The organism is Buchnera aphidicola (Pterocallis alni) (assembly GCF_964059075.1).
Classification (GTDB): domain Bacteria; phylum Pseudomonadota; class Gammaproteobacteria; order Enterobacterales; family Enterobacteriaceae; genus Buchnera_L; species Buchnera_L aphidicola_AN.
On sequence record NZ_OZ060377.1, the window covers coordinates 57,672 to 406,855 of the forward strand.

Consider the following 349,184-nt stretch of genomic DNA (forward strand, 5'->3'; position numbering starts at 1 on the left):
ATAAAAATATTTTTTATATAAAATATATAAATATAATCTTTTTATTGTTTTAAGGATATAAAAAGTGATATATATAAATATTAATAATATAATAGTATCATTATTAATGTAAAAAAATTTTAAATATGTTTATATTTAATAATACATTAAATATTTTTATAATAAAATAATATTATTTTATAATATAATAGATTGTATTTAATTTATTATCATTTATTAAACATATTTTTATATTTTTATTATCAAAATAAAATGTAATTTTAAATTAACGAAATATTGATAATGTTATTATGATACTTGAAATAATTTACAGTATTTTATTTATTTTTTTATACATATTTTATTATTTATATATTTTAAATAATATTTTTATTTTTTTATATTCTATATTCTATAATATAATATATTGAAATTTCATTTAAGTATAGGTACACGCAATAATTTCATAGCTATAATTGTATATATTACTATATGTAGAATTAATAAAATTTTTTTATAAAAGATAAATGTATTTTATGTTATAGAATAAAAACATATTATTTTAATTAATTTTTATGAATTTATATAAATATTATATTTTATATTATTAAATTATAATTATAATATAAATTATTAAATATATTATTTTGTAATAGTTAAAATATATATTTTATATTATCTCAATATTTTTTATAATATATTTTATTAATTTATATAACTATATATAAATTTTTATATTGTATATTATATACGAATATTTATTTCTAATAATGAAAATAATCAATTTTTATAACATCATATTTTCATAATTGATATTTTGTATAATACGATAGTTGATATAATATTTATAATATATTGTTCATTTTTAATGTTATATATTATTTTTTTATATTTATATAGATTATTAATACAAGATTGAATTTTATTATTTTTTTGATTTACATAATTATTTTAAATTAATATAAATGTTTTATAGTTTATATAAACATTTTAATACTATTATTTATTTAATTATGGTATACATTTAGTATGTTATTTCATATATAGTTATGTTAATATTTTATTATACTAATATGATTTTGTTAAATATATAGATATTAAAACTAACCATTTTATATAATAATATTATCACAATTTCATAATTTAAAAGATTTGAATGAATATTTGATGATTGATTAAATGGATTAATATGATTATGTTAATTGCAAATGATTTATTTACATATTGTATTTAAAATTAAATTATTTATTAATATTTAATTGATTTTATATATTACGGAAGTAAATATGTTAATGAAATTATTTATATTTTTTGTATTATTGATGCATAGTGTGAATGTAAATGCGTCCGAGTTACCTAATTTTTTAAGTTATAGTATATTGAATAATATAAATATGTATACTTTGTTTCATCAAAAAATATTTTTTATTGTTTTTTTATCTTTTTTCCCAGTTTTAATTTTATTAACAACAAGTTTTACTAGAATTATTATTATTTTAAGTTTGTTAAGAAATGCATTAGGAATACCATATTTACCTCCTAATCAAATTTTATTTAGTATGTCAATTTTTTTAACTTTTTTTATCATGAGCCCAACAATAGATAAAATTTATAAAGAATCATATTTACCATTACATGAAAATAAAATTCAAATCAATGAAGCTGTTATCAAAGGTATAAAACCAATGCATGATTTTATGTTACATCAAACAAGGAAATCTGATTTGTTATTATTTTATAATTTATCGCATATTAAAAATACATGTTACAAAAATAATGTTCCTTTAATTATATTAATTCCAGCATTTATCACTAGTGAATTAAAAACAGCATTTCAAATTGGATTTACTATTTTTATACCTTTTTTAATAATAGATTTAGTAGTTTCAAGTGTTTTAATTGCTTTAGGGATGATGATGGTGCCTCCATCTACTGTAGCTCTTCCTTTTAAATTAATATTATTTGTATTAATTGATGGTTGGAAATTAATCTTTTCTTCTTTAGTGGAAAGTTTTTATTAAATTAAATAATATATAATTTATTAAATGAGATGATTTATGAGTAATGAATTGATATCAAATATATTTTTTGAATCTATTAAAGTCATGATAATGTTTTCAGCTCCATTATTATTATCTATTTTATTTACTGGTTTAACGGTAAGTATTTTACAAACAATTACTCAAATCAATGAATACACATTATCTTTTATTTTAAAGGTTATATCAATATTTTTAGTTTTTATGTTTTTTGGATCTTGGATAGTGCATATAATTGCTGATTATATGATTCATGTCATTAAAATTATTCCTTCATTGGTTTTTTATGTTCATATATAAACCATTTCTTTTAGATTGGAATGCGTTGGTTATTGTAATATTTAGAATTTTTTCAACTATATATATAGTTTCTATATTTGGTGATACTATAGTAGATATTAAAATTAAATTTTTTTTATCTATATGTATTGCATTATTAATTTTTCCTTTTATTTCATATCATCAAGTTATATTATTATCAATTTTAGGTGTATTAATTTTTATTAAACAAATATTTATTGGTTTTTTTATAGGATGGTTAATTAATGTAATATTATCTATAACTATTGTGATGGGTGAAATAATTAGTTTACAAATTGGTTTATCATGTATCAATTCATTAAATCTTAGTATTTATATGAATATTTCTACTATATCAAGTTTATTAAACATGTTATTATTGTTATTATTTTTATCAATGAATGGTCATTTATTAATTATTTATTTGATTGCTAAAAGTTTTGATTTTATACCAATCAATGATTTTTTATTTAACATACATTATTTATTTTCTTTTATTCAAATTTTTAACAAAGTATTTATTTTTGGCGTAATATTATCTTTACCTATCATTATTATTGTATTTTTATTGAATATATTAATTGGTTTTTTAAGTAAAATGTCTTATCCAATGTCAGTATTTTATATTGGATTTCCAATTAGTGTTTTATTAAGTATGATGATTTTATTATTTTCTAATGCAATTATTATAAATTCATTAATATATTTAATAAAGTATTTATTAAATTTTTTATTATATAGTCTTCGTACTTATAAATAATAAGAATATTATATGATATATTTATATATTTATTAATTAAAATTTATAATATATATAAATATAAAAATATATCATATATATCTTAGATATAAATGCTATTTAATTTTTGCTTCATTATATAATATATGTTTTCTAATTTTAGGATCGTATTTTTTTAAATGCATTTTTTTTTGATTAGATTTTTTATTTTTTGTTGTTGTATAATAATGTTTAGAGCCAGAAGAAGATACGAGTTTTATTTTTTCTCTTTTACTTTTAGCCATTTTTATTTCCTTTTTTTATAAAATATTCAATTCCTTTTTTATCAATTATTCTTATTCCTTTTGTTGAAACTTTTAATTTAATAAATTTTTGGATTTTTGAATGCCAAAATTTTTTATATTGTAAATTAGGTAAAAACTTTTTTTTTGTTGCATTCATAGCATGTGATCTATTATTTCCAAACATAGATTTTTTTTTAGTGATAGTACAAATATTAGACATATATACCTCGTATATTAAATTTAATGGAATTTGAATTATGTATCATGATATTTATTTTATTTTATGGTCAAATAGATATTGTATTTAACATGAATTATTTTTTAGAGTATTGATAAATTGATTTTTGTATTTCTTGTTTAGCAGATTGTACATCTTCAAAACCAATAATTTTAACCCATTTTTTTTTTTCTAAGTCTTTATAATGTTTAAAAAAATGTATAATTTTATCTTTTTGAAATGTTGGTAAATTGTGTATATCGTTAATGTTGTTATAATTTATACATATATTATTGTGTGGTAGAGCAATAATTTTATTATCTACTCCAGATTCATCAATCATTTTTAATATACCAATTGGTTTACATTGTATCACGCATCCTGGTTGTAATGATTCTGAAATAGGAATTAATACATCTAACGGATCTCCATCATCAGATAACGTATTATTAATATAACCATAATTACATGGATAGATCATTGCGGTAGGTATAAGACGATCAACAAATAATATTTGTGTATTTTTATTAATTTCATATTTGATAGAATGTGTATTATTTGGTATTTCAATAATCACATATATATCTTCTGGTATATTTTTTCCAGATGGAATATATTTTAGGTTCATAGAATATCAATTTCATTATAAAATAAATAATATTATTAATATATTATATTATAATTATGTTAAATGAAAATATTTTTTATCTTATATATTATATTATACAGTATATTAATTGCTTGATAAATCAATTTATTAAATTAAATATATTGATATATATTAAAATATTTTGAATAATTTTTTAATATCTTCTTGATATAATGATATTATTGATTTTTGTGTATATCACATGATTAATTTTTTATGGAATAAAGAGATACATCTTGATATATATTTTATATAATCGTGATATGTGTATCAAGTATATATTTAAATATTTTAATTTTTATGAAAATATATTAAATATTTTTAAACAATTAATTTTAAAATTTATTAAATATTAATGACTTGATTTTATAAAATTTTATTATGATATTTTTATATATTTATATTTTATATATTGTTTTTATATAATATGATAATATTCAATATATTTTCTATGTATGTATTTAAAGTATTTAAGTGTTACATTTATTATTTCCATCTATATAATACAAATCTTAATGTATGTATTTTTTGACCTATAAGCCGGGTTCTGTTGTTAAACAGTCATTTATCTAGGCTAATAATTGCTTATTAGCTCAATCGGTTTACCCAGATTATTAAATACGAGCAGTATTATTAATCTTATTTAACCTTTCTCCAGGTGGAGTTTACCATGCTACATTTATTACTAAATGTACGGTGCGCTCTTAACACACCTTTTCACCCTTACTATTTATTAAAATTTATTAATAAAAGCGGTATATTTTCTGTTGCACTGGTCGTCATAAATTGCCCAGATGTTATCTGGCACCTTGCTCTATGGAGCCCGGACTTTCCTCTGTTAATTATTTAATTATCAGCGACTGTTTGGTCAAATATATAATAATATATTTTTTATTTTTTGTCATGTTGAAATTGATTAATAGTATATTTATATAAATCATTTTTCTTTATTTTAAAAATTTTAGATATTAATTCTATTGATTTTTTCATAGAAAGATATTTAATTAAAAGATGAAGTGTTTTTTTTATTTTCGAGGATATGATTTTTTTTTTTTTTTTCTTATGTTTAATTAGCAGTGTTATTTCTCCCTTTTGTCTACATGGATCTTTTTGTAACCATGTTAATATTTGTATTGATGTCCCATATTTAATTTTTTCCCATTTTTTTGTTATTTCTTTTGCGAACACAATTTTTCTTTTACTTCCTAAAATATTTGTGATATCATTAAGGGTATGAATGATTCTATGACAAGATTCGTATAATATAACAGTTGTTTGTTTATTTTTTATTTTTTTAAGAAAATTAATACGTGTGTTTTTTTTTTTTGGTATAAATCCTGCATAATAAAATGTATTACTTGATAGTCCTGAGGCGCTTAATGCGGTAATTGCTGCGCATGGTCCAGGAATTGGTATTACGGTTATATTTTCTTTATGACATGTATGGACTAATTCGTATCCTGGATCATTAATAACAGGTGTTCCAGCATTAGAAACTAATGCAATTGTTTTAGTTTTTAACAAACTAATGATTTTTTGAGTTTGGTTATTTTCATTATATTTATGAAAAGATATAATAGTATTTTTTATTTTTAATATTTTTAATAAATTATTTGTATATTTTGTATTTTCAGCTATGATTAAATGCACTGTTTTTAGTATATTTAGTGCTCTATCACTGATATCTTGTATATTTCCTATCGGTGTGGGTACTATATATAGTATTCCTATATTTTTATTATTCATATTTTATTATATTAATAATTTATATTAATTATAGTATATAAATTTTAAAAAGTATTTTAATATAATAAGAAAATAATTAATAATATTAATTTTATTATGATAATTACATATTTATAGTACTAATGTATATGAAGGTATGATAATAGTGAAAAGAGTAGTAATTACTGGTATAGGTATTATATCTAGCATAGGTAATGATAAATTATCAGTACTTAATTCTTTGCAAGCTTTAAAATCAGGTATTACTTTTTCCAAAAGTATGCAAGATTTTGGTATGAGAAGTAATGTATGTGGAAATATTTTGTTACCGGAAAAAAAAATGCATCGTTCAAATATAAAATTTATGAGTGATGCTTCATTATATGCATATTTATCGATGAAACAAGCAATTAAAGATTCTCGTTTAAAAAAAACAATGTATCAAAAAAATTATAGAGTGGGATTAATTGTTGGTATAGGATGTAATTTTTTTCAAAATGCAATATATAAATTTAAAAAAAAAAAAATATTAAATACTTATTCATTAATTAAAAATATGGTATCAAATGTTTCAGCTTGTTTATCTGTTTCGTATCATATACATGGTATTAGTTATTCGTTAAGTTCTGCTTGTGCAACTTCTGCAAATTGTATTGGTAATGCTATGCAATTAATACAGTCTGGATTACAAGATATTGTTTTTTCGGGGGGAGCAGAAGAGGTGAGTTGTGAATTAGCATATGGGTTTGATTGTATGCATGTTTTATCTGCAAAATATAATAATATACCACAACAAGCATCTAGAGCGTATGATATTAATAGAGATGGATTTATCATTTCTGGAGGAGCGGGTATTGTAGTTCTTGAAGAATTAACACATGCTTTATCTAGAAATGCTCCAATTTATGCTGAAATTATAGGATATGGTACAGCTTCTGATGGAAATAGTATGATACTTCCTTCCGGTTTAGGTGTAATAGAATCCATGAAACAATCTATGAAACATATAAATATTTTGCATATTGATTATATTAATACACATGGTACATCGACTAAATTAGGTGATATTATAGAATTAAGATCTATACAATCTGTTTTTAAAAATCATAAACCCTATATTTCTTCTACCAAATCTTTAACTGGTCATTCTTTAGGAGCATCTGGAGTACATGAAATTATTTATATTATTTTAATGATGTTAAATAATTTCATTGTTCCTAGTATTAATATAGAATCATTAGATTTAGAAGCAGAAAGTATGAATATTTTATTATATAAAATAGAAAAGAAAATTTTTTTTGCTTTATCGAATAGTGTAGGATTTGGTGGAGTAAATGTATCTATTGTAATAAAAAGATATTATTAATATTATTTATATTATAATAATGTTATATAAATTTATTATGGTATGTGAGGATGAATTATGAATCAATTAATTGGTTTAAAACAATTTACAAAAATTGTTGCAGATAGTGGTAATTTTTATGAAATTAATAAATATAAACCTGAGGATGCAACTACTAATCCTTCGTTAATATTACAAAATATCAATATACCAGAGTATCAATGTTTAATTGATGATGCAATTGTATATAGCAAAAAGTTAGGAGGGGATAGAAATACAAAAATTATCCATGCTAGTGATAAATTAATTGTTAATATTGGTAATAAAATTTTACAATATATACCAGGTATGATTTCTACAGAAATTGATGCTAGATTATCTTTTAATACGGATTTATGTATTTTAAAAGCTAATAAGATTATAAATATGTATGAAGAACTAGGTATTGATCGTTCCCGTGTATTAATTAAATTAGCTTCAACATGGGAATGTATTCAAGCCGCTAAACAATTAAAAAAAGATAACATTAATTGTAATTTGACTTTATTATTTTCTTTTGCGCAAGCAAAAGCTTGTGCTGAGGCGGGTATTTTTTTAATTTCTCCATTTGTAGGTAGAATTTATGACTGGTATTGTAAAAATGGTTTATTAAAAAATTATCATGTATCTTCTGATCCTGGTGTATTAGCTGTACAAAAAATATATAAATATTATAAAAAATATGGATATAATACAATTATTATGGGGGCAAGTTTTAGAAATACTAAGCAAATATTAGCATTGTCTGGTTGTGATTGCTTAACTATTGCACCTATTTTTTTAGAAAAATTAAAAAATACAAATGCTATAGTAGAACGTAAATTAAATTTACCAAATAAAAGTATAAATACTGCTACTGCTTTAGATATATATGAATTTAATTTGGAACATAACCAAGATAGAATGGCGGTGGAAAAGTTATCTGAAGGGATACGTCAATTTAGTGATGATCAAGAAAAATTAGAAATAATATTAAATGATAAGATGTAAATATTTATTATAATAATAAAGACAGTATTTATTTAAGGGGGATTAATATGTATTCAAGAAGAGAATTATCTAATGCAATTAGAGTATTAAGTATCGATGCAATTCAAGAAGCTGGATCTGGACATCCTGGTGCTCCTTTAGGTATGGCGGATATAGCAGAAGTTTTATGGAGAAGTTGTTTAAAATATAACCCAAATAATCCGTATTGGGATAACCGTGATCGAGTTATTTTATCTAATGGTCATGCATCTATTTTGTTATATAGTGTTTTACATTTAACTGGATATGATGTTTCAATAGATGATTTAAAAAATTTTCGTAAATTAGATTCTAAAACTCCTGGACATCCAGAATTAGGGTGTACACCGGGTGTGGAAATGACTACAGGTCCTTTAGGACAAGGTTTAGCATCCGGTGTAGGTATGGCTATTGCAGAAAAAATTCTATCCTCTTATTTTAATCGTATGCAGTATAATATTATTGATCATTATACATGGGTGTTTGTGGGAGATGGATGTTTAATGGAAGGAATTTCTCATGAAGTCTGCTCATTAGCTGGTTCTTTACAGTTAGGAAAGTTGATTGTACTATATGACAGTAATAAAATTTCTATAGATGGTAATGTACGTAATTGGTTTAATGATGATACAGAACAGAGATTTAAGGCGTATAACTGGCATGTTATTAATAATGTAGATGGACATGATTCATTTTCGATTATGAAAGCTATGAATGATGCTAAACAAGTTTATGATAAACCATCTATTATTATTTTTAATACTATTATTGGTTTTGGTTCTCCTAATAAATCTGGAACATCTGAAGTACATGGAGCTCCTTTAGGAGAAAAAGAAAGTTATTTAACCAAAAATGCATTAAATTGGAGATATCCACCATTTTACATTCCTTCTAAGATGTATGAGATGTGGAATTTTAGTAAGCATGGTAAAATTTTAGAATCACAGTGGAATATTGTATTGCAACAATATCAATCACTATACCCAGCATTATTTAATGAATATTCTAGAAGGATGTCTGGATTATTACCTGTTAAATGGGCAGATAAAGTATTAAAATTTATTTCTCAATCTAATAAAAATAATATAAATATCGCTACTCGCAAAGCATCTCAAGATGTATTAGAATATTTTGGAAAAATATTACCAGAATTATTAGGAGGATCGGCAGATTTAGCTCCTAGTAATTTAACGTTATGGTCTGGATCTGTTCCTATTAATAAAAAAACATCAGGTAATTATATTCATTACGGTGTTCGAGAATTTGGTATGACAGCTATTGCAAATGGAATATCTAGTCATGGTGGTTTTATTCCCTATACAGCTACATTTTTAGTATTTTTAGATTATGCTCGTAATGCTGTTCGTATGGCATCTTTAATGCGTATTAGACAAATTATGTTATATACACATGATTCGATTGGATTAGGGGAGGATGGTCCTACTCATCAACCTATAGAACAATTATCTGATTTACGTTCCATACCATATATGAGTGTATGGCGTCCAAGTGATATAGTAGAAACCATTATATCTTGGCAATATGCTATTGAAAGATATCAAGGACCTACCGCATTAGTGTTATCTAGACAAAATTTACAGCAAGTAAAAAGGTCTGATGATCAAGTAAAGAATGTTATACGTGGTGGATATATTTTATCTGATTTTTCTAATAAGATTGATATTATTCTTATTGCTACTGGTTCTGAAGTATATTTATCAATCAAAGCTGCAAAAAAATTATATAGTTTAGGATATGGCGTGCGAGTTGTTTCAATGCCTTCTATTGATGTGTTTGAACAACAAGATGGTGAATATAAAGAATTAGTATTACCATCTAAAGTATTAAAGCGTATTGCTGTTGAAGCAGGAAAGTCTGACTTTTGGTATAAATATGTTGGTTATCAAGGGTTAATTATTGGAGTAGATACTTTTGGGGAATCAGCTTCTTCAGATTTATTATTTAAAAAGTTTGGATTTACAGTTAATTATATAGTAGAATGCGCAAAAAAATTATTAAATAAGTAATTTTTCAATAACATGTAATTATATATATGGTATAAAAATATTGAGTATAAAATATGTCTTGTTCTATTATTAAGTTAGCAAAAAAATTAATTGCTATCCCTTCTATTAGTCCATTAGACTTAGGTTGTCAAAACATTATTTCTGATAGATTATTCAAAATAGGTTTTAATATAGTTTCTATCAAAGATAAAGATACAAATAATTTATGGGCTTATAAAGGGGATGGAGTAACATTATCTTTTGCTGGGCATACAGATGTTGTGGATCCAGGAAATATTAAAAATTGGAATATTGCTCAACCTTTTCAACCAGTAATAAAAAATGGATATTTGTTTGGTAGAGGATCTGTTGATATGAAAGGATCCATAGCAGCTATGGTTGTTGCAATTGAAAATTTTATTTACAAAAAACCAAATTATACTGGTCGTTTATCTTTAATGATTACATCTGATGAAGAATCGGATGCAGATTTTGGTACCATTAGTATTGTAAAATATTTAAAGTTAATTAATGAACATATAAATTATTGTATAGTCGGTGAACCAACTAGTAATAATATTATTGGTGATGTTATTAAAGTTGGTAGACGTGGTTCATTATATGCGAAGTTATTAATTTATGGTGTTTCGGGTCATATCGCTTATCCTGAAACTGTTGAAAATCCCATACATAATTCTTTATTTTTTTTACACCAAATTGTAGATATGCATTGGAGTTTAGGTAATAAATATTTTTTACCTACTAGTATGCAAATTTTTAATATTTTTTCGAATACAAAAAGTAGTAATACTGTTCCTGGAACTATAACCATTGAATGTAATTTTCGATTTGGAACAGATATATCAGTACTTGAAATTAAAAAAAAATTTGAAAAATTACTATTACATTTTAATATTAAATATTCAATTAGTTGGTATTTATCTGCAGAACCATTTTTAACTCATTCAACGTATTTAATACAATTATTAAAAAAATCTATACATAAATTTAATTTAACTGATATTATTGTGTCTACTTCGGGTGGTACTTCAGATGGCCGTTTTATTAAAGAGATAGCTGATGAATTAATTGAGTTAGGTCCTGTAAATCGTACTATTCATAAAGCAAATGAATGTGTTAAAGTGAAAGATTTACAATTATTAAGTTTAATATATGAAGATTTAATGCATATTATTTTAAAATAATTAAATTGTTATATTCATTGTACAGAGTACCATATTTGATACTCTGTTTAGTAATATTGTATGAATTTAAATAATATTTTGATATTATCGTTTTTGTACATTATTTGAATATATTATAATGATATTTTTACATGATAATATGAGATTTATTAATTACTTTGTTTATAATATTTTTGGAATTTTTCGATAGTTGAGTTAATGGTAATCTTAAATTATTTCTTTTAATTAAACCCAATTTCCATGCTGCCCATTTTACAGGTATTGGGTTTGGTTCTAAGAATAATGCTTTGTGTATAGGTGTTAACTCTGAATTAATTAATCTTGCATTACTAAAATCTTTATTTAAAGCTAAATCGCACATTGTAGCCATTTTTTTTGCTTCTATATTTGCTGTTACAGAGATAACTCCATCTCCTCCTAATTGTATAAAATCTAAAGCAGTATTATCATCTCCACTAAGTAATATAAAATCTTTTTGAACTTTTTTTTTGATTTGATATACCCGAGATAAGTCTCCTGTTGCTTCTTTAATCCCGATAATATTGTGAATACGAGATAGTTTAATGACTGTTTCAGGTAATATATCACAACCGGTACGAGTTGGTACATTATATAATATTTGAGGAATATTTGTACTTTCTGCAATGGATTTAAAATGTTGATATAGTCCCTTTTGTGTAGGCTTATTATAGTATGGTGTTACAGTTAAACAAGCTGCAATACCTGTGTTTTCAATTTTTTTAGTTAATAAAATTGCTTCTCCTGTAGAATTTGCTCCAGTTCCTGCTATAATTGGTATTTTTCCTTGCGAAAAATCTATTGTTTGTAAGACTAAATAATGATGTTCTTCTGGTGTTAAAGTAGAAGATTCTCCAGTTGTTCCAACAGTAACAATAGCTTTTGTGTTATTTTGCATGTGATATGTAATTAATTTTTTTAAACTAATTTTACAAATATTACCTTTACTATCCATAGGTGTGATTAATGCTACTATACTACCTGTTAACATATTTGCTCCCATAAAATTGATAATAGTATATTAAAATATAATAATCAATTTTTGGATTGATCTTTCAGTCATAAGTATTAATGTTTTTATTGTAATTAATACATTTAAATTTATAATTTACATTAATATATGTGAGTAAAAAATATTCCATTATATTTATATACATCACTATGCTTGTTAATTAAATAATTTAAAATACAATATTTTATATTATTATTTAATAGTATGGATGATAAGTGGATTATTTTACTAAATGTAATTTTAATATTTTATTATGTTCATTTAAATACATGCTTTATACGTTATCTTTATGATATTGTGATTTATATCTTAATATATGATCCATAATTATTATTGCTGTCATAGCTTCTGCTATTGGTACTGCTCGAATTCCTACACATGGATCATGTCTTCCTTTAATGTTTAATTTGACATTTTCTACTTGTGTGTTGATTGTTGTTGTTTGTGTTCTTATACTAGAAGTTGGTTTAAATGCAATTTTTGCAATAATAGGTTGTCCATTACTAATTCCTCCTAATATTCCTCCTGCATGATTATTCAAAAATCCATTATGAGACATTGAATCTCTATTAGTACTACCCATTTGATTGATAACGGAAAATCCATCTCCTATTTCTACACCTTTTACTGCGTTAATACTCATAAATGCATGAGATAAATCTGCATCTAATCTATCGAATACAGGTTCTCCTATTCCTATTGGGACATTTTCTGCAATAATTGTTAATTCTGCTCCTATAGAATTTCCTATTTTTTTTAAATATTTAATCTGTTGTTTTAATTCTTTTATCTTTTTAATATTAGGGCAAAAGAATTGATTATAGTTAATTTCATTCCAAGAGTATAATTTGCATTTTATATTTCCCATTTGAGATAAATAACCCCTGATTCGAATATTATATTTATCTTTTAGGTATTTTTTTGCAATAGCACCAGCTGCTACTCTCATCACAGTTTCACGAGCAGAAGATCTACCCCCCCCTCTATGATCTCTTATACCATATTTCATATAATATGTATAATCAGCATGTCCTGGTCTAAATGTATGTTGTAAATCTTTATAATCTTGTGATCTTTGATCTGTATTTTTAATGGTTAATCCAATACTGGTTCCTGTTGTTTTTCCGTTCAATATTCCAGAAAGAATATTAATTTGGTCTAATTCTTTTCTGGGTGTAGTATATTTAGATTGCCCTGGTTGTCTTTTATTTAATTCTTTTTGGATATCTTTTTTAGAAATAAGAATTCCGGGAGGTATTCCATCAATAATACAACCTAATGCTTTTCCGTGTGATTCTCCAAATGTATGTACCTGAAAGATTTTACCAATAGTATTTCCTGGCATATTTTATCCTTATAAAATATTATTATAAATAAATATTGGATTTTTATTTATTATTTTGTATTATATTTTTATATAATTATATTTGTTGTATTATTTTTTTATATAATTTTTTATTTTAATATTGTATTTTAATTTATTATTGTAATTTATATATAATGTTTTTTATTCATTGATTTAATTTACTATAATTATTTATAAAGATTAATATTAAAATGAAGAATATATTTTATGTATATTAAAAATAATTATTCCTTTGGTATTATAAATGTATGGGAAAAAATAAATATTTTAATTATAAAGATATAGAATTATTTTATCAAGAATGCAAAGGTATAAAAAAGATAAATCAAGACACTGTTTTTCATAATCAGCATACTAAACTTAATTCAAAATATTTAAAAAAAAAAAATATTCATATACAAGATTACCATAGTAATTTTTTTACATTTCATAATTATAAAACAAAAATAATTACACAAGATCCAGTTGCTTATGTTCGTAATTCATCTGAAAAAAATGAATTAAAAAAACTAAAGAATAAATATTACATACCAGAAATATCGCTAGATGTACATGGATTAAATCAATTACAAGTTAAAAAAGAGTTAGGAAAATTAATTTTTATCTGTCACATAAAAAAATTTTTTTGTTTTTCTGTTATACATGGTCATGGAAAAAATATTTTAAAAAATCAAATTCCTATTTGGTTATCTCAACACCCAGATATAATAGCTTTTTCTCAATCTCCTAATATTGTTGGATATTATACTGCGTTATGTGTTTTAATAGAGAATAATTAGTTATTTTATATTTTCCATTTTTGAATGGTTTTAATATATTTCTGGTGATATAATCATTTCATTTGTATATACAATGAATAATTATTGTTTATAGAATATATTGGATTATTATTTTTATCATATTATATATTTATGATACGAAGATAGAACATATATTGGTTATTTGTAAAGGTTATGTAATGTTAAATAATAATCGGTTGCGTTTAGCTATGCAAAAATCAGGACGTTTAAGTAAAGATTCAAAAAAGTTATTATCATTATGTGGAGTGAATATTGATTTTAAAAAACAGCAATTAATTTCTTTTTCCGAAAATATGCCTATTGATATTGTTAGAGTGAGAGATGATGATATTCCTGGTTTAATTATGGATAAAGTAGTAGATTTAGGTATTGTCGGTGAAAATGTATTAGAAGAAGAATTATTACGACGGAAGATTGAATGTAAAGAATCTTTGTATAATATTTTACAACGTCTTGATTTTGGAATATGTAGGTTATCTTTAGCTATTCCTAATAGTAAACAATATAGTGGTTTTTCTTCTTTAAAAAATATGAGAATTGCTACTTCATATCCTTATTTATTACAACAATATTTTGATATTAGAAAATTACAATTTCGATTTTTTATATTAAATGGATCTGTAGAAGTTGCTCCTAGTGCTGGTTTATCGGATGCAATTTGTGATTTAGTTTCTACTGGAGCTACTTTAGAAGCTAATGGGTTAAAAGAAGTGGAGGTGATTTATTCTTCTCAAGCTTGTTTAGTTGCTCAACCTGGATATATTATGCATGCAAAAAAAATATTAATTAATAAATTAATTAATAGAATTCAAGGGGTTATGAAAGCAAGAGAATCAAAATATATTATGTTGCACGCTCCATCTTCTAAATTACAAGAAGTAATTTCCTTATTGCATGGTGCGGAACATCCCACAATATCTCGATTAGCTGGTGAGACCGATAAAGTTGCTATGCATATGGTAAGTAGTGAAACTGTGTTTTGGGAAACTATGGAAAAATTAAAAGCTTTAGGAGTCAGTGCGATTTTAGTTTTACCTATTGAAAAAATGATGGAATAAATTTATGCTTTTAAATAATAAAATAATATATTGGAATCAATTAAATAATAGTGCAAAAAAAAATATTTTATCAAGACCGAAAATTATTAAATCAAGTGATTTAAAGAGTTTAGTACAATCTATTATTTGTAATATACGTGATTATGGTGATGATATATTATATAAGTATACCAGACAATTTGATAAATTTTGGTTAAGTAATTTGAAAGTGGATATTAACCGAATTGATGATTCCAAATATTTAATTAGTAAAAATTTTAAACATGCTGTTAAATTAGCTAAATTGAATATTAAAGCATTCCATTCTCATCAATTAATGAAAAATATAGATATAAATACACAGATAGGTATACGTTGTCAACAAATAATTTTACCTATTGAATCAGTAGGTTTGTATGTTCCTGGTGGAACTGCCCCATTGACTTCTACTGTTCTTATGTTATCTATTCCTGCTAAAATTGCTGGTTGTAAAAATATTGTACTTTGTTCACCTCCACCTATTTCTAATGAAATTTTATATGTGGCTAAAAAGTGTGGAATTAATAATATTTTCCAAATTGGTGGTGCGCAAGCTATTGCTGCGATGGGTTTAGGAACGGAAACCATTCCTAAAGTAAATAAAATATTTGGACCTGGTAACTCATATGTAACAGAAGCTAAATTACAATTATCACAATTATTACCTGAATTATCTATTGATATGATTGCTGGTCCTTCTGAATTGTTAATTATTGCAGATGATACTGCATCTCCTCAATTTATTGCTTCTGATATATTAGCACAATTAGAACACGGTTGTGATTCACAAGTTATATTATTAACACCTAGTATAAATATTTTAAAGAAAGTATTATTAGAAATTGAATTACAGCTATTACATTTAAATAGATATAAAATTATTATACAATCTTTAAAAAATAGTAAATTTATTTTAACATATGATTTATTAGAATGTATAAAAATATCTAATATATATGCTCCAGAGCATTTAATGATTCAAACTGAAAATCCTAGGTTTTTATTAAAATATGTTGTTAATGCTGGTTCTGTATTTTTAGGATCTTGGTCTCCTGAATCAGTGGGAGATTATGCTTCTGGAACAAATCATGTTTTACCGACTCATGGTAGTTCTGTTTGTTTTTCAGGGTTAAGTGTACTAGATTTTCAAAAAAGAATTAGTGTACAAGAATTAACACCATTAGGTTTAAAAAATATTTCTGATTCTGTGGAATTAATCGCTTTAACAGAAAATATGGATGCTCATAAACAATCTATTACTTGTCGTGTTAATTCTATTAAGGGTGGATATGGAGAAAAGTATTAGAAATTTACCTAATAAACATATTGTTTGTTTAAAGGCATATAAGTCAGCTCGAAGTATTGGTGGAAAGGGGGATATTTGGTTAAATGCTAATGAGTTACCTGTATCTATAATACATAGTTTAAAAATTTTAGAATTAAATAGATATCCTGAATTTCAAGATAAAAAATTAATTTTAAAATATTCTATGTATGCTGGTACAGATTATGCTAATATTTTAATTAGTAGAGGCTCTGATGAATCTATTGAGTTATTGATTAGAGTATTTTGTGATTCTAAAATAGATTCTGTGATGACTTTTACCCCAACATATTCTATGTATTCTAAAATTGCTGAAATTTATAATGTTAATAATATTATTCTTCCTTTATTAAATAATAATAATTTAGATTTTAAATCTATTAAATTATTTCTTGATCAAGTCAAATTAATATTTATTTGTCGACCAAATAATCCTACTGGCTATATAATACATATCAAAGATATTATTCACATTTTAGATATAACACTTGGGAAGTCTATCGTTATTATTGATGAAGCATATATTGAATTTAATATACACGATAGTTTATCATACTTGTTAAAAATTTATCCTAATTTAGTAATTTTGCGTACTTTATCTAAAGCTTTTGGTTTAGCTGGTATTCGGTGTGGTTTTGCTTTAGCACATAGAGATGTAATTTTATTATTAAGAAAGGTAATTACTCCATATCCTTTACCTATTCCTACTATTTTAATTGCTATACAATCATTAAATGATAGTTCCATTCGTATTATGCAGAATAGAGTGTTAAAAATTAATAAAAATAGATTATGGTTATATAATCAGTTAAAAAATCTTTATATAGTGGAAAAAATTTTTTATAGTTTTGCTAATTATATTTTAGTAAAGTTTTTTTATTCTGATTATGTTTTTTGTACTTTGTGGAATAAAGGAATTATATTAAGGAATCAATCGCACGATTTGTTGTTAAAAGGATGTATTCGAATCTCAATTGGTACGAAAAAAGAATGTTATCAATTAATTATGACATTAAGAAATATTATATAATATATAAATTAATTATTTTAAGGAATAGGTGTGAAAAAAAAAATATTATTTATTGACCGAGATGGAACATTAATTCATGAGCCATGTGATAATTTACAAGTTGATAATATCGGAAAATTAATGTTTGAACCGTTTGTAATTATTGTTTTAAAAAAGTTAATTGAACTGGGTTTCACGCTAGTGATGGTCAGTAATCAAGATGGTTTGTATACTAAAAATTTTTCTTATAGTTCGTTTATTATTCCACACAAATGTATGGTAGACGTTTTTACATCACAAGGAATTGTTTTTGAATATATATTAATATGCCCACATTACCCAGAAGATAATTGTAGTTGTAGAAAGCCTAATATCGATTTAGTCATTCCTTGGATCATGAATAATGATTTTGATAAAAAAAACAGTTATTTTATAGGAGATCGTGAAACGGATGTAGAATTAGCTAATAAAATGGGTATTCAAGGTATTTTGTATGGTAAAAATGGTGTTAATTGGAATAAAATTCAAGATATTGTTTCTAAAAAATATAGATTTACACACAAAATTAGACGTAGTAAAGAAACAGACATAAAAGTATCATTATGGTTGGATAAAACAGGTAAGAGTGTTATTAATACAGGTATTAGTTTTTTTGATCATATGTTGGAACAGATTGCTATTCATGCGAATATTTTGATGCATATTCATGTTGCAGGAGATATTCATATTGATGATCATCATACAGTGGAAGATACTGGTATTGTTTTAGGTAATGCTATTTTAAAATGTTTAGGTAATAAATTGGGTATTAATCGTTTTGGTTTTTATGTTCCTATGGATGAAAGTGCTGCATATTGTTTATTAGATTTTTCAGGAAGGTCATATCTTAAATTTATAGGTACATTTAAGAATCAATTTATTGGTGATTTTAGTACTGATATGGTAGAACATTTTTTTAGATCGTTATCATTTTCTATGTATAGTACTGTACATATAGTTTCTACAGGGTACAACGATCATCATAAAATCGAAAGTATATTTAAAGCATTTGGTAGAGCATTAAAGAGTGCAGTATATTGTGAGGGTAATGTACTACCTACTTCGAAAGGAATATTATAAATGAATGTAGTAATTTTAGATACGGGTTGTTGTAATTTATTATCTATAAAATTAGCAATTATTAAATTAGGTTACAATCCTATTATAACTCACAATACTGAAATTATTTTACATGCTGATAAGTTATTAATACCAGGGGTAGGCAGTGCTTCAAGTATTATGAATTTTTTACATAAAAAAAATATAGTGGAAGTTATTAAAAATCTTACTTGTCCTACTTTAGGTATTTGTTTGGGTATGCAAGTTTTATCTTCTTATAGTGATGAATCTGGTGGTATGAATATGCTTAGTGTTTTAGATGAGCATGTTTCTTTATTATCAACAAAAAATTTACCTTTACCTCATATTGGTTGGAATCAAGTTTTATTAGACACAGATCATATTTTATTTAATGGTATTCGATCTGGTGCTTGGTTTTATTTTCTTCATAGCTATTCTTTTTCTATTAATCAATATACGATTGGCAAATCGTGTTATGATAAATATTTTTTTAGTTCAGTAATACAAAAAAATAATTTTTTCGGTGTACAATTTCATCCAGAAAAATCTGGATTAGTAGGTTCTAGACTTTTATTTAATTTTTTAGAGATGTAAATTTATGATTATTCCAGCATTAGATATAATAGATAATAAAATAGTTAGACTTTATAAAGGTGATTATAATTTAATTCATTATTATGATTATGATATATATAATTTATTAGATCACTATTATAATTCAGGATCTGATATGATTCATTTAGTTGATTTAAGTGCTGCTCGTGATCCCAACAATACACAAAAGCAGTTTATTATTCAATTAATTCGTTATTTTAAAGGTGTTATACAGTTAGCTGGTGGTATTCGTAATTTAGAAGATATAGAATATTTTTTATCTATAGGGGTGAAAAGAATTGTAGTGGGTTCAGTAATTATTGATAATTTTTCTACATTTAAAACATGGGTAAAAAAATATAGTAATGAATGTATTGTTGCTGCTTTAGATGTTCGGATTAATGATACAAATTGTAAAACAATATCTATTAATGGTTGGAAAAAAAATACTAATATATTGTTAGAAGATATTTTACAAAAATTATCTGATATAGATATTAAATATGTATTATGTACAGATATTTCAAAAGATGGCACTTTATTAGGCCCAAATATCGAATTATATAAATCTTTGAATATACAATTTCCTAAAATTACTTTTCAAGCTTCTGGTGGAATTAGTTCTTTAGAAGATATTAAGAGATTATTAAATATCGGTATTAAAGATATGATTATTGGTAAGAGTTTATTAGAAAATAAATTTACTATTTCAGAGGCTATACAATGTTATCAAAAAGGATTATTCCTTGCTTAGATGTTCGGAAAGGATATGTTGTTAAAGGTATACAATTTAAAAATCATGTTATTGTTGGTGATATTATATCTCTTGCAAAAAAGTATGCTATGGAAGGTGCTGATGAATTAGTATTTTATGATATTCATGCATCAGTTACTAATTCTACAGTGGATAAAAAGTGGATATTAAAAGTTGCTAAAGTTATTGATATTCCTTTTTGTGTCGCTGGTGGTATTAAAAGTGTTAAAGATGTACAAACTATTTTATCTTTTGGAGCGGATAAAATTTCAATTAATTCTCCTGCCCTTGATTGTCCTGATTTAATTTATAAAATTGCTGATAAATTTGGTTCGCAATGTGTAGTGGTTGGTATAGATTCTTGGTTTGATCAAATAAATAATCAATATTATGTATATCAATATACAGGATCCGAAAAAACTATCAAGAGAACTCGTTGGAATACTATTAATTGGGTTAAGAAAGTACAGGATTTAGGGGTTGGAGAAATTGTTTTGAATATGATTAATCAAGATGGTATTAGGAAGGGTTATGATTTAGTACAATTAAAAAAGATAAAAAAATTTTGTAATGTCCCCTTAATTGCATCAGGAGGAGCTGGTGTTATGAATGACTTTTATAAAGTATTTAGTATTGCTAATGTAGAAGGAGCATTAGCTGCATCAGTATTTCACAATAAAATATTCAGTATTAAACAATTAAAATGTTTTTTAGTTAATCGAGGAATCAAAATACGAGAATGTTAGATAATCATTTTTTACAGATAAATTGGGATAAGGTAAATGGTTTAATTCCTTGTATAATACAAAATATTCATTCTAGTTCGGTATTAATGTTAGGTTATATGAATCAAGCTGCTTTATTACATACTCAAAAATACAAAAAAGTAACATTTTATTCTAGGACTAAAAAAAGATTATGGACTAAGGGAGAAAAATCAGGTAATTTTTTGAATGTTATACGTATTGTTTTGGATTGTGATCAAGATAGTTTATTAATTTTAGTTGACCCTATTGGTAATACATGTCATTTAAAACAGCAAAGTTGTTTTAATAGTTGTAACTCTTATTATACTAATTTTTTTTCTTTAGAAAATAAAATTAGATTAAAAAAAAATATGCATGTTGATCATTCGTATACTGCTATGTTACATATTAAAGGTATAGAAAAAATAGCACAAAAATTGGGTGAAGAATCCATTGAAGTGGTGATAGCTTCTATGAAAAATAATAAATTAAATTTAATTAATGAATCGGCTGATTTAATATATCATTTATTAGTTTTGTTACATTATCATGAACTAAATTTTAATATTTTAATAAAAGCTTTATATAATCGTCACAAGATATTATAAACTCATTTGTGTAAAGTAAAAAAATTTTTATTATTATTAATCAATGATAGAAATGATAAATTTTATTACTTTTAGGATACAAGAATATGAAAAAAAATGATATTGGTGTAGTTGGTATGGCTGTCATGGGTAAAAATTTAGCATTAAATATTGTTAATAATGGATATGATGTTTCTATATTTAATAGAACATCAGATAAAACAACTGCAGTTGTTTTAAACAATCCTAAAAAAACAATATTTCCATTTTTTTCAGTAAAAGATTTTGTACATTCTTTAAAATCTCCAAGAATAATATTATTAATGGTTAAATCGGGTAATTCTACTGATGATATTATTCAATTAATTTTACCATATTTAAATGAGAATGATATTATTATTGATGGTGGTAATTCTTTTTATAAAGATACAATAAGAAGATATCATTTTTTATTAAAATATAAAATTAATTTTATTGGTGCTGGAATATCTGGGGGAGAACATGGCGCTTTACATGGCCCTTCTATTATGCCTGGGGGGGATAGGAAAGCATATGATATTGTATATCCTATTTTAAAATCTATATCAGCTAAATTTAATGGTGAACCATGTGTTTCTTATATTGGACCAGATGGGTCTGGTCATTATGTTAAGATGGTACATAATGGTATAGAATATGCTGATATGCAATTAATTGCAGAATCATATTCAGTTTTAAAACATATTTTACATTTAAATAATCAAGAAATTTCTGATATTTTTAATGTATGGAATGAAGGTGAATTAAATAGTTATTTACTTGAAATTACTAAAAATATTTTTACAAAAAAAGATAATAATTATGACTTAATAGATTGTATTTTAGATCAAGCGGATAATAAAGGTACTGGAAAATGGACTTGTCAAGAATCATTAGATCTAAATGAACCGTTAACTTTAATTACTGAATCTGTTTTTGCTAGATATATTTCTTCTTTAAAATCACAAAGAATGTTAGCTTCTAAAATATTACATGGTCCTAAAAAAAAAATAATTATTGATAATAAATGTGATTTTATAGAAAAAATTAGACAATCATTGTATTTAGGTAAAATTATTGCTTACTCTCAAGGATTTGCACAAATAGCTAGTGCTTCTAAAAAATATTTTTGGAATTTAAAATGTTGCGATATTGCAAAAATTTTTCGATCAGGATGTATTATTCAATCTAAATTTTTACAAGAAATTATAGAAGTATATAAGTATGATAATATTATAATTAATCTATTATTATTACCGTATTTTAAAAGTGTTGCAAATAAATATCATCATTCTTTAAGATTTGTTGTATCATCTTGTATTAATTTTGGTATTTCTGTTCCTGTATTTTCCTCAGCTATCTCTTATTATGATGGTTATAGAACCTCAGTTTCTTCAGCGAATTTAATTCAAGCACAAAGAGATTTTTTTGGATCACATACTTATAAAAGAAATGATATGGAAGGTATATATCATACTCATTGGATGGGTTAAGGGTCTGGTTAATTAACATTTTTTTATTATTATTATTTTTTCATATGGTTTTGTATTTAAATGAGGCTAATATAAACAATATTTATGTTTATATTAGCTTAATAATTTTATTTTTATATTTTAGTATTTATAAATTAAATTATTATGTATAATAATTATATAATATGTATAAATATAATTAATATTATGGATTTTTTAAAAAAAAAATTTTAGTTACTTGTGCTTTACCATATTCTAATGGACCTATACATATTGGTCATATGTTAGAACATATTCAAGCAGATATATGGGTTAGATATAAAAGAATGCTGGGGCATGAGGTATGGTTTATTTGTGCTGATGACACACATGGAACAGCAATTATGATGAAATCTAAAGAATATAATATTTCTTCAGAAGATTATATTGCTAAAGTATTTGAAAATCATAAATTGGATTTTAAAAATTTTAACATATCATATAATAATTATTATTACACACATAGTAAAGAAAATTTATATTTTGTAAGAAAAATATATTATAAATTAAAATTAAAAAATTTAATTAGTATTAAAAATGTTCAACAATTATATGATGTAAAAGAAAATATGTTTTTACCAGATCGGTTTGTACAAGGAATGTGTCCTATTTGTTATGCTAAAAACCAATATGGTGATACTTGTGAAATATGTGGTTCTTGTTATAAATCTATAGAATTAATCAATCCTATATCTAATATATCATATACTAAACCTATTGTGAAAAGTTCTACGCATATTTTCCTAAACTTATCTATTTTACAAGGATATTTATATAATTGGATTTGTTCAGGTGTTTTATCTGATAAAATATTAAATAAAGTAAAAGAATGGTTTACAAAGGATTTAAAGTCATGGAATATATCAAGAGATTTACCTTATTTTGGTTTTTTAATACCGGATATGTTAGATAAATGTTTTTATGTTTGGTTAGATGCTCCTATTGCTTATATTAGTGTATTTAAAAATTTATGTAATAAAAATTTATTATTAAATTTTGGTGATTTTTGGAAATATAATTCTGATACTGAATTATATCATTTTATCGGAAAAGATATTATTTATTTTCATTCTTTATTTTGGCCAGTGTTGTTATATGGTATTAATTTCAGAAAACCAAATAAAATTTTTGTTCACGGACATGTTACTGTAAATGGTAAAAAGTTATCTAAATCTAAATCTAATTTTATTACGGCTAGTAAATGGATGAAATTTTTTGATTCTGATAGTTTACGGTATTTTTATGCTTCAAAATTATCTTCTAGTATAGAGGATATTGAAATGAATATACAAGAATTTATTTGTAAGATTAATTCCGATATTGTTAATAAAGTGGTAAATTTAGCATCTCGTAGTGCTAGTTTTTTACAAAAATATTTTAATAACGTTTTGTCTGCTAAATTAGAGGATGTAAAATTATATAATTTTTTTGTTACATACTCTAAAAAAATAAGCAATTTATTTGAAATGGGAGATTTTAAATTAGTTATTGTTGATATTATTAAGTTATCAGATATAGCAAATCAATATATTAATGATAAAAAACCTTGGGGTTTTATCATCAAAAAGAAAAATATAAAATTACAAGAAATTTGTTCGATGGGTATTAATTTATTTCGGATAATTATGGTTTTTTTAAAACCCATTGTTCCTGATTTAGCTAAGAGGTCAGAAATATTTTTAATTGACAAATTACAATGGAATAGTATTTCTATACCATTATTAAATCATCGTATTAATTGTTTTAAACCTTTATATAATAGGATTAATAATAATGTGTTAAATAATTATTTTAAATAATTATTTATCCAAGATATTGTCCAGTAATTTGTATTATTTTTTTGTATTGTATAAATATTTATTAATCCTATAATACAAATTAATTTATTATTATAAAATAATAAAGGAATTTTATTTCTATACCAAGGGAGAATTTTATTTTCTTGCCAAATATTTTTAATTGATTTTGTATATTTTTGATGAATAAGTACTTTTTTATTACATTGAAATCTAATATTAACTAAATCATTTTTTTTTGGTTTTGGAATTTTCGTTCCATATTTATTTTGTGTAATAATTCCTAAATTTTCAGGTAATTTTAATGGTTGTTTACAATTATTCCAAAATAATATTGTATTTTTTATATTTTTATAAATAGGTATTTGAAAAATGTAGTTTTTATAACAAAAAATTTGATAATTATTAAAAATGATTTTTTTATTTATATTACTATTTTGATTATGCAAAATATTTTGGTAAATATTTTGAGTTATTTTATAGGAAATAATATTATTACTATATAATAGTATCCATCTTCTGATTACTAATATTTGTATTTCTTTTATAAATTTTTTTATTGTATCTATTTGAATAGAATGATTATATTGTACATATTTTTCTAAATAACTATCTAAAAAAAAATTTAATGATTTTTCTTGATTGGCGCAGAATTTCATACTACTAATACAGTTTTTTATAAAAAATGGCCATTTTTTTTGGATTGGATTGATGATGTTATTGCGGATAAAATTTCTTTCATATTTATTATTTGTATTACTATCATCCTCAATCCAAGAAATATTATGTAATTTAGCCCATTTTTTAATTTGATTTTTTGTATAATTGATGAGAGGTCTAATGATTACATGTTTTTTATAAAATATACTATTTTTTTTAATTCCAGATACTCCCATCGGCCCGCTTTTTCTTTTAAGTGATAAAAAGAATGTTTCTATTTGATCATTTATATGGTGTCCTGTGACTAGTATTTCATTGGGATGGAGGTGTTTTTTTATAGTATTATATCTTATTTTTCTTGCTGTTGATTGAAAATTTTTTTGGTTTTTAAAATTTATTGTATAAATAGAGATTGGAATATTGTTTTTTTTACATATTTTTTTACAATGTTTACTCCAATTATTAGATAGTAAATGATTTTGATGATTTATATGAATAGATCGTAATTGAATAAATGGATACTGCATTGTAAATGGAATTAATTGATACAATAAAACTGTAGAGTCTAATCCTCCACTATATGCAACTAATATTTTTTGATTTTTTTTAATCTTTTGAATAAAATTTTCAATCAAGATTATAGACCTTATGTTATATACTATATTTTTATTTTTTTATTTTAATATATTTTACGTTCGAGTGGATTTGAACCACCGACTTCCACTATGTCATAGTGGCACTCTAACCATCTGAGTTACGAACGTATTAGATAAATATTTTCAAATCATATTATATTATAATATTTGATTAAAGTAAAAATATTTTTAATTTTATTAATATTATAATAACATCAATACGATGTATTATATATTTATATAACATGAACATTTGGAATATATTATGTTTACTGGAATTATACAAGGTTGTGCGAAGGTTTTAGAAATAAAAAAAAGAAATAAATTATATATATATAAGTTTAAGTTTCCAAAAAATTTATCTTATAATATTAAATTAGGTGATTCTATTTCTAATAATGGTTGTTGTTTGTCGGTAACAGAGATAGATAAAAATAATATTTCTTTTGATGTAATGGAGGAAACTTTATTAGTAACAAATTTATCTTTTTTATCGATTGGATCGATAGTGAACATTGAAAGATCATTAAAATTTGGAGATGAATTAGGTGGACATTTATTATCTGGTCATATTATGAATACTGCTAAAATATATAATATTATTGATGTTGGAGATAGTAAAAAAATCTATTTTGAAATAAAAGATTTACAAATGATGAAATATATATTTTTAAAAGGTTTTATTGGTATTGATGGGATTAGCTTAACTGTTAATAGTATTAAGGATAATACTTTTTCTATTTGTCTAATTCCTGAAACTATATTTAATACTAATATGTTTAGTAGAATGATTGGGGATTTAGTGAATATTGAAGTAGATTATTATACACAAATTATTATTGATAAACTAGATCAGTATTTAAAACAGAAAAATATTGTTGGTCTATAATGGTATATGTAAAATATATATTTTACTTATTGTGTAATGATAAAATGTTATTTGTTGTATATTTATTAATATAATATTAATGATTACATTGATATTTTAGGTGAAAGGATATGATAATAGATCATGTTTTAAAGGAATTAAAGTGGAGAGGTTTTTTAGACAAAGTAAGTAATATATCTAATCTTAAGAACATAGTTACAAAATCCAAAATTGTCTTATACTGTGGTTTTGATCCAACAGGGGATAGTTTACATATTGGTCATTTATTACCTTTATTGTGTTTACAATGGTTCCAAAAATATGGTCATAAAATTATTATTTTAATTGGATATGCTACTAGTTTAATTGGTGATCCTAGTTTTAAAAATAAAAAAAGAGTGTTAGAATTACCTAGTAATTTATTATGTTGGAGTAATAATATTGAAAATCAAATTTATAAAATTTTTAATAAAAATAGTTTTTTAAAACCAATGATATTAAATAATTATCATTGGTTTAAAAATATTAATGTTATTTCTTTCTTAAGAGATATTGGTCAATTTTTTTCAGTAAATAAAATGATTAGTAGAAAATTTGTTCAGAACAGAATTAATGAAACAGAAAAAGGAATATCTTTTACTGAATTTTCATATAATTTATTACAATCATATGATTTTTTACATTTATATAAAAATTACGGCGTTATTTTACAAATAGGTGGATCTGATCAATGGGGTAATATCACTTCTGGGATTAATTTAATACATCGTATGTATAAAAAACAAGTATTTGGTTTTACTATGCCTTTATTATTACAATCTAATGGTATAAAATTTGGTAAAACAGAAAAAAATCAAGTAATTTGGTTAGATAGTAAAAAAACTAGCCCATATATTTTTTATCAGTTTTGGTTAAATATTGATGATGAAAAAATAATTATTTTTTTAAAATTATTTACATTGATAGGTGTTGATCAAATTAATGAAATAAAATTATGTAGTAAAAAGAATATTAATAATGCTAAATCGATATTGGCTGATCAAGTAACAGAAATCGTTCATGGAAAAAAAAAGCTATATGCAGCAAAGCGAATTACTGAAATTTTATTTAATGGTAATATACATGATTTACAAGAATCAGATTTATTACAATTAAAATTGGATGGTTTGCCGTTTATACAAGTTAATGGTTCGGAAGATTTACGACAAGCTTTGGTTAATTCTAAATTATCATCTTCAAGAAGTGATGCATATAGATTAATTATATCTAAAGCTATTAGAATTAACAATCGTAATGAATTAAATCCTAATTATGTTTTTCATAGTATTGATAAATTATTTGGTAAATTTACTATTTTAGGAAAAGGAAAAAAAAATTATTTTCTGTTATGTTGGTAATAAATATATTTATATTTTTTTAGATAACGAAAAACTTTTTCCACATCCACAAAATTGTTGTATTTTTGCATTATCAAATTGTAAACTATAATTTATTTCATCATTTTTAATTAATTTAATTATCGTACCATCAAAAAACTGCATATACTTTATTGGAATATAAATTTTAATTTTTTTTTCATTATATATATAATATTTTTTTTTTTCAATATTATCTTTGTTGTTTATTATAGAAAAATAATATTGAAATCCAGCACATCCTGATTTTTTTATTTTAATTTTGATTCCTTGTTGTGCATTATTTTTATTTATTATATTTGTTATATGTTTTTGTGCAGATTGTGTTAAAGATATCCCTATAAATTTATTTTTCATATTTTATAATTTTATAATTAATTTATTTTTTATTATACATTATACTGAATTTTGTTTTATGGAAATAGATTATATTGTATTGTATGTATATTAAATAAAATATATTATTGTATATTAATATATTTTATGTTATTGAAATTATAATACAATTAGTTATTGTATTTAATTATATATTTTAATTATATTATATTTAAAATTAATTCATGTAGAGAATGAAATGCAAAAAACAGATGGATTACGTACAATACGAATTGATCCGTTAATTACCCCTTTAGATTTAGCATATCATTACCCTATTACAGATGATATTATGCATAATGTAATTCAAGCAAGAAAAAATATTGCTAATATTATGATAGGTAAAGATAAGCGATTATTAGTAGTGATTGGGCCATGTTCAGTACATGATCCTATTGCAGCAGTAGAATATGCAAATAAATTAAATGAATTACGTAAGAAATATTATTCTAGATTAGAAATAGTAATGCGTACATATTTTGAAAAACCAAGAACTGTAGTAGGTTGGAAAGGATTAATTACTGACCCTGATCTTAATAATACGTTTAATATAAATAGGGGTTTAACAGTAGCCCGTAAACTATTATTAGATATTAATAAAATAGGTATACCAGCTGCAACTGAATTTTTAGATATGATTATTGGTCAATTTATTGCTGATTTAATTAGCTGGGGTGCAATTGGAGCGCGTACGACAGAAAGTCAAATACATAGAGAAATGGCTTCTGCTATTTCTTGTCCTATTGGTTTTAAAAATGGGACAGATGGCAATATTAATATTGCTATTGATGCTATTCGTGCAGCACAGGTTAAACATTTATTTTTAGCTCCAAATAAAAATGGACAAATGACAATTAATCATACTAGTGGTAATCCATGTTCTCATATTATCTTACGAGGTGGTAAAAATCCTAATTACTATTATGATGATATTATGTTGGCATGCAAAAAATTACAGAAATTTAATCTTCCTGAGTTTTTAATGATTGATTTTAGTCATGGTAATTGTTTAAAACAATATATGATGCAATGTGAAGTATCAAATTCTGTTTGTAAACAAATTATGGAAGGATCGGAAAACATTGCTGGTGTTATGATTGAGAGTTTTTTAAAATCTGGTACACAAAATGTTTCTTCTAAAAAAGATATGTTATATGGTCAATCTATTACTGATCCATGTATTGGTTGGGATGATACTGTATTAATATTGTCAGATTTAGCGAAAGCTGTTAGTAGTAGATTTTAAATATAATACCAATCATTATGATTGGTATTATTTCATATAATACATAATCATTATAGATGATAAATTATATTTTAATTAATCGTTTTTATTTATTTATATATTAAATGTATTATAATATAAATACATATTGACATGAATAAATTTTTATAAAAGGATATAAAATGCCTGTTATTACCTTGTTGAATGGTAGAAAAATGGTATATAAGCATATTGTTTCTTTAATACAAATAGCTGAGGATATGAAACCAGGATTATCGAAAATTGCTGTTGGTGCTCTTGTAAATGGAGTAATTGTTAATATTCATTGTATGGTATGGTATAATGCAAATGTTTATATTTTAACTATGTATGATACACAATCAATTAATTTAATTCGGTACTCTTGTATACAATTATTATCTTATGCTTGTAAACTTCAGTGGTCAAATGCGAAAATAGCTACAGGTTGTCTAACTCAAAATGGATTTTATTGTGATATTGATATTAATCATACTATTAATCAAAGCGAATTATTCAAATTAGAACAATTAATGTATAATATAGTAAAAAAAAATTATGATATTCTTTTTCAAAGAATACAGTACGATATATTAAAAAATTGGTTTCGTAACAATAATGAAATGTACAAATTATATTGTTTAGAAAAGAATTTTTTTACAGGATCGTACATACCTATATATTATCATGAAAATTATGTAGATTTTTATTATGGCCCACAGGTATCGAATATTAAATTTTGTACATATTTTAAATTACAGAGTATTTCTGGTGCGTATTGGGGTGGGAATAAATCAAATAAGATGTTGCAGCGTATTTATGGTACAGCATGGTTAAACCAAAATCAATTATCTAGTTTTTTAAATCAATTAGAAATTTTAAAAAATAGGGATCATAGATTAATTAATAAAAAAATGAAATTGTATCATATTGCGGAAGACTCTTCTGGAATGGTTGTTTGGCATAAAAATGGATTAATTATTTTTCAGGCATTAGAAAATTTAATTAGAAGACAATTGAAACAATGGGAATATCAGGAAGTTAAAACTCCGATAGTAATGAATTCATCAATGTGGAAGGTTAGTGGTCATATTGACCATTTTCATAATTCTATGTTTTATACAGAATCAGAAGGTCAAAGGTATTGTCTCAAACCTATGAATTGTCCAGCCCATGTACAAATTTTTAATAGTAGTTTGAGATCTTATCGAGATCTTCCTATTAGAATTGCTGAATTTGGAGTTTGTCATAGAAATGAATATTCCGGTTCTTTACATGGTTTATTGAGATTAAAAAGTTTTACGCAAGATGATGGACATATCTTTTGTACTCCATTACAAGTACAAAGTGAAATTATAAATTGTATTAGGATGATTTTAAATATTTATAAAATATTTGGATTTCATAAAGTACATGTTAAATTGTCTACTAGACCTAAAAATAAAATTGGTACGGAATCGTTATGGAATCAAGCTGAGTCAGATTTAAGAAATGCTTTATTAAATAGTCAGATTAATTTTCAATATCAAATAGGAGCAGGTGCTTTTTACGGACCTAAAATTGAGTTTGTTTTAGAAGATTGTTTAAATAGATTCTGGCAGTGTGGTACAATACAGTTGGATTTTTCTTTACCTTATCGTTTTTCTTCATATTATATTGATTATCGTAATAATAGACAGATTCCAATTATGATTCATAGAGCGATATTTGGTTCTATAGAAAGATTTATTGGTATCTTATTAGAACAATACGCTGGTTGTTTACCCATTTGGTTATGTCCAATACAAGTGGTAATCATTAGTGTTCATAATAGTTACAATTCGTATATTTTTAATATATATCAAAGATTATACAATGCAGGTATTAGAGTACAATATGATATTGGGGAAGAAAAAATTAATTTTAAAATTAGAAAATATGTAATGGAATATGTGCCATATATATTAATTTGTGGAGCAAAAGAAGTACATTCTCAAACAGTAAGTGTGCGTATTAGAAGAAATAGCATGATTCAAGTCATGAATTTAGATTTTTTTATTAACAAAATACATAATAAAATTATAACTTATAGTTTTTAATATTGGAGGAACATAGTATAAAACCTGGAAATCGTGTTAACTTTATTAAAAATAGTTTGATTAACAGTAAAATTAAAGCTCTTACAGTACGATTAATTGGATTAAATAATGAGTTCATTGGTATTGTTCCAATTGAAGAAGCATTACAACATGCACAAGATTTAGAGTTAGATTTAGTACAAATTAGTGCTAATGCTAATCCTTGTGTATGTCGAATTATGGATTATGGGAAGTTTTTATATAAAAAAAATAAAAATCTTAAAGAACAGAGGAAAAAACATAAAGCATTACAAATTAAAGAAATTAAATTCCGACCTAATACACACCAAAATGATTATCAGGTAAAATTAAAAAATTTAATTAGATTTTTAAATAAAGGGAATAAGGTTAAAGTAACATTGCGGTTTAGGGGTAGGGAGATGGCCCATAATTATATTGGCATTAAAATTTTAAATAAAATTAGGTCGGATTTAATAAATTTTTCTATAACAGAATATTTTCCTTCTAAAGTAGAAGGAAGACAAATGGTTATGCTTTTGTCTCCTAAAAAGATATAATGTGTGATTATTTATTTTTTATATTTGAGTTTTATATTATGCCTAAAATGAAAACTTTAAAAAGTGCGTCTAAAAGATTTAAGAAAACTGCTTCTGGTAATTTTAAACATAAACAATCTAATTTACGTCATATTTTAACTAAAAAAAGCAAACAGTGTAAAAGACATTTGCGTAGTAAAGTGTTCGTTCTGCAATCAGATAAGAAGAGTATTAAATCTTTTTTTCCATATATGTAAACTTTATGTACGTATTTTCTGTCATAGTATTTTATTGAAAGTAAAAAAGGAGATTAGATGGTTAGAATTAAAAGGGGAGTGATTGCTCACGCAAAACATAAAAAAATATTGCATCAGTCTAAAGGATATTACGGTGCTAGATCTAGAACATATAGATCTGCCTATCAAGCAGTTATTAAAGCTGGTCAATATGCTTATCGTGATCGTAGACAAAAAAAAAGACAATTTCGTAAGTTATGGATTACTAGAATTAATGCCGCTGTTCGACAACATGATTTATCATATAGTAATTTTATGTATGGTTTAAGTAAAATATATGTTCAGATTAATCGTAAGATGTTATCTAATCTTGCTATTAATAATAAAAATGCTTTTAATATCTTAATACAAAATGTAAAAAATTATTTTCAATAAAATTTTATTGGATGTCAGTTAATTATAATATAAGCTTCTTTTGTTTGGAAGCTTATACCAATAAATATTTATTATGTGGTGGTTATTTTGAGTAAAATTATATCAAATTTTGATACTATAAAATATATTAATAAATTTAGATTAGAATTAAATAAAGTGAATAGTATACAAGAATTAGAAATATTACGTATTCAATATCTTGGTAAAAAAGGTTTTATTTTAAGTCATATTAAAAAATTGCCCAATTTATGTATTATAGATAGAAAATCAATTGGTCAAAAAATAAATTATTTAAAATGTTATATACAAGACGCGATTAATAAAAAAAAAATTGAGTTTAAAAATATATATATTAAAAAAAAAATTGTTTCTGAAAAATTAGATATTTCATTACCTGGGAAAAGAAACGATATTGGTTCTATGCATCCAATTAATAGTATGATCAATTATATAAAGAATTTTTTTCATACATTAGGATTTACAATTATTATAAATGAATTAGAAATAGAAAATCAATATTATAATTTTGATTCTTTAAATATTCCTGTTTATCACCCATCTAGAAATAGTCAAGATACCTTTTGGTTTGATTCTAATAATTTATTAAGAACACAAACTTCTAATATGCAAATTCATGAAATTAAGAAACATCAATTGCCAATTAAAATTATTGTTCCTGGAAAAGTATATCGTAAAGATTATGATCAAACACATAGTCCTATGTTTCATCAGATAGAAGGGTTAGTTATTGATAAACATGTTAATTTTTCTAATTTAAAATGGATTATTAATAGTTTTTTATATAGTTTTTTTGGTCAAAATATACAAACTCGATTTCGGGCTTCTTATTTTCCTTTTACTATATTATCATCAGAAGTAGATGTTATGAGTAACAATAATGTTTGGTTGGAAATTTTAGGATGCGGGTTGGTACATCCGGATATTTTAAAAAGATTTAATATTAATCATAAAATATATTCAGGGTTAGCTTTTGGTGTAGGGGTGGAAAGATTAGTGATGTTATATTACGGTTTAAAAGATTTACGTTTGTTTTATAAAAATGATTTATCTTTTTTAAAACAATTTAATAGGAGTAGGTATTTTTAATGAAATTGAGTGAATATAGTTTATGTGGTTGGATAAATTGTTTTTTAGATATGAAGAAGATATACGCACAAATCACTGTTTCTGGAATAGAAGTGGAAAGTATTCATAGTATATTTGGAAATTATAACAATTTATTTATTGGAGAAATAGTATCATTTTTTAAACACCCTATTGATTCATGTATGTATATTGTACAAGTGGATATTAAAACAAAGTACATTCATGTTATATGTCGAAGTAGTCATATTAAAAAAAATATGAAAGTTATTGTTGGAATCATAGGTTCAACATTATCCAATGGTACGGTTATAAAACCCTTTAGTACAAATTATATAGTTTCGGAAGGATTAATATTGCGATTTAAAGATTTGAATATATTTACTAATAAGAATCATATTATATATTTACCACATTCCGCTCCATTAGGTATAGAATTTAAAGATTATTTATTTTATAAAGATAAAATTATTAAAATCAATAATCTACCTAATAGAATGGATTTATTAGGATCTTTTGGAGTAGCTAGAGAAATATGTATTTTAAATCACCTTCCATTACCTAAAACATTAAATATTTCTTATGCATTGTTAAATGATAATCATTGTAAAGTAAAAATAGATGATATAATATTTCGTTATTCTTATAGAATTATTCAAGGGATAAATTTGAAAATTGTTACACCGATATGGATGAAAGAAAAACTTCGAAGATGTTCTATTAAATCTGTTAATATTGTTGTAGATATTATTAATTATGTTTTTTTAGAATTAGGTCATTCTTTATATGTATATAGTTTTTTAAATAATTTACATAATATTTATGTACGATATGCTAAAAAAAATGAATCTATTTATTTAAATAATAATAGGAATATTGTATTAAATAGTAAAAATTTAGTTCTTTCCACTAAAGTTAATATTATTTCCTTATTAGGTAATATAAATTTTAATGATTTTCCTATTAATTTAAATAATACAAATTTATTTATTGGATCAATATTCATTGACCCAAAATTATTAATTCGTTCTATTTATCAATTAAAATTAAATAATGATGATGTAGTTTATAATGAATATTATGTTGATCCTATTTTACAAGAGCAAGCTGTAGAGTATGCTACAAATTTATTTTTAAATATCTGTGGAGGTTGTGTTTCTCCTATTTTAAATTATTCTTCATTAAAATTTCATTTTTATATTAATAAAAGAATAAAGTTGTATCTTAATCATATAAATAAGTTAATAGGTTATAGAATTGACACGATTATTATATATAATTTGCTTCAGCAGATGAAATATATCATATACATGCATGATAAATTTTGGTATGTAATACCTCCTTTGTGGAGATTAGATATTTGTATAGAAGAGGATGTTATTTCTGATATTATGAAGGTATATAATTTTAATTCTGTTGTAATTGCTCCATTGCATGTAAATAATACAACTGTTCAAAATTATACTCAAGATTATGCTTTAAAAAGAGTGAAATATTTGTTAATTGATAAAGGATACCATGAAGTTATCAACTATAGTTTTATTAATCCAAAAATACAAAAATGTATGCAACCAAATAAAAAATCTCTTTCTTTAATAAACCCTATGTCTATAGAAATGTCTTGTATGCGTAATTCTTTATGGGTTGGTTTAATTAAAAATTTATTATATCATCAAAATAGACAATATGATGAGGTAAAATTTTTTGAGAGTGGTGTATGTTTTATTCCTAATCAAGAAAGTAGAATGGGAGTAGATCAAAATATATTTTTATCTGGTATAATTGGTATTAATGGTGATAAAAAATCTTTATATACGTATGATGATAAGTTTGACTTTTATAATTTAAAAGGGGATATAGAATCTATATTTAATGTAATAGGGTGTTTAGAAAGAATTAAATTTAAAAAATCTATTATTCCTGCTTTGCATCCTAAAGATAGTACTACTATATTACTTGATGATGCGGTTATTGGTTTTTTAGGTTCTTTAAATCCTGTTTTAGTAGATAAATTTAATATAAATTATTCTGTTTTTTTATTTGAGATTTTTTGGTTTAAAATATTTTATTCTAACGTACAGTTTATTAAAAATGTTTCAGAATTTCCATATAGTAAAAGAGATATTTCTATTATACTTGCTGAAAATATTTTAGTGAATGATGTTGTTATATTTTGTAAAAAATATTTTTTTGATAAAATAGTAGATATTAAAATTTTTGATATATATCAAGGGGATTCTATACCGAATAAAAAAAAAAGTATATCATTACAATTTATATTTCAGGATTTATTATATACTTTACATGATAAAGAGATTGATTATATGTTAAAATGTTATCTTATATATCTAAGAAATGAGTTTTCTATTTTTATGAGAAATTAATTGATTCGGAAAATTTTTATATTTTTATAGATTGAATAATTTTTATATTAGTAAATTTATTTATTTATTTTTATAAAAATATTTTTTATATATTTTATTATATATCATTAAATTTATTACCATATGGTTTGTATTTTATATTACTTAATAAAATTTGATTATTTTGTATTTTAAATTGTATGAAGTAATATTTTAATTTTATTTTATATATTTTAATTTGCAAAAAATTTTTATGATACATGTATTATAATTTAATTGGTCTTATTTTTTTATATAAATATTAATTGTATGTGAATAATTTTTTGTACTTTATAGTATTTTATAATATAAAAAATTTTATTTTGTTAAATTGATAATTTGGTGAAATGAGTAATTTTTTTAAAAAAATTTTTAATGATTAATAATAATGTAACGCGATTAATTTTTAATTCTGGATGAGAATATTGAATAGAAATATTATTTAAAAAATAATTTATTGAATTATAGAATTGAAATAAGGTTTTTAATGCTTGATGATATTTTTTTTTATGAATCATAATATTTAATATATTGTCAGTATATTTTGTTTTTATAAAAATTATTTTTTCTTTTTTATTTTTTATAAGTGAATAATTAATTTTATAATTTTTATTATCATTCATGTTCATTATTTTGAATAAATTAGAAATTCTTTTATATATAATAATTAAATTATTTAATTTTTTTGTATTATGGTATTGAAATAATAATTTAATTATTGTATCTATTGTAACTAGATTATATTTATGTACAGATAATACAGATTCAATGATATTAAAATGATATTTTTTTCTATACCATCTTTTTAGTCTTGTAATAATAAATGTTATAATTTGATGAATTGGGTTGTATATTAAACTATTGATATTATATATATCAATTGTTTTTTTTATTAAAGAATATAAGTTAATATTAATTTTTTTTTCTAAAATAATTTGTATAATATTTAATGCAATTCTTCTTAAATAAAATGGATCTTTATTATTTTTAGGTATTTGATTAATTAAAAAAAATCCTACTATAGTATCTATTTTATCTGTAAGGGATAGCGTATAACTAATTACATTATTTGATATATCCTTGTTAGAATTTGTAGGTTGATATTGTTCTTTTATAGATATTGCAATTGTATGTTGTTCATTGCTATTTTTTGCATAATACATTCCAGCAATTCCTTGTAATTCAGGATATTCATATACAATAGATGTTTTCAGATCACATTTGGATAAAAATGCTGCTCTAGTACTATTTTTTAAGTTTGCTTTTGTATATTGTGTAATATATTGTATTAAATGAATTAATCTTTTTGTTTTATGAAACATACTACCTAATGCTTCTTGGAATATTATTTTTTTTAATAATATAAAATATGATTTTAATGGTATATATTGATCATTTTTTAGAAAAAAAACTGTATCTGATAATTTTGCTTGTAAAACTATTTGATTACCTTGAATAATTTTTTCTGATTTTTTAGAAGGGAGATTAGATATAATTATGAAATGATTGGTTATTTGATTATTTTTTTTATATATGATTAAATATTTTTGAATTTTTTCTAATATATGTATTAAAATATATTTTGGTATATTTAAGAATTTTTTTTTAAATTTTCCATGTAAAACATTTGGCCATTCTACCAAACATGTTATTTCTTTTAATAGATATGTATTATTTTTTATTTTCCCTCCTATTGTTTGAGAAATTTTTGTTGATTTATATTGAATTATTTTTTTTCTAATATAGTAATTTGCTATTACTTTTCCTTTTTTATATAGTATATTTTCATATTCTTTTGCATGGTATATTTGTATTTTTTTCGGAATGGTAGCAATATTACCTTGTAAATATTTTTTTGTAGATATTCCCATTTTATCAAATATAATATATTGATTATCTAGTAATATTAGAATATTTCTAATTGGTCTAATAAATTTTATATCATATTCATTCCATTGTATAGATTTGATAATTGATATATTTTTGATTGATTGTATTATAATTTTCGGTATAATACATTTTATTTTTTTTTTTTTTTTATATTGCTTATATGACAACCAAGCACCTTGTACGGTTTGTAGGACTTTTGTATCTGTGATATGAATATGAAATTTTTTTAACCATTTTAATGCTGCATCGGTTAATAATCCTTCTTTATTAAATGCGTTTTTTATTGAAGGACCTCGTTGATTAATGTGTTGGATAGTATTTGTTGTATGAATTTTTTGAATTTGTAAAGCAATTCTTCTTGGAGTATCAAATAATTTTATGCTATTAAATTGAATATTATGTTTATATAAGTTGGATGCAATATTATTGTAAAAATTTTTTGCAATATTTCGAATGTATTTTGGTGGCATTTCTTCAGTATTAATTTCTATAAGTAGATAATTATATTTCATATTTTATTTCGTAACCTGTATATTTATTTAAATCTTTTTTTATTCTTTTAATAAAAAATAATATTTAGCTATTTTAATTGATATAGATCTGATTTGTAAAATATATTTTTGTCTTTCTGTATTAGATATGATTTGTCGAGCATCTAATAAATTAAAGTTATGTATTGAGTATAAAATATGTTCGTATGCTGGTATTATTAATGGTGGTTTATATTGTAACAGTCTTTTAGATTCTTTTAAGTGTTGATTAAATAATTTTATTAATAATTTAATATTAGAGTATTGAAAATTATATATTGATTGTTCTAATTCATTTTTTTGGAATAATTCTTGATATGTTATTTGAGAATTATTATTTTTATCCCATATAATATCATATACATTGTTAATATTTTGAATATGTATAGCTAATCTTTCTAACCCATAGGTAATTTCTACTGTACTAGGATTACATGTTATTGCTCCTATTTTTTGAAAGTATGTAAATTGTGTAATTTCCATTCCATTTAGCCATACTTCCCACCCTATACCCCATGCACCTAGTGTTGTATTTTCCCAATTATCTTCAACAAATCTAATATCATTTGATTTATAGTTTATATTTATTTTTTTTAAAGATTGTAAATATAAGTATTGAATATTTTTAGGCGCAGGTTTTAATATGACTTGAAATTGATAATATTGTTGCAATCTATTAGGGTTTTTTCCATATCTACCATCTGTTGGTCTTCTAGTATGTTGTAAATATGCTATATTAATTGGATTTTTTTCTATAGCTTTCAAGAAAGTGCAATAATGAAATGTACCAGCTCCAACTGGAAGATCGATAGGTTGTACAATAATACAACCATAATTTGACCAAAATTTTTTTAGTTTTTTTATTATTTCACAGCATGTGTATTTTTTTTTATTCATATTTTATTTTATTATATTTTTTATTACAATTTTGATGTTTATAATAATATTTAATATTTTTTTATTGATTAATATATTTAAAATATTTTATAAAAAATATATATTATAATTATAATATTGATATATTACATTATAAGATAAATTATTTTTTAGGTTTATTATCTTTATTATTTAAACAGGATGCATTATGTTAGTAATACACGGATTAATTCGTTTAAATATTGGTACGAGTTCTAGTAGACAATTAAGAAAAAGAAATAATAAAATACCTAGTGTTGTATATGGAAAAGATCAACAAACAATATATTTTTCATTAGATCATGATATTATTTTTAATATGCAAAAAAAACCTCAATTTTATACTGATAGTATGATGTTAAGAATTGATTCGAATAAATATTTAGTTTGTGTTAAAGAAGTACAGAAACATTGTTTTAAACCTAAATTATTACATATTGATTTTTTATATAAATAGATATATTGATACATTTATTATATTTTATATTTATAATATCATTTTTTATTATATAAAATTATTTTTATTTTTTTTTTTTTGTATATTAATATATTTTATATAAATTAATTTTAAGAATATGTAAATATAAAATATAATATCTTATTTAAAGGACTTTATTTTTGTTTATTTTTGAATATTTTCCATATTATAAATATTATTATACTGATTATACATATGATTGGTAAAATAATGATTTTTAATATATATTTTTTTGAATCAAAATAATTACTTTGAAGAAGTGTGCTTGTTAGTATACCGGGTGAAAAATATAATATAGGCCATATTATACATCCAATGACACTAGGTGTGATAAAATATTTTATAGGTATATTTAACATTCCTGATATCATAGGAATTAAAGGTCTAGTTGGTCCTATAAATTTCCCTATTAATATGGTAATAATACTATATTTAATTAATGTATTTTTTGTTTTATTAAATAATTTTATATTTCTTTTTAGTATATTTATATGGTATATTTTTTTTTTAAATTTCCAACCAATATAATAAGATACATAATCACTAATTAAACACCCAATACTTGCTGTTATCCATGCTTGATATAATGGAATTTTACCATTTCCAATTAAAGCTCCTAAAGCTGTCATAATAATAATACTGGGTAATAAAAAACCAATTAATGCTAAAGACTCAAAAAATGTTATTAATGCAATAATTATTAATGGGTGTTTAGTAGATTCTGTAATCAAGTATGTCAAACAAGATTTCATAATTTTTTTTTTTGAAATAATATATTAATAATTTTGTAATATTATTTTATTTTTTATATTCATTTTTTATTAAAAATTAAATGATATGTTAAAAGATATAATATTGTGTATTTTATAAAAAGATACATTACATCAATGTGAATATAATTTAAAAATATGCATACATTAGTATATAAAAAATTGTATTATAATAAAAAATTCGGACAGAATTTTTTAAAAGATAAAAAGATAGTTAAGAAAATAATTAATTTTATTAACCCATCTTGTTTAGATATTTTAGTAGAAATTGGTCCTGGTCTAGGTGCTTTGACTGAACCTATTTGTCGTATTGTAGATAATTTAGTATTAGTAGAAATAGATAAAAATGTATTGTATTTTTTGGAAAAAGAAAAATATTTTCATAAATTATTGATATTTAATCAAGATGTGATGAGTTTTAATTTTGAAAAATTATCAATAATAAAAAAAAGTATGTTACGTATTTTTGGTAATTTACCATATAATATTTCTGTAAAATTAATTTTGTATTTAATTAAATTTAGTAATTATATTATTGATATGAATTTTATGGTACAAAAAGAAGTAGCTAATCGTTTCATTGCACAACCTGGGAGTAAGATGTATGGCAGATTAAGTATTATTATGCAGTGTTATTACGATATTAAGTTAGGTTTTGATGTTGGAGCAAATGCTTTTTCCCCTACACCAAAAGTACAATCTACTTTTTTGCAATTAATTCCTAAAAAAATACCATTATATCCTTATAATAAAATTAATTTTTTGAAAGAAATAACTTTTCTATCTTTTACAAACAGAAGAAAGATTTTAAAAAATAGTTTACTGCATATTGTAAATAAAAAAATTTTTTTAAATTTAGGAATTGATATATATTTAAGACCAGAAGATTTATCAGTTATTCAATATTGTCATATTGCTCATATTTTTTATTTATATAAAAATAAATGTTAGTATGACACAATTGTATGTATTATTTTTTTATTTCAATACAATATTTATCATATAACTATTAATATATTTATATTAATGTGTATTTTAATATTGTATTTGAAATATTTTATCTTATCTATTTATATTTATTTTATTACTATATATGATAATTTATAAAGTTTTATTATAGTACATTTTTTATATATTTTATTATTTAAAATTATTTGTAATTTTTATATCTGAATTATATATCATATGATATATAGCATATATTAAAAATTATTTTTAATACAATGAATTTTTCAATATTTTTATTATAAGCATATTGAATTTTTTAAAATTTTATTAATTTTAAATTATAAGATTAATTTTTATTCAGACTATCTAATATATTCACAATAATTAGTTTATGAATTTTTTATATATATTATTATACAGTATTGTGAAATATTAAAATTGGTATATTTAAAAATTTTATAGGTGGTAGTAAATTAATAAGATAAAAATGAATATGATTTTTATATTGCACGATAAAGATAAAATACATTATTTAATGTTTGATACTTTATATAAATTTTGTAATTTAATTGGATTATGATAAGGGTTAATTGTGATTGACATAATTGTTGCAAAAGAAGCTCTAATTGTAGTATTGTAATAAATTTTATTTTCTAAAGCTAATCTTCGAATTAGTTTTGTATTTTTAATTGTATGATTAGGAGTAGTAGTATCAATAATGTAAGAATATTTTTTATTTTTTATATTTTTTTGAATATTTGTTATATTTGTTTTTTTGGTATTCGTTTCATTATTTTTATTATACATTGTAAAAAATGTACTTATTTGTTTTGTAATATCTACTCTAAATCCTAATTGTATCAATATACAAGATATATTAATTATATGTTGGTAATTTATATTATTTATGGATAATAATGCATATTTTTTATTTTGTATATTTTTTTGTGAATGTAATATAGCTTTTGCAAATGCTTGATAAAATGTTTTACCTATACCCATTACTTCTCCAGTAGATCTCATTTCTGGACCTAGGATAGGATCGATTCCAGGAAATTTATTAAAAGGTAATATAGATTCTTTGACAAAGTAATGTGATAAATTTATTTTTTTATCATATCCTTGTTTTCTAAGTGTTTTTCCTGTTATTACTTTTGCTGCAATTTTAGATATTGGTATCCCTGTGGATTTAGAGATGAAAGGTATAGTACGAGAAGCTCTTGGATTAGCTTCTATAATATATATTTTATTATTTTTAATAGCTAACTGTACATTTAATAAACCTAGAATTGATAATTCTAAAGTCAGTTTAATCATTTGTTTTTCTATTTTATTTTGTATTTTTTTGGATAATGTATATGGTGGTAATGCACAAGCAGAGTCACCAGAATGAATTCCAGCTTGTTCTATGTGTTCCATAATACCTCCCAAAAATACTTTTTCTCCATCACAAATGATATCTACATCTATTTCTGTAGCGTTTTCCAAATATTGATCTAGTAATATTGGTATTTTTTGAGATGGTGCAAGTATAGTGTGAAAATATTTTCTTAATTGTTTTTGATTGTATACTATTTGCATAAATCGTCCTCCTAAAACATAGGAAGGGCGTACTATTATAGGATATTTTATTATTTCAGCATATATTATTCCTTCTTCAATGCTATGAATAGTATAATTTTCAGGTTGTTTTAATTTTATTTTTTTTACTATTTTTTGAAATTCGTTACGATCTTCTGTTTTATTAATTGATTGATAATTAGTTCCTATAATTGGTATATTAAACTTTTTAAAATTTTTAGATAATTTTAATGGAGTTTGGCCTCCAAATTGTATTATTATTCCTTTTGGTTTTTCTTTTCTATAAATTTCTAATATGTTTTCTAAATTAATTGGTTCAAAGTACAATCTGCTGGATATATCATAATCTGTAGATACAGTTTCTGGATTACTATTAATCATGATTGTTTCATAATTTTCATGTTGTAGTGCTTGTGCAGCGTGTACACAACAATAATCAAATTCTATTCCTTGTCCAATTCTATTTGGACCACTACCTAAGATAATGATTTTTTTTTTGTTTATCGTTGGATTTGCTTCGCATTGTTCTTCCCAAGTTGAATACATATATGCTGTATTAGTATTGAATTCAGCAGAACAGGAGTCGATTCTTTTAAATACAGGATGCAGACATATATTATAACGAATAGTTCTAATTTCTTCTTCTGATACATTCATTAATTGTGATATTCTAAAATCAGAAAATCCTTTACTTTTTATTTTTTTTAAATATTTATAAGTTAAATCATAAATTTTTTTATTTTTAATATTATTTTCTATTTTAATTAAATTAAATATTTGTTTTAAAAACCATTTATCAATAAAAGTTAATTGATAAATTTCTAATATTGATAAACCGAATCGAAAAGCATCGGCTATGTACCATAATCTATTAGATCCAGGATTTTTTAATTCATACTTAATTTTTTTAATAGTATCAATATAGTATGTGTTGATTATACTATTAAATCCATGAGATTGTGTTTCTAATCCTATAATTGCTTTATGTAGAGATTCTTGAAATGTTTTTCCGATCGCCATGACTTCACCAACAGATTTCATTTGTGTCGTTAGTCGATCATTGCATTGGGTGAATTTTTCAAAATTAAATTTTGGGATTTTAGTTACTACGTAGTCAATAGTAGGTTCAAAAGAAATAGGAATTTTACCGTTAGTAATATCATTTTTTAATTCATCTAATGTATAACCAATAGCTAATTTAGCTGCTACTTTTGCAATTGGAAATCCTGTTGCTTTAGAAGCAAGAGCTGAAGATCGAGATACTCTTGGATTCATTTCTATTACTACCATTTTGCCATTTTTGGGATTAATAGCAAATTGTACATTTGCACCCCCTGTTTCTACTCCTATTTCTTTTAAAATTTTAATTGATGCATTGCGCATCATTTGATATTCTTTATCTGTTAATGTTTGCGATGGAGCAACTGTGATTGAATCTCCTGTATGTATACCCATTGGGTCAAAATTTTCAATACTGCAAACTATAATACAGTTGTTATTGCAATCACGTACAACTTCCATTTCATATTCTTTCCAACCTATTAGAGATTCATCAATTAATAGTTCTTTTATAGGTGATAAATTTAATCCTTTTTTACATATTTTTGTAAATTCTTTTTTATTATATGCAATTCCTCCCCCAGTTCCTCCCATGGTAAATGATGGTCTAATGATACAAGGGAATCCTAGTTTTTTGACTACACGTAAAGCATCTTTAATATTATTGACGATTTTACAATTTGCAGTTTGTAATCCTATTTGTTTCATTGATTGCTGGAATAGATTTCGATCTTCTGATTTTTTAATTGCTTTAATATTTGCTCCTATAATTTTTATGTTAAAATCAGATAAAATATTTTTTTCGTATAGTTTTAATGTACAGTTAATTGCAGTTTGACCACCCATTGTGGGTAGTATAGCATCAGGTTTTTCTTTTTTAATAATATTTTTAATTGTTTTCCAATGAATAGGTTCAATATAGGTTGAATCTGCTATTTCAGGATCTGTCATAATAGTTGCTGGATTAGAATTTACTAAAATAATTCTATAACCTTCTTCTTTTAATGCTTTACATGCCTGTGTTCCTGAATAATCAAATTCACAGGCTTGCCCAATAATAATTGGTCCTGCTCCAATAATTAAAATAGATTTAATATCAGTACGTTTTGGCATTATTTCCTCGGTGTATTTTTTTTTTGTCTTGTATATTTTTGATAAATTTATATAATAATTTTTCTGATTCGTGAGGTCCTGGATTTCCTTCTGGGTGCCCCTGAAATCCCCAGTATTTTTTTTTAATACATATACCTTGTATAGTATTATCAAATAAAGAGGTATGTGTGACGATAATTTGTTTTGGTAGATTATTTTTATCAATAGTAAAATTATGGTTTTGTGTTGTAATAAATACTTTATTGTTGTTTAAATCTTGTACTGGATGGTTGCTACCGTGGTGACCAAATTTCATTTTTATTATTTTTGCATTATTTGCTAATCCTAATAATTGATGACCTAAACAAATTCCGAATATTGGGATATGAATAGTGATTAATTTTTTAATTATATTAATAATATTTTTATATTTTCTTGGATCTCCTGGACCATTAGATAAAATAATCCCATCTGGATTGATAGATATAATTTTTTTTACAGTAGTATCTGGAGTAATAATTGTAATATAACAATTGTATGATTCTAATATTCTAATAATATTATATTTTACTCCAAAATCATACACTATTATGTGTGTTATGGATTTTTTTTTTATATTATCATGTATTGAATTTGTTGTATTTTGATTCCAAGAATAATTTATTTTTGTACATACATGTTTGATAGGATTTTTTGTATATGTATTAAAAGTATTTTTTATGTTTTGTATTATGTTTTGTAGATTTAGATGTTTTGTGCTTAATATACATCCATATTGAGATCCTTGATCTCGTAATAAAATAGTTAGTTTTCTAGTATCAATATTAGATATACCAATAATATTATTTTTTTTTAGGTATATTGATAAGCTTTGTATACTTCTATAATTACTATGTATATTTGATAAATTTCTTATAATAATACCATGTACTTTAACAGAATTAGATTCTACGTCTTTTGCATTGATTCCGGTATTACCAATATGAGGATATGTAAATAAAACAATTTGATTTTTATAAGACGCATCAGTTAAAATTTCTTGATACCCCGTCATAGCGGTATTAAAAACTATTTCTCCTATCGTAATACCCTGAACACCAATAGCATTTCCTTTTAATACATAACCATTTTCTAAAATTAAAAACGCATTGTTTTTCAATTTATACTCCGTTTTATACTATGGAACTTTATATCATATATTTAATACATCCATCATATCGAATAACCCATTCTTTTTATTGTGTAACCAAATGGCAGATTTAATAGCACCTTGCGCAAATGTATTTCTATTGGTTGCTTGATGTGATATATTAATTTTTTCTCCCTTTCCTAAAAACATAATGGTATGTTCTCCTATAATATCTCCTCCTCGAATTATAGAAAAACCAATTTTATTACTTTTTCTAATATTAGTTGTTTCTTTTTTTCTATATATACTACATTTTTCTAAATTCCATTGTTTATTATTAGTAATTATTTCTCCTAATTTTAATGCTGTACCTGATGGTGAATCTAATTTGTTTCTATGATGTAATTCTAATATTTCGATATCATAAGAAGAATCAAACATTTGTACAGATTGTTTTAGTATTTTAAATATTATATTTATTCCAATACTAAAGTTATATGAAAAAACAATGCCAATATATTGAGAATATTGCTTAATAATTTGAATTTCTTGTTTACTAAAACCAGTTGTTCCAATAACAATGTTTTTTTTGTATTTTTTACATATTTTTAAATTGTTTAGTGTATTATTAGGTGTACTAAAATCTATTAAAATATCAAAATTTTTTATTTCTTGTTCTATATTACTAATGATATTAGTATTTTTATTATTTTCTATGGTTATTTCTTGTTTTTTTTCTTTTACAATACAGCAGTGTAGTATGACATTTTTATTTTTTTTGATTTCTTGTATGATACTGGTACCCATTCTTCCATAAGCCCCAGTAACTGCAATTTTGATTTTTTTTTCCATATATTATTTTTTCGATTGAATTGTATAAAATATATTTTTATTATTGATATATTATTTTTTTATATATTACATAAATATTATATTTTGATTGATTATATTATTGTAATATATATAATATGAGTTGTATAATTTATTATTATATTATTTTATTAATGATAAATATTAGTATTCCTATCATGATACTGATATCTGAAATATTAAATATTATTATATGATTATTTTGTATACTTATATCAATGAAATCTATGATAAATCCGTAATATATTCTATCTAATATATTACCTATTGCTCCATTTAATATATATAAATATTCAATATTATATGGATTTTTTTTATATATATAATATATTAAAATACATGTTATTATTATATTTATTATAATGAGTATGTATTGATAGTATTTTGCATAGTATTCCAGTAAATTAAATGCTATTCCAAAATTTTTAATATAAAATAAATTAAAAATTAGGAAAATATGTTTTTTTGTTTGTAATATTAAGTGTTTTATAGCCCATATTTTGCTAATTCTATCTAATATAAAAAGTATAATGATAATGTATACATTATTATAGAAATTGACGTTTTTCACCATTTTCGTTTAAATTTTTATTGCATCTATTACAGATATCTTTATTTATGTTTTTAATATATGTGTGATTAAAATAATGCCAACATCTATTGCATTTTACACCTATATATTTTTTTACTGATATTTTTAATCCTGGTATTTTACTTTTATAACAGTTCTCATTGTGGGATTGAGAATAATCTTTAATTTTTGCTGCGGATGTTAATAACATAAATTTAATTTCATTTTTTAACATTATAATAAGATTATAAATGTATTTTTTTGTATATAATATTATGATAGATTGTAAGGAATTATTAATACTTTTATTTTTTATTTTTTGTTCTATAATTTGATTAGTTTCTGTTTTAATTTTGATAAGTATATTCCAAACTTCATGATTAATTATTTCTATTTTTGGTAAAGAATATGATAATTTAAACCATTGTGTTGTAAAAATAAATTGATCTTTATTGTGTGGTAAATAATTCCATATTTCATCAGCCGTAAAAGGTAAAATGGGTGTAATCCACCTTACGATAGTTTGTAAAATATAATACATAGCTGTTTGACAACTTTTTCGTGCATGACTATTTTTTGGATTTGTATATTGTCTATCTTTTATTATATCAAAATAAAATGCACCCATTTCTTTTGAACAAAATTTTATTATTTTTTTGACTATTATGTGAAATTGATAATTTTCGTATAAATATATAATTTCTTTTTGTAATTTTTTGGTTTTATTTAGAATCCATTGATCTAATAGTATCATGTGAGAAAAATTTATTTTATCTTTTTTATAATTAAAATCATATATATTACCTAATATAAATCTAATAGTATTTCTAATTCTTCTGTATTGTTCTGAGATATTTTTGATTGTATCATGAGATATTATTATATCATTGGTGTAATTTGTTGATGCTACCCATAATCTTAAAATATCTGCTCCAAATGTTTTAATAATTGTACTAGGTACGATAGTATTACCAATAGATTTAGACATTTTTGTACCAGTATGATCAATTACAAATCCGTGTGTTAATACTTCTTGGTATGGTGTTTTTTTATGTATAGCACTGGATATAATTAATGATGACATGAACCAACCACGATATTGATCACATCCTTCTAAGTACATATTATTAATATTTTTTGTATTGTTTAGTTGATATATATTTAAGTTATATATGCATCCTGATTCAAACCATACATCTAATACATCTTTAGATTTTGTATATTTTTTATAATCATCACCCAATATTTCTTTTTTATTTAATTCCCACCATGCTCTTGATCCTTTTATTGCAATACTTTTTTTTATTTTTTCAATAATATTAATAGTATCAGGATGTAATTCTCCTGTTTTTTTATTAATAAAAACTGTTATTGGAACCCCCCAAGATCTTTGTCTAGAAATACACCAATCTGGTCTATTAATCAACATTGTAGAAATATTATTATATCCATTATTTGGCATCCATTTTACTGTTTTAATCATATGCAAAATATTTTTTTTTAATTGACTATTTTGTATTTTTAAAAACCATTGTTTAGTTGTTCTATAAATAAGAGGTTTTTTATGTCTCCAACAATGTGGATATGTATGATGTATTGTAAATGAATTAAATAATAATTTTTTTTTAGTAAGTAAATTGATAATTATTGAATTACTTTTAAATATGTCTTGTTCATCTAATTCGGGATGTATATTTTTAGTATACTTACCTGTAGAATTAATAATATTTGTTATTTTTATTCCATATTTTTTACTAATTAAGTAGTCTTCTTCTCCATAGTCTGGTGCAATATGTACAGAGCCTGTTCCAGTTTCTAATGAGACATGTGTAGAAAGTATAATGGGTATTTTAATATTTAAAAATGGGTGGTGAAATATTAAATTTTCTAAATATTTTCCTTGGATAGTAGTAATAATATTCCATTTTTTAATTTTCATTTTTTGTATAGTAATGTTGACTAGATTTTTTGCTATAATTATTTGATTTTCTTTAAATTGTATTATTTGATATTCTGCTTGAGGATGTACTGCAATTGCTCGATTAGCTGGTAAACTCCATGGCGTAGTAGTCCAAATAATTATGTATAAATTTATTTCTTTATTATATTCTGGAAAAATTTTATATATATCATTATTTGTTGCTATTTGAAACATAACTGTAATAGATATGGTGGGAATATTTCTATATTCTACTTCTGCTTCTGCTAATGCAGATTGACATTTTATACACCAATGAACCGGTTTTGATCCTTGGTATAAATGTTTATTTTGTATTATTTTACTTAATATATCAATTACATTGTATTCTAATTGAGGATCCATCGTGAGCTGAGCATCTGCCCAATTACTAAAAATTCCTAGTCTAATAAAATCTTTTTTTTGTTTTTGCACTTGTTGATATGCATATTTTTGACATAAATGACGAAATATATTTTTATTAATATTTTTTTTTTTTTGTTGTAACATTGTTTCTATTTTGTGTTCTATAGGTAATCCATGACAGTCCCAAAATGGTGTATATGGAGCATGAAAACCAGATAATGTTTTTGATTTAATAATTATATCTTTCAATATTTTATTTACTGCATGTCCAATGTGAATATTTCCATTAGCATAAGGAGGACCGTCTTGTAGAAGGAAAATTTTTTTTTTTTTCATATTATTTTGAATAATATGATATATATTATTTTTTTCCCATTTTTGTAAAATTTTTGGTTCTTGAATAGGTAAGTTACCTTTCATAGGAAAGGTAGTGTTAGGTAAATTTAAAGTATTTTTATAAGATTTCATTTAATCCTCAAAGAATTTCATATAAATATATAAAATATTATTTAATATTTTATGGATTATATGAATAATATTTACAAAGTATTTTTTATTATTTTGTTATTTAAATGATTGTATAATTAATAATTATTATATATACTGATGTATATTGAATTATATTTTATATGTTGGAGTTTTTCTTGTCTAATATAAAATCATCTATGAAACATGCTCTTAAATCTAAAAAGTTAAGAATTTTTAATAATAGTAGAAAATCTATGATGCGTACTTTTATAAAAAAAGTATATTTTTCTATTCAGAAGAATGATAAAATTCAAGCTCAAAATAATTGGATAAACTTACAATCTGTTTTAGATCGCCTGGTTTCAAAAAACATAATACATAAAAATAAGTCATCTAGATACAAATCTAGATTATATTTTAAAATTAAAAGAATGGTTTAATCCATGATATATTAAATATATTTTGTATATTTTATAGTACTGCTTCATAGATTCTTTATTGCATGAAGCAATACTAAAAATTTTAATTTGTTAAATCATCAAAAAATTTTTTTACACCATCAAAAAATCTTTTTGATTTTGGATTATTGTCGATCATATTATTTGTGTTTAAACTATTATTTAATTCTATAAGTATTTGCTTTTGTTTATTATTTAAATTAACTGGAGTTTCTATTACGACAGTACATAATAAATCACCTATTGTACGAGAACGAATAGAATGTACCCCTTTTCCTTTAATTCGGAAAATTTTTCCTGATTGTGTTTCGGGTGGTATTTTAATTTTTATTTTTCCATTTAATGATGGAACTTCAATTACTCCTCCTAAAGCTGCTAGGCAAAAGTTAATAGGGACATTACAGTATAAATTGTTTTCTTTTCTTTGAAATATATCGTGTTTTTTAATAAAAATACGAATATATAAATCTCCATTAGGTCCTCCATGAATTCCAGATTCTCCTTCATTATTTAATTTTATTTTGTCATTATTATCCACTCCAGGGGGAATTTTTACTAATATTTTTTTTTCTTTTTTAATTCTTCCATCTCCTTTACAATGTAAGCATGGATTATCAATTATTTCTCCTTTTCCTTGACAGTATGAACATGTTTGTTGTATAGAAAAAAAACCTTGTTGTATATGCATTTGACCTGTTCCATTACATGCAGCACATGCTTTGATTTTTTCTCCCATATATGATCCAATACCATTACATGCATGACATTTTTGTAACGATGGTATAGATATTTTTTTATTAACTCCCTTTACTGCTTCTTCTAAATTAAGTTCTATATTATACTGTAGATCGTACCCTCTTTTTTTTTTATTTTGTTTTTTATTTCCAAAAATATCTCCAAATACATCTCCAAATATATCACTAAAATCTGCACTACTATTAAAATTATTATATGATGAATGATTAGAATATCCTTGATCAAAAGCAGAATGTCCATATTGATCATATGCTGATCTTTTTTCTGGATTAATAAGTATTTCGTATGCTTCTTTGATAGTTTTAAATTTATTTTCAGCACTTTTATTTCCCGGGTTTCTATCAGGGTGGTATTTCATTGCTAATTTTTTATATGCTTTTTTTATTTCTCTATTATTTGAAGATTTAGAGATTTTTAATATTTTGTAATAATCTTTTTTTGTCATTCTATTTTCCTAAAATTACTATCTTGATTACGAACGTAATATATTATTGCTAATACGTTCGTATGATTTAATAAATAAAAATTTATAAGTATTTTATTTATTTTTTTGGTTCTTTGACTTCTTCAAATTCTGCATCGACTACATTTTCTTCTTTTTTAACAGAATTTTCTTTTTTTGTATTAGTTTGTTTTTTTTGAGATAATTCTATTAATTTAGATGACGCTTTTATTAGGATTTGAATTTTATTTTCTATATCAGATTTATTGTCTGTTTTTAGAGCATTATTCAATTCATTGATTTGATTATTAATTTCTTCATATTCTTGTGTACTTAATTGATTTTTCAGTTCTTCAATTTGTTTTTTTGTGTTATGAGAAATTTGATCACCTTGGTTTTTGATTTTAATTAATTCTTCAAATTGTTTGTCGGATTCAGCATTAATTTCTGCATCAGATATCATTTTTTTTATTTCTTCTTCACTTAATCCTGAAGATGCCTGGATAGTGATTTTTTGTTCTTTACCGGTTTTTTTATCTTTAGCGGATACGTGCAATATACCATCTGCGTCAATATCAAATGTTACTTCGATTTGCGGTATACCTCTTGGAGCGGGTTGTATACCATCTAAATTAAATTGTCCTAATGATTTATTATCAATAGATTTTTTTCTTTCACCTTGTAAAATATGTATTGTTACTGCAGATTGATTATCTTCTGCTGTTGAAAAAATTTGACTATGTTTTGTAGGTATTGTAGTATTTTTTGTAATTAAAGGAGTCATAATACCACCCATAGTTTCAATTCCTAATGATAAAGGAGTTACGTCTAATAGCAATACATCTTTAACATTACCAGAAAGTACACCACCTTGTACTGCCGCACCAACAGCAATTGCTTCATCTGGATTAATATCTTTTCTAGGTTTTTTTCCAAAAAATTGTTCTACTTTAGTTTGTACTAATGGCATTCTGGTTTGCCCACCTACTAATATTATTTCATTAATATCAGAAGTTGATAAATTCGCATCTTTCAGTGCTGTTTTTAGTGGATCGATAGATTTTTGAATTAAATCTTCTACTAAAGATTCTAATTTTGCTCTAGTAATTTTAATGTTTAAGTGTTTTGGTCCATTTGCATCTGCTGTGATATATGGTAAATTAACATCACTTTGTTGAGTAGAGGATAGTTCTATTTTTGTTTTTTCTGCAGATTCTTTTAATCTTTGCATAGCTAAAGAATCATTTCTTAAATCTACACCTTGTTCTTTTTTAAATTCTGCTACTAGGTAATTTATTAATCTATTATCAAAATCTTCTCCACCTAAGTGTGTATCTCCATTGGTAGCAAGTACTTCAAATGTTTTTTCTTGGTCTACATTATCTATTTCTATTATAGAAATATCAAAAGTACCTCCTCCTAAGTCGTATACTGCTATTATTTTATTTCCTGTACTTTTATCTAATCCATATGCTAAAGCTGCTGCTGTTGGTTCGTTAATAATACGTTTGACTTCTAGACCAGCAATTTTACCCGCATCTTTTGTTGCTTGTCTTTGAGCATCATTAAAATATGCTGGTACTGTTATTACTGCTTCTGATATTTTTTCTCCTAAATAATTTTCTGCTGTTTCTTTCATTTTCTTTAATATTTCAGCGGAAATTTGTGGAGGAGCGATATGTTTATTTGTTATATTAATCCAGGCATCTCCATTATTTGAATTAACAATTTCATATGGCATAATTTTTATATCTTTTTGTACTTCTTTATCATGGAATTTTCTACCCATTAACCTTTTTATTGCAAATAAAGTATTTTTTGGATTAGTAATTGATTGACGCTTAGCAGGTTGTCCAACTAGTATTTCTCCTTCTTTGGTATATGCAATAACGGAAGGGGTAGTACGTTCTCCTTCTTTATTTTCTATAACTTTAGGTTGTGTACCATCCATAATTGCTACGCATGAATTGGTAGTACCTAAATCTATACCTATAATTTTTCCCATAGAAATTTTCCTTTTTATAAAATAAATTCTTAAATTGTTTTTTTAAATTATATTATTTAATTTATTACATGTATGTAAGTATTACATAAGGTCTATTATAAATTGATCAAGTTTTTTATTAAAATATTTAAATTATTTATGTACTTAACTAATATAATACTATTTTTAATATTGATCTAGTTAATATTGTATTATATTACATAATTATAATATATTTTTTTATTGTAATATTATATTAAAATAAATATAGGAGATTATTTTGATCTTACAAATGTTTCGTTTTATTATTTTTATTTTTTTTTCTTTTTTAATTTGTTTTATTATGTTATTAGGTGGTTGGTTATTGGGTGGACGTAGTATTTCACGTAGTAAAAATATTCCCTTTGAATCCGGAGCGATTGCTTACGGTAGTGCTAATTTACGTTTTTCAATACAATTTTATTTATTATCTATATTATTTGTAATTTTTGATATAGAATCTTTATATTTGTATACTTGGTCTGTTAATATCAAAATTATTGGTTGGTTGGGTTTTTGTGAAGTTTTTATATTTATTTTTACATTATTATTATCCTTAATTTATATTATTAATGAAAAAATTTTTGAATGGGGTGTAAAAAAAAATAATATTATTTAAAATATTTTATAATATTGCATAAAAATTTATTGATTAGGAATATATACATGAAATATACTTTAACAAAAATTAATATTGAAAACAATGGTAAATATCCTCAAAACACTAAAAAGTTAGTGAATGACCCATTAAAAGATAAGATTAAAAAGAATATTTTTACAGGTAAATTAACTCAATTATTACATAAATTAGTTAATTGGAGTAGGAAAAATTCTTTATGGCCTTATAATTTTGGTTTGTCTTGTTGTTATGTTGAAATGGTAACTTCTTTTACTGCTGTGCATGATGTTGCAAGATTTGGAGCTGAAGTTCTTCGATCTTCCCCCAGACAATCAGATGTTATGATTATTTCTGGTACTCCATTTATTAAAATGGTTCCTATTATACAGAGATTATATGATCAAATGTTAGAACCAAAATGGGTAATTTCGATGGGTTCTTGTGCTAATTCCGGAGGTATGTATGATGTTTATTCGGTTGTGCAAGGTGTAGATAAATTTTTACCAGTAGATGTGTATATACCAGGGTGTCCTCCAAGGCCAGAAGCATATATACATGGATTAATGTTACTACAAGAATCTATTGCTCAAGAGAGAAGACCATTATCTTGGGTGGTAGGAGAACAAGGAGTATATAAAGCAAATATGGAATCAAAAAAAATAATGAAATATGAAGAATATTGTAATATAAGAAATTTACGTACTGTGGATACTATTTAAATTGTATTTATATTATATTGAATTGAATATTTTTTGATATTTTTGATTTGTTTAAATTGTTTATACATTATTAATGTTTATTTTATTATTGAGTTATTTTTTATTATGGATATTCTTTTTCAAGAATTATGTAATAAATTTAAAAATTATAAATTTATTATACAAAATACGTTTTTTCCATGTCCTGTAATTTGGGTTGATAAAAAAATTTTAATTATGATTCTGAGATTTTTGAAACATGTTCCTAAATCTTATAATATGTTATTTGATCTGCATGGTGTTGATGAAAGAATCAGAAAATATAGAACTAATTTACCATGTGCGGATTTTTCTGTCTTCTATCATTTAATAAATTTAGAAAAAAATATTGATGTTGTCATTAAAGTTCCTTTATTTATCCATGATTTACATGTTCCTACTATAACTTCTATTTTTCCTAATGCTAATTGGTACGAACGAGAAACGTGGGAAATGTTTGGTATTGTTTTTGATCAACATCCTAATTTAAATCGAATTATTATGCCAAAAAGTTGGGTAGGTTTTCCATTAAGGAAAGATTACCCTTCAAGAGCTACTGAAAATCATTCTTTTTTTTTAAATAAAATAAAAGAAGATGATTATATGAATGATTTGTCGTTTAATCCAAAAGATTGGGGTATGAATATAAAAAGTGAAAGTGCGGATTTTATGTTTTTAAATCTTGGGCCTAATCATCCTTCCGCCCATGGAGCTTTTAGAATTGTTTTACAATTAGATGGTGAAAAAATATTAGATTGTGTGCCAGATATTGGATATCATCATAGAGGAGCTGAAAAAATAGCCGAGCGTCAGTCGTGGCATAGTTATATTCCATATACTGATAGGATTGAATATTTAGGTGGTTGTGTTAATGAAATGCCTTATATTTTAGCTGTAGAAAAATTAGCTCGTATTCAAGTTTCTAGTAGAGTACAGGTGATTCGTGTGATGTTATCTGAATTATTTAGAATTAACAGCCATTTATTATATATTTCTACTTTTATTCAAGATGTTGGAGCGATGACTCCTGTTTTTTTAGCTTTTACAGACAGGCAAAAGATATATGATTTAATTGAAGCAATAACAGGAGCGAGAATGCATCCTGCTTGGTTTAGAATTGGTGGATTAGCTAGTGATTTACCTATTGGGTGGGATAAATTATTATTACATTTCTTAAATTGGATGCCAAAAAGATTACAATCCTATATTGATGTTGCTATAAAAAATAATATTTTAATTAATCGATCTAAAGGTATTGCAGTATACAATAAATCTAATGCTTTAGATTGGGGTATAACTGGAGCTGGTTTACGAGCTACTGGTGTTAATTTTGATGTTAGAAAGAATAGACCGTATTCAGGTTATGAAAATTTTGATTTTGAGGTTCCAATAGGTGGTGGAAATAGTGATGCTTATTCACGAGTAGTATTAAAAATTGAAGAAATTAAACAAAGTTTAATTATTTTACAACAATGTTTAAAAAATATGCCTGAAGGTCCATTTAAATCTATACATCCACTCACTACACCTCCCGATAAAAAATTAACACTACATAATATTGAAACTATGATTACACATTTTTTACAAGTATCTTGGGGTCCTGTAATGCCACCGAATGAAAGTTTTCAAATGATTGAAGCTACAAAAGGTATTAATAGTTATTACTTAATTAGTGATGGTACTACTACTAGTTATAGAACTAGAATTCGCACACCAAGTTTCCCGCATTTGCAGCAAATCCCTTCCGTTATTAGAGGTAGTTTAATATCTGATTTAATTGTATATTTAGGTAGTATTGATTTTGTTATGTCTGATGTTGATAGGTAATATTACAATATGACTTGTGAATATATATATGATAAAAAAAAATTTACTAAGTAGTGTAGAATTATATTATATTAATAAAGAAAAAGCACAGTATGAAACACTGAGAGCAATTTCCATTGAAGCATTAAAAATTGTACAAGGTTTTAGAGGTTGGGTTTCTGATGAAATGATAGTAGAAATAGCTAAAGTATTAAATATGTCTAGTAGTGATTTAGAAGAAATAGCAACTTTTTATAGTCAAATATATCGTTGTCCTGTTGGCAACAATGTAATTCGATACTGTAATAGCTCTGTTTGTTATATCATGGGATGTAATAATATACAATATACATTTGAAAAATATTTAAATATTAAACCTGGACAAACTACTTTTGATAATTTGTTTACCTTATTACCTATTTCTTGTTTAGGGAATTGTGATAAATCTCCGGTAATTATGATTAATAATGATACATATTCTAATGTAAATGATCATTGTATCCCTATTTTATTAGAGAAATATAAATGATAAAAATTATTAAAAATCCTGAAACACATCCTTTGACTTGGTGGTTAAATGAAACTAAGGATGTAGTTTGGATTCATGAGTATCATAAAAAAAATGGTTATTCTGGTTTGAAATTAGCATTGCAATCCATGGATTCTAAAAAAATTATTAATATTATTACAGACTCAAAATTAAGAGGAAGAGGTGGGGGTGGTTTTTTTACTGGGTTAAAGTGGAATCTAATGTCTAAAAAAAAAGATAATACTGTAAGATATTTGTTATGTAATGCTGATGAAATGGAACCAGGCACTTATAAAGATCGTTTATTATTAGAAAAAATACCTCATCAATTAATTGAGGGTATGATAATTGCTGGTTTTGCTTTACAAACAACTAAGTCGTATATTTTTTTAAGAGGTGAGTATGTGTATGCAGAAAGTATTTTAAAACGTGCTATTTTAGAAGCTAAACATTATGGATATTTGGGTTCTGGTATTTTAGGTAGTGCTTTTAATTTTGATATTACTATACATACTGGTGCAGGTAGATATATTTGTGGTGAAGAGACAGCTTTAATTAATTCTTTAGAAGGATATAGAGCTAATCCACGAATTAAACCTCCATTTCCAGCCTCAATAGGTTTATGGGGTAAACCTACATGTGTAAATAATGTGGAAACTCTATCGAATGTACCATCTATTATTTTACACGGTGCAAATTGGTATAATAATTTATCTAATAGTAAAGATTCTGGTACAAAATTAATGGGTTTTTCGGGTCGAGTGAATAATCCTGGAGTATGGGAAGTTCCTTTTGGTATATCAGCTTATGAATTATTAGAGGATTATGCTCATGGTATGCAACATGGTTTTTTTTTAAAAGCTTGGCAACCTGGTGGAGCAGGAACGGATTTTTTAACTGAGAAAAATATTAATGTAAAAATGGATTTTGATAGTATTGCGCACATTGGTAGTCGTTTTGGTACTGGATTAGTGATGGCAGTTGATCATACAATTAGTATTGTATCTTTAGTATTAAATTTAGAGCGTTTTTTTGCAAAAGAATCGTGTGGATTATGTACTCCTTGCAGAGATGGTTTACCGTGGATTGTAAATATTTTGCAATCTTTTGAAGATAAATCGGCTAGATCAGGTGATATTGAAATTTTAGAAGATTTGTGTTTACAATTAGGTCCTGGAAAAACTGTTTGTGCACATGCACCGGGTGCAATTGAACCATTGCAAAGTGCTATTAAATTGTTTCGAGGTGAATTTGAACAAGGAATTAGTAAACAGAAACCTACTCTTTTTACGCAAAGGATTCAAGAAAATATTTTTCCATTGCATTTATAATTTTTTTTTTATTTAATATTTATTTTGGAATTTTTATTATGGCTATTATTTATATTAACAATGATAAGTATGTTATGGATGACAATAGAAATTTATTACAAAATTGTTTGTCATGTAATATAGATATACCTTATTTTTGTTGGCATCCTGATTTAGGTAGTGCAGGAGTATGTCGGTTATGTGCTGTGAAACAATATAGTAGTGTAGATGATAAATGTGGTAAGATTGTTATGTCTTGTATGACACCTTCGTTACATAATACAATTATTTCTACAGTTGATTCACAAGTATTAAAATTTAGAAAAGGAATAATAGAATTATTAATGACTAATCATCCGCATGATTGCCCTATATGTGAAGAAGGTGGTAATTGTCATTTACAAGATATGACTGTTATGACTAAACATAATTTTAGAAGATATATATATAAAAAGCGCACACACAAGAGTCAATATCTAGGTGATTTTATTTCTCATCAAATGAATCGTTGTATTAGTTGTTATCGATGTGTACGTTATTATAAAGATTATGCTGGTGGAAATGATTTTGGAGTATATGGTATAGGAAATAATGTTTATTTTGGTCGATTTAAAGAAGGGGTATTAGAGAATGAACATTCTGGTAATTTAATTGAGGTTTGCCCAACTGGTGTTTTTACAGATAAACTAAATTCGCATAATTATAACAGAAAATGGGATTTACAGTATTCTCCTAGTATTTGTCAACATTGTAGTATAGGATGTAACATAAATATTGGAGAAAGATATGGTAGAGTTAATAAAGTAGAGAATAGATATCATCCCAATATTAATGGTTATTTTTTATGTGATTTGGGAAGATTTGGTTATGATTATACTAATTTAAAAAATAGAATTAAATATCCTATACAAAAAAAAAATAATTATAGTATTTCTGTTAGTAAAAATGATACTATTATGATTATATCGAAAATATTAAAAAATAACAAAAATGTTATTGGGATAGGATCTAATCGATCTAGTATAGAAAATAATTTTTCTTTACGAGAATTGGTTGGGGTAGAAAATTTTTCTAGTGGAATGTATGATACAGAACATCTATGTATAAAATTGATTATAGAAATTTTAAAAAATAGTGGGATTTATACCCCTACTATCCGTGAAATAGAATCATATGATATTGTTTTAATACTCGGAGAAGATATTACACAAGTTGCTCCAAGAATGGATTTAGCTATTAGGAAATTAAATAAGAATAATCAGCTAGATAGTGATAGTAAAAGTTATATTCCATCTTGGCATAGTGCAGCTTTATTAAATGCATCAAATACCAAGGAAAATTTTATTTATATTTTATATACTCATGAAATGAAATTAAGTAGCATTTCAAATTTTAATTATTACGGTTCTGTACAAGAACAAGAACATTTTGCATGTTCGATAGCAGATTATATTAATAAAAAAAATACATGTATAAAATATTTAAATTCTGATGTAAAAGATCAAGTATGTTTAATATCACAAAAATTATTGTCTTGTAAAAAACCATTAATTATTTCTGGATCTAGTTTAGGTAGTATAAATTTAATAAAATCTGCTGTAAATATTGCGAAAGGATTACAGTATGTGAAAAAAGATGTTGGTTTAGTTTTATTAACTTCGTCTAATAACAGTATTGGTGTAGGTATGATGTCTGATATATCTTTAAATTCTGTTTGTAATAAAGTGCTTAGTAATCAAGTAGATACATTAATAATATTAGAAAATGATTTATATAGGAATGAATTTAAAGGATTAATAGATATTGTATTTGGTAAGTTAAAAAATTTAATTGTTTTAGATAATCATATCAATAAAACTGTTAAAAAAAGCACTTTCTTTATTCCTATTTCAAATTTTTCTGAAGGTTCAGGTACTATTATTAATTATGAAGGACGTGTTCAACGTTTTTTTTCTGTTTTTTCTCCGAAAATATATAATAGTAAAATATGTATTTTAGAAGGTTGGCAATGGTTATATAAAATACTTTTTTATATTAATAATATTGAATATAAAAATATTAATTTAGATTTTATCATACGAGAATATATAAAAAAAATTCCTAATTTTGATAAAATCAAACATATGATTCTTGATTCATCATTTCGTTTTTTTGGTAAAAAAATAGCTCGTTCACATTATAGAATTAGTGGCAGAACATCTATGTTCTCTCATATTAATATACATGAACCAGCACAAAGTACAGATTATAATACTATTTTTTCATTTTCTATGGAAGGTATACAACAACCCCAACAAAATTTTTCTTATTTGCCTTTTGTTTGGTCTCCTGGTTGGAATTCTATACAATCTTGGAATAAATACTTATCAAAAAGTCATATTTATAATTCAGGCATTAGATTATTTAAAACATGTGATATAGATAGAAAATATTTTTTTAATGATATATCTTTCCGTTTTATTTCTAAAGATGAATGGAATATTGTTCCATATTATTTATTATTTGGTAATGAAGAATTAAGTCAAAAATCATCTGTGATAAAAAAAAAATGTATTGTACAGTATGCTTTAATTAGTGTGAAATATCAAAAAATAATAGGATTGCATAAGAAATATTTTATTAAATTTTATTGTTCTGGTCAATTATTTAGGATTTCTGTAAAATTTTCGGATAAATTACCATTAAAACATATAGGGTTACCGGTTGGTAGGTATGGTATACCTAAAAGTTTAATTGGTCAGACTATTCAAAAAATAAGAGGTATAATTTAAAAATTTGATGACATTTTTTTTAAGTAGTATAATGTGTATTCTTAGTTATTGTTTACAACCAATAATTATCGTATTTTTAATAATTTTGTGTGGTGCCATGTTAAGTTTTGTAGAACGAAGAGTGTTAGGGATATTTCAAAATAGATATGGTCCTAACAGAGTTGGATGGAATGGTACATTACAAGTTTTTGCTGATATTATTAAGATGTTATTTAAAGAAGACTGGGTTCCTAGATTTAGTAAATCGTTTATATTTATTATCGCTCCTATTATTTCTTTTATTTCTTTACTTTTAGTATTAGCTTCAATTCCTGTTGGTTGGCATTCTTTGATTATTGATTTAAATATAGGAATTTTGTTTTTTTTAATCATGGCATCTTTATCAGTATATTCAATTTTATTTGCTGGTTGGTCTAGTAATAATAAATATGCTTTATTAGGTGCGATTCGAGCTATAGCTCAAACGCTAAGTTACGAAGTTTTTTTGGGTTTATCTTTTATGGGGGTAGTATCTAAAGCACATTCTTTTAACTTAATTGATATTATATATTCTCAAAAAGGTATATGGAATATCATTCCACAATTTATTGGTTTTTTAATTTTTTTTATTGCTGGATTAGCTTTATGCCATCGTCATCCTTTTGATCAACCCGAAGCGGAACAAGAATTAGCCGATGGATATCATATTGAGTATTCTGGTATGAAATTTGGTCTATTTTTTATTGGACAGTATATTTCTATGATTACTGTATCATCTTTAATAACAGTATTATTTTTAGGAGGATGGTTAGGACCTGTTTTCCCTGGATTAATATGGTTTTTTTTAAAAACTATTTTATTAATAATATTTTTCATTTTAATTCGCGCTTCTTTACCGAGACCTAGATATGATCAAATGTTATATTTTGGTTGGGTGATTGGTTTACCTTTATCATTATTAAACTTATTATTCACTGCTTTTTTTATATTACTTTAGTAATAGGAATTGTATGATTGTAAAAAATATAATTTTAGGTTTTTGGAGTCAATTATTAAGTATTTTTATTACTATTAAACATATGTTTGAGAAACGTGAAACTTTATTATATCCTGATCAACCTATTTATCTTCCCCCAAGATATCGTGGTCGTATAGTATTAACTAAGGACCCGGATGGAATGGATAGATGCGTGGCATGTAATTTATGTTCTGTAGTGTGTCCTGTTGGTTGCATATCTTTACAGAAAGCACAATCTAAATCTGGTAGATGGTTTCCCAAATTTTTTAGAATTAATTTTTCTCGTTGTATTTTTTGTGGTTTATGTGAGGAAGCTTGCCCAACTACTGCAATTCAATTAATACCTGATTTTGAGTTGAGTGATTTTAAAAGACAAGATTTACTATATAATAAAAAAGATTTATCTATTTCCGGTTCTGGAAAAAGTCCTGATTATAATTTTTATAAACAGTGTGGTATATCAGTATTAGGAAGTAATAATAATTCTAGTATTAATGCTACTCCAGTAAATGTGAAAGATTTATTATCTTAGGAAAATATGAAATGTTATCTTTTTTTTATTTTTTTGCTTTTTTTACTATACTGTTTACCATATTATCCATTATACAAGATAATGTGATATATGCTTTATTTTATTTTTCTATTTCTATTTTAACAACATCCATGGTATTTTTTTTATTAGGTAATTATTTTATAGGGTCTTTTCATATCATTATATATTCTGGGGCTATTATAGTATTTTTTATTTTTGTTATTATGATGTTTAATTTAGATAAATATAGTACATGTAATGATAGTGTTGGTAAAAATGTTATTTTTATTCTTTCTTTTTTATCTATGATTACTATGTGTTTGTTATTATGTAAATTGTTTCTTTTTTTAAAAGATAAAGATATTTTTTATACTATTATAAATTTGAAGTTGTTAGGTATTGCTTTATTTGGACCATATATTTTAATAGTTGAATTTATTTCTATCTTACTATTATCGGTTTTAATTACAATTTGTTTAATGGCAAAAAGTGAAAGATTATTAATATCACATACAATCAAAAAGGATATATGATAAATGATTTCTGTCTCTCATATTTTGATATTTTCATTAATATTATTTTTATTAGGTTTTTGGTCTTTAATGATTAATAAAAATATATTGTTTATATTTATTAGTTTAGAAATTATGATAAATTCTATTAGTGTAGCTTTAGTTTGTATTAGTAGTTATTGGAACCATATTGATGGTGCTATATTATATATATTATTAATTACTATATCTGCAATAGAATTAAGTATTAATTTATTATTATTAATACAGTGTTATCAAAAAAAGAATATTTTAAGTATTGATAAATTAAGTGAGATGGTTGGATGAATATTATTTTTTTATTAATTTTATTTCCACTGATAAGTTTTTTTATTTTATATTTTTTAAAACATATTTTATATAAAAAATTCATTGTAATAATTGGTGTTGGATCGATTTTTGCATCTTTTATAATATTTTGCATATTAAGTATATATTTTTTTGATAAATCAAATAGTATTATATATCAAAATTTATGGAATTGGTGGAATCTAGAAAAATTTAAAATAAATTTTTGTTTATTATTGGATAAGTTATCTTTTTCTTTTATAGGTATGATTGTTTTTATTGGATTGTTAGTACACATATTTTCTATTTGGTATATGAAAGATAATATTAATAAATCAAATTTTTTTGCTTTTTTAAATTTGTTTATTTTTAATATGTTGTTATTAATTTTATCAGATAATTTTATTGTTATGTATGTTGGTTGGGAAGGGGTAAGTGTATGTTCTTATTTATTAATTAATTTTTATTATTATAAGAAATATGTTAGTCTTTCTGCTTTTAAAACTTTTTTGATTACTAAAATTGGTGATTTATTTCTTATTTCTGCTATATTGATGTTATATGTGAATTATAATACTTTAAATTTTTATGAAATTCAATTTTTAATTAAAATTCATTTGATTCAGTATACTCCTATTTTAAATTATATAAATATTTTATTATTGTTAGGTTGTATAAGTAAGTCCGCACAAATTCCATTGCAATTATGGCTTCCAACAGCTATGGTTGGTCCTGCTCCTGTATCTGCTTTAATTCATGCCGCTACTATGGTAACTGCAGGTATTTATTTAATAATGCGTAATTATACTTTATTTCTTACAACTCCTTTAATTTTAAATATATCTGGTTTTTTAGGTGCTTTAACATTACTATTTTCTAGTATTTCTGCTATCTTTCAAAGTGATATTAAAAAAATATTAGCATATTCTACCATGAGTCAACTTGGATATATGTTTGTTGTTTTGAGTATTGGGGGTTGGGGTTTAGCTTTATCTCATTTAATTACTCATGCATTTTTTAAAGCATTATTATTTTTATCTGCTGGAACTTTGATTAAATATTGTAAAAATGAACAGAAAATTTTTTATATGGGAAATAATTTATGGAATACATTTCCTTTTATATATTTTTGTTTTGTTATAGGAGGTGCTTCTTTATCTGCTTTTCCAATTATAACATCTGGTTTTTATAGTAAAGGAAATATTTTATTTTATATTTTACAAAAAAAATACTTTATATTTTTTATTATATCTATGTTATCTGCTTTTTTAACTACATTATATATTTTCAGATTAATATTTATTGTTTTTCATACACAATCCAATTTAATACGTAAAAATGTTTCGATAAATTGTATACAATTTATACCATTAATGATTTTAGCTATTTGTTCTACTTATGTGGGTATTTTTTTAATTCCAGATTGTTCCAAATTATATCCTATTTTTTCTTTGGTTGAAAGACATACAAAATTGTATTTAGAAATATTCTCTTCTTTTATAATTATATTTTCTATTTATTTATCTTATTACTTATATGTTATAAAAAAACGTTTTTTTAATAATAATGTACAATATTTTTCTTTATGTTATATAACTAATATTATTAAAAAAGATATTGGTTTATATAGCTTATATAATGTTTTTTTTCCCAAGTTATATATTAAAATAACTAAATATTTTTTTAATAAACCTTTTAATATGTTAAATAAAATGTTATTTTTTATATTTTATAAATTACATTCATTTTTATCATTTTTTGAAGATAGTATATTTATTTTTTATGTTATGATTTTTTTTATTTTTTTATTATTTATGGAATTAATGATTTTTTATATTAATAATACTATTTTGAATATTCATAATCATGTTAAAATTAGTTATTTATAATTTTATATAATTTTATTTTCCAAATGATTAATACATAGGATTTTGCATGTTACTTTTATTGTTCATTCTTTTACCATTATTAAGTATAATGTTATGTTTAACATGTGAATATGTAAATATTAAAATATCTAAATGGATTGCATTAATTACAATGTCTTTAGTTTTTTTTCTTTCTATATTTTTATGGGGTAAATATTTTTATTTTCATAATATTGTATGTAATAAAAATAGTTGGATTGAAGAATTTCAAATACCTTGGATACCTATTTTAGGAATAGAATTTCATTTAGGAATAGATGGATTATCATTGATTATGCTAGTTCTATCTAGTTTTATTGCAGTAATATCTGTTTTATGTTCTTGGGATGAAAGTAAAAATTATTCTGGTTTTTTTTATTCTAGTACATTATTGATTTTTATTGGTACAGTGGGGGTTATACTATCTTTAGATTTATTTTTATTTTTTTGTTTTTGGGAAATTATGTTATTACCTATATATTTTTTAGTGATATTTTGGGGTAATAAAATATATAATAAAAAGGATAAAATATATACTGCTAATAAATTTTTGATTTATACTCAATTATCTAGTTTATTGATGTTATTTTCAATTTTTTTATTATCTTGGAATTGTTATGTTCATACTCATATATTAACTTTTAATTATAATATATTATCTACTATACCTATTTATTTACCTTTAGAATATACAATCATGATAGGTTTTTTTCTCGCTTTTGCAGTTAAAATGCCTATTATTCCGTTTCATAGTTGGTTACCTAATTTGCATAGTAGGTTATTACCATCAGCATCTATAGATTTATTAGGTTTGTCGTTAAAAGTTTCTATATATGGATTGTTGCGATTTAATACTTTATTTTTTAAAGTTTCTTCTATGTATTTTTTTTATAATGCTTTTTTTTTAGGATTATGTACGATATTTTATGCATCATGGATGGCTTTTAATGAAAAAAATATTAAAAAAATAATAGCTTATAGTTCTATTGCTCATATGGGGTTTATGCTAATTGGTATATATTGTGGAGATACATTATCTTTACAAGGTGTAGTGTTACAGATGATTTTTAATACTATTTCTACTTCTGGTTTGTTGGTTTTGTTTGGTCAAATATATAGTCGTTTTAAAATTATGAATATTATGCATATGGGTGGAATATATACTGGAATAAAATGGATTCCAAGTTTTGTATTTTTCTTTTTTTTTACAAATTTAAATTTTCCTGGTACTCCTAATTTTATTGGAGAAGTAATGATATTACTTGGAGTTTTACACAAATCATTAATATTATTTTTACTATTAATGTGTAGTTTATTTTTCCCGGTTATTTATTCATTAAATGTTATACACAGGGTTTTTTATGGTCCATTATTAAATTATGGATTAAAAAAGATTATACAAACTAATTATTTGGAGTTTAGTTTAATTTTTGTATTAATGATTATAACAATTTTGTCAGGTTTATTTCCTGAATATATATTACATACTTATAATATTTTATTAAACAATATTTATTAACAATTTATTATTAAGGTTAGTATACACATGATCATTCCTGTTTATAGAATGATTTCTTTTATTCCATTTATACTTTTAATCACGAGTATTATGGTCATTATGTGCTCGATTATAATTAAGAGAAATCATTTTTTTGTTATGTGCACTACAGTAATTGGATTATTTTTTACTTTGATATCATTATTATTTCTATTGAAATTTCATTCTATACATTTTAATATTTTATTACGGTGTGATTTTTATTCTATTATTTATAGTGTTATGATGGTATTATGCACTTTATATATTAGTATTATTTCTTATTTTTACATTAAAAAATTTTTTTTATATAAAGAAGAGTTTTATGTATTAATTTTATCTTCTCTTTTAGGTGGTTTGTTATTAGTTTTTGCGAATCATATTATTTCTATTTTTGTAGGTTTAGAAGTTATGTCTATACCTACAATTGGGATGATGACATATTCCTTATATTATCAAAAGTGTTTAAATGTTGTATTAAAATATGTTATACTTTCTAGTCTTGCTTCAATTTGTATGTTATTTGGTATAGCAATAATCTATTCTGTATGTGGTAATTTAAGTTTATATAATATTAAAGTTTCTTTTTTGATCAATACTATATATGTGAACCAAATATTATTATTAGGTTTAGCATTGTTTTTATTTCCTTTCTTTTTTAAGCTTGCTTTATTTCCATTTTATTTTTGGGTTTCTAGTATTTATGAAAATATTTCTTCCTTTGTTTTGATATATTTATCCACTGTTATTAAAATATCAATTATTAGTTTATTAATTAAATTATTTGTATATTTTCCGCATCCATGTGCCAATGTTTTATATTTATTTTTAGAAATTATTTCTATATTTTCTATTATTTTTGGAAGTATTATGTCTGTTTTGCAAAAAAATATAAAAAAATTGTTTGGTTATGCATCTATTGTACATATTGGGTATATTTTAATTCCAATTTTTACTATTAATAATTATTTTATTTTGAATAAAGTAATATTGTTGTATTTAATCAATTATGTATTAGGTAATATAGGAATATTTACTATTTTATGTTTATCTAAATTATATTATGATTATAGATTGATAAAATTAAATGATTTATATTTTTATAAAGGTTTTTTTTGGAAACAACCCATACTAAGTATTAGTATGACTATAATTATTTTATCTTTTTTAGGTATTCCGTTTACATTTGGTTTTATTACTAAATTTTATATTATTTTTATATCTGTATTACATAGTTGCTATTTTGCAAATTTAGGTATTTTAATTAGTATGTCATTAGGAATATTTTATTATTTAAAGATTATTTTAAATATATATTCTTTTAATAAGAATATTGTTCATCAAACATTACCTATGATGATGTGTAGAAATATAGAATATTTTATATTGTTTATTGCATTTACTATTTTTGTATTAGGAATATTTCCGCAAATAATATTACATTTTGTATAATATATTTTATTTTTAATTATTTGATTTAATAATTTTATGTATTGTAGGTATATATTTTGAATATGATGAATATATTTTTTGTATGGATATTTTTCTTTTTTGTTATCTCTTTCACTACATTGATTAATTTTTTTTATATAAAAAAATATTTTTCTCAATTAAGTCAATTACAAAAATCTTATTTAAATTATTTTATATGGCTATTATCAACTTGTGTATTTGTTTTTTTATTATGGATATATTTTTTTTATTATTATAATATTTTAATAGCTAATAGAAAAATATTAGATTTTGGTATTAGTTATGTAATTGATCATATTTTATCGTTAGATAATATTTTAATATGGTTTATTTGTTTTGAATATTTTAATATTCCTATTAATTTACAAAATAGAATATTAACATATGGTGTATTAGGTTCATTTATATTAAGATTTTTTTTAATTATGTTGAGCTATTGGTTTTTATTACATTGGAATTGGGTAATTTTTTTATTTAGTTGTATATTATTATTTTCTGGTTTAGAAATGTTATTAATAAAAACGGATAATAATATTACAGATAATATATTTTTAATTTTTATGATGAAATATTTTAATGTTATTAATTCTATTAATTCAGAAAAATTTTTTCTTTATAAAAAGAATATTTTATACATTACTCCTCTTTTTTTAGTATTAGTATTAATTGAATTAAGTGATATATTATTTGCTTTAGATAGTGTTCCTGTTACTTTAACTTTTGTAAAAGATCCATGTATTATTATTACGGCAAATATTTTTTCTATTTTAGCATTGCGTTCCATTTATTTTATTATATTTAATATATTAAATAAGAATTTTTATATTAAATCTATTATTTCTATAATAGTAATGTTAATTTCTGTAAAAATTATGTACGAAAATTATATTTATATTTTAGAAAATAATATATATATATTTATTGCCATAGTACTATTTTTATTTTTAACTTTTAATATTTTAAAAAAATATTTTTTTCGATAATTGATGTCATGTTAGAGATAGGGTAATCATGAAGAGAATTAAATATGATCGCAATACACCTTTTAAATTATGGTTATCTTATATTAATACAATATATCCTCCCTCAGTGGATTTTTCTCTTGAAAGAGTAATATATGTTGCTAAAAAATTGGATGTATTAAATATTCCTTCTTTTATATTTACTGTAACTGGTACTAATGGTAAGGGTAGTACATGTATTACGATTGAACAATTATTTTTACATTCTGGTTATACGGTTGGTTTGTATACTTCGCCTCATTTAATTAATTATTATGAAAGAATTAGGATTAATGGGAAATATATTACTAATTATATTATATATACTACTATGTTTGAAAAAATTGAATTATTAAGAAATAATGTTATATTAACTAATTTTGAATTTATTACACTGACTGCATTATTAATATTTCAAGAATTAAATTTGGATGTGATAATATTAGAAGTTGGAATAGGTGGTAGATTAGATCCAACAAATATTATTAATCCTAATATTGCCGTGATTACAAATATTAATATGGATCATATTCATATTTTAGGAAAAAATAGGAATGATATTGCTTTGGAAAAAGCAGGAATTTTTAGAAAAAATATTTCAGTTATAATAGGAGAGGATAAAATTCCTAATTCTATATATAAATTAGCATATTATTTAAAGAACGATTTATATAGAATAAGATATGAATGGTTTTGGTATATAACAAATAACTGTTGGAATTTATATGATACAAAAGGGAATATATGTAATTTACCCATTTCTAATGTTTTTGTACCAAATGTAGCTTTAGGATTAGAAGCATTTAGAATATCTAATTTTTATTATAATAAAAAAAATATTGTTAAAGCTATAGAAAAAATTTTCATTCCAGGTAGATTACAAACGATTTTATATCATCCATATATAATTGTAGATGTTGCTCATAATCCACACGCTACTTTAGTTTTATATAAACGATTAAAAAATATATTGAGTAAAAGAGAGAATGGAAATATTTATGCAATAATAGGTATGATTCTGAACAAAGATATTAAAAATACTGTTTTTAATTTGTTCGGTATTATTCACCAATGGTATTATACTAGTTTAAAATCTGATAATTCTGTTCATACAGATGTCTTAAAAAAATATTTACCACACAATTCAGTATGTTGTTCGAGTATTGATATTGCATTAGATATATTAATACATAAAGTGAGTGATAAAGATATTATCTTAGTATTTGGTTCTTTTATTGCTGTTTCGGAAGCTGTTGTATATATTCGTACAAAATATATTTTTAATAATATATTGATTAAAAATTAATTATTATTTTTATTTTATTTTACATTTTTTATATTCAAACATAGCTGAAATAGATTCTTCATTACTAATTCTACGAATTGCTTCAGCTAGCATGCTAGATAAAGTTAACGTTCTGACTTTTTTGTTTTGTTGAATTTCTATAGATAAAGGAATAGTATCACATACAATTACTTCGTCTATATATTCTTTGTTTATATTTTCTATAATATTTCCTGAAAAAACTGGGTGTGTAGCATATGCTAGTACTTGATTTGCTCCATGTTGTTTTAATGCTTTTGCTGCTGCACATAGTGTTCCTCCAGTATCAATCATATCATCTATTAAGATACAATCTCTTTTATTAACATCTCCTATTATATTCATAACTTGAGCTACATTATTTCGGGGTCTTCTTTTGTCAATAATAGCCATGTCAGTATCATATAATAATTTTGCAATAGCTCTAGCTCGGACTACTCCTCCGATATCTGGAGAAATAATAATAGGGTCGTGTAATTTACTTTTTAACATATCTTCTAGTAATACGAAACTGCCAAATACATTATCCACAGGAACATCAAAAAATCCTTGTATTTGTTCTGCATGTAAATCCACAGTAAGTACTCTATCTATACCTACATTAGATAAAAAATCTGCTACTATTTTCGCTGTTATTGGTACCCTGGTTGATCTAACTCGGCGATCTTGTCTAGCATATCCAAAGTATGGAATAACAGCAGTTATTCTTCCTGCAGATGCTCTACGTAAAGCATCTATTATTACAGCTAATTCTATAATATTATCATTTGTTGGATAACATGTAGATTGAATAATAAAAATATCATACCCTCTTACATTCTCGTTAATTTTAACACTAATTTCGCCATCACTAAATCTATTTACTGTAGATTTACCGATATTAATATATAATTTATGTGCAATGAGTTCTGCTAATTTTGGAATAGAGTTACCGGAAAATATTTTCATTATAATTATGATTACTCGTAGTTAAAAGGTGAAATAAAATAATATTTATATTTTATATACTATAATAAATTTGTTATATATTCAATGTTATATTGTTAAATAGTTATATGTTATATAAAATACATAATAATATTAAAATTAATATAATAATTTTTTATATTTCATACAATACAAGGAGTTAGGTATTTTGCAAGATTTATTTTTAAAAAAATTACAGATGCTATATATTAGATTTAAAAAAATTGAACAAATATTTAGACATATTACTATTTTGTCTAACAATAGTGTTATGAGTTCTTTATCAAAAGAATATGCTAAATTATCTGACATTATTCAATATTATGTAGAGTGGAAAAAATTAAAAAAAAATATTAAATTAACAAAATTATTACTATATGATGCAGATATTTTAGATTTAGTACAAGATGAATTAACAGTGTTACAAGAAAAAAATATGATATTAGAACGTAAAATAAAACAAATTGTTTTACCGGAAGACCCGGATGATAAAAAGAGTTGTTTTATTGAAATAAGAGCAGCTACTGGGGGGGATGAAGCAGCAATATTTGCTGGTGATTTGTTTAAAATGTATGGTAAATATGCAGAATACCAAAATTGGAATATAAAAATAATGAGTTGTAGTATTGGGGAAAAGGGTGGTTTTAAGGAAATTATTTTAAAAATTACAGGACTAGGTGTATGTGGTAGATTAAAATTTGAATCTGGAGGACATCGCGTACAACGTGTTCCTCAAACAGAGTCTCAGGGTAGAATTCATACTTCAACATGTACAGTAGCAGTAATGCCAGAAGTTCTTGCATGTGAAGATACTATTATTAAATCTTCTGATTTAAAAATAGATACTTTTCGATCTTCTGGAGCTGGAGGACAACATGTTAATACAACTGATTCTGCCATTAGAATTACTCATATTCCAACGGGAACAGTAGTAGAATGTCAAGATGAACGTTCACAACATAAAAATAAGTCTAAGGCATTATCCATTTTATCTGCTCGTATTCATGCTCAAGAAATAAAAAAAAAAAAAATAAAGGATTCTTTTATTAGGAAAAATTTATTAGGTACTGGTGATAGATCGGATAGAAATAGAACTTATAATTTTCCTAAAAATAGAGTAACAGATCATCGTATTAATTTAACTATATATTGTTTACAGGATATATTAAATGGAAATTTAGATATGTTAATAGAACCTATTCTACAAGAATATTATTCCGATCTTCTATTATATTGTCGATAATATTATTATATGAATATAAAAAATTGGTTAAAATATGCTAAATTATTATTATCTTATGATAATTCTGTTTTAGATGCAGAAATTTTACTAAGTTATGTATTAAAAAAGTCTCGAGTATGGATAAAAATATTTGATTGTTTTGTATTAAATAAAGTTCAAATAAATATTTTAAATAATTATTTATATCGTAGAAAAAATTTTGAACCTATTGCTTATATTATTCAAAAAAAAGAATTTTGGTCTTTATCATTTATTGTGTCAAAAAATTCTTTAATACCAAGACCAGAAACTGAAATATTAGTAGAGCAAAGTTTAAATAGATTAGGGAAAACTGGTTATATATTAGACTTAGGTTCAGGTTGTGGTAATATAGCTTTGTCTTTAGCTTTTGAAAAGCCATATTGTAGTGTATTAGGTATTGATTATATTTTAGAATTGATTTTACTCGCTAAAATGAATGCTGTGTGTTTAAATATTAGTAATGCTACTTTTGTACAAGGTAATTGGTTTCAATCTATTAATATGCAATTTAATATAATTGTTAGTAATCCTCCTTATTTAAGTGTCAATCATATGGTAGGTATCAATAAAGAAGTGTCTTTTGAGCCATATTATACATTATTTTCTGGAAGTAATGGTATGAGTGATATTAGTAAGATTATTTATAATGCAAAAAAATATTTATTTTTAAAAGGTTGGTTATTAATTGAGTATGGAATAGGTCAAACGAAAATAATACATAATTTATTTAAAGAAAACGACTTTTATAATATCAGTGTTTATAAAGATTATCATGGTTATAATCGTGTAATAGCTGGTCAAAAAATATATGAGTAAAGTATTTTTTATTATGTGGTTTTATTATATATAACATATTTTATGATATAAAAAATATAAATTTTTTTAAATATTATTTATTTTAAAAATTTTTTATTTTATTTTTTTATTCATGATATATTTTATATTTATAATATAAATTCAATATAGGTATAAAAATGTTAAATGATTTAGTTTTAGTTTTAAATTGTGGTAGTTCTTCTGTACGATTTTCTGTTTTAAATCCTGTAAATGAAGAAGTGTATTTATCTGGTTTAATTGATAAATTATATTTATCTGAATCTTGTATAGAATGGACACGGAAACACGAAAAGAATCGATTAATTATTGGTGATAATGTATCACATTTTGAATCGTTACATTTTTTGATTGAAAATGTTTTTAAAAAATATAGTTATTTACTATCTAATATTACAGCAATTGGGCATCGTGTAGTACATGGTGGTATGAGTTTAAATAAGACGACTATTGTTAATAAAGATGTTATTGAAGAAATTAAAAAAAATATTGTTTTTGCTCCTTTACATAATCCAATTAATTTATTAGGTATTCAAGCTGCGCTTGAATATTTTCCTCATTTATCTAAAAAAAATGTTATTGTTTTAGATACCGCTTTTTATAAAAAAATGCCAGAATCATCATACTTATATGCTATTCCTTATAATTTTTATAAAAAATATAATATCAGACGTTATGGGGCACATGGTATTAGTCATTATTATGTAGTAAAAGAAGCTGCTAAAATTTTAAATATTAATATGAATTGTTTAAATGTTATTTCATGTCACTTGGGTGGTGGTTCCTCTGTGACAGTTTTTCGTAATGGAATATGTGTAGATACTTCTATGGGTTTAACTCCATTGGAAGGGTTAGTTATGGGTACTAGAAGTGGTGATATTGATCCTTCTATAATTTTTTTTCTTAACAATGTTGTTAAAATGAGTATAAATGACATTCAAGATTTATTAATGTATAAATCAGGAATATTAGGGTTAAATAATGGTATTACTAGTGATTTTCGATATGTTGAGCGCAATTATCAGCATGAATTAGGAGCAAATAGAGCAATAAATATTTTTTGTCATAGATTATCAAAATACATTAGTAGTTATACTACTTTATTAAATGGAAAACTAGATGGAATTATTTTTACAGGAGGTATCGGAGCAAATTCTTCCTTAGTGAGACGTATTACTTTATCGAAATTATCGATGTTTGGTATAAAAATTAATAATCAGTTAAATAATATAATGAGTATGGGTAGATGTGGTTTTATTGAGAGATATAATACTATTCCATTGTTAGTAATTCCTACAAATGAAGAATTAGTTATTGCAAAACAAACTATTAAAATATTAAAAGAATTTTAAAATAAGTCTTTTTATTAACCTCCTTATATATAAAGGTGTATTGTGATACGTACAATTATATTAGTTCCTTTAGCAGATAGTGTTGGGCTTACAACATTAAGTGTAAGTTTAGTAAATTTATTTAAATATGATAATCTAAAAGTTTTATTTTTGGATCCGTTTTATTCTTTTGACCATACCGATAACCATGGAGGAGATACTTGTTTTATTTTACAAAAATATTATTCTATTCCTTGTATTCAGTTGAGTAAAAAAATACAAAAAAAATTTTTTATAGAATCAGAGAAAGAAAAATTTGTTATAGAAAATACGATGGATTTATATGATAAATACAAAAAATCATATGATATTATTTTTATAGAGGGTATAAAAAATCATGACAAAGGATGTTATATACATGATATAAACTTACAATTAGCTCAACATTTAAATGCTGAAATAATTTTTTATACTTCTAATCAAAATATTATTAATATCCCATTAAGTAATTTTTTTTCTAGTAATTATACATATTTATTTAGTAAGATTATAGGAATTATTATTAATAATATTTCGTTTGATATTTTTAAAACATGTATGAATAGTTCTGAAAATAGAATTATTACGAAATATAATGTAAAAAAATATATTCATAGAAAATATGAAAATATTAATATAATAGCAAATATTCCTTATAATAAAAATTTATTTTCTATATCTAAGCATATATTATTTAAAAATTTATACATAGAATCTGTAAATATAAATGATTCTGTTGATTGTGTAGTACATGCATGCATGTTATATAATGATTTGTTTTTTGTTAAAAACACTAAATATAATGGAGTTATGCTAATTATTTCATTTCCTACTTTTATTAAAAAATATAATAATATATTTTTTTATATTGTACAATATTATTGTTTTCAATCTATTTTATTTACAAATGTTACTGTATTAGATATTAATAAAATAAAAGAAATTATATATAATTATAAAATTGATATACCTATTTTTTATTCCTTTTTAAAAGAAGAATTGATTATTTTGTTGCTTAAACAATTAAAATTGAATATTATACAAAACAATCAATCACAAATTAGTCATTTAATAAAATATTGTTTAAAATATATAAATAAAAAATTAATTTTTTCCTATAAATATCATAACTCACAGAATGATATTAGTATAGTATCACCTATTTTTTTTAAAAATAGTATAATAGCGAAAGCTAAAAAAAATGTAAATTGTATATTGTTACCAGAAGGGCAGGATCCAAGAATAATAGAAGCAGCATCCATTGTAAATAAATTAGGTATAGCTAAATGTATATTATTAGGTGATCCGCACATAATATTTTCAATAGCGAGAGAAAAAAATATTTTAATTTTAGATAATATGATTATTAATCCAATCAAAATATGTGATAATTATATTAATTTATTATTTTTATTAAGAAAACATAAAGGGATGACTAAAGATTTAGCAAAATTATATGTTAAAAATAATTTAGTTCTTGGTACTTTAATGTTACATGCGAACGATGTTGATGGTATGGTATGTGGTGTCAATTATTCTAGTGCAGATGTTTTACGTACTGCTTTTCAAATTATTGGAGTAAATAAAGAAAATAGTAATAATGATTTTTTAGTTTCTTCTATTTTTTTTATGTTATTAAAACATAAAGTATTAATATATTCTGATTGTGCAATAAATATTAACCCCGATGCTATGCAATTATGTAATATTGCTATTTCTTCTGCTAATTTAGCTAATTTATTTAATATTAATCCAAGAATTGCCATGTTATCTTATTCTACTGGATCTTCTGGTTGTGGAGATAGTATCGATAAAGTACGTACAGCAACAAAGTTAGTTAAAAAAATTAGACCAGATTTAATCATTGATGGTCCAATTCAATATGATGCTTCTGTTAATACTTTTATTTCTAATGTTAAATTGCCTAATTCTAATTTACGAGGTAATGCAAATGTATTTATATTCCCAGATTTAAACTCTGGAAATATTACATATAAAGCTGTACAACAAACATCAAATACCATTTCTATCGGTCCTATTTTACAAGGTTTACGTAAACCAATTAATGATTTATCGCGTGGTTCCACGGTACAAGATATTATATATACTATTGCTATTACATCGATTCAATCTAATTAGAATAATATATAATTAATGAATGATTGTAATGTTACTATTAATTATACAACAACAGGGTAGTATGTATTTTTTTTTTATTACCGCTATAATGTTTTTGTGAAAATATGTAATCTGACCTTTTATTAATTTTACACGACATGTACCACAATATCCATTTTGACATTCATAATTTATATGTACTTTATGTAATATCAAAATCTTCAGAAGAGAGATGGTGTTATTTTTTTTTTTAATGTGAATTTTTTTATTATTAAAGATAATTTGATAATATTTTTTATTATATTTTAAATTTTTTAAATTCATTTTTTTTTATTTCGGAATCGATTTGTCCTACTAAATATGAACTAATTTCAGTTTCTTGTGGAGCAACTTGAACGTTATCTGATGCTAACCAATGATTAATCCATGGAATTGGATTAGTTGTTTTTTTAAAAATTGGTGGTAAGTCAATTGCTTCCATTCTAATATTAGTAATATATTCTATATATTGGAATAGTATATTTTTATTTAATCCTAACAATGAACCATTTTTAAATAAATATTCAGCCCATTTTTTTTCTTGTTGAGCTGCTTGTCTAAATAAATTTATTGATTCTGTAGTACAATTTTGTATAATTTTTATCATATCTGAATCATTTTCATAATTTTTTAAAATATTTATAATGTGTTGTGTGCCGGTGAGATGTAATAATTCATCTCTAGCAATTAATCGAATAATTTTTGCATTTCCTTCCATTAATTTTCTTTCAGCAAATGCAAAAGAACAAGCGAAACTAACATAAAATCTTATAGATTCTAGTACATTCACATTAATTAAACAGAGATATAATGCTTTTTTTAGAGTTTTAAGATTAACTTGAATAGTTTTATTTGGATGAATTTGATAAGTACCGCTTCCTAAAATATGCCAATATTCTATCATAGTAATTAAAATATCATAATAATAACAAATATCTTGAGCTCTTTCACATATGTTTTTGTTAGAAATAATATTATCAAAAATAATTGATGGAGAATTAATAATATTTCTTATAATATGTGTATAAGATCTGGAATGAATAGTTTCTGAAAATGACCATGTTTCAATCCAAGTTTCTAATTCTGGAATAGATATTATGGGTAGAAATGCAATATTCGGACTTCTTCCCTGTATGGAATCTAATAATGTTTGATATTTTAAATTACTAATAAATATATGTTGTTCTTGTTGTGATAGTTTTTGAAAATCAATTCTATCTTTTGATAAGTCAATTTCTTCAGGTCTCCAAAAAAATGATAGTTGTTTTTCTATTAAACGTTCAAAAATTATATATTTTTGTTGATCATAACGAGAAATATTGACCGGTTGTCCAAAAAACATTGGTTCTTTTAATTGATTATTATTTGTTCTAGAAAAAGTAGTATATGTCATATATGCGCCCAAAGATACGATTTTATATATATTATATAATTAATTTATAATATACAAGTTCCTTGATTACAATTATGGTTTTTTTGATACATATTAATATTATTTTCTAATTCTTGTGATCCGTCTCTTGTATTTTGATAATATAGTGTTTTTATTCCTAATGAGTATGCTGTTAATAAATCTTGTAATAGTACTTTGATGGGTATTTTATTATTAGGAAATTTTTTAGGATCATAGTTTGTATTTGTTGAGATAGATTGATCAATAAATTTTTGCATAATTCCAATTAAATTTAAATATCCCTTATTATTTGGAATGTTCCATAAAAGTTCATATTTTGACTTTAATTTTTCATATTCTGGTAATACTTGTTTCAGCATACCATCTTTTGATGCTTTAACAGTGATATATCCTCTTGGTGGTTCAATACCATTTGTTGCATTAGAAATTTGAGACGATGTTTCTGATGGCATAATTGCTGACAATGTGGAGTTTCTTAATCCATATTTTTTTATTTTATGTCTTAATCTATCCCAGTTTAAATGTAATGGTTCGTTACAGATAAAATCTATACTATTTTTGTAAGTATCAATTGGTAAAATACCATTAAAGTAATTTGTTTGATTAAATAATAAACAAGGACCTTTTTCTTTTGATAACATACATGATGCATGTAATAAGTAATACTGTATATATTCAAATGTTTTATGTGTTAAATTATTTGCACTTCCATCGGAATATTTTACATTATTTTTTGCAAGATAATATGCAAAATTAATTACTCCTATTCCTAAAGGGCGGCGATTTTTTGCTCCTTTTTTTGCTGCTATTATAGGATAAGATTGATAATCAATAATTTCATCTAATGCTCGAACCAATAAATTAGATAATTCTTTTAATTCTGTTAAATTATTTATACAACCTAAATTAAATGCAGAGAGTATACATAATGCTATTTCTCCATTAGTATCATGCAAATCATTTATGGGATTGGTTGGTAAAGTAATTTCTAAACATAAATTGGATTGTTTAATAGGTGCTATTTTTGGATTAAACGCGCTATGTGTATTACAATGATCAACATTTTGTATATAAATTCTTCCAGTGGATGTTCTTTCTTGCATGATTAATGAAAATAAATCAATAGCTTTAATTTTTTTTTTTCTAATATTTTTATTTTTTTCATATTGAATATATAATTTTTTAAATTTTTTTTGATCAGAAAAAAAAGAATGATATAGTAAAGGAACATCAGACGGGCTAAATAAGGTTATGTATTGTTGATTCATCATTCTTTTATACATTAATTTATTAATTTGTATTCCATAATCTACATGTCTTACTCTGTTTTCCTCTATACCTCTATTATTTTTTAACACAACTAAACTTTCTACTTCAAAATGCCAAATTGGGTAAAATAATGTTGCTGCTCCACCTCGCACTCCTCCTTGTGAACATGATTTTACTGCTGTTTGAAAATGTTTATAAAATGGTATACATCCCGTATGAAAATGTTCCCCATTACGTATAGGGCTACCTATGGCTCGAATTTTACCTACATTTAACCCAATTCCCGCTCTTTGTGATATATATTTTACTATAGAACTAGTTGTTGCATTAATTGAATCTAAACTATCTTCGCATTCAATTAAAACACATGAGCTAAATTGTTTAGTTGGAGTGCGTACTCCAGACATAATAGGAGTGGGCAAAGAAATTTTAAAAGTAGAAATAGAATGATAAAATTTTTGAATATATTGCATTCTAATTTTATTAGTATATTTACAGAATAAGCAAGCTGAAATTAACATGTATAAAAATTGTGGACTTTCGTATATTTTTCCGTTTGTTCTATTTTGTATTAAATATTTTCCTTCTAATTGTTTGACACCTGCATACGAAAAATTCATGTCTCTATTGTGATCAATTATTTTGTCCATTTGATCAAATTCTTCTTTAGAGTAACTTATCAGTAAATTGTGATCATATTTTTTTAATTGTATCATTTTTTTTACGTGTTGGTACAAAGTTGGCGGTTTAAACTGACCGTATGCTGTCTTGCGAATATGAAATATACATAACCTAGATGCGATATATTGATAATTTGGATATTTTGTAGAAATCAAATTGGCTGCAGATTTAATAATGATATTATGAATGGTAGTTGTTTTTATTCCATGATAAAATTCTATTTTAGAATTTTTTATAATTTTAGAAATAGATATATTATTTAAATTGTGTGCAGACCAAGATAATATTTTTTTTATTTTTGTAAAATTAATATTTTCTTTTTTACCATTTCTTTTTGTTACTAATAAAATTTTATTCATTCTTCAAACCTAAATATATATTATTTTAATTTATTTGTATTAATATAATATATTAATATTATTTTTAGAAAATTTTTGTATTCCTACTACTTTTTCGTTTTTCATAGTTCGTATTAAAATAACACCTTGTGTATTTCTACCTAATATTCTAATTTCGGATACAAGGATTCTGACTAGTGTACCGGCATCAGTAATAATAATAATATGGTCATTTTCTACAACTTGTATTGCGCTTATCATAACACTATTTTTTTTAGTAATTTTAATAGATCTAACCCCTTTCGTTGCTCTCGATTTAATTGGAAAATTTTTAATTTGTGTTCTTTTTCCATAACCATTTTCTGTAATGGTTAATATTTCTCCTTTTTCTTGTGGTATAAGTAATGAGACAACTGTATCATTCTGATTAATATTAATTCCACGTATTCCATATGTTGTTCTTCCGGTATTTCTAATTTCTTTTTCTGAAAAATGTACTACTTTTCCTTGTTTACTAAATAACATGATATTGTTTTTTCCATTAGTTAATGCTACTCCTATGAGTTCGTCATCTTTTTTTAAACGAATGGCTATTATTCCAGTTAATCTTGGTTTTTTAAATGTATTTAGTAATGTTTTTTTTACAATACCTTGAGCTGTTGCCATTAATATATTTTTATTTATTGTAGATTGTCTTAAACTTAAAATATTTGTAATTCTTTCGTTTTTACTAATTGGGATAAAATTGATGATAGGTTTACCTCGTGCGTGTCTACTTGATTCTGGTAATTGATACACTTTTATTTTATATAAAATTCCTTTATTAGAAAAACATAGTATTGTATCATGTGTATTAGTTATTAATAATGTTTCTATACAATCTGTTTCTTTAGTTTTGGCAGCTGATTTACCTTTTCCCCCTCTGTGTTGTGTTTCATAATCTGAAAGAGGTTGATATTTTACATAACCTGAATGCGATAGAGTAACTACTACGTCTTCTTGCGTTATCATATCTTGCATATCAATTGTAGTATTATCCGTAATAATTTCTGTTCTTCGTACATCTCCAAATTTATTTTGTATAATTTTTAATTCATTTTTTATAATATCTAATATATCATTTCTATTATCTAGTATTTTAGATAGTGATTGTATTGTTTTTAATACATGATGGTATTTTGTTAAAATTTTATGATACTCTAAGTGAGTTAATTTATGTAATTTTAAATTTAAAATAGATTGTATTTGTTTTTTACTTAATTTATAATTAGATTTATCAGTGTATATATTTGTATTATTTATATCTTGTTTATTATATTTATGTATTTGTTCTCTATGGAATAATTCTTTACTGATATTCCATTGTTTATTTAGTAAATGTTTCTGAGCTAAATTTTTGGTTTCAGATTTTTTAATTACATCAATAATATAATCAATGTTTTTTAATGCTATGGTTAGTCCTTGTAATATATGTGCCTTTTTTTTAGCATGTTGTAAATCAAATGAAATACGTTTAGTAATGATACTTTCTCGGTGTAATAAAAAATATTTTAATATCTTTTTTAAAGACATAATTTGTGGTTTACCATTTTTTAAAGCAACCATATTAATACCAAAAGAAATTTGCATTTGAGTTAGTGTATATAATTGATTTAATAATATTTCATGTATGGTATCTTTTTTAATTTCTATTACAATTCTCATACCATCTTTATCAGATTCATCTCTTAAAGCATGAATACCTTCTATTTTTTTTTCTTTTACTAGTTCTGCTATTTTTGCTATTAAAATAGATTTGTTTACTTGATATGGTAATTCATGTATTATAATTGATGTACGTTTATTTTTATTATTGATTTCAATTTGATATTTTGCTTTAATATAAATTGTTCCTTTTCCATTTTGGTATGCAGTTTTAATTCCTTGTATACCATTTATTATACCTGCTGTTGGGAAGTCAGGACCTGGTATATATTTCATTAGTTTTTTTAATGAAATTTTGTTATTATCTATATAGGCTAAGCATGCATTGATAACTTCATTTAAATTATGAGGAGGTATATTTGTTGCCATTCCTACTGCTATTCCAGATGATCCATTAATTAGTAAATTAGGTATTTTAGTTGGTAATATTTCAGGTATTTTTTCTGTTTCATCATAATTATATATAAAATTAACTGTATTTTTTTCTAAATCTTCTAGCAATTCACATGCTATTTTAGACATTTTTATTTCTGTATATCGCATAGCAGCTGCTGGATCACCATCAATTGAACCAAAATTACCTTGTCCATTAATTAAGGGGTATCTTAAAGAAAAGGGTTGAGCCATACGTACTATAGATTCATATACTGCTGCATCTCCATGGGGATGATATTTTCCAATGACATCTCCTACTATCCTAGCAGATTTTTTGTATGGTTTTTCCCATGTATTTCCTAAAATTTTCATAGCAAATAATATTCTTCTATGTACTGGTTTTAAACCATCTCGAACATCCGGTAAAGCTCTACCAACAATTACGGACATGGCATAATCTAAATAAGAAGATTTTAATTCTTCTTCTATATCTATTTGTATAATGTTATTATGAATATTTTTCATATATTTTATCTCTAAAAATTTTTAGGTTATATTTTTTAGAATTGTATTAAATTATTATATAATAGTTATTATTTTACTATATAATAATTATTTATTATATTAATTATTTTTAAATATTTATATTTATACTATAATTATATTATTAATTATTATTACTTTGGTAATTCATATATGCATGATTCAGAGAAATTATTAATCAAAGATCTATTTAATAGATTATTAGAATCAGAAAGTAAATTGCCTAATAAAGATAGACGTGCTGAAGAATTAATTTATAGTATGCTAAGAAAACAAAATAATTCCCCATATTATATGGTACAAACTATATTAATACAGGATGTAATAATAAAAGAATTAAATAATAAAATTACAACATTAAAGAAGAAAATGAATAGTATTCGAGAAAATGATTCTACTTTTTTATCAAATTATTTAAAATCAAGTATTCTATCAAAAAATCAAGAATCTAACAAAGCAAGTAATAAATTTAACGTTGCACCTAATATGAATGAGACAAATAAACCTGTTTCTAATAGAAATAGGAATACTTCACAACGTGAAATAATATCTTCTACTTCTAATCGGGGTGGTATATCAAGTTTTTTTAGTAGTGCTTTGCAAACAGCTGCTGGTGTGGCTGGAGGTATGGTGGCTGGTAATATATTAACAGACTTTTTACATAGTAAAATGCATAATAATGAAATTGTAGATCATTCTGATTCTGATAATAATATTACTTCTACAGATCATGAGAATCATAAGCATCATGAGCATCATGAGAATCATGAGAATCATGAGAACCATAAAAATCATGAAGAGAGAGAGGATAATCAAGATCATCAAGATCATCACAATCACCAAGGTCATCAAGTTCATGAGGGTAATCGGGATCATACAGACCATGAGTCTCATGAAGAAAATGAGGATCATCACGATCACGAGGATTCTGTAAATAATATGGAAAATCATACAAATAATTTAGATAGTCAAGATAATCAAACATCATACCAAAATGATTTAGACAATACTACTGAATATTTTGATTATGAAGATCATAGTATAGAGCATTCAGATGATTTTGATAATACTTATTTTTAAGCATTGTTAAAAAATACATTCACTTATACTTGTTCGTTATAATTGTTTGAAAAATCCAGCACAATGTTATATGCTGGATTTTTTAACTTATTAAGTTAATTATTATAATAATTAATTAATCCTTTTTGAGAAGGATGCATAGATGGTTTTCCTGGTTTCCAATTTGCAGGACATACTTCTCCTTGTGTTTCGTATAATTGAATAGAATCTATCATTCTTATCATATCTTGAATGTTTCTTCCAAACGGTAGATCATTAACCACTTCATGTCTAATAATCCATTTTTTATCAATTAAAAATGATGCTCGGAGTGCAACACCTATTTCTGGGTGCATAATATTATATGCATCTTGTATTTCTCCTTTTATATCTGATATTAAAGGATATTGAATATTTCCTATGCCTCCATCTTTTATAGATATATTTTTCCAAGCTTGATGTACAAATATAGAGTCTTTAGAAATACCTATTATTTCTGTATTTCTGTTTTTAAATTCTTGGTATAACTTATTAAAAGCAATGATTTCTGTTGGACAGACAAATGTAAAATCCATAGGCCAGAAAAATAATACTACTAATTTATTTTTTATATCTTTTTTTAAATTAAAATGATCAATTATAGTACCATCATGTAAAATTGCTGGTGCTATAAAATTAGGAGCATTTTGAGTTACTAAACTCATTTTATTTTCCTTATATATTGTGATATTATTTTCATTAATATTATAATAATTGATATTATATATTTTGTTTGGTATTATTTATATTGAGTATAAATATTGTGAATACTATGATTTTAACTTGGAAAGATATTTTCATAAAGGAAAAGAAAATATTAATAGATATTTTAATGAAAGTAGCTAAAGAAAGATTAAAAAATGTTATTTTTCCTGATCACAATTTAGTTTTTAATGCTTTTCGTATGACTTTATTTCATAAAATTAAAGTTGTTATTATTGGTCAAGATCCGTATTATAAGCCTAATCAGGCTGACGGGTTAGCATTTTCAGTACAACCTCATTGTATTATTCCACCTTCTTTAAGAAATATATATACAGAAATTATTAGAGATTTGGGTTTATCAAAAAACCATTTTTCTCATGGTTGTTTATTTAATTGGGCAAAACAAGGTATTTTATTATTAAATAACGTTTTAACAGTAGAATATAATAAGCCTCGATCTCATTTATTTTTAGGTTGGGAAAAATTTACTAATAGTATTATTCATTATATTAATAAATATTTATACAATGTTATTTTTATATTATGGGGTGGGGATGCAAAAAAAAAAATGTATTTCATAGATCAAACAAAACATTATGTTTTACATTCTTCTCATCCTTCTCCATTATCTGCGCATATTAGTTTTGTTGGTTGTAAACATTTTTCCCAAGTAAATAAATTATTACTTGATCACAAAAAAAAAATTATTTATTGGTAATGATGTGAAATATTTTATACTATATGGGTTATTTTTTTTTTTTAAATTTATTAAAAGTATCGCATATAGATTTTTTAATTAATTTAATTCCTTGGATTGTCGATTTTATATTTTCAATATTTTTGTGATCTTGGTTTAGGATATTATCAAATTCATGTATTATTTTTAATAATTCATTTAAAAAGTTTTTTAAATTTATTTTTTTTATATTTTTTATTTCTTGTGCATATTTTTTTTTAAAATTTTCTATATTAGCTTGAGTTCTTAATTCAATATCTTGTTTTTTTTTTTTTAACTTTTTTAGTTGTATTTGTAATTTTTGCTCTTGTGTATTATATTTATTAGTATGAAATTCTTTTACATTATTGTTCATATTTTATTTTATTTATACTATTAATAATACTTTTATTATAAAGATTTTATTAGTTTATTCAATAACATATAATATATTTTATAATTTTAATTTGAAATTATGCTTAATGTATGATAATGAATATAAATTTTAAATCTATTGCTATTTTAGGTTGCCCAAGATATTCTAGTTCTTTTTTAACTCATGTTATTTTATATAATTGGTTACTAAAAAGAGGATATCAAGTTTTTATTGAAAGGAGTATTGTAAAATATTTAAGTATAAAAAATGTACATATTGCTACTCATCAACAAATTGGGGAAAGATGTGATTTAGCAATAGTTATTGGTGGTGATGGAAATATGTTGTATATTTCTAGAATTTTATCATACTATTCTATAAAGATTATTGGTATTAATCGTGGTAATTTAGGATTCTTAACAGATTTAAACCACGATAACATGTTATTAATATTATCTGATATTTTATCTGGTAAATTTTATATAGAAAATAGATTTTTATTAGAATTAAGAATATTAAATAATCAAATTAATCAAAATAGCTTGGCTTTAAATGAAGTTGTTGTACATCCTGTATATTCTTCGAATACAGTAGAATTTTCTGTTTATATTAATAAAAGATTTGCATTATATCAACGTTCAGATGGATTAATTATTTCTACACCTACTGGTTCTACTGGATATTCTTTATCAGCTGGAGGACCAATTTTATCTTCAGATGTAGATGGTATGATGATTTTATCAATGTTCCCACATACTTTATCTTCTAGACCAATTATTGTAAATAGTAATAGTTTAATTATGTTAAAAGTATTTAATATAGGTAAGACTAATGTTAGTTGTGATGGAAACATAATATTTTCTATTGATAATAAAACTAAGATTTTTATTTATAAAAGTAAATATTATATTCGTTTTATTCATCATATAAAATATAGTTATTTAAATGTTTTACATTCAAAATTACATTGGGCAAAAAATTTGTTTTGAAATTTAATATAATTTAAAAATATTTGTTTGATGATTGTTTTGCAAATTATTGATAATCAATATTATTTATACGCTTGGAGCTGGCGGGATTTGAACCCGCGTCCAAAATATTTCAAACTATAGTACTACATGCTTATTCTTTTATTTATTTCAGTACTGTAGTATAAAGAAAATACTATTTTCATACTTATCTCATTTTTATTAAATCATATAAATTATGAGAAAATTTATTATGAAGTTTTCTTTTTTTGACCTTTTATAACTTCATTCTTATAAAGAATAATAAGAATTAAAAGGGCTTTATTAGTTTATTAAGCTGCTAAAGCGTATTTTTCTTCTTTTCCGTTTATTCAATTACGGTTTTTATCGAGGCAACCGTACCTCGGCATGCACTATATGTTTTCAAAAATTTTGTCGAATCCAAGATCAGCCCCTGGTTGTGATTCTTTTAAATATATTATAATATATAATAGTATTTTAAGACAATATATTTAAATAAAATAATTTATTATATAATATAATATATAATATTATTATCAGTTTTACTATTATGTATATTATAAGGTTTGATATGGATATATTAAAAAAAATTCAAAAACAAATTCAAGATAATTCTATATTAATTTATATGAAAGGATCTCCTGATTCCCCTAGTTGTGGATTTTCTGCTAGAGCTGTACAAGCAATTAAATCTTTCAATGTAAAATTTGCTTATATTGATGTTTTACAACATGAAGATATTCGTTCTGCTCTACCTAAGTATGCAAATTGGCCAACTTTCCCTCAATTATGGGTAAATGGAGAATTGATAGGAGGTTGTGACATTATATTAAAAATGTTTAAAAGTGGTGAATTAAAAAATATTTTATTGAAAATATAAAGAAATATAAATTAGATTATTATGTTAGTATAAATATTAATCTAATTATATATTAGTTATATTATTTTTTACATTATATTTTTTGTAATTATTGGATAATTTACAAAATAAATAAGCTGTTTTTTTTGCATCATATATCGCAGAATGAGCTTTTTTATTGTTAAATTTAATTCCAATAGATTGACATGCTTTGGATAATACAGTTTGTCCAAGAATTAATCCACTTAAAGTAGCTGTATCAAATATGACAAATGGATGAAATGGATGTTTTATTTTATTTCTTTGAGATATTTGAATAATAAACTTGTGATCAAAGGTTGCATTATGAGCTACAATGACACTTTTACTACATTCATGGTGTTTTATTTCTTTTTTAATAATATCAAAAATATATTGTAATGCTTGTTTTTCTTGTATTGGTTGTCGGAGGATATTAAATGGGTCTATTTTATTAAAAATTAATGCTTTTTTTGTTAAATATGATTCTGTAAATGGTTTAATATGAAAATGAATAATATTTTTTATTTTTAAAAATCCATTATTATTCATTGTTAATGTTATAACTGCAATTTCAAGTATAGAGTGTATTGTATGATTTAAACCAGTTGTTTCAATATCTATAATAACTGGATAAAATTTTCTAAATCTATTTTTTAAAAAATAAAAATTTTTTTTCATTATATATTATATTATATTAAATTGTATATTGTATATTTTTTTATACATTGTAGAATAAATTATAATATTATATTATTTATATATAAATATAAGAGTAATAAAATATCATTTTATAAAATATATTTTAAATATATTATATTTAATATTATCTATGTTTTTTTATATAAAATACTATTTTTTTATAATTCATTTAATGAAATATTATAGTACATAATATTTTATAATATATATAATATTATTAATTTTCTTTTGATATAATTAATTTTATATATTTAATATATAATAAAATTGTATATTGAAAAATTATATTATAAAAATATTTTTTTAATTTGTTTGTATAATATACAATATATATAAAATATTTTAAGGTATAAATATGGCTTTTAAATGTGGTATTATTGGTTTACCTAATGTAGGGAAGTCTACTCTATTTAATGCTTTAACTAAATCAAATATATCAGCACAAAATTTTCCATTCTGTACTATTAATCCCAATATTGGTATGGCTCCTGTGTATGATTTTAGGTTATATGAAATAGCAAAAATTCTTGATCCAAATAATATTAAAATGACTTATATGGAATTTGTTGATATTGCAGGATTAGTAAAAGGAGCTTCTGAAGGATTAGGTTTAGGAAACAAATTTTTAAGTAATATCAAGGAAGTAGATTTGGTGATTCATGTTATTCGATGTTTTGAAAACAAAGAGATTATACATGTTCATGATATTATAAAACCGGATTATGATATTAAAATTATTAATACTGAATTAATTTTATCTGATTTAATGAATTGTGAGCGTGAATTATTAAGATTAAAAAATATTAATAATAAAAATTTATTAGATATATCTAAGATAAATATTTTACAAAGGATATTTTTACATTTACAAAATGATAAATTATTAACAGCATTGCCATTACGTTTAGAAGAATTAAATTTGATTAATTATATGAATTTTATTACTTTAAAGCCTATGATATATGTTGCTAATATATGTAGTGATTATTTGAAAAATTTTTATTTAGTAGATATATTAAATTTTTTTAAACACGAACATATTACTTGTATCCCGATAGATATTTATACTACATATACAAATACATTAAATCAATCTACAAATGATAATATTTTAAATATAATATTGCATAATAAGAATAATCCATTATATAAAATAGTTAAATTAGGTTATGATTTATTACAGTTGCATACATTTTTCACAGTTGGAAAAAAAGAAGTACGTGCTTGGACCATTAAAAAAGGTGCTACTAGTGTTCACGCAGCTAGTAAGATACATACTGATTTTAGTAGAGGATTTATTCGAGCTAAAGTTATTGCTTATGCAGATTTTTTAAAATTTGGTAGTAAAAATAAAGTTCAAGCTTGTGGAAAATTGAGATTAGAAGGAAAGAAATATATAGTACAAGATGGAGATATTATGGAGTTTTTATTTAATATTTAATATATTTTAGAGAAGTATATATTTTCTTCTCTAAAACTATATTATAAATTTATAGTATTAAAATTTTTTTTAATTCTTTAAAGTTTGGTTTTAACATTCTAGATAAAATAGGTCGTTTGGATGGTATGTATAATTCTTTAGGTAAATCGATATTAATGTTTAATATTTTATCAATTATATTTTTAAATTTTGCAGGATGCGCTGTTCCTAGGAACAATCCAAATTCATCGTCTCGTATTTGATCGTTTAGTAATTTATATGCTATTGCTGCGTGTGGTTCAGAAATATAACCTATTTTTTTTAAATGTAGTAAATTTTTACAAGTAATTTCATCTGAAACACTACCAAATCCCAAATCATTTAAATTCCATTTTTTACGGTGGAATAATTCTTCTACTCTAGGCCAATTATTAGGTCTACTAATATCCATAGCATTAGAAATAGTTGATATACAATTATGCGGATTCCACTTTCCTGTTTTTAAAAATCTAGGGACAGTATCATTTGAATTAGTAGCAGCAATAAATGACTTAATTGGTAAACCCATAGATTTTGCTAATAATCCAGCTGTTAAATTACCAAAATTACCACAAGGTACGGAAATAATTAAATTTTTATAGTTTTTTTTTGTTATCAAGGAATATGATTCAAAAAAGTAACAAACTTGTGCTAATAATCTACTAATATTAATTGAATTAGCAGAATTAAGACCTATTTTATTTTTTAGTCTATCATCATTAAAAGCTTGTTTAACAAGTTTTTGACATTGATCAAAACTTCCATCGATAGCAATAGTAGTAATATTTTCTCCTAGTGTACAAAATAGAGTTTCTTGTAATTTACTAATTTTACCTTTAGGATACAATATTATTACTCTTACATTTTTAGATTTATAAAAAGCATGTGCTACCGCTGCTCCTGTATCTCCTGATGTTGCAGTAAGTATTGTAACAGTATGATTATTTTTATTTAAATGTTCTATTATTTGAGCCATGAATCGTGCTCCAAAATCTTTAAATGCAAGAGTTGGGCCGTGAAATAATTCACAACAGGCAATATTAGAAGTTACTGGATTAATTTTAGGACCAGGAAAAGAAAAAGCTTTTTTAACATATATTTCTAAATATTCTACAGGTATTTCTTCTCCTATTAACATAGATAATATTTTTATACTTCTATCTAAAAAATTCATTTGTATCATATTATTTATATTTTCTTTTTTTAAGATAGGCAAATTTGTTGGGAAAAATAATCCTTGATTTTGCCCTAATCCCATTTGTACTGCTTGTAAGAAGCTGACTATTTCATTTTTATTTTTTAAATTATATAATTTCATATTAATTATATTCCTATATTTCTAGCACCGATGGTATCTGGTATACATATATGTACAAAACCATATTTATTCTTTATGTAATTTTTTATTAACCATTGACATATTGTATGTGCTGTTATTTCATTATTACATATTGCAAATATAGTTGGTCCGGATCCAGATATTCCAAAATTTATTGCTCCAAAATTTAATATTTTTTGTTTAATTTTTAAAAAATTTGGAATTAACTTTAATCTATATGGCTCTGCTATAATATCTTTCATAACATATGAAGCTAATTCTGATTGGTTAGTATAAGAAGCGTGTATAAAATTTGAGAGTAATCTACTATGTTCGATACATATATTTTTTTTATATTGTGTGGGTAGTATAGATCTTGCTATAGATGTTGACAGTTTCACTCCAGGCCATGCTACTACCCATATCCAATTATTAAAATGTGGAATTTGTTGTGTAATAATGTTATTTTCTTTTACAATTAATTGTAGTCCCCCATAATAACATGGAGCTACGTTATCATAATGTATCTCTCCAGAAATTTCTCCTTCTATTTTACCCATTAAATATAATAATTCTGTTTTATTGAGCGGGTTGTTACAAAATTGATTTATAGCGACTAATGTAGATACTATAGAACAAGCACTGGATCCTAAACCAGATCCAATAGGCATATTTTTCTCTAAAGTAATAGAAACTAATATTTTTTTTCTAATCATTTTACAAAAATGATTCCAGCATTTCCATACAATGTTTTGTTTGATTTGTTTAGGTAATTGAAATGCGAAATTACCTGTATTGATGATATTTAAATATTTACTAGATGTAATTTTAACACAATCACCTAACATTTTCCCATTTTTAGGTTGAATCGCTAAACCTAATGTGTCAAAACCAACATTCATATTACCAATAGAAGCAGGTGCGTAAATTTTGATCATTTTTATATTCCTGATTTTTATGATAATATTTTTAATAAATCTGAAAAAATTCCAGCAGCTGTTACATGATTACCTGCGCCGTATCCTCTAAAAACTAATGGGATAGGTTGGTAGTATTTACTATATATAATTAACGCATTTTCTCCATTTTTTATATTATATAATGGATTAAGTTTATCTACTGCTTGTAATTTTACTTCACATATACCATTTTTTTTAATTCTTCCAATAAATCTTAATACTTTCTTGTTGTGACGTGCTTGTTGTATTTTTTTTAAAAATAATTTATCTAGTTTAGATAATTCAGATAAAAATATTTTTGTATTTTCAATTTGTAAGAGTTCTTTTGGTAAAATGGGTATGATTTTAATATCTTTTAATTCTAGTGTATATCCTGCTTCTCTTGCTAAAATTAATAATTTTCTAGCTACATCTATTCCTGATAAATCATCCTTTGGGTTAGGTTCTGTAAAACCTAATTTTTGAGCCATTTTAGTTGATTCAGATATAGAAATACCTTCTTCTAATTTTCCAAATATAAAAGACAATGATCCAGATAGTATTCCTGTAAAACTAATTAACTTATCACCCGAATCAAATAAATTTTTTAATGTCTGTATAATTGGTAAACCAGCACTGACATTTGTTTCGTATAAGAATTTTTTATTATTTTGTTTGGCTATTTTTCGAATTTTTTGGTAGTATAAGAAACTATTTGTATTTGCTTTTTTATTAGGAGTCACAATATTAATTTTATTTTTTAATATTTTACAATATAAATTGGCTATTTGGGTGCTAGCTGTACAATCTATAATCACTGGATTACATAATAAATGATTTTTAATTCTTTGAATCATTTTGTTTATACAAAATACTTTGTCTGTTTTTTGTAAATTGTTTTTCCAATTTTTTAAATGAAGACCATTTAAATTGATTATCATATTTTTTGAGTTTGCAATACTACATATTTTATATTTTATATTTTTTTGTGATAACCATTTTTTTTGTTTTTTGATTTGTTCTATTAAAGTATTACCAACTCCACCACAACCAATAATAAATAATTCAATAATTTTTTTATTAGTAAATAACATGTTATGTATTTTTTGAATAATATTTTCAATATTTTGATTTTTAGTAATAATTGAAATAGAATTGGTAGATAATTGATCACATATTAATAGTGAGTGTAAATTTATTTTTTTCACAATAGATAATATTTTTTCTTGAATAATTTTATTTGTTTGAATATGATTTCCAACAATTGATATTATTTTCAGATTTTCTTTAATTTTTACTATTTTTAATATATGATCACATAATTCTTTATGAATAGCATTGTGTATGATTTTTGTAATATTTTCAGAGTACTTATTTAATATATAAAAACTGACTGTGTTTTGTAAATTATTAAATGTGTTTAGTAATATATCAATATCTTTTTTAAATAATTTTTTTAATATTTTATTGATAATATATTTTCTTTCATGTAATAAAAATATTTTTATTTGAATCATATAAATATTATTCAGATGTGTAATGCCTTGAATGCTTGTATCATTAAAATTATTTGTATACTGATCATATTGAACAATAGATGTTCCTATATTATTAGGAAAATATGTATTTTTAATAACACATCGTATGTTTTCTTGTGATAAAGGAATAATAGTTTTAGGATGTAAAACTTTTGCTCCTAAATATGATAATTCAAGTGCATTTTTATAAGATATAGATTTTAATAATTTAGCTTGTGGTACTATTTTAGGGTCGGCAGTATATATTCCATCTACATCAGTCCAAATTTCACATATTGAAGAATTTAAACAAACCGCTAATATTGCTGCTGAATAATCGGATCCATTCCGACCTAATGTAACTAATTCTTGATTTTGATTTCCAGCAATAAAACCAGGCATTAATATAATATAGTTTTTAGGTATGTTAATATTTTTAATTTTCAATTTTGATGCTAAAATTTGCACTGTTGCGTTTAAATAATTTCCTATTGCTAATATATTTTTTACTGGATCAATAACAGATACAAAAAATTTTCTTGATAATAATATATTTTGCATAATATGAATAGATATTATTTCTCCTTTTGAAATAATTTGTGCATAAATATTATCTAATTTTTTTGTATGATATGATTGATTTTCATTAATCATACTTTTTATATTTTGTATCTCGTCATTTATTTTATTAATTAATTTTTTATATGGAAAATTTTTTTCATGATTTTTTATATCAAGTATTAATGTATAAAAGAAATTTTCTAAGTATTGCAATAAATATTTTGAATTGTTATTTAACGTAATATTATGAGCAATTTTTTCTAAAAAATTAGTTACTTTAGCTGGTGCTGAAAGCACAACAGAAACCTGTTCATTTTTCGATTTATTTTGAATGATATTACATACTTCTATAAATTTTTCTGCATTTGCTAATGATGTTCCACCAAATTTTAATGTTCTCATTGATATGATATATCCCTAATCATTAATAACAATGTAAGTATTTTATATAATTATATTTTAATATATATATAAATTTTGAATATATTTTATATAGTATTTTATATTATTCATGGTATAAGTTTATATTGTATTGATTACAATTTATATATTATAAAATAATAATTTATTATATATTGATTGATATGATTGGTATATATTTTAAAAATTTGTATATATTATAATTATACATTAACATTTTTTAATACTATTATCATAAGGTTGACATGAATACGAAGCACAATATGATAAAATTTGCTTTAGGTATAGAATATGACGGTAGTAATTATCATGGTTGGCAAATTCAAAAGGGTAATATTTCTAGCATTCAAAAAGAGGTAGAAAAAGCCATTTCTATTGTTGCAAATCATAAAATTACAATTATATGCGCTGGTAGAACTGATTCTAAGGTACACAGTATTGGTCAAGTGGTGCATTTTAGTACTATATCTATTCGTAAAAAGATATCTTGGATTTTAGGAATTAATAATTATTTACCTAATAATATTTCTGTACAGTGGATTAAACAAGTATCGGAAAAGTTTCATGCCAGATATAGTGCATTATCCAGATGTTATAGATATATTATTTATAATAATTCTTTTAGATCTGCGTTGTATTTTAATCAATTAAATCAAATACATAATGCGCTAAATATAAAAAATATGTTACAAGCGGCTAAATTAATTGTGGGAGAGTATGATTTTAGTTCTTTTCGTTCTAAAAGTTGTCAGTCTTCTACACCATATAGAAAAATTATATATGTAAATATTTCTTATATTAGTAAATTTATTTTTATTGATATTCAAGCTAATTCATTTCTACAATGTATGGTAAGAAATATAGTTGGATGTTTGATTGAAATTGGTAAGATGAAAAGAAGACCAGAATGGATTTTATATGTTTTAAAAAAAAAAAATCGTCATTTTTGTGCCCCTACAGCTTCCCCAAGTGGTTTATATTTACTATCTGTATATTATCCAAATTATTTTCGTATTCCTTATTATACAGTTTATTAAATGTATATATAATTTATAAAATATATTGTATATTTTAATAACATGAGAATGATTTTATGTTTTTAAAAATTGTTAAAAGATTATTTGGTAATCGTAATGATCGTATTTTAAATAGTATACAACATATAGTTAATGCGATTAATGATCTGGAATATACTTTTAGTAAATTAAGTGATACACAATTAAAAAAAAAAACAAAAGAATTAAAATATTTATTACTATCTAAAAAGAAATCATTAAATGATATTTTACCGGAGTCTTTTGCAGTTATTAGAGAAGCTAGTAAAAGAGTTTTTTCTATGAGACATTTTGATGTGCAATTATTAGGTGGTATTATTTTACATTATAATTGCATTGCTGAAATGAAAACTGGAGAAGGGAAAACTTTAACCGCTACTTTACCGGCTTATTTGCACGCTTTACAAGGGAATGGTGTGCATATAGTTACTATGAATAATTATTTAGCCAAAAGAGATGCTAAAAAAAATAAAATATTGTTTAATTTTCTAGATATGAGCGTTGGTCTAAATACTTCTATAAATTCTATACAAGAGAAAAAAAAAGCATATTTGGCAGATATTACTTATGGAACAAGTAATGAATTTTGTTTTGATTATTTAAGAGATAATATGGTTTCTCATGCTAATCAACGTGTACAAAGAGGATTAAATTATGTTTTAATTGATGAAATTGATTCTATTTTAATTGACGAAGCCCGTACTCCTTTAATTATTTCTGGATCTACTCAAGATAAGTTAAAAATTTATAAAATTATTAATAAAATTATTGACTATTTAATACAAGAAAAAAAAAAAAGTACATTGGATATGTCTGGTGATTTTGTAATTAATAAAAAATATAAACAAGTTTTTTTAACTGAAATAGGTTTTTTAAAAATTGAAAAATTATTTTTAAAATATAATTTATTAAAAAATAATCAAGAATTATATCATATTAATCATATTATTTGCATAAATTATGTTCTTTCTGCATTAAGAGCTCGTTTTTTTTTTATTAAGGATGTGCATTATATTATTAAAGATAAAAAAGTAGTTATAATAGATGAAAATACTGGTCGTATAACAGAAGATAGACGTTGGTCTGATGGGTTACATCAATTTATAGAATTGAAAGAAAATTTAGTAGTATTAGGTGAAAATCAAGTATTAGCATCTATAACATTGCAAAATTATTTTAAATTATATCAAACAATGTCTGGTATGACTGGAACAGCTATGACTGAGGCATTTGAATTTCGTGTCATCTATAATTTAGATACTGTGGTTATACCTACTAATCATCTTATGATACGTAAAGATATGCCTGATTTGTTATTTTTAACTATGGAACAAAAATATAGATCTATTGTGAAAGAAATTCAATTACGTCATATTAATCGTCAGCCAATTTTAGTAGGAACTTCTTCAATTGAAAAATCTGAAATTATTTCAAATTATTTGAGTTCTTTAAATATTAAACATAATGTTTTAAATGCACATTTTTATATACAAGAAGCTAGTATTATAGCACATGCAGGAGCATTAGATGCTATTACTATTGCAACGAATATGGCTGGTCGTGGTACAGATATTGTATTAGGAGGGGTATTAAAAAATATAAATGATTTTTTTTCTTTTCAAGATTACCAAAATAGTAAGATTCAGTGGCAAAAAAATCGTGAGCATGTTATGCAATTAGGAGGGTTACATGTTATAGGTACAGAAAGAAATGAATCTAGACGTATTGATAATCAATTAATTGGTCGTGCGGGTAGACAAGGAGATCCAGGTTCTTCAAGATTTTATTTATCTATGGAAGATTCATTAATATGTCTTTTTATACCTAGATCTATTAGACAGACGATTGTAAAATTTCTTGTAAATTCTAAAAAATATATAGAAAATAGCTGGATTAATAAATCTGTTTCTAATGCTCAAAAAAAAATAGAAAATTATAATTTTGCAATGCGTAAACAATTGTTAGATTATGATAATATTTTAAATAATCAAAGAAACATAATATACCATATAAGAAATATTATATTAGATCAAAAAAATATTAAAAATATTATTATAAATTATATAAAGGATATAATAATAAATGTAATTTATGTATCCGATTTAAAATATAATAATTCAATAGAAGAACATTTGAATAATATAAAAAATATTTTAATGAATGATTTTAACATGCATATTTGTACGAAAACAATATTGCAAAATAATTTAATCATTTCTACTAAGCAAATTTTTCGAAAAATTTATAACGTTATTAAGTTAAAATACATTCAAAAAGAACAGCAATATGGTTATAAAATTATAAATAAAATAAATAAAGATATTTTTATTTATAATTTAGATGTATTATGGAGAGAACATTTATCATCTATAGAGTATTTACGAAAAGGAATACATTTAAGAGCATATGCTAATAAAGAACCAAAACAAGAATATCAAAGGGAATCGTTTAATATTTTTTGTGATATGATAGATATATTAAAATATGAAATAGTTGTTAATATTATGCAAAAAGTTTTATTTGTTTAATGTGAAATTTATTCAGTTGAAAATATATTTTGTATTTATTTTATATATTAATTTTGGAAATGATTTATAATAGAAACATTGTATATGTGGAATAAAATGATGCGTATTGAAGAAAATATTAAATTAGGTTTTAAAGATGTTTTAATTAAACCTAAGAGATCTATATTAAAGAGTCGTGCAGAAGTAGAATTAGTACGAAATTTTAATTTTAGATATTCTCGTTTGTCTTGGTCTGGTATCCCTATTATGGCTTCTAATATGGATACTGTAGGTACTTTTAGTACAGCTATAGTATTATCTAAATTACGTTTGTTAACTGCAATACATAAATATTATAGTATTCAAGAATGGGAAAAGTTTATTAGCATTTTATCTTCAGATGTGTTAAATTATATTATAGTAACAACAGGAATTTCTGATTTAGATTATTTTAAATTAAAAAAAATTTTTTTGTTATCCCCATTATTAAAATATATTTGTATTGATGTAGCTAATGGTTATTCTAAAAATTTAATTATATTTTTAAAACGTATACGTGATACCTTTCCTGATAAAATTATTTGTGCAGGAAATGTAGTAACTGGAGATATGGTAGAAGAATTAATGATTGCTGGAGCAGATATTGTGAAAGTAGGTATCGGTCCTGGTTCTGTATGTACCACTAGAATTAAAACTGGTGTTGGATATCCACAATTATCTGCTATTATTGAATGTGCAGATGTTGCACATAGTTTAAATGGTAAAATTATTAGTGACGGAGGTTGTATTAATTCAGGTGATATAGCTAAAGCTTTTGGAGCTGGTGCTGATTTTGTTATGTTAGGTGGTATGTTAGCAGGACATAATGAATGTGAAGGTACGATTATAAAAGAAAAAAATAAAAAATTTGTGGTATTTTATGGTATGAGTTCCAAGTATGCTATGGATTTACATATAGGTGGATTGGCAGATTATAAATCTGAAGAAGGGAAATTGGTTAAATTATTATTAAAAGGTTCAGTTAAGAATACTATTTTAGATATATTAGGTGGTTTGCGTTCTGCTTGTACATATGTAGGGGCAAAAAATATTCATCAATTAACAAAAAATACTACATTTATTAAAGTATTAGAACAAGAAAACAAAATTTTTAATCACATTAACTAAACATTATCAATGTATTTTATAATTTTATTATAATATTATTTTTTATGAATATTATTGATTTAAAATAAATATTAATAGTATAATAAAAAAATTATATACATTTAATGTCATTTTTAGGGAATTCATGCGTGCGAGATTATTGCAATAAAGATATTGATTCCATTGAAACATTAGAATGGATAGAATCTATTGAATCTGTAATTAAAAGAGAAGGAACACATCGTGCTAAATTTATTATCTCTAAAGTTATAGAAAAAATGGCAGATCATGGCATACATTATAAAAATAAATCATTAAATACAGATTATATTAATACTATTTCTGTAAAAAATGAGTTAAAATATCCTGGTAATTTAAAAATAGAGAAAAGAATTTGTGCAGCGGTACGTTGGAATGCAATAATTATGGTATTGAGAGCTTATAAAAAGAAATTAGATTTAGGTGGGCATTTATCTTCTTTTCAATCTGCTGCTACTATATACGAAGTTTGTTTTAATCATTTTTTTAGAGCTTCAAATAAATTATTACATGGTGATTTTATTTATTTTCAAGGACATATTTCTCCAGGAATTTATTCTAGAGCTTTTTTAGAAGGCAGATTAAGTGAAAAAGAATTAAATAATTTTAGACAAGAAGTTTCTGGGAAGGGTTTACCTTCTTATCCTCATCCTAGGTTGATGCCTAATTTTTGGCAATTTCCTACTGTTTCGATGGGTTTAAGTCCTATTAATGCTATTTATCAAGCAAAATTTTTAAAATATCTTGAAAATAGATCTTTAAAAAAGACAAATGCAATTAAAATTTATGCATTTTTAGGAGATGGTGAAATGGATGAACCAGAATCTAAAGGTGCTATTACTATTGCTTCTCGAGATCAGTTAAATAATTTAATTTATGTGATTAATTGTAATTTACAAAGATTAGATGGTCCAGTGATTGGTAATGGGAAAATTATTAACGAATTAGAAAGTTTTTTTTATGGTGCTGGTTGGAAAGTAATTAAAGTTATTTGGGGGGATAGGTGGGATGTTTTATTAAAAAAAGATAAAAGTGGTAAATTAATTCAATTGATGAATGAAACTGTAGATGGAGATTATCAAAATTTTAAATCAAAAGATGGAGCATATGTTAGAAAACATTTTTTTGGAAAATATTCAGAAACCAAAAAATTGGTTGAAGATATGTCTGATGAAGAAATATGGTTATTAAATAGAGGAGGCCACGATCCGAAAAAAATATTTTCTGCTTTTAAAAAAGCACAATCATCAAAAAATAAACCTGTTGTTATTTTATTTCATACTATTAAAGGTTATGGTTTAGGTGATCTGGCTGAAGGGAAAAATATTGCTCATCAAGTAAAAAATATGAGCATTAAACATTTAAAATATTTTTGTCATCGTTTTCATTTACCTATTAAAGATCAAGATATTCCTGCATTACCGTATATTACTTTTGCAAAAGATTCTGTTGAATATCAGTATTTACATAAGAAAAGAACAGATTTAGGTGGTTATATTCCTCATCGTTTATCTAAATTTACAGAAATTTTAACATTACCTAAATTAGAAGATTTTCAATCTATTTTAATCAAACAAAAGAAAAACAGTTCTACTACAATGATTTTTGTTCGGATATTAAATATATTATTGAATTTCCCCGGTATCAAAAATAGAATTGTACCTATTATCGCAGATGAAGCACGTACATTTGGCATAGAAGGTTTATTTAGAAAAATTGGTATTTATAATTCCAATGGGCAAAAATATGTTCCCCAAGATAAAAATCAATTTTTATATTATAAAGAACATAAGAGTGGTCAAATATTACAAGAAGGTATTAGCGAATTAGGTGCTGTTTCATCATGGTTGTCTGCTGGAACTTCTTATAGTAATTTGAATTATCCTATGATTCCATTTTATATTTATTATTCTATGTTTGGTTTTCAAAGAATAGGTGATTTATGCTGGGCTGCTGGTGATCAACAAGCGCGTGGTTTTTTAATTGGAGCAACTTCGGGAAGAACAACATTAAACGGGGAAGGTTTACAGCACGAAGATGGACATAGTCATATTCATTTTCTTACTGTTCCAAATTGTATTTCTTATGATCCAGCCTATTCTTATGAATTAATAGTAATTATACAACATGGGTTAGATAGAATGTATGGTATACATCAAGATAATGTATATTATTATATTACTACTATGAATGAAAGTTATTATGTTCCTGATTTTAATATTGATTTTAAAGAAGGTATTATTAAAGGAATTTATAAATTAAATAGTTTAGATGGAACAGTAGGTAAAGTACAATTAATGGGTTCTGGATCTATTTTATGTAGTGTAAATGAAGCAGCAAAAATATTGTGTGATGATTATTCGATTAGTTCAGATATTTATAGTGTTACATCATTTACTGAATTAGCAAGAAATGGGCAAGATTGTGATCGTTGGAATATGTTGCATCCAACAGAAAAACCAAAAATACCTTATATCGCTCAAGTTATGAATAAAGCTCCTGCTGTAGCAGCAACAGATTATATGAAATTATTTGCTGATCAAGTTAGAAATTACATACCTGCTATAACTTATAGAGTATTAGGTACTGATGGTTTTGGTCGTTCAGATAGTAGAAAAAATTTAAGAAGTTATTTTGAAGTTGATGCATATTATATTGTTATTGCTGCTTTAACTGAATTATCTAAGTGTTGTATAATAGATAAACAAGTAGTATATGATGCAATATTGAAATTTAATATTAATATTAAAAAAGTAAATCCACGTTTAGTTTAATGGAGGGTTAAGTCATTTGGATATAGAAATTAGGGTTCCAGATATTGGGCTTGATGAAGTAGAAGTAGTAGAAATTTTGGTACATGTAAATGATTACGTGGAAAAAGATAGTACTTTAATTATTGTGGAAGGTGAAAAAACTTCCATGGAAATTCCATCTCCCAATAGTGGTGTAATTAAAGAGATTAAAATACACGTTTCAGATTTTGTAAAAACAAATTCTATTATTATGATCATAGATAGCAAAAATAATATTAATACAAACAGTGTACCAATAAAACAAAAAAAAACAGAGTTACAAAGTGTGAATGATACTATGTTAGATACTATTCATGCTTCACCATTAGTAAGAAGATTATCTAGAATATTGGGTATTAATTTACATAATATAACTGGTTCAGGTAAAAAAAATAGAATTGTTAAACAAGACCTTGATTTATATACACAACAAAATAATAAGAAAAAAAAAGAAATAATAGAAGATAAAAAAAATGATATTACTAATGAATACAAGGATATTTTTGGATCATGTGAGGTAATTAAATTAAATAAAGTTAAAATTATGACTGGTAATGTGTTATGTAAAAATTGGTCTACTATTCCGCATGTTACACAATTTGATGAAGTAGATATAACAGATTTAGAACAATTTCGTCAAAAATATAATAAAAATTGTGTAATTTCACAAGAAAGTAAATTAACTATCTTGTCATTTATCATAAAAGTAGTTTGTAATAGTTTAAAAAAATTTCCATATTTTAATAGTGCAATTTCTACAGACCAAAAGGAAATATTGTTAAAAAAATATATTAATATTGGTTTTGCAGTAGATACTACATATGGTTTAATTGTACCTGTTATTAAAAATATACCAAAAAAAAGTTTGTCAGAAATTTCTATTGAAATATTTGAAAAATCGAAACAGGCAAGAGAAAAAAAATTATCTCTTTCAGATGTACAAGGTGGTTGTTTCACTATTTCTAATTTAGGTGGGATTGGCGGAACTTATTTTACCCCTATTATTAATGCTTCTGAAGCGGCTATTTTAGGAGTTTCAAAATCTTTTTATAAACCTGTATGGAATGGGGAAAAATTTATTCCAAGATTAATTTTACCTATATCGTTATCTTATGATCATCGAATTATTGATGGGGCTGATGGTGCTAGATTTATTTCTTTAATTAATACCATGCTTAGTGATATTAAAATGTTATTAATATAAAATTATTTACAGAATTATATTTTTATTATGTATGATAATATATATTAATATTCTGATTTATTATTTATTAGTTATGAAATATATGTATTTTAAAAAAAATTTATTAAGGTCTAAATATGATGAGAGATATTAATACTCAAGTATTGGTTATTGGATCTGGTCCCGCTGGATATTCTGCAGCGTTTAGAAGTTCTGATTTAGGTTTAAAAACTATATTAGTAGAAAAACATCATGATTTAGGGGGTGTATGTTTAAATGTCGGTTGTATACCTTCTAAATTATTGTTACATTTATCAAGAGTTATAAGAGAGGTGCAAGAAATTTCTAAACAAGGTGTATTTTTTTCACCTCCTATTATCAATTTAAATCAGATTAAAGAGCATAAAAATACAATTATTAAAAATTTATCTTCTGGTATTCGTAGCATGGCAAAAAGCAGGAAAGTAGATGTTTTGCATGGATTTGGTTCTTTTGTAAATGCTAATGTAGTACAAGTAGTTAATGAAAAAGAAGTTATTAATATACATTTTGAAAATGTTATAATTGCTACTGGTTCTAAACCGATTCAGTTACCTAATATTAATATTGATAAAAAATATATATGGAATTCGAATCAAGCTTTATCATTAAATAGTCTTCCAAAAAGGTTATTAATTATTGGTTCTGGTATTATTGGGTTAGAAATGGCTACTTTTTACAGTTCTATAGGTTGTATTGTTGATGTGATTGATAGATGTAATCAAGTTTTACCTATATTAGATAGAGATATTATACAAGTTTTTACAAATTCTGTAAAAAAATATTTTAATATTTTATTAGAAACAAAAATTGAAGATATTACTATTCAGGATAATAAAATTTTAGTTACTGTAAATAATAATAATAATAATCAGAAAAGTATATTGTATGATGCTGTATTAGTTGCAGTTGGAAGAACACCTAATATACAGGAATTAAAATTAGAATCAATAGGAGTAAAAATTGATGAACATGGTTTTATATCAGTTAATGATCAATTATGTACAAATATTCCTAATATTTATGCGATAGGAGATATCGTTGGCCCTCCTATGTTAGCACACAAGGGTATTCATCAAGGTCATATTGCTGCAGAAGTAATTGCAGGATACAAACATTATTTTGAACCGATAGCTATCCCATCTGTTTCTTATACTGATCCTGAAATAGCTTGGGTTGGTATGAGTGAATCTGATGCTATTTCTAAGAATATAAATTATGAAGTTGCTTCTTTTCCATGGTTAGCATCTGGTCGAGCAGTTGTTTCTAATTGTTCGAATGGTGTAACAAAATTAATTATTAATAAAGATAGTAAAAAAATATTGGGGGGGGTAATAGTAGGTAGAAATGCAGGTGAATTATTATCAGAAATTACTCTTGCTATGGAGATGGGTTGTGATATTGAGGATATATCATTAACTATACATCCTCACCCTACTTTATGTGAATCTATTGGATTATCTGCGCAAATTTTCGAAGGTAGTATAACTGATTTAATTAATTTAAAATCTAAATTATTAAATTAAATGATAATAATAAAATATTATTTATATAATACAAGATTTTAGATGAATATTATTATTAATATTATATATTACTTTATTTTATAAAGTAATATATTAATATAAAATAATTATTTCAGTAAATTTTTTCATGATACGATATATTAATAAAATATTTAATTATTTTATATATTTTATATGATATTTTATTAATATGTTGTTTAAACATTTTTAATGAATTATTATTACAAAGATCAGATATTATTTTAATAATTAAAATTGGTTTTTTTAATTGAAAACATACTTGTCCAATAGAAGCCGATTCCATATCTACAGATAATGCATATGGAAAAGATTGTATAATATGTTTTTTATTTTTTACAAAAGAATCACCGCTAATGATTAGACCTTCGTGATATTTTATGTTATATTGATTAAATATATTTTTTACATTGTTTCTTAAAATATAGTTTGTATGAAATGATTTTGGTAATTGTGGTATTTGACCAATCGCATAACCCCAATTTGTTAAATTAACATCGTGGTATATAAGATCTGTTGCTAGGATAATATCTAGTATTTTTATGTTATTATTAACTGAACCAGCAGATCCTATATTAATGATAAATTTAACTTTATATTTGTTAATTAATATGTAACATGCAATACTACTAGATATTTTTCCAATCCCTGATTGTATTAAAAAAATTGTAGTATAATACAATTTATATATATGTATGTTTATCCCAGTAATAGAATTTATATGATTTGTTTTATACATAGATAATTTTTTATTTAATATATTTACTTCTTCTGGTATTGCTATAATCATTCCTATTTTCATGATATATTTTTTTTATTTTATATACTAAATGAAGAACCGCAACTACAAGTAGTATTTGCGTTTGGATTAGATACTATAAATTTTGATCCTAAGAAAGTTTCTTGATAATCAAGTATTCCTCCATTAATATATTGTAAACTAATAGAATCAACAACTATAATATGGTTTTTTTTTATAATAACATCATTTATATTAATTTTTTTATCCATTTTAAATTTGTATTGGAACCCATTACACCCTCCTCCTATAATATAAATACGAAATTTTAAATTTTTATTTTTCCCTGTGTTTATTAATTGATTAATTTTATCATTTGCTGATTTTGTAATTTTTATATTAAATTGATTGTGGTTGTTCATATTTTTATTATTTATTTAAAATTTTCGTATATTTCATTATTGTAAAAATTATTTTTTTCTTAAAAATGTTGGTATATCCATATAATTAGGTTGCATTTTTCTGATTTCTATAGGTTTTTTATTTATGATATTACTATTTGTCTTTCTGATATATGAATTAAAATTTTGGTATCTATAATCTGAAATTTTTTCTTTATTAGTTGGATTGTTTTTTTGTAAATTAGAATTTTTTTTGTTATTTTCTGTACCAATTCCAGTAGCTACCACTGTGACTCTTAAATTGTCATTCATATCTGGATCTAATGAAGTTCCTATAACGACTGTTGCGTTATCAGAAGAAAAAGAACGTACGGTATTACCTACTGTCTCAAACTCATCTAATCTTAAATCTACTCCTGCGGTAATATTAACCAGTACACCTTTTGCTCCAGATAAATCAATATCTTCTAATAGTGGACTAGATATAGCCATTTCTGTTGCTTCTTCTGATCTATTTTCTCCAGAAGATACCCCAGTACCCATCATAGCATATCCCATTTCAGACATAACTGTTCTAACATCTGCAAAATCAACATTCATTAATCCTGGTTTAGTAATTAGTTCAGCTATACCTTGTACCGCACCTCTTAATACGTTATTTGCTGCACTAAATGCGTCTAATAAAGATATACCTCTATTAAGTACTTTTAATAATTTGTCATTAGGAATAATAATTAATGAATCTACATATTTTGATAATTCTAATATTCCTTGTTCTGCAAAAATCATTCTTTTTTTACCTTCAAAAATAAAAGGTTTAGTAATCACAGCAACAGTTAAAATTCCAATTTCTTTAGCTATCGATGCTACCACTGGAGCTGCTCCTGTCCCCGTACCTCCTCCCATACCTGCTGCTATGAATACCATATCTGAACCTTCTAATGCTGCATGAATTGCTTCTCTATCTTCTTCTGCTGCATGTTTACCAATATCTGGATTAGATCCTGCTCCTAAACCTTTGGTAATATTATTACCAATTTGTATTGTTTGTTCGACTTCAATTTTTTTTAATGCTTGTGCATCTGTGTTAATTGCGAAAAATTCTACACCTTCAATTTTTTCTTTAACCATGTGTTCAACAGCATTACCTCCACCTCCTCCAATTCCTAATACTTTAATTACTGCATCGTTACTTAATTCTATTGATTCGAACATAATATTTCCTATATTAATATTTTTTATTTTTTATAAAAAAATTTTTAAAAATATTGAACCATTTTTGAAATTTATTTTTTTTATTAATATTTTTTTTTTTATTATTAAATTGTTTACCATATTTTAATAACCCTATTACTGTAGCATAACTTGGGTTAATGATATGTTTATTATATGTGTTAATATTAATTGGTTTGCCTATACGGATGGGTAAATTGAACACTTTTTTAGAAAAATAATACAATGATTTAGTTTGTACACTACCACCAGTAAATACTAAACCAGATTTTATAAAATATGGTTTTCCTGAGCAGTATAATTTTTCTTGTGTATCAATGATAATATTATTAATTATGTTTAATAATTCCAGGTATCGTGATTCTATAACTTGCATGAGAAGATGTGTTTGAATAGTTTTTGTTTTAATACCATAAATACTGGATATTTCAATTAGTTCTTCTGCAGTTAAAGAAGATAGTTTTTTAAATCCATATTGTATTTTTATTTTTTCTGCTTTTTGAAAAGAAATATTAAATATATATGCTATATCATGAGTTATAATATTTCCTGCATATGGAATAACTTGACTATGTTGAATATCGCCATTAATATATATTACAATTTCTATACTACCTCCACCAATATCAATCATACATACACCTGATTTTTTTTCTTCAAGTGTTAATACAGCTTCACTAGAAGCTAAACCAGAAAATATTTTTTTTTTTATTTTTAATTTACATAATTTAAGTGCTTTAGAAATATTTTTTTGTATGTTTTTTTTATAGGTGATCAAATGTACTTGTGCTTCCATTCTTACTCCAGATAATCCAATTGGGTTTTTTATACCAATATCTTTATCTATAGAGTATTCTTTGGGAATAGTATGCAGTATTTTATAATCACTATTTAGTTTAATGCATTGTGCGATATATATAGCATTTTTTATATCTTGTTTCGTCACTTCTTGTTTTTTTATAGGAATAAGTCCAATTTCGTTTTTACATTTTATATATTTATTAGAAATAGATAAATATATAGAAGAAATTTTATATTTTGATATTATTTCTGCTTCGTATATAGTTTTTTTTATACAGGAAACAATGTTTTGTAAGTTATTAATATGACCAATATCTATTCCTTTAGATAGGCATTGACCTATTCCAACAATATTAATAGTTCCATCTATGAGTATTTCTCCAACTAATGTAACTATTTTTGTTGTTCCTATTTCTAACCCGACAATCCATTGTTTACTTTTTTCTTTGATCATTATTTTGTAACCTATGCTTATTATATAGCATTGAACAAAAATTGTATGAAGGATAATGTATATACATTCATATTTTTAAAATAAATTAATAATTTGATCATTTCATTTTATATATTATTTACTATTATTTAATTATTTTTATTTTTGAAATTCTGCAGTTCTGAGGATTGCGCTTCTGGATTTAGGATTTTTTTGAATTTCTTGATATTGGGGTTTAATTTTATTAAAAATTTTTAATTTTTTTTTATACATTTTGTGTATTTTTTTTTCTGATATTGGTATTCCTGTTGGAATAATAGGTTTTTTACTGTATTGATTCATAAAATTTTTTATTATTCTATCTTCAAGAGAGTGAAAGCTAATTATTGATATTCTACTTTTATTATTTAAAATTTTAAGTATTTTTTTTAAAAACATTGTAATTGCATGTAATTCTTGGTTAATAAATATTCTAATAGCTTGGAAACTTTTAGTTGCTGGATTTTTAGATTGTTTTTTTTGTGTTGTATTTTTGTAAATAATTTGTGCTAATTCTTGAGTTGTAGTAATTGGTTTAATAGATTTTTGTTTTGTTATAGATAATGCAATTTTTTTTGCAAATTTTTCTTCTCCAAAGTATTTTAATACATTATAAATAGTTTTTGTATTTGATTTTTTAATCCATTCAGTAGCTGATATACCTTTTTGTGGATTCATACGCATATCTAATGGTCCATTGACATTAAAAGAAAAACCTCTATGTTTAGACATTAATTGCATTGTTGAAACACCTAAATCAACAATTATACCATCTATTTTTTTTTTTATATTATATGTTTTACATATAGTATCAATGTTTGAAAAATTTTCATGTATTATTGTGAATCTACAATCTACTATTTTTTTTGCTATTTTTACAGAACATGGGTCTTGATCTATAGCATATAATTTTCCTTTTTTTCCTAATTTGTCTAAAATTTTATGTGAATGCCCTCCATATCCAAATGTGCAGTCTATATATATGCCATTTTTTTTAATGTTTAATGATTGTATGGATTCTTCTAATAGAATTGTTTGATGAAGTTGATTATGCATATTGTATTTATATCTTAAATAATATTGAAAGGAAAGTATTTTTTTTGTATTATATATTTTTATTCATAGCGATTACTCCTGATCTAATGATTTGCCTAATATCAGAAAATTTTTTAATAATATGTAAAAAATGATTTATTTTATTGCTAGAACCATGTATTTGGATAATATATACGCTAGATGTCATATGAACAATGCTACTTTTAAATGTTTTTAATATGAATTGCAATTGATTGATCTCATATCCTGTACTATTAATTTTAATTAATGCAATCTCACATTCTATATATTTTGTTTTTTTTATTTTTTGTATTTTAATTACGTTAATTAATTTATGTAATTGTTTTTCAATTTGTTCAATAATTTTTTTATCTCCTGTAGTTTTGATAATTACACTGGAAAGAGTAATATCTTCTGTAGGAGAAACAGAAATACTTTCTATGTTATATCCTCTTTGTGAAAATAACCCTACTACTCTTGATAAAGCTCCAGGTTCGTTCTCTAATAATATTAGTAACATACTTTTCATAAATTTTCCTTTTATTTTCTTAATATCATTTCGTTCATTGCTCCACCTTTTATTTGCATAGGATATACGTGTTCAGTATGATCAACTTTAATGTCAATAAATACTAGATACCCTAGTAATGTTTTTTGTAATGCTATTTTTAATTTTTTTTTTAATTCATTACTATGTACAATAGAAATACCGATATGTCCGTATGATTCCGCAAGTTTTTTAAAATTTGGTAAAGATTTCATATATGAATGAGAATGTCTTCCATAATATATTATATCTTGCCATTGTTTGACCATTCCTAATGCGCTATTGTTTAAGTTAATAATCAAAATAGGTAATTTATATTGTAATGCTGTAGATAATTCTTGTATGTTCATTTGAATACTTCCATCACCGGTAATACAAATAACTGTTTTATTAGGAAATGCTAATTTTACTCCTAACGCTGCAGGTAAACCAAAACCCATTGTACCTAAACCTCCAGAGTTTATCCATCTTCTTGGTTTTGGAAAAGAATAGTATAAAGCGGTAAACATTTGATGTTGTCCAACGTCTGATGTGATATATGATTCACCTTTTGTTAAATCCCATAATGTTTTTATTACATGTTGTGGTTTAATTTTTTTACTATATGCATTGTATCGTAAACTATATTTCTTTTTCCATGTATTAATGTTGGTCCACCATTCTTGAAATCTATTTTTATTATGAATGATTTTTTTTTTATTGATTCTTTGTAAAATATTTTTTAAAATTATTTTAGCATCCCCTACTACTGGAATATCTGATATTACAGTTTTTGAAATGGATGTAGGATCAATATCTATGTGTATAATCTGTGCATTAGGACAATATTTTTCTAAGTTATTAGTAGTACGATCGTCAAATCGCACTCCAATAGCTAAAATAATATCTGCATTATGAATTGCTGTATTTGATTCGTATGTACCATGCATACCTAACATGCCAAGATTATTATGATGATTTCCTGGAAATGCACCCAAAGCCATTAAAGAAGTAGAGACTGGTATATTTAGTATTTCTGATAATTTTATTAATTCTTTCGTTCCATTAGAAGAAATTATACCTCCACCTGTATAAATAATTGGTTTTTGAGATTCTAATAATTTATTTAGTATTTTTTTAATTTGTCCATGATGAGTTTTTTGTATTGGGTGATATGATCTAATGTAAATATTTTTAGGATAGATATATTTTTTTTTGTTTTTATTTTGTAGTAGATTTTTTGGTATATCGATTACTACAGGACCTGGTCTTCCAGTTGATGCAATTAAAAATGATTTTTTAATAATTATTGGAATATCTTCTACTTGTTTGATTAGAAAACTATGTTTTACAATAGGTCTAGATATACCTAACATATCACATTCTTGAAATGCATCATATCCAATTAAAGAAGAGTCTACTTGACCAGAAATAACAATCATAGGAATAGAATCCATATACGCTGTTGCTATTCCAGTAATAGCATTTGTTGCTCCTGGACCGGAAGTAACTAATACAACACCAGTTTTACCAGTAGCTCTAGAATATCCATCCGCCATATGTGTAGCAGCTTGTTCATGTCTAACTAATATGTGTGTTATTTTTGGATTTTTTTTTAAAGCATCATAAATATCTAATATTGCTCCTCCTGGATAACCAAATATATATTTTACCTCTTCGTGAATTAAAGTACGAATGATCATTTCTGATCCTGATAATAATTCCATTTTTGTTCCTTATATTGTATAATATAAATAATAAATACATTGTAATATATAGTAAAATTATATTATGGATGTTATATATCAAAATATTATTTCTATTTTGAAGAAAAATGATAATATATTGATAAATATTACTTCATGTAATATTGAAATAACTTAATTAAATAAAAAAATATTTTAATATAATATGTTACTTTATTTTTGTTGTAATATTTTTATATGATATTGTTTCAGATCCGGTATATCTTGGATCTGAATGCTTGATAAAATAAATTAGGTTATATTTCTTAATAATTGATTTATTTCTATTTTTTTTAATGTTTTATGATCCACAGTTTTGACTATAATTGCACAATATAAGTTGTATTTTTTATCTGTTGATGGTAGTGTTCCAGGAACTACTACAGACCCTGCTGGTATTTTCCCATAAGTGATTTCTTTTGTTATTCTATTATATATTTTAGTACTTTGTCCAATATATACCCCCATAGAAATCACCGATCCTTCTTCTACTATTACTCCTTCTACAATTTCTGATCTAGCTCCAATAAAACAATTATCTTCAATAATAGTTGGGTTTTGTTGTATTGGTTCTAATACACCACCTATGCCTACTCCACCTGATAAATGTACATTTTTACCAATATAAGCACAAGATCCAACAGTAGACCAAGTATCAATCATAGTACCTTGATTTACATATGCTCCAATATTTATAAAGCAAGGCATTAAGATAGTATTATTACCTATAAATGATCCTTTTCTAATTGATGCGGGAGGTACTATTCTAATATTTTTTTTTTTTAATTCTTCTTGTGTGATATTTTCATATTTTAATGGTATTTTATCATAATAAATATTGTTTGATGTATTGATTAATTGATTTTTTTGTATTTTAAAGTATAGTAATATTGCTTTTTTTATCCATTGATGTGTAATCCATATACCATTTCTTTTTTCTGATATTTTTAATACTCCTTGGTCTATTAAATTAATTGTGTTATTAATAGCATGAAAACTATTAATATCTATGTTGTTATAATTTACTGTTTCTATTTTTTTAAATGTTTGATTAATAATATTTTTTATATTTTCCATAAATAATCAACTTTTATAATAAATTTTTTATTGAACATAATATCAATTATGTTATATTGTATACATTTTAATTATTGACATATATGTTTTGAATTTTTTCTTCTGTTCTTTTTGTTAGTATTTCACATCCTTTTTTATTTACTAAAATAGTATGTTCATATTGAGCAGATAAATTATAATCTTGTGTTCTGACTGACCATCCGTCTTCCATAGATATTACATTTTTAGTACCAGCATTAATAATTGGTTCAATAGTAAAAATCATTCCTTCTTGTAATATTATTTTTTTATTATTGTTATAGTGTAATATATATGGTATTTCATGCATGTTTTTACCAATACCATGCCCGCAATATTCTTCTACGATAGAAAATGGTGTTTTATTAATATATTTTTGTATTGTTCTTCCAATTTTATTTAACAACATTCCTGGTTTTATAATTGGAAAGGTAATATATAAACTTTTTTTTGCTACTTTGCATAATTTTTTAGCTAATGTACTAGGTTGTCCAACTATAAACATTTTAGAAGTATCAGCATAATATTTATCTTTTACTATGGTAATATCAATATTTACAATATCTCCATTTTGTAATTTTTTTTTTTTATTGGGTATACCATGACAAATTATTTCATTAACAGAAATACATGTAGATTTTGGAAATCCATGGTATCCTAGACATGCTGGTAGTGCATTATGTTTATTTATAATATATTCATGACATATATCATTTAATTCTTGTGTTGTTATATTTGGTACAACATATGGTTTAATCATTTCTAATACTGATTTTGCTATATACGAAGCAATTTTCATTTTTTTAATATCATATTTGGTATTAATATAAATATTCATATTTTTCATATTTTATACATCATCAAGGACATGTTATTAAGAAATTAATAATTTTAATTATAGTGTTGATAATAATATATCATTTATATAAAATATAATTGATGAATTTTAATTTTTATAATATGAATATGGTATTAAATAAATATGATTTTATTTTATTAAAACAAAGGGGTAATAATTTTGAATACATTGTCTATGCATGATATGATTAAGGCTGGTATACATTTTGGGCATCAAACACGTTTTTGGAATCCTAAAATGAAACCTTTTATTTTTGGTGCTAGAAATAAGGTGCATATTATTAATTTAGAACAAACTGTTGAAATGTTTCATCATGCATTATTAGAGTTAAAAAGGATTTATTTAAAAAAAGGAAAGATATTATTTATAGGTACTAAAAAGTCTGCAAAAGTTAGTATTAGTAAAGCAGCAAAAGCATGTAATCAATTTTATGTAAATCATAGATGGTTGGGTGGTATGTTAACAAATTGGAAAACTGTTAGTCAATCTATTAATAGATTAAAAAATTTAGAAATACAAATACAAGATGGTTTGTTATTAAAATTGACAAAAAAAGAAGCTTTAATGAAAGAAAAAGAAAAATTAAAATTAGAAAATAGTTTAGGTGGAATTAAAGATATGAATGGGTTACCTGATGCTATTTTTGTTATTGATGCTGAGCACGAACGAATTGCTATTAAAGAAGCAAATAATTTATGTATTTCAGTTTTTTCTGTAGTAGATACTAATTCAAATCCTGATGGTGTAGATTTTATTATACCAGGCAATGATGATGCTATAAGATCTATAGATTTTTATTTAAATACAGTTGTTAGTTTTATTTCTACAAGTAATATTAATACTATTAATAGTATACAAAAATTATAATTTTACTTGTATCATTTTCATACTATAAAATTATTATATTATTTATATTTTATAGTTTATTTATATTATAGGATAATACTTATGGTGAAGATTGATTCTAGTCTAATTAAAGAATTACGTTTAAAATCAGGTGGTGGAATTATAGATTGTAGAAATGCTTTAATTAATTCTGGAGGAAATATTAATGAAGCAATGATTTTTTTAAAAAAAAATGGATTGATTAAAGCTGAAAAAAAAAATAATAATATTGCTTTAAAAGGTATAATTGATATTTTAATAAATAAAGATGTTGGTTATATGTTGGAATTAAATTGTGAAACTGATTTTGTTGCGCAACATATTGATTTTATTAATTTTGCTAAATATATATTAAATATATGTTTTACAAATAATATTAAAAATTTACAATCTTTAAAATTATTATGTGAAGAAAAAAGAGTAAAATTGGTTTCTGTATTTGGTGAAAACATTATAATTAGACGTATTTATATTATAAAAGGAGAAAATATTTTATGCTATTTGCATAGAAATAAAATTGGTGTTTTAATTCGTACAAATTCTACAAATTATGATTTGATAAAAAATATTGCTATGCATATAGCTGCAAATAATCCTATATATTTGAGTAAAGAAGAGATTCCGATTGATATATTAGAAGATGAAAGAAAAATACAATTTGATATTGCTATCAATAATGGTAAAAAACAGTTTATTGCAAAAAAAATTGTAAATGGTAAAATGGATAAATTTATTAAGAGTTTATGTTTATTAGAGCAAAATTTAGTTATGTCTGCAGATATTTTAGTAAAAGATTTAATTATGAAAAATAGTATTATTATTTTTGAATTTATTCGTTTTGAATGTGGAGAAATATTTTAAAAATATTTATTAAAATATATTATATTATTTATATTGTATAATAATAATTTTCTTAATAAAATGAAATTAATATATAAACGTGTGTTATTAAAAATTAGTGGTGAAATTTTTAACGAAGGTCATAAATCTATATTTAAAAAAAATATCATTCAGAGTTTAGTACAAGATATATATTTTTTAATCAAAATAGGTGTTGAAATTAGTATCGTAGTTGGTGGAGGAAATTTATTTAGAGGTGCTGATTTATCGAAATTAGGTGTACATAATATTACTTCTGATTATATTGGTATCTTATCTACTATTATTAATGGATTATTTTTAAAAGATATATTTCAAAAGTTTAATATACCAGTATGTTTAGTGTCTTCATTATATGTTGATTCTGTTTGCAACAAATATAATGTAGAAGAAGCAAAACATTTATTATCTAAATCTGTAGTAGTAATATTTTGTGGAGGTATTGGGGTTCCTTGTTTTACTACTGATTCTGCTGCATGTTTAAGAGCGATAGAGACTGAATCAGAAATTATTTTAAAAGGTACGAAGGTAAATGGAGTATATTCTCAAGATCCCAAGAATTGTAAAAATGTTACATTGTATAGTAAGTTAAATTACTCTGATGTTTTAAATAATGAATATAATGTAATGGATTTAACTGCCTTTGTACTAGCTAGAAATTATAAATTACCAATTTGTATTTTTAATCTTAATAATCATCATGCATTAATTAAAATATTATCAGGGGAAAAAGAAGGAACAATAATTAACGGTGATTAATTTTATTTAATGTGTGATTATAGAAAGTATTGTAATGTAAAAATATATAATAGGACGAGTATGATAGATCAAAATCTGATAAAAGATGCTGAAACGCGTATGAAAAAATGTTTTCATATATTTCAAAAAACAATTAATAGTTTTCGTACAGGTGTAGCTTCTACTAATATGTTAGATAATATTGTAATAGAATATTATGGTACTAAGACTTGTTTAAATCAAATTGCTAATATTACTATTGAAAATTCAAATATTATTAAAATTAATGTTTTTGACAAAAATATAGTAAATATAATAGAAAAAAAAATTTCTGAATCTAAATTAGAAATTTCTCCTGTAGTAGATGGTAATATTATTAGATTACATATACCTTCTTTAACTGAAGAAAGAAGAATAAATTTATCTAAATTAGTACGTATTGAATCTGAAAAATCAAAGATTCAAATACGTAATATTAGAAGAGATATCAATGATACAGTTAAGAAAAATATTAAAAAAAAAATATTTAATATTGATTCTAAGTATTCTTTGATTTCCAAAATACAGGTCTTAACTAATTCATATATTAAACAAATTGATGATTTATTTATGCAAAAAGAAAATGAAATTATGCATTTTTAATTTTAATATATAAAATATATTCATAACATTATAATTATATTTCATATAAATATGTATTATTAATATAATATATTAAATGTGAAATTTTAATAAGAGATATTTGTGAAAATATTTATAATACATTTAATGACTTTGTTTTTTTTCTTGTCATATAGTATCATCGGTTGCGCCGATATAAATCAAGATTTTAATAAAATCGAATTTGATGGATTAAATAAATTTTCACATTATATAATGTATAAATCTTTAAATATTAAACATAATCAATTTTATTACCTTGATAATATTAAGAAAAATTTTTCTAAATTATTTAAAACTGGTACTGTGGATGATATTCGAATTGTAAAAGTAAAAAATCGTATTTTTATTCAATTTAAAATAAATAATATACTTTCTAATATACATCTATCGGGTAATAAGGAAATTAATAGTGCAATTATTTACGATTTATTAAATTCTATTGGTATTAAAAAAAATCATTTTTTAAATATTAAATTATTAAACTTATTAAAAAAAACCATACAAAAAAAATATAATGATATTGGTTTATATAATACACATGTGAATATAAATTATCGTATATTGAACAAACATTTTATTAGTTTAGAAATTAATATTACAGAAGGAAAATATAAATTTTTAAAAGACATTATTGTATCAGGAAATAAAGTATTAGATGATAAAAAAATTATGTCTTTTTTTTCTTTTCGAACTAAGAATGCGAAAAAAGTTTTAGTGATTAATCCAAAATATGATATTAGTATGTTAAGAGCAGATATAAATAATTTAAAAAATTTTTATTATAAAAACGGGTATGTTGATTTTTATATTAAGAGTATAAAATTTATATTATATAAAAAAGAAAATAATTTTGTAATACGAATTAATATTGATGAAGGTAATCAATATAATATATCATTCTTACGATTAAAAGGTCATTTATTAAATTACATGCCAGTTTTTCATGATAATTTCGCAGGATTATATTATGGAAAAGTATATAATTTTAATGAAATAACAAACATAAAAAATAAATTGAATAATATATTTTATAATTTAGGATTTTTAAAATTTAAAATTTTTGTTATTCCTGTGTTTGATAAAAAAAGTAAACATGTTTATTTAGATTTTGATATACATTTTGGTAAAAGATTTATTATTAATACAATCAAATTTCAAGGAAATAATATTACAAAAAATTTTACTTTATATAATATTATTAAAAATATATCTGTTGGTTCATATGTTGATTTAAATTTGATTAAAAAAGATCAAGAAAATTTGCAAAATATAAATTATTTACAAGATATTTCATATGCATTAATAAAGTCTAAAAATAGTGATAATAAAGTTGATGTAATATATTATATGAACGAAAATAAGTTAAATACTATTAATTATAATGTGAAATATAATTTTTCTGATGGTTTTCATATTGATTGTACTGTTATACATAAAAATTGGATGGGTTTTGGTATAACATCTCAAGTGCATTTTATTGGTAACAAAAATACACAGGATATAAGTCTAGAATTAACATGTCCTTATATTGTTAATAATATGAATTTTACAGGTAATATAATATATTCATTACAGCACAAGTCCTCTGTTAAAGCTCAGGCATATTTACATTTTTTGATCTCGGATAAACAAAATAGTATGTTTGGAATAGAATATGTACAAAATAACATTTCACAATATAACAATGTAGTTTATACATATCATACGTTTAAATGGTTTTCAAGTCATTTTAATAATACGATTATAAATCATATATTTAAATCTAATATAATAGTCAATTATAATTGGAATTATAATAGTATCCCTGGTATTCTTTTTCCTACATGTGGGAAAAAAATATCTTTTAATGGGAAAATATCATTCCCGAATATATATGATAATTTTCATAAAGAGTCAATATATATTGAACAATATGCACCAATATGTAAAAAAATAAATTTTATATTACATAGTAGATTGTATGCGGGATTGGGTTTTAGATTTGATCAAAATAGTTTACCAAAAGATGAATTGTTTTATATAAATGATCAAAATAGTATGAGAGGATTTTTAATAAATAATATTGAAAAAAGTACTTCAGATATAAATAACAAACAAGGGAAAGATAGTCACGTTAATAATCATAATAGTACTAAAATAGTAGGTAAAAATAGTTTCATTATTAGTAAATTAGATTTAATTATACCTAATATATTTTTTCATACAAAATATAATGATAATTTTAGGACTTCTTTATTTATGGATTGTGGTAATATATGGAATACAAATTGGAAACATTTGATTAATATTGTGGATAATAAATTAGAAAATGATCCATTACCTAAAAATATATATTTTTCTACAGGTATTGATATAAAATATCTTTCTCCAATTGGATTACTTGGTATGTCTTATTCTTATCCTATTTTGTATCCTTCACAAGATTGTTTAGAACCCCTACAATTTCATATGAATCAAAATTGGTAATATAAATATTAAATTAATACATAGGTTTATATGCATTGAAAAAATATATTTTAGATTTTAATATGAAACATATTTTACAATTAATTCCACATAGGTTTCCATTTATATTAATTGATAGAATATTAAATTATGAAAATAAAAGATTTATTAGATCAATAAAAAATATTACTATAAATGATCCTTGGTTACAAGGACATTTTCCAAAATTTCATATATTTCCAGCTGTATTAATATTAGAATCTATAGTGCAATCTGGAATTATTTTGTTGTCAATAATTCAATCAAATTTGTTTTATAAAGAGGGTTTTTATTGTATTACAAATATTAATAATACAATATTTAAGAAATTTATTGTTCCTGGTGATACGTTAATTATTGAAGTACAAATTATTAATATACGTAAAAATACGTTTTTATTATGTGGTAGCATATTATTAGATAATACAATTGTTTGTACTAGTAATATTGTTTGTAAATATATTTTTTATGTTCATTAATTTTTGTACGGAGTATTATATTAAGATATTTCTCTATATTAAGATAATATTTAATATAAGTATAAATTAAAATTATGAAACCAAAATTTATTCATTTATGTGTACAAAGTGATTTTTCTATTAATAGTGGATTAAATAAACCCAGTATATTAGTTAAACAAGCAAATATTTTATCTATGCCAGCACTAGGAATTACTGATTATGGAAATTTTTATGGTATAGTAAAATTTTATAAGTCTGCTATGAAATATGGAATTAAACCAATTTTTGGAGTGAAATTTAAATTATTTTCTAAATTTAATATTGGAGAATTAAGCGATATAAATATTTTAGCTTCTAATTATATTGGATATAAAAATATTATTTTATTAATTTCACAAGCACACAATACAAAATATAAATTTTCTAAATATAAAGAGGATATCATAATTAGCCAGGAATGGTTAATGAGATATCGAGAAGGTTTAATTATTTTATCTGCAGGTTGTCTTGGTGAAATAGGAAAATGTATTATAAGTAAAAATTATAAAACGATAGAAAATGTGATTGGTTTTTATAAAAAGTATTTTCCTAGAGAATATTATTTTGAAATTCATAGAAATAATAAAATATACGAAGAAAAATATATACAATATGTTATAAAATTATCTATATTACATCATATTCCCATTGTTGCTACTAATAATGTATGTTTTATAAATAAAAATGATTTTTATGCTCATAAAATTCGAGTGTGTATTAATCAAGGTGTAACATTACATTCATATAAGTCAGATGATCATTATAGCACAGAACAATATATGAAAAGTGAACAACAAATGTTGTCTTTATTTTCAGATATTCCTGAGTCTTTAAAAAATAGTGTGGAAATTGCTAAACGTTGTAATGTCGTTATTCCTTCAGGAAATTATTTTATTCCTTCATTTCCTACAAAATTTGTAAATGTAAAGAACCTTTTAGTACAAAAAAGTATTCACGGAATGCGAGAAAAATTAAAATTATTATATTCAAATAAAAAAAAAAGAAATAGTGTTTTTTTTAAATACCAAAATAGATTATTAATTGAGTTAAATATTATTAACAAAATGAATTTTGCTGGATATTTTTTAATTGTTATGGAGTTTATACAATGGGCTAAAGATAATAACATACCTGTTGGTCCAGGTAGAGGATCAGGAGCAGGTTCTTTAGTCGCTTTTTTTTTAAAAATTACTGAATTAGATCCTTTGTTGTTTGATTTATTATTTGAGAGATTTTTAAATCCTAAAAGATCATCTATGCCTGATTTTGATATTGATTTTTGTATGGAAAAAAGGGATTTAGTTATTGAACACGTTATTAATTTTTATGGTAAAAAGAAAGTGGCTCAAATTATGACTTTTGGAACTATGACTGCTAGAGCAGTAATTAGAGATGTTGGGAGAGTACTAGGATATCCTTATGGTTTTGTTAATAAAATTTCTCAATTAATACCATTAGATATTGGTATTACTTTAGAAAAATCTTTATCTGAAAAATTTGCTTTGATTAAATTATATAATAATGACAGCGAGGTAAGAAGATTAATTGATATATCTAAAAAATTAGAAGGGGTGATTAGAAATACTGGGAAGCATGCTGGAGGAATTGTAATTGCTCCAAATATTTTAACTCATTTTACTCCTATAGAGCAAGATGATAATGGTATTTTTATTACTCAATTTGATAAATATAGCATAAATTATATAGGATTATTGAAATTTGATTTTCTTGGTTTACGAACTTTAACTATTATTAATGCTTCTTTTATAGCTATTAATAAATGTTTAAAAAAAAATAATAAACAGGAAATTAATTTAGATTCTATTAAGTTAGATGATAAAAAAAGTTTTATGTTATTAAAACAAGCAGAAACTATTGGAGTTTTCCAATTAGAATCGTATGGAATGAGAGATTTAATATTAAAATTACAACCAGATTCTTTTGAAGATATTATTTCTTTAATTGCTTTATTTAGACCAGGACCATTACAATCAGGAATGGTAGATAATTTTATTAATAGAAAAAAAGGGAAAGAACCAATTTGTTATCCAGATTACAAATGGCAACATGATAGTTTAAAACCAATATTGCAATCAACATATGGAATTATATTGTATCAAGAACAAGTAATGCAAATTGCACAAGTATTGTCGGGCTATAGTTTATCTAAAGCAGATATTTTACAAAGAGCTATGTCAAAAAAAAATACAGAAGAAATGTTAAAGCAACGTAATTTTTTTCAAAATTCTGCAAAAAAAAAAGGAATATCTTATAAATTATCAAGTAAAATATTTGATTTATTAGAAAAATTTTCAGGATATGGATTTAATAAATCACATTCTGCTGCTTATGCATTAATTTCATATCAAACGTTATGGTTAAAATCTAACTATCCATCTGAATTTATGGTTTCTGTAATGAATGCTGATATTGATAATACTGATAAAATTAAAATTTTAATACAAGAATGTTTTAGGATGCAATTAAAAATTATTCATCCTAATATTAATATTGGTAAGTATTTTTTTACTGTTAATCAATATGGTGACATAGTATATGGTTTAGGTGCTATTAAAGGAGTAGGTAAATCGGTTGTGCAAACTATTTTAGATGCTAGAAAGAAAGTACATATTTTTAATAGTATATTTGATTTTTGTATTTTAGTAAATAGTAAATGTATTAATAAACGTGTTTTAGAAAAATTAATTTTTTCTGGTTCTTTTGATGTATTTCAAAAAACTAGATCGGTATTAATACATTTAATACCTACATTAATAAAATTATCGAATCAATATAATAATTATAAGGATTCAAATCAATTAGAGTTATTTTCTCCTTTAATTTATGAAAAAAAAATATTACAAAAAATAGAGAATAAAATAACATTTTCTCATTTTACAAAAAAAAATCAATTAGATTATGAAAAAGATGTGTTAGGTTTTTATTTAACTGGTAATCCTTTAGAAGAATATATAGATGAATTAAATTTTTATACTAATAATATAAGGATAAAAAATATTTATCATTATAAAAAAATGAAATTAATAAAATTTTTTGGCATTTCATCATATGTTCGATTTAAATCTACTAAAAATAATAAAAATATTGTTTTTTTAGAATTAATGGATGGTTCTGAAAAAATAGAAATAATAATTTTTAATAAAGTTATTGATCAATGTAGAAATATTTTAATTAAAGATAATATATTAATTATTCAAGGGTATTTTATATCACATGGTTATAGTAAAAAGTTAAAATTTATTGCAAGTGATATTATAGATTTGAATATGGCTCGTAATAAATATGTCAAAAAAGTAATATTATTAATTCAAGAAAATATGAATTATAATGGTTTATTAAATGATATTAAAAAATCGGTTAAACCTTTTTTAGGTGGCACTATTCCAATTTATATCTCATATAAACGTAATAATAAAATATTTAATTTTAAAATGAATAATAAATGGAATATTAAATTAAATGATTTGATAATTAATAAATTAAAATTATTATTAGGTGAAAAATCTGTATATTTATATTTTCAATAGAATCATATTACATGTGATTATTGATATCGTTTATTATATGCATAATAATTTTTTTTATATGTATAATGTGTTTGATATGAATATTTATTCTTTTTTGATATTCTACAGTATTATTTGTAATAGTATTACTATTAATAATAATGATATGAGGAATACCAATTAAATTAGTATCTGAAAATATGATATTTTTTCTTTCATTTCGATCCTCTAATAAAACATCTATATTTTTTTGTTTAAATTGATTATATAATTTTTCTGAAATAGTTTTAATTTTTGAACAGTGATGTATATTCATTGGTATAATAATTACTTGGAATGGAGCTATATTAATCGGCCAAATTATCCCCTTATTATCATGGTTTTGTTCAATAATTGATGCAATTAATCTAGTTACTCCAATACCATAACATCCCATATAGATAAAATTTTTTTTTTGATATTGAGTATTTATTTGAAAATTAATTATTTTAGAATATTTTTTTCCTATATTAAATATATGTCCTATTTCAATTGCATGATTAATATGTATTTTTTTTTTATATTTCTGATTTTTTAATGTAATAATATTTTTTATTTTTATTTTTTTAAATTTTTGATTTAGTATATGTTGTGGGAAAATAATATTATTAATAATTACAATAGGTATAATATTTTTTAAATACATTAAATGCGTATCTAAAATAAAAGGAATAGGAAAATTTATTTTTTCTGTATGATGAATTAAATTTTTTATTTCTTCTTTCTGGATAAACATCATTGGATTATGATCAGAATATATTGTTTTAATTTTATTGATATTTAATATATGATCATATCGAATTGCTAATCCAATTAATTGATTATTGTGTTTTATAAGAAATATTTTTATTATTTTTTGTGGATATTGCAAAATTATTTTTTTAATATGTTCTATTTTTATATTATTAGAAAAATTTTTATATATATATTTTTTTTGATTAAAAATATTTTTTTTTTTGTAAATTTTATTAATTTCATTAATGAGGTTGGTATTTTTTTTTTTTTGTTTTTCAAAAACTAATTTATCTTCTCCATTTTTTGAAAGCGCTTGAAATTCATGTGAATATTTACCTCCTATAAATCCTGAACTAGCTGGAATAGCATGAAAATTTAATTGCATTTTTTTAAAAATTTTTATATATGTTTTATACATTGTATGATAAGTATTTTCTAGACAATTTTTATTCATATGAAAGGAATATGCGTCTTTCATAATAAATTCTTTAGATCTTATAATTCCCGCTCTAGGTCTCATTTCATCTCGAAACTTTGATTGTATTTGATATAATAAAATAGGTAATTTTTTATATGAATTAATTTGCTTTTTAGCAAAATCGGTAATAATTTCTTCATATGTTGGACTTAAGATAAAACAATTATTATTTCGATCATATAATTTAATTAATTCTTTGCCATATTGATTAAAACGATTACTTTTATGCCATAAATCTTCATTTTGCATAATTGGAAAAAGTATTTCTAATCCCCCAATATTATTCATTTCGTATCTTATAATATGTTTGATCTTTTGTAACACTCTTAAACCAGTAGGTAACCAAATATATAAACCAGATGATATTTTACGTATTAAACCTGCTTGTAGCATTAATGTATGACTAATGCATTGTTTCGAATGTACAATGTGTTTATTAGTATATAGTAAGTATTTACTTGTGCGCATAATTTTATCTTATAGGGGAAAAATAATAAATAATAATTTATTATTATATTTAAGTGTAAAATTTATTAAATATTTTAAATAATATATTTTATAATTTGAAAGATGAATTTTTGGTAAAATCATATTAAGGATATATATTATGAATTTTTATGATAGTCAAGAAAAGACGGAATCTCCTACCTTATTTAAAATTCAACAAGCACAACAAAAAGGTTTTAAAAATTATTCATATGAATTACATGTTTTCTTAATTTTTTTACTAGGTGTCACTATATTATATATTTATAAAAAAAAAATTTTATCTTTTTTTTTGAGAATGATGTCATATCATTTTATTTTTAATCATTCTATTATTTATAATAATAATTATATTTCTATTATTTTATTGCATGAATTACATAAAGTGTTTTTTTTTTTATGTATTTTTTTTATGTTGGCATTGTTTTTAATAATTAGTGTAATATTTTGTTTAAATGGTTTTTATTTATATTTTATACCTTTACATTTACATTGGTCTAAAATAAATATAATTAATGGTATAAATAACATTTTTTCATATAATAGTTTTATTGAATCTATTCAAATGTTTATAAAGATATTAATATTTTTTTTAATTTTATGTATTTATTCTTTTTATTATGTTTATAAAATAAAATATTTTTTTACATTTTCTCCAATGTTAACTTTTAAATTTACATTTCATATGATGATGTTATTTATTTTTTTACTTTGTATAGGTTTTATTCCATGTATTATATTGAATATTATATGGAAAAATTTTATTTATTATAAAAATTTAAGAATGAGTATTCAAGAAATTAAAGATGAATATAAATTTATGGAAGGGAATTTTACAATGCAAAAAAAATCATATTATGAAAATAAATTTATATATAAGAAAAAGAATATAAAAAAAACATATTTAGCAAATAAAATTAATACAAATAAATATTGTAATATACAAAATAAGTTTAAATAGTTTTCAGGAAATATATTTTTATCAACAAAAAAATATTTTATTTTTATGATTTTTTTATATTAATGCAAGATATTATAATTGTTTTGATATATTAAATATTTAATATTTCATTATATACAATATATTATGTTGTATAGTTAGCAATGAATAAATAATTATCATATACTATATATATGTATATAATATATTAGTTATATTGCATATTTATCAATAATACAAATAAAAATTATTTTAATATATTTTAAATGTGTGAATTATTTTTTTATAATAATTTATTTTTTATTAAGAGTATGTAATTATGCTATATTTAATATATTTATTGCAAATTAGCAGTTTTTTTAAAAGAATAAAATGGAAAGGTTTCACTGGTCCAGTAATTATTTTAATTATTTTGTTTATGATGATTTTACCTTTGTCATCTTTTATTTTAGATATTTTTTTTACCTTTAATATTGTCATTTCTATAATAATATTATTAGTTGCAATGTTTATTCGTAATACGTTAGAATTTTCAGTGTTTCCAACTGTTGTATTGTTTGCAACATTATTTAGATTATCATTGAATATAGCTTCAACGAGAGTAATTTTATTAAATGGTCATGTTGGAACATTTGCCGCTGGGCATGTAGTAGAGGCTTTTGGTCATTTTTTAGTAGGGGGAGATCTTTCTATTGGAATCATATTATTTTCTATATTAGTTATTATAAACTTTATAGTAATTACTAAGGGGGCTGGAAGAATTGCAGAAGTAGGAGCTCGATTTGCTTTAGATGGTATGCATACTAAACAAATGTCTATTGATTCTGATTTTAATGCTGGATTAATCAATGATCAAAAAGCTCGAATCCTACGATCTGAAGTGGCGCAAGAATCAGATTTTTATGGTTCGATGGATGGAGCAAGTAAATTCGTTAGAGGTGATGCTATTGCTGGGATTTTAATTATGATTATTAATATTATAGGAGGTTTAATTATTGGAATATTTAAATATAACATGCAATTATATGAAGCAAGTAGGGTATATACTTTATTAACTATTGGAGATGGTTTAGTTGCTCAAATACCAGCTTTGGTTATTTCAACAGCGACTGGTGTAATCGTAACTAGAGTTAATACTAATCAGAATGTCAGTGAACAAATTATTAATCAAATGTTTTACAATCCTCAAGTTATATTTTTAACTGGATTAGTTTTAGGTATTTTGGGTTTAATGCCTGGAATGCCAAATAGTATATTTTTGTTTTTTACATGTTCATTATTAATTATTGCTTATTTCTTATATAATTTACAAAATGAAAAAGTTAATGTTTCTATTACCCAATCTTACATGGACAAATTGAATAATCAATATGTTGATGATTTATCTTGGAATGATGTTGAGTTGGAAGATTTTATAAGGTTAGAAATTGGAAATTTTTTAGGTCCTATGTTAAGTTTAGAAAATAATAATAATTTATTTTATCAAATTTCAATTATTCGAAGTAATTTTGCGAAAAAAAATGGATTTTTACCTCCTATTATTTATGTTAAACATAAAAATCAATCTTTGAATTCAAAGTATAAAATTTTTATTAAAGGGGTTGAATATGGTAGTGGACAAGTTATGATGAATAAATTAATAGCTATTCGTACAAAGGATACGTTAAAAGATTTACCATATCCAAAAGTTACCGAACCAGTATTTCAATTACCCGCATATTGGATTAATTATGAAGATCAAGCATATGTTAAAAAGCAAAAATATAACATTATACATCCTGAATCGGTGATTATAACACACATAGATTATTTAATGTTGTTAAACTTAAAAAATTTATTTGGAAGACAGCAGGCTAAACAATTATTAGATTATATATTATCTAAAATACCTAAATTAGTTGAGGAATTAACCCCTAACTGTATTAGTTTAACATGTTTTCATAAAGTTTTACGTAATTTATTGTCGGAAAATATTCCTATTCGTGATGTTAATACTATTATAGAAACATTAATAGAATATGCTCCCATGAATTATAATTATAATGAATTAACTAGTTTAGTTCGTTTGTCTCTTAGTAAGTTAATTACTCAAACCTTTTTTTACAAACAAAATAAAGTATGTGTGATTGGTTTATCTAAAACTTTAGAGATAAGATTAACAAATATTGTTCAATCTGGTAAAAATGTTATTGATTCTAAATTAAGAAAAATAATTTTACAAAATACTAAAAAAGCTATTAATAGACAAAAAGAGATGAATCTTCCAATTGTTTTATTAGTAAAACATATTTTACGTTTTTTTATATTTTCGTTTATTAGAAAATATTTTTCTGAATTAATTATATTATCTAAATTAGAAATATCATATAAAAAAACCATTATTATACAAAATATTATTGATTGTGATAATTAAACTTACATATATTTTAGTATAGGTATTCCTAGAATATTTAATCCTGTCTTTATTATTTGACCTATAATATAAGATAGTTTTAAACGACTTTTTTTTACTTTAATTATTTTAGAGTATATAATAGGATATTTTTCATATAAAATAGAAAATAAAGAAGATAAATTAAATAAGTATTCACATAATATATGCGGAGTTCCTGTTTTTGAAACATATTTGATTATTTCTTGAAATTGAAAAATTTTAATAGATAATAGAATTTCTATTTTTTTTTTTAGAATTATTTTGTTGTTTATAAATTTGATATGTACATGTGATTTTTTAATTATGGATTGAATTCTAGTATATGTATATTGTATATAAGGAGCTGTATTTCCATTAAAAGATATCATTTTATCCCAATTAAATATGTAGTTTTTTTTTCTATTGTGAGATAAATCTGCATATTTAATCGCACTAATTCCAATAATTTTTGATAAATTCTTTATTTTTTTATTTCGGAAATTTGGATTTTTATTTTTTATAACATTTTTTGATTTTTTTATGGATTGATTAATTAATTGTTTTAATTTAATTAATTTACCTGATCTTGTTTGAAATGGTTTATTATTTTTTGATAATACCATGCCAAATGTATGATGTTCTAATATAGATTTTTTATGTATATATCCTGATTTTTGCGCAATAATTTGCAACTGTTTTATATGTTGTGTTTGTCTGATATCAGTATAGTAAATAATTTTATTGGCTTTTATTGTTTCTATCCTATATTTTAAACATGCTAAATCAATAGTGGAATATAAAAAATTATTATTTTTTTTAATAATCACACCCATTGATTTTCCTTCTTTATTTTTTATTTCATGGATATAAATAATAATTTTATTATTTTTTTCTATTGCTATTTTTTTTATTTGTAAATCTTGAATTAATTCGGGTATCATAGGAATATAAAAACTTTCTCCAAAAATATGTTGGTCTTCTAAAGTAATATTTAGCAACTTATATATTTTTTTATTTGCTTCCATGGTGGTATGAATAATTTTTTTCCATATATAAGTATATTTTTGGTTTTTATTTTTTAAATATATTAAACATTGTTTAGATTTTTCTTGAAACAATAGATTTTTTTTGTATATTTCTTTAGATTTTTTATAGCATTTTTCTATTTCTGGCAGTGAAATTTTTTTTATTTGATTGTATGAATATTTCTCTTTAATAAATTGTATTAACATACCAAATGGCTTTCCCCAGTCTCCAATATGATTCATTCTTATTACATTATGACCTACAAATTCTAGAATTCTAGCCATGACATCCCCTAGAATCGTAGAACGTAGATGTCCAACATGCATTTCTTTTGCCATATTAGGGGATGAATAATCAATTACAATTTTTTGAGGTTTTGTAGTTATAGTACCAAAGTTTTTATCATGAATAATTTTTTCTATATTTCTTGTTAACCATATTTCATTTAAAAAAATATTAATAAATCCTGGATTACAAAATCTGATTTTTTTAAATAAAAAGTATGATTGTAAATCAAACATAATTACTTTAGATAATTTCAGTACATTAATATTTAAATTTTTTGCAATTTTAATTATACCATTGATTTGATAATGACTAATATTTTGTTTTTTTGTTAAATATATGAAAGATATTTCTGATTCAGGAATATTATTTTTTAGTGCAGATTTTTTTATATATTGTAGTATTATAGATTGAAGAGTCATATTATTCTCTACATGAATTATTATTTTTATTAAATATTATAATCATTTTTCATGCGTATAACAATTAAAGTATTTTATATAATTATAAAGGAAATAAATAATCTTTCTTAAAATTAAAATTTTTATTTATGATAAACATAAAAAATATGTTGACATTTTTTTATAATGTTGTAATATGTATGTATAGTATGTAGTTGAGTACGCTCTTTTAAAATTAATCAAATAATTTGTGTGAGCACAAAAAATTAATAGCCAATTATTCTTTCTTATATAAAAGAATATATGCTTTAAATATTTAAAACACTATTTATATTGTTATATATAATAGTTATAACTGAAGAGTTTGATCATGGCTCAGATTGAACGCTGGCGGCAAGCTTAACACATGCAAGTCGAGCGGCAGCGAAAGAAAGTTTACTTTCTTGGCGGCGAGCGGCGAACGGGTGAGTAATATCTGGGGATCTGCCTAAAAGAGGGGGATAACTACTGGAAACGGTAGCTAATACCGCATAATGTTTTTTAAACCAAAGTAGGGGATTCATTTTTTGAACCTTACACTTTTAGATGAACCCAGACGAGATTAGCTTGATGGTAGGGTAAAGGCCTACCATGGCAATGATCTCTAGCTGGTCTGAGAGGATAACCAGCCACACTGGAACTGAGACACGGTCCAGACTCCTACGGGAGGCAGCAGTGGGGAATCTTGCACAATGGGCGCAAGCCTGATGCAGCTATGCCGCGTGTATGAAGAAGGCCCTAGGGTTGTAAAGTACTTTCGTCAGGAAAGAAAAGAAAATAACTAATAATTATTTTCCGTGACGTTACCTGAAAAAGAAGCACCGGCTAACTCCGTGCCAGCAGCCGCGGTAATACGGGGGGTGCTAGCGTTAATCAGAATTACTGGGCGTAAAGAGCACGTAGGTGGTTTATTAAGTTAGATGTGAAATCCCTGAGCTTAACTTAGGAACTGCATTTAAAACTAATAATCTAGAGTATCGTAGAGGGAGGTAGAATTCCAGGTGTAGCGGTGAAATGCGTAGATATCTGGAGGAATACCCGTGGCGAAAGCGACCTCCTGGGCGAATACTGACACTGAGGTGCGAAAGCGTGGGTAGCAAACAGGATTAGATACCCTGGTAGTCCATGCCGTAAACGATGTCGACTTGGAGGTTGTCTCCTTGAGAGATGGCTTCCGAAGCTAACGCATTAAGTCGACCGCCTGGGAAGTACGGTCGCAAGGCTAAAACTCAAATGAATTGACGGGGGCCCGCACAAGCGGTGGAGCATGTGGTTTAATTCGATGCAACGCGAAAAACCTTACCTGGTCTTGACATCCATAGAATCTCTTAGAAATAAGAGAGTGCCTTTTGGAGCTATGAGACAGGTGCTGCATGGCTGTCGTCAGCTCGTGTTGTGAAATGTTGGGTTAAGTCCCGCAACGAGCGCAACCCCTATCCTTTTTTGCCATCGGTACGGCCGGGAACTAAAAGGAGACTGCCGGTTATAAACCGGAGGAAGGTGGGGATGACGTCAAGTCATCATGGCCCTTATGACCAGGGCTACACACGTGCTACAATGATATATACAAAGGGAAGCAACTCTGTAAAGACAAGCAAATCTCACAAAGTATATCTTAGTTCGGACTGGAGTCTGCAACTCGACTCCACGAAGTCGGAATCGCTAGTAATCGTGAATCAGAATGTCACGGTGAATACGTTCCCGGGCCTTGTACACACCGCCCGTCACACCATGGAAGTGAGTTGCAAAAGAAGTAAGTAGTTTAACCTGCAAAGGAGAACGCTTACCACTTTGTGGTTCATAACTGGGGTGAAGTCGTAACAAGGTAACTGTAGGGGAACCTGCGGTTGGATCACCTCCTTAAAATAATGCTTTTAATTTTTTTAATCAGTGCTCACATAAATTAGTTGATTAATTTTTTAGAGGCTTGTAGCTCAGTTGGTTAGAGCGCACCCCTGATAAGGGTGAGGTCGGTGGTTCAAATCCACTCAGGCCTAAAATACCATACTGGGGCTATAGCTCAGCTGGGAGAGCGCCTGCCTTGCACGCAGGAGGTCAGCGGTTCAATCCCGCTTAGCTCCATTTATTATGATTTCATATTAATTTATACTAATTGAAAATTAATTGTTAATATTACAAGTCTTAAAAAAATATGATCGACCATAAAAAATATTTTGATCGGAAAATTGCAATTGATATAGAAACAACAGGAATGAATAAGTTAGGTAAAATATACCAAGGACATAGAATAATAGAAATTGGTTGTATTGAAATATTAAATAGAGAATTAACTGGAAATAATTTTCATGTATATATAAATCCAAATCAAAATATTGATAAAGAAGCTTTAAAAATTCACAGAATATCTAGAAAATTTTTAAGTAATCAGCCCGATTTTAGTTGTATATATAAAAGTTTTATAAAATATGTAGGTCATTCAGAAATTATAGTACACAATGCGAATTTTGATATTAGTTTTATAAATTATGAATTAAAAAAATTAAAAAAAAATATAAAAAAAATATCTGATTTTTGTAAAATAACTGATACATTAAAAATGGCTAGAATATTATATCCAGGAAAAAAAAATAATTTACACGCTTTGTGTAAAAGATATAATATTAATATAAATCAAAAAAAATTGCATAGTGCTTTATTTGATGCTCATATTTTAGCTAAATTATATTTATTAATGACTAGTAAACAAAAAAGAATTATATTTGAAGAATTAGAAAATACATTTTCAAATAAATTTTTTAATAAAAATGGTATAGAAAAAAAAGAAAAATTAATAATTATTCCAGCAAATAAAAAAGAATTGAATGAACATAATTTATATTTAAAAAATATGAAAAAAAAAAATATTTGTTTGTGGAATAATTAAGTAAATATAATAATATTATCAATTTAAATTGGTGCGGTAGTTCAGTTGGTTAGAATATCGGCCTGTCACGCCGGAGGTCACGGGTTCGAGCCCCGTCCGCACCGAATAAAAACGATATATAATACAAAAAAATTTTTAAAAAAAAAATTTATTTTATATTATATATTAAAATTATTAAAATTATTAAAATAATTAGGAAATTTTATGAGTAGAAGACATATTGTTACTTGGGACATGTTGCAAATTTATACTAAAAAATTAGCATATGAAATATATGCAATAAAAAAATGGAAAAATATTATAGCAGTTAGTAGAGGAGGTTTAGTACCTTGTGCTTTATTAGCAAGAGAGTTAAGTATAAGAAATATTGATACAATATGTATTTCTAGTTATAATTATACAACTTTCAAAAAAATTAAAATTATTAAAAAAACAAAGATATCTGATGAAAATACTATCATTATCGATGATTTAGTCGATACGGGTGGTACAGCTGCAGTAATTAAAAAAATGTATCCTAAAACATATTTTGTAACTATTTTTGCAAAACCCCGTGGTAAGAATTTAGTAGACAAATATATTATAGATATACCTCAAGATGTATGGATTGAACAACCCTGGGATATGGAAATAACTTATCATACCCCATTAATATCAGAATCTGAAATTGTATAAATAAATTTTACATGCAATTAAGATAAAAATATTATATTATAATAAAAATATTTATATAAACATACTGGTTTATTATGACAATTAATGACATAAAAAATATAAAATGTAAGATTATAAAAGAAAGAAAAAATATATCTTTATTAAAAAAAAAAAAAAAAAAATATATAAAAGATATTTTTTATAGAATAAAAAAAGATATGAATAACATAAATAAATATTATTTATCTGATATAATTAAATCCATATTACCTAGTATAGATAGCTTAGAAAAAGCAATAGAATTATCTATAAAAGATGCACATGTAATTGAAATAAATGAAAAATTAAAAAAAATTATTAAATCTTTTATAAATTTATTTAAATTATATCACATAGATACAATAGATAAAATTCATGTTAATTTTGATCCAAGTATACATCAAGCAATATCTTTATTATATGTAAAAAATATTCAATCAAATTATGTTGTTAATGTATTACAAAAAGGATATAAATTACATAATCGTTTATTAAGACCAGCTATGGTAATAGTATCACAATAAATTAATCATATAAGGTATGATAGAAAATTAAAATTGATAAAAAATATATTATTATTAAAAATAAAAAAGCATATCATAATTTTTTTATTTATAAAATATTTGAAGCAGGATTAGTATTAAAAGGTTGGGAAGTAAAATCATTAAGAAAAAAAAAAGTAAATATTAGTAATGGCTATTTGTGTTTTAAAAATAATGAATTATATATTATTAATTTAAATATCGAACCAATAAATAGAAATAATAATACCATAGAATATAAAAATATAAGAAATATTAAAATTTTGTTAAAAAAAAATGAAATAAATTTTTTATATGGAAAATATAAAACGCAAGGTTATGCTTTAATAGCAATTTGTTTATATTGGAAATTATCATTTTGTAAATTACAAATAGCAATTGCAAAAGGTAAAAATACATATGATAAAAGAATGCATAAGAAAAAACAAGAATGGGAAATACAAAAAAAACAAATTTTAAAAAAAAATATAAAGTAAAATATTTACAATGAATTTACAGGATAGAATATGGATGCAATATGCTTTAATATTAGCTGATGAAGCGAAATATTATGGAGAAGTACCAGTAGGTGCTATTTTGATATTTGATAACAGAATTATTGGATCTGGTTTTAATTCTTGTATTAACAACCATGATCCAACAGCACACGCAGAAATAATAGCATTAAAAGAAGGTGGGAAAATTGTAAAAAATTACAGATTACTAAATACTACACTATATGTAACATTAGAACCTTGTATCATGTGTTTAGGAGCCATTTTAAATAGTAGAATTAAAAGGTTAGTAATAGGAACAAAATATAACAGTCAAAAAAAAAAAAATATGAAATATTAAATATATTAAAAATAATTAAAAAAAAAATGAAAATGGATGAATCTATTTCATTAAAAAATTGTATAAATATTATAAAAAATTTTTTTAAATTAAAAAGATATTAACAATACTTTTGATACTAAATTATTTTAATATAGTAATTGCTAAAATATATTTTTTTTCATCTGTTATACTAACATAAATATATTTTTTTTTTAACAAAAAAATAATATTTTTCATATGATCTAAAAAATGAATAATAGGTTTTCCTATATTATTATTTAATAATTCAAAATCTTTAAATTTTATATTATTTTTAATACCTGTACCTAAAGATTTTGATATAGATTCCTTAACTGCAAATCGTTTTGATATAAAAGATATTTTATCCACGCTTTTATCAAATAATATTACCTCATTTTTTGATAAAATTCTATTAACTAACTTATTACCAAATTTTTTAAATATTTTTTTTATACGATATCTACATACGATATCAATACCTATTCCATAATTATTCATATCTATATTTTTTTTCTTACCCATATGTATAAATTTACTTCTTGCTCAAGATATTTTTTTATATCATTTCTAGCTAATAAATTTCCTTGTTTTATTTTTTTACCTTTTACACCAATAATGATTTTTTTATGTTTATCTTTTTGTACAAAAATGGTTGCAAATATGTTGCATATACCTAATCTATTTACTTTATAAGAATCAATTTTTATTTGTATCAAATATGGTAATTCATGATGTAATAATCTTATAAATTTTTCACGAATAATTTCGGAAATCATAAATATTTTAGATACATTAGTAGTATAATTAGATGGAAATACATGAGGTCCGGAAGGGATATTTTTTTTTATTATTTCTAATAATATATTTATATTTTCTCCTGTTTTAGCAGATAGGGGAAGTATCGAAATAAATTGATATTTCTTTCTTACCCATTGTATAAATGGTAATAAAATAGTTTTTTTTTTTATAAAATCAATTTTATTAATTATTAAAATAGTTGGTATATTGTACTTTTTTATTTTTTTTAAACATAAATCATCTAATTGATTCCATATAGTTTTATTAATCATAAAAATTATTAGATTTAAATGATAATTGTGATATAAAATTGTTTTATTACAATTAATACCATATGTATTTTGTAATCCAGGAGTATCAATATATATTAATTGATATTGCAGAATATTTTTTACCCCTATAATATTTTTTATTGTAGTACCTGATTTATGTGAAGTAATAGAAATTTTTTTACCAATTATTTTATTTAATAAAGTAGATTTACCAACATTTGTTTTTCCAATCAATCCAATATACCCACAATAAGTTAAACATTTTTTCATGTTATACCTAATTTCATTAGTGCTTGTAAAGCAGCATGTTGCTCAGCTTTTCTTCGACTTGATCCAATTCCGATTAAAATATCTTGCATATCTATAATTTCACATTGTGTTGTAAATAACTGATTATGTGATTCACCATATACTTGAATAATATCATATTCTGGTAATGGTAAATGTTTAGATTGTAAATATTCTTGTAACCTCGTTTTTGCATCTTTTTGAGTATCCCCTGGACTAATCATTTTTAACCTTTTATTATACCAATTCAATATCAATTTTTCCGTAATTAATATGTTACTATCTAAAAAAATACTTCCAATTAAAGCTTCTACTGTATTAGCTAAAATAGACTCTCTTTTAGAACCTCCACTTTTTAATTCTCCAGGTCCTAATATCAAATACTTACCTAATTGAAACTCAAATGCAATTTGTGCTAATGTATTTCCTCTCACTAATGTGGCACGCATTCTACTCATATCTCCTTCATTAATATTAGGAAAATATTTATATAATGCATGAGCAATAACAAAACTTAAAATAGAATCACCTAAGAATTCTAATCTTTCATTATGATTCATACTAGCACTACGATGAGTTAAAGCCCTCTTTAAAAGTTTTTTTTGTACAAAAATATATCCCAAAATTTTTTGTAATTTGTCAAGCACAATATAATTCGCTTTTTAAATATTTCTTTCATTTATTAATATATTTTACTTGTTCTATACACATTTATTCCAATAGGCCAGGGTTTTTGATTTGGATCAACACTTAAAAAGATATATTCTACTTTTCCAATAATGTTTTTTTCTGATATACATCCAAAAGATCGACTATCGAAACTATTATCTCTATTATCCCCCATAACAAAATATTCATCTTTAGGAACGGTACATTTATTTAAATTTTTCGATATATTATCATTATTTTTTAATATATTTGGTTTATTATTATATATTAAAATATCATGTTTATGATGATTTAAATTTTCTTGTACAATACTAATATCATATTTTTCAGATTCGTTTTTTTGACTTAACCTCAACATGTTAATTATTTTTTGTTTTAGTATATTATTATGCACAAAGTGATCAGTTTCTTTAAAATCATAACTAATAAAAATTTTATTATTACTAATTCTAGAACTATTAGAACTGTTATAGATAGTAACAATTTTATTAATCTCATCATACATCAATTGATCTCCTGGTATACCAATAATTCTTTTAACATAGTATTTATTAGGATATTTGGGATTTTGAAAAACAACTAAATCTCCTCTTTTTGGATGGTGAAATGTTATAAATTGTACATTATTTAATGGATTTACTAATCCATAAAAGAATTTTTTTACTAAAATGTAATCACCAGGTAATAAAGCTGGAATCATAGACTGAGAAGGAATATAAAATGGTTCATAAATAAAGGATCTAATAATAAATACTACAAATAATACAGGAAAAAATGATCCTATAAATTTAAATATTGTAGAAACAAAACCTTGTTTGTTTTTATTAAAATAATTAATATCTTTTAATTCTTTTTTCTTTTTAAAAATATTGATAATTTTTCCACTGAACCAAATCACCCCTGTAAAACATACAGCACCAGATAAAATATTGATAAAAGTATTATGCATGGTATTAATCCTTGTATTATAATAGTATTATTTATGAGATATGATAGAAAAAAATGTTTCTTTAGGTATAGTAATATTACCAATTTTTTTCATTTTTTTTTTACCAATTTTTTGTTTATGTAATAATTTTTTTTTTCTGCTAACATCTCCACCATAGCATTTTGATAATACATTTTTTCTTAACTGTTTAATATTAGTTCTAGCAATAATATTATTACCTACAGCTGCTTGTATAGAAATATTAAATTGATGTCTTGGTATAAATTTTTTAATTTTTTCTATTACTTGCCTTGCTTTATAATATATATTATCTTTATGTAAAAATAAAGAAAAAGAATCAATTTTTTCTGAATTAATTAATATATTTAAACAAACTATATCAGTTTTTTTAAAACATAAAAAATTATATTCTAAAGATGCATATCCACTAGAAATTGATTTCAGTTCATCAAAAAAATTTATTATAATTTCTGACATAGGAATTTCATATTTTAATAACACCTGATGTTCGTGGTAAATAATATTATTTTGTATACCTCTCTTTTGTAAACATAACTTAATAATTTTACCAATATATTGTGAAGGTGTCAAAATATTACATGCAGCAATAGGTTCTCTAAATTCTTTAATTTTTTTAATTTTTTCTATTTTTGATGGATTATTTAAATATATAAGCTGATTATCCATGGTTTGAATTTCATAAATTACAGTAGGAGCAGTAGAAATAATATTTAAATTATATTCTCGTTCTAGTCTTTCTTGCACAATTTCCATATGTAATAATCCTAAAAAACCACACTTAAATCCAAAACCTAATGAAGAGGATGTTTCTCTCTCATAATATAATGCAGAGTCATTTAATTGTAATTTACTTAATGCAATTCTGAACATATCATATTGTTCTGAATCTAATGGATATAAACTAGCAAATATTTTAGAATTTACTTTTTTAAAACCTTCAATTACTTTATTAGTAGGATTAATATATGAAGTCAATGTATCTCCTACAGAAAAAGATTTAATATTTTTTGTACCACATGCAATCCAACCAACTTGACCAAATTGTAAATATTTTTTATTTTTAGATTTTGGGGTAAAAATACCCATTTTATTTACTGTATATTTTTTTTTTGTACTAAGCATTTGTATTTGATCACCTGTTTTTATAATACCATTTCTTATACGAATTAAAGAAATAATACCTAAATAGTTATCAAACCAGGAATCTATAATTAATGCTTGTAATTTAGAATTTATAGAACCTTTTGGTGCTGGAATATGTGTAATAATTTTTTTTAATATATTTTCTACTCCTAACCCTGTTTTAGCAGAACATGTTAAAATATTTTCAGTAGATAATCCAATTATATCTTTTATTTCTTTTATAACTTTTTTAGTATTAGAGTTTGGTAAATCAATTTTATTTAATATAGGGATCACAATCAGATTCATATTTAATGCCATTTGACAAGTAGCTAATGTTTGAGCTTCTACACCTTGACATGCATCAATAACTAATAATGCCCCTTCACATGCACTTAAAGAACGAGAAACTTCATACGTAAAATCTACGTGCCCTGGTGTATCAATAAAATTTAAATAAAATTTTTGTTTATTAAAAATATATTTAATAGTTACACTTTGCGCTTTAATTGTAATACCTCTTTCTTTTTCTATATCCATCGAATCTAACACCTGATTAAACATTTCTCGTTTACTTAAACCACCACAAATTTGAATAAATCTATCAGAAAGGGTAGATTTTCCATGATCAATATGAGCAATAATAGAAAAATTTCTTATAGAATTAATGTTTTTCATTTTTTATTTATCATCAAATATTTTCATACATATTTTATATTAATGTAATATTTTATAATATTTATATAATATACTATAATTTATTATAATAAATATATTTATTGATTGAAATCAATAAAAATTTTCATATAATTTAAGTTCATATAAAATGTTATTATATCATGAAAAAAATAAATTTAAAAAAGTAATTGTAGCCATGTCTGGTGGAGTTGATTCTTCAGTTTGCGCTTATCTATTATTGCAACAAGGATATCAAGTAGAAGGTATGTTTATGAAAAACTGGGAAGAAGACGATAAATTTAACTATTGCGCTTCAGAACAAGATTTAAAAGATGCGAGAGAGGTGGCAAAAAAAATAGGAATATACCTACATGAAGTAAATTTTTCTACAGAATATTGGAATGATGTTTTTAAAAATTTCTTATTGGAACATCAAAAAGGAAACACTCCCAATCCTGATATTTTATGTAATAAAAAAATAAAATTTGGCATTTTTTTTGATTTTGCAATCAATCATTTACAAGCGGATTATATTGCAACTGGACATTATGTTCAAATACAATCTTTAAATAATCAAAATATGTTAATACGTGGGAAAGATTGTAATAAAGATCAAAGTTATTTTTTATACACTTTGAAACATCAAAAATTAAAAAAAATATTATTTCCAATAGGAAAATTTTACAAAACCGAAATACGTAGTATAGCAAAAAAAATTCACCTACCTAATGCGAATAAACCTGATTCCATGGGTATTTGTTTTATTGGTGAATCAAATATGAAACAATTCTTAAATCGTTTTATTAAACAAAAAAAAGGTAATATAGTAGATGAATATGGTTGTATTATTGGAACTCATACCGGTTTAATAAATTATACAATTGGGCAAAGAAAAGGTCTAGGTATTGGTGGAAAAAATCATAAAAAGAATATTCCTTGGTATGTATTAAAAAAAAACTTAATAAACAATTCCTTAACTGTAGTGCAAGGAATAAATAATCATCAATTATTATCTTATGGATTAATTGCACATAATGTCAATTGGATTAATAAAATTAATATTAGTAATAATTTTTTTTGTACTGCTAAAACAAGATATCGTCAAAATGATATTCCTTGTCAAGTACAATTAATTACATTAAAAACTATACAAATTATTTTTCAAATGCCAGTATTTTGTATCACTCCAGGTCAATCAGTGGTGTTATATTCCTATCAAGTATGTTTAGGTGGAGGTATTATTCAAAAAATAATTCCTAAACTTTATATATAATATTAATATATTTCATACTAATATCACATGCATAATATTCAGAGATAAAAAAATGAATTATTCTGACCTGTTAGCCATATCTCCTATTGATGGAAGATATAAACAAAAAACATTCATGTTGAAAAATATATTTAGCGAATATGCATTTTTTAAATTTAGAATTACAATAGAAATTGCATGGTTGCAAAAGTTATCCTTAACATCACATATTACAGAATTACCTGCTTTTAATGCTAAAATTAACAATATGTTAAATAATATTATAAAAAATTTAAACTATCACGATATAAAACAAATTAAACTAATTGAAAAAAAAACCAACCATGATGTTAAATCAATTGAATATTTTTTGCAAAAAAAAATATATGTTAATTTATTTAATTCACATATCATTAATTTTATTCATTTTGCTTGTACTTCAGAAGATATTAATAATTTAGCATATGCATATATGGTTAAAAAAACCAGATGCAAGATACTAATACCGTTGTGGAAACAAATGACCTTGAAAATTAAAAATATTAGTCATTTATTAAAAAATATTAATATGTTATCACGTACACATGGGCAACCGGCTACTCCAACTACCATGGGTAAAGAAATGATTAATTTTTATTATCGTTTAAATCGTCAATTAATACAATTACAATATATCAGTATATTAGGTAAAATAAATGGTGCTACAGGAAATTATAATGCACATTATGCTAGTTATCCTACAATTAATTGGAATAAAATAAGTCAGGAGTTTATTTTATCTTTTGGTATACAATGGAATGCATATACTACACAAATTGAACCCCATGATTATTTATCTGAGTTATTTAGTTGTATATTTAGATTTAATATTATATTAATAAATTTTAGCCAAGACATTTGGAACTATATTGCATTAAATTATTTTAAACAAAAAAAGATAAATCAAGAAGTAGGATCTTCTACTATGCCTCATAAAATTAATCCTATTAATTTTGAAAATGCAGAAGGCAATTTAGGATTATCAAATGCAATAATATATTATATGAACACTAAACTCCCTATTTCAAGATATCAGCGTGATTTAAGTGATTCCACAGTATTAAGAAACATTGGTGTAGTAATTAGTTATGCAGTTATTGCATATCAATCTATATTATCTGGGATAAAAAAAATTAGCATTAATATAAAATATATGATACTAGATTTAAATAAACAATGGCAATTACTAGCCGAACCTATTCAAACCATTATGCGAAAATATAACATATCTAATGCATATGAACAATTAAAACTAATCACTAGAGGTAAAAATGTTAATATACAAAATATACATCATTACATTGATTCGTTAAATATTCCTCTATATGAAAAAAAAAAATTAAAAAAAATTACCCCTACAAATTATTTAGGTTATTCGCAATATATAATAAAAAATTTGTGTAATTAATATTTCATTATTTATAATTATTACAGATATATAATTATTTGATAAAGGTTTAATATGCATATATTACAAAATAAAAAAATTTTAGTAACTGGAGTATTAAATAAATGGTCTATTTCATACGGTATAGCTCAATCATTATATGAACAAGGTGCATCATTAGCTTTTACATGTATAAATAAAAAAAATAAAAAAAAAATACAAAAAATTGCTAAACAATTTAATTCTGATATTGTTATTACTTGTAATTTATTTAAAAATCATAATATGAAAAAATTATTTTTTAATTTATCTAAATATTGGAATAAATTTGATGGATTTGTACATTCTCTAGCATACGCATCTAATATACAATTGCAACACAATTATATTAAAATAATAAATAAGCATGATTTCAATACTTCACATAATATTACTTCATATAGTTTAATCTCTATGATTAAAGAATGCAAAAATAAATTAAATAAAAAATCTTCTATAGTAACTTTAACTTATTTAGGATCCAATGTTGTAATACCGTATTATAATATTATGGGGTTGGCAAAAGCATCTTTAGAATCAAATGTTCGTTATATCGCTAATCTCATTGGAATAGATCAAATTAGAATTAATGCTATTTCAGCTGGAGTAATAAAAACTACTTCTTCTTATAATCTTCCTAACTTAAATAAAATATTATCTTATACTAAAAAATATTCTCCCATTAGAAGATTAATTACTATTAAAGAAATTGGTAATACTGCTGCATTTTTATTTTCAAATTTATCTAGTGGTATTACTGGACAGATTATATTTGTTGATGGGGGTTTGAGTATATCGAATATGAATCATCTATATTGAATGTTATATAATATATAATATAAATATAATGTATTATATATTACCATTTTGTTAAAAATTATTTATTAATTTTTAAAATATATTATATATTACAAAAATAAAATAATCAATTATATAAAAGAATATTATATACGTTTTTTATTAAACAATTTATTTATTAAAAAAATCGAAATCTAAAATTATTAATATTATTACATATAATATAAAAGTAAATTATTAAATATTCCATTACATATTTTATTACTATTTCTTAATTGATAATATCAAACATATAAAATATACTTAAAAAATAGTATTTTATATACATTAAATAAAAAAATAATATAAATGTTATAATGATATTATATACATATTAATTCATATAAATTAGGTATTAAAATTATTATGTAAAAATTATTAATATATAAATCAATTATTAAAAAATTTATATATAATATATTTATAAACAAATATATTATAATATTATATTAATATAATTAATATTTTTTTTGGAGATTCAGTGGAACATTTAAAATTAGATTTTTCGATATATATAAATTTTTTTTCAGAATTATTTGCATTAATTAATCCAATAGGTATGATTCCTATTTTTATTGCTATGACACAATTTGAATCTAGTCAAGAAAGAAAAAAAATTAATATTATTTCAAATCTGGCAGCATCTATTATCTTAATTTTATCATTATGGTTCGGTAATATTTTTTTACATTGTTTTGGAATTTCTATAGAATCTTTTCGTATCGCTGGAGGAATATTAATTGCAAGTATTGCTTTATGTATGATTAATGGTACTTTAATGAATACTATCACAAAAAAAAATAAAAAAAAAACACTTTGTAGCATAGAAAATATTAGTGTTGTACCATTAGCAACACCTTTAATTGCGGGTCCGGGAGCTATTAGTTCAACTATAATTTGGAGCACACAACATGCAAATTATATAAATTTATTAATTTGTAGTATAATAATATTATTATTTTCTATATTATGTTATATTTTATTCCAAATTGCACCTTATATTATAAATTTTTTTCAACCTTCCAGAATAAATATTTTAACAAAAATTATGGGATTGTTATTAATGTCCATAGGTATTGAATTTATCATTACTAGTATTAAATCAATTTTTATTCAATTAATATAAAAGTTATATAAAATATTATTGTAAATATTTATATATCAATTATGAACTTATATAAAGTGATAAAAATTTGAAAAAAAAATATATTATAATGCGAAATTTAGGATTATCATATTGGAATAATATTTATTATAATATGAATATTTTCACTAAAAATAGAAAAAAATGTACCATAAATGAAATTTGGTTTTTGGAACACTATCCAATATTCACAACAGGACAAACAGAAAGTAATAATAAATTATTATATATTAATAATATTCCAATTATGAATGCGAACCGAGGTGGTAAAATAACATATCACGGTCCAGGACAACAGATAATATATTTATTATTTAATCTAAAAGAAATGAAAATAAATATAAAAAAATTATTATATTTAATTGATCAAATTATATTAAGCACATTATATTATTTTTGTTGTTTAGGGCATAAAAAATTTATTAATCCTGGTATTTATATACAAAATAAAAAAATATGTTCTATTGCTTTGAGAATTAAAAAAATATTTTGTTTACATGGATTGGCATTAAATATCATGACTAATTTAACACCATTTAAATATATTTCCCCTTGTGGAAATAATAAAATTAAAATGGATAACATTTCTACTTTTATTAAAAATATTACATTATATAAAATGAAAAATATTTTAATAAAAAAATTTTTATATTTTTTAAATCAAAATGCATTTATTTATTATTAATTTTTATATCTATATAATATTTATGTATATATTATAATAATATTAATATAATTTATTGTACAAAATACATATGATACGTAATATACAAGATAAAAAATTTTTATTCCAAAATAATAGTATAATCAAAAAAAATACTTTAAATAAACCCAATTGGATAAAAATAAAATTACCTACTTCTTCTGCAAAAATTCATCAATTAAAAAAAATATTACGTAAAAACTCTTTACATACTGTATGCGAAGAAGCATTATGCCCAAATTTAACAGAATGTTTTAATAATAAAACGGCAACATTTATGATTCTCGGTAACATATGTACTAGAAAATGTCCATATTGTAATGTTACGAAAGGTAGACCAAATACTGTTGACCCTTTAGAACCTATTCATTTATCTAATACAGTATTTGAAATGGGTATTAAATATATAGTTATTACTTCTGTAAATAGGGATGATCTAAAAGATGGAGGCGCTATACAATTTAGTAATTGTATTAAAGAATTACGTCACAAAAAAGAAATTAAAATAGAAATATTAGTACCAGATTTTAGAAACTCTATCCAACAATCTATTCAAATTATTTCACAAAATCCTCCTGATGTATTTAACCATAATTTAGAAAATGTACCTAGATTATATAATTTAATTCGACCTGGAGCTAATTATTATAATTCTTTAAAGTTATTACGTGATTTTAAAAAATATAACCCTACTATTCCTACTAAATCAGGATTAATGTTAGGATTAGGAGAAACAAATCAAGAAATTATGATGGTGTTAAAAGATTTACGAGCAAATAAAGTGGATATGTTAACATTAGGACAATATTTACAGCCAAGTAAAAATCATATACCAGTTAAAAAATATTTTACTCCACAAGAATTTGAACATTTTCGAAAAGAAGCGTTATCTTTAGGATTCAAGCATGCGCTATGTGGACCATTAGTTCGATCATCCTATCAAGCACATATTCAACAAAATTAAAATCATTTTATACATTTAGGATATTTATGAATCAAATTAATACATTTAAAAAAACAAAAATTATTATCGCTTTAGATTATCCTGATGTTAAATCTGCTATGCAATTAATATTTCAATTAGATCCTACGATATATAAATTAAAAATTGGACAAGAAATGTTTATTCGATTTGGAAAAAAATTTATACATCAATTAAAAAGTTTAAATTTTGATATTTTTTTAGATTTAAAATTTCATGATATTCCAAGTACTATTTTTAAATCTGTTTATGCTGCATCAGAATTAGGAGTATGGATGATTAGCCTACATGCATGTGGTGGTATTAAAATGATGCAATATGCTAAAAAAGCAATAAAAAATTGTAATCAACCCCTTCCGTTATTAGTTGCTGTGACTGCTTTAACTAGTTTTTCTATTAATCACCTTCAAAAGATTGGTGTTACAGTTAGTTTAAAAGAATATATTCTACAATTATCAAAAATAATACAATTATCTAAATTAGATGGGATAATATGTCCGGGAGTTATGTCTAATGTAATTAAAAATACCATAGACTACTCTATAAAAACAATTGTTCCTGGAATTAGATTTAAAAATCATATTTCTCATGATCAAAAAATAATCACTACCCCTCAAAATATTAAGAAATATAACATTAATTATATTGTCGTTGGTAGAACAATAACGCAATCTACAAATCCATTAAAAAAATTAAATAATATATTAAACTATATATAATATACTTATTAAATATTATTTAATTGAGTGAATATGAAAATTAAACTTATACAACAAGCTAAGTTACCTACACCTTGGGGTGAATTTATAATTATTGGTTTTGAGGAAACACTGAAAGAAAAAAATCATATTGCATTAATTTATGGTAATTTAAATCATAAAAAACCAATTTTAGTTAGAATTCATTCAGAATGTTTAACTGGAGATGCTTTATTTAGTTTACGATGTGATTGTGGATTTCAATTAAAAAATGCTTTAATGATGATTGCCGAACAAGGAAATGGAATATTAATATATCATAGACAAGAAGGTAGAAATATCGGATTATTAAATAAAATTAAAGCTTATAATTTACAAGATTGTGGTTTAGATACTGTAGAAGCAAATCATAAATTAGGATTTTCTTCTGATGAAAGAGATTTTATGATTTGTGCAAATATATTAAAATTAATGAATGTTTATACAATTAATTTACTAACTAATAATCCTTTAAAAATTACCATGTTAAATAAATACGGTATTAAAATTATTGATAGAATTAATATGAATATTCAACAAAATGATCAAAATACTAAATACTTAAATACTAAAAAAAATAAAATGGGACATTTAATACATAACATAAAATAATATTTTATAAAAAATATAAAATAATAATATAACAATTATATTAAAAAATAAAAAATTATTATATTATTAATGTTCATTTTAACGCAGTAATATTATGTAAATATTATAAATGATCTTTTTTATTATGCAAATAACTTATACAGGTAAATAGTACATAAATTAATATAGCAAATAATATAATTTTATAAAATATATTACAATATAAATTGTATATTAAAAATAATAAATGTAAAGAAATTAATGTTAATATCGTATTTATTAAAAAAATAAAATTTTTACACAATGTAAATACAAACATGGTCATCATCAATACTACTAATAGAAAATATTTTATATTTGTTTTGGTAAAATAATATTTTAAAGATGTATTGCGATTTTTTAAAAGAATACCTATAGGTAACACAAAAAACAATATCAACAATATTACAATAAAAAAAATCAATATTTTAAAAAAAAATAAAATAATAAAAATGAATGTAAATATTATAAACGATTTCAAAAAAAATTGATAATGAATATAATTTTTAAAACTGATAATTTTTATTATTATCATCATTATAACAGTTAGTATAATACTCTCAAGGAAAGTAAACATAATTTTTTATAAAAATCCTAATAATTATAGTATCTTAAATATAAAGAATATATATTAACAATCATATTAATAAACTATATTTTGGTTGCCATTTTAAAAATTTTTACTAATTCTTTAATTTTTTTTAACATTATATCTTCTGTAGATTGATATTTTTGTATTACTTTGATAATAATTGAACCACATATTATTCCATTTATACCGGAAGATAATGCAAGTTTGATTTGAGATGGTTTAGAAATACCAAAACCTTGTAAAATAGGAACAGAAGTATTATTTTTTAATTCTTTAATAATATCTACATTAGGTATAAACGTTGTATTTTTTAAACCAGTTACTCCAGAACGAGTAGTTAAATAAATATATCCTGTTCCTAAATATGCTATCTTTTGTATTAATTGTTTTGAAGAGTTGGGAGGAACAATAAAAATAGAAGATATATTATAAAAGTCAGCGTGTTTTTTAAACAATAAATACTCTTCTATTGGAATATCTGGTATTAAAACAGAATCTATATTGGTTATTGCACATAATTTATAAAAATTTTTTATCCCGTAATTAAATACCATATTAGCATAAACTAATATACCTATTGGAATATGAGAATATTTAATACGTATTTTTTGAATAATTTTAAAACAACGAGATACTGTAATACCATTATTTAATGCAGCAGAATTAGATTTTTGTATAATGGAACCATCAGCTAGTGGATCAGAAAACGGTATACCTAATTCTAGTGCATTAGATCCATATAAAAGTAAATTATCAATAATTTTATAAAAAAATTGTATAGAAGGATATCCAATAGTAACGAAAGGTACAAAACAACCCTCATGTTTATACTTTAATTCTTTAAAAATAACATCATATCTATTCATGAAATATACCTTGTTGAAAAATATTTTTATGTACTGTATGAATATCTTTATCACCTCTACCAGATAAATTTACTACTATAATCTGTTTTTTGTTTGGATTTTTTTTCATTACTTTTAACGCATATGCTAGAGCATGAGCAGATTCTAAAGCTGGAATAATTCCTTCATGTTTACTTAAAGATATAAAAGCATCCATTGCTTCTTTATCAGTAATGGAACAATAATGTGCTCTTCCAATAGAATATAAATAAGCATGTTCTGGTCCAACTGATGGAAAATCCAAACCAGCAGAAATAGAATGTGAATTTTCAATTTGACCATCATCGTTTTGTAACATTAAAGATTTCATTCCAAAGTAAATTCCAGGTTTTCCATATTGTAATGGTGAACCATGTTTTTTAGTATTAATACCCATTCCACCAGGTTCAATACCAAATAGTTTTACATCTAGATTATCAATAAAATCATAAAATATACCAATCGCATTAGATCCTCCACCTACACAAGCGATCACCATGTCTGGTAATGATGATTCAGTTTTCAAAATTTGTTGTTTAGTTTCTATACCAATAATTTTTTGAAATTCTCTTACCAAAGTAGGGTAAGGATGTGGTCCAGCTGCTGTACCTAACATATAATAACTATTTTCATAATGCTCAGACCAATCACGTAGTGCTTCATTACAAGCATCTTTAAGAGTAGCAGATCCATTATCAACCGATATTATTTTAGCTCCCATTAATTGCATTCTAAAAACATTAGGAGATTGTCTTTCCATATCCTTAGAACCCATATATATTCTACATTTTAAATTTAATAATGCGCAAGCAAAAGCAGTAGCTACTCCATGTTGACCGGCACCAGTCTCTGCTAATATTAATTTTTTCTTCATTTTTTTAGCTAATAATGCTTGCGCTAATACTTGATTTGTTTTATGTGCTCCTCCATGAAGTAAATCTTCTCTTTTTAAATAAATTTTTGTTTTAGTACCATATGTAATATTTTTACATAAAGTTAAAGGAGTAGGACGACCAGCATAATTTTGCAGTAAATATAATAATTCGTTTTGAAAATTTATATCATTTTTATATTGCATAAAATAAATTTCTAATTCTTGCAAAGCTGGTACTAAAATTTGTGGAACATATATACCACCAAAATTACCAAAATATGCATTTAATAAAGTCATAACATATATTTCCAATTATTAATATTAAATTATGTAAAATCATTTATTTATACTACAAATTCTTTAATTTTTTAAATAATAACTGCATTTTTAAAAAATTTTTTATACCAGGTGTAGTTTCTATTTTAGAATTAAAATCTAAACCAAAACAATTATATTGCATGGCTTTCATACAATTTTTCACAGATAATCCTCCTGATAAAAATACATTGCTTAGATTATATCGATTTAATATTGACCAATCAAAACATTTTCCACTTCCTCCTTGATCATTATCAAATAAATAAAAATCAATATATTTACATTGTATATTTTTTTTACATTTATTCATATCTAACGCTTTATAAATTTTTATGTTTTTTGGTATAATATTTTTTATATTTATAATATATCTTATATTTTCATTTCCATGTAATTGAATAGCATATAAAGATAATATAATTATAATAAATTTAATTTTTTGTATATTTTCATTTTTAAAAACACCAATATATTTTAATTTAGATTGACAAACTATATTTTTAGCTACATGTATATTAATTTTTCTAATGGATGTTTTAACAAAAATTAAACCCCCATAAACTGCACCTAATTTTTGTATTCTTTTTGCATCTTTTACTCTAGTTAAACCACAAATTTTGTTATTCCCAAATATTATACTATTAATTTTTAGAGTAATATTACTAGATTTCATAATCGATGAACCGATTAAAAAACCATGCACTACTTTTTTTAATTTTTGTACTTGTGTATGATTATAAATTCCTGATTCACTAATAATAATTTTATTTTTGGGAATCAATGGAGCAAGTTCATAAGTTTTATTTATATTAATAGATAAATTATGTAAATTTCTATTATTAATACCAATAATTTGTGCATTTAACTTTATAGCTCTATATAATTCATTTTTATTATTAATTTCAGTAATAATACTCATATTTAAACTATGCGCAAGATTTGATAAAATTATATATTGCGAATCATTTAAAATAGAAAGCATTAATAAAATAATATCAGCTTGATAATACCGAGCTAAATAAATTTGATATGGATCTATAAAAAAATCTTTGCATAAAATGGGTTGTTTAACTAATTGATGTGCTTCTAATAAAAACTCAAATTTACCTTTAAAATATTTTTCATCTGTTAAAATAGATATTGCTGTAGCATGATTTTTATATTGTGCGCATATTTTTTTTATATCAAATGTATTATGAATCCGACCAATAGAAGGAGAATATTGTTTTGCTTCTAGTATAAAAAATGGAGTATTTTTTTTAGATATATCGTAAAAATCCCTACTAGAATGACTAATATTTTCTTGTAATTTTTTAATAGGTTGTTTGACTTTTCTATCTTTTAACCATTCAATTTTATTATATATAATTTTTTTTAATATATCATTACTCATAATTAACTCTTATTACTAATATTTTGTATGTGTTTAATTAATTCACCTCTACGGATTTTTTCAAAAACAATTTTTGTATTTTCTTTTAAATCTTCATAACCAAACAATTTTAATATAAGAGCAGTATTTACTGCAATTAAATTATAATATTCTACACTGCTGTTTCCTTTACAGATATCTTCAAAAATTTGATATTTTTTTTGAATAGTATTATACATAAAAAATTTTTTGGGTACTTTACGAACACCAAAATCTTCTGGATGTAATTTATATGAATGAATTCTTTCTTGATTAATTTCTAAAACATGTGTAACACTATGTAAAGTTACTTCATCAGTTCCGTCACTGTGAATAATCATAGCTCTTTGTACATTTAATAAGTTTAAAATATGTGCCACAGGTAATAATAAATCTTTTGAATATACACCTATTACCGATAAAGAAGGTTCTGCTGGATTTATTAAAGGACCTAAAATATTAAATATAGTACGAGTATTTAACTGTTTTCGAATTTCAGAAACATATTTAAATGCACTATGATAGTGTGGAGCAAATAAAAAACAGATATTGTTTTTTTCTAACATATTTCGGGCATCTTTTGGATGTAAATTAATAGCAATATTTAATTTTTTTAATATATCAGCAGAACCTATACTACTTGATACACCTGTATTACAATGTTTAACAATTTTTAATCCAAAAGAAGAAGCTAATAAGGCACTTAATGTAGATATATTAATAGTATTCATATAATCTCCACCAGTACCAGTAATATCGGCAAATAAATATTTTGGCCTAGGGAAAAATAAAATATTTTCTTGACATGCTTGTATAGCTCCGATAATTTCATCAATAGATTCTACTTTTAGTTTCATAGAGATTAATATAGCAGTTATTTGTGCAAGAGTTAATTTATTTTTTAAAATCAAATTAAAAATGTAATAACTTTCTTTTTGATTTAATGAATGAAAATTATATAATTTATCAAATATTTTTTTTATCATTTTCAATTCTTCATAATTAATTAATATAAAATATTAATTACATTATATATTTTACTATATAATTTAATTAATATTTCTTAAATAGAATATAGTAAATTTTCTAATTTTTCAAATATTAGAATACATATTTTTATATATCTTTAACAATATGATTTTTTAGATAAATAATTTGATTATTAAGAAATATGTAGTTCAAATAATTACATTTTTATAAATGAAATAATGTATAATAAAAAAATATATATTATCAATCTTATCTATATTTAACATAATGACTATAATTAAATATTTTTTATAATAATAATTTAATAGTATTATATTATATATCATATTAAAATATTTATAAAAATAATTATATACATAATATTATGCAAAATACACAAAATAAAAATATTAATTTAACAAAAATAAATTTATTAAATTTAAATCGTAAAAAAATGTATAATTTTTTACAAAATATTAGTGAACCCAAATTTCGAGCTCATCAAATTATGATATGGATATATCATCATTTTTGTAATAGTTTTGATAATATGACTAATATTAACAATGATTTAAAAAAAAAATTAAATAATATAAGTACAATTACCCCACCCAAATTTATAAAAGAAATTATTTCTTCAGATAATACAATTAAATGGCTTGTTTCCGTAAAGGGAGGATTAATTGAAACAATTTATATTCCAGAAAAAAAAAGAGGAACACTGTGTATTTCATCACAAGTAGGATGTATATTAAACTGTCATTTTTGTGCTACAGGATTGCAAAAATTTAAAAGAAATTTATTAGTTTCAGAAATTATTGGACAAATTTGGATAGCTATAAAAAAAATAAATAAAATGGATGATCCAAAATATCCAAAAATTACTAATATAGTTATGATGGGCATGGGGGAACCATTATTTAACTTTAATAATGTTCTTACAGCAATTAACATTATTTCTGATACTTTTGGATTTAATTTCACAAAAAAAAAAATTATTATATCAACTTCTGGTATTGTTCCAGCAATATATAAATTATCTTCTTTATTAGATGTAAAATTAGCTATTTCTTTACATGCATCAAACGATACTTTAAGAAATAAATTAATGCCAATTAACAAAAAATATAATATATCATCTTTACTTAATGCAATTAAACAATTTATAAAAACATCTAAATTAAATAAAAAAGGTATTACTATAGAATATGTTATGTTACATAATATTAATGATAGTTTATTACATGCAAAAGAATTAATACAAATATTAAAAAATATACCTATTAAAATTAATTTAATTCCGTGGAATAAAATTCCAAACAGTATATTTAAATCTAGTACAAAAGAACAAATTAATAAATTTTTGAATTTTTTAAATCAACATAATATCATGACTACAATTAGAAAACCTAGAGGAGAAGATATTCAAGCAGCATGTGGACAACTAACAGGTAACTTACCTATTTTAAAAACAAAAACATAATTGCTATTAAATAAAATAAATATTTTAAAATTATTTCATATATTCTTACATAATAATAATATTATTAATTATATTATATGAGGATACTTCATGAAATATAATATTCATTCTGTTAAAGGAATGCATGATCACCTTCCGTTAGATGCAAGATTATTAAATAAAATAGAAAATATATTTAAAAAAATCTTATTCAATTATCATTATTCAGAAATTAGACTACCTATATTAGAAAAAACAGATTTATTTCAAAAATCAATTGGTCAAATTACTGATATTATTGGGAAAGAAATGTATTCTTTTAATGATAAAAATGGTCATAGTTTAACTTTAAGACCAGAAGGTACAGCTGGTTGTGTAAGATCAGTAATACAAAATAATTTATTATATCATAACAATCCAAAATTATGGTATTCTGGTCCAATGTTTAGATATGAACGCCCCCAAACAGGTCGTTATAGACAATTTAATCAACTGGGTATAGAAACATTTGGTTTTTCAGAACCATATATAGAATTAGAATTAATTACTATTATCAATAAATTTTTTAAAAAATTACAAATTGATCCACATGTAACATTAGAAATCAATTGCATTGGTTCTATACAATCCAGAATACAATACCAAAAAAAATTAAAAAATTTTTTAAATAAAAATATACATCTATTAGATAAAAATTGTATTTACCAATTATATAATAATCCCTTGCGGATTTTAGATAGTAAAAAAAAAAATATACAAAAACTATTATTAAATGCTCCCATTTTAATTAATTATATTGATAAAAAATCAAAATTTTATTTTCATCAATTATGTTATTTAATGAATTATTTTAATATTAAATATACTATAAATTATAGATTAGTAAGAGGATTAGATTACTATAATAATACTGTATTTGAATGGAAAACAAAATCTTTAGGTACACAAAATACGATATGCGCAGGAGGAAGATATGATGCATTAGTTCAACAATTAGGGGGACCAAGTACTCCTTCTTGTGGTTTAGCAATAGGAGTAGATCGATTATTATTACTATTAAAAAAATTATCTATCTTCCAACAAAAAAAAGATAAAATAGATATTTATATATTTTTCTCATTACAATCTATACAAATGTTGGTATTTGATGTATCAGAAAAAATTAGAAATTATAAACCTAATTTAAAAATATCATTAGAATTAAAAATAAAACCGTTTAAAAAAATATTAAAAAATATTGTACAATATAAATCTAAAATAATATTATTTTTAGGGGAAAAAGAAGTTAAATCAAAAAGAATTATTATATACAATACAAAGAATCAAATATATAAAGTTGTTAAAATGAAAAATATATTTACGATAATTAATTCTATATTTTTATAATATATAAAAATAATTACAATTTATATAATTAAGTTAAAAAAAATATGAAAAATAAAAATTTTATTCAATATAATGATAAAAAAATATGGAACTATATTAAAAAAGAAACCGTTAGACAAGAAGAAAATATTCAACTCATCGCTTCTGAAAATTATGCAAGTATTGCTGTCATGCAAGCACAAGGATCACATTTAACAAATAAATATGCAGAAGGGTACCCATATAAAAGATATTATGGAGGTTGTAAATATGTTGATGAAATTGAATTAATCGCTATCAATCGAGCTAAAAAATTATTTAATGCAGATTATGCCAATGTACAACCGCATTCTGGATCACAAGCTAATTTTGCGGTTTATTTGGCTTTATTAAAACCAGGAGATTTAATTTTAGGAATGGATTTATCACATGGGGGGCATTTAACACATGGGGCAACAGTAAATTTTTCTGGAAGATTATATAAATCTATGTCTTATGGATTAGATAAAAAAGGGAAAATTGACTATCAACAATTATTAAATACTGCCAAAAAATATAAACCTAAAATGATCATAGGAGGATTTTCCTCTTTTTCAGGTATTATAGATTGGGAGAAAATGCGTCAAATAGCCAATATAGTCGGTGCATATCTAGTAATTGATATTGCTCATATTTCTGGATTAGTTGCTGCAAAACTATATCCTAATCCTATTGAATATGCTGATGTAGTAACATCTACTACACATAAAACACTAGGAGGGCCAAGAGGGGGTTTAATTTTATCAAAAAATCAAGATGATACATTTTATAAAAAATTAAATTCTTCTGTTTTCCCAGGAAGTCAAGGAGGACCATTGATGCATATTATCGCAGCTAAAGCTATTGCTTTTAAAGAAGCAATATATCCAGAATATCAAATGTATCAAAAACAGGTATTAAAAAATGCTAAAGTTATGACTCAAACTTTTATACAAGCAGGTTTTAATATTGTATCAGGAGGGACAAAAAACCATTTATTTGTAATTGATTTAGTCAATAAGAAAGTCACTGGAAAAAATATAGAAAAATCTTTAGGATTAGCTAATATTATTGTTAATAAAAATTCTATACCAAATGATTTACAAAATCCTTTTGTTACATCTGGTATTAGAATAGGAACTCCTGCTATTACTAGAAGAGGTTTCAAAGAATTAGAATGTATAACTATAACAAAATGGATAATAAACATAATTAATAATTATAAAAATATTAATCTAATATCAGATATAAAGAAAAAAGTATTAAAATTGTGTAAAAATTATCCAGTATACAAATAAATAATTATAATATAGTTATGAATATACATAACTATATTAAATATTTTACTCAATTAATTTAATAAGGTAGTTTTATTTTTATATTTGTATTTTTTGTAATATATTTTTTTCCTAAAAACGGTATTGTTCCTAAAAAAGGTGCTTTAATAAATTTTTTTATAGTATCAAGATATTCTATAAAATATTCTGTATTATTAGATAAACAATTAGCAAACCACCCTGAAAATTTTAATTTTTCTTTGATAATTAATTGGTAGGTTAAAATAGCATGATTAATACATCCTAATTTTATTCCAACAACTAATATAACAGGTAAATTTTCTTTTTTAATCCAATTTGATAATGTTAAATATTTACAAATAGGTGTATAAAAACCCCCAATTCCTTCTATCACAATCCAATTAGATTTTTGTTGAATTATACTTAATCTATGAGATAAAGTTGTCAAATTTATCAATTGATTTGCTTGTTTCATTAAAATACTAGGAGGCCCAGTATGATATAAAGAGAATGGATTGATAGTATTATATGCAAATTTTTCTGTACTATGATTTTTTAATAGTAAAACATCATTATTACAATATCCCGTATTAGTTTTAATACAACCACTAGAAATAGGTTTATACCCTGCTGTACAAAAACCCATTTTTTTTGCTTTATTTAATAATAAAATAGATACAGTTGTTTTACCAATATTTGTATCCGTTCCAGTAATAAACCATTTTTTTATCATATGTATATATATTTTATCTAAATAAAAATTTACACTACCTACTAATAATAGGTAGCACATTGCTGATCATAAAATATATTTTATATTAATTTATAGCAGCATTATAATAGTTGATATTATTATTGATATTGAATTTTTTTTTATGATTAACATAATTTAAAAATGCATTTTTAGAATATATACCCAATTTTTTAAATAATTTTTTATCCTTTTTTTGTGAAGAATTAGTTGTAGTTAATAATTTACAACCATAAAAAATAGAATTTGCTCCAGCAAGAAAACACATTGCTTGCATAGTTTCATACATATGTTCTCGACCAGCAGAAAGACGTATATAAGATTTAGGCATCATAATTCTAGTAATAGCAATAGTTTTAATAAAATCAAAATCATGTATTTTAGTATTGTTCTCCATAGGTGTTCCTGGTATTTTAACTAACATATTAATAGGAACACTATCAGGTATTTTTTTTAAATTAGATAATTCTAACAGTAATTTCGCTCTATCTGTTGTATTTTCTCCCAACCCTAATATCCCTCCAGAACACACTTTAATTCCAGATTGACTGACAATTTCTAGTGTATGTAATCTTTCTTCGTATGTTCTAGTAGTAATAATTTTTTTATACATTTCTGGAGAAGTATCTAAATTATGATTATAAAAATCTAATCCAGCATCAAATAATTGTTTTGCTTGTTCTATATTAATTGAACCTAAAGTCATACATGTTTCCATACCCATATTTTTAATTTTTTTAATTATTTTAATTAAATAAGGCATATCTTTTGCTTTAGGGTTTCTCCAAGCAGCTCCCATACAAAATCTATTTGATCCTGCATTTTTAGCATGTTGTGCTTTTGCAATCACTTTTTTAATATTTAATAATTTTTCTGATTTTAAATCAGTTTTATATCTTGAACTTTGTGCACAATATTGACAATCTTCTGGGCATAAACCTGTTTTAATTGATAATAAAGTACTAATTTGCATTTCACTGGGATTAAAATATTTCCTATGAATGTTTTGTGCAGTATATATTAAATCAATTAATGGTTTCTTAAATAATAAATTTACTTCTTCTAGTTTCCATTTTCTTTTCATGGTATATCCTATTTATTATTTTATCTTAAAACAGTTTATACTAAAAATATTTTAAACGTTAATACAAAACAATGAAAAAAAATAATTTTATCTTTGATTTACAACATATCTGGCATCCTTATGAATCTATGATTAAACCATTACCATGTTATATGGTTACTGAAGCTTCTGGAATACACTTAAAATTACAAAGTGGAATAAAAATAATTGATGGCATGTCTTCTTGGTGGTCAAATATACATGGTTATAATAATATAGAATTAAATAATGCAATGAAAAAACAAATTAATAAGATGTCTCATATAATGTTTGGAGGTATAACTCATAACCCTGCTATCAAATTGTGTAAAAAATTAATCAATATTTTACCAAAAAAGTTAGAGTGTATTTTTTTATGTGATTCAGGTTCTGTTTCAATAGAAGTAGCTATGAAAATGGCAATACAATATTGGAATATTTCAAAAAATCCAAAGAAAAAATTTTTAACAATTCATAACGGATACCATGGAGATACATTTTTAGCAATGTCAATATGTGATCCAATTAATTCTATGCATAGTATATATGAACATATTTTACCAAAACAATTATTTGCTAAACAACCAAAGATATCATATCATGAAAAATGGAATAATTATGATATCCATTCTTTTATTAAATTAATAGTAAAATTTAAGTCACAAATTGCAGCAGTAGTTATAGAACCTATCGTACAAGGTATAGGTGGTATGAAATTTTATCACCCAGAATATCTTAGACAAGTTCGATTGTTATGTAATATACATCATATTCCGCTCATTATAGATGAAATAGCAACTGGTTTTGGAAGAACAGGAAAAATGTTTGCCTATCAACATGCAAATATTGTACCAGATATATTATGTTTAGGAAAAGCATTAACAGGAGGTATGATGACTTTATCGGCTACTGTCACTAGTAAAAAAATTGCTAGTGTAATTAGTAATAGCAAACCATATAGATTAATGCATGGACCAACATTTATGGGTAATCCCCTTGCATGTATCGCAGCAAGTAAAAATATTTCTATATTGAGTAATAATAATTGGAAAAAAAAAGTTAAAAAAATTGAAAAGTATCTAAAAAAAAAACTACTTATATTATCTAATCATCCTCGTATTGTAGAAATACGTATTTTAGGATCCATTGCAGTTATTGAATGTTATAATTTTATTAATATTAAATTAATGCAAAATTTTTTCGTTAATCATGGTGTATGGATTCGTCCTTTTAAAAAGATAATATATTTAACGCCCCCTTATATTATTAAATATTTTCATTTAAAAAAAATAATTATTGCCATAACACATGCTATAAAAAATAATTTATTATTTTTAATATAAACTATTACATTAAATAATTTTTAAAATATTACATAATATAAAATATTATTACTATATTTAAACATATAATATAGTAATAAAAATTTTTTCTGTATAAGTACTTATATTAATATACTATAATGTATTTATTGAAATCCATGTAGGTTGTTTACCAACTTTATATTCAAATAATTGATTTAATGAACCATTATGCTTTACAATATTATATAATATAATAGTATTAGATTTTTGACCTGCACAAATTAAATATTTATCATTTTTGTCAATACAAAATGATTTAGGCTCTGCACATGTATGAAACTGATCAATCAATTCTAATTTATTATTAAAAATATGAAATCCAGTAATCGTATTGTGTAGTCTATCTGAGGCATACAAATATTTTCCACAAGAAGTAATATGAATATCTGCAGACCAAGCTTGTTGACTTACATTTTGTTTTTTAAATAAACTAATATTTTGTATGTTAATAATACACATATTTTGTTTATCTATTTTCCATACATCAATACTACCATTTAATTCATTCACACTATATAAATATTTTTTATTACTATGAATAGCCATGTGTCTTGGACCAGAATTATCTTTACATTGCACGTATTCAAGTAATTTTAATGTTATATTTTTTTTTTTAATATTATGTATATAATATAAATAAATACGATTAGATAATAAAGATGGAACATAAATACATTTATTAAAATCATTAATATTAACAGAATGACAACCTTGAATATTATTAATAATTTGTATCAGTTTATTAGGAAGATGATATTTATTAATCTGACTCATACTCATACAACCAGCATGATAGTAACCACAAAATAAAAATTTTTCTTCATCATCGCAAGATAAGTAATTAGGGCTATAAGGAATAGTTGAAGATCCAATTTGTTTTAATGTTCCATCGATTAATATATCATACACTAAAATTTTATAATTTGGTCTCACCCCAATGTATATTTTTTTTTTTTTTTTAAGTATAACTAATGGTTGTCCTTCTTGGAAGTTAGTATTTATAATTTGCTTTAAATACATTGTTCCATTTTGTAATAATTCCCATACTTCAATAGATTGATTTTTTGCAGTAACTATATACACTATTTGTTTCATATATAACCTAATAATATTTGAATAAATATAAATATATATTTTATTTTATTTGATGTTTTATTTTTTTTAAAAATTGCCATAACCATGTAATTCTTTCTATTTCATTAGAAATCACTTTAATAAAATAAAAAGAAAATACATCTTTTATTTTCCACTCCTGTACTTCAGATTCAAATATTTTTAGTAAAATATTAGAATTAATTACACTACTAGTTTCATTAAATGCAATAATTCCATCATGGTTATTGAATTCAACACTTTTAATTCCAAGATCGTTACATAATATCCTAATATTTGATATAATAAATAAATTTTCAGTTTCTTGAGGTAAAACACCAAAATTATCTATTAAATAAATTTTTAATTTTAGTAAATCATTTTTTTTATTTGATTCAAAAAATTTTTTATAAACATACAATCTAATATCCATATTAGAAATATAAGATTCTGGTAAAATATTTGGAATAAATAATCTAACCTTAGGTTGGATATTTTTTAAAAGAGTAAGTGATAAAGAGGTATTTTGTTTAATTAAGAAAATAGTTTGTTGTAGTAATTCAACATATAAAGAAATTTCAATATTTTTACCATGCCCGCTTTGATTATATCCTAGTAATTCCCCCATACCCCTAATTTGTAAATCATGCATAGATAAATCAAAACCAGCACCGAAATTTTTAATTGATTCAATTGCTAATAATCTTTTTTTTCCATTAGAAGATATTTTTTTTATATCAGATATAAGTAACCAAGCATAAGCTTGAATATTAGATCTACCGACTCTACCTTTCATTTGATATAGTTGTGCTAAACCAAAAGAATCAGCATCTTCTATGATAATAGAATTTACAGTAGGTATATCAATTCCTGTTTCAATAATAGTTGTACATATTAAAACATCAAATTTTTTTTCTTGAAAATGATACATAATTTTTTTTAATCTTGTGCTTTGAATTTTACCATGCCCGATTTTAAATGTTGCTTCTGGAATTAAATTCTGTAAAATAATTAACTTTTCTTTCAAATTTGTAATCTTATTACATATATAATATACTTGTCCTTTTCTTTTAATTTCATTAACAATAATTTCCCGAATTAATTTTGTATTATATTTTTTAATAGCAATTTTTACAGGTAATCTGTTAACTGGTGGAGTAGCTAAAATAGACAAATTTCTAATACCATGCATAGCCATATGAAGTGTTCTAGGTATTGGAGTAGCAGTTAAAGTTAAGATATCAATATTAGGAAATTGTTTTTTTATTTTTTCTTTTTGAGAAACCCCAAATCTATGTTCTTCATCAATAATTAACAAACCTAAATCATACCATAATACATTATTAAATAAAATTTTATGTGTTGCAATTAAGATATTGGTATTACCTAATTTAATGTTTTCTATACAAGATATTTGGTCACATTTTGATTGAAATCTTGATAAAATATCTACTTGCACAGGCCAATTTTTATAACGCTTTTGAAAAGTTTTATAATGTTGATGTGCTAATAATGTCGTAGGAACTAAAATAATTACTTGTTTTTTATTACTTACAGCTACAAAAGAAGCTCTAATTGCTATTTCAGTTTTACCAAATCCTACATCTCCACACACTAATCTATCCATTGGAATAGATTTATTCATATCTTGTAAAACTTCATACATAGTTTTTTTTTGATCACAAGTCATTTCATAAGGAAAACTTTGACAAAATAATTGATATTTTTCTACATCTTGTTTAAAAGCAAAACCAGGCTGTGAAGTGCGATAGGCATGATTATCTAACAAATTTAATGCTATATCTTGTATATTTTTAAAAATTTTGTTTCTTTCATTAATCCATTTTTTATTACCTAATTTATGCAATGATATTTTTTTATTATCTGTATTAAAAATATATTTCTTAATTAAATATACATGATGGATAGGAACATATAATTTGACATTATCAGCATACAATATAGTGAAATATTCAGCCTGAATATTATTATCTTCTATTACAGTTAAACCTTTATATTGTCCAAGACCATGTTTTAAATGAATAACGAATGAATTTATAGGAAACATATCAAAATTATTTAGTATCATAAATTCCAATATTACATTTTTAAATTAAATTAATTTATTATAAGAATATAAGTAAAAATTTTTTATAAAAAATTCATTGAATAAAATATTTACAAAAAAATATAATTTACTTATAATGAATAAAAATATTTTGCGATATTTTATGATATCCAATTCAATAAATAATACTTAATATGGTATATATATGGTAATTAGAATAGGAATAAATGGTTTTGGAAGAATTGGCAGAATAGTATTTAGAATGGCTCAAAGAAGAGATAATATACAAATAGTAGGAATTAATGATTTATTAGATATTAATTATATAGCTTATATGTTAAAGTTTGATTCTACACATGGTACCTTCAAGGAATCGATTCAAGTAAAAAAAAATAGTATTATCATTAATAATAAAAAAATAAAAATTTTTTCTGAAAAAAATCCAGAAAAAATAATGTGGAATAAATTAAATACAGACATTGTAATAGAATCAACTGGAATATTTTTAACTACTGAATCTGCTAACAAACATATTATCGCTGGAGCAAAAAAGGTAATTATCACAGCACCTCCGAAAGATAATACCCCTATGTTTGTTAATGGTGTTAATTTTCACAAATATAGTGGACAAAATATAGTATCTAATGCATCATGTACGACTAATTGTTTAGCTCCATTAGCTAAAATAATACATAATCATTTTGGAATACAAGAAGGTTTAATGACCACAGTACATGCTACTACCGCTACTCAAAAAACAGTTGATTCACCTTCTCAAAAAGATTGGAGAGGAGGAAGAGGGGCTTTACAAAATATTATTCCATCTTCTACAGGGGCAGCAATAGCTGTAGGTAAAGTATTACCTGCACTGGCTGGAAAATTAACAGGGATAGCATTTAGAGTACCAACTCCAAACGTTTCTGTAGTAGATTTAACAGTAAAATTGATAAAAAAAACTAATTATAAAAATATTTGTAACATGATTCAATATTCTTCTTTAAGAGATATGCAGAATATTATAGGATATACGGAAGAAGATGTTGTTTCTACTGATTTCAATGGATCTAAACTAACATGTATTTTTGATTCTAAAGCAGGATTATCGTTAAATGATAATTTCGTAAAACTAATAGCTTGGTATGATAATGAAACCGGTTATTCCAATAAAGTATTAGATTTAGCTACTCTTATATACTCATATTAATTATTAATTAAAAATAACAGCATATGTAATTTATTAAAAATTATTACATGCTGTTATCATTCAATGTATTTATAAATTATTTTAATTACTTTTTTAATATATAATATATATAATACATAATTATAATCATACAAAAAAATCATTCAGTAAATAAAAAAATCAAAGTATATTATTATTACAATAATAGATATATCTATTCTATAAATTAATATTATATACTTTATTCATACTGTGTAACTCTATAAAAACATTTTTTAACCATGTGTTAATTCTTTCATCACTAAGTGATTGTTGTCTATCTTCATCAATAGCTAAACCGACAAAATAATCTTTATCTAATAAAGCTTTAGAAGATTCAAAGTTATACCCCTCTGTTGACCATTTCCCAATTACAACTCCATTTTTTTGTTTTATAATATTATATATAATTCCCATTCCATCACAAAAATATTCACTATAATCCTCTTGATCCCCACAACCAAATAAAGCTATTATTTTATTTTGAAAATTTATTTTTTTTAATGTAGGTAAAAATTCATCCCAATCACATTGCACTTCACCGTAATACCAAGTTGGTATACCAAACATTAAGACATCAAATTTATTTATATCTTTTGGTTTGACATTAGAAATATCATATAATTCAGATGTATTTGCACCAATTTTATTATAAATAATTTTAGCAATTTTTTCTGTATTACCAGTATCACTTCCAAAAAAAATACCTATTTTATTCATCTTTCTTCCTCTATTTTGTATAAAATATTTCAGTAACATTAAATAATCATAAAAATAAGTTATATCATAATTATAATCAATTTATATAATAAAAATATAATATATTAAAATATACATTCATTATATATAAAATAATTTAATATAAATGCATATATTGATATTAAAATACTGTCAATTATAAAGAATCATTATATTCAATTAATAAAAAATATATTTCATATTTTCATTCTTTATGTAAAAATAAAATAATATCTATTATTATATTTGTTTATATTAATAATCAAATATATATAATAAAAAAATATATGTATATAAAATTAAATAATATCAATGTATATATTATAAATAAATACATTTTATACAATAAAAAATATATTTATTATGTAATAAATATTATATATATCTATAAAATATATTATTATATAAATAAATATGTATCAGGTTATTAATGAATAACTATCAACTAGAACACATAATTAATAATAAACTTAAATCAAAATATATTAAAGATATTATTCCGAATGGAATGCAAATAGAAGGTTCAAGTAATATAACAAAAATTATTACTGGAGTTAGTATATGCCAAAAACTAATAGATATATCAATTTTTCATCAAGCACAAGCAATTATTGTACATCACGGTTTTTTTTGGATGAATGAACAACAAAATATTATACAAAATAAAAGAAAAAGATTAAAATCTATATTATATAATAATATCAATGTATACAATTGGCATCTCCCTTTAGATATACATCCTCAATTAGGTAATAATGCACAAATAGCAAAAAAATTAAATATTAAAATTTTAGGCCATGATTCAAGTATAGTAAGTTGGGGTAAGTTAAAAAAACCTAAAACAGTGAAAAAATTTTTTAATAAAATTGAATTAATATTTAATAGAAAACCTGTATGTTTTCAGCATAGTAAAAACAATATTATTAAAAATATTGCCTGGTGTAGCGGAAAAGGACAAAAATTTATTAATATAGCTCACAAATTAAAAATGGATGCTTTTTTAACCGGGGAAATATCAGAAGAAGTCATGCATTATGCATATGAAAATCATATTCATTTTTTTTCCATAGGACATTATGTGAGTGAAAAATTTGGTATACAAGCCTTAGGTGAATGGATCGAAAAAAAATTAAACATTAACACAAAATTTATTGATATTCATAATCCAATATAATATCAAACAATATAGTATTATATGTGAGCATAAAAATATCATTAATAATAAAATAAATATTTAATAAATATATTATAAGTAATATAAAGGTACATATGAAAAAAAAAGATATTTTTTATAGTAAAAAAAATCATATAAACCATTTAAATCAATTGTATATTGATGAAATATATACAGATTTTTTAAAAAATCCTCAAGGGGTTTCAATATATTGGAGAAATTTTTTTCAAAAAAATAAAAAATATTTTGTTCAAAAAAAAAAATTAATACATTTAAGACATTCTCATAAAAAATTAAAAAATTGTGACTTTACAATATATAAAATTATCCAATTATTCAGAACGCATGGACATAAATATGCTACTCTAAATCCATTACAAGTACATCATAGTAATAGTTCAATTTACCCATTTTTATCATTTAAATATATTATAAATACAATCAATAACACTAAAAAAAAAAATAATACGAAAATACCAAACAAATATAAAAAAATAAAAAAAATTTATAAAAAGTTTACAGATATATATTGTAAATCTATTGGTATAGAATATATGTATATTGATTGTATTAAGGAAAGAAAATGGATACAAAAATACGTCGAGAATCAATTTACAGATTTTGTATTATCTAAAAAAAAAAAAATACATTTACTTAACTCTTTAGTACACGTAGAAATATTTGAAAAATATTTGAATACAACTTTTCCTGGATCAAAACGTTTTTCATTAGAAGGTTGTGAAATATTAATCACAACTTTACAAAATATTATATACTATGCAAGTAAGAAATTGTTATCAAAAATTATTATAGGAATGTCTCACAGGGGTCGATTAAATGTTTTAACGAATGTATTAAATAAAAAGATTAGTACATTGTGTAATGAATTCTCTGATAAATATGTCATTTTACATAAAAGCGGAGATGCAAAATATCACATAGGTCGTAAAAAACACATTCAAATAAAAAAAAACATCATCACAATTGATTTAAAGTATAACCCATCACATTTAGAAATTATTAATCCTGTTGTAATGGGATCTGCAAAAGCTTGTATAGAAAAATATCAACATAATACAAATAAAATTTTACCTATTAACATTCATGGAGATGCAGCAATTATTGGACAAGGTGTTAATCAAGAATTAATCAACATGTCACAAACAAATCATTATCATGTGGGAGGAACAATACATATTATTATCAACAATCAAATTGGATTTACTACATCAAATAAAAAAGATAGTAGATCTAGTAATTATTGTTCAGATATTGCAAAAATTACACAATCTCCAGTGTTTCATGTAAATGTAGATCATCCAGAGTCAGTAATTTTTATTATTAAAATGGCATTTAATTATAGACATATATTTAAAAAAGATATTTTTATAAATTTAGTAGGCTATCGTAGAAGAGGACATAATGAATCTGATGATCCAAGTGTTACTCAACCTATTATGTATAAAAAAATCAAAAAACATCCCACCATTTGTGAAATATATTATCAATATTTAAAAAAAAAAAATATAATCAGTGTAAAACCTTTATATCACATTCATGAAAAATTTAAACAAGAAATCAATATATTAAAAAAAAATCCTCATTATACATGTCACATAAAAAAAAAAAATCATATACATAAAAAAAAAAAAAATAAAACAATTAATTTAAAAAAAATAGCCATTCAAATAAATTCTATACCTAAAAATATTTATATACATAATCGGGTTTTAAAAATATATACTGAAAGATATCATGCAATAATGTGTAATAAATTAATTGACTGGGGGCATGCTGAAAATTTAGCATACGCATATATACTTTCGCAAGGTATATCCTGTAGATTATCTGGTGAAGATGTAAGTCGTGGTACTTTTTTTCATAGACATTCTGTAATATTTGACCAAAATAATGGTATGAAATATATACCACTGAATAATATCAAAGGGATAAAAAAAAAATTTTATGTTTGCGATTCTGTATTATCAGAAGAAGCAGTATTGGCTTTTGAATATGGCTATTCAATTGATGCAAGTAATTCTATCAATATTTGGGAAGCACAATTTGGAGATTTCATGAATGGAGCACAAATTGTTATTGATCAATTTATTAGTTCAGGAGAACAAAAATGGGGTATAAAATCAAAACTGATTATGCTTTTACCGCATGGATATGAAGGACAAGGTCCAGAACATTCATCTGCTAGAATAGAAAGATTCCTACAGTTATGTGCTCAAAACAATATGAAAATCTGTGTGCCTTCAACTTCTTCTCAAATATATCATCTTTTATGTAATCAAGCAATGGAAAAAATTTATACACCATTGATCATATTTACCCCTAAATCATTATTAAGAAATCCTCAATCTCATGTATATTTTCAACAAATACAAAAAAATAATTTTCAAACTGTAATACATAATTTACATTCAATCAAAATTCATAATATAAAAAATATAATTTTTTGTTCAGGAAAAATATATTATGAATTATTCAATTTTAAAACAAAATATAAAAAAAACAATACTCTTCTTATTCGTATTGAACAATTATATCCTTTCCCAAAAAAAGATATATTAAATTTATTATATCAATATATTCAAGTACAAAATATCATTTGGTGTCAAGAAGAACCAAAAAATCAAGGTGCATGGCATTATATAAGTAATAAGTTAAAAAACAATATACCACCAAATATTACTTTTAATTATGTTGGTAGACCAAAATCATCTTCTCCAGCAGTAGGTTCTTTTTACATGCATCAAAAACAACAAAAAAAAATTATTAATACAGCTTTTAATATAAATTAAAGAGATACTTTATATGAATCAAATTAATATTTTAATACCAGAATTACCGGAATCGATTCATCAAGCTACTATTATTAATTGGCATAAACAAGTAGGAGAAATAATTACACAGGATGAAATATTATTAGATATCGAAACAGAAAAAGTAGTTTTAGAAATACCTGCATCTATTAATGGAGTATTAAAAGAAATATTATATCCAGTAGGGTCGATTGTCACTGGTAAACAAATTGTTGGTTACATACAAAAAACAAAACACATAGTTCAAAATAAAATTTATCCAAAAATTATCCCAAGTAATAATATAAAAAAAAATAATTACATCAATAATAATAATGAAAAATATACTTTTAGCCCATCTGCTCGAAGAATGTATTCTAACAAAGATACAGATTTTTTAACAGATACAAATAATATAATAGATAATATCTCTAATAATTGTAATGATAATCATAAAAAAAAAAAAGAAAACATAATAAAAGTTCCAATGTCACATATACGTAAAAAAATAGCAGAAAAATTATTAAACACACGAAATAAAACTGCCATGTTAACAACATTTAATGAAGTTAATATGCAATCTATTATTCATATAAAAAATAAATATAGTCAAATATTTCAAGAAATACACCATATTAAATTAGGATTTATGTCTTTTATTATCAAAGCAGTATTAGAATCTTTGAAAATTTTTCCAATTCTACACGCACAAATTGATAAAGATAACATCATATATAATAAATCTTTTGATATTAATATAGCTGTTTCTACTAAAAAAGGATTAATTACCCCAGTAATTAAAAAAGTAGATAAGATGTCTATGGCGGATATAGAAAAAAAAATTAAATATTTTATAGAAAAAGGAAATGAAGGTAAATTAGAATTATCAGATTTAGTAGGAGGAAACTTTACGATTACTAATGGAGGGGTATTTGGTTCATTATTATCTACACCGATGATAAATTTTCCTCAATCTGCAATATTAGGAATGCATGCTATAAAAGATAGAGTAATAGCAATAGAAAAAAAAATTAAAATTGTTCCCATGATGTATTTGGCTTTATCTTATGATCACAGATTAATTGATGGGAAAGAAGCTATTGGATTTTTAAATAAAATAAAAAATATATTAGAAGATTTTTCTAGAATTTTATTAAATATTTAATATATATATACATTAAACAATATTTATAATAAAATATAATATTATAATTAATAATGGGTTATTAATATGAAAAATACTCAATTAGTACTTATGAGACATGGAGAAAGTACTTGGAATCAATTAAATCAATTTACAGGATGGACTGATGTAAAATTATCAGTACAAGGTAAAAAAGAAGCAAAATTAGCCGGAAAATTACTCAAAAAAAAAAAATTCATATTTGATGTAGCTTATACTTCCTTATTAAAAAGAGCTATTCATACATTATGGATAGTATTAAAAAAAATAGATCAATCATGGATAACAGTAAAAAAAAATTGGAGACTTAATGAACGACATTATGGAAAGCTACAAGGGTTAAATAAAAAATATATATCAGAAAAATATGGGGAGAAACAAGTAGAAAAATGGCGTAGAGATTTTAAAATTATACCTCCATGTATCAATGTACAAAATCATGAAATATTTTGCAATGACCCAAAATATAAAAAATTAAAAAAAAAAAATATACCAACTGCAGAAAGTTTGCAGTCAACTCTTCAAAGAGTAATTCCTTATTGGGAAAAAAAAATTCTATTGGATCTAAATAAACAAAAAAATGTATTAATTATTGCTCATGGTAATTCATTAAGAGCATTAATAAAATATTTATCTAATATTGATGATAATGAGATATCTAATTTACATATTCCTACTGGTATTCCAATAGTATACACTTTTAATAAAACAATTTCACGAGAATATACATTATTAAGTAATTAATACATATTTTAAATAAAAATATAAAATTTTTATAATTAATATTATATTATTAATATCAATTATATATTGTTAAATATTAATTTATGATTAAAAGAATTGGAGTTTTAACAAGTGGAGGTGATTCTCCAGGAATGAATGCTGCTATTCGAGCAATAGTGCGTACCGGGCTAAATGAGAAATTAGAAATATTTGGTATATATGATGGATATTTAGGATTATATGAAAATAGAATGATAAAATTGACTCGCAATAGTGTATCTAATATGCTAAATAAAGGAGGTACATTTTTAGGATCATCTCGATTTCCGGAATTTAATCAAAAAAATATACGTTATGAAGCAATAAAAAATTTAAAAAAAAATAATATAGACAATCTAATAATTATTGGAGGAAATGGATCATATATAGGAGCGAAAAAATTAAATAATATGGGTGTTTCTTGTATTTGTATACCAGCATCAATTGATAATGATGTTACTGGAACAGATTATACTATTGGTTATTTCACAGCTTTACAAACAATAGTAGAAGCTATTGATCGTTTACGAGATACATCATCTTCACATCAGAGAATATCAATAGTAGAAGTAATGGGAAGAAATTGCGGTGATTTAACTTTAGCAGCAGCAATAGCGGGTGGATGTGAATTTATTATTATACCAGAAATTCCTTACAAACAAGAATTGTTATTACAAGAAATAAAAAATGGTATTAAAAAAAATAAAAAACATGCCATTATTGCAATTACTGAATGTATTTGTAATGTCAATCAATTAGCAAAATATATTGAAATATTTACGCAACGTGAAACAAGAGCTACAATATTAGGGTATATACAAAGAGGAGGTATACCGGTAGCATATGATCGAATTTTAGCATCAAAAATGGGTGCATATGCAATATCGTTAATTATAAAAAAATATAAAGGAAAATGTATTAGTATTAAAAATGAAAAAATTATCCATCATGATATTGAAATATCTGCTAATCATGTCAAACAACAAAATAAATATGAATTATTTAAATTAGCAAAAAAATTATATTAAATATATTATATATGCCGGTTTATTCCGGCTCTTATTATACTATATCATACATTCAAAAATATTGTAAAATATTATTTATCATTTAAAATAAATATTATATTTTCAAATTATGTATCAATTGTAATATTTTAATAAATTTATGAAGTGAAATTGATGCACCCCCTAATAAAACCCCATCTATATCATCTTGCATAAAAAATTCTTCAATATTAAGATCATCTACCGAACCTCCATATTGAGTAATAATTTCATTTCTTTTAACATTACTATAATCACTAATATAATTTTTTATAAAATTATTAATATTTTGAATCTCTCGTGCTGTTGCACTATATCCAGAACCTATGGCCCATATAGGTTCATAAGCAATTATAGAATTTTTAAAAGCATTTTCTCCAACATATTTTAATATATCATCAATTTGCTTACTACATATTAATTGTGTCTTGTTTTGTTTTTTTTCTTCTAAAGTTTCTCCTATACATAATATTGGAACCATATTTCTTTGTTTTAATAAAGAAAATTTTTTTGCAATTATTTCATTACTTTCATGATGAAATTTTCTTCGTTCAGAATGTCCAATAATAACATATTTTATTCCATTATCCTGTAACATATCCACAGAAATTTCACCAGTAAAAGAACCTGAAATATGTATATCAACATTTTGTGCACCAATAAAAAAATTTTTTTCTCGTATATTACTAGTAAAATGATGCACATATAATAATGGAGGAGCAAGTACTATTTTATAAAAAATAGGATTATCTAAAAAATATTTTTTTAATTTTATAATAAATTTATCTACAAAATTATTATTACCATTTAATTTCCAATTTCCAATCACAGTAAATTTTTTCAAATACCCCCCTTGATTCTATAAAGAAACTAAATACTAATTTAAATATAGTATTCAGTTTCTTAAAATATAAAAAATTTTATTAATATATTGCATATAATATTTTATATATTATAATACTAATTTTTTAAAATTATAATTAAAAAATAATTGAATTTGATATATTATAATAAACATCTTCTTTAAATTTTTTTAAAAACATTTTTTTTCCATTTTCAATATTTGAATAATTTAATTCCAAACTTAGATATATCATTCTTTCTTTTTTATCAAAAGAATTAAACTTAGCCTCTATTAAATCTCCAATTTGTAATTTAGATGAAATATTTTTAAAATTTATATTACCGATAATTTCATCAGATAATTGAATAATTGCTATATCATTAGAAATGGATATCACTTTCCCTGGAACAATATCATTTTTCTTATTTTGTTTAATATATTTATTAAAAGAATCTGGTTTTAACTGTTTAATACCTAAAGAAACTCTTTCTCTATCAAAATCAACTTGTAAAAGAACAGCTGTAATTATATCACCTTTTTTATATTTTTTTAAAAGACTTTCATCAGAATGTACCCACGAAATATCTGATAAATGTATTAATCCATCAATACCACCCTCTAAACCAACAAAAATACCAAATTCAGTAACAGATTTAACTTTACCTGTTAAATGCATACCCTTTTTATGAGATTGAGCAAAAATCATCCACGGATTTGGTTGACATTGCTTTAAACCTAAAGAAATACGACGTCTTTCTTGATCAATATCTAAAATCATAACTTGTACAGAATCTGCAATATTCACTACTTTAGTAGGATGAATATTTTTATTTTTCCAATCCATTTCAGAAATATGCACTAATCCTTCAATCCCTTCTTCAATTTCTACAAAACAACCATAATCTGTTAAATTAGTAACTGTCCCATTCACTTTAGATCTTACAGGATAACGAGTTAAAATCGCATTCCAAGGATCTTCGCTAAGTTGTTTTAATCCTAAAGAAACTCTAGTTTTATCGCGATCAAATTTTAATACTTTAACGGTAATTTCATCCCCCATACTCACAACATCACTAGGATGTTTTACTCTTTTCCAAGCCATATCAGTAATATGCAATAATCCATCAACTCCACCTAAATCAATAAAAGCACCATAATCCGTCAAATTTTTTACTATCCCTTTAACTTCCATACTTTCTTTTAAATTTAATAATAATTGATTTCTTTCAGCATTGGTTTCAGATTCAATCACTGCTTTTCTAGAAACAACAACATTATTTCTTTTTTGATCTAATTTGATAATTTTAAACTCTAATTCTTTACCTTCTAAATGATTGGTGTCTCTAATAGGTCTAATATCCACTAAAGATCCTGGCAAAAAGGCACGCAATTCATTTAATTCAACTGTGAAACCTCCTTTCACTTTTCCACTAATTACCCCTACTACAGATTGCGAATCTTGATAAGCTTGTTTTAATTTTATCCAAGATTCATGTCTTTTTGCTTTTTCACGAGATAATACAGTTTCTCCAAAACCATCTTCTATTGCATCCAATGCAACATCAACATAATCTCCAATTTTCACTTCTAACTGACCATTATTATTTTTAAACTGTTCAATAGGAATATAAGATTCAGATTTTAATCCAGAATCTATCAAAACCATATCTCCCTGAATATCTATTACTGCCCCAGAAATAATAGATCCGGTTTTAATATTTACTTTTGTTAAAGATTTTTCAAACAATTGTGCAAATGATTCATTCATATAAATATTTTATTATCTTTAAATATAACAACTATTTCACATCATGTTTAATAGAGTAATTTATATATTCTATAATCATCCTAATTATAGAGAGAGTTAATCACTTAGATAAACTTATTAACATAACTTATAACATAATTTAACAATTCAAAAAAAGTCATATTATCAGAATTAATAATTATAGCGTTATTTGCAGGTTTTAAAGCAGAATATTTTCTATTTATATCTCTATAATCTCTTTTTTTCATAGTATTATATAAATCATTAAAACTAATATTAATACCTAAATTGTTAAAATCACACATTCTACGATGCACACGAGTAATTAATGTCGATTGTAAAAAAAATTTTAAAATTGCATTAGGAAAAACAACTGTACCCATATCACGACCACTAGCAATTAATCCAGGTTTACGTAAAAATAATCTTTGTTTAAATAATAATACATTACGTATATATGCAATAGTAGCTAATTTAGAAGAAACAGAAGTTACTTGATGAGACATAAGATCTACATGTTTAATATCTCTATATGTTAAACAATTTATATATCCATCTTGATAAATAAAATAATTCTCTAATTTATCAAGTATATATATATAATGTTCTTGAGAAAAATTACATTTATGTTTTAAAAATAAAAAAGCAATAATTCTATATAGTACACCAGAATCTAAAACAAACCATTTTAAATATTTAGATAAAGAAACAGATAAAATACTTTTACCAGAAGCGCTGGGTCCATCTATTGTAATCACTTTATGTACATTCATAATCTATCATTCTCATATAATTTTTTATATATAAAAAAATATTAAAAAATAAATTCTATAATTATAATTATACATTATAATATATTTAATGACTCACTTTTAATAATTCAGTAAAATATTTGGGAAAAGTTTTAGCAACACAATTGGGATTTTTAATAGTAATAGGTGTACCAGATAAAGATAATAATGAAAAACACATAGCCATTCTGTGATCATTATAAGTATTAATATGAGAATGAAAAAATTTTTTAGGTGGATTAATATATAAATAATCCTTACCTTCTTGTACTATAGAGCCAATTTTTTTTAATTCAGTACTCATAGCGTGTAGTCTATCTGTTTCTTTTACTCTCCAATTATATATATTATAAATTTTACTCGTATCATTTGCAAATAATGCAAGTATAGCAACAGTCATAGCAGCATCTGGAATATTATTCCCGTCTAAATAGACATGTTTTAAAATACCTTTATAACATGTAACACAATTTTCTCCCCAAACAATTTTAGCTCCCATCATTTCTAAAACATCTAAAAATTTTATATCTCCTTGTATGCTATTTTTATTTATTCCATGAATACATATTGACTTTCCTTTAATAGCAGCAGCTGCAAGAAAATATGATGCTGAAGATGCATCTCCTTCAATAAAATATTTTCCAGGAGAAACATACTGTTGATTACCTGGAATAAAAAAAGATTTGTAATTATTATTTTTAATATATACTCCAAAATCCTTGATTATTTTTAAAGTCATATCAACATATGGTTTAGAAGTCAAATCATTCTTAATAACAATATTAGTATTGAACTTTGCTAAAGGAGCAGCTATTAATAAAGATGTTAAAAATTGACTAGAAATATTACTATTAATTTCAATATCTCCTCCAACAAAACCACCCTTAACACAAATAGGAGGAAAATATTTTTTATTCATATATTTAATATTTGAACCCCCTTGTCGTAAAGAATCTACTAAATCCTTTATTGGTCTTTCTTGCATCCTACTATCACCAGTTAATACAATTTCTCTTTTTTGTAATGCTAATACTGCTGTTAATGGTCTCATAGCAGTACCTGCATTACCTAAAAATAATGATAATTTATTATTATTATCAAAAATATTTTTATTACCTTGTATAACACAAGTTTTCTTATCCCAATTTATAACATAATTAATACCTAAACTTTTTAATGCATATAACATACACTGAACATCATCACTATATAACAAATTTTTTAAATAAGTTTTTCCGGTAGCAATTGCAGATATTAATAGTAATCTATTTGAAATACTCTTCGATCCTGGTAAATGTATATTACCATATATTGAAGAAACAGGATCTAAAGTTAAATAATTTAACATATAATAATTCCTTAAAATTATACTATATATAATACAATTTTATTATCCAAATCTTTTTTCGAAGTATTTCATAAAATCAACCAATTTCCTTACCCCTGAAAATGACATAGCATTATATATAGAAGCTCTAAAACCACCTATAATTTTATGACCTTTAATAAATTTTAATCCAAATTTTATAGATTTGTTTATAAACATATCATTTAAACTACAATCACGTAAACGAAATGTTATATTCATTTGAGATCTATTATATTTATCGATATCATTAATATAAAAATCACTTTCATCTATTTTTGTATATAAAAATTTAGCTTTTTTAGCATTTAATTTTTGAAAATATTGTACACCTCCCATATTTTTCATCCATTTTAAAACTAAACTAGATAAATACCAAGAAAATGTTGCTGGTGTATTAAACATAGATTGATTTTTAAAAATATTTTTATAATCCATAATAGATGGTATCAATGGATGTACCTGACCTAATAAATTACTTTTTGCAATAATTATAGTAATTCCAGAAGATCCAATGTTTTTTTGAGCACTAGCATAGATTAAATCATATTTTTTAATATCAATAACACGAGATAAAAGACAAGAAGAAAAATCACCTATTACTTTTCTATGTATAAAATTTGGTTCTTCGTAAATTGCAACACCTTCAATAGTTTCATTAGGACAAAAATGCATATAAGCCGAATTTTTACTTAATGGCCAATGATTCATATTCATGATAGAATATTTATTATTTATTTTTTTTTTAACAATAATATGTTTTGGTGTACAATATTTTTTAGCTTCTACCATGGCATGGTAAGACCAATATCCACTATCAATATAATCTGCTTTATTACAATTTCCTAATAAATTTAAAGGAATAGAAGAAAACTGCCCTCTAGCTCCACCACTACAAAACAAAATAATATATTCTTCAGGAATATTTAATAAATTTCTTAAATATTTTGTAGATTCTTCTACAACAGTATTAAAATCTAAACTTCGATGACTAATTTCTAAAACAGAACAACCAGTATTCTTCCAATTTAAAAATTGTTTTTGTGCATATAACATAACCTCTGTCGGAAGCATACTTGGACCAGCGCTAAAATTATATATTTTTTTTTTCATCATTATTATATCATATCATTAATTTATTAAAATATTATATCCAAAAATATATTGATTATACTTACTATATAAATTCTATACCATTCATATAATATTTACGTAATATATCAGGAATTTTAATTTTACCATTAGAACATTGATAATTTTCTAATATAGCAGCAAGAGTTCTTCCAATAGCTAAACCAGATCCATTAATTGTATGTAAAAAAAATTTTTTTTTAATATTTTTTTTGAAATATTTGGCCTTTATTCTTCTTGATTGAAAATCTGACATATTAGAACAAGAAGAAATTTCTCTATATTTATTTTCAGAAGGAAACCAAACTTCTAAATCATATGTTTTACAAGCAGCAAAACCGGTATCTCCAGAACACAACAATACTTTACGATATGGTAAATCTAATAATTGTAAAATTACTTCTGCGTGATGTGTTACTTGTTCTAGACTTTCCATAGCGTTTTCAACAGTATTCATTTGTAATATTTCTACTTTATCAAATTGATGCATACGTACTAATCCACGATTATTAACTCCATAAGATAAACTTTCTGCCCGAAAACAAGGAGAGTATGCAGTTAACATCACAGGTAAATTATTTGAATTAATTATTTTATTACTAAATAAATTAGTTAAAGAAACTTCAGCGGTAGGTATTAAAATATATTTATCAACTTTATGTTGATTAATGATAGTAGAAACATAAAATAATTCTTCTTTAAATTTAGGGAGTTGGCCTGTACCATACATACTTTTTTTATTTACTAAATATGGTATGTATGTTTCTATATATCCATGTTTTTTAGTATGTATATCTAACATAAATTGACCTAAAATTCTATGTAACCAAGCTAATTTATTATTCATAAAGACAAAACCAGAACTTGATATTTTACTAGCAGTAATCCAATCCAAACCATTATTTTTATTACCTAAATCAACATGATCACAAATTTTAAAATGAAATGTTTTCACTTTACCCCATATATTTATAATTTTATTATCATGAAAATCTTTTCCATGAGGTACAGTAATATCAATTATATTTGGTATGGATAATAAAAATTTATTAATTTTTTTTTTTACTATATTTAATTTTTTATTATTCCAAATTAATAAATTCTTAATTTTAAAAATTTGTAATTTTAAATTGTTTAAAAAAAAAATATTTTTTTTAATATATTTAAACTGCTTAGACAAGAAATTATATTTCGATCTTAAATTTTCAATATTTATTTGTCTTTTTTTTCTTTTATACTCCAAATTCTGAAAAATCTTTATATTTAAAACAAATCCTTTATTTCTTAAATTATCACATAATAAATCAGAATTATATTTTAATAAATTTGGATCAATCATAATATATTAATAATTTTATGAATAAGTAAAATTATTATAATGCATACTAATAATAATGATACATTTATTAAATACAAGATATTTTTTTGTAAATACATTATAAAATATATTTTACTAATATTAATATCTTCAATATATATAAATTATACATAAATTATTACGAGAAAATAAATATGGATAATATGAAAACAAATAACATCAAAAAATTAATCATTATTGGTTCTGGACCAGCAGGATATACAGCATCTATATATGCTGCTAGAGCTAATCTAAAACCAATATTAATTACAGGATTACAAAAAGGAGGACAATTAACTACAACAAATAACATTGAAAATTGGCCAGGTAGATTACAAAATACTAAAGGAATAGAATTAATGAATGATATGGAAAAGCATGCACTTAAATTAAATACAAGAATTATACAAGAAGAAGTACTAAAAATAGATTTTTCAAAAAAAATATTACAAATTATCTTAGAAAAAAAAAAATATTTTAGTTATGCGGTGATTATTGCTACAGGATCTTCTCCCCGTTATTTAGGATTAAAAAACGAAAAAGAATTCCTTGGGCGAGGAATATCAACTTGTGCAACATGCGATGGTTTTTTTTATAAAAACAAAGAAGTGGCAATAGTAGGAGGTGGAAATACAGCAATAGAAGAAGCATTATATTTATCTAATATTGTTTCTGTAATACATTTGATACACCGTAATACTTCCTTTAAAGCTGAAAAAATTTTAATGAATAGATTAATGCAACAAGTAAAAAAAAAAAAAGTTATATTATATACTAATTATATTGTTAATAAAATTATAATAAAAAATCAAAAAATACAATCTATTCAAATTATTTCTGATTATTTAAGTAAAAAAAAAACAATTTGTATATCAGGATTATTTATTGCTATTGGAAGTATTCCCAATACACAAATTTTTGCAAAACATATAAAAACAAAATCTGGATATATAACAATACAAAAAAAATATAATAATATTACTACACAAACCAATATACCTGGTGTTTTTGCAGCAGGAGATGTTGTAGATACAATTTATAAACAAGCCATTACAGCCGCGGCAAGTGGATGTAGAGCAGCTTTAGATGCAGAAAAATATTTAACTACATTAAATATATAAATCAAATTTATAACATGGAAAATATATGAATAAAACAAATTATATTGAAATGCAAGGTAGTATAATTGATACATTGCCTAATACTACATTTAAAGTAAAATTAGATAATGGACATATTGTAACAGCATATATATCAGGTAAAATGAGAAAAAATTATATTAGAATACTTAATGGAGATAAAGTTACAGTACAAATTACTCCATATGACTTTACTAAAGGAAGAATTATATTTAGAAGTAGATAAATGATAAATATATTTATTATATAGGTTTAAATATATGCGTACAAAATATTGTGGGGACATTATATCTAGTGATATAGGAAAAATAGTTAAATTATGTGGATGGGTACATAATATTAGAAAATTTAAACATTTTATTTTTGTAGATATACGAGATACTATAGGTATAGTACAAGTTCTTTTTAATAATACAAATAGTGAAATATTTGAAAAAGCTTTAACATTAACACAAGAATCATGCATACAAATTATTGGAATTGTTCAAAAAAAAAAAAAAAAAAATGAAAAAATTAAAACTGGAAATTATGAAATTAATGCTCAAAAAATAAAAATATTTAATTATTCAAGTAAATTACCTTTAGAAATTCACAAAAATAACGATGATGTAATAAGATTAAAATACCGTTATTTAGATTTAAGAAATCATTATATGTTACAAAATTTAAAAATACGAAATAAAATTGTATATATTATTACACAATTTATGCAGAAAAATAATTTTATCAATATTGAAACTCCAATGTTAACTAAATCTACCCCAGAAGGTGCAAAAGATTATTTAATACCCAGTAATATACATATTGGGAAATATTATGCATTACCACAGTCTCCACAATTATTTAAACAATTATTAATGATATCTGGTATCGAGAAATATTATCAAATTGTAAAATGTTTTAGAAATGAAGATTTAAGATCTGATAGGCAACCAGAGTTTACACAAATTGATATTGAAGCATCATTTATAAAAAAAAAAAAAATGATGAATATCATAGAAAATATGATAAAAATTTTATGGAAAGAAATAATTAATTACCAATTAAACACATTTCCAACGCTTACTTTCCAAAAATCAATAGAAAAATATGGAACCGATAAACCTGATTTACGTATTCCTACAAAAATAATAAATATAGATCATTTAAAATGGAAAAGTAATATTATTGATTATAATAATAACATAAAAACAAAATCATTAATTATTAAAAAAGGCATTTTTACACAAAATAAAAAAAAAATAAATAAATATACCACGATAATAAAAAAAAGTAAAAACATTTTCTTTACTTATATATATGTTAAAAATTTAAATACAAAAAAAAATGGTATTATCAGTTCAAATATAAACTTTACAATACATGATATTAATACAATAATCAAAACAACAAAAGCGTACAATGGAGATATTATATTAATTATTCACGGAAAACAAGATATAGTAAATAAAATACTTAGTTATTTAAGAATAAAAACTTACAATATTCAAAAATATCAACATCTTTGGAAACCAGTATGGATTATAGATTTCCCTCTTTTTACAAAAAATGAATATAATCAATTTACATCTACACATCACCCCTTTACAGCACCAAAATCTTCTAGTATAGAAATATTACAATCTCATCCAGAATTAGCTATATCAAAAGCTTATGATTTAGTAATCAACGGTTATGAAATAGGTGGAGGATCAGTGCGTATACATAAAAAAAAAATACAGAAAAAAATATTTAAAATATTAGGTATAAAGAAAAATAATTATCAACATACATTTGATTTTTTTATTAACGCATTAAAATATGGAACACCTCCGCATCTAGGAATTGCATTAGGTTTAGATAGAATTACCATGTTATTAACCAATACAAAAAATATTAAAGATGTTATTGCTTTTCCTAAAACTAATTCTGCAGTTTGTATTATGACAGGAGCACCTTCCAAAAATATTTATTAATAAAAAATATATTTATCTTAACTGAAAAATAGGATTTTATATTATAAATAAATATTTTATATTCTTAAACTAAACAAATATACTATATGACATGAAAATAATAGTAATAATAATACAAAAAATCAGAATAAGATAATACTGATAATTATAATAATATTAATTATAATAGATCAAATTACTATTTGTATTTAATAAAAAAATTTTTGTGAAATAATAAAAATAATTAATAAAACAGTAATTCATAATAATCTCATTCACTTAATTTAAATACCAATGAATAAAACTATCATAATTATTAAAAATAATTTTATTTTTAAAATATTCATAAGATAAATATAAGATAATTATGTATGCATAATCACTAATTTTATTCATTCCAAACAACATATCATAATACTTATAATAACTATAGTTATAAAAAAAAATAATCATTAAATCAATTTAATAGATTCTTAATAAATATCCTAATAAATATTGTATTAAATTAACTCTATTATTTTTTGGTTAAAGAAAAAAATAATTATTCCAGGATATCAATAACTGTACGTAATTTTTATTAACAAAGGTATCAAAAAAATGTCAAAACATTAAATATCAACACTGATAATTACTATAATAAATAATTAAAATAATACTACATCAAATAAATTAAAATATAATAGTAAAAATAATATAATCCTAAATAAAAAACATGAGATAACATATTACAAAAAACATATTTCTGTAAAATATAAAATAACTTCATAGCAAAAAAATATAAAAATAGTCACATTTCTGCTATTAAGTATAAAAAAATTTTTTATATATTGTACATATCACCGTATAAATAGCAATATTAATTTTATTTAAAAAGATAACTATGTAATATAAAACTGATTCTTTTAATTACGTACAACCTAAAATAGAAATCAATTTAAAATTTTTAAAAATAAATTAAGGTCATACAAAAAATAAATGTATTTAAACATATGAATTCATTAGTTATAACTATACAAAAATTTAAATCATACAATACTATATTAATCAAACTAAAAATACATTTTTTATTCTATTCATTAATTCATAAAATATCATTTTACCAAATATATTAACACTTTTTTTTGGTTCAAATTAAATTAATAATTATAAATAATTTAACAAAATTTTAGTTAATAATATTTTTTGTACAATTTTTTTTAGATAAAATCTGTAATGAAAAATATTTTAAATATTTTTATTTTACTAATTTTAATATCTGAAAAATATTCACTATTTTAAATACATAAAATAATTATATACATCTGTCTATAAAAATAGAAAATACACAATAAAATTTCATTTTTATGAAAAATATTTTTTTTAAAAATGATTTTTTTTTAATACTATACCTTTATTAAATTTTAATAAACCCAATGATACATACTAAAATAGATTCACCAAAACTGCTAGATCTAATTATAATAGTAATATGATTGGGTATTAAAAGTAGTACTATATTTAATAATACATTTTGGTTATAAAAATTACTATATACCTTTTTAAATTCAATAAATAAATTCATAATATTTTATAAATAGAATGAAAATTATGTCATATGTTATAATAAAAGTTACATTTATATTATTATATCACCCTTATAATTCTGGTAATATTTGTTTGCCCTACTTGACCCATAATATCTCCATGCGTTACAACAACTATATCACCATGTGTAATAAAATTTTTTTTTAATAATAATACAATAGCATCATGTGTAGCTTCTAATCCACCATTTACAGTATTAAAATAAACCGGTGTTACACCTCTATATAAAGAAACAGCATTTAATGTATTTTTATGTTTAGATAAAGCAAATATTGGTAATCCAGAATTAATACGAGACATAAATAATACACTTTGCCCTGATTCTGTCATAGATATTATTGCTCGTACTCCAAATAAATGATTAGCAGCATACATAGCCGACATCGTGCTTACTTCTTCAATATCATAAAATTTCCAATTCATACGATGTTTAGAAGTATGCATACTAGATATTTTTTCTGCTCCCCTACATATTCTAGACATAAATTGTACAGTTTCAGCAGGATATTTACCAGAAGCTGTTTCAGAAGATAACATAACAGCATCAGTTCCGTCTAATACAGCATTAGCAACATCCATTACTTCTGCTCTAGTAGGCATGGGGTTATTTACCATCGATTCCATCATTTGAGTAGCTGTAATAACAATACGATTTAATCTATTAGAATATTTAATTAATTTCTTTTGTGCCCAAATTAATTTAGAATCACCTATTTCAACCCCTAAATCTCCCCTAGCTACCATCACTACATCCGATGCTAAAATCATACTTTTCATTACTTCAGAACTAGCTACAACCTCAGCTCTTTCCATCTTAGTAACTATTTTTGCTCTACTACCTGATTTTTGTAATAACTTACGTACTAACATTAAATCTTGAGGTCGTCTTGGAAAAGATACTGCTAAATAATCAATTCCGATATTTGCTGCAATAATAATATCTTGTCTATCTTTTTCAGTAATAGATGGGGCAGATAAACCACCACCGAGTTTATTAATTCCTTTATTGTTAGATAAAGGTCCTCCAATAATAACTTTAGTAAAAATTTTTTTATTAAATATTTTAAAAATCTTTAATTGTATTTTACCATCATCTAATAATAAAACATCATTTACTTGTAAATCTGTTAATAAATTCTTATAGTTAATACTTACGGAGATTTCAGTACCCCCTCGCGAAGATAAATCGTAATCTAATATAAATGTATTACCTATATTCAGATAAACAAAATTTTTTTTAAAACCTCCAATCCTAATTTTTGGTCCTTGCAAATCACCTAATAGTGCGATATTTATTCCTAAATGATTAATAATTCTATATGTATTATAGACTCTATTTTCATGATCTTCTCTTGTACCATGTGAAAAGTTTAAACGTAATATATTTGCTCCAGATAAAATAATTTTTTCTAAATTATCTCCTTTATCTGTTTCTGGGCCTAAAGTAACAACTATTTTAGTTCTTCTTATTTTTTTTATTATCATATTTATCACCATTATATTATTTAAGTTAAAGATAATACATTATTACAGTAAAGAGTAATAATATTTTAATTCATTATATAAAATATTTCATAAAAAAATAAATTTACTTATACTTATTATAAAATTTACATATATAGTGTAAAATAATTAATATTTTATTATAAATAAATTTATTTTTTATTATATATCATAATATAATATATTTTAAAAAATAAATATTAATGAGGACAATGTGAAAAAAAATTTTATTCATCCATACAATATCATTATTTTCGGAGCAAAAGGAGATTTAGCTTGTAGAAAATTAATACCAGCTTTATTTCAATTAGAAAAAAAAAATTTTTTACATAAAAATACAAAAATTATTGGAGTAGGAAGAGCTATATGGAATTACTACGAATATGTCAATATCATCTTCAATACATTAAAAAATTTTTATAAAAAACCAATTAGAAAAGATATTTGGAATATATTTAAATATAGATTATCTTTTTGTAATTTAGATGTTTGTAATACAAATCAATTTTTTATATTAAAAAAAATGTTATATCATGAATTAAATGACAACATTTATTATTTTGCTATACCCCCTAATACTTTTGCAAATATTTGTAAAGGTTTAGGTAAAATTAATTTAAATACTATACCAAATAAAATTATTGTAGAAAAACCCATAGGTACATCATTACAATCTTCAAAATTAATTAATAATCAATTAAAAAAATATTTTCAAGAAGAACAAATATTTAGAATAGATCATTATCTAGGAAAAGAAACAATATTAAATTTATTAACATTAAGATTTTCTAATTTTTTATTTTATAATAATTGGGATCATACTACTATCGATCATGTACAAATTATAATTTCTGAAACAATAGGAATAGAAGGAAGATGGGGTTATTTTGATCAAATAGGACAAATGAGAGATATGGTACAAAATCATTTATTACAAATATTAAGTATTATTGCTATGGATCCCCCAAAAAAAATAGATTTTCATCATATTAAAAAAGAAAAAATTAAAGTATTACAATCATTAAGAAAAATTGATATACATAATATTCATACCAATACAGTAAAAGGGCAATACGCAGAAGGAGTAATAAATGGTAAAACCGTTCCATCATATATCAAAGAAATAGGGTCTAAAAAATATAGTAATACCGAAACATTTGTATCAATAAAAGCATATATTGATAATGAAAGATGGAATAACGTACCATTTTATTTAAAAACTGGGAAACGATTATATGATAAAAAATCCGAAATTATTATATACTTTAAAAAAGTACCAACAAAATTATTTGATAATATAAAATACAATCATTATAGCAATAAATTGAAAGTAAAATTACAACCGAATGAAGGTATAGAAATTGAATTCTTAAATAAAGTACCTGATATTAATTCAACATTTAAATCTAAACCAACAATATTACAATTTAATTATAAAAATTCTTTTAAAAAAAATATATCTGAAGCGTACGAAAGACTATTATTAGAAAGTATGAAAAATAACCAATCACTATTTGTTTCACAAAATGAAATTGAAGTTTCATGGAAATGGATTGATTCAATTATACAAGCTTGGGATAAAAATAATATGAAACCAGAACTATATAATGCAGGAACATGGGGTCCAGAATCCTGTATACAAATGATAGAAAAAAATAAACATCACTGGGATCATCATTAAAATCATACAACTCAATATAATAATATTATTAGTATACATGGTTATATAATAATTCTATATATAATTTATTAAATATTATCACAGGAAATAATATATGATACGTATCATACTATTTTTATTAACAAATTTATCTGTTGTATGCATGTTTGGAATAATATTATTTATAACAGGTATTAAAGCACACAGTATTAAATCACTAATGATTCTTGCTGGAATTGTAGGATTCAGTGGATCAATAACATCTTTATTATTATCAAAATGGGCTGCAATTAGATCTACAAACGCAAAAATTATTAACTACCCAAGAAATAATTTAGAAAAATGGATTATGCAATCAGTAAAATTCCAATCACAACAATTAGGTATTCAAATTCCCACCGTTGCTATATATCCAGCAAATACCGTCAATGCTTTTGCCACAGGATATAGCAAAAATAATGCATTGGTTGGTTTATCTACAAGTTTATTAAGAAATATGAATAAAAGAAATATTCAAGCAGTTATTGCTCATGAATTAAGTCATATTGTTAATGGAGACATGGTTACTTTAACTTTAATACAAGGAGTAATAAATACATTTGTTTTTTTTATCTCTAGTATGATTGCTAAATTAGTCATACACATATTAATAGGACATAAAAGATTTGATTTTTTAAAATCATACCATGTTCTAATACATTATACAATATCCATGACATTACAAACTATATTTGGAATGCTAGCAAGCGTAATTGTTCTAACATTTTCTAGATATCGTGAATTCAAAGCTGATGCAGATGCAGCAAAAAGAATAGGATGGCATAATATGATTAATTTATTAGAAAATTTTAGACACTTAACCGAACCTAAAGCAAAAAATAATATGACAGCATACTGTATTCGAGGAACAACACAATCATTTATGAATTTATTTGATTCACACCCTCCATTAAAAGATAGAATAGAAGCATTACTTAAACAATCGTATAAATAAAACATGCTTAATACATAATATTTATTATATGCTTGATATAAAAATTCTATTATTTTATTATTTTATATGGAGTTATAAATGGAATTTTTATTAAATCCAGCAACATGGATTGGATTATTCACACTAATTATACTAGAAATTGTATTAGGGATTGATAATTTAATATTTATTACTATTTTAGCTGAAAAATTATCTCCTAAACAAAGAGATAAAGCACGATTTATAGGATTAGGTTTATCACTAATCATGCGTGTATTATTATTAACAATAATATCTTGGTTAATTACCTTAACTAACCCTATATTTAATAATAAATACTTTAATCTTTCCGGTAGAGATTTAATATTATTATCTGGTGGATTATTTTTATTATTTAAAGCAACTATTGAATTACATGAAAAACTAGATGGAAAACCAAATAACAATAAAAAAAATAAAAATTATTCTGGATTTTGGATTACGATTACTCAAATAGTAATATTAGATGCTATTTTTTCACTAGACTCTGTTATTACAGCAGTTGGAATAGTGAATAAATTATTTATTATGATTGTAGCAGTCATAATTGCTACAATTTTTATGATTATCACTTCAAAAAAAATATCACAATTTATTAATTTACATAAAACGATCATAGTCTTATGTTTAAGTTTTTTAATTATGATTGGGATTAGTTTGGTATCAGAATCATTTGGATTATATATACCAAAAGGATATATTTATGTATCTATAGGTTTTTCTATACTTATTGAAATTTTTAACCAAATCGCATTACATAATATGATAAAAAATGAATCTTTACTTCCTATTAGACAGAGAGCTACAGAAATTATTATTAAATTCATGACAAAAAAAAAAAACGAATCATATATAAAAAATAAAGAAAAAAAAAAATTACATCATATGTACCATACATCTCGTTTTTATGTTGATAATTTCCAAGATGAAGAAAAATATATGATTAATGGAGTATTAACTCTAGCGGCTAGATCTATTAGAAGTATCATGACACCAAGAAATGATATTTCTTGGATTAACATCCAACATACAAATAATCAAATAAAAAAAAAGTTATTAGATACACCACATAGTTTATTCCCCGTATGTACAGGAGAACTAGATGCAATAATTGGAATTGTTAGAGCTAAAGAGTTATTAGTATATTTAAATGATCCAACATATGATATAAAAAAATATGCATTGCAATACCCTCCTATTATTATATTAGATACTTTAGATCCAATTAATGTAATAAAAATATTAAGAAAATCAAAAGGAAACTGTATTATTGTAACAAATGAATTTGGTGTAATACAAGGATTAATTACACCATTAGACGTATTAGAAGCTATTGCTGGAGAATTTCCAGATGCAGATGAAACACCAGAAGTTATTATAGAAAAAAATAGTTGGTTAGTAAAAGGAAATACAGATTTACATACATTAGGACAATTATTAAAAATAAAAGAATTTTTATATAAAAAAAAAAATTACTCCTCTTTATCTGGATTACTAATTTCTAAATATGGTAAAGTACCTAAACCTGGAGATATTATTCAGATCGTACCTATGACTTTTCATATTATTAAATCTACAGAATATCGAATTAATTTAGTACGTATTATAAAAAATAAATATAATAACCATGAATAATAAAATATATTATGATACTAGCAATCATATAATACATGTTATAAAAATAAAATATGTACAATAAAATATTATCTATTGACACATCTATGCATAAAACTTCTATTGCAGTATTAAATAAAAACACCATTGATACAAAAATAATATACTGTAATCAAAGACATGAGAAAAATATTTTAACTATAATCCATAAAATATTACAACGAAATAATATAAAAATATATGATATAAAAATTATTTTAGTTTCTAAAGGTCCTGGGTATTTTACAAGTATCAGAATAGGAGTCAATGTTGCACAAGGTCTTTCCATACCTCATAAAATCCCTTTATTCAGTATATCCACTTTAAAATCACTAGCTGAACAGGCAAAAAGAAGAAAAAAAATAAAAAAAATTATAGTATGCATTCCAACAAATAAAAATAATGTATACTGGGGACAATATATTAATAAAAATGAAAAATGGAATAAAATTGATCAAGAACTATTATTAAATATGCAAGAATTAAACAAAAAAATAAAAAATTTAAAAAAAATATGGTATTTTATAGGTTCTGAAAAAGAATTTTTTATATCCCTTAAAAATCCATTTTTAAAATTTATTCCTTTTCATACACCCAATGCATTAGATTTAATTACAATATTCCAGTCTATAAAAAAAAAAAAAATACACTTATCACCACTTATTAATATAAATTATTTAAATCACCCTATATTAAAAAAATAAAATGTTGAACTTAATAAACTACACAATATAATGTTATAAAATATTACATTATGTAGTTTATTAAAATGTTTATTAAAATTAATTGTGATTTAAAAAAATAGGTATATTTTTTTCATATTTTAAAATATTACATTCATGTTTTAAAGTTAAATCAATACTATCTAATCCATGTAACAAACAATAACGATAAAAATCATCTATTTTAAAATCGTATTTTTCTCCATTTAAAGATACAAAATTTGATTTTAAACTTACAGTAGCCTGAATTCCAGGATTATTGTAAATAATATTAAAAATATTATCTATATCCAATGTATTTAAGGTAATTAATAATAAACCATTATTAAAACTATTACTATAAAATATATCTGCAAAATTAGGAGCAATAATACATTTAAAACCATAATCTAATAATGCCCATACAGCATGTTCACGAGAAGAACCACAACCAAAATTATCTCTTGTAATTAAAATACTAGATTTTTTGTAATGTAAGTTATTTAAAAAAAAATTTTTGTCAATATTATTTTTATCACCACCAATACACCTCCAATGAAAAAATAAATCATCCGAAAATCCTGTCCTATCAATTTTTTGTAAAAATTGTTTTGGTATAATAGCATCTGTATCAACATTACAAATATCTAATGGGGCAATAAGACCAGTATGCACAGTAAATTTTTTCAATATTGACTCCAAATATTTATAATTATATTACTCTCACATCTTTAAATTTACCAAAAATTGCTGCAATAGCTGCCATAGCAGGACTTAATAAATGTGTTCTACCATTGCGACCTTGTCTATGTTCAAAATTACGATTACTAGTTGAAGCACAACGATCTCCTGGATTTAATTGATCATCATTCATACCCAAACACATTGAACAACCTGGTAATCTCCATTCAAAACCAGAATTTATAAATATTTTATCTAAACCTTCTAATTCTGCTTGTTTTTTTACTAATTTAGATCCAGGAACAATTAATGCTTGTACAGAATGATGAACTATTTTATTTTTTACAATATTTGCAACAATTCTTAAATCTTCAATTCTAGAATTTGTACAAGATCCAATAAATACTTTATTAATTGCTATATCGGTTAATAAAACACCCGGATCTAACCCCATATATAGTAAAGATTTTATAGCAGACTGTTTTTCTAATGTATTGGTAAAAGAATTAGGATGTGGAATAGGTTGATCAATAGATATTACTTGACTAGGATTAGTACCCCAAGTTACTTGAGGAGCTAAGTTACTAATATCAATATATACTACACTATCAAAATTAGCATCAATATCAGATTTTAATGTTTTCCAATAAGTCACTGCTTTTTCCCAATTATCCCCCTTAGGAGAAAAATTTTTATTTTTTAAATAACTAAAAGTAATTTGATCAGGAGCAATAATACCAGATTTTGCACCCATTTCTATTGCCATATTACATAAAGTCATACGACTTTCCATACTTAACTGCTTAATTACACTCCCACAAAATTCTACAACATACCCTGTTCCACCTGAAACTGTTAATTTATTTATAATAAATAATATTATATCCTTAGCGCTAATACCATTTTTTAAATCACCCATTACTTCTATTTTCATTGTTTTAGATCTTTTTTGTTTAATTGTTTGCGTAGCAAAAACATGTTCTACTTCTGATGTACCGATACCGAATGATAATGCACCAAAAGCACCATGTGTAGAAGTATGAGAATCGCCACATACAATCAACATTCCAGGTAATGTAATACCTTGTTCTGGTCCAATGACATGAACAATACCTTGTTTTTCATGATGTAAACCATATAGCGGAATATTAAATTCGCTACAATTTTTTATCAAAGCTTGGATTTGTTTACGAGCCATATCATTTAATAAATTTACATCACTCGTTTGAGTTGAAACATTATGATCCATAGTAGCAAATGTTTTATTGGAACAACGTATCTTTCTATTCTTTAATCTAATTGCATGAAAAGCTTGTGGAGAAGTAACTTCATGTATCAGATGTAAATCAACATATAAAATATCTGTATTATTTAAATCTTTACACACTATATGACTATCATATAATTTATTATATAATGTTTTACCCATATTATATCTCTTTAATTAATAATTTAGAAATTATATCTCCCATTTGATCAGTATTGACATAATCTTTTTTATTCTCAGTAATATCAAATGTTCTATATCCTAATTGTAAAACTTTTTTAATAACAAAATAAATCGATTCAGATAAAAAATCTAGTTTCATACTATACTGTAATAACAAAGCAACAGATAAAATTTGTGCAATAGGATTAGCAATATTTTTACCTGTAATATCTGGAGCAGAACCTCCAGCAGGTTCATATAAACCAAAATTATTTTCATTTAAACTAGCAGAAGCCAACATTCCAATAGATCCAATAATAGATGCACATTCATCTGATAAAATATCACCAAATAAATTTGAACATAATATAACATCAAATTGATTAGGATTTTGAATAATTTGCATTACAGCATTATCTATATATAAATGTGATACATGCACATCTGGATATTCTTGTGATATTGTATTTACTACTTCCCTCCATAATTTAGAACTTTGTAAAACATTTGCTTTATCAATCGAAGTAATTTTATTCTGTCTTGTACGAGCAATCTCAAAGGCTAATCTAGTTATCCTTTCTATTTCAAATTTATAATATATTTCTGTATCAAATGCACATATTTTGGAATTAATAGTTATATTTCTTTTAGAATCACCAAAGTAAATACCACCAGTTAACTCACGAATACAAAGTATATCAATACCTTTATTAACAATAGTAGAACGTAATGGAGATAAATTTTTCAATTCTGGATATAATCGAGCAGGACGAATGTTTGCAAATAAATTAAAATGTTTTCTTAATTTTAATAATGCTGCTCGTTCTGGCTGTTGATGATCAGGTAAAAAACTCCATTTTGGACCACCTACTGAACCTAATAAAATAGCATCTGATTTTTCACATGCTAATAATGTTTTTTGAGGTAAAGCGGTACCAAAACGATCTATTGCAATACCTCCTATATCATATTCTTGATATACAATTTTTAAAAAACACTTTTCTTGTAATATATTTAATATTTTATATGCTTGCTTCATTACTTCCGGGCCAATACCATCTCCAGGTAATACTGCTATATAAAATTTTTTTTTCATATTCAATTATTCTTTATCAAATGAATAAATAAAATATTATATTTAAATATTAATTTTATAACCATAATACTCAAAACAAACATATTTTATCATACATTAAATTTGTTTAATTTAAGAGTTACTTGATTAGCTCTCCATATATTATTTAATACATTAACCATAGCTTTAGATGAAGATTCAATAATATCAGTAGCTAATCCTATTCCATGAAATTTCCTTTTTTTGTATTCTACTAAAATATCTACCTGACCTAATGCATCTTTTCCTTTACCTTTAGCAAATAATTGGAATTTCTGTAATAAGATAGAATAACCAGAAATTTTGCTTAAAGCTTGATATACTGCATCTACCGGTCCATTACTTGTAGTAGCAGATTTAGTCTTAATATCATTTCCACAAATTAATGTTACAGAAGCTTTAGCAGAACCTGTAGAACTGGATTTAACATTAAAATAATCTAATCTAAAATATTCTGGATGTTCTTGATGATTATTAATAAAAGCCAAAGCTTCTAAATCATAATCAAATACTTGTCCTTTTTTATCAGCTAATTTTAAAAATGAAACATATAACTTATTAATATCATATTCATCATCTTTATATCCCATTTGTGTCATACGATATCGTACTGCCGCTCTACCTGATCTAGAAGTTAAATTCAATTGTACATCTTTCAATCCTATAATTACAGGAGATAAAATCTCGTAATTTTCTCTATTTTTTAAAATACCATCTTGATGAATACCAGAAGAATGAGCAAAAGCATTACTACCAACAATCGCTTTATTAGCAGGAATAGGCATATTACAAATTTGACTAATAATTTTACTAGTACGATATATTTCTTTTTTATTGATATCAGTATGTACATCTAAAATATCCGAACGAGCAAAAATTGTCATAATAATTTCTTCTAATGCTGCATTACCTGCTCTTTCACCAATACCGTTCATTGTACCTTCTACTTGACGAGCACCTGCCATAATAGCAGAAATAGAATTTGCCACAGCCATACCTAAATCATCGTGACAATGGACAGATATAACCGCTTTATCAATATTTGGAACTTTTTCATATAAAGATTTAATAATATTATAAAATTGATTCGGTACAGTATATCCTACAGTATCTGGTATATTAATAGTAGTTGCTCCAGATGCAATCACACATTCTACAATACGACATAAATTATCTATTGATGTTCGACCAGCATCTTCACATGAAAATTCAACATCATCCGTATATCGTTTAGCTCTCTGTACAGAACGTACCGCCATAGATAATATTTCATCAAAATTTTTTCGTAATTTATATTGCATATGTAAATTAGATGTACCTAAAAAAATATGAATTCTAGAATTATCCATACCAGACATAGCATCAGCAGCAACATCAATATCTTTATCAACACACCTAGCTAAACTACATATTTTAACATTTTTAATAGTATTTGATATTACTTTAACTGAATTAAAATCTCCAGGAGAAGAAATGGGAAATCCAACCTCCATAACATCAATATTCATTCTTTCTAAAGCAAGTGCTATTTGTAACTTTTCTTTTACACTTAAACTAGACTGTAAAGATTGTTCTCCATCTCTAAGAGATGTATCAAAAATAATAACTTTTTCACTCATTATATTTTCCCATGTAAACATATTACATGTTTCATAAAAATTTATATATTAATAAAATTTTTTTATTATTACCAAAGTAAATAAAAAATTCAATTATGAGATAAAACTATATCTAATTTTAAAACTAATACATTGATATTTTCATAATTGATATCTATATTAATCATATTATCTTTTACTTGAATATATTTATGTATTATATAACACAAATCTTTTTTTAAATTATTAAAATATTTTGGATACATATTATGATTTGGCTTATTTAAAAAAATATATTGCAATCTTTTTTTAGCTACATATGCTGTGTTTTTCGTACGAAATAAAAAAAATCTGGATAATAACATATTTACCGCCCAAACAGTCTTTGAAAAAAACTTTTCTTTTTCGATTTAATAAATCTAAAATCGCACTTTTTCCCTATTAATCTACAAACTGTATCATGATATGCCTGTCCTGCAATAGATAAACTACTTAAAATGACTGGACTACCTTGATTAGAAGATTTTAAAACAAATGGATCTTCAGGTATTACACCAATTAATGGAATACGTAATATATCTAAAACATCATGCATACTTAACATATCTCCATTCTCTACTCGAATAGGATTATATCTTGTTAATAATAAATATTCTTTCATGGGCAATAAATTATTTTTAGATCTATTCGATTCAGCAGAAATAATACCTAATATTCTATCAGCATCTCTTACAGATGATACTTCGGGATTAGTAACAACAATTGCTTCATCTGCAAAATATATAGATAATAAAGCACCATTCTCAATACCAGCTGGAGAATCACAAATAATAAATTCAAATTTCATATCTAATAATTGTTTAAAAATTTTATTAATACCATCTATTGTTAAAGAATTTTTGTTTTTAGTTTGTGAGGCGGGTAAAATAAACAAATTATCTGTATATTTATCTTTAATCATCGCTTGATATAAAGTAGCATCACCATCAATAACGTTAATTAAATCATATACTACTCTTCTTTCACAACCCATCACTAAATCTAAATTTCTTAAACCAATATCAAAATCAATTACGATAGTTTTTTTACCATTTTGAGCTAATCCTGTTGCAATAGAAGCACTAGATGTAGTTTTCCCCACTCCCCCTTTTCCTGATGTTACTGCAATAATACGAGCCATATATTTATCCTTGATAAATATAAATTTATATTATGATAATGGATAAACAGATATAATATTATTATTTAAAATAGCACCCACAGATTTACCTAGCATATTATGCGGTATATGATCCATTAATAAATATTCTCCTGAAATTGAAAGTAATTCTGCAAATAATCTAGTACAAAAAATTTGTCTTGTTTGATCCCCGTGAGCTCCAGCTAAAGCACGACCTCTCATAGTCCCATAAATATGAATATTACCTCCCGCTATTAATTCAGCACCAGCATTGACATTATTTGTAATAATTAAATCAGAATGATGCACATAAATAGTTTGACCTGCTCTAACTGGTGTATTAATTATTTTAGATGTATTTTTTTTATTTAATAAAATATTATATTTTTCTAGAATATTTTTATTATTAGAATGATGTAACCCTTTGGATAGAATAGGAATTTTAGATTGTATAATTATTTTTTTTAATACATTATTTATATTTCCAATAATTCCAATAATTTGCAATCCCGTTTCACAAATTGCTTGCTCCATTTTTTTCCAATCTACCCGATTAGTCAAAAATGAAATATTTAATATAATAGGTGTTTTTTTTAAAAAAAAAGGAAATTGATTTATTTTTTTTAATATAGATATTTTTACTAAATCTACAATATCACTTTTGATATATAGTACTGATAATGTAAAAATATTACCTTTAAATTCAATAATATTATTTTTTAACATATTAATAAATTATAATATAGTCGTTTTATTATATATATTATTGTATTAATAATATTAAAAAATATTATTAATACCTTAAATTATATATTGATGTTATTAATTAATATATTAATGTGTAATATATAAAAGATATAAAATCATACATATATTATACAGTAATAAATTATAAATAAAATTATTAAATATTACCCAGAGCGGGAATCGAACCCGCAAAGCTGTTAAGCCGAGGGATTTTAAGTCCCTTGTGTTTACCTATTTCACCATCCGGGCAATTATATAGGCGCGTTCTGGAGTCGAACCAGATTATACGGATTTGCAGTCCGCCACATAACCAATCTGTCAACGCGCCACATTATATCAATATAATTTATTTTAAACTTTATTGATAATCTTGTCCAATTTTATTTAAAAAAATAAAATTATGTAATAATTATAATATATTAAACTTTATAATACAAGAAGTAAATATTTAAAAAAACTTTACATTAAATGATAGTTATATTATCATAAGTATTAAGAATAGAAATTTATTCAAACAAAAGAAGGAGGGATGGCCGAGTGGTTTAAGGCAGCGGTCTTGAAAACCGCCGATGGGTAATACTCATCCGAGAGTTCGAATCTCTCTTCCTCCAAAATAAATCAATTATTCTATTTAAACATATAAGAATATCAATATATCTTAATTTATATATAATTATAAAATACTATAAATTTTTTTCTTACAATATAATATATAAAAATTTTATTTTAAAATATTAATATATTAAATATATTCAATTTATAATATTACATAAAATATATAATTATAATACATACTAAATAAAATTTTTTATTAATACAATTTTAATAATCATTTAAAATATATATTATAATCAGTAAATATTGAAATAATATAAGATAAAAATAATATTTATTATTCATAATATATAATATTTTAACAAACATATATCTATCTAAAAATTTTCTATTTTTAAAATAATAAAAAAAATATATAATAATTATGTGAATGATTTTGTATAATTTATCATAGTAAATCAAAAATATAATTTATTTAAAAAAATTATGATATTAATAAAAAAATAAGAAAATTAAAATTTACAGAAATATGAAACAAGAAAATACCAAAATAATAAATATAATAATTAAAAATAATAACATCGATCAGCGAATAGATAATTTTATATTATCTAAATTTCAAATTACTTCTAAAAATCAATTATATAAAAAAATTAGAATAGGAAATATAAAAATAAATGAAAAAAAAATATTACCTCATTACAGATTAGCATTAGGAGATAATATTTCAATTCAAAATATTCAATTAAAAAAAAAACAATCTTTATACATAAATAAAAGAATAAAAGAAAAATTATTATCTTGTATATTGTATGAAGATAAACATTTAATAATAATTAATAAACCATCTGGTATTCCAGTACATGGAGGAAGTGGAATAGCATATGGAATAATTGAATTATTTAGAATAATTAAAAATAGTTGCACATATTTAGAATTAATACATAGATTAGATAAAGATACATCAGGAATATTAATGATGTGTAAAAATAAAACTTCACTTAAAAAAATACAACAACAATTTAAAGAAAAGAAAGTAAAAAAAAAATATATAGCATTATTACACGGAAAAATGATACCAAACAAACAAATTATTTCACAACCATTAATCAAAAATCAATTACCTAATGAAAAAAAAAAAGTTATAATTCACACCCATGGTAAACCATCAACTACTATATTTAAAGAAAAATATTTTTTTAAACATACAACGCTTGCAATAATTATACCAAAAACAGGTCGAACTCATCAAATTAGAGTGCATGCAGCATATATCGGAAATCCCATATTATTTGATAAATTGTATGGCAATACTAATTTAGATGATAAAATACATACCAAACATAAAAAAAAAAAAATTTTATTACATGCACAAAGTATAATTTTTTATCATCCTATCAATAATAAACAATACTTTATTAAAGCTCCAATCAAGAATAGATTTAAAAAATATATGAAATAATTATTGTATTATATATAAAAAAATAATTTTTATTATTAAAAGGAATATTATATGGCAGTACAAAAAAGTAAACCAACTCGTTCAAAAAGAGGTATGCGTAGATCACATGATAAAATTAATCTACCGAACTTATCCACTGATAAATCTAGTAAAGAAATACACATTAGACATTGTTTAACAAAAAATTTACTATATAAAGGAAAAAAAGTACTAATAAAAAATATATATAAATCATAAAAAATGGTAATAAAACCATATAAATATATCTCTATAATTTATATTTTTAAAATATTATTATATGGACTAAAAACAAGAATTATAGGAAAATAATTTTATGCCATCTTTTGCTATGATTTTTCCAGGCCAAGGATCTCACAAAATAAATATACTACACAAATTATATAAAAACAGCACTATTATACAAAATACTTTTTTAGAAGCTTCAAATTATTTGAATTATAATCTCTGGAAATTAATAAATACTTCACACTATTTAAATAAAAACCAGTATATCCAACCATTAATATTAGTATATTCTGTAGCAATATACAGATTATGGAAAAAATTAGGAGGTTCTAATCCCAATATTTCCTCAGGTCATAGTTTAGGAGAATATGCAGCCTTAGTATGTGCAAAAATTATTACATTTTCTGAAGCAGTAAAATTAGTTGCATATAGAGGAAAAATTATGGAAAAGTATAGTGCAAAACAAGAAGTCCAAATGCAGGCAATTATCGGTTTAAATAAAAAAATTATATTAAAAATATGTAAAAAATATTCCTATAAAAAAATAGTAAATATAGCAAGTATAAACTCAAAAAAACAAATTATTATTTCTGGACATAAACAAGCAGTACAAAATGTTAGCATAACATGTAAGAAAAATGGAGCTCACAAAATACTTAATATTCCAGTAAATATTGCAGCACATTGTTATATAATGAGAAAACTAACTAGAAAATTATCTAAAAAAATAAAAAAAATACATTTTCAACATTCAACATATCCAGTAATTAGTAGTATATCTGTAAAAAAACAAGCATCTAAACACACAATACGTAAATCTCTCATTAAACAACTGTATAAACCAGTACAATGGTATAAAACAATAAATTTAATAAAATCTCAATCTAATATAATATTAGAATTAGGAATGAATAATATTTTAATTAATTTAATAAAAAAAAGAAAAAATATCAAATTAATACCTATGAATAACTTAGAAAACATATATTCTGCTTTAAATTTAACAACAAATATAAAATGAAAAATAAAAAAAAAATAGCTTTAGTTACTGGAGCAAATAAAGGAATTGGAAAATCCATTGCATATATATTATCACAAAATAATATTACAGTTATTGGAACTGCAACTAGTTTAAATGGAAAAAAAAACATTAGTAAAAATTTACAAAGTAATGGATTTGGGTTGATATTAAATACTATGTATGAATATGAAATATCACAATGTATAAGATATATAAATAATAATATTGGAAATATTGATATATTAATTAATAATGCAGGAACAAAAATAGATAAACTTTTAATAAATATGAAAAGTTATGAATGGAATAATGTCTTACAAATAAATTTAAATTCTATTTTTCATTTATGCAAATTAGTTATCAAACCTATGATAAAAAATCAATATGGAAGAATAATTACAATAGGATCAATTATAAGTTATATTGGAAATATTGGACAAATAAACTATTGCGCATCTAAAGCTGGGATTATTGGATTTAATAGAACACTAGCGTTAGAAGTAGCAGATAAAGGTATCACTGCTAATATTATTGCTCCTGGTTTTATTAAAACAGATATGACAAAAAATATACCAAAAAAAAAAATGCAACAATATTTATCAAAAATTCCATTAAAAAAATTTGGTTCCACTAAAGATATAGCGCATGCGGTATTATTTTTATCTTCTCCATCTGCCTCATATATTACAGGACAAACAATTCATATCAACGGAGGAATGTATATGAATTAAAAAATATTATAAAAAAATATATACTTATAATATCACTTAAATATCATTTTCATAATAAATAATATTCATATGAACCAATTACAAAACAATATAAAAAACATTATTATTAAAACATTGGAAATAAAAAATAAAAAAATAAATAATACAACTCATTTATATAAAGAGTTGAATTTAGATTCATTAGATATAATAGAAATTTATATGGCTATAGAAGAAGAATTCCAATTAGAAATACCAGAGGAAATATCTGAAAATTTTAAAAATATTGAAGATATTGCTAATTATATTAATAAAATAAAAAAATATGAAAAAAAGTAAATTTATTGTATTAGAAGGATTAGATTGTTCTGGAAAAACAACAATATGTCAAATTCTTAAATTATTATTACATAATATGGGAATAAAAAAAATCTTAACCGTAAGAGAACCTGGTAGTACTAAAATAGCTGAAAAAATTAGAAACATTATAAAATATCCTAATTCAAATGAAATTATTCACAAAAAAACAAATTTATTATTAATCTATGCAGCAAGAATACAATTAATCGAAAATATTATTAGACCATCGTTAAAAAAAAACATATGGATTATATCTGATAGATATGATTTATCTTCATATGCTTATCAAGGAGGAGGATTTAAAATTAAAAAAAATATTATACAAAAATTACAACAAATGACTTTAAAACCACTAATCCCTGATTTAACAATATATCTCGATGTCTTGCCCAAAAATTCTATACAAAGATCTATAATGCGTAATAAAGAAGATAAAATAGAAAAAAATAGTTTAAATTTTTTTAACAGAACTAGAAATATTTATTTAAAATTAATTGCTCAAAATTATCATAGTATAAAAATTGATGCAAACTTAAAAAGTAATATTGTACAAAATGATGTAATAAATAAATTTAAAAAATGGTTTCAATATGTATATTAATCAATATCCATGGTTAAAAAAAATATATATTGAAATTATCAAAAATTATAAAAAAAATCAACTACACAATATTATCTTAATAAAATCATATAATATCCATAATACTTTTACAATTATTATGGAAATTAGTAAATGGATTTTTTGTACAAATAAAATAGGAATCCGCAGTTGCGGAAAATGCACAGGATGTTTATTAATTGTCAGTAAAAACCATCCAGACTTTTATATTTTATACCAAAAAAAAAATACATTTATAGAAGTAGATATTATAAAAAATACAATAAAAAAAATTTTAAATACATCACAACAATATGGAAGTAAAATAATTTGGATACCAAGTTATAAAAAACTAACAATATATGGAATTAATACATTATTAAAAATAATTGAAGAACCTCCAAAAGATACATTTTTTTTTATTGGAAGTAGTATAAATCATAATATACATAAAACATTTTCAAGTAGATGTTTAAAATATAAAATATACCCTCCAAGAGAAAATATTGGATTGGCTTGGATAATAAAAAATACCAATATAAAAAAAAAAAAAAAATCTTTAATAATTTTAAGAAATAATAATAATAATCCAGAATTATCAAAAAAACTTATTGAAAATAATATATTTTCTTTAAGAAAATATGTTTTATACAATATACGATGTGCAATTATAAAAAATAATTATTTTATATTATTACCTATCTTAAGTAAAAAAAATATTTATATAAAAATCAATTGGATTATTTTGTTATTATTAGATGTCTTAAAATTTAAAAAAAATTTTTTTACATTTTTAATCAATATAGATCAATTACAACTAATTCAAGAAATATCGAAAAAGTATACATATAATTTTATACAAATCATTTTAAAATCTTGGATAAAATGTCAAAATAAATTAATTCATATCCAATACATTAATCAAGAATTACTAATATTACAAGAATTATTAAAATGGGAATACAATAAACATTCAAAATAATTTATCATTTTTAAATAATAAAAGAGTATAAACATGTATTTAATTGATTCACATTGTCATTTAAATATTTTACAAAAAAAAAAAAAAAATATAAAAAATATTTTACAAAAAGCATATTCCTATAATATTAAAATTTTTTTAACTGTCGCGATATCTATTTCAGATTATAAAAAATCATTTTCTTTATTTAAAAAATATCCAAATATTTTATATAGTTGTGGAATACACCCACTACATAATAATATACTTAAAAAACATATTTTACAATTACAAGAAATAATTAAAAAACACAAACATGTAATTGCATTAGGTGAAACAGGATTAGATTTTTACAAATCATCATTTAATAAAACATTACAAATAAAAATATTTCAAGAACATATTCGATTAAGCATCATATATAAAAAACCCATCATTATACATACTAGAAATTCTGAAATGGAAATCATAAATATACTTTCCCAAAAAAAATTCCAAAAATGTACAGGTGTAATTCATTCTTTCACTGGAGATATAAATTTTGCAAAAAAAATATTAGATTTAGGATTTTATATTTCTCTATCCGGAATAATCACCTTTAAGAATGCAAGTTATTTACAACCAATAATTAAATTTATACCATTAAATAAATTATTAATAGAAACAGATTCTCCATATTTATCTCCAGAACCTAAAAGAGGTAAATGTAATAATCCAGCGTACTTATTATATATTGCAAAATATATTGCAAAAATTAAGGGGATCAATTTATTTGATTTATCTAAAATTATTCAAAATAATTTTAACAATTTATTTAATATTAAAAAATACATCTAGGAAATACATGATATGCTAAAAAATATGTTTTCTAATCTACAAAAATTAGGAAAATCATTAATGATTCCAGTATCAGTATTACCTATTGCAGGTATTTTACTAGGAATTGGATCAGCACATTTTACCATAATACCACCAATTATATCTCAAATTATGTCTGCAACAGGAGGGGTAGTTTTTAAAAATATACCATTAATTTTTGCCATCGGTATTACATTAGGATTTACAAATAATGATGGTATTGCTGCATTAGCAGCTGTAATTTGTCAAAAAATTATGATTACTACTACAGCAATTATTATTCCTATTGTTATTGAATTATATAATATCCACATAAAAAATCAAAACTTAAATGATACTGGAGTGTTAGGGGGAATTATTGCTGGTGCAATTACAGCATATTTATTTAATAAATTTTATCAAATTGAACTACCTGAATATTTAGGATTCTTTTCTGGAAAAAGATTTATCCCTATGATTGCTGGTATAGCAGCCATACTATTTGGATGCGTATTATCTTTCATATGGCCTCCAATAAATTATCTCATTCAAATATTTTCTCAATGGGCTGCCTACCAAAATCCAATGCTTGCTTTTGGGATATATGGATTTGTAGAAAGAATGTTAATACCATTAGGTTTACATCATATTTGGAATGTACCATTTCAAATGCAAATTGGAGAATATACTAATTCATCTGGACAAATATTCCATGGTGATATTGCAAGATATATTGCTGGTGATAACACAGCTGGAAAATTAGCTGGGGGTTTTTTATTTAAAATGTATGGTTTACCGGGAGCTGCTATTGCTATTTGGCGTTCTGCATATAAGCAGAATAGAGCCAAAATTGGAGGTATCATGCTTTCTGCAGCTTTAACTGCTTTCTTGACTGGAATTACTGAACCTATTGAATTTTCATTTTTATTAACCAGTCCAATATTATATATTATACATGCTATATTATCTGGATTATCATTCCCATTATGTATTTTACTAGGAATGCATGCAGGAACTAGCTTTTCACACGGATTAATAGATTTTATTATATTAAGCATACGTGGACACGATATATGGTTATTTCCAATGGTAGGAGTAGTATACGGATTGATATATTATATTATATTTTATACTTTAATAAATATTTTCAATTTAAAAACACCAGGTAGAGAAGATATAAAAAATCATCTAAAAAAATACACTCCACAAGAATTAGCACCTTTATTAATATCTGAATTAGGTGGAATAAATAATATTACTAACTTAGATGCTTGTATTACAAGAATTCGCATTACAGTAAAAGATACATCATTAGTTAATCAAACAAAAATTAAAGAATTAGGAGCATCAGGAATAATTATTGCAGGAAAAGGAGTACAATTAATTTTTGGTACAACATCGGATAATTTAAAAACTACAATGGATAAATATATAAACAACTTAAAAAAATAATTATACAATTTTAAAAATATATTACTACTATTAAGATAGTAAAATTAATAGTAGTGTAATAAAATATTACACATGTATAATATCTTTTTTAAAAAAAACAATACAACGGAAAATATACACATGTACAATAAATATAATTATCTCTGTAATACAATTAATATTTTTATTATTACTCTTAAATAGTATTGTATATCTCGCATTAATACAAGTAATAAAGATTCATCACAAATAGATAATTTTTACAACTGTATACTATAATACATTTAACATAATAAATGATTTACATTTCTTGGAAAAGGAATTAAATCTTTAATATTTTTAATTCCTGTAATATAGGATAGCAATCTCTCCAAACCTAAACCAAAACCAGCATGTGGTATACTACCATATTTTCTTAAATCCAAATACCAATTATAATCTTTAATACATAAATTACATTCTAATAATCTTTCTTTTAAAATGGATATCCTATCTTCTCTTTGCGAACCACCAATTAATTCTCCTACACCAGGTACTAACATATCCATTGCAGCAACATGTTTTTTATCATCATTTACTCTCATGTAAAAAGCTTTCAATTTCTTTGGATAATTTTTTACAATAATAGGAGCACAAAAATACTTATCTACAAGATATTTTTCATGCTCAGCACATAAATCTAAACCATATTGTACTGGATTATTAAAATTATAATTAGAATTTAGTAAAATTTTAATAGCATCATTATAATTAATGTCAATAATTTCATATAATAAACAATTTTCTAATCGAAAAAAAATATTTTTATCAATGTTATCATATAAAAAATTTATATCATCCGTGCAAGTATTTAAAATAAATTGTGTAACATATTTAATCATACTTTTAGATAAAGATATAATATCATTTAATTTTGCAAATGCTACTTCTATTTCTAACATCCAAAATTCAGATAAATGTCTTGTTGTATTAGAATGTTCAGCTCTAAAAGTGGGCCCAAAAGTATAAATTTTACCCATAGAACACGCGTAAGATTCAGCGGTTAATTGTCCAGATACTGTTAAAAAAGATTCTTTTCCAAAAAAATCTTTATTAAAATCTATTTCCCCTCTTACATTCGTAGGAATATTTTTCATATCTAATGTAGAGACTCGAAACATAGATCCTGCACCTTCTGAATCTAAACTGGTAATAATAGGAGTAGGAATCCAATAATAATTCTTTTCGTATAAAAAAGTATGTAAAGCATGAAAAACATGATTTCTAATACGAGTTACTACTCCTATATAATTTGTCCTAGGACGTAAATGGGGGATTTCTCTTAAAAATTGATAAGTATGTTTTTTAGCAGAAACTGGATAATTCTGTGGCGAATCCACCCAACCAATAATTTTAATTTTTATTACTTTTATTTCATATTTCTGTATACTTCTAAAGGCATATACTAATACCCCTTGTACAGAAATAGCACATCCGCTAGTTAATTTTAACACTTCAGAATCATAATTTACAATAGTATTATTAATAATACATTGAATTGTATGTACAGAAGAACCATCATAAACATCAATAAAAGAAATACCAGAATTAGAATGTCTACGATTACGTACCCATCCGAAAATTAATACTTTTTTATTAATTGCAACATAATTTTTATATATGTCATTTACTGAAATTGATATCATATAATAAAATAATCCAAATTAATATAATAAATATTTATTAATATATATTTAATATATAATATTATCAAAATATATAAATTTTTTATATTAAATATCTTATTATAAAAATAATACAAAATTCTATTACATGTATAAAAAATAAACACAATACATAAAAATTTAACAATTTTTACAAAATGTAGAACAATATCCATTATATATTAAAAAACATTGTTTACATTGAATAAAAAGTAAATGACACAAATTATTTTTACAATTGATATAATCATCACAAAGCTCTCCGCAAATAGTACAATTAGATAAAATATGATTAGAAACTTTTTCAGCAATTCTATGATCAAAAACAAAATTTTTTCCATAAAATTTCATTGATAATTTTCTTTTTCTTATTGTATTGACATAATTTAAAATACCACCTTCTATATGATATATATATTTAAAATGATTATGTTTAAGCCAAGCTGTAGCTTTTTCGCACCTTATACCACCAGTGCAATATAAAACGATTTTTTTACTCTGATATTGTTCTAAAAAACCAACAATCCCGTTTAATTGATCTCTAAAAGTAAAACCTGGTACATGAATAGCATTTTTAAAATGACCAATAATATATTCATAATGATTACGCATATCTACAAAAATAAATTGTTTATTTTCTAACATATTATTAACAAATATTGGTTTTACATAAATACCAACATTTTTATAATCAAACACATTATTATGTAGACCATCAGCAACAATTTTATTACGTACTTTTACTTTTAATGAAAAAAATGCAATTTTATTGTCTAATCCCCGATTCAATCGTATGTTTTTAAACATAATATGTATCTTAGATAAATATATTTTTAATATATTCAAATATTTTCTTGAAATACTAATTTGAGCATTAATACCTTCATGAGAAATATAAATTCTACCTAATATTTTTAATTTAATAAAAGATTTATATATAATATTTCGTAATTTTATAGGATGATGAATATCATAATATTTGTAAAATGAAATATTCATTCTATATTTACTATGTAATAACATAATTTTATACTGATCAATAAAAATATTTTATCAATGATTACAATAAATGAATAGAATTATTATACAATATTTTATATATTATATAAATTGATTATCTTATAGTATGTATGTAATTCTGTAAAATATTTTTTTGTTTTAATAATTTTTCTTGAGTCAAGATTAAAACACTTAAATTATTTTTTTTTTGTATAATTAAATTTTTCGGAGCTCGATTTAAAAATTTTTTATTTAAAAAAGTATTATTTAAAATATTAATTTTTAAATTAATTGCATAAATTTTATTAAGTACTTTTATTAACTCACATTTAGGATTTATAATAATATTTAATACAATAGAACATTTAATATTATGAATAATATCTGTAACAGAATTTATAGGAAGAATATAATTGAAATCAACAAACATAATATTCTCTAGATATGCTATTTTTTTAATAATTAATTGATAATATAATACAATATTTTTATATTCTAGAGAAACATCATGTACAAATAAACACAATAAATATTTACTGGAAATATTAAAAATAGTACGCACATTACGAATAAATAAAATAACCTTTTTAATAAAAGACATAATATTTACAATATTATTATCTATAATCATATCGTTATAATTAGGAAAACTTTGTAACATAATCGTTTTTCCTTTAATACTAAGAAAATTTTTCAATTTTTTCCAAATATACTCGGTAATAAAAGGAATAATAGGGTGCGCAATTTTTAAAATAGTTTCAAAAACATGAAACATAGTATATTTTACACTCATTTTTTCTTGTTCGGAACCAAACTGCAAAAATATTTTTACAATTTCTAAATACCAATCACAAAATGTATGCCAAAAAAAATTATACAACTTATGTGCAGCAACATCAAAACGATAACAATCTAAAGCAGAACGATATTTTCTGATCATGTTATTAAATTTAATTAATAACCACAAATCAAAAAATAAAAAATATTTTTGGTAATTGTGAATATTAATCTCATTATCATTAATATGCATACAAATAAATCTTCCAGCATTCCAAATTTTTGTGCAAAAATTCCTATATCCTTTTAATCTATTCATATCCCAATTTATATTTCTATTAATAGAAGATAAAGAGGCAAAAGTGAAACGTAAAGAATCAGCTCCAAAACTAGTAATACCATGTGGAAATTGTTTTTTAGTATTATTATTAATTTTTTTTACCATATTATCTTTCATGTGTAAAACAGTTCTTTTCTTTAATAAATCAGATAAGCTAATACCATCAATCATATCTATTGGATCTAATACATTTCCTTTAGATTTAGACATCTTTTTACCAAATTCATCTAAAATTAAACCTGTTATGTATACTTTTTTAAATGGAACTTGAATGGTATGATTATCTTTTAAACAATACAAAGTCATCATAATCATTCTCGCTACCCAAAAGAATATAATGTCAAAACCACTAATTAAGACTGAAGTAGGATGAAAAAACTTTAATAAATTATTTTTTTTGGGCCAATCTAAAGATACAAAAGTCCATAAACTAGAAGAAAACCAAGTATCTAAAACATCTGGATCTTGTATTAATTTTTTTTCATCAGAAATAAAATATTTTTTTCTAATTTCTAATTCACTATTTCCAACATATATATTACCTATATCATCATACCAAGCTGGTATACGATGACCCCACCATAACTGACGTGAAATACACCAATCTTGAATATTATTCATCCATGATAAATACATATTTTTATACTGTTTAGGAAAAAAGGTAATTTTTTTATCTGTAACTATTTTTATAGCATTTTTAGATAATAAATCAGTTTTCATATACCATTGATCAGTTAATAATGTTTCAATTTTCGATCCACTTCTTTCTCCATATAATATAGATACATAATCATTTATAATACAACTCAACATACCTATTTTATCTAAAAAATTAATTATGTGCATTCTAGCATCTAAAAAATATAATTTTTTTACATCTTTTGGAATATTTGTATTATATATATTAGAAATATTCATACTAATATCATATATTTCAAATGTATTTAGTACATAACCCTTTTTATCAAAAATATTTATTATAGGTAAACTATTTCTAAGAGCCACTTGATAATCATTCATATCATGCGCTGGAGTAATTTTTACACAACCAGTACCCTTATACATATCTATACAATTATCAGATACAATCGGTATACAACGATTAATAAATGGCACAATTACAAATTTACCAATAATATTTTTATATCTCATGTCTAATGGATGCACTGCAATTGCAACATCACCTAATAAGGTCTCTGGTCTTGTAGTAGCAACTGTTAAATATTTTCTTGTAATAGATTTTATACAATTATTATATATTGGATATCTAATATACCACATCTTACCAAAAATAGATTTATTTTCTATTTCTAAATCTGATACAACAGTTTGTAATTCAATATCCCAATTAGATAACTTTTTTTTACGATAAATAAGATTATCATGATATAAATTAATAAATACTTTTCTAATTGCTTTAGACGATTTATCATCTAATGTAAATCTTTCTCGATTCCAATCAACTGAACTACCTAATCTTTGTATTTGATAATTAATATTATTATGAACCAAATCTTTCCAATCCCAACACTTTTTAATAAAATTTTTTCGCCCAATATCATGTAAATTTTTTTTTTCTTCTATATTAATTTTTTTTGATACAATAATTTGTGTGGCAATGCCAGCATGATCTAATCCCATTTGCCATAAAGTATTATCTCCTTGCATTCTATGATATCTAATTAAAATATCCATAATGGTTTGCTGAAATGCATGCCCCATATGTAAATAACCTGTAATATTGGGAGGAGGCATAATTATGCAAAAATTCTTCTTTTTAGTATTAAAGTGAGGTTTAAAATAACCCTTTTTTTTCCAATGTAAATATAGAGAATATTCTATTTGAGTTGGATTATATTTTTTTTTCATATACAATTTTAATAGTATTAACCAGTAAAAATTTCATTTTATAAAAACAAATTATACATCATTTATATATATTCATTATTTATACATATAGAATAAATAAAAATAATAAATAACGACATATTTATACACATAATATTTTACTTACAAATAAATAAAATATATTATTAGTATAAACTTGATATATTAAAAAAAATATTAAAATATGAATTAATAAATATTAATATATAATATATCATTGTAAAATAAAAAAATAAATTTATATAAAGAAAAAGATAATTTATTTTATTACAATACAATAAATAAATAATATACAATATATTTCTATAAAAAAATAATATGAATAGTTTATACAACAAGCATATATTAAAAATTTCTGATCTTACTAAAAAAGAAATAAAAAAAATTATAAAATTTGCTTCCGTACTTAAAAAAAATAGAAACAATAAACAAGAAATACAATATTTAAAAAACAAAAAAATTGCTTTAATTTTTGAACAAAAATCAACAAGAACTAGATGCTCATTTGAAGTAGCAGCAATAGAACAAGGAGCATATGTTAGTTATTTAGGATCTGATATACATTTAGGATATAAAGAATCAATTACAGATACTATTAAAGTCCTTGAAAGATTATATGATGGTATCGCATATCGTGGTTCAAACCATAAATATATAAAAATAATTTCACAAAATTCTCAAATTCCAATATGGAATGCATTAACACAAAAATATCATCCAACACAAATTTTAGCCGATATATTTACTATAATAGAATGTATGCCTAATAAATCCATTGAAAATATAATTTGTACTTATGTAGGTGATGCATCTAATAATATTGCGAAAACATTGTTAGAAATAGCTCAAATTATGAAATTAAAATTACGTTTTTTAGCACCAAAAAAATATTGGCCTAAATTACCTATTTCAAATAATAAAAATATTAAAAATAATATTATGTGTACTGAAAATATAAAAAAGGGAGTAGAATTATCTGATTTCATTTATACAGATGCTTGGATTTCAATGGGAGAAGATCCATCAACATGGGAAGAAAAAATACAATTATTAAAAAAATACCAAATTAATGAAGAAATGATACAATTATCAAAAAATAAAAATATAAAAATATTACATTGTTTACCGTCTTTACATGATTCAAATACAATATTAGGAAAAAAAATATCTAAAAAATATAAATTAAATAATGGAATTGAAATAACAAATACAGTTTTTAAAAAATATCAAGATATTATTTTTACACAATCTGAAAATAAATTACATACTATTAAAGCATTAATGATATTAAATTTAATACAAAATATAAATAATAAATCAATATTATCATAAAAACTATCAATAAATAAGATTATAATATCAATAATATAATATCCACAAAATATAAATAATAAAATTATATTTATGGAAAATCAATATATTATATATGTAAAAAATCACATGAATCATAATATATTTTAATATTAAAAATAATTATTCTATATACTATAAATAATTATCATGTATATACATAAATATGCCACATTGTGGCATAAAATAAATTTTTATTTAAAATATACACACAAAAATCATTATTCACATAACATATAAATAAAAAATATTTTTTATTAAAAATAAATTTTATTGTTTATTTTTTTGTATATTTGGAAGAATAAAAATTACTACGTTTTTTATTAATCAATTTATAACCATAATTATATAACTTAATTTTAATTAATTTATTTAAAATTCTAGTATTAATGAAACTACTCAAGATGGATTTAGGTAAACATCTAGATAACTCAATTGTTGAAAATTCAGAAAATATTTTTACACTACCAATATAGCAACTATTAATTTTACCTTCATTAGCAATTGCTCCAACAATATGTCGTACTTCCACTCCATGAGAGTATCCAACTTCAATTCTATATAAATTCATTGCAAAAGTAGATTTACTTTTTTTAAAAGTAGCAGGAAATTTATTTTGAGAATTAAATGATAATGTATTTGTTTTAATATTTGTATATAATTTTTTTTTATTATCATGTTTAATAAAAAATTTTTTCTGCGAGCTAACTACATCTGAAATAATTAAAGGACGTTTACCTTGTGCAATTTTTAATAGTGCAGCAGCTAAAGTTTCAATTGTAAATTTATTATCTGGATTTAATTTGGGTAATAAAGAACAATATTTTTCTAAATCTACACTATTACATTCTTTCAAAACATTTTGCGATAATTTTTTCAACCTACATTCACTTAATAATTTCATATTTGGTAATTCAATTCTAATAATAGGTTGTTTTAATGTATTTTCAATATTTTTAAATAATCTATATTCTCTACGCTCAACAAATAATAAAGCTTTCCCTATACGACCAGCTCTACCTGTACGACCAATACGATGAATATATGATTCTACATCCATAGGGATATCATAATTAATTACTAAACTCACTCGATCTACATCTAAACCTCGAGCAGCAACATCGGTTGCTATTAAAATATCTAATCTACCATCTTTTAATCGATCTAAGGTTTTTTCTCTAATGTGTTGATTCATATCACCATTCAGTGCAGCACTATTATACCCGTGTCGATCTAATGCTTCGGCCACTTCTAAAGTTGCATATTTTGTACGAACAAAAATAATTGTTGCAGAAAATTCTTCAGATTCTAAAAATCGTATTAAACCATCCGTTTTACGACCATATACCATCCAATAAAATTGTTTAATATTTGGCCGAGTAATAATATTAGATTGAATTTTAACTTCTTTAGGAGAAACCATAAATTTTTTAGCGATAATTCGAATAACTTCCGGCATAGTAGCAGAAAATAAAGCTGTTTGATGTATACTCGGAATTTTTCGTAAAATATTTTCTACGTCTTCTATAAAACCCATTCTCAACATTTCATCTGCTTCATCTAAAACTAAACCTTTTAATTGTGATAAATTTAAAGTACCACGATTTAAATGATCTAATAATCTACCAGGAGTACCAACTATAATTTGAGGACCTCTTCTTAATTCACGTAACTGTATATCATATCGTTGACCACCATATAAAGGAACAACCTTTATACTAACAATATATTTAGCAAATTCCATAAAAGCTTTAGATACTTGTATAGCTAATTCTCTAGTTGGAGTTAAAACTAATACTTGAGGATATTTTAAACCTAAAATAATATTATGTAATAACGGTAAAGCAAAAGCAGCAGTTTTACCACTACCTGTTTGTGCCATACCTAATACATCATTTCCAGATAATAAATAAGGAATACATAATTTTTGAATAGGAGAAGGTGTTACATAACCCATATTATTTAAAGATTTGACCAATAAAGCATTTAAACCTAACTTTAAAAAAGAATTTTCAACTTGAACCATTTAATATTATATACCTCTTAAGATTATAATACATACATCTAAGTATGTTGATAAAATATTGGTGTAATATAAAAAGCAAGATTTTAATTAAATTTATATTATTTATTTAAATAAATATATTACATGGATTTTGTAGATATATGAGCATCTTTTATACTAAGTCTTAAACGACCATATTTATCTATTTCTAAAACTTTTACTGTAACTAATTGCTCTATTTGTAAGTAATCTGTTACTTTATCTACTCTTTTACTATTTATTTGAGAAATATGTACTAAACCTTCTTTACCAATACCAATAGATACAAATGCTCCAAAATCTGTAATCCTAATTACTCTTCCCGTATATATTGTACCTATTTTGATTTCCGAAGTAATTTCTTGAATACGTTGAATAGCATTTTTTGCCTTTTGTTCCAAAGTGGCAGAAATTTTTACAGTACCATCATCTTGAATTTCAATTACTGTTCCAGTTTCTTCAGTTAACATACGAATTACAGCTCCTCCTTTCCCAATAACATCCTTAATTTTTTCTGGATTAATTTTCATAGTATGAATACGAGGAGCAAATTTAGACATTTTTCTTCTAGGTATACTAATAAATTTTTGCATTTTATGTAGAATATACAATCTAGATTTTTTTGCTTCCAATAAAGAATCAAATAAAATTTTACTATTAATGCCTAATATTTTCATATCCATTTGTAAAGCAGTAATACCTTTTTTTGATCCAGCAACCTTAAAATCCATATCACCCAAATGATCTTCATCACCTAAAATATCTGATAATACTATATATTTTTCTTTCTCCTTAATTAATCCCATAGCAATACCAGATATGGCATATTTAATAGGAACCCCGGCATCCATTAATGCTAATGAAGCACCACAAACTGATGCCATAGAAGAAGAACCATTGGATTCAGTAATTTCAGAAACCACTCGAATAGTATATGGAAATTCATCAATATTAGGCATAACTGCTACCATACTACGTTTTGCTAAACGACCATGACCGATTTCTCTTCTTTTAGGAGATCCTAATATACCAATTTCACCAACAGAATAAGGAGGAAAATTATAATGAAATAAAAAATTATCTACTCTATCTCCTAATAATTCATCTAAATTTTGGGCATCTCTAGAAGTTCCTAATGTTACAGATACTAATGCTTGTGTTTCCCCTCTAGTAAATAATGCAGATCCATGTACTCTTGGAAGAGTACCAGTTTGTATATTTAGTACACGAACTTGATCTTTTTTACGACCATCAATTCTACATTTCCCTTTTAACAACCTATTACGAACTATTTTTCTTTCAAGATAATATAAAATATTTTCTATATCTACAATATTAAAAACAAAATTTTTGGAAATTAACATATTAATAATATTTTCTTTTATAATAAATAATGTATTTAATCTTTCTTGTTTATCAAAAATTTTATATGCACATATAATATCTAATTTAGACATATGAACAAGTAAATTAAATAATACATGATGTTTAATATGCATAGCACTATAATTATATAATGTAACAGGTACAGAATTAGCAAACAGACAAATATTTTTAATTAATGATTGTTGAGATTGGTGACCAAATAAAAGAGCATTTAATATTATATTCTCTTCTAATAAATTAGATTCTGATTCTACCATTAAAATACTATCTTCTGTTCCAGAAACAACTAAATCTAAATCAGTGTATTTCATTATTGTAGTATCAGGATTTAAAATATATTTTTTATTAATATAACCAACGCGAGCAACTCCTATAGTACCTAAAAATGGTACACCAGATATTTTTAAAGCAGCTGAAGCACCAATAATAGAAACAAGATCGGGATTAATTTCAGGATTTAAAGAAATTACTGTTGCAGTAATTTGTACTTCTTGTAAAAAATTTTTTGGAAATAAAGGTCTAATGGGTCTATCAATTAATCTAGCAATTAATATTTCATTTTCGCTGGGTCGTCCCTCTCTCCGAAAAAAACTACCAGGTATTCTACCGGCAGCATAAGTGCGTTCTTGATAATTAATCGTTAAAGGAAAAAATTTTTTTTTAGGTATACAATTTTTATCTACTACTACTGTTACAAGAACAATTGTATCATTCATATTGACTATAACAGAAGCAGTAGATTGTCTAGCAACCCTACCAGTTTCTAAAGTAACAGTATGATTACCATATTGAAATGTTCTAATTATAGAATTTAACAAAATAAAACCCTCTTTAATATTAAATATTTAAAATATAAAATAAAAATATTTAATTCAATATATTAAATAAAATATTTCATAAAAAAATAATTAATAATTTTAAAAAATAAATTATTAATAAAAGAGAACACTCTTTTATTAATAAAATATTAAATAATATAACAACATACCTATGCAAAAATATATTATTATTAAAATATTATTAATGACGTAATTTTAATTTGATTACGATATTATTGTAACGTGATATGTTCAATTTTTTTAAATAATTTAATAATTTCCTACGTTTGGAAACTATATTTAATAAACCCCTTTTACTAGCATTATCTTTTTTATGTATAGCAAAATGTTTTTTTAAATCATTAATTTTATAGCTCAATAAAGCAATTTGTACTTCAGATTGACCAGTATTTTTACTATCACTAGTATATTTTAATATATAATCCTTTTTTATTAAATTCATAAAATATAAAAACTCCCAATTGATCTAATCATTACATTACATTTATAACAAATTTATATTAATATTTAATGATTTATATGAAATTAATTGACCATATTGATCTATTCGACCAATAAAAAATTTTTTTGTATGATTTATAACAATAATTTTAACAATATTATTTTTCATCAATGAAGTAAAAAATTTTATATTTTTTTGACTTAATATAAGTAAAGAGTTCAATTTTACCTCTATACAATTTAAGAATATTTTTTGTATTGGGATAAAAAATTGATTTATAATTGTTATGCATAACAATTTAGAATATAACTTATGTAAATAATATAATTTCTTAAATGTAATACAATTATTAACCATGTATGAAGCAACTTGTATTCTTCTTAAATAAATTACATGTGCTCCACAACCTAATAATTTACCTAAATCATGCACAAAAGAACGAATATAAGTACCTTTAGAACAAAAAATTTTTAATTTAATAAACTGATTATTGTACCATATGCAATGAATTTTATAAACGCGAATATTTTTTGTAATTTTTATAATAGGTAAAATTTTTCTAATATATTTATATAAAGGTAATCCTTTATATTTTACTGCAGAATACATAGGAGCTACTTGTGTTACTCGACTCTGTAATTTCTTTAAAGAATTATACAACAGTATACTAGAAAAATTTACTATTCTTTCTTCTAAAATTATACCTTCGGAATCATATGTAGAAGTAATTTGACCTAATTTCATAATTACATGATAAGATTTATCACTATTGATAAAATTATCAATAAATTTTGTACATTTTCCAAAAAATATAGGCAATAAACCCGTGGCTAATGGATCTAATGTTCCAGAATAACCAACTTTCTTAACACCGAGTATTTTTTTTACTTGTTGTAAAATATTATTAGAAGATATACCTGAGGGTTTATCTAATAGTAATATACCATGAATATTTTTATACATTATATTTTATAAAATGATTTATATATTTATTTTACATATTTATATTTTTTTTAATAAATTAGATATTTTTATTCCTTCAACTAAAGAATTATCATAATCAAATAATAAAAATGGTATTTTCCTTAATTTTATCCTGTAAGATAACATTTTTCTAATATATTTTGATGCACCTTTTAAAATACAAAGAATTTCTTTACTATTTTTCTTATGATATAAATTATTATAACAATTTTTATTAATATTTAAAGAACTAATAAAAATTTTTGCAAAAGATAAATCACGTGATAACTTAACCATTGATATTGTAATCATACAATTAATTCTAGGATCACGTATATATCTTAATAAAATAATTGATATTTCTTTTTTTAATTCTTGAGCTATTCTAGTAGAACGATGAAAAGCCATAGTAGATGATTTATTAAAAAATTTCATAAAATATATTAAACATATTGATAATTATAAATAAATTTTTATGATAACATTTGATATGATTCAATCATATCTCCGACACAAATTTCATTATAATTCTTAACAACTATACCGCACTCTTTTCCAGTACCAACTTCATTGATATCTTCTTTAAATCTACGTAAAGATTCTAATTCACCTATATATATTATTTTATTATTTCTAAGAATACGAACTGAATATTTTTTCTTAATTACCCCGTTCATCACCATACACCCTGCAATAAAGGTATGTTTAGTTAATTTAAATATGTTCCTAACTTCAGCAGATCCAAAAAATAATGATTCTTTTTTGGGTATCGAATAAGTATTAATTATAGACTGAATATCATCAATTAAATTATAAATCACTGAATAATAATTGATATTAATATTGTTTTTTTTAATTAAACAATTAGCTAATACATTAGCCTTGACATTAAAACCTATTAATTGAGATCTAGAAGATACTGATAAAGATACATCTGTTTCTGTAATATTACCTACACTAGCATGCACAATTTTGATCATAACATATTTATTCGAAAGATTAGACATGTACTCTAAAATTGCTTCCAATGAACCTTGCACATCACATTTTACTACAAAATTTAAAATAATACGTTTATCTTGAACAAATTTTTCAAATACATGATTAACATCTGTTTCTTTCGTTGGAAAAACAATTTGATTCTCTTGAATATTTTTTTTAGATTCAATAATTTCTCTAGCTTGTCTTTCATTTTTTACAACATTGAAACTATCGCCACTATTTGGTACAGATGATAAACCAAATATTTCTACAGGAATAGAAGGCCCAACATGTATTAAATGATCTCCAAAACAATTTGTAATAGAACGTACTTTCCCATAACTTAAACCGCATAATATATAATCACCTTTATTTAATATACCTTCTTTCACAATAACAGTAGCTATTGGGCCATAATTTTTACTTAAAGATGCTTCAACCACTATACCACTAGCAATACCTTCTGATATTGTATATAATTCCATAATTTCCGATTGTAATAATATAGAATTCAATAAATTATTAATACCTTCACCAGTAATAGCTGAAACACCCACAAAAATAGTTTCCCCACCCAATTCTTCAGATAAAATAGAATATTTCATTAATTCTTGTTTTATTTTATCTGGGAAATATGTTGGTTTATCTATTTTATTAATCGCTACTATGAGTGGAACATTATAATGTTGTATATGTTTAATAGATTCTATAGTTTGCGGTTTAATACCATCATCACCGGCAATGACTAAAACAACAATATCAGTTAATTGTATACCTCTGGCGCGCATTTGTACAAAAGCAGAGTGCCCTGGAGTATCTAAAAAAGTAATAATTTTTTTTTCTACTTCTATATGATATGCTCCAATATGTTGAGTAATACCACCAAATTCACCACTTACTACTTTAGTAGAACGAATATAATCTAACAAAGATGTTTTTCCGTGATCTACATGCCCAACTATAGTGACGATGGGTGGTCTTATTTTTTTATCATATTTTTTATTTATAGAATAACAATTTTCTAACATTAATTTTTCTAATTCATTATCGTGACGTAAAATAACATCATAACCAATTTCTTCTACTATTATCTTAGCCAGTTTTTGATCTAAAATATGAGTATGATGAGCTCTAATACCCATTCCAAAAAACATGTTTATTAATTGTACACTTTTAATAGCTAATTTATTAGATAAATTAGATATTGTAATAGTATTACCAATAATAACATGTTTAACAAAATTATTTTTAAACTTTTTTAAATTCTGCTTTAATAAATATTTTTTTATATTTTTTATATTCTTAACAGGTGATTGAACAATTAATTGATTAAAATCTTGATTAGATATTACATCATAATTAACAGGTTTTTTATTTTTATTTTTAAATTTTTTTCTTTTACTACTAGAATGATTATCATAACTAATAATATTATTCTTATCTTGTATTTTATTTAAACTAGAAAAACGTTTTAGGTTATAATCATAAGATAAATGATTAATCATAGCTTTATTAGAAGAAACTTCTTTAATTTTTTTAGAAACATGTGTGTTAGTTTTTTTATAATATATTGAATTTTTAACTTGAAAATCTTTTTTTTTATTTAATTTATCTGGTTTTTTTAAATAAATATCATGTTTTTTTTTTACTTCTACGATATTTAAAATATTTTTTTTTCTCACATCATTAATTTTATTATATTGCCCTTTTGATATAGTATGAACATGATTCTTATTCTTGTTTTCAATATTTGTAATATTTTTATTTTTAATATTAATATATTTATTATTTATTTTATAATTTGTAGAATGAATAGATTTAGATTTATTAATATTTATTATGTTATTTTTTTTTTCATCATTTAATGATAATTCATTTTTAGAAGATAAATAATGTAATAATAATTTTTTTTCATTTAAGCTGATAGAGTCAGATTCTTTTTTTATAATACCTATACCTGCAAATTTTTTTATTAGCTCCAAAACCGATATGTTCATTAAATTAGAGAAAGATTTTAAAGTCATATTCATGATTTTACCTTTTATATAATTAAAATTTACCATTAAACCAACACATGTTTCTAGCTTCTATAATTAATGCACCGGCTTTTTTAATATTTAATTCATGAATATCAATTAAATCATAAACCGTTTGATTAGATAATGTTTCTAAAGTAAATATATTTTTTTTGTATAATTGAAATAATAAATCCTGATTCATACCATATAAAGATAATAAAGTGTATTGTGTATCTTTTGTATATATTTTTTTACTTATTAAAAGATTAGATAATATTTCATTCGAAATATTTTGTATTTTATATGCAGAATATTGATTCATTTCTTTTATTTTTAATAATTCAGAATATGGTATACATACTAAATCCTCTAAAGAAGAAATTCCCGATCTAATTAGAGCATACACCATACTTTTTTTAATGTTTAAATACATATTAAATGAATTTATAATTTTATATATTTTTCTTTTATTTGTACTATATAGATCATTTGTTGTTAAAATATTTAAATCCCAATTAATCAACTTTGAAGATAATCTAACATTTTGACCATTTTTACCAATTGCTTGTGCTAGATATTTTGCATCCACAGTAATATCTATTGAACGACTAGATTTATGAATAAGAATAGAAATTACCTCTATAGGAACCATGGCATTCATAATAAATTGTATTGGATTTTTATCCCATAAAATAATATCTATTCTCTCTCCACGTAACTCTCTAGATACTGCTTGTACTCTAAATCCCTGAATTCCAATACAAGATCCAATAGGATCTACAGTACTATCATAACTTACAACCGAAATTTTAGATCTAACTCCAGGATCACGAGAAACAGATTTAATCTCTACTAACTTTTCGCGAATTTCAGGAACTTCAATATAAAACAATTCTAATAACATTTCAGGAATCGAACGACTAATATATAATGTAATAATTTTAGATTTCGTGTATAACTTATATAATACTCCTTTAATTTGATCACCAATATTAAATTTATCTTTAGTTAATAAATGTTCTCTCATAATAATTGCTTCAACATCATTAGCTACATCTAATACTATATAATGACGAGTAATTCTTTTTACGATTCCCTTAATCATCTTACCTTTATTCTGATACAATTTTTCAATCATAATACTTCTTTCAACTTCTTTAACTTTTTTAATAATAATTTTTTTTGCTACTTGTATAGTAAATCGATCAAATGATACAGATTGAATTTGATATTCTATAAAATCATTTAATTTAGCTTCTTTATTTTCAAATTTAGCTGCTTCCAAAGTAATTTGTTTCGTAGGAAATCGTACCTTATTGACAATTTTCCATCTTCTTAATGTATTAAAATTACCACTTTTTCTATCAATATTAACCCTAACATCAATTTCTTGCGGGTGTCTTTTTTTTGTTACTATAGATAATGCTGTTTCTAACACTTCAAAAATTTTTTCACGAGGTAAAGATTTTTCATACGATACTAATTCTACCACTGATAAAATTTCTTTATTCATTATATCAACCTCAATATACTTAACATTATACTCCAAAAAACAATTTTAAATATTTTATATATTATTAATGTACTTTATAAAATATACAAATTTAACAAGTCATCGAGTAAATATAAAATCATTTAAATAAATTATTTTCATAAAATATTTATAAAATAGCATATAAATATCAAAATAAAATTTTATAAGACTATTTTATATCAACATGTTAAATATCAAATCCATCTTTAATACCGAGAGTGGGATTTGAACCCACATGCTATGTTATATAGCACTATCTCCTCAAGATAGCGTGTTTACCTATTTCACCATCCCGGCATAACAAATAAATATATAATATAATAAAAAAATCATATTTTATTACAATAAATATAAAAAATAATATATATTATATAATATATAATATATACATTTTATTTTTGTATAATGTATATTTTATGATTTAAAAAACAGATTAAAATACTGAAAAATAAAAATAAAAAAACAAGAATTTTTATTATAATATTTATAAAAGAATCATGATAAATAAAATCTAAAAAATTAAACTTATTATTATAATTATAAAAATTATCATAATTTAAATTATTAAATATAATTAATAAAATTAATATACAAGATATAACAATAAAAATACATAAAATAAAATTATACATAATAATACTATATCTTCCTAAAATAAATTAATATACATGTAATAAATTAACAATTTTATTATATATCATTTTTAACCAACTATAAAACATACAAAATTTAATTAATATATATATATTATAATATAGATCATTTAATAATACATAATAATAATTACAAAAAAAGATATATTTTTTAATAAACATTTTAAATCATATAAATATATTAATTTACAATATTCTATACAAAAATTTCTTTTATTTAACAAAAAATTTTTCACATTTTCTATTCATCAAATGATCAATTTGAAAAGAATTTAATGTTTCATATTTCATTAAAGCATCTTTCATATTATGTAAAATGTCTAAATGATCATATAATAAATTTTTAGCTCTTATATAATTTCGATCAATTAATAACTTAATCTCTTGATCAATAATACTAGATGTATCAGTAGAAGTAATATGTGATGTAGAATTTACGCTCTCGTAAAATACATTTTCTCTCGTATTATTTTTATATAGTAATGGACCTAATTTATCTGAAAAACCCCATTTTGTAACCATATTTCTTGCTAAATCTGTAGCAATTTGAATATCATTTACCGCTCCAGTAGAAACTTTTTGTACACCATAAATTATTTCTTCAGCTAAACGACCTCCGTATAAGGTAGAAATTTTACTTTCTAATTTTTCTTTACTAATACTTACAGAATCTACTTTAGGTAAAAAAAATGTTACTCCTAAAGCTCTACCTCTAGGAACAATAGTCACCTTATGAGCAGGATCATGTTCAGGTACTAATCTCCCAATAATTACATGACCTGATTCATGATATGCTGTACATTCTTTTTGAATTTCTGTCATCAACATAGACCTTCTTTCTGCACCAATCATAATTTTATCTTTAGCTTTTTCAAAATCTAACATCGATACTACTTGATTATTTTCTTTAGCGGCAAATAAAGCAGATTCATTAACTAAATTACGTAGATCTGCTCCAGAAAATCCAGGAGTTCCCCTAGCAATAATTAACGGATCAACATCAGATGCCAATGGAATATTTTTCATATGTACTTGTAAAATTTCTTTTCTACCAATCATATCTGGTAATGAAACAAAAACATGACGGTCAAATCTTCCAGGTCTTAATAAAGCAGAATCTAAAACATCTGGTCTATTTGTAGCAGCAATTAAAATAATTCCTTCATTTCCTTTAAATCCATCCATTTCTACTAACATTTGATTTAAAGTTTGTTCTCTTTCATCATTACCACCCGAAACACCACCTCTTTGACGACCAACAGCATCTATTTCATCAATAAAAATTATACAAGGAGATACATTGCGAGCATGTTCAAAAACATCACGTACTCTTGACGCACCTACACCAACAAACATTTCTACAAAATCAGAACCTGATAACGTTAAAAAAGAAACTTGCGCTTCACCAGCAATTGCTTTTGCTAATAATGTTTTACCTGTTCCGGGAGGTCCAATCATTAAAATACCATTAGGAATTTTTCCCCCTAATTTTTGAAATTTTTTTGGTTCTTTTAAATATTCTACTATTTCACTCACTTCTTCCTTAGCTTCATTACATCCCGCAACATCAGAAAAAGTAATTTTAATATTTTTATCAGTTACAATATGCATTTTACTTTTACCAAAAGAATTACTTTTTCCAACATTATTTTTAAATTGTTTCATGAAATACATCCATACTGATACTAATAGTAATGTTGGAAACCATGAAACAAAAATAGATAAGTACATATTATGTTTTTTGATAGGGATTCCATTAATAGCAATATGATGTGATAAAAGCAGATTTAATAATTTAGAATCATATATTGGAAGATAAGTACGATACTCTGTTTGATCTTTTTTTTTTAAAATAATATTATTACCATGTATAGTAACTTTTTCTACTTCATTTTTACGAACAGAAGATAAAAAATCAGTATAATCAATATTATTATCTCCTTTAAAAATGAAATTTATACCACATAATATACATATAAACAACATTAATGCCATTAACCAAAATAAAAAATTTTTTATTATATCACCCAAAACATTAACCTCATAAAAATTATAACCATATTAAAAATAAACTATGAAATAAAATACATTATTTTTTAAAACCTATAGCCAAAATAAATATTTCACGAGACCTATTACGAGATGCTACAGGTTTACACACTTTCACAATATTAAAATACAACTGTAATTTATTAAAAAAATTTTTCACACCTAATCCTTGAAAAATTTTTACTAACAATATCCCTTTGTTAGATAAAGTCATATACGCTATTTCAAAAACTAAGTTGGCTAAAAAAATAGAACGAGGTATATCTATTGTTGATATACCAGTAAGATTAGGAGAAATATCAGACATTACTACATCTACTTTTTTTTTTAATAATTGTAATATATGCATTCTAGTTTCTTGAATAGAAATATCACCTTGAATAAAAAATACTCCCGGTATATCAGACATAAGATTTATATCACAAGCAATAATATAACCATATTTTCCTATTTTATGCAGTGCATATTGAGACCAACTCCCAGGAAAAGAACCTAAATCAATGATATGCATTTTATCTTTTAATAAGTTATATTTTAAATCAATATCACGTAATTTAAACCAAGCTCTAGATCTCAAATTATTTAATTGAGCATCTTTAACAAATCGATCTGTAAAATGTTCATATAACCATCTTCGGGAAGAAATAGAACGTTTTTTTTTCATATAAGATATGTATTTTAATGTATGAAATAAAAAATAAATTTATATTGTTCGCATATAAATAAAAATTTATTTTTTTATTTATATGCTGTAAATACTATTTTTTCTAAAAAATAAAAAATATTTCAATAAATTAATTAAATATATTCAATATTTAAAATTTGATATTTTATTACTCCAGATGGTGTACTAACATCAACAATATCTTTGATTGATTTGCCAATTAAACTACGAGATAAGGGAGAGTTAATAGAAATTAATCCATTATTACAATCAGATTCATCATCTCCTACAATACAAAAAACAAATTTTTTATTATTATTTATATTTAATATACTAACGGTAGAACCAAAAACCACTTTCCCGTTATATTCGACATTTTTAATATCAATGACTTGTGCATAATATAATTTGGATTCAATATCTTGAATTCTTTGTTCACAAAAACCTTGTTCTTCTCTAGCAGCATGATATTCAGCATTTTCTTTCAAATCACCATGCTTTCTAGATTCAATAATTGCTTTAATAATTGCTGGTCTTGTAATTGATTTTAAATATTTTAATTCTTTTTTTAATTTTTTAAAACCATTAATAGTCATTGGTATTTTATACATAATTCTATTCCTTTTATATAATACATTACTAATCATTATAATTTTCATATACTATATTTTAAATAAATTACATTTTAAACATTGTATAAATAATTAATATTATTTAAAATAATATTTCAAAATACATCATATAAAATAATTACATTATGAAAAATAAAAATTTAAAAGAATATATTTTACAAAATGTTCAGTTAAGCAATATATATTTAAAAGGTGATAACAATCATATTCATATTATTGCTATAGGAGATATTTTTATTGGAATGAAAAATATACAAAAACAACAAATAATATATAAACCATTAACAAAATATATTATAAAAAAAAAAATTCACTCTGTTACAATTGATACATTTACCAATCAAGAATGGAAAAAAAAAAGAAAATCTTTTTTATAATACATGTTAATCATCAAAATACAATAACAACATAATACCTTAATAAACGATATTCTATTTCTCAAATATATGTAAAAATTTTTCACATAAAAATAAGGATCAAATATGTATGCTATTTTTGCGCATAGTGGAAAACAGTACCAGGTTAAAGAAGGGGAAACAGTAAGAGTAGAAAAAATCAACCTTGAACAAGGAAAAAAAATTACATTTTCAGAAATATTAATGGTAATACAAACAAACCAAGTATTTATTGGAGAACCAACAGTACATAATAGTTATATTCATGGATATATTTTAAAACACGGAAAACATAAAAAAATTAAAATTTTTAAATTTAGTAGAAGAAAACATTATAAAAAAAAACAAGGACATAGACAACATTTTACAGATGTAAAAATTGTCAATATTAGCATGAAACACTAAAAAGGATAAAATATGGCTCAAAAAAAAGCAGGTGGATCTACTAGGAATGGTAGAGATTCTCGATCTAAAAGATTGGGGATTAAAAAATTTGGAGGACAATCAGTACTTTCAGGATCAATTATTATTAGACAAAGAGGAACAAAATTTCATCCTGGTACCAATACTAAAATAGGTAAAGACCATACAATATTTGCAGTGAAAGCAGGAATAGTACATTTTAGTATTAATGGATTAAAAAAAAAAAAATACGTCAATATTATTTCTAATCAATAAATATTACCTTAAATCAAGATATAATTCGTATATATTATTACTAATATTATTGATAATAAAGATATTTATAAAAATTATGTCAAATAATATCATTAATCATGAGATATAGTAATATGAAATTTATTGATATGGTAAAAATACACGTTACAGGAGGTAATGGAGGAAATGGATGTATTAACTTTAGAAGAGAAAAATTTGAACCAAAAGGTGGACCAAATGGAGGTGATGGTGGAAATGGAGGTAATATATGGATTAAAATAGACAAAAATTTAAACACTTTAGTGGATTTTCGATTTAAAAAACATATTTATGCACAAAATGGCCAACCCGGACAACCTAATAACAAATCTGGTAAAAATGGATCCGATATAATACTATTTGTACCTATTGGTACAAGAATAATTAACGAATTAAATCAAGAAATTATTACTGATTTAAATACATATAATAATAAAATACTTATTGCCAAAGGAGGAGCAAAAGGAATTGGAAATAACAAATTTAAATCTTCAATTAATAGAACTCCATATCAAAGAACAAAAGGGAAAATAGGAGAAAGTAAATATATTCAATTAAAGCTTCTTTTAATAGCAGATGTAGGAATTGTAGGATTACCAAATTCTGGTAAATCAACATTATTGACATCTATCTCTCAAGCAAAATCAAAAATAGGTCCATATCCATTTACAACTATTATTCCAATATTAGGAACTGTAAAAGTAAAAAAAAAAAAAAAATTTATTATTGCAGATGTTCCAGGGATTATGAATGGAGCATCTAAAGGACAAGGTTTAGGAATACAATTTCTACAACATTTAGAAAAATGTAACATATTATTACATTTAATAGATATTTACAAAAAATTTGAAAAAATCATTTATAATATTCAAATTATTGAACAAGAATTACAAAAATATAATAAAAATTTATGGAATAAACCAAGATGGTTTATCTTTAACAAAATTGATAAATACAGTAAATCAGAAATAATATATATACAAGAAAACATTAAAAAAAAGATTAACATACAAAATATATTTTATTTCATTTCAGCCAAAAAAAAAATACATACAACAATGTTATGTAATAAATTAGTAAAATATTTAAATACATCTATCTATTAAATATTAATTATATAAACATACTATAAAAATCAAATTTATATAACATACATATTATATAATAATCCGGATGTTATATTCCGGATTAAATACACAAAATATAATATTGGTATAATCTATCTTTTAGAAAATTGTGGTTTTTTTCTTGCTTTTCTCAAACCTATCTTTTTTCTTTCTACTTTACGAGAATCTCTTGTAACAAAACCATACTTTCGTAATTGTGATTTTAAATCTTCATTATGTTGAATTAATACGCGGGTAATACCATGTCTAATAGCTCCCGATTGACCCGACATACCTCCACCAGAAACGGTAATATAAAAATCAAATTTATCTAATAAATTCATTTTTTGTAAAGGATCTAGAACAACAGAACGATCACTTGGGCGAAAAAAATATTGCAATAAAGTTTTTTTATTAATGCTAATTTCCCCACTACCTGGTTTCATAAAAACTCTAGCAGAAGAACTTTTACGACGACCAGTAGCATAATTTCTATTATTTATCATATACGTATCCAAATTAAATATTTAAATATTGGGGATTTTGTGCTTTATGAAAATGATCCTGTAAAGGATAAATTTTTAATTTACGTAACATAGAGCGACCTAAAGATCCCTTGGGTAACATTCCTTTTACTGCTAATTTAATAATTTCATCAGATTTTTTCAATAACATATCACAAAAAGCAACTTTTTTTATACCACCAATATATCCAGAATATCTATAGTAAAATTTATTTAACCTCTTATTTCCTGTTACAAGAACTTTTGATGCATTAATAACAACGATATAATCTCCAATATCAAGATGAGGGGTATACTCCACCTTATGTTTACCTTTTAAATAATGTGCTATTTTTGAAGATAATCTACCTAATATTTTATCTTTTGCATCAATATAATACCAATTTTTATTTACATGATGAAGATTAGCTACAAAACTTTTCATACATATTCCAATTTATTTACAACACCAACAAGATACAACAATTATAATATTTATATATGTGATTAATATAAATATTTTAAAAAAAAAGTAATATAAATATAAAAAATGTCTTATAATATATTCAATATCTCGTATCATAAAAATGATTTAACTAAACAAGGTGTACATTATGCAATATAAGAATATATTATCTAATATACGTTGTGAAATTAATAAAATTGATCAAGAAATATTATTTTTATTATCTAAAAGAAAAAAAATAGTTACTAAAATTGCAAAAAAAAAAATAATTAATCATATTCCTATACAAGACTTAAAAAGAGAAAAAGAATTATTAAATAATTTACAATCTCTATGTAAAAAATATTTTTTAAACAAAAGTTATATCATTGAAATATTTAAAATCATTATAAATGATTCAGTTATGTTACAAAAAAATATAAAACAACAATATGATAAAAATAAATTTATCAAACAAAAAACAATAGCATTCTTAGGACCAAAAGGATCTTATTCATATATTAGTACAAAAAAATATATTAAAAAAAATAAAAAAAAATACCATAAAAAAAAATATGATAATTTTATTGAAATATTTCAATCTGTAAAAGATAAAATATCAGAATATGCCATAGTACCAATTGAAAATAGTTACTCCGGGTTTATCGAACCAGTACATAGTATGTTAATTAACAATAAACTAAAAATTTATTCCGAATTTCATTTACCAATTAAACATTGTATATTATCTCCTATTAATACTACATTGCAAAATATCACAACAATATATAGTCACCCCCAATCATTTCAACAATGTAGTCAATTTATTCAAAATTTTCCTCATTGGAAAATAAAATATACAAATAGTACATCACAAGCCATGAAAATTATTTCACAAATGAATACCTATACTGCTGCAGCTATAGGAAGTAAAATAGGTAAAAAAATTTATAATCTACAAATCATTAAAGAAAAGATAGCTAATGATTTGAATAATCAGACCAGATTTTTTATCTTATCACAACAAAAATATAAAATAAATAATTCTCAACCCATCAAAGCAACATTAATAATAAAAAATAAAATAATAAAACAAGATGATATAATCAAAATATTTCAAAAAAACCATATTTTAATATCTATATTTATACCTATAATATATATCTTAAATAATAAAAAAAAAATGGGTTTTTATATAGAAACTAAAGAACACAACAAATTAAGTGCTATAAACCAGATTATTTATTATTTAAAAGAAAAAAAAATATTTATTAAATGTTTGGGAAAATATCCTATATTAAATATATCAAATAATAATCATTAATATAAAATATATTTTACAAATCTGTACAATACAAAACATAATCATTAAAAAATATTTTTTATCAAAATTATGTTTAGCAATATTAAAAAAAAATTTATATCACTTATTAAAAATATTTCTGGTAAAGGAAGAATTACAGAAAAAAATATTGCAAGTACTTTACAAAATATAAAAAAAACTTTATTAGAATCTGATGTATCATTAATTGTTATTGATAAAATTATTAAAAAAGTAAAAAAAAAACTTATTGGTAATAATATAAATCACCATCTTACCCCAGGGCAAGAATTTATTAAAATTTTCCAAACAGAATTAATATCAATTATGCAACATAAAAATCAAAACATTAACTTATTAAAAAAAAAACTCAATATAATACTTATAGTAGGTTTACAAGGATCAGGTAAAACTACTAGTATAGGAAAATTAGGAAAATTTATAAAAAATAAATATAAAAAAAAAATTTTAACTTGCTCTACTGATATTTATCGTCCAGCTGCAATACAACAGCTTAAAGTAATATCTGAAAAAGCAAAAATAGACTTCTTTCAACCTAAAATTCATCATGATCCATCTAAAATGAGCTTAGAGGCTATTAAAGAAGCAAAAAAAAAATTCTATCATACTCTAATTATAGATACTTCTGGAAGATTAAATAATAACATAAAAATGATGCAACAAATAAAAAATATACAAAAACATACTAATCCTATAGAAACTTTTTTTGTTATAGATTCTATGATGGGTCAAGAAGCAATTAATATAGCAAATACCTTTAATAATTTTTTTAATATTTCTGGAATTATATTAACTAAATTAGATAGTGATACACAAGGAGGTGCTGCATTATCTGCTACTTATATAACAAAAAAACCAATTAAATTTGTAGGAACCGGTGAAAAAGTACATGCATTTTCTATTTTTAAACCAAAAGAGATTGTATCTCGTATTTTAAATATGGAAGATACATTATCTCTTATAACAAAAATAAATAAAAAAATTAAAAATATCCATTCTAAAACCATTAACAAAAAAATAGAAAAAAATAAAAAATTTGACTTAAATGACTTTCAAATATATCTTCAAAACACTAATAAAATTAGTAAAATAAATGAAATTATATCAAATATATATAAACCAGATAATAATACATCAGAAAATATTAATAATAATTTTATAAAAAAAATACATGTTATTATTAATTCTATGACACCTAAAGAAAGAAAAAATCCTAAAATTATAAAAGGGTCAAGAAAAAAACGTATATCAATAGGATCAGGAACTACTATACAAGATGTTAATAAATTATTAAAACAATTTGTAGAAATTAAAAAAATAATAAAAAAAATAAAAATACAAGGTGTACAAAAAACTTTACAATATATAAAAAATTTAATACTAAAATAATTTAATAATATTAAAGTATATTATAAATTTAAAAAAAATTTTATTTAATATAAAAGGAATAAATATGGTAAAAATTAGATTATCACTACACGGGGCAAAAAAAAAACCATTTTATAAAATAGTTGTTGCTGATAGCAGGTTTCCAAGAGATGGAAGATTTATTGAACAAGTAGGTTTTTTTGATCCTAAAATAACAGAAAAATCAAAAAATACCACTCTCAATATAGATAGAATCAATTTTTGGATAAAAAATGGAGCAATCTTATCTAATAGAGTGAAAAAATTAATTCATATACATTCTAAATAAAAAAAATAATTATTTATGGATAATCCATTAATAATTGGTAAAATTGGATCTCCATATGGAATTAAAGGTTGGAATCACTTATTTTCTTATACAGAAAAAAAAATACATATTTTTCAATATCAACCTTGGTTCATAAAAAAAGATCATCAATGGGGCCAAATACAATTAGAAGATAAAAAAAATATCAATAAAAAAATTATTATTAAAATTCACAATGTAAACGATAGAAACCAAGCGCAAAAATTAATTAATATATCAATTGCTATTAATAGTAACCAATTACCTAAACTGCCCCAATTAGAATATTATTGGAAAGATATTATGTTATGTAATGTGTTTAATAAAAAAAATAAATATGTTGGGAAAGTAATAAATATATTACAATCTAACACAAATGATATATTAATTTTACAAAATATTCACAAAAAAGAAATATTAATTCCTTTTATACAAAAAAAAATGATTCAAAAAGTAGATATTTATAAAAAAACTATTCATATAAATACTGAATAAAATTAAAAAATCAATTATATACAGTATAAAAGTAAAATTTCTTAAAATAGTAAAATAACTTATAAGATATTATAAAATAAAAAATTTACTCAAATTCATAACATATAATATAAAAAATGAAAAATCATTAAATATATCTATCTTAATAATAATAAAATTTATTCTTACCCCCAATGAACATAATATTAATAATGTAGTATGAGATACTATAAAATGAAAAATCAAACTATACAAAACATAGAAAAAAAATATATGTCTAAAAAAATACCTCATTTTAGAACAGGAGATACAGTAGAAATAAAAATATGGGTTATGGAATCTACAAAAAAAAGAATTCAATCATTTGAAGGTATAATAATTGCAATTAAAAACAGACAATTACAATCTTCCTTTACAGTAAGAAAAATATCTAATGGGGAAGGAATAGAAAGAATATTTCCAACATATTCCAATATTATAGAAAATATAATTATTAAAAAAAAAGGAGCAGTAAGAAAATCAAAAATATATTATTTAAGAAATAAAATTGGAAAATCAGCACGTATTAAAGAACGTATATAAAATAAAAATAATATTAAATAATTATATATTATATATACAAATATCTTGAATTATGCTAAATCCATTAAATCATTATATATTGAAACCAATAGTTCACATATTATAAATAACTATTGGTGACAATACATATAAAATATATCATTACATTATGTATAATCCACATATTTTATATAAATATTTTAATGAATTCATCAAAATATCAATAAAACTTTATCATATATATTTAGTAAAAAATATATTATATATAAAATATATACAATCATATTCTTGAATAATACAAAATATTGTATCAAATGATATCTAAATAATATTATAGATATATCAAACATTCAATATGTTAAATATGATCAAAGTAATATATCAATTATATTATTTCGTACAAATGAAGAATGCAATATATTAATGATTAAATTATAAAATTAACATTAATCTTATTAATATGTAAAAATATTTTATCATACATAAAATTAAAATATATAATTTACAATAGTAAAATATTCAAAAAACAAATTATAACATAATTAAAAAAAATATATTGCATAAAATGTTTATAATTCTTAATGAAAAATCTTTACAAAATTTATACAAATATTTAGAATTAATTATTAAATTATAAAATAAATAATATAATGTATAAATTTAAAATTTTAATATTAAATGGACCCAACCTAAATTTATTAGGATCTAGAGAATCTAATATATACGGAAATATTCCACTAAAAAAAATAATAAATAAATTATCTGAAAAAGCAAATAAAATACAAACAAAAATAAAACATATACAATCTAATGCAGAACATATACTCATTGAAACTATTCATCAATCAAAAAAATACGATTATATCATCATAAACCCGGGAGCATTAACACATACTAGTATAGCGTTAAGAGACGCATTACTAGCTGTAAATATTCCATTTATTGAAGTACATATTTCTAATATTTATGCTAGAGAAAAATTTAGATCACATTCGTGGTTATCTGATATTTCTCAAGGTATAATAACTGGATTAGGAATATATGGATATTTTTATGCTCTTGAAATAGCTGTAAAAAGATTAAACAATAACAAAAAATAAAAATATATAAATTATATTATATAGTATCATATTTATTTAATGTTTTATAAACCTATATTAGTATTCTTTGGTAATATTAAAACTGATAACATGAAAATCCTGTAAAATATTATATAGTAAAATATAAAAATATTTTTAACACTAAATTATAAAAAATAATATTAATAATCTATTGTATTATAATAGTTTTTAATCAATATTTTATAAATATAAAATAAAATAGAATAAAAATATTTATAAAATACTACTACATAAAAAATATTATTTACATATCATATCACAATAAATCATATATAATATTTTCAATTATTGCATTTTAACATAAAACATACTATAAATATTTTATAATATTCATCATATCATCTGGAATAGAAACATAAAAACTCATATCTTTGTGAATAATAGGATGAATAAATTTAATATGGCTAGCATGTAAACATTGTCTAGAACAGAATTGTATTCTAAAAAAAAATTTTTTTTTTATTTTTTTAGGAATACAATTTCGTAATTTATAAACAGGATCTCCTAATACAGGATGTTTAATATACATCATATGCAATCTAATTTGATGTGTTCGCCCTGTAAATAATTGAATATTTAAATGAGTATAATATTGAAACTTTTGTATAATATTATAATATGTAATAGATGGTTTTCCATCTTTATGTACCATCATGCGAATTCTTCTATTTATATCTCTCATTATCGGAGCACTAATTATATCTCCAGAAGTTAAATTACCAAAAACAAAAGCTTGATATTGACGTATAATTTCTTTTTTTTTCATTAAATCAATTAATCTCAAATAAGTAATAATATCTTTAGCTATAATGATTAAACCAGTAGTATTTTTATCTAATCTATGTATAATTCCACATCTAGGTATGTATTGTATATTTTTATTTCGGTATAACAAAGCATTTAATAATGTACCATGATGATTACCATTCCCTGGATGTACAACTAAACCTGCAGGTTTATTAATAATTAAAATATTATAATCTTCATAAAAAATATTTAAATCAATATTTTCTCCGATATGAAATATATTTTTATCAATAACAAAAATAGTAATTTTATCTCCAGGAAAAACTTTTTTATTAGGAATATTTACAATCTTATTATTTACCATCACTAAATTAGTAAGAATAAGATCTTTAACATAAGATCGAGAGTATTTTTTTAAAACATCCGTTAATGCTACATCTAAACGATTTTTTTTTATATGAATGGGTAAAATAATAAAACTAATTTTTTTCTTCATAATTGTAATGTACAAAAATTATGTATTTCATATATATAATTAACATATATATAAATATAATCAATAAATAATTAAATTTATATAATATATAAATAAAATTAATGTTTAATAAAAATACAGGATATGCATGATATATAAAATCAATGAAGTACGAAAAATGTTTATAACATTTTTTAAAAAAAATAATCATACCATTTTACAAAGTAGTTCATTAATCCCCCCTAAAAAATCTAATTTATTATTTACAAACGCTGGTATGAATCAATTTCAAGAAATTTTTTTAGGAAAAAAAAAACCCCCTGCTTTACAAATTGCTACGATCCAAAAATGCTTAAGAACGGGAGGAAAGCATAATGATTTAGAACAAGTGGGCAATAGTTTATACCATCATACATTTTTTGAAATGTTAGGTAATTTTAGTTTTGGTAGTTATTTTAAGAAAGAATCTATTCAATATGCCTGGAAATTATTAACAAATAAAAAATGGTTTAATATCCCAAAAAACAAACTATTTGTCACTGTATACTATAACGATTTAGAATCATATACAATATGGAAGAAAATTATTAAATTAGAAAAAAAAAATATAATACTTATTTATGATAAAGAAAATAAAAAATACAAATCCGATAATTTTTGGTATATGGATAAGACAGGACCATGCGGCCCATGTACCGAAATATTTTTTAATAAAACGAATGATTCCATCAATATTAATAATTTAAATAACAAAGATAAATACGTAGAAATTTGGAATATTGTATTTATACAATTTAATAAAATTAATAAAAATACATTAATACCATTACAAACATATTCTGTAGATACAGGTATGGGGTTAGAAAGAATAACATCTATCCTACAACATGTGAACTCAAATTACCAAATCGATTTATTTAAAAAAATACAGAAATCAATATGTTATATTAACCAATTACAAGATATTAAAAACAATGAATCAATTAATATAATATCTGATCATATCCGAGCAGCAATATTTATAATCAATGAAGATATTACCCCATCCAATGAATATAGAGGATATATCTTACGTAGAATTATTAGAAGAGCATTAATGCATGGTCATAAACTAAATATTAAACATACTTTCTTATATAAATTAGTACATAATGTTATTAAATTATTAGCAAAATCTGAAAAAACATTATTACATAAAGAAAAAAAAATTAAAAATATTATTAAACAAGAAGAATTACAATTTATAAAAACACTACAAGTAGGTTTGAAATTATTAAAATCAAAAATTAATAAATTAAAAAATAAAGAATTAGATGGAAATATAATTTTTTATCTTTATGATACCATAGGGTTTCCAATAGATTTAACAAAAGATATATGTAAAGAAAAAAATATACATATTAATTATCAAAAATTAAAAAATATTATACAACACCAAAAAAAAATACGAGAAGAAAAACAAAAAAAAAAAAACATAAAACATGCAATTCAGACAAATACTCAATCAACCTTTGAAGGATATAATAAAAATCATATTATTACTCATGTACAAGAAATTTTTATCAATGGTAAAACCAGTTCTATCATATCACAATATGAAAGTGGAATTATTATTTTAAATAAAACTACATTTTATGGAGAATCGGGAGGTCAAATAGGAGATAATGGCATTATTTATAATAATAACGCTATATTTAAAGTCACAGACACACAAAATTTCATGAATGCAATTGGACACATAGGTTATGTATATTATGGAACTATACAAATCAATGATATTATTGCTACACAAATTCATAAAAATAAAAGAATATTTATACAAAATAACCATTCTGTAACTCATTTATTATATTCTAGTTTAAAGAAAATTTTAAAATACAATATTGAACAAAAAGGTTCTTTTATTAATGAAAAACATATTAGATTTGATTTTTCCTATCCAAAAAATATAAAAAATAAAAAAATTGAACAAATAGAACACATAATAAATGAATACATTCAAAAAAATATTACTATAAAAAAAAAAAATACAACTTTTGAAAAAGCAAAATCAAAAAATTATCATTTTTTAAAAAATAAAAATTATAACGATAGTATCCAAACAATATCAATAAAAAAATTTTCCAAAGAAATATGCAAAGGAACACATACAAATCGCACTGGAAATATCGGAATTTTTAAAATTATATCTTTTAAAAACATTGCTTCAGGAATTAAAAGAATTGAAGCAATCACTGGAAAATATGCATTACAATATATACACCAACAAAGTAAATATATTCAAAAAATTAACAATATACTTAAATCAGATACAAAATCTTGTATACCAAAAATACAAAAAATTATAAATCGTTATAATGAAATCCAGCAACAAAATAATCAATTAAATAAAAATATAATTTTATACCAAACAAAGGAAATTATTAAAAAAATCATCACTATTAAAAAAATAAATTTTTTCTTTCAACAAACCACTATAAAAGATAAAAAATTATTAAAAAAAATGATAGAAATAATAATAAAAAAAATAAAATTATGTATTATAATATTTTTTTATAAACAAAGTAATAAATATATTTTTATTATTTATACAGATAAAGAATTAATATCATATATTACATCGCTAAAAATTATCAAAATATTTAAAAAATATACTTCGGGGTCTGGTGGAGGAAAGGTAGAATTTGCACAATATGCAACTAATAATATTACCAAAATCAATCTAGTAGTAAAAAAAATAAAACAATATATTAATACAAAAGTAAAATAAAATTATTTTATAAAATAATAAAAAATATATCATACATTATAAAATTTTTATAAAAATAAATATAAATTAGATTTAATAATAAAATTATATTTTATATATTAGGAAAAAATAATGTTAATATTAACTCGTAGGGTTGGAGAAACAATTATCATAAGTGATAATATTACTATAACAGTATTAGGTGTAAAAGGTAACCAAATTAGAATAGGAATTAACGCTCCTAAAAATATTTCTATATATCGAGAAGAAATATATCAAAAAATACAATCGAAAAACAAAAAAAATGATTTCATTATCCAATAAACATGAATTTTATAGATATATTATATAATTGAAATATAATATATTACAATAAGAAATATTAAATTGATAAAAATATAAAATATGTTTGACTTTATTATATGAATAGTACTATATTAGTATATAAATGTCCAGTATTCAGGTGAAATGGCCGAGAGGCTTAAGGCGTTCCCCTGCTAAGGGAATATACAAAATATAATTGTATCGAGGGTTCGAATCCCTCTTTCACCGAAAATATAATTAGCATCCGTAGCTCAGATGGATAGAGCACCCAGCTACGAACTGGGAGGTCGGAGGTTCAAATCCTTCCGGATGTAAAAAATAAAAAAATACAATATAATATATTTTCCATCAAATATATAATATACATAAATAAAATAAAAAATTATGTAATTAACTAAAAAGATTTAATACCATATTGTGTACTAATTAATATTAAATCATTTTTTCTCATACGGAATAAACCAACTGTAACTATTCCTGCTAAACTGTTAAGATAATTTTCTATTAATTGAGGATTTTGTAAATTTAAATTATAAATATCAATAATAATATTACCGTGGTCTGTAACAATACCATTTCTATATTTTGGGATACCTCCTAATTTTAATACTTCTTGATATATATAAGAATAAGACTCAGGAATAATCTCAATAGGTAATGGAAATTGACCTAATGTATGTACTAACTTAGATTCATCAATAATACAAATAAATTGATTGGATAATGAAGAAATAATTTTTTCTTTAGTTAATGCACCTCCACCCCCCTTAATCATATACATATCAAAATTTACTTCATCAGCACTATCTATGTATATAATAGGATCTGAAACAGTGTTTACATCTAATACCTTGATACCATGATTTTGCAATAATAAAGTTGTATAATAAGAACTAGAAACTGTTCCGATAATTTTTGTTCTAAAATGATAAAGTTCTTGAATAAAATATAACATAGTTGATCCAGAACCAATTCCAATTACTGAATCAAAATTAACATATTCCAATGCAGCTAGTGCAGCATATTTTTTTAATTTATTTTGTATCATATTAATTAATATTTTATAAAAATGTTATTTTTAATAATATAATATAATATTATATCAAATGTAAATATTATAAAATATTAATTATTAAACTGAATTACTGGGGTACCTGGATTCGAACCAGGGATGCCGGTATCAAAAACCGGTGCCTTACCACTTGGCTATACCCCAAATACGGAAGACGAGATTTGAACTCGTAAACCCATAACGGGCGCCAGATCCTAAATCTGGTGCGTTTACCATTTCGCCACTCCCGCTAATAATGGCTATGAAGGGAATTGAACCCATGACCCCAGCGTTATGAGTGCTGTGCTCTAACCAACTGAGCTACATAGCCTAATATATAATAATTTTAATTAATTTATCTTTTAATTAATCTATATTATATAATATTATATTATATAAATTAATATAATAATTTTAAAGTAAAATCGTGTTAATTTATATAAAAATTTCTTTTCACAACTTTCATTTTTCATAATAAGGTATATATGGTACCAACAAAAACTAAATATAAAAATAATTTTATACACCAAGTGATTAAAAAAGATTTTAAGAAAAATCGTAAAATGCATGTAAAAACTCGATTTCCACCTGATCCAAATGGTTATCTACATATTGGACATGCAAAGTCAATTTGTTTAAATTTTGATATTGCAAAAATATATTTAGGTATATGTAATTTACGTTTTGATGATACTAATCCCAACAAAGAACATTCAAAGTATATGGATTCAATTAAAAATGATATTGCTTGGTTAGGTTTTAAATGGAATCAAGATATTAAATATACATCGATGTATTTCAATATTATTTATTATTATGCCCTTGAATTAATAAAAAAAAAATTAGCATATGTGGATCAATTGACTAAAGAAGAAATAAAACAATATCGAGGCACATTAACACAACCTGGGAAAAATAGTCCATATCGTAACCAAACAGTACAAGAAAATATGTTTTTATTTAAACAAATGCAATTAGGTAAAATACCAGAAGGAAAAGCATGTCTAAGGGCAAAAATTGATATGAAGTCTTCATTTATGGTAATGAGAGACCCGGTCTTATATAGAATTAAATTTAAAGAACACCACCATACTAAAAAATTATGGTGTATTTATCCTACTTATGATTTTTCACATTGTATATCAGATGCAATTGAAGGTATTACGCACTCTTTATGTACATTAGAATTTCAAGATAATAAACAATTATATAATTGGATATTAAATCATATTAGTATTCATCATCGCCCTACACAATATGAATATTCTAGATTAAATATAGAATATTCTATACTGTCTAAAAGAAAATTACAGTTATTGATTCAACAAAATATTGTTCAACGGTGGGATGATCCAAGATTATTAACAATAAGCGGTTTACGTAGAAAAGGATATACTGCACAATCAATACGTAATTTTTGCAACAATATAGGAGTAACTAAACAAAATAATTTAATTGAAATATCAGCATTAGAGGCATGTATACGAGACGAGTTAAATAAAACTGCACATAGAACAATGGCAATATTAGATCCTATTGAAGTAATTATATATAATATTCCAAACAATTTTGAAGAAAAAATCAACATATTAAATCATCCTAATAATATTAAGATGGGTACACGAGATATTACTTTTAATAATAAAATATATATTGAAAGATCAGATTTTCAAGAAACACCTAATAAAAAATATAAAAGATTGACTCTTGGAGGGTCAGTAAAACTTAAATATGCTTACAATATTACAGCAAGGTATATTAAAAAAGATAAAAATAATAATATTATTAAAATTTTTTGCACATGTAACTTAAAAAACAAAAATAATAAAAGAAAAAACGGAATTATCCACTGGATTACAAAAACACAATGCGTAAAATCACGTTTCATGATATATAATAATTTATTTAATACTAAAAATCCAGAAAATAAAAAAAATTTATTACCATACATTAATAAAAATTCTATAATAAAAAAATATGGATTTGTCCACCATAGTGTTCTCAATAATAAACAAATACAAACATATCAATTTGAAAGAATAGGATATTTTTATATTGACTCTATACTATCTAAAAAGAATATATTAACATTTAATCAAACAGTTTCACTAAAACAAAACAAAAAACCATCAAATACGTAAAATACATAACATACATACAATGAGTAAATTACTTAATAGATGAATAAATATATTATAATATATTATTATACATTTTAAATGGGATATAAAATGTACAAAATTAAAAATATACATGCTCGAGAAATTATTGATTCTCGAGGTAATCCAACTATAGAAACAGAAGTACAATTAGAAGATTATTCTATTGGTATTTTTTCTTGTCCATCAGGAGCATCAACAGGATCCGAAGAGGCATTAGAACTAAGAGATAACGATAAAAATAGATTTTTTGGTAAAGGTGTATCAACATGCGTCAAATTAATTAATAAGCACATTTTTAATAAATTAAAAGGTAAAAATGCTTTTCTCCAACAAGAAATAGATGAAATTATGATTGACTTGGATGGAACAAAAAATAAAAGCAAATTAGGAGCAAATTCTATTTTATCTGTTTCTATGGCAACAGCGAAAGCTGTCGCTATAGCAAAAAAAATACCATTCTATAAATATATTGCATTATTAAATAATACTCCTGAAAAATTTTCCATGCCATTACCTATGATTAATATTCTTAATGGCGGTAGCCATGCTAATAATAATATTGACATACAAGAATTTATGATACAACCTGTAGGAGCGAACTCTATTAAAGAAGCAATTAGAATGGGTTGTGAAATATTTCATAATTTAGGAAAATTACTACAAAAAGAAAATATGATTACATCAGTAGGAGATGAAGGAGGGTATGCTCCCAATTTACATTCTAACGAATCAGCACTTAAAATGATTGTAAAAGCAGTAGAAAAATCCAATTATATATTAGGAAAAGATATTACGTTTGCGATAGATTGTGCAGCATCAGAATTATATAATCCACAAAATAACATTTACTATTTAAAAGGAGAAAACAAATCATTTAATTATAAAGAATTTAGCCATTTTTTACAAAAATTAACAAGTAAATATCCTATCACATCGATAGAAGATGGACAAAGTGAATTAGATTGGAAAGGATTTAAATATCAAACTAAATTATTAGGAGAAAAAATACAAATAGTAGGAGACGATTTATTTGTTACTAATCCTATTAAATTAAAGCAAGGAATAAAAAAAAATATAGCTAACTCTATTCTAATTAAATTAAATCAAATTGGTACATTAACCGAAACACTATCAGCAATTAACATAGCTAAAAAAGCAGGATATACTACCATCATATCACATAGATCAGGAGAAACAGAAGACCATTCTATTGCCGATCTAGCAGTAGGCACACAAGCAGGTCAAATTAAAACCGGTTCTATGAGTCGTTCTGATAGATTATCTAAATATAATCAATTAATTAGAATTGAAGAACAATTAGGTAATTCTATCGCTCCATTCAAAGGAATATATGAATTAAAAAAATATTATACTAAATTATAAATTATTATATAATACATAAAAATAAAAAATTACTCATTTTATTAAAATATTCATATAATTACTATATACTGTTTTGAATAATAAAAAAATAATTATATTATTAGATGGATATTCATATATTTACAGATTTTATTTTGTAGCATTAAAAAACCAAAATATAGAAAATACTATATATTTATTTTTTTATACGATCCAAAATATATTAAAGACTTATCTACCAAAAAAATTTATTGTTATTTTTGATTCGAAAGAAAAAAATTTTAGAACAAAAATATTTCAAAAGTATAAAAAAAATAGAAAAAAAATACCCTTTGAATTAATTCAAATTATTAATACCATCTACAAAATACTTATACATTTAGGTATACCAACACTTTGTATACCTAATGTAGAAGCTGATGATGTTATAGCTACTATTTCTAAATTAGCAGAAAAAAATGGTGATATTACTCTAATTGGGACAATAGATAAAGATTTAACACAACTAGTTAATAAAAATATTTATATATTAAATAAAAATCATTATAATATTTCAAGTTCTGTAGATATAAAAAAAAAATATGGAGTGCATCCAAAATATATTATAGATTTATTTGCATTAATAGGAGATCAATCAGATAATATACCAGGAGTAAAAGGTATTGGAAAAAAAACTGCTATCAAATTAATATTAAGTATAGGATCCATTAATCAAATTTATAAAAATTTAAAAAAAATTCACACATTACCCTTAAAAGGAAAAAAAAATATTTTAAAAAAATTAATTGAAGGAAAGAATATGGCTATATTATCTTACAAACTAATAAAATTAAAAATTAATGTAGATATAAAAAAAAAATATACAGAAATAACATTCCAGAAAAATAATAATTATCTAAAACCATATAACATAAAGTACTTTAAAATGATGCATAATATTTATTATCTTATACAAAATATATGTAAATACCATAAAATATAATATAAATATAAAATTTATAAATGTTTATTATACCATATATTAATCTCATTTAATATATCATTTATACCAATCATATGAACACATGAAAATAAAATAATTTTTAATTTTATATAATAAAATTGTATTTGTTTCTTTAATATATTTAATTGATACAATCTATCATGTTTATTTAACTTATCACATTTAGTTAAAATAATAATTATATGTATATTGTACAATTTAGAAAATGTTAATATTTTTCTATCTTCAGTACGAATTAATCTACGAATATCAATTAATAATATTAAACCCTTCAAACACTTTCTATTGCGTAAATAATTAAAAATTAATTTATATATTTTTTTTTTTTGATTTTTTTGTATTAAAGAAAACCCATATCCAGGTAGATCCACAAACCTTAATGTATCATTTATATAAAAAAAATTAATCATTCTTGTTCTACCAGTTTTTTTACTAAAACGAGATAATTTTTTTTTATTAGTTATACAATTAATTAAACTAGACTTACCAGAATTAGAATATCCCACAAATGCTAATTCAACACCTAAATTATCAACATGTAAACATTTTTTTGATACCGAACTAGTTAAAAATTTAGTATTTTGATACTGTAATATCATACAAAACCTATTATATAATAAAAAAAATAGTATATAATATAATTATATAAAAGTATATAAAATATAATTTTAAAAATAAAATGATTAAAAATATTAAAAATATAGCTATTGTTGCACATATTGATCATGGAAAAACAACTTTATTAAACAAATTATTAGAACAATTTCATTTAACACCAAGTACCAATAAGTCTATTCCATATAATATGGATTTTCACGATTTAGAAAAAGAAAAAGGAATTACTATTTTATCTAAAAATACTGCAATTGAATTTGAAAATTATAGAATTAATATCATTGATACTCCTGGACATGCAGATTTTGGAGGTGAAGTAGAAAGAATTATGTCTATGGTAGATTCAGTATTATTAATAGTAGATGCAGTAGATGGACCCATGCCACAAACAAGATTTGTTACAAAAAAAGCATTTTTAAATAATCTTAACCCAATTGTTGTAATTAATAAAATAGATCGAAAAAATGCTAGACCAGATTGGGTAATAGAAAAAATATTTGATTTATTTATTACTTTAGATGCTACAGAAAACCAATTAGACTTTCCAATAGTTTATACCTCAGCAACATTAGGAAAATCTGGAACAGAATATGATAATATGCAAAATAATATGTCTGTACTAATGCATACTATCATTACACATACTCCAAACCCTAAAGTAAAGAAAAATGGGAATTTACAAATTCAAATATCACAAATAGAATATGATAATTATTTAGGAAGCATTGGTATTGGTAAAATTAACAATGGATCTATAAAAATTAATCAACCAGTTGCTATAATTAACAAGAAAAAAAACATACAATACAGTAAAATAGGAAAAATATTAAAGTACTCAGGACTACAAAAAATAGAAATACAGTCTGCATGCGCTGGAGAAATAATAGCTATTACCGGATTAAATGATTTAAATATTTCTGATACAATATGTGAAATAGATCACATCAATCCTTTACCTCCAGTAAATATTGATCCACCAACAGTAAATATGTTATTTTCAGTGAATACTTCCCCTTTCTGTGGGAAAGAAGGAAAATACATAAACTCCAATGCTATTTATAATAGATTAAAAAAAGAATCAATGTACAATATAGCAATGAAAGTAAAAAAAACTAAATCTTCTAATATATTTTCTGTATCAGGAAGGGGAGAATTACATTTATCCATATTAATTGAAAATATGCGTAGAGAGGGTTTTGAAATAGAAGTATCAAGACCAACAATTATATTTAAAACACATAACAATATCGAAACAGAACCATTTGAAACAGTTATTATCAATATTGAAAATCGCCATCAAGGTATCATTATGGAATATATAGGAGAAAGACAAGGAAAATTAACGAATATGGTGAATAACCATCAATACGGAAGAACTGATTTAGAATACATTATATCTAGTAGAGCATTAATAGGGTTCAGAAGTAAATTCATGAATCTTACCTCTGGAACAGGAATATTCCATTCATCTTTCTTACACTATGATAAAACACAATCAAAAAACATTGGACAAAGAAAAAATGGAGTATTAATATCCAATGGAACAGGAGTAGCAACAGGATTTGCATTATTTAATTTACAAGAAAGAGGACAATTATTTATCAATCATGCTGAAAAGGTTTATCAAGGACAAATCATAGGAATACACAATCGATCTAATGATTTAACTGTAAATTGTTTAATTGGAAAAAAACTCACTAATATGAGAGCATCAGGTTCAGATGAAGCAATATCTTTAACTCCTATTACAAAGATGACATTAGAACAATCATTAGGGTTTATTAATGATGATGAATTAGTAGAAATTACTCCTTCTTCTATCCGAATTAGAAAAAAATTCTTAAATGAGAATGACAGAAAAGTAGCTATTCGAAATTTAAAAATAAATTAATTTAATATAAGTTAGTATGTTTTTTTTAACAATTCTGTAATAATATGATTATATTTTTTTTTCTGATAACAACAAGATAGTCTGGTAGCATTAACAATGCTAACTAAATTTAATACCGAAGAATGAAAATTATCATTAATAATTAAATAATCATATTCTAAATAATGTTGTATTTCATGAACAGCTTGTTTCATTCTATGATTAATTACACAATAACTATCTTGCCCCCTATTTTTTAATCTAACATATAATTCTTGTATAGAAGGTGGTAATATAAAAATACTCTTATAAAATTGTACCTTATTTCGAATTTGTTTTGCTCCTTGCCAATCAATATCTAAAAAAACATCTAAGCCTTTAGATAAAAAACTATTAATTACTTTATAAGAAGTACCATAATAATTGTTAAATACTTTAGCATACTCTAAAAAATATTTTTTGTTAATCATATATTCAAATTTTTCTTTAGAAATAAAATAGTAATGTTTACCATGATATTCACCAGGTCTTATTTTACGAGTAGTATAAGATATAGAAATAACAATATCTAATAACAACTTATTATTTAGTATATATTGTATTAGAGTAGATTTTCCTGCCCCACTGGGAGCAGAAATAATAAAAAGAATACCATTAGCCATAATGTTTTTAAAATAAATATATGAATATTATATAAAGTGTACATTTATAAATATAATAGTGTGTTAATAAAAATATTTTTCAATATTTTAAAAATTTAATTTTAAACAGTACACATAAAAAAACGACTATTTTTATCATTTACAATACGAAAAATATTACTACAAATTTTTTTTTCATTTAATACACACTGTATAATAAATATACTTTTTTTCAGATGTACAAAAAATAATATATTTCCTAATTTTTCCCAACCAAATCCGTTATATATTTCAATACAATCCAAAATATCAAATTTAATGCACGATATACCAATTAAGCAATATAATCTTTTTTTATTAAGTTTACGAAAATATATTTTAGAAATAGACTCTTGACCACAATAACAACCTTTATTGAAATGTATTCCCTGTAGTAAATCTAAATTTAATTCTTGAGGAAAAAATTTTTTAATAACTTTTTTATTCCATACAGGGAATCCAGATAAAATATCTAAAATAAACCATGTATTTTTAACCTTTTTAATATTTTTATGTAATAAAAATTTTTTTAAATGTATATAATCTGAACGATATAAAAATATTAAAAATCGCGGTTGAATATCATTAATACATAGTATAATGGTTTTATTAATATACATCACTGAAGAATATAAACTCGGTTTATATTTAAAATAATCCATTAAAATATCTTGAGATTTACTACCCATTAAAGCTAACAAATAAACATCTTTCATTTTTTGTATGTCAATTTTTGAAAAAATAGAATATTTCTTCAATTCTTGCATTTGTACATTACATATTTCATTCGGTTGAATATATATATACCCTAATTGAAAATGTAGTATACGAAAGACAGAACATACTTTCCCATTAGCATAACAATGGGCAGAAATCATATGATTATATAATTTAAGATAAGATATATCTAGAGTGCATTGACCTTGTAAATACTTTTCATGATCTTTCCCTAATACTTGCACTACAGATAAATCACGTAATACCTCAAAAGAACAATTATTCTTTAAAAAATAATCAATATCTAATAACATAAATATACTTATTAACAATTCATAAGACATTATATATTAATTATATTATTAAAATAATATCATCAACAATATATTTTAAATATAGAATATTAGAAATTGCAATAATATAGGTCAAGATATGGTTAATACCATGCATATGTTCCCTGAAACCATAAATAAATTAATAAAAAAAATTAACAATATAAAAAATATATTACAATATGATAAAAAAAAAAAAAGAATAATAGAAATAAAAAACATTTTACACTCTATCTCTTTACAAGAAAATAAAAAAAATATTAAAAAAATAAAACAAGAAAAGTCAAAAATAAAAAAAATTCTTACAGAAATTAAATCTTGTTCAATAAATATACAAAATATTAATCAACTCATACAATTATCTATCCAATTACAAGATACTAGTGTAGTACAAGATATTAATTTAGAAATAAAAAAAATAAAAAAACAATTAAAAAAAATAGAAATATATAATTTATTAAAAAAAAAATATGATTATTGTAATTGCTATCTTGATATACAATCTGGATCAGGAGGTATAGATGCTCAAGATTGGTCTAAAATACTACTTAGAATGTATTTAAAATGGACCGATAAAAAAGGATTTAAAACAGAAATAATACAAAAAACACCAGGAGAAACGGCGGGAATTAAATATGCTACTATTAAAATCATTGGAAAATATGCATTTGGATGGTTAAGAACTGAAACAGGAATTCATAGGTTAATTCGAAAAAGTCCATTCAATTCTGGAAACAGAAGGCATACATCATTTAGTTCTGTATTTGTATATCCAGAAATAAATAACAAAATAAAAATAAAAATTCAACCATCAGATTTAAGAATAGATGTATATAGAGCATCAGGTTGTGGAGGACAACATGTAAATAGAACAGAATCTGCTGTACGTATTACTCATATACCAACATCAACAGTAACACAATGCCAGAACGAAAGATCTCAACACCAAAATAAAGAACAAGCAATGAAACAAATGAAACTAAAATTATATAAAATAGAAATGCAAAAAAAGAATGATATCAAACAACATATAGAAAATACCAAATCAACTATAGGTTGGGGGAATCAAATTAGATCTTATGTACTAGATAATTCGAGAGTTAAAGATTTAAGAACAGGGATAGAAAGTAGAAATATACAATCTGTACTAAACGGAAATCTAGATTCTTTTATTGAAAAAAGTTTACAAATAGGATTATAAAAATTATATGTATGTATGTAAAAAAAATATTGATAAAAAAAACAATATCAATTATGAACACGAATACGAAATTAGAAAAAAAAAACTCAACAAAATTAAAAAAAACGGATTTAACTTTCCAAATAATTTTAAACCTAATATTAATATATCATCTATTAATAAAAAATATTCTAATAAAACAAATACACAATTAACAAAAATTAACATTACAGTACAAATTGCTGGTCGTATCATGAAACAGCGTATTATGGGTAAAGCTTCTTTTATAACTATCCAAGATATGCAAGGAGAAATCCAAATATATATATCAGAAAAAAAAATATCTTTTAATTTTTATCATCAACAATTTAAAAAATGGGATATAGGAGATATTATATCTGTTTATGGAAAAATTTTTAAAACAAAAACAGGTCAACTTTCTATTTATTGTTATAAAACAAATTTATTATCAAAATCTATACAACCATTTCCAGATAAATTCCATGGTTTAATTAATAAAGAGATACGATACAGAAAAAGATATCTAGATTTATTATTTAATAAAAATACCATTAATAATTTTATTAAAAGATCCAATATATTAATGATTATTCGCGAATTTATGAATAAAAATCAATTTTTAGAAGTTGAAACACCCATGTTACAAAGTATACCAGGAGGAGCAAAAGCAGAACCATTTATTACACATCACAAGACTTTAAATATAACAATGTATTTAAGAATTGCTCCAGAATTATATTTAAAAAAATTAATAATTGGTGGATTTGAAAAAATATATGAAATAAATCGTAACTTTAGAAATGAAGGTATATCTTTCAAACATAACCCAGAATTTACTATGATGGAATTATACATGGTATATTCTGACTACCATGATTTAATGGAATTTATCAAACATTTACTAAAATATATAGTATATAAAATACATGGGGTATACACAATTGAGTATCAAAATCATCCATTACAATTCTGTAAACCGTTTCAAAAATTTACAATCATAGAAGCAATTTTACATTATAATAAATATATTAAAAAAGAAGATTTACAAAATATAAAAAAAATAAAAAAAATTGCTCATTTAAATAATATTACAATTAAAAAATCATGGTCTATTGAAAAAATTATAACTAAAATTTTTACAACAACTACAGAAAACAAATTAATACAACCTACTTTTATTACCGAATATCCAATTGAAGTATCTCCATTATCGAAACGAAATAATACTCAAAACAATTTAGCTGACCGATTCGAATTTTTTATGGGTGGTATGGAAATAGCAAATGGATTTTCAGAGTTAAATGATTATCAAGATCAAAAAGAAAGATTTTTACAACAAGCACTAAAAGAAAAAAATAGAAATGATAAAAAAAATTTTTATGACCAAGAATATATTACAGCATTAGAATATGGAATGCCACCAACTGCAGGTTTAGGAATTGGAATTGATAGACTAGTAATGATTTTAACCAATCAAACTAATATACGTGATATTATACTATTCCCTACGCTAAAACCAAATAATAAATAAAAACATAATAGAGTATCAATATGTTGCATATATCAAAAAAAAATATATCTCTTAATCCAAAAAATATATTATCAATAATAAAAAAATATAATACACCAATTTGGTTGTATGATGCGGAAATAATTCAAAAAAAAATAAATCAGTTAAATAAATTTGATATTATTAGATTTGCACAAAAAGCATGTTCAAATATTCATATTTTGAAATTCATACGATCATTACAAGTCAAAGTAGATGCTGTATCATTAGGAGAAATAGAAAGAGCGTTACTCGCTGGATTTACACCCCATAATGATGAAATAATTTTTACAGCAGATATGTTCGATAAAGAAACATTAAATAGAATTATTGAATTAAATATTACAGTTAATGCGGGATCATTAGATATGTTGAAACAATTAGGAAAAATATCTCCCGGACATCGCGTATGGATTCGTATCAATCCAAAATTTGGTGATGGACATAATAAAAAAACAAACACAGGTGGAGAAAATAGTAAACATGGTTTATGGAACCCAGAATTAGCTTTACCAATCATTAAAAAATACAAATTAAATCTCATTGGTTTACATATGCATATTGGATCTGGAGTAAATTATATACATTTACAAAAAGTATGTCACTCTATGATTCAGTATTCTATTTTATTAAATCAAAATATTCAATATATTTCTGCTGGAGGAGGATTATCTATTCCTTATAAATCTACTGATTCTATTGTAAATACAAATCATTACTTCAAATTATGGAATCATACCAGAAATATTATATCTAATTACTTAGGTTATAAAATCACTTTAGAGATTGAACCTGGTCGTTTTTTAGTCGGAGAATCAGGTATTTTAATTACTCAAGTATACTCTATTAAATATGTTTATAAAAAAATTTTTATTTTAGTTGATGCTGGATTTAATGATTTAATCAGACCAGCAATGTATGGAAGTTATCATCACATATCTGTTTTACCATATAATGGAAGAAATATAAAAAAAAGCAAAAAAATTAAAGCAATAATAGGAGGACCATTATGCGAATCAGGGGATATTTTTACACAAGATAATACAGGAGAAATTCAAGAAAGAATACTACCAGAGGTAAAAATAGGTGATTATATAATTTTTCATCATACCGGAGCCTACGGATCTTCTATGTCATCCAATTATAATACCAAACTACTTATACCAGAAATTTTATTTAAAAATAACATACCACAAATAATTAGAAGAAAACAAACATTTCAAGAACTATTCCAGCAAGAAATGGATATAAAAAATAATTCTATATTTGAGAATCAAGATATTTAAAAAAATTTAATTTCTATAAAATATACATACTAAAAATAAATATAAATATATCATATAATATATAATAAAATAATGTATAATAAATTACAATTAAATCATTATATTATATTTTTCTATATATTATCACATGAAAGAAAATAAAAAAAAATTTTATATAAAAACGTGGGGATGCCAAATTAATGAATATGATTCATTAACAATCATTAACACATTACAACAAAATAAAAAATACACTGAAACAAAAAATGTTCTTGAAGCAGAAATTTTAATTTTAAATACTTGTTCAATTCGAGAAAAAGCACATGAAAAATTATTTCATCAACTTGGAAGATGGAAAGACTTAAAAAAAAATAATAAAAATATTATTATAGCAGTAGGAGGTTGTGTTGCCACACAAGAAGGAAATAATATCCTTAAAAGAGCAAAATTTGTTGATATTATTTTTGGTACACAAACATTACATAAACTACCTCATATGCTTGAAAAGCATATAATAAAACAAAAATCTTTAATAAATATTAATTTTTTACAGCTAGAAAAATTTCAAGATACGATAAAACCAAAATTTACTAATTATATAGCTTCTATTCCCATAATGGAAGGATGTAATAAATATTGTTCATTTTGCATTGTACCCTACACAAGAGGTAGAGAAATGAGTAGACCGTTTTACTCTCTTCTTACAGAAATTAATACACTTGCCAATAATGGAATTAAGGAAATACAATTACTAGGTCAAAATGTAAATTCTTATAAATATATAGATAAAAATAAAAATAAATACACATTTGCAGAATTATTACATTCTATTTCACTGATAAAAAAAATAAAAAGAATTAGGTTTATTACAAGTAACCCAATGCAATTTACTGATGATATAATACACATATATAATAAAACAAACAAAATAGTTAATTTTTTACATTTACCTATACAAAGTGGATCAAACAAAATATTAAAATTAATGAAAAGACCATATTCTATATCAGAATATGAACAAATAATAAAAAAATTAAAAAAAATAAGACCCAATATCCAAATTAGTTCTGATTTTATTGTCGGTTTCCCTGGAGAAACAGAAGATGACTTTCAAGATACAATAAAAATCATTTCTAAAATTAAATTTGATATGAGTTATAGTTTTATATATTCTCCAAGACCAGGTACTCCTGCATCCAAATTAAAAGACAATGTTGATCTTGAAACAAAAAAATATAGACTACAAATATTACAAAAAAAAATTAAAAAACAAACCAACTATTGGAATACAAAAATTATAAACAGTAACCAAAAAATATTAGTAGAAAAATTTTTTAATAAAAAAAAATTAGAATTAATTGGGAAAACAGAAAATAATAGAACAGTAATTCTTCAAGGACAAAAAAATATGATTGGTAAAATTATTAAAGTACAAATTACTAAAAAAAAAAAAAATTTTTTTAAAGGAATATATATTCCATAATTAACTATTTATAATATTTATGTTAAAAATACATTTTCAAATAAATTGTACAAATAAAAAAAATATTCCAAAAAAAAAAAAAATTACACAATGGATAAAATATTTAATAAAAAAAAAATGTGAAATAAACATTATAATAATCGATATTCTACAAATGAAAAAAATTAATCAAATGTACAGAAATCAAAAATTAGCTACTAATATACTCTCTTTCCCATTCCAACCTCCAAAATATACCAAATCTTTACTTATAGGAGATTTAATTATTTGTTCTGAAATAATTAAACAAGAAGCACAAATACAAAAAAAAAAAATTATAATGCATTGGGCACATATCATTATACATGGTGTACTACATTTATTAGGTTACCAACATAACAATCACAAAACACAAACAAAAATGCAACTACAAGAAATTAAAATTATGAAAAAAATAGGATTTAATAATCCATATATATAATCAAATTAAATACTATCTAAAATAGTTAATATATACTAAAATATAATTTAAAAAATTAAATATAAATCAAAATATGCATAATAGTACATTACACAAAAAAAAACAACATAATAAAAAAGGATTTTTATCAATACTTATTAATCAATTATTTAACGAAGCACCTAAAAATAAAGAAGAATTACTAGAACTCATAAGAGATTCAGAAAAAAATTCTTTAATTAATCAAACTACGTATGAAATGCTAAAAGGAGTAATAAAAATTACTAAACAACGAATCAAGAAAATTATGATACCCCGTTCACAAATGATTATAATTAAAATTAATGATTCTTTTAGTAAATGTTTAGATATCATAATAAAATCAGCTCATTCTAGATTTCCTGTTATGAGTCAAAATAATAATTATGTTGAAGGATTTTTGTTAGCTAAAGATTTGTTGCCTTTTATAAATCAAAAAAATAAAACTTTTAGTATAAAAAAAATTTTAAGACCTCCTATTATAGTACCAGAAAGTAAATATGTAGATAATATGTTAAAAGAATTTAGAATTAATAGATATCATATGGCTATAGTTATTGATGAGTTTGGAACAATTTCAGGATTAGTAACTATTGAAGATATTTTAGAAATCATTGTAGGAGAAATATTTGATGAATTTGATCATACTAAAAATATGAACATAAAAAAAATAAATCACAATACTTTTTCCGTTAATGCCCTTACACAAATAAAACAATTTAACAAAATATTTCATACTAAATTACTTGATACAGAAGTAGATACTATAGGTGGATTAGTTATGCAACACTTTAAATACTTACCAAAAATAGGAGAAAAGATTTATATTCAAAAATTTAAATTTCAAGTATCTATTTCTAATAGTATCAGAATTATACAATTAGAAATTACTGTACCAAATGATACAATTGTATCAAAAATATAAAATATAAACTCAAAAGTAAAAATTTAATATAAGTATATATTTTTATGTAAAATATTTTACATATATATCATATACTGCAAATATTATATCAATTATTAATATATATAAAAATGGAAAAAACATATAATCCTAACATCATAGAACCTATTGTACAAACATATTGGGATATTCATAAAACATTTACAGTACATAAAAAAATAAAAAAAAAAAAATATTACTGCTTAGCAATGCTACCATACCCATCAGGTAAAATACATATGGGTCATGTCAGAAACTATACTATTTGCGACGTTATTGCAAGATATCAACGTATGCTAGGAAAAAATGTATTACATCCAATTGGTTGGGATGCATTTGGATTACCAGCAGAAGAAGCAGCAATAAATCATAATATTGATCCAAAAACATGGACGTATCAAAATATTCAATATATGAAAAAACAATTCAAAAAATTAGGTTTTAGTTATGATTGGGATAGAGAAATCAATACTTGTGACCCCAATTATTATAAATGGGAACAATGGTTATTTAATAAATTACTTACAAAAAAATTAGTATACAAAAAAAAATCATTTGTTAATTGGTGTCCAAATGATAAAACTGTTTTAGCTAATGAACAAGTAATAAATGGAAGATGTTGGAGGTGCCAAAAAAAAATTATTATTAAATTAATACCACAATGGTTTTTAAAAATTACTGCATATGCAGAAAAATTATTAAAAGATTTAAAATTATTAAAAAAATGGCCGGAAAAAGTTATTAAAATGCAAAAAAATTGGATTGGAAAATTAAAAGGATTTGAAATTAATTTTAAAATACTGCATACTAATCAAAACATTAAAATTTATACTAACCGATTAGATCTATTAATGGGAACAACATATATATCTATATCTCCATTACATAAATTATCTAAACAAGAATTAACTAAAAAAGAACTACAAAAATTTATTCAAAATATGTACACTATAAATAATTACTCTAATCACAAAGAACATACATACATAGGAAAAAAAATAACAAAATATGCCATACATCCAATCACAAACAAAAAAATACCAATCTGGATCACAAACTATACACATATCACATATAACACAAAAATTAGAATATCAACTCCAGGGCATAATATACACGATTGGTATTTTGCTAAAAAATACAACATAAAAATAAAGTATATTATTTTAGAAGAAAATAATTCAGAAAGAAAAATTAATAAAAAAAAACCTACTGAAAATAAAGGTATTTTATGTAACTCATATCCATTTAATAACTTACATAGTAATATAGTAGAAAATAAAATTTTTGAAATATTAAAAGAAAATAATACAATTAAAAAAAAAAATAAATATAAATTACAAGACTGGAGTATATCTAGACAAAGATATTGGGGTACTCCAATTCCAGTAACTATATTAAAAAACCATACTATTTACCCAATACCAAATCATCAATTACCAGTTACCCCCCCAACAATAAAAACAATAAATGATTTAAAAAATATTCAGTCAATATACCAAAATTGGAAAAAAATAAAAATTAATAATTATGATATAAACAGAGAAACAGATACATTTGATACATTTATAGAATCTTCATGGTATCATATTAGATATACTGATCCTCACTATAAATTAGGTATAATTAATCCCAAAATAGCAAATTATTGGTTACCTATAGATCAATATATTGGAGGGATTGAACATGCTACTATGCATTTAATATATTTTCGATTTATTCATAAAATACTATACGATTTAAAATTAATTAATTCACCCGAACCAGCAAAAAACTTATTATGCCAAGGAATGGTTTTATCTGAAGCGTTTTATTATATTAATCTAGAAGGAAAAAAAACATGGATAGAACAAAAAAATTTACAAAAAATAAATAATAAAATAAAATCAATAAAAACTATAGATACACATAATAAAAAAATTATCAGTGCAGGAATAATGAAAATGTCAAAATCAAAAAAAAATGGCATTTCACCTAATAAAATGATTAAAAAATATGGATCCGATACAATTAGATTATTTATGATGTATGCCGCTCCAATTCAATCTGATATTATATGGAATGAATCAGGAGTAAAAGGTATGTATCGATTCTTAACAAAACTATGGAACCTAATATATCAACATACTCATAACATCATCAATACAAAACAAAAAATATATAATACAGAAAATATTCAAAATAATTTACATGAAACTATTGTTAAAGTTTCGCATGATATAGAAAAAAGAAAATCTTTTAATACTGCAATAGCTTCAATTATTAAATTTACAAATTCAATATGTAATATTGATTTCATTAACAAATATGATAAATCTTTTGTTCAAAATATATTTAATAATATAATAAAAATGTTATATCCATTCACACCTCATATTAGTTTCATTTTATGGAAACAATTAAATAATAATACTAATATTGATTATGAAACATGGCCTATATGTCATCCGAATGTAAATAATAAAAAAAATATAAACTTTATTATACAAATTAATGGAAAGAAAAAAAAAATTATTACAGTACCATATAATCTTAATAAAATAAAAATTCTTAATTTATTAAAACAAGAAAAAACAATATCTATAATACTCCAAAAAAATAAAATTAAAAAAATTATATATATAAAAAATAAATTAATAAATTTAGTAATATAAAATGAATATATATATTAAACCTAAAAAAGTAAAAAAAATACTATTAAAAAATTTTTATTATAATTACTTAATCATAGAAAACAATTTTATGATATCACAAGAAATTCAAGAAAAAATAATAAAACATTATAATAAAAAAAAATATAACACAATTATTCAATTACAAGTCACATCAAAAATTGATTTTAAAAAAATATATTACGAATACCAACAAAAACAACTATTTATAAAAAAAAAAATATTATTTGTTACTGTACAACATATTATAAATACTAATATTATTAATAGTATAAATATATTATTAAATTATGGAAATAATAATATTATATTAGTATTCATATTACCAGATTTACAATGTCGATACATGTATCTATTAAATGGGTTAAATAATACAAAAATAATTATAATATCTTGTAATAACATATCAAAAATAAAAAATAAAATATGGATTATCAAACAGACAAAAAAAATGAATTTACATTTAAAAAATCCAATAATTAAAATTTTATCATATTATTATGAAAATAATTTATTTATGTTATTTAAAATACTACAAATATTAAAAATTATTAATCCTAAAAAAATTACTACGCAATATATTAAAAATATTATAGAAGATTCTGTCTATTTCACATTTAAACAACTCTTATATTCTTTACTATTAAAAAAAAAAATACAATATATAAGAATATTAAATTTCTTTCAAAAAAACAATTATAATATATTATCTTTATTAAGATATATACAAAAAAAAATAATATTATTAATAGAATTAAAAAATAAATACAAAAAAAATACCACACATAATATACAAAAAAAAAATAAATTTATATTGGAAAATATCAATCAAAAAAAAATATACAAAATCATACATTATTTACAAAAAATAGAACAAAATATTAAAAAATATGATAATGATTTGATATGGATATATTTTAAAATGTTAATTACTATTATATAATATTGTTTAATAATATATGTATCCAAGGTTAATATATAATAAAATAACACTTTTATTCTCAAAATGATATCTTAATAATATTAAGATTCAAATTTATACATCAAAACACCATAAATTAAAAATTAAATCTTTAATATCAAAAATAAAATATGCCACTTAAAATATTTAACTTAACTCATTTAAAATGTCCAGATACTATAGTTTGCTTTAGAAAAATAATGAGGAAAATTCATCATGAAAATATTATTATTATTATATCCCATGATATTTCAACAACATGGGATATACCACTATTTTGTAATTTTATGAATTATAAAATAATAAAACAGAAAATTAGAAACAAACCATATCAATTTTGGATAAAAAAATAAAAATATACATGATATATTATAAATTTATTAAAATCATTAACATTCTACGTAATGGTTCAGCAGCACCCCATAATAATTGATCACCTACTGTAAATACAGAAATAGTTTTTAAACCTACATTTAATTTTCTAATACGACCCACTAAAACATTTAAAGTACCTGTCACAGCATTAGGAGTTAATAAATTTAATGTAGAATGCATATCATTAGGAACTATTTTCACCCACATATTGTGTTTTTTAATAATATCAACAATATTTGAATAAGACAAATCCTGTTTTAATTTTATAATAAATGATTGACTATGACATCTAAATGTGCCTACTCTAACACATGTACCATCCATGGGAATGACACTAGAACTACATAATATTTTATTTGTTTCAGCCTGTACTTTCCATTCCTCTTTAGTTTGTCCATTTTCCATTTCAGAATCAATCCATGGTAATATATTACCAGCTAAAGGAAAAAGAAAATTTTTTACTGGGAATATTGTACTTTTAGTGACTTCTGAAAGTTTTTTTTCCATATCTAATACAGAAAACGAAGAATTATTAAAATTATTAGCAACAGAATTATATAAACACCCCATTTGTTGTATTAATTCAAAAATATGTTTTGAACCTGCTCCAGATGCCGATTGGTATGTTGAAAATGTTATCCAACTAATTAATTTTTTTGCAAATAAACCACCTAAAGCCATTAACATTAAACTAACCGTACAATTACTACCAATAAAAGTTTTTATACCTTTTTGTATAGAAAGATGTATCATATCTATGTTTAATGGATCTAAAACAATAATAGAATCTTGATGCATTCTTAATAAAGAAGCTGCATCTATCCAGTATCCAGACCAACCAATATTACGTAACTTATAATATACACAATTAGTATAATCTGCTCCTTGACACGTAACAATTATATCCATAGATTTTAAATGATCGAAATCATAAGCATCTTGTAAAATATTAGTACGCGTATTTGGAACAATCTGTACTTCTGATCCAACATGCGAAGTAGAAAAAAATACAGGATGCATATCATGAAAATTATTTTCTTCAATCATTCTTTGCATTAACACTGAACCAACCATCCCTCTCCAACCAATAAAACCAACATATTTTTTCATAACATACCTCACCATAAAATAAATTTTATAAAGTATATAAAAATTTAAAATATTAATATATAATATATTTAAAAATAAAAATAAACTTTTTATTATAAATGTATATAATTATATATTATTAATCATTCACATAAAATATAAATAGGTACTCCAATGCATGCCATCATCTCTACTACTATATTATTAGTATTAATTATGGATCCATTAGGTAATTTACCAGTTGTTATGTCTATTCTAAAACACTTAGAACCAAAAAGACGTAATATAGTCCTAATAAGAGAAATGATTATTGCTCTATTAATTATGGTACTATTTCTTATAGTAGGAGAAAGAACACTCGCAATACTAAATTTAAAAGCTGAAACAGTATCAATATCTGGAGGAATAATATTATTTTTAATAGCTATAAAAATGATTTTCCCAGATTATAAAGAAGAAAATACAAAAAATAAACCCAAAGAACCATTTTTAGTACCATTAGCAATACCATTAGTTGCTGGTCCATCTCTATTAGCAACATTAATGTTGTTATCACACCAGTATTCCAATCAAATTACATCACTATCTATATCTTTAATAATAGCATGGAGTATAACAGTAACTGTTTTATTACTATCAGGAACATTTTTAAAAATAATAGGCGAAAGAGGAGTGGAGGCATTAGAAAGATTAATGGGTTTAATATTAATTATGTTATCAACACAAATGCTTCTTGATGGAATTAGCGCATGGTTTAAAATATAAAATAATAAAATTGTATAAAAATTATTCAATAAATACTGTATAATACATAAAAAATATACAAGTACAGTACATAATAATATCAAATATAATAAATGATATAATATTTTTTTGGAAAAAATATGAATAAAATAAATATCACACAAAATACATTGAATTCAATAAAACATATGACCGAAGTAGATTTGCATAACAAAACAGTACTAATTAGAGTAGATTTTAATGTACCAATACAAGACAATAAAATATTATCTGACGATAGAATTAAAGCCAGTATACCTACAATTAAACTAGCATTAAAAAAAAATGCACGAGTAATTATTATGTCACATTTAGGAAGACCTAAAGAAGGAATATACGAAGAAAAATTTTCACTATTTCCAATATTTCAATATTTAAAAAAAATATTCTATAAAAATAATGTTATATTTTCTAAAAAATTAGAAAATATTAATATGCAAAAAAATGATTTATTAATATTAGAAAATGTAAGATTTAATATAGGAGAAAAAAAAAATGATATAAATTTATCGCAAAAATATGCTTCATTATGTGATATATTTGTTATGGATGCTTTTGGTAGCGCTCATAGAAAAGAAGCTTCAACTTTTGGAGTAGGTATATATGCTAAAATAGCATGTGCAGGGCCATTATTAATATCTGAAATATATTATTTAACAAAGGCTTTAAAAAATCCTAAAAGACCAATGACTGCTATTATTGGAGGTGCGAAAATATCTACAAAATTTAAACTATTAACGTCTTTATCTAAAATTGCCAATACTGTCATAGTAGGAGGAGGTATTGCAAATACTTTTTTAGCAATTAAATACAATATTGGAAAATCATTACATGAACCTAAATACATTAATTTAGCAAAAAAAATAAAAAAACAAAATAATATTATTATACCAGTCGATTCTAGAGTTGGAACAAGTTTTTCAAAATTATCACAAGCGGTAATCAAAAAACCATGTGATATCAATCAAAATGAAGAAATAATGGATATAGGAGATGAAAGTATTAAAAATATACAAAAAATAATAGAAAATTCTAACACAATACTATGGAATGGTCCATTAGGTGTATTTGAATTTCCAAATTTTAGTATCGGAACAAAAGCATTAGCTAAAAGCATATCTAAAAGTAATTCTTTTTCTATAGCAGGAGGTGGTGAAACATTATCTGTAATTAATATGCTTAATATCAGAAAAAAAATATCTTATATTTCAACAGGTGGCGGAGCATTTTTAGAATTTATAGAAGGAAAAAAATTACCTGCTATACATATGTTAGAAAAAAAATATCATATGAAGTAAAATAATTATTTATAGAGAATATTCATAATCTATCAAGGATATATATGTCAAAAATACAAAATTCTATCCAAAATGGAATAATATTTGGAAAAGAAACAAAAAAAATATTTAAAATAGCAAAAAAAAAAAAATTCGCAATACCAGCTGTTAATTGTACAAATATAGATACAATTAATATTGCTTTAGAAACAGCTAGTAAAATGCATGCACCAATTATTATACAATTATCTTACGGAGGATCATCATTTATATCAGGAAATAATTTACCAACAATATCTCAAAATAAAAAAGCGGCATTAGGATCTTTATCTGCAGCGAATCATATTAACTTAGTTGCAAAATATTATAATATCCCAGTCATCTTACATACTGATCATTGTTATAAAGATACTTTACCATGGATAGATTATCTATTAAAAAAAAGTGAAATATATTTTCATAATACAGGAAAAACAATTTTTTCTTCTCATATGATTGATTTATCTAAAGAAAAAATACAAAAAAATTTAGAAATAAGTAAAAAATATTTACTCAGAATGAGTAAAATAAATATGATATTAGAAATAGAATTAGGATGTACGGGAGGAGAAGAAGATGGAATTGATAACAGTAATATAAAATCCGATTTATTATATACAAAACCAGAAGAAGTATATTATATGTATCACGAATTAAAAAAAATTAGTAATAATTTCATTATTGCTGCTAATTTTGGCAACACACATGGAGTCTATGCTCCCGGAAACGTTCAACTTAAACCAAATATATTAAAAAAAACACAACAATATATTTGTAATAAATACAATTTAAATGTTAATAATCCTGTTGATTTTGTATTTCATGGTGGTTCAGGTTCTTCTATATCAGATATTAAAAAATCAATAAATTATGGAGTAGTAAAAATCAATATAGATACCGATATACAATGGGCTTCTTGGGAGGGTATTTTAAAATACTATCAAAATAATAAAAAAAACCTTCAAACACAATTAAGTAACATTAACGGTATAAATATACCCAATAAAAAATATTATGATCCAAGATCCTGGATACAGGAATCAAAAAAATCTATATCTGAAAAATTAAAAAAAATATTCACAATATGTAATTGTTATAATTTAATTTAAATTCTAATCCAATCCAATCAAAACAATTCATTGAGGTTGAAAATGCAAGAAGTATTCAATGTAGTTGATAATATTCACTATATTGGACAATGGTTAATATTAAATAGAATAATGTTATTACAATATATTATTAATATAACATCAGCTCTAATTATCACCATTGTAGGATGTTTTTTATCAACAGTAATTTCAAATACTTTAAATAAAATATTAACAACAAGAAGGATTGATAAAACAATATCAGATTTTTCTACAACAATATCAAAATATTTTATTATTACATTTACTATGGTAATCGCATTAAGTAGAGTAGGAGTACAAACAACATCTGTAATTGCTATTTTAGGAGCTGCTGGAATGACTGTCGGTTTAGCTCTTCAAGGATCTTTATCAAATTTCGCCGCAGGTGTTTTACTTGTTGTATTCAGTCCATTGAGAATTGGAGAATATGTAGTTTTAAAAAAAGTAGCCGGAACTGTACTTAGTATACATGTTTTATATACCACATTAAAAACAGTAGATGGAAAAATAATAGTTATTCCAAATAGTAAAATTACCTCTAACGACATTATTAATTATTCAAGAGAATCTTGTAGAAGAAATGAATTTATCATTCCTGTTCCATATGAAACAAATATAGACAGGGTGATTGAAATATTAAAAAATGTAATGTATGCTGACCCTAGAGTACTTAAAAATAGAGATATAATAGTAGGATTAAATACCTTAGAACCATATTCTATGCACTTTATAGTAAGATGTTGGAGTAATACTAATATATTAAAAGCAGTATATTGGGATCTAATGGGTAAATTTAAAAAAGCATTAGAAGAGAACAACATTCAAACGCCTTACCCTAGATTCGATATACATTCATATACCAAAGAAAATGAAGTTATTTAACAATTTTTTTAAATTTCATATATAATGTAAAATTCAAAAAAATAATTATGAATTTAATTTTTGTGTATTATTGCGGGAGCTGGATTTGAACCAGCGACCTTCGGGTTATGAGCCCGACGAGCTACCATACTGCTCCATCCCGCTATTAAATTCAATTATACAACATATAATCAAAAATATCAATATATAAAAAAAATATTAACATATTTAAAATTTAATATAATATAAAGAGAATAATATGAATATAAAAACAGAAGACAATAAAAAAAATAAAATCCAAACTATAGAATGTGGTTTAACAAATAAAAAATCTAAAATAGTTATTATTATTTCACGGTTTAACGAATTCATTAATAATAATTTATTATCAGGAGCAATTAATACATTAGTTCGTATTGGTAATATAAAAAAACATAATATCACTATTATTAAAGTACCCGGTGCATATGAAATACCTATTATTGCAAACATAATATCTAATTCTTTAAAATATCAAGGTATTATTACCTTAGGAACAATTATTAAAGGAGAAACAATACATTTTGAACAAATTTCTGCTAATATAATCTCTCAATTATCTTCCATTAGTATAAAGTATAATATCCCTATTGCATTAGGTATACTGATTACTGAAACTATTGAACAGGCTATTAATAGAGCTGGAGTAAAATTGGGTAATAAAGGTACAGAAGCAGCTTTAGCAATACTAGAAATGATTAGTATTATTAAATTCATTCAAAAAAATAATAATCTGTTTAATTAAAAAAATACAAAAATGCAATATAATGATAAAACATATAAAGAAAAATATAAAAAAGATATATTTTATATGAAAAAAGCTATAAAATTAGCTAAAAAAGGTATATATACAACACATCCAAATCCCAACGTAGGATGTATCATAGTAAATAATAAAAAAATTGTTGGACAAGGATGGCATAAAAAAGCAGGAGATCATCATGCAGAAATTTATGCAATACAAATGGCTGGAAAATTAACTCAAAATAGTACAGCATATATTTCCTTAGAACCGTGCAATCATGTTGGTAAAACACCGCCTTGTTGTGAAGCAATAATACAATCAGGAATTAAAAGAGTTGTTATATCTATGTTAGATCCAAACCCTAAAGTATCAGGGAAAGGTATACAATATTTAAAAAAATCAGGTATTAAAATTACATTAGGTATCATGTCCAAAGAATCTAAAGAAATTAATCAAGGATTCTTAAAAAGAATCAGTACAGGAATACCATGGGTAACAATAAAAATGGCTATCTCGGTAGATGGTAAAATAGCTATGAAAAATGGTGATAGTAAATGGATTACATCGAAAAAATCTATACAAAATGTGCATAAACTCCGAGCAACTAGTTCAGCTATTTTAAGTACTAGTAATACTATTTTACAAGATAACCCAAAACTCACAGTACGATATAAACATGTAAATAATAAGCAAAATATATTACCATATACTCAACCTATTAGAATTATTATAGATAGTAAAAATCAAATTCAACCTAATCATAATATTATTAAAGAAAATATAGGAATAATTTGGCTCATTCGATTATGTAAGGATAAAATTCAATGGCCAAATCACGTTAAACAAATTATTATACCTGCTTATAAAAATTATATTAATTTTAAAAAATTACTTATTTTTTTAGGAAAAAAAAAAATTAATAAACTATGGATAGAATGTGGAGCACATTTATTTAGTAATATTCTATCTATGCAAATAATTGATGAAATTATATTATATATTGCACCTAAAATGTTAGGAAATAATGCATATTCTTTTTTTTTTAATAAAAAAAAAGTTAATATAAATCAAAAACCTAATCTTATTTTTAAAAATATAAAAATGATTGGACAAGATATCAGATTAATTATTCAAACCAAATACTAAAAAAATAATATCAATTTATTTATTAAAGGAAATCTATGAACCCAAAAAAGAGAAGAAAAGCGAGAGAGTATATAGTAAAAGCATTATATACATGGCAAATATCCAATAATGATATTTTAGATGTTGAAAATCAATATTTACAAATCATTAATACTAAAAAAGTAGAAATAAAATATTTTCATGAATTAATTACAAATATATCGATTAATGTAAAAAACATAGATAAAAAAATTCAATTATATTTAAGTAGAAAAAAACATACTTTAGGACAAATAGATAAAGCAATATTAAGATTAGCTTTTTATGAAATATATTATAGAAAAGATATTCCATATAAAGTATCAATGAATGAAGGAATTGAATTAGCAAAATTATTTGGTGCACAAAATAGTCATAAATTTATTAATGGAGTATTACATCAAGCATCAAAACATATTAGAATAAATAATCAACAGGATACAAAACTATAAAAATAAACAGATATTTTCTTATACTACAAAAAATGACATTATATATAAATATACAAAAATAAATTTTAATATCACATAATATTTCAATCATTAGTAAAATATTAAATAAAATAAAAATATTTATATAGTATAACACTATACATACAAAAATATAGATTCTTATATAAAAATATTTCATATGCTAAAATACATAATTATTATGTTTTATATAAATAAAAAAAATATATAATAAAAATTTACTATCAATATATTATACAAAATATTTTAAAATATTTATGAGATGCTATTTTTTATAAAATACACAATAAAAAATATACATAGTAATATAAACTATATAATATAAAAATTATATATTAGTTAAATTTAACATAAAAATGATATAAAATATAATTTATATGATAATAAAAAAAAAAAATAAAATATTAAAAATTTGGAATACAAATATTGCATTAAAAATTGCACAATTAGAAAATATTACCATGACAAATAATCATTGGGAAATTATACATTTAATTAGAAATTTATACATTACATATAATATTATACCTCCCAATAGGATGTTATTAAAAATAATAAAAAAAAAATTAGGTATAGAAAAAAGTAATAATAAATATTTACTATCCTTATTTCCAAAAGGATTAGTTCAACAAGCTAATAAAATTGCAGGATTACCAAAAACAAATATTTGTCTATAAAATATACAATATATAATTTTATCAACAAGATACAGAACATATTATAAGAGACATGTTAAAAAGAAAAATAAATATTATAGAAGATAAAAATAATAATCTAGATAAATCAATATAATTTGTAAAAAAATAGTATGAAATAGATAAAAATAACCATATGACATGTAAAATAAATAACATTATAAAACTAATTAAATTAATAAAATGAAGAATATAGAATAAACATGTAAAAATAAATAATGCAATAACAGACAAAATAATTAATTTTAATGTCTTTAATACACCGTGAAGAACAACAAAAGTAGGTATATTAGCACGTTGATAATCACGAGAATACAATATCAAAATAGAATAAGAATGTGGTATTTGCCATAATGCAAATATTATAAACAACAAAATAAATTTTAAATCAATAAAATTTATAATAGTACAATATCCAACTACTGGAGGTATCGCTCCCGCTATACTACCAAGTAAAATAGCATGTTTCGATTTTCTTTTAAAATATAAACTATATACAAAAACATAAAAAAAAAAACCCAATATACATAAAAAAAAAGATAAAAAATTCAATTGTAATAAAAAAATACTACAACCTATACAAAACAATAACATAGCATAAATCTTGACACATGTCAGACCTAGCAAACCCCTAGGTAACACTCTTCCCTTAGTACGAAACATTTTTTTATCAATATCCATATCAATAATATTATTAAATACACAACCCGAAGCAATAATACAACCTGTAGCTAATAATACAAATAATAATGTATAATAATTAACACAATTACCTGATGCAAAACAAAAACCAGATAATACCGAAAAAAGATTAGCAATAATAATACCTGGTTTAATTAATGCAAAATAATATTTAATCATATTAAATATATAAAGAAAACAATATATGATGTTTCAAATTATACATAATCCATATCGAACCAGTCATAATAATAAATATCACGATAATGGAAAAAAATAAAAAAATTATAGTCCAATAATTCACTTTTAAAAATTTCAAATGTAAAAAATATCTCAAATGTATGTAAACTTGTAAAATAGAACATAAAACAATCATTACTATAGATAATTTAATACTAAACAGCTTTTTTATTGCTAAAAAAAAAGGTATAATAGTCAATATTAAACAAAAAAATAAACCAAAACAATAAAACTGAATCTGTTTCTTAATTGAGATACTATCAGAATTTAAATTTTCCATTATATACTTCCAATTAAATATACTATTGTAAATAAACATACCCATATTATATCTAAAAAATGCCAAAATAACCCCAAACATAATATTTTAATGTACATTTTTTTATTTAAATCTAATTTTATTAATTGAAAAAAAATTCCTATTAACCATAATAATCCAAATATAACATGTATACCATGCATCCCTACCAAGGTAAAAAAAGAAGAAAAAAATGCATTATTTTGAGGATTATATCCTAATTTTATTAAATTATTAAATTCCCAACCTTCTATAGAAATAAAAAACATACCACATATCAAAGTTAAGATTAAAAAAAAATATACAAAAAACATTTTCTTAGAAAATGCACAAATTACCAATAAACCATAAAAAAAAGAACTTAATAATAAAATAATCGTTTCTAAAAAAACAATATTTAAATTAAAAATACCATGATAAGAAACAATACTATTACACATAACACAATATACAGAAAATAAAGTAGCAAACAAAATACAATCACTCATTAAATATATCCAAAAACCAAATATATTTCTATTCTGAAAAATACTTATTTCATTTTTTATATTATTTATACTTTTCTCATCTATAGAATTATTTTCACTCATTCTATTTCCTTTTATTGTGAATAATATATGTATATTCTATTTTGCTAATTTCTTCAGAAGAAAGATATTGAACAGATTTATCTCGAAATAAATTAATAAAAAAAACCAAAATACTCATAATACAAAAAAATATACATAACCACCAAATATGCCAAACCATAGAAAAACCTACTACCAAAGAAAAAAATCCTAAAATAATTCCAAGAGCTGTATTTTGTGGTAAATGAATAGAAGAATATGATTGATTTTTATTAAAAACAATTCCTTTCTGTTTTTTATACCAAAAATCATCTATATTTTCGACAATTGGAATAGATGCAAAATTATAAATTGCAGGAGGTGAAGCAGTTGACCATTCTAAAGTTCTACCATTCCATGGATCACCAGTATAATCATAATTTAATTTTCTATACTTAATAGAAAGATACAATTGGATTATTTGACATAAAATACCAACACAAATTAACATTGCACCAAAACAAGAAACACATAACATACAATGAAATTTATGATCGATATTTTGACTAATACGACGAGTCATACCCATTAAACCTAAGTAATATAATGGAAGAAAAGCAAAACAAAAACCAATAATCCAAAAGTAAAAAGCTCTCTTACCCCATAACTCATTTAACTTAAATCCAAAAAATTTAGGAAACCAGTAAGTAATCCCTGCAAAACAACCAAATACTACACCACCAATAATTACTGTATGAAAATGAGCTACTAAAAAAACACTATTATGGAGTACAAAATCAATAGCCGGAATAGATAATAATACACCAGCCATACCACCAATGGTAAAAGTAATTAAAAATCCTACCGTCCATAACATAGCAGAATGCATATGCAATTGACCTTGATACATTGTAAATAACCAATTAAATATTTTTACCCCAGTAGGAATAGCAATAATCATGGTAGTAATTCCAAAAAAAGCATTTACATTAGCACCAGATCCCATAGTAAAAAAGTGATGTAACCAAACTATAAAAGATAAAATAGTAATAGATATTGTAGCCCATACTAGAGAAGTATAACCAAATAAAGATTTTTTAGAAAAAGTAGATACCACTTCTGAAAAAATACCAAATGCAGGAAGTATTAAAATATATACTTCTGGATGTCCCCAAATCCAAATTAAATTAATATACATCATCGCATTGCCAAAGCAATCAACAGTAAAAAAATGAAATCCACAATATCTATCTAACGTTAATAATATTAGAGTTGCTGTTAAAACAGGAAAAGAAGCAATAATTAAAATATTTGAACAAAGAGCAGTCCAAGTAAATACTGGTATTTTAAACATACTCATACCAGGAGCACGCATTTTTAAAATTGTAACTATAAAATTTATTCCACTTAATGTTGTTCCAATACCGGAAATTTGCAAACTCCAAATCCAATAATCTACACCAACACTAGGAGAATATTGCATCTCAGATAAAGGAGGGTAAGCTAACCAACCAGTTTTAGCAAATTCTCCAAATACTAAAGATAAATTAATTAATAAAGCACCACTAACAGTTAACCAAAAACTCAAATTGTTTAAAAACGGAAAAGCTACATCTCTTGCACCAATTTGTAACGGTATAACTAAATTCATCAAACCAATTATTAAAGGCATAGCAACAAAAAAAATCATAATTACACCATGCACAGTAAAAATTTGATCATAATGATGAGGTGGTAAAAAACCAGATGCCCCGTTAGAAGCAAAAACTTGCTGCATACGCATCATAATTGCATCAACAAAACCACGCAATAACATAATACATGCAAGTATAATATACATTATAGCTATTCTTTTATGATCTACAGAAGTTAACCATTCATACCACAAATACTTCCATTTACCTAATTGAGTAATTTTATAAAAAATAAAAAAACTCAATAAAAAAACAATAATACATGTTACCATAATAATAGGTTCATGATATGGTATAACATTTATTGTTAATTTACCAAACATAGTATTATTTCCTTGAAAATAATGTTACATTACATATCAATTGCTATACTAAATATTTATAACAATTTATAATCATAATATTATATAGACTTACATACTACACGTGCAAATAAATTAGGATAAATATTATTAAAATATTCTATATTATATAATATGCTAGGTTTAGAAATTGAATTAAATACGCTGATCGTATCTAAAGAATGAGAAATATGTTGTATTTTTTTAATCCATTTAGAAAAAATATCACTATTCTGTACTACTACAGTATTAAATTTCATATTTGAAAAACCATAACCATTATAATTAGAAGAAAATCCAGTATATATACCAGGAATATTAGATATTAAATTTAATTTAGTGTCCATCCCAGGCATGGCATAAATTTGACTACCTAAACTAGGAATAAAAAAAGAACTCATCACAGAATTAGAAGTGATATGAAAAATAATAGGTGTATCAACAGGTATGATTAATTCATTCACGGTAGCAATATTGTATTTAGGATATATGAATAACCATTTCCAATCTAGTGCTATAACATCAACGATAATAGGATGATTTGTAGATTGTATTTTTTTTTTAGGATCCAAAGAATGTGTAGTATTCCAAGCTAATATCCCTAAAAAAAATATTATAATAATTGGAACAATCCAAACTATCAATTCTATCTTTTTAGAATGTATAAATTGAGGATTATAAGTATTTTTCTTAGAAACGCGATAATTATAAACAAAAAATATCGTCATAAAAATAACAGGTAAAACAATTAATAACATAATTGCAAAAGCAATAAAAATTAAATTATATTGCTTAATAGATATTTCACCACTAGGATGAAAAGGAAAACTATAAAAACCACTTAATAAAAAAAAAGAAAGGAATAACATAATTTTTTCAAAAATATGTTTTTTATACATTATTTAACCTCGTAAATTTGATCTATATACGATACAATCCATAGTAATCAAGAAACATTTTAAAACGATAATATATTTTGTCATACCTAAATTTCAAAAAAAATAAAATATTTATATGATATTTAATATACTATAATATAGATAAATACAAAGTCATAAAAATTTAAAAAACAGAATATTTTTTTAAAATATATAAAATTTTATATAATAAAATAAAAATATATAATTTATTTATAAAAAATCTATAAAATAAATTTAAATATAATAAATTAAATTATATATTTATAAAATTGTAATAATATTTCTAACAATCAAATATCATATTTATATTTTAAAAAAATTATTGTATATGAAAAATAGGATAAAAAATGAAATTTATTTTAAAAACAAAAAATCAATTTGATCAAAAAATAAAATTTATTGTTCCTTTTTCAACCATTGTTGATTATAACAAAAAAGAAATTATTAAAATCAGAAAAAATAAAATAATTAATGGATTTAGAAAAAATAAAATGCCTGTTGATTTAATAAAAAGCAAATATGAAAAATTAATACAAAAAAAAGTAATAAATAAAATTATTTATAAAAATTTTAATAAGATTATCGCAGATAAAAAAATTAGTATCATTAATCAACCAAAAATCATTATTAACCAATATAAAGAAAATTATGATTTTATTTATTCTATATATTTCCAATCGATCCCAACAATTGATATTAATAAAATAAAAAATATTACAATTAAAAAACTATCTATTACAAATAATGAAACAGATTTAAAGTATTATATTGAATATATTAGAAATAATCATATTACATGGGAAGAAATACAAGATAAAATTAAAAAAAATGATAAAATTACTATAAAATATCACATAAAATACAATGAAAATAATACTCTTATAAAAACAGATAAAAAAATATTCACTTTTATTAATAATAAAAAACAAATTATCCCACAAATATACAAAAATATCATTAACAAAAAAAAGGGGGATATTTTTTTTTTAACAATTAAATTACCAAGTAATTATCCATTAATAACACTACAAAGAAAAAAAATAGAAATTAAAATACAAATTATTCAAATACAAAGAAAAAAAATAATATATTCACAAAAACAATTTATAGAATATCTAAATAAAAAATTTCAAACTACAGATATAAAAAAAATATACTTTATATTAAAAAGTAAATTAGAAGAAGAAAAAAATTACATTATTCACAAATATACAAATAATCAAATTAAAAAACAAATAATAAAATTATATAATTTAGATATACCAAAAAAAATTATAAAAAATGAAATCAAAATTATACACCAAAAATTAAATGAAAAATATAATCAGAAATACGAATATATATTTCAATTAAAATATCATAAAAATATTAATTCTACAATATATAAAAAATTCAAATTAGAATTTTTTATTACAAGTATAATTAATCATTATGATATTATTGTCACTCAAAAAGAAATACAAAAATATATTAGAAATACTCCATTCAATCACAAAAAATCTATAGTAAAGAATATATATAACATTCTATTAAACGATAAAGTAAATCAAATATTATTAAAAATATTTCAAATTAAAAAACATCCATGTACTTTTCCAAAAATCATGAAACAAATGTTTTTATAAAAAAATAAACAAGAATATACCACCATATATTACATAGGAAAAAAAATGCTATATAGTCCACATAAGAAAACTAGACAAAAAAATATTATACCGATGGTTACAGAAAAAACAGGAATTAGTGAAAAAACATATGATATATATTCTAGATTACTAAAAGAACGTATTATATTTATTACCGGAATGATAGAAGATTCTATGTCTAGCAACGTTATAGCACAAATACTATTTCTAGAATCAGAAAACCCTACAAAGGATATTTTTTTATATATTAATTCACCTGGAGGTATTATTACTTCCGGAATGGCAATTTATGACACTATGCAATTCGTCAAACCTGATATCAATACTATTTGTATTGGACAAGCTTGCTCTATGGCAGCAATTTTATTATGTTCCGGGGCCAAAAATAAAAGATTTGGATTAAAAAATGCTCAAATTATGATCCACCAACCTTTAGGTGGTTATCAAGGGCAAGCATCAGATATAGAAATACATACTAATGAAATTATAAAAACAAAAAATAAAATAAACCAAATCATAGCATTTCATACCGGAACACATATCAAAAAAATTAAACAAGATACAGAACGAGATTGTTTTTTAGATGTTCACGAAGCTATCAGTTATGGATTAATTGATTCTATTTTGTTATCTCATACAAATATATAAATTAATATCTTGTCCAAAAATTTTATACAAAAACATCATCATATTTAATATCAGACTTGTTTTACCAATTTATCATCATAAGAGAATTAAAATGATAAAAAAATCCGTTGTGTTTAAAAAAAAAAAAAATATTTGTTCATTCTGTAACAAAGACCGTTATCAAGTAAAACAAATTATATGTGGTCCATTAGTAAATATATGTAATGAATGCATTCATATATGCAACCAAATTATTAAATCAGAGGGAATATTCCAAAATGATCATGAAATACATTATTATATACCTAAACCTAAACAAATTAAAAAATATTTAGATGATTATGTCATTGGTCAAAAAAAAGCAAAAAAGGTTCTTGCGGTAGCTGTTTATAACCATTATAAAAAAGTACAATATTTAAATAATCCATATCAGGTTAATCCTATTGAGTTACAAAAAAGTAATGTATTAATGATTGGGCCAACAGGAAGTGGGAAAACATTACTAGCAGAAAAATTGGCACAATTACTTAATGTACCATTTATTATTGCTGATGCAACTTCATTAACTGAAGCAGGATACGTAGGGGATGATGTAGAAAGTATAATACAAAAACTATTACAAAAATGTAATTACAGTATACCAAGAGCAGAACAAGGAATTATATACATTGATGAAATTGATAAAATATCCAAAAAATCTCATAACATATCTATTACTAGAGATGTATCAGGAGAAGGTGTACAACAAGCATTACTAAAAATAATAGAAGGAACAGTAGCTTTAGTTCCACCCAAAGGGGGTAGAAAACACCCTCAACAAAAATGTTTAGAAATTAACACATCGAAAATATTATTTATCTGTGGAGGAACATTTTCAGGTTTAGAAAATATTATTTCTAAAAGAATAGAAAATAAATCTAAAATAGGTTTCAATTCAACGATACATAAACATAAAAAAATTCCATCCAAAACAAAAAATATTAAAAAAGTAGAATCAACGGATTTAATAAATTTTGGACTCATACCAGAATTCATAGGTAGATTACCAGTTATAGTAACTTTAGAAGAACCAGATAAAAAAATGCTAATACAGATTTTATCTGAACCAAAAAATTCGCTTATCAAACAATATCAAAAAATTTTTTCTTTAACAAGAGTATTATTAGAATTTAAAAAAGAAGCAATTAACGAAATCGCTCAACAAGCAATATCAAAAAAAATTGGAGCAAGAGGATTAAGGACAATTATAGAAGAAGTATTATTAGATATTATGTATACTATACCATCTACAAAAAATGTCAAAAAAGTAATCATTAATAAACCAACAATCCAAAAAAAAGAAAATCCACAAATTATATACCATGTTATAAAAAATATATAATTTTTAAAAAATATATAAAATTATATACAAAAAAAAGAATAGCACATCAATATAAAAATATACATAACAATGTTAAAACATTACAAATGATAAAAAATAATATTTATACACACACTAATTCAATTATAATTATTTGAAAATTAATAACATTAACCAAGAGAGTTTTATGAAACATCCATACTCTAAAATCACTACCATACCCATATTACCATTACGAAATATAGTAATATACCCCAATATAATTCTACCACTTTTTGTAGGGCGTGGAAAATCTATCAATTGTATTTATGAAGCATTAAAAAAAGATAAAAAAATTATGTTAGTAACACAAAAAAAAAAAATTATACACAAACCTACTAAAAATGAATTATTTCCCATTGGAACGGTATCAGTTATACTACAAATATTTACCTTACCTGACAAAACAATAAAGATATTAGTTAAAGGATTACAAAGGGGAAAAATTAACCAATTAGAAAAAAATAAAGACTATATTATTGCTCAAATCACTAACATGCATTCTTATGTAACGAAAAATAATGAAATATACATATTAAAAAAAATACTCATTGAAACATTTCAAAAATATATAAAATATAATAATAAAATTCCTCCAGATATGTTAGATGAAATATGCAAAATTAAAAATATCTCAAAATTATCTAATGTCATATCATCACATATCACATTATCCTTAAATGATAAACAAAAAATATTAGAAACTATTAATCTTAATAAAAGATTAGAATTTTTAACAATAGCTATAAAATCAGAAATTAATCTAATATATCTAGAAGAAAAAATTAAACAACGAATACAAGATAATATTGATAAAAATCAAAAAGAATATTATTTAAATGAACAAATAAAAGCAATCCAACATGAATTAGGGGATAATGAAAACTATTTAGATGAATATGATGTATTATATAAAAAAATTATAAAATTAAAAATGCCTACAATAGTAACTAAAAAAACACTATCAGAATTACAAAAATTGAAAATGATGTCTGCAATATCAGCAGAAGCATCAGTGATAAGAGGATATATTGATTGGATTATACAAATTCCATGGAATAAAAAAAGTAGAATTAAAAAAAATCTACATCAAGCACAAAAAATACTAGATAATGATCATTTTGGATTAAAAAAAGTAAAAAATAGAATACTAGAATATATAGCAGTACAAACAAGAACAAATAATAATAAAAGTCCTATTTTATGTTTAATTGGACCTCCTGGAGTAGGAAAAACATCATTAGGAAAATCAATAGCAAAATCTACAGGTAGAAAATACACTAGAATGGCTTTAGGGGGTATTAGAGATGAAGCTGAAATTAGAGGACATCGTAGAACATATATAGGATCCCTTCCAGGTAAAATAATGCAGAATATTATTAAAGTTGGGGTAAATAATCCACTCTTTTTACTAGATGAAATTGATAAAATGTCTAATGATATCAGAGTAGATCCTATTTCAGCATTACTAGAAGTATTGGATCCAGAACAAAACTCGCATTTTAACGATCACTATTTAGAATTAGATTATGATCTTTCAAATATCATGTTTATAGCCACAGCAAACTCTTCTAATATACCAGCACCATTACTTGATAGAATGGAAATAATATACTTACCTAGTTATACAGAAGAAGAAAAATTCCATATTGCTAATAATTATTTAAAACCAAAACAAATAAATCGACATGCATTAAAAAATGATGAAATACAAATTTCTCCATCAATAATCAAACATATTATTTATTATTATACAAAAGAAGCTGGAGTGCGAAACTTAGAAAAAGCAATAGCTAAAATATGCAGGAAAGTAGTAAAAAATATATTAACTAATCCACATATTATCAATATCACAATTGATGAAAATAATATAAAAAATTTTTTAGGAATAAAAAAGTTTAATTATAATAAAATTAGTAATAAAAAAAAAATTGGGCAAGTAATTGGTTTAGCTTGGACAGAATTGGGTGGTGAATTATTAACTATAGAATCTGTATGTGTTCCAGGTAAAGGTAAATTAATGTACACTGGTTCTCTAGGGAAAATTATGCAAGAATCCATACAAACTGCATTAACTGTTGTACGATCATACTCTAAAAAATTAGGAATACAAGATAATTTTTATGAAAAATATGATATACATATTCACATTCCAGAAGGTTCCACACCTAAAGACGGGCCTAGCGCTGGAATTGCAATATGTACTGCTATCGTCTCTTCTTTAACAAATAATCCAGTTCGATCTAATCTAGCTATGACTGGAGAAATAACACTAAATGGTAATATTTTAACGATAGGTGGGATAAGGGAAAAGTTATTAGCAGCACATAGAGGAAAAATAAAAACAATACTCATACCCGAAAATAATAAATATAATCTAAAAGATATACCTAATAAAATAATAAATCAATTAATTATACATCCCATCAAACATATTGAAGAAGTATTAAAATTATCATTATATAATCCACCATTTATTATATAAATATATTAATATTTATAATATCTAGCTGGATATAAATATTTTTATAAATCCAGCCTATAAAATAATTTATTAAATATACATATTTTCTCAAAATAGATATGAAATATTAATATACAAATTTTCTAATATTAAAAATATTTCACAACTAAATATATATTTTAAAAAAATTATATAAAATATATTATATACTGAAAATTTATCAATAGGATGATTCGTGCAATTATTTAAACAAATTAGTTGGTATTTTGTTAAAGAGTGGAAACGTTACCTTGGATCGATGATTATATTAATCATAATAGCAATTTTGCAACTTTTACCACCTAAATTAGTTGGTATTTTAGTTGATTGTATTATCAATAAAAAACAATACGGAAATAATTTATTTCTATGGATTCTATTAATATTCTTAACATCAATTATCATATATATTTTACGGTATATCTGGAGAGTATTACTGTTTGGAGCAGCATATAAGTTAGCTATACAATTACGCATTAAGTTATATTCATATCTAAGTAAAAAAAATTCAACATTTTATTTAAAATATCGTACTGGTGATTTAATGGCTAGAGCGACTAATGATGTTGATAAAGTGGTTTTTGCTGCAGGAGAAGGAGTATTAACACTTATAGATTCAATTATTACAGGATGCTCAGTATTTACTGTGATGATTACACAAATTAATTGGAAACTAACAATTATATCATTATTACCTATGCCTATTATGGCTATTTTAATAACACAGTGTGGTAAAAAATTGTATATTGCATTTAAAGAAGCACAAAAAAATTTTTCTGACCTCAATAATCAAACACAAGAAAGTTTAAAAAATATTTATGTAATAAAAGGATTTGGATTAGAAAAATATGAAATCAAAAAATTTAAAAAAATAGCAAAAGAAACTAGTAAAAAAAACATAGTCGTTTCTAAAATAGATGCACAATTTGAACCTATTATATATTGTTCTATCATACTATCAAATTTATTAGCAATTTCTAGCGGTAGTTATTTAGTATGGAATAAATATATTACGATTGGGCAACTCACAAGTTTCATCATGTATCTTAGTCTTATGGTTTGGCCTATGTTATCTTTATCATGGATGTTCAATATAGTAGAAAGAGGAGGTGCAGCCTGGAATAGAATTCAACAAATTATAAATTACGATTTATGTTTAGAAGAAGGTAAAGAACGTATACAAGAACCATTTAAATCATTAAATATTAACATATCAAAATTTTTTTACCCAAAAAAAAAAATAACAACCTTAAAAAATATTTTTATTACTATTCAAGCAAATGAAATAATTGGAATTTGTGGCCCAACCGGAGGGGGAAAAAGTACGTTACTACATTTAATTCAAAAAAAATTTGATGTCACAAAAGGAACAATACTATATAATACATCTTCTATATATAATTTTACAACTAAAGAATGGAGAAAAAAATTATCGATTGTTAATCAAACTACTTTTTTATTTTCAGATACCATAGCAAATAATATCTCTCTAGGAGACAAAAAATATACACAAAAACAAATAGAATATGTATGTCATTTAAGTTGTATACACGAAGAAATATTATCCCTACCTCAAGGATATCAAAGTAAAATAGGAGAAAAAGGTATTATATTATCAGGAGGACAAAAACAAAGAATTGCACTTGCTCGAGCTTTAATAACTAATGCAGAAATATTAATATTAGATAATTCATTATCTGCCATAGATATTATTACACAAAATAAAATATTACAAAACATAAAATTATGGAAACAAAACAAACACACAATAATTATCTTATCACACGAATTGTTTATATTAAAAAATTCAGATAACATTTTTATCATAAAAAATGGATCTATTGAAAACTATGGTAAACATAATGAATTAATAAAACAAAAAAACTGGTATAGTAAAATGTATAATTTTCAACAAAATCATAAAATTATGTCAATAAAATTTTCGAAATAAGGAAAAAAAATAATATATGACTAATTTTATACATGGTTGGCCAACATTACATCGTTTATTACGATATAGTTATTATTGGAAAAAAACAATATTTTTATCTTTTATTATATTATTTATTGCATCTCTATCAGAAATATTAGGACCAGTATTAATTAGTTATTTTATTAATACTATTTTAACAAAACATAATTTAAATAAAAAATTAATTTTATGCTTATTAATTAGTTATGTAATCTTACAAAATCTATCTATAGCTTTAAATTATATACAAATGTTAATGTTTAATAAAACAGCTATTAAAATAATTCAAAAATTAAGAATGGAAGCTATATCCGCAACATTACTACAACCATTATATAATTTTCAAGTGCAATCTACTGGTACCATGATATCTATTATTACTAATGATACAGAAGTAATTAAAGAATTATACGATACTGTACTAACTACTATATTTAAAAGTATATCTTTAATATTTATTATGTTAATAACTATGTTTATTTTAAATTGGAAAATGGCAATAATATCTACTATATTATTTCCTTTAGTAATGACAGTGATGTTTATTTACCAATATTATAGTGCTCCAATATTAAGAAAAATGAGATCATATTTAGCAAAAATTAATCAATCATTTAATGAAATTATTAATGGAATATTTATTATTCAACAATTTTCTCAAGAAAATAGATTTAAAAAATTTATACAGAAAACTAGCCAATTACATTATTCATCGAAAATGAAATCTCTAAAATTAGACGGTATTTTATTAAGACCATTAATCAGTTTCTTTTCATCTTTTATATTATGTTGTTTAATGATATTGTTTATCCTATCTCCACTTGGTTCTATTTCAGTTGGAACATTATATGCATTTATTAGTTATTTAAATAGATTAAATGAACCACTAATTACTATTACAGCACAACAATACCTTTTACAGCAATCAATTGTAGCTGGAGAAAGAATATTTAATACTATAGATTCAAAAAAACAAAAATATGGTACAGACATTATACCACTTAAGACAGGTAATATTAAAATTCATAACTTATATTTTTCATATGAAAAAATTAAATGTAATATTCTAAAAAATATTAATTTAATTATTCCATCAAACAGTTTTATTTCACTAATAGGACATACAGGCAGTGGAAAAAGTACATTAATTAATTTATTAATGGGTTATTATCCAATTAAAAAAGGAACAATATATATTGATGATAGACTTATACATGAATTAAGTTACAAAGTATTACGTACAGGAATATATATGGTACAACAAGAACCTGTTATATTTACTGGAACTATTTTATCAAACATTACTCTTGGTAAATCCATATGTGAATATAAAATATGGAAAATATTAAAAACTGTACAATTATATGATTTTGTTCAAACACTACCAAAAAAATTAAAAACAAAAATTAAAGAAAATGGTAATAATTTATCATTAGGACAAAAACAATTGTTATCTATTGCAAGAATTTTAACATTAAAACCAAAGATTTTAATACTAGACGAAGCAACAGCAAATATAGATTTTGAAACAGAACAAATAATACAAAAAACATTATTATCTATTAAAAAATATTCTACTTTGATTGTTATTGCTCATAGATTATCAACTATTATTAAATCTGATAAAATAATAGTATTAGATAAAGGTAAAATTATAGAATCCGGTAATCATAAACAATTAATAAAACAAAAAGGATTATATTACAAAATGTATAATATTATATAATTATAAAAAGCTTTGTAGAAGTATTAATACCTGTTTTCATGAAATTTAGTTGCTTCCTTCCAGACCTGGCTAATTAATTAAATTACTTACAGCACTAAACTCCTAACAAAGCTTTTTATGTACAATATATATTATATATCTCATATGTAAAAAATTCAAACACATTTATTATCTTATTAGATATTAGAAATATATTCTGTTATTTATATATTATATACTATTAATTTAATTAAATAAATATATTTTAAAATATGCACTATAAAATTTTAGCAACAAAATGGAGACCAAAATCTTTTATAGAAGTAATTGGTCAAAAACATATAATCAATGCTATATCAAATAGTTTTAAAAATAATAAAATACATCAATCTTGGATATTATCAGGATCAAGAGGAACTGGAAAAACTACTGTAGCTAGATTGTTAGCAAAAAGTTTAAATTGTCACAATATATCTAATATGTATTCTTGTAATACATGTTTAAATTGTAAAAATATAGAAAAAAAATGTTTTCCAGATTTAATAGAAATAGACGCTGCCTCTAAAACAAAAGTAGAAGACATTAAAGAATTATTAGAAACAATAAAATATCCACCAATGTATGGAAAATTTAAAATATATTTAATTGATGAAATACATATGCTCTCTAAAAATAGTTTTAATGCATTATTAAAAGTACTAGAGGAACCTCCAAAATACATTAAATTTATTTTAATAACAACAGAGATTTATAAAATACCTAAAACTATAATATCACGTTGTATATATTTTAATTTTCAAAAAATACCTTCTAAAAATATTCGAATATGTTTAAAAAATATTTTCAAAGCAGAAAAAATTCATGCTGAAGAAACAGTATTAAATATCTTAGCAAAACAATCAAAAGGTAGTATGAGAGATGCGTTAAATTTAACAGAAAAAGCTATAATGATAGATCCCAAAATTATTCGAACATCGAGTATATTACAAATGTTTGGATTAATTCACACTAAACAAATATTAAAAGTAATACTATCTATAATAAAAAAAAATACAATAGAATTAATGTCTTTATTACATGAAATGTATGATGCCAATATAAAATCAGATCAGATTTTAATCGAAATATTAAAAATATTATATAAAATATCTATATTAAAAAATATACCATATACTAAACAATATAAAGAAAAATCTAATTATAAAAAAAAAATATATACATTATCCAAACAAATCCATTATAAAAAATTAAAAAATTATTACAAAATAATATTAAAAGGAAGAAAAGAAATATCCTTAGCTCCCAACAAAAAAATAGGGTTAGAAATGACTTTATTACATTTAATACATTATACAAATAATCCAAACAATACAAAAAAACGATAAATACATATTTAATTAATAAATGTATAATATAATAAATAATATTCATATAAATATATAATAATATAAAATATATAAATGATATAATCTATTATTAATTTCATCTATAAATTATATAATAATGAAAGGATTAAGTGATATGTTAGATAAAAATAATATGATGAAATTTATGGAACAAGCACAAGAAATACAAAAAAAAATGCAGAATATAAAAAAAGAAATTTCTAAAATGCAAATTAAAGGAGAATCAGGTGCAGGTTTAGTACAAATTACTGTTAACGGAAACAATAATTGTATTAAAACAAATATAGACCCTAGTCTATTAAATATAAAACAAAAAGAAATTTTAGAAGATTTAATTACCGCAGCATTCAATTCTGCTTTACAAAAAATTAATGAAGAAAAAAAAAATAAAATGTATCAATTTACTCCAGAATCAAATTTCCCTAACACAATAAATCCATTTATATAATATACTGACAACATAATAAGGTACATTATGGAAAATAATAAAAAAGAAAAACATATTTTTCAATCTGAAACTAAAGAAATATTAAAGTTAATGATACATTCTTTATATTCCAATAAAGAAATATTTATTAGGGAATTAATATCTAATGCATCTGATGCTATTGATAAAATGAAATTTAAATTTTTATCCCCAAAAAATTCTAATATACCGTATAGAAATATGTTAATTAAAATTTACATAGATAAAAAAGAAAACAAAATAACTATTTCTGATAACGGTATTGGAATGACAAAAAAAGAAATAATAAAAAATTTAGGAACAATTGCACATTCTGGAACAAAAAAATTTCTTCAATCATTAGATAATAAAACAATCAATGATAATGCATTAATAGGAAAATTTGGAGTAGGATTTTATTCATCTTTTATAGTATCTAATAAAGTAATTGTTAAAACTAGATATTATAAAGAAATCAATGAAAATAATGGAATTATGTGGGAATCAGAAGGAAAAGGTGAATATTTCATTACTAATATAAATAAACCAGAATATGGAACAGATATTGAAATATACTTAAAAAAAGAAGAAAATATATTTTTAGAAAATTGGAAAATACGTGATATTATAAAAAAATATTCAGATCATATCGATGTTCCTATCGAAATACAAGAATATGATTCAACAAAAAATATTTTTCATTGGAAAAAAATTAATAAAGCAAAATCATTATGGACAATTAAAAAATCTGAAATAAAAAAAGAAGAATATAAAAAATTTTACACATATATTACACAAGATAATAATCCTCCTCTAACATGGATCCATAACCAAATTGAAGGAACACAACAATATACCAGTCTATTATATATTCCTAGTAAATCTAATTGGAATATATGGGATCGTGAAAATGAAAAAAAAGGATTAAAATTATATATCAAAAAAACATATATTATGGATAATGCAAATCAATTCTTACCTAACTATTTAAGATTTGTAAAAGGTATTATAGATACTAATAACTTACCACTGAATATTTCTAGAGAGATGCTACAAGAAAATCATGTTACTAAAGTATTAAAAAAATCATTAACCAAAAAAGTATTAACATTAATTAAAAAATTATCTATAAATCATGTTAAAAAATATAAAATATTTTGGAAAGAGTTTGGATTAATATTAAAAGAGGGGTTATCAGAAGATATATCTAACAAAAATAAAATTGCTGATTTATTAAGATTTACCTCAATACAATGTTCTTCTCAAGAAGAAACATTATCTTTAGAACAATATATAAATAATATGCATAAAAAACAAAATAAAATATATTACATTACTGCAGATAATTATGAATCAGGGAATACTAGTCCTCATTTAGAAATATTTCGAAAAAAAAATATTAATGTATTAATATTACATAATAAAATTGACGAATGGATGATGAATCACTTAACAGAGTTTCAAAATAAACAATTTCAATCTATTAATAAATCAGACAACGAATTAGAAAAAATATTTCATAAACCAAGTAATGCAGATACAATCGAAAATAATATGAAAGCATTTTTACAAAAAGTGCAAAATACTCTACAAAATAAAGTACAATCTGTAAAATTAAGTTATAGATTAATAGATACACCTGTTGTTTTACTTTTAGATAAAAATAGCATGAGTACGCAAATGTCTAAATTGTTTATGGCTGCCGGACAAAATATACCAGAAACAAAATATATATTAGAAATTAATCCAAATCACGATCTAATAAAAAAAATTGTTACAATACAAGAAGAAGAAAAAATAAAAACATGGATTAATATTTTATTTGATCAAGCTTTATTATCCGAAAGAGGTTCTTTAGATAATCCTAATGAATTTATACAAAATATCAATAAATTTTTATTAATAAAATAAATTAATATAAATTATAAATAATATAAATTTTATTACGCTCTATAGGATTCGAACCTATGACCTACGGCTTAGAAGGCCGTTGCTCTATCCAACTGAGCTAAGAGCGCAAATTAAATGTTTACAACATATTAATAAAATTTAATTATACTATATAATTCTATTAAAATCTAGTAAATAAAATAATATAAGGAAAATAAAATATTTCACATGTTATCTAAAATAATTGATGGTAAAAAAATTGCAAAAAATATAATTCATAATATAAAAAATAAAGTGCATAATATAATAAAAAAAGGTCATAGACCCCCTGGATTAGCAGTAATTTGGGTTGGAAAAAACAAATCTTCTCAATTATATATTCAGAAAAAACAGATAGCTTGTAATAAAGTAGGTTATATTTTTAAAACATGGCATTTTCAAGAAGGAACTGATATATTTAAAATAATTAAATTAATTAAAATATTAAATAAAGATAAAAATTACGACGGAATTTTAATACAATTACCACTACCTAAATATATTGAAGCTAATCAAATTATAGAATCTATTCACCCAAAAAAAGATGTTGACGGATTTCATCCTTATAATATAGGTTGTTTAGTGCAAAAAATACCTAAATTAAGACCATGTACTCCAAAAGGAATAATAACTCTTTTAGAAAAATATAATATTAATTTAAAAGGGTTAAATACAACTGTTATTGGCGCTTCTAATATCGTAGGGAGACCTATGGCGTTAGAATTGCTATTATCTGGATGTACAACTACTATTACTCATCGATTTACCAAAAATTTAAAAGAACATATAAAAAAATCTGATTTAATTGTAATAGGAATTGGAAAACCAAATTTTTTACATCAAAAAAATATTAAAAATGGAACTATTATTATTGATGTTGGTATAAATACCTTACCCAATGAAAAAAAAATAGTTGGTGATGTTGATTTTTATTCTGTATACCCTAAAGTATCATACATTACTCCTGTTCCTGGAGGAGTGGGACCTATGACAGTAGCTTCTTTGTTAGAGAATACATTAGAAGCATACGAAAAAAAACATCAATATGAAGATTAAAAAATAAAATATAATTTATCAATTATATATCAAAATAATTAAAAATTTTTATAAAAAATTACGTAAAAAATCAATTGGATTTTGCTTAAGTAAACCAATAGAATTAGATAAAAATTTTAATTGATGCATTAATTTAATGGAATGATTTTTTTTACCTGCTTTCAATAAAATATTTATCTCTTTGCATAATTCAAATAAAATAGATATAGCTTTAGGTGTATTAAAATCATCATTCATAGCATCATAAAAACGAGTACAAAAAAAACTATTATGAACTTGAAATTTAGAAATAAATGGATTAGTATCACTAATATATTGACTTAAAACAAGATATAGTCTTTTTAATCCCAAACTATTTTGAATTAAATTATTTTGATTATATAATAATGGTTTACGATAATGTGTACATAAAAAAAAAAACCGTATTATTTCGCTATTATATTTCTTTAACAAGGAATTCAAATATATAGTATTATTTAAAGATTTAGACATTTTTTTATTATTTACTAATAAAGAACCAACATGAATCCAATAATTACCATAACTAGAATTATATAAACAATTAGATTGTGCTTTTTCATTTTCATGATGAGGAAATAATAAATCTGAACCTCCTCCATGAATATCAAGATGCTTTCCAAAAAAAGCATGATTAATAGCAGAACATTCTATATGCCAACCTGGTCTCCCTGGTCCCCAAGGAGAAGTCCAGTGGGGTTGATTAGATAATTTTACTTTTTTCCATAAAACAAAATCATATTCTAATTTTTTAGAATGATTGAAATTATTACTTTTTAATTTACTTAACAATTGTTTAGAAAGATTTCCATAATTTCTATAACTTAATACAGAAAAAACAACATCTCCATTACTAGAAATATATGCATTTTTATTATGTAACAATTTTTTTATTATGTAAATAATATAATTTATATAATGAGTAATACGAGGTTCAAATGTAGGTTTTATTAAACCTAAATTAGAAAAATCCATATGCATAGAATAAATCATACGAACCGTTAAATCAAATATACTTTCTTTATTCAATTCAGATCTTTTTATTATTTTATCATCAATATCAGTTATATTACGTACATAATTCACTTTATATTTTTGATGTTTTAAATACCTAATGATCATATCAAACACAGTAAAAGTTCTAGCATGTCCTATATGACAATGATCATATACTGTAACTCCACATACATACATATTTACTATATTCAAAAAAATAGTATTAAAATATTCTTTTTTTTTAGTAATAGTATTAAATATTTTTAACATTATTATCTCTTGTAAACAAATTATAACAAAATAATATCATACAAAATACATAAAATGTTAATATATATTGTTGAAATACAAATTTTACCACAGAACGATGATATAATATCCGACCTGTGGCAAATATAATGTTAATTAATTGATAAGCATTTTTATGTTAACACAAGAGTTACAAACTAACAACATTAGCTGCAGAAGGGCCTTTTGCACCTTCAGTAATTTCAAATTCAACACTTTGTCCTTCTGATAATGTTTTAAATCCATTACTTTGAATCGCTGAAAAGTGCACAAAAACATCTTTACTACCATCTTCTGGAGTAATAAATCCAAAACCTTTGGACTCATTAAACCATTTAACATTACCTTTAATCTTAGACATCTAAATTACCTTACATAAATAAACAAATACGTATTTTTGATACAAAAAAAACAAACAACATTAATTCGATAAATAATCACAATAAAATATATGTAACAATATTAAATAAATAATATGATCTTAATAAAAAATATATAAATAATTATATTATTATTATAATATTTATCAAATATACTTATATGTAATCTAATAACAAAACATTAAAAAGATAAATATACAATATATTAACATTTATATATCCTGGCAATGACCTACTCTCACACAAGGAAACCTTGTAATACCATCGGCGTTATAATATTTCACTTCTGAGTTCGAAATGGGATCAGGTGGTACCATTACACTATTATTACCAGGAAATATAAAAATAGTTTATAACAATGTTTAAATGAAAATTAATAAAAATCAACTATGGAATTATAAATCAAGACTCTCGGGTCATTAGTACTGGTTAGCTCAACATATCGCTATGCTTACACATCCAGCCTATCAACGTTGTAGTCTTCAACGGCCCTTCAGTAAACTTATGTTTCAGGGAAGACTCATCTTGGGGCAAGTTTCGTGCTTAGATGCTTTCAGCTCTTATCTCTCCCGCATTTAGCTACCGGGCAATGCCATTGGCATGACAACCCGAACACCAGTGATGCGTCCACTTCGGTCCTCTCGTACTAGAAGTAGCCCCCCTCAATCTTCCTACGCCCACGGCAGATAGGGACCGAACTGTCTCACGACGTTCTAAACCCAGCTCGCGTACCACTTTAAATGGCGAACAGCCATACCCTTGGGACCTGCTTCAGCCCCAGGATGTGATGAGCCGACATCGAGGTGCCAAACACCGCCGTCGATATGAACTCTTGGGCGGTATTAGCCTGTTATCCCCGGAGTACCTTTTATTTGTTGAGCGATGGCCCTTCCATACAGAACCACCGGATCACTAAGACCTGCTTTCGCATCTGCTCGCGTCATCACGCTCGCAGTTAAACTGGCTTATGCCTTTGCACTAACCTCACGATTTCCGACCGTGATTAGCCAATCTTTGTGCTCCTCCGTTACTCTTTGGGAGGAGACCGCCCCAGTCAAACTACCCACCAGACACTGTCTCTATATCGGATAACGATATTAGGTTAGAATATCAAAGTTTAAAGAGTGGTATTTCACTTTTTGATTCCATTAAACCTGGCGATTTAACTTCATTATCTCCCACCTATTCTACACATTAAAATTCAACACTCAATGTCAAGCTATAGTAAAGGTTCACGGGGTCTTTCCGTCTTGCCGCGGGTACACTGCATCTTCACAGCAATTTCAATTTCACTGAGTCCCAGGTGGAGACAGCCTAGCCATCATTACGCCATTCGTGCAGGTCGGAACTTACCCGACAAGGAATTTCGCTACCTTAGGACCGTTATAGTTACGGCCGCCGTTTACCGGGGCTTCAATCCAAAGCTTTAAGTTGCCTTTGACCTCTTCAATTAACCTTCCGGCACCGGGCAGGCGTCACACCGTATACGTCCACTTTCGTGTTTGCACAGTGCTGTGTTTTTAATAAACAGTTGCAGCTAGCTGGTATCTTAGACTGAATTCAGCTCAAAGAGCAAGTCTTATCACTTACAATCAGTGTGCCTTCTCCCGAAGTTACGGCACCATTTTGCCTAGTTCCTTCACCTGGGTTCTCTCAAGCGCCTTAGTATACTCTACCTGACTACCTGTGTCGGTTTGGGGTACGATTTAAAATTTACATAAGTTTAGAGGATTTTCTTGGAAGTGTGGTATCAATTACTTCACTACCATAGCAGTTCGTCATCACGCCTCAACTTAAAAATAACCGGATTTGCCTAGTTATTATATCTACGCGCTTAAACCAGGATAACCGTCACCTGGATAATCTAACCTACTTCGTCTCCCCAATCACAGTAAAATTAAGCACAGGAATATTAACCTGTTTCCCATCGATTACGCCTTTCGGCCTCACCTTAGGGGTCGGCTTACCCTGCCCCGATTATCGTTGGACAGGAAACCTTAGTCTTTCGGCGAGCAGGTTTTTCACCTGCTTTATCGTTACTCATGTCAGCATTCGCACTTCTGATACCTCCAGAATACTTTACAATATTCCTTCGCAGGCTTACAGAACGCTCCTCTACCCAATAAAATAAATTTATTGTCACAGCTTCGGTATATAGTTTGAGCCCCGTTAAATCTTACGCGCAGGGTGACTTGACTAGTGAGCTATTACGCTTTCTTTAAATGATGGCTGCTTCTAAGCCAACATCCTAGTTGTCTAGGACTCCCCACAACGTTTCCCACTTAACTATAATTTTGGGACCTTAGCTGGTGATCTGGGTTGTTTCCCTTTCCACAACGAACGTTAGCACCCGCTGTGTGTCTCCCGTGATAACATTCTATGGTATTCGGAGTTTGCATCGGATTGGTAAGCCAGTATGACCCCCTAGCCGAAACAGTGCTCTACCCCCATAGATGAATTCACGAGGCGCTACCTAAATAGCTTTCGAGGAGAACCAGCTATCTCCCGGTTTGATTGGCCTTTCACCCCTAGCCATAGGTCATCCGCTGATTTTTCAACATCAGTCGGTTCGGTCCTCCAGTCGGTTTTACCCGACCTTCAACCTGCCCGTGGCTAGATCACCGGGTTTCGGGTCTGTATCCTGCAACTTTACGCCCATTTAAGACTCGGTTTCCCTACGGCTCCCTTATACAGTTAACCTTGCTACAGAATACAAGTCGCTGACCCATTATACAAAAGGTACGCAGTCACCTGATAAAATAGGCTCCTACTGCTTGTACGTATATGGTTTCAGGATCTATTTCACTCCCCTAACAGGGGTTCTTTTCACCTTTCCCTTACGGTACTAGTTCACTATCGGTCAATCAGGAGTATTTAGCCTTGGAGGATGGTCCCCCCATCTTCAAACAAGATTTCTCGTGTCCCGTTCTACTTTTTGAGTACACTACATGATTTTTTTTGTATACTGGGCTATCACCGTGTATCGCTATTTTTTCCAAAATATTCTACTAAAAATCATATAGATTATAACTCTAGGCTATTCCCTTTTCGTTCGCCACTACTACGGGAATCTCAATTGATTTCTTTTCCTCAAGATACTTAGATGTTTCAGTTCTCTTGGTTAGCTTTATTAACCTATTTATTGAGTTAATAATGACATATATAATATGTCGGGTTTCCCCATTCGGACACCATCGGATATAACGCTTCTTATCAGCTTACCGACAATTTTCGTAGATTAGTACGTCCTTCATCGCCTCTGATTGCCAAGGCATCCACCATATACGCTTATTTACTTGAATTTATAACCCATAGCTGTTTTTTATTAATTTTATATTTTAAAAGAGCAATTTAATTTTTATTTTTTTTATTATTAAAATATTATCTTAAATTCAATAGAAAAAAAATAAAAACTAAAATATGACTACAAATATAATAACATAATATTTTATTTTTGCATATATATTTTTTTATTTTAATTTGTCCCCTAGGAGATTTGAACCCCTGTTGCCGCCGTGAAAGGGCGATGTCCTAGACCTCTAGACGAAGGGGACAAGTATAATTACAATATAAATTAACTTAAAAAGTATATTATGTCAATACAATATATAATTGTTACAGATTTCAAAAAAAAAGTCAATATTTTTATTACATAAATGATAAATATATATAAATATATTAAATAAAATACTTTTTACTTTCATTTAATATATTAATAACGGGATTAATTTCAGGAAAAATATTACTCCAATAATAAAAAGAATAAGCAGCTTGACTAACTAACATACCAATACCATCAGAATAATATATTGCCCCATTATCTATACACCAAGATAAAAAAGGTGTAATATTATCACCATAATTTAAATCATAAAAAAAAGTTTTTGAAGGATAAAAAACAACATTAGAAATAAAAAAATCATCTTTTCCTTCTACATTCCTAGCAGTAGCATTAATCACTAGATGATAATTTATTTTTTTTAAGTGCACAATATCAATTGCTTTAATTGGACCAAGATGATTAAAAAATAATTCTAATTTTTTCGCATTTATAAAATTTCTATTTACTATATCAATAGTACAATTTAAATTTAATAAATTTGGAATAATACCTCTAGCTGCTCCACCAGAACCAATTAATAAAATATTATAATTTGGATAAATACAATTTAGTCTTTTTAAATCATAAACCAAACCCATACCATCTGTATTATCTCCAATAATTTCATTTTTTTTATTTTTTTTTAAAAAATTAACTGAATTACATAACTTAGCACGATTAGTTAATATGACTGGTGATTGGCAAACAAGTTCTTTAAATGGTACAGTAACATTTGCTCCTTTCCCATCAGTATAAAAAAAATTACACATCTTGCTAAAAAAATTATCTTTTGTTACATTACATATACCATAATCAACAATAAAATCTGTCTGATAAGAAAATAAACTATAAATCACTGGTGATTTAGAATATAACACTGATTCACCAAATAATAAATAATTATATTTTTTTTTACTAATCATTCCTAATAAATTCTCCATTCATAATATTAAAAATCCTTGAAGGATATAAATTCTTACCTAAAGATCCATATAATAATGGAATATTTAAACCAAAATACTTAAATAAATATTTTTTTTTGGTTAGTGAAGGCATCCCAGAAATATTAGCACTAGTAGAAACAATTGGTTTACTAAAATACTCACATAATTTTTTAACTAATGGATGTTTCGTAATTCGTACGGCAATTAAACCAGAATTACCAGTAATTAATTTTGAAACATTAAATTTTGCAGGTACTAAAAAAGTAATACATTCAGGCCAATTACAACACATTAACTTTTTATGAAAAGATAATATTTTATCAGAATTAATATAAGGAAGTAAATAATTATATTGAGAAGCAATTAATATTACACCTTTATTAATATTTCTATTTTTTAATTTAAATAATTTAGTAATTACACTATCATTATCTGGATTACAACCGAAACCAAATACCGATTCTGTAGGATAAATAATTATTTTATTAGCATGTAACATTTTTATACAATATATAAAAGAAAAATTATTACTATATTTAATTAGCATATTAAAAATCACTTTAATATAATATCTTAAAAATGAAAAAAAACTATTTATTGTTAAAATTATATATATACATTTATAATATTAATATATAAAAAATATTTTAAAGATTATGGAAAATTTCAAAATATTAAAATATCCAGATCAAAGATTACGTAAAATTGCCCAACCAGTCCAAATTATCAATGATAAAATAAAAAAAATTATAAACAAAATGTTTCATACTATGTACCAAAATAACGGTATTGGACTTGCTGCAACTCAAGTTAATATACATTTAAGAATTATTGTAATAGATATTATGAAAGAAAAAAATAATCCTATCGTTTTAATTAATCCTAAAACCATTCAAAAATTCGAAAATATTAGTATGGAAGAAGGATGTTTATCGTTACCAGGGGTAAATAAAATAATCAACAGATCAAAAAATATAGAAGTACATGCTTTAAATGAAAATAATCAAAAAATAAAAATATATGCTACATCATTACTGGCAATATGTATACAACATGAAATGGATCATCTAAGTGGGAAATTATTAATTGACTATTAAAAAAAATCTTATATTACATAATATACATAAAACTAACCAATCATGCAATATTATTTTTGCAGGTACACCACAATTTGCTTCTTATATTTTAAATAAATTAATATACTCCCAACATAAAATTAAATTAGTTATTACGAAACCAGATCAAAAACAAGGGAGAGGAAAAAAAATTCTTTTTTCCGCAGTTAAACAAACAGCTCAAAATAATAATATTTCAATTACTCAGCCCAAAACATTATATACAAAAAAAAATTATTTAAAATTAATATCTGTACAAGCAGATGTAATGATTGTGGTAGCATATGGATTATTAATACCAACATTTATATTAAAACTATTTCCTATGGGTTGTATAAATATACACGCATCACTATTACCAGAATTAAGAGGAGCTGCTCCAATACAATGGGCTATTTTAAATAACTACAAATATACTGGTATTTCCACCATACAAATGAATGAAAAAATCGATTCTGGATACATCATACACCAAAACTCCTGCTACATCAATAAAAATGATACAACTATTAATTTAACTAAAAAATTATGTAAAATTAGTTTACATACTATATTAGTTACTTTAAAAAAAATGCATTATAAATATTATATACCAAAAAAACAAAATGAAAAAAAAGTAACATATGCTCCAAAAATCAACAAATTAATGGGGAAAATAATATTTTGTCAACATGCAAAAAAAATAGAACAGATGACAAGAGCATTTTCCCCATGGCCTGGAACATATATTATAGTTAATAATCAAAAAATAAAAATTCATAAAGTGAAAATCATTAAAAAAAAAAAAAAATATAAAATAGGACAAATTATTAAAATCAATAATCAAGGAATACAAATTCAAACAAAAAAAAATATAATACAAATTACAAAAATTCAAATCCCTGGAAAAAAAATAATAAAAATATCTGATTTTATAATATCTAATCAAAATATATTTTTTATAAATAACATATTAATATAAAATATTTTCTATAAAATATTTTAAATAAAATTTATTTTTTTTGCATATTGGCTCTATTCGTGAACTGTATATAAGCAATTGATGATTTATCACCTGATCTAAAACCACATTTAAAAATCTGCGTATATCCCCCCGTATAATGTAAAAAATGGGGACCAAGATCATTAAATAATTTGGATATAATAAAATTATCTTTAATTCTACTAAAAATTAATCTTCTATTAGCGATATTATCTATTTTAGCAATTGTAATGATTGGTTCAATAATCATACGTAACTCTTTTGCTTTTGATAAAGTAGTTTTAATGATCTCATATCGTACCAAAGAAGAAATCATATTACTAAACATAGCATATAAATGACTAGAATTGCGATTTAAAGATCTACCGCTTTTTCTATGTCTCATAATAAACCTCTATTTAAAATATTTTCAAGTTTTTATCAATTATTATTCATTATATAAATGTTTCGGAGGCCACTCATCTAAACGCATACCTAATGATAAATCTTTAGAAGCTAATAAATCTTTAATTTCATTTAAAGATTTTCGACCCAAGTTAGGTGTTTTTAATAATTCTACTTCAGTACATTGAACTAAATCACCTATATAATGTATGCTCTCTGCTTTTAAACAATTAGCCGACCTTACAGTTAATTCTAAATCATCTACAGAACATAATAAAATAGGTGGAAATTTAGGTTTTATCTCTTTTTGTTCTGGTTCAATAGTATCATGTAAATCTACAAATGATTCTAATTGACTAGATAAAATAGTAGCAGCGGCACGAATTGCTTCTTCTGGATCCATTGTACCATTTGTTTCAATTTCCAAAATCAATTTATCTAAATCTGTTCTTTGTGCAACTCTCACTGATTCTACTAAATAAGATACTCTTTCAACAGGACTATAACAAGAATCTAATGATATATATCCAATTTCTTTATTATCTTTATTAGAAGATATTCTAGAAGCAGCAGTGATATATCCTACTCCACGTTCCACTTTAATTTTCATTTCAATAGAAGCAGAAGGATCATTTAAATGACAAATTACATGTTTAGGGTTCATAATTTCAACACTATTATCATGTAAAATATCACCAGCATATACTATGCCAGGACCTGATTTGTTTAAACTTAAAACAACATGATCTTTATTATATAATTGTATAGCTAACTCTTTTAAATGTAATAATATTGTTAAAATATCTTCTTGTATACCATCTTTACAACTATATTCATGCAAAATACCTTTGATTTTTACTGCAGTAACAGCATAACCCGGGATAGAAGAAATTAAAATTCTTCTTAATGCATTTCCTATAGTATGACCAAACCCTCTTTCTAAAGGTTCTAAAATGATCTTAACATGATTTGTTTCAAGTTGTTCAATATGCACTATTTTAGGTTTTAAAAATATTTTCCTGTAGTTTTTCACAATATTATTTTCCAAGAATAAATTAATATTTTATTTTGAATACAGTCCAACAATTAAATGTTCATTAATATCTAATGATACATCAGAACGTTCTGGAACCCTAACAATTTTACCAGATAATTTATCTTTATATACTTCTAACCAAGTAGGTCTTTCTCTTTGTTCTGATAATTCTAAAGCATATTTAATTCTAAATTGATTTTTAAATTTTTCTCTAATTTGAATATAATCACCAGTAGAAACTTGATAAGAAGCAATATTAACAACTCGATTATTTACTATAATAACTTTATGATTAACAATTTGTCTCGATTCTGATCGTGTTGCACCAAAACCCATTCTATATATAACATTATCTAAACGACTTTCTAATAATTTTAATAAATTCTCTCCCGTACTCCCTTTTAATTTACGTGCTAACTTATAATAATTACGAAATTGTTTTTCTAAAATACCATATAATCTACGCACTTTTTGTTTCTCACGTAATTGTATAGCATATTCAGATAATCTAGACCTTTTAGATCTTTTTGGACCAGGTAATTGATTAATTTTACATTTTGATTCAATAGAACGATATCCTGATTTTAAAAATAAATCAGTATTTTCTCTACGACTTAATTTTAATTTAGGTCCTAAATATTTAGCCATGATTTTCTCTCACAAAATTTTTTAAATTATACTCTCCGTTTTTTAGGTGGACGACAACCATTATGCGGAATAGGAGTAATGTCTATGATACTTGTAATTTTAAAACCAGCAGTATTAAAAGCACGAATGGTTGATTCTCTTCCAGGACCAGGACCTTTCACCATGACTTCTAAATTTTTCATTCCATAATCTTTAATAGATTCAATACAACGTTCAGTAGCTACTTGTGCAGCAAATGGAGTAGATTTACGTGAACCTCTAAATCCAGATCCTCCAGAAGTAGCCCAACCTAACGTATTTCCTTTTCGATCAGTGATAGTAATAATAGTATTATTAAATGATGCGTAAATATATGCAATACCATCTAAAATTTTTTTTTTAATACGTTTCTTAGACCTAGTTAATACTTTTTTCATAATTTACATCCTATACATTTATTTTTTAATTAATTTTCTTGGACCTTTCCTGGTTCTAGCATTAGTTTTAGTTCTTTGCCCTCGTACAGGTAGTCCTCTACGATGACGAAAACCACGATAACATCCTAAATCTATTAATCTTTTAATATGTAAAGTATTTTCCCTTCTTAAATCTCCTTCAATTACAAATTGATTAATCATATTTCTTAATAAATCTAATTTACTTTTACTAACATTTTGCATTTTTATAGTTTCTTCAATACCACAATTAACACAAATCATTTTAGCACGTGACTTTCCAATACCATAGATTAAACTCAAAGCAATAACAATGTTTTTTTTATTTGGAATATTAATTCCAGCAATACGAATCATAATAAACCTCTGTAAATATATAAAATAATATATTTATTAAATAATATACAATTATCCTTGCCTTTGTTTATGCTTAGGATACAATGAACAAATGACTCGAATAACATTTCTTCTTTTTACAATTTTACAACTACGACAAATTTTTTTTACTGATGTCCTAACTTTCATATAGCCACCATATATTTTAATCCATGAAATATAAATATAACATATAAATCATATCAAACATAATTATTAATATTGATATGTGTTCTTTTTAACAGAATACTATATTTATTAGATAATAATATAGTTTGAATTTGATTAATACAATCTATTATTACTACAACAACAATCAATAACGTTGTTCCACTAAAATAAAATGGAATATGCAGTATATTTCTTATCCAATCAGGAAGAGAACAAATAAAAATAATATACAAGGCATTTATAATAATTATACGTTTCATAATCTTATTAAGATATTGTGCAGTATTTACTCCTGGTCTAACACCTAGTATATATGCACCTGATTTTTTTAAATTTTCTGCAACTTCTCTAACATTAAACGACAAATTCGAATAAAAAAAACATAAATACATTACTAAAATAGAATATATTAATAAATATAAAATATGATCAGATTGTAAATGATACGAAAAAATTATTAAATAATGAAAAAATTTATAATAATTTAACCAAGATAATATCATCCCTAATACATTTATTATACTAGAAGAAAAAATTGCTGGTACAACTCCAGACATATTTAATTTTAATGGAAGATAAGTATGTTCCATAGCATACATTTTATGCATATTATTATGCTTAGCATAATATAAATTAATCTTTTTATAACTTCTTTCAATATAAACAACAAAAAAAATAATAAAAAAAATTAATATACCAATAGCACATAAATATAAAATAGGAAGATTTAATTCTTTTAATTGCATATAAAAAATTACAAAAGAAAGAGGTAATTTAGACATAATTCCTATAAAAATAATAATTGAAACACCATTACCAATTCCATAATTAGTAATTATTTCCCCTAACCACATTAATATCATAGTACCAGTTAACAAACTAATTACAGAAATAAAATAAAAACAAAAATTATGATTAGTAACTAATCCAGACATACCCGGAATATTTGGTAAAGTTAATGATAATATAATAGCTTGTGCAGTTGATATCAATAAAGTAACATACCTAATATATTTCTTAATTTTATTTTTTCCTACATCACCATCTTGTTTTAATTTCGAAAATGGTTTAATAAAAAATACTAATAACTGTACTATCATGGATGCAGAAATATAAGGAGATACTCCTAAAGAAAAAATAGAAGATTGACTTAAAGCATTACCAGAAAAAGTGTTTAATACATCCATTACAGTACCCTTTTGAGTCTGTAAAAAATTAGATAAAACCAAATTATTAATACCTGGCACTGGTATTAAAGAACCAATACGGAAAATGATTATTGAAAATATTACAACCATGATCCTCTTTTTTAATTCTACAGTAGATTGACTAAAATTGTTAAATTTTGATTGCATATTATTAACCATTATCTATTAATTATTCCTCAATCATTCCATTTAACGATTTAATAATAGAATTAACACTTTTAGTTAATTTTAATCCTTTAATGTGTACTGATTTCGTAATTTTACCAGAATTAATTATTTTAACATATTTCACATTCTTTTTAATAACATTCATTTTTTTTAATGTATTTATATCAATGACATGAAAATTATTTTTTTCTATGTCAGATAATCTTACTTCTGCAGTAATGAATTTTTTTTTTGAAGAGAATCCAAATTTTGGAATACGACGATATAATGGCATTTGACCACCCTCAAAACCCCTCCTAATACTCATTCCTGAACGAGATTTTTGCCCTTTATGTCCTCTACCACATGTTTTACCAGTTCCACTACCTATTCCTCTACCAACTCTTTTTTTTACTTTCCTATTATTTTTACTAACAGATAAACTATTTAAATACAAAATATTATTCTCCTATTATTTTCACCATATAAGATACTTTTCGCACCATACCTCTTATTGCAGGAGTATCATTTCTACGCACTGTATGTCTAATTTTACGCAAACCTAAACCTACCATTGTTGCTTTATGAGAAGGTATACGACCTATTGTACTTTTTATTTGTGTAATAAATATTTTTTTATTCATATATATATTATCCTAGTATTTCAGCAATAGATTTATTTCTTTTTAAAGCAATAATTTTGATAGATTTCATATTTTTTAAAGCATTAATAGTAGCACGAACTACATTAATAGGATTCGTTGAACCATACGATTTAGCTAAAACATTCTGTATACCTAATACCTCTAATACAGCTCGCATAGCTCCACCAGCAACAATACCAGTTCCTTTAGAAGCAGGTTTCATAAATATTTTAGATCCAGTATAATAACCTTTTACTGAATGTTGTAAAGTACCATTATTAATTTCAATATACATCATATTACGACGAGCTTGTTCCATAGATTTCTGAATAGCTGATGGAACCTCTCTTGACTTACCATATCCAATCCCTAACTTACCTTTTTGATTACCAACTACAGTTAATGCAGTAAAAGAAAAAATTCTACCCCCTTTTACGGTTTTAGATACTCTATTAACAGCAATTAATTTTTCTTGTAGATCAGAATTTTTTTTTTTTTCATTATTTAAATGTCTCATAATATACACCTCTTATTAAAAATTGAGACCCATTTTTCTCGCTGACTCTGCTAACATTTTTATTCTACCATGATATTTAAAACCAGATCTATCAAAAGAAACTACCTTAATACCTTTTTGTATTGCTCTAGTAGCAATTATTTCACCAACTAAACTAGCTGCTTCTTTATTACCTGTATATCCTGAAATTAACTTTCGTATATCTTTCTCTAATGTAGATGCAGAAACTAAAATCGTTTTAAAATCTGAATCAATTACTTGCGCATACATATGACGAGCTGTTCTATGTACAACTAATCTAATTGCATGCAATTTTTTTAATTTCATACGCATTTTATAAGATCTTTTTTTACGTTGATATTTTTTTTTAATTAAAAAATTCATTTTATTTCTTTTTAGCCTCTTTAATTCTTACTTTCTCATTAAAATATCGAACACCTTTCCCTTTGTAACATTCTGGTTTTCTTTTTTTTCGTAAATCAGCAGCAACTTGCCCTAATAATTGTTTATTTATACTTTTTAATATAATTTCAGTAGGAGATAAAACTTCACCAGTAACTTCTACAGGTAATACATAATGAACAGGATGTGAATAACCTAACAACATAACAATAGTATGATTTTTTTCCATACTAATACGGTATCCTACGCCTACTAATTGTATTTTTTTTTCAAAACCAATTGTAACTCCTATAATCATAGAATTAATTAAAGCGCGTACAGTACCCGCTTGCATCCAATGATCATACTTATCTTTTTTAGGTTTAAAAAATAATGTATCTTGCTTATATTCTATTAAAACAGAATCATGAAAAGAATACTGTAATATTTTCGCATTATTTTTTATAGTGATCATATTTCCCGTTAATACAATATTTACATTATTAGGTACAAGAATAGGTTTTTTAGCAATACGAGACATGAACCCCTCCATATATTTAACATACTGTACAAAGTAATTCTCCACCTACGCCCATTTTCTTAGCTATTCTATTACTTACCACCCCTTTAGAAGTAGATAAAATAGCTATTCCAAAACCATCCATCACAATAGGTACAGAGTTCTTATTTTTATAAATTCGTAAACTAGGTTTACTAATTCTAATAATTTCTTCTATGACAGGTTTTCCACGAAAATATTTTAAATAAATTTTTAATATTTTTTTATTAATATTATTTTCTACAATATAACGATCAATATAACCTTCAGTTTGTAAAACATTAGTAATAGCAACCTTTAAATTTGAACAAGGCATACAAACAAGTATTTTGTTAGATAATTGATTATTACGAATTCTTGTGATCATATCTGATATTGGATCTTGCATACTCATCTTATCATGCCCTCTTATTATCATTTGTATATTATTTTAATTTACCAGCTTGACTTTTTTAATCCAGGAATTTCTCCATTCATAGCTAATTCCCTAACTTTCATTCTACTTAAACCAAATTTTCTTAAAAAACCATGCGGTCTACCTGTTTGAAAACACCTATTACGTTGTCTAGATAAGCTAGAATCTCGAGGTAATTTTTGTAATTTCAAGACCGCTTCCCAGCGCTGTTCTTTGGGAATAGACATATTTACAATCAGTTTTTTTAAATTATTACGTTTTAAAAAAAATTTTTTACCCAACTTTCTTCTCTTAAACTCTCGTAATTTAATGGATTCTTTAGCCATATACATATCCTTAATAACATTATTTTTGAAAAGGAAAATTAAAAAAGGATAATAATGCTAATCCTTCAATATTATTTTTCGCAGTTGTAGTAATAGTAATATTCAAACCTCGTACTTTATCAATAGTATCATAATTAATTTCAGGAAAAATGATTTGTTCTTTAATTCCGATATTATAATTACCACGTCCATCAAACGATTTTTTAGAAAATCCTCTAAAATCACGAATCCTAGGTATCACGATTTTAATAAAACGATTTAAAAAATCCCATTTTCTTACACCTCTAAGAGTTACCTTACATCCAATAGGGTAACCTTTTCTAATTTTAAATCCAGCAATCGATTTTTTTGATTTTGTAATTATCGGTTTTTGTCCAGTAATTAACGTTAAATCCGATACTGCCTTATCGAGTGTTTTTTTATCATTTTTTAATTGATTGATACCAATATTTAAAGTAATTTTATCTATTACTGGAACTTGCATAATAGAATGATATTGAAATTGATCAATTAATTTTTTTACAACATGTGATTTATAATAACTATATAAATCTAACATAATTATTATCCTTAATCTAATTAATAATATGATTATTAGATTTAAAATATCTAACCTTTTTCCCAGATTCAAATCTAAATCCAACGCGATCCGCTTTTTTAGTAATAGGATTGAAAATAGCAACATTAGAAATATGTATCCAGGCTTCTTTTTGTAAAATAGTAGAACTAATATTTTTAGATGGAATACCTTTTTGATGTTTTTTTACTAAATTCATACCTTTAACAACCACTTTATTTTTATTTAAACATATTGTCTGAACAATACCTATCTTTCCTTTATCTTTCCCAGATAAAATAATTACATGATCATTAGATCGAATTTTCACAGCCATCTTATACCCTTAATAAATAATTACAATACTTCTGGAGCTAATGAAATAATTTTCATAAATTTATTATTTCTTAACTCGTGAGTAATAGGACCAAAAATACGTGTTCCAATAGGTTGATCTAAATTATTTAAAATAACACAAGCATTAGTATCAAATCGAATAGAAGAACCATCAGCACGATGTACTCCACTTTTAGTTCTGACTACTACGGCGCGAAACACTTCTCCCCTTTTTACCTTCCCTCTAGGAATAGCTTCTTTAATAGTAACTTTTATAATATCACCAATACGAGCATATCTTTTTTTAGAACCACCTAATACTCTAATACACATAGCGGAACGTGCACCAGAATTATCAGCAACTAATAATATTGTTTGTTCTTGTATCAATGTACACTCCAAGTAAATTATTCAATAATAAATATGTATATACTATAAAAAATATAAAAATATGACTTATGATAATCCTATATATAAAATACAATTAAACAATTATGTAATTACTTTTACTAAAATCCAAGATTTCGTTTTAGAAATTGGACGACATTCTTTAATTTCTACAGCATCACCTTTACAACATATGTTATTCTCATCATGCACATGTAATTTAGTAATTTTTCTAATAAATTTTTTATATATTGAATGTTTAATAAACCGTTCTACTACCACCACAATAGATTTATGCATTTTATTACTTACTACAACTCCTTTTAAAGTACGAATTTTACCAATCATGTAATATCCTTAATTTTTTCCTTCATTATTGTTTTTACTTTTACAATTTTTTTTTTTACTTTCTTTAAACGATGAGTTTGTTTTAATTTTCCAATACGTAGTTGAATTCTTAAATTAAATTGTTCTCTTAATAAACTACCAAGTTCTGCTTGCAAATGCTGCACAGAACATGCACGTAATTCTGTTAATTTCATTTCATCACCATTTATTGACAAAATAATGTTTTTACAGATAATTTAGCAGATGCTAATTTAAAAGCTAAGCGTGATTCTGATTCAGATAATCCATCAATTTCATATAAAATAGTGCCAGGTTGTACTAAAGCAACCCAATACTCAACATTTCCTTTTCCTTTACCCATACGAACTTCTAATGGTTTTTGAGTAATTGGTTTATCTGGGAAAACACGTATCCATACTTTCCCTTGTCTATTCATTGCTTTTGTAATCACTCTTCTAGCAGATTCAATTTCTCTTGAATTCAATCTGCCTCTAGTAACAGCTTTTAATCCAAATGTACCAAAATGAATTTTAGAATTTAAAGTTAATCCCCTGTTTTTTCCTTTATGCATTTTTCTAAATTTAGTACGCTTAGGTTGTAACATGCGTATATTTTCTCCTAATATGATTATTTTTAAAATATTTCTTTGGTTCTTTAGAAAAACTTTGATTTATATTATATACAGAATTCATACCATCTAAGATTTCTCCTTTAAAAATCCAAACCTTAACACCAATAATACCATAAGTAGTATAAGCTTCAGCTAAACTATATTCAATATTTGCACGCAAAGTATGCAAAGGAACTCTTCCTTCTCTATACCATTCTTTTCGAGCAATTTCCGCTCCTCCTACACGTCCACTAATTTCTACTTTAATTCCCTCCGCTCCATGCCGCATAGCATTTTGTACAGATCTCTTCATAGCCCTACGAAACATTACTCTACGTTCCAATTGAGTAGCAATATTTTTTGCAATTAAATAAGCATCTAACTCAGGATCTCTAATTTCTGCGATATTGACTTGAGCAGATATTCCAGATATTTGTGAAATTTTTAATCTTAATTGTTCTACATCAGAACCTTTTTTTCCAATTACAATACCTGGTCTGGATGTATAAATAATAACACGTAAACTTTTTGCTGGTCTTTCAATAATAATTTTAGAAATAGAAGCTTTATATAATTTTTTTTTTAAAAATTTACGTATTTTAAAATCATCTTCAATATACATACAAAACTGTTTTTTATTAGCAAACCAATTAGAATACCAAGATCTAATTATTCCTAACCGCATACCATGAGGATGAACTTTTTGACCCATTATGTATATCCTTAAAATATTATTTATTAGATAAAACGATTGTAATATGACTAGTACGTTTTAAAATTCTATCAGACCTTCCTTTTGCTCTAGGAAGCATTCTTTTCATTGTTGCACCTTCATCAACAAATATTCTTTTAATAAATAATTGATCTATATTAATACCATAGTTATGGTCTGCATTAGCAATAGCTGAATCAAGTACTTTTTTAATTAACAAAGCTGCTTTTTTTTTTTGATGTATTAAAATGGGTAACACTTTTGTTACCTTTTTACCACGAATTATGTTAGCAATTAATCGCACTTTTTGAGCTGATGATCTTGCTTTTTTATACTTAGCTATAATATCCATTATATTATAAAACACCTATTTTTTTTTTATTTTTTTATCTGCTACATGTCCTCTAAATGTACGAGTAATAGAGAACTCACCTAATTTATGTCCAACCATTTCTTCAGTAATAAAAATGGGTATATGTTGACGACCATTATGTACAGAAATTGTTAAACCAATCATATTTGGAAATATTGTTGAACGTCTTGACCATGTTTTTAATGGTTTTTTATTTCCTGTTTCAATCATTTTTTTTACTTTAAATAATAAGTGATGATCAATAAAAGGACCTTTCTTTAAAGATCGAGACATATAATACCCTTAATATTATTTATTATACTTACGATTACGTAAAATATATTTATTAGTACGTTTATTCATACGTGTCTTTTTACCTTTAGTTTGTTTTCCCCAAGGGGTAACAGGATGTTTACCAAAATTTCTGCCCTCACCTCCTCCGTGGGGGTGATCAATAGGGTTCATCGCAGTACCACGAACTGTTGGTCTAATACCCCTCCACCGAGAAGCACCAGCTTTCCCTAATACTTGTAACATATGTTCAGAATTACCAACTGATCCAATGGTAGCTCTACACTTAGATTCAATTCTACGAATCTCCCCTGAACGTAACCTCACTGTCACATATTTATTTTCATTAGAAATAATTTGTGCATAACTTCCTGCAGTACGAGCTATTTGCCCACCTTTACCTGGTTTCATTTCAATATTATGAATAAATGTCCCAATAGGAATATGATTCATCAACATACTATTTCCGATTTTAATATTCGTTTTATCCCCAGAAATAATTTTATCTCCTATATTTAACCCTTTTGGAGATAAAATATATTTTCTTACTCCATCTGCGTATAAAATTAAAGCTATATTAGCTGACCTATTTGGATCATATTCAAATCTTTCTACACGAGCAAAAATATTATCCTTATTTCTTTTAAAATCAATCAATCTATACATTCGTTTATGTCTACCACCAATATGTCTAGTGGTAATATGACCATGATTATTTCTTCCTCCACTTTTATTATTATATTTTAATAATAAACTAAAAGGTCTACCCTTATGTAAATGGGGATTTACTACTTTCACCATATGTCTACGACCAGGAGATGTCGGGTTACATTTTATAACAACCATAATAATATTCTCTTATTATATTTAATTAATATTTTTTATAATATCTACACTATTTCCCGCCTTTAATTTAATATAAGCTTTTTTCCAATTACTAAATTTAATATTATATTTACCCTTAATTTTTCTTTTCCCTTTTACTAACACTGTATTTATATTTTTTACTTGAACAGAAAATAATTTTTCTACAGCTCTCTTAATATCTCTTTTATTTGATTTCATTGAAACTTTTAAAATAATTATATTATTTTTTTTTGCATAAATAGTAGATTTTTCTGATATATGTGGTGCATATAATACTTTAAATATTTGATAATGAAAATTCATAATAAACTTTCCTCAATTTTCCTAATTGCATTAACTGTAATAATAGTATTCTTAAAATTAATTAAATTAATAGGATCAATTGTGGAAACATCTTTAACACATACTTTATATAGATTTCTAGAAGCTAATAATAAATTTTTTTCTACATGATCGGTAATAATTAAAACTTCAAAAAGAGATAAATCATATAATTTTTTTAATAATGTTTTTGTTTTATGAGATAAAAGAGAAAAATTTTTAAAAACAATTAACCTATTTTGACGTATCAAAGTAGAAAAAATTACTTTTAACGCACCACGATACATCTTTTTATTAACTTTTTGCATATATGATTTTGGTTTAGCAGCAAAAGTAACACCACCAGACCTCCAAATTGGACTTCTAATAGAACCTACTCGAGCCCTACCTGTACCTTTTTGACGCCAAGGTTTTTTACCAGAACCAGACACTTCAGACCTATTTTTTTGAGCTTTGCTACCTTGTCTTTTTCCAGCAAAATATGCTACAACCACTTGATGAACTAATGCTTGATTAAAATTTTGATTAAAAATAACATCTGAAACGAAAATAAAAGATTGTTCATCATGAACAGCTAATTTCATATTTCCTCCTTTATGATTTTATTGCTGGTTTAACAATTACATAATTTCCAACTGGGCCGGGAATTGAACCTTTAATTAATAGAACATTTAAATCAGAATCTATATTAATTAATTGCAAATTTTGAATAGTAACACGACAATTTCCTAATTGACCAGACATTTTTTTACCTTTAAATACTCTTCCTGGAGTTTGATTTTGACCAATCGATCCAGGAGCTCTATGAGATAAAGAATTACCATGTGTTGCATCTTGCATACTAAAATTCCATCTTTTTATAGTACCAGAAAATCCTTTTCCTTTAGATATACCAGTAACATCTACCTTTTTAATATCATGAAAATAATTTACATCAATCATTTGACCTAATTGAAATTTCTCATTTTCTAAAATCCTAAACTCCCATAAACCACACCCAACATCAATACCACTCTTCATAAAGTGTCCAATTTCAGGCTTACGTATTTGACTTTTTTTTTTTATACCTGTTGTTACTTGAATAGAACAATATTGATCACTCTGAATATTTTTTATTTGAGTAATAATATTTTTTTTTATTTGAATAACTGTAATAGGTATTGATTCTCCTGATTCACTGAAAATACGAGTCATTCCAATTTTATTGCCTACTAGTCCAATCATAATATCACCAAATTATAAAGAAATAATTTAATCTAAACTAATTTGTATATCTACTCCAGAAGATAAATCTAATCTCATTAAAGCATCTACAGTCTTTTCTGTTGGTTGAATAATATCAAGCAATCTTTTATGTGTTGTAATTTCATATTGATCTCGAGCATCTTTATTTACATGTGGAGAAATTAAAACAGTGAATTTTTCTTTTCTAGTTGGTAAAGGAATCGGACCTTGTACTTTAGCTCCAGTTCTTTTAACTGTATCAATAATTTCTAAAATAGATTGATCAATCAATCTATGATCAAATGCTTTTAAACGAACACGAATTATTTGATTCGACATAATACTATTGCTCCAATTATAAAAATAAAATTTTATTACATAAAATAATTAACGAAATGATATAATAACTATATATTATAAATATGTATTGAATATATTTTACAAATAACATTGCAAATACTTTATCTTATAAAATACACCATCATAATCAATATCTTTAACAAAATATTAAATATTTTTAATATATAAATATAAGACAGATAGTACAATATTTAAAAAAAAATTAATATACTATCTTATCATCAATCATTTTATATCAAACTGTTATACCGTTAATCATCATTCCACTAATTAATTATTTTTATCACCACACCCGCTCCAACAGTCTTACCACCTTCCCTAATTGCAAATCTTAAACCCTCTGACATAGCAATGGGATTAATTAAAGTTACAACAATTTTAATATTATCTCCAGGCATAACCATTTCCATACCCTCTGGTAATTCAATAAAACCAGTTACATCGGTTGTACGAAAATAAAACTGAGGCCTATAACCTTTAAAAAATGGAGTATGCCTACCACCTTCTTCCTTAGATAAAATATATACTTCTGATTCAAATTTAGTATGAGGGTGAATACTTCCTGGTTTAGATAAAACTTGTCCTCTTTCTATTTCATCCCTTTTAGTACCTCTTAATAAAATACCAACATTTTCCCCTGCGCGCCCTTCATCTAATAACTTCCTAAACATTTCAACACCAGTACAAATAGTTTTAGTAGTAGGTTTAATACCGACAATTTCTACTTCTTCACCCACTTTAATAACTCCTTTTTCTACTCTTCCTGTAACCACAGTACCACGACCAGAAATGGAAAATACATCCTCTATAGGTAATAAAAATGGTTGATCAATATCCCGTTTAGGATCTGGAATATACTTATCTAAAAAATTAGACAATTCCAATATTTTATTTTCCCATTCAACATTCCCTTCTAACGCTTTTAAAGCAGAACCTCTAATAATTGGAATGTCATCTCCAGGAAATTCATATTGTGTTAATAATTCTCTTACTTCCATTTCTACTAACTCTAATAATTCTTCATCATCTACCATATCACATTTATTTAAAAAAACTACTATATGTGGCACACCAACCTGACGAGCCAATAAAATATGCTCACGAGTTTGAGGCATAGGGCCATCTGTAGCAGCAACTACTAATATTGCTCCATCCATTTGTGCAGCACCAGTAATCATATTTTTAATATAATCCGAATGACCTGGACAGTCAACATGTGCATAATGCCTAATACTAGTATCATACTCAACATGAGAAGTATTAATTGTAATTCCCCTAGCTTTTTCTTCTGGAGCGTTATCTATTTGGTCAAATGCTCGAGCTGAACCACCATAATGTTTTGATAATACAGTAGTAATAGCAGATGTTAAAGTAGTTTTCCCATGATCGACATGACCAATTGTACCAACATTAACATGTGTTTTTAATCTTTTAAATGTTTCTTTAGACACTGTATTTTCCCTTATTTATATAAAAATTAAATTAGATAAATGAATAAAAATAAAAAATTATTTACTTCTTTTTTCAATAATCTGTACTGAAATATTTTTAGGAATTTCTAAATAATTCAAAAATTCCATAGAATAAGAAGCTCTTCCTTGAGTTTGAGAACGTAAATCAGTTGCATACCCAAACATTTCTGATAAAGGAACTTTAGCAGAAATTAACTTCCCAAGAGAAAAATCATTCATACCTTCTATAATACCTCTTCTACGGTTCAAATCACCTATCACATCCCCCATATATTCTTCAGGAGTTTCTACTTCTACTTTCATAATTGGTTCTAATAATATTGGATTTGCTTTTTTAAAAGCTTCTTTAAAAGCCATCGAAGCAGCAAATTTAAACGCTAATTCCGAAGAATCAACATCATGATACGATCCAAAATGTAATCTGACACCAACATCAACAACAGGATAACCAGCAAGAGGTCCAGAATTTAACTGTTCTTGCACACCTTTATCAATAGCAGATATGTATTCATTAGGAATTACACCACCTTTAATATCATTAATAAAATTATAACCTAAACCAGGCTTTAAAGGAAACAAATCAATTACTACATGACCATATTGCCCTCTACCACCAGTTTGTTTAATATATTTTCCTTCTACATCTTTCACTTCTTTTAAAATAGTTTCACGATAAGCAACTTGAGGTTTACCTATATTCGCATAAACATTAAATTCCCTCTTCATACGATCTATAATAATTTCTAAATGTAATTCACCCATTCCAGAAATAATAGTTTGATTTGATTCATGATCCATACGTACCATAAAAGAAGGATCTTCTTTTACTAATCTATTTAATGCCAAACCCATACGATCTTGATCAGTTTTCGTTTTTGGTTCCACCGCAATAGAAATTACTGGATCAGGAAATTCCATTTTTTCTAAGATAATAGGATTATTTATATCACATAAAGTATCCCCTGTAGTAACATTTTTTAAACCAATAGCTGCAGCAATATCACCCGCTCGTACTTCTTTAATTTCTTCCCTTTTATTAGCATGCATTTGCACAATTCTGCCAAATCGTTCTTTTTCAGATTTCACTGCATTCAAAATTGTATCACCAGAAGTTACAAATCCAGAATATACTCTAAAAAATGTTAAATTTCCAACAAAAGGATCGTTAGCTATTTTAAAAGCTAAAGCAGAAAATGGTTCTTTATCACTCGCAATACGATTGTTAGAAACAGAACAACTATTTTTAATACCATTCACAGATTTAATATCAACAGGAGAAGGTAAATATTCAATAATTGCATCTAACAAAGATTGTACCCCTTTATTTTTAAAAGCAGAACCACAAGTAACTAAAATTATTTTATTATTTAATACTTGATTCCTTAATTCATCTTTTATTTCTTTTTCAAATATTTTTTGATTATTTAAATATTTATCCATAATAATTTCATTTGTTTCAGAAACAAGTTCTAAAATAACTTGATTCCATTTTTCAGATATTGTTACCAAATTATCAGGAATTTTATCATATCGAACAGTAATACCTTTATCCTCTTCATTCCAATATATAGCTTTCATAGTAATTAAATCAATAATACCAATAAAATTATTTTCTGAACCAATAGGTAATTGAATAGGAATTGGATTAACTTTTAATCTTTCTTTCATTTGTTCCATTACTTTAAAAAAATCCGCACCTACCCTATCCATTTTATTAATAAAAGCAATTCTAGGAACCTGGTATTTATTTGCTTGCCTCCATACAGTCTCTGATTGAGGTTGAACACCACCTACCGCACAATATATCATCACCGCTCCATCTAAAACACGCATAGATCTCTCAACTTCAATAGTAAAATCTACATGACCAGGAGTATCAATAATATTAATACGATGACTAGCAAATTGATTATTCATACCAGACCAAAAAGTAGTTGTTGCAGCTGATGTAATAGTAATACCACGTTCTTGTTCTTGAGCCATCCAATCCATTGTTGCTGCTCCGTCATGTACTTCTCCAATTTTATGATTAATTCCAGTATAAAATAGAATTCTCTCAGTAGTAGTAGTTTTACCAGCATCAATATGTGCACTAATTCCAATATTACGATAATATATAATTGGTGTTTTACGAGCCATTATATTCCTCTATTTATTCACATAATATAATTTATATATAAAATAAAATATCATTATATTTGTAATTTATATACATATTTTATAAAAATATTTTATCACTTACCAACGATAATGAGCAAACGCTTTATTAGATTCTGCTGTACGATGTACCTCATCTCTTTTTTTAATTGCTTCTCCCTTCTTTTCAAAAGCATCTGATAATTCATAAAATAATTTCATTAACATAGATTTTTCTTTTCTTTTTCTTGCAGCATAAATAATCCATCGAATAGCTAATGTATTTCTACGAACCGCTCGTACTTCTACTGGAACTTGATATGTTGAACCTCCCACCCTTCGGGATTTTACCTCCACCATAGGACGAACATTTTCTAAAATAATTTCTAAAACATCTAAAACACTTTTATTTACTTTTTGAGATAATTTTTCAAAAGCAGAATATACAATAAATTCTGCAATAGATTTTTTACCATCTTCCATTAGAATATTAATAAATTTCGATAATACTTCTGATGAAAATTTTGTATCAGGTAAAATATTACGATTTCCAATTACACAACGACGAGACATAATAAACTCCATTAATACTAATATAATAAATAAAAACAGTATAATTATTTTTTTATTTTTTTAACACCATATTTCGATCTACCTTGCTTTCTATTTTTCACCCCAGCACAATCTAGAGCACCTCGCACAACATGGTACCTAACACCAGGTAAATCTTTTACCCTACCACCCCTAATTAAAATTACTGAATGTTCTTGTAAATTATGACCCTCACCTCCAATATAAGCAGTTACCTCAAAACCATTAGTTAATTTGACACGACATACTTTACGTAAAGCAGAATTAGGTTTTTTAGGAGTAGTAGTATATACTTTAATACATACACCTTTTTTTTGAGGACAACCATTTAATGCTGGAACATTATTTTTTACAATTCTTTTTTTTCTTGGATAACGTACTAACTGATTAATTGTTGTCATATCAACCCTCTTTATCAAATATTATAATACATAATATATTTTATATTAAATTATTTATCATATATAAATTACACAATCATAATTTATAACATATATTTTACCAATTCATAGATTTATTATATTTTTCGGTTAAACGAACAAAATCAATATAATTAATTATAGAAAAATTACTACAAACATACTCTTCAACCCCTCTAGCAATCACATCCTCTTTAAGTAAATATAAATTCATGGAACAAGATAATATTTTTGGTAAAAAAATATTTTTGTTTAAAGCAATCAAAACTCCATCTTGTAGTGCAATGAAACTATGTCTAAACAAAAACATATTACACATAAAATTAATATTTATTTTATATGGTGAATGCATTAATATATGTAACATAAATATACTTATTTACAATTAGAAATTTAAAATACAATCATGTCTATTAATTATACTTATTATTTCTGTAATATTTAAATATTTCACTTGTACAACAAAATTAATATTTTCTGTAAATCCTCTATTTGATAAACAAGTTGAACATAAATAAAAATTCTTAATATTGCATACAGGTAATACATTAAATTTATTAGAATATTTTTTTAAAAATATCAATTTGGGATTTTGTTTATTAAATATTTGAAATATTCCATCTTGAATAAAAAAAATGCTGATTTTATTAGTATAACAAGACATAGATAGCGCAATATTTAAACCATCCTTTCCTTTATTATTGCCATATGGAGCACTTGAAAATACTAAAGCTATTTTCTTCATATTATTAAAATTGCATAAATCTATCTGATTTTAATATATTATATACTAAAACACCTAATCCGGTAATATTAAAATATTTATGTAAATTACCATGTAATAAACCTAATTCTTTAGCCATATCATTTGTAATAATACCACGTTCTTGTGCACTATTAGAACAAATATTTAAATTAATATTAAAATTTTTACTTAATTTACACCAAACATTTAATATACGAAACTCATTACATTCCAATCCTATCATATTATTAGCATGAAAAACTCCATCTCCATAAAAAAAAATATCATTAATAGTACATGTTGTGCTTTTTAATAAATTTTGACAAAATAATAAAGCACTATTTGTATTTTCTTTACCACATAATGGACTCGTAACTAAAATAGTATATAATAACATTTTAATCAATTAATATATATAAATATTATATTTTACCATAACATATATAAAATTTAAAGCATTTAATATATTAAATAACATATAATTTTTTATAATATACCATACTCATAAAAAAGAGTATTTACATAATTTAATAGTGGCAAATAACCTATGTAAGGTAAAAAAAATGTTTAATAAAAATAAATTAGGTTTAACAATAATCAGTTTTTTATCTTATTATTTAACAGGATCTATGATTATTGTTACAGGTATTGTTATACACAGTATCGCTAAATATTTTAATTTATCTATTTCACATATGAGTAAAACATTCACTTTTTTAAATGCTGGAATATTATTTTCTATTTTTTTAAATTCCTGGATAACAAATATTGTATCATTTAAAAAACAAATCATGTTCGGACTAATTTGCATTATAACTTCTATATCAGGATTAATATTTTTTAAAAATATAACTATATTTTGTTGTAGTATGTTTATATTAGGTATGGTTGGCGGTATTACCATGTCAATCGGAACATTTTTAATAACTTTTTTATATTACGGTAAAGAAAGAACAAAAAAATTATTAATAACAGATTCTTTTTTTAGTATGTCTGGGATGATTTTTCCAATTATTACATCATTCTTACTTAAAAGAAATTTCACGTGGTATTGGGCATATACAATTATTGTAATAATATACATAATAATTTTTATTATTTCATTAAATGTAAAATTTCCTAATTTAAATCATGATATCAATATTAACCATACAATAAACCAAAAAAAATACAAAAATAATATATTAATATTATGTACATCCGCTCTTTGTTATATTTTAGGACAATTAGGATTTATTTCCTGGATTCCAGAATACTTAACGCAAAACATACACATGAATATTGAATCCGCAGGAAAATTAATTAGTAATTTTTGGATGTCATATATGATCGGTATGTGGTGTTTTAGTTATATATTACAATTTATTGATATAAAAATTGCATTATCCACTTTAAGTGGAATTTCAACAATTATTATGTATATATTTATACATAATCATTATATTCAATTATTTAATACTATTATTATTATATTAGGTTTTTTTTCCAGCGCTATTTATACAATCATTATTACAATCACTTCACTACAAACTCAAAAACCATCGCAAAAACTAATTAATTTAACACTAATATCAGGAACTATAGGAACATTATTAACTTTTATTGTAACTGGTCCAGTAGTACATCACATTGGAATATATGGAGCGCTAATTATTTCAAACATTTTATACGCAATAGTATTTATACTATCATGTTTACTACAACATAGTAATAATTACAATAAACACTGGAAATAAAAAATATTTTCTTTCACTTTAAACCTAAAACAGAATAAACAATTTCTAAAGTTTTATTTGCCTGAAAACGTGCTTTATCTGCTCCAGATTGTAAAATATTTTCTAAATATAATGTATTATTTCTAAAATAATAAAAACGATCTTTTAATTTACGCAAATATTTAATAATAGTAATAGCAACAACATGTTTAAATGATTTATATGAAAGATTATGAAATAAATCTTCTAAAGAAAAAATATTTTTACCAGTTAAACTAGAATAAATATTCAATAAATTAGAAATTCCAGGTTTATCATTAATATTATAATATATCTTATTTTCAGAATCAGTAATCGATTGATAAACTTTTTTAAAAATCGATTTCTCTTCTTCTAATAAAAAAATAACATTATTATGATTTATATCTGATTTAGACATTTTTATTGTAGGGTTTGATAAACTCATAATTTTAGAACTATATTGATTAGGAATATAATATTCAGGTATTGTAAAAATATTTCCATATAAACTATTAAATCTTTTTGCAATATTTCTAGCTAATTCTAAATGTTGTTTTTGATCTTCTCCAATTAATACTTTATTACTTTGATATAATAAAATATCTGAAGACATGAGTACAGGATAACTAAATAAACCAATATTAATATTACTATTATGTCTTTTAGCTTTTGTTTTAAATTGAGTCATCCTTGATAATTCACCAAAATATGTATAACAACTTAAAATCCAATTTAACTGACAATGCTCGTATACTTCAGATTGAAGAAATATAATACTTTGATCTGGATCTACTCCAGATGCTAAATAAAAAGATAAAGTATCCAATATGGATGATCTTAAATAATTAGCATCTTGTATAACAGTAACTGCATGTAAATCAGCAATACTATACATACATTGATTTATACTTTGCATAGCAGACCAATGAGATATAGAACCAATATAATTACCTAAGGTTAAATTACCAGAAGGTTGTACAGCACTAAAAATAATTGATTTTGATACATCCATATTCCACCCTATCTATATATACTTTTAATAATCATTTTTTTATATTAGTCAATACATTCAATCTACATTTAATTTTTTTAACAATTTTTTTATAATCTTTTGATCCAAAAATAGTAGAACCCATAACAAATATATTAGCACCTGCATCGGCAATATCTTTAATATTATCAATATTAATTCCACCATCTACCTCAATTAATGTAGAAGGAGAATAATTATTAATTAATTTTTTTACTAATACAATTTTTTTTAAAACAGAAGGAATAAATTTTTGTCCAGAAAAACCAGGATTTACTCCCATTAAAACAATTACGTCCAATTTCTTGATTACATAATTTAAAATATCAAGTGAAGTAGTAGGGTTAAATACTAAACCGCACTTACAACCATGATACTTAATTAAATTTAATGTTGCATCAACATGGTAACTTGACTCTGGATGAAATGTAATAATATTTGCTCCTACATTTGCAAAAACAGGTATTAAATTATCTACCGGTTTAATCATTAAATGAACATCAATTGGGGCACAAATATTGTATTTTTTTAAACACTGCAATACATATGGACCAAAAGTTAAATTAGGAACATAATGATTATCCATAACATCAAAATGAATAATATCACAACCAGCAGATAATACTTTTTGTACATCTTCTCCTAATCTGGAAAAATCTGCAGATAAAATAGATGGTGCAATCCAAAATTTTGACATTTAATACTCTTTAAAATATATTTACATTATATAATACCAAAAAATTCCATGAAATTAAAACAATAGTTACACTATTTCTTCCAACAACTTTTAATAACAGAAAGTATAACATTACGATCAAAATCATCAAATATTTTTACCGATCCAATAGATGTAGGTAAAATAATCCTTATTTTACCACCAGAATTTTTTTTATCTCTTAAAATATACGGAAAATACGATTGGGGAGACATATCATAAGGAGGGGAGATAGGTAACCCAGAATATTGAATTAAATTAATCATACGATTAGACTGACATGAATCCAATAATCCTATTTTTTCAGATATTTTGATTGCAATTACCATACCCACAGATATCGATTCTCCATGTAACCAATGTAAATATTCAAAATAAGATTCAATAGCATGACCGAAGGTATGTCCAAAATTTAAAAACATGCGACAATTATTTTCTCGTTCATCTAAAGTAACAATTTTAGATTTTAAAATACAACATTTATTAATACAATACAAAATACTCTTTAAATCTAACGATAACACTTGATATATATTTTTTTCTAACCACTCAAAAAATCCATAATCAAAAGAAATAGCATATTTTATTATTTCGGCTAATCCAGAAACTAATTGTGCATACGGTAAAGTAAATAAAAAATCAACATTAGTAATTACTGATATCGGTTGCCAAAAAGAACCAATCATATTTTTACCATCAATATGATTCACACCTGTTTTACCACCAATCGATGCATCTACTTGAGATAATAATGTAGTTGGAATTTGTATAAATCTTATACCTCTTTGATATATTGAAGCTACAAAACCTACTAAATCTCCTATAACACCTCCACCCAAAGCTACTAAAATAGTATTTCTATCATAAGCATTTTTTAATAAAAATGATAATAACATTTCTACAGAATGTAAATTTTTATACTGCTCGCCACTCAATAAAATAAATTCATTGACTACCATATCATTTGTTAAAAAAAAGTCTAATACTATTTTTTTCCATATGGGCGATATTATAGTATCAGTAACTACTAAAATTCTATCTCCTTTAGACGCAGGAGATAAAATATCGTTGGATTGAAAGATCTTAGAACCAATATGTATAGGATAAGAGTGATTTTTTAAATTCACTATAAATTTTTGATTAATCATAATATACTCTAATTTATTAATAACAACTAAATTTTTTTTAAATCATTTAAAATTTGGTATACTATTGCTTTAGTACTTTTATTATCTGTATGAACTATTATATCAGATATTTCTTCGTATAAAGGATTACGAGCAATAGAAATATCTTTTAATATAACCTCTTTAGGTTGAGAACCATTTAATAACGGTCTATTTTTACTCATTTTAGTACGTATTAATTGTTGTTCAATAGTTACTTTTAAATATATAATTATACCGCGAGCAGATAAAACATTTCTTATTTTTTTTGATAAAATAGATCCGCCACCTGTAGCTAAAACAATTTTATTTATACTTGTTAATTCATTAATAATTTTTTCTTCTCTTTTTCTAAACCCTTCTTCTCCTTCTATATCAAATACCCAACTAATATCCACTCCAGTCCTTTTCTCAATTTCTTGATCTGAATCATAAAAATCCATATTTAATTCTTTGGCTAGTTGACGACCAATAGTACTTTTTCCAGCTCCCATTGGCCCGATTAAAAATAAATTTCTTTTATCTACCATATTAAAATCATTAACATAATTTTTATTTAATACCTATTAGTATAAACGCTATAAAAAATAAAATGCATATATATTTTAATATCTATTTGATATAATATAAATAATGAATATAAATATAATTAAATGTATAAAATATTTATATTATAAGTATAATAAAATATTATTATATAATTTATAATACATTATATAAAATAAGGTGAGATGTCCGAGTGGTTTAAGGAGCATGCTTGGAAAGCGTGTATGCGCATTATCGCATCAAGGGTTCGAATCCCTTTCTCACCAATTTGAAAAAATTTATTTAATATGACTATAATGTGATAGTATCTAAAGATAATTTAATCATATTGTTGAATGAAAATAATCTATCATTACTAGATAAACGTTCATTAAATTTAAGATGATCCGAAACACAACACATAGACATAGCTTTAATATTAAATTCCGCTGCAATACTATAAAAACCAGCTGTTTCCATATCAATTCCTAAAATATTATATTTTTTTAATAAATTATATATTTTCCGATCTTTAAAATAAAAAATATCAGTTGTAAAAAAATTACCAATATGTAATGGAATCCCCATATACTGTGCAAAATTATTTATATTACAAATTATATCAAAATCTGCTATTGCAGAATAATCATAATTACTAAAACGATTTCTATTAAAACTAGAATCAGTACAAGCACCCATAGCAATAATAATATCTTTTAATTTAATATTTTTTTGTACTGTACCACAAGTACCTAATCTAATTATTTTTTTTACATGATAATATTGTGCTAATTCTTCAATATAAAGAGCAGCAGATGGAATTCCCATACCATGACTCATAACAGAAACTCTACAACCTTTATAATACCCAGTAAAACCTAACATATAGCGGATATTAGTAACTTCAATACAATTATCTAAAAAATTTTCTGCTATATATCTAACTCTAATAGGATCTCCTGACATAATTACTAATTCAGAAAAATCATTTTTTCTAGCATTAATATGTGGCGTAATCATACAATATTATCCCAAATGAAAAACTTTAAAAATAATGCACATAAATATAAAATAATATATTTACAATAAACTAATTCCATAATTCATAGAAGATAAAGCAAAATACTTTGCTACTGTTTGTGCAATATCAGAAAAAGTTTTCCTATTTCCAATATATTTATTACATAATTTTTTATGATATAGTAACATTGGAACATATTCTCTTGTATGATCAGTACCTACCCAGGTAGGATCACAACCATGATCCGCGGTAATAATTAATAAATCATCATCATATAAGGAATGTAATAAGCGAGGCAATTGATTATCAAAAAATTCTAACCCTTGAGCATAACCAACAAAATCTCTTCTATGCCCCCAAAGAGAATCAAAATCAACAAAATTAATAAACCCAATTGTATTACTAGGAGCTGTTTTAACTAAATTAATACTACAATTCATTAAATCCTTTAACCCAAATGCACATATTTTTTTAGTAACTCCCACATTAGCAAATATATCTGCAATTTTACCTATTGCTATTACCTGACCATTTAACTCAGATATTAACTTTTGCATAATAGTTATACCATTGGGAGGTTTAGAAAAATCTTTTCGATTATTTGTTCTAAAAAAATTAAACTTATTTTCCCCAATAAAAGGTCTAGCAATCACTCTAGCAACGTTTAACTTATATTGATCTAATATACTACGTACTGCTTCACATAATTGATATAACTCTTCTAATCCAAATATTTCTTCATGGCAAGCAATTTGTATCACTGAATCAGCAGATGTATAAAAAATAGGTTTTTTTGTTTGAATATGTAATTCACCAAAGTTATATAATATATCAGTACCAGAAGCGTGACAATTACCTAAGATACCAGATAAATTACACTTAAATATAATATAATTCATTAATAAATCAGAAAAACTATTTTTTTTATTATCAAAATAATCCCATTTAAATAATACAGGAGAACCTGCAATCTCCCAATGTCCAGCAGTAGTATCTTTTGATAAAGATAATTCACTCAAATAACCATGAGTACTAATAATATTGCTACTTCCAATAATACCATTTGGTAATTGACCATACATTTTTTGATAAATATGGCCTAAACCTAAAGAAATTAAATTAGGAATATATAAAGGACCATATCTGCCCACATTAGCTTTACCAAGATAACAATATTCTGATATATGACCAAATGTATTCGATCCTAAATCACAAAATACATTTGCATCTACGCTATAACCAATTCCAAATGAATCTAATACTAAAATAAACACTCTTTTCATTTTGTATCCTGTAATTTCAATAATTATTCAATTATAATGAATATATTTATATTCATAAATGATATATACCCATAAAAATAATTTGAAATATGTATATGATAAAAATTTAATAAAAAGAATGATTTCCACGATGGTGTTTGGTCACGTCTATGACTCCAGTTAATTCAGGAAATTTATGTAAAATTTTTTTTTCAATACTATCATGTAAAGTTGTATTAGACATGGCACATCCATTACAACTACCTAAAAATTTTATATTTAAATAACCTAATTTAGTTAAATTCATTAAAACAATTTTACCACCATGTTGCATTAACATAGGATTAATATGTAATTCAATATAATTTTGTAATTTATTTAGTAAGATAACATTTTTATCATCAGAACAACAATTTTTAACATAATCATTTACCTTATTTTTAGCATGAGGAGCAACTAATACTAGTTGTTCATTTAATTCATCAATAATTAAATCAATTTTTGCATCTTGTAAATAATGAGTAATAATTTGATTAATATAAATATTAAAATAAATATATTTTACTTCAATATCCGTATTATGCAAATCTATACAATTACTATAAGAAATTTTACATTCAGCAATACTAGTACCGGGATTTGTAATAGATATCTTCAGATGTTTTAATTCTTTTTCTTTATATACAAGTTTCTTTAAATAATTTTGCGCAATATTAGTGATATAAATCATAATTATTCATTTATTTCATATTAATAAATATGTAAAATATTTAATATAATATAAAAATTTTTATATTATTAAAATATATATAAAATTAATAAATTATATTTTTATTACCATTAAGAATAAAATTATAAATTAAATGATAAACAGATTAAATAATTTATAATTATAACAAAATATAATAAAATTATCTAAATATAATCTATAAGGGCATATTTCATAATATATACATACCACAAAATATTTTAAAATATATATTTAAGATAAAAAAATTATATATTTAACATAATCATTATTACATTAAAAATATATAATGTAGATATTGCATCCTATAAAATACAAATTAAAATAGTTTATAGTATTATGTTTTTTCTTACTTGTATATATTTAAAACGGTAATTCTTCATCAAATTCTACGCTAGATAAATCTTCTTCCAATAATTTATCTTTAAATTCATTATCTATATCATCTTTGTTTTTTGTTAATTCTGTATGTACATTACTAGAAATATTTTCTTGTATAGTAGAATTTTTATTTCCATGTACTCTACTACCCAACATTTGCATTTTACCATTCATATTTACTAATACTTCAGTGGTATAACGATCAATGCCATGTTTATCTTTCCATTTTCTTGTTTGTAAAGAACCCTCAATATAAATTTGTGATCCTTTTTTTAAATATTCTCCAGCAATTTCAGCTAATTTACTAAACAATATTACTCTATGCCATTCCGTTTTTTCCTTCATATCTCCTGTTTTTTTATCTTTCCAATATTCCGAAGTTGCTATAGTAATATTTGTAACAGCATTACCATTAGGAAGATATCGTATTTCAGGATCTTTCCCTAAATTACCAATTAAAATAACTTTATTTACTCCTCTACTGACCATAATATATTATCCTTAAATAAAAAATAAATAATTTCTATATAAACAAATTTATTATATATAAAAAAATAAAATTTTTGTTCAATACCATTACATTCTTAAAATAAATATTAATTTTTATTATAAAAATATTAATTATTATGTCATTTAATAAAAATTTTAACCCATAATAAAAAGAAAAATATGAAAAAATATAAATATTCTATGCAAAAACAAAATATTAATAATTTAAAATTACCTTATTCTATAGAAGCAGAACAATCTGTCTTAGGCGGATTGATGTTAGATAATAAAAAGTGGGATAATGTTGCAGAGCATATTATTGATAAAGACTTTTTTCATATATCTCATAGATTAATCTTTAATGAAATGCAAAAATTAATCAATACAAATTATCCTATTGATCTTATTACTCTCTCTGAATCACTAGAAAAAAAAGGTATATTAGAAAAGATAGGAAAATTCTCTTATTTATCAGAAATTATAAAACATACACCAAGCACAGAAAATATCATAGCATATGCAAATATAATAAAAGAGAGAGCAATTTTAAGAGATATTATTAAAATTGGTAATAAAATATCAAATATTGGATACCAACCAAAAGAAAAAACAATTTTAGAAATTTTAGATTATGCGGAATTTAACATATTAAATATTTCTCAAAAAAGATTAAAAAAAAGTAATCATCCTAAAAATATTAAAACTATGTTAGACCAGACAATTACAGTCATTGAAAATTTAATTAAATCACCGAAAAATAATATTACCGGAATTGATACAGGATATCAAGACTTGAATAAAAAAACATTAGGACTCCAACCTTCCGAATTAATTATTATTGCAGCCAGACCTTCAATGGGTAAAACAACATTTGCTATGAATATTTGTGAAAATGTAGCCATGATATATGAAAAACCAGTATTAATATTTAGTTTAGAAATGCCAGGAGAACAAATAATTATCCGCATGCTTTCCTCATTATCGCGTATTTATCAAAATAAAATTAAGACCGGAAACTTAAATGAAGAAGATTGGTCTAACCTGTCTAGTACAATTAATATATTGCTAAAAAAAAATAATATATATATAGATGATTCATCCAGATTAACTCCTAGTGAAATCCGTTCTAAATCCAGATATTTATATAGAAAAAAAAATGGTTTAAGTTTAATTATGATTGATTATTTACAATTAATTAATGTTCCACATCTGTCTGAGCATAGAAATCTAGAAATTGCAGAAATTTCAAGAACTTTAAAATCTTTATCTAAAGAATTAAAAATACCTATTATTGCATTATCTCAATTAAATCGTTCACTAGAACAAAGATCAGACAAAAGACCAATTAATTCTGATTTAAGAGAATCGGGAGCATTAGAACAAGATGCAGATTTAATTCTTTTTATTTATCGAGATGAAATATATAATGAAAACAGTGAAGCAAAAGGTATTGCGGAAATTATAATAGGAAAACAAAGAAATGGCCCTAATGGTGTTATAAAATTAACATTTAATGGAAATTTATCTCGATTCGATAATTACTGTAATCACGAAGTATCCTATTGATACATGAAAATTATAAATATATTATAATTTTGTCATATATTATTATATAATTGAATTTGTAATATTGAGATACATTATGGAAATAAGTCTACAAAATAATTTTTTAATTGCAATGCCCTCTATACAACAAACAATCTTTCATAAAAGTGTAGTATATATTTGTGAACATAATACCAATGGGGCCATGGGTATCATAATTAATAAAGCGTTCAAAAAAATAAAAATCAAACATATTTTAAAAAAATTAAATATTGAAACATCATATTATACATTTGGCCCTATCCTACATGATGCCGTAATGATTGGAGGACCAATCGCTCAAGATCGCGGTATTGTAATCCATGCTATAAAAAAAAAATTCTATTCTAGTTTAAAAATTACAAAAAATACTATTATAACTACTTCTAAAGATATTTTAGAATCTTTAGGAATGATTCAAAAAACAAATAATATATTACTTTTCTTGGGATATTGTATATGGGATAAAAACCAATTAGAAAATGAATTATTACATAATGTATGGTTAACTATCCCAGCAACACATAATGTATTATTTCATACAACCCCAAAAAAAAAATGGAATAAGGTAAATAAAAAATTAGGAATACCCCTATATCAATTATCTAGTCACCACGTATATTTATAAATATGATCATATTAGCATTTGATTTTGGAACAAAAAATATTGGAGTAGCAGTTGGTCAAAAAATTACAAATACCGCTAGATCTTTACAACCCATTCAAATATATAATAAAAAAATTAATTGGAATAATATTCATAATTTAATTATAACATGGGAACCTAAATTAATGATAGTAGGATATCCCTTAAATATGGATGGAACAAAACAAAAAATTACTCATACAGTTAAATATTTTGCTAAAGAATTATATACTAGATTCCTAATACCAATTAAATTACAAGATGAAAGATTAACAACTATAGAATCAAAATCTATACTATATTTACAAGGAGGTTATAAAAAATTGAATAAAAATAAAATAGATTCTTTATCTGCAGTATTAATACTAGAATCATGGTTTTCAAAAAATTGTATATAAATGTATGATAAAATATACTAATTTTATAAATCAAAACCCTTAATTATGTTAATACCTCAATTAGGATTATATATTCATATACCATGGTGTTTAAAAAAATGTTTATATTGTGATTTTAATACATATCAAATAAAAAAAAATACAAAAATCACTATTCATTATATTAAACATATGATTCATGATTTAATAAATGATACATATTTAATAAAAAATAGAATAATAAAAACTATATTTATAGGAGGAGGAACTCCTAGTTTATTAAATTATAAACTATTAAAAATACTAATGAATAATATTAAAAATATTATAAATATCGATAATAATATAGAATTCACTATCGAAATTAATCCTGAATTTATTACTATTGATACAGTAATTAAATATACTAAAATAGGAATTAATAGAATATCTATCGGTGTACAAAGTTTTAATAATAAAATATTAAAATCTCTTGGTAGAACACACTCTTCTATTACAGCTATCAAAATAATCAAACAAATTAAAAAAAATACAAAATTAAACATTAACATAGATTTAATGTATGGATTACCTAATCAAACTATATCACAATGTATAATAGATCTAAAACAAGCGATATCCCTTAAACCAAACCATATTTCTTGGTATCAACTAAACATAGAAAAAAATACTATATTTTATTATCAAAAACCAAGCATTCCTCAAGAAGAAAAAATATGGAAGATGTATACTAAAGGTAATAAACTCTTACATAAGAATAATTATAAAAAATACGAAATATCTTCATATACAAAAAATAATTCTCCCTGTTATCACAACTTAAATTATTGGAAATTTGGTGATTATATTGGGATAGGTTGTGGATCATACGGAAAGTTTACACAAATTACAGGAAAAATTATAAGAACCATAAAACAAAAAAGAATATATGACTATATAAATAATAAAAAACAATACTTATATAAAATATATAATATTTCTAACCAAGATAGACCATTCGAATATTTTATTAATACATTTAGATTATTAAAACCCATAAACAAAAAACACTTTTACCAATCTACTAAGATAAAACCGAAAAATATTCAACATATCATTAAAAAATCTATATTAAAAAAATATCTTATAGAAACAGAAAACTATTGGTCTATTTTACCATACGGAAGAATTTTTCTTAACAACCTGCTTTCCTATTTCATACATATATAAAAGTAATCATAACACTATTTAACACAAATAAAAATTAAATTATAAATTTTATTATTTTTTAACAGTGCTTTTTGGGCAAATCGAGTAGATAAAAAACCAGAATAATATGATAAACAATAAAATTCTGAAATATTTTTTAGATTTTGAATACCATTTGTTATATCTACAATACTATGATAATATGATTTACAATCTGTAATTATATGTAATATACCCCCCGGAACTAATTTGGTACATACCAAATTAATAACAGATATATTCAATATTCTTCTTTTATGATGACGTAATTTTACCCAAGGATCAGGGAAAAAAAATTGTATAATATGAATAGAATTATTACATATCATATATTGTAATACTTCTACTACATCATGTAAAATCACTTTAATATTATTAATACATTTCCCCTCCAAAAATAACTTATGTATTATTTTAGGGATACTAGGTATATATACCTCTACACCTAAAATGTTATAATTTTTATACATTAAAGCACTATTTATTAAAGAACTACCATCACCAAATCCCACTTCTAGTATTATTGGATTATCTACATTATCAAACATACTACTACAATCTATTTTTTTTTTTTTAAAATCTATACCAATATCTTTCCAATATGTTTTTATCAAATTTATAGATTGTCTACTTAAAGATCTATTACGACAAATAAAACTGCGAGAAGTTCGAATTATATTTCCATCTTTATTATATTGTGGTATACATAAATTATTAGTAATAATATATTTCATATATACTATTCATATCCGATAAATATATTATTATAATCATAAACAAACAAAATAAGTAAAAATTAAATATGAAATATTGGCAGTATGCACAATTAATTATTAATTGGCAACATGTATATGGAAGAAATAATTTACCATGGCAGGTTTATAAAACTCCATATTATACTTGGATTTCAGAAATCATGTTACAACAAACAAAAGTACAAACAGTAATACCATACTTTAAAAAATTTATTACAGAATTTCCAAATATTTATACTATTTCTTGCACTAATATAAATAAAATCTTATATTTATGGAGCGGGTTAGGATATTATTCTAGAGCACACTCTATATATAAAACATCTAAAATTATAATAAATAAATATAATGGTATTATTCCCAACCACGCTACTGAACTAATCAAATTACCAGGAATTGGAAAAACAACAGCAGGAGCTATTATATCACTAGGTTATAATTTATACGCTCCTATTCTAGATGGTAATGTTAAAAGAATATTAATGCGAATTTACAATATACAACCAATATATACACTACATGTCCTACAAAAAAAATTATGGGAAATAATTGAAAATATTACTCCTATCTATAATACTGGAAAATTTAATCAAGGTATGATGGATTTAGGAGCATTAGTATGTTTACCTAAAAAACCAAAATGTCATTTATGTCCAATAAAAAAATACTGTCAATATATACCTCAAAAAGACATACAAAAAATATCATTTAAAAAATTATTAAAAAACAAAAAAAGGTATTATGTAATTTTAAAATATGATCAAACCTTATTCTTACAGCAAAGAAAAGAAAAAAAAATATGGAAAAACTTATTTTGTTTTCCAGAATTTACAAGTATATTGAAAATGAATATTTGGTTATATAAACATAATATACATGATAATAAAAATATTCAATATACAAAAGTTAATCATCACTGTAGTAATATAAATTTACAAATGTTTTTTTTTATTATTCAAATAACAAATAAAAAAAATATAATACAAAATACAAAAAATATATGGTATAATAAAAAATTAAATCAACATATTGGTATACCATCTCCAATAAAAAAAATTATAACTAATTTAATAAAAGAAAATATATGAAAATCATATTTTGTCAATTTTTAAAAAAAATATCTGAAGGATACGAAAAACAATTTTACCCAGGTGAAATAGGAAAAAAAATACACCAAAATATTTCTAAAATAGCGTGGGAAAAATGGATGAAAGAACAAACAAAATTGATTAATGAAAATAATTTAAATATGACAAATATTACACACTATAAAATAGTAGAAAAAAATATGATAAATTTTTTATTTAAAAAAAATAAGACAAAATAATTTATTGATATATAAAAAAAAAAATAATAATATATTTTAATAAATGGTATAATGCCTTTTTTTTTTTACAATTATGAAAATACAAACCCATCAAAAATCTCACTTTTAATACATAATTATATATATATAATTTACTAAACATTCTTGCACGATGTATAAACCATTGATTTTTTTCTTTTTGAGTCAATAAATCATAAAAATTACGAGCGCAACATTTAAAAAATAATTCTTTACACCTAATATCAAAAAAATTTAAATTTTTATTTTTAAATTGCTTTATAGGATCTTTGTGTATCCTTGACATAATTTTTTTATCTTTCCAACAGAAAAAAGCATCATACATTTGTAAATCAACATTATCAAATTTTCTATAAATATGCGATTGTACATAAAATATAACTCTTTGTAAAAGAAAAATATTTTTACGTAATATACGTATTTTTTTTAAATAACATGTAATATTGATACCAAAATGGTTTAACTTATAACTAGTAAAAAAATGAATAGGAATTAATATCGGGCATTTATTAATACTTAAAAAATTTATACCTAACTTAAATAATTTTTTAAATGTCATGCTCTTAATAGATGTATTTTTAATAAATTCTATTAATGTTACAGGATTCATATACAAATCAAAAAAAAACAACATATTAATATTTTTATTATTCCAAAATAAAGGAACAATACAAGTAATATAATTTCTTAATTTTCCAAATATACCACTAATATATATCAAAGGAACATAATTTATAATATTTATTAGAGATTTAATATTATTTTTAAATCTATATTTTAAAAAAAAATTCAATAGTTTGGGTTTTTTATATTTAATTAATTTAAATAAGTTTATTGTTGCATATACATCTGATAAAGCAGTATGTGCATTATTATGAATAATGTTATTACACTTAGTTAAATCAACTAATTTAAAACTCGGTACTCTTGATTCACTATATAACCAATTAATTCCTGTAGGCGATAAAGCGTAACAAGCAATAATAATGTACATTAAATCTATTCTGGAATTATTATTTTTCCAACTCCAAGTATAAGGATCTAAAAAATTTCTATAAAATATATTACGTGTTATTTCATCATCAAAATTGATATTATTATAACCTACTATACAAGTGTTAGTACAATTTAAAATATTATAAATTTTTTCTGAAAAAAAAAATTCATTCATTCCATATTTTAATGTTAACTCTGGAGTAATACCGTTTGTTAAAACAGATATTGGATTTGGTAAATAATCAGTTGGAGGATAACAGTAAAAAATTTTTGGTTTATTAACTATATATAAATTTAAATTAGTTCTGATACAAGCAAACTGACATGGTTTATCTAATGCAGTATGAACACCAAACGTTTCATAATCATAAAACAAAAAACTATCTTCTTGTTTATTTACAGTATATGTATTCATAAAATTCATAATATATTATAAATGTATGATGATATAAATATAAAGTACAATCATATTTATAAAAATTCACTCTCCTCCGACTGGGGTCGAACCAGTGACATACGGATTAACAGTCCGCCGTTCTACCAACTGAACTACAGAGGATTGTATGAAATATTATACTAATGAAATATAATTTTGTCAAACATTTTTTTTTTTTTAAAAAAAAATATAGATTATATTTGTAATTTTATTTATAATATATATATAGGCCCTTTAGCTCAGTGGTTAGAGCAAGCGACTCATAATCGCTGGGTCGCTGGTTCAAATCCAGCAAGGGCCACATTCATAAAATAATAATTTCAATAAAATGAGTACAATATGAATAGACGGAAAAAAAAATTTATTAAATTTGTATTAAAAAAAAAAGTATTACAATTCGGGCAATTTAAATTAAAATCAGGAAGAATCAGTCCTTATTTTTTTAACTCACAGTTCTTATATAGTGGATATGATATATTTAAATTAAGTCAATTTTATGCATATTCTATTATTCATTCAAAAATAAGTTTTAATAGACTTTTTGGGTTAGCATACAAAGGTATACCACTTGTATCATCTACTGCTATAGCATTAAAAATAATATATAATTTAAATATAAAATATGCTTTTAACAGAAAAGAACATAAATTATACAGTGATTCGGGAATAATAGTAGGGAAAGAATTAATAAAACAAAAAATTATTATCATAGATGATGTTATTACTGCCGGATTAACTATACAAGAAAATATAAAACATTTAAATCAGAAAAATATCATATCTGGAATTTTTGTTGCTTTTGATAGAAAAGAAAAAGGAATACTAAAAAAAAATAGCACACATCAAGAAATTCATCAACAACATAATTGTAAAATATTTTCTATTATCAATGTTATCGACCTAATACAATATTTAAAAGAAAAAAATACAAAAAAAGAAGAGTTAAAGAATTTACTATTATATTATAAAAAATATGGATCAAAAAAAATACCCATATAAATACTATAGCTAAAATTATAATCCAGTATGACCAAAACCTTCTACATTTCTTTTTGTATCTTGAAACTCTGAAACTATATTAAAAATTGGTTTTATAATTGGAACAAAAACTAATTGAGCAATTCGATCACCTGGTCGAATTACAAAATTATTATTACTTCTATTCCAAATAGAAAGTAACAATTCACCTTGGTAATCTGAATCAATTAATCCAATTGTATTACCTAATATAATACCATTTTTATGACCTAACCCTGATCTAGGTAAAATCATGGCCGTAATTAATGGATTTCTAATAAAAATAGCAATACCTGTTGGTATTAAAGAAACTGTATTACTAACAATAATTGTATTACTAAATAACATAGCCCGTAAATCTAAACCACAAGAACCAGAAGTAGCATATTTACAAAAAGGAAATACCGAACCTAATCGACTATCTAATATTTTCACATCTATAATGTACATAATTTAAAATATATTTTATAATTAATAACATATTATACCAAAAAAATAAAAAGATGTATTATAAAATACATCTTTGTAAAAAAAATTATTTATTTAAATAATTATACATTATTAATATATCTCAAATGACATAAATAATATTATTTTTTAGTTCTTACTTTAACTAAAATATAACAAGAAACCTCTTTATGTGGTTGAAATACAACTTTATAATTACCAATATATCTAATGAAATTTTCTTTAATAAATATTTCTTGTTTAGATACTATACTACCTATAGATGTTATCTCACCTGCGATATCTTTTGAACCAATAGAACCAAATAATTTACCATTTTCCCCAGAGGAAACATATATATTTATATAATGAATTTTTTTTATCTGTAATACTCTGAGACGAGATTTTGCTATTTTTAATTTATATTCTTGATATACATTTTTATTATAATATTCTAAATCTTGTATATTCTTGTTATTTGCTAATACCGCTTTCCCAGTTGGAACTAGATAATTTCTTGCATACCCCGATTTAACTATCTTGGTACTACCAGATTTACCTAAACCTCTAATATTTTTTAATAGAATAATTTTCATTTTTACCTTATTAAATATTTTAAAAGATACTAACTATGTTGATCAGTATAAGGAATTAAAGAAAGATATCTAGCTCTTTTTATAGCTGTAGATAATTTTTTCTGGTATTTAGTACATGTTCCAGTAATTCTACTAGGAATAATTTTACCACTTTCAGTAATATAACCTCGCAACATTACTATATCTTTGTAATCAACAACTGTAATATTTTCCGCTGTAAACTTACAAAATTTTCTTCTTCGAAAATATCGTACCATATAACCTCTGCATATAAATAAAATATATTTATAAAAAAATAGTTCACATAAATAATATAAATCAATTATTTTTTATTCTCATCTTTTAATTTAATCATAGGAGAATCATGTTGTACTTTATTTTTCATATTAATAATTAAATGTCTAATAATTGTATTATCAAAAATAAATTTCTCCTTGAGTAAGGAAATAAAATTAGATTGTAATTCAATGTTGAAAAGAATATAATATGCTTTATGTAACTTTTTAATAGGATATGCTAATTGTCTTCTACCCCAATCTTCTTCTCTATGTATTAAACCATGATTTTCAGTAATAAATTTTTTATAAACACATATTTTTTTTAAAACTTGTTCTGAATTTTGATCGGGGTTAATCATAACTATAATTTCATAATGATTCATATATTAACCTTGTAAACAATTTATTGCAAAATGCAATAAATTTAAAATATCTATCATAATAGACAGTACTGTACAAATTATTTTAATATACTACATAAATATTTCATGATACATAAAAATATTTTACACATGTATTATACAATAAAAATGTAAAAAAATTAAAATTTATATAAACAACAATATTAATAATAAAATATTATTAAAATTATAAATAATATAATATAAAAATAATTAATGATACTGTTGAATAAAAAAAATAATTTATATATTTTTTTTCTTAAATAAATCATCCAAAACTATAGTTTCACATCTATCCGGGCCAGTAGAAATAATATCTACTAATATATTACCACCACAATATTCTTCAATATATGAAATATATTTTTTAGCTTCTAAAGGTAAATCATGTAAACATGTTACTCCTTTAGTAGATTTTTTCCAACCAGGTAAAGTGATATATACTGGTTGCACATTTTCTAAATTCGAAAATGGAAAAAATTTTTTATTATCTACTAATACATTATTTATTTTATAAGCAATACACACTTTAATTTCTGGTAATTCATCTAATACATCTAATTTTGTTAAACACAAAGAAGAAATAGAATTTAATACAATAGAACGATACAATAAAACTAAATCTAACCATCCTGTTCTTCTTTTACGACCAGTAGTTGAACCAATTTCTTTACCTTTTATACATAAATGCAAACCAATATCATCCTTTAATTCTGTAGGAAATGGACCAGATCCAACTCTCGTACAATAAGATTTCACAACACCTAAAACAAAGTTAATATGTTTCATGTGAGCACCAGAACCAGTAAAAACACCACCAATCGTACTATTAGAAGAAGTCACATAAGGGAAAGTACCATGATCTAAATCTAGTAATGATCCCTGAGCGCCTTCAAAGATAACATGTTTCTTATTACAAAATGCATCTTGTAATAACATAGGAACATCATCTACCTTTTCTAATATACAATCTCTATACTTTAAAACTTCAGTTAAAATATTATTATAATCTACTGGGCTCGATTTATAATAATTCACTAATTGAAAATTATAATAGTCAACATTTCTTTTTAATTTTTTGGCAAACAATTCCATATTATATAAATCAAATATTTTTAAACCTAATCTAGAAACTTTGTCCTCATATGCAGGTCCTATACCTCTTCCAGTAGTACCAATACAATCTTTCCCTAAAGCAAGTTCTCTAGCAAGATCTATTTGTACATGATATTGTAAAATCATAGGGCAATGAGAGGATATAATTAAACGTTTATCTAATTTAATACCTAATTGAGATAACATATCTATTTCTTTTATTAAATCAATAATAGAAATTACAACACCATTCCCTAATACACAAATCACATGATTATGTAAAATACCAGAAGGAATTAAATGTAAAACAATTTTTTTTTTATTAACAACTAATGTATGGCCAGCATTATGACCACCTTGATATCGTACAACATAATTATACATCTCAGTTAAATAATCGACAATTTTCCCTTTTCCTTCATCACCCCATTGTGTACCTAATATCACAATATTTTTATTCATTATTACCCTTATTAAAATATTTAATCATTTTAAATTAAAATTTACAATCAATATTAATTAATATATTATTATAAAAATGATACTCAAAAAAATAGTATATATGTTAAGAATATAACCAATGTAAAGTATTTTTTAACAAAGCAAAACCTTGAGTAGTTAAAATAGATTCAGGATGAAATTGAAATCCACATACTTTATTATGATTATTTCGCACAGACATAACCATATTATTAATATAAGAATTAATTACTAAAGATTTTGGAATATGATATCCAATCAATGAATGATATCTAGCCACTAGTAAAGGATTAGGAATATTTAAAAACATATCTTTTTTATCATGATAAATTAAAGATGTTTTACCATGTAATACTTCCTGAGCATAACCTATGCTACCACCATAATGTTCAATAATAGCTTGATGTCCTAAACAAATTCCCAAAACTGGTATTCTACCAATAACAAATTTCAATAAATTTAATATACATCCTGAATATTTTGGTATCCCAGGCCCAGGAGATAATAATATAATCGGATTATGTAATTTTAATAAAACAGATAAAATAGTATTCAAAGAAACAATATTGCGATAAATAATTACTCTATATCCTAAGACACGTAATTGATCTACAATATTATATGTAAAAGAATCAAAATTATCTATTAAAAGAATATCTTCCAACATACCAATTATATCCCTTCATAATTAGATTGAATAATAGCATTTAAAACAGCTTTAGATTTATTACAACTTTCTAGTGCTTCTTCTACTGGAATAGAATCCAATACAATACCTGCTCCAGCTTGAATTGTTGCAATTTGCTTTTCTATGTAAGCAGATCTAATAACAATACATGTATCTAAATTACCTTCTCCAGTAAAATAACCAATTGCTCCACCATAACTACCTCTTTTAATCTTCTCCGCATTGGCAATTAATTGCATAGCTCTAATTTTTGGAGCACCAGTTAAAGTACCCATATTCATACAAGCAGAATATGCATGTAAACAATCTAAATCATTTTTTAATATCCCTACCACTTTAGAAACTAAATGCATAACATGAGAATAACGATCTACTTTAGTAAGATGTGAAACAAATCTCGTACCTGGAATACAAATTTTTGATAAATCATTTCTAGCTAAATCAACTAACATTAAATGTTCGGATAATTCTTTATTATTTGTACGCATTTCTAACTCAATTCTACCATCTAAATCTAAATCTAATACTCCATATTTATTAATACCCCGAGGGCGAGTACCAGCAATAGGATAAATTTCAATCTTCCTATCATGTGCATTGTATTTTAAAGAACTTTCCGGTGAAGCACCAAATAACATAAAATCTATATCTTGCATAAAAAACATATATGGGCTTGGGTTATTTAGCTTTAATCTATAATATGCAGATAATGAATATATACAAGGTATAAAAAATTGTCTAGAAGGTACGATTTGAAATATTTCCCCCTTTTTAATATATGTCTTCATTTTTTTAACAATTTTTTTATATTCTACATCATCAAAGTTATATTTAATAGGAAGAGTATTAATAATATTAATTGGTATAGTACTGGGTATACTTTCCATCTTTTTTTTAATATGTAATAATCTTTTTCTAATTCTGTTTTTTTCAACAGGATCATTTAAAAATATACTACCTTGAATAGTACTAATTTTTTTAACATGATCAATAATTAATAATACTTCTGATAAATAAAAACAAAAATCCGGGCACTTTTGTATACTATGTACTTTGGGTAAATTTTCAAAAGTATTTACAAGATCATATGAAAATAGTCCACCCCAAAAAATAGATTTTAAACAATCACGAGAAGGTTGAATAATTTGAGAAATAAAACGAAAAGAATCTAATACTGATAAGGATCGTAATTTTTGATCTTCATCCATATTAGCATGTATTTTAGGAAAAATTAATTTCATTTTTCTTTTATAATAACTCACTTTCACTTCTTTCGGTAATACCTTACATATTTTTTTTATTATATTATCGCCATTATGAGAATAAAATTCTAAAATCACTACTTTATTATATGCAATAATACGTATTGCTGTATCTATAATCATCATACTTTCTAATTGTTTTTTTTTATTAATTTCAGCAGATTCTAATAATAAAGTACATTTTTTGTTACCACAAATTTCATGAAATATTAATGCTGGATTATTTATATATGGAACATTAATTTGTATAGTTTCTACTTCATATAAATGATTAAATTGATTCATTTTATCTTTCATTCTAATATTAATACTGCATATTTTATATATTAAACTAAAAATATTTCAAATACTTTCATGAAATTTATAAAAATTTTATTATGTAAACTAATTAACTATTTTAGATGTATGATATAGTACTTCTTTAACTAAATCATGTATATTACAAGCATATAACAAATGTATATTTTCCCATTTTCGTAACCAATTCATTTGTTTTTTACATAATAGATTAGTGGCAAGAATAGATTGATATACCATATCATTATAACTAATACGATTAGAAAAATAAGACCACATTTGTCTATACCCAATACATCGCATAGATGGTAATTCGCAATTTAAATCACCACGATGAAATAATTTTTTTACTTCATCTTCGAATCCTTGTTTTAGCATGCCATAAAATCTATTTTTAATATTATATTGTAAATAATTTTTAGGAGGGATAAGAGCAAATTGTAACACATTATATAAAAATGTATGATTTTGGTTAGAATGTACAACACGATGAGTTTTACCAGTAACTAAACAAATTTCTAAAGCTCGAACAATTCTATAAAAATCACAATAATGTATTCTTTGAGAACTTTCAAAATCTAAAATAGATAAATATTTATGTAATAAAAAAATAAGATTATTTTTTTTATACTTTAAAAATCTCTTTCTTAATATTGCACTCGATGATGGTAAAGTAGATATACCATGTAATAGAACATAATAATAAAACATTGTTCCACCAACTAATAAAGGTATTTTACCTATATTTAATATTTCTTGAATTGATTTTAAAGCATCATTTCTAAACTCTACTACTGAATAAATATCTAATGGATCTTTAAAATTAATTAATTTATGAGGGTGTTTTAATAATTGTGTATTAGTAGGTTTAGCAGTACCAATATCCATATATTTATATATTAATGCAGAATCTACACTAATTAATTCTATAGGTAAATACCTACGTAATTTCATGGCTAATGTTGTTTTTCCAGATCCCGTAGGCCCCATTAAAAATAATACTAATTTTTTTATATTATTTTTATTCATATAAATCTCAGAAAATATAAAAAATTTTACATGTATTATTACATATTATTTTCTATATAAATTATAAAAATCAATTAATCCATTAGTAGAAGAATCATAACCTAAAATACATTCTTTATAAATTAATTTACTATATAAATCGTTTGATATTACCTTACCTAATTCTACACCCCATTGATCAAAACTAAAAATATTAAAAATAATACCTTGTGTAAATATTTTATGTTCATACAATGCAATTAATAAACCTAATGCATAAGGATCAATCTTTTTAAATAAAATTGAATTACTCGGTTTATTACCATCAAAATTTTTAAATTTATCAATATAATTATTATTATATACTTGTATATCATTGGAAGAAAAAAAATTTATTTTCTTAAAATGTTTTCCAAAAGCTAAAGCATGAGTTTGAGCAAAAAAATTAGATAATAAAATAGTATTATGATTATTAATAGAATGATCGGAAATAATAGAAGCAATAAAATCACATGGAATTAACTTCGTTCCTTGATGTATTAATTGAAAAAATGAATGTTGTGCATTAGTACCTACTTCTCCCCACAAAATAGGACCTGTTTGCCAATCTATTTTATCTCCATTTCTATCTATACTTTTCCCATTAGATTCCATGCTACTTTGTTGAATGTACTGTGGAAACTTACATAAATTTTGATAATAAGGTAAAATAACCTCCGTATCAGAATAAAAAAAATTATTGTACCAAATACCAATTAAAGCTAATAAAACAGGAATATTTTTTTCAAAACTAGTATTCTTAAAATGCATATCCATATCATACGCACCGCATAATAATCTATTAAAGTTATCATATCCAATGGATAACATAATAGATAATCCTACTGCAGACCATAAAGAATAACGACCTCCAACCCAATCCCACAACCTAAATATATTGTTTGGTTTAATTCCAAATTCTAAAGCACCTGAAATATTCGCAGTAATAGCAAAAAAATGTTTTTCTATAAAATCATAATTACCAACTTTTTTAAAAAAAAAATCCTGAATAGTCCTAGCATTAGTTAAAGTTTCTTGAGTTTTAAAAGTTTTAGAAGATATTAAAAATATTGTAGATTCAAAATTATTTAATTTAATTATATCCCATACTTCTGTACTATCAATATTTGAAAGATAAAATACATTTAAATGATTATTATACTCTTTTAAAGCTTGTATCACCATTTTAGGACCTAAATCTGAACCACCAATACCTATATTAACAACATTTTTAATCCTTTTACCTGAATACCCTCTCCACAACCCAGAAATAACATCATGAGAAAAATTTTTCATTTTATTTAATACAGAACGAATATCAGACATAATATCTATATTATTTAATATCACTGGTGTATTAGATTGATTTCTTAACGCTGTATGTAATACAGGTCTATTTTCTGTACAATTAATATATTCCCCATTAAACATATCTTGAATCGACTGTTTTAACCCAACCTCATGCACCAATTGTAATAATAACTGTATAGTTTTATCAGTTATTCTATTTTTTGAAATATCTATTAAAACCTGCTTATTATGTAAAAAAAAAGAAAAATTCTTAAAACGATTTTTATCACATTGAAATAAATCAACTAAATGTATATTTTTTATTTCATCAAAATGATTTTTTAAAACCTTCCAAGAAGCAGTTTGAGTAGGATTAATATACTTCATGACATATTCCTTAATAAATTAAATATTATACGATTTATAAAAAACTTGAAAAAAAAATAATACACCTTATATTTATATATAAGATACAATATTGAAATATTAAAATATTTTATCAATATAAATACTTAAAAAATCAATACTATGTACATATTTTATTAGGAGGGAATAAATGTCTTATAAAACTATTTCTTTTTCTCCCACACTAAATAATAATGCATTTTCTGATCGATTTAAACAAATAGATAAAATATTCAGTACATTAACAGGGGAAAAACCAATATCTGAAATACCAAATTATAATTTAATAAAAAAGGATAAAAATCAATATGAATTAATCATACACACTCCCGGATATAATGACAATGAAATCAATATTGTTATGGAAGATGAACAATTAAATATATCTAGTAATAAAAAACAAGACTGTACACAAGAAAAAAAAGAACAAATACAATATATTCACCATGGTATTCAAGATAATAACTTTTCCATGAGTTTTTATTTATATAAACCAATTAAAATAAATTATGCGCAATTAAAATTAGGTATATTAACAATAAACTTTGAATATAAAATGCCAGAATTAAAAAAGACAAAAAAAATAGATATACAAACGTAGTAATATATATTTATGTAAATAATATTATTAATCATAGAATTTTATTGTAAAATATGATATCATTGTTGTTATACACAATACACTTGATAAAATAATAACAATGATACATTTCTATCATTAATAATTTGTAGTATTGATTAAAATAATTATATGAATAATACATGTATGTATCATAAGTTACATTTACAACATTGAAATACAAGAATATTATTATATTATATCACATAATATATGCGGGAATAGCTCAGTTGGTAGAGTGCAACCTTGCCAAGGTTGAAGTCGCGAGTTCGAATCTCGTTTCCCGCTTAAATATTGAATATCGTATATTATATTATTCACCATATGATACATATAAAATATCTATATTATTTAACTAAAAAATTTCTTATTAAATCTCTCAATACGACCACCTTTATTTAATACTCTTTGTTGCCCGGTATAAAAAGGATGACATTTATAACATATATCTATGTTTAACAATTCTTGATTTAATGTAGAAAATAAAATCATGGTATTACCACACACACACTTAGCTGATATTTGACTATATTTAGGATGAATACCTTTTTTCATAATATTAACTCTTAATAAAAATTTAACACGTATAATAAATATTATATTAAATAAATAAATTTAATACAATTTTATAAAATAATAAAATATTTTATTGCAATAAAATATTTAAAATAATAATACTATATAAAAGAGATGTCCATGACAACAATATTAAGTGTTCGATTAAATAAAAAAGTAGTACTAGGAGGAGATGGACAAGCAACATTTGGACATACTGTGATGAAAAAAAATGTTAATAAAATCAGACAACTATATAATAATAAAATTATTGCAGGATTTGCTGGAGGAACAGCAGATGCATTTACACTTTTTGAATTATTTGAAAAAAAACTAGATAAATATCAAGGACAATTACAACGTTCAGCAATAGAATTAGCAAAAGATTGGAGAAGTGACCGCATATTAAGAAGATTAGAAGCAATACTGGCTGTAGTAGATAAAAATATTTCCCTTATTATTACAGGAAGTGGAGATGTCATACAACCAGAAAATGATATTATTGCTATAGGTTCAGGAGGTCCATACGCCCAAGCTGCAGCATATGCTTTACTAAAAAATTCTCAATTAGAAGCACAAGATATTGTAAAAAAATCATTAAGTATCGCAGCAGATATCTGTATATATACTAACCACATTTTTAATATTAAAGAATTACACTCTGAAAAATAAAAAGGATAAATATTATGTCTACAATGACTCCATCAGAAATTGTCAAGGCACTTGATAAATTTATTATTGGACAAAAAAAAGCAAAAAGAGCCGTAGCAGTTGCATTACGAAATAGATGGAGAAGAATGAAAGTAAAAAAAGAAATACGAGATGAAATAACACCTAAAAATATATTAATGATTGGACCTACAGGTGTAGGAAAAACTGAAATTGCAAGAAGATTAGCAAAATTTGCTAATGCTCCTTTTATTAAAGTAGAAGCAACAAAATTTACAGAAGTAGGTTATGTAGGTAAAGAAGTAGATTCTATAATCCGAGACTTAACAGATGTAGCTATTAAAATCATAAGAAACCAAAAAATTGCCAAAAATAAAAAACAAGCAAAAAAACGTGCAGAACAAAAAATTTTAGAAATCTTAATCCCAACAGACAAAAACTGGAATCCAGATAGTAATACACCCAAACCAATCAACACTATTGAAAAATTTAAAAAACAATTAAAAAAAGGAAAGTTAGATGATAAAGAAATTGAAATTAATATCGCAAATCACCCTATGGGAATAGAAATCATGGCTCATCCAGGAATGGAAGAATTAACCAATCAATTGCAATTACTTTTTCAGAATTTAAATCACCAAAAACAAACGAAAAAAAGGTTAAAAATTAAAGAAGCAATAAAATTGCTATCAGAAGAAGAAGCTTCTAAATTATTAAATTCAGAAGAGATTAAAAAAGAAGCAATACGATCAGTGGAACAAAATGGGATTGTATTTATTGATGAGATAGATAAAATTTGCAAAAAAAGAGGAACATCTAATATTGATGTATCTAGAGAAGGAGTACAAAGAGATTTATTACCATTAATAGAAGGTTGTACCGTATCTACAAAACATGGAATAGTAAAAACAGATCATATACTATTTATTACATCAGGAGCTTTTCAAACAACTACTCCATCTGACCTCATTCCAGAATTACAAGGAAGGTTACCAGTAAGAATAGAATTACATCCTCTTAACATAGATGACTTTGAAAAAATTTTAACAAAAACAAAAACATCAATTACTAAACAATATATAGAACTTATGCAAACAGAAGGTATAACTATTAATTTCACAAAAAATGGAATTAAAAAAATTGCAGAAGCATCTTGGAAAGTAAATGAAAATACAGAAAATATTGGAGCAAGAAGGTTATATACAGTATTAGAAAGATTAATGGAAGATATTTCTTTCTATTCTAATAAAGAAAAAAAGGAAATTATTCATATAAATTCAGAATATGTTAGTAAACACTTAGACCAACTAGTTTCCAATGAAAACTTAAATAAATTTATATTATAAAAAATTTACTGTATTATACAAATATACCATACAATCATTATATTGTATTCATTAAGGTCTTAAAATGACAGAATGGGTAGAAGCAAAAATAAAAAAAATAAAAATATGGACTGTACACTTATTTAGTATAATATTAGAAGCTCCAATATTACCATTTTATGCAGGACAATTTGCGAAATTAAGAATCAAAAATAAAAAAAAATATATTAACAGAGTATATTCTTACGTAAATGAACCAAAAGATAAAAAATTAGAATTTTGTATTAGATTAATTCCTCAAGGAAAAATGACAAACCAATTATATAATTTATTACCAGGAGATAGTATACTTATTACTAAACAATCCAATGGATTTTTTACAATGTTCGAAATACCAAAATGTAAAAATTTATGGATGATAGCAACTGGAACAGCAATTGGACCATTTTGTTCTATACTACAGGATGAATCAGAATTATACAAAATTAAAAAAATTATAATATTATATGCTGTAAGCTATGTAACAGAACTTATATATTTACCATTAATACAAAAAATAAAAAAAAAATATAAAAATAGAATAATCATACAAGCAATTATTAGTAGAGAAAGACACAAAAAATATATTACGGGCAGAATTCCTATTTTACTTAAAAGTAAAAAAATTGAAAACAAAATACAATATTTCATCAATCCTACTGATACACATATAATGTTATGTGGAAATCCAACCATGGTTAAAGACACACAACATTTTCTTATTAAATACAAAAAACTCAACAAACATCTCAGAAGATATCCAGGTCATATCAGTATAGAAAATTATTGGTAAATAGATATAAAATATAGAAAATGTTAACAATTTTCAAAAGAAAAAGATATAACATGTTTAATATGATTTGTACCTAATAAAATCATCATTAATCTATCTATACCAATTGCAACACCAGAACAATCGGGCATATATTGTGAATCTAAAGCGTTTAATAAACGAAAATCAATCTCTCTACTTTCTAAACCATATTTTACTCTCTTAACATTATCTTGTTCAAATCTCTTTTTTTGCTCTACTTTATTAATTAATTCATAGAAACCATTACCAATTTCAATACCTTTAAAAAAAATTTCGAATCTATCGGATACTAAATGATTTTTTTGATTAATTCTAGCAAGCATAGCCTGCTCTCTAGGATAATGATAAATAAAAATAGGTATTTCCAGTCCAATCTTAGGTTGTATATATATCATAAATAATAATTCTAAAATATCTACAATATTGTTTTTACTACTAATCAAATGTTTATGATGTAAAGAACATAAAATAGAGTTTAATTCTTTTTTATTAGTATGTAAAGGATCAATATTCAAATATCTAATAAATATATCTTGATATGAAATCATTTCACAATATAAAATATTAAAAACACAATAAAAAAAAAACTTAATCATATCAATCATATCAAACATATCATAAAATGGTTGATACCATTCTAACATGGTAAATTCTGGATTATGATACCTACCAATTTCATCTTTTCTAAAAACATGACAAATTTGATAAATAGGACCAATACCTAACGATAATAGTCTTTTCATATGGTATTCTGGACTAGTAATTAACCACATAAAAATATTTTTATTATATAAAAATTGATCTTGATATACTACTTTTAAAGAAGAAATATTGACATCTGTAATAGTATATTTTGTCAATAAAGGAGTATCAATTTCCAGTACTTTTTTTTTAAAAAAAAAACTCCGTATTTTAGAAAAAAATATAGCTCTCTTTCTTAAAAAGAAATTTTTTTGCATACAGTAAATCATAATCAACCTATATTTAAATATTTTAAAATGGATAATTTATTTATAAATAATAGATAAAACGAAATAATACAAATACATATATCATTCAATAATATAATATTTTTATTATTTTATATCATGTACAAATACATGTTATGTATTTATCGCAATATGCAAAAAAAAAA

319 protein-coding genes, 20 tRNA genes, 3 rRNA genes, 2 other RNA genes and 2 pseudogenes are annotated in these 349,184 nt (G+C 23.5%); 176 read left to right on the top strand and 170 right to left on the bottom strand.

Annotated features, from left to right (window positions below; genetic code table 11):
• The first annotated feature begins 1,265 nt into the window (after positions 1-1,265).
• The 3 genes from fliP to AB4W54_RS00285 are packed head-to-tail and all read left to right on the top strand — an operon-like array spanning position 1,266 to position 3,078.
• Positions 1,266-2,000, top strand: a complete 735-nt coding sequence (gene fliP, locus AB4W54_RS00275) for a flagellar type III secretion system pore protein FliP (RefSeq protein ID WP_367674495.1) — start codon at positions 1,266-1,268, stop codon at positions 1,998-2,000.
• 36 nt (positions 2,001-2,036) lie between these two features.
• Complete coding sequence (locus tag AB4W54_RS00280; RefSeq protein WP_367674496.1) at positions 2,037-2,318, top strand: flagellar biosynthetic protein FliQ; 282 nt, start codon at positions 2,037-2,039, stop codon at positions 2,316-2,318.
• Entirely contained in the window at positions 2,305-3,078 is a 774-nt protein-coding gene (locus AB4W54_RS00285; RefSeq protein WP_367674497.1) for a flagellar biosynthetic protein FliR, read from the top strand. Before AB4W54_RS00280 ends, AB4W54_RS00285 begins: the two co-directional genes overlap by 14 nt.
• Positions 3,079-3,173: 95 nt before the next feature.
• Here the strand turns inward: AB4W54_RS00285 and rpmG are convergent, their stop codons facing one another.
• The 5 genes from rpmG to rsmI form a co-directional block, all read right to left on the bottom strand.
• The gene (rpmG, locus tag AB4W54_RS00290) at positions 3,174-3,341 is read right to left on the bottom strand and encodes a 50S ribosomal protein L33 (RefSeq protein ID WP_367674498.1); all 168 of its coding nucleotides are present in this window, start codon (positions 3,339-3,341) and stop codon (positions 3,174-3,176) included.
• The gene (gene rpmB / locus AB4W54_RS00295) at positions 3,334-3,561 is read right to left on the bottom strand and encodes a 50S ribosomal protein L28 (protein WP_367674499.1); all 228 of its coding nucleotides are present in this window, start codon (positions 3,559-3,561) and stop codon (positions 3,334-3,336) included. Before rpmB ends, rpmG begins: the two co-directional genes overlap by 8 nt.
• A 94-nt stretch (positions 3,562-3,655) precedes the next feature.
• Positions 3,656-4,186, bottom strand: coding sequence for an inorganic diphosphatase (ppa, locus tag AB4W54_RS00300; protein WP_367674500.1), 531 nt, complete (start codon positions 4,184-4,186; stop codon positions 3,656-3,658).
• Between the two features lie 541 nt (positions 4,187-4,727).
• Positions 4,728-5,083, bottom strand: an RNA gene (gene rnpB, locus AB4W54_RS00305) — RNase P RNA component class A.
• 15 nt (positions 5,084-5,098) lie between these two features.
• Positions 5,099-5,953: a 16S rRNA (cytidine(1402)-2'-O)-methyltransferase gene (gene rsmI, locus AB4W54_RS00310; protein ID WP_367674501.1), complete on the bottom strand. Its 855-nt coding sequence runs from the start codon at positions 5,951-5,953 to the stop codon at positions 5,099-5,101.
• A gap of 145 nt (positions 5,954-6,098) precedes the next feature.
• Between rsmI and AB4W54_RS00315 the strand changes: the two genes are divergently transcribed.
• The 4 genes from AB4W54_RS00315 to dapE are packed head-to-tail and all read left to right on the top strand — an operon-like array spanning position 6,099 to position 11,535.
• Positions 6,099-7,298 carry a beta-ketoacyl synthase N-terminal-like domain-containing protein gene (locus tag AB4W54_RS00315; protein ID WP_367674611.1) on the top strand — a complete coding sequence of 400 codons (1,200 nt, stop codon included), beginning with the start codon at positions 6,099-6,101 and terminating at the stop codon, positions 7,296-7,298.
• A gap of 57 nt (positions 7,299-7,355) precedes the next feature.
• Positions 7,356-8,306: a transaldolase gene (gene tal / locus AB4W54_RS00320; protein ID WP_367674502.1), complete on the top strand. Its 951-nt coding sequence runs from the start codon at positions 7,356-7,358 to the stop codon at positions 8,304-8,306.
• A gap of 47 nt (positions 8,307-8,353) precedes the next feature.
• Positions 8,354-10,351 carry a transketolase gene (gene tkt, locus AB4W54_RS00325; protein ID WP_367674503.1) on the top strand — a complete coding sequence of 666 codons (1,998 nt, stop codon included), beginning with the start codon at positions 8,354-8,356 and terminating at the stop codon, positions 10,349-10,351.
• A 53-nt stretch (positions 10,352-10,404) separates the two neighbouring features.
• Positions 10,405-11,535: a succinyl-diaminopimelate desuccinylase gene (dapE, locus tag AB4W54_RS00330; RefSeq protein ID WP_367674504.1), complete on the top strand. Its 1,131-nt coding sequence runs from the start codon at positions 10,405-10,407 to the stop codon at positions 11,533-11,535.
• Positions 11,536-11,662: 127 nt separating this feature from the next.
• Here dapE and dapA read toward each other — a convergent pair whose 3' ends face one another.
• Both dapA and aroC read right to left on the bottom strand, forming a co-directional pair.
• Positions 11,663-12,544: a 4-hydroxy-tetrahydrodipicolinate synthase gene (gene dapA / locus AB4W54_RS00335; RefSeq protein ID WP_367674505.1), complete on the bottom strand. Its 882-nt coding sequence runs from the start codon at positions 12,542-12,544 to the stop codon at positions 11,663-11,665.
• A 295-nt stretch (positions 12,545-12,839) separates the two neighbouring features.
• Positions 12,840-13,910: a chorismate synthase gene (gene aroC / locus AB4W54_RS00340; RefSeq protein WP_367674506.1), complete on the bottom strand. Its 1,071-nt coding sequence runs from the start codon at positions 13,908-13,910 to the stop codon at positions 12,840-12,842.
• 269 nt (positions 13,911-14,179) lie between these two features.
• Here aroC and smrB point away from each other — a divergent pair, with 269 nt between their 5' ends.
• The 11 genes from smrB (at position 14,180) to metG (ending at position 25,268) form a co-directional block, all read left to right on the top strand.
• A complete protein-coding gene (gene smrB, locus AB4W54_RS00345; RefSeq protein ID WP_367674507.1) occupies positions 14,180-14,710 on the top strand; it encodes an endonuclease SmrB in 531 nt (176 codons plus the stop codon).
• 179 nt (positions 14,711-14,889) lie between these two features.
• A complete protein-coding gene (gene hisG, locus AB4W54_RS00350) occupies positions 14,890-15,789 on the top strand; it encodes an ATP phosphoribosyltransferase (RefSeq protein ID WP_367674508.1) in 900 nt (299 codons plus the stop codon).
• A 4-nt stretch (positions 15,790-15,793) separates the two neighbouring features.
• A complete protein-coding gene (hisD, locus tag AB4W54_RS00355; RefSeq protein WP_367674509.1) occupies positions 15,794-17,113 on the top strand; it encodes a histidinol dehydrogenase in 1,320 nt (439 codons plus the stop codon).
• On the top strand, positions 17,097-18,161 hold the full coding sequence (hisC, locus tag AB4W54_RS00360; protein ID WP_367674510.1) for a histidinol-phosphate transaminase: 1,065 nt from the start codon (positions 17,097-17,099) through the stop codon (positions 18,159-18,161). The genes hisD and hisC overlap by 17 nt, the downstream gene beginning before the upstream one ends.
• 30 nt (positions 18,162-18,191) lie before the next feature.
• Positions 18,192-19,259 carry a bifunctional histidinol-phosphatase/imidazoleglycerol-phosphate dehydratase HisB gene (gene hisB / locus AB4W54_RS00365; protein WP_367674511.1) on the top strand — a complete coding sequence of 356 codons (1,068 nt, stop codon included), beginning with the start codon at positions 18,192-18,194 and terminating at the stop codon, positions 19,257-19,259.
• Positions 19,260-19,853 (top strand): imidazole glycerol phosphate synthase subunit HisH, encoded by a 594-nt coding sequence (gene hisH / locus AB4W54_RS00370; RefSeq protein ID WP_367674512.1) that lies wholly within the window; start codon positions 19,260-19,262, stop codon positions 19,851-19,853.
• A 4-nt stretch (positions 19,854-19,857) separates the two neighbouring features.
• Positions 19,858-20,607, top strand: coding sequence for a 1-(5-phosphoribosyl)-5-[(5-phosphoribosylamino)methylideneamino] imidazole-4-carboxamide isomerase (locus tag AB4W54_RS00375; RefSeq protein WP_367674513.1), 750 nt, complete (start codon positions 19,858-19,860; stop codon positions 20,605-20,607).
• Positions 20,577-21,353, top strand: coding sequence for an imidazole glycerol phosphate synthase subunit HisF (gene hisF, locus AB4W54_RS00380; RefSeq protein WP_367674514.1), 777 nt, complete (start codon positions 20,577-20,579; stop codon positions 21,351-21,353). The genes AB4W54_RS00375 and hisF overlap by 31 nt, the downstream gene beginning before the upstream one ends.
• On the top strand, positions 21,347-21,961 hold the full coding sequence (gene hisIE, locus AB4W54_RS00385; RefSeq protein ID WP_367674515.1) for a bifunctional phosphoribosyl-AMP cyclohydrolase/phosphoribosyl-ATP diphosphatase HisIE: 615 nt from the start codon (positions 21,347-21,349) through the stop codon (positions 21,959-21,961). Before hisF ends, hisIE begins: the two co-directional genes overlap by 7 nt.
• A gap of 86 nt (positions 21,962-22,047) precedes the next feature.
• Positions 22,048-23,451, top strand: coding sequence for an NADP-dependent phosphogluconate dehydrogenase (gndA, locus tag AB4W54_RS00390; RefSeq protein ID WP_367674516.1), 1,404 nt, complete (start codon positions 22,048-22,050; stop codon positions 23,449-23,451).
• 206 nt (positions 23,452-23,657) lie between these two features.
• Entirely contained in the window at positions 23,658-25,268 is a 1,611-nt protein-coding gene (metG, locus tag AB4W54_RS00395; protein WP_367674612.1) for a methionine--tRNA ligase, read from the top strand.
• Here metG and tilS read toward each other — a convergent pair.
• Entirely contained in the window at positions 25,256-26,560 is a 1,305-nt protein-coding gene (tilS, locus tag AB4W54_RS00400) for a tRNA lysidine(34) synthetase TilS (RefSeq protein ID WP_367674517.1), read from the bottom strand. The two genes, metG and tilS, sit on opposite strands and share 13 nt — an antisense overlap.
• A gap of 55 nt (positions 26,561-26,615) precedes the next feature.
• Positions 26,616-26,689: transfer RNA gene (locus tag AB4W54_RS00405), tRNA-Val, on the bottom strand.
• 136 nt (positions 26,690-26,825) lie between these two features.
• Here AB4W54_RS00405 and AB4W54_RS00410 point away from each other — a divergent pair.
• Positions 26,826-27,449, top strand: coding sequence for a riboflavin synthase subunit alpha (locus AB4W54_RS00410; RefSeq protein ID WP_367674518.1), 624 nt, complete (start codon positions 26,826-26,828; stop codon positions 27,447-27,449).
• Between the two features lie 110 nt (positions 27,450-27,559).
• The gene (gene tyrS / locus AB4W54_RS00415; RefSeq protein ID WP_367674519.1) at positions 27,560-28,825 is read left to right on the top strand and encodes a tyrosine--tRNA ligase; all 1,266 of its coding nucleotides are present in this window, start codon (positions 27,560-27,562) and stop codon (positions 28,823-28,825) included.
• 9 nt (positions 28,826-28,834) lie between these two features.
• On the opposite strand, the gene AB4W54_RS00420 is transcribed toward tyrS, so the two are convergent.
• Positions 28,835-29,200: an iron-sulfur cluster assembly accessory protein gene (locus AB4W54_RS00420; protein ID WP_367674520.1), complete on the bottom strand. Its 366-nt coding sequence runs from the start codon at positions 29,198-29,200 to the stop codon at positions 28,835-28,837.
• A gap of 217 nt (positions 29,201-29,417) precedes the next feature.
• Between AB4W54_RS00420 and AB4W54_RS00425 the strand changes: the two genes are divergently transcribed.
• From AB4W54_RS00425 to pheT, 7 genes are all read left to right on the top strand, one after another.
• The gene (locus AB4W54_RS00425) at positions 29,418-30,464 is read left to right on the top strand and encodes a 3-deoxy-7-phosphoheptulonate synthase (RefSeq protein ID WP_367674521.1); all 1,047 of its coding nucleotides are present in this window, start codon (positions 29,418-29,420) and stop codon (positions 30,462-30,464) included.
• A gap of 161 nt (positions 30,465-30,625) precedes the next feature.
• Entirely contained in the window at positions 30,626-32,539 is a 1,914-nt protein-coding gene (thrS, locus tag AB4W54_RS00430) for a threonine--tRNA ligase (RefSeq protein ID WP_367674522.1), read from the top strand.
• Positions 32,540-32,556: 17 nt separating this feature from the next.
• Positions 32,557-33,096, top strand: coding sequence for a translation initiation factor IF-3 (gene infC, locus AB4W54_RS00435; RefSeq protein WP_367674613.1), 540 nt, complete (start codon positions 32,557-32,559; stop codon positions 33,094-33,096).
• 38 nt (positions 33,097-33,134) lie between these two features.
• Positions 33,135-33,332 carry a 50S ribosomal protein L35 gene (gene rpmI, locus AB4W54_RS00440; RefSeq protein WP_367674523.1) on the top strand — a complete coding sequence of 66 codons (198 nt, stop codon included), beginning with the start codon at positions 33,135-33,137 and terminating at the stop codon, positions 33,330-33,332.
• A gap of 57 nt (positions 33,333-33,389) precedes the next feature.
• A complete protein-coding gene (rplT, locus tag AB4W54_RS00445) occupies positions 33,390-33,746 on the top strand; it encodes a 50S ribosomal protein L20 (RefSeq protein ID WP_367674524.1) in 357 nt (118 codons plus the stop codon).
• A 117-nt stretch (positions 33,747-33,863) separates the two neighbouring features.
• The gene (gene pheS / locus AB4W54_RS00450) at positions 33,864-34,853 is read left to right on the top strand and encodes a phenylalanine--tRNA ligase subunit alpha (RefSeq protein WP_367674614.1); all 990 of its coding nucleotides are present in this window, start codon (positions 33,864-33,866) and stop codon (positions 34,851-34,853) included.
• Complete coding sequence (gene pheT / locus AB4W54_RS00455; protein WP_367674525.1) at positions 34,853-37,234, top strand: phenylalanine--tRNA ligase subunit beta; 2,382 nt, start codon at positions 34,853-34,855, stop codon at positions 37,232-37,234. Before pheS ends, pheT begins: the two co-directional genes overlap by 1 nt.
• 344 nt (positions 37,235-37,578) lie before the next feature.
• On the opposite strand, the gene glyS is transcribed toward pheT, so the two are convergent.
• Positions 37,579-39,654: a glycine--tRNA ligase subunit beta gene (gene glyS, locus AB4W54_RS00460; RefSeq protein WP_367674526.1), complete on the bottom strand. Its 2,076-nt coding sequence runs from the start codon at positions 39,652-39,654 to the stop codon at positions 37,579-37,581.
• 39 nt (positions 39,655-39,693) lie between these two features.
• The gene (locus AB4W54_RS00465; RefSeq protein WP_367674527.1) at positions 39,694-40,569 is read right to left on the bottom strand and encodes a glycine--tRNA ligase subunit alpha; all 876 of its coding nucleotides are present in this window, start codon (positions 40,567-40,569) and stop codon (positions 39,694-39,696) included.
• A 187-nt stretch (positions 40,570-40,756) separates the two neighbouring features.
• Here AB4W54_RS00465 and rplY point away from each other — a divergent pair, with 187 nt between their 5' ends.
• Positions 40,757-41,044: a 50S ribosomal protein L25 gene (gene rplY, locus AB4W54_RS00470; protein ID WP_367674528.1), complete on the top strand. Its 288-nt coding sequence runs from the start codon at positions 40,757-40,759 to the stop codon at positions 41,042-41,044.
• A 155-nt stretch (positions 41,045-41,199) separates the two neighbouring features.
• On the opposite strand, the gene AB4W54_RS00475 is transcribed toward rplY, so the two are convergent.
• A complete protein-coding gene (locus AB4W54_RS00475) occupies positions 41,200-41,817 on the bottom strand; it encodes a DedA family protein (protein WP_367674529.1) in 618 nt (205 codons plus the stop codon).
• 156 nt (positions 41,818-41,973) lie between these two features.
• On the opposite strand from AB4W54_RS00475, the gene rsmA reads away from it, so the two are divergent.
• Positions 41,974-42,786: a 16S rRNA (adenine(1518)-N(6)/adenine(1519)-N(6))-dimethyltransferase RsmA gene (gene rsmA / locus AB4W54_RS00480; RefSeq protein WP_367674530.1), complete on the top strand. Its 813-nt coding sequence runs from the start codon at positions 41,974-41,976 to the stop codon at positions 42,784-42,786.
• Between the two features lie 525 nt (positions 42,787-43,311).
• Here rsmA and carB read toward each other — a convergent pair.
• The 5 genes from carB to ileS form a co-directional block, all read right to left on the bottom strand.
• The gene (gene carB / locus AB4W54_RS00485) at positions 43,312-46,536 is read right to left on the bottom strand and encodes a carbamoyl-phosphate synthase large subunit (protein ID WP_367674531.1); all 3,225 of its coding nucleotides are present in this window, start codon (positions 46,534-46,536) and stop codon (positions 43,312-43,314) included.
• Positions 46,520-47,674 (bottom strand): glutamine-hydrolyzing carbamoyl-phosphate synthase small subunit, encoded by a 1,155-nt coding sequence (gene carA / locus AB4W54_RS00490; RefSeq protein WP_367674532.1) that lies wholly within the window; start codon positions 47,672-47,674, stop codon positions 46,520-46,522. Before carA ends, carB begins: the two co-directional genes overlap by 17 nt.
• Positions 47,675-47,707: 33 nt before the next feature.
• Positions 47,708-48,496 (bottom strand): 4-hydroxy-tetrahydrodipicolinate reductase, encoded by a 789-nt coding sequence (gene dapB, locus AB4W54_RS00495; RefSeq protein WP_367674533.1) that lies wholly within the window; start codon positions 48,494-48,496, stop codon positions 47,708-47,710.
• Between the two features lie 136 nt (positions 48,497-48,632).
• Complete coding sequence (gene lspA, locus AB4W54_RS00500; protein WP_367674534.1) at positions 48,633-49,088, bottom strand: signal peptidase II; 456 nt, start codon at positions 49,086-49,088, stop codon at positions 48,633-48,635.
• Positions 49,063-51,876: an isoleucine--tRNA ligase gene (gene ileS, locus AB4W54_RS00505; RefSeq protein ID WP_367674535.1), complete on the bottom strand. Its 2,814-nt coding sequence runs from the start codon at positions 51,874-51,876 to the stop codon at positions 49,063-49,065. The genes lspA and ileS overlap by 26 nt, the downstream gene beginning before the upstream one ends.
• Before the next feature lie 176 nt (positions 51,877-52,052).
• On the opposite strand from ileS, the gene rpsT reads away from it, so the two are divergent.
• Positions 52,053-52,316: a 30S ribosomal protein S20 gene (rpsT, locus tag AB4W54_RS00510; protein WP_367674536.1), complete on the top strand. Its 264-nt coding sequence runs from the start codon at positions 52,053-52,055 to the stop codon at positions 52,314-52,316.
• Positions 52,317-52,398: 82 nt separating this feature from the next.
• Here the strand turns inward: rpsT and dnaJ are convergent, their stop codons facing one another.
• Positions 52,399-53,535, bottom strand: coding sequence for a molecular chaperone DnaJ (gene dnaJ / locus AB4W54_RS00515; protein WP_367674537.1), 1,137 nt, complete (start codon positions 53,533-53,535; stop codon positions 52,399-52,401).
• Positions 53,536-53,632: 97 nt separating this feature from the next.
• On the bottom strand, positions 53,633-55,537 hold the full coding sequence (gene dnaK / locus AB4W54_RS00520; protein WP_367674538.1) for a molecular chaperone DnaK: 1,905 nt from the start codon (positions 55,535-55,537) through the stop codon (positions 53,633-53,635).
• A gap of 271 nt (positions 55,538-55,808) precedes the next feature.
• Here dnaK and AB4W54_RS00525 point away from each other — a divergent pair, with 271 nt between their 5' ends.
• The 15 genes and pseudogenes from AB4W54_RS00525 to folC all read left to right on the top strand — a co-directional run bounded on the left by AB4W54_RS00525 (position 55,809) and on the right by folC (position 72,919).
• Positions 55,809-56,174 (top strand): NADH-quinone oxidoreductase subunit A, encoded by a 366-nt coding sequence (locus AB4W54_RS00525; RefSeq protein WP_367674539.1) that lies wholly within the window; start codon positions 55,809-55,811, stop codon positions 56,172-56,174.
• Between the two features lie 47 nt (positions 56,175-56,221).
• A complete protein-coding gene (locus tag AB4W54_RS00530) occupies positions 56,222-56,893 on the top strand; it encodes an NADH-quinone oxidoreductase subunit B (protein WP_367674540.1) in 672 nt (223 codons plus the stop codon).
• A 126-nt stretch (positions 56,894-57,019) separates the two neighbouring features.
• Positions 57,020-58,738 (top strand): annotated as a pseudogene (gene nuoC / locus AB4W54_RS00535) (NADH-quinone oxidoreductase subunit C/D); the annotation flags it as partial.
• Positions 58,739-58,766: 28 nt separating this feature from the next.
• Positions 58,767-59,246: an NADH-quinone oxidoreductase subunit NuoE gene (nuoE, locus tag AB4W54_RS00540; RefSeq protein WP_367674541.1), complete on the top strand. Its 480-nt coding sequence runs from the start codon at positions 58,767-58,769 to the stop codon at positions 59,244-59,246.
• Positions 59,243-60,577 (top strand): NADH-quinone oxidoreductase subunit NuoF, encoded by a 1,335-nt coding sequence (gene nuoF / locus AB4W54_RS00545; RefSeq protein ID WP_367674542.1) that lies wholly within the window; start codon positions 59,243-59,245, stop codon positions 60,575-60,577. The genes nuoE and nuoF overlap by 4 nt, the downstream gene beginning before the upstream one ends.
• Positions 60,578-60,615: 38 nt before the next feature.
• Entirely contained in the window at positions 60,616-63,327 is a 2,712-nt protein-coding gene (gene nuoG / locus AB4W54_RS00550) for an NADH-quinone oxidoreductase subunit NuoG (RefSeq protein WP_367674543.1), read from the top strand.
• Between the two features lie 7 nt (positions 63,328-63,334).
• Positions 63,335-64,303 carry an NADH-quinone oxidoreductase subunit NuoH gene (gene nuoH, locus AB4W54_RS00555; protein ID WP_367674615.1) on the top strand — a complete coding sequence of 323 codons (969 nt, stop codon included), beginning with the start codon at positions 63,335-63,337 and terminating at the stop codon, positions 64,301-64,303.
• A gap of 13 nt (positions 64,304-64,316) precedes the next feature.
• Entirely contained in the window at positions 64,317-64,856 is a 540-nt protein-coding gene (nuoI, locus tag AB4W54_RS00560) for an NADH-quinone oxidoreductase subunit NuoI (protein WP_367674544.1), read from the top strand.
• 11 nt (positions 64,857-64,867) lie between these two features.
• Positions 64,868-65,389 carry an NADH-quinone oxidoreductase subunit J gene (locus AB4W54_RS00565; RefSeq protein WP_367674545.1) on the top strand — a complete coding sequence of 174 codons (522 nt, stop codon included), beginning with the start codon at positions 64,868-64,870 and terminating at the stop codon, positions 65,387-65,389.
• A 3-nt stretch (positions 65,390-65,392) separates the two neighbouring features.
• Positions 65,393-65,695 carry an NADH-quinone oxidoreductase subunit NuoK gene (nuoK, locus tag AB4W54_RS00570; RefSeq protein WP_367674546.1) on the top strand — a complete coding sequence of 101 codons (303 nt, stop codon included), beginning with the start codon at positions 65,393-65,395 and terminating at the stop codon, positions 65,693-65,695.
• Positions 65,692-67,584, top strand: coding sequence for an NADH-quinone oxidoreductase subunit L (locus AB4W54_RS00575; RefSeq protein WP_367674547.1), 1,893 nt, complete (start codon positions 65,692-65,694; stop codon positions 67,582-67,584). The genes nuoK and AB4W54_RS00575 overlap by 4 nt, the downstream gene beginning before the upstream one ends.
• Before the next feature lie 46 nt (positions 67,585-67,630).
• The gene (locus AB4W54_RS00580) at positions 67,631-69,121 is read left to right on the top strand and encodes a NuoM family protein (RefSeq protein ID WP_367674548.1); all 1,491 of its coding nucleotides are present in this window, start codon (positions 67,631-67,633) and stop codon (positions 69,119-69,121) included.
• Positions 69,122-69,382: 261 nt separating this feature from the next.
• Positions 69,383-70,591, top strand: a complete 1,209-nt coding sequence (locus AB4W54_RS00585; RefSeq protein ID WP_367674549.1) for a proton-conducting transporter membrane subunit — start codon at positions 69,383-69,385, stop codon at positions 70,589-70,591.
• A gap of 62 nt (positions 70,592-70,653) precedes the next feature.
• Positions 70,654-71,595 carry a TerC family protein gene (locus AB4W54_RS00590; protein ID WP_367674550.1) on the top strand — a complete coding sequence of 314 codons (942 nt, stop codon included), beginning with the start codon at positions 70,654-70,656 and terminating at the stop codon, positions 71,593-71,595.
• Positions 71,596-71,623: 28 nt separating this feature from the next.
• Complete coding sequence (gene folC, locus AB4W54_RS00595; RefSeq protein WP_367674551.1) at positions 71,624-72,919, top strand: bifunctional tetrahydrofolate synthase/dihydrofolate synthase; 1,296 nt, start codon at positions 71,624-71,626, stop codon at positions 72,917-72,919.
• A gap of 9 nt (positions 72,920-72,928) precedes the next feature.
• On the opposite strand, the gene AB4W54_RS00600 is transcribed toward folC, so the two are convergent.
• Complete coding sequence (locus tag AB4W54_RS00600; RefSeq protein ID WP_367674616.1) at positions 72,929-73,894, bottom strand: ribose-phosphate pyrophosphokinase; 966 nt, start codon at positions 73,892-73,894, stop codon at positions 72,929-72,931.
• A gap of 178 nt (positions 73,895-74,072) precedes the next feature.
• On the opposite strand from AB4W54_RS00600, the gene prfA reads away from it, so the two are divergent.
• The 4 genes from prfA (at position 74,073) to pta (ending at position 79,510) form a co-directional block, all read left to right on the top strand.
• Positions 74,073-75,146, top strand: coding sequence for a peptide chain release factor 1 (gene prfA / locus AB4W54_RS00605; RefSeq protein WP_367674552.1), 1,074 nt, complete (start codon positions 74,073-74,075; stop codon positions 75,144-75,146).
• 9 nt (positions 75,147-75,155) lie between these two features.
• On the top strand, positions 75,156-75,983 hold the full coding sequence (gene prmC / locus AB4W54_RS00610) for a peptide chain release factor N(5)-glutamine methyltransferase (RefSeq protein WP_367674553.1): 828 nt from the start codon (positions 75,156-75,158) through the stop codon (positions 75,981-75,983).
• Positions 75,984-76,141: 158 nt separating this feature from the next.
• Entirely contained in the window at positions 76,142-77,353 is a 1,212-nt protein-coding gene (locus AB4W54_RS00615) for an acetate kinase (protein WP_367674554.1), read from the top strand.
• Positions 77,354-77,395: 42 nt separating this feature from the next.
• Positions 77,396-79,510 (top strand): phosphate acetyltransferase, encoded by a 2,115-nt coding sequence (gene pta / locus AB4W54_RS00620; protein ID WP_367674555.1) that lies wholly within the window; start codon positions 77,396-77,398, stop codon positions 79,508-79,510.
• Positions 79,511-79,522: 12 nt separating this feature from the next.
• On the opposite strand, the gene yfaE is transcribed toward pta, so the two are convergent.
• From yfaE to gyrA, 4 genes are read right to left on the bottom strand one after another with little or no spacing between them, the layout of a single operon-like run.
• Positions 79,523-79,813, bottom strand: a complete 291-nt coding sequence (gene yfaE, locus AB4W54_RS00625) for a class I ribonucleotide reductase maintenance protein YfaE (protein WP_367674556.1) — start codon at positions 79,811-79,813, stop codon at positions 79,523-79,525.
• Positions 79,788-80,921 (bottom strand): class Ia ribonucleoside-diphosphate reductase subunit beta, encoded by a 1,134-nt coding sequence (gene nrdB / locus AB4W54_RS00630; protein ID WP_367674557.1) that lies wholly within the window; start codon positions 80,919-80,921, stop codon positions 79,788-79,790. The genes yfaE and nrdB overlap by 26 nt, the downstream gene beginning before the upstream one ends.
• 44 nt (positions 80,922-80,965) lie before the next feature.
• Positions 80,966-83,251 carry a class 1a ribonucleoside-diphosphate reductase subunit alpha gene (gene nrdA, locus AB4W54_RS00635; RefSeq protein WP_367674558.1) on the bottom strand — a complete coding sequence of 762 codons (2,286 nt, stop codon included), beginning with the start codon at positions 83,249-83,251 and terminating at the stop codon, positions 80,966-80,968.
• Between the two features lie 39 nt (positions 83,252-83,290).
• Positions 83,291-85,834, bottom strand: a complete 2,544-nt coding sequence (gyrA, locus tag AB4W54_RS00640) for a DNA topoisomerase (ATP-hydrolyzing) subunit A (RefSeq protein WP_367674559.1) — start codon at positions 85,832-85,834, stop codon at positions 83,291-83,293.
• A 171-nt stretch (positions 85,835-86,005) separates the two neighbouring features.
• Here gyrA and AB4W54_RS00645 point away from each other — a divergent pair, with 171 nt between their 5' ends.
• Complete coding sequence (locus AB4W54_RS00645) at positions 86,006-86,932, top strand: DUF2076 domain-containing protein (RefSeq protein ID WP_367674560.1); 927 nt, start codon at positions 86,006-86,008, stop codon at positions 86,930-86,932.
• A 95-nt stretch (positions 86,933-87,027) separates the two neighbouring features.
• Here the strand turns inward: AB4W54_RS00645 and AB4W54_RS00650 are convergent, their stop codons facing one another.
• Complete coding sequence (locus tag AB4W54_RS00650) at positions 87,028-87,615, bottom strand: peroxiredoxin (RefSeq protein ID WP_367674561.1); 588 nt, start codon at positions 87,613-87,615, stop codon at positions 87,028-87,030.
• A gap of 107 nt (positions 87,616-87,722) precedes the next feature.
• Here AB4W54_RS00650 and ung point away from each other — a divergent pair, with 107 nt between their 5' ends.
• Entirely contained in the window at positions 87,723-88,373 is a 651-nt protein-coding gene (ung, locus tag AB4W54_RS00655; protein WP_367674562.1) for a uracil-DNA glycosylase, read from the top strand.
• A 28-nt stretch (positions 88,374-88,401) separates the two neighbouring features.
• On the opposite strand, the gene grpE is transcribed toward ung, so the two are convergent.
• Entirely contained in the window at positions 88,402-88,746 is a 345-nt protein-coding gene (grpE, locus tag AB4W54_RS00660) for a nucleotide exchange factor GrpE (protein WP_367674563.1), read from the bottom strand.
• A 116-nt stretch (positions 88,747-88,862) separates the two neighbouring features.
• On the opposite strand from grpE, the gene AB4W54_RS00665 reads away from it, so the two are divergent.
• Entirely contained in the window at positions 88,863-89,735 is an 873-nt protein-coding gene (locus tag AB4W54_RS00665; protein ID WP_367674564.1) for an NAD(+)/NADH kinase, read from the top strand.
• Positions 89,736-89,809: 74 nt separating this feature from the next.
• Here AB4W54_RS00665 and ssrA read toward each other — a convergent pair.
• Positions 89,810-90,169: a transfer-messenger RNA gene (gene ssrA, locus AB4W54_RS00670) on the bottom strand.
• Between the two features lie 137 nt (positions 90,170-90,306).
• Between ssrA and grxD the strand changes: the two genes are divergently transcribed.
• Positions 90,307-90,615: a Grx4 family monothiol glutaredoxin gene (gene grxD, locus AB4W54_RS00675; protein WP_367674565.1), complete on the top strand. Its 309-nt coding sequence runs from the start codon at positions 90,307-90,309 to the stop codon at positions 90,613-90,615.
• 45 nt (positions 90,616-90,660) lie between these two features.
• On the opposite strand, the gene AB4W54_RS00680 is transcribed toward grxD, so the two are convergent.
• Positions 90,661-91,293 carry an exonuclease domain-containing protein gene (locus AB4W54_RS00680; protein WP_367674566.1) on the bottom strand — a complete coding sequence of 211 codons (633 nt, stop codon included), beginning with the start codon at positions 91,291-91,293 and terminating at the stop codon, positions 90,661-90,663.
• A gap of 376 nt (positions 91,294-91,669) precedes the next feature.
• On the opposite strand from AB4W54_RS00680, the gene ychF reads away from it, so the two are divergent.
• Entirely contained in the window at positions 91,670-92,755 is a 1,086-nt protein-coding gene (gene ychF, locus AB4W54_RS00685; protein ID WP_367674567.1) for a redox-regulated ATPase YchF, read from the top strand.
• A gap of 49 nt (positions 92,756-92,804) precedes the next feature.
• Here ychF and thrC read toward each other — a convergent pair whose 3' ends face one another.
• From thrC to thrA, 3 genes are read right to left on the bottom strand one after another with little or no spacing between them, the layout of a single operon-like run.
• Complete coding sequence (gene thrC, locus AB4W54_RS00690) at positions 92,805-94,091, bottom strand: threonine synthase (protein ID WP_367674568.1); 1,287 nt, start codon at positions 94,089-94,091, stop codon at positions 92,805-92,807.
• 5 nt (positions 94,092-94,096) lie between these two features.
• Positions 94,097-95,029: a homoserine kinase gene (gene thrB, locus AB4W54_RS00695; protein WP_367674569.1), complete on the bottom strand. Its 933-nt coding sequence runs from the start codon at positions 95,027-95,029 to the stop codon at positions 94,097-94,099.
• Positions 95,030-95,046: 17 nt separating this feature from the next.
• Positions 95,047-97,509, bottom strand: a complete 2,463-nt coding sequence (thrA, locus tag AB4W54_RS00700; protein ID WP_367674570.1) for a bifunctional aspartate kinase/homoserine dehydrogenase I — start codon at positions 97,507-97,509, stop codon at positions 95,047-95,049.
• 263 nt (positions 97,510-97,772) lie between these two features.
• Here thrA and truA point away from each other — a divergent pair, with 263 nt between their 5' ends.
• The 6 genes from truA (at position 97,773) to lpdA (ending at position 107,814) form a co-directional block, all read left to right on the top strand.
• Positions 97,773-98,564, top strand: a complete 792-nt coding sequence (truA, locus tag AB4W54_RS00705; protein ID WP_367674571.1) for a tRNA pseudouridine(38-40) synthase TruA — start codon at positions 97,773-97,775, stop codon at positions 98,562-98,564.
• Positions 98,565-98,620: 56 nt separating this feature from the next.
• Positions 98,621-101,110: a preprotein translocase subunit SecA gene (gene secA, locus AB4W54_RS00710; RefSeq protein WP_367674572.1), complete on the top strand. Its 2,490-nt coding sequence runs from the start codon at positions 98,621-98,623 to the stop codon at positions 101,108-101,110.
• Positions 101,111-101,209: 99 nt separating this feature from the next.
• A complete protein-coding gene (locus tag AB4W54_RS00715) occupies positions 101,210-102,256 on the top strand; it encodes a GMP reductase (RefSeq protein ID WP_367674617.1) in 1,047 nt (348 codons plus the stop codon).
• Positions 102,257-102,384: 128 nt separating this feature from the next.
• Positions 102,385-105,048: a pyruvate dehydrogenase (acetyl-transferring), homodimeric type gene (gene aceE / locus AB4W54_RS00720; protein ID WP_367674618.1), complete on the top strand. Its 2,664-nt coding sequence runs from the start codon at positions 102,385-102,387 to the stop codon at positions 105,046-105,048.
• A 16-nt stretch (positions 105,049-105,064) separates the two neighbouring features.
• Positions 105,065-106,270, top strand: a complete 1,206-nt coding sequence (locus tag AB4W54_RS00725; protein WP_367674573.1) for a 2-oxo acid dehydrogenase subunit E2 — start codon at positions 105,065-105,067, stop codon at positions 106,268-106,270.
• 116 nt (positions 106,271-106,386) lie between these two features.
• The gene (gene lpdA, locus AB4W54_RS00730) at positions 106,387-107,814 is read left to right on the top strand and encodes a dihydrolipoyl dehydrogenase (RefSeq protein WP_367674574.1); all 1,428 of its coding nucleotides are present in this window, start codon (positions 106,387-106,389) and stop codon (positions 107,812-107,814) included.
• A gap of 112 nt (positions 107,815-107,926) precedes the next feature.
• Here the strand turns inward: lpdA and AB4W54_RS00735 are convergent, their stop codons facing one another.
• The 9 genes from AB4W54_RS00735 to map all read right to left on the bottom strand — a co-directional run bounded on the left by AB4W54_RS00735 (position 107,927) and on the right by map (position 116,738).
• On the bottom strand, positions 107,927-108,634 hold the full coding sequence (locus AB4W54_RS00735; RefSeq protein WP_367674575.1) for a 5'-methylthioadenosine/adenosylhomocysteine nucleosidase: 708 nt from the start codon (positions 108,632-108,634) through the stop codon (positions 107,927-107,929).
• 17 nt (positions 108,635-108,651) lie between these two features.
• Entirely contained in the window at positions 108,652-108,993 is a 342-nt protein-coding gene (gene erpA / locus AB4W54_RS00740; RefSeq protein WP_367674576.1) for an iron-sulfur cluster insertion protein ErpA, read from the bottom strand.
• 48 nt (positions 108,994-109,041) lie between these two features.
• A complete protein-coding gene (ftsZ, locus tag AB4W54_RS00745) occupies positions 109,042-110,187 on the bottom strand; it encodes a cell division protein FtsZ (protein WP_367674577.1) in 1,146 nt (381 codons plus the stop codon).
• Between the two features lie 13 nt (positions 110,188-110,200).
• Complete coding sequence (ftsA, locus tag AB4W54_RS00750) at positions 110,201-111,460, bottom strand: cell division protein FtsA (protein WP_367674578.1); 1,260 nt, start codon at positions 111,458-111,460, stop codon at positions 110,201-110,203.
• 138 nt (positions 111,461-111,598) lie between these two features.
• A complete protein-coding gene (rsmH, locus tag AB4W54_RS00755) occupies positions 111,599-112,534 on the bottom strand; it encodes a 16S rRNA (cytosine(1402)-N(4))-methyltransferase RsmH (protein ID WP_367674579.1) in 936 nt (311 codons plus the stop codon).
• 49 nt (positions 112,535-112,583) lie between these two features.
• Complete coding sequence (gene ilvN / locus AB4W54_RS00760) at positions 112,584-113,063, bottom strand: acetolactate synthase small subunit (RefSeq protein ID WP_367674580.1); 480 nt, start codon at positions 113,061-113,063, stop codon at positions 112,584-112,586.
• 11 nt (positions 113,064-113,074) lie between these two features.
• Positions 113,075-114,787, bottom strand: coding sequence for a biosynthetic-type acetolactate synthase large subunit (gene ilvB, locus AB4W54_RS00765; RefSeq protein ID WP_367674581.1), 1,713 nt, complete (start codon positions 114,785-114,787; stop codon positions 113,075-113,077).
• 270 nt (positions 114,788-115,057) lie between these two features.
• Positions 115,058-115,882, bottom strand: coding sequence for a 2,3,4,5-tetrahydropyridine-2,6-dicarboxylate N-succinyltransferase (dapD, locus tag AB4W54_RS00770; RefSeq protein WP_367674582.1), 825 nt, complete (start codon positions 115,880-115,882; stop codon positions 115,058-115,060).
• Positions 115,883-115,949: 67 nt separating this feature from the next.
• Positions 115,950-116,738: a type I methionyl aminopeptidase gene (gene map / locus AB4W54_RS00775; RefSeq protein WP_367674619.1), complete on the bottom strand. Its 789-nt coding sequence runs from the start codon at positions 116,736-116,738 to the stop codon at positions 115,950-115,952.
• A gap of 180 nt (positions 116,739-116,918) precedes the next feature.
• Between map and rpsB the strand changes: the two genes are divergently transcribed.
• The 7 genes from rpsB (at position 116,919) to dnaE (ending at position 126,456) form a co-directional block, all read left to right on the top strand.
• Positions 116,919-117,626 (top strand): 30S ribosomal protein S2, encoded by a 708-nt coding sequence (gene rpsB / locus AB4W54_RS00780; protein ID WP_367674583.1) that lies wholly within the window; start codon positions 116,919-116,921, stop codon positions 117,624-117,626.
• 81 nt (positions 117,627-117,707) lie between these two features.
• Complete coding sequence (gene tsf, locus AB4W54_RS00785) at positions 117,708-118,505, top strand: translation elongation factor Ts (protein WP_367674584.1); 798 nt, start codon at positions 117,708-117,710, stop codon at positions 118,503-118,505.
• Positions 118,506-118,565: 60 nt separating this feature from the next.
• Positions 118,566-119,282 (top strand): UMP kinase, encoded by a 717-nt coding sequence (gene pyrH, locus AB4W54_RS00790; protein WP_367674585.1) that lies wholly within the window; start codon positions 118,566-118,568, stop codon positions 119,280-119,282.
• A 60-nt stretch (positions 119,283-119,342) separates the two neighbouring features.
• Positions 119,343-119,903, top strand: a complete 561-nt coding sequence (gene frr / locus AB4W54_RS00795) for a ribosome recycling factor (protein ID WP_367674586.1) — start codon at positions 119,343-119,345, stop codon at positions 119,901-119,903.
• Between the two features lie 102 nt (positions 119,904-120,005).
• Positions 120,006-122,390 (top strand): outer membrane protein assembly factor BamA, encoded by a 2,385-nt coding sequence (bamA, locus tag AB4W54_RS00800; RefSeq protein ID WP_367674587.1) that lies wholly within the window; start codon positions 120,006-120,008, stop codon positions 122,388-122,390.
• A 62-nt stretch (positions 122,391-122,452) separates the two neighbouring features.
• Positions 122,453-122,887 (top strand): 3-hydroxyacyl-ACP dehydratase FabZ, encoded by a 435-nt coding sequence (gene fabZ, locus AB4W54_RS00805; RefSeq protein ID WP_367674588.1) that lies wholly within the window; start codon positions 122,453-122,455, stop codon positions 122,885-122,887.
• 74 nt (positions 122,888-122,961) lie between these two features.
• On the top strand, positions 122,962-126,456 hold the full coding sequence (gene dnaE, locus AB4W54_RS00810; RefSeq protein WP_367674589.1) for a DNA polymerase III subunit alpha: 3,495 nt from the start codon (positions 122,962-122,964) through the stop codon (positions 126,454-126,456).
• A gap of 7 nt (positions 126,457-126,463) precedes the next feature.
• Here the strand turns inward: dnaE and AB4W54_RS00815 are convergent, their stop codons facing one another.
• Positions 126,464-128,155, bottom strand: coding sequence for a proline--tRNA ligase (locus AB4W54_RS00815; RefSeq protein WP_367674590.1), 1,692 nt, complete (start codon positions 128,153-128,155; stop codon positions 126,464-126,466).
• Positions 128,156-128,294: 139 nt separating this feature from the next.
• Between AB4W54_RS00815 and AB4W54_RS00820 the strand changes: the two genes are divergently transcribed.
• Both AB4W54_RS00820 and AB4W54_RS00825 read left to right on the top strand, forming a co-directional pair.
• On the top strand, positions 128,295-129,134 hold the full coding sequence (locus AB4W54_RS00820; protein WP_367674591.1) for an EscU/YscU/HrcU family type III secretion system export apparatus switch protein: 840 nt from the start codon (positions 128,295-128,297) through the stop codon (positions 129,132-129,134).
• Between the two features lie 298 nt (positions 129,135-129,432).
• A complete protein-coding gene (locus tag AB4W54_RS00825) occupies positions 129,433-131,526 on the top strand; it encodes an FHIPEP family type III secretion protein (protein WP_367674592.1) in 2,094 nt (697 codons plus the stop codon).
• Between the two features lie 2 nt (positions 131,527-131,528).
• On the opposite strand, the gene argS is transcribed toward AB4W54_RS00825, so the two are convergent.
• On the bottom strand, positions 131,529-133,259 hold the full coding sequence (argS, locus tag AB4W54_RS00830; RefSeq protein ID WP_367674593.1) for an arginine--tRNA ligase: 1,731 nt from the start codon (positions 133,257-133,259) through the stop codon (positions 131,529-131,531).
• A gap of 331 nt (positions 133,260-133,590) precedes the next feature.
• On the opposite strand from argS, the gene AB4W54_RS00835 reads away from it, so the two are divergent.
• The 9 genes and pseudogenes from AB4W54_RS00835 to tadA form a co-directional block, all read left to right on the top strand.
• Positions 133,591-135,140: ribosomal RNA gene (locus AB4W54_RS00835) — 16S ribosomal RNA — on the top strand.
• 60 nt (positions 135,141-135,200) lie between these two features.
• Positions 135,201-135,274, top strand: a tRNA-Ile gene (locus AB4W54_RS00840).
• Positions 135,275-135,286: 12 nt separating this feature from the next.
• Positions 135,287-135,359 (top strand) — tRNA-Ala (locus AB4W54_RS00845).
• Positions 135,360-135,429: 70 nt separating this feature from the next.
• Complete coding sequence (gene dnaQ / locus AB4W54_RS00850; RefSeq protein ID WP_367674594.1) at positions 135,430-136,161, top strand: DNA polymerase III subunit epsilon; 732 nt, start codon at positions 135,430-135,432, stop codon at positions 136,159-136,161.
• Between the two features lie 30 nt (positions 136,162-136,191).
• A tRNA-Asp gene (locus tag AB4W54_RS00855) sits at positions 136,192-136,265 on the top strand.
• Positions 136,266-136,365: 100 nt separating this feature from the next.
• Positions 136,366-136,836 carry a xanthine phosphoribosyltransferase gene (gpt, locus tag AB4W54_RS00860; RefSeq protein ID WP_367674595.1) on the top strand — a complete coding sequence of 157 codons (471 nt, stop codon included), beginning with the start codon at positions 136,366-136,368 and terminating at the stop codon, positions 136,834-136,836.
• A gap of 74 nt (positions 136,837-136,910) precedes the next feature.
• A complete protein-coding gene (locus AB4W54_RS00865; RefSeq protein ID WP_367674596.1) occupies positions 136,911-137,378 on the top strand; it encodes a nucleotide exchange factor GrpE in 468 nt (155 codons plus the stop codon).
• Between the two features lie 50 nt (positions 137,379-137,428).
• On the top strand, positions 137,429-137,872 hold the full coding sequence (gene smpB / locus AB4W54_RS00870) for an SsrA-binding protein SmpB (protein WP_367674620.1): 444 nt from the start codon (positions 137,429-137,431) through the stop codon (positions 137,870-137,872).
• A 10-nt stretch (positions 137,873-137,882) separates the two neighbouring features.
• Positions 137,883-138,209: pseudogene (gene tadA / locus AB4W54_RS00875) on the top strand (tRNA adenosine(34) deaminase TadA); the annotation flags it as partial.
• Positions 138,210-138,353: 144 nt separating this feature from the next.
• Here tadA and acpS read toward each other — a convergent pair.
• Genes acpS through lepA form a run of 5 tightly spaced genes read right to left on the bottom strand, consistent with a single transcriptional unit; the run spans position 138,354 to position 143,030 of the window.
• A complete protein-coding gene (gene acpS / locus AB4W54_RS00880; RefSeq protein WP_367674597.1) occupies positions 138,354-138,755 on the bottom strand; it encodes a holo-ACP synthase in 402 nt (133 codons plus the stop codon).
• A complete protein-coding gene (era, locus tag AB4W54_RS00885; protein ID WP_367674598.1) occupies positions 138,734-139,573 on the bottom strand; it encodes a GTPase Era in 840 nt (279 codons plus the stop codon). The genes acpS and era overlap by 22 nt, the downstream gene beginning before the upstream one ends.
• A complete protein-coding gene (rnc, locus tag AB4W54_RS00890; protein WP_367674621.1) occupies positions 139,570-140,241 on the bottom strand; it encodes a ribonuclease III in 672 nt (223 codons plus the stop codon). The genes era and rnc overlap by 4 nt, the downstream gene beginning before the upstream one ends.
• 32 nt (positions 140,242-140,273) lie before the next feature.
• Positions 140,274-141,209, bottom strand: coding sequence for a signal peptidase I (gene lepB, locus AB4W54_RS00895; protein WP_367674599.1), 936 nt, complete (start codon positions 141,207-141,209; stop codon positions 140,274-140,276).
• Between the two features lie 27 nt (positions 141,210-141,236).
• Entirely contained in the window at positions 141,237-143,030 is a 1,794-nt protein-coding gene (lepA, locus tag AB4W54_RS00900; RefSeq protein WP_367674600.1) for a translation elongation factor 4, read from the bottom strand.
• Positions 143,031-143,178: 148 nt separating this feature from the next.
• On the opposite strand from lepA, the gene mnmA reads away from it, so the two are divergent.
• The 8 genes from mnmA (at position 143,179) to ribA (ending at position 150,762) form a co-directional block, all read left to right on the top strand.
• Positions 143,179-144,303 carry a tRNA 2-thiouridine(34) synthase MnmA gene (gene mnmA / locus AB4W54_RS00905; RefSeq protein ID WP_367674601.1) on the top strand — a complete coding sequence of 375 codons (1,125 nt, stop codon included), beginning with the start codon at positions 143,179-143,181 and terminating at the stop codon, positions 144,301-144,303.
• A 52-nt stretch (positions 144,304-144,355) separates the two neighbouring features.
• Positions 144,356-145,729, top strand: a complete 1,374-nt coding sequence (purB, locus tag AB4W54_RS00910) for an adenylosuccinate lyase (RefSeq protein ID WP_367674602.1) — start codon at positions 144,356-144,358, stop codon at positions 145,727-145,729.
• A 54-nt stretch (positions 145,730-145,783) separates the two neighbouring features.
• Positions 145,784-146,566, top strand: coding sequence for an enoyl-ACP reductase (locus tag AB4W54_RS00915; protein WP_367674603.1), 783 nt, complete (start codon positions 145,784-145,786; stop codon positions 146,564-146,566).
• Positions 146,567-147,065: 499 nt separating this feature from the next.
• On the top strand, positions 147,066-147,710 hold the full coding sequence (locus AB4W54_RS00920; protein ID WP_367674604.1) for a YchE family NAAT transporter: 645 nt from the start codon (positions 147,066-147,068) through the stop codon (positions 147,708-147,710).
• A 67-nt stretch (positions 147,711-147,777) separates the two neighbouring features.
• Complete coding sequence (gene lipB, locus AB4W54_RS00925; protein WP_367674605.1) at positions 147,778-148,413, top strand: lipoyl(octanoyl) transferase LipB; 636 nt, start codon at positions 147,778-147,780, stop codon at positions 148,411-148,413.
• A gap of 70 nt (positions 148,414-148,483) precedes the next feature.
• Positions 148,484-149,395 (top strand): lipoyl synthase, encoded by a 912-nt coding sequence (lipA, locus tag AB4W54_RS00930; RefSeq protein WP_367674606.1) that lies wholly within the window; start codon positions 148,484-148,486, stop codon positions 149,393-149,395.
• A 26-nt stretch (positions 149,396-149,421) separates the two neighbouring features.
• A complete protein-coding gene (pyrF, locus tag AB4W54_RS00935; protein WP_367674607.1) occupies positions 149,422-150,132 on the top strand; it encodes an orotidine-5'-phosphate decarboxylase in 711 nt (236 codons plus the stop codon).
• 33 nt (positions 150,133-150,165) lie between these two features.
• Positions 150,166-150,762: a GTP cyclohydrolase II gene (gene ribA, locus AB4W54_RS00940; RefSeq protein ID WP_367674608.1), complete on the top strand. Its 597-nt coding sequence runs from the start codon at positions 150,166-150,168 to the stop codon at positions 150,760-150,762.
• Between the two features lie 669 nt (positions 150,763-151,431).
• Here the strand turns inward: ribA and trpA are convergent.
• The 4 genes from trpA to trpD are packed head-to-tail and all read right to left on the bottom strand — an operon-like array spanning position 151,432 to position 155,842.
• Positions 151,432-152,238: a tryptophan synthase subunit alpha gene (gene trpA / locus AB4W54_RS00945; protein ID WP_367674609.1), complete on the bottom strand. Its 807-nt coding sequence runs from the start codon at positions 152,236-152,238 to the stop codon at positions 151,432-151,434.
• Complete coding sequence (trpB, locus tag AB4W54_RS00950; RefSeq protein WP_367674610.1) at positions 152,231-153,427, bottom strand: tryptophan synthase subunit beta; 1,197 nt, start codon at positions 153,425-153,427, stop codon at positions 152,231-152,233. Before trpB ends, trpA begins: the two co-directional genes overlap by 8 nt.
• A gap of 52 nt (positions 153,428-153,479) precedes the next feature.
• Positions 153,480-154,841 carry a bifunctional indole-3-glycerol-phosphate synthase TrpC/phosphoribosylanthranilate isomerase TrpF gene (gene trpCF, locus AB4W54_RS00955; protein ID WP_367674260.1) on the bottom strand — a complete coding sequence of 454 codons (1,362 nt, stop codon included), beginning with the start codon at positions 154,839-154,841 and terminating at the stop codon, positions 153,480-153,482.
• Between the two features lie 2 nt (positions 154,842-154,843).
• Positions 154,844-155,842: an anthranilate phosphoribosyltransferase gene (gene trpD, locus AB4W54_RS00960; protein ID WP_367674622.1), complete on the bottom strand. Its 999-nt coding sequence runs from the start codon at positions 155,840-155,842 to the stop codon at positions 154,844-154,846.
• Positions 155,843-156,213: 371 nt separating this feature from the next.
• Between trpD and rlmN the strand changes: the two genes are divergently transcribed.
• The 3 genes from rlmN (at position 156,214) to glyA (ending at position 159,971) form a co-directional block, all read left to right on the top strand.
• Positions 156,214-157,311 carry a 23S rRNA (adenine(2503)-C(2))-methyltransferase RlmN gene (gene rlmN / locus AB4W54_RS00965; protein ID WP_367674261.1) on the top strand — a complete coding sequence of 366 codons (1,098 nt, stop codon included), beginning with the start codon at positions 156,214-156,216 and terminating at the stop codon, positions 157,309-157,311.
• A 90-nt stretch (positions 157,312-157,401) separates the two neighbouring features.
• Entirely contained in the window at positions 157,402-158,676 is a 1,275-nt protein-coding gene (gene hisS, locus AB4W54_RS00970; protein ID WP_367674262.1) for a histidine--tRNA ligase, read from the top strand.
• 44 nt (positions 158,677-158,720) lie between these two features.
• Positions 158,721-159,971, top strand: coding sequence for a serine hydroxymethyltransferase (gene glyA / locus AB4W54_RS00975; protein ID WP_367674263.1), 1,251 nt, complete (start codon positions 158,721-158,723; stop codon positions 159,969-159,971).
• 58 nt (positions 159,972-160,029) lie between these two features.
• Here glyA and bioD read toward each other — a convergent pair whose 3' ends face one another.
• Both bioD and bioB read right to left on the bottom strand, forming a co-directional pair.
• Positions 160,030-160,704 (bottom strand): dethiobiotin synthase, encoded by a 675-nt coding sequence (gene bioD, locus AB4W54_RS00980; RefSeq protein ID WP_367674264.1) that lies wholly within the window; start codon positions 160,702-160,704, stop codon positions 160,030-160,032.
• Between the two features lie 85 nt (positions 160,705-160,789).
• Complete coding sequence (gene bioB / locus AB4W54_RS00985) at positions 160,790-161,806, bottom strand: biotin synthase BioB (protein WP_367674265.1); 1,017 nt, start codon at positions 161,804-161,806, stop codon at positions 160,790-160,792.
• 71 nt (positions 161,807-161,877) lie between these two features.
• Between bioB and bioA the strand changes: the two genes are divergently transcribed.
• Positions 161,878-163,167 (top strand): adenosylmethionine--8-amino-7-oxononanoate transaminase, encoded by a 1,290-nt coding sequence (gene bioA, locus AB4W54_RS00990; RefSeq protein ID WP_367674266.1) that lies wholly within the window; start codon positions 161,878-161,880, stop codon positions 163,165-163,167.
• A gap of 114 nt (positions 163,168-163,281) precedes the next feature.
• On the opposite strand, the gene AB4W54_RS00995 is transcribed toward bioA, so the two are convergent.
• A complete protein-coding gene (locus AB4W54_RS00995; protein ID WP_367674267.1) occupies positions 163,282-164,283 on the bottom strand; it encodes a beta-propeller fold lactonase family protein in 1,002 nt (333 codons plus the stop codon).
• A 40-nt stretch (positions 164,284-164,323) separates the two neighbouring features.
• Entirely contained in the window at positions 164,324-166,369 is a 2,046-nt protein-coding gene (locus AB4W54_RS01000) for a DEAD/DEAH box helicase (protein ID WP_367674268.1), read from the bottom strand.
• Between the two features lie 184 nt (positions 166,370-166,553).
• On the opposite strand from AB4W54_RS01000, the gene gap reads away from it, so the two are divergent.
• On the top strand, positions 166,554-167,552 hold the full coding sequence (gene gap / locus AB4W54_RS01005) for a type I glyceraldehyde-3-phosphate dehydrogenase (RefSeq protein ID WP_367674269.1): 999 nt from the start codon (positions 166,554-166,556) through the stop codon (positions 167,550-167,552).
• Positions 167,553-167,750: 198 nt separating this feature from the next.
• On the opposite strand, the gene fldA is transcribed toward gap, so the two are convergent.
• Positions 167,751-168,290: a flavodoxin FldA gene (fldA, locus tag AB4W54_RS01010; protein WP_367674623.1), complete on the bottom strand. Its 540-nt coding sequence runs from the start codon at positions 168,288-168,290 to the stop codon at positions 167,751-167,753.
• A 448-nt stretch (positions 168,291-168,738) separates the two neighbouring features.
• Between fldA and AB4W54_RS01015 the strand changes: the two genes are divergently transcribed.
• From AB4W54_RS01015 to pfkA, 5 genes are all read left to right on the top strand, one after another.
• Positions 168,739-169,482 carry a Nif3-like dinuclear metal center hexameric protein gene (locus AB4W54_RS01015; RefSeq protein WP_367674270.1) on the top strand — a complete coding sequence of 248 codons (744 nt, stop codon included), beginning with the start codon at positions 168,739-168,741 and terminating at the stop codon, positions 169,480-169,482.
• A 95-nt stretch (positions 169,483-169,577) separates the two neighbouring features.
• Positions 169,578-172,292, top strand: coding sequence for a 2-oxoglutarate dehydrogenase E1 component (locus AB4W54_RS01020; protein ID WP_367674271.1), 2,715 nt, complete (start codon positions 169,578-169,580; stop codon positions 172,290-172,292).
• Between the two features lie 13 nt (positions 172,293-172,305).
• On the top strand, positions 172,306-173,457 hold the full coding sequence (gene sucB, locus AB4W54_RS01025) for a dihydrolipoyllysine-residue succinyltransferase (RefSeq protein WP_367674272.1): 1,152 nt from the start codon (positions 172,306-172,308) through the stop codon (positions 173,455-173,457).
• Positions 173,458-173,523: 66 nt separating this feature from the next.
• Entirely contained in the window at positions 173,524-174,219 is a 696-nt protein-coding gene (gene gpmA / locus AB4W54_RS01030) for a 2,3-diphosphoglycerate-dependent phosphoglycerate mutase (RefSeq protein WP_367674273.1), read from the top strand.
• Between the two features lie 83 nt (positions 174,220-174,302).
• Positions 174,303-175,265, top strand: coding sequence for a 6-phosphofructokinase (pfkA, locus tag AB4W54_RS01035; RefSeq protein WP_367674274.1), 963 nt, complete (start codon positions 174,303-174,305; stop codon positions 175,263-175,265).
• Positions 175,266-175,359: 94 nt separating this feature from the next.
• Here pfkA and tpiA read toward each other — a convergent pair whose 3' ends face one another.
• The 6 genes from tpiA to serS all read right to left on the bottom strand — a co-directional run bounded on the left by tpiA (position 175,360) and on the right by serS (position 182,522).
• Positions 175,360-176,127, bottom strand: coding sequence for a triose-phosphate isomerase (gene tpiA, locus AB4W54_RS01040; RefSeq protein ID WP_367674275.1), 768 nt, complete (start codon positions 176,125-176,127; stop codon positions 175,360-175,362).
• Between the two features lie 136 nt (positions 176,128-176,263).
• Positions 176,264-177,895 carry a 30S ribosomal protein S1 gene (gene rpsA, locus AB4W54_RS01045; protein ID WP_367674276.1) on the bottom strand — a complete coding sequence of 544 codons (1,632 nt, stop codon included), beginning with the start codon at positions 177,893-177,895 and terminating at the stop codon, positions 176,264-176,266.
• Between the two features lie 104 nt (positions 177,896-177,999).
• Complete coding sequence (gene cmk, locus AB4W54_RS01050; protein WP_367674277.1) at positions 178,000-178,668, bottom strand: (d)CMP kinase; 669 nt, start codon at positions 178,666-178,668, stop codon at positions 178,000-178,002.
• 85 nt (positions 178,669-178,753) lie between these two features.
• Positions 178,754-180,034, bottom strand: coding sequence for a 3-phosphoshikimate 1-carboxyvinyltransferase (gene aroA / locus AB4W54_RS01055; RefSeq protein WP_367674278.1), 1,281 nt, complete (start codon positions 180,032-180,034; stop codon positions 178,754-178,756).
• Positions 180,035-180,076: 42 nt separating this feature from the next.
• Positions 180,077-181,165 (bottom strand): 3-phosphoserine/phosphohydroxythreonine transaminase, encoded by a 1,089-nt coding sequence (gene serC, locus AB4W54_RS01060; RefSeq protein ID WP_367674624.1) that lies wholly within the window; start codon positions 181,163-181,165, stop codon positions 180,077-180,079.
• A 64-nt stretch (positions 181,166-181,229) separates the two neighbouring features.
• Positions 181,230-182,522 (bottom strand): serine--tRNA ligase, encoded by a 1,293-nt coding sequence (serS, locus tag AB4W54_RS01065; protein WP_367674279.1) that lies wholly within the window; start codon positions 182,520-182,522, stop codon positions 181,230-181,232.
• 173 nt (positions 182,523-182,695) lie between these two features.
• On the opposite strand from serS, the gene trxB reads away from it, so the two are divergent.
• From trxB to aspS, 3 genes are read left to right on the top strand one after another with little or no spacing between them, the layout of a single operon-like run.
• Complete coding sequence (trxB, locus tag AB4W54_RS01070; protein ID WP_367674280.1) at positions 182,696-183,661, top strand: thioredoxin-disulfide reductase; 966 nt, start codon at positions 182,696-182,698, stop codon at positions 183,659-183,661.
• A gap of 25 nt (positions 183,662-183,686) precedes the next feature.
• On the top strand, positions 183,687-183,905 hold the full coding sequence (gene infA, locus AB4W54_RS01075; RefSeq protein ID WP_367674281.1) for a translation initiation factor IF-1: 219 nt from the start codon (positions 183,687-183,689) through the stop codon (positions 183,903-183,905).
• Between the two features lie 34 nt (positions 183,906-183,939).
• Entirely contained in the window at positions 183,940-185,634 is a 1,695-nt protein-coding gene (gene aspS, locus AB4W54_RS01080) for an aspartate--tRNA ligase (RefSeq protein WP_367674282.1), read from the top strand.
• Positions 185,635-187,006: 1,372 nt separating this feature from the next.
• Here the strand turns inward: aspS and AB4W54_RS01085 are convergent.
• Both AB4W54_RS01085 and pyk read right to left on the bottom strand, forming a co-directional pair.
• On the bottom strand, positions 187,007-187,174 hold the full coding sequence (locus AB4W54_RS01085; protein WP_367674283.1) for a hypothetical protein: 168 nt from the start codon (positions 187,172-187,174) through the stop codon (positions 187,007-187,009).
• A gap of 62 nt (positions 187,175-187,236) precedes the next feature.
• The gene (gene pyk, locus AB4W54_RS01090) at positions 187,237-188,679 is read right to left on the bottom strand and encodes a pyruvate kinase (protein WP_367674625.1); all 1,443 of its coding nucleotides are present in this window, start codon (positions 188,677-188,679) and stop codon (positions 187,237-187,239) included.
• 235 nt (positions 188,680-188,914) lie between these two features.
• Between pyk and zwf the strand changes: the two genes are divergently transcribed.
• The 4 genes from zwf to tsaB all read left to right on the top strand — a co-directional run bounded on the left by zwf (position 188,915) and on the right by tsaB (position 193,729).
• Positions 188,915-190,381 carry a glucose-6-phosphate dehydrogenase gene (gene zwf / locus AB4W54_RS01095; protein ID WP_367674284.1) on the top strand — a complete coding sequence of 489 codons (1,467 nt, stop codon included), beginning with the start codon at positions 188,915-188,917 and terminating at the stop codon, positions 190,379-190,381.
• Positions 190,382-190,475: 94 nt separating this feature from the next.
• The gene (gene htpX / locus AB4W54_RS01100) at positions 190,476-191,354 is read left to right on the top strand and encodes a protease HtpX (RefSeq protein ID WP_367674285.1); all 879 of its coding nucleotides are present in this window, start codon (positions 190,476-190,478) and stop codon (positions 191,352-191,354) included.
• 78 nt (positions 191,355-191,432) lie between these two features.
• The gene (locus tag AB4W54_RS01105; RefSeq protein ID WP_367674286.1) at positions 191,433-193,007 is read left to right on the top strand and encodes a TerC family protein; all 1,575 of its coding nucleotides are present in this window, start codon (positions 191,433-191,435) and stop codon (positions 193,005-193,007) included.
• Between the two features lie 53 nt (positions 193,008-193,060).
• On the top strand, positions 193,061-193,729 hold the full coding sequence (gene tsaB, locus AB4W54_RS01110) for a tRNA (adenosine(37)-N6)-threonylcarbamoyltransferase complex dimerization subunit type 1 TsaB (RefSeq protein WP_367674287.1): 669 nt from the start codon (positions 193,061-193,063) through the stop codon (positions 193,727-193,729).
• Positions 193,730-193,807: 78 nt separating this feature from the next.
• Here tsaB and leuD read toward each other — a convergent pair whose 3' ends face one another.
• The 9 genes from leuD to AB4W54_RS01155 form a co-directional block, all read right to left on the bottom strand.
• Positions 193,808-194,419, bottom strand: a complete 612-nt coding sequence (gene leuD / locus AB4W54_RS01115) for a 3-isopropylmalate dehydratase small subunit (protein WP_367674626.1) — start codon at positions 194,417-194,419, stop codon at positions 193,808-193,810.
• A gap of 19 nt (positions 194,420-194,438) precedes the next feature.
• Entirely contained in the window at positions 194,439-195,836 is a 1,398-nt protein-coding gene (gene leuC / locus AB4W54_RS01120; RefSeq protein WP_367674288.1) for a 3-isopropylmalate dehydratase large subunit, read from the bottom strand.
• Between the two features lies 1 nt (position 195,837).
• The gene (gene leuB, locus AB4W54_RS01125; protein WP_367674289.1) at positions 195,838-196,932 is read right to left on the bottom strand and encodes a 3-isopropylmalate dehydrogenase; all 1,095 of its coding nucleotides are present in this window, start codon (positions 196,930-196,932) and stop codon (positions 195,838-195,840) included.
• An 89-nt stretch (positions 196,933-197,021) separates the two neighbouring features.
• The gene (leuA, locus tag AB4W54_RS01130; protein ID WP_367674290.1) at positions 197,022-198,569 is read right to left on the bottom strand and encodes a 2-isopropylmalate synthase; all 1,548 of its coding nucleotides are present in this window, start codon (positions 198,567-198,569) and stop codon (positions 197,022-197,024) included.
• Between the two features lie 89 nt (positions 198,570-198,658).
• Positions 198,659-198,913 (bottom strand): cell division topological specificity factor MinE, encoded by a 255-nt coding sequence (minE, locus tag AB4W54_RS01135; protein WP_367674291.1) that lies wholly within the window; start codon positions 198,911-198,913, stop codon positions 198,659-198,661.
• A 2-nt stretch (positions 198,914-198,915) separates the two neighbouring features.
• The gene (minD, locus tag AB4W54_RS01140) at positions 198,916-199,728 is read right to left on the bottom strand and encodes a septum site-determining protein MinD (protein WP_367674292.1); all 813 of its coding nucleotides are present in this window, start codon (positions 199,726-199,728) and stop codon (positions 198,916-198,918) included.
• Between the two features lie 30 nt (positions 199,729-199,758).
• Positions 199,759-200,454: a septum site-determining protein MinC gene (minC, locus tag AB4W54_RS01145; protein WP_367674293.1), complete on the bottom strand. Its 696-nt coding sequence runs from the start codon at positions 200,452-200,454 to the stop codon at positions 199,759-199,761.
• A 186-nt stretch (positions 200,455-200,640) separates the two neighbouring features.
• Positions 200,641-200,724, bottom strand: a tRNA-Leu gene (locus AB4W54_RS01150).
• 8 nt (positions 200,725-200,732) lie between these two features.
• Positions 200,733-200,803, bottom strand: a tRNA-Cys gene (locus AB4W54_RS01155).
• Positions 200,804-200,998: 195 nt separating this feature from the next.
• Between AB4W54_RS01155 and AB4W54_RS01160 the strand changes: the two genes are divergently transcribed.
• The 10 genes from AB4W54_RS01160 to ptsG all read left to right on the top strand — a co-directional run bounded on the left by AB4W54_RS01160 (position 200,999) and on the right by ptsG (position 208,677).
• Positions 200,999-201,086, top strand: a tRNA-Ser gene (locus AB4W54_RS01160).
• Between the two features lie 473 nt (positions 201,087-201,559).
• Positions 201,560-202,492 (top strand): RluA family pseudouridine synthase, encoded by a 933-nt coding sequence (locus AB4W54_RS01165; protein ID WP_367674294.1) that lies wholly within the window; start codon positions 201,560-201,562, stop codon positions 202,490-202,492.
• A gap of 51 nt (positions 202,493-202,543) precedes the next feature.
• On the top strand, positions 202,544-202,729 hold the full coding sequence (rpmF, locus tag AB4W54_RS01170) for a 50S ribosomal protein L32 (RefSeq protein WP_367674295.1): 186 nt from the start codon (positions 202,544-202,546) through the stop codon (positions 202,727-202,729).
• A gap of 97 nt (positions 202,730-202,826) precedes the next feature.
• Positions 202,827-203,759, top strand: a complete 933-nt coding sequence (fabD, locus tag AB4W54_RS01175) for an ACP S-malonyltransferase (RefSeq protein WP_367674296.1) — start codon at positions 202,827-202,829, stop codon at positions 203,757-203,759.
• Positions 203,756-204,490: a 3-oxoacyl-ACP reductase FabG gene (gene fabG, locus AB4W54_RS01180; protein WP_367674297.1), complete on the top strand. Its 735-nt coding sequence runs from the start codon at positions 203,756-203,758 to the stop codon at positions 204,488-204,490. Before fabD ends, fabG begins: the two co-directional genes overlap by 4 nt.
• Before the next feature lie 69 nt (positions 204,491-204,559).
• Positions 204,560-204,808 carry an acyl carrier protein gene (gene acpP, locus AB4W54_RS01185; protein ID WP_367674298.1) on the top strand — a complete coding sequence of 83 codons (249 nt, stop codon included), beginning with the start codon at positions 204,560-204,562 and terminating at the stop codon, positions 204,806-204,808.
• Positions 204,795-205,430: a dTMP kinase gene (gene tmk / locus AB4W54_RS01190; protein ID WP_367674299.1), complete on the top strand. Its 636-nt coding sequence runs from the start codon at positions 204,795-204,797 to the stop codon at positions 205,428-205,430. Before acpP ends, tmk begins: the two co-directional genes overlap by 14 nt.
• Positions 205,420-206,409, top strand: coding sequence for a DNA polymerase III subunit delta' C-terminal domain-containing protein (locus AB4W54_RS01195; protein WP_367674300.1), 990 nt, complete (start codon positions 205,420-205,422; stop codon positions 206,407-206,409). Before tmk ends, AB4W54_RS01195 begins: the two co-directional genes overlap by 11 nt.
• A gap of 33 nt (positions 206,410-206,442) precedes the next feature.
• Positions 206,443-207,225: a TatD family hydrolase gene (locus AB4W54_RS01200; protein ID WP_367674301.1), complete on the top strand. Its 783-nt coding sequence runs from the start codon at positions 206,443-206,445 to the stop codon at positions 207,223-207,225.
• Positions 207,226-207,237: 12 nt separating this feature from the next.
• Positions 207,238-208,677: a PTS glucose transporter subunit IIBC gene (gene ptsG / locus AB4W54_RS01205; RefSeq protein ID WP_367674302.1), complete on the top strand. Its 1,440-nt coding sequence runs from the start codon at positions 207,238-207,240 to the stop codon at positions 208,675-208,677.
• A gap of 263 nt (positions 208,678-208,940) precedes the next feature.
• Here the strand turns inward: ptsG and asnS are convergent, their stop codons facing one another.
• The 3 genes from asnS to AB4W54_RS01220 form a co-directional block, all read right to left on the bottom strand.
• Positions 208,941-210,341, bottom strand: coding sequence for an asparagine--tRNA ligase (asnS, locus tag AB4W54_RS01210; protein WP_367674303.1), 1,401 nt, complete (start codon positions 210,339-210,341; stop codon positions 208,941-208,943).
• 159 nt (positions 210,342-210,500) lie between these two features.
• A complete protein-coding gene (locus tag AB4W54_RS01215; protein ID WP_367674304.1) occupies positions 210,501-211,382 on the bottom strand; it encodes a rhodanese-related sulfurtransferase in 882 nt (293 codons plus the stop codon).
• 91 nt (positions 211,383-211,473) lie between these two features.
• Positions 211,474-214,344 (bottom strand): valine--tRNA ligase, encoded by a 2,871-nt coding sequence (locus AB4W54_RS01220; protein WP_367674305.1) that lies wholly within the window; start codon positions 214,342-214,344, stop codon positions 211,474-211,476.
• A gap of 336 nt (positions 214,345-214,680) precedes the next feature.
• Here AB4W54_RS01220 and argF point away from each other — a divergent pair, with 336 nt between their 5' ends.
• Entirely contained in the window at positions 214,681-215,694 is a 1,014-nt protein-coding gene (argF, locus tag AB4W54_RS01225) for an ornithine carbamoyltransferase (protein ID WP_367674306.1), read from the top strand.
• Between the two features lie 295 nt (positions 215,695-215,989).
• On the opposite strand, the gene AB4W54_RS01230 is transcribed toward argF, so the two are convergent.
• The 11 genes from AB4W54_RS01230 to greA form a co-directional block, all read right to left on the bottom strand.
• A complete protein-coding gene (locus AB4W54_RS01230) occupies positions 215,990-217,738 on the bottom strand; it encodes a DEAD/DEAH box helicase (RefSeq protein WP_367674307.1) in 1,749 nt (582 codons plus the stop codon).
• 119 nt (positions 217,739-217,857) lie between these two features.
• Positions 217,858-219,960, bottom strand: a complete 2,103-nt coding sequence (gene pnp, locus AB4W54_RS01235) for a polyribonucleotide nucleotidyltransferase (protein WP_367674308.1) — start codon at positions 219,958-219,960, stop codon at positions 217,858-217,860.
• A 202-nt stretch (positions 219,961-220,162) separates the two neighbouring features.
• Positions 220,163-220,423 (bottom strand): 30S ribosomal protein S15, encoded by a 261-nt coding sequence (gene rpsO / locus AB4W54_RS01240; protein ID WP_367674309.1) that lies wholly within the window; start codon positions 220,421-220,423, stop codon positions 220,163-220,165.
• A 42-nt stretch (positions 220,424-220,465) separates the two neighbouring features.
• Positions 220,466-221,386 carry a tRNA pseudouridine(55) synthase TruB gene (gene truB, locus AB4W54_RS01245; protein ID WP_367674310.1) on the bottom strand — a complete coding sequence of 307 codons (921 nt, stop codon included), beginning with the start codon at positions 221,384-221,386 and terminating at the stop codon, positions 220,466-220,468.
• A gap of 39 nt (positions 221,387-221,425) precedes the next feature.
• Positions 221,426-221,821: a 30S ribosome-binding factor RbfA gene (gene rbfA / locus AB4W54_RS01250; protein WP_367674311.1), complete on the bottom strand. Its 396-nt coding sequence runs from the start codon at positions 221,819-221,821 to the stop codon at positions 221,426-221,428.
• Positions 221,822-221,859: 38 nt separating this feature from the next.
• Complete coding sequence (gene infB, locus AB4W54_RS01255; protein WP_367674312.1) at positions 221,860-224,397, bottom strand: translation initiation factor IF-2; 2,538 nt, start codon at positions 224,395-224,397, stop codon at positions 221,860-221,862.
• Between the two features lie 19 nt (positions 224,398-224,416).
• Positions 224,417-225,898, bottom strand: a complete 1,482-nt coding sequence (gene nusA / locus AB4W54_RS01260; protein ID WP_367674313.1) for a transcription termination factor NusA — start codon at positions 225,896-225,898, stop codon at positions 224,417-224,419.
• Positions 225,899-226,129: 231 nt separating this feature from the next.
• Positions 226,130-226,216 (bottom strand) — tRNA-Leu (locus AB4W54_RS01265).
• Between the two features lie 569 nt (positions 226,217-226,785).
• On the bottom strand, positions 226,786-228,567 hold the full coding sequence (gene ftsH / locus AB4W54_RS01270) for an ATP-dependent zinc metalloprotease FtsH (protein WP_367674627.1): 1,782 nt from the start codon (positions 228,565-228,567) through the stop codon (positions 226,786-226,788).
• A 94-nt stretch (positions 228,568-228,661) separates the two neighbouring features.
• On the bottom strand, positions 228,662-229,285 hold the full coding sequence (locus tag AB4W54_RS01275; RefSeq protein WP_367674314.1) for an RlmE family RNA methyltransferase: 624 nt from the start codon (positions 229,283-229,285) through the stop codon (positions 228,662-228,664).
• Positions 229,286-229,419: 134 nt separating this feature from the next.
• Entirely contained in the window at positions 229,420-229,899 is a 480-nt protein-coding gene (greA, locus tag AB4W54_RS01280) for a transcription elongation factor GreA (protein ID WP_367674628.1), read from the bottom strand.
• Between the two features lie 143 nt (positions 229,900-230,042).
• Here greA and AB4W54_RS01285 point away from each other — a divergent pair, with 143 nt between their 5' ends.
• From AB4W54_RS01285 to cgtA, 4 genes are all read left to right on the top strand, one after another.
• Positions 230,043-230,294 (top strand): BolA/IbaG family iron-sulfur metabolism protein, encoded by a 252-nt coding sequence (locus AB4W54_RS01285; RefSeq protein ID WP_367674315.1) that lies wholly within the window; start codon positions 230,043-230,045, stop codon positions 230,292-230,294.
• 105 nt (positions 230,295-230,399) lie between these two features.
• Positions 230,400-230,717, top strand: coding sequence for a 50S ribosomal protein L21 (gene rplU / locus AB4W54_RS01290; protein ID WP_367674316.1), 318 nt, complete (start codon positions 230,400-230,402; stop codon positions 230,715-230,717).
• Between the two features lie 12 nt (positions 230,718-230,729).
• A complete protein-coding gene (rpmA, locus tag AB4W54_RS01295; protein ID WP_367674317.1) occupies positions 230,730-230,990 on the top strand; it encodes a 50S ribosomal protein L27 in 261 nt (86 codons plus the stop codon).
• A gap of 113 nt (positions 230,991-231,103) precedes the next feature.
• Positions 231,104-232,114 (top strand): Obg family GTPase CgtA, encoded by a 1,011-nt coding sequence (gene cgtA, locus AB4W54_RS01300; RefSeq protein ID WP_367674318.1) that lies wholly within the window; start codon positions 231,104-231,106, stop codon positions 232,112-232,114.
• A 113-nt stretch (positions 232,115-232,227) separates the two neighbouring features.
• Here cgtA and rpsI read toward each other — a convergent pair whose 3' ends face one another.
• Positions 232,228-232,620 carry a 30S ribosomal protein S9 gene (gene rpsI / locus AB4W54_RS01305; RefSeq protein ID WP_367674319.1) on the bottom strand — a complete coding sequence of 131 codons (393 nt, stop codon included), beginning with the start codon at positions 232,618-232,620 and terminating at the stop codon, positions 232,228-232,230.
• A 13-nt stretch (positions 232,621-232,633) separates the two neighbouring features.
• Positions 232,634-233,062: a 50S ribosomal protein L13 gene (rplM, locus tag AB4W54_RS01310; protein WP_367674320.1), complete on the bottom strand. Its 429-nt coding sequence runs from the start codon at positions 233,060-233,062 to the stop codon at positions 232,634-232,636.
• A gap of 169 nt (positions 233,063-233,231) precedes the next feature.
• Between rplM and AB4W54_RS01315 the strand changes: the two genes are divergently transcribed.
• The 6 genes from AB4W54_RS01315 (at position 233,232) to aroQ (ending at position 238,253) form a co-directional block, all read left to right on the top strand.
• Positions 233,232-234,386: a chorismate mutase gene (locus AB4W54_RS01315; RefSeq protein ID WP_367674321.1), complete on the top strand. Its 1,155-nt coding sequence runs from the start codon at positions 233,232-233,234 to the stop codon at positions 234,384-234,386.
• A 69-nt stretch (positions 234,387-234,455) separates the two neighbouring features.
• Positions 234,456-235,793 carry a signal recognition particle protein gene (locus AB4W54_RS01320; RefSeq protein WP_367674322.1) on the top strand — a complete coding sequence of 446 codons (1,338 nt, stop codon included), beginning with the start codon at positions 234,456-234,458 and terminating at the stop codon, positions 235,791-235,793.
• A gap of 64 nt (positions 235,794-235,857) precedes the next feature.
• Positions 235,858-236,100: a 30S ribosomal protein S16 gene (rpsP, locus tag AB4W54_RS01325; protein WP_367674323.1), complete on the top strand. Its 243-nt coding sequence runs from the start codon at positions 235,858-235,860 to the stop codon at positions 236,098-236,100.
• 15 nt (positions 236,101-236,115) lie between these two features.
• Positions 236,116-236,613 (top strand): ribosome maturation factor RimM, encoded by a 498-nt coding sequence (rimM, locus tag AB4W54_RS01330; RefSeq protein WP_367674324.1) that lies wholly within the window; start codon positions 236,116-236,118, stop codon positions 236,611-236,613.
• A gap of 213 nt (positions 236,614-236,826) precedes the next feature.
• A complete protein-coding gene (rplS, locus tag AB4W54_RS01335) occupies positions 236,827-237,174 on the top strand; it encodes a 50S ribosomal protein L19 (protein WP_367674325.1) in 348 nt (115 codons plus the stop codon).
• Positions 237,175-237,803: 629 nt separating this feature from the next.
• Entirely contained in the window at positions 237,804-238,253 is a 450-nt protein-coding gene (gene aroQ / locus AB4W54_RS01340) for a type II 3-dehydroquinate dehydratase (RefSeq protein ID WP_367674326.1), read from the top strand.
• 331 nt (positions 238,254-238,584) lie between these two features.
• On the opposite strand, the gene AB4W54_RS01345 is transcribed toward aroQ, so the two are convergent.
• Positions 238,585-239,517: an RluA family pseudouridine synthase gene (locus AB4W54_RS01345; RefSeq protein WP_367674327.1), complete on the bottom strand. Its 933-nt coding sequence runs from the start codon at positions 239,515-239,517 to the stop codon at positions 238,585-238,587.
• 127 nt (positions 239,518-239,644) lie between these two features.
• On the opposite strand from AB4W54_RS01345, the gene alaS reads away from it, so the two are divergent.
• From alaS to AB4W54_RS01365, 4 genes are all read left to right on the top strand, one after another.
• Positions 239,645-242,266 (top strand): alanine--tRNA ligase, encoded by a 2,622-nt coding sequence (gene alaS / locus AB4W54_RS01350; protein WP_367674328.1) that lies wholly within the window; start codon positions 239,645-239,647, stop codon positions 242,264-242,266.
• A 111-nt stretch (positions 242,267-242,377) separates the two neighbouring features.
• The gene (gene csrA, locus AB4W54_RS01355) at positions 242,378-242,569 is read left to right on the top strand and encodes a carbon storage regulator CsrA (protein ID WP_367674329.1); all 192 of its coding nucleotides are present in this window, start codon (positions 242,378-242,380) and stop codon (positions 242,567-242,569) included.
• A 138-nt stretch (positions 242,570-242,707) separates the two neighbouring features.
• A tRNA-Ser gene (locus tag AB4W54_RS01360) sits at positions 242,708-242,797 on the top strand.
• 12 nt (positions 242,798-242,809) lie between these two features.
• A tRNA-Arg gene (locus AB4W54_RS01365) sits at positions 242,810-242,883 on the top strand.
• A gap of 80 nt (positions 242,884-242,963) precedes the next feature.
• Here the strand turns inward: AB4W54_RS01365 and rpiA are convergent.
• The 4 genes from rpiA to AB4W54_RS01385 form a co-directional block, all read right to left on the bottom strand.
• Entirely contained in the window at positions 242,964-243,617 is a 654-nt protein-coding gene (rpiA, locus tag AB4W54_RS01370) for a ribose-5-phosphate isomerase RpiA (RefSeq protein ID WP_367674330.1), read from the bottom strand.
• Positions 243,618-243,714: 97 nt separating this feature from the next.
• Positions 243,715-243,785 (bottom strand) — tRNA-Gln (locus AB4W54_RS01375).
• Between the two features lie 2 nt (positions 243,786-243,787).
• Positions 243,788-243,871 (bottom strand) — tRNA-Leu (locus AB4W54_RS01380).
• Positions 243,872-243,877: 6 nt separating this feature from the next.
• Positions 243,878-243,951: transfer RNA gene (locus AB4W54_RS01385), tRNA-Met, on the bottom strand.
• 154 nt (positions 243,952-244,105) lie between these two features.
• Here AB4W54_RS01385 and glnS point away from each other — a divergent pair.
• The 3 genes from glnS to AB4W54_RS01400 all read left to right on the top strand — a co-directional run bounded on the left by glnS (position 244,106) and on the right by AB4W54_RS01400 (position 248,126).
• The gene (glnS, locus tag AB4W54_RS01390) at positions 244,106-245,761 is read left to right on the top strand and encodes a glutamine--tRNA ligase (protein WP_367674331.1); all 1,656 of its coding nucleotides are present in this window, start codon (positions 244,106-244,108) and stop codon (positions 245,759-245,761) included.
• 90 nt (positions 245,762-245,851) lie between these two features.
• Entirely contained in the window at positions 245,852-247,165 is a 1,314-nt protein-coding gene (gene eno / locus AB4W54_RS01395) for a phosphopyruvate hydratase (RefSeq protein ID WP_367674332.1), read from the top strand.
• 73 nt (positions 247,166-247,238) lie between these two features.
• The gene (locus tag AB4W54_RS01400) at positions 247,239-248,126 is read left to right on the top strand and encodes a 5'-3' exonuclease H3TH domain-containing protein (RefSeq protein WP_367674333.1); all 888 of its coding nucleotides are present in this window, start codon (positions 247,239-247,241) and stop codon (positions 248,124-248,126) included.
• 14 nt (positions 248,127-248,140) lie between these two features.
• Here AB4W54_RS01400 and yihA read toward each other — a convergent pair whose 3' ends face one another.
• The gene (gene yihA, locus AB4W54_RS01405; RefSeq protein ID WP_367674334.1) at positions 248,141-248,746 is read right to left on the bottom strand and encodes a ribosome biogenesis GTP-binding protein YihA/YsxC; all 606 of its coding nucleotides are present in this window, start codon (positions 248,744-248,746) and stop codon (positions 248,141-248,143) included.
• An 80-nt stretch (positions 248,747-248,826) separates the two neighbouring features.
• Here yihA and typA point away from each other — a divergent pair, with 80 nt between their 5' ends.
• Positions 248,827-250,653: a translational GTPase TypA gene (gene typA, locus AB4W54_RS01410; RefSeq protein ID WP_367674335.1), complete on the top strand. Its 1,827-nt coding sequence runs from the start codon at positions 248,827-248,829 to the stop codon at positions 250,651-250,653.
• 11 nt (positions 250,654-250,664) lie between these two features.
• Here the strand turns inward: typA and gmk are convergent, their stop codons facing one another.
• Together gmk and AB4W54_RS01420 are read right to left on the bottom strand one after the other, a co-directional pair.
• The gene (gene gmk / locus AB4W54_RS01415; protein ID WP_367674336.1) at positions 250,665-251,294 is read right to left on the bottom strand and encodes a guanylate kinase; all 630 of its coding nucleotides are present in this window, start codon (positions 251,292-251,294) and stop codon (positions 250,665-250,667) included.
• 101 nt (positions 251,295-251,395) lie between these two features.
• Positions 251,396-252,343: a tRNA-modifying protein YgfZ gene (locus AB4W54_RS01420; protein WP_367674337.1), complete on the bottom strand. Its 948-nt coding sequence runs from the start codon at positions 252,341-252,343 to the stop codon at positions 251,396-251,398.
• A gap of 118 nt (positions 252,344-252,461) precedes the next feature.
• Between AB4W54_RS01420 and prfB the strand changes: the two genes are divergently transcribed.
• From prfB to AB4W54_RS01465, 9 genes are all read left to right on the top strand, one after another.
• Positions 252,462-253,562 (top strand): peptide chain release factor 2, encoded by a 1,101-nt coding sequence (gene prfB / locus AB4W54_RS01425; RefSeq protein WP_367674338.1) that lies wholly within the window; start codon positions 252,462-252,464, stop codon positions 253,560-253,562.
• A gap of 7 nt (positions 253,563-253,569) precedes the next feature.
• Entirely contained in the window at positions 253,570-255,093 is a 1,524-nt protein-coding gene (gene lysS / locus AB4W54_RS01430) for a lysine--tRNA ligase (protein ID WP_367674339.1), read from the top strand.
• A 20-nt stretch (positions 255,094-255,113) separates the two neighbouring features.
• Positions 255,114-256,397 carry a diaminopimelate decarboxylase gene (lysA, locus tag AB4W54_RS01435; protein ID WP_367674340.1) on the top strand — a complete coding sequence of 428 codons (1,284 nt, stop codon included), beginning with the start codon at positions 255,114-255,116 and terminating at the stop codon, positions 256,395-256,397.
• Positions 256,398-256,524: 127 nt separating this feature from the next.
• Positions 256,525-257,859, top strand: a complete 1,335-nt coding sequence (gene miaB / locus AB4W54_RS01440; RefSeq protein ID WP_367674341.1) for a tRNA (N6-isopentenyl adenosine(37)-C2)-methylthiotransferase MiaB — start codon at positions 256,525-256,527, stop codon at positions 257,857-257,859.
• A gap of 19 nt (positions 257,860-257,878) precedes the next feature.
• Positions 257,879-258,319 carry an rRNA maturation RNase YbeY gene (ybeY, locus tag AB4W54_RS01445; RefSeq protein ID WP_367674342.1) on the top strand — a complete coding sequence of 147 codons (441 nt, stop codon included), beginning with the start codon at positions 257,879-257,881 and terminating at the stop codon, positions 258,317-258,319.
• Between the two features lie 73 nt (positions 258,320-258,392).
• Positions 258,393-259,262 (top strand): CNNM family magnesium/cobalt transport protein CorC, encoded by an 870-nt coding sequence (corC, locus tag AB4W54_RS01450; protein WP_367674343.1) that lies wholly within the window; start codon positions 258,393-258,395, stop codon positions 259,260-259,262.
• Positions 259,263-259,372: 110 nt separating this feature from the next.
• The gene (gene leuS, locus AB4W54_RS01455) at positions 259,373-261,934 is read left to right on the top strand and encodes a leucine--tRNA ligase (RefSeq protein ID WP_367674344.1); all 2,562 of its coding nucleotides are present in this window, start codon (positions 259,373-259,375) and stop codon (positions 261,932-261,934) included.
• A gap of 1 nt (position 261,935) precedes the next feature.
• Positions 261,936-262,895, top strand: coding sequence for a hypothetical protein (locus AB4W54_RS01460; protein WP_367674345.1), 960 nt, complete (start codon positions 261,936-261,938; stop codon positions 262,893-262,895).
• 149 nt (positions 262,896-263,044) lie between these two features.
• Complete coding sequence (locus AB4W54_RS01465) at positions 263,045-263,266, top strand: sulfurtransferase TusA family protein (protein WP_367674346.1); 222 nt, start codon at positions 263,045-263,047, stop codon at positions 263,264-263,266.
• 16 nt (positions 263,267-263,282) lie between these two features.
• Here AB4W54_RS01465 and asd read toward each other — a convergent pair whose 3' ends face one another.
• Positions 263,283-264,398: an aspartate-semialdehyde dehydrogenase gene (gene asd, locus AB4W54_RS01470; protein WP_367674347.1), complete on the bottom strand. Its 1,116-nt coding sequence runs from the start codon at positions 264,396-264,398 to the stop codon at positions 263,283-263,285.
• Positions 264,399-264,551: 153 nt separating this feature from the next.
• On the opposite strand from asd, the gene AB4W54_RS01475 reads away from it, so the two are divergent.
• From AB4W54_RS01475 to mscS, 4 genes are all read left to right on the top strand, one after another.
• Entirely contained in the window at positions 264,552-265,142 is a 591-nt protein-coding gene (locus AB4W54_RS01475; protein ID WP_367674348.1) for a YhgN family NAAT transporter, read from the top strand.
• 119 nt (positions 265,143-265,261) lie between these two features.
• Positions 265,262-266,458 (top strand): phosphoglycerate kinase, encoded by a 1,197-nt coding sequence (locus AB4W54_RS01480; RefSeq protein ID WP_367674349.1) that lies wholly within the window; start codon positions 265,262-265,264, stop codon positions 266,456-266,458.
• 44 nt (positions 266,459-266,502) lie between these two features.
• Positions 266,503-267,585, top strand: a complete 1,083-nt coding sequence (fbaA, locus tag AB4W54_RS01485) for a class II fructose-bisphosphate aldolase (RefSeq protein WP_367674350.1) — start codon at positions 266,503-266,505, stop codon at positions 267,583-267,585.
• A 42-nt stretch (positions 267,586-267,627) separates the two neighbouring features.
• Positions 267,628-268,488 carry a small-conductance mechanosensitive channel MscS gene (gene mscS, locus AB4W54_RS01490; RefSeq protein WP_367674351.1) on the top strand — a complete coding sequence of 287 codons (861 nt, stop codon included), beginning with the start codon at positions 267,628-267,630 and terminating at the stop codon, positions 268,486-268,488.
• 70 nt (positions 268,489-268,558) lie between these two features.
• On the opposite strand, the gene AB4W54_RS01495 is transcribed toward mscS, so the two are convergent.
• Positions 268,559-268,632, bottom strand: a tRNA-Met gene (locus AB4W54_RS01495).
• A gap of 130 nt (positions 268,633-268,762) precedes the next feature.
• Here AB4W54_RS01495 and ribE point away from each other — a divergent pair.
• The 4 genes from ribE (at position 268,763) to AB4W54_RS01515 (ending at position 271,562) form a co-directional block, all read left to right on the top strand.
• Entirely contained in the window at positions 268,763-269,251 is a 489-nt protein-coding gene (gene ribE, locus AB4W54_RS01500) for a 6,7-dimethyl-8-ribityllumazine synthase (RefSeq protein ID WP_367674629.1), read from the top strand.
• A 12-nt stretch (positions 269,252-269,263) separates the two neighbouring features.
• Positions 269,264-270,397 carry a bifunctional diaminohydroxyphosphoribosylaminopyrimidine deaminase/5-amino-6-(5-phosphoribosylamino)uracil reductase RibD gene (ribD, locus tag AB4W54_RS01505; RefSeq protein WP_367674352.1) on the top strand — a complete coding sequence of 378 codons (1,134 nt, stop codon included), beginning with the start codon at positions 269,264-269,266 and terminating at the stop codon, positions 270,395-270,397.
• Positions 270,398-270,432: 35 nt separating this feature from the next.
• On the top strand, positions 270,433-270,867 hold the full coding sequence (gene nusB / locus AB4W54_RS01510; protein WP_367674353.1) for a transcription antitermination factor NusB: 435 nt from the start codon (positions 270,433-270,435) through the stop codon (positions 270,865-270,867).
• Positions 270,868-271,262: 395 nt separating this feature from the next.
• Positions 271,263-271,562, top strand: a complete 300-nt coding sequence (locus AB4W54_RS01515; RefSeq protein WP_367674354.1) for a TusE/DsrC/DsvC family sulfur relay protein — start codon at positions 271,263-271,265, stop codon at positions 271,560-271,562.
• A gap of 21 nt (positions 271,563-271,583) precedes the next feature.
• On the opposite strand, the gene cyoE is transcribed toward AB4W54_RS01515, so the two are convergent.
• The 5 genes from cyoE to cyoA form a co-directional block, all read right to left on the bottom strand.
• Positions 271,584-272,441 (bottom strand): heme o synthase, encoded by an 858-nt coding sequence (gene cyoE, locus AB4W54_RS01520; protein ID WP_367674355.1) that lies wholly within the window; start codon positions 272,439-272,441, stop codon positions 271,584-271,586.
• A gap of 1 nt (position 272,442) precedes the next feature.
• Positions 272,443-272,862: a cytochrome C oxidase subunit IV family protein gene (locus AB4W54_RS01525; RefSeq protein WP_367674356.1), complete on the bottom strand. Its 420-nt coding sequence runs from the start codon at positions 272,860-272,862 to the stop codon at positions 272,443-272,445.
• Positions 272,781-273,389, bottom strand: coding sequence for a cytochrome c oxidase subunit 3 (locus AB4W54_RS01530; RefSeq protein WP_367674357.1), 609 nt, complete (start codon positions 273,387-273,389; stop codon positions 272,781-272,783). Before AB4W54_RS01530 ends, AB4W54_RS01525 begins: the two co-directional genes overlap by 82 nt.
• Position 273,390: 1 nt before the next feature.
• Entirely contained in the window at positions 273,391-275,364 is a 1,974-nt protein-coding gene (gene cyoB / locus AB4W54_RS01535; protein ID WP_367674358.1) for a cytochrome o ubiquinol oxidase subunit I, read from the bottom strand.
• An 80-nt stretch (positions 275,365-275,444) separates the two neighbouring features.
• Complete coding sequence (gene cyoA / locus AB4W54_RS01540) at positions 275,445-276,281, bottom strand: ubiquinol oxidase subunit II (RefSeq protein WP_367674359.1); 837 nt, start codon at positions 276,279-276,281, stop codon at positions 275,445-275,447.
• 368 nt (positions 276,282-276,649) lie between these two features.
• Between cyoA and tig the strand changes: the two genes are divergently transcribed.
• From tig to htpG, 9 genes are all read left to right on the top strand, one after another.
• Entirely contained in the window at positions 276,650-277,927 is a 1,278-nt protein-coding gene (gene tig, locus AB4W54_RS01545; RefSeq protein WP_367674360.1) for a trigger factor, read from the top strand.
• A 45-nt stretch (positions 277,928-277,972) separates the two neighbouring features.
• The gene (locus tag AB4W54_RS01550; protein ID WP_367674361.1) at positions 277,973-278,596 is read left to right on the top strand and encodes an ATP-dependent Clp protease proteolytic subunit; all 624 of its coding nucleotides are present in this window, start codon (positions 277,973-277,975) and stop codon (positions 278,594-278,596) included.
• A gap of 91 nt (positions 278,597-278,687) precedes the next feature.
• Entirely contained in the window at positions 278,688-279,956 is a 1,269-nt protein-coding gene (clpX, locus tag AB4W54_RS01555) for an ATP-dependent Clp protease ATP-binding subunit ClpX (RefSeq protein ID WP_367674362.1), read from the top strand.
• Positions 279,957-280,122: 166 nt separating this feature from the next.
• On the top strand, positions 280,123-282,459 hold the full coding sequence (lon, locus tag AB4W54_RS01560; protein ID WP_367674363.1) for an endopeptidase La: 2,337 nt from the start codon (positions 280,123-280,125) through the stop codon (positions 282,457-282,459).
• 214 nt (positions 282,460-282,673) lie between these two features.
• The gene (locus tag AB4W54_RS01565; RefSeq protein ID WP_367674364.1) at positions 282,674-284,428 is read left to right on the top strand and encodes an ABC transporter transmembrane domain-containing protein; all 1,755 of its coding nucleotides are present in this window, start codon (positions 282,674-282,676) and stop codon (positions 284,426-284,428) included.
• A gap of 16 nt (positions 284,429-284,444) precedes the next feature.
• Positions 284,445-286,175, top strand: a complete 1,731-nt coding sequence (locus AB4W54_RS01570) for a SmdB family multidrug efflux ABC transporter permease/ATP-binding protein (RefSeq protein ID WP_367674365.1) — start codon at positions 284,445-284,447, stop codon at positions 286,173-286,175.
• A 251-nt stretch (positions 286,176-286,426) separates the two neighbouring features.
• Positions 286,427-287,539, top strand: a complete 1,113-nt coding sequence (dnaX, locus tag AB4W54_RS01575) for a DNA polymerase III subunit gamma/tau (RefSeq protein WP_367674366.1) — start codon at positions 286,427-286,429, stop codon at positions 287,537-287,539.
• 136 nt (positions 287,540-287,675) lie between these two features.
• Positions 287,676-288,008: a YbaB/EbfC family nucleoid-associated protein gene (locus tag AB4W54_RS01580; RefSeq protein WP_367674367.1), complete on the top strand. Its 333-nt coding sequence runs from the start codon at positions 287,676-287,678 to the stop codon at positions 288,006-288,008.
• Positions 288,009-288,035: 27 nt separating this feature from the next.
• Positions 288,036-289,916 carry a molecular chaperone HtpG gene (gene htpG / locus AB4W54_RS01585; protein ID WP_367674368.1) on the top strand — a complete coding sequence of 627 codons (1,881 nt, stop codon included), beginning with the start codon at positions 288,036-288,038 and terminating at the stop codon, positions 289,914-289,916.
• A 33-nt stretch (positions 289,917-289,949) separates the two neighbouring features.
• On the opposite strand, the gene AB4W54_RS01590 is transcribed toward htpG, so the two are convergent.
• Positions 289,950-290,023: transfer RNA gene (locus AB4W54_RS01590), tRNA-Arg, on the bottom strand.
• A 100-nt stretch (positions 290,024-290,123) separates the two neighbouring features.
• Between AB4W54_RS01590 and folD the strand changes: the two genes are divergently transcribed.
• Positions 290,124-290,990 carry a bifunctional methylenetetrahydrofolate dehydrogenase/methenyltetrahydrofolate cyclohydrolase FolD gene (gene folD / locus AB4W54_RS01595; protein WP_367674369.1) on the top strand — a complete coding sequence of 289 codons (867 nt, stop codon included), beginning with the start codon at positions 290,124-290,126 and terminating at the stop codon, positions 290,988-290,990.
• A 48-nt stretch (positions 290,991-291,038) separates the two neighbouring features.
• On the opposite strand, the gene cysS is transcribed toward folD, so the two are convergent.
• The 7 genes from cysS to AB4W54_RS01630 form a co-directional block, all read right to left on the bottom strand.
• On the bottom strand, positions 291,039-292,274 hold the full coding sequence (gene cysS, locus AB4W54_RS01600) for a cysteine--tRNA ligase (protein WP_367674370.1): 1,236 nt from the start codon (positions 292,272-292,274) through the stop codon (positions 291,039-291,041).
• A 169-nt stretch (positions 292,275-292,443) separates the two neighbouring features.
• Positions 292,444-292,653 carry a transcription antiterminator/RNA stability regulator CspE gene (gene cspE / locus AB4W54_RS01605; protein WP_158349571.1) on the bottom strand — a complete coding sequence of 70 codons (210 nt, stop codon included), beginning with the start codon at positions 292,651-292,653 and terminating at the stop codon, positions 292,444-292,446.
• 238 nt (positions 292,654-292,891) lie between these two features.
• Positions 292,892-293,007 (bottom strand): 5S ribosomal RNA (gene rrf, locus AB4W54_RS01610).
• A 63-nt stretch (positions 293,008-293,070) separates the two neighbouring features.
• Positions 293,071-295,974, bottom strand: a 23S ribosomal RNA gene (locus AB4W54_RS01615).
• 179 nt (positions 295,975-296,153) lie between these two features.
• Positions 296,154-296,226: transfer RNA gene (locus AB4W54_RS01620), tRNA-Glu, on the bottom strand.
• A 124-nt stretch (positions 296,227-296,350) separates the two neighbouring features.
• Positions 296,351-297,214 (bottom strand): shikimate dehydrogenase, encoded by an 864-nt coding sequence (gene aroE / locus AB4W54_RS01625; protein WP_367674371.1) that lies wholly within the window; start codon positions 297,212-297,214, stop codon positions 296,351-296,353.
• Positions 297,189-297,764, bottom strand: coding sequence for a Sua5/YciO/YrdC/YwlC family protein (locus AB4W54_RS01630; protein ID WP_367674372.1), 576 nt, complete (start codon positions 297,762-297,764; stop codon positions 297,189-297,191). The genes aroE and AB4W54_RS01630 overlap by 26 nt, the downstream gene beginning before the upstream one ends.
• 109 nt (positions 297,765-297,873) lie before the next feature.
• On the opposite strand from AB4W54_RS01630, the gene def reads away from it, so the two are divergent.
• Together def and fmt are read left to right on the top strand one after the other, a co-directional pair.
• The gene (gene def, locus AB4W54_RS01635) at positions 297,874-298,314 is read left to right on the top strand and encodes a peptide deformylase (protein ID WP_367674373.1); all 441 of its coding nucleotides are present in this window, start codon (positions 297,874-297,876) and stop codon (positions 298,312-298,314) included.
• Positions 298,304-299,293, top strand: a complete 990-nt coding sequence (gene fmt / locus AB4W54_RS01640; protein ID WP_367674374.1) for a methionyl-tRNA formyltransferase — start codon at positions 298,304-298,306, stop codon at positions 299,291-299,293. Before def ends, fmt begins: the two co-directional genes overlap by 11 nt.
• A 31-nt stretch (positions 299,294-299,324) precedes the next feature.
• Here fmt and rplQ read toward each other — a convergent pair whose 3' ends face one another.
• From rplQ to tusD, 35 genes are all read right to left on the bottom strand, one after another.
• Positions 299,325-299,699 (bottom strand): 50S ribosomal protein L17, encoded by a 375-nt coding sequence (gene rplQ, locus AB4W54_RS01645; RefSeq protein WP_367674375.1) that lies wholly within the window; start codon positions 299,697-299,699, stop codon positions 299,325-299,327.
• A gap of 42 nt (positions 299,700-299,741) precedes the next feature.
• On the bottom strand, positions 299,742-300,731 hold the full coding sequence (gene rpoA / locus AB4W54_RS01650; RefSeq protein ID WP_367674376.1) for a DNA-directed RNA polymerase subunit alpha: 990 nt from the start codon (positions 300,729-300,731) through the stop codon (positions 299,742-299,744).
• Positions 300,732-300,761: 30 nt separating this feature from the next.
• The gene (gene rpsD, locus AB4W54_RS01655) at positions 300,762-301,382 is read right to left on the bottom strand and encodes a 30S ribosomal protein S4 (RefSeq protein WP_367674377.1); all 621 of its coding nucleotides are present in this window, start codon (positions 301,380-301,382) and stop codon (positions 300,762-300,764) included.
• A 26-nt stretch (positions 301,383-301,408) separates the two neighbouring features.
• Positions 301,409-301,798: a 30S ribosomal protein S11 gene (rpsK, locus tag AB4W54_RS01660; protein WP_367674378.1), complete on the bottom strand. Its 390-nt coding sequence runs from the start codon at positions 301,796-301,798 to the stop codon at positions 301,409-301,411.
• Positions 301,799-301,816: 18 nt separating this feature from the next.
• Positions 301,817-302,173 (bottom strand): 30S ribosomal protein S13, encoded by a 357-nt coding sequence (rpsM, locus tag AB4W54_RS01665; RefSeq protein ID WP_367674379.1) that lies wholly within the window; start codon positions 302,171-302,173, stop codon positions 301,817-301,819.
• 51 nt (positions 302,174-302,224) lie between these two features.
• On the bottom strand, positions 302,225-302,341 hold the full coding sequence (gene rpmJ / locus AB4W54_RS01670; protein ID WP_367674380.1) for a 50S ribosomal protein L36: 117 nt from the start codon (positions 302,339-302,341) through the stop codon (positions 302,225-302,227).
• Positions 302,342-302,394: 53 nt separating this feature from the next.
• Complete coding sequence (gene secY / locus AB4W54_RS01675) at positions 302,395-303,717, bottom strand: preprotein translocase subunit SecY (RefSeq protein WP_367674381.1); 1,323 nt, start codon at positions 303,715-303,717, stop codon at positions 302,395-302,397.
• Positions 303,718-303,739: 22 nt separating this feature from the next.
• Positions 303,740-304,174 carry a 50S ribosomal protein L15 gene (rplO, locus tag AB4W54_RS01680; RefSeq protein WP_367674382.1) on the bottom strand — a complete coding sequence of 145 codons (435 nt, stop codon included), beginning with the start codon at positions 304,172-304,174 and terminating at the stop codon, positions 303,740-303,742.
• A 4-nt stretch (positions 304,175-304,178) separates the two neighbouring features.
• Positions 304,179-304,361, bottom strand: coding sequence for a 50S ribosomal protein L30 (gene rpmD / locus AB4W54_RS01685; RefSeq protein ID WP_367674383.1), 183 nt, complete (start codon positions 304,359-304,361; stop codon positions 304,179-304,181).
• Between the two features lie 7 nt (positions 304,362-304,368).
• On the bottom strand, positions 304,369-304,878 hold the full coding sequence (gene rpsE, locus AB4W54_RS01690; RefSeq protein WP_367674384.1) for a 30S ribosomal protein S5: 510 nt from the start codon (positions 304,876-304,878) through the stop codon (positions 304,369-304,371).
• A gap of 15 nt (positions 304,879-304,893) precedes the next feature.
• Positions 304,894-305,262, bottom strand: coding sequence for a 50S ribosomal protein L18 (gene rplR / locus AB4W54_RS01695; RefSeq protein ID WP_367674385.1), 369 nt, complete (start codon positions 305,260-305,262; stop codon positions 304,894-304,896).
• Between the two features lies 1 nt (position 305,263).
• Positions 305,264-305,800, bottom strand: a complete 537-nt coding sequence (gene rplF, locus AB4W54_RS01700; protein WP_367674386.1) for a 50S ribosomal protein L6 — start codon at positions 305,798-305,800, stop codon at positions 305,264-305,266.
• Between the two features lie 16 nt (positions 305,801-305,816).
• Complete coding sequence (gene rpsH / locus AB4W54_RS01705; RefSeq protein WP_367674630.1) at positions 305,817-306,212, bottom strand: 30S ribosomal protein S8; 396 nt, start codon at positions 306,210-306,212, stop codon at positions 305,817-305,819.
• Between the two features lie 41 nt (positions 306,213-306,253).
• Positions 306,254-306,559 (bottom strand): 30S ribosomal protein S14, encoded by a 306-nt coding sequence (rpsN, locus tag AB4W54_RS01710; protein WP_367674387.1) that lies wholly within the window; start codon positions 306,557-306,559, stop codon positions 306,254-306,256.
• A 19-nt stretch (positions 306,560-306,578) separates the two neighbouring features.
• Complete coding sequence (gene rplE, locus AB4W54_RS01715) at positions 306,579-307,118, bottom strand: 50S ribosomal protein L5 (RefSeq protein ID WP_367674388.1); 540 nt, start codon at positions 307,116-307,118, stop codon at positions 306,579-306,581.
• A gap of 16 nt (positions 307,119-307,134) precedes the next feature.
• Positions 307,135-307,452 (bottom strand): 50S ribosomal protein L24, encoded by a 318-nt coding sequence (gene rplX / locus AB4W54_RS01720; RefSeq protein WP_367674389.1) that lies wholly within the window; start codon positions 307,450-307,452, stop codon positions 307,135-307,137.
• A gap of 20 nt (positions 307,453-307,472) precedes the next feature.
• Positions 307,473-307,841 carry a 50S ribosomal protein L14 gene (gene rplN, locus AB4W54_RS01725; protein ID WP_367674631.1) on the bottom strand — a complete coding sequence of 123 codons (369 nt, stop codon included), beginning with the start codon at positions 307,839-307,841 and terminating at the stop codon, positions 307,473-307,475.
• Positions 307,842-307,943: 102 nt separating this feature from the next.
• Positions 307,944-308,186 carry a 30S ribosomal protein S17 gene (gene rpsQ / locus AB4W54_RS01730; protein ID WP_367674390.1) on the bottom strand — a complete coding sequence of 81 codons (243 nt, stop codon included), beginning with the start codon at positions 308,184-308,186 and terminating at the stop codon, positions 307,944-307,946.
• The gene (gene rpmC, locus AB4W54_RS01735) at positions 308,183-308,380 is read right to left on the bottom strand and encodes a 50S ribosomal protein L29 (RefSeq protein WP_367674391.1); all 198 of its coding nucleotides are present in this window, start codon (positions 308,378-308,380) and stop codon (positions 308,183-308,185) included. Before rpmC ends, rpsQ begins: the two co-directional genes overlap by 4 nt.
• An 11-nt stretch (positions 308,381-308,391) precedes the next feature.
• On the bottom strand, positions 308,392-308,790 hold the full coding sequence (gene rplP / locus AB4W54_RS01740) for a 50S ribosomal protein L16 (RefSeq protein WP_367674392.1): 399 nt from the start codon (positions 308,788-308,790) through the stop codon (positions 308,392-308,394).
• Complete coding sequence (gene rpsC, locus AB4W54_RS01745) at positions 308,777-309,508, bottom strand: 30S ribosomal protein S3 (RefSeq protein WP_367674393.1); 732 nt, start codon at positions 309,506-309,508, stop codon at positions 308,777-308,779. Before rpsC ends, rplP begins: the two co-directional genes overlap by 14 nt.
• A 19-nt stretch (positions 309,509-309,527) precedes the next feature.
• Positions 309,528-309,860 carry a 50S ribosomal protein L22 gene (gene rplV / locus AB4W54_RS01750; RefSeq protein ID WP_367674394.1) on the bottom strand — a complete coding sequence of 111 codons (333 nt, stop codon included), beginning with the start codon at positions 309,858-309,860 and terminating at the stop codon, positions 309,528-309,530.
• Positions 309,861-309,875: 15 nt separating this feature from the next.
• On the bottom strand, positions 309,876-310,154 hold the full coding sequence (rpsS, locus tag AB4W54_RS01755; RefSeq protein ID WP_367674395.1) for a 30S ribosomal protein S19: 279 nt from the start codon (positions 310,152-310,154) through the stop codon (positions 309,876-309,878).
• A gap of 15 nt (positions 310,155-310,169) precedes the next feature.
• Positions 310,170-310,997, bottom strand: a complete 828-nt coding sequence (rplB, locus tag AB4W54_RS01760) for a 50S ribosomal protein L2 (RefSeq protein WP_367674396.1) — start codon at positions 310,995-310,997, stop codon at positions 310,170-310,172.
• Positions 310,998-311,018: 21 nt separating this feature from the next.
• Positions 311,019-311,321, bottom strand: a complete 303-nt coding sequence (rplW, locus tag AB4W54_RS01765; RefSeq protein WP_367674397.1) for a 50S ribosomal protein L23 — start codon at positions 311,319-311,321, stop codon at positions 311,019-311,021.
• Positions 311,318-311,923: a 50S ribosomal protein L4 gene (gene rplD, locus AB4W54_RS01770; RefSeq protein WP_367674398.1), complete on the bottom strand. Its 606-nt coding sequence runs from the start codon at positions 311,921-311,923 to the stop codon at positions 311,318-311,320. The genes rplW and rplD overlap by 4 nt, the downstream gene beginning before the upstream one ends.
• Before the next feature lie 10 nt (positions 311,924-311,933).
• Positions 311,934-312,563, bottom strand: coding sequence for a 50S ribosomal protein L3 (rplC, locus tag AB4W54_RS01775; protein ID WP_367674399.1), 630 nt, complete (start codon positions 312,561-312,563; stop codon positions 311,934-311,936).
• Positions 312,564-312,590: 27 nt separating this feature from the next.
• Positions 312,591-312,902, bottom strand: coding sequence for a 30S ribosomal protein S10 (rpsJ, locus tag AB4W54_RS01780; protein WP_367674400.1), 312 nt, complete (start codon positions 312,900-312,902; stop codon positions 312,591-312,593).
• A gap of 287 nt (positions 312,903-313,189) precedes the next feature.
• Positions 313,190-314,374, bottom strand: coding sequence for an elongation factor Tu (gene tuf / locus AB4W54_RS01785; RefSeq protein ID WP_367674401.1), 1,185 nt, complete (start codon positions 314,372-314,374; stop codon positions 313,190-313,192).
• Between the two features lie 57 nt (positions 314,375-314,431).
• Positions 314,432-316,534, bottom strand: a complete 2,103-nt coding sequence (fusA, locus tag AB4W54_RS01790; RefSeq protein ID WP_367674402.1) for an elongation factor G — start codon at positions 316,532-316,534, stop codon at positions 314,432-314,434.
• Positions 316,535-316,633: 99 nt separating this feature from the next.
• The gene (rpsG, locus tag AB4W54_RS01795) at positions 316,634-317,104 is read right to left on the bottom strand and encodes a 30S ribosomal protein S7 (protein WP_367674403.1); all 471 of its coding nucleotides are present in this window, start codon (positions 317,102-317,104) and stop codon (positions 316,634-316,636) included.
• A 44-nt stretch (positions 317,105-317,148) separates the two neighbouring features.
• Entirely contained in the window at positions 317,149-317,523 is a 375-nt protein-coding gene (rpsL, locus tag AB4W54_RS01800; protein WP_367674404.1) for a 30S ribosomal protein S12, read from the bottom strand.
• Positions 317,524-317,620: 97 nt separating this feature from the next.
• Positions 317,621-317,908, bottom strand: a complete 288-nt coding sequence (gene tusB, locus AB4W54_RS01805; protein WP_367674405.1) for a sulfurtransferase complex subunit TusB — start codon at positions 317,906-317,908, stop codon at positions 317,621-317,623.
• An 18-nt stretch (positions 317,909-317,926) separates the two neighbouring features.
• Positions 317,927-318,286: a sulfurtransferase complex subunit TusC gene (gene tusC, locus AB4W54_RS01810; RefSeq protein WP_367674406.1), complete on the bottom strand. Its 360-nt coding sequence runs from the start codon at positions 318,284-318,286 to the stop codon at positions 317,927-317,929.
• 4 nt (positions 318,287-318,290) lie between these two features.
• Positions 318,291-318,683, bottom strand: a complete 393-nt coding sequence (gene tusD, locus AB4W54_RS01815) for a sulfurtransferase complex subunit TusD (RefSeq protein ID WP_367674407.1) — start codon at positions 318,681-318,683, stop codon at positions 318,291-318,293.
• Positions 318,684-318,849: 166 nt separating this feature from the next.
• Here tusD and tsgA point away from each other — a divergent pair, with 166 nt between their 5' ends.
• Positions 318,850-320,022 (top strand): MFS transporter TsgA, encoded by a 1,173-nt coding sequence (tsgA, locus tag AB4W54_RS01820; RefSeq protein WP_367674408.1) that lies wholly within the window; start codon positions 318,850-318,852, stop codon positions 320,020-320,022.
• A gap of 13 nt (positions 320,023-320,035) precedes the next feature.
• Here the strand turns inward: tsgA and trpS are convergent, their stop codons facing one another.
• The 4 genes from trpS to aroK all read right to left on the bottom strand — a co-directional run bounded on the left by trpS (position 320,036) and on the right by aroK (position 323,463).
• The gene (trpS, locus tag AB4W54_RS01825) at positions 320,036-321,034 is read right to left on the bottom strand and encodes a tryptophan--tRNA ligase (RefSeq protein ID WP_367674409.1); all 999 of its coding nucleotides are present in this window, start codon (positions 321,032-321,034) and stop codon (positions 320,036-320,038) included.
• A 31-nt stretch (positions 321,035-321,065) separates the two neighbouring features.
• Positions 321,066-321,749 (bottom strand): ribulose-phosphate 3-epimerase, encoded by a 684-nt coding sequence (gene rpe, locus AB4W54_RS01830; RefSeq protein ID WP_367674410.1) that lies wholly within the window; start codon positions 321,747-321,749, stop codon positions 321,066-321,068.
• A gap of 71 nt (positions 321,750-321,820) precedes the next feature.
• Positions 321,821-322,915, bottom strand: coding sequence for a 3-dehydroquinate synthase (gene aroB / locus AB4W54_RS01835; RefSeq protein ID WP_367674411.1), 1,095 nt, complete (start codon positions 322,913-322,915; stop codon positions 321,821-321,823).
• A gap of 26 nt (positions 322,916-322,941) precedes the next feature.
• Positions 322,942-323,463, bottom strand: a complete 522-nt coding sequence (aroK, locus tag AB4W54_RS01840) for a shikimate kinase AroK (RefSeq protein ID WP_367674412.1) — start codon at positions 323,461-323,463, stop codon at positions 322,942-322,944.
• Between the two features lie 195 nt (positions 323,464-323,658).
• On the opposite strand from aroK, the gene AB4W54_RS01845 reads away from it, so the two are divergent.
• Positions 323,659-323,745 (top strand) — tRNA-Ser (locus AB4W54_RS01845).
• Positions 323,746-323,770: 25 nt separating this feature from the next.
• Here the strand turns inward: AB4W54_RS01845 and deoD are convergent.
• The 4 genes from deoD to ssb form a co-directional block, all read right to left on the bottom strand.
• On the bottom strand, positions 323,771-324,478 hold the full coding sequence (gene deoD, locus AB4W54_RS01850) for a purine-nucleoside phosphorylase (protein WP_367674413.1): 708 nt from the start codon (positions 324,476-324,478) through the stop codon (positions 323,771-323,773).
• 60 nt (positions 324,479-324,538) lie between these two features.
• Positions 324,539-325,762: a phosphopentomutase gene (locus AB4W54_RS01855; RefSeq protein WP_367674414.1), complete on the bottom strand. Its 1,224-nt coding sequence runs from the start codon at positions 325,760-325,762 to the stop codon at positions 324,539-324,541.
• 106 nt (positions 325,763-325,868) lie between these two features.
• Positions 325,869-326,471: a NifU family protein gene (locus AB4W54_RS01860; protein ID WP_367674415.1), complete on the bottom strand. Its 603-nt coding sequence runs from the start codon at positions 326,469-326,471 to the stop codon at positions 325,869-325,871.
• A gap of 381 nt (positions 326,472-326,852) precedes the next feature.
• The gene (ssb, locus tag AB4W54_RS01865) at positions 326,853-327,359 is read right to left on the bottom strand and encodes a single-stranded DNA-binding protein (RefSeq protein WP_367674416.1); all 507 of its coding nucleotides are present in this window, start codon (positions 327,357-327,359) and stop codon (positions 326,853-326,855) included.
• Positions 327,360-327,539: 180 nt separating this feature from the next.
• On the opposite strand from ssb, the gene dnaB reads away from it, so the two are divergent.
• The 4 genes from dnaB (at position 327,540) to hemW (ending at position 331,175) form a co-directional block, all read left to right on the top strand.
• Positions 327,540-328,925: a replicative DNA helicase gene (dnaB, locus tag AB4W54_RS01870; protein ID WP_367674417.1), complete on the top strand. Its 1,386-nt coding sequence runs from the start codon at positions 327,540-327,542 to the stop codon at positions 328,923-328,925.
• A 76-nt stretch (positions 328,926-329,001) separates the two neighbouring features.
• Positions 329,002-329,571: a YqgE/AlgH family protein gene (locus AB4W54_RS01875; protein ID WP_367674418.1), complete on the top strand. Its 570-nt coding sequence runs from the start codon at positions 329,002-329,004 to the stop codon at positions 329,569-329,571.
• A gap of 2 nt (positions 329,572-329,573) precedes the next feature.
• The gene (gene ruvX / locus AB4W54_RS01880; RefSeq protein WP_367674419.1) at positions 329,574-329,987 is read left to right on the top strand and encodes a Holliday junction resolvase RuvX; all 414 of its coding nucleotides are present in this window, start codon (positions 329,574-329,576) and stop codon (positions 329,985-329,987) included.
• A 42-nt stretch (positions 329,988-330,029) separates the two neighbouring features.
• Positions 330,030-331,175 (top strand): radical SAM family heme chaperone HemW, encoded by a 1,146-nt coding sequence (gene hemW / locus AB4W54_RS01885; protein ID WP_367674632.1) that lies wholly within the window; start codon positions 330,030-330,032, stop codon positions 331,173-331,175.
• A gap of 14 nt (positions 331,176-331,189) precedes the next feature.
• On the opposite strand, the gene trmB is transcribed toward hemW, so the two are convergent.
• Positions 331,190-331,927 (bottom strand): tRNA (guanosine(46)-N7)-methyltransferase TrmB, encoded by a 738-nt coding sequence (gene trmB, locus AB4W54_RS01890; protein WP_367674420.1) that lies wholly within the window; start codon positions 331,925-331,927, stop codon positions 331,190-331,192.
• 68 nt (positions 331,928-331,995) lie between these two features.
• On the opposite strand from trmB, the gene mutY reads away from it, so the two are divergent.
• The gene (gene mutY / locus AB4W54_RS01895; protein WP_367674421.1) at positions 331,996-333,036 is read left to right on the top strand and encodes an A/G-specific adenine glycosylase; all 1,041 of its coding nucleotides are present in this window, start codon (positions 331,996-331,998) and stop codon (positions 333,034-333,036) included.
• Positions 333,033-333,275, top strand: coding sequence for an oxidative damage protection protein (locus AB4W54_RS01900; RefSeq protein ID WP_367674422.1), 243 nt, complete (start codon positions 333,033-333,035; stop codon positions 333,273-333,275). Before mutY ends, AB4W54_RS01900 begins: the two co-directional genes overlap by 4 nt.
• Position 333,276: 1 nt before the next feature.
• Here the strand turns inward: AB4W54_RS01900 and sbcB are convergent, their stop codons facing one another.
• Positions 333,277-334,704, bottom strand: coding sequence for an exodeoxyribonuclease I (gene sbcB, locus AB4W54_RS01905; RefSeq protein ID WP_367674423.1), 1,428 nt, complete (start codon positions 334,702-334,704; stop codon positions 333,277-333,279).
• 71 nt (positions 334,705-334,775) lie between these two features.
• Positions 334,776-334,848 (bottom strand) — tRNA-Asn (locus tag AB4W54_RS01910).
• 105 nt (positions 334,849-334,953) lie between these two features.
• Between AB4W54_RS01910 and AB4W54_RS01915 the strand changes: the two genes are divergently transcribed.
• Both AB4W54_RS01915 and pyrE read left to right on the top strand, forming a co-directional pair.
• Positions 334,954-335,026, top strand: a tRNA-Ile gene (locus AB4W54_RS01915).
• 38 nt (positions 335,027-335,064) lie between these two features.
• Positions 335,065-335,724, top strand: a complete 660-nt coding sequence (gene pyrE, locus AB4W54_RS01920; RefSeq protein WP_367674424.1) for an orotate phosphoribosyltransferase — start codon at positions 335,065-335,067, stop codon at positions 335,722-335,724.
• 15 nt (positions 335,725-335,739) lie between these two features.
• Here the strand turns inward: pyrE and dut are convergent, their stop codons facing one another.
• The 9 genes from dut to pgi all read right to left on the bottom strand — a co-directional run bounded on the left by dut (position 335,740) and on the right by pgi (position 344,010).
• Positions 335,740-336,195, bottom strand: coding sequence for a dUTP diphosphatase (dut, locus tag AB4W54_RS01925; protein ID WP_367674633.1), 456 nt, complete (start codon positions 336,193-336,195; stop codon positions 335,740-335,742).
• Positions 336,196-336,332: 137 nt separating this feature from the next.
• Positions 336,333-336,785 carry a 50S ribosomal protein L9 gene (gene rplI, locus AB4W54_RS01930; protein WP_367674425.1) on the bottom strand — a complete coding sequence of 151 codons (453 nt, stop codon included), beginning with the start codon at positions 336,783-336,785 and terminating at the stop codon, positions 336,333-336,335.
• A gap of 29 nt (positions 336,786-336,814) precedes the next feature.
• The gene (rpsR, locus tag AB4W54_RS01935; protein WP_367674426.1) at positions 336,815-337,042 is read right to left on the bottom strand and encodes a 30S ribosomal protein S18; all 228 of its coding nucleotides are present in this window, start codon (positions 337,040-337,042) and stop codon (positions 336,815-336,817) included.
• A gap of 65 nt (positions 337,043-337,107) precedes the next feature.
• On the bottom strand, positions 337,108-337,446 hold the full coding sequence (gene rpsF / locus AB4W54_RS01940) for a 30S ribosomal protein S6 (RefSeq protein WP_367674427.1): 339 nt from the start codon (positions 337,444-337,446) through the stop codon (positions 337,108-337,110).
• Between the two features lie 261 nt (positions 337,447-337,707).
• A complete protein-coding gene (locus AB4W54_RS01945; protein ID WP_367674428.1) occupies positions 337,708-339,021 on the bottom strand; it encodes an adenylosuccinate synthase in 1,314 nt (437 codons plus the stop codon).
• 103 nt (positions 339,022-339,124) lie between these two features.
• A complete protein-coding gene (locus AB4W54_RS01950; RefSeq protein WP_367674634.1) occupies positions 339,125-339,703 on the bottom strand; it encodes an aminodeoxychorismate/anthranilate synthase component II in 579 nt (192 codons plus the stop codon).
• A gap of 8 nt (positions 339,704-339,711) precedes the next feature.
• Positions 339,712-341,286, bottom strand: a complete 1,575-nt coding sequence (locus AB4W54_RS01955) for an anthranilate synthase component 1 (protein WP_367674429.1) — start codon at positions 341,284-341,286, stop codon at positions 339,712-339,714.
• Positions 341,287-341,373: 87 nt separating this feature from the next.
• Positions 341,374-342,315, bottom strand: coding sequence for a tRNA (adenosine(37)-N6)-dimethylallyltransferase MiaA (gene miaA / locus AB4W54_RS01960; RefSeq protein WP_367674430.1), 942 nt, complete (start codon positions 342,313-342,315; stop codon positions 341,374-341,376).
• 45 nt (positions 342,316-342,360) lie between these two features.
• Entirely contained in the window at positions 342,361-344,010 is a 1,650-nt protein-coding gene (gene pgi, locus AB4W54_RS01965) for a glucose-6-phosphate isomerase (protein ID WP_367674431.1), read from the bottom strand.
• A gap of 169 nt (positions 344,011-344,179) precedes the next feature.
• On the opposite strand from pgi, the gene AB4W54_RS01970 reads away from it, so the two are divergent.
• Entirely contained in the window at positions 344,180-344,629 is a 450-nt protein-coding gene (locus AB4W54_RS01970) for an Hsp20 family protein (protein WP_367674432.1), read from the top strand.
• A 233-nt stretch (positions 344,630-344,862) separates the two neighbouring features.
• Positions 344,863-344,935: transfer RNA gene (locus AB4W54_RS01975), tRNA-Gly, on the top strand.
• A 63-nt stretch (positions 344,936-344,998) separates the two neighbouring features.
• On the opposite strand, the gene rpmE is transcribed toward AB4W54_RS01975, so the two are convergent.
• On the bottom strand, positions 344,999-345,202 hold the full coding sequence (gene rpmE / locus AB4W54_RS01980; RefSeq protein WP_367674433.1) for a 50S ribosomal protein L31: 204 nt from the start codon (positions 345,200-345,202) through the stop codon (positions 344,999-345,001).
• A gap of 141 nt (positions 345,203-345,343) precedes the next feature.
• Between rpmE and hslV the strand changes: the two genes are divergently transcribed.
• From hslV to AB4W54_RS01995, 3 genes are all read left to right on the top strand, one after another.
• Positions 345,344-345,874 (top strand): ATP-dependent protease subunit HslV, encoded by a 531-nt coding sequence (hslV, locus tag AB4W54_RS01985; protein ID WP_367674434.1) that lies wholly within the window; start codon positions 345,344-345,346, stop codon positions 345,872-345,874.
• Between the two features lie 14 nt (positions 345,875-345,888).
• The gene (gene hslU / locus AB4W54_RS01990) at positions 345,889-347,217 is read left to right on the top strand and encodes an HslU--HslV peptidase ATPase subunit (RefSeq protein WP_367674435.1); all 1,329 of its coding nucleotides are present in this window, start codon (positions 345,889-345,891) and stop codon (positions 347,215-347,217) included.
• Positions 347,218-347,281: 64 nt separating this feature from the next.
• Positions 347,282-348,028, top strand: coding sequence for an FAD-binding oxidoreductase (locus tag AB4W54_RS01995; RefSeq protein WP_367674436.1), 747 nt, complete (start codon positions 347,282-347,284; stop codon positions 348,026-348,028).
• A 23-nt stretch (positions 348,029-348,051) separates the two neighbouring features.
• Here the strand turns inward: AB4W54_RS01995 and epmA are convergent, their stop codons facing one another.
• Positions 348,052-349,026: an elongation factor P--(R)-beta-lysine ligase gene (epmA, locus tag AB4W54_RS02000; protein WP_367674437.1), complete on the bottom strand. Its 975-nt coding sequence runs from the start codon at positions 349,024-349,026 to the stop codon at positions 348,052-348,054.
• Between the last annotated feature and the right edge of the window lie 158 nt (positions 349,027-349,184).

Coding starts and splice junctions, on each gene's coding strand:
- fliP (WP_367674495.1), top strand. CDS start 1,266: ATGTTAATGAAATTATTTATATTTTTTGTATTATTGATGCATAGTGTG.
- AB4W54_RS00280 (WP_367674496.1), top strand. CDS start 2,037: ATGAGTAATGAATTGATATCAAATATATTTTTTGAATCTATTAAAGTC.
- AB4W54_RS00285 (WP_367674497.1), top strand. CDS start 2,305: ATGTTCATATATAAACCATTTCTTTTAGATTGGAATGCGTTGGTTATT.
- rpmG (WP_367674498.1), bottom strand. CDS start 3,341: ATGGCTAAAAGTAAAAGAGAAAAAATAAAACTCGTATCTTCTTCTGGC.
- rpmB (WP_367674499.1), bottom strand. CDS start 3,561: ATGTCTAATATTTGTACTATCACTAAAAAAAAATCTATGTTTGGAAAT.
- ppa (WP_367674500.1), bottom strand. CDS start 4,186: ATGAACCTAAAATATATTCCATCTGGAAAAAATATACCAGAAGATATA.
- rsmI (WP_367674501.1), bottom strand. CDS start 5,953: ATGAATAATAAAAATATAGGAATACTATATATAGTACCCACACCGATA.
- tal (WP_367674502.1), top strand. CDS start 7,356: ATGAATCAATTAATTGGTTTAAAACAATTTACAAAAATTGTTGCAGAT.
- tkt (WP_367674503.1), top strand. CDS start 8,354: ATGTATTCAAGAAGAGAATTATCTAATGCAATTAGAGTATTAAGTATC.
- dapE (WP_367674504.1), top strand. CDS start 10,405: ATGTCTTGTTCTATTATTAAGTTAGCAAAAAAATTAATTGCTATCCCT.
- dapA (WP_367674505.1), bottom strand. CDS start 12,544: ATGTTAACAGGTAGTATAGTAGCATTAATCACACCTATGGATAGTAAA.
- aroC (WP_367674506.1), bottom strand. CDS start 13,910: ATGCCAGGAAATACTATTGGTAAAATCTTTCAGGTACATACATTTGGA.
- smrB (WP_367674507.1), top strand. CDS start 14,180: ATGGGAAAAAATAAATATTTTAATTATAAAGATATAGAATTATTTTAT.
- hisG (WP_367674508.1), top strand. CDS start 14,890: ATGTTAAATAATAATCGGTTGCGTTTAGCTATGCAAAAATCAGGACGT.
- hisD (WP_367674509.1), top strand. CDS start 15,794: ATGCTTTTAAATAATAAAATAATATATTGGAATCAATTAAATAATAGT.
- hisC (WP_367674510.1), top strand. CDS start 17,097: ATGGAGAAAAGTATTAGAAATTTACCTAATAAACATATTGTTTGTTTA.
- hisH (WP_367674512.1), top strand. CDS start 19,260: ATGAATGTAGTAATTTTAGATACGGGTTGTTGTAATTTATTATCTATA.
- AB4W54_RS00375 (WP_367674513.1), top strand. CDS start 19,858: ATGATTATTCCAGCATTAGATATAATAGATAATAAAATAGTTAGACTT.
- hisF (WP_367674514.1), top strand. CDS start 20,577: ATGTTATCAAAAAGGATTATTCCTTGCTTAGATGTTCGGAAAGGATAT.
- hisIE (WP_367674515.1), top strand. CDS start 21,347: ATGTTAGATAATCATTTTTTACAGATAAATTGGGATAAGGTAAATGGT.
- gndA (WP_367674516.1), top strand. CDS start 22,048: ATGAAAAAAAATGATATTGGTGTAGTTGGTATGGCTGTCATGGGTAAA.
- AB4W54_RS00410 (WP_367674518.1), top strand. CDS start 26,826: ATGTTTACTGGAATTATACAAGGTTGTGCGAAGGTTTTAGAAATAAAA.
- tyrS (WP_367674519.1), top strand. CDS start 27,560: ATGATAATAGATCATGTTTTAAAGGAATTAAAGTGGAGAGGTTTTTTA.
- AB4W54_RS00420 (WP_367674520.1), bottom strand. CDS start 29,200: ATGAAAAATAAATTTATAGGGATATCTTTAACACAATCTGCACAAAAA.
- AB4W54_RS00425 (WP_367674521.1), top strand. CDS start 29,418: ATGCAAAAAACAGATGGATTACGTACAATACGAATTGATCCGTTAATT.
- thrS (WP_367674522.1), top strand. CDS start 30,626: ATGCCTGTTATTACCTTGTTGAATGGTAGAAAAATGGTATATAAGCAT.
- rpmI (WP_367674523.1), top strand. CDS start 33,135: ATGCCTAAAATGAAAACTTTAAAAAGTGCGTCTAAAAGATTTAAGAAA.
- rplT (WP_367674524.1), top strand. CDS start 33,390: ATGGTTAGAATTAAAAGGGGAGTGATTGCTCACGCAAAACATAAAAAA.
- pheT (WP_367674525.1), top strand. CDS start 34,853: ATGAAATTGAGTGAATATAGTTTATGTGGTTGGATAAATTGTTTTTTA.
- glyS (WP_367674526.1), bottom strand. CDS start 39,654: ATGAAATATAATTATCTACTTATAGAAATTAATACTGAAGAAATGCCA.
- AB4W54_RS00465 (WP_367674527.1), bottom strand. CDS start 40,569: ATGAATAAAAAAAAATACACATGCTGTGAAATAATAAAAAAACTAAAA.
- rplY (WP_367674528.1), top strand. CDS start 40,757: ATGTTAGTAATACACGGATTAATTCGTTTAAATATTGGTACGAGTTCT.
- AB4W54_RS00475 (WP_367674529.1), bottom strand. CDS start 41,817: ATGAAATCTTGTTTGACATACTTGATTACAGAATCTACTAAACACCCA.
- rsmA (WP_367674530.1), top strand. CDS start 41,974: ATGCATACATTAGTATATAAAAAATTGTATTATAATAAAAAATTCGGA.
- carB (WP_367674531.1), bottom strand. CDS start 46,536: ATGCCAAAACGTACTGATATTAAATCTATTTTAATTATTGGAGCAGGA.
- dapB (WP_367674533.1), bottom strand. CDS start 48,496: ATGGAAAAAAAAATCAAAATTGCAGTTACTGGGGCTTATGGAAGAATG.
- lspA (WP_367674534.1), bottom strand. CDS start 49,088: ATGGTGAAAAACGTCAATTTCTATAATAATGTATACATTATCATTATA.
- ileS (WP_367674535.1), bottom strand. CDS start 51,876: ATGAAATCTTATAAAAATACTTTAAATTTACCTAACACTACCTTTCCT.
- dnaJ (WP_367674537.1), bottom strand. CDS start 53,535: ATGACAAAAAAAGATTATTACAAAATATTAAAAATCTCTAAATCTTCA.
- dnaK (WP_367674538.1), bottom strand. CDS start 55,537: ATGGGAAAAATTATAGGTATAGATTTAGGTACTACCAATTCATGCGTA.
- AB4W54_RS00525 (WP_367674539.1), top strand. CDS start 55,809: ATGTTTCGTTTTATTATTTTTATTTTTTTTTCTTTTTTAATTTGTTTT.
- AB4W54_RS00530 (WP_367674540.1), top strand. CDS start 56,222: ATGAAATATACTTTAACAAAAATTAATATTGAAAACAATGGTAAATAT.
- nuoE (WP_367674541.1), top strand. CDS start 58,767: ATGATAAAAAAAAATTTACTAAGTAGTGTAGAATTATATTATATTAAT.
- nuoF (WP_367674542.1), top strand. CDS start 59,243: ATGATAAAAATTATTAAAAATCCTGAAACACATCCTTTGACTTGGTGG.
- nuoG (WP_367674543.1), top strand. CDS start 60,616: ATGGCTATTATTTATATTAACAATGATAAGTATGTTATGGATGACAAT.
- nuoH (WP_367674615.1), top strand. CDS start 63,335: ATGACATTTTTTTTAAGTAGTATAATGTGTATTCTTAGTTATTGTTTA.
- nuoI (WP_367674544.1), top strand. CDS start 64,317: ATGATTGTAAAAAATATAATTTTAGGTTTTTGGAGTCAATTATTAAGT.
- AB4W54_RS00565 (WP_367674545.1), top strand. CDS start 64,868: ATGTTATCTTTTTTTTATTTTTTTGCTTTTTTTACTATACTGTTTACC.
- nuoK (WP_367674546.1), top strand. CDS start 65,393: ATGATTTCTGTCTCTCATATTTTGATATTTTCATTAATATTATTTTTA.
- AB4W54_RS00575 (WP_367674547.1), top strand. CDS start 65,692: ATGAATATTATTTTTTTATTAATTTTATTTCCACTGATAAGTTTTTTT.
- AB4W54_RS00580 (WP_367674548.1), top strand. CDS start 67,631: ATGTTACTTTTATTGTTCATTCTTTTACCATTATTAAGTATAATGTTA.
- AB4W54_RS00585 (WP_367674549.1), top strand. CDS start 69,383: ATGATGGTATTATGCACTTTATATATTAGTATTATTTCTTATTTTTAC.
- AB4W54_RS00590 (WP_367674550.1), top strand. CDS start 70,654: ATGATGAATATATTTTTTGTATGGATATTTTTCTTTTTTGTTATCTCT.
- folC (WP_367674551.1), top strand. CDS start 71,624: ATGAAGAGAATTAAATATGATCGCAATACACCTTTTAAATTATGGTTA.
- prmC (WP_367674553.1), top strand. CDS start 75,156: ATGAATATAAAAAATTGGTTAAAATATGCTAAATTATTATTATCTTAT.
- AB4W54_RS00615 (WP_367674554.1), top strand. CDS start 76,142: ATGTTAAATGATTTAGTTTTAGTTTTAAATTGTGGTAGTTCTTCTGTA.
- yfaE (WP_367674556.1), bottom strand. CDS start 79,813: ATGAATTTAAAAAATTTAAAATATAATAAAAAATATTATCAAATTATC.
- nrdB (WP_367674557.1), bottom strand. CDS start 80,921: ATGACATATACTACTTTTTCTAGAACAAATAATAATCAATTAAAAGAA.
- nrdA (WP_367674558.1), bottom strand. CDS start 83,251: ATGAATAAAATTTTATTAGTAACAAAAAGAAATGGTAAAAAAGAAAAT.
- gyrA (WP_367674559.1), bottom strand. CDS start 85,834: ATGAAAAATATTCATAATAACATTATACAAATAGATATAGAAGAAGAA.
- AB4W54_RS00645 (WP_367674560.1), top strand. CDS start 86,006: ATGCATGATTCAGAGAAATTATTAATCAAAGATCTATTTAATAGATTA.
- AB4W54_RS00650 (WP_367674561.1), bottom strand. CDS start 87,615: ATGAGTTTAGTAACTCAAAATGCTCCTAATTTTATAGCACCAGCAATT.
- ung (WP_367674562.1), top strand. CDS start 87,723: ATGATTTTAACTTGGAAAGATATTTTCATAAAGGAAAAGAAAATATTA.
- grpE (WP_367674563.1), bottom strand. CDS start 88,746: ATGAACAATAATGTAAAAGAATTTCATACTAATAAATATAATACACAA.
- AB4W54_RS00665 (WP_367674564.1), top strand. CDS start 88,863: ATGAATATAAATTTTAAATCTATTGCTATTTTAGGTTGCCCAAGATAT.
- grxD (WP_367674565.1), top strand. CDS start 90,307: ATGGATATATTAAAAAAAATTCAAAAACAAATTCAAGATAATTCTATA.
- AB4W54_RS00680 (WP_367674566.1), bottom strand. CDS start 91,293: ATGAAAAAAAATTTTTATTTTTTAAAAAATAGATTTAGAAAATTTTAT.
- ychF (WP_367674567.1), top strand. CDS start 91,670: ATGGCTTTTAAATGTGGTATTATTGGTTTACCTAATGTAGGGAAGTCT.
- thrC (WP_367674568.1), bottom strand. CDS start 94,091: ATGAAATTATATAATTTAAAAAATAAAAATGAAATAGTCAGCTTCTTA.
- thrB (WP_367674569.1), bottom strand. CDS start 95,029: ATGATCAAAATTTACGCACCTGCTTCTATTGGTAATATGAATGTTGGT.
- thrA (WP_367674570.1), bottom strand. CDS start 97,509: ATGAGAACATTAAAATTTGGTGGAACATCATTAGCAAATGCAGAAAAA.
- truA (WP_367674571.1), top strand. CDS start 97,773: ATGAATACGAAGCACAATATGATAAAATTTGCTTTAGGTATAGAATAT.
- secA (WP_367674572.1), top strand. CDS start 98,621: ATGTTTTTAAAAATTGTTAAAAGATTATTTGGTAATCGTAATGATCGT.
- AB4W54_RS00715 (WP_367674617.1), top strand. CDS start 101,210: ATGCGTATTGAAGAAAATATTAAATTAGGTTTTAAAGATGTTTTAATT.
- lpdA (WP_367674574.1), top strand. CDS start 106,387: ATGATGAGAGATATTAATACTCAAGTATTGGTTATTGGATCTGGTCCC.
- AB4W54_RS00735 (WP_367674575.1), bottom strand. CDS start 108,634: ATGAAAATAGGAATGATTATAGCAATACCAGAAGAAGTAAATATATTA.
- erpA (WP_367674576.1), bottom strand. CDS start 108,993: ATGAACAACCACAATCAATTTAATATAAAAATTACAAAATCAGCAAAT.
- ftsZ (WP_367674577.1), bottom strand. CDS start 110,187: ATGTTCGAATCAATAGAATTAAGTAACGATGCAGTAATTAAAGTATTA.
- ftsA (WP_367674578.1), bottom strand. CDS start 111,460: ATGATCAAAGAAAAAAGTAAACAATGGATTGTCGGGTTAGAAATAGGA.
- rsmH (WP_367674579.1), bottom strand. CDS start 112,534: ATGCATAATCAACTTCATCAAACAATTCTATTAGAAGAATCCATACAA.
- ilvN (WP_367674580.1), bottom strand. CDS start 113,063: ATGAAAAGTATGTTACTAATATTATTAGAGAACGAACCTGGAGCTTTA.
- ilvB (WP_367674581.1), bottom strand. CDS start 114,787: ATGGAATTATTATCAGGATCAGAAATGATCATTCGTACTTTAATTCAC.
- dapD (WP_367674582.1), bottom strand. CDS start 115,882: ATGGAAAATATAAAAAATATTATTAATCAAACATTTAAAAAAATAGAA.
- map (WP_367674619.1), bottom strand. CDS start 116,738: ATGAATATTTATATTAATACCAAATATGATATTAAAAAAATGAAAATT.
- tsf (WP_367674584.1), top strand. CDS start 117,708: ATGGTGAAGATTGATTCTAGTCTAATTAAAGAATTACGTTTAAAATCA.
- pyrH (WP_367674585.1), top strand. CDS start 118,566: ATGAAATTAATATATAAACGTGTGTTATTAAAAATTAGTGGTGAAATT.
- frr (WP_367674586.1), top strand. CDS start 119,343: ATGATAGATCAAAATCTGATAAAAGATGCTGAAACGCGTATGAAAAAA.
- fabZ (WP_367674588.1), top strand. CDS start 122,453: ATGAAACATATTTTACAATTAATTCCACATAGGTTTCCATTTATATTA.
- dnaE (WP_367674589.1), top strand. CDS start 122,962: ATGAAACCAAAATTTATTCATTTATGTGTACAAAGTGATTTTTCTATT.
- AB4W54_RS00815 (WP_367674590.1), bottom strand. CDS start 128,155: ATGCGCACAAGTAAATACTTACTATATACTAATAAACACATTGTACAT.
- AB4W54_RS00820 (WP_367674591.1), top strand. CDS start 128,295: ATGAATTTTTATGATAGTCAAGAAAAGACGGAATCTCCTACCTTATTT.
- AB4W54_RS00825 (WP_367674592.1), top strand. CDS start 129,433: ATGCTATATTTAATATATTTATTGCAAATTAGCAGTTTTTTTAAAAGA.
- argS (WP_367674593.1), bottom strand. CDS start 133,259: ATGACTCTTCAATCTATAATACTACAATATATAAAAAAATCTGCACTA.
- dnaQ (WP_367674594.1), top strand. CDS start 135,430: ATGATCGACCATAAAAAATATTTTGATCGGAAAATTGCAATTGATATA.
- gpt (WP_367674595.1), top strand. CDS start 136,366: ATGAGTAGAAGACATATTGTTACTTGGGACATGTTGCAAATTTATACT.
- AB4W54_RS00865 (WP_367674596.1), top strand. CDS start 136,911: ATGACAATTAATGACATAAAAAATATAAAATGTAAGATTATAAAAGAA.
- acpS (WP_367674597.1), bottom strand. CDS start 138,755: ATGGGTAAGAAAAAAAATATAGATATGAATAATTATGGAATAGGTATT.
- era (WP_367674598.1), bottom strand. CDS start 139,573: ATGAAAAAATGTTTAACTTATTGTGGGTATATTGGATTGATTGGAAAA.
- lepB (WP_367674599.1), bottom strand. CDS start 141,209: ATGCATAATACTTTTATCAATATTTTATCTGGTGCTGTATGTTTTACA.
- lepA (WP_367674600.1), bottom strand. CDS start 143,030: ATGAAAAACATTAATTCTATAAGAAATTTTTCTATTATTGCTCATATT.
- mnmA (WP_367674601.1), top strand. CDS start 143,179: ATGTTATTATATCATGAAAAAAATAAATTTAAAAAAGTAATTGTAGCC.
- purB (WP_367674602.1), top strand. CDS start 144,356: ATGAATTATTCTGACCTGTTAGCCATATCTCCTATTGATGGAAGATAT.
- AB4W54_RS00915 (WP_367674603.1), top strand. CDS start 145,784: ATGCATATATTACAAAATAAAAAAATTTTAGTAACTGGAGTATTAAAT.
- lipA (WP_367674606.1), top strand. CDS start 148,484: ATGATACGTAATATACAAGATAAAAAATTTTTATTCCAAAATAATAGT.
- pyrF (WP_367674607.1), top strand. CDS start 149,422: ATGAATCAAATTAATACATTTAAAAAAACAAAAATTATTATCGCTTTA.
- ribA (WP_367674608.1), top strand. CDS start 150,166: ATGAAAATTAAACTTATACAACAAGCTAAGTTACCTACACCTTGGGGT.
- trpA (WP_367674609.1), bottom strand. CDS start 152,238: ATGAATAGATATGATGTTATTTTTAAAGAATTAAAGTATAAACATGAG.
- trpB (WP_367674610.1), bottom strand. CDS start 153,427: ATGACTTTATTAAATGCATATTTTGGTAATTTTGGTGGTATATATGTT.
- trpCF (WP_367674260.1), bottom strand. CDS start 154,841: ATGAGTAATGATATATTAAAAAAAATTATATATAATAAAATTGAATGG.
- rlmN (WP_367674261.1), top strand. CDS start 156,214: ATGCAAAATACACAAAATAAAAATATTAATTTAACAAAAATAAATTTA.
- hisS (WP_367674262.1), top strand. CDS start 157,402: ATGAAATATAATATTCATTCTGTTAAAGGAATGCATGATCACCTTCCG.
- glyA (WP_367674263.1), top strand. CDS start 158,721: ATGAAAAATAAAAATTTTATTCAATATAATGATAAAAAAATATGGAAC.
- bioD (WP_367674264.1), bottom strand. CDS start 160,704: ATGATAAAAAAATGGTTTATTACTGGAACGGATACAAATATTGGTAAA.
- bioB (WP_367674265.1), bottom strand. CDS start 161,806: ATGAAAAGAAAATGGAAACTAGAAGAAGTAAATTTATTATTTAAGAAA.
- bioA (WP_367674266.1), top strand. CDS start 161,878: ATGAAAAAAAATAATTTTATCTTTGATTTACAACATATCTGGCATCCT.
- AB4W54_RS00995 (WP_367674267.1), bottom strand. CDS start 164,283: ATGAAACAAATAGTGTATATAGTTACTGCAAAAAATCAATCTATTGAA.
- AB4W54_RS01000 (WP_367674268.1), bottom strand. CDS start 166,369: ATGATACTAAATAATTTTGATATGTTTCCTATAAATTCATTCGTTATT.
- gap (WP_367674269.1), top strand. CDS start 166,554: ATGGTAATTAGAATAGGAATAAATGGTTTTGGAAGAATTGGCAGAATA.
- fldA (WP_367674623.1), bottom strand. CDS start 168,290: ATGAATAAAATAGGTATTTTTTTTGGAAGTGATACTGGTAATACAGAA.
- AB4W54_RS01015 (WP_367674270.1), top strand. CDS start 168,739: ATGAATAACTATCAACTAGAACACATAATTAATAATAAACTTAAATCA.
- AB4W54_RS01020 (WP_367674271.1), top strand. CDS start 169,578: ATGAAAAAAAAAGATATTTTTTATAGTAAAAAAAATCATATAAACCAT.
- sucB (WP_367674272.1), top strand. CDS start 172,306: ATGAATCAAATTAATATTTTAATACCAGAATTACCGGAATCGATTCAT.
- gpmA (WP_367674273.1), top strand. CDS start 173,524: ATGAAAAATACTCAATTAGTACTTATGAGACATGGAGAAAGTACTTGG.
- pfkA (WP_367674274.1), top strand. CDS start 174,303: ATGATTAAAAGAATTGGAGTTTTAACAAGTGGAGGTGATTCTCCAGGA.
- rpsA (WP_367674276.1), bottom strand. CDS start 177,895: ATGAATGAATCATTTGCACAATTGTTTGAAAAATCTTTAACAAAAGTA.
- cmk (WP_367674277.1), bottom strand. CDS start 178,668: ATGAATGTACATAAAGTGATTACAATAGATGGACCCAGCGCTTCTGGT.
- aroA (WP_367674278.1), bottom strand. CDS start 180,034: ATGTTAAATTATTTAACTTTAGATCCTGTTTCTTCAATATATGGTAAT.
- serC (WP_367674624.1), bottom strand. CDS start 181,165: ATGAAAAAAAAAATATATAATTTTAGCGCTGGTCCAAGTATGCTTCCG.
- serS (WP_367674279.1), bottom strand. CDS start 182,522: ATGATTGATCCAAATTTATTAAAATATAATTCTGATTTATTATGTGAT.
- trxB (WP_367674280.1), top strand. CDS start 182,696: ATGGATAATATGAAAACAAATAACATCAAAAAATTAATCATTATTGGT.
- infA (WP_367674281.1), top strand. CDS start 183,687: ATGAATAAAACAAATTATATTGAAATGCAAGGTAGTATAATTGATACA.
- aspS (WP_367674282.1), top strand. CDS start 183,940: ATGCGTACAAAATATTGTGGGGACATTATATCTAGTGATATAGGAAAA.
- AB4W54_RS01085 (WP_367674283.1), bottom strand. CDS start 187,174: ATGAATTTATTTATTGAATTTAAAAAGGTATATAGTAATTTTTATAAC.
- htpX (WP_367674285.1), top strand. CDS start 190,476: ATGATACGTATCATACTATTTTTATTAACAAATTTATCTGTTGTATGC.
- AB4W54_RS01105 (WP_367674286.1), top strand. CDS start 191,433: ATGGAATTTTTATTAAATCCAGCAACATGGATTGGATTATTCACACTA.
- tsaB (WP_367674287.1), top strand. CDS start 193,061: ATGTACAATAAAATATTATCTATTGACACATCTATGCATAAAACTTCT.
- leuC (WP_367674288.1), bottom strand. CDS start 195,836: ATGGGTAAAACATTATATAATAAATTATATGATAGTCATATAGTGTGT.
- leuB (WP_367674289.1), bottom strand. CDS start 196,932: ATGAAAAAAAAATTTTATATAGCAGTATTACCTGGAGATGGTATTGGC.
- leuA (WP_367674290.1), bottom strand. CDS start 198,569: ATGAGTGAAAAAGTTATTATTTTTGATACATCTCTTAGAGATGGAGAA.
- minE (WP_367674291.1), bottom strand. CDS start 198,913: ATGTTATTATCCAGATTTTTTTTATTTCGTACGAAAAACACAGCATAT.
- minD (WP_367674292.1), bottom strand. CDS start 199,728: ATGGCTCGTATTATTGCAGTAACATCAGGAAAAGGGGGAGTGGGGAAA.
- minC (WP_367674293.1), bottom strand. CDS start 200,454: ATGTTAAAAAATAATATTATTGAATTTAAAGGTAATATTTTTACATTA.
- AB4W54_RS01165 (WP_367674294.1), top strand. CDS start 201,560: ATGAAACAAGAAAATACCAAAATAATAAATATAATAATTAAAAATAAT.
- rpmF (WP_367674295.1), top strand. CDS start 202,544: ATGGCAGTACAAAAAAGTAAACCAACTCGTTCAAAAAGAGGTATGCGT.
- fabD (WP_367674296.1), top strand. CDS start 202,827: ATGCCATCTTTTGCTATGATTTTTCCAGGCCAAGGATCTCACAAAATA.
- fabG (WP_367674297.1), top strand. CDS start 203,756: ATGAAAAATAAAAAAAAAATAGCTTTAGTTACTGGAGCAAATAAAGGA.
- acpP (WP_367674298.1), top strand. CDS start 204,560: ATGAACCAATTACAAAACAATATAAAAAACATTATTATTAAAACATTG.
- tmk (WP_367674299.1), top strand. CDS start 204,795: ATGAAAAAAAGTAAATTTATTGTATTAGAAGGATTAGATTGTTCTGGA.
- AB4W54_RS01195 (WP_367674300.1), top strand. CDS start 205,420: ATGTATATTAATCAATATCCATGGTTAAAAAAAATATATATTGAAATT.
- AB4W54_RS01200 (WP_367674301.1), top strand. CDS start 206,443: ATGTATTTAATTGATTCACATTGTCATTTAAATATTTTACAAAAAAAA.
- ptsG (WP_367674302.1), top strand. CDS start 207,238: ATGCTAAAAAATATGTTTTCTAATCTACAAAAATTAGGAAAATCATTA.
- asnS (WP_367674303.1), bottom strand. CDS start 210,341: ATGATATCAATTTCAGTAAATGACATATATAAAAATTATGTTGCAATT.
- AB4W54_RS01215 (WP_367674304.1), bottom strand. CDS start 211,382: ATGTTATTACATAGTAAATATAGAATGAATATTTCATTTTACAAATAT.
- AB4W54_RS01220 (WP_367674305.1), bottom strand. CDS start 214,344: ATGAAAAAAAAATATAATCCAACTCAAATAGAATATTCTCTATATTTA.
- argF (WP_367674306.1), top strand. CDS start 214,681: ATGAATAGTTTATACAACAAGCATATATTAAAAATTTCTGATCTTACT.
- AB4W54_RS01230 (WP_367674307.1), bottom strand. CDS start 217,738: ATGGTTCAAGTTGAAAATTCTTTTTTAAAGTTAGGTTTAAATGCTTTA.
- rpsO (WP_367674309.1), bottom strand. CDS start 220,423: ATGAATTTAATAAAAAAGGATTATATATTAAAATATACTAGTGATAGT.
- truB (WP_367674310.1), bottom strand. CDS start 221,386: ATGTATAAAAATATTCATGGTATATTACTATTAGATAAACCCTCAGGT.
- rbfA (WP_367674311.1), bottom strand. CDS start 221,821: ATGAAATTTTTTAATAAATCATCTACTATGGCTTTTCATCGTTCTACT.
- infB (WP_367674312.1), bottom strand. CDS start 224,397: ATGAATATGACTTTAAAATCTTTCTCTAATTTAATGAACATATCGGTT.
- nusA (WP_367674313.1), bottom strand. CDS start 225,898: ATGAATAAAGAAATTTTATCAGTGGTAGAATTAGTATCGTATGAAAAA.
- ftsH (WP_367674627.1), bottom strand. CDS start 228,567: ATGGCATTAATGTTGTTTATATGTATATTATGTGGTATAAATTTCATT.
- AB4W54_RS01275 (WP_367674314.1), bottom strand. CDS start 229,285: ATGAAAAAAAAACGTTCTATTTCTTCCCGAAGATGGTTATATGAACAT.
- AB4W54_RS01285 (WP_367674315.1), top strand. CDS start 230,043: ATGAAAAATAAAAATTTAAAAGAATATATTTTACAAAATGTTCAGTTA.
- rplU (WP_367674316.1), top strand. CDS start 230,400: ATGTATGCTATTTTTGCGCATAGTGGAAAACAGTACCAGGTTAAAGAA.
- rpmA (WP_367674317.1), top strand. CDS start 230,730: ATGGCTCAAAAAAAAGCAGGTGGATCTACTAGGAATGGTAGAGATTCT.
- cgtA (WP_367674318.1), top strand. CDS start 231,104: ATGAAATTTATTGATATGGTAAAAATACACGTTACAGGAGGTAATGGA.
- rpsI (WP_367674319.1), bottom strand. CDS start 232,620: ATGATAAATAATAGAAATTATGCTACTGGTCGTCGTAAAAGTTCTTCT.
- rplM (WP_367674320.1), bottom strand. CDS start 233,062: ATGAAAAGTTTTGTAGCTAATCTTCATCATGTAAATAAAAATTGGTAT.
- AB4W54_RS01315 (WP_367674321.1), top strand. CDS start 233,232: ATGCAATATAAGAATATATTATCTAATATACGTTGTGAAATTAATAAA.
- AB4W54_RS01320 (WP_367674322.1), top strand. CDS start 234,456: ATGTTTAGCAATATTAAAAAAAAATTTATATCACTTATTAAAAATATT.
- rpsP (WP_367674323.1), top strand. CDS start 235,858: ATGGTAAAAATTAGATTATCACTACACGGGGCAAAAAAAAAACCATTT.
- rimM (WP_367674324.1), top strand. CDS start 236,116: ATGGATAATCCATTAATAATTGGTAAAATTGGATCTCCATATGGAATT.
- rplS (WP_367674325.1), top strand. CDS start 236,827: ATGAAAAATCAAACTATACAAAACATAGAAAAAAAATATATGTCTAAA.
- aroQ (WP_367674326.1), top strand. CDS start 237,804: ATGTATAAATTTAAAATTTTAATATTAAATGGACCCAACCTAAATTTA.
- AB4W54_RS01345 (WP_367674327.1), bottom strand. CDS start 239,517: ATGAAGAAAAAAATTAGTTTTATTATTTTACCCATTCATATAAAAAAA.
- alaS (WP_367674328.1), top strand. CDS start 239,645: ATGATATATAAAATCAATGAAGTACGAAAAATGTTTATAACATTTTTT.
- csrA (WP_367674329.1), top strand. CDS start 242,378: ATGTTAATATTAACTCGTAGGGTTGGAGAAACAATTATCATAAGTGAT.
- rpiA (WP_367674330.1), bottom strand. CDS start 243,617: ATGATACAAAATAAATTAAAAAAATATGCTGCACTAGCTGCATTGGAA.
- glnS (WP_367674331.1), top strand. CDS start 244,106: ATGGTACCAACAAAAACTAAATATAAAAATAATTTTATACACCAAGTG.
- eno (WP_367674332.1), top strand. CDS start 245,852: ATGTACAAAATTAAAAATATACATGCTCGAGAAATTATTGATTCTCGA.
- yihA (WP_367674334.1), bottom strand. CDS start 248,746: ATGATATTACAGTATCAAAATACTAAATTTTTAACTAGTTCGGTATCA.
- typA (WP_367674335.1), top strand. CDS start 248,827: ATGATTAAAAATATTAAAAATATAGCTATTGTTGCACATATTGATCAT.
- gmk (WP_367674336.1), bottom strand. CDS start 251,294: ATGGCTAATGGTATTCTTTTTATTATTTCTGCTCCCAGTGGGGCAGGA.
- AB4W54_RS01420 (WP_367674337.1), bottom strand. CDS start 252,343: ATGTTATTAGATATTGATTATTTTTTAAAGAATAATTGTTCTTTTGAG.
- prfB (WP_367674338.1), top strand. CDS start 252,462: ATGGTTAATACCATGCATATGTTCCCTGAAACCATAAATAAATTAATA.
- lysS (WP_367674339.1), top strand. CDS start 253,570: ATGTATGTATGTAAAAAAAATATTGATAAAAAAAACAATATCAATTAT.
- lysA (WP_367674340.1), top strand. CDS start 255,114: ATGTTGCATATATCAAAAAAAAATATATCTCTTAATCCAAAAAATATA.
- miaB (WP_367674341.1), top strand. CDS start 256,525: ATGAAAGAAAATAAAAAAAAATTTTATATAAAAACGTGGGGATGCCAA.
- ybeY (WP_367674342.1), top strand. CDS start 257,879: ATGTTAAAAATACATTTTCAAATAAATTGTACAAATAAAAAAAATATT.
- corC (WP_367674343.1), top strand. CDS start 258,393: ATGCATAATAGTACATTACACAAAAAAAAACAACATAATAAAAAAGGA.
- leuS (WP_367674344.1), top strand. CDS start 259,373: ATGGAAAAAACATATAATCCTAACATCATAGAACCTATTGTACAAACA.
- AB4W54_RS01460 (WP_367674345.1), top strand. CDS start 261,936: ATGAATATATATATTAAACCTAAAAAAGTAAAAAAAATACTATTAAAA.
- AB4W54_RS01465 (WP_367674346.1), top strand. CDS start 263,045: ATGCCACTTAAAATATTTAACTTAACTCATTTAAAATGTCCAGATACT.
- asd (WP_367674347.1), bottom strand. CDS start 264,398: ATGAAAAAATATGTTGGTTTTATTGGTTGGAGAGGGATGGTTGGTTCA.
- AB4W54_RS01475 (WP_367674348.1), top strand. CDS start 264,552: ATGCATGCCATCATCTCTACTACTATATTATTAGTATTAATTATGGAT.
- AB4W54_RS01480 (WP_367674349.1), top strand. CDS start 265,262: ATGAATAAAATAAATATCACACAAAATACATTGAATTCAATAAAACAT.
- fbaA (WP_367674350.1), top strand. CDS start 266,503: ATGTCAAAAATACAAAATTCTATCCAAAATGGAATAATATTTGGAAAA.
- mscS (WP_367674351.1), top strand. CDS start 267,628: ATGCAAGAAGTATTCAATGTAGTTGATAATATTCACTATATTGGACAA.
- ribD (WP_367674352.1), top strand. CDS start 269,264: ATGCAATATAATGATAAAACATATAAAGAAAAATATAAAAAAGATATA.
- nusB (WP_367674353.1), top strand. CDS start 270,433: ATGAACCCAAAAAAGAGAAGAAAAGCGAGAGAGTATATAGTAAAAGCA.
- AB4W54_RS01515 (WP_367674354.1), top strand. CDS start 271,263: ATGATAATAAAAAAAAAAAATAAAATATTAAAAATTTGGAATACAAAT.
- cyoE (WP_367674355.1), bottom strand. CDS start 272,441: ATGATTAAATATTATTTTGCATTAATTAAACCAGGTATTATTATTGCT.
- AB4W54_RS01525 (WP_367674356.1), bottom strand. CDS start 272,862: ATGTTTGGGGTTATTTTGGCATTTTTTAGATATAATATGGGTATGTTT.
- AB4W54_RS01530 (WP_367674357.1), bottom strand. CDS start 273,389: ATGAGTGAAAATAATTCTATAGATGAGAAAAGTATAAATAATATAAAA.
- cyoB (WP_367674358.1), bottom strand. CDS start 275,364: ATGTTTGGTAAATTAACAATAAATGTTATACCATATCATGAACCTATT.
- cyoA (WP_367674359.1), bottom strand. CDS start 276,281: ATGTATAAAAAACATATTTTTGAAAAAATTATGTTATTCCTTTCTTTT.
- tig (WP_367674360.1), top strand. CDS start 276,650: ATGAAATTTATTTTAAAAACAAAAAATCAATTTGATCAAAAAATAAAA.
- AB4W54_RS01550 (WP_367674361.1), top strand. CDS start 277,973: ATGCTATATAGTCCACATAAGAAAACTAGACAAAAAAATATTATACCG.
- clpX (WP_367674362.1), top strand. CDS start 278,688: ATGATAAAAAAATCCGTTGTGTTTAAAAAAAAAAAAAATATTTGTTCA.
- lon (WP_367674363.1), top strand. CDS start 280,123: ATGAAACATCCATACTCTAAAATCACTACCATACCCATATTACCATTA.
- AB4W54_RS01570 (WP_367674365.1), top strand. CDS start 284,445: ATGACTAATTTTATACATGGTTGGCCAACATTACATCGTTTATTACGA.
- dnaX (WP_367674366.1), top strand. CDS start 286,427: ATGCACTATAAAATTTTAGCAACAAAATGGAGACCAAAATCTTTTATA.
- AB4W54_RS01580 (WP_367674367.1), top strand. CDS start 287,676: ATGTTAGATAAAAATAATATGATGAAATTTATGGAACAAGCACAAGAA.
- htpG (WP_367674368.1), top strand. CDS start 288,036: ATGGAAAATAATAAAAAAGAAAAACATATTTTTCAATCTGAAACTAAA.
- folD (WP_367674369.1), top strand. CDS start 290,124: ATGTTATCTAAAATAATTGATGGTAAAAAAATTGCAAAAAATATAATT.
- cysS (WP_367674370.1), bottom strand. CDS start 292,274: ATGTTAAAAATATTTAATACTATTACTAAAAAAAAAGAATATTTTAAT.
- cspE (WP_158349571.1), bottom strand. CDS start 292,653: ATGTCTAAGATTAAAGGTAATGTTAAATGGTTTAATGAGTCCAAAGGT.
- aroE (WP_367674371.1), bottom strand. CDS start 297,214: ATGGAGAATTTATTAGGAATGATTAGTAAAAAAAAATATAATTATTTA.
- AB4W54_RS01630 (WP_367674372.1), bottom strand. CDS start 297,764: ATGCTAATTAAATATAGTAATAATTTTTCTTTTATATATTGTATAAAA.
- def (WP_367674373.1), top strand. CDS start 297,874: ATGGAAAATTTCAAAATATTAAAATATCCAGATCAAAGATTACGTAAA.
- rplQ (WP_367674375.1), bottom strand. CDS start 299,699: ATGAGACATAGAAAAAGCGGTAGATCTTTAAATCGCAATTCTAGTCAT.
- rpsD (WP_367674377.1), bottom strand. CDS start 301,382: ATGGCTAAATATTTAGGACCTAAATTAAAATTAAGTCGTAGAGAAAAT.
- rpsK (WP_367674378.1), bottom strand. CDS start 301,798: ATGAAAAAAGTATTAACTAGGTCTAAGAAACGTATTAAAAAAAAAATT.
- rpsM (WP_367674379.1), bottom strand. CDS start 302,173: ATGATTCGTATTGCTGGAATTAATATTCCAAATAAAAAAAACATTGTT.
- rpmJ (WP_367674380.1), bottom strand. CDS start 302,341: ATGAAAGTTAGGACATCAGTAAAAAAAATTTGTCGTAGTTGTAAAATT.
- secY (WP_367674381.1), bottom strand. CDS start 303,717: ATGCAATCAAAATTTAACAATTTTAGTCAATCTACTGTAGAATTAAAA.
- rpmD (WP_367674383.1), bottom strand. CDS start 304,361: ATGAATAAAAAAATATTTATTACACAAATAAAAAGTACAATAGGTCGT.
- rpsE (WP_367674384.1), bottom strand. CDS start 304,878: ATGAGACATTTAAATAATGAAAAAAAAAAAAATTCTGATCTACAAGAA.
- rplR (WP_367674385.1), bottom strand. CDS start 305,262: ATGAATTTTTTAATTAAAAAAAAATATCAACGTAAAAAAAGATCTTAT.
- rplF (WP_367674386.1), bottom strand. CDS start 305,800: ATGTCTCGTATTGCTAAAAAACCTATTCTTGTACCTAATAATGTAAAT.
- rpsH (WP_367674630.1), bottom strand. CDS start 306,212: ATGAGTATGCAAGATCCAATATCAGATATGATCACAAGAATTCGTAAT.
- rpsN (WP_367674387.1), bottom strand. CDS start 306,559: ATGGCTAAAGAATCCATTAAATTACGAGAGTTTAAGAGAAGAAAGTTG.
- rplE (WP_367674388.1), bottom strand. CDS start 307,118: ATGTTAGATTTATATAGTTATTATAAATCACATGTTGTAAAAAAATTA.
- rplX (WP_367674389.1), bottom strand. CDS start 307,452: ATGGCTGTGAAAATTCGATCTAATGATCATGTAATTATTTTATCTGGG.
- rpsQ (WP_367674390.1), bottom strand. CDS start 308,186: ATGATTGGTAAAATTCGTACTTTAAAAGGAGTTGTAGTAAGTAATAAA.
- rpmC (WP_367674391.1), bottom strand. CDS start 308,380: ATGAAATTAACAGAATTACGTGCATGTTCTGTGCAGCATTTGCAAGCA.
- rplP (WP_367674392.1), bottom strand. CDS start 308,790: ATGTTACAACCTAAGCGTACTAAATTTAGAAAAATGCATAAAGGAAAA.
- rpsC (WP_367674393.1), bottom strand. CDS start 309,508: ATGGGTCAAAAAGTTCATCCTCATGGTATGCGGTTAGGAATAATTAGA.
- rplV (WP_367674394.1), bottom strand. CDS start 309,860: ATGGATATTATAGCTAAGTATAAAAAAGCAAGATCATCAGCTCAAAAA.
- rpsS (WP_367674395.1), bottom strand. CDS start 310,154: ATGTCTCGATCTTTAAAGAAAGGTCCTTTTATTGATCATCACTTATTA.
- rplB (WP_367674396.1), bottom strand. CDS start 310,997: ATGGTTGTTATAAAATGTAACCCGACATCTCCTGGTCGTAGACATATG.
- rplW (WP_367674397.1), bottom strand. CDS start 311,321: ATGAATTTTCATTATCAAATATTTAAAGTATTATATGCACCACATATA.
- rplD (WP_367674398.1), bottom strand. CDS start 311,923: ATGAAATTAGCTGTTCATGATGAACAATCTTTTATTTTCGTTTCAGAT.
- rplC (WP_367674399.1), bottom strand. CDS start 312,563: ATGATTGGACTAGTAGGCAATAAAATTGGAATGACTCGTATTTTCAGT.
- rpsJ (WP_367674400.1), bottom strand. CDS start 312,902: ATGTCGAATCAAATAATTCGTGTTCGTTTAAAAGCATTTGATCATAGA.
- fusA (WP_367674402.1), bottom strand. CDS start 316,534: ATGGCTCGTAAAACACCAATTATATATTATCGTAATATTGGAATTAGT.
- rpsG (WP_367674403.1), bottom strand. CDS start 317,104: ATGTCTCGTCGTTGTGTAATTGGAAATCGTAATATTTTACCTGATACA.
- rpsL (WP_367674404.1), bottom strand. CDS start 317,523: ATGACAACAATTAATCAGTTAGTACGTTATCCAAGAAAAAAAAGAATT.
- tusB (WP_367674405.1), bottom strand. CDS start 317,908: ATGTTACATATATTAATGCATTCACCATATAAAATAAATATTAATTTT.
- tusC (WP_367674406.1), bottom strand. CDS start 318,286: ATGAAGAAAATAGCTTTAGTATTTTCAAGTGCTCCATATGGCAATAAT.
- tusD (WP_367674407.1), bottom strand. CDS start 318,683: ATGTTATTATATACTATTTTAGTTACGAGTCCATTATGTGGTAAAGAA.
- tsgA (WP_367674408.1), top strand. CDS start 318,850: ATGTTTAATAAAAATAAATTAGGTTTAACAATAATCAGTTTTTTATCT.
- trpS (WP_367674409.1), bottom strand. CDS start 321,034: ATGGATGTATCAAAATCAATTATTTTTAGTGCTGTACAACCTTCTGGT.
- rpe (WP_367674410.1), bottom strand. CDS start 321,749: ATGTCAAAATTTTGGATTGCACCATCTATTTTATCTGCAGATTTTTCC.
- aroB (WP_367674411.1), bottom strand. CDS start 322,915: ATGATTAATCAAAAATTTATAGTGAATTTAAAAAATCACTCTTATCCT.
- aroK (WP_367674412.1), bottom strand. CDS start 323,463: ATGGTAGATAAAAGAAATTTATTTTTAATCGGGCCAATGGGAGCTGGA.
- deoD (WP_367674413.1), bottom strand. CDS start 324,478: ATGATTACGCCACATATTAATGCTAGAAAAAATGATTTTTCTGAATTA.
- AB4W54_RS01855 (WP_367674414.1), bottom strand. CDS start 325,762: ATGAAAAGAGTGTTTATTTTAGTATTAGATTCATTTGGAATTGGTTAT.
- AB4W54_RS01860 (WP_367674415.1), bottom strand. CDS start 326,471: ATGATTTATATCACTAATATTGCGCAAAATTATTTAAAGAAACTTGTA.
- ssb (WP_367674416.1), bottom strand. CDS start 327,359: ATGGTCAGTAGAGGAGTAAATAAAGTTATTTTAATTGGTAATTTAGGG.
- dnaB (WP_367674417.1), top strand. CDS start 327,540: ATGAAAAAATATAAATATTCTATGCAAAAACAAAATATTAATAATTTA.
- AB4W54_RS01875 (WP_367674418.1), top strand. CDS start 329,002: ATGGAAATAAGTCTACAAAATAATTTTTTAATTGCAATGCCCTCTATA.
- ruvX (WP_367674419.1), top strand. CDS start 329,574: ATGATCATATTAGCATTTGATTTTGGAACAAAAAATATTGGAGTAGCA.
- trmB (WP_367674420.1), bottom strand. CDS start 331,927: ATGAAATATATTATTACTAATAATTTATGTATACCACAATATAATAAA.
- mutY (WP_367674421.1), top strand. CDS start 331,996: ATGAAATATTGGCAGTATGCACAATTAATTATTAATTGGCAACATGTA.
- AB4W54_RS01900 (WP_367674422.1), top strand. CDS start 333,033: ATGAAAATCATATTTTGTCAATTTTTAAAAAAAATATCTGAAGGATAC.
- sbcB (WP_367674423.1), bottom strand. CDS start 334,704: ATGAATACATATACTGTAAATAAACAAGAAGATAGTTTTTTGTTTTAT.
- pyrE (WP_367674424.1), top strand. CDS start 335,065: ATGAATAGACGGAAAAAAAAATTTATTAAATTTGTATTAAAAAAAAAA.
- rplI (WP_367674425.1), bottom strand. CDS start 336,785: ATGAAAATTATTCTATTAAAAAATATTAGAGGTTTAGGTAAATCTGGT.
- rpsR (WP_367674426.1), bottom strand. CDS start 337,042: ATGGTACGATATTTTCGAAGAAGAAAATTTTGTAAGTTTACAGCGGAA.
- rpsF (WP_367674427.1), bottom strand. CDS start 337,446: ATGAATCATTATGAAATTATAGTTATGATTAACCCCGATCAAAATTCA.
- AB4W54_RS01945 (WP_367674428.1), bottom strand. CDS start 339,021: ATGAATAAAAATATTGTGATATTAGGTACACAATGGGGTGATGAAGGA.
- AB4W54_RS01955 (WP_367674429.1), bottom strand. CDS start 341,286: ATGAAAGATAAAATGAATCAATTTAATCATTTATATGAAGTAGAAACT.
- miaA (WP_367674430.1), bottom strand. CDS start 342,315: ATGAATAAAAATAATATAAAAAAATTAGTATTATTTTTAATGGGGCCT.
- pgi (WP_367674431.1), bottom strand. CDS start 344,010: ATGAAGTATATTAATCCTACTCAAACTGCTTCTTGGAAGGTTTTAAAA.
- AB4W54_RS01970 (WP_367674432.1), top strand. CDS start 344,180: ATGTCTTATAAAACTATTTCTTTTTCTCCCACACTAAATAATAATGCA.
- rpmE (WP_367674433.1), bottom strand. CDS start 345,202: ATGAAAAAAGGTATTCATCCTAAATATAGTCAAATATCAGCTAAGTGT.
- hslV (WP_367674434.1), top strand. CDS start 345,344: ATGACAACAATATTAAGTGTTCGATTAAATAAAAAAGTAGTACTAGGA.
- hslU (WP_367674435.1), top strand. CDS start 345,889: ATGTCTACAATGACTCCATCAGAAATTGTCAAGGCACTTGATAAATTT.
- AB4W54_RS01995 (WP_367674436.1), top strand. CDS start 347,282: ATGACAGAATGGGTAGAAGCAAAAATAAAAAAAATAAAAATATGGACT.